Below are 455,545 nucleotides of genomic sequence, written 5' to 3'. Positions count from 1 at the left end.
AAGAAGAAGGCCAACCACGGCAAGCGTCCCAACGCCTGAGCCGACCGGGCACGCCGCCGGCCGCGACCGGCCCTCGTTCCCGGTGCTCCGCCCCGCCCGGGTCCGGGAGGCGGTGCGGTTCCCGGCCGCGGCCTCCTTCGACGACCTCTGTGGGAGGCGGCCCGGCCGAGGGTCCCGCTCCCTTCTGCTCCCGCACGGCCTCCGCGGGCGACGCCGTCGTCAGGGCCTTCCGGTACCGGGGCCTGTCCGGCGGATCCGCCGGACAGGCCCCGGCGCCGAGGGGGCTCAGCGCTTGAGCGTGAAGGTGAAGTCACCGGAGAGCTTGCCGCTCAGCCGGACGGCCGAGACGAGTCTCCCCTCCGCGACCAGCCTCTCCACCTCGGCCCGCGCAAGACCGCAGCCTTCGGCGATCAGCCGCACCGGCCGGACCGGGATCCGCGCCGCGAAGCGGACCGAGACGTCGATCGCCTCGCGGCCCGGGTGAACCGGCCCGCGGGTGTCGAGACGCCAGGCGCCGTCCCAGTCGAGGGTGATGCGGTTCCGGCGCCGCACGACCGGATCCTGGAGCAACTCGGCAGTCAGGCCGGGGTCGTTGTCGTGCAGCCGGTCCAGCAGCTCAGGCCGTACGGAGCGCACGTTCGTCCGTTCCAGGAGCGTGAGCTTCGCGGTCTCCCCGCAGGAGGTGCAGAGCACGAGGAGCCAGGCGTCGAGGAGCTTGTGGTGGGCGTTGACGCGGAACTTGCCGCTCGCCCGGAAGCGCCCGGACGCGCACGCGTGGCAACGGAGACGAACGAGCGGCAGGCAGGTGGGTACGACCACCCAGTTTTCGAGCACGGGAGTACACCGGTTTCGTGAGAAGTCCGCAGCAGAAAGGAGCGCGGCGCACGGGGGCGACGCGCGACGCATCAGCGCTCGGGAGGTCTCACGAGGTGTACAACGGCCGGTCCTTGACTGGGCGACTTGGTCCGGCAGCACGGTAGGGCGCGCGGCGGCGCCGTTCCACTGGTTTTCGGGCGCCTCACCGCCCGGGCGCCTTCGAGCTGCCGGCGGCGGGCGGCGGCGGGCGAGGAGCCGGCGGCGGGCCGCCGGCCGGTCGGGGCCCGCTCGTGGGCGAGGGCCGCCACCGGGAGCGCCCTTTCGCGCGGAGAACCGGACCCCGCCTGTCGTCGAGCGACCGTGTGACGACAGCCGGATCGCTCCCGGGATCCTCCTCGCGGCAATTACTTGGCTAGCCACATAAACGGTGCTACTTTTATGTGGCTGGCCACAGAATGTGGCCGGCGCGGCGTCCCACTGCGAGGAGAGCAGTCATGAAGGCCATCGTTTTCGACACGTTCGGCGGCACCGAGGTCCTGCACGAGGCGGAGATCGACATCCCCCAGCCCGGCCCCGGCCAGGTCCGCGTGCGCGTCCGGGCTGTCGGCGTCAACCCGGTGGACGGCAAGATCCGCTCCGGTGGCATGGAGGCCGTCTTCCCGACCACGCTGCCCGCCGTGCCGGGTGGGGAGATCGCCGGTGTGGTCGACGCCGTCGGTGAGGGCGTCGAGCACCTGAAGGTGGGGGACGAGGTGCTGGGCTGGTCCGACACCGGCTCCTACGCGCAGTACGCCCTGGCGTCCGCGGCCGTCCTCGCGCCCAGGCCGGCCGGTCTGGACTGGAAGCACGCCGTCGCCCTGCCGGTGGCCGGTGACGGCGCCGAACGGGTCCTGGACCTGCTGGGCGTCGCCTCCGGCGAGACGCTGCTGATCCATGGCGCGTCCGGCGCGCTCGGCACCATCGCCGTTCAGCTGGCCGTCGCCCGCGGCGCCCGCGTCATCGGCACCGCCGGACCGGCCAACCAGGAGTACGTCGCCTCGCTCGGCGCGACCGCGCTGGTGTACGGGGACAACCTGGTCGAGCGGGTCCGTGAAGTCGCCCCCGAAGGGGTGGACGCCGTCTTCGACGCCGCCGGCAAGGGCGCGCTGGAGGACTCCGTCACCCTGCGCGGCGGCACCGACCGGATCGTCACCACCGCCGACTTCCGCGCCGCCGAACTGGGCATCGTCTTCGCCGAGGGCCCCCAGCGCCGCTCCGCCGCCCGCCTCGCCGAACTCGCCCGGCAGGCCGCGGACGGCACACTGGTCACCACGATCAGCGCCACCTACCCGCTCGCCGAAGCGGCCAGGGCCCAGCAGGCCAGCGACGCGGGCCACAACCGAGGCAAGATCGTCCTCACCGTCAACTGATCCGTCACCCACTCTCCGTGTGACGAGGGAGCAGCAATGTCAGACACCACCTCACCGGAGCTGCCGGACGCGGCGGGCGAGGGGCCGTTGAGCTACGCCATCTTCCAGCTCGCCCGCGCCCACCGCGGCCATGCCGCCGCCATGCTGCGCGCCATGAATCTGCACCCGGGGCAGGAACTGCTGCTGATGCAGCTCTTCGACCACGATGGCCTGACCCAGGCGGAACTGCTGGAGCGGGTCGGCCTCGACCACTCCACCGTCTCCAAGTCCCTGCGGCGCATGCAGGAAGCAGGGCTGCTCACCCGGGAGCCCGCTCCCCACGACCGGCGGGTCATGGTGGTCCGCCTCACCGATGCCGGCCGTGCCCTGAAGGAGCCCATCGCCGGCATGTGGCGCTCCCTCGAGCAGGTCTCCGTACGCGACCTGACCCCTGATCAGGTCGAAGTGTTCACCACGTGTGCGCGCATCATCGAGAAGGCGGTCAGGGACCGCAGCCGGCAGTCCCCGGTCGAGTGAGCAGGGACGGGGAGCCGGCCCACGTGCCGGGCGGACCGTCTCCCGTCCTGTGCGGAGCGAGGGCTTGCCCGAGGGCGGCCCTCGCCGCCAGGGCCCCTGGGGAGATGCCTCACCTTCACGCATGAGCGGCGCATGACCGTGATGGCCGGGGACGCGCGTACCCGCACGTCGGACCGTCGCGGACCCGCCGGCGCAGCCCCGCCGCCGGGGACCGGCGCGCCGAAACGACTCGCAGGCCGGCCACACGGCAGCCGGCTCCTCGCACCGCGACCACGTCGGTGCCGTGGCCCTTGCCGCGCGAGGACGGCAACAGCCCCGGCCCGATGTGCGCGGACCGCGGACCGGTTGTGGTTGTCGATGCCCCACAGCGTCGCGGCGCCGATCAGCGTGCCGCCGTCCCGCTCCACCACGGAGAACGGGACGTGCTTCTGCTCCTTGTCGTCCACCACGAGCCGAGGGTCCTTCGAGCCGGGCGTGATCGGCCGCCACGGCCCCGACTCGGCCCGCGAGGCGTTGACCACGTCGTCGTAGAGCTCGGCCCGCAGGACCGGGATGTCGTCCTCGTGCCGGGCCCTCAGCCCGACCTTGTCGCCCTTCAGCATGCGGGCTTCCTGTCCGACCGGATCGGCCCGCGGCAACCGAAACAGGAGGGCGGCCCGGCCCGTGCGGCGGGCCCGGTGGAGTCAGTGGAGGCAGAGGCAGAACGGATGACCGGCCGGGTCCGCGTAGACCCGCCAGTTGGCCTCCGGACGGAGCTGGTCCGTCCGCTCCAGCACGGTCGCGCCGAGGGCGAGCGCCCGCTTCTCCTCCCCCTCGAGGTCGTCCACGTCGAAGTCCAGGTGGAGCTGTTGCGGACGCTCCTGGCCGGGCCATTCGGGCGGTCGGTAACCGTCCACCCGCTGACAGGCCAGCGGCGTCCCCTCGAACCCGTGCACCTCGACCCAGTCGGGATCCTCCGGGTCCGTGACCACCCGGCCGCCGAGCAGTTCCGCGTAGAACTCGGCGAGCCGTGCCGGGTCGGCACAGTCCAGCGCGACCGCCTGCAGCTTTCGGATCACTTCCGACACCCCTCGCTCTCCGGCCACTTCCACGACGCCCCCGTACGGGAGGGTGCCTACCCGCCACCGCCACGGACATACGCGACGACACACCGGACCACCCGGCCCCACCCGGAAGGGAGGCGGCAGCGGCATCCGCCGTCCACCACGCGAGCGCCGCCCGCCCGCTCCTTGGGAAGGAGCTTCGGTCCCATCGAACTCCGCCCGGGACCGAGGCGGCGAAGCCGTGGCAGGCGTCTGCCTTCACCGGCTGCCCCCCGGGCCCCGGGCCGTGACGCCCGCCGCGGTCCGGCAGGATGCTCGCAGCCTCGTCACCGGGAAGGAATCCATGGACTCGACGGACGGCGTCATCGACTTGATACACCTGGCCGACGGGCAGGGAACCGGCGGACACGGCGTCGCCGTGCGGGTACTGGGCCGCTCACAGCCCGGCGTCCTGTTCGGCCACGACTTCCTCGAATGCGAGATCGTCGTCGCGGCGGAGCCACTCGACGCGGTCTTTCCGGTGACCCTCCTCCCCGAGGACCTGGAGGACTGGGAAGACACCCTGGCGGCCCTGGAGTCCGGGCGGTCCGCCCTGTGGCTCGACTCCGGGCGGACTCCGTCCCTGACGCTCGAGCCCGACGGTCACGGCCGGATGTCGGTGTCCGTGCACGACGGGCCCGCGTCAGGGGTCACCGTCACCGTCCCCTTGAGCGCGCTGCCGACGGGGTGGGCCGACGAGCAGCGGGCCCTGCTCGCCCGCGTACGCGACGCCTACCACCAGGAGGTCGCCGAGACTTCTCCCGGCACCTACGTCTGGCGCCGGACCGTCGACACCTGACGTCCCGGCGACCGTCCCAGCACAGCCACAAACTCCCTGCTCGCGGCGAAACCGCGGGCAGGGGACTTGAAACCCGTGGAGGAAGTCGCCACTCGGTCGGTGGCGCAGGGGCGGTGGGCGTATCTCAGGGCTGGTTGCCGCACGACCTGATGAGCCGGGTGACTGCTGACGCTGTGGAAGGTGGCGAGGGCAGGGAGGGGAAGGGCCGTGGGTGCTGAAGCCGGCTACGGGACGGAGGCCAGTGCGCTCGCGGGCCTGCTGGGAAGCCCTCGGTGACGCGGCCGTGGTTCTCTCCTACGACGAGGACAGGACGTTTGCTGCGCTGAGCCCGAGCCGCTTCGGTGCCGGGGGATCCTCTCGACTGGACTGGCGAGGTGCTGAAGCACTCCGGAGCTCCCCGGCGTTCGACGGTGCGCAACTCCGGAAGACGCTGCTCGAGTTGGCAGGCCCGGACGAGCCGGCAGTCGTGTTCTGGGGAAACCCCGCAGTGCCTTCGACCGCCGTGGAGGCCGGTCTGGTGGCACGGCATGCTGATGCGGTTCTGGCGGACTGCTACGAGTGCCGGGTCCACCTCGTCGACAGCGAGGTGTTGATCGAGTTCCGGGACGGCGAGGGGTCCACAGCCGGTCGGGTGCCTCGATGACGTCGTCGCCAGGGCCTGCCGGCCGTACGCCGAGTACCGCGGGAACGGCATGCACGCCCTGCGCCGCTTCCACGCCTCGGTGCTCCTGGAGGCGGGGGAGAACATCAAGGCCCTCGCGGAGTGCCTGGGCCATTCCGACCCCGGCCTGACTCGGGGGTGTACGCCCACCTCATGCCGAGCAGCCGCCCGCGCACCCGAAAAGCCGTGGCTGCCGTCTTCGAGGGCGCATACGCTCCCGTTCGCTGAGGGGCAGGAGGGCGGCATGTCCGGCGAGGAGTCCACCGGGTACTACACGCTGCTCCGCGACGACCCGTCCCACGAGGTGGTGCTCGTCGACTGCGGGCCCCGCGGGACGGATGTGATCCGAGCCGTGCGAAAGGTGACCGGGCTGAGCTTGTGGCACAGCCGGGTGCCGGCGCGCCGAGCGCCCGTCACCCTCCTTGAGGGGCTGTCTGCGTACAGGGCCCAGTCCGCTGTCGCTGTGCTCCAGAGCGCCGGAGCCAGAGCGGAGTGGAGACAGGAGCCGGAGCCCGGAGAGCGCACGGCCCCATCGCCCTGACGGCCCGGAGACGGCCCACAGGCAGCGAAAAGCCCCCTCCCGGCGGAGAACCCGCAGGCAGGGGGCTTACTCGTGGGCGCTTACTTCTTCTTGCCCTGGTTCTTGACCGCCTCGATGGCGGCCGCGGCGGCCTCCGGGTCGAGGTACTTGCCGCCCGGCGTGACCGGCTTGAAGTCGGTGTCGAGTTCGTAGACCAGCGGGATGCCCGTCGGGATGTTCAGGCCCGCGATGTCCGCGTCCGAGATGCCGTCGAGGTGCTTGACCAGGGCGCGCAGGCTGTTGCCGTGGGCGGCGACCAGGACGACGCGGCCGGTCAGCAGGTCGGGGACGATCGAGTCGAACCAGTACGGGAGCATCCGGACGACGACGTCCTTCAGGCACTCCGTCTGCGGACGCAGCTCCGGCGGGAGGGTCGCGTAGCGCGGGTCGGAGAACTGGGAGTACTCGGCGTCGTTGGCGAGCGGGGGCGGCGGGGTGTCGTAGGAGCGGCGCCACAGCATGAACTGCTCCTCGCCGAACTCCGCGAGGGTCTGCGCCTTGTCCTTGCCCTGCAGCGCGCCGTAGTGGCGCTCGTTCAGGCGCCAGCTGCGGTTCACCGGGATCCACAGGCGGTCGGCGGCCTCCAGCGCGAGCTGCGCGGTGCGGATCGCGCGCTTCTGGAGGGACGTGTGGAGCACGTCGGGCAGCAGGCCGGCTTCCTTGAGCAGCTCGCCGCCGCGGGTGGCCTCCTTCTCGCCCTTCGGGGTGAGGTTGACGTCCACCCAGCCGGTGAACAGGTTCTTCTCGTTCCACTCGCTCTCGCCGTGGCGGAGGAGGATCAGCTTGTACGGTGCGTCGGCCATGCGCCCGAGCGTAATCGAAGGCCCGTGCCCGCCGCGCGGCGCGCCCACCGGTCGGACGGTTGACGGGATCTGTTAATCGAGTGGCCCCGACGACGGACTCTTCGTAAGTTGTGCATGCCGTCACAGACACTTACACCCGGGGGGTCCCATGTCATCCGTCGTCCGTGCGAGACACGCGGTCCGGGAGACCGTCTCCGGGCTGCCCCCGGCGTTCTGGTGGCTGTGGACCAGCACCCTGGTCAACCGGCTCGGCGCCTTCGTCGCCACCTTCATGGCGCTCTACCTGACCCTCGACCGCGGCTACTCCGCCACCTACGCCGGTCTGGTCGCGGCCCTGCACGGCCTCGGCGGGGTGATCTCGTCGCTGGGCGCCGGGGTGATGACCGACCGGCTCGGGCGGCGGCCCACGCTGCTGGTCGCGCAGGCGTCCACGGCCGTGTCCGTGGCGGCGCTCGGGTTCGTGCACGACCCCGTCTCCATCGCCGCCGTCGCCTTCCTCGTCGGCATGGCCTCCAACGCCTCCCGGCCCGCCGTCCAGGCGATGATGGCGGACATCGTGCGGCCCGAGGACCGTATCCGCGCCTTCTCCCTCAACTACTGGGCCATCAACCTCGGCTTCGCCGTCTCCTCCATGGCCGCCGGGTTCATCGCCGAGTACAGCTACCTCGCCGGGTTCCTCATCGAGGCCGTGATGACGATGGCGTGCGCCGTCGTCGTCTTCGTGAAGCTGCCCGAGTCCAAGCCCGTGCGCAGCAGCGCGGAGGAGGCGCGGGAGGAGTCCGTGGGGCTGGGGACCGTGCTGCGCGACGGGCGGTTCATGAGCGTCGTCGGGCTGTCCTTCCTCATCGCGCTGATCTTCCAGCAGGGCTCGATCGGGCTGCCCGTCGCGATGGGCGCGGCCGGGTTCACCCCGGCCGACTACGGCATGGCCGTCGCGGTCAACGGCGTGCTCATCGTCGCGCTGCAGATCCCGGTCACCCGGTTCATCGAGCACCGCGATCCCGGGCGGCTGCTGGTGATCTCCTCCCTGCTCGCCGGGTACGGCTTCGGCCTCACCGCCTTCGCCGGATCGGTGGGCGTCTTCGCCCTCACCGTCTGCGTGTGGACCCTCGCCGAGATCGTCAACGCGCCCACCCAGACCGGTCTGGTGGTCCGGCTCTCCCCGGTGCACGGACGCGGGCGCTACCAGGGGATGTACACCATGTCCTGGGCCGTCGCCGCGCTGGTCGCCCCGCTGATGTCGGGCGTGGTGATCGACCGGTTCGGGGCCGAGTGGCTGTGGGGCCTGTGCGCCGTCGTCGGCACGGTGGCCGGAGCCGGCTACGCGGCGCTGATGCGGCGGCTGCCGCCCGAGACGGCGGCGGCCGAGAAGGCGACGGCCGAGAAGACGGCGGCTGAAGTGGTGGCGGCCGAGAAGACGGCGGCTGAAGTGGTGGCGGCCGAGGCATTGGTGGCCGGGACCGTGGTGGCCGGGACGGCCCCGGCCGAAGCGGTCCCGGCCGGGGAGGCGCCGGGCCGGGCGGCCGTCGTGGTCGACCGGGCGGCCGTCGTGGTCGAGGGGAAGCCGGAGGTCGGCGCTCCCTGAGGGGCGCGGCCCCCGGCCGGGGAGCGCACGGAACCGCTCAGCGGACCGACAGCGGCACCGCGTGGACCTCGTCGGCCTTGTGGCCGGTCCGCTCGTGGATGCGCTGGACCGCCTCGGCGGACGGGGCGTCGGAGAGGCAGTAGACCGTGCCGGACTCCGGGTCCGCCCACGCCTGCTGGAAGTGGACGCCCTCCTCCTGCTGTATCGCGAGGTCGGCCGCGTGGGCCTGCCTCAGCTGGTCCTCCGTGATGCCACGCATGCCGTGGTGGACGTCCATGAACTGAGCCATGGCCTCGCACCTCCTTCCGGGCGTGCTCGCATGGCCTTGTGCACCTTCCATGCTGCGCCCCGGAGGACGCCCCGGCATGCCGAGGGCCCCGGCGGTCCCGACCGCCGGGGCCCTTCGTCCTGCCGAACCGTGCGCGTACGGCGTCAGCCGCACTGACAGGGGTTGCCCGACTGGCAGCCGCAGCCGCAGCCCGAGCCGCAGCCGCACGCGGCGATCAGGGTCAGGTTCCTGATCTCGGCGGGCTGCTCGGTCTCGCGCTCCTGCGTGGGGTCGGGCGACGTGCTGGGGGATTCGGCCATGGGTCCCTCCTCGAGGCTGGTGCCTGTGCCCATTGGACGCCCGCCCCGCCGGGCGCATCAACGGCGCACTGAGGCTCACGGGCGCCCCGGCCGGTCCCCGCGCGCACGGGGTCAGGCGCCCTCGGCCCCCGGCACCGTCTGGATCTCCGGCTGGAGGTCCGCCTGGATCTCGTCCGCGTGCTCGCCGGTGACCAGGTAGACGACCCGCTTGGCGACCGAGACCGCGTGGTCGGCGAAGCGCTCGTAGTAGCGGCCCAGCAGGGTGACGTCGACGGCCGTCTCGATGCCGTGCTTCCAGCGCTCGTCGATCAGGTGCTGGAAGAGCGTGCGGTGGAGCAGGTCCATCGCGTCGTCGTCCTGCTCCAGCTGGAGCGCCAGGTCGACGTCCTTGGTGATGATCACCTCGGCCGCCTTCGCCATCAGGCGCTGCGCGAGCTGGCCCATCTCCAGGATGGTGGCGTGCAGGTCCTGGGGGACCGCCCGCGACGGGTAGCGCAGCCGGGCGAGCTTCGCCACGTGCTGGGCGAGGTCGCCGGAGCGCTCCAGGTCGGCCGACATGCGCAGCGAGGTGACGACGATGCGCAGGTCGGTGGCGACCGGCTGCTGGCGCGCCAGCAGGGCTATGGCCCGGGCCTCCAGGTCGTGCTGGAGCTCGTCGACCTTCTGGTCGGCCTCGATCACGCTCTCCGCCAGCTTCAGGTCGGCGTCGAGGATGGCCGTCGTGGCGCGCCCGATCGCCGACCCGACCAGCCGGGCCATCTCCACCAGACCGTCGCCGATCGAATCCAGTTCCTCGTGGTACGCGTCCCGCATCAGGGTTCCTCTCATGCGTCTGTTCCGGGGGTTCAGGGGCCTGGGCTCCTGCGGGGTCCGGGATCGGGTGCCCCGTCGCACGGCCGGCGGTCGCGCACCCCGCGCGACCGACGGTGCGAACCCCACGCTCCCACGTTCCGTCCCCTACGCGTCCGGTTCCGTCATCCGAAATGAACCGTCCCTGGCTCCAAGGTGAACTCTGGGCGACGAGTGTTCGAGCTCGACCTCGGACGGCTGTGGCCAGTGCCCGCAGCATGCCTAACCTGGATGCATGGACGTGAACGCGGCGGTCGCCGCAGCGGCAGCGATCGCCGGAGTGCTCACCGGTGTCATCGCCGTGCTGGCGTTCCGCTTCAGCGAGCGCGAACAGCGGCGTCCCACGCGTACCTCGCTGCACACGGACCCGGTGCTCCCGCCCGGCGTGGACACCGTCCTGTCCGTACTGCGCTCCTCCGCCGTCGTCCTCGACGAGGCCGACGGAGTGGTCAAGGCCAGCTCCGCCGCGTACGCGCTCGGACTGGTGCGGGGCGGCAAGCTCGCCGTGGAACCCATGCTGCAGATGGCCCGTGACACCCGGCGCGACGGCGAGATACGCCAGGTCGAGCTGGACCTGGCCCGCCGGGGGACCGGACGCGGCGAGGCCCTCGCGGTCTCCGCGCGGGTGGCGCCGCTCGGCTCGCGGCTGGTGCTGCTGCTCGTCGAGGACCTCACCGAGGCCCGCCGCATCGAGGCGGTGCGGCGCGACTTCGTCGCCAACGTCAGCCACGAGCTGAAGACCCCCGTGGGCGCCCTGTCGCTGCTCTCCGAGGCCGTCATGGACGCCTCCGACGACCCCGAGGCGGTGCAGCGCTTCGCCGGGCGCATGCAGATCGAGGCCACCCGGCTGACGAACCTGGTGCAGGAGCTCATCGACCTCTCGCGGGTGCAGAACGACGACCCCCTCGAGGACGCCGAACCCGTCCGCGTGGACGAACTGGTCGCCGAGGCCATCGACCGGTGCCGGCACGCGGCCGGCACCAAGGAGATCACCATGGCCGCCGGCGGCACGGCGGACCTGCACGTGTGGGGCCACCGGGGCCAGCTCGCCGCCGCGCTCGGCAACCTCGTCGAGAACGCCGTCAACTACTCCCCGGCCCGCACCCGCGTGGGCATCGCGGCCCGCAGGGTCGCCCAGCCCGGCGGTGACATGATCGAGATAGCGGTGACCGACCAGGGCATCGGCATCTCCGACAAGGACAAGGAGCGCATCTTCGAGCGCTTCTACCGGGTCGACCCCGCACGCTCCCGTGCCACCGGCGGTACGGGTCTGGGCCTCGCGATCGTGAAGCACGTGGCCGCCTCGCACGGCGGGGAGGTCACGGTGTGGAGCGCGGAGGGCCAGGGATCCACCTTCACCCTGCGGCTGCCGGAGGCCGGCGCGGCCCGTGACCGCGCCCACCAGACGTCCCACCGGGACGACCCCGACGGCCTCGACGGCGAGGCCGGACGGTCCCATCCCACATCCCCCCACTCTTCCGATTCATCCGCGTACGAAACGCTTCCCTCCCCGGAGGTCCTTCCGTGACCCGAGTGCTCGTCGTCGAGGACGAGGAGTCCTTCTCCGACGCCCTGTCGTACATGCTCCGCAAGGAGGGCTTCGAGGTCGCCGTCGCGACCACCGGGCCCGACGGACTCGACGAGTTCGAGCGCAACGGCGCCGACCTCGTCCTCCTCGACCTGATGCTGCCCGGGCTGCCGGGCACCGAGGTGTGCCGCCAGCTGCGCGGCCGCTCCAACGTCCCCGTCATCATGGTGACCGCCAAGGACAGCGAGATCGACAAGGTGGTGGGCCTGGAGATAGGGGCCGACGACTACGTCACCAAGCCGTTCTCCTCGCGGGAGCTGGTCGCCCGCATCCGCGCGGTGCTGCGCCGCCGCGGCGAGCCCGAGGAGGTCGCCCCCGCGGCCCTGGAGGCCGGTCCGGTCCGGATGGACGTCGACCGGCACGTGGTCACCGTGGGCGGCACCAAGGTCGACCTGCCGCTGAAGGAGTTCGACCTGCTGGAGATGCTGCTGCGCAACGCCGGGCGGGTGCTGACCCGGATGCAGCTCATCGACCGGGTGTGGGGCGCCGACTACGTCGGGGACACCAAGACCCTCGACGTCCACGTCAAGCGGCTGCGCGCCAAGATCGAGCCGGACCCGGGCGCGCCGCGCTACCTGGTGACGGTGCGGGGCCTGGGCTACAAGTTCGAGCCGTAGAGCGGGCCCGGGGTGGGCCGGCGGACGGAGTCCGGGGCGGTCCTCCGAAGCCCGCGCGGTTTCCGGCGCAGCGCCCCGCAGCCCGCGCGGTTTCCGGCGCGGTGACACGGTGAAGGGCGGGACCCCGCGCGGGGTCCCGCCCTTCACCGTGCGTGTCGCAGGACCGTCAGTGGCCGGCCTGCTGGCTCGCCGAGGCCGCGTCGGACGGGGTGCCCGACGGGTCCTCCGCGGTGCCGTCCTCCGGAGCCCCGGACTCCGTGGACCCGGTGCCGTCCGGCGTCCCGGCGGCCTCGTCGGCCGGCTCGCCGGAGGACTCCGCCGACGGTTCCGTCGAGGCGCCCGGCGCGGCCGGGACCTCGGTCGGGCCCCATCCCTTGAAGAAGTGCTCGGCCGGGAAGACGAACGCGCGCAGGCTCACGTCGCCGGTCTCGCTGAAGGTGAAGGTGACCTTCTGCGCGTTGCCGTCCTGGACGGCCTCACGGCTGCTGGGCAGGACGGCGGAGGCGTTGCCCTCGCCGCCCAGGACGAGCGAACCGCCGGCCGGGACGGTCAGGGTGCCGCCCTCGGCGGGGGTGAGCTCGGCGGTCTTGCCGGTGCCGGGGAGGGTGACCGACTCCAGGGTCTGGTCGGTGCGGCCGTTGTTGAACAGCGTGGCGGAGACGACGGCCGGGCCCGTCGACTCGAGGTCGGGCTGGGTGATGACCGTGGCGCTCTGGACCATGATGTCGCCGACGGTGGTGGACGCGTTGTCCGGCTCGATCTGCAGGGTCTGGGCGTTGTTGCCGGCCGCGCACGCGGAGAGCGAGGCGATCGAGAAAGCGAGGGCGGCGGCGGCGAGGGCGCCGCGTCGAAGGCTGCTGCTCACGGCGGCGGCAACTCCTTGACTCGAGCGTGGGCGACCGGTGAAGCCGCCTTAAGTGATCTGTCAGCGGCCTTAGGTTACCGAGCCGTTCCCGCGCGGCCGCACCCGACCCTCCCCGAGGCGCGTCCCGTTCCCCGGGAAGGCGGCCCCCCGGCGGCGTGATCCGCCACAAGTGACTCACGGGTCACTTTCGTCCCGGCATCCCCGGCCATTCGCATAAGCGGGCGGGGGGCGTCGTGCGGGGCGCCTTCGCCATAGCCGTCCCCGTGAGTCGCGATAGCCGTCCCCGCGCGTCACGCATTTTCCGTGAGGGAATGCGCGGACGACCTGGGAATTGATCACGCGGCGCTCATCCGTGCGCCGCGTGATCAATTTCGGATTCGACCGGAACCCGGCTCCGCGCACCGAACGGAGTAGCGGAACTCGAGCGCTTGGAACCGGACATATGGGGATGTTCGGCCACTCGTGCGAGCCTCCGGATGTATGTGACGTGCTCGTTTCAGCCGCCCCGGAGAGCGGCTCCCACCTGCGAATACCTGCTTCCGCTCGGCGTCCGCAGCACGTTCCTGTCGCTGTTGTCAAGCCCCGAGAATGGCCCTGACCTGCGAAAACGCCATTCAGAAGACGCCGTATCCGTGTTACCCTGGATAGCCACGGAAGGGGTACCTGTCACATGACGTTCAAGGTTGGCGACACCGTGGTCTATCCCCATCACGGGGCCGCGCTGATCGAGGCAATCGAAACTCGCCAGATCAAAGGCGTGGACAAGACCTACTTGGTGCTGAAGGTCGCCCAGGGTGACCTGACGGTACGTGTGCCAGCGGACAATGCGGAGTTCGTCGGCGTGCGTGATGTGGTCGGTCAGGACGGGCTGGACCGGGTCTTCGAGGTGCTGCGCGCGCCGTACGCCGAGGAGCCCACGAACTGGTCCCGTCGCTACAAGGCAAACCTGGAGAAGCTCGCCTCGGGCGACGTCATCAAGGTCGCGGAAGTCGTGCGTGACCTGTGGCGTCGTGAGCGCGAGCGTGGACTCTCCGCCGGTGAGAAGCGCATGCTCGCCAAGGCGCGCCAGATTCTGGTCAGCGAGCTCGCCCTCGCGGAGAACACCAACGAGGACAAGGCCGAGGCCCTGCTCGACGAGGTTCTCGCCTCCTGAGACCGAGGCGGAACATCGCTCGCTCAGCACTGCTCAGCGCATCGAAATGCCGCGGTGCCCGATGACGTCCTGGATGTCGCCGGGCGCTGCGGCATGTTCGCACCCGGCCGCCGCGCGACACCGCGTCCGCGCCCTACTTGCGCCGCGCGGGGGAATGTGTCATCACTCACGTTCCCGCCCCCGGCGTGCCGGGCTCCGGGCGACCGACCCGACCAGGGTCACGGAAGGGGCTGGTCAAGGCGTCGCGCCCGGCACTGCCCCCGCTTCGGGAGCGGGGGGTACGCCCAGGCCATACCCACGTAGGCCGAGCACACAAACCTGACAGGAACCGATGTCCGACGATCCGCTCCCCCCGCCCCCGCCGGCCCCCGCGCCCGGCCGTACGACCGCCCGCACGGCGGCCGTGATCCCGGCCGCCGGCCGCGGCGTACGCCTCGGACCGGGTGCCCCCAAGGCGCTCCGCGCGCTGGGCGGCACCCCCATGCTCATCCACGCGATCCGCGCGATGGCCGCCTCCCGCGCGGTCTCCCTGGTCGTCGTCGTGGCCCCGCCCGACGGCGCCGCCGAGGTCAAGACACTGCTCGACTCGTACGCCCTGCCCGAGCGGACCGACTTCCTCGTCGTCCCCGGCGGCGAGAGCCGCCAGGAATCCGTGAAGCTCGGCCTGGACGCGCTGCCGCCCGGCTACGACATCGTCCTGGTGCACGACGCGGCCCGCCCGCTCGTCCCCGTGGACACCGTCGACGCCGTCATCGAGGCCGTCCGCGACGGCGCCCCCGCCGTCGTCCCCGCGCTGCCGCTCGCCGACACCGTCAAGCAGGTGGAGCCCGCCGCCGCGCCGGGCGACCCCGAGCGCGTGGTCGCCACCCCGGACCGATCCCTGCTGCGTGCGGTGCAGACCCCGCAGGGCTTCGACCGGGCCGCCCTGGTGCGCGCGCACGAGACGGTGACCGACGACGTCACCGACGACGCGAGCATGGTCGAGCAGCTCGGTCTCGCCGTCGTCACCGTCCCCGGGCACGAGGAGGCCTTCAAGGTCACCCGCCCCCTCGACCTGGTCCTCGCGGAGGCGGTCCTGGCCCGCAGGAGGCTCAACGATGGCTTCTGAGGCGCATCCTGCGTACCCGCTGCCACAGGTGGGCATCGGCACCGACGTCCACGCCTTCGAGGAGGGCCGCGAGCTCTGGTGCGCCGGCCTGAAGTGGGAGGGCGAGGGGCCGGGCCTGGCCGGGCACTCCGACGCGGACGTCGTCGCGCACGCCGCCTGCAACGCCCTGTTCTCCGCCGCCGGGCTCGGCGACCTGGGACAGCACTTCGGCACCGGCCGGCCCGAGTGGTCCGGCGCGTCGGGCGTGACCCTGCTGACGGAGGCCGCCCGGATCGTCCGGGAGGCGGGCTTCCGCATCGGCAACGTCGCGGTGCAGGTGGTCGGCCCCCGCCCGAAGATCGGCAGGCGCAGGGACGAGGCCCAGGAGCTCCTCTCGGAGGCCGCCGGGGCGCCGGTGTCGGTGTCGGGTGCCACGACGGACGGGCTCGGCTTCCCCGGCAGGGGAGAGGGCCTGATGGCGGTGGCGACGGCCCTGGTCGTACGGGAGGGGTGACCCTGCCGCCCGAGGGGTGCGGGGCCGCGTGCCGGCACCCGGCCCCGCCCCCCTCGGGCACGGCCGGCCCGCACCGGCCCGCGCGTGACAAACGCCGTCGGGACGGTGAGGCGCACCGCACGCCCCGGTGCCCACTACCCTGGAGGCGTGACTATTCGCCTGTACGACACCAGCGCCCGGCAGATCCGTGACTTCACCCCGCTCCATCCGGGTTGCGTCTCGATCTACCTGTGTGGTGCCACCGTGCAGGCGGCGCCGCACATCGGGCACATCCGCTCGGGTCTGAACTTCGACATCATGCGCCGCTGGTTCGAGTACCGCGGCCTGGAGGTGACGTTCGTCCGCAACGTCACCGACATCGACGACAAGATCATCACCAAGTCCGCCGAGCAGAACCGCCCCTGGTGGTCCATCGGCTACGAGAACGAGCGCGCCTTCACCGACGGCTACCGCGCCCTCGGCTGCCTGCCGCCGACCTACGAACCGCGCGCCACCGGCCACATCACCGAGATGGTCGAGATGATGCGCGGCCTCATCGAGCGCGGCCACGCCTACGAGGCCGACGGCAACGTCTACTTCGCCGTCACCTCGTTCCCGCAGTACCTGGAGCTGTCCAACCAGGAGCTGGAGAACCTCCTCCAGCCCTCCGGCGAGGGCGAGACCGGCAAGCGCGACCCGCGCGACTTCGCCATGTGGAAGGCGGCCAGGCCCGGCGAGCCGAGCTGGGAGACGCCGTGGGGCCGCGGGCGCCCGGGCTGGCACCTGGAGTGCTCGGCGATGGCGCACAAGTACCTCGGCTCCGCCTTCGACATCCACGGCGGCGGCCTCGACCTGGTCTTCCCGCACCACGAGAACGAGATCGCCCAGGCCAAGGCCTACGGCGACGAGTTCGCCCGCTACTGGGTGCACAACGCCTGGGTCACCATGAGCGGCGAGAAGATGTCGAAGTCGCTCGGCAACTCGGTGCTCGTCAGCGAGATGGTCAAGCGGTGGCGGCCCGTCGTGCTGCGCTACTACCTCGGCACCCCGCACTACCGCTCGATGATCGAGTACAGCGAGGAGGCCCTGCGCGAGGCCGAGTCCGCGTTCGCCCGGATCGAGGGCTTCGTGCAGCGCGCCGTGGAACTCGCCGGAGGGCCGGTCGAGCCGTCCGCCGAGGTGCCGCCCGCGTTCGCCGAGGCCATGGACGACGACCTGGGCGTGCCGCAGGCGCTGGCGGTGGTGCACACCACCGTCCGGCAGGGCAACAGCGCACTGGCCGCCGACGACAAGGAGGCCGTGGTCGCCCGCCTCGCCGAGGTCCGCGCCATGCTCGGCGTCCTCGGCCTCGACCCCCTCGACCCGCACTGGGCCGGCGAGGACGGGAGCGGCGAGGACCTGCACGGCGTGGTCGACAGCCTCGTCCGCCTCGTCCTCGACCAGCGCGAGGCCGCCCGGGCCCGCAAGGACTGGACCACCGCGGACGCCATCCGCGACCAGCTCAACCAGTCCGGGCTGGTCATCGAGGACGGCCCGCAGGGACCGCGCTGGAGCCTCGGCCCGCGCTGAGGAACCGGCAGCGGTCCACGGGGAGCCCCGCGGCTCCCCGTGATCGGCCGTGCCGCCCGGGGGCCCGGGCGGCACACCGCACAGACACACTCCATAGACGCAACGCACGCACCCACCACTTCACGGAGACGGATACCTCATGGCCGCGAACAACCGCCGCATGTCCGGCAAGAAGGGCGCGCAGGTCGGCAGTGGCGGCCAGCGGCGCCGGGGCCTCGAAGGCAAGGGGCCGACGCCGCCCGCCGAGATGCGCAAGGGCCACGCCAAGCAGCGCGCCGCCCAGGCGAAGGCGCGCCGCGCCCAGGGGCGCCCGCAGCAGCGGCGCGGCGGGGGCCGCTCGGCGTCCGAACTCGTCGTCGGCCGCAACCCCGTCGTCGAGGCGCTGCGCGGGGGCGTGCCCGCCTCCACGCTGTACGTCCAGCAGTTCATCGACAACGACGAGCGGGTGCGCGAGGCGCTCCAGCTCGCGGCCGAGCGCGGCGGGATCAACCTCATGGAGGCGCCCCGCCCCGAACTCGACCGCATGACCAACGGCCTGAACCACCAGGGCCTGGTCCTCCAGGTCCCGCCGTACGAGTACGCCCACCCCGAGGACCTCGTCGCGGGCGCCCACGACGAGGGCGAGGACCCGCTGATCGTCGCCCTCGACGGCGTCACCGACCCGCGCAACCTCGGCGCCGTCGTCCGCTCCGTCTCCGCCTTCGGCGGCCACGGCGTGGTCGTGCCCGAGCGGCGCGCCGCCGGGATGACCGCCGGTGCCTGGAAGACGTCCGCGGGCACGGCCGCCCGTACGCCCGTCGCCCGCGCCACCAACCTCACGCGCGCCCTGGAGGCGTACAAGAAGGCCGGGATCACGGTCGTCGGCCTGGCCGCCGACGGGGACGCCGAGATCGGCGAGCTGGACGCGCTCGAGGGCCCGGTCGTCATCGTCGTCGGCAGCGAGGGCAAGGGGCTGTCCCGGCTGGTCGGCGAGACCTGCGACTTCCGGGTGCGGATCCCGATGCCGGGCGGCGCGGAGTCGCTCAACGCCGGTGTGGCGGCGGGCATCGTCCTGTACGAGGCGGCTCGGCGCCGGGCCTGAACGGACGTTCGGCGCCGTCACCCACACGGGGCGTTCCGGGTGATCCGGGCCAGCTTGACGCGGTCCGGACACATCCGGCAGGTCGAGGCAGTGTCCTAACACCACGTCACTCGGTTAGATGAGTGTGGACACCAGAACACCCCGCACACCCACGGGGGACCGCTCGTCGGGACTCGACGACGCTCCCGCGCTGAGCATGGTGAAGGTGCCGAGCGATCCGGCGCAGGTCATCGTCAATCACGCCAGCTTCCGCGTGCAGCTGGGCGCTTCGGCGCGGCGCGCCCGGTCGCCGCGGATCGCACGGCACGTGAGCGCCGCCGAGGACACCGCCCGCATCCCCGTCGTCACCACCATGGGCGCGGCGGGCCAGGCCCCCGCCCGCCGCCGTCCCGTCGTCTGGAGCGGCCGCTCCGCCCCCGACGACACCGGCGCCCACCGGCTCCTCCAGGCCGTGCGGCACGGAGGCGTCCGCCACGCCGACGAGCCGCTCGCCGACACCGGGGGCACCCGGGTCATCCCCCGCCCCGGTCACGACGACCACGACGACGGCCCGGACACCCAGCCCCTCGAGAGCCCGTTCGTCGGCGCCCCGCGCCGGCCCGGCGACGGCCCCCTGCTGCCCCCCCTGCGCACGGTCGGCAGCGCCTACGACGAGCCCTTCCACGACGCCCCCGGCCACCCCGGACCCGCCTACGCCGACGACGAGTTCGAGGACACCGGCGCCCACCGGGCCGCCGGGTACCGGGACACCGGCCGGCGCGGCAGGCGGCACGGCGACGACCCGGCCCGGCACGCCTACTACCCCGGCCGCCGGATGAACCTCGGCGTCGTCCTGCTCCCGCTGCGGGTCCTGCTCGGATCCATCTCCGTCTACGCCGGGATGGGCAAGCTCTGCGACCCCCTCTACTTCGAGGGCGGCAAGCGCGGCTCCATGGTCAAGTGGCTGCACACCCTGCACCCCTGGGACGTCGCCGAGCCGCTGCGCCGGTTCGCCCTGGAGCACCCCGTCGGCTCGGGACTGGCCATCGCCTTCCTCCAGGTCGTCGTCGGCGTCCTGACCGTCCTCGGCTGCTGGCAGCGCCTGGCGGCCGCGTTCGGCGCGCTGCTCTCGGCGGCACTGCTGGTCACCGTGAGCTGGAAGAGCGCCCCCGTCTACGAGACGCCCGACATCATCTACCTCGCCGCCTGGTCCCCGCTGATCATCGCGGGCGCCCCCGTCTACTCCGTCGACGGCCGCCTCGCGGGCGGCGCCTGGCGCCGGCTCGGCCCCCGCGCCGACATCTGGGACCTGCGCCGCCACGTCCTGCGCCGCGGCGCCCTCGTCACCGCCGTCGTCTGCGGGCTCACCCTGCTCGTCGGCTCGCTGCTCGGCGGCGCCGTCCGGGACGCCGACCGCGTGGTGGTCCCGGGCCCCGGAGAGGCCCCGCGCAACGAACTCCCCGGCTCCCCGCTCCCGCAGGAGCCCGGCGAGTCGCCGGAGCGGCGCACCCCGTCGGCCTCCACCTCCCCCAGCCGGAGCGCCGCGACGTCCGGCTCGACCGGCCCGTCCGCCGGATCCACCACCCCCGGTGCGACCCAGGGCGCCGGCGCCGTCACCGGCGCCCCCAGCCAGACCCGGGGCAGCACCGGGCAGGCGCCGCCCCAGCAGTCCTCCCCGGCCGGGCAGGCGCCGAGCACCAGTTCCGGTCCGACCTCGGGCGGCAGCGCCACCGGCGGCGGCAGCGGCACCCCGAGCGGTGGCAGTGGCGGCGGCGGCAGCGGCGGCGGCTCCACCGGGGAACGGGGCCTCGTGGGCGGCCTCCTGGGGTAGGGGCCACCCGCCCGCACACGGCGAAGGGGTCCCGCACCGTCCGTGCGGGACCCCTTCGCCGTGTGCGGGCGGAAGACGTGCCGGGTGAGGAGGTGCCGGGCGGGTCAGCGCTTCTGCGCCGCCAGCTCCTTCGCCGCCTCCGTCAGGTCCTTGGCGGTGTCGATCGCCCGCCAGTAGGAGCCCTGGGGGATCGGGAACCCGGCCAGCCGGCGCTCGCGCGCCAGGTGCGGGAACGTGGTGCGCTCGTGGTCGCCGCGCTCCGGGAGCAGACCGGTGAACTCGGGGGAGAAGACGTACACGCCCGCGTTGATCTCGAAGGTCGACGGCGGGGCCTCGATGAAGTCGGTGATGTGGCCGAAGCCGTCCGTGCGCACCGCGCCCCACGGGATGCGCGGGCGGGCCAGGGCGAGGGTCGCGACGGCGTCCCGCTCGGTGTGGAAGTCCGCCATGTCGCGCAGCGAGAAACGGGTCCAGATGTCGCCGTTGGTGGCGTACCAGGGCCGGTCCGGGTACGGGAGGTGCGCGGCGGCGTACTTCAGGCCGCCGCCGCGGCCGAGGGGCTCCGTCTCGACGACGGTGGTGACGGAGACGGGCAGGTCCACGGTCTCCAGCCACTTCTGCAGGACCTCGGCGAGGTGGCCGCAGGAGACCACCACGTCCGTCACGCCCTCCTCGGCGAGCCAGGAGAGCTGATGGCCGATGATCGGGGTCCCCGTGCCGGGGATCTCGACCATCGGCTTGGGCCGGTCGTCGGTGTACGGACGGAGCCGGGAGCCTTGGCCGCCGGCCAGGACGACGGCTTGGAGGGGGCGGGACGCGGCGCTCGGATCGGTCATGAGCGAACTGTACGTGGCGCCCCGCGGGCGGACGGGTCTCCGGTGGCCCCTCGCGCCGGCACCGCCGCGGTGCCGTGCGGCCGGCGTGGCGGGCCGTGCGCTCAGCGCCGGGCGGCGACGACCCCCGACGCGAAGGAGGTGTCGCAGACCGGACGGGCGTAGGACTGGGCCCTGGTGGGGCCGTACATCCGGACCGCGGCCCTGCCGAGGGAGCGGGCGATGGACGCGCAGTACCTCGCCAGCGACGGGCGGTCGTCGACGGCCTGCTGGAGGTGGGTGAGCGCCACGCCCGGGTCCTCCTCCTGCAGTTCGACCAGCAGCGTGTCGCGCAGCACGTCCTGCGGCGCGCGTCCCGCGGCACGCGGGGAGGCGCCGGAGACGGAGGCGTCCGCGACGGTGAGCACCGGGCTCGAGGGGTTCCCCGACCAGTTGACTCGCGCGACCGCGAGGGTCCCGGAGAGCACCAGGACGACGGGCAGGACGAAGGCGAGGGTGCGGCCGACCCGGAGGGCGGGGCCCCCGCCGCGTCGCGTCTGAGGGTTCGTGGAGTGCTTCACGCGTGTGAGGGTAGCGGCAGGTAGCGGGGTGGAAACTCGCCGTCACCGGTTCGAGGGACGGCAGGGCCCGGGTCGCGCGGGCGCGTGTTGACGCACACTGCTCGAAATGACCGTTGTGCCGGGGTGTTTGTCGACAAGAAGAGGGGCCCCGCAGCAGCCTGCGGGGCCCCTCTTCATCACCTCGGGTGAATCGCCCTCAGTCGTACGTTTCGCCCGGTTCCTCAGTCGGACAGGCGCGCACCGGTCGAGGTCGAGAACACGTGGGTCTCGCCCGCCCGCGGCACGACGTGCAGCGTGCTGCCCTTCTCCGGGACCTCACGGCCGCCGACGCGGACCACGAGGTCCTTGGCCTCGCCGCCGACCTGCGCGGTGCCGTAGACGAACGCGTCGGAGCCCAGCTCCTCCACGACGTTGACGGTGACCGCGACACCCAGGTCGGAGTCGGCGCCGGCCACGTCGAAGTGCTCGGGGCGGACGCCCACGGTGACGGTCTTGTCGCTGGTGGAGGCCAGCGCCTCGCGCTGCACCGGCACCACCGAGTTGCCGAACTTCACGCCGCCGTCGGTGACCGGGACCTCGACCAGGTTCATGGCCGGGGAGCCGATGAAGCCGGCGACGAAGAGGTTGGCGGGCTTGTCGTACATGTTGCGCGGGGTGTCGACCTGCTGGAGCAGACCGTCCTTGAGGACCGCGACCCGGTCGCCCATGGTCAGGGCCTCGACCTGGTCGTGGGTGACGTAGACGGTGGTGATGCCCAGGCGGCGCTGGAGCGAGGCGATCTGCGTACGGGTGGACACGCGGAGCTTGGCGTCCAGGTTGGACAGCGGCTCGTCCATGAGGAACACCTGCGGCTCGCGCACGATGGCGCGGCCCATGGCGACACGCTGGCGCTGACCGCCGGAGAGCGCCTTCGGCTTGCGGTCCAGGTACTCCGTCAGGTCGAGGATCTTCGCGGCCTCCTCGACCTTCTGCCGGATCTCCGCCTTGTTGACGCCGGCGATCTTGAGCGCGAAGCCCATGTTGTCGGCGACCGTCATGTGCGGGTAGAGCGCGTAGTTCTGGAACACCATGGCGATGTCCCGGTCCTTGGGCGGCAGGTGCGTGACGTCGCGGTCGCCGATGCGGATGGCGCCGCCGTTGACGTCCTCGAGCCCCGCGAGCATCCGGAGCGAGGTGGACTTGCCGCAGCCGGACGGGCCGACCAGGACGAGGAACTCGCCGTCCGCGATCTCGATGTCGAGGGCGTCGACGGCGGGCTTGGTGGAACCCGGGTAGATCCGGGTCGCCTTGTCGAACGTGACAGTGGCCATGGTGAATGGTCCCCTTCTACCGGCAGGAACGTGCCGGACGATCCGAGTAGGAAGGCGGTGCCACTACGGGTGTTCCGTTGTGGTGTAGTCCACGTGGGTGAACTGGCTCAGGACGGTACCCGGCGTTTACTTTGTTTGTCAGTACCTCCGGCGCTGTGAATTTCGCGGAAACTTTCGACCGCCGGGACGGCGGCCGGTCGCCGCGGGGCCGCCGCCCGGTGGAGCGCGGGATCACCCCTCGGCCGCGTACCGGTCCGCGAGCACCGCCACGGCCGCCGCGACCGCCCGCCGCAGCCCCGGTGGACCGAGCACCTCCGCCTCGACGCCCAGCCGGAGCAGATCGCCGGTCGCGACCGCCTCCGACTCGACGGACAGCTCCACCTCCACCCACCCCTCGCCGTCCGGCGGCCCCGCGGCGGCGAGCGCCCGCACCCCCGCCGCCCCGAACTGCATCGGCAGCAGCTTCCGGCCGCGCGGCGAGAGCCGCAGTCGGGCCGTGCCCTGGTGCAGCGCCGCCTCCATCCGCCGGGAGGACTCCGACCAGTACGCGGCCAGGTCGAAGCCGGCCGGACGGGTGAACTCCTCGCCCGTCTCCTCCACCGCCTGGAACCGCGACACCCGGTAGGTGCGCACGGCGTCCTCCGCCAGCGCCGCCAGGTACCAGATGCCGCCCTTCAGCACGAGACCCAGGGGGCGCACCTCGCGGTGCACCTCGCCGCGCCAGCGCCGGTAGCGGGTGCGCAGCACCCGCCGCTCCCACACCGCCCGCGCGACGGTCTCCAGGTGCGGCACGGGGTCGGCGTCCCGGAACCAGGCCGGCGCGTCCAGGTGGAACCGCTCGCGCACCCGCCGCGCCTGTGCGGCCAGTTCACCCGGAAGGGCGGCCTCCACCTTCAGCTGGGCGCTCGCCAGGACGGCCCCCAGGCCCAGCTCCCTGGCCGGTCCCGGCAGCCCGGCCAGGAACAGCGACCCGGCCTCCGCGTCCGTCAGCCCGGTCAGCCGCGTGCGGTACCCCTCCATCAGGCGGTAGCCGCCCTCCGGCCCGCGCTCCGCCCGCACCGGCACCCCGGACGCGCCGAGCGCCTCGATGTCCCGGTAGACGGTGCGCACCGACACCTCGAGCTCCGCCGCGAGTTCGGAGGCGGTCATCCGGCCGCGGTTCTGCAGCAGCAGGAGCAGGGAGAGAAGCCGGTCGGCGCGCACGGACCCATTGTCCCGCCCGTACCTGACAGGAGGTGTCAGGTACGGGCGGGAGGGTGGGCGCACACCGGACGCGCGACGGGGCGCACCGGACCCGTAGCGGAAGGGGACACCCATGCCCACCACCCGGACCACCACCGGCCACTTCACCTTCGCCGACTGGAAGGAGGAACCCGTCACCCCGGAGGACGTCCTGCCCCGGCTCGCGCGCGCCACGGTCGTCAACTCCTTCTCGGGCGGCATCGAGGCCGAGGCCACGGCCTGCGTCTACGCGATCGCCTACCTGGCCGGGACGACCGGCACCTTCGCCGGGAAGGAGCTCGTCGGCGGCCGCGTCGACGGGCGCGAGGGGACCTTCGTCCTCGAGGAGCGCGGGCGCTTCGAGGAGGACGGCACCGTGCACTGCTCCTTCGAGGTCGTCGGGGGCTCGGGCACCGGAGGGCTGACGGGGCTGCGCGGCACGGGCGGTTTCACCTACCGGCACGGGCAGACGGAGGTGCCGTACACCTTCACGTACGGCCTGGAGTGAACGGGCGGGGGCGACTCCCGCAAGTGCGTGGCCCGGCGAAACCGGCTCTGTGTACAGTGGACCAGCCCTCGCGCGCGCCGCGCGGCGCCTCCTTAGCTCAGATGGTCAGAGCAGCTGTCTTGTAAACAGCAGGTCGTCGGTTCGAATCCGACAGGGGGCTCCAGCAGATCCCGGGCCGGACCTCACCGGCCCGGGATCTTCCGTGCCGTACGGCCGCGCAGGCGGCGGGCGATCTCCAGCTGGCGCTCCTCCAGGGGGCGGCCGTCCTCGAGGTCCCACAGGCAGTTCTGCAGCAGGCGCCCGTACGTCCACGCGCGCGCCCGCTCGCGGTCCAGGCCGAGGACGTCGGTCATGGCGTCGAAGCGCCAGCCGACGTCGTCGGCGTCGAAGCTGTTGTCCAGGGCGGGCCAGAGCTCGAACCCCGGGTCGCCGGCCAGGGGTTTGGGGTCGATGGCGAGCCACGGGGCGCGGTCCGAGGCCAGGACGTTCTCGTCGTGCAGGTCCCAGTGCAGCAGCCGGTCCCCGGGCTCGCCGGCGACCTCCCGCAGGGCGGCCGCGCAGTCGGCGACGATGCGGCGGGCCGCCGGGTCCGGGATGCGCTCCAGGGCCCGGGGGGTCCGCTCCAGCATGGCCTCGGCCATGTCGCCGAGGCGGCGCATGCCCTCGGGCGCCGGGGTGGCGTTGAGGTGGGCGAGCAGGCGGGCGATCACCAGGACGCGCTCGTGGACGTCCGGCTGGTGCGCGAGCATCCGGGAGGCGTCGAGGCGTTCCAGGAGCATGGTGCCGGTGGGCTCGTCGTGGTCCAGCAGGCGGACCGCGCCGTCGCCGTCCCACAGGCGCAGCGCGACCGGCTCGCCCTCGCTCTCGTGGTCGCGGATCTGGAGCTTCAGCACCGCCGGTGTGCCGTCCGCGCGGTCGACCGGCAGGACCAGGGCGCTCACGCCGTGCATGGGCGCACCGGTGACGCGCAGGTCCCAGCGGTCGAGGAAGGCGGCGGTCAGGTCCGGCAGGGCGGCGATGAAGGCCCGGCCCGCCTCCTTGTTGAACTTCTCCTGGGACGCGGCGAGTTCCTCGGGGACGTCGATCACCCTGCGCACGGTAGCGGCGTACGGGAGCCGGGGCACGCGGATTGAGGAGGTCCGGGGGAGGGGGCCGGGGGACGGAGGCCGGGGGAGGGGCCGGGAGCCTTCACGGCTCCAGGACGACCTTCCCGGTCGTGCCCCGGTTCTCCAGGGCCCGGTGGGCGGCGGCGGCCTCGGCGAGGGGGAAGCGGTGGACGGCGGGGGTGAGCCGGCCCTCGGCGGCCTCGGTGAGGGCGCGGAGCTCCAGGGTGCGCACGGGGTCGGGGCCGCCGGCCCTGCGCATCATCCCGGGGCCGAGGACGTTCTCGGAGACGCCGTCGACGAGGTACGGGCTGTCGCTGTCGAGGCCCTGGGCCGACCAGCCGAAGACGAGGTGCCGGCCGCCGGGGGCGAGGAGGCCGACGACCGTGCGGGCGACGTCGCCGCCCACGCCGTCGTACACGAGGGTGACCCCGCCCCGGTGACCGGCGAGCCGTTCGGGCCAGTCCGGGGCGGTGTAGTCGACGGCGAGGTCGGCGCCGTTCGCCGCCACCCGGGCGGTCTTCGCGGGGCCGCCCGCGAGGCCGATGACGGTGGCGCCGGCGTTCCTGGCGTACTGCACGAGGAGGGTGCCGAGGCCGCCGGCCGCCGCGGGGACGACGACCACGTCGCCGGGGCCCGGTTCGGCGAACTGCACGATCCCCATCGCCGTACGGCCCGTGCCGATCATGGCGACCGCCTCGGCGAAGTCGAGCCGCTCCGGTATCACGTGCAGGCGGGCGGCGTCGGTGACGGCCAGCTCCGCGTAGCCGCCGGGGGCGAAGCCGAGGTGGGCGACGACCCGCTTGCCGAGCCAGTCGGCGGGCGTGCCCTCGCCGAGGGCGTCGACGACTCCGGCGACCTCGCGGCCGGGGACGGTCGGCAGGACGGCCGGGGCGGGGGCGGGGCCCCGGTGTCCCCGGCGGAGGGCCGTGTCCAGGAGGTGGACCCCGGCCGCCCGGACGGCGACGCGGACCTGGCCGGGACCCGGCCGCGGGTCCTCGACCTGCTCGTAGGTGAGGTTCTCGGCCGGGCCGAAGGCGTGCAGGCGGACGGCGTGCATGTCGGATCCCCCGTGGGTGTCGGTTGCCGCTACGCCCCCACGGTGCGACCTCAAGCATGCTTGAGGTCAAGCTCGTGCCGGCCGAGGGCGAGGGCGACGGCCGTCAGGGCGCTGTTGAAGGAGACCTCGGAGAGCACGCCGGGCGCGGCGACCTGGTCACCGGCGAGGTAGACGCCGTCGCCGCGGTCGACGGCGGGCCGGTCGCGCCAGCTGGTGCCGGGCGGGTCGACGGCGCCGGTCCGCCCGTTCGCCACCGCCTCCCGCCGCCAGGTGACCCGTTCGCGCCAGCCGTCGAAGCCCAGGTCCAGCAGCTCCTCGGCGCGCGCGACGCCGTCGGTCTTGGACTCGTGCGGGGCGACCGGGATCTGGCCCTGGACCAGCTGCTCGCCGGCCGGGGCGAGGGTGCGGTCCTGGGCGGTGAACCGCTCCAGCCAGCCCGGCGCGTCCAGGTCGGACACGACGAACGCGTCCCCGCGCCGGGTGCGCACGGCGAGGTCGACGAGGACGGTGCGGCCGCTCGGCCAGGTCAGCGAGGGGTCGCCCAGGAGGCGGCGGGCGGAGTCGAGGGAGGTGGCGACGACGACCGGGGTGTCGGTGGGCAGGGTGTCGACGCGGGACAGGGTCTCCATCCGCACGCCCAGGTTCCAGGCGTGGGCGGCCATCCGGTCGATGAGCCCGCCCCAGCCGCCGCGCGGGTAGTGCGCCTCCGGGGGCAGCCTGGTGGCGCGGCGCAGGCGTTCCTGCACGAAGGCGGCGGACAGGGAGCCCGGGTCGTGGTGGAACAGCGCGACCGCGCAGTAGTGGGCGGCGGCCCGCGCGGCCTCCTCGCCGGCGAGGGCGGTGGCCCAGCTGAGGAAGTCGGTGTCGACGGGCGCCTGCGCGCCGCCGCGGCGCAGCAGTTTCAGCATCGCGAAGGGCGGGGTGCGGCGCAGCGCGCCCCGGTGGCGCAGGCGCAGCCGGGCCGCCTCCAGGGGCGGGATCGGGGCGAGCGGGCCGATGAGGCCGCGCCGGCGGAGCCAGGACCAGTGCGGGCCGCCGTTGTAGAGGGCGTGCGGCCCCTCGTTCGTCCGGTACGGGCCGTCGGCGGTGCGGGCCCGCCCGCCGAGGGTGTGGTGGGCCTCGTGGACGGTGACCTTGGCGCCCGCCTCGGCGGCGGTGATCGCCGCGGTGAGTCCGGCGAAGCCGCCTCCGATGACGGTGATGCGGTGCATGGCGGGGGTCTCCCTTGCTCGAACGTGCTCGAGGTCGCCTTCGGGTGGTCCGCTCCTACGACTCCTCGGGGGCCCCGGAATGTGACATGCGCGGGATTCCCGCAGGCCGGCGTGGTTGTCAGTGGCGGGGTGCAGCATGGGGGCATGGCGAGGAGAGCGGTGGGCGGTCCGGGTGTGAGGGGGGCGCGGCGACCCGGGACGAGGCTGCCCGCGCTGGAGCGGTTCGAGGGGGGCGGGCTGGAGCCGGACGGGGACTACGACGGGCTGGAGTTCCGCGGGGCGGACCTCGCCGGGCAGGACGGGGCGGGGGCGCGCTTCCTGGACTGCGCGCTGGCGGAGTGCGCGCTGGACGGGACGCGGCTGCCCGGGGCGCGGCTGCTGGACTCGGTCCTCGCCGGCGTCCGGGGCGTGGGGACGGACCTGGCCGGGGCGACCCTGCGGGACGTCGAGGTGAGCGACGCGCGTCTCGGGGGGACGCAGCTGCACGGGGCGGTGCTGGAGCGGGTGCTGGTCCGGGGCGGAAAGATCGACTTCCTGAACCTGCGCGCGGCCCGGCTCAAGGACGTCGTGTTCGAGGGCTGCGTCCTGGTCGAGCCGGACTTCGGCGGGGCCCGGCTGGAGCGTGTGGAGTTCGTGGACTGCGCGCTGAAGGGGGCGGACCTCACCGGCGCCGTGCTCACGGACGTGGACCTGCGCGGGGCCGCGCCCCTGGAGATCGCGCGGGGCACGGACCGGCTGTCGGGGGCGGTGATCGGTACGGCGCAGCTGCTGGACCTGGCGCCGCTGCTGGCGGCGGAGATGGGGCTCCGGGTGGAGGGGTGAACAGGGCGGGCGCCGGGCGGCGCGGTGGTCACCCCACCCGGGGGTAGCGGGCCTGGAGGGTCCAGACGGCCGGGTTCTCGCCGAGGTCCTCGTGCAGGTCGACCAGGTCGGCGAGGAGGTCGTGCAGGAAGTCGCGGGCCTCGCGGCGGAGTTCGGCGTGGGAGAAGGTCAGCGGGGGCTCGGAGGCCGGCAGCCACTCCGCCTCGATGTCCACCCACCCGAAGCGGCGCTCGAAGAGCAGGCGGTCGGTGGACTCGGTGAAGTCCAGCTCGGCCCGCTGGGGGCGGGAGGCCCTGGAGCCCGCCGGGTCCCGGTCGACGCGCTCCACGATGTCGCACAGCGCCCAGGCGAAGTCGAGCACCGGCACCCATCCCCAGGCCGTGGACACCTCGCGGTCCGACTCGGTGTCGGCGAGGTAGACGTCACCGCAGAACAGGTCGTGGCGCAGGGCATGGACGTCCGCGCGGCGGTAGTCGGTCTGCGGCGGGTCGGGGAAGCGGTTGGAGAGGGCGTAGCCGATGTCGAGCACGGGGTGATGGTGTCACGGGACGGCGCGTCCGCCCGCACGGGTGCCCGGCCGGTGCCGCCGCCGTGCCGCCGTCCGGTTCCTGCGAGGACGCTCCGGCGTGCGCGCCCGGGAGGGGCGGGGCGGCGCGGGGAGGGGGCTTCGCCCGCGCGCCGGAGCCCCCGGCCCGTCCTCACCGTGGCCGGGGGCTGCGCGCGGAAGCGGGGTGCTGCGGACGGGGCGTCCGTCAGACGTTCACGCCGAAGTCCTGGGCGATGCCGGCCAGGCCCGAGGCGTAGCCCTGGCCGACCGCGCGGAACTTCCACTCCGCGCCGTTGCGGTACAGCTCGCCGAAGACCATGGCGGTCTCGGTGGCGGCGTCCTCCGACAGGTCGTAGCGGGCGATCTCGGCGCCGCCGGCCTGGTTGACGATGCGGATGTAGGCGTTGCGCACCTGGCCGAAGTTCTGGCTGCGGTTCTCGGCGTCGTAGATCGAGACCGGGAAGACGATCTTGTCGACGTCGGCCGGGAGCGCGGCCAGGTTGACGTTGATCGCCTCGTCGTCGCCGGCGCCCTCACCGGTGCGGTTGTCACCGGTGTGGACGATGGTGTTGTCCGGGGTCTGCTTGTTGTTGAAGAAGACGAAGTGGGCGTCCGAGTAGACCTTGCCCTGCGTGTTGACCGCGATCGCCGACGCGTCGAGGTCGAAGTCCGTGCCGGTGGTGGTGCGGACGTCCCAGCCGAGGCCCACGGTGACGGCGGTCAGGCCCGGAGCCTCCTTGGTGAGCGAGACGTTGCCACCCTTGGACAGGCTTACAGCCATTGTTGGGAGTCCCTTCCCTCGTGTGCGTACCGCTAGAAGCTACAGCTACCCCCTTGAACGCGGAGAGGGGTACACGAGGTTCCAGGTCGCTTTACTTTCTTTACCGGAATTATTCGGGTGACGTGGACCGGTCAGGAGCGGGAACATGGACGACATGTCCGGTCCCTATCCCGTCCGCGGCTCCGTCTCCCTGCCCGAGGCCGAGCTCATGTGGCGTTTCTCGCGGTCGTCGGGGCCCGGCGGTCAGCACGTGAACACCAGCGACTCGCAGGTCGAGCTCCGCTTCGACCTCGCCCGGACCCGGGCGCTGCCCGAGGTGTGGAAGCAGCGGGCGCTCGAGCGGCTGGCCGGCCGGCTGGTCGGAGGGGTCGTCACCGTCCGCGCCTCCGAGCACCGCTCCCAGTGGCGCAACCGGGAGGCCGCCGCCGTGCGCCTCGCGGCGCTGCTCGCCGAGGCCACCGCGCCCCCGCCCAGGCCCCGCAGGCCGACCCGCGTCCCGCGCGGCATCAACGAGCGCCGGCTGCGGGAGAAGAAGCAGCGCTCGGAGACGAAGCGGGGGCGCTCCGCGCGGGACTGGGGGTGAGGTGACCGGGGCCGGCGGGACCGTTCAGCCCAGGTCCAGCACGCCCACCGTCTCGTCCTCGACGACCTCGCCGTTCTTGCGGAAGCCCAGGCCCAGGTAGAAGTCCTCCGGGCCGGACGGGCCCGGGTGCCAGCAGACGTGGAGCTCGGTGCCGCCGCGGCGGCGGATCTCGGCGGCCACCGACTCCACGGCGAACCGTCCGTAGCCCCTGCCCTGCGCGTCCGCGGCGATGTTCAGCCGCCACAGGCCGGAGCGGACGACGCTGCCGCCGTCCTCGTGCCAGTCGATGTCGAAGAAGGCCATCAGGAAGCCGACCGCGCGGTCACCGTCCCTGATCAGCCGGGGCCAGGCGGTGGTGGGGTGGACGTAGGCCTCGGCGAGGGACTTCACCACCGGCGCGACCGCGAATTCCTGGTCGGGACGGACCCGTACGCCGAGGGCGGCGTCGAGGTTCTCGGCGGTGATCTCTTCGAGGCGGAGTGCGGTCGTCGTCATCCGGGCACCTTAGGCGCGGAAATCCCGCCCGGTAAAAGGGATTTCACGGCCGGGAAAGGCAGGGGCCGGTCGCCGGCGCTCAGCCCAACTGCCGGTAACGGCCGCGGAAATACATCAGCGGCCCCCCGTCCGCGCTCGGCAGCCGGGCCGCCAGGACGCGGCCGATCACCAGGGTGTGGTCCCCGGCGGCCACCCGCTGCTCGGTGCGGCACTCCAGGGTCGCCAGCGCGCCGCCCACCAGCGGGGCCCCGGTGTGCTCGCCCCGGACGCAGGGGATGTCCTCGAAGAGGAGGCGGTCGCTGAGGCGGCCCTTCATCGCGAAGCGGCCCGCTATGTGCCGCTGGCTCTCGGACAGCACGGACACCGCCCACAGGGGCTGCTCGTCGAGCAGGTCGTCCATGCGGGAGCCCTCGCGCACGCTGACCAGCACCAGCGGCGGGTCCAGGGAGACCGACAGGAACGCGGTCGCCGTCATGCCGGCGTCCTCGCCGGCCGGTGCCCGCGGGTCGCCGGGGTCCAGCGGCGGCTCCTGCGCGGTCACCAGGACCACGCCGGCGGCCAGACGGGACATGGCGGCGCGGAACTCGTCGTTGCTCACCCCCTCAGCATGCCGGGCGGCGGGGGGAGGGGTGACCGGGGACGGGGCGGCTGGAGTGTTCGGCACGTCCAGAACGCTAATCTCCGCTCCACGCGCACCGCATCGGACCCCGGCCCGAGCGGGGACCTAGGACCGGCGGCCGATCCGGCACCGGACCTGCGGGGGACCGGCACGGAATCCGCACGGGTCACGCGCAACCGCAACAAAGGACGTGCTCGGTAAACGCATGCGGAAATCGCGGAAAGACCACGCAATTGTTCACGTTTACCTGTGACTTGAGTCACAAGGGGCAAGAATTGTTGACCCTGTGTACCGAGTGGGCAGCGCGCTGTGATTCAGTGGCGGGGAAGCTGCCGGGGCACCATCGGGAAAGGCGCCGAAGAGAACCCTTGATTCGCTCCGAGGTCTCGGGGGGAGGGCGAGCATGGAGGCCGAGTCGGAACCCTACGTCCGTCTTGCGTCCCTGCGACAACTGCACCAGGTCATGGCCGCGTTGAACACGGCCCGCAGCCTGGCGGACACGTTGCAGACCGTCGCCGACGGCGTCGTGAACGCCCTCGGGTACGAGTTGGCCTGCGTCAACCTCGTGCGCCCCGACGGCGACCTGGTCGTCGCCGCCTTCGCCGGCAACCCCGCCGCCGAGGCCCTCATCACCGGCCGCGTCGGCTCGCGCGACTCCTGGGAGCGCCGCCTGACCATGGGCGAGCGCTGGGGCGACCTGATCTTCATCCCGCACACCGAGGGCTGGGTCCTCGACGACGACGACGTCCCGCAGTGGTACACCGACGGGCCCGCGCCCCGCTTCGAGGACGAGTGGCACCCCTCCGACCGCCTCTTCGCCCCGATGTACGCGCCCGGCCCGCAGGGCGGCGGCACCTCCGGCGAGCTGCTCGGCGTGCTGTCCGTGGACCGCCCGCGCAACGGCCGCCGGCCCGGCGCCTGGGGCCGCGAGGCGCTCCAGATGTACGCCTTCCAGGCCGCCATCGCGATCAGCAACGCCCGGCTGCGCGCCAACATGCAGCGCGCCCTGGTCCGCCTCGAGCGCGAACAGCAGGCGCTGCGCGCCAGCGAGGAGAGCTTCCGGCAGGCCTTCGAGTACGCCCCCTCCGGCATGGCCATCGCCGAGATGGGCGGCGACCAGCACGGCCGGATCCTGCGCACCAACGACGCCCTGTGCCGGCTGCTCGGCCGCCCCGCCTCCGCGATGCGCCGCTACGCCTTCTCCGACCTCGTCCACCCCGAGGACATAGGCACCCTGCTGCGCACCTCCGCCGAGGGCGGGCGCGCCGAGCTGCGCCTGGGCCGCCGCGACGGCAGCTACGTCTGGGTGTCGCTGCGCAACTCCGTCGTCGCCGACGCCGCCGACGGGCCGCGTTTCCTGCTCACCCACGTCGAGGACATCGAGGAGCGCAAGCGCCGCGAGCTCCAGCTCGCCCACCGCGCCTCCCACGACTCCCTCACCGGCCTGCCGAACTCCGCCGAACTGCGCGCCCGGCTCTCCGCCCGGCTGTGCCGGCAGCAGCCGCAGAGCGCGCTGCCCGCCGTCGGCTCCCTGGGCCCCTACGAGTCCTTCGGCTCGCCCGACGCGTACGACTCCCCGGACGGGGCCTACGGCCCGCCCGTCTTCGACCGCGGCCACGACTTCGACTTCCCGCCCGACGCCGACGCGTACGACGGCTACGACCACCACGTGCACACCGTCGCCCCCGCCGGGGAGTCCGACGACGGCACCAAGGGGCTCGCGGTGCTCTTCTGCGACCTCGACGGCTTCAAGTCGATCAACGACCGGTTCGGGCACAACGCGGGTGACGCGGTGCTCATCGAGGTCGCCCGCAGGCTCAGCAACGGCGTCCGCGACGGCGACACCGTCGCCCGGCTCGGCGGCGACGAGTTCGTGATCCTCGCCGACGGGCTCGGCCGGGCCGACGCCCAGGACCTCGCCGTACGGCTGCGCAACGAGATCATCCAGCCCATCCGGGCCGAGGGCCGGGCCGTGCGGGTCGGGGCCAGCTTCGGCATCGGATGGGCACATTGCGGAATGACGGCGGACGAAGTGTTGAAGTCCGCCGACGAACGGATGTACGTCGAGAAACGATCTCGTCCCAAACAACACAGGCGCGCGGGATGAACCGCAGGTCAGCGAGTTGATGCGGTCCGCGTCACCCGTTCGGGTCACCGGAAGCGGGTAGGCTCGCCATCTCACCACTCGTACCGCACCCGATCCGCACTAGGAGCACCAAGGGATGACGCCCGGCAACAACGGCGCGAGCACGCCCGAGGACGACGACCCGTTCGGCTACCTCTACGCCGACGGCCAGGCCAACGGGGCCCAGCCGCCGTCCGGGGGCTACGGCTACCCCCATTCGGTCAACCGGGTGCGGCCGGTCGGGACCCGTCAGTACGGCCAGCCGGGCACCGCCCCCCAGGCACCGCCCCAGCAGGGCGTCTACGGCCAGCCGAACGCGCACTACGCCGCCCCGGAGACGCTGCCCGGCGGCGCCACCGCCGTCCAGTCGCCCTCGGCGGGCCGCGGCGGGGGCGGCCGGGGCCGCGGCCCGAACACCAAGGGCCTGCTCGTCGGCGCGATCGCGGTGGTCGCCGCGGTCGTGATCGGCATCGGCGTGGCGATGATCGGCGGCGACGACGAGGACAAGGGCGGCGACAACCAGGCGGACGCGACGCCGACCCAGTCCCAGACCGACGGGACGAGCCCGTCGGCGAGCGCGAGCGCCGAGGAGGAGGCCGAGCTGCCGACGGTCGACGCGAAGGCGATGCGGCTGGGCGGCGCGGCCTCCCTCGCGTCGGACGTCGAGGGCGCGCAGTCCGACGGCGGCATCTACGTGACCAACCTCAACCAGCCGGGTTCCTCGGTCACCTGGACCGTCAACGGCATCCCGAAGGACGGCGCCTACACCGTCTTCGTCCGCTACAGCACCACCGACGAGCCCCAGTCGATGACGCTCACCGTCAACGGCAAGGAGTTCGGTTCCAAGCTGAACATGGACAACTTCGCTCGCGCCAAGGACGGCGACTTCTCCAAGGGCTGGACCCAGACCTTCGCCTGGCCCACCCTCAACAAGGGCTCCAACACGATCTCGGTCTCCTGCAACGACGGCGACAAGTGCAACGTCCTGCTGGACCAGCTGTGGCTGAAGGAAGGCCAGGTCACCAAGTAGCGCGGCCGGCGGGCCGGCCTCAGGCCGCGTTCGCCTCCGCCGTCACCGCGACCCGGTCCAGCAGGTCCCCGTACGCCGCCCGGTCGAACTCGCCGGCCACCGGGGACAGCACCGTCGCCGCCGACAGGGCGACCGCGCGGGCCAGCCGGTCCGGCCAGGGCAGCTGCTCCACCAGGCCCGAGAGCAGGCCCGCGACCAGCGAGTCGCCGGCACCCGTGGGGTTGCCGCGCAGATCGGCCGGCGGGGCGGCGCGCCAGTGGCCCTGGGCGGTCACCGCGAGGACCCCCTGGGGGCCCAGGGAGGCGACCACCGCGCCGGCGCCGCGGCGGCGGGCGTCCTGGGTGGCGCGCAGCGGTTCGTGGAAGCCGGTGAGCTCGGCCAGTTCCTCGGCGTTCGGCTTGAGGACGTCGGGCCGCCCGGCGACCCCGCGGCGCAGCGCCGCCCCGCTGGTGTCCAGCAGGACCGGGACCCCGGCCGCCCGGGCGGTGCGGGTCAGTCCGGCGTAGGCGCCGACCGGGACGCCCGGGGGCAGGCTGCCGCACAGGGCTACCGCCGACGCCGACGCCAGCAGGCCCTCGTACGCCTCCTGGAAGGCGGACCACTCGGCGTGGGTGACGGCCGGGCCGGGCTCGTTGAGCTGGGTGGTCCCCCCGGAGCGCTCGTCGACCACGGCTATGGTGCGCCGGGTCGTGCCGGCCACCGGGACCAGCGCGTCCAGCACGCCCGGCACCTCGGTGAGCCGGTCCCGCAGGATCCGGCCCGTCGCGCCGCCCGCGAAGCCGGTGACCGTCACCTCGTGGCCGAGGGCCGCGAGCACCCGGGCCACGTTGACGCCCTTGCCGCCGGGGCGTTCCGTCACGTCCGAGACGCGGTGGGAGGCGTGCGGCCGCAGGGACGGCACGCGATAGGTGATGTCGAGAGCGGTGTTCAGCGTGACTGTGAGGATCACCGGGCCGACCTCCCCTTTTGCCTGCGCCTGCCGTGTGTCCCGGAGGCACGATCATGCCAAAGAGACGGCGGTCGGCCCACCCCCGGGACCGGCCACCGTCCTTCCGCGACGCCCTTCGACTACGGGACGGACCGGCCCAGTTGGGGATCGACCACCCATTCGCCCCGGCGCATCACGCCCTTGAGCGCGAAGTCCGCGTCCAGAACCACCAGGTCGGCGTCCTTCCCGGGCTCCAGGGAGCCGATCCGGTCGTCCATGCCCAGCAGCCGCGCCGGGTTGGCGGAGAGCGCCGCGACCGCGTCCTCGACCGGCAGCCCGTCGACCGTGACCGCCCGCCGGAAGGCGCGGTCCAGGGTGAGGGTCGAGCCCGCGATGGAGCCGCCCTCCACCAGCCGGGCCACGCCGTCCGCGACCTCCACCTCCAGCGGGCCGAGCATGTAGCGGCCGTCGCCGAAGCCGGCCGCGTCCATCGCGTCCGTGATGAACGCGACCCGTGCCGCGCCCGCGTGGTGGAACGCCAGCCGCAGCGCGGCCGGGTGCAGGTGCGTGCCGTCGTTGATCAGCTCCACCGTGACCCGCTCGTCCTCCAGGAGGGCCGTGATGGGGCCGGGGGCGCGGTGGCCGAGGGGCGGCATCGCGTTGAAGAGGTGGGTGGCGACCGTGGCGCCGGCCTCGATGGCCTGCACCGTCTGCTCGTACGTCGCGTCCGTGTGGCCGACGGCGGCGATCACGCCGTGCTCGGCCAGCAGGCGCACCGAGTCGAGGCCGCCCGGCAGCTCGGTGGCGAGCGTGACCATCCTCGCGTGCCCGCGCGCCGCGTCGAGGAGTTTGCGGACCTCCGCCGGGTCCGGGTCGCGCAGCAGCTCCTCGGAGTGGGCGCCCTTGCGGCACGGCGAGATGAACGGACCCTCGAAGTGGATGCCCGCGATCTCGCCCTGCTCGGCCAGCTCGGCCAGCAGGCCGGCGCGCCGGGCGAGGAAGTCCGTGTCGCCGGTGACGGTGGAGGCGACCAGGGTGGTGGTGCCGTGCAGCCGGTGGGTGCGGATGCCCCTGAGGACGTCGTCGGCCGTCCCGGAGGTGAAGGACGCCCCGCCGCCGCCGTGGTTGTGCAGGTCGACGAAGCCGGGGACCAGCCAGTGGCCGGACGCGTCGAGCGTCTCGGTGTTCTCGGCGCCCCCGGGGACGGCGGCGGCGATCCGCGCGCCGTCGACGATCACGCGGCCGTCGTCCACGGTCCCGGTGGGCAGTACCACCCGGGCACCGGTGAGAACCTTGGTGGGGGCCATCAGGTGGGTACCTCCGAGGGGGCTGAGGGGTCCGAGGGATCGGCGGTTTCGAGGAGATCCCAGGCGAGGAGTCCCGCGCCCAGGCATCCGGCGGTGTCCCCGAGCGCCGCGGGGACCAGGGACGGCAGCTTCTGGAAGGTGACCCGCCGCCGGACGGCCTCCCGCAGTGGTGAGAACAAGGTTTCCCCCGCCTCGGCCAGCCCGCCACCGATGATCAGCGTGCGCGGGTCCAGCAGGGTGAGCGCGGTGACCAGCCCGTCGGCGAGCGCGTCGACCGCCTCCTGCCACACCGCGCGGGCCCGTGCGTCCCCCGACTCCACGGCCTTGGCGCAGTCGGCCGCGTCCGCGCCGGGATCGCCGCAGGCCGCCGCCCACGCCTCGCTCACCGCCGACGCGGACGCGAACCGCTCCAGGCAGCCGCGCTGACCGCACGGGCAGGGGGTGCCCCGGGGCCGTACGACGATGTGGCCGATCTCGCCCGCGAAGCCGTGCGCGCCCGCCTCCACCCGGCCGTCGATGCCGATGGCGCCCGCGATCCCGGTGCCCAGCGGCACGAACAGGAACCGGTCGGTGCCCCGGCCCGCCCCGATCCGCCCCTCGGCGAGCCCGCCGGTGCGCACGTCGTGGCCGAGGGCGACGGGGACGCCGCCGAGGCGTTCGGTGAGCAGCGCGCGCAGCGGGACGTCGCGCCAGCCGAGGTTGGCCGCGTAGACGGCGACGCCCTCCGCCTCGTCGACGATGCCGGGGACGGCGACGCCGGCGGCGCGGGCGGGCGCGCCGTAGTGCTCGATGCCGTGGGCGCGCAGCTCGGCGGCGAAGTCGAGGATGTCCGCGACGACGGCGTCCGGACCGCGTTCGCGACCGGTGGCCCGGCGGGCCTGGTGCAGCAGCGCGCCGTCCGCCCCGACCAGGGCGGCCTTCATCCCGGTGCCGCCCACGTCGAGGGCGATGACATGTCTCACGGGGGACAGTGTGGACCGGAGACCCGCGAGAGGTCTAGTCCACTTACGTGGTGTAGACCTTGTTTCGATAATCGGAAAGTCTTCGGATGACGCGGGGCGTCAGGGTTGAGGTTGAGAGCAGTGCAGCGGCGGGCCAGGGCAAGGACGATCGCGGTGGTGTCCGCGCTGGGGCTGATGGGGGTCCTCGGCGGATGCGGTGACGGCGGTTCCTCCGACGTGACCCTGAAGCTGGTCGCCGCCGACTACGGCAACGGCGCGGCCGACAGTTCCGAGAAGTACTGGGCCGATCTGGTCGAGCGGTACGAGGCCGACCACCCCGGCGTGACGGTCGACGTCAGCGTCCACTCCTGGACCGACGTCGACCGCAAGGTCAAGGAGATGGTCGACGCGGGCGACCCGCCGGACCTGGCGCAGATCGGCGCGTACGCCGACTACGCGGCCGACGGCCTGCTCTACAAGGCCGACGACCTGCTCTCCATCCCCGTCCAGGCGGACTTCCTCTCCCAGCTGGCCACGGCGGGCGAGGTCAACGGGATCCAGTACGGCATGCCCTTCGCCTCCTCCACGCGCGTGCTCTTCTACAACAAGGAGCTGTTCGCCGAGGCCGGCATCACCCCGCCGACGACCTGGGACGAGCTCGCCGCGAACGCCGAGGCGCTCAAGGCCGAGGGCGTGAAGTACCCCTACGCGCTGCCGCTCGGCCCGGAGGAGGCGCAGGCCGAGACCATGCAGTGGCTGCTCAGCGGCGGGGGCGGCTACACCGACCTGATGGGCACGTACAGCATCGACTCGGTGGAGAACGTCGAGACGTTCAACTGGCTGAAGAACGAGCTGGTCGGCAAGGGCCTGACCGGTCCGGTCGCGCCCGGCGAGCTCGACCGGGCCGAGGCGTTCGCCGCGTTCGCCGCCGGTGACGTCGGCATGCTCAACGGCCACCCCTCGCTGATGGAGATGGCCCGGAAGAAGGGCGTGGAGTACGGCATGGTGCCGCTGCCGGGGGCCGACGGCGAGAGCCGGTCCACGCTCGGCGTCGCCGACTGGATGATGGCCTTCAAGAAGAACGGCCACCGCGACGAGGCCGGGGAGTTCCTCGACTTCGTCTACAGCGAGAAGAACGTGCTCGACTTCTCCCGCGAGTACGACCTGCTGCCGGTCACCAACTCCGCGTCCCGCACGATGAGCGCGTCCGCGCAGGACAAGCACCTCAAGCCCTTCCTCGACCAGCTGCCCACCTCGGAGCTCTACCCGGTCGGCGCCAACTCCTGGGCCACGGTCAGCGCGGAGATCAAGAAGAGGATCGGCAAGGCGGTCGCCCCGGGCGGCAGCCCGGCGAGCGTCCTGGGCGGGATCCAGGCGACGGCCACCCGGGCGGAGAACGCGGAGTAGGCGCCGCCCGGCCCCCGCGGGCCCCTGTCAGTGGCAGGGGCTACCGTGCGCACCATGGACGAGGAGCGGCTGGACCGACGCGGACAGGACATCCTCGCGCTGGAACGCCGTGGCTTCTCCGGCCCCGGCGCGAAGGAGCGGGCGATACGCGAGGAGCTGGGCCTGGCCCCGGTGCGCTACTACCAGCTCCTCAACGCCCTGCTCGACGACCCGCGCGCCCTGGCCCACGACCCGTTGACGGTGAACCGCCTGCGGCGGGTGAGGGAGGCCCGCCGCGCACAGCGCTGACGACGGCGCCCGGGCGGCCGCACGCGCGGCGGGGCGGGCGGCCGCACCGTGCGCCGCCGCGGTCCGGGCGGGTCCGTTCCCCGGGGCGCACCGCCCGCGGGGGCGCGGTCGCTCCCGCCGGCCGGGCGGCCGGGCGGCCGGGCGGCCGGGCGGCCGGGCGGCCGGCGGGCGTCGTCAGTCGATCCGGGCCGCCAGGGCCCGCAGCAGGTCCACCACGCCCGCCGGGCCGTCGACCACTACGTCCGCGCGCTCCCTCAGCTCGGTGACCTCGTCGCTGCCGCTGCACACCAGCAGGCCGGGCGTGCCGTCGGAGCGGAGCTTGTCGACGGCGGCGAAGGCGGGGAGGTCGCCCAGGTCGTCACCGGCGTACAGGACCGACTCGGCGCCGATCTCACGGGCGTACTCCGCCAGGGCGACGCCCTTGTCCATGCCGGGCGGGCGCAGCTCCAGGACCATGCGGCCGGGCTCGACGACCAGGCCGTGCCGGGTGGCGAGGCCGGTCAGCGGCTCGCGCAGCGCCTCGAAGGCGGCCCGGGGGTCGGCGGCCCGGCGGGTGTGGACGGCCACCGCCCGGCCCTTCTCCTCGATCCAGGTGCCCCGCCACGCGCCGACCCGGTCGAGCAGCCCCGGCAGTTCCGCCCGGGCGGCGGCGACCCCGGGGTGCGGGGCGGGCGCGGTGACCGTGCCGGTCACCGCGTCCCAGCGCTCGGCCCCGTAGTGGCCGAGAACGACCAGGTGCTCCAGGCCGGGCACGCCCGCGAAACCGCCGTGCCGCACGGCCACTCCGGCGGGCCGCCCGGTGACGACCGCGACGGCCGCCACCTTCGGGGCGAGCGCGGCGAGCCCGGGCACCGCGCCGGGGTGCGCGCGGGCCTGCTCCGGGTCGGGCACGATCGGTGCGAGCGTCCCGTCGAAGTCGAAGGCGACCAGCGCCCGTTCCGGACGCGCCAGGAGCGCCTCCAGTCCTTCCCGCCCGGCCCGCGTGGCGGGCGCGGGCAGGCGGCCGGCGGCACCGGGGTCCGTCGCGTCCGGGTCCGTCGTACCCGGGTTCACCGCGTCCGGGTCCGTCGTGTTCGGGTCCGTGGAATCCGTAGGGTTGCCCATGTCGCCAACCTATCCACGCTCCGGCGCTCGCACGCCTGCGCGACCGGTCGTACCGGCCGGCCGGACCGGCCGGCCTCACCCGGTCAGCCGGGCGTCCCCTCCCGCAGCGCGTCCAGCTGGTCCAGGAACCACCGCGCCGGCGGCAGCGCGGTCGCCGCCGCGGCCAGCCGCTTGGAGCGCGCCGCCCGCTCCTCCGGCGCCGTCGACAGCGCCTCGTGCAGCGCCCTCGCCGTGTCGACGACGTCGTACGGGTTGACGGTGATCGCGTCCTCGCCCAGCTCCTCGTGGGCGCCCGCCTCCCGCGACAGCACCAGCGCGCAGCCCGCGTCGGAGACGACCGGCACCTCCTTGGCGACCAGGTTCATGCCGTCGCGGATCGGGTTGACCAGGGCCACGTCGGCCAGTCGGTACGCCGCCAGCGACCGGGCGAAGTCGTCCTTGACGTGCAGCACGACCGGGGTCCAGCCCGGCGTCCCGTACCGCTCGTTGATCTCCTCCGCCACCCGCCGGACCTCGGCTGTGTACGCGCGGTACACCGCGAGGTCCTGGCGCGAGGGGTAGGCGAAGGCGACGTGCACGACGCGCTCGCGCCACTCGGGGTGGTCCTCCAGCAGCTGCCGGTAGGCCAGCAGGCCGCGCACGATGTTCTTCGACAGCTCGGTCCGGTCGACCCGGACGATCGTCCTGCGCGCGCCGCCGTCGGGAGCCGTGCCGATCTCCTCCCGCAGCGCGACGATCCGCTCCTCGACGTCCGCCTCGTGGGACCGGGCGCGCAGGAAGTCCGCGTCGGCCCCCAGCCCGTGCACGCCGATCCGCGTGTCCCCGGTGCCGTCCGCGAACCGCTCGCAGCACGCGGTGAACGCGTCCGCCCAGCGGTGGGTGAGGAAGCCCAGCCGGTCGGCGCCCAGCATCCCGCGCAGCACCTGGCCGGCGATGTCGTCGGGCAGCATCCGGAAGTACTCCGGCGGCGCCCACGGCGTGTGCGAGAAGTGGCCGATCCGCAGGTCGGGGCGGAGCGCGCGGAGCATCCCGGGGACCAGCGTCAGGTGGTAGTCCTGCACCAGCACCGCCGCCCCGGGCGCCGCCTCCTCGGCCAGCGCCTCGGCGAAGGCGCGGTTGTACGTCTCGTAGGACGCCCACTGCCGCCGGAACTCCGCGTCGAAGACCGGCTCCAGCGGGGTCTGGTACAGCATGTGGTGCACGAACCACAGCACCGAGTTGGCGATCCCGTTGTACGCGTCGGCGTGCACGTCCGCCGGGATGTCCAGCATCCGCACGCCGTCCTCGCCGACCCCGCGCCGCACGGCCTCGCGGTCGCCGTCGGACAGCGCCGAGCACACCCACAGCGCCCCCGCCTCCGGACCGATCGCCGACAGTCCGGACACCAGTCCGCCGCCGCCCCGTCTGGCCCGCAGCGAACCGTCCTCCCCCACCGTGTACGAGACGGGTCCGCGATTCGACGCGACCAGCACCTGAGCACCCTGAGCAGCCTGCGTGGAAGCCATAGACCTCAACCTAGCCCGCCCCCGAACGCTCAAACGTACGGATCGGCCGTCCACCGCGGGCCCGGTCAGGCCACCTCCCGTGCCTGGTACTCCGCGATCTCCGCCATCGGCGGCCGCTCCTCCGTGTCGACGGAGTACGTACGGGGCTCGAAGGTGTCGCCCGTCCGCTCGAACTGGGTGAGGGCCGGGCGGATCAGGTGGCCGCGGGCCAGCCGGAGCTGGGCGGTGCGGTAGATCGCGGCGGCCATGCGGCCGAGGGCCTGGCCGTCCTGGTGGCGGTGGATGCGGACGCCGACGTCGACCTGGGCCAGGGCGTCCAGGCCGACCAGGTGCAGGGCGTCGACCAGCATGCCGAGCTCCACGCCGTAGCCGACGGGGAAGGGGAGCCGTTCCAGCAGGGAGCGGCGGGCCGCGTACTCGCCGCCGAGCGGCTGGACGAAGCCGGCCAGCCGCGGCCAGTGCATGTTGAGCAGCGGGCGGGCCATCAGCTCCGTGACCCGGCCGCCCTGGCCGGCGGCGACCGTGCCGGGGGCGTCCTTGCCGGGCACCGTGAGCGGCCGGTCGTACATGGCCTTGACCAGGTGGACGTCCGGGTCGGTGAGCAGCGGGCCGACGATGCCGGAGACGAAGTCGGAGGAGAACTCCCTGAGGTCGGCGTCGACGAAGCAGACGATGTCGCCGCGGGTGACGAGCAGGGAGCGCCACAGCACCTCGCCCTTGCCGGGCACGGCCGGGATGCGGGGCAGGATCGCGTCCCGGTGCACCACCGTCGCCCCGGCCGCGGCGGCCGCCGCGGCCGTGCGGTCGGTCGAGCCGGAGTCGACGACCACGACCTCGTCGACCAGCGGCACCCGGAGCACCAGGTCGCGCCGGACCGCCGAGACGATGGCGCCGACCGTCTCCTCCTCGTTGAGCGCGGGCAGCACCACGCTGACCGTCCGCCCGGTGGCGCGCTTGGCCGCCATGATCTGGTGCAGCGGACGGTCGGTCACCGACCAGGAGCGTTCGCTCAGCCAGCGCTCGACTTCTTCCAGCACGGTCTGCGGCTCCTCACTTCTGTGATCCATCTCGCGGTTCGGACGACTATCTCCATTGTCCTGGCCTTCGGTTACAGTCTTGAACAGCGCGGATGACCATCGCATGCCGGGGTCGCCGCGCGGACAACTGAACACCGCTCATCCAGAGGGGCAGAGGGACACGGCCCGATGAAGCCCCGGCAACCCTCCAGCCGGTTCTCGTAGATCACCGTTGATCGCACCGCGAGGCTCCCGGCTAGGGAAGGTGCCAAATCCGTCTCACGGCGAGATGCGTCGTGAGGAAGATGAGGAGAAAGGGCCTCGCCTCACATGGCTGTGCAGACCGTTGCAAGCACCACCGATTCCGCCGCTCCCTCCGTCGACCTGGGCCCCGCCGCCGCGCTCTCCTGTCGCGAGTGCGGTCACCGCGTGCCGCTCGGCCCGGTCTTCGCCTGCGAGGAGTGTTTCGGCCCGCTGGAGATCGCCTACGACTTCTCGGACTACGACACCGAGGAGCTCCGCAAGCGGATCGAGGCGGGCCCCGCGAACATCTGGCGCTACGCGCCGCTGCTGCCCGTCCCGGCGGACGTGGCGACCCGGCCGAACCTCAACCCCGGCTGGACCAAGCTCGTCAAGGCCGACAACCTCGCCCGCGAACTCGGCGTCACCGGCGGCCTGTACGTCAAGGACGACTCCGGCAACCCGACGCACTCCTTCAAGGACCGCGTGGTCGCCCAGGCCCTGGAGGCCGCCCGCACCTTCGGCTTCACCACCCTGTCCTGCTCCTCCACCGGCAACCTGGCCGGCGCCGTCGGCGCCGCCGCCGCGCGCGCCGGACTGCGCTCCTGCGTGTTCATCCCGCACGACCTGGAGCAGGGCAAGGTCGTCATGGCCGCGGTCTACGGCGGCGAGCTCGTCGGCATCGAGGGCAACTACGACGACGTGAACCGCTTCTGCTCCGAGCTGATCGGCGACCCGGCCGGCGAGGGCTGGGGCTTCGTCAACGTCAACCTGCGGCCGTACTACGCGGAGGGCTCGAAGACCCTCGCGTACGAGATCTGCGAGCAGCTCGGCTGGCGGCTGCCGGACCAGATCGTCGTCCCGATCGCGTCCGGCTCGCAGCTCACGAAGATCGACAAGGGGCTGCAGGAGCTGATCAAGCTCGGTCTGGTCGAGGAGAAGCCGTACAAGATCTTCGGTGCGCAGGCCGAGGGCTGCTCGCCGGTGTCGGCCGCGTACAAGGCGGGGCACGACGTCGTCCGGCCGCAGAAGCCGAACACCATCGCCAAGTCGCTCGCCATCGGCAACCCCGCCGACGGCCCGTACGTCCTGGACATCGCGCGCCGTACGGGCGGTGCGGTGGAGGACGTGACGGACGAGCAGGTCGTGGACGCCATCAGGCTGCTCGCCCGCACCGAGGGCATCTTCGCCGAGACGGCGGGCGGTGTGACGGTCGGCGTGACGAAGAAGCTCATCGACGACGGCGTGCTCGACCCGGCCGGGACCACCGTCGTGCTCAACACCGGTGACGGCCTGAAGACCCTCGACGCGGTGGCCGGCACCGGCCTCACCGCGACCATCCGCCCCAACCTGGAGTCGTTCCGAGAGGCAGGCCTCGCATGAGCGTGACCGTCCGCATCCCCACCATCCTGCGCACCTACACCGGCGGCAAGGCCGAGGTGGACGCCGAGGGCGCCACCCTCGCCGAGGTCATCGAGGACCTGGAGAAGAACCACACCGGGATCGCCGCCCGGGTCCTGGACGACCAGGGCAGGCTGCGCCGCTTCGTCAACGTCTACGTCAACGACGACGACGTGCGCTTCGAGCAGGGTCTCCAGACGGCCACCCCGGACGGCGCGGGCGTCTCCATCATCCCGGCGGTCGCCGGCGGCTGATCATTACCGTCGGTAATTCCGGTTACCCGGCGTTCGTCGCACTGCCCCCTCCGTGAGAGAAGCGGAGGGGGCAATTCCATGGGGTTGAGCGCGGTAGAGTTGGGGAACACGCCCCCGATCCGCTGATCGGGAACCTTGAATTCCTGCCGCGCACCCGACTGGATGTAGCCAAAGTGTGGGTCTCCGTCGCGGCATTTGCGCCCTTTGTGTAGCCCGACTTGCCCTGCATTCGGGTGAATTCTCGCCACATTCCGGGCCCGTGGCGTCCAGATTTCTCGTCCGATTGACCTGTTGCAGACGGCAGTTGGGCAGATACATTCAGCCGCGGTCGACGCGTTCCGGCGCACGCCCCCAACCGTTGGGGGGTGAGGTCTGACCCGGATCCGCGAAGTGTGGATCTGTGCAAGGGCCAGTAATAGGGGAGTTAGGCATGGCTCAGGGCACCGTCAAGTGGTTCAACGCGGAGAAGGGGTACGGCTTCATCGCGGTCGACGGTGGTGCGGATGTTTTCGTCCACTACAGCGCGATCCAGATGGACGGCTACCGCACCCTGGAAGAGGGCCAGCGGGTCGAGTTCGAGATCTCGCAGGGCCAGAAGGGCCCGCAGGCCGACATGGTTCGCGTCACCGCCTGAACGCGCTACCAGCCGCAAGGATCTTCTGCCGACGAAGGGCCCGCGCCTCCCGGGGTGCGGGCCCTTCGCCATGCCCGGGAGCGGGCGGCGCGTGCGGGGGTGTTCGCGCGCGGCTGAGCGCGCCCCTCGAGCCCCGTAGGCACTTGCGCCCGCCCGTCACCCGACCACCACCCCCCATCGAGCCCGCTTCGCGGGCGCACCTTGCGCCCGCCCGTCACCCGACCACCACCCCCCATCGAGCCCGCTTCGCGGGCGCACCTTGCGCCCGCCCGTCACCCGACCACCACCCCCCATCGAGCCCGCTTCGCGGGCGCACCTTGCACTCGGGTGGGTCGAGTGCTAATCATTGGCGTTAGCACTCTGAAGGTGAGAGTGACAACGAAGGACCGGGTCGGTGAGGCCCGTGGGCCGGGTGGGGCAAGGAACCACAAGGCCGACGAGCCGTCCGTCGCGGGCGCGGGCGCGGTCCGAAGGAATCACCCCCAGTCCTGGAGGGACCACTTCACATGGCCAAGATCATCGCGTTCGACGAGGAGGCGCGGCGCGGCCTCGAGCGCGGCATGAACCAGCTCGCGGACGCCGTGAAGGTGACGCTCGGCCCCAAGGGCCGCAACGTCGTCCTCGAGAAGAAGTGGGGCGCGCCCACGATCACCAACGACGGTGTCTCCATCGCCAAGGAGATCGAGCTCGAGGACCCGTACGAGAAGATCGGCGCCGAGCTGGTCAAGGAAGTCGCCAAGAAGACGGACGACGTCGCCGGTGACGGTACGACCACCGCGACCGTTCTCGCCCAGGCCCTGGTCAAGGAGGGCCTGCGCAACGTCGCCGCCGGTGCCAACCCGATGGCCCTGAAGCGCGGTATCGAGAAGGCCGTCGAGGCCGTCTCCGGTGCCCTGCTCGAGCAGGCGAAGGACGTCGAGACCAAGGAGCAGATCGCCTCCACGGCCTCCATCTCCGCCGCCGACGTCCAGATCGGCGAGCTCATCGCCGAGGCCATGGACAAGGTCGGCAAGGAAGGCGTCATCACCGTCGAGGAGTCCCAGACCTTCGGTCTGGAGCTGGAGCTCACCGAGGGTATGCGCTTCGACAAGGGCTACATCTCGGCGTACTTCGCCACCGACATGGAGCGTATGGAGGCCGTCCTCGACGACCCGTACATCCTGATCGCGAACTCCAAGATCTCCAACGTCAAGGACCTGCTCCCGCTCCTGGAGAAGGTCATGCAGTCGGGCAAGCCGCTGCTGATCATCGCCGAGGACGTCGAGGGCGAGGCCCTGTCGACCCTGGTCGTCAACAAGATCCGCGGCACCTTCAAGTCCGTCGCCGTCAAGGCCCCGGGCTTCGGCGACCGCCGCAAGGCCATGCTCGGCGACATCGCCATCCTCACGGGCGGCGAGGTCATCTCCGAGGAGGTCGGCCTCAAGCTGGAGAACGCCACGCTCGACCTCCTGGGCAAGGCCCGCAAGGTCGTCATCACCAAGGACGAGACCACCATCGTCGACGGTGCCGGCTCGGCCGACCAGGTCGCGGGCCGCGTGAACCAGATCCGCGCCGAGATCGAGAACAGCGACTCCGACTACGACCGCGAGAAGCTGCAGGAGCGCCTGGCGAAGCTCGCCGGCGGTGTCGCGGTCATCAAGGCCGGCGCCGCCACCGAGGTGGAGCTCAAGGAGCGCAAGCACCGCATCGAGGACGCCGTCCGCAACGCCAAGGCGGCCGTCGAGGAGGGCATCGTCGCCGGTGGTGGCGTGGCCCTGCTGCAGGCCTCCCAGGTCTTCGAGAAGCTGGAGCTCGAGGGCGACGAGGCGACCGGTGCCGCCGCTGTGAAGCTGGCCCTGGAGGCCCCGCTGAAGCAGATCGCCGTGAACGCCGGCCTCGAGGGCGGCGTCGTGGTGGAGAAGGTGCGCAACCTGACCCCGGGCCACGGCCTGAACGCCGCGACCGGCGAGTACGTCGACCTGGTCAAGGAAGGCATCATCGACCCGGCCAAGGTGACGCGCTCCGCGCTGCAGAACGCCGCGTCGATCGCCGCGCTGTTCCTCACCACCGAGGCCGTCATCGCCGACAAGCCGGAGAAGGCCGCGGCCCCGGCCGGCGGCGGCATGCCGGGCGGTGACATGGACTTCTGAGCCTGACCGTTCAGGTTCGGACCCGGTCCGTCAGTACCGAGGGCGGCACCCCCTGTTCCGGCAGGGGGTGCCGCCCTCGGGCGTGTGCGGGGGAGAGGGACGTGTGCGGGGGAAGGGGTCAGGCGGCGAACCAGGGGACGCGGCAGGTGTGCGGCGCCGTGCCCTGCGGGCACAGGCCCCGCAGCACCGCCTTGCGCACCGCCCGCCAGGTCCGCAGGGAGCACACCAGGCGGACGCGCAGTTCGACCGGTTCGCGCGTGCCGCCGCTCTGGCCCGGATGCTCCCAGGCCCACTGCTCCGCCAGGAAGTCGTAGAGCTCGGCGGTCGTCGTCCCGCCGTCGGGGGACGTGCGGGCGACGGTCCGCCCGGCGATCCGGGCGCCGCGGGACGCCACGGCCCCGTCGACGATCGTGTCGACCCACGCCAGTGCCTCCTCGTCCGCGTACAGGCCGAAGCGCAGGGTTCGTGTCCTCATCGGGGGACCGTACTCCCGGCGCGGGGAAAGGCGCATGTGGCCGGGGTCACGTCCGGACGGTCCCGGCGGGGGGAATGCCGCCCCCCGGCTCCCCGGTTGTCGTCGACGTGCGGTGGATGCATGCGCACATACCTTTCGGTATCTCGACGAGGAGCCCCACGTGACCGTCACCCCCTCCGAAGCCCCCGAGGTCTCCGGCACCGCCTCCCGCGCGGCCCGGATCCTCTCCCGTCCGGCCGTGATCAACGGCCTGACCGTCCCGAACCGCATCGCCATGGCGCCGATGACCCGGATGTTCTCGCCGGGCGGCGTCCCGGGCGAGGACGTGGTGTCGTACTACTCCCGCCGTGCCGCCGCCGGTGTCGGGCTGATCGTCACCGAGGGCACGTACGTCGGGCACCCCTCCGCCGGGCAGAGCGACCGGGTGCCGCGGTTCCACGGGGAGGAGCAGCTCGCGGGCTGGGCGAAGGTCGCCGAGGCGGTGCACGCGGCCGGCGGCACGATCGTGCCCCAGCTCTGGCACATCGGCATGGTGCGCAAGCAGGGGGAGCCGCCGTTCGCCGGCGCTCCGGCCGTCGGGCCGTCCGGGCTGCGGCTCGACGGCACCGAGGACGGCAGGGCCATGACCCGGCAGGACCTCGACGACGTGATCGGCGCCTTCGCGGAGGCCGCCGCCGCGGCCGAGCGGATCGGCTTCGACGGCGTCGAACTGCACGGTGCCCACGGCTACCTCATCGACCAGTTCCTGTGGGCCGGCACCAACCGCCGTACCGACGCCTACGGCGGTGACCCGGTGGCCCGTGCGAAGTTCGCGACGGAGATCGTGGCGGCGGTCCGTGAGGCGGTCTCCCCGGAGTTCCCGGTGATCTTCCGCTACTCGCAGTGGAAGCAGGACGCCTACGACGCCCGCCTCGCCGAGACCCCGCAGGAGCTGGAGGCCATCCTGTCCCCGCTCGCCGCGGCCGGTGTCGACGCCTTCCACGCCTCCACGCGCCGCTACTGGGTCCCCGAGTTCGAGGGCGCCGACCTCAACCTGGCGGGATGGACGAAGAAGCTGACCGGGCGGCCGGCCATCACCGTCGGGTCGGTCGGCCTGGACGGCGGTGACTTCCTCAAGGCGTTCCAGGGGGAGGGGGCCGCCGTGGGCGGCCTCGACAACCTGCTCGACCGGATGGAGCGGGACGAGTTCGACCTCGTGGCCGTGGGCCGGGCCCTGCTCCAGGACCCGAACTGGGCGGCCAAGGTGCTCGACGGCCGCTTCGACGAGCTCGCGCCCTACGACGCCGCGTCGCTCAGGTCCCTGAGCTGACCCACCGGCCGGCCGTCCCGCCGGCCCGTCATGCCGCCGGTACGGCCGCGCCCCGTGCGCGGCCGTACCGTTTCCCGTCACTCCCCATTAACTTGCTTAAGTCAAGCAATATGCATAAGGTTGCCTGAGACAAGTAGATGTGACCCGAGTCCCCGGAGACCTCCCTCATGTCCGACGCACCCGCCCGACCCGCCGCGACCGGCACCCCCGCGCCGCCCCGACCCGGCGCCGTGGTGGCCGTGCTGGCCTTCAGCGGCATCGTGGTCTCGCTGATGCAGACCCTGGTGATCCCGATCGTGGGGCAGCTGCCGCAGTACCTGGACGCCCCCGCGTCGGACACCGCCTGGGCCGTCACCGCGACCCTGCTCGCCGCGGCCGTCGCGACCCCGGTCGTGGGCCGCCTCGGCGACATGTACGGCAAGCGCCGCATGCTGCTGCTCAGCATGACCATGCTGGTGATCGGCTCCGTGGTCGCCGGACTCAGTGACTCGCTGGTCCCGGTGATCGTCGGCCGGGCCCTGCAGGGCCTGTCGTCCGGTGTGATCCCGCTCGGCATCAGCATCCTGCGCGACGAACTGCCCGCGGAGCGGCTGGGCTCGGCGACCGCGATGATCAGCGCCTCCCTCGGCGTCGGCGGCGCACTCGGCCTGCCCGCCGCCGCGCTCATCGCCGACAACCTCGACTGGCACGCGCTGTTCTGGACCTCGGCCGCGCTGGGCGTGGTCGCCCTGGTCATGGTGGCGTTCCTGGTGCCGGAGTCGAAGGTGCGCACCGGCGGCCGGTTCGACGTCGTCGGCTCGGCCGGAATGGCGGCCGGTCTGGTCTGCCTGCTGCTGGCGATCTCCAAGGGCGGCGACTGGGGCTGGTCGAGCGGCACCACCCTCGGCCTGTCCGCGGCGGCCGTCGTCGTCCTGGTGGCCTGGGGCCTCTTCGAACTGCGTGTCGACCAGCCGCTGGTGGACCTGCGCAGCACGGCCCGCCCCCAGGTGCTGGTCACCAACCTCGCCTCGGTGGCGATCGGCTTCTCGATGTTCTCGATGTCCCTGGTCGTCCCGCAGCTGCTGCAGCTGCCCGAGCGGACCGGCTACGGACTGGGCCAGTCGCTGCTGGCCGCCGGACTGGTCATGGCGCCGTCCGGCCTGGTGATGATGGCGCTGGCCCCGGTGTCCGCGCTCGTCTCCCGCGCCAGGGGCCCGAAGGTGACGCTGATGACCGGCGCCCTCGTCGTGGCCGCCGGCTACGGTCTGAACGTCCTGCTGATGGACCAGGTCTGGCACTTCGTGCTGGCGTCCTGCGTCATCGGGGCCGGCATCGGCTTCACCTACGGTGCGATGCCCGCGCTGATCATGGGCGTCGTGCCCGCCTCCGAGACGGGCGCCGCCAACAGCCTCAACACCCTCATGCGGTCCATCGGCACGTCCGTCGCCAGCGCCGTCGCGGGTGTGGTGCTCGCCCAGATGACCACGCGGTTCGGTACGCACGCGCTGCCGTCCGAGGGCGGCTTCCGCACGGTCCTGGCGCTCGGGGCCGGGGCGGCGCTCCTCGGCTTCGCCGTCGCCGCCCTCGTCCCGCGCCGGTCCGCCTCGGCGGTGGAGGCGCACACCGTCGCCGGGGACGCGCCCGGGGCGGCCGCGGAGGCCTCCAGGGCGTAGGGGCAGCGGTCACCGCGGCGGACGGCCGCCGCCCCGGGGTCCCGGGACGGCGGCCGTCCGCGTGCGCGGGAACCCGGGGGCGGCGGCCGTCCGGCGTCACGAGCGCCGCCGGGGCCGGGCGGGGCCGGGCGGGGTCCTAGAGGTTGCCCATGGGCTCGATGTCGACCCTGACCGGCGTCCCCCACACGCGCAGCACCTCGTAGTCGGTGAACTCGTGCACGATCCGGTACGCCGTCGCCGGGCGGGGCCCGCGCCGCTGGGCCGCGATGTACAGCTCGGCCTCGCGCCGGTCCCGGCGCGGGGTGCCGCACAGCTGCCAGGCCTGGCCGTTCCACAGCTCCGGCAGCCAGCGCTGCTGCGGCTGGGGGCGGTCACCGCGGACCCCGTACCGGGAGGGGACGGGCCCGGTGGGCTCGGGCGGCGGGGGCGGGCCGTTGAACTCGGCGCGGCGGGCGGCACGGCGCCGGGTCTCGCACAGCAGGCACAGGTCGGGGGCGCTCTCGTCGACCGGTCCGGTGGGGTGCTCGGGGCAGCGCGTGCTGGGCGCGGCCGTGGTGACGCCCTCCTCCAGCAGCTCCAGGGCCCGCCGCAGGTCGGCCTTCACCTCGTGCAGCCGGGCGTCCGGGGTGTCGGCGCCGAGCGCCTCGCCGTGCTCACCGAGGACACGGAGGGCGCGGCCCAGGGCGGCGAGCTGCGCGTGGTTCATGGGTCGGTCTCCGTCGGGGGCGAAAGGGGGCGGGCCCGGTGGGCCCGGGTGTTCCCACTGTACGAGGACCGTCCCTCCCGCCGGCTCCGGCGGCCACCGCGGCCGCCGTCTCCGCGACGGGGCGGGGGACGGGGCCGCGGCAGCCGCCGGCGGCACCCCGCGGCTCGGCCGTGTCACGGCCGAGCCGCACCGGATCACGCCCGGACCCGCGGCGTCAGCTCCCCGCCGCCGCCAGCGCCGCGCGCAGGTGGCCGCGGGTGTCCCGCAGCAGGCGCGCGGCCGTGGGCGCGTCCACGTCGGCGAGCAGGACCAGGATCGCCTGCTTCACCTCGCCGTCCGTGGCGGCCAGGGCGCGCTGGACGTCGGCGTCCTCGGCGCCCGTCACCTGGGCGACGATGCGGTGGGAGCGGGCGCGGAGCTTGTCGTTGGAGGCGCGGACGTCGACCATCAGGTTCCCGTACGTCTTGCCCAGCCGGATCATCGTGATCGTCGAGATCATGTTGAGCACCAGCTTCTGCGCCGTGCCGGCCTTGAGGCGGGTGGAGCCGGTGAGGAGCTCCGGGCCGACGACCACCTCGATGCCGTGCTCGGCCGCCGCGGCCAGCGCGCTGCCCGGGTTGCAGGCCAGACCCACGGTCAGGGCGCCGCGCGCGCGGGCGTACGCGACGGCGCCGACGGCGTACGGGGTGCGGCCGGAGGCGGAGACGCCGACCACCGTGTCGTCGGCGGTCGGCGCCAGCGCGGCCAGGTCGGACTCGGCCAGCTCCCGGGAGTCCTCGGCGCCCTCGACCGAGGTGACCAGGGCGTCGGGGCCGCCCGCGATCAGGCCGACGACCCGCGACGGGTCGGTGTTGAAGGTGGGCGGGCACTCGGAGGCGTCCAGGACGCCCAGCCGGCCCGCGGTGCCCGCGCCCGCGTAGACCAGCCGGCCGCCCCGGGCCATCCGGTCGGCGACGGCGTCGATCGCGGCGGCGATCTCGGGCAGCCGCTCGGCCACGGCACCGGCGACGGTGGCGTCCTCGCCGTTCATCAGCCGGGCGATGTCGAGGGTGGGCAGCCGGTCGACGTCCGCCAGCTCCGGGCGGAACGCCTCGGTGGTCAGGGTCTCCAACTCGGCGCGCAGATCAGGGGAGTGGGGCGTGTGGGTCATGGAACGGCTCTCTTCGGTCGGTCCGGCGTCTCGATGTGCGGCTCCGCCGCCCGGGCGCGACCGGCCGCGCCCCCGCGAACCCCCCCGCAGCTTTCCACGGCCGTCGCCCCTCCTGTGTCCCCCGCGTCCCCGTGTGTCCCCCACGTCTCCCGTGTCCTACCGCGCCACGCTCCGGTGCCGGTGCGCCAGCGCCTCGTACGAGGCCGACAGCGCCGGGGCCGCCGACTCGTACGTGCGCTGGGCGACGCCCACGAACAGGCAGTCCACCACCAGCAGCTGACCGGTCCGGGACGACATCGCGGCCGGGCGCAGCTCGCTCTCGCGGGCCGTGGACGTGGTCAGCACGTGGTCGGCGTACTGCGTGACGGGGCTGTCCGGACGGCCGGTCACCGCCACCGTCGTCGCCCCGTGTTCGAAGGCCACCCGGAGGGGCTCGATGACGTCCCCGGTCGACCCGGAGTGCGTGACGGCGATCGCCACGTCCCCCGCGCGCAGTTGCACCGCGTTGGTGACGGCGAGGTGCGGGTCGCTGTGGGCGTGGGCCATCAGTCCTATGCGCAGGAGCTTCTGCGTGAGGTCCTGGGCGACCAGCCCCGACGCGCCGACGCCGTACACGTCGGTGCGGCGGGCGGCCGCCAGGGCGGCCACGGCCGCGCCGAGCTGGACGGTGTCCAGGCCGGCCGCGGTGTCGGCGAGGGTCTGCTGCTCGTCGTAGGCGAGCTTGGCGACGACATCGGCGATGGGGTCGTCGACCGCGATGTCGGTGGTGATGGCGGGGGCGCGGCCCGACTGCTGCTGGGCGGCCAGGCCGGCCAGCGCCAGGCGCAGGTCGCGGTAGCCCGGATAACCGAGCAGACGGGCGGTGCGCACGACGGTGGCCTCGCTGGTGCCGGTGAGCTCGGCGAGTCCGGTGACCGTGAGGGCCGCGCAGCCCGCCGGGTCGGCGGCGACGGCCTCGGCGACCCGCTGCATGGAACGGGTCATCGACGGAGCCAGCGTGCGCACCTTGGCCGCGAGGGCGGCGGGCGCGGGGGCGCGGGGGCGTCACCGCCGGCGGTACCGCCGGCACGGGGACCGCGCCCGTCTCCGAAAATTTCCTTCACATGCCGGGTCACACGGTGAAAGATATTTTCGGCTCGGCGGTGGGGTCAAGAGTGCGCACAATGGGGACATGGACCCCCACGGTGACCCCCAGGCACACCCTGTCAGCTCTTTGGAACAGGCGCTGCACGCGGCCCGCGCCCTCGTGCTCGCCGATCTGGTCGCACGCGAGGTCGCCGAGGCGGACGTGGTCTCCCTGGTCGAGGAGTCCATCACCCGGCGCCGCTGGTGGGTCCAGCAGTGGCCGGACGGCGTGGGGTTCCTCGCCGGACTGGTCGCCCAGGACGTCCAGGACGCCCTGCTGGACCGGTACGGCCGCTGGCCGCTGTGCCCGGTGTGCGGCTCCGGCGACCCGCACGCGCTGGACGTGGAACCCGAACTCGGCCCCGACCCGCACTGGGTGTGCCACAAGGCGGGCGTGAAGGTCGCGGCGGTGGGCGCGCTGGGCGGGTCGGCCTCCTCGTGACCGTGTACATCGACCCGCCCGTCTGGCCGGGCCACGGCCGGATGTGGTCCCACCTCGTCAGCGACGTCTCCTACGCCGAACTGCACGCCTTCGCCGACCGCCTGGGCGTCCCCCGCCGCGCCTTCGAACGCGACCACTACGACATCCCCCGGCACCGGTACGCCGACGCCGTGCGCGCCGGGGCGGTCGAGGTCAGCAGCCGCGAGGTGGTGCGGCTGCTGCACGGGGCGGGGCTGCGGCGGCGCAAGGGCGCGGCTCAGCCGCGCAGTTCGTAGACGAACTGCGCGCCGTCCTCGGACACGAGGGTGAACCCGGCGCGGGCGACCACGTTCCGGGAGGGCGCGTTCTCCCGCTCGACGGTGGCGACCACGGTCCGCACGCCGTCCTGCTCCAGCGCCCAGGCCGACAGCGCGCGCAGCGCCTCGGTCGCGTAACCCCGGCCGCGGGCACCCTCGGAGAGGTCGTAGCCGATCTCCACGCGGCCGTCCCCGTCCGGGGCGCCGTGGAAGCCCATCGCGCCCACCGCGCGGTCGTCCTCGCGCCGGACCAGCACGTACATGCCCCACTCGGGGCGGAACAGCCCCTCCTCGTACTGCTTCACCACGATCCCGGCGCCCTCGCGCGTGCCCTCGAACGGCCCCGGGCCGACCCAGGCGAACCCGCCGTCGCCGCCCACGGACAGGTCGGCGGCGGCCGCCGGGGTGACGCCCTCCAGGGTGAGCCGCTCGGTCCGCAGCACCGGGTTGTTGCACCAGCGCCAGTCCGTGACGGGCTCCCGGCCCGGCAGCTCGCCGCGCCCGGTGGCCCACAGCAGGGTCCGCCAGGGGGCGGGGCCGGGGCGGACCTGCGGGAAGATCCGGGTGAGGACGAAGGACGCCAGTTCGGCGGGCGGTTCGTACGGCACGCCCAGGCCCTCGGTGATGTCGTGCGTGTGCAGCAGCACCTCGGCCACGGCCATCGCGGCGAAGCCCTCGCGGTTCGCGTGCCGGAAGGGGTACGGGTGGAAGGCGCGGACCGCGCGCGGGGTGGTGCGGACGGCGGCGGCGAGCAGGGCGCCGGTGGTGCCGATCACCTCGAGGACGTCCGTGTTGCCGGCGGCGTCCGGGCCGTCGCCGGCGCCGCCGAGGGTGATCTCGAAGGGCACGTGCGCGTCCCGCGCGCGTGCGGCGAGCCGTCCCGCGTACGTGATGAGGTCCACGGCGATGTGCACCGCCGTCTCCCGGCAGCTCCACTCCAGCCGTCCCGCCCTCACCCCCTCCCAGTCCCGGTCGGCGACCGCCCCCAGCGCCGCCACGCAGCCCGCGACGGCTTCCTCCACCTGTTCCGCTCCCACAGCACGCATGCCCGGCAGGCTATGCGGGCGGTACGGCTCCGGGCGACAGCATTTCCAGCTCGCCGCGCATGTTGTAGCGGGCGGTGGCCTCCCAGTGCTCGCGCCCGTGGGGGGTGCGGAACAGGCGGGGCAGGGCGAGGAGTTGGCGCAGCACGTCGGCCCGGCCCGCGCGGAAGGCGTCGTTCGGCACGAAGTGGTACTCCTCGCGGACGGCGGCGGTGTAGGCGGCGTACGCCGACGGCGGCGAGGCGAGGACCGCCAGGTCGGCGTCGCACAGCACCTGGCCGTCGCGGTCGTCGTCGGCCGGGTCGTGCGTGACGGTGAGCCGGACCAGCCGGGCGACCTCGGCGGTCCTCTCCGCCGGCACCCCGGCCTCGGGCAGCGCCCGCTCGGCCAGCCGCGCCGAGCGCTCCTCGTTCTCGGACCGGTCGGGCTGGTACACGGCGTCGTGGAACCAGGCGGCCAGCCGTACGGCGTCCGGGTCGTCCGCGTACCGCTCCAGCTCGTCGACGCGGTCCAGGACGGCGGTCAGGTGGGCGAGCGTGTGGTAGTGCCGTTGCGGCTCCTGCCAGCGGCCGAGCAGGTTGTCGGCGTAGGGCGCGGGGTCGGGGCCGCCCCCGGGGCCCCGGGCCCCTTCCAGGGCGCGGGCGAAACGGGCACGCAGGGCGTCGGTGTCGGCCATGGGGACATTGTTCCCGGTCGTGCTCCCGGTGCGCGCCCCGGTGCGTCAGGGGTCCGCCCCGGCCCGCACCCCCTCCTCCCGCCGGGTCCGCCGTCCCCGAGCGGCCCGGCGGGCGGGGCGCACCACACAAGCGGAAGGGCCGGTTACGGGTAGTACGGATGATCTTCCGCTGGGTAAGGTGGGCCGCCGGATCTCGCACAACCGTCCGCACGCCGCCCCGGGGCTCCTCGACCGGCCGTGACGCGCGTGCCGCCCCCGTCCAAGGAGACCGGAAGATGAGCAGCCAGACGCAGCCGACGTTCGTCCTCGTCCACGGAGCCTTCGCGAACTCCTTCTCCTTCGCGCCGCTCCAGGCCGAACTCGGCCTCCTCGGGCACCGTTCGGCCGCCGTCGACCTGCCCGGCCACGGATTCGGGGCGACCTACACCCGTGCCTACCAGGCGCCGCAGGACCCCGAAGGGCTCGCCGCCGCGCCCGGCGCGATCAAGGGCGTCACGCTCGCCGACAACGCCGCGCACCTGATCGGGGCCCTGGAACGGGCCAAGCGGAACGGCCCCGTGATCCTGGTCGCCCACAGCCGCGGCGGCATCACCGCCACGGCCGCGGCCAACGCGCGGCCGGACCTGATCGACCGCATCGTCTACGTGGCGGCCTGGTGCCCGGTCGCCCTGGACGTCAACGACTACTACGCCGAGCCGGAGATGGCCACGGTCGACGCCGCCTCCCTGGGCCTGGCGATGGCCGGGAACCCCGCCGAACTCGGCCTGCTCCGCGTCAACTTCCGCACCGCGGACCCGGACGCCCTCGCGGCGTTCAAGGCGGCCTTCCTCGCCGACGGCACCGACGAGGAGTTCCTGACCTTCCTCAACACCTTCCAGCCCGACGAGAACCTGGACGTCGGCACCTCCGCCGACCGGGCGCAGGCCGCGACCTGGGGCCGCGTCCCGAAGACCTTCGTCCGCCTGGCCGACGACGCGAGCATGCCGCTCGTCATGCAGGACCGGCTGATCCGCGAGGGGAACGAGCTGACGCCGGACAACCCGTACGACGTCCGCACCCTCGGGGGCAGCCACCTGAAGTGGCTGGTCGACCCGGCGCCGGCGGCCCGGGTCCTGGGGGAACTCGCCGCAGGCCTCTGACGGCGGCGCCGACCCCTTGGAGCCCGGCCTTCCGGCGAGGGCCGCCGCAGCGCTCCGGGCCGTGAGGAGGCCCCGCCGGCGCCGAGTGCGCGTCGGCGGGGCCTCCCGCGCACTAGCGTGGTGCTCATGACGACTCCCGCGGATGTGCAGAACGTACGAGACCCCGAGCTGCCCGGGCGGCTGCTGACCGTCGAGCGGGACGCGCTGATCCCGCTGCTGCGGGCGAGGGACGACGCCGACTTCGCGCTGCCGGTCGCGGCCTGTCCGGGGTGGACGGTGCGGGACGTGCTGGCGCACTGCTCGGCCGCGTTCACACGGGTCCTGGAGAACCGGTTCGAGAAGGGGGTGTTCTCGCCCGAGTCCAACGACCGGGACATCGCCGAGCGGGCCGGGTGGGACAACCGGCGTGTCGTCGACGAGCTGGAGCGCGGGATGACCGGGGCCGGGCCGGTGATCGCGAAGGCGGGCGGGGCGCTGGACGTGCTCGCGCTGGGGGAGTGGGTGCACGCCGGGGACGTGCGCGAGGCGTTCGGGGAGCCGGGCGCGTACGCGGGCGCCGGCCTGCCCCACGCGCTCGCCCTGCTGGCCCAGGTCACCTCCCTGAAGGGGCACCTCCCGCTGCACGCCGACCTCGACGACGCCGACGAGCCGCTGCGGCTGGGCGACGCCTCGGGGGAGCGGCCCCCGGCCCGCTACATCGGGGACGGGCCGACGCTCGTGCGGCTGTACGCGGGGCGGCCGGTGGACGGCGCCGCGTACGAGCTGGCCGGGGTGGAGGCGGCGGAGCTGAACATCTTCGGGGACTGAGGCGGGGACACCGAGGCCCCGGCGCGGTGCCGGGGGCGCGGATCCCCGGGGTGCGGGCGTAGGCTTGGATTGGACTAGACCTGTAGCCGCCGTCCGATGCCGGTGCGTACCGGCGAACGCCGATGAATGGGGCCCCATGAGCAAGCGTGCAGTCCTGGAGGTGATCGCCCTCGACGTCGAGGACGCGGTCGCCGCCCAGGCGGGAGGTGCGGACCGCCTCGAGCTGGTGACCGACATGGCGGCCGACGGGCTCACCCCGTCGGCCGGGACCGTCGCCGGGATCCGCGGGGCCGTCGACCTCTCGCTGCGGGTGATGCTGCGGCTGGCGGACGGGTTCGCGGCGGGCGACCTCGACCGGCTGGCGGGCGCCGCGTACGAGATGCGCGAGGCCGGGGCGGAGGAGTTCGTGCTCGGGTTCCTCGCCGCGGACGGCGGGGTGGACCTCGACGCGGTGGAGCGGCTCGTCGGCGAGCTGGACGGCTGCCGGTGGACCTTCCACCGCGCGATCGACCGCGCCGCCGACCGGGACGCCCTGCGCAAGCAGCTCGACGGCCTGCCCGGCCTCGACACCTACCTCACGGCGGGCTCGCCGACCGGCGTCGACGACGGCCTCCCCACGCTGTGCGCCGAGGCGGGCCGGCGCGGGGAGCCCGGGTACGAGCAGCAGGTGCTGGTGGGCGGCGGCCTGCGCCTGGAGCACGTGCCCACACTGCTGGAGGCCGGCATCGACGGCTTCCACATCGGCGGGGCGGCCCGTCCGGACGGCTGGGACGGACCCGTCTCGGCCCGGGCCGTCGCACAGTGGCGCAGAGCGGTGGACGGGCAGGGCCCCGGCGACTGACCGCGACCGGCGGCCGGCCGGGGAGCCGGCTGCCACCGGCCGCCGGGTGCGGGAGCCGAACACGACCGGCGGCCGTGACGGGTGGCCACGAGCGGCGGCCGTGACCCGGCGGCCGCACCCGGCGGCCGGACGGGGTCAGGCCAGTTGCTCCGGCAGGGGGGCCGCGTGCGTCACGATCAGCCCGGAGACCGCTCGGGTCAGGGCCACGTACAGGCGGCGCAGACCGGTGCGTTCGTCGGGTTCGCCGTCGACCACGGCCCGGGGCTCGTCCAGGACCACGTAGTCGTACTCCAGGCCCTTCGCCAGGGACGCCGGGACCAGGGTCAGCCGGGTGTCCCGGGTCGTCTCCTCGCCGGGGGCGACCGAGGCGACCGAGGCCGCCGCCAGCTCCTGCGCCAGCTCCGGGATCCGGGCGTCCGCGGCGATCAGGCCGACCGAGCCCTCGTGGCGCAGCAGTTCGCGGCAGGCGGCGACCACGTCTCCGGGTCCCCCGACCCGGCGGACCTCGAAGAAGCCCGGGTTCTCACGGATCGAGGCCACCGGCGTCAGACCCGGCGCGATGTGCGGGAGCAGCCGGGAGGCGTACGTGATGACGTCCGTCGGCACGCGGAAACCGGCCGTCAGCTCCTCGATCACCGCGTCCCGCTTGCCCAGGTGCTCCAGCGCCTCCTCCCAGCTCCGCGTCGCCCACGGCGTGGTGCCCTGGGCCAGGTCGCCGAGGACGGTCGCCGAGCCGGTGGTGCAGCGCCGGCCCACCGCCCGGTACTGCATGGGGGACAGGTCCTGCGCCTCGTCGAGCACCACGTGCCCGAGGGAGGGGGTGCGCCGGACGAGGTCGGCCGCCTCGTCGACCAGCACCGCGTCCGCGGGCGAGAACTTCGCCGACCTCACCGACCGCGCGGGCCCGGCCCACAGGATCGTCTTCTGTTCCTGCTCGTCGAGCAGCCCGCGCGCGTGCTCCGCCAGGAACTCCGGGTCGCCCAGCAGCCGCAGCACCAGCTTCGCCGGGTCGACCGCCGGCCAGATCGTCTTCACCGCCGCCTTCACCGCGCTGTTGCGGGCCACCGCGTCCTGCACCCGGTCGTCCGGCGCCTCGCCGGCCCGCTCCATCTGCACCAGCACCGCGTGCGCGATGCGCTGCGGCAGCGCCTCGCGGGCGGCGCCGTAGCGGATGCCGCGCTCCAGCAACTGCCGGACGATGTCCTCCAGTTCGTACGCCGGAACCCGCCAGCGCCGCGAGCCGCGCACCACCACGACCGGCTCGGTGGGCAGCGTGACGTGGGAGTAGAGGGCCCGCCTCAGCACCTCGGCCATCCGGGCGTCGCCCTTGACGACCGCCGCCGCGGCGTCGTCCGTCCCGCGCACCTCGACGTGCTGCGCCACCAGGTCGTCCACGGTGGCCTGCGCGACCGTCAGCTCGCCCAGCGCCGGCAGCACCTGCTCGATGTAGTGCAGGAAGGACCGGTTCGGCCCGACGACCAGCGTGCCGGTGCGGGCCAGCCGCTCGCGGTGGGCGTACAGCAGATAGGCCACCCGGTGCAGGCCGACGGCGGTCTTCCCGGTGCCGGGACCTCCCTGCACGCACACGCTGCCCGCCAGCCCGGACCGTACGATCTCGTCCTGCTCCGGCTGGATCGTGGCGACGATGTCCCGCATCGGGCCGACGCGGGGACGCTCGATCTCCTGCTGGAGCAGCTTGCTGGTGGTCGCGGCCTCGGCCGGGTCGGACAGGTGCTCGTCCTCGTACGCGGTGAGGGCGCCGCCGGTGTAGCCGAAGCGGCGGCGCAGCGCGACGTCCATCGGGTCCTTCCTGGACGCCCGGTAGAACGGCTGCGAGACCGGCGCCCGCCAGTCGATCACCATCGGGTCGCCGCCCGCGTCGTGCACGTGCCGCCGCCCGATATAGAAGCGCCCGCCCGTCTCCTCCCGCCCTTCCGGTCCGGAAGGCGCTTCGTGCCCCTCCGGTTCCCGCCCCCCTTCGGCCTGCTCCGCGCCGGGGTCGTGCAGGTAGTCGAGGCGGCCGAAGAACAGCGGGGTGTCGCTGAGGTCGGCCAGCGCCTTGACGCGCTCCTCGATCTGGCGTTCCAGTACGGCCGCGTTGACCCAGTTGGCGGTGACGTCGCTGATGTCGAGGGACTCCACGTCCTCGCGCATCGCGCGCAGGGCGGCACGGGACGCGGCGAGGTGGGCGCGCTCGCGGGAGAGGGGGTCGTCGTCGGCCACGGGCTCGACGGGCTCGGCTGCGGGCATGGGCGCGGACACAGGGGTGCCTCCGGGAACCTGCTGGGGTGGCTGCGGGATGCCGGCCGGTTTCCGTCCGGGCGGCGGCGCTCCGTGAGGGGAGGCGGGCAAGAGCGGCGATTCTAGGACGTCCGGCCGGTGGGGTCCAAACGGTTTTCACCCCGGACGGGGGGCGCGGCGGGCGCGCGACCGCGCCGCCGGTCAGCGCGCACCGGGCGAGCCGTGCACCGTCCGCGCGCCGGGAGCGTCGGCCGGCCGCCGTGCCGGTCCCGTGGTCAGCGAGGCGAGCAGGGCCAGCCGTTCGGCGTCCTCGGTGCCCGGCGCGGCGTGGTAGGCGGCGAGCATCAGGCCGTCGGGGCCGTCGACGTCCAGCTTGGACAGGGTGAGGCTCAGCCCGCCGACCTGGGGGTGGTTCATCCGGATCGGCTTGTCGACGACCGGCCGCACGTCGTGGCGTGCCCACACCCTGCGGAACTCGGCGCTCGCCAGGGAGAGTTCACCGACGAGCCGGACGACCCGCGGGTCGTCGGCGTCGGACCCGAGCCGCCTGCGGAAGACGGCGACGCACTGGGCCGCCGTGCGGTCCCAGTCCGCGTGCAGGGCCCGCTCGGCGGGATCGAGGAAGAACGAGCGGAGCCGGTTCTCCCCCACCCGCACGCCCGGGACCAGCGCGGAGGCGAGCGGATTGACCGCGATCACGTCGAGGGCCCGGTCCGTCACGAACGCCGGCAGCCCGATCGACTCCAGGAGCTGCGCCGTGGCCGGCGGGACGGACGGGCGCCGGGTCCGGCGGCGGGCACGGGGCCGGGGCGCGGCGAGCTGGTGGAGGTAGGCCGTGGCGGTGTCGTCGAGCCGGAACACCCGGGCGAGCGCGTCGAGGACCTGCGCCGACGGATTGCGGTCGCGGCCCTGCTCCAGCCGCAGGTAGTAGTCGGAGCTGATGCCGGCGAGCAGGGCGACCTCCTCACGGCGCAGCCCCGGCACCCGGCGTACTCCGTGCGCCGGCAGCCCCATGTCCGCGGGGGTCACCAGATCCCGGCGCGCCCGGAGGTAGTCACCGAGCCGGTTCTCCTCAGACATGCGCTCCATCGTAGGCGCGCGGGGCGGTTCGTCCCTGGCCCTGTCACTCCCAGGATCGGCGGGGACCTGGGCGGACCGGCCGCCGGCGTGGACGGTGGGGGCATGAGCACTCGGACCACACCTCTCCCCGGCGGCACCTGGACGATGGGCGACCTGACCGTCACCCGGTTCGGATACGGGGCCATGCAACTGGCGGGACCGGGCGTGACGGGGCCGCCGGCCGATCACGACGGCGCGCTCGCGGTGCTGCGCGAGGCCGTGCGCCTCGGCATCACCCACATCGACACCGCCGACGCCTACGGACCGCACGTCACCAACCGGCTGATCCGTGAGGCGCTGCACCCCTACCCCGGCTCGCTGCACATCGTCACCAAGGTCGGCGCGCACCGCGACGCCGAGGGCGGCTGGCCCCCGGCCCGGGAGCCGGACGACCTGCGCCGGTCCGTCCACGACAACCTGGAGAACCTCGGCGTCGAGACGCTGGACCTGGTGAACCTGCGGCTCGGCGACGCCTCGGGGCCCCGGCCGGGCTCGCTCGCGAAGGCGTACGAGACCCTCGTCGAGCTCCAGCGGCAGGGCCTGATCCGCCACCTCGGCCTGAGCAACGCGACCGCCGACCAGATCGCCGAGGCGCAGGCCATCGCCCCGTTCGTCTGCGTGCAGAACCACTACAACCTCGCCCACCGCCAGGACGACGACCTCGTCGACCGGCTCGCCGAACAGGGCGTCGCCTACGTGCCGTTCTTCCCCCTCGGCGGTTTCACGCCCCTGCAGTCCGCCACGCTCTCGGCCGTGGCCGCCCGGCACGGCACCCGCCCGATGTCGGTCGCCCTCGCCTGGCTGCTGCACCGGTCCCCCAACATCCTGCTGATCCCCGGGACCTCGTCGGTGGCGCACCTGCGGGAGAACATCGCCGGAGCGGGCCTCACCCTGTCCGGGGAGGACCTCGCCGCGCTCGACACGATCGGCCGCTGAGCGCCCGGCGCGGACCGGGCCGCCGGCCTGCCCGCCCACCGCGGACCGGGCCGCCGGCCCACCGGTCGCGGCCCCGGCGCCTCGGGCGGGCCCCGCCGCCCGCCTAGGGGGTGCCGTTTGGATCTTGCCGGGGCCGCGGGGCCCGGCACGCGCATCTGCGGCGTTGTCGTCGGTTGCCGGGGCTCCGCCCTGGCGCCCTCCTCCGCCTTGCGTCCGCGCGCACCAGACCCCGCTCGGGTCGGTCCGCAGGGCACCGTTGCCCGGAGCCGGCCCGATCCGAACGACACCCCCTAGGGGAGACCCCGCCCTGCCCGAGGGGGACGGCTCGTCCCGGAGGCGTACGCGCGGGCCGTGCGGACCGGGCCCTCGGACCGATGCCCGCCGCATGCCCGAAGAGTCACCCTGGGGACATGAGCGCAGCGACCGTCCACCCAGTCCCGCCGCCGGTCCGGCCGACCGGCGCCGCACCGGTCCGGGGCAGCCACCCGCACCGCCTCGGCGACGCCCTGCACGCCGTGAGGGTGTTCCTCGGCGCCGCCTTCGACGTGGTCGTCCTCGGCGAGTACGGCGAGGAGGCGGGCGTGCGCCGCAGGTAGGACGCCCGCCCGTCCGCTCAGCTCTCGGCGAGGAGCTCGTCCGCGTCCATGATCCGGTACGCGTACCCCTGCTCCGCCAGGAACCGCTGGCGGTGCGCCGCGAAGTCCTGGTCGAGGGTGTCCCGGGCGACCACGGAGTAGAAGTGGGCCTGGTGCCCGTCCGCCTTCGGCCGCAGCACCCGGCCGAGCCGCTGGGCCTCCTCCTGCCGCGACCCGAAGGTGCCCGACACCTGGATCGCCACCGTCGCCTCCGGCAGGTCGATCGAGAAGTTCGCGACCTTGGACACGACCAGCACGCTGATCTCGCCCTCCCGGAACGCGTCGAACAGCTTCTCCCGCTGGGCGTTCGACGTCTCGCCCTTGATCACCGGCGCGTTCAGGTGCTCGCCCAGTTCGTCCAGCTGGTCGATGTACTGCCCGATGACGAGGATCTGCTGGCCGGCGAAGCGCCGGACGATCGCCTCCGTCACCTTCCGCTTGGTCGCGGTCGTCGCGCAGAAGCGGTACTTCTCCTCCGTCTCGGCGGTGGCGTACGCCAGCCGCTCGGAGTCGGTGAGGCTGACCCGGACCTCCACGCAGTCGGCCGGGGCGATGTAGCCCTGAGCCTCGATCTCCTTCCACGGGGCGTCGAACCGCTTGGGCCCGATCAGCGAGAACACGTCCGACTCGCGGCCGTCCTCGCGCACCAGCGTCGCCGTCAGCCCGAGCCGCCGCCGCGCCTGCAGATCCGCCGTGAACTTGAAGACGGGGGCGGGCAGCAGGTGCACCTCGTCGTAGAGGATCAGTCCCCAGTCGCGGGAGTCGAACAGCTCCAGGTGGGGGTAGACGCCCTTCCGCCTGGTCGTCAGCACCTGGTAGGTGGCGATGGTGACGGGGCGGATCTCCTTCTTCGTCCCGCTGTACTCACCGATCTCGTCCTCGGTCAGCGAGGTCCGCCGCACCAGCTCGTGCTTCCACTGGCGGGCCGAGACGGTGTTGGTGACCAGGATCAGCGTGGTGGACTTCGCCTGCGCCATCGAACCGGCGCCGACCAGCGTCTTGCCCGCGCCGCAGGGGAGGACCACCACGCCGGAGCCGCCGTGCCAGAAGTTCTCCACGGCCTGCTTCTGGTACGGCCGCAGCTTCCACCCCTCCTCGCGCAGCTCGATCGGGTGCGCCTCGCCGTCCACGTACCCGGCGAGGTCCTCGGCGGGCCAGCCCAGCTTCAGCAGCACCTGCTTGATCTGCCCCCGCTCCGAGGGGTGCACGACGACGGTGTCCGGGTCGATGCGGGCGCCGACGAGGGGGGCGATCCGCTTGGAGCGCAGCACCTCCTCCAGCACCGGCCGGTCGGTGCTGGTGAGGACGAGACCGTGCGCCGGGTGCTTGACCAGGCTGAGCCGGCCGTAGCGGTCCATGGTGTCGGCGATGTCCACGAGCAGCGCGTGCGGCACCGGATAGCGGCTGTACTGCACCAGCGCGTCGACGACCTGTTCGGCGTCGTGCCCGGCCGCCCGCGCGTTCCACAGGCCGAGCGGGGTCACCCGGTAGGTGTGGATGTGCTCGGGCGCCCGCTCCAGCTCGGCGAACGGCGCGATGGCACGACGGCAGTCGTCGGCCTGCTCGTGGTCGACCTCGAGGAGGAGGGTCTTGTCGGACTGGACGATGAGCGGACCGTTCACGCGTGGCTGCCTTTCTGCTGACGGGCCCGGCACGGGCACAGCACGGCCAAACGTCCAGTCTGCCCGATGACCCGCTCCCGGTGTCCCGAGCGGACCGGGCTACTTGAGTGCGGGCAGCGTGAGGTTGTTCACCAGCGGGCCCTCGACGGCCACCCCCTCGCCGACGGCCGGAAGGGGCAGCGGCAGCGCGGCGGCGGCGGGGGCGAGCACCGCGGTGAGCGCCACGGAGGCGAGACAGACGGCGAGGGCGGTACGGGGACGGAAGCGGATCTTCGAACGCACGGCACACCTTTCACTGCACTTCGAACGTCACGGGGCTTCGAATGTCACGGGGCTTCGAATGTCACGGGGCTTCGGACGTCACCGGCTTCGCACGTCTCTGGGTTCCGGACGCCCTTGCGCATCGGACGTCACGGGACTTCGGACGGCCGGTTTCCGCGCTTCGGACGGCCGACGGGGACGGGCCGGTCCCGGGGACGGGGACCGGCCCGCTGTGAACACGAGAACGGAGAGTGTCAGACCGGGGGACGCGTCAGAAGGTCACGCCTCCACCGAGGTCGATGCCGAACGCGGCGGCCTCGGTGGCGAATGCTCCGAGCAGCGCGACGGTGGACGTCAGAACGGCGGCGGCACGACGAACGGCACGCATGAGGACTTCCTTCCTGTTGTGCGCGAACGGGAGCCGGTGGTCTCCGGTCCCGTTCAGGACACCCGTTGGCTGCCCAGCGGTCCGCGGCGGGATGCGGACGCGCCGCGAACCTCGCTCATCGGGGGGAACGGCCCGGCGTGGCGTGCATGAAGTCCGCCGTACACCCGGAAGTGTCAGCCCTCGTCGTCCGCGAGTTCGGCGACCCCGGTGATCCGGTGCAGCGGATACGTCCGCATCCCGTCGGCGGTGTGGTCGTACCCCGTGACGAAGCCGCCCTCGACGCGGACCGGGGCGATCACGCGCCGGCTCGCCGCGCCCTCGGCGTTGACGTAGCCGATCCACAGCGCCTCGCCGGTGAGGACGGCCGCCTGCAGGGTGGCGAGGGTCTCGGCGGCCGCGGTGCGCGGCAGCTCGCCGCCCGCGGTCCGGTCGCCGGCGGGCGTCCTGATCGTGGCGGTGGAGGCGCGGTCGCCGGCGCGGACGGCCCGGATCGCCGCCGCGAGCAGGGTGTCGTCGGGCACCGGGGGCCCGTCCGGGACCGGCTCGGGCGCCGAGCGCGGCGGGGTGCGGCGGGCGTCGGCGCGGGTGACCAGGACGTCGCCCTCGGCGGACTCGGCGGCCGGCGCGAACCCCATCGCGCGCAGCCCCTCCAGCAGGCCGGCCGGATCGGCCTGCGCGGCCAGCACGGTCGGCGCCAGCCGGCGCAGCCCCAGCCCGGCGGCCCGCTTGTCGGCGAGGATCTCGCCGAGCACCGCGTCGTCGTCGCAGCGCACGTACGCCGAGGCGGCGCCCACCCGCAGCTGCCCGTGCCTGCGGGCCACGTCGTCGATGAGGTACGCGAGCGGCTGCGGCACCGGCGTACGGGAGTGCGCGGCGAGGAAGGCGTGCAGGTCGGCGGCGGTCCGCCCGGCGTCCAGGGCGCGCCGCACCGAGCCGGGCGTGAACCGGTAGACGGTCGCGCCACCCTTCGACTCCACGTCCGCCAGCACGCCCAGCACCTCGGCGAGCGGCCGCTGCAACGGGCCCGGCGCCACCGCCGTCAGGTCGGCCTGGAGGAGCACGTGGTCCAGCGGTTCGGGCAGCAGCGGCGCGAGCAGGCGGGCGGCGGCGGCCGCGGCCGTGGCCTGTTCGGCGGGGGAGAGCGGGGCCGGCGGCGGCACGGGCCGGTGGTGGAAGGGCAGCTTGTCGCCCGGCCCCTCCGGTTCCGCCTCCGGATGCCGGGGCGCGGGAGCCCCGAGCAGGGCCCGCCCGTGCGCGGACAGGGCGCCGCGCCCGGTGATCCCCAGCATCTCGGCCTCGTCGAGGGTCCACAGGGCGATCCGCGAGCGCGGATCGTCCCCGCCGCCGTCGGCCGCGGGACCGCCCGCGGCCTCCGCCGGCGGGCGTCCCGTGCCGCGCCCCCTCTCGGCCGGCGCGCCCCACGCGCCGCCCCGCCCGCCGCGCGGCGGGCGCTCCCACCGCAGCCGGGCCAGCACCGAACCGGGGTCCGCGGCGGCCCCCTCCGGCAGCCCGGCCAGCAGCGCCAGCACCCGGTGCCGCACCTCGGGCGCCGCCGACCGGTCCAGCCCCGGCCCCAGCGCCGACAACGTACGGTCCTTCGCGTCCCGCCCGCCGACCAGCCCGGCCGTCCGCGTCGCCGCCAGCCACGCCGTCACCAGCCGCGCCCAGCGCTCGGCGGCGGGCCGCTCGCGCCACTCGTCGTACGCCGGGGTGGCCGCGTACCGCTCGTCCGCCTCCCCGTCGGAGGCCAGCAGACCGGCGGCGTAGGCGAGTTCCACCCAGAACGCGGCCACCGGCTCCGGCACGTCCAGGGCGACGGCGGTCCGCTTCAGGTCCCGCACGCTCAGGCCCCCGGCCCGCAGCACCGCCGGACCGCCCTCGTCCCAGTCCTTCAGCAGCTCCTCCACGGTCGCCAGCGCCGCGTACGCCTGCCCGGCCGCCGTCGCGTCCACGACCTGCGGACGGTGGGTGGCGGCGGCCTCGACGGCCGGCGGCACCGGCTCCGGCACGCGGTGCGCGCGCCCGCCCCGCAGGTGCAGGGCGACCTCGCGCGGCAGGACGACCGTCCCGGGCGCCGTCGGCAGCAGCAGCCCCCGGTCCAGCAGCCAGCGCAGCCGGGGCGCGGGATCGGCGGTGACCTGCCCGTACGGCGGGCCCCAGACCAGCCGGTCCAGCACCTCCACGGACTCGTGCGGCGCCTGGTCGAGCAGCGCGGCCATCCGCGTCCGGTCGCGGAACAGGGCGGTGAGGGAGGCGACGGCGGAGACGGAGTCGTGCGTGGACGGCAGCCCCGCCGTCGCCACGATCTCCTGGATCCGCCCCGGCGACATCCCGGCGGTGGCCTCCTGCACCGAGGGGCCGAGCCCCGTGGGCGACGGGTGCTGCGGCGACGGCGACAGCAGTTCACGGGCGGTGCGCACCAGCCGCAGCCGGTCGTCGCCGCCCCACACCAGGGCCTGCTCGCGCAGGGTGCCGAGCGTGTGCGGCAGCGCGGCGGCGACCGCCGGATCGCCGTCGTCGCCCGCCAGCAGCCCGAGCAGCTCCCCGTACGTCGCCGGGTCCGCCGCCACGGCCAGCGCCTGGGCCGTCTGCAGCGCGAACCGGTCCAGCCGCTCCAGCGCCCGGACGACCGAGGCGCGGGTGCCGGCCCGGGTGGCGAGCTGGGTGAGGTCGGCGGGAACGGGCGTGATGAGGTCCGGCCGGCTGCGCAGGAGCGCGGCCAGGGAGGCGTCGTCCCGCTCCCGAAGGGCCTCCGCGAGGGATCGGGGGGCCGCCGCGGGCTTCTCCTCGGTGCTCATCCGCCTCACGGTAGCGGGTGGGTGCGCCGGTGCGGGGCGTGGAGTTGGGACGGCCGGCCGGACTCGGGGTACGGTCGGCGGTACCGTCGTGCGACGGGCGCCCCCAACGCATCCGCCCCGGAGGGGACTTCGTGGGTATCGAGAGTGACCAGGTCGTCTACGAGTACCTGAGCCGCGTCGGCGACGTGGCGCAGCAGCGGCAGCTGCCGTCGGCGGCCCGCATGCGTCTGGTCGCCGGACTGCGCGACGAGATCGACCGGCGCCGCGCGAAGGCGGTGGTGGACTCCCCCGCCGCCGTCCGCCGCATCATCGCCCGCCTCGGCACCCCGGACGAGGTCGTCACGGCGGCCACGGACGCCGCCGGTCCCGACGCGGGCGCGCCCGCCCCGCCCGCCGCCGCCCCGCCCGCCGCCGTCCCGGCCCAGCGGGACCGCGAACCGGCCGGTTCCGGCTCGCCGGCCGACGGTGCGGGCGGCCGCCCGAAGGGCTTCCTGCGCCGTGCCGTCCCCCGCCCCCGCCCGGCCGGGGAACCGGACCCGGCCCCCTCCGGGGCGCCGTCCCCGCCGCACCGGGCCGGCGCGGACGAGCTCGGGGACGGCACCGGCCGGCCCGACTGGTGGCGGGTGGACGACAGCCCCTTCGGCGTGGGCGACGAGGTGCCCGGCTTCGTGGGCGGTGTGGAGATCCCGGAACTGCTCAGGCCCCCGAGGACGAAGGACGCGCCGGAGGAGGAGGCGGCCCCCGAACCGGCCGCTCCGGCCGTGGAGGAGGCCGGGGCCGGGACTCCCCGGCGCCGCCTGCTGCGCCCCCGCCTCCCCTCCGGCGGCTGGAACAACCCGCTGCTCCTGCTCGCCGCGGGCCTGCTGGTCGCGGGCGCCGCGCTCGGCAGCCTCCCCGCGCTGATCCTCGGCTGGCTGATCGTCCACCTCTCCCGCCGCCTGACCCCGGCGCAGGCCAAGTGGGCGGTGCTGGGACTGCCGGGGCTGGTCGCCGCGGCCGGCGTCGTGTGGCTGTGGGGCCGTACGGACGGGCGCTGGGGAGCGCCGATCGCCCAGGGCCACATGAGCGACGCGGTCGCCGAGACCTGGCCGTGGGTGCTGCGCGCGGCGGCCGTCGCCTCCGCGCTCTACCTGGTGTGGCGGGCCCGCGGCCCCCGCGGCTGACGCCCGGGCCCTCCCGTCCGCGCCGTGCCGCACCGCCGGTGCGGCACGGGCCGTCGAGGTGCCCCGCGCACGGTCCGGCGAGGTGCCCGAGGCCGTCCCGGCAGGTGCTCCGCGGTGCCCCGGCACAATGGCTCGCATGGCCTCCACGACCCGCCCCGCGCCCACCGTCGGGTTCGACCTCGACATGACGCTCATCGACTCCCGGCCCGGGATCCGCGCCTGCTACCGGGCGCTCGCCGCGCGGACCGGTACGTACATCGACGCCGACCTGGCGGTCACCCGGCTGGGGCCGCCGCTCGTGGACGAGCTGGCCCACTGGTTCCCGGCGGAGCGGGTCGAGGAGGCGGCGGAGCTGTACCGCGCGATGTACCCGGCGTACGCCGTCGCCGCCACGCCCGCCCTGCCCGGCGCCCGCGGGGCGATCGCGGCGGTGCGGGGGGCGGGCGGGCGCGCGGTCGTCGTCACCGCCAAGTACGAGCCCAACGCCAAGCTGCACCTGGCCCACCTCGGCATCGAGCCGGACGCCGTGATCGGCGACCTGTGGGCCGAGCAGAAGGCGCTCGCGCTGCGCGAGCACGGCGCGGCCGTCTACGTCGGCGACCACGTGGGCGACGTGCGCGGCGCGCGGACCGCCGGCGCGCTGTCGGTCGCGGTCGCCACCGGCCCGTTCGGTCCCGGGGAACTGCGCGCGGCCGGCGCGGACGTCGTCCTCGCCGGTCTGACGGAATTCCCCCGGTGGTTTTCGGACTACCGCTCGGACGACAACGCGGCCCGCGCCTGACGGCGCCCCGCCGCGACCGAGCGCAGGACACCCGCACCGGCCATCAGGAATCCGACGGCCATGAGCATGCTCAATCCGAACATGTACGTCGGGAAAGGCGTCGTTCCGAGGAACAACGGGGCCACCGTGACCAGAGTGGCCACGGCGCCGATGAAGAAGACGAGGGCGCCGGTACGGACCAGGCCGTCACCGGGCGCGGCGGAATTCGCTTGGGTTTTGTCACGCACCGGACCAGGGTAGTTCCCAGCGCGAAGGAACAACCGGGTGACGTCTTGTCTCCGGCCTGAAGACCATTAGCCTGGGAACCGGCGGGTCACCACGGCCCGCCCCAGTGCTATCAAGAGCCGTTTCATCAAGCAGTTTTCCCGACGAGTACGAGGACGAGGACGGACGTGCCCACCGGCAAGGTCAAGTGGTTCAACAGTGAGAAGGGCTTCGGCTTTCTCTCCCGCGACGACGGCGGTGACGTCTTCGTCCATTCCTCGGTCCTCCCCGCCGGAGTCGAGACGCTCAAGCCGGGCCAGCGCGTGGAGTTCGGCGTGGTCGCCGGACAGCGCGGCGACCAGGCCCTCTCCCTGACCCTCCTCGACCCGGCCCCGTCGGTCGCGGCGGCCCAGCGCAAGAAGCCGGACGAGCTGGCCTCCATCGTCCAGGACCTGACGACCCTGCTGGAGAACATCACGCCGCAGCTGGAGCGGGGCCGCTACCCCGACCGCGCGGCCGGCAAGAAGATCGCCGGCCTGCTCCGCGCGGTCGCCGACCAGCTGGACGTCTAGGGAGCACCCTCAGGGGAACCGCAGCGCGTCCGGGCCGAGGGGCGGCACCAGCCCCTCGGCCGCCGCGCGCGTGAGCAGCCCCCGCACCGCCGCGTAGCCGTCCTCGCCGAGGTCGGCGGTGAACTCGTTGACGTACAGCCCGATGTGCTGGTCGGCGACGGCCGGGTCCATCTCCTGGGCGTGCTCCATGACGTACGGACGCGACACCCCGGGGTCGTCCCAGGCCGCCCGCACGGACGCGCGGATCGCGTCGGCGAGCCGCGTCAGCGCCTCCGCGCCGAGCGACCGCCTGGCGATGATCGCGCCCAGCGGGATCGGCAGCCCGGTGGTGCGCTCCCAGTGCTCGCCCATGTCGGCGAGCTTGTGCAGCCCGTAGTTCCGGTACGTGAAGCGCGCCTCGTGGATGACGAGCCCCGCGTCGACCCTCCCGTCCCGTACGGCGGGCATGATCTCGTGGAACGGCATCACCACGATCTTCCCCACCCCGCCCGGCACCACGTCCGCCGCCCACAGCCGGAACAGCAGGTACGCCGTCGACCGCTCGCTCGGCACGGCGACCGTACGCCCGGTGAGTCCCCCAGGCTCTCCGCCTCGCCCGAGCAGGGAGGTGCCCCCGCCCTCCTCCTCCCGGGTCAGCACCAGCGGCCCGCAGCCCCGCCCCAGCGCGCCCCCGCAGGGCAGCAGGGCGTACTCGTCGAGGACGTACGGCAGCACCGCGTACGACACCTTCAGCACGTCGAGCTCGCCGCGCTCGGCCATGCCGTTGGTGACGTCGATGTCGGCGAAGGCGACGTCGAGGGCGGGCGCGCCGGGGACGCGGCCGTGGGCGAGGGCGTCGAAGACGAAGGTGTCGTTCGGGCAGGGGGAGTAGGCGATCCGCAGGCGCTGCTGCTCACTGGTCATGGCGGTCATGCTGGTTCCAACTCTCCAGTACGGGTGCGAGCTTCCCGAAGCCCTCGGTGAGGGCGGTCAGGGCGTCGCCGATGCGCCAGGCCGCGCGGTCGCGCGGGCCGACGGGGTTCGACACCGCGCGCACCTCCAGCACGGGCACCGCGTGTGCGGCGGCGGCCTCGGCGACCCCGAAGCCCTCCATGGCCTCGGCGAGGGCACGGGGGTGGCGGGCGCGGAGCGCGGCGGCGCGGGCGGCGGTGCCGGTCACCGTCGACACGGTGAGCACGGTGCCGGTGAGCGCGCCGGCCGCGGCGGCGGCGTCGCGGACCAGGGCGGCCGGCGGACGGTGGGTGACGGTGCCGAAGCCGAGGTCGGTGACCGGCAGGAACCCGTCGGCGGTCTCCGCGCCCAGGTCGGCCGCGGTGATCTCGTCGGCGACGACGAGGGAGCCGAGGGGAGCGTCGGGCGGGAAGCCGCCGGCGATCCCGGCGCTGACGACGAGGCCGTAGGGGCGGCCGTCGAGGGCGGCCGCGGTCAGGGCGGCGGCGGTGGAGGCGGCGGCGAGGGCGGGGCCGACACCGGCGGCGAGGACGTCGGGGCCGGTGGGGGTGCGCAGCAGGGCCGCGCCGGGCAGCGGCACCTCCGACGGAGGGCCGGGGAACGCCTGTGCCACCGCGTCCCGTTCGACGGGGACCGCGGTGGCGACCAGGACGCGCGGCGCGGAGCGGGTCAGGAGTCCTCGTCCTTCTTCAGGCGGAAGGACCACAGGCCCGTGGCCTCGTTGCTCTCGCCCTCCTTGATCGACACCAGGGTCGAGTCGCCCTGCGCGCCGTACTGGGCGTTGAAGAACACGCTGCCCGGGACCGACTGGTACGTCTTGTGGATGGCGTCGGTCAGGGGCTGGCCGTTCATCAGGATGGTCCAGCCGTTGTCGGCGATCTCCGGGTCGACGCCGAACCGGACGGTCTCGCCCTCGGGGTCGACGGAGATCTCCTCGATGCCCTTGTCCTTCAGGCACTTGTTGAGGTCGGCGGTCTTCAGGGCCTCGCCCTCACCGCCGCAGGTGGCCTCCGAGCTCACCGACGAGGTGCCCACGGTGAGCGTGGCCATCGGGGTCGGCTTGTCGCAGGCGGACAGGACGAGCAGTCCGGCGGATACGGCGCCGACGGCGGCGACGGCACGGCGGCGTCGCACGGCGCGGTGACTCATGGCGGCGGCGCCGCGGGGCAACGTGGTCATGGGCGAAGGCTATCGGGCGCGCCCGGCGCTCCTCCCACGCGGGGGTACGGCGTGGCCGGAGCGTTACGCCACCCGCGCCCGTCCCGCGCCCCCGCGCCGGGCGGAGACGACCAGCCCGCGGACGGTGGTCAGCCAGCCCGTGGCGACGATGGCCGCGCCCACCGCGAGCCCCAGGGAGCCGATCAGCGGCATCGCGATGCCGATCGCGCCGCCCAGCACCCACGACATCTGCAGCAGCGTCTCGGACCGCGCGAACGCCGACGTCCGGACCAGCTCGGGCACGTCCCGCTGGATCAGCGCGTCCAGCGACAGCTTGGCCAGGGCCTGCGCGAACCCGGCGATCGCGGCCAGGCACGCCACCAGCACCGCGCCGAAGAACGCCGCGGCCGTGATCGCCGCGCCCAGCACACAGGCCACCACCGTCACGATGATGATCTCCGGGGCGCGGGACCTGAGCCAGGCCCCGACCGCCGTGCCGAGCGCGTTGCCCGTGCCCGCCGCCACGCCCACGATGCCGAGGGACACCGCGGCGCTCTGCCCGGTCATCGGGTGCTCGCGCAGCAGGAACGCGAGGAAGAAGATCAGGAAGCCGGACAGGCAGCGGATGGAGGCGTTGGCGCCGAGGGCGTGGGTGACGGCGGGGCCGACCGTGCGCAGCCCGGGGCGTCTGGCCGTGCTGCGGTGCGGCCCGTGCAGGTGCTGCTCGTCGGCGGCGAGCAGCGCGGTGTCCTCGCCCTTGGCGGAGTCCACCGCGGGCGGCAGCCGGAAGGACAGGAACATCCCCGCGACGAAGATCGCGAAGGCTCCGTACAGCGGCCAGCGGGGCCCGATCTGCTGCAGCCCCGCCCCGATCGGCGCGGCGATCCCGGTCGCCAGCAGCCCGCCGAGCGTGACCCGCGAGTTCGCCTTCACCAGGGAGAAGGCGGGCGGCAGCAGCCGCGGCACGACCGCGCTTCTGACCACCCCGTACGCCTTGGACGCGACGAGCACGCCGAGCGCGGCCGGGTACAGCTGGATGCTGCCGGTGACGACCGCGCCGGACAGCACCAGGGCGAGCAGCGCCCGCGCGAGCATCGCGCCGGCCATCGCGGCGCGCCGGCCGTGCGGGATGCGGTCGAGGAGCGGGCCGATCACCGGGGCGAGGAGGGTGAACGGCGCCATGGTGATCGCCAGGTACAGCGCGACCCGCCCGCGGGCCTCGTCCGTCGGCACCGAGAAGAAGACGGTGGAGGCGAGGGCGACCGTGATCATGACGTCGCCGGCGCCGTTCACCCCGTGCAGCTCGATCAGCTTGCCGAGTCCGGACTCCCCGGCTCCGTGCGCGTGCGTCGCCCGGCGGATCCCGCGTGCGGTTCCGGTCACCGGGAGGTGCAGGGCCCGTCCGAACGCGCGGAGGCGGCCGCCCGCCCGTCCCTTCCCGACGCGCCGGCCGATCCCCTTGCCCCCCTTCGACTCACCGGTCCCGGTGGCGTCCTGGGGTGTCCTCGCGGTAGCCACGACGTCATAGTGCCCCGAGATCCCGGCACGTAGTGCCTTGACGCCGCCGTGGACGGCGCTCCGGGTGCGGTTGTCCGGCCGAACGGCCCCGGCGCGGACCGGACCGCGGACGGGTCCGGACCGGCTCGGGAACGGGTCCGGACCGGCTCGGGAACGGGTTCGAGTCGGCCCGCGGACGGGTTCGGGCCGGCCCGCGGAGGGTGCGGGCCGGATCGCGGACGAGTGCGGACCGGATCGCGGACAAGTCCGATTCGGCCCGCGGACGGGCTCGGGCCGCTCCCGTGGACAGGCCCGGACCGCCCCGAGGACGGCTCCGGACCGGCCCGCGGGGGCCCGGAAGACCGGCGCGCGGGGTTCCGGAACAACCGTCGGTGTAGGCCCAGCGCACGCGAACAGGTAGCGTGCGTATCTCAGCCATCCCGCACAATGGATGGAGGCGCGCCCGAGCACGATTCGGCGCGGACGTCGACGCGGTCCTCCGGTCCGCTCCGTCCGCCCCCGCGCTGGGAGTGGCGCACTCGTGAGACGGCGTAGGAGAGAAGCGATACCTGTGAGCGCAGCGACAACGCGAAGCCGCACCCCCGACCGTCTGTGCGCCGAGGCCGTCGACCTCGCCCGCGCCGCAGCCGAGGAGGCCGCCGCGCCCGGGGTGGTCGGAGAACACGAAGGGCTGGTCTCCGAGGGCGACCGCGTCGTCACGCACTTCTTCGGATGCCGCGAGCTCGGCTACCGCGGCTGGCGCTGGGCCGTCACCGTCGCCCGCGCCTCCCGCGCCAAGATCGTCACCGTCGACGAGGCGGTCCTGCTGCCCGGCCCCGACGCCGTGCTCGCCCCGGAGTGGGTGCCGTGGAGCGAGCGGCTGCGCCCCGGCGACATGGGCCCCGGCGACCTCCTCCCCACCGACGCCGAGGACCTGCGCCTGGAGCCCGGCTGGTCCGGCGAGCAGGAGCCGCCGCCGAACTCCGCCGTCTCCGGGGAGATGGCCGAGCTGATGGAGGCCGAGGACGCCGAGGTCACCAAGGGCACCCCGGCCCACCTGCCCACCGCCCCCTCGCGCGGCTCCATCGCCGCCGTCGCCGAGGAACTCGGCATGCGCCGCGCCCGGGTCCTGTCCCGGTACGGCCTGCACAGCGCCGCCGACCGCTGGGACGAGGCGTTCGGCGCCAAGACCCCCATGGCCCAGGCGGCCCCCGCGTCCTGCATGTCCTGCGGCTTCCTGGTCCCCATCGGCGGCTCGCTCGGCCAGGCCTTCGGCGTGTGCGCCAACGAGTTCTCCCCGGCCGACGGCCGCGTGGTCTCCCTGGCGTACGGCTGCGGCGGCCACTCCGAGGCCGCGGTCATGCCCAAGCCGCCGCAGCCGGCCCCGCCGGTGATCGACGAGACCCGCGTCGACCCGTTCCCCCTGCGCCCGGCCGCCGACTCCGGCTCGGTCCCGGTGACGGAGGACGAGTCGTCGGCGGAGCTGGGCCACTCCTGACGGACGCCGGGCACCGCGGGGCGGAGCGCTGCAGCATGATGCGCCGCGGGGTGCACGAAGCTGCACCCGGAACGGCGGGGGGCGGCCGGGCGGAAGTGGGACGGTGAGGGGAAGCACTGACTCCGGCGATTCTTACGGGAGATCCCTTATGCCCATGTCCGACTCCGAGAACCGGCAGGGTACGACGCCCGCGCTGGTAGCCGCCCTGCTGGCCGTCTGCCTGGGCGTGGCGACGACCGTCTTCGACGGCGGCGCGCGGACCGCGGCCGCCGTCGGCCTGGGGATCGCCGTCCTCGTCTGCGCCGGCTACGTGGGGGCGGCGGTGCGACGGCAGAAGAGCGGCGGCTGAACCGAACACGCGGCACGCCGGGGGCCGGGGACACGACCGTGTGTCCCCGGCCCCCGTCCGCGCCTCAGAGCCAGCCGCGCTCCCGGGCCAGCAGCGCGGCCTGGAAGCGGTTCGTGGCGTCCAGGCGCTGCATGAGCACGGCGACGTGCTTGCGGTACGTACGGACGGAGATGCCCAGGTCACGGGCGCCGCTCTCGTCCTTGTCGGCCGTGTACAGGGACTTGAGGATCTTCCGTTCGATCTCCGTCGGGAGGCCGTCCTCCGCGTCGGTGCCGTCTTCGCCCACCGGGAGCTCCTGGGCGGTGTCCCACATCCGTTCGAAGAGGGACACCAGGGCGGCCACCAGGCCCGGTTCCCGGGTGAGGATCGCGCCCTTCGCGGTGTGGGCCGGGTCGATCGGGGTGAGCGCGGCGGCCCGGTCGCAGATGATCATGCGTTCCAGGGGCTGGTGGGAGATGCGTATCTCGGCCCCCTTCGCGACCAGTTCGCGCAGGTACGCCAGGGTCGTGGGGTCGTCCAGCGCCCCGGACCCCATGAGGGTCCGCATCCGCACCCCGCGGCGCAGGATCCGCAGGTCCATCGCGCGGGAGTTGGCGATGCCCTGCGGGGACAGCGTGCCGCGCGGATAGGTCGTCAGGCTCTCGGTGCGGGTGAAGAACGTCAGCTCGTCGATGGCCGCCCGCACCTCCTCCAGACCCTCCAGGTGCCGGATGGGCGCGCCGCCCCGTTCCGCCAGGGCCGCACCCCGCTGCGCCCCCGACTCGCGCTCGGCCAGCAGGGAATCGACGATGCCGGTGCGGCCGACCGTCTCCTCCAGTTCGTCCTGGAGCTGCTTGACCCGGAGTTCCACCAGCCGCTCCACGGCCTTGGCGGGCGGAACGGGGCGCAGGACGCCGTTCATGCTCTCGACCGCGAGGCCCAGCCCGGTGAGACGGCGGCAGGCCGCCTCCGTGTCCCGCGCCGTTCCCGCGGAGCCGTCCTCGTGGCCGGCCGGACCGTTCAGTTCGTCGGGCTCCGCCCCGCCCGTGCGCAACAGGAACCGGTACAGCTCCTCGTCCCGCGGGGCGACCCCGAGAAACTGCAGATCCGGCTGCGCCATGGCTTTCCCCTCATCGCCGTTCCCCCTGCCTGATCAGGCATAAGAAGTACCTTCTTTGATCAAGTAGCGCCATACCGGCCCCCTCCGGAGTGCGCAGCAAGCGGCACCGCGCTGCGCAGGAAGCTGCATGGAATCCGCGTCGATCGAGCCCTCGTCAGCAGGCAGAGTTGATCTCGCAAGGGGAGAACGAAACCGCACTTCGCACCTCCAGGGGGAAACAGCATGAACAGCGCGGCCACCACTTCGAACGAGGCAGCCCGGACCCGTGGCGCCCGCCGTCTCACCGTCGCGGCGCTGCTCGCCGGCGCCGTCGTGGTCCTCGGCGGCGCGGGTACGGCCCAGGCCGCACAGACGGCACCGCAGGCGGCCGCGCAGTCCGCGTCCGTCTCCGCGCCGCGGCCGGAGTGCCCCGCGGGCCTGCCGCTCGGCGGCACGCTCTGCGGTGTCGCGGAGCGCGCCGCGGACCACGCGGCGGAGCGCGCGGCGGAGGTGCTGAAGGCGATCAAGCAGGTCCACGAGTGGGACTGAGCCGCTGACACCGGCCCCGGCCCGCACGCCGGGCGGGGCCACCGGACGCCGGCCCGCACGGGGGCCGCGCCACTGACCACGGCGCGCCCCCGCCCGCAGAACCCACCAGGAGACCTTCGCCATGACGGACTACTCGGTCCTCGTCCCGTTCGTGCCCCGCAGACCCGAGCAGATGCTGCCCTTCGCCGGCCTCGTCCGGTGGACCGGCGCCCACCGCCTCTGGCAGGGCCAGGGCATGATCACCGAGCCCCACCAGGGCTTCGCCCACGCGGCGGGGGCGGGCTTCCGGGTGCCGACCGGACTGGGCGTGACCCTGATGCCGATGCGGCACCCCTACGAGGCGGCGCTGCAGGCCAAGTCCCTGTCGCTGATGACCGGCGAGTCGGTGGTCGCGGGGTTCGGCCCGGGGTCCCGGGACGTGCAGCGGGCGATGCGCGGTGAGCCGTACCGCAGTCCGCTCACCGCGGCCCGGGAGTACCTGACCGCCGTACGGGCGGCCCTCACCGGCACGCCCGAGGTCGTGGACGGGGAGTTCTGGCACCAGGCGGGCAGGATCGCGCCGCTGCCCGGGCCCCGGATCGACCTGGGACTCGGGGTGCTGCGGCCGAAGATGGCCGAGGTGGCCGGTGAACGGGCCGACGTGGCGATCACCTGGCTCACACCGGCCCGCTATCTCGCCCGGCACGTCGTGCCCGCGCTGGCCGCGGGGGCGCGGCGGGCGGGACGGGCGGCGCCGAGGGTCACGGCCATCGTGCCGCTCGCCCTGGCCGGCGACGACCGCGACCCGGCCCGCCTCGCGCTCGCCTCCAACGGGGCGCACCTGCGACTTCCGCACTACCGGGACATGCTGCGCCGCGGCGGTGTGGCCCTGCCCGACGGCGCCTTCGCCGACGGGGACGAGACCGCGCAGGCCCTGGCGCTCGTGAAGGGCGACGCGTTCCTGTACGGCACCGCCGACGAGCTGAAGGAGAAGCTCGCCGCCTACACCGGGGCCGGTGTGGACGAGGTCGTCCTCAACGTGACCGGTGTGGCCTCGCTGCACGGCCCGCAGGCCGCGTCGCAGGAGCTGAGGACGCTGCTCGCCTCGCTCGGCCTCGCCTGACGGCCCGTCACCGCACCGGTTTCCCCCGGCCCCCCTTCCCCCGTACGGCCCTCGACGGCCGCTCACACTCCCGAGGTAGTCATGTCCATGCCATTCATTGCCGTGGCGGCGATCGAATGGGGCACCGGACGCCCATGGCCCGGCCGGCCCCGACCGCACGGCGCACCCGCCACCGTCGTCCTCGCCGACGCCGCCACCCTGCCCCGCCTGCTCGCCTCCGCGCTCACCGCGGCCGGCACCACCGTCCTCGTGCCGCACACGGAACCCGGCATCACCACCGACCACGACGGCGTCACCGTCGTCACCTACGAGGGCGACCTCACCGGCGACGGGAACGGCGAGGCCGGACTGCACCCCGACTTCTACCTCCACACCCGGCCCTACGAGCGGCCCGGCCACCGCCCGCCGCTCGGCCCCACCCTGCTCCGGACCGACGGCGACGCCGGCCTGGAGGCCTACCTGGCGGACGCCGACCAGGCCCGCGGCGAGGGCGACTTCGCCGCCCTCCCGACCCACCCCGTCGTCCGGCTCGCGGATCACTGCGCGCTGGGCGCGACGCCCGACGGCGACGGCCCGCTCCTGCGGCTGCACGTCACCTCCGACGGCACGGTCTCCACCACCCCGGGCGGCGCTCCGCTCGGTGACCTCGGCTCCACGCCCGGGGAACTGGACCGGGCCTGGCGGGCCGGCCGCGCCCCCCACGCCGAGGTCGCACGACGACCCTGGCTGGGCCGGTACCTGGCGGCCGTGGACGCGGTGCGCGCCGCCCGCGCCCGTGGGCTGGACCGGGTCCGCGTCTCCGGATTCGGCGGACGTCTGAACCCCGCGCTGGGCGAGGACGCCACGGCCGACTCCACGGACCCGACGCTCCCGGTCCTGCTGCGGAGCGACGACCGGGCCCTGGTCCACGACCCGCGCACCGGCCGCGCCGTCGCGCTGTCCACCGACGCCGCCCGCGCCGCCGAGGCGCTGCTGGCCACCGGCGGCGCGGACCGGGCGGCCCGGCACGCCGACCCCGGCACCGTCGCGGCCGTCGACGCCTGGTTCGGCGCGACCGGCATCCCCCTGACCCCCGCCCCCGCACCCGCCCCGACCGGCCGGACCGTTCCCCACCGCTTCGAGGAGCTCGCCCGATGAGTACGCTGCTCAGCCCCGCCCGTGCGGGCACCCCCCTCACCGGCCGCGCCGGCGCCGCCGTCGACGCCCTCGGCGACCGCGCCCGGCTCTGCGACCTGTACGACGCCCACGGCAGCCGGATCTACCACGACATCTGCGGCAGGACCACGCAGGAGGTCCCCGAGATCCTCGCCGCCGTACGCGGCGCCGACGGCCCCGTCCTCGACCTCGCCGCGGGCTCCGGCCGGCTCACCTTCCCGCTGCTGGCCGCCGGCCACGAGGTCACCGCGCTGGAACTGTCCCCCGACATGCTCGCCCTGCTGCGGGCCGGCCTCGCCGGCGCCCCCGACGAGGTGCGGCGGCGCTGCGACAGCGTCGAGGCCGACATGAGCGACTTCCGGCTCGGCCGCCGCTACGGGGTCGTGCTGCTCGGCACCACCACCATCTCCCTCCTCCCCGACGAGGACCGCCCCGGCCTCTACCGGTGCGTCCGCGACCACCTCGCCCCCGGCGGCCGCTTCCTGCTCACCACCGTCGACGTCGACGCCGCCGAGGACGGCACCGGCGAGTCCGAGATCCCCGTCACCGGCGCCCGCGGCCGCGGCTACCTGATGTACGAGCAGTGGAGCCCCGGCGCGGCCACCCGCACCGTCACCGTGCTCCCGCACCCCGTGCCGGCCGACGGCCCCGTCACCGTCGCCACCACCACCATCGGCGTCCTGCCCGCCCGGCGGGTCGTCGCCGAACTCGAGGCGGCCGGCTTCACCGTCGTCGCCACCAGCCCCATCGGGCAGGGAACCGGCCGTCACCACGACGTCCTGATCGAGGCCGAGGTGCGCCGATGAGCTACCAGGCCCTGTGGACCAGCCTGGTCCCGCCCTCCCAGCACGGCCGCGACGACCTGTGCGCCGTCTCCGCCGAGGGCATGCGCATCCGCTTCAGCGACGGGCGCGAACTCCTCGACGGCGACAGCGGACTGTGGAACGCCAACCTCGGCCACGGCAACACCGTCATCGCCGACGCCATCGCCGAGGCCCTCCACGAGGCCTCCTACCTGAGCATCTTCCGCTACGAGCACACCTGGGCCCGCCGGGCCGCCGACGCCCTCGTCGAACTCGCCGGCGCCGACCACTACGGCCGGGTGATCTTCTCCACCTCCGGCGGCTCCGCCAACGACCTGGTGATGAAGACCGCCCGCCACTACCACGCCCTGCGCGGCGACGACACCCGCAAGATCGTCGTCGGCCTGCGCGGCAGCTACCACGGACTCACCTACGGCTCGTTCTCCCTCACCGGGGAGAACCTCGGACAGCGCCTCTACGGGGTCGACGGCCGGTACGTCCGGCACGTCCACCCCAACGACCCCGCGGGCGTCACCGAACTGATGGAACGCCACGGCTCCCAGGTCGCCGCCGTCGTCGTCGAACCGGTCCTCGGCAGCGGAGCCGTTCCGCTGGAGGACGCCTACGTCGACACCCTGCTGCGGCTGCGCGACGAGCACGGCTTCCTGCTGGTCGCCGACGAGGTCGCCACCGGATTCGGCCGCACCGGCGACATGTTCGCCTCGCAGCGCTGGACCGCCCGGCCGGACCTCCTCGTCACCTCCAAGGGCCTCACCAACGGCACCTGCGCCGCCTCCGCGGTGATCGTCTCCCGCGGTGTCGCCGACGCCTTCGAAGAGGCCGACGCCATGCTCACCCACGGTGAGACCCAGGCCGGCACCCCCGCCACCTGCGCCGCGATCCTGGCCACCATCGACGAGATGCGCCGCCTGGACGCCGTCGCCCGCGGACGGCGGCTCGCCGAACGCCTCGACGACGAACTCGCCGCCCTCGTCGCCGGCCACGCCCTCATCGGCGCCACCACCGGCATCGGGCTCTTCCGCTCGATCCGCGTCGTCACCCCGTCCGGCGACCCCCTGCCGCAGAACCAGGTCATGGACCTGGTCGCCCGGATCCGCGAGGCGGGCGCCATCGTCCATCCCGGCCTGAACGGCGTGCAGCTGCTGCCCCCGCTCACCTGCGGGGACGAGGACCTGGCCGAGCTCGTACGGCGCGTGCGCACCGGCATCGAGGCCCACGCCGCCGACGTCGAGGCGCACGGACGCACCCCCGGCCTCGCGGGGGCACGGCCGTGAACCTGCCCTGGTCCGGGCCGACCCGCCTGCTCCTCGGCGCCGACGGCCTCGCCGACTGGCTGTCGTACGCGCCGGCCGGCCGCACCTCCCTCCTCGTCGACCCCGCCCTCACCGGGGCCCGGATCACCGGCCTGGTGGAACGCGAACTGGAACGCGCCGGACACCTCGTCAGCCGCCTGGCCCCCGACGGCCCCGGCGACGCCGAGGAGATCCTCGCCCTCGCGGCGCGCACCGCACGCTCCGACCTGGTCGTCGCCGTCGGCGGCGGGACCTGCGTGGACCGCGCCAAGCTCGCCCTGACCGCACAGGACAGCCCCGAGGCGGCACGGGCCCTGCGCGACACGTCCCGCTGCGGGCTCCTCGCCCTCGGCCCGCGGGTCCGGCGCGTCCGCCCCCTGCTGGCCGTGCCGACCACCGTCGGGCCCGGATCCGAGATCAGCAGGGTGGCGTGCATGCCGCACCGGCAGGGCAAGCGCCTGGTCTCCGCGGAGGCGCTCACCCCCGACGCGGCCCTGCTGGACGCCGCGGCCACCGAGACCCTGCCCGCCGACCTGCTCCAGGAAGGCGTGCTGGAGGCGCTGTTCCGCACGATCACCCCCTACGCGGGCGACCACAAGGACCTGCCCGTCGAGGACGCCTTCTGCGAGGCGGCCGCCGAGCAGCTCGCGGGCCTGGGCCACCGGGCCGGCGAACTGCGCGACCGGGGCCGGCCGGCCGACGCGCGGCTGCGGCTCGACATCGCCCGGCTCAGCGGACTGACCCACGCCACGTGGATGCGGCTCGGCCGCACCCCCTTCACGACGGAGGGCTGGATCATCGCCAACGAGCTGTCCACGGCCCTCGGCGTGCGCAAGATGACGGCGGTCGCCGCCCTCCTGCCGCACCTGTGGCGAGCCGTCCTGGACGGCGACGAACGGTACGGCTCGGCGGCCCGGCTGCGCCGTGTCTGGGACCGCGTCCGCCGCGGCACCCCGCAGCCGCTGTCCGGCGACCCCGCCCGCGGCATCGTCGGTCTGATGGACGGCTGGGGGATCGACCGGCACGTCACGGCCCCGCCGGAGCGACTGGCGGCCGTGGCCCGGCAGACCACCCGGGCCTGGGGAGCCGGCCTGCCGATGCTCGGCGGCCTCCTCACCGCCGACGTCGAGGCGCTGCTCCGCAAGGCCGTCGCCGCCCCCCGCACCACCCCTGTCCTCCGCGCCGCATGACGGCGCGGACCGGCCCCGGCACCCTCGCCGGCCCGGACCCACCGCACCACCGACCCACCCACACCCAAGGGAGTTCGCGATGAGCGAGCAGCACACCGACAAGACCGCCGAGGCCGTCGCCTCGAACCCGCAGGACGGCCTGGAGCTGGGGCTGCAGGAGCTGGAGGCGCTGGAGGCGCCCGGCTTCTGGACCGGTTTCTCCGCCGGCACCGCGGTCAGCGGCGCGGCCATCGCCTCCGCCGCGATCGTCGCCACCTGAGCCGGCCGCCGTACCCCGATCCGCACCGACCCGATTTTCACACCACAGAGGAGTCATTCATGTCCGAGATCAACGAGCAGTCCGTGACCGCCGCCGTCGAGGAGCAGGACCTGGAGCTGGGGCTGCAGGAGCTGGAGACGATGGAGGCGCCGGGCTGGGTCACCATCGGCGGCTTCTCCGCGGGCGTCTCCGCCGCCGCCTCGGCCGCCGTCGTCTCGGCCACGATCGTCACCTGATCCCGCCCCTCACCCCTCCTTCCTCCCAAGGGAGTTCGCGATGAGCGAGCAGCACACCGACAAGACCGCCGAGATCGCCGCCTCGAACCCGCAGGACGGCCTGGAGCTGGGGCTGCAGGAGCTGGAGGCGCTGGAGGCGCCCGGCTTCTGGACCGGTTTCTCCGCCGGCACCGCGGTCAGCGGCGCGGCCATCGCCTCCGCCGCGATCGTCGCCACCTGAGCCGGCCGCCGTACCCCGATCCGCACCGACCCGATTTTCACACCACAGAGGAGTCATTCATGTCCGAGATCAACGAGCAGTCCGTGACCGCCGCCGTCGAGGAGCAGGACCTGGAGCTGGGGCTGCAGGAGCTGGAGACGATGGAGGCGCCGGGCTGGGTCACCATCGGCGGCTTCTCCGCGGGCGTCTCCGCCGCCGCCTCGGCCGCCGTCGTCTCGGCCACGATCGTCACCTGATCCCGCCCCTCACCCCTCCTTCCTCCCAAGGGAGTTCGCGATGAGCGAGCAGCCCGAAGACAAGGCCGCCGAGATCGCCGCCTCGAACCCGCAGGACGGCCTGGAGCTGGGGCTGCAGGAGCTGGAGGCGCTGGAGGCGCCCGGCTTCTGGACCGGCTTCTCCGCCGCGGCGAGCGTCTCGGCCGCCGTCTCGGCCACGGCCGTCATCACCTGAGCGGCCACCCGCCACCCCCACCCACCGCACCACCCACACCCGAAGGAGTTCGCGATGAGCGAGCAGCACACCGACAAGACCGCCGAGGCCGTCGCCTCGAACCCGCAGGACGGCCTGGAGCTGGGGCTGCAGGAGCTGGAGGCGCTGGAGGCGCCCGGCTTCTGGACCGGTTTCTCCGCCGGCACCGCGGTCAGCGGCGCGGCCATCGCCTCCGCCGCGATCGTCGCCACCTGAGCCGGCCACCGGGCGGCACCGACCCCGGGACACCCGGACTCGCACGGGAAAGGACGCAACGACATGAGCGACAAGAAGACCGACGACCGCACCGCCACCGCCGCCGTCGAGGAGCAGGACCTGGAGCTGGGCCTCCAGGAGCTGGAAGCCCTCGAAGCGCCGGGCTGGGGCACCATCGGCGGGATCTCCGCCGGGGCCGGCGTCTCGGCCCTCGTCTCCGCCGCGGTCGTCATCACCTGACGCCGCACCCGCCCCGCGGCGGATCACCGCAGCCGCCGAGTGAGCCAGGGCCCCCGGCCGGGACGGACTCCCGGCCGGGGCCCGGCCCCGGCACCACCACTCGGCACTCCCACCGCAAGGAGCCGTGATGAGCACCACCCCGGCGATCTCCCTCACCGGACTCACCAAGAAGTTCAAGGACGTCACCGCCGTCGACGACCTCACCGTCGACATCCACGCGGGCCGCGTCACCGGACTCCTCGGCCGCAACGGCGCCGGGAAGACCACCACCATCCGCATGCTGCTCGGCCTGGCCCGGCCCACCGCCGGCCACGCCACCGTGCTCGGCCGCCCGTACGGCGAACTGCCGCGGGCCGCCCACCGGGTCGGCGTCGCCATGGACGCCCTCGGCCCCGTCACCGGCTCCACGGTCCGCGGGGAACTCCTCACCTGGGCCGCCTGCCTGGGCCTCGACCGGCGCCGCACCGACGAGGTCATCGGCCTCACCGGACTCGCCGGCTCCGAGGACCGGCCCGTGTCCGGCTGCTCCACCGGCATGAAGCAGCGGCTGGCCCTCGCCACCGCCCTGCTCGCCGACCCCGAGGTCCTCGTCCTCGACGAACCCGCCAACGGCCTCGACCCCGACGGCATCCGCTGGCTGCGCGACACCCTGCGGGAACTCGCCGCCGAGGGCCGCACGGTCCTCGTCTCCAGCCACCAGCTCGCCGAGGTCGAGCAGACCGTCGACGACGTCGTCGTCGTGCAGCGCTCCCTCCGCTACGCCGGCACCCTCGCCGACCTGACCGACGGCGGCGTGCACCGCCTGGAGGACCGCTTCTTCCACCTGGTCGACACGCCCGAGAGGACCCTCACCCATGCGTAACCTCGTCCACGGGGAACTCCGCAAGGCCGTCACCGGCCGGACCTGGTGGATCCTCATGCTGGCCGGCACGTTCCTGTGCCTGCTGTCCACCTTCGGCTTCGCCTCCGAGGGCCACAGGGCCGTCACGGCCGGCGGATCCGCCGCCGACGTCACGAACGACATCGCCCGCTCGTGGATGATGATGTTCCTCTTCTCCTCGCTGTCCGGCGCGATCCTCGTCACCCGCGAGTACGGGACCGGCACCGTCGGACGCTCCGTCCTCCTGGCCGGATCCCGCAGCCGGCTGCTCACCGCCAAGGTCGCGGTCGCCACCGCCGCCGGGGCGGTCTTCGGCCTGCTGGCCGCCGGACTCGGCACCCTCGCCTGCGCCTTCGCCGGCGCCCCCTACGGCGACAGCGCCGTCTTCACCCGCGAGACCTGGCTGATCCTGGCGGGCGTGTTCGCCTGCTCCGTGCTGGCCGCTCCCTGGGGGGCGCTGCTCGGCTGGATCGTCCGCAACCAGGTCTCCGCCGTCGCCCTGCTGATCACCCTCACCCTCGTCGTCGACCCGGGCGTCCAGGCGCTCGCCCCGGATGCGGCCAAGTACCTGCTGACCATCGCGATGAGCTCCGTCTACCGGGACGTCAAGCCGGACCTGCTGCCGGTCCCCTGGGCCTTCGCCGCCATCGCCGGATGGCTCACCGCCGCCTGGTTCGCCGCGCGTCGTCTGCTGGCGACCCGCGACATCGTCTGAAGCCCGAGGTGCCGACCCCATGCCCACGCTCACCCTCATCCGCCCGAAGACACCCGAGGCCCCCGCCGCCCCCGACCTGGAGCACCCCCGGACCGCCTCCCACGTCGCCGTCCACGAGCCCGCCGAACCGGACGCCCCCTGGGTCGTCCAGCGGGGCGAGACCCAGCACTTCAGGGTCGGTGCCGACCTCGGCCGGCTGATCCGCGCCCTCGACGGCACCCGCGACCACCGCGAACTCGCCGCCACGATGGGCACCCCGTGGACCGCCGACGACATCGGCACCGCGGTCCGGTCCCTGGCCGACAAGAAGCTGCTCGACGACGGCACCCCGCCGCGCAAGGTCCGCCGGGTCAAGCTGGTGCCGCCGCTGACCGTGCAGTTCACGCTCCTCAAGCCGGACCGGCTGCTACGCCGGACGGCCCCGCTGACCCGGCTGCTGCTCCACCGCTCCGTCTCCGTCACGGCGACCGCGATCGCCCTCGGCGGCCTGCTGGCCCTCGCCGTGTGCTCGCCCCGGCTCGGGGACGCGGTGTCCCGGCCCATGCACCTCACGGCCTACCTGGCGGTGATCCTCGGCGTCGTCGTCACGACCGCCGTCCACGAGTTCGCCCACGGGGCGGTCCTCACGCACCACGGCGGCCGGCCCACCCGCATGGGCTTCATGCTCTTCTACATGTCGCCGGCGTTCTTCTGCGACGTCTCCGACGGCTGGCGGCTCGGCCGGCCCCGACAGCGCGTGCAGATCGCCCTCGCCGGGGTGTTCGTCCAGGCCGTCGCCGCCGGGGCCGCCGCGATCGCCGCGCTGTTCGTGCCCGCGGACGGCGGCTGGCGGGGCCCGCTGCTGGTGATGGCCCTCACCACGTACCTCACCTGCGCCGTCAACCTGCTGCCGCTGGTCAAGCTCGACGGCTACATCGCCCTGATGAGCCACCTCGACATCTCGCACCTGCGCGAGAAGGCCATGACGGACGCGCTGGCCGCCCTGTCCAAGGTCACCTTCGGGGGCCACTACCGCCGCGAACTGCCCGACAAGCCGTGGGCCGTGCCCTACGGGCTGGCGTGCCTGCTGTTCCCCCTCTACCTCGTCGGCACCGCGCTGACCCTCTGGTCCGGCATGCTCCAGCGGCTCGGGTTCACCGGCGCGGCCCTCTTCGCGCTCGGCATCGGCTACCTGCTGTGGCGGCTCGGCAAGGGCTCCTGCAAGCTCGCCGTCACCGCCCGCCGGTCCGGCGCGCACCCGGCGCGCATCCTCGCCGTCGGCCTCGCCGCGGCCGCCCTGACCGCCGGCGCCGCCGTCGGGATCAAGGTCCCCGCGACCTACTCCGCCGGCTACACCGTCGCCGACGACGGCACGGTCAGCCTCGTCGTGCAGGAGGGCAGCGGCGGAGGACGGCTGCTGACCGAGGGCGCCCGCGTCGAACTGCGCCGCAACGGCCTGCTGTCCCGCCCCCTGCTGGCCACCGGCCGGCTGGAGTCGGTGACGTCGGTGCCGCGGACGGCGCCGCTGTCCGCCCTGATCCCCGTGTCCGGCGGGTCCGACCTGCTGCCGGTGCGCGGCTACCCGCTCACCGTGGACGACGTGCCCGCGGAGCGGTCGGGGGTCGCCGAGGTCGACGCCGGAACGCACCCGCTGGGGAAGTGGCTCGCCGTCACCTACCTCAGCCCCCTCTTGCCGTAGGGCGGGCCCGCCGCGGCCCGTACCCCCCGTCCCACCCACCGGAGAGCCTGGAGAGACCACCCATGAGCCTGCGTCACATCGCCTACTGCCCGCCCGGAACCGTCTACTTCGACAAGCCCACCGCCGGCCCGGTCGGCGGCGAGGAGTACCCGCTCGTCGGCGCCGCGCTCCCCGAGGGCTGGACCCGCACCCAGATCAGCGAATGGACGTGCATCGGGCCGCCACAGCCGGACATCCCGCTCCAGGGCTGGAAGATCCACGTCTCGGCGACCCTGGAGTCGGCCGACGAGGTGCTCGACATCGTCCGCGACTACTGCTTCGCGAACCCGATGATGTTCAAGTTCCTGACCAGCCCCACCATGCTGATGCTGCGCAACAGCAAGTACGGGGACCGCGGCAGCAGCGGCAAGTTCATCACCATGTACCCGCGGGACGACGAGCACCTCGCCACCGTCCTGCACGAGCTCGGCGCGCTGCTGGAGGGCCGGGACGGCCCGTACATCCTCAGCGACCTGCGCTGGCGGTCCGGCCCGCTGTACGTCCGGTACGGCGGGTTCGCCGCCCGGCTCTCCCGCCAGCCGAACGGCGAGACGGTGCACTGCATCGAGGACCCCGAGGGGCGCCTGGTGCCGGACGTGCGCGGCCCGTCCTTCAAGCCGCCGGCCTGGGTCGAACTGCCCGGGGTCGTCCGCGAGGCACTGGCCGACCGGGCCCGGGGCGGCGGCCTCGGCGACTTCCCCTTCAGGATCACGCAGGCGCTCCACTTCTCCAACGGCGGCGGCGTCTACAAGGCGACCGACACCCGCGACGGCCGGGAGGTCCTGGTCAAGGAGGGCCGTCCGCACGCCGGCCTGGACCAGTCGGGCGCCGACGCCGTCACCCGCCTCCAGCGGGAGCACGACGCGATGGTCGCCCTGGAGGGGCTCGACGCCTTCCCCAAGGTGCTCGACTACCGCAAGGGCAGCCAGCACTGGTTCCTCACCCGCGAGTACGTCGACGGCAAGCAGCTCGGCGGCGAGATGGTCCGGCTCAACCCGGTCGTCCACTCGGCCACCGACCGCAGCGAGACCCTCGACCCCGCCGCCTACACGGCGTGGGCGCTCGACGTCCTCGACCGGATCGAGGCCGCCGTCGCGACCATGCACGAGCGCGGCCTCGTCTTCGGCGACCTGCACCCCAACAACGTGCTGATCCGCCCCGACGGCACCGTCGCCTTCATCGACCTGGAGACCACCCGGCCCGCCGAGGGCCACAGCGGCCAGGCCATGGGAGCCCCCGGTTACTGCGCCCCCGCCGGCACCACCGGCACCGACGTGGACCGCTACGCCCTGGGCTGCCTGCGGCTCAGCGTCTTCCTGCCGCTGACCACCCTCATGCCGTGGGACCCCGGCAAGGCCGAGCAGCTCATCGAGCTCGTCCGCGAACGCTTCCCCGTCCCCGACGACTACGCCGACCGCGTCCGCGCGGAGCTGTCCCTGGGTGCCCCCGGCGACACGGAGCCGGCCCGGCCGCTGTGGAACCCTCCCGCGCCCGGCCCGGACGGGTTCGTCGCCCCCGGCGAACTGGCCGCGCTCGCCGGGCGGGTCGCCGACGGCATCCTCGCGACGGCCACCCCCGAGCGGGACGACCGCCTCTTCCCCGGCGACATCGAGCAGTTCTCGCACCCCGGCGGCGGCCTGTCCGTCGCGCACGGCGCGGCCGGTGTGCTGTGGGCGCTGCACGGAGCCGGCGCGGACGTCCCCGAGGAGCACGTCGACTGGCTGGTCGACGCCGCCCGCACCGTGGACCAGCCCCGCCCGGGACTGTACGACGGGCTGTCCGGCATCGCCTGCGTCCTGCACGCCCTCGGGCGCACCGCCGAGGCGACCGAACTCCTGGACCGGGCCGTGGCCCTGCCCCGGGACGAGGCCGGCGACAGCCTCAACTCCGGCACCGCCGGTCTCGGTCTGGCGCTGCTGGACCTCGGCCGCACCGAGGAGGCACGGGTCCTGGCCGTCTCCCTCGCCGAACGCATCGGCCTCGGCGCGGGGGACATACCGGCGGAGGGAAGCGGCGCGCAGCCCTCCGCGCAGGACACGCAGCAGGACCGGCGGGACAAGCGGCACCTGCCCGGCCTCCTCCACGGCGGCGCCGGCCAGGCCCTGTTCCTGCTGCGCGTGTACGCGCAGACCGCCGGTGGCGGCGCCGAGGAACTGGTGGACACCGCCGCGCGGATCCTGCGCCACGACCTCGTCGCGTCGGGACGCCTGCCCGGCGGGCCCGAGGTGCTGGAGCAGGCCCCCTGGCGCGGACCGCACATCGCGTGCGGCAGCGCCGGCCAGGTCATCGTCCTGCACGAGCTGCTGCGGCACCGCGAGGACCCCGAACTGCGGGCCGTGTACGAGGACATGTGCACCGACCTGACCACGGACTACCACCCGGGCATCGGCCTCTTCACGGGCCGTGCGGGCGCCATGGCCGCCCTGCTGCACACCCACGACGGCAGCGAGCGGGCCCGCCGCACGCTGTACGCCCAGCTCGCGGGCCTGGGCTGGCACGCCGTACCGCACGACGGGACGCTGGCCTTCCTCGGCGAGCACTCCCTGCGGCTGTCCACCGACCTGGCGACCGGCTCCGCGGGCGTCCTCGCGGTGCTGGGCTCGCTGGGGACGCACGGGCGCTCCGCGCTGCCGTTCCTGGGCATGGCGGGCCTCGCGGCGACCGTCGGCTGACCCGCACCCCGCCGTCCCGCCGTCACCCCCCTCGTCCCTCCCGTCCGATCCCCGTCAGGAGCGCTGCCCCATGCCGACCGCCCGCCGTGTGCGCATCGAGGTCACCGACGAGGCCCCCTCGGGCGCGGCCGCGGAGACGGCCGCCGTCCGGCTGATCGCCCTGCTGCCGGCCGGATGGACGGCGCGCCTGCTGGGCTGCACCGCCACCTCGGCGACGCTCCTCGTCACCCCGTCCGCGGAACTCTCCGCGGACGGGGTGGCGGCGGCGGTGGACGGGATCCTGCGCCGGCCTCCCCTGCGGGGCTGGGCGCGGACCCGGCTGCCCGGCGACGTCACCGGAGCGTCCGCGTGAGACGGGCCGCCGCGCCTCCCGGGACGGGGAGCGGACCCGCTCGCTTCCCTCTCACGTTCCTCGGGGCGAGGCACCGACGTCACCGGAGCACGGGGGACCGGGTTCCGCCGGCGTGAGGCGCAGCTCCGCCCAGACCGTCTTGCGCGGGAAGCGGCCCTCGGCCACGCCCCAGCGGTCGGCGAGCGCTTCGACCAGCAGCAGGCCGCGCCCGGACTCGGCCTCGGAGCCGGCCGGTCGGAGCCGGGGGAGGTGTTCGCCCCGGGTGTCGGTCACCTCGATGCGGAGGGTGTCGGCCACGACGTAGAGCGTCAGCCGGAAGTCCCGTCCCGGCACGCGGCCGTGGGTGGCCGCGTTGACGGCCAGCTCGGCGACGATCTGTCGCGCCGGATCCAGCGGCAGACCCCATGAGCGCAGTTGCTCGGCCGTGAGCAGGCGGGCGAGGCGGGCGCCGCGCGGCGTGGGGGACAACCGCGCACTGAAGTTGCGGACGGGGATCGCGGGTTCGGCGGTTTTCTGGTTCACGTCACTCAGCGTGGTGATGCCTGCGTACCGTGGGGGGTGACTCAGCGCATGCGTACGATCACTGTCCGGATGTTGTCCGGCGCTGTCGGGGCTGTGCCGACGGGCCGTACGGGCAGGCCGCTGGGGCATCACGGACGGTTCCGAGGGAGGGGCGCGACATGACGGCGGTCGAGGCGGCGGCGGGTCGGCTCAAGAGCGAGGCGGACGAGCCGGGTTGGGAGGTGGACCCGGACGACGAGTGGGGCGTCGCGGTCATCACGACCGTCGGGCGGCAGTTGAAGCTGCGCCGCGAGGCCGTGGGGATGCGGGCCGCCGAGTTCGGGAGGGCGGTGGGGTACGGCGAGGACATGGTCTACAAGATCGAGGGCGGCAAGCGGATTCCCCGCCAGGAGTACCTGGACAAGGCCGACGAGGTGCTGGACGCGGGCGGGCTGATCGCGGCGGCCTGGGAGGACGTGAAGAGGGTCCGGTACCCGAAGAAGGTGCGGGAACTGGGGAAGCTGGAGGCCAAGGCGGTCGAGATCGGACTGTACGAGTGCCACGTCATCGCCGGGCTGCTGCAAACGCCGGAGCACGCGCGGGCGGTGATCGGAGCGGCACAACCCCCGTACTCACCCGACGATGTGGAACGCATGGTGGCCGCTCGTCTGGCCCGGCAGTCGGTCTTCGACCGCGATCCGGCCCCAGCGCTCAGCTTCGTCCTGGAGGAGGGGGTCCTGCGGCGTCCCATCGGAGGGAAAATGGCCTGGCGACGGCAGCTCGAGCGGCTGTTGGAAGTGGGGAGGTTGCACAACGTCGTGCTTCAGGTGATGCCGATGAACTGTGACACCCACTCCGGGTTGGACGGCAGGATCGAGTTGCTGAAGTTCGCGGACGGTACGGCGGTCGGTCGCTCCGACGGCGCGTTCAACGGCCGGCCGACCTCGGATCCCAAACACCTGCGCATTCTTGAGCTGCGGTATGGCACGATCCGGGCTCAGGCACTTTCTCCACGCGAGTCACTGGCCTTCGTCGAGCAACTGCTGGGAGAAACATGATCCGCATGACCACCGCCGGGGACGCTTCCGAGCCGGAGTGGTTCAAGAGCAGCTACAGCGGCGGCAACGACGGCAACTCCTGCGTCGAGATCGCGACAGCACCCCGCACCGTCCACGTCCGTGACTCCAAGGACGTCGCGGGCCCCCGCCTCGCCTTCGCCCCGGAGGCGTGGGCGCGCTTCGTCCCGTACGCGTCCGAGGGCTGAGCGCACCGCCCGGCCCCGGTCCGGAACGGGCGCGAGGTCCCCGGCGGCGGGTGCCGCCGGGGACCTCGGGTGCCGGAGCCCGTCGGGGCTCAGCGGTGGGAGCGCAGGAACTGGATCGGGTCGATCGCCGAGCCGTAGTTCGGGGTGGTGCGGATCTCGAAGTGCAGGTGCGGACCGCTGGAGTTGCCGGTGTTGCCGGACAGGGCGATCTTCTGGTCGGTCTTGACGACCTGGCCGATCCTGACGTCGACCCGCGACAGGTGGGCGTACTGGGAGTACGTGCCGTTGCCGTGCTTGATGACGACGGCGTTGCCGTAGGCGGGGCCGTCGCCGGCGCCGTTGGGGCCGGCCTTGACGACGGTGCCGCCGTGGGTGGCGAAGACCGGGGTGCCGGTCGGCACGGCGTAGTCCTGGCCGCTGTGCTTGGAGGCCCACATGCCGCCGTTCTGGGCGAAGCTCGCGGAGAGCTTGTAGCTCTTCACCGGGTCGACCCAGGACGCCTGCTTCTGCGCGGCCGCCTGCACCGCCTTGTTCGCCTGGGCGGCCTGCGCGGCCTGCGTCTTGGCGGCCTGGGCCTGGACGGCGGCCTGGGCCTGGACGGCGGTGGCGGCGGACGCGGACGTGGTGTCGGCGGCGACCGCGACCCCGGCTCCCAGTACGGCCGAGGTGCCCAGGCCGGCGGCCAGCACGGCCGCGCGGGTGCGGGTCAGGGACGTACGGGGGAAACGGGACGTGACGCGCTGGGACATTCGAACCTCATGGGGGAGGGGGCAGAGGAAAGCCACCGGCGGAACGTGTCCGTGCCGCGGTGGCCGTTCCTTGGTAACCCGCCCCGGACGAAAGCCGCAAAGGTGTGACCTACGACGGAACGTCGTACTCCGGGCGTGAGATGCACGTCTCTTGACGAAGGGTGTGAACCGGGCGGAACTCCCCATTTGAGGCCGATCGATCAGACATCCGCACCAAATGTCCGTTTTGAGTTCAACCTTTTCTCCACTATTCCGGCTAGTACCGGACATTCCGCCTGTGCCGCTTGTCACCGGGAGCCCGACGCGGGCGTCCCGTGGATGTGGCGCGCGTCTCCGTCCGCCGTCCCGTCGCGCCGTCCCGTCGTGGCGCGCCGCCGCGCGGGTCCGCCGGCTCAGGTGCGCCGGACCCAGTCCGGGTCCAGGCGGTCGGCCAGGCCGGCGGCGGCGAAGGCGGCCTCCAGTGCCTCGCGGCCCTCGGTGAAGTGGGCCCAGCTGTCGTGGTGGGCGGGGACGACGCGGCGGGCGCCGAGGATCCGGGCGGCCTCGGCGGCCCGGGCGCTGTCCAGGACGAGCGGCTCGCCGTCGAAGAGCATCGGGAAGCGGGGGGCGCCGGCGAAGAGGACGGCGGTGTCCACCGGGGCGAAGCGCCCGGCGATCTCCTCGACCGCGTCGAGCGAGGCGTTGTCGCCGCTGACGTAGACCGTGGGCAGGCCTTCCCCGGTCAGGACGAAGCCGACGACCTGGCCGGTGAGCGGCTCGACCTTCTCGCGCGGGCCGGGGCCGTGGACGGCCGGGACGCCGGTGACGGTCACCGTGCCGCCGCCGGGGCGGTCCAGCTCGACGGACTCCCAGTCGGCCAGGCCCCTGGCCTTCTCGCCGAGGCGCCGTCCGCCGCCGGGGGTGGTGAGGGTGAGGGGGACGTCGGCGAGCAGGGCGCGGCCGGAGGTGTCGAGGTTGTCGGCGTGCTCGTCGTGCGAGAGCAGGACCACGTCGACGGGGCCGAGGTCGGCGGGGGTGGCGGCGGAGGGGGCGGTCTTGGTCAGGGTCGGGCCGGCCGAGGGGTGGTCGCCGGGGCCGTCGAAGGTCGGGTCGGTCAGGAAGCGCAGGCCGCCGTACTCGAAGAGGACGGTCGGGCCGCCGAGGGTGCGGACCGGGAACGGGGCGGTCGCCGCGGGAAGAGAGGACACGAAGAAGACACCTCACGGATGGATTCGGATGAACCGTGAGATGACTGTAGGTATTTCTCATGGATGCGCGCAAGCCGTACCATGAGAAACATGGAGGAGTCCCTGAGCGAAGAACCCGTCCTGCCGTCCGCACAGGGCGAGGAGGACCACCCCTCCCTCGCCCTCGCCAACAGCGCGATCGCGCTGCCCGGCGGGCACACGGTCGATCTCCTGGGAACTCCCGCACGGGCGAACCGCTGGCTGACGGACCGCGGCCTCGCCCCGGTCGACGCCGGCATGCGGGAGATGTGCGCGGCGCAGCTGCGCTCGCTGCGCGAACAGATCAGGTCGTTGTTCGCCTCCCGCGCCGAGGGGCTCCCCGCCCTCCCCGCCGCCGTCGCGGCCGTCAACGACGCGATGACCCGCGTCCCCACGGCCCCGCTGCTGCAGTGGGACGAGAAGAACGGTCCCTACCGCGCCACCCCCCACCCCACCACCGCGATCGTCGACCACGCCCTGGCGGCCCTCGCCGCCGACGCCGCCGACCTGCTCACCTCCCCCGACGCCGAACGCCTCACCGCCTGCGGTTCCACCCCCTGCAACCGCTACCTGCTCCGCCACGGCCGCCGCCACTGGTGCTCCACCCGCTGCGGTGACCGCGCCCGCGCCGCCCGCGCCTACGCCCGCCGCACCCGGCCCGGGACCAACTGATCACGGGGCCCCGTCCTCCCGCCCCGTCCTCCCGGCCGGGAGGCGCCCGACTCCCGCGCGGGACGATGCGGAACCGCCTCCGGTGGAGCGGTACCTTCGACCTCACCACGATGAGGGCCGATGAGGAGAGTCAACGTGAGCAAGTTCGTGCGGCCCGCCGCCGAGGGTGCCGACCCGTTCGGTACGGCGCGTCTGCGGCGCGGTGTCCTGGACGCCTGGGCCACCAGCCCCGCCCGCTTCCGTGAGGACGCCAACGCCGAGGAGGACCTCGTCCTCGGCGGCTACCGCGACCGCCTCGTCGTCGAGCTCGCCCAGAACGCCGCCGACGCCGCCGCCCGCGCGGGGGTGCCCGGGCGCCTGAGGCTCACCCTGCGCGACGGTGTCCTCGTCGCCGCGAACACCGGCGCGCCGCTGGACGCGGCCGGGGTCGAGTCGCTGTCCACGCTGCGCGCCTCCGCCAAGCGGGGGGAGGCCGCGGACCGGTCCGTGGGGCGGTTCGGCGTCGGCTTCGCCGCCGTCCTCGCCGTCACCGACGAGCCCGCCGTCGTCGGCCGGCACGGCGGCGTGCGCTGGTCGCTGGCCGAGGCGCGGGAGCTGGCGGGCGACACCGCCCGGCACAGCCCCGGCCTGGGGGACGAGATCCGCCGCCGCGACGGGCACGTCCCGCTGCTGCGCCTCCCCTTCGCCGCCGAGGGCACCGCCCCCGACCCCTACGACACGGCCGTCATCCTGCCGCTGCGCGACGCGGCCGCCGCCGACCTCGCCGAGCGGCTGCTGCACGCCGTCGACGACGCCCTGCTGCTCGCCCTGCCCGGCCTCACCGAGGTCGTCGTGGAGATCGGCGACGAGGAACCCCGGACGCTGACCCGCCGCACCGACGGCCCGTTCACCGTCGTCGACGACTCCGGCGCCGGCATCACCCACTGGCGCACCGCCACGGCCCTCGGCACCCTCACCCCGGACCTGCTGGCCGACCGGCCCGTGGAGGAGCGGCTGCGCCCCCACTGGTCCCTCGCCTGGGCGGTCCCCGTGGACGCCGACGGCACCCCGGCCCGGCCCCGCACCAGCCCCGTCCTGCACGCCCCCACCCCCAGCGACGAGCCCCTCGGCGTCCCCGCCCTGCTCATCGCCTCCTTCCCGCTGGACTCCACCCGGCGGCACGTCGCCCCCGGCCCGCTCACCGACTTCCTCGTGCAGCGCGCGGCCGACGCCTACGCCGAACTGCTCGCCGACTGGCGGCCGGTGACCACCGGGATCATCGACCTCGTGCCCGGCCCGCTCGGCAAGGGCGAGCTGGACGGCGCCCTGCGCCGGGCGATCCTCGAGCGGCTGCCGCGCACGTCCTTCCTGCCGCCCTCCCTCAGGGCCGGAAGCGGGGCAGGCGTCGCCGGCGAGCCGCGCGGGCACGAGGGCGACTCCGACCTGCCGGAGTCCCTGCGACCCCGGGACGCCGAGGTCGTCGAGGGCGCGGGCGCGGACACCGTGCGGGTGCTGGCGGAGGTGCTGCCGACCCTGCTGCCCGCCGGTCTCGAACGCCGCGTCGAGCTGCGCACCCTGAACGTCGCCCGGGTCCCGCTCGTCGACGCGATCGACCGGCTGGCCGGGCTGGAGAAGTCCCCCGACTGGTGGCGACGGCTGTACGACAGCCTCGCCGGGGTCGACCCGGACCGGCTGTCCGGGCTGCCCGTGCCGCTCGCCGACGGCCGGACCACCCTCGGCCCCCGGCAGGTGCTGCTGCCCACCCCGGACGCGGCCGCCCTCGACGCGGAACTCCTCGCCCGGCTCGGGCTCAAGGTCGCCCACCCGGACGCCGCCCACCCCCTCCTGGAGAAGCTCGGCGCGCTCCCCGCGACCCCGCGCGCGGTGCTCACCACCCCGCAGGTGCGGGCCGCGGTCGCCGCGTCCCTCGACGACGAGGGCGGGGTGAACTGGGAGGAGGACGCCCCGGACGCCGAGGAACTCGCCGACACCGTGCTCGGCCTGGTGCGCGACGCCGGACTCGAACCCGGCGACGAGCCCTGGCTGGGCGCCCTCGCCCTGCCCGACGAGGACGGTGAGCTCTCCCCGGCCTGCGAGCTGGTCTTCCCCGGCGGCCCGTTCGCCCGCGTGATGCGCGAGGGGGAGCTCGCCGCCGTGGACGCCGAACTGGCCGAGAAGTGGGGTGAGCAGCCGCTGGCCGCCTGCGGGGTGCTGGTGGACTTCGCGCTGATCCGCGCCACCGACGTCGTCCTCGACCCGGACGAACTGGAGCCCCGGGAGGGGGACTTCGCCGAACCGGACGACGCGGGGCTGCTGGACGCCGTGGACGTGTGGTGCGAGGACCTGCTCGACCGCTTCCCCGACAGCCCGGTGCCGCCGGTCGCCACCGAGATCGTCGCCGTGCGCGACCTGGACCTCGTGGACGACGACCGCTGGCCCCAGGCCCTCGCGATGCTCGCCCGCCCGCCCTTCCGGGACGCGCTCACCCAGCCGGTGCGGATCCTCCTGCACGACGGCACCCACGAGATCGTCCGCCCCTACACCGCCTGGTGGCTGCGCGGTCACCCCGTGCTCGGCGGCCGCCGTCCGGCCGGACTGCGCGCGGCCGGCGGCGACCCGCTGCTGCACGGCCTGTACGACGAGGCCGACGCGACCGGCTTCGACGACGAGCAGGTGCTGCGGGCGCTCGGCGTGCGGACGTCGGTGTCCGCCCTGCTCGACGAACCGGGGGGCGCCGCCGAGCTGCTGGACCGCCTCGCCGACCCCGGCCGCGAGGTCACGGCGGCCCAGCTGCACGGGCTGTACGGGGCGCTGGCCGAGCTGGACCCGGAGCAGGTGACCCTGCCGGACGAGCTGCGCGCGGTCGTCGACGGCCGGGTGGAGGTGGTGGACGCCGCCGACGCGGTGGTCGTCGACTCACCCGATCTGCTGCCGTTCACCGCGGGCGTGGCGCTGCTGCCCGTGAGGCCGTCCCGCGCCGCCGAGCTGGCGGAGCTGTTCCAGGTGCGGCGGCTGAGCGAGTCCGTCACCGGGCGGGTCGACTCCGAGGGCACGGAGCACGACGTGCCGGAGCCGGTGCGGGTGCTGCTCGGGCCGCGCACCCCGTCCTCGTACGTCGAGCACGGGGAACTCGTCGTCGACGGCGTGGAGATCGACTGGCGGCTGACGGACGACGGGGTGCTGCACGCCGCCACCCTGGAGGGCGTGGCCTGCGGACTCGCCTGGGCGGCCGGTCAGTGGCCCCGCCGGTTCGAGGTCGCGGCCCTGCTGGAGGACCCGTCCCGCACCGAGGAGCTGGCCCGGGACCGCTGGTTCGACTGACCGGGCGACTTCCGCACATTTTTTTCACCTTCCGTACAACCATCCGCCCGGGTGGTGAATCTGATCTTGCGAGTCAACAGACTCCACGATCACTTGGGCCCCGCGCCGACGACGAGCCGTAGGAAACGACCAGAGCCGGGGCCCCTTTCTCCACCTGGGGAACGCATGCGCATTCGAGCCACCGTGGCCGCCGTCTCCGGCGCCCTGGCCCTGTCCGCCCTCGCCGTGCCGGCCGCCCAGGCCGACGGTCCCTCCTACCGTGAGGAGGCCGCCGCCGCGCTCGCGGCCTCGCACGGCGCGTCCGAGCGGTCCGCGTTCAGCACCGCCGCCGCCATCGGGGACCTGGACGTCTCCTTCTCGAACTTCAAGATCGCCAAGGCGGTCAAGGTCGGCACGACCAACCACGTCTCCACCACGGTGTCCTACACGCTCACCCACGGCGCCGACGTGGACATCCACTCCGAGGACTTCGCGACCGGCCCGTACATCTACAAGGGCTCCTTCGACGCCCCGGTCAACCTCCTGCTCGGCGACTACGCGGCCACCTGCGTCGACACCTCGTCGACCACCGCCACCTGCACGGGCGACATCGACATCTACCCGGCCTACGGAGAGCTGATCAACTCCGACGCCGGCACCTGGAAGGGCGGCGCCCTGGCGCTGAACTACTCCACCGAGGAGTTCGCCGACCAGGGCGACCTCGGCACCACCCTGGTCCAGCGCTACTCCAAGCTGACCGTCAACGCCTCCCCCGAGCCGGTGAAGAAGGGCAGGACCATCACCGTCACGGGCAAGCTGTCCCGGGCCAACTGGGAGACCAACACGTACGCCGGTTACACCAACCAGTCCGTGAAGCTCCAGTTCCGCAAGAAGGACTCCAGCACCTACACCACGCTGAAGACCCTCAAGACGAACTCCACGGGCAACCTCAGCACCACCGTCACCGCCTCGACCGACGGCTACTTCCGCTACAACTTCGAGGGCACCACGACCACCCCGGCCGTCAAGGCCGCCGGTGACTTCGTCGACGTGCAGTAAGCACCGCGCTCACGCCGGGAAGCGGCGGTCCACCCACCTCCACAGGAACTCCAGGGTGGCCGCCGCCACCACGGCGACGCCGACCGCGACCCACGGCATCGTCATGCCGACCAGCCGCAGCGCGAAGAACTCCTGGAGCCACGGCACGACCAGCACCACCAGGAACGCCGCCGCCATCGCCGCCACCAGGCCGACGCGCCACCAGGTGTAGGGCCGGGCGACGATCGCCAGCACCCACATCGAGATCAGGAACAGCGTCAGCGTCGCCGCGCTCGTCTCCGCGTCCAGCGCGCCCTCGCCGCGGTAGTGGTGCCGGGCGATCAGGTACGTCGCGAAGGTCGCCAGCGCGGCCAGCACCCCGCCCGGGATCGCGTACCGCATGACCCGCCGCACGAAGTGCGGCCGCGCCCGCTCCTTGTTCGGGGCGAGGGCCAGGAAGAACGCCGGGACCCCGATGGTGAGCGTGGACAGCAGGGTCAGATGGCGCGGCAGGAACGGGTACTCCACCTGCGAGCACACCACCAGCACCGCCAGCAGCACCGAGTACACCGTCTTCACCAGGAACAGCGTCGCGACCCGGGTGATGTTGCCGATCACCCGCCGCCCCTCCGCCACCACCGACGGCAGCGTGGCGAAGCTGTTGTTCAGCAGCACGATCTGCGCCACCGCCCGCGTGGCCTCCGAGCCGGAGCCCATCGCGACCCCGATGTCGGCGTCCTTCAGCGCCAGCACGTCGTTCACGCCGTCCCCGGTCATCGCGACCGTGTGCCCGTGCGACTGGAGCGCGCCCACCATGTTCCGCTTCTGCTGCGGGGTGACCCGCCCGAACACCGTGCCCCGGTCCAGCGCCCCGGCCATGCCGTCCCGGTCGGCGGGCAGCCGGCGCGCGTCCACCGTCGTCCCGCTCAGCCCCAGCTTGGACGCGACGGCCCCGACCGACACCGCGTTGTCGCCGGAGATGACCTTGGCGCGGACGTTCTGCTCGGCGAAGTAGCGCAGGGTGTCGGCGGCGTCCGGCCGCAGCCGCTGCTCCAGCACCACCAGCGCGGCCGGACGCACGCCCACGGTGACCTCGGGGTCGCCCAGCTCGCGCTCGGCACGGGCCAGCAGCAGCACCCGCAGCCCCTGCTCGTTCATCCGCCCGGTCTCGGCCAGCGCCGGGTCGCCGTCGTCGAGGAGCACGTCGGGCGCCCCGAGCAGCCAGGTGCGGTCCTCCCCGTCGCCCTCGGCGAGGGTGGCGCCGCTGTACTTGCGGGCCGAGGAGAAGGGCAGGGCCTCGGTGCGGCGCCAGTCCCCGGCGTCCGGGTAGGCGGCGGCGATCGCCTTCAGGGAGGCGTTGGGGTGCGGATCGGAGGCGCCGAGCGCGCCCAGCACCTTCCGCACGTACGTCCCGTCGCCGTCGCCGAGGACCCGCAGCCCGGTGACGTCCATGCCGCCCTCGGTGAGGGTGCCGGTCTTGTCCAGGCAGACCGTGTCGACGCGGGCCAGCCCCTCGATGGCGGGCAGCTCCTGCACCAGGCACTGCTTGCGCCCCAGCCGGATCACCCCGATCGCGAAGGCGACCGAGGTGAGCAGCACCAGCCCCTCGGGGACCATCGGCACGATGCCGCCGACCGTGCGGGCGACGGAGTCCTTCAGCTCGGTGTCCTTGACGACCAGCTGGCTGATGATCAGCCCGATCGCGGTCGGGACCATCATCCACGTCACGTACTTGAGGATCGTGGAGATGCCGGAGCGCAGCTCGGAGTGGACCAGCGTGAACCGGGACGCCTCCTCGGCGAGCTGGGCCGCGTACGCCTCGCGCCCCACCCTGGTCGCCTGGAAGGAGCCGCCGCCCGCGACCACGAAGCTGCCGGACATGACCTGGTCCCCCGGCCGCTTCACCACGGGGTCGGCCTCGCCGGTGAGCAGCGACTCGTCGATCTCCAGCCCGTCCGCCCCGACGCACACCCCGTCGACGACGACCTTGTCGCCCGGCCCGACCTCGATCAGGTCGTCCAGCACGATCTCGGAGGTGCCGACCTCGGCGGCCGCCCCGTCCCGCCGCACCGTGGGCCGCACCTCGCCGATCAGCGCGAGGGAGTCGAGGGTCTTCTTCGCCCGCCACTCCTGGACGATGCCGATGGCGGTGTTGGCGAGGATCACGAAACCGAACAGGCCGTCCTGGAGGGGCGCGACCGCCAGCATGATCACCCAGAGCACGCCGATGATCGCGTTGAACCGGGTGAGGACGTTCGCGCGGACGATCTCGAGCAGGGACCGGCTGCTGCGCACCGGCACGTCGTTGACCTGCCCGCGCGCCACCCGTTCGGCCACCTCCGCCGAGGTCAGCCCGGTCACCGGCGAGGTGACCGCGGCGGGGTGCACGGCATCGGCCTGGGCGCCCGCGTCGAGATGCGTCATGCATCCGACGGTACGTGCGCTCCCGCCGCTTCACCCGCGGGTGCGCGGAAGATCCGACCTGGGGAGGACGGACCGGTACCCCGGTCGTACCGCGGTCGCGGTCCCGCGCCGGGCCGCGTCAGTCGGCGGTCGGCGCGGGGGAGTGGCCGGCCGGCGCGGTCCGCCCGTCCTGCCCGTCCCGCCCGTCCCGCTCGGCCCGTGCGCGCTTGAGCGCGGCGTCCCGCTTGCGGACGTACCAGATGCCGATGAACCCGAGCCCGCCGCCGGCCAGGCACGTCCACAGCCACCAGGTGTGGCCGTGGTCGTCGAACCAGCCGTAGAACGGCAGCTGCACCAGGAAGAGGACGAACCAGACGATCGTGCCGCCGATGATGGTGGCGACCACGGGGCCCTCCAGGGGCTCCGGCGCCTCGTGCTTGGGGGATCCCGAAAAAAGCCCGGCCATGCGGACAGCTTACGAGGGGCGGCGCGTGTGAGGTGCGCCGCATCGGGCGCGCGGTTCTACGCGCGGAGATAGCGCAGCCGTCGTTATATGTTCATACTGAATCCGTTTGTTTCTGACCGCTTTCATTCGTAGGAAGCACCAAAGGGCCTTGGGGGAGGCCCACCGGTGATGAGGTCCCGCATGTCCACGTCGGCCCCCGCCAAGGCCCCCACTCCCGACCAGCCGGGGTCCGGGCCCGCGCTCGGCGCCCTCGACCGCCACTTCAAGATCTCCGAGCGGGGCAGCACCCTGTCCCGCGAGGTCCGCGGCGGTTTCGCCACCTTCTTCGCGATGGCCTACATCATCGTGCTGAACCCGATCATCCTGGGCAGCGCGAAGGACATGTACGGCAACCAGCTCGACAACGGCCAGCTGGTCACCGCGACCGCCCTGACGGCGGCGTTCACCACGCTCCTCATGGGCGTCATCGGCAACGTCCCGATCGCCCTGGCCGCGGGCCTGGGCGTGAACTCGGTCGTCGCGCTCCAGCTCGCGCCGCGCATGTCGTGGCCGGACGCCATGGGCATGGTGGTGCTGGCCGGTCTCGTCGTCATGATCCTGGTCGCCACCGGTCTGCGCGAGCGCGTGATGAACGCCGTCCCCCACGGCCTGCGCAAGGCCATCGCCATCGGCATCGGCCTGTTCATCATGCTCATCGGCCTGGTCGACTCCGGCTTCGTCTCCCGCATCCCGGACGCCGCCCAGACCACCGTCCCGCTCCAGCTCGGCGGCACCGGTCACCTCGACGGCTGGCCGGTCCTGGTCTTCGTCCTCGGCGCGCTGCTCACGCTGGCGCTGATCGTGCGCCGGGTGCCCGGCGCGATCCTCATCTCGATCGTCGCGATGACGGTCGTCGCGGTGGTCATCGAGGCCGTGGCCGAGGTCCCCTCCTGGGGCCTGACGACCCCCAAGTGGCCCGGCAACCCGGTCGCCACCCCCGACTTCGGCCTGATCGGCGAGGTCAGCCTGTTCGGCGGCTTCTCCAAGGTCGGCGTGCTGACCGGCATCCTGTTCGTCTTCACCGTGCTGCTGTCGTGCTTCTTCGACGCGATGGGCACGATCATGGGCGTCTCGGACGAGGCCAGGCTGACCGACGCGCAGGGCCAGATGCCCGGCATCAACAAGGTCCTGTTCATCGACGGCGTCGCGGTCGCCGCGGGCGGCGCCAGCTCCGCCTCGGCCACCACCGCCTTCGTGGAGTCCACGGCCGGCGTCGGCGAGGGCGCGCGCACCGGCTTCGCCAACGTCGTCACCGGCGGCCTGTTCGCGGTGGCGCTGTTCCTCACGCCGGTCGCCACCATGGTCCCGTCCCAGGCGGCCACCCCGGCGCTGCTCGCGGTGGGCTTCCTGATCCTGGCGGGCTCGGTCAAGGAGATCGACTGGGCGGACTACACGATCGCCGTCCCGGCCTTCGTGACGATGGTGATGATGCCGTTCACCTACTCGATCACCAACGGCATCGGCATGGGCTTCATCACCTTCGCGGTGCTGCGCCTGGCGGCCGGGCGCGGCCGGGAGGTCCCGGCGGCGATGTACGCGGTGTCGGCGGTCTTCGCCTTCTACTACCTGATGCCGGCGCTGGGCCTGACCTGACCCGATCCGACCGACCGGTGCGCCGGGGTGGTCCTCGCCTACCCGCGAGGTCATCGACCCCGGCGCACCGGTGTGTCACGATCCGGTGGAGCACGGAACCCCACCGACCGGAAGGACACCATGCCCGCCTATGCCATAGCCCACCTGCGGGAGGCCGCCGCGCACCCGGAGATCGCCGAGTACATCGAGCGCATCACCGCCACCTTCGAGCCGCACGGCGGCCGCTTCCTCGTCCACGGCGCACAGCACGAGGTGAAGGAGGGCGACTGGCCCGGGCACGTCGTGGTGATCGGCTTCCCCGGGATCGCCGAGGCGCGGGCCTGGTGGGACTCCCCGGCCTACCGGGAGATCGCACCGCTGCGCTCGCGGCACATCGAGGGCGACATCATCCTGGTCGAGGGCGTGCCCGCGGACTACGACCCGGCCCGCACCGCGCAGGCGGTACGGGGTCAGGTGACGCCGTAGAACTTCTCCGTCTCCTCGACGGCGGCCTGGAACCGCTGGTCGAAGTCATCGCGCATGAGCGTCCGGACGACATAGTCCTGGACGCTCATGCCGCGTTTGGCGGCATGGTGCCGGAGCCGTTCCAGCAGCTCGTGGTCCATGCGCAGGCTGAGCACGTCGGTCCCCATGGGCACGAGCGTTGCCGCATTTCGCGGTGCGATGTGTGACGTTCCGCGAAAAGATCACTCTTATGAGTGATCTCGGGTGTCCGTGGCCGGAGTCACGGGCGGCGGGGCCCACCCCGGGTAGTCCTTAGCGAGGGTAATGAGTTACGCTAACGAACATGCCGGACTTCAGCCATGGCGACGACGCAGCCGCCGTGAACGCCCTCCGATCCGCCGTGATGCGGCTGTCCCGTCGGCTCAAGCACCAGCGCGTCGACGAGTCGCTCAGCCCCACCGAGATGTCGGTGCTCGGCACCCTGGCCCGCTGCGGGCGGGCCACCCCGGGCGAACTCGCCCGCAAGGAGCACGTCCAGCCGCCCTCGATGACCCGCATCGTGGCCCTGCTGGAGGCCAAGGGGCTCGTCCGGCTGGAGCCGCACCCCGACGACCGGCGCCAGAAGGTCGTGACGCAGACCGAACAGGCGGAGGCGATGCTCGAGGAGAGCCGCCGCAAGCGGAACGCCTTCCTGGCGTCGCTGGTCGAGGGCCTCGACGAGGACGAGTGGGCGAAACTGCGCGCCGCCGCCCCCGTGCTGGAGAAACTCGCGCACCTGTAGGAACACCGCAGCAGCAGCTAGGAGGCGAACCCCTTTGAGTCCGGGACCCGGAGCAGCTTCCGCCCCCGCACCTACCCCCCACGACACCCCCGCCGCCCCCGAGACCGCCCCCCGCGGGTCCTCGATGTTCTCCTCGCTGAGGATCAGGAACTACCGCCTGTTCTTCCTCGGCCAGGTGGTCTCCAACATCGGCACCTGGATGCAGCGCATCGCCCAGGACTGGCTGGTGCTCAGCCTCACCGGCTCCGCCGCCGCCGTCGGCATCACCACGGCCCTGCAGTTCCTGCCGATGCTGCTGTTCGGCCTGTACGGCGGCGTCCTCGTCGACCGTCTGCGCAAGCGCCCCACGCTGTTCGTCACCCAGTGCGCGATGGCCCTCACCGCGATCGTGCTCGCCGTCCTCACGCTGACCGGCCGGGTCGAGGTCTGGCACATCTACGTCGCCGCCTTCGCCCTCGGCCTCGCCACGGTCGTCGACAACCCGGCCCGCCAGTCCTTCGTCGCCGAGCTCGTCGGCCCCGGCCGGCTGCAGAACGCGGTCAGCCTGAACTCCGCCAACTTCCAGTCCGCCCGCCTGGTCGGACCCGCCGTCGCGGGCCTGCTGATCACCGGCGTCGGGACGGGCTGGGCGTTCCTCCTCAACGGCCTGTCCTTCGTCGCGCCGCTCACCGGCCTGCTGCTGATGCGCGCCCGCGAACTGCACACCGTCGAGCGCGCTCCGCGCGGCAAGGGACAGCTGCGGGAGGGCCTGCGCTACGTCGCCGGGCGTCCCGAGCTGATCTGGCCGATCGTCCTGGTCGGCTTCATCGGCACCTTCGCGTTCAACTTCCCCGTCTACCTCTCGGCCTTCGCCGACGACGTCTTCCACGGGGGAGCGGGCGCCTACAGCATGTTCAACACCCTGATGGCGGTCGGCTCCGTGGCCGGCGCACTGCTCGCCGCCCGGCGCGGCACGGCCCGGCTGCGACTGCTCATCCTCGCCGCGCTGGCCTTCGGCGCGCTGGAGATCCTGGCCGCCGGGGCACCGGCCCTGTGGGTGTTCGCCCTGCTGATGGTCCCCATCGGCCTGTTCGCCATGACGGTCAACGTCACCACCAACACCAGCATCCAGATGTCCACCGACCCGGCCGTGCGGGGCCGCGTCATGGCCCTGTACATGATGGTCTTCCTCGGCGGCTCGCCCGTCGGCGCCCCGATCGTCGGCTGGATCACCGACACCCACGGCGCCCGGGCCGGCCTCGCCGCGGGCGGCGCGGTCGCGATGGCCGCGGCGGCCGTGATCGGCCTGATCCTGGCCAGGACCGGCGGGCTCCGCCTGTCGGTCGGCTGGCACCGCGGCCACCCGCGGGTGCGGTTCGTGCCGCGGGAACGGCGGGGGGCACCGGTGCCGTCGGCGTAGGGCGGCGGGGCGGTCAGTCGCGGGGGAAGCCGCCGGTCCCGAGGACGAGGCCGACGGCCGTCCCGGTCAGGTCGACGTCGGCGCCGAAGCCGACCTCGACGTGGTACTTGCCGTCCTCCGGCACGCTGTGCAGGTGCCACTCGGCGGTGTACGGGTCCACGATCAGGTGCACGGGGACGCCGGCGGCGGCGTAGGTGTCCTTCTTGGGGCCGTAGTCGTTGCCGGCGGTCCTCCGGGAGATCACCTCGGCCACGAACTCGGCGTCCTCGCAGCGCCACAGCCCCCTGCCGTCCCGGACGGCGCCGTCGGCCAGCAGGGTCACGTCGGGGGCGAAGCCGTTGAGGTGTCCCGGGTGGTCGATGCGGACGTCGGACTTGACGCGCCTGCGCGGGTACGTGGTGCGCAGTTGATCGTAGAGGTTCGCGATGATCTCCCAGTGGGTGTCCTGCTGCGGCGTCATGAAGATGTGCCCCCCGACGATCTCGGTCCGGTAACCCTCGGGGACGGGCATCTTCTCCAGCCACTCGAACATCGTGTCGAGCGTGAGTTCGTCGCCGCTCTCGGCCGTCTCGATCCTGTCTTCCAGGACGGTCATCGTGGCGTTCCTCCCCGGCCGCCCGCTCGATGCGTACGGCCGCGCAGCACAACGATACGCACGGTGACGAGAGCACGCCCGGCAGACTGGCTCCATGAGACTCTTCGCCGCCGTGCTGCCCCCCGAGGACGTGGTCCACGAGCTCGCCGCCGAGGTGGCCCTGCTGAGGAAGCTCCCCGGCGCGGACGGACTGCGCTGGACCGGCCGCCCCGGCTGGCACTTCACGCTCGCCTTCTACGGCGAGGTCGACGACGAGCTCGTGCCCGGCCTCACCGCCCGCCTGGAGCGGGCCGCGTCCCGCACCGGGCCGTTCGAGCTGGCGCTCAGCGGAGGCGGCCAGTTCGGGCACGGCAGGGCCCTGTGGGCCGGCGCGGACGGCGACCTGCGCACGATGCGCCTGCTGGCCGAGCGGGCCGAGGCGGCGGCGCGCAAGGCGGGGGTGCCGATGGAGGAGCACCGCCGCTACAAGGCCCACCTGACGGTGGCCCGCAGCCGCGAAGCCGTCGACACCCGGCCGTACCTGGAGGCGCTGCACGGCTTCCGGAGCCGCACCTGGACCGTGGACGAGCTGGTACTGGTGCGCAGCAACCTGCCGAAGTCGGGCGTGTCGGGCGAGCAGCCCCGCTACGAGGCGGTCGCGCGCCGGCCGCTGCGGGCGGCCGGTTAGGCTCGGGGGCGTGGACCCGAAGACCCGTAACCGGATCATGGCCGGTGCGCTCGTGCTGATGTTCGTGGTGGTGGCGCTGGCGGCGGCGCTCGGAAAGTAGCGCCGCCGCCGGCCGCCGAGCCGCGCCCGCCCCTACCAGGCGAAGGCCTCCGGGGAGGGCCCCGGACCCGGGAAGATCTCGTCCAGCGAGGTCAGCAGCTCCTCGCCCAGCTCCAGCTCCAGCGCGCGCAGCGCCGATTCCAGCTGCTCCCGCGTGCGCGGGCCGACGATCGGGCCGGTCACGCCGGGCCGGGTGAGCAGCCAGGCCAGGGCGACCTCACCGGGCTCGACGCCGTGCTTGTCGAGCAGGTCCTCGTACGCCTGGATCCGTGCGCGGGCGGCGGGGTCGGCGAGCGTCTCGGCGGCCCGCCCGGAGGCGCGGCGACCGCCCTGGACCTCCTTCTTGATCACACCGCCCAGCAGACCGCCGTGCAGCGGCGACCACGGGATGACGCCGAGCCCGTAGTCCTGCGCGGCCGGGATGACCTCCATCTCGGCGCGGCGCTCGGCGAGGTTGTACAGGCACTGCTCGCTGACCAGCCCGATGGTGCCACCGCGCCGGGCCGCGATCTCGTTGGCCTGGGCGATCTTGTAGCCGGGGAAGTTGGAGGAGCCGGCGTAGAGGACCTTGCCCTGCTGGACCAGGACGTCGATCGCCTGCCAGATCTCCTCGAACGGGGTGCTGCGGTCGACGTGGTGGAACTGGTAGACGTCGATGTAGTCCGTCTGCAGCCGCTTCAGGCTGGCGTCGACGGCCCGGCGGATGTTCACCGCGGAGAGCTTGTCGTGGTTGGGCCACGCCTCGCCGTCGGGGCCCATGTTCCCGTACACCTTGGTGGCGAGCACGGTCCTGTCGCGCCGCCCGCCGCCCCGGGCGAACCAGTTGCCGATGATCGATTCCGTACGGCCCTTGTTCTCGCCCCAGCCGTACACATTGGCCGTGTCGAAGAAATTGATACCGGCGTCCAGCGCCGCGTCCATGATGGCGTGGCTGTCGGCCTCGTCGGTCTGCGGACCGAAGTTCATCGTCCCGAGGACGAGGCGGCTGACCTTGAGTCCGGTGCGTCCGAGCTGCGTGTACCTCATGAACACCTAGCCAACGGCCTGGAGTGCGCTCCAGGCAAGGGGGTCCGGTCAGAGGACGGTCATCGTGGCGCTCCTCCCCGGCCGCCCCGCGGACGAGTGGGACCGTGCGGTACGACGATGCGCACGGTGAGCAGGACACGGGGCGGGGCGCGTGTGCCGGAAAGCCCCCGACGGCTACACCGCCTCGTAGGGCCCGCCCAGGTCCCAGGCCCGCCACATCGCGTCCGCGAAGGCCGCCGCCATCCTGTGCTCGCCGGCCTCGTTGGGGTGGGTGCCGTCGTAGGTGTCGGTGCGGAAGTCGTACGTGGGGGAGGGGTCGGCGAGGAGGAGGGGGGAGGAGTCGGTGCCGAGGTCCGTGACCGTCTTGGCGAGGAGGTCGTTGAAGCGGGCGACCTGGGCCGCGAAGGGGGCGTCCTGGTCGGCGCGGACGTTGTGGAGCACCGGCATGATCACCATGTGCACCGACGGCCGGGCCGCGCGGGCGTCGGCGACGAAGGCGCGGACGTTGTCCGCGGTCTGCTCGGCGTTCGTGTAGAAGCCGAGGTCGATCAGACCGAGGGAGACCAGCAGCACGTCCGCCCGGTGCGCGCGGACGGCCTCCCCGATCAGCGGGGTCAGGTGGTGCCAGCCCTCGCCCCAGCCGGCCAGGTGGCCGCGGGGGAAGTCCGGTTCGGCGTACTCGTACGAGACCGGGGCCTCGGCGGACTTGTCGTAGAGCGTCTCGCGCGGGCCCACGAAGGTGAACGGCCCGCCGTACGCCCCGCACAGGTGCCGCCACAGGCGGTAGCGCCAGGTGTGTTCGCCCGCGCTTCCGATCGTCATGGAGTCACCGACGGGCATGAACCTGAGCATCCGCTCATCATCGTGGATCACCGTCGTCCACGGGGTGTGAGACCGGCCACGCGCCCGGGTGATCCGGGACGGCCCCTGAACTGCGGCGCCGGATGGCAGGCTTGGGGCATGCGCCGACCTCTCGCCCTGCTCGCCGCGGCCCTCCTCGTGGGCGCGCTCACCGCTCCCGCCGCCTCCGCGGCCGACGGAGGCGGCGACGGGAACGACTCGTTCACGATCGAGGACCCGCGCATCACCGAGTCCAGCGGACTCGCCGCCTCCCGCCTCCACCCCGGCGTCTACTGGACCCACAACGACAGCGACGACGGCCCCTACCTCTACGCCGTCGACGGCGCGACCGGCGAGACCGTGGCCCGCCTCACCCTCACCGGCGTCGGCACCCCCCGGGACGTCGAGGCCGTCGCCGTCGGGCCGGGGAACAGGATCTTCGTCGGGGACATCGGGGACAACCTCGGCGGGACGTGGCCGTACGTGTGGATCTACGAGCTGCCCGAGCCGAAGGAGCTGAAGGACCGGACCGTGCGGGCCACGCAGTACGTCGTGAAGTACTCCGACGGGGCGCGCGACGCCGAGTCCCTCCTCGTCCACCCGAAGACCGGGCGCGTCTACATCATCGACAAGAAGGAGGAGGGCGGGCACCTGTACGAGGGGCCCGCCGAGCTGTCGGCGTCCGGGGGCAACGTCTTCCGCCCGGTCGCCCCCGTCGAGCTGTGGGCGACCGACGCCGCGTTCTCGCCGGACGGGGAACGGCTCGCCGTGCGCGGGTACTTCGGCGGGATCCACTACGCGTGGAACGGCGGGAAGCCGCGGCGCGAGGGGCGGCTGAGCGTGCCGCTCCAGGGGCAGGGGGAGTCCGTCAGCTACTCCGCCGACGGCTCCCGGCTGATGTACGGGAGCGAGGGCGAGCAGAGCCCGGTCGAGTCCCGGGAGGCGCCCGGCGGGGGCGGGGGGGACGGTGCCTCGTCCGGTGGGGGCGCGCAGGACGGCGAGGGCGCCGCCGGTGACGGCTCCGGCGTCGGGGACGGCGTCGGGACCGGTGCGCTCGTCGCCGTCGCCGCGGTCTGCGCGGTCCTGTTCGGGCTGGGGCGGTTGCGGCGGCGGGGATGACCCGTGCCCGGCCCGGTGGTCCGGGCTCCGTGCCCGCCGGTGCGCCGCTCGTGGAGGCTCAGCCGGTGGTGGAGGAGCGAGGAGGGGCGCCCGGTGTCCGCCGGGCGCCCCTCACCGTCGTACGGGAGCGGTGATCAGAGCCTTTCGATCACGTGGTCGACGCACTTCGTCAGCGCCTCGACGTCGGCCGGGTCGATCGCCGGGAACATCGCGACGCGGAGCTGGTTGCGGCCGAGCTTGCGGTAGGGCTCGGTGTCGACGATGCCGTTGGCGCGCAGCACCTTGGCGACGGCGGCGGCGTCGACCTCGTCCGTGAAGTCGATGGTGCCGATGACCTGGGACCGCTTGGCCGGGTCGGCGACGAACGGGTTGGCGAACTTCACGTCCTCCGCCCAGCCGTACAGGGTGCGGGCGGAGGTGGCCGTACGGCGCACCGCCCAGTCGAGACCGCCCTGGCCGTTGATCCACTCCAGCTGCTCGTTCAGCAGGAACAGCGTGGCGAGGGCCGGGGTGTTGTACGTCTGGTTCTTGCGGGAGTTGTCGATCGCCGTGGGCAGCGAGAAGAACTCCGGCACGTGGCGTCCGCTCGCGTGGATCCGCTCGGCGCGTTCGATCGCGGCCGGGGAGAACACGCCGATCCACAGGCCGCCGTCGGCGGCGAAGGACTTCTGCGGCGCGAAGTAGTAGACGTCGGTCTCGGCGATGTCGACCGGGAGGCCGCCCGCGCCGGAGGTGGCGTCCACGAGGACGAGGGCGCCCTCGTCGGCACCGGCGACGCGCCGGATCGGCATGGCGACGCCGGTGGAGGTCTCGTTGTGGGTGAAGGCGTAGACGTCCACGCCGGCCTCCGCCTCGGCCTCGGGGTGCGTGCCCGGGTCGGAGGAGACGACGGTGGGTTCGGCGAGCCACGGGGCGAGCTTGGCGGCCTTGGCGAACTTGGAGCTGAACTCGCCGAAGCTGAGGTGCTGCGACTTGTTCTCGATCAGGCCGTGGGTCGCGATGTCCCAGAACGCGGTGGAGCCGCCGTTGCCGAGGATCACCTCGTAGCCGTCGGGGAGCTGGAACAGCTCGCGGATGCCCTCGCGCACCTTGCCGACCAGGTTCTTCACCGGGGCCTGGCGGTGGGAGGTGCCCATCAGGGAGGTGCCGGTCGCGGCCAGCGCGTCCAGCGCTTCCGTCCGCACCTTGGAGGGGCCCGCGCCGAATCGACCGTCGGCGGGCTTGATGTCAGCGGGAATCTGGATCTCAGCCACGACCGGAGCCTAGCGGTTCGGGGAAACCCGGGCGAAACGTCGTCCGTCGGCTGAGACGGGCGGCCGGGACGGGCGGCGGGGCGGTGGCGGGGCGTCGTCGGGGCGGTGGCGGGCGGACGGCGCGTGGTCCGTCCGCCCGCCCCGGACGCTCAGTTTCCGAGCCGCACCGGCAGCTCGTGGAGGTCGTTCTGGGTGACCACCGGCTTGTTGCGCAGCTCGGTCGCGGGGACCGCCAGGTCCAGCTCCGGGAAGCGCGCGTACAGGGCGGGGAGCGCCACGCCCGCCTCCAGGCGGGACAGGGCCGCGCCGGGGCACACGTGCGGGCCGTGGCCGAAGGAGATGTGGCGGTTGACGGTCTCGCGGGTGATGTCGAAGGCGCCGGCCGTCGGACCGTGGGCCTGCTCGTCGCGGCCGATCGCGGCGTAGGACACGATCAGCGCGTCACCGGCGGGCAGGACCCTGTCGCCGACCGGGACGTCCTCGGTGGCGAACCGGATCAGCACGTGGGACGTGGGCGTGGACCAGCGCAGGGTCTCCTCGATCACCGCCGACCAGTCCGCCTCGCCGGACAGCACCAGCGCGCGCTGGTCCGGGTGGGTGGAGAGGTTGACCACCGCGTTGACGATGAGGGAGATCGTCGTCTCGTGGCCGGCCGCGACCATCAGCTGGAGCGTGGCGACGATCTCCTGGTCGGTGAGCCGGTCGCCGTCCTCGGACGCCTGGATCAGCGCGGAGGTCAGGTCGTCGCCGGGGTTCTCGCGCTTGTGCGCGACCGTCTCGGTCATGATCCCGGCCAGCTCGGTGAGGGTCGCGACGACCTCCTGGGGCGGGGTCTGGGTGGAGAAGAACTTCTCGAACAGCACCTTCAGCCGCGGCAGCCGCTCCTCGGCCAGCCCCATCAGGTCGGCGATGACGTACATCGGCAGCGGATAGGCGAACACCGCCTTCAGGTCGACCGTGTCGCCGGGCCGCTCGGCCAGGCGGTCCAGCAGGCCCTCGGTGAGCTCGGTGATCCGCTCCCGCATCCGCTCCACCCGGCGCGGCGTGAGCGCCTGGGCGACCAGGGTGCGCAGCCGGCGGTGGTCCGCGCCGTCCACGGTGAGCATGGAGCGGGGCGGGTTCGCCAGGCCGATCAGCGGCCAGTCGGGGGCGATCTCGCCGCGCTGCCAGGCGCCCCAGACGTTGATGTCCTTCACCACCCGGGGGTCGGTGAGCAGCTTCTTCGCCTCGGCGTGGTGGGTGACCGCCCACACCGGGACGCCGCCCGGCAGCATCACGGGGGCCAGGGGCCCGGCGGCCCGCAGCGCCTCGCTCTCCCCGTCCAGGTCGGTGACGAACGGGTCGAGGTGGATGCGGGTCTGCTCGGTGCCAGTCGTGGTCGTCGGGGAATCCGTGCCGGCCGTCATGCGAGCGTGCCTCCAAGGGCGGGGGTGGGTGTGAAGGTGACCGGAAGCTCGGACAGCCCGCGCAGCCACGGCGACGGGCGGCGGGTCAGGGACGCGGCCGGCACCGCCAGGTCGATGTCGGGCAGCCGGTCCAGGACGACCTCGATGCCGGTCCGCGCGATCACCTCGGCGATCTCCTGCGCGGGGAAAGGACAGCGGTGCTCCCCGTGGCCGAAGGAGAAGTGCGCGCTGTTGCCGCCGGTCAGCGCCGAGCCGTCGGTGCGCACCTGGGGGTCGGAGTTGGCGCCCTGCAGGCCGAGCAGCAGCATGTCGCCGGCGCGGATGCGGCGGCCGCCCAGCTGGGTGTCGCGGGAGGCCCAGCGGCCGGCCACGTTCTGGGTGGGGGTGTCCTCCCACAGCACCTCGTTCATCGCCTCGGCGATGCTGTTGCGGCCGCCGAACAGGGAGGCGGCGAACCGGTTGTCGGTGAGCATCAGGTGCAGGGAGTTGCCGATCCAGTCGGCGGTCGGCTGGTGCCCGGCCGCCATCATCACCATCAGGTCCTGGACGATCTCCTCCTCGGTGAAGCCCGAGGCGTCCGCGAGCATCCGGGACACGACGTCCTCGGCGGGCTCCTTCTTCCGGCCGGCCACCAGCTCCGTCATCGACGTGAACAGGTGGGCCTGGCCGGCCAGCGCCCGCTCCCGCCCGTCGATCATGTCGTTGAGGGCGGTGACCAGGGCCGGCCCCTCCTCGTCGGTGAAGCCGTAGAGCCGGGCGAGGACCCGCACGGGCAGCAGCATCGCGAACTCGGCGATGATGTCGGCGCCGCCCCTGGGGCAGATGCGGTCGATCAGCTCGTCCGCGAACTTCTCGGCGTGGGAGCGCAGTTCGAACGGGTCCACCGCCTCCAGCGCGTTCACCAGCATCCCGGCCCGCTCGCGGTGCCGCTCGCCGACCGTGTACAGGATCGACGGCTGCCTGCGGCCGATCATCGGCAGCAGCGGCCAGTCGTCGGGGATGTCCTCCCACTGGTTCCACAGCTCGGAGTCGCGGCTGAACAGCACCGGGTCGCCGGTGATCTGGTGCAGCTCGCGGTAGCCGAGCACCAGCCAGGCCGGCACGTCGCCGTCCAGCAGCACCGGGACGACGCTGCCGTGCTCGCGCCGCATCTCCCGGTACACCCGGGCCGGGTCGTCCTGGAGCAGGGGTCCGCTGAGGCGGACGGGACCGGGGGTGGGGGCGGGGCTCACACCAGCTCCTGACGGGGGGCTCGGGCGGGGTCGGCGTACAGGGCCCGGATGTGCTCCACCAGCGTGATCAGCACCAGCTTGCTGGACTCCCGGGACCGCGCGTCGCAGCTGACCAGCGGGACGTGCGGGTCGAGGTCGAGGGCCTCGCGGATCTGCTGCGGGGAGAAGGCGGGGCCGCCGAAGTCGTTGCAGGCCACGATGAACGGCGTGCCGTGCTTCTCCAGCCGGTCGATGGCGTACCAGGAGTCGTCGATGCGGCGGGTGTCCACCAGGACCACCGCGCCGAGCGTCCCGGAGAACAGCCGGTCCCACAGGAACCAGAAGCGCTCCTGGCCGGGCGCGCCGAACAGGTACAGCACGTTGTGCGCGTCGAGCGTGATGCGGCCGAAGTCGAAGGCGACGGTGGTCGCGGTCTTGCCGCGCACGCCGGTGACGTCGTCGACGGCCTCCCCGGCCTGGGTCATCGTCTCCTCGGTGTTGAGGGGACGGATCTCGCTGACCGAGCGGACCATCGTCGTCTTGCCGGCGCCGAAGCCGCCCACGACCACGATCTTGAGGCCGTTGTCGGCCGACGCGCCCAGCGGCGTGCGCGTCTCGGACGCCGTGTGCGTCTCAGAGGTTGCGGAGTCCAACGAGCACCTGCTCCAGGATGTCGGGGTCGGGAACGGCGGCCCTGCGGGGGTGACGGGCGCTGACCCGTCCCGCCGCGAGGAGGTCGGAGAGCAGGATCCGGGTGATGCTCACGGGGAGCTTCAGCTCGGCCGCGATCTCCACGACCGCCGTGGGGTGTTCGGTCAGCCGCAGGATCGCCGCGTGCTCGGACTGCATGCCGGGCACCGGGTCGCACTCGGCGACGACCAGGGTCACCAGGTCGAAGGGGTTGTCGGGCCCCGAGCTGCTGCGCCCCTGGGTGAGGGTGTAGAGCCGGTCCGGGGCGTCGTCCCTGCCGGGCCTGCTCATGAGGTGCGCGGCCGGGCGGTCAGGTGCTCGCCGAGCTGCTCCACGAGCTCGCTCATGTTGTGCCCGACGAGTCCGGCGTCCGCGTCCTCCGCGGTGACGACGGCCAGGTGCGCGCCCTCGCCCGCCTCCACGATGAACAGCACCCCGCCGTAGAACTCGGTCATCGCCGAGCGCACGCCGCCGCTGCCGTCGCCGAACTCGACCGAGGCGCCGTGCGACAGGGACTGGATGCCGGCGGCGATCGCGGCGAGCTGGTCGGCCTGGTCGGCGGAGAGCTCCGGGGTGCGGCACAGTTTCAGGCCGTCACGGGACAGCACGAGGGCGTGCCGCGCGCCCGGCGTGCGCTCCAGCAGGCCCTCTATCAGCCAGGTGAGCTTCTCGTCGGCGGTCGTCGTGCCGGTCATGAGGTGGTGTCGCCTTCCGGGGTCTGTGCTTCGGGGGTGGTGCCGGCGGCGTCGGTGCCGCCGGCGGTGGTCGTGCGGGTGTCGCCGGTGGGGCTCGTGCCGGGGCCGGGGGCGGCCGGGGTGCCCGTGCCGGTGGCCGTGTCGCCCGGGGTGGCGGCGCGTACGGCCTGGCGGAAGCTGCTGAAGCGGGCCGTGCGGGCCTTGGTCTCCTCGGCGGTCGGGGCCGGCCGCGGGGCGGCGGCACGGCTGCCGGAACGCATGCGCTCGGCCTCGGCGAGGGTGCGGCCCCGGCGGCGGCGGGGCAGCACCAGCGGGTGCGCGCCGGTGTCCCGGTCCGCGGCCTCGTGCGTGGGCACCGGGTCGGGGTCGAGGTCGGCTCCGGCGCGGGAGGCCGCGTAGGAGGGCGTGGAGGCGGCGGAGGGGGTGGCGGTCGCGGGGCGGGGGGTCCCGCGGGTCGTCGTGTGCTCCGCCGGCGCGGTGTCGTGCGCGGTGACGTGGCTGGTCTCCGGCTCCGTCCCGCCGGCGGCGTCCGCCCGTGCGGCCTCCGTGCGGCCGCCCCGGCGGCGGGGGAGGCCCGCGGCCGCCGGGGGTCCGGTCACCGGGTCCTGCGCGGAGGACGCGGATGGCACGGAAGGTGCGGAAGGCGCCGAGGACGCCGAGGGTGCGGGCGTCCCGGTGAGCGCGGTCGGAGCGGCGGGGACGGCCGGTGCGGCGGCCGGGGCCGCGTCCGGCGACACGAGGATGTCCTGCGGGATGAGCATCAGCACGCCCGTGCCGCCGCGGGCCGAGGGACGGTAGGAGACCCTGAGCCCGTACCGCCGGGCCAGCCGGCCGACCACGGCGAGGCCGAGCCGGGTGCCGGTGAGGCCCCCGAGCTCGGCGGACTCGCCCGAGACGGCGCGCTCGGCACGGCGCAGCTGGGCCTCGCCCATGACGAGCCCGCTGTCCTCGACGGACACGATGACCCCGGCCGGGACCTCCTCGACGTAGACGTGGACCTCGGCGGTCGGCGGCGAGAAGTTGGCGGCGTTGTCCAGGAGTTCGGCGAGCGCGTGCATCACGCCCTCGGCGGCGTGCCCGGCGACGGCGGTGTCGCTGGCGGAGTGGACGCGGACCCGCTGGTAGCCGCTGATCCGCCCCATGGCGCCGCGCAGGATCGACTCCATGGCGATGGGCCTGGCCCAGCGGCGGCCGGAGCGGGCGCCGGTGAGGACGGCGACGGAGTCGGCGAGCCTGCCCGCCTGCGCGGTGCGGTGGTCGAGGTGGAGCAGGTCGGCGAGGACCTCCTCGTCGTGGTGCTTCTCCTCCATCGCGCGCAGGTCCGCGAGCATGCCGGTGGCCAGCGCCTGCATCCGGCCGGCCGCGTTGGCGGTCGCGGACAGGGCGGCGGCGCGGGCGCCGGTGGCCTCCCGCAGCCGGGCGGCCAGCCGCGCGTTCCCGTCGGTGAGCCGGTCCCGGTCCGCCGCGATCCGGTCCCGCTCCTCGGTCAGCCGGCCGATCTCCTCCGCGTGGTCGCGGGCCAGCCGGCCGGTGTGGGCGCTGTGCTCCTCGGTGATGAGGCGCAGCTTCTCGGCGTGCTCCTCGGCGAGCCGCTCCAGCTCGGTGGCGTGGGCCTCCGTGAGCCGGGCCCGCTCCTCGCCGTGCTCGTGCGCCAGGCGGGCGGTGTCGGCGGCGTGCTGCTCGGCGAGGCGGTCGCGCTCGGCCGCCAGGGCCTCGGCGAGACGGTTCCGCTCCTGGTCCAGCTCGGCCGACAACCGGGCGCGCTCGCGCGTGAGTTCGCCGGTCAGCCGCTCGTGCTGGCGGCGCGACTCCTCGGCCAGCCGCGCCCGTTCCTGGAGCAGCCGGCCGACGTCCTGGGTGACGGCGTCCAGCCGTCCGCGGGCCGCTCGCGCCGACAGCACGGCGTGCGCGGCCACCGTGGCGGCCGCGCACAGCAGCAGGGCGGCGACCGTTCCGGTCGTCCCGACGGCGCCCCGCGCGGACTCCGGTCCGAGCAGGACGGCCGCGACGACCGCGAGCGCGCAGAGCACCAGGGTGAGCAGCGGGACGGGCAGGAGGCTGCGGGGGGTGGGGCGGTCGCCGGGGAGCAGGGGGGAGGTCATCAATCAGGGTCCTCGGTCGAATCCTCGGTCGGGTCCGCGGGCGTGCACCGTCGTCTGCGCGGCCCTCGGGCGGTCCACGGGGTCGCCGGACCGATTCCGGGATCGCTTCCGGATGCGAGCCGACAACTGCGCACAACTCGCGGTCACTATATGAGAGTTCGTGATCGGCTTGGGAAGAATCCGCTTCCGTTCTCGGTTATTTGACCCACACTCGGGTGTCCCGCGTCCCGCGTCCCGCGCGAGGCGCCGCCGGGTGCGTGCCGTCGCCGTCGTCACCGCCGGTGGCCGGTCCGGCGGTGCCGGACCGGCGGGGGCATCCTGAGGACATGACGGATCTCCGGGGACTGCGGGCCGGACTGACGGCGGCCGTGCGCGGCGAGGTGGACTTCGGCACGACCGCGCGGGCGCTGACGACCATGGACGCCTCCAACTACCGCCGGGTCCCGCTCGGCGTGGTGGCCCCCCGGGACGCCGACGACGTGGCGGCGGCCCTGTCGGTGTGCCGGACGTACGGCGTCCCGGTGGTGGCGCGCGGCGGCGGCACCTCGATCGCGGGCCAGGCGACCGGCACCGGGGTGGTGCTCGACTTCACCCGGCACATGAACCGCCTGCTCCTCCTCGACCCGCAGGCCCGCACGGCCGTCGTCCAGCCCGGTCTGGTCCTCGACCGGCTCCAGGAGGCCGCCGCCCCGCACGGGCTGCGCTTCGGGCCGGACCCCTCCACGCACGGCCGCTGCACCCTCGGCGGCATGATCGGCAACAACTCCTGCGGCTCCCACTCCGTCGCCTGGGGCACGACGGCGGACAACGTCCGTGAGCTGTCGGTCGTCACCGCGCGCGGGGAACGGCTGCGACCGGGCCGGGGGTGGGCCGGGGCCCCGGCGGGGCTGCGGGAGCTGGTGGACGGTGAACTGGCCCGCCTGCGCACCGGCTTCCCGCAGCTGCCCCGCCGCATCTCCGGGTACGCCGTGGACGCCCTGCTGCCCGAGAGGGGAGCCGACGTCGCCCGCTCCTTCTGCGGCTCGGAGGGCACGCTGGGCGTGCTGACGGAAGCGGTCGTGGACCTCGTACGGGCGCCCCGCGCGCGGGCGCTCGCCGTGCTGGCGTACGCCGACGAGAGCGCGGCCGCCGAGGCCGCGGCCGGGCTGCTGGAGTGGGGGTCCCCCCGCTCCAGCGAAGCCGGGAGCGGGGGAGGCCCGCTGACCGTGGAGGGCATGGCGGCCGACCTGGTGCCGTCCGCCGCGGACCTCCCGCGCGGTGGGGCCTGGCTGTTCGTGGAGACGGGCGGGGAGACGCGGGCCCAGGCCCGCGCGCGGGCGGAGGCGCTCGTGCGCGCGGCGGACGTGGTGGACGCCCTGGTGGTCACCGACCCGGCCCGGCAGCGCACGCTGTGGCGGATCCGGGAGGACGCGAGCGGCACGGCGACCCGGATGCCGGACGGCACGGAGGCCTGGCCCGGCTGGGAGGACTGCGCGGTGCCGCCCGCCCGGCTCGGCGCGTACCTGCGGGACTTCCGCGCCCTGCTGGCCTCCCACGGGCTGCGCGGCACCCCGTACGGGCACTTCGGGGACGGCTGCATCCACGTCCGGATCGACTTCGACCTGCTGACCGGGCCGGGCGTCGCCCGCTTCCGGCGCTTCTCGCAGGAGCTGGCCGACCTGGTCGTGGCCCACGGCGGCTCCCTGTCCGGGGAGCACGGCGACGGACAGGCCCGCGCCGAACTGCTGCCGCGCATGTACGGCGCGGAGACGGTCGCCCTCTTCGAGCGCGTGAAGGGCGTCTGGGACCCGGACGACCTGCTCAACCCGGGCGTGCTGGTCCGCCCCGCGCCCCTGGACGCGAACCTCCGCTTCTCCGTCCTGCCGCGCGGGCCGGTGGACGTGGCCTTCGGCTATCCGGCCGACGGCGGCGACTTCGCGGCGGCGGTGCGCCGCTGCGTGGGCGTCGCCAAGTGCCGCACGGCGTCCGTGCCGGGGCCGGCGGTGATGTGCCCGTCGTTCCGGGCGACGGGCGAGGAGGAGCACTCCACGCGCGGGCGCGCCCGTCTGCTGCACGAGATGCTCGCCGGTGAGCTGGTGACCGGCGGCTGGCGGTCCACGGAGGTGCGGGACGCGCTGGACCTGTGCCTGTCCTGCAAGGGCTGCCGCTCGGACTGCCCGGTCGGGGTCGACATGGCCACGTACAAGGCGGAGTTCCTGCACCACCACTACGCGGGCCGCCGCCGCCCGGCCGCGCACTACGCCATGGGGTGGCTGCCGGTGTGGCTGGGCTGGGTGGCGCGGACGAGGACGGCGGCGGTGGTCAACGGCCTCGCCCGGGTGGGCCCGCTCGCGCGGGCGGCGAAACGGCTGGGCGGGATCGCGGCGCAGCGGGAGATCCCGCGGGTGGCCGGGGAGCCGTTCACGCGGTGGTGGCGGGGGCGGCGCGTGGACATGACGTCCGGCGGCGGCCCGCTGGTGATCCTGTGGCCGGACACCTTCACCGAGCACCTGTCGCCCTCCGTGGGCCGGGCGGCCGTACGGGTCCTGGAGGCGGCCGGGCTGCGGGTGGCGCTGCCCCCGACGCTGCGGCCGGCCGGAGGCCCGCCGGTCGGTGACGCCCGTTCGCGCTCGGCGGCCCGGCTGCTGGCGGCCCGCAGGGGCCGGGTCTGCTGCGGCCTGACCTACCTCTCCACGGGCCAGCTCGACCGCGCCCGCGCGGTGCTCCGCCGCACCCTCGACCTCCTGGAGCCGGTGCTGGCCACGGACGCGCCGCTGGTCGTCCTGGAGCCGAGCTGCGCGGCGGCGCTGCGCACGGACGCGCCGGAGCTGCTGCACGACGACCCGCGCGCGGCACGGCTCGCCGCGCGGGTCCTCACCTTCGCGGAGACCCTGGAGCGGTACGCGCCGGACTGGACCCCGCCGCGCCTGGACCGTCCCGTGGCCGGCCAGACCCACTGCCACCAGCACGCGGTCCTGGGCGAGGCGCCCGACCGCCGCCTGCGCGCGGCCGCCGGCCTCACCGGCGAACTGAGCGGCGGCTGCTGCGGCCTGGCGGGCGACTTCGGCTTCGAGCGGGGCCACTACGAGGTCTCCGTGGCCTGTGCGCAGGACCGGCTCCTGCCGTCGGTGCGGGAGGCGCCGGACGGGGCGGTGGTCCTGGCCGACGGCTTCTCCTGCCGGACGCAGCTGGAGCAGCTGGCGGGGGTGCGGGGGAGGCACCTGGCGGAGGTGCTGGCGGACGCCCTGGACGGAGAGGAGTGAGCCGTCGCGGACCTGGTGTCCCCGGTGCGCCCGGATGGGCAGCCCCGGCCTCCGTCCCCGGCTCCCCGCCGCCCGCGGGGCGCCGGCGGGGGCCGCGGTCAGGCACCCGGCGGGGTGGCGGGGCGCGCCGCGCGGGGCATCGGGAGGAGCGCGCCGCGCGGGGCATCGAGGAGGAGGGCGCCGGTCGCGGCCGGACGGGGCGATGTGCCGGGGCAGACCCGACGCGCCGGGCGCGGGCCGGTGCGGTGGCGGTCGTTCACGGCGTGGTCTCGCCCCGTACCAGCGGGTGGCACACCGGCTGGACGCCCTCGGGGAGGTCGTCCGGGCGGCACCAGCGGGCCTCCAGGATCTCGAAGGGGTCCAGGCGCAGCTCGCCGCCGAGCAGGCGGGCCTCGTAGGCCACCTCCAGGCGGGTGCGGAAACCGCTGTTCAGCATGACCAGGCGGCCCACCTCCACGTCGAGACCGGTCTCCTCCTTGACCTCGCGCACCACGGTCCGCCGGAAGTCCTCGCCCTTGCGCGCGAAGCCGCTCGGCAGGCCCCACTGGCGGCCCGGCGGCCACATCCGGTGCCGGAGCAGCAGGACCCGCCCCTCGTCGTCGCGCACGACGCCGGTCACGCCGACCACGAACTTGGCGTTCAGGAACCACATGACGCGGCCCTGGACGGGGCGCAGGAGTCGCCAGAGGCGGGCAAGGAGTCGTCGCACGGGACCTCGGGAGGTGGGGGGCGGAGTGGGCGAAGGGCTTCGCCGTGGGACGGTACCCGGCACGGCGCCCGGCCGACCGGCCGCCCGTCCCGTGGACGTCTGTTGACAGCCGCACCCCGGAGCCTGACAGTTGCATGAAAGAGTTATGCGCCTGACTGAGTCCACTGTCATGGACTCGGTAGTACAGTGAAGTGAATAACTTCCCGTCCCGTCCCTGGAAGGCCCCGTGAGCAGCCCCAGCGCCGTCCCCGGCATCCCGACCCCGGCCGTCGCCGCCCCCGAGGCGGCGCGGTCCACCGGCCGCGCACCCCTCCCCGGCCGCTGGGGCTCCCTGGGTCCGGTGGGCCTGGTGCTCGCCGGCGGCGTCTCCGTGCAGTTCGGCGGCGCGCTGGCGGTGATGCTGATGCCCCGGGCCGGCGCCCTCGGCATCGTCGCCCTGCGCCTGGCCGTGGCGGCCGCCGTCCTGCTCCTGGTCTGCCGGCCCCGGCTGCGCGGGTACTCGCGCGCCGACTGGGTCACGGTGATCGCCTTCGGCGTCGCCATGGCGGCGATGAACGGCCTCTTCTACCAGTCGGTCGCACGGATCCCGCTGGGGCCGGCCGTCACGCTGGAGGTCCTCGGCCCGCTGGCCCTGTCCGTCGTGGCCTCCCGGCGGGCGGTCAACCTCCTCTGGGCCGCCCTGGCCCTGGCCGGTGTGTTCCTGCTCGGGGGCGGAGGCTTCGACAGCCTCGACCCCGTGGGCGCCGCGTTCGCCCTGGGGGCCGGCGCCATGTGGGCCGCCTACATCGTCTTCAGTGCCCGCACGGGCCGCCGCTTCCCCCAGGCCGACGGACTCGCCCTCGCCATGGCGGTCGGCGCGGTGCTGTTCCTCCCGCTGGGCGTCGCCGAGTCCGGGACCAGACTGCTCGACCCCACCGTCCTCGGCCTGGGCGCGGCGGTCGCGCTGCTGTCGTCGGTCCTCCCGTACACCCTGGAGCTCCTCGCCCTGCGCCGGCTGCCCGCGTCCGCCTTCGCGATCCTGATGAGCCTGGAGCCGGCCATCGCGGCCGCCGCGGGCTTCCTCCTCCTCGACCAGGCCCTCTCCGCCACCGAGGCCGCCGCCATCGCCCTGGTCGTCGTGGCGAGCATGGGGGCGGTGCGGACGCAGGTGGGGCGGAGGCGCGCGAAGGAGCCGGGGGCGGCCTCCTGACGGTTGCCGCGACGCGGCGAGGCGCGCCGGGACCGGAATCGCTCCCGTGGTCCCCCGGACCGGCCGGACCCGCGGACGGAGGAACCCCCGGGCCCCGTTCGGGCCCGGGGGTTCCTCCGTCCGCATGACCGCGCGGCTCCCGGAACCCCTCACCCTCCGGCGGGCCGCGCCCGGCCCTCTCCTCCGGCGACTCGGCGGGAGGGGCGGGCGCGGCGGCCCCGCGGGACCGGACGGTCCGGGAGCCGGGGCCGGGGGCGGGAAAAATTCATGCAAGCATGCTTGCTTGTTTCTCGCGCCGCTGCCATGCTCCCCGCAACCGCGCCGCACACCGCCGTGCCCGTGCCCGAGGGGAGCGCCTCGTGTCCGATCCGACGCCCGTGATCGACGATCTGCGTGAGGAGAGCGAGGAGGTCGACCGGCTCGTGGCCGGACTGGGTCCCGGGCAGTGGGCGTCGCGGACGCCCGCCGCCGGGTGGACCGTGGCCCACCAGATCGCCCACCTCGCCTGGACCGACCACTCGGCGCTGCTCGCCGTCACCGACGCGGACGGGTTCCGGGCGCTGGTCGAGCAGGCCCTCGCCGCCCCGCACACCTTCGTCGACGACGGCGCCGAGGAGTACGCCCGGTCCGCGCCCGCCGAACTGCTCGCGCGGTGGCGCGAGGGGCGCGCGGCACTGGAGAAGGCACTGCGGTCGGCGCCGCCCGGCGCCCGCTTCCCCTGGTACGGGCCCCCCATGTCGGCCGCCTCCATGGCGACGGCCCGGCTCATGGAGACCTGGGCCCACGGACTGGACGTGGCGGACGCGATCGGTGTGGTGCGCCCACCCACCGACCGGCTCCGGCATGTGGCGTGGCTCGGGGTGCGCACCCGCGACTTCGCCTACGGCGCGCACGGGCTCACCCCGCCCGCCGGCCCCTTCCGCGTCGAGCTCGTCGCACCGGGCGGCGAGCTGTGGACCCACGGCCCCGAGGACGCCCCCCAGCGCGTCACCGGCCCCGCGCTCGACTTCTGCCTCCTGGTCACCCAGCGCGCCCACCGCGCCGACCTCGCCCTCACCGCCGACGGCCCCGACGCCGACCGCTGGCTGGACATCGCCCAGGCGTTCGCCGGGCCGCCCGGAAGCGGGCGGGCGCCGAAGGGGGACACCGCGCGGTGACGGCGACGACCCTGCGCGTCGGCAACTTCTCCGGCTTCTACGGCGACCGCTCCGACGCCCTGCGCGAGATGCTCACCGGCGGCGAGGTCGACGTCCTCACCGGGGACTACCTCGCCGAGCTGACCATGCTCATCCTGGCCCGCGACCGGCTGAAGGACCCCTCCGCCGGGTACGCCCGCACCTTCCTGCGGCAGCTGGAGGACTGCCTCGGCCTCGCCCGCGAGCGGGGAGTCAGGATCGTCACCAACGCCGGCGGGCTCGATCCGGGCGGACTCGCCGACGCCGTGCGCGCCCTGGCCGGCCGGCTGGGCGTCCCCGTGCGGGTCGCCCACGTCGAGGGCGACGACCTCACCGCGCGGTACCCCGGCAGCCTCGCCGCCCACGCCTACCTCGGCGGCTTCGGGATCGCGCGGTGCCTGCGCGCGGGCGCCGACGTGGTCGTCACCGGGCGGGTCACCGACGCGGCCCTCGTCACCGGGCCGGCCGCCGCGCACTTCGGCTGGGCGCCGACGGAGTACGACCGGCTGGCGGGCGCGGTCGTCGCCGGGCACGTGCTGGAGTGCGGGACGCAGGCCACCGGAGGGAACTACGCCTTCTTCGGCGAGGGCGGGCCGGGGCGCGTCCGGCGGCCCGGGTTCCCCCTCGCCGAGATCCACGCCGACGGCACCGCCGTCATCACCAAGCACCCCGGGACCGGCGGCTTCGTCGACGTCGGCACCGTCACCGCGCAACTGCTGTACGAGACCGGCGGCGCCCGGTACGCCGGGCCGGACGTCACCGCACGGCTGGACACCGTACGGCTCGCCCAGGACGGACCCGACCGGGTGCGCGTCGAAGGCGTCCGGGGAGAAGCCCCTCCGCCCACGCTCAAGGCCGGGCTCAACCGGCTCGGCGGCTTCCGCAACGAGGTCGTGTTCGTCCTCACCGGGCTCGACATCGAGGCCAAGGCGGACCTCGTGCGGGAGCAGATGTCCGACGCGCTCGCCGAGTCGCCGCCCGCCGAGGTGCGCTGGGAGCTGGTGCGCACCGACCGGGCCGACGCCGGCACCGAGGAGACCGCCAGCGCGCTGCTGCGGCTCGTCGCGCGGGATCCCGCGCAGGAGGCGGTCGGGCGGGCGCTGAGCGGGGCGGCCATCGAGCTGGCGCTGGCCAGCTACCCCGGGTTCCATGTGTTGGCGCCCCCGGGGAAGGGTTCCCCCTATGGGGTCTTCGAGGATGTGTACATCCCCCATGGTGACGTCGACCATGTGGCCGTCCTCCACGACGGACGCCGAATCCCCGTGCCACCGGCCCACGACACCGCCGTGCTCGAGGACGTACCGGAACCCGCGCTCCCCGAACCGCTCCCCGCGGGACCCACGACACGGGCCCCCCTCGGCCTCGTCGCCGGCGCCCGCAGCGGCGACAAGGGCGGGAACGCCAACGTCGGCGTCTGGGTCCGCTCCGACGACGCCTGGCGGTGGCTCGCGCACGAGCTGACCGCCGAGCGGTTCCGGGAGCTGATCCCCGAGGCCCGCGACCTGCCGGTCACCCGGCACGCACTGCCCCGCCTGCGCGCCCTGAACTTCCTCGTCGAAGGCATCCTCGGCGAGGGCGTCGCCGCGCAGGCCCGCTTCGATCCGCAGGCCAAGGCGCTCGGCGAATGGCTGCGCTCCCGGCACCTGGACATCCCGGAGGTCCTGCTGTGACGGTCCTCGAATCCGCCCTCGACACCACCGGCCCCGACTACCGGGCGCACCGCGAGGCCATGCTCGCCAAGCTGGCCGAACTCGACGCCGAGCACGCCAAGGCCCTCGCGGGCGGCGGCGAGAAGTACGTCGAGCGGCACCGCACGCGCGGCAAGCTGCTCGCCCGCGAGCGCATCGAGCTGCTCCTCGACCCCGACACGCCCTTCCTGGAGCTGTCCCCGCTGGCGGCCTGGGGGAGCGAGTACGCGGTCGGCGCCTCGCTCGTCACCGGCATCGGCGTCGTCGAGGGCGTGGAGTGCCTGATCACCGCCAACGACCCGACCGTGCGCGGCGGCGCCAGCAACCCCTGGAGCCTGAGGAAGGCCCTGCGCGCCAACGACATCGCGCTCGCCAACCGGCTGCCCTGCATCAGCCTCGTCGAGTCCGGCGGCGCCGACCTGCCCTCCCAGAAGGAGATCTTCATCCCGGGCGGTGCGATCTTCCGGGACCTCACCCGGCTGTCGGCGGCAGGCATCCCCACCCTCGCCGTCGTCTTCGGCAACTCCACCGCCGGAGGCGCGTACGTCCCCGGCATGTCCGACCACGTGATCATGGTCAAGGAGCGGGCGAAGGTGTTCCTCGGCGGCCCGCCGCTGGTGAAGATGGCCACCGGGGAGGAGAGCGACGACGAGTCCCTGGGCGGCGCCGAGATGCACGCGCGCGTGTCGGGCCTCGCCGACCACTTCGCCGCCGACGAACCGGACGCGCTGCGCCAGGCCCGCCGGATCGTCGCCCGCCTCAACCACCGCAAGGCGTACGACGACCCGGGACCGGCCGCCCCGCCCAAGTACGACGAGGACGAACTCCTCGGCATCGTCCCCGGCGACCTCAGGACCCCCTTCGACCCGCGCGAGGTCATCGCGCGGATCGTCGACTCCTCCGACTTCGACGAGTTCAAACCGCTGTACGGGACCAGCCTGACCACCGGATGGGCCACCCTGCACGGCTATCCCGTCGGCATCCTCGCCAACGCCCGGGGGGTCCTCTTCAGCGAGGAGTCCCAGAAGGCCGCCCAGTTCATCCAGCTCGCCAACCAGCGCGACATCCCGCTGCTCTTCCTGCACAACACCACCGGCTACATGGTCGGCAGGGAGTACGAGCAGGGCGGCATCATCAAGCACGGCGCGATGATGATCAACGCGGTCAGCAACTCGAAGGTCCCCCACCTGTCCGTCCTCATGGGCGCCTCCTACGGCGCCGGGCACTACGGCATGTGCGGTCGCGCCTACGACCCCCGCTTCCTGTTCGCCTGGCCCAGCGCCAAGTCCGCCGTCATGGGCCCGCAGCAGCTCGCCGGCGTGCTGTCCATCGTCGCGCGGCAGTCGGCGGCGGCGAAGGGACGGCCGTACGACGACGAGGCGGACGCGGCGCTGCGCGCCATGGTGGAGCAGCAGATCGAGTCCGAGTCGCTGCCGATGTTCCTGTCCGGGCGGCTGTACGACGACGGCGTCATCGACCCGCGCGACACCCGCACCGTCCTCGGCCTGTGCCTGTCGGCCGTCCACACCGCGCCCTACGAGGGCGCGCGCGGCGGCTTCGGCGTCTTCCGGATGTGAGGCCCGTGATTACTTCCGTTCTTGTGGCGAACCGGGGCGAGATCGCCTGCCGTGTCGTGCGCACCTGCCGCGAGCTGGGCATCCGCACCGTCGCGGTGCACTCGGACGCCGACGGAAACGCCCTCCACGTGCGCGTGGCCGACACGGCGGTACGGCTGCCGGGGACGGCGCCCGCCGACACCTACCTGCGCGGCGACCTGATCGTGAAGGCCGCCCTCGCGTCCGGCGCGGACGCCGTGCACCCCGGCTACGGCTTCCTCTCCGAGAACGCCGGCTTCGCGCGCGCCGTCCGGGACGCCGGCCTGGTGTGGATCGGGCCGCCCCCGGAGGCGATCGAGGCGATGGCGTCCAAGACGCGTGCCAAGGAACTGATGGGCATCGAGCCCCTGCGGGAGGTCACCGAGTCCGACCTGCCGGTGCTGGTGAAGGCGGCGGCGGGCGGCGGCGGACGCGGGATGCGCGTCGTACGGCGCCTCGTGGACCTGGACGGCGAACTGGCCGCCGCCCGCGCGGAGGCCGCGAGCGCCTTCGGCGACGGCGAGGTGTTCGTCGAGCGGTACCTCGGCGGTGACGCGGGCGCCCGGCACGTCGAGGTGCAGGTGCTCGCCGACACCCACGGCACCGTGTGGGCGCTCGGCACCCGCGACTGCTCCCTCCAGCGCCGCCACCAGAAGGTGATCGAGGAGGCCCCGGCGCCCGGACTGTCCGCGCCGCTCACCGAGGAGCTCCACGCCCTCGCCGTGCGCGCCGCGCGCGCCGTCGCCTACGTCGGCGCCGGGACCGTCGAGTTCCTCGTCGCGGAGGAGCGGGCGCACTTCCTGGAGATGAACACCCGCCTCCAGGTGGAACACCCGGTCACCGAGGCCGTGTTCGGTGTCGACCTCGTCGCCGAGCAGATCCGCGTCGCCGAGGGCCACGCCCTCCCGGACGACCCGCCCCGCGCGCGCGGACACGCCGTCGAGGCCCGCCTCTACGCCGAGGACCCCGCCCGGGACTGGGCCCCGCAGACCGGCCGCCTGCACCGCCTCGCCGTCCCCGGCGCCGTCCGCCTGGACACCGGCTACACCGACGGCGACGACATCGGCGTCCACTACGACCCCCTGATCGCCAAGGTCGTCGCCCACGCCCCCACCCGCACGGAGGCGGTCCGCAAGCTGGCCTCGGCGCTGGAACGCGCGGTGATCCACGGCCCCGTCACCAACCGGGACCTCCTCGTCCGCTCCCTGCGGCACGAGGAGTTCGCCGAAGGCCGCACGAACACCGGCTTCTACGACCGCCACCTGCCCGCACTCACCGGACCGGCCCCCGACCCGCACGCCCCGCTCGCCGCCGCCCTCGCCGACGCCCACGGCCGCTCCCGCTTCGGCGGCTGGCGCAACGTGCCCTCACAACCGCAGACGAAGCGGTACGCGACGGCCGACGGGGAGCACGAGGTCCGCTACCGGCACACGCGCGACGGCCTCGCGGCCGACGGGGTGCAGGTCGTGCACGCCGACGCGGGGCTCGTGATCCTGGACGTGGACGGCGTACGACGCCGCTACGAGGTCAGCCGTCACGGCGACCGCGTGTACGTGGGCGCCACCGCCCTCACCGCCCTGCCCCGCTTCCCCGACCCCACCGCCCAGCACGCCCCCGGCTCCCTCCTGGCCCCCATGCCGGGCACGGTCGTCCGCGTCGCCGAGGGCCTGACCGAGGGGGCGGCCGTGACGGCCGGACAGCCCCTGCTGTGGCTGGAGGCGATGAAGATGCAGCACAGGATCACCGCCCCGGTCACGGGAACCCTCAGCGCCCTCCGGGCGGCACCGGGACAGCAGGTGGAGGTCGGCGCCCTCCTGGCGGTCGTGGAGGCAACCCCCTGAGAGCGCGGGGCCGCACGGGACGTGCGGCCCCGCCGCTCGGGCCGGCCGGCCGCACACCACCCGAAGCCGAAGGAGACGCATGACCACCCTCATCGAATCCGAGGAGCACAAGGCGCTCCGCGAAGCGGTCGCCTCGTTCGCGCGCCACCACCCCCGCACCCCCGGCACCGACAACCGGCCGTTCTGGCAGGAGGCCGCCGAGCTCGGCTACATCGGCGTCAACCTGCCGGAGGCGTACGGCGGTGGCGGCGGCGGCATCACCGAACTCTCCCTCGTACTGGAGGAGATGGGCGCCGCCGGCAACCCCCTGCTGATGATGATCGTCTCCCCGGCGATCTGCGGCACCGTCATCTCCCGCTTCGGCACCGAGGTCCAGAAGCGGGAGTGGCTGCCCGCCCTGGCCGACGGCAGCCGCCTGATGGCCTTCGGCATCACCGAACCCGACGCCGGTTCCAACTCCCACCGCATCACCACCACCGCGCGGCGCGACCCCGACACCGGCGACTGGCTCCTGACCGGCCGCAAGGTGTTCGTCTCCGGTGTCGACATCGCCGACGCCACCCTCGTCGTGGGCCGCACCGAGGACGCCCGCACGGGCAGGCTCAAGCCCTGCCTGTTCATCGTCCCGCGCGACGCCGAGGGCTTCCGCAGGCGCCCCATCGACATGGAACTCAACGCCGTCGAGAAGCAGTTCGAGCTCACCCTCGACGACGTCCGGCTGCCCGCCGGCGCACTCGTCGGTGACGAGGACGCGGGCCTCCTCCAGCTCTTCGCCGGTCTCAACCCCGAACGCATCATGACTGCCGCCTTCGCGATCGGCATGGGCCGCCACGCGCTCGCCCGCGCCGTCGAGTACGCCCGCGACCGCACCGTCTGGGACGCCCCCATCGGCGCCCACCAGGCCATCGCCCACCCCCTCGCCCAGGCGCACATCGACCTCGAACTGGCCCGCCTGATGATGCAGAAGGCCGCCCGCCTCTACGACGCCGGCGACGACACGGGCGCCGGGGAGGCCGCCAACATGGCCAAGTACGCGGCGGCCGAGGCCTGCGTGAGGGCCGTCGACCAGGCCGTGCACACCCTCGGCGGGAACGGCCTCACCCGCGAGTTCGGGCTCGCCTCGCTGATCACCGCCGCGCGCGTGTCCCGTATCGCCCCGGTGAGCCGGGAGATGATCCTCAACTACGTCTCCCACCAGACCCTGGGCCTTCCCAAGTCGTACTAGGCCGTCCTGGAGGAACCGTGTTCCGCAGCGAGTACGCAGACGTCCAGCCCGTCGACCTCCCCATCCACGAAGCCGTCCTGGGCCGGGCCGCCGAGTTCGGCAGCGCCCCGGCGCTGATCGACGGCACCGACGGCACCGCCCTCACCTACGAGCAGGTGGACCGGTTCCACCGGCGCGTCGCCGCCGCCCTCGCCGAGGCCGGCCTGCGCAAGGGCGACGTGCTCGCCCTGCACAGCCCCAACACCATCGCCTTCCCCGTCGCCTTCTACGCGGCCACCCGCGCGGGCGCCTCGGTCACCACCGTCCACCCGCTCGCCACCGCCGAGGAGTTCGCCAAGCAGCTGAAGGACTCGGCGACCCGCTGGATCGTCACCGTCTCACCGCTGCTGGACACCGCGCGCAGGGCCGCCGGACTCGCCGGGGGCGTCGAGGAGATCCTCGTCTGCGACAGCGCCCCCGGACACCGGTCCCTGATCGACATGCTGGCCTCCACCGCCCCCGAGCCCGAGCCCGGCATCGACCCCGCCGAGGACGTCGCCGCCCTGCCGTACTCCTCCGGCACCACCGGCGTCCCCAAGGGCGTGATGCTCACCCACCGCCAGATCGCCACCAACCTCGCCCAGCTCCGGCCGCTGATCACGGCGGGCCCCGGCGACCGCATCCTCGCCGTCCTGCCGTTCTTCCACATCTACGGCCTGACGGCCCTGATGAACGCCCCGCTGCGGCAGGGCGCCACCGTCGTCGTCCTGCCCCGCTTCGACCTCGAGACGTTCCTCGCGGCCGTCCAGAACCACCGCATCACCGGCCTGTACGTGGCCCCGCCCATCGTCCTGGCCCTCGCCAAGCACCCCCTGGTCGACCGGTACGACCTGTCGTCCCTGAAGCACGTCGTCAGCGCCGCCGCGCCCCTGGACGCGCACCTCGCCGCCGCCTGCTCGCGGCGGCTCGGCCTGCCGCCGGTCGGCCAGGCGTACGGCATGACGGAACTGTCGCCCGGCACCCACGTCGTCCCCCTGGACGCCATGCACGAGGCGCCCCCCGGCACCGTCGGCAAGCTCGTCGCCGGCACCGAGATGCGCGTCGTCTCCCTCGACGACCCCGGCCAGGACCTCGGCCCCGGCGAGACCGGCGAGATCCTCATCCGCGGGCCCCAGGTCATGAAGGGCTACCTCGGGCGCCCCGACGCCACCGCCGCGATGATCGACGAGGACGGCTGGCTGCACACCGGCGACGTCGGCCACGTCGACGGGGCGGGCTGGCTCTTCGTCGTGGACCGCGTGAAGGAACTGATCAAGTACAAGGGCTTCCAGGTCGCCCCCGCCGAACTCGAGGCGCTGCTGCTCACCCACCCCGGCATCGCCGACGCCGCCGTCATCGGCGTCCACGACGAGGACGGCAACGAGATCCCGCACGCCCACGTCGTCCGTCAGCCGTCCGCCCCGGAACTCTCCGAGGCCGAGGTCATGGCGTACGTCGCCGAGCGCGTCGCCCCCTACAAGCGCATCCGCCGCGTCACCTTCATCGACGGCGTCCCGCGCGCCGCCTCCGGCAAGATCCTGCGCCGCGAACTCCGCGCGGCGCACGAGGAGCCCTCGTGACCCTGATCGGCCGCACCCGCGCGCGGGGCGTCGAAACGCTCTCCCTCGACGCCCCGCACCACCGCAACGCCCTGTCCGCCGCCCTCGTCGGCGAACTCGCCGGCGCGCTGAGCGACGCGGGCGGGGACACCGGCGTCCGCGCGGTGGTCCTCACCCACACCGGCACCACCTTCAGCGCCGGCGCCGACCTGCGCGACCCGCCCGCCCCCCGGGCCCTGGTGGACCTGCTCCGGCAGATCGTCGAGCTGCCCAAACCGGTTCTCGCACGGGTCACCGGGCACGTCCGCGCGGGCGGCCTCGGCCTGCTCGCCGCCTGCGACATCGCCGTCGCCTCCCACGCGGCGACGTTCGCCTTCACCGAGGTCCGCATCGGGGTCGCGCCCGCCGTGATCTCGCTGCCCCTGCTGCCCCGCACCGACCCGCGCGCCCTGGCCCGCTACTACCTCACCGGTGAACGCCTCGACACCGCCGAGGCCACCCGCACCGGCCTGCTCACCGCCGCGGGCGACGACGTGGACGAGGTCCTCGCACCGATCCTCGACGGCCTGCGCAGGGCCGCCCCCGAGGCCCTGGCCGAGACGAAACGGCTGCTCACGGCTAAGGTGCTGGAGACCTTCGACCGGGACGCGGCCGACCTGACCGCGCTCTCGGCCCGGCTGTTCGCCTCCGCCCACGCACGGGAGGGGATGACGGCCTTCCTCGAACGACGGGATCCGCAATGGGTGGTGTGAGCACGGCCGACCGTACGGAACGAGTCCCCAAGCAGGACCGCAGCCGGGCCACCCGGCAGCGGCTCCTGGAGGCCGCCGTGGCCTGCCTCGCCGAACACGGCTGGGCGGGCTCCACGGTCTCCGTCGTCGCCGAACGCGCCGGCGTCTCCCGGGGCGCCGCCCAGCACCACTTCCCGACCCGCGAGGACCTCTTCACCGCCGCCGTCGAGTACGTCGCCGAGGAACGCTCCACCGCCCTGCGCGCCCTCTTCCCCGAAGGCACGGCGGCCGGTGACCGCCGCGCCGTGGTCGCGGCGCTGGTCGACCTCTACACCGGCCCGCTGTTCCGCGCCGCCCTCCACCTGTGGGTCGCCGCCTCCGACGAGGAGCAGCTGCGCCCGCGCGTGACCGAGCTGGAGTCGCGCGTCGGCCGCGAGACCCACCGCATCGCCGTCGACCTCCTCGGCGCCGACGAGACCCGCCCCGGCGTCCGCGAGACCGTCCAGGGACTCCTCGACATGGCCCGCGGCCTCGGCCTCGCCAACCTCCTCACGGACGACACGGCCCGCCGCGAGCGCGTGGTGTCCCAGTGGGCGGCGCTGCTGGAGGAAGCGCTGCGCTGACGGCGCTGTCAGTGGCGGGGCCTACGGTCTCCGCATGGGTGATCACTTCCAGACGGTCGTCGACCTCGACGCCGGCGCCGACGAGGCGGCACGACTCGCGGACCGCGTGGTCGCGTGGCTGGTGGACGAGGGCATCGTCCTCGCCGAGCGGACCGGCTGCGTCCTCGGCCGGCCGCTCGGGCACCCGCCCGGCCCGAACTGGCACCGCGCCGTGGCGGAGGACGACGCCGGCTGGAAGCCGTCGGACGGACTGGCCGTGGAGGTGGGGCGCACGGTCTTCCACGGCGGCCAGGGCGGCCCCGAGGCGGTGACCTGCCCGCGGTGCGCGGCCACCACGTCGCTGGTCACGGACGACTGGGAGCCGGTCGACGGCGTCTGGGCGCCCTTCGGCGCCGCCATGAGGACCTGGCACGAGACCGGGGAGGCCCAGGTCGCCTGCCCCGTCTGCGCCGAGCCCGTCCCGCTGCCCGAGTGGAGCTGGGCCGACGACTACTTCGCCTTCGCCCACCTCGGCTTCGAGTTCTGGAACTGGCCCGAGTTCACGCCGGAGTTCCTGGCCGGGTTCTCCCGCGCCCTCGGCGGCCACCGCACCGCGCACGTGTGGGGCAAGCTGTGAGAACCCGCGCGATCACGCCCGCGCACGGGCCTCGCGCACCGCGCGGGACACCGGTGACGTCGTCCGCCGTGACATCGCCGCGCACGGCGGGGGCGCGGGCCCCGGCCGCCGCCCCGCGCGGCGAGAGCCCCGCGGACCCGTCCCGCCCGCGGGGCCCGCCCGGTCACGGGCTCAGCCGCTCCACCCGCCAGCCCCCGCCCGCCCCGGCGACGTAGCGCAGGCGGTCGTGCAGGCGGTTCTCCCGGCCCTGCCAGAACTCCACCGCCTCCGGGACCACCCGGAAGCCGCCCCAGTGAGGCGGTACCGGCACCTGCTCGTGCTCCGGGTAGCGGGCCGCCAGGTCGGCGTAGGACGCGTCGAGCTCCGCGCGGCCGGCGATCACCGAGGACTGGCCGCTGGCCCACGCGCCCAGCTGGGAGCCGTGCGGACGGGTGCGGAAGTAGGCGGCCGTCTCGTCCCGGCCGGTGCGGCGCGCGGTGCCGGTGACGATGACCTGCCGGGCCATCGGGTGCCAGGGGAACAGCAGCGAGACGTGCGGGTTCTCGGCCAGGTCACGGCCCTTGCGGGAGTCGTAGTTCGTGTAGAAGACGAACCCGTCCTCGTCGAAGTGCTTCAGCAGCACCGTGCGCGAGCTGGGCCGGCCGGCCGCGTCCGCCGTGGAGACGACCATGGCGTTCGGCTCGAACAGCCCGCCCTCCGTCGCGGCCTGTTTGAACCAGCGCGCGAACTGCTCGACGGGGGTGGCGGCCAGGTCGGTCTCGGAGAGCCCCTCGGTCCGGTAGTGCTTGCGCATCGAGGCGAGATCGAAGGGAACGGCGTCTCGGTCGGTCACGCCGTCATCCTGCCGCATGCGCGGATCCCGCGGGGGAGCGGTGTCCTTCGTCACTCCTGGCACTGAGTGCCGCGAACCCTCCCCAAGGATGGCACCCGGGGATATCGTGCAGGCACTGATCCGGTTGGGTGACCGCCAACCGGGCATCACAGGGGTGACGTCCCGGACCGCGAGTCCTCACCAGCCCGACCGCGGATCCAGCGGACGCGCCCGCTTCCGCCGATCGACCGGCACATGGTCGTCCCACCCCACAACACCATCTGTCACCCACCTGACGAGGAGCCGCCTGATGTCCGACTTCGTACCCGGGCTCGAGGGAGTCGTCGCGTTCGAAACGGAGATCGCCGAACCGGACAAGGAGGGTGGCGCCCTGCGGTACCGGGGCGTCGACATCGAGGATCTGGTCGGGCACGTCTCCTTCGGCAACGTCTGGGGGCTGCTCGTCGACGGGGCCTTCAACCCCGGCCTGCCGCCCGCCGAGCCGTTCCCCATCCCCGTGCACTCCGGCGACATCCGCGTCGACGTCCAGTCCGCGCTCGCCATGCTGGCGCCCGTCTGGGGCCTGAAACCACTGCTCGACATCGATGCCGAACAGGCCCGCGAGGACCTCGCCCGGGCCGCCGTCATGGCCCTCTCCTACGTCGCCCAGTCCGCGCGCGGCCAGGGCCTGCCCATGGTCCCGCAGCGCGAGATAGACAAGGCGCAGTCCGTCGTCGAACGCTTCATGATCCGCTGGCGCGGCGAGCCCGACCCCAAGCACGTCGCCGCCGTCGACGCCTACTGGACGTCGGCCGCCGAGCACGGCATGAACGCCTCCACCTTCACCGCCCGCGTCATCGCGTCGACCGGCGCCGACGTGGCCGCGGCCCTCTCGGGCGCCGTCGGCGCCATGTCGGGCCCGCTGCACGGCGGGGCGCCCTCCCGCGTGCTGCACATGATCGAGGAGATCGAGCGCACCGGGGACGCCGAGGCGTACGTCAAGCAGACCCTCGACAAGGGCGAACGCCTCATGGGCTTCGGCCACCGCGTCTACCGCGCGGAGGACCCCCGCGCCCGCGTCCTGCGCCGCACCGCCCGCGAGCTCGGAGCCCCGCGCTTCGAGGTCGCCGAGGCCCTGGAGAAGGCCGCCCTGGCCGAACTCCACGCCCGCCGCCCCGACCGGGTCCTCGCCACCAACGTCGAGTTCTGGGCCGCCATCGTCCTGGACTTCGCCGAGGTCCCGGCCCACATGTTCACCTCGATGTTCACCTGCGCCCGCACGGCGGGCTGGTCGGCCCACATCCTCGAGCAGAAGCGCACCGGCCGCCTGGTCCGCCCCTCGGCCCGCTACGTCGGCCCGGGCAGCCGCGACCCGCGCGAGATCGAGGGCTACACGGACATCGCCCACTGACCCCGGGCCCGGAACGCAGACGACCCGCGAGTCGGGTTCCTCCGTGGAGGAGCCGGCCGGACGTACCGGCGACTCGCGGGTCGGGTGACTGCTCGGGATTGGGCCGGCTGCGCGCTTCTCTCACGCGCTGGTCCGGCACCGCACGGAATGTGGTGACGGGCCGCTAGCCCGCAGCCACCTCACGCGTCCGGTATTCACACATCTGCCGAACCACCTCCCTTCTCGTGTACCTGGAACTCTAGGAAGTGCCCGGCCCACGAATCAACCGCTTTTTTCGCGATCCGGCTGATCCCCTCGATGTCGATCACTTAACGTCCAGGTCATGGGCGAGACACGGCGGCAGGCGATTCTCAGCGGGTCGGAGTTCGAGGAGCGGATCGGGTACGCGCGGGCCGTCGTCGACGGTGACCGGGTGTGCGTGTCGGGGACGACCGGGTTCGACTACGCGACGATGACGATCTCCGACGACGTGGTGGAGCAGGCCGAGCGGTGCCTGCGGAACATCGGGGCGGCGCTGGAGGGGGCGGGACGCACCTTCGCCGACGTCGTGCGGGTGCGGTACCTGCTGCCCGCGCGGGAGGACTTCGAGCCGTGCCGGCCGGTGCTGAGGCGGTGCTTCGGCGAGGTGCGCCCGGCCGCGACGATGCCGGAGTGCGGTCTGTCGGATCCCCGTATGAGGATCGAGATCGAGGTGGACGCGCGGCGGGGCAGCGGGGCCGGGGCCCCCGGCCGGCGGACGGAGGGCTGAGCGGTGGCCGCTCTTCGGGTCGGGGCCGTGGACGGCGAGGCCATGCTGGAGCAGTGGCGGTACGTGCACAACGTGATCGTGCCGCCCGCCGCGGTGTCGCTCGACGAGGTGCGCGAGCGCGGTGAGCGGTACCGGCTGGAGAACGCCTACCTCGGTGGGGAGATCGTCGGCTGCTCCACCGTGCGCCCGCCGGAGGGGGAGGAGCGGGTCGCGACGGTGATCGCCCGGGTGCTGCCCGCGTTCCGCGGGCGGGGGATCGGCACGGCGCTCTACGGGAGGGGGCTGGCGCACGCGCGCGGGCTCGGGGCCGGCGCGGTCGGGACGGTGGTGCTGGCGGCCAACGCGGAGGGGCTGCGGTTCGCGCGGGCGCGCGGGTTCGCCGAGTGGGAGCGGTACGTCCTGGACGGCGGGAGCGACGAGTGGGTCGACCTGCGGCTGGCGTCCTTCCCCGGGTGACCGGGGGGTTCGGGGCGGGCGTACAACGATTCCCTCAATCTTGCGGGAACCGGATGTGCGCTGGGTCACGTTCAAGTTGAATGATTGCAAGTGAGCGAACCGGCGTGCCGTGCGTGCGGACGCAGCCTGCAGGGGGTCCAGGTGAGTGCTTCCCGGCGTAGTGGGACCACCGACGAGCTGGGGCCGGACGAGCCCGAGCCCGGGCGGGAGGGCGCGGGCGGGTCCGATCTGCTCGCCGCGTTGCTGGACGGTATGGACGCCGCCCTGTGCGCCTTCGACGCGGACGGGACGGTGACGCACTGGAACCGTGAGGCGGAGCGGATCCTCGGGTGGACCGCGGCCGAGGCGGTGGGCCGGCGCGGGTTCGCCGGATGGGCCGTGCGCAGCGCGGACGCCGAGGAGGTCGAGGCGCGGCTGATGTCGGCCATGGACGCGCCGGGCCGGCAGGTGCACGAGTTCGCGCTGCTGACGAAGGACGGCGGCCGGGTGCTGGTGCGGACGCAGTCCGCGGCGGTGCGCGGGCCGGACGGGAGGCCGGCGGGGGTGTACTGCGCGTTCAGCGAGGTGCACGCGCAGATCGACCTGGAGCGTTCCATCGCGCTGAGCGAGGCGCTGCTGGAGGACGCGAGCTGGGGTGTCGTCCTGGTCGACGCCGATCTGCGGCCCGCGGTGGTGAACGCGCACGCGGCGCGGGCGCTGGGCGCGGGGCGGACGTCCGTGCTGGGGCGGCCGCTCGGCGAGTTGCTGTCCCAGGGGGTGGAGGAGCTGGAGAGCGCGCTCACCCATGTGCTGGCGGAGGGTGCGCCGCCCGCGCCCGCGGACGTGTGGGTGAGCGTGCGGACGCCCGAGGGCGAGCGGCGGCGGTGCTGGCGCAGCGGGTTCGTGCGGTTGTCGTCACCGCTTGCGGAGGAGCCGGTCCCGCTCGGTGTCGGCTGGATGTTCCAGGACGTGACCGAGTCCCGGCAGGGGGCGCAGGAGGCGTCGCTGCTGCGGTTCCGCGCGCAGCAGCTGCACCGGGCGGCGCGGGCGGCCGCGGAGTGCGAGGACCCGGCGGAGGCGGTGACGGTCCACCTGGACTTCGCGCTGGCGGGGTTCGCCGACCACGCGCTGGTCGACCGGGTCGCCGACGGTGCGGCGGACGGCGGGGAGGCCGCCGAGCCGGTGCGGCTGGTGCGGGTCGCGGCCACGCCGTCCGGGGCCCCGGGGCCGAGCAGGCTCGCCGGCCGGACGGGTCTGCCGGTGCGGTACGGCGAGGGGCACCCGGCGGTGCAGTGCGTGGTGCGGGCCGGAACGGTGCGGGTCGGTGCGGGGTCCGTGTCCGCCGAGGAGGCGCGGGCGTGGGCGCTGGCCCGGCAGTGGCCGGCGGAGGCGGTGCACGCCTTGTGCACGGTGCTGCGCAGCCGGGGCCGCACCCTCGGCGCCGTGACGTTTCTGCGCGACGCGGGCCGCAACGCGTTCGAACGCTCCGACGCGATGTACGCCGAGGACGTGGCGGTGCGCATCGCCACGGCGCTGGACCTGGCGGAGCTGGCCGGGAAGGCCGGGGCGCACGCGGACGGGCCGTGACCGCCCCCGCCGGCCGCGGTGTGTCCCCCCGGCGCCGGTGAGGGCCGCTCCCCCGGTGCCGCTCAGTGCCCGTAGAAGATCCGGTCCCCGTACTGCTCCAGGATGCGGCCGTTCCACTCGTGGCCGCCGTCCACGTTGCCGGAGCGCAGGAGCGGGGGCTCGATGCCCCGGTCGGCCAGGGTGGCGGCGGCGGTGGCCATGACGGCCTGGAGGAGGGCCGTGGTGACGACCGTGGACGCGGGGGCGAAGGGGGCCGGGACGTTGTCGAGGGTGAGCTCCGCGTCGCCGACCGCGATCTTGGAGTCCAGGACGAGGTCGCAGTGGTCCTTCAGGTACGTCCCGGAGGCGTGCCGGGACGTGGTCCGGGACGCGTACGCCACCGAGGTCACGCCGATGACGCGCACGCCCAGGGCGCGGGCGTGCACGGCCATCTCCACGGGGAGGGCGTTGCGGCCGGACAGGGAGACGATCACCAGTGCGTCGCCCCGGCGGACGGGGGAGGAGTCCAGCACGGCGCTCGCGAGCCCGTCGACCCGTTCCAGGGCGGAGCCCAGCGTGGCCGGCCGCACGTCGACGCCGACGACGCCCGGGACGACGAGCAGGTTCATCAGGGCCAGGCCGCCCGCGCGGTAGACGAGGTCCTGCGCGGCGAGGGAGGAGTGACCGGCGCCGAAGGCGAAGAGCCGGCCGCCGTCCGCGACCGTGTCGGCGAGCAGCGTGCCCGCGGCCGCGATGGAGTCGGCCTCCTCGTCGCGGACGCGCTGCAGCAGGTCGATCGCGGCGTCGAGGAACTGACCGGCAGGCGTGCGGTCGCTCATACGGCATCCCTTCGGTGGCTCTGCTGCGGATCACCGTGCGGTCTGGACCAGTGCCGTGTCAATACGGCGGCCGGGGGTGCGGCGCCCCCGGTCCGGGACGCCCGGGACGGCGGGGACCCCCGGGCCGCGGGGACGGGCGGGACCGGTCCCGGAACCGCCCGGCGGGACCGTCCGCGGGGGCCGCGCACCCCGCGAAGGCCCTTGTTCCGACGGCGCGGCACGCTTGTCGGTCCCATGCGTCAGAATTGAGTCCTGGGCCAGCGCACGTGCCGGTGAGCAGTCCAGCCTCCGGCAGAGTCAACCGCAGATCTCATCGAGGGGCACGTATGTCCGGACTGATCGACACCACGGAGATGTATCTCCGCACCATCCTCGAGCTGGAGGAGGAAGGTGTGGTCCCCATGCGCGCCCGGATCGCCGAACGGCTCGACCAGAGCGGTCCGACGGTCAGTCAGACGGTGGCCCGGATGGAGCGCGACGGCCTGGTGTCCGTCGCCAGCGACCGCCACCTGGAGCTCACGGACGAGGGCCGCCGGCTGGCCACGCGCGTGATGCGCAAGCACCGCCTCGCCGAGTGTCTGCTCGTCGACGTGATCGGTCTGGAGTGGGAGCAGGTGCACGCCGAGGCCTGCCGCTGGGAGCACGTGATGAGCGAGGCCGTGGAGCGCCGCGTGCTGGAGCTGCTGCGGCACCCGACGGAGTCGCCGTACGGCAACCCGATCCCGGGGCTGGAGGAGCTCGGCGAGAAGGACGGCGCCGACCCGTTCCTGCACGAGGGCATGGTCTCGCTGGCCGACCTCGACCCGGGCCCGGAGGGCAAGACGGTCGTGGTGCGCCGGATCGGCGAGCCGATCCAGACGGACGCGCAGCTGATGTACACGCTGCGCCGGGCGGGTGTGCAGCCCGGTTCGGTGGTGAGCGTGACGGAGTCGGCGGGCGGGGTGCTGGTCGGCAGCAGCGGTGAGGCGGCCGAGCTGGAGTCGGACGTCGCCTCCCACGTGTTCGTCGCCAAGCCCTGACCGGTTCCGGGCGCTGCGTGCGCGCCCGCGCCGATGTGATCGCGTCGAATCCGTGATCCAGTACGTCGAATTCCAGCGCCCGCCGGATCCGCGTGCGAGGCTGTCGCGTGAGGCATATGACCTGAGGGGTTCTTGGCCGGGCCCGGCAGCGGTGCCGCCCGGCCGGGGAAGGGCGGGACGATGTGCCGTGACCACGTGAGGAGCCCCGGCGCCCTAGGGCGCCGGGGCCCGTCCTCCCCTGTGCTGACCCGGAGCCCCGAGCTCTCAGGGTCATTCCCCTCGGACCGGTTTCCCCGAGCGGTCCGCCTCCCGTTGAAGATCTCCCCGCGGTCGCGGCGATCAATCCCCGAGAGATGTCACTCGAACGAGGGGTGTTTCCGGCCAGGACGGCATTCTCGAATGCGCATTCGATAATCTGCGGGCGACCGCGGCAGCGGGCAGGACGAGCACGGCAGGCAGCGGGCAGTCAGGGAGCTTGGGGGTGCCACGACCATGGCGCGACGCATCGACGTGACCGGGGCGGACGGCGTACGACTCGCCGCCTGGGAGTTCGGCGACCCGCCCAAGACCGGGGCCGACCCGGCGGAGGGCGCCGCGCAGGGCGCCCCGGGCGTGCTGTTACTGCACGGCCTGATGGGCCGCGCCTCGCACTGGGCGTCCACCGCCCGCTGGCTCTCCGAACGCCACCGCGCCGTCGCCCTCGACCAGCGCGGCCACGGCCGCAGCGACAAGCCCCCGCAGGCCGCCTTCACCCGCGACGCCTACGTCGCCGACGCCGAGGCCGCCCTCGAACAGCTCGGGCTCGGCCCGTCCGTCCTCATCGGCCACGCCATGGGCGCGCTGACCGCGTGGCAGCTGGCCGCCAAGCGCCCCGACCTGGTCCGCGGGCTGGTCATCTGCGACATGCGGGCCTCCGCCCTCGGCGGCGCCTCGCAGCGCGAGTGGGCCGAGTGGTTCAGGGCCTGGCCGGTTCCGTTCGCCACGCTCGCCGACGTGCGCAAGTGGTTCGGCGAGGACGACCCGTGGGTGGAGCGGCCCAACCCGGCGCGCGGCGCGTTCTACGCCGAGGTGATGGCCGAGTCCCCGGACGGCTGGCGTCCGGTCTTCGACCCGGAGCAGATGCTCCGCTCCCGCGAGACCTGGGTGTTCGACGCCCACTGGGAGGAACTGGCCCAGGTGCGGTGCCCCGCCCTGGTGGTCCGCGGCCTCGACGGCGAACTGGGGCGCGCGGAGGCGCAGGAGATGGTGCGCGTCCTGCCCCACGGCCAGTACGCGGAGGTGGCCGACGCGGGCCACCTGGTCCACTACGACCAGCCGGAGGCCTGGCGGGCGGCGATCGAGCCGTTCCTGGAGGCGCTCGGCCGGCCCTGACGCGCAGGGCCCCGGGCGGATCCCCCGGGAGCCCGCTCACCCCCTGCTGACCGCCGCGAGGATCTCCGGCAGACGGCGGGCCGTCCGCGGGGCGGCGAGGCGCAGGCCCAGCAGGGTCAGGGCCGCTCCGTACAGCGTGCCCGCGGGCGCCCTACCGGTCCCGCCCGCACGCGTAGGCCAGCGGCGGGATCAGCTCCTCCGCGTCCGGCAGCCACCGGTTCGCCGGCGTCGGCCGGCAGGCCCACTGCACGGCCCCCCGGGAACCGAACCGCGTGGGCGGCGCGGCGACGTACGTCCCCTCGCCCAGCACCGTCAGATCGAGCGAGGACGGGGCCCAGCCCAGCCCCCGCACCAGGTGCGGCACCTTCGCCGCCGCGCCCGGCAGCACGAAGAACTCCATGCGCCGGGCCGGCGTCAGGGTCACCGGGCCGAGCGGCAGCTCCATCCGCTGCATCCGGGCCAGCGCCAGGAACCCGGCCGTCTCGGGGACCGAGACGGCGTCGAAGGTACGGCCCGTGGGCAGCAGGATCGAGGCGGCCGGGTGCTGCTGCCACATGCGGCGGGCGACGGTGGCGCTGCCGGTCGCCCGGGTCGCCCAGTCGGGCCCGGCCGGGTGCGCGCCGGGCGCGGGGCACGCGGCGTCACCGCACGAGCAGCGGTGCACCCCGTCGACGGTCTCCAGCCAGGTGCCCGGGAACACGTCCCAGTGTCGCTCCTCGGCGTAGCGAACTGCGGTGTCCAGCAGCGGTGCCCCGCGCTGCTTCGGGATCTGTGCGGCTTCGGTGCCCGGGATCGTCTCTTCCACGATGAACACAACTACGGCCGTCACCGGGGGTTACGCCCCCGCCCGCGTGCGCGGGGGAGGAGCACCGGTCCCGGTCCCGGGGCGCATGGGTGCATGCGCGGGGGCGCGCGGGGGATCCGGGGCCCCGGGTGGGTAGCCACGAGGGGGGCGGGCATCAGTCGCTACCCCGGCAATCCTCACATGCTTCGCATCACCGGCACGTCGGCGGGGCATCGATCTTCACGGCCGGACCTTTTCGCCGGGACGTGAGAAGCACGGCCGCGGAAGACACGTCAACTCGGTGCGTGGGCAGGCACCGCAGCCTCAGGGGGTACGCCATGGCCGCAAGGCCTCTCGTCGCGCGGCAGCCGAACGAACGGCTGCAGGCGCTCATCCAGGAAGCCGGATGCTCCAACGCCGGACTGGCCCGCAGGGTCAACATGTGCGGCGCCGAGCACGGCCTCGACCTGCGCTACGACAAGACGTCGGTGGCCCGCTGGCTGCGCGGACAGCAGCCGAGGGGCCGGGCACCGGCGATCATCGCGGAGGCGCTGGGCCGCAAGCTGGGCCGCACGGTCACGATCGACGAGATCGGCATGGCCAACGGCAAGAACCTCGCGGCGGGCGTCGGCCTCCAGTACTCGCCGACGGTACCGGGGGCCGTCGAGCAGGTCTGCGAGCTGTGGCGCAGCGACGTGGGCCGGCGGGACTTCCTGTCCGGCTCCTCCGTCGCCGCCTCCGCGCTGGTGGAGCCGAGCCGCGACTGGCTGATCTCCACGCCCGACGCGCAGGTGGCGCGCTCGGCCGGACCGCGCGTGGGCCGGTCCGACGTGGCGGCCGTACGGTCCATGACGCAGGCGCTGGTGGACCTGGACCACCAGTACGGCAGCGGGCACGTGCGCCCGGTCGTCGTGCACTACCTCAACAGCGTGGTCTCGGGGCTGCTGGCGGGGTCGTACCGGGAGGCCGTCGGGCGGGAACTGTTCGCCGCCGTCGCGCGGTTGACCGAGCTCGCCGGGTACATGGCCGTCGACACCGGGCAGCCGGGCCTGGCCCAGCGCTACTACATCCAGGCGCTGCGCCTCGCGCAGGCGGCCGGGGACCGCGGTTACGGCGGATACGTGCTCGCCGCCTCCATGAGCCACCTGGCCGCACAGCTCGGGAACCCGCGCGAGATCGCCCAGTTGGCGCGCGCGGCGCAGGAGGGCACGCGGGGGCGGGTGACGCCCCGCGCGGAGGCGATGTTCCACGCGGCGGAGGCGCGCGGGCACGCGCTGATGGGCGACGCCCACGCCGCGCAGACGGCGGCCGGGCGAGCGGTGAGCGCGATGGAGGCGGCCGATCCGGCCTCCGGGGACGACCCGGCGTGGATCGCGCACTTCGACGGGGCCTACCTGGCCGACGAGCTGGCGCACTGCCACCGTGACCTCGGGCAGGCCGAGGCCGCCGCGCGGTGCGCACGGGAGTCCCTGGCCGGCCATCCCGGGTCGCGGGCACGGCGGCGGGCGATCGGCTACGTGCTGCTGGCCACCGCGCAGGTGCAGCAGCGGGAGATCGAACAGGCCTGCCACACGGGCCTGAAGGCGGTGGAACTGCTCGACGGGCTGAGGTCCGACCGGGGCGCCGCCTACCTGGAGGACCTCCAGCAGCGCCTGGAGCCGTACCGGGAGGAATCGGTGGTGCGGGAGTTCGGGGCGCGCATGGAGTTCCGGGCGGCCGCGTGAACGGCGGGTACGCCTCCGGGTGAACGCACGGGGACCGGGGGGCGGAGGGGAGGGATGGCGCAACCAGCGTGCGGTGAGCCGGTCTTGTTACCGCGCTCACAGGGCACGAGGCCCGGTTCGGTGCTGCGTGGCACCGGGCTCCGGGGACCCGGTAGCGTGAGCCGACGATTCACAAGGTCCCCCCATTGGTAGGAGTCCCGGTGACGCAGAGTGGACAGGGCGAGGAGCCCTCGGCGCGCCCCGCGCGCGAAGGCATCGTGCTGCCCTCCGACGGCGGCGAACCCCTGTTGCCGGGCATGACGGCCGGACCGGCGGGCCCCGGCGCGGACGGCCGGCACTCCGGCCCCCCGTCCGCCTCGGCCCCGTCCGGCGGCCAGACCTGGGGCGGCTCCTGGGGCCCCGGGCAGCAGTCGCCCGCCCCGCCGCCCGGCCAGGACTGGCAGTCCCCGCCCGACCCGCGGTGGGGCGCCCAGGGACAGCAGGACGCCTGGGCCGCGCAGAGCCCCTCCGGTCCGTCCGCGGGAGGGCGGGGCCCCGGCCCGCTGCCGCCCGAGGGCGCCCCGCCCCAGGCGCACGGCGGCCCCGCCCCGTACGGCGGCGCGCCGGCGCCGCAGCCGGGCGCCGGGTACGGCGCCCCCGCCCCGCACGGCGCCTACGGCGGGCAGGGCGGCCCGGGAGCCCCGCTGCCGCCGCAGAACGGCGCCGCCTACGGCGCTCCCGCCGCGGACGCGTACGGCATGCCGTCCGCCGGTGCGCCGCTGCCGCCCGAGGGCGCGGCCCCGTACCCGTCCGTCCCGGGCGCGCCCACGGCCCCCGACGGGGCGGAGGGGGCCACGCAGTTCCTGCCGCCGGTGCCCGCCGCCGGCGCCGACGAGGGGGCGACGCAGTACATACCCCCGGTGGGCCCGGGCGCACTGCCGCCCGAGACGCCCGCGGCACACGACCCCGAGACGACCCGCTTCCTGGGCCGGTCCCGGCAGGGCGCGCCCGGCGCGGGCGCCGCACCGATGCCGTCCGCCGGCCACCCCGACGCCGAGGCCACCCAGTACATCGCCCCCGTGACCGACCGGGCGGCCGGGCCGGCCCACGGCACCCCGCCCGGCGACGGCAACCGGCAGCCGCCCGCCGAGTTCGACAACCTCTTCCGCGCCGAGGGCGGCGCCTCGGCCGGGTCCACCCAGCAGCTCCCGCGCGTGGAGTACGGCCCGCCCGCGCACACCTCCCCGTCCGGCCCGGGCGGCGGCGGCCGGCGGGCCGCCCACGGCGGTGACGACGGCGGACGGGGCGGCGGCCGCGGCCGCACCGGCTCGCGGGTGCCGCTGATCGCGGCGGTCGGCGTCGGCATCGCGGTCCTCGGCATCGGCGCGGGCGCGCTGCTCGGCGGCGGTGGCGACGACGGCGGGAACGAGACGGTCTCCGCCACCGCCCCCGCGAGCGAGCAGTCCTCCGCCTCGCCCTCGCCGTCCGCCGACCCGGTCCGTCAGCAGGCCGTCGAGCTGGACAAGCTGCTGGCCCACAGCGGCGACAGCCGGACCGCCGTGATCAACGCGGTGAACGACGTGAAGGCCTGCCGGAACCTCGGCCAGGCGGCCAAGGACCTGCGGGACGCGGCCCGGCAGCGCAACCAGCTGGTCACCGACCTCTCCGACCTCTCCGTGGACAAGCTGCCCGGCCACACGGAGCTGACCACCGCGCTCACCAAGGCGTGGCAGGCGTCGGCGTCGGCCGACGACCACTACGCGGCCTGGGCCGACCAGGTCGCCGGCAACAAGAAGCTGTGCAAGAGGGGCCAGGCCCGCTCGACCGGCCAGACCCAGGCGGGCAACCGGGCCAGCGGCACCGCGACCACCGAGAAGACCAAGGCGTCCGAGCTGTGGAACACCATCGCCCGGCAGCACGGCCTGCCCCAGCGCCAGCCGACCCAGCTGTGACGGGCCCCTGACGGGCGGCGGCCCGCGACGAACGGCGGTGGGGCCGGGGAGACCCGGCCCCACCGCCGTGTCCGGCGGCGTGCGTTACGCCAGGTCCGCCTCGCGCAGCGTCCGGGTGACGTCGATGAAGCCGTCGCGGGCCGACACCAGCCGGCCGTCCCGGACCACCTGCAGCGTGACGTGGGCGTTGGCCAGGCGGGGGAAGCCGACGGCGGCGAGCTCGTCCTGGAACTTCCACTGCAGGGTGGGGGTGAGCCCGCCCGTGTCGATCTTCAGCCCGCCCTTCAGGGCCCCGGTCACGGTGTCGGCGGTCACCTCGCCGTCGCCGAGCGACTCGACGACCCGCCGGAACACGGTGTAGGCGATCCAGGTGGTCTGCACCCCGGCGTCCGCGGCGTCGATCCGGTTGTCGCCGAACGCCTCCTCCTCGATCACCTTCCTCATCGGCTTCCAGCGCGCGTCGCCCGCCGACGGGTACCAGCCGGTGACGTACGACCCCTCGTACGGCCCCGACGCCCCGCCGGAGGCGTCGACCGTCGACTGGTCGACGCTGCCCAGCACGGTCGCGGTGCGCACGTCGGAGGAGTCGCCGCGGGCCCGCCGGAAGGAGTCCATGAAGGTGCCCGCGCGGTCGCCGAGGGCGGGCACGACGCAGCCGGGCTTTGCCGGGTCGGTGGTGGTGTGCTCCAGCGCCCGCTGGGCCTCGCCGTCGTACGCGGTGGCGTCCTCCGCCGCCCGCAGGTCCCCGGCCGGCGCGTGCCCGCCCGCCTCGAGGCCCGAGTCGAGCAGCGGGGGCAGCTGGTCGCCCGCGATGGTGTCGGGCCGGATCAGGGCGACCGGTCCGCAGGTGTCGGCGAGGGTGCGGCCGAGACCGGCCAGCAGCACCGGCTGGCCGCCGTTGACGGGGAAGGACAGGGGGCTGGTGAACTCGTCGTTGGTGATGCCGTAGCCGCCGATGTACGGGATGCCGGCGCCCTCGAGGGTGGGGAGGAAGGAGTCGGCGTGCACGCTGTAGGAGCCGACGACCGCGACGGCGTTCTCCTGGACCGCGCGCCGGGCGCACCGCGCGGCGGCCACGGTGTCGTTCCGGTCGTTGCAGGTCAGGACGTTGAGCGGGCGGCCGTTGATGCCGCCCTGGGCGTTGATCCAGCGGGCGTAGGCCTGGGCGAACGCGGGCATTCCGGGCTTGTTGGTGGTGTCGGTGTTCTCGGGGGCCCAGGTCATCACGGTGATCGGATCGTCCCCGGAGCCCCCCGTGGCACCGGGGACGATCCCGCAGCCGGCGGCGAGTGACGTGCACACCGCCAGCGCGCCCGCGGTCGCGGCACCGGCTCTGGCGCGCCGGGTGAGAAGGCGGGGGAGGAACGTGCTGCGGATGCGTCGCCTGCCGGTCATGGGCACGCACGATTCCGCCACACGGCCAACCCCGGAGTGACCGTTACCCAACAGGCGGTGACGGGAGGGTGAATTACGGGGTCCGGTGCGCCCCGCGGGACGCGGAAACGTACGATCGACGACCGTGCAAGGTTCGGAGAACTCTTCCCGCCGTGGCCGTCGCTCCTCCACCATGGGCGGCATGCCACTCAACGACATGCCGTGGTGGCGCTGGCGCAGCAATGTGCGCTCCGCGCTGCACATGCTCTCCGATCCCGTGTTCCAGCGGGACGTCTGGCTGGCCGGGGTGGAAGGCTACGGGGACGTCACCGACGCGGTCTACCGGCTGGTCGAGGACACCTGGCTGGACAACTGGTCCGCCGAGAAGTACGTCGGCACGATCTTCCGCGACTCCCAGGAGGCGGCGCTCGTCGACACCGCGGTGCTGCGGGTGCTGCGGATCATGCACCAGGTCGGCCCGGACGCGCCGGTCACCGCCTACCTCGAGCACCAGGGGTGGCCGGAGGCGGTGCGGGCCGCGCGGGACGCGCACGTGCGGATGGCGGCGAGCGACGGCGAGGACCCCGACGCCCCGCCGCGCACCCTCGAGGTGCTGCGGATCATGACGCGGTCCGCGTAGCGGAACGGCCGGCCGGCCGCACCCCCTCGTGTGGGACCCTTTTCTGCATGAGCGAGCAGTCCACCCGAGTCGCGGCCCCGGCCGACCAGTACGTCCTCACCCTGTCCTGTCCCGACAAGCAGGGCATCGTGCACGCGGTGTCCAGCTACCTGTTCATGACCGGCTGCAACATCGAGGACAGCCAGCAGTTCGGCGACCACGACACGGGACTGTTCTTCATGCGCGTCCACTTCTCGGCGGACGCCCCGGTGACGGTGGAGAAGCTGCGGGCCAGCTTCGCGGCGATCGGCGACTCCTTCCAGATGGACTGGCGGATCGACCGGGCCGACCAGAAGATGCGCATCCTGCTGATGGTCAGCCGGTTCGGCCACTGCCTGAACGACCTGCTGTTCCGCGCGCGGACCGGCGCGCTGCCCGTGGAGATCGCCGGAGTGGTGTCCAACCACACCGACTTCGCCGAGCTGGTCTCCTCGTACAACATCCCCTTCCACCACATCCCGGTGACGAGGGACACCAAGCCGGAGGCCGAGGCGCGGCTGCTGGAGATCGTGCGCGAGGAGAGGGTGGAGCTCGTCGTCCTCGCCCGCTACATGCAGGTGCTCTCGGACGACCTGTGCAAGCAGCTGTCCGGGCGGATCATCAACATCCACCACTCCTTCCTGCCGAGCTTCAAGGGCGCGAAGCCGTACCACCAGGCGCACGCGCGGGGCGTGAAGCTCATCGGCGCCACCGCCCACTACGTCACCGCCGACCTCGACGAGGGCCCGATCATCGAGCAGGAGGTCGAGCGGGTGGGCCACGGCGTCACCCCCGACCAGCTCGTCGCCGTCGGCCGGGACGTGGAGTGCCAGGCGCTCGCCCGCGCGGTGAAGTGGCACGCGGAACACCGCATCCTGCTGAACGGCCGCCGCACGGTGGTGTTCGCCTAGGACCCGTCGTCCCGACCATGCCGCGGACGCGGGGCCCGGCACGCGCGTCCGCGGCGACGACAGGCCACCGCCGACGTCCTGCGGCCCGATCCGGACGACGGACCCCGGGGCGCCCGCGGCGGCCCGCTACATCCTGCTCATCGAGGCCGCCGCCAGCAGGACGTCCCTGATCGCCCCGCGGTCCCCCACCTGGCCGACGGCCGCCTCCTGCGGGGACACGTGGCCCGCGGCCAGGCGGCAGAACTCCGCGCCGTCCAGGGCGATGTGGGCCACCTCGTGCTCGGCGGAGCCCTTCGCGGCGGGGGAGTCCAGCGGGATCAGCCACTCACCGCCGCCGGACCCCTCGATCTCCAGCCGCAGGCTGCGCCCCGGTTCGCCGGCGGCGACCAGACGCCGCTCGACGGGGGAGGCCAGTCCGTGGAGGCGGCGGTGCTCCAGCACGGCCGGGAGCATCCGCGCGGCCAGCTCCACGATGCCGTGCAGATGCCGTCCGGAGGGCGGTTCGTAGGGGTAGTCCACCGCCTCGGCGATGTCCTCCCCGTGCACCCAGCACTCGAAGGCGCGGTCCAGCATCGCGTCGTGCAGGGGCAGTTCGTAGTCGCCGTACGACACCGGCAGCCGCCCGGCGCCGCCGTCGGCGAAGGACACGGTCCGTACGAGGTGGTGGCTCTGCTCCCGCCAGGGCGTCCGCACGGAGCGGGTGGGCGGGAAGTGCGCGGCCCGCCAGTAGGCCTCGGTGCGGGCCGTCGGGGTGGGACGCTCGGGCCGGACGTCCCCGAGCGGGTCGTCCAGGCCGAGGGCGACCGCGACCAGTCCGTCGACCGTCAGCAGGTGCGCGATGACCCCGGCGACGGTGGTGCGGCGCGTGCTCGCCTCGTCGGCCTCGTACCAGCGCAGCCGCACCGGCGCGTGCCACTCGGCGTCCCCGAAGTCCTGGAGCAGCGCGTCCAGGCGCGCGGTCTCGGCGTCGTAGGCGGCGGCCCACTCCGGCACGGGGGTGCGCGGCGGGCGCCGCTCCAGGCAGGTCTCCAGGACGCGGGTGCGCAGGCCCGGGTCCAGGTCGAGGCTCTCGGGGCGCTGGAGCAGGCCGACCGCCTCGCGCAGCCGCAGCGCCTCGTCCGCGCAGGGCCCGCAGGTGCCGAGGTGCTCCTCGACGGCCTCCGCCTCCGCCGACGAGCAGGCGGCCAGCGCCCAGGCGCCGAGCAGCGACTTCAGCACGCGGTGCTCCAGCACGAGCTGTTCGGCCTCTCCCCTGTGGTCGCGGTGCGGCTCGAGACGGGTCTCGCTCACGCGGCACCCCCGATCCCCGGAGGGGTGCCCGGGGCCTCGGTGTCGTGGGCGGTGGACAGCAGTTGCAGGCCCAGGCGGAGGCGGCGGCGGGCCTCGTCGTCGGTGACGCCCAGGTCGACGGCGGTCTGGTGGTAGTCGCGGCGCTGGAAGTACGCCAGTTCCAGCGCGGCCCGCAGCGGCGCCGGCATGGACTGGACGATGTAGTCGGCGCGGGCGGCCACCGAGGCGTGGCGCACCTTGCGCTCCAGGTCCTCCGTGGTGCCGGGGCCGCCGCGGGCGAGCGCCGCGGTCTCGGTGGTGCGCAGCCGCTGCACGGCCAGCCGGTGGGTCAGCAGGGCGAGCCAGGAGCGCAGCGGGCCCTGCCTGGGGTCGTAGGCGTCCGGGTGCTGCCAGACGTGGGCGAAGACGTCGCGGGTGATCGCGTCGGCGGCGTGCTCGTCGTCGAGGACGCGATGGGCCAGGCCGTGCACGAGGGAGGCGAACCGGTCGTAGAGCTCCCCGAGCGCGGCCGCCTCCCCGTGCGCGAGCCGCTGCTGCATCCTGCGGTCCCAGCGGGGCGGTACGTCCCTTCTGGTCATGCGGGCCCTCACCCCCTGTTCTTCCCTGGTGTCCCGGGCCGGTCGGTGCCCGGGTCCAGCGTGTGCCCACCGTCTCCACGAATGTAGTCGGCACGCCCGATTCCGCACGCCCCTTTGTGGCAATGTGCGCCCCCGGCGGAGCCGCGGGTGGTAAGGAGCCGATCATGCACGCCGGATGCCGTCCGGAGCGTGCCCTCCCTCTGCCGATTCGATCGGAGTCGATCGAATCGGATTGAATCCGACTGGAACAAGCCTTTTCTGATCGGCAGTCGTTTTCCGGGGCGTGTTTCAGGGAACGGCCGCTGGGCAGCCGCGCTGCAAGGAAGCGTAGGCACTGCTTCCGTTCGGAGGGCGAAGGGCGTGGTGGTGACCTTCAAAGTGACCGACGGGGAGCAGGGTCCGTGGACCGTGCTCCGGGTGTCGGGCGAACTGGACCTGGTGACGTCCCCGGTACTGCGCCAGCGGGTGCACGACGTGGTGGCCGACGGCAGGCACAGCCTCGTCCTCGACCTCTCCGACGTGTGGTTCTGCGATTCCAGCGGGGTCGGCGTGCTCATCGCCGCCCGGCGGCTGCTGCGCTCGTGCCAGGGCAGCCTGCGGCTGATCCTGCCCGACCGGGGCGCCGCCGACGGCAGTCACGTCAACAAGGTGCTCGGCGCGCTCGGCGTCCGCCGCCTGTTCGACGTCCACCCGGACGTCCGGTCCGCGGTCGACGAGGATCCGCGCCCCCTGTCGGCGTGAGCCGCGTCCCCTTCCGCCGGCGGCGCGCCGTCCGGCCGCGGGAGCGTGCCCGGCACCGGCCGGGTGACGGCCGCACGCGCGCGCCCCGTCCGCGGAGCCGTGCGCGTCCACCCGCCCGTGCCACGCGGTTGTCCCGGAATTTCCCCGGTCCTGGCACAGGCGCCGCTTTCGGGCTCCCGGACGGCCCCGCACGACGTACGCTCCCAGCGATACGACCCCACTGACCTAAGGCGGCCTGAAAAAGACATGGTCACCAGTGAGTACGAGCGCAGGATCGCGGCCCGGTTCGCCACCTGCGACCAGGACGGCAACGGCTACATCGACCGCGAGGACTTCAGCGGAGCGGCCAAGGCGCTGCTCGCCGAGTTCGGCGTCGCGGCCCGCTCCGACAAGGGCCAGGCCCTGTACGGCGGTGCCGAGGCGTTCTGGCAGGGCATGGCGGGGATCGCGGACCGGGACGGCGACCAGCGCATCACGCGCGAGGAGTTCGTGAACGGCGCGGTCAAGCGGCTGCGGGACAACCCGGACCGGTTCGCGGAGATCGCCCGCCCCTTCCTGCACGCGGCCCTCGACGTCGCCGACGCCGACGGCGACGGGGCGGCCACCGTCGAGGACGTCGTGCGCGTCCTCCAGGTGCTCGGGGTCTCCGGGGACCAGGCCCGCGCGGCGGCCGCCGCGCTGGACGCGGACGGCGACGGCAGGATCGGCGAGGAGGAGATCGTGCGCGCCTTCGCGCGCTACTTCACCGTCCCCGAGTAGCGCTCGCCCGCGGTCCGTACGCACGCCCGCGGTCCGCACACGCGTATGCGGACGGGCGGCGCAACACGCCCGGACCCGTGAACGGTTCGGGCGCCCGGCCGGGGCCCACCGGGCGGCGGCCCGCCCGCGCGCGGGGACGCCGTCCCCGGGGAGGCGGCTCGCGCGGCGGTCCGCCGGGACGCCGCCGCCGGCGCCCCGGCGGACGCCGCGCCACCGGGGGCCGGAGGCGCGTCCGCGCCCCGCCGAGGACCCGACGTGCGGATTCGCGCACGGACGGTGAGGGAGGCGCGCCGGCGGTCCGCCCTCCGGAACGGCCCGGCGCAGCCCCCGTCCGCGAGGGCGCCGAGCGCTCCGCGCGGATGTCACGGAACGTGGCACGTCCGTGGTCACGGAGCGTTGATGCCCGGTCGTGTCCCGTGCGTGACCCGTCACGGCCCGGAGTCGGACGTCCGCTCCGGTACCTTGTGTGAGATGCGAGTGGTTGGGAGCACGCACCGCGCCGGAATCGCCCCCGAGGTGACTCCGGATCCGCCGGTGCCTGCCGCCGTTCGCCGGGCGGCCGGGCCGGACGCCGCCGCCCGTTCGACCCCTTGCGGCGGGCGTCGCACAGTATGCCGCACGGGTACTCCTTCGCGCTGGAATATGCCCGAAGCGCTTGTTGGCGTGACTGTACGTCAACCATGCTTTCCTGCAAGGGATTCACGTTCCGTGATCCATGTCCCGGCCGTTGTTCTGGCCATGCAGAAAATGGCTACGATCGTGGCCCTCGTGAGGCGCGAGTCCAAGTGTCCGCCGGTTCGGATGGTGTGAGCGGTGCAGGTGCTTCAAGTGCAGCTGGAGATCCGGCCCGACCCCGCTGAGGTGGGACGGGCCCGGCGGTGGGCCCGCTCGCGTCTGGCCGGGGCCGGCATAGAGGCCGACGAACCGCTCGCCGAGACGCTGATCCTGCTCGTCTCGGAGCTCGTCACCAACGCCGTGGTGCACACCGGCTGTCCGGCCGTGCTGCGGCTGTCCCTGCCGGGCGCGGAGGCCGGGGAGGCCACCGTCCGCCTGGAGGTGGCCGACCGCAGCGACCGGGCGCCGGTGCCGCGTTGCGCGGGCGACGAGGCCACCGGCGGGCGCGGGCTCGCCCTCGTGGACGGCCTGGCCGACCGCTGGGGCTGGAGCTCCGAGGGCGCCGGGAAGCGCATCTGGTGCGAACTGGACCGCTGTGCGCGCACGCGTGAGGCCGCGGCGCCCTGCGGCGGCGGCCTCGGTGCACAGGTGCACGGCCGGCCGCCCGCGCGGGCCTGGGCGTGAACCGGTGCGCCGGGTGTGCTCCCGTGCGCGGTGCCCATAAACCGGGCATATACCTGAAGCAACTCATAGTCACCCGAAACGGTGTTGACGCGCGGTGACCGATTGATCACTCTGGTCGTCAGCGATTCGCCGTGAGGGGACGGCGAGGGCTTCGACGACGGAGGCCCTCGGCGAGTGTGGGTCGTGATCCGGCGTCGGTTCCCGCAAGGCCGAGGGGACCGGGGGAGGGAGCGCCGGATTCGGGAGGCGGTGCGGCGCTGCCGTGCTCGGGGCGGACAGCGCCGCACCGCCGCCGTGCGCGACGCGCGACGGCCCGTTCCTCCACAGGCTGGGGGTGGCTTCGCGGGATTCCGGTGCGCGGTGCGCGGCGCTCACGTTCCGACGGAGGCGGGCGAGCCGGGTTCGGACTTGCCCGCCCGGAACGTCCGCCGGTACGCCGTCGGCGTCACCCCCAGCGCCGCCTGGAGGTGCTGCCGCATCGACTGGGCCGAACCGAACCCCGCGTCGCGGGCCACCCGGTCCACCGACAGACCGGTGGACTCCAGCAGGTGCCGGGCCCGCTCCACCCGCTGCTGGGTCAGCCACTGCCCCGGGCTGACGCCGGTCTCCTCGCGGAAACGGCGCGTGAAGGTGCGGACCGACATCGACTCCCGCGCGGCCATGTCGCGCAGCTGGATCGGCTCGTGCAGGCGGCCCAGTGCCCACGCGCGGGCGCCGGTGGTGGACGCCTGCTGCGGATCGGGCACCGGCCGCTGGACGTACTGCGCCTGTCCGCCGTCGCGGTGCGGCGGCACGACCGTGCGGCGGGCCACCTCGTTGGCGACGGTGGCGCCGTGGTCGCGCCGCACGATGTGCAGGCACAGGTCGATGCCGGCCGCGACGCCCGCGGAGGTCAGGATGTCGCCGTCGTCGACGAACAGCACGTCCGGGTCGACCGCGACGCGGGGGAAGAGCCGCTGGAACCGCTCGGCGTCCGCCCAGTGGGTGGTGGCGGGCCGGCCGTCGAGGAGACCGGCGGCGGCGAGGACGTAGACGCCGGTGCAGATGGAGGCGAGCCGGGTGCCGGGCCGGACGCGCGCGAGGGCGGCGGCCAGCTCGCCGGTCAGCTCGCCCCGCTCGTACACCGGGCCCAGTTCGTAGGAGGCGGGGACGACCACCGTGTCGGCGGTGGCGAGCGCCTCCGGGCCGTTGCCGACGTGGACGGCGAAGTCGGCGTCCGTCTCGACCGGCCCGGGCGGCCGGACCGAGCAGGTGACGACCTCGTACAGCCGCCGCCCGTGCGCGTCCCTGGGGCGGCCGAAGATGCGGTGCGGGATGCCCAGCTCGAAGGGGAGCAGCCCGTCGAGGGCGAGGACGACGACGCGGTGGGGCCGGAACGCGTCGGTGCGGGGCGTGCGGTCGGCCGGATCCATGGCCCGATCCTAGCGAACGCTGTCCTTCGGGCCACTCGATCGGGAGGCCCGGCCCCCACACGATCTATGACGTGACCCAGACAAGCGAGACAGCCGCCGCCGTGGAGCAGCCCGCGAGCGGCCGCACGCCGACCCGCAGCCGCGTCCACCGCGCGTGGTTCGTCGCCGCCGTCACCTTCGTGACGATCATCGGCGCGGCCGCCTTCCGCTCCGTGCCGGGCCTGTTCATCGACCCGCTGCACGAGGAGTTCGGCTGGTCGCGCGGCACCATCGGCGCCGCGGTCTCCGTGAACCTCGCCCTGTACGGCCTCACCGCCCCCTTCGCGGCGGCGCTGATGGACCGCTACGGCATCCGGCGGGTCGTCGCGGCCGCCCTCACCGTGATCGCGCTCGGCTCGGGCCTGACGGTGTGGATGACGGCGCCCTGGCAGCTCCTGCTGTGCTGGGGCCTGCTGGTGGGCCTCGGCTCCGGCTCCATGGCGCTCGCCTTCGCCGCCACCGTCACCAACCGCTGGTTCACCGAGCGCCGCGGCCTGGTCAGCGGCATCCTCACCGCCGCGTCCGCCTCCGGGCAGCTGATCTTCCTGCCCGTGCTGTCCTGGATCGTCTCGGAGCACGACTGGCGCCCGGCGGCCGTCACCGTGGCGCTGGCCGCCCTCGCGGTCGTCCCCTTCGTCTGGCTGCTGCTGCACGACCACCCGGCCGACGTGGGGGAGAAGCCGTACGGGGCGCAGGAGTTCGTGCCGAAGCCCGAGCCCGTCCCGGGCGCCGCCCGCCGTGCGCTCGGGGTCCTGTCCTCCGCGGTGCGCACCGGACCGTTCTGGCTGCTCGCCGGCACCTTCGCGATCTGCGGCGCCTCGACCAACGGCCTGATCCAGACCCACTTCGTGCCCGCCTCCCACGACCACGGCATGCCGATCACCGCGGCCGCCTCGCTGCTGGCCGTCATCGGGGTGTTCGACGTCGTCGGCACGGTGGCCTCCGGCTGGTTCACCGACCGCTTCGACGCGCGCCGCCTGCTCGCCGTCTACTACGCCCTGCGCGGCGTCTCCCTGCTCTTCCTGCCCCTCCTCCTCGCCCCCAGCGTCCACCCCCCGATGGTCCTCTTCATCGTCTTCTACGGCCTCGACTGGGTCGCCACCGTCCCGCCCACCCTCGCCCTGTGCCGCGAGCACTACGGCGACGACAGCCCGATCGTCTTCGGCTGGGTCCTCGCCTCCCACCAGGTCGGCGCCGCCCTCGTCGCCTTCCTCGGCGGCGTCGCGCGGGACGCCTTCGGCTCCTACGACGTGGTCTGGTACGCCTCGGGAGCGCTGTGCGCGGCGGCGGCGCTGATGGCGCTGGTGATCCGGCGCCGGCCGGCCGCCCCCGGACGCGCGACGGCCGTCTGACGGCCGCCCGGGGTACTCAGCCGACGGGCAGGCGGGAGACGCCCGGGGCCCCGTCGCGGGCCACCGCCCGGGCGATCCGCCGGGCGTCGAGGGCCAGTTCGCGCAGGCTGCCGCTGAGGGGGGTGGTGAAGCCGGTGAAGTACAGGCCGGGAGCGCCGTGCGGGGTGCGGGCGCCGCGGACGACCGGTCTGCCGCGCTCGTCGAGCACGCCGAGGTGACCGACGAGGCCCTCCAGGCCGCGCAGGTAGCCCGTGGCCGCGACGACCGCCTCCGGGCGGATGCGGCCGCCGTCGGCGAGCACCACCTCGCCGCCCTCGAACCCCTTCACGGCGGCCACGACCTCCACGTCCCCCTTCCGGACGGCGTCGACCAGACCGGTGTCCAGGACGGGCACGGCCCCCTCGGCGGCCCTGGTGGAGAGCCCGGCCTCCGGACGGGGCAGGCCGTGGGCCGACAGGTCCGGCATGGTCATCCTGACCAGCGGCCGGGCCAGCCGGTCCACCAGGCCGACGGGAAGCCGCCGGGACAGCACGCCCGAGTACTGCGCGGCCCAGCCGGCGGTCGAGCGGCGCAGGACGTACGGAGCGGTGCGGACCGACAGCCGCACCCGGGAGGCCCCGCCCTCCACCAGGTCGACGGCGATCTCGGCACCCGTGTTGCCGATCCCGACGACGAGCACGTCCCGCCCGGCGAAGGGGCTCGCGTCGCGGTACGCGCAGGCGTGCAGGAACTCGCCCGGGTAGGTGTCGAGGCCGGGCCAGTCGGGGACGCGGGGCGTGTGGTTGTGACCGGTGGCCACGACGACCGCGGCGCCGGTCAGCTCGCGGCCGCCGGTGGCGTGCAGCAGCCAGCCGGTGCCGTCCGCGGTGCGCTCGACGCGCGACACCTCGACGCCGGTGACGATCTCCAGGCGGTGGTGCTCGGCGTACTTCTCCAGGTACCGGACCACGTCGTCCCGGGACACCCACCGCCCGAACCGGCGCGGCATCGGCAGACCGGGCAGGGCGGACAGGCGCCGGGTGGTGTGCAGCCGCAGCCGGTCGTAGTGGCGCCGCCAGGACGCGCCCACCCGGTCGGACCGCTCCAGCACGACGGCCCGTATCCCCCGCGCGCGCAACGCGTACGCGACGGAGAGCCCGCCCGGGCCGCCGCCGACGACGTAGACGGGACGGTCCGCCGGGTGGGACGCGGTGGGCTGCGCGGACGTGGTGGAGTCGGTCATGAGCGCGAGCGTAACCACGCACCTGCTTGATGGGTCTCGGTCAAGACCGGAATTGGTTGCGGATTGATCACGTCTGTGGGGATCGTGGGCAAGGGCGGTGGCGCCGCCTGCTCGTTCGCGCGGCGGACCGGCGTGGGGATTCCCCTGTGCCGGACGGCCCGGCGGGTTTGAATGTCCCCATGGCCCCCACACGCGAGCGCACCCGGCCCCGGCCCCTGCCCGAACTCCGCGGCCACGGTCTGCGTCTGCGCCCCTGGGACCCGGAGTCCCGGGCCGACGCGCAGACGTGGCTGCGCGGCCTCACCGACCCGGAGTTCCGCCGCTGGAACACCCCGTTCCGGCCGATCACGGACCTGGCCGACGCCCGGGAGTCGCTGCGCCGGGGCGCGCGGCGCGACGCGGACGGCGCGGGGGCGTCCTTCCGGATCGCCGACGCCGGCAGCGGTACGCCGCTGGGGCACGTCGGCGTCAACGAGGTCCACCCGGTGCTGCGGCGCGGCCTGGTCGGCTACTGGGTGCTCCCGGAGGCGCGCGGCCGGGGGGTGGCCACCCGGGCACTGCTGCTCGCCGCGCACTGGGCCCTGACCGAACTCGGGCTGCACCGGCTGGAGTTGGATCACGCCGTGGGGCACGAGGCGTCCTGCCGGGTCGCCGAGCGGTGCGGGTTCGGGTACGAGGGGACCATGCGCGGGGCGATCTTCGAGGCCGGCCGCCTCGACGCCTTCCGCGACGCCCACCTGCACGCCCGCCTCGCGACCGACCCGGAGCCGCCCCCGCCGGACACCCCCGCGTGACGCCGGAGGCCCCCGCGCACCACGGAGACGCCCCGCGACCGGCCGGCGGCACCACGGGCCGTGCCTCCCGGCGCCCGCCGACTCGCCGGGGAGCCGGACGGCTTCCCCGCCCGCGCCGGTGCCTTCCCGCGGCCGGGGCCCGTTGCGCACACCGCGCCCCCGACCGTCACGGCCGCCGGGCCGCCGGTCCTCACGGCCAGAGCAGTTCCCGGTCCCATCCCGGTGCCGCGCCGCGCTCCGCCCGCCGGTAGCGCAGCCGTACGTGCCGGCGCCGGGCGTCGCCCTGGAAGAACTCCACCTCGTCCGGCCGGAGGCGGTACAGGGTCCAGGACGGCGCCGGGGCGTCCGGCTCCCGCCGCGCCCGCTCCCAGGCCTCGTCCGAGGCCCGGGCCAGCTCCTCCACCGAGCCGAGGACGCCGCTCTGCCGGCCGGTCAGCGCGGAGGCCAGCGCACCGGTGGAGCGGACGTGCAGGTCGGCCTGCGCCTCCTCGGCCGGGGCGACGCCGACGGGCCCGCGCAGGCGCACCTGGCGGCCCAGCACCGGCCAGTAGAAGGCCAGCGCGGCGTACGGGCGGGCGGCGAGGTGGCCGCCCTTGCGGCTGTGCGCGTGGGTCGCGAAGGACCAGCCGTCGGCGTCCGCGCCGTGCAGGATCACGATCCGTACGTCCGGCAGCCCCTCCGCGTCCGCCGTCGCCAGGGACACGGTGTGCGGCTCGCACTGCCCGGCCGCCACCGCGTCGGCGAACCACCGCGCGAACAGGTCCAGGGGGTCGCCGGGCGCGGTGGCCGGGTCGAAGGGCGGCAGCTCGGTGACCGCGGGGTCCCACACCCGCAGTGACCTCAGCAGTTCGTGGAGATCGGTTCCCATGTCCCGATTCTCGTGCGCGGGGCGGCCGGGCTCACACCGACCCGAGGTCGGACGACACCCAGCGCTCGGGCCGCATGCGGACGACGACCTGCTCGCCGTGGTTCTTCCAGGCGAAGTCGACGTAGCCCTCGACCTTGCCGGCCGGGAGGTAGCGGGCCGAGATCTCCCGCAGCTGCTCGATCGTGGCGGGCGCGGTCCCCAGGACCGGCCCCTCCACCGACACGTACCGGATGGTGGGCTCGGTCCGGTCGACCAGGAGCGAGAACCGCCCGGCCGCGCGGATCAGCTCGTTCTTGCGGGAGTCCCTGCCGGTCATGACCCACACGTCGCCGCCGGGCGCGTACTGGTACCAGATCGGCACGGTGAGCGGGGCGCGCCCCGGGCCCGAGTCGACCGCGAGTGCGGCGATGTGGAGTTCGGCCAGGAACTGTTCGCGCTCTTCACGGGTCAGGGCCATGAGCGGGTTCCTCCTGAGGCTCGGCGACTGCGGGGGCCGGGGCGCTCGCCCGAACGCCCACCGGGGCGTCCACCGGGGCGTTCGCGTCGGCGTGCGACCGGCCCGTACGAGGCACAACAGCGGCCGTGCGCCCCCGTGTTCCCCCGCACCGCCGGCCCGCCGGGTTCACAGCAGGGCCAGCCGCTGGACCAGCAGGAACGCGCCGATCCCGAGCATCGCCGCCCCCGAGGTGCGCACGACCGCGCGGGCCGCCGCCGGGCGGGCGCCGAGGACGGCGCGGGCGGCGAGGCCGACGGACAGGTAGACGACCGCGCAGCACGCCATGTGCAGCAGTCCCAGGGCGACGGTCTGCACCGGCACCGGCGGGTGCGCGCCGTCGCCCGTGACCAGGAACTGGGGCAGGACGGAGAGGTAGAGCAGCAGGCCCTTGGGGTTCAGGCCGCTGATCACGGCCCCGCGCCGGAAGGCCCGGGCGCCGCTCTCCCCGGCGGCGGATCCGTCCGCGCCCGGGGTGCCGGGACGGCGCAGCACGCTCCAGCCCAGCCACACCAGGTACCCGGCCCCCGCCACGGTCAGCACGGTGAGCAGCACCGGGGAGCCCGCGACCAGCACCGCCAGCCCCGCCGCGGCGAGCACCGTGTGCAGCGCGTACCCGGTCACCAGGCCCCCGACCGCCGCGACCACCGACCGTCCCCGCAGCCCGGCCGAGATCGTGTACGCCCAGTCGGCACCCGGTACGCACACCAGCATCAGGTCGAGGGCGAGGAAGGAGAGGAGGGTCGCGGTGTCCATGAGGGCGAGATTAGGCGGGATCGGGCCGAATGTGTTCCCTGAATTCCCCCCTCATCCCGTACTTCGGGGCAGAATTTGCCCCATGGACGACATGGACCGGAAGATTCTTGCCGAGCTTCAGCAGGACGGGCGGCTGACCGTGACGGAGCTGGCCGCGCGGGTGCGGCTCAGCGTCTCGCCCTGCCACCGCAGGCTGCGGGAGCTGGAGCGGTCGGGCGCGATCAGCGGCTACCGGGCGGTGGTGGACCCGGCCGCCGTGGGGCTGACCTTCGAGGCGCTGGTGTTCGTCTCCATGCGGCAGGAGGACCGGGACACGGTCGTGGAGTTCGAGCGGGCGGTCGGCGAGGTGGAGGAGGTGCTGGAGGCGCAGCGGCTGTTCGGGGAGCCGGACTACCTGCTGCGGGTGGTCGCCGCCGACCTCACCGCCTACCAGCGGCTCTACGACGAGCGCCTGGCCACGCTGCCGGGGGTGCAGCGGCTGACGTCCACGCTGGTGATGAAGCACGTGGTGAAGGACCGCCCGCTGCCCGCGTAGCAGGCGGACCCGCGGGCGGAGCGGCCGCCCGCGCGGTGCGGTGCCGGGACAGCGGCGCGGTGCCGGGACATACGACAGGCGGCGGTCCACCGGAGTGGACCGCCGCCTGCCGGACAGGACTTGGGGGGAAGGAGTGCGTCGCGGGCGCCTACTTCGCGGGCTTCTTGCCGGTGATGCCCAGGTGCACCAGCAGAGCCAGGTTGGGCTTGAGCTCGGCCTGCTTGACGCCCCAGGAGGAGAAGCCCTTCTGGTGCGAGGCCACGGCCGCGAGCATCGTGACCAGGGAACCGGCGATCGCCGCCGGGTTCACGTCCTTGTCGACCCGTCCCTTGGTCTGCAGCGCGGTGACGGCGTCCGCCAGGGAGTTGTTCACGGAGTTCAGTATCTTCATGCGGATCTTGTAGAAGCGCTTGTCGCCCTCGGCCGCGCCGAGGTCCACGACGCGCAGGAGCGCGTCGTTCTTCCGCCAGAACTCCAGGAATCCGTCGACGAGTTCCTGCGCCGTCTGCCAGCCGGCCTTGCCGGCCCAGGAGCGGCCCTCCAGGAGCTCGGTCAACCCGGTGCTCTCGGAGGCCATTTGCTCGGCGAGCTCCAGGACGGCGCCCTCGACGTCCGGGAAGTACTGGTAGAAGGTCGCCGGGGAAGTCCCCGCCTTGCGCGCGACATCGATGACTTTGACATCCCGGTAGGGGGACGAGCTGAGCATCTCGCTGAGGCAGTCGAGCAGCTTCTGCCGGGTCGCCTGCCCTCGCCGGCCGGCCACGCGGCCGTCGACGGTACGCACTTGTCCTGTCATGTCGTCAGCTTACCGACGGGTGAGGGGAGCGCGATTCGGCCGACTGCAAATGGGGTGCGCGGGGCAGAAGGGGCTGGTGTGCCTGGTCTGCGGGGTGCGTACGGCACGGTTACTTTGGCGGCATGGCCGAAAACAGGGTACCGGAGTACACGGAGGGCACCCCCTGCTGGGTGGACGCGCAGCTCCCCGACGTGGAGGCGGGCAAGCGGTTCTACGGCGAGCTCTTCGGGTGGACCTTCCAGGAGTGGCCCGAGCGTCCCCGGGGGACCGTCCGGGCGCTGAAGGACGGCGAGCCCGTCGCCTCCCTCGTGCACAAGACGGACGGACGGCTGCCCACCGTGTGGACGGTGTTCTTCGCGACCCCGGACGCCGAGGCGCTGTGCGGACGGATCCGCGCGGCCGGCGGGCAGGTCGTCTCCGCGCCGCTGCCGCTCGGCGACCTGGGCGTCACCGCGCTCGTCACCGACTCCGAGGGCGCCGTCTTCGCCCTGTGGCAGTCCTCCGGCCGCCCCGGCTTCGGCCGCCGTCACGAGCCGGGCAGCTTCGCCTGGGTCCAGCTCTACACCCGGGACACCGAGGCGGCCAACACCTTCTACGGGGGCCTCTTCCACGACGCCCTGTTCGGTCCGGACGCCGCCCCCGACTTCGGCCGCGCACCGGTCTCCGACGTCTTCCCCGTCGAGATGCCGCCCCACTTCCTCGTCCACTTCGCCGTCGAGGACCCCGCGGCCACCATGGAGGAGGTGACCCGGCTCGGCGGCCGGGTCCAGGTCCCGCCCTTCGAGACGTCGTACGGCACGGTGGCCGTGGTCACCGACAATCAGGGGGCGTCCTTCGCACTGCTGCGCCGCTGAACCGGCACGCTGAACCGGCACGGAGGGCCGGCGCACCGGACCGTCGCACCGAGCCGGCACCCCGGACCGGCGCACGGAGCCGTCGCTCCGAGCCCTCGCGCCGATCCGTCCACGGGCCGTGGCCCCGCCGGTCCGCCCATTGTGTCGTATGTAAACCTGGACACCCTATTTGTCGGCCGGTTCGCAACCGGGGGCCCGGACAGGAAGAATCGGGGTGCGTGCCGCCACGGCGGTGCGGTGGTGAGACGCTGCACTTCGGTCGCGTGCACAGGTGGTGGCGCGACTCGTACGGGGAGGTGGCAGGCAAGTGGTGGATCAGCTGACACAGCACGATCCGCGGCGTATCGGGCCGTTCGAGGTGCTGGGACGGCTGGGAGCCGGCGGCATGGGGCTGGTCTATCTCGCGCGCTCGGCGTCCGGGCGGCGCGTGGCGATCAAGACGGTCCGGACCGAACTGGCCGAGGACCAGCTGTTCCGGGTCCGCTTCACACGCGAGGTGGAGGCGGCCCGCGCGGTCTCCGGCTTCTACACGGCGGCCGTCGTGGACGCCGATCCGCGGGCCGCCGTGCCGTGGCTGGCCACCGCGTACGTCCCCGCGCCCTCCCTCGAGGAGATAGTGAACGAGTGCGGCCCGCTGCCGGCCCAGGCGGTGCGCTGGCTCGCGGCGGGCGTCGCGGAGGCGCTGCAGTCCATCCACGGCGCCGGACTCGTCCACCGCGACCTCAAGCCGTCCAACGTCCTGGTCGTCGAGGACGGCCCCCGGGTGATCGACTTCGGCATCGCCTCCGGCGTGTCGAACACCCGTCTGACGATGACGAACGTCGCCGTCGGCACCCCCGCCTACATGTCCCCGGAGCAGGCGAAGGACTCCCGCAGCGTCACCGGCGCCAGCGACGTGTTCTCCCTCGGCTCCACCCTCGTCTTCGCCGCCACCGGACACGCCCCCTTCCACGGCGCCAACCCGGTCGAGACGGTCTTCATGCTGCTGCGCGAGGGCCCGGACCTGGACGGCCTCCCGGACGAGCTGCGGCCGCTGATCGAGGCCTGCATGCAGATGGACGCCTCGGCCCGGCCCACCCCCGCCGACCTCCAGGCCCAGCTCGCCCCGCACCTGTTCGGCTCCGGCTCCGACGACAGCGGCACGGCCTCCGCCTGGCTGCCCGAGCGCGCGGTCAGCCTGATCGAGACCCGCCGGGGCGGCCGCCCGGCGCCCAAGCCCACCCACGGAGGGGCCCGCAGCGGCGGAGGCGCCGTCCGTCCGCACGTACCGCCCCCGCCCTCGCACGACCCCGTCGTCCCGCCGCCGCCCCCGTCCGTGCCCGCGCCGGTGGGGGTGCCCGCGGGCGCCCCCGACACCGGTCCCGTGCGGCTGGCCGGCGCCCCGGTGCCCATCGGCCCCGGCCCGCGCGTCGCCGAGGTCCGCGCCGCCGCCGTCAAGGCGCCCCCGCCCGGGGCCGCCCTCTCCGCCTCCTGGTCCAAGCCCCGCCCCGGCGTCAACGGCGCCGACCCGGCCGTACCGGCGACCGCGGCGCCCGCCGCCGCGCCGGAGCACCCGGCCGGCTGGCGGCCGTGGCGCTTCCGCATGTCCAACGACGTCTGGGGCACCCCGGCGGTCGACGGCGACCTCGTCTACGTCACCTCCTTCGAGGTGCACGCCCTCGACGTCGCCACCGGCCGGCGCCGCTTCAAGACCCGGGACGTCGCCTGGTCGATGGCGGTCGCCGACGGCCGTATCCACGCCTCCGACGGGCCCACCCTCTACGCCCTGGAGGCCCGCGAGGGCGGCGACCTGTGGCGGCTGTCCACCGACGCCTGGGTGTACTCGCTCAAGGCCGACCGCGGCACCGTCGTCACCGGCACGCGCGGCGGCGGCGTCCAGGCGTGGGAGGCGTCCACCGGCCAGAAGCTGTGGGAGGTCACCGGCTGCCAGACCGACTTCGAGTCCCCCGAGGCGGGCCCCGCCGTCCACGACGGCACCGTCTACGTCTGGCAGGACGCCCGCCTGCGCGCCCTCGACGCCCGCACCGGCGACGAGCGCTGGTCGTACCCCATCGGCGACGCGGCCTCCTGCGGCGGCGTCCCGGTCCGCCTCACCCAGGCCCCCGACGGCTACGTCTACGTCTCCGCGGGCACCCGCGTCCTCGCGCTCGACGTCGCCGGCGGACACGTCCGCTGGCACTTCGAGGCCCCGGCGGTCTTCCTCTCCCCGCCCACCTTCGTCCCCGGCCCGGCCGTCACCGGCGGCGGCGTCTACCTCGCCGACTACCTCGGCACCGTCTACGCCCTCGACGCCACCGACGGCCGCGACCGCTGGCGCATCGCCACCGAGTCCCGGGCCTCCGTCGAACCGGTCCTGGTCGCCGCCGGCCACGTCCACGTCGGCAGCGGCAAGGGCCTCTACACCCTGGACGCGGTCACCGGCACCCCCAAGTGGCGCTTCCAGTCCGGCGGCGACATCGTGGGCTCCCCCGCGGTCGCCGAGGGCCGCATCCACTTCGGCTCCACGGACCACCTCCTCTACACCCTCAAGGCCGACGACGGCCGCCTGAGGTGGAAGCTGGCCACCGGGGGCGAGATCACCGGCTCCCCGGTGGTGCGGGACGGCGTCGTCTACGCGTGCAGCAAGGACCGCTGCGTGTACGCCCTGGACGCGGAGAAGGGGACGGGGACGGCGCGCACGGCGTAGGCGGGCGCCGGACGGCCAGTGACCGGCGGGGTGACCGGCCGGTCGGTGACCGGTGGTGCGGGACGGCCGTCGTGCCGGTGCAACGGAAGGGGTCCGGACGGCGGCCGTCGCTGCGGGGAGCGGCCCGTTCGCCGCTCTCACCGCAGACGCTACGCCGGGTGCGCGACGGTCGCCAGACAGTGACATGCCCGTGACACGGGCTTCGTTAGTCTGCCGGGCATGAAGCACCGGGGGAACACACTCAGGCTCACAGCGGTGTCCGCACTCGTCGTCCTCACCCTCACCGGTTTCTCGACCGGCCGCGGCCACGGCGGCGGCAGCGGTGACGGCGGCGGGGGCGGCGGGTGCAGCAGCTCCAGCCAGAACCACGACTCGTCGTCGGGCTCCGGAAGCGGCTCGCACGGGGACGACGACCACGACTACGACTACGACTATGACGACGCCGCCGCCGGCGGTTCCGGCTCCGGATCCGGCTCCGGCGGCGGGAACCAGTCCTCCCTGGAGGACGCCACGGTGGAGCTGATCAGCTGCGCCGACGAGAAGGCCCCCTACGCGACCGTCGAGGTCACCAACCCCAACGCGGTCGGGGGCACCTTCACCGTGACCGTCGACTTCCTGGACACGGAGGGCGGACAGGTCACCTCCGGGCACGAGCAGATCGCCGTGCCCGCGAACGGCACGGCGACCGTCCAGGTGCCCGTGGACCACAGCGAGTACGTCGCACGGATCACCGACTGCGCCCTCGACCCGCTCGCCCCGGGCCTCCGCTGAACCCCGCCGGCGCACGGGGGCGATGTGCCCGTCCGGAGCCGGGAGGCGCGGGCCGGGCCCACGGCCACGCGCCCGCTGCCGCCCGCCGCTCCCGGACACGCCTCGGCCGCGGCGGCTCCCCCTCCGCGCCGCCGCGGCCGATCCCCGTGCGGGAAGGACGGCTACTTGCCGTCGAGGTCCAGGGCGGGCGGGGCGGGCATGTGGCTGTCCAGGGTGGTGATCGAGTCATCACTCGGCGGGGCCGGCATGTGGCTGTCCTGAGTGGTGGCCGTGCCGTCCTTCGGCGGGGCCGGCATGTGGCTGTCGAGCGTCGTGATGGCTTCGTTCTTCGCTTCTTCGTTGTTGCCGGCGGTGTTGCTCATAGCTGCAAGCCCCCATGAGATGGACGGAGCGACGGACGAGAGGCGCCTGTTCGGCAACTCCCCCGCGGGTCGCCGAACAGGCGTTGTGGGGTCGCTCACCCTACAGGTGAAGCCCCGGCGACCCGCCTGCCCCCCGACGCGACGGATCGATGAATCGAGAGTGGCAGCCACCCATAAACGTTCGATGAACGCCCCGCCCGCCTCGGGCCACCCGCCCGCCTCGGGCCACCCGCCCGCCTCGGGCCACCCGCCCGCCTCAGGCCGCCCCGACCGGCCGAAGGAGCGTCCGCAGCTCGGTCGCCTCGGGCGCCTCGGACCTCTCGTAGATGGTCAGCGCGTCGCGCCAGCACGCACGCGCGCGATCGGTCTGGCCGAGAGCGCTGAGCGAGCGTCCCAGGAGCGTGAGGATGTTGGCGCGCATCCAGTCCCCGCCGATGCTCCCCGTCGTCAGTGCCTGCTCGGCGTGCTGTGCCGCCTGAGCCGGACGGTGAGCCGAGAGGTGGACCTGGGCGATGCGGAAGTGCGTCGCCCCTTCCCACAGGCGCTGACGGTTCTCCACGAAGGTCTGGAGCGCGGTGGACAGCTCGCTCAACGCCTCGGTCTGACGTGCCGCGTGGCTGAGCGCGATGCCGAGGGCGTACCGGGCGTTGGCCAGCCGGAAGGTCAGCCCGAGCTCGTCGTAGATGGTGATTCCCTGGCGGACCAGGTCGATCCCCGAAGTGATGCGCCCCATGGACACGAGGACGCGTGAGAGGTTGCAGAGCGCGCTCGCTTCGCCGGGACGGTTGCCGTCGGACCGGAACGCCCTGATGGCTTCGAGGAGGTGGGCTTCGCTGACGGAGCGCTGGTTCCTGCAGTTGGCGATGATCCCCTGCTCGTTGTGGGCGTTGCCCCTCGTCCAGGGATCCCCGGTCCGGTTGCCGAGCTCGATGGCGCATTCGGCCTCTGTGCCCGCCTCGTCGAAGCGTCCGGCCCGGCTGAGGACCTGGGCGAGCGTCGTGCGTGCACGCCCCTCCGCGTGAGCGTCTCCCGCCGCTGCCGTGGCGTCCCTCGCGGCGAACGCGGCTGCCTCGTAACCGAGCGAACTCGCCCCTGATTCCGCCAGGTCCTTCGAAGCCAGCAGGAGATCGACGCCCCGTCGCAACGTGCCCGGTCTCAGGGACTGCCGGACGCACGCCAGGATGCAGGTGGACTCGGAGTGGAGCCAGTCCAGTGCGTTGACGTCGTCGCTGAACTCCATCCCCGGGAACCCGGTGGGCTCGAGGTGGTCCACGGTCCGGTCCCCCGGCCGCTCGATGGCGTACACCCTCGCCGCCGTGGCCAGGTAGAAGTCCAGCAACCGTGAGAGCGCCGCCTCCCGTTCGCTCGGCGGCCACTCGTCCCTCTCCGCGCACGCACGCGCGTAGAGCCGCACCAGGTCGTGGAAGCGGTAGCGGCCGGGGGCGGCGGACTCCAGCAGCGACGTGTCCACCAGGGACTCCAGCAGGTCCTCGGTGGCCTCCGGCGGCAGGTCCAGTACGGCCGCGGCCGCCGCCAGCGAGATGTCCGGGCCGTCCGCCAGGCCCAGCAGGCGGAACGCCCGGGCCTGGGCGGGCTCCAACTGCCCGTAGCCCAGCTCGAAGGTGGCCTTGACCGCCAGGTCGCCGGCCTGGAGTTCGTCCAGGCGGCGGCGTTCGTCCGCCAGCTTGGCGGCGAGGACCGAGACCGTCCAGGTGCGGCGGGACGCCAGGCGGGACGCGGCGATGCGGATCGCCAGCGGCAGGAAGCCGCACGCCGCCACCACGTCGAGCGCGGCCTCGCGCTCCGACGCCACCCGCTCCTCGCCCACGATCTTCGTGAACAGGGCCAGCGCCTCGTCGGGCGCCATCACGTCCAGGTCGATCAGGTGGGCCCCGGCGAGGTCCACCATCCGCACCCGGGAGGTCACCAGCGCCGCGCAGCCCGCCGTCCCGGGGAGCAGCGGGCGCACCTGGGCCGCGTCGCGGGCGTTGTCCAGCAGGACCAGGACCCTGCGGCCGTCCAGGACCGAGCGGTACAGGGCCGCCCGTTCCTCCAGGGAGTCCGGGATGGCCGAGTCGGCCGTGCCGAGGGCGCGCAGGAAGGAGCCCAGGACCGCCTCCGGTTCCGCCGCCCGCGCGCCGGCGCCCTGGAGGTCGACGTACAACTGCCCGTCGGGGAAGGCGGACCGGGCCTCGTGGGCCACGTGCACCGCCAGCGTCGTCTTGCCGACGCCGCCGATGCCGGCCAGCGCGGACACCGCCATCACCCGGCCCCCGGCGCCGGACGCCGACGCCAGCACCTCGCCCAGCTCCCGCACGAAGGAGGCGCGTCCGGTGAAGTCCGGCACCGTCGCCGGGAGCTGGGCCGGGCGCACCGGGACCACGGCCGACTCCGCCGCCGGTGCCGACGGTTCCGCCAGGCCCGGGTCGGCCTGGAGGATGCGCTGCTGGAGCTCCTGCAGGTCCGGGCGCGGGTCGACGCCGAGCTCGTCGGCGAGCAGGCGGCGCGTGTCCGCGTACACCGCCAGCGCCTCCGCCTGGCGGCCGCTGCGGTACAGGGCGAGCATGAGGAGCTCGCGCAGGCGCTCGCGCAGGGGGTGCGCGGCGGTCAGCGCCGTCAGCTCGGAGACCGCCTCCGCGTGGCAGCCCTGCTCCAGGTCCATGTCCAGCCGGGACTCCAGCAGCTGGAGCCGCCACTCCTCCAGGCGGACGCGCTGGGTCTCCGCGTACGGGCCCGGCACCCCGGCCAGCGTCTCGCCGTCCCACAGGGACAGGGCCCGGTCCAGCACCTCGCGGGCGTGGCACAGGTCCCCGGTGTTCCTCGCCTTCTCCGCCTCCGCGGCCAGTTCCTGCGCCGCCGCCAGGTCCAGCGCGCCCTCGCCCAGCCCGCGCACCGCGTACCCGCCGGACTCGCTGACCAGGATCCCGGGGTCCAGCACCTTCCGCAGCCGGGAGGCGTACGTGCGGACCGCGGCCAGCGCCTGCTGGGGCGGCTCCTCGCCCCACAGGGCGTCGATCAGCTCGGCCGCCGTGGCCGTACGGCCCTCGCGCAGCAACAGGGCGGTCAGCAAGGCACGTTGCTGAGGGCTGCCGGTGTTGACCGGCTCGTCGCCGCGCCAGGCGCGCACCGGCCCGAGCACACTGAAGCGCAGCGCCGCGGGCTCCGCCGGGGAGCCGGGACGCCGCTGCTCCGGCACTCGCGGTACACCGTCCATGCAGTAGTCCCCCTATGCGTCCTGAGCAACTACGCCAGTTTGCCTTGTTCCCGGCGGATGCGTCAGCCGTGCGAGACGGCGATCACACGGGCGCCGGGAGGTCCGCCACAGGGCCCTCACACGTTCTGCGCACACCTGCGCGCGGATGTCGCCGCCGCCTCCCGGCGTGACGTGCTCCCGGGTCGACCGGCCGACGGGGGCGGCTTGTTCCGCCCCGCTCAGCCGTCCAGGTCCACCCGCACCGTCAGCAGCCCCGCCCCGAGGGCCCGCACCGCCGTGCTGTCGAGGCGGGGCAGGGCGCGCAGCCGGGCGACGGGGTCGTCGTCGGGCAGGAGGCGGGCGGTGCCGGTGTGCCGGCGGCCCCGGATGCGCACCCGCACCCGGGGGTCCCCCTGGATGGTGCGGACGTACCGGGACCGTTCGCCGAACTCCGACACCAGCCGGAAGGAGTTCCCGGCCCGCCGCCCGCCCACCGGGGTCCGGCGGGGCAGGCCGGAGACCCGGCCCGTGGTCTCCAGGAGGGTCTGGAAGGGCAGCCGGCGCAGGACGGGGTTCCCGGCCCGGCGCTGGAAGGCCGTGACGGCCCGGTACTTGCGTTCGGCGCGCGGCGTCATGGTGCGGTGGGCCTACCCCCGGCCCAGGAAGATCGGGTTGGTGAAGGCGGCCAGGGCCCCCGGCAGCGGGCCCGCCGCCGTCTCGTGCCGCAACTCGGCGCGCACGTAGGCGGCGTACGACGGGGTGGTCCGCCACTCCACCACCCCCGAGCCGGACACCGGCAGCGGGGCGCCGGTGTGCAGGACGCCCTGGTCGGTGACGAGGCGGACCGTGCAGCGCGGGGCGCCGGAGACCTCCAGGCGGACGGTGACCGGGGTGTCCGCGTCCACCCGCAGCCGCTCGCCGATGCCGGCGTGTTCACCGCGCCCGCCGGACGCGGTGAAGGAGAGGGAGACCCTGCTGGACTCGGCGACGTAGGAACGCCCGGCGCGGAGGCCGTCCTGGACGGCCTCCCGGGTCAGGTCGTCGGCGAGGACGACGGTCTGCGGGAGTCCGACGACGTCCGGGTCGCGGTGGGCGTCGCTGTTGCCCATGGCCGGGATCCAGTCGCGCCCGTCCCGCACCGACGCGACCAGCATGCCGTCCCAGTCGGCGAGCGCCACCTCGTCGTCGGGCGTCCAGGGGCCGTTCCACACCTCCACGGCGTCCGCCTCGCCGAAGCCGAACTTCCAGTTGCAGCCGATGCAGGTGGCGTGCGGGTGGGCGGGGACGACCAGGCCGCCGGCGCGGCGGATCCGGCGGGCGAACCGGCCGAAGCGGTTGTCGCGGGCGCGGTAGCGCCAGTCGACGAAGGTGCCGGGGTCGGTGCCGATCGCCACCACGTGTCCGTTGCGGGTGGTGACCTCCTCGCCCAGCAGGACGAGCAGGTCGTCGCCCGCCGCCTCGGCCCAGTGGGCGTGCGCGGAGTGGGTGTTGTGCTCGGAGCTGTTGATGAAGTCCAGCCCGGCCGCGCGGGCGAGCGCGGCGATCTCGGCGGGGGTGCGGCGGCCGTCGGAGTACCAGGAGTGCAGGTGGCAGTCGCCCCGGTACCAGGCCCGCCCCCGCCCCTTGGCCCGCTCCGGCGGGTACACCGGCTCCACCGTCTCGCCGGGTTCGCCGTACGTCAGGGTGACGGTGATCTCGTACGACAGGCCCTGCGGGGCCACGGTGTACGGGCCCAGCGCGATGTGCCAGGTGCCCGCGCGCACCGGGCCGGGGAGGTAGCCGGGGGTGGCGTCGTCGGCGCGCAGGAAGAACTCGCTGCGCGCCCCGCCCGACCAGCCCCTGAAGCCCCGCCCGCCCAGCTCCGTGCCGCGCTCGTCGAAGACGCCGATGTCGAGGGCGTTGCCGGGGGTGCCGGCCGGCACGGCGGGTCTGTCGTAGGTGTAGGCGACCTTGATCTCCCGTACGCCGTCCGGCACGTCGACGGGGACGTACACGAAGTCGGGGGCGCCCGGCGGGAGGGTGCCGCGCACCGTCCTCGTCTCCCGGCCGCTCCTTCGGCCCTCGCCGTCCGCTGCGGAAGCGAAGCTCACGCTTCCCAACGTAAGCGCGGTGGCGGCGCCCGTCAGGAAAACGGCGCGTCGTCCGATCCCGGTGTGGTGCTCCTCGCACATGCTGCTGCTCCCAGGTGTCGTGTGGTGACAGGGCGTGGGTGGTGCAGGGTCGGTGCGGTGCAACCCTCGTATTGAGCGGTGAACTGCCGTACAAGGGAAGGGAATCAGCAGCAGGCCATGAGATTCGCCCGGTGCGCGCGGCTCCTCCGTCCGTCGACGGTCCGGTTCCGGCCGGGGCCTTGCGGAGGGGGCGGTCGCAACGGCCGCCGTGCCGCTCACCGCCGTGCTGACCGGGTGCGCGCCGCGCCGCCCCGGCCGGCCTCCACCGAGGAACCGGGAGGGGAACCGGAAGAGGGACCGCGAGGAGGGTCCCGACCGGTCGGTATGGACAGACGGGTCGGGCGGCGGTATTCATGGGTCCGTCGTCCGCGTACGAAAGGCCGCTCATGCGCATCGCCGTCACGATCTTCCTCACCGACGAGACGATCACCCCCGTCCGTCTCGCCCGTGAGCTGGAGCAGCGCGGGTTCGCCGGGCTGTACCTGCCCGAGCACACGCACATCCCCGTCGAGCGGACCACCCCCTACCCGGCGGGCGGGGAACTGCCCCGCGAGTACGGCCGCACCCTGGACCCCTTCGTCGCGCTCGGGCAGGCCGCGGCCGTCACCGAGCGGCTCGGGATCGGCACCGGCATCACGCTCGCCGCGCAGCACGACCCGATCGACCTGGCCAAGCAGGTGGCCACCCTGGACCACCTCTCCGGCGGCCGGTTCACGCTCGGGCTCGGCTTCGGCTGGAACGTCGAGGAGGCCGCCGACCACGGCGTGCAGTGGCGCACCCGGCGCGAGCTGGTCCGGGACCGGATGGGCCTGATGCGGGCGCTGTGGACGGAGGAACCGACCGCGTACGAGGGCGAGTTCGGCGCCGTCCGGGCCAGCTTCGCGTACCCCAAGCCGGTGCAGAAGCCGCGCGGCCCGGTCGTCGGCCCGCGCACGCTGGTCGGCGGGGCGGCCGGGCCGAAGCTGTTCGCGCACATCTGCGAGTACGCCGACGGCTGGCTGCCCATCGGCGGGCGCGGCCTGTCCGAGTCGCTGCCCGTGCTGCGCGCCGCCTGGGCCGACGCGGGCCGCGACCCGGCCGCGCTCCAGGTCGTGCCGTACGCCGTCCGCCCCAGCGCGGGCAAGCTCGCCCACTACGCCGAGCTCGGCATCGAGGAGGCCGTGGTGCAGCTGCCTCCCGCGGGGGAGGCGGAGGTGCTGCGGGCGCTGGACGCGTACCAGCCCTTCGTGGGCGAGGACGGTCCTGATCACCCCGAACGTATCCTCGAAGGATGACGACCTCCGCGACCCCCGGATCCGGCCGCCCCACCGAGAACTCCCTGCGTCGCGCCCTCAAACGCGCCCGGGACGGCGTCTCCCTCGACGTCTCCGAGGCGGCGGTCCTGCTCCAGGCGCGCGGTGAGCACCTCGAGGACCTGTCCGCCTCGGCCGCCCGGGTCCGGGACGCGGGTCTCGAGGCGGCGGGCCGCCCCGGTGTCATCACGTACTCGAAGAGCGTCTTCATCCCGCTGACCCGGCTGTGCCGGGACAAGTGCCACTACTGCACGTTCGTCACCGTGCCCGGCAAGCTGCGCCGCGCCGGGCACGGGATGTTCATGTCGCCGGACGAGGTGCTGGACATCGCCCGCAAGGGCGCCGCCGCCGGCTGCAAGGAAGCCCTCATCACCCTCGGCGACAAGCCGGAGGACCGCTGGCCGGAGGCGCGCGAGTGGCTCGACGCGCACGGCTACGACGACACCATCGCCTACGTGCGCGCGATCTCCGTCCGGATCCTGGAGGAGACCGGCCTCCTCCCGCACCTCAACCCGGGCGTGCTCACCTGGACCGACTTCCAGCGGCTCAAGCCCGTCGCGCCGTCCATGGGCATGATGCTGGAGACCACCGCGACCCGCCTGTGGTCCGAGCCGGGCGGCCCGCACCACGGCTCCCCGGACAAGGAGCCGGCCGTACGGCTGCGCGTGCTGGAGGACGCGGGCCGCTCCTCCGTCCCCTTCACCTCCGGCATCCTCATCGGCATCGGCGAGACGTACGAGGAGCGGGCGGAGTCGCTGTTCGCGCTGCGGAGGATCTCCCGCGCCCACCACGGCCTGCAGGAACTGATCATCCAGAACTTCCGCGCCAAGCCGGACACCGCGATGCGCGGCATGCCGGACGCGGAACTCGACGAACTGGTCGCCACGGTCGCCGTCGCCCGGCACGTCCTCGGCCCGTCCGCCTGCCTCCAGGCCCCGCCGAACCTGGTCGACTCGGAGTACGAGCGGCTGATCGCGGCCGGCATCGACGACTGGGGCGGGGTCTCCCCGCTCACCATCGACCACGTCAACCCCGAGCGCCCCTGGCCGCAGATCGACGAACTGGCCGAGAGGTCCCGGGCGGCCGGCTTCGAGCTGCGCGAACGCCTCTGCGTGTACCCGGAGTTCGTCCGGCGCGGCGAGCCCTGGCTGGACCCGCGGCTGCGCCCGCACGTGGCCGCGCTCGCCGACCCCGCCACGGGCCTGGCCCGCCCCGGCGCCCTCCCCGAAGGGCTGCCCTGGCAGGAGCCGGACGAGGCGTTCACCGCGACCGGCCGCACCGACCTGCACCGCACCATCGACACCGAGGGCCGCACGTCCGACCGCCGCGACGACTTCGACGAGGTCTACGGCGACTGGGACGCCCTGCGCGAGGCCGCCGCCCCCGGGATGGTCCCGGAGCGCATCGACACCGACGTGCGCGCGGCCCTGCGCACGGCGGCCGACGACCCGACGAGGCTCACGGACGCGGAGGCGCTGGCGCTGCTGCACGCGGACGGCCCGGCGCTGGACGCCCTGTGCCGGGTGGCGGACGACGTGCGGAAGTCGGCGGTGGGCGACGACGTGACGTACATCGTCACCCGCAACATCAACTTCACCAACGTCTGCTACACCGGCTGCCGCTTCTGCGCCTTCGCGCAGCGCCGCACGGACGCCGACGCGTACACGCTCTCGCTCGACCAGGTGGCCGACCGGGCGCAGCAGGCCTGGGACGTGGGCGCGGTGGAGGTCTGCATGCAGGGCGGCATCCACCCCGACCTGCCGGGCACGGCGTACTTCGACATCGCGAAGGCGGTGAAGTCCCGCGTCCCCGGCATGCACGTGCACGCCTTCTCCCCGATGGAGGTGGTGAACGGCGCGACGCGGACCGGCATGCCGGTCCGCGAGTGGCTGACCGCCGCCAGGGAGGCGGGCCTGGACACCATCCCCGGCACGGCGGCGGAGATCCTCGACGACGAGGTCCGCTGGGTCCTGACCAAGGGCAAGCTGCCGGCGTCGACCTGGATCGAGGTGGTCACCACGGCCCACGAGCTGGGCATCCGCTCCTCGTCCACGATGATGTACGGCCACGTCGACCAGCCCCGCCACTGGCTGGGGCACCTGCGCACCCTGGCCGGCATCCAGCAGCGGACCGGCGGCTTCACCGAATTCGTCACCCTCCCCTTCGTGCACACCAACGCGCCCGTCTACCTGGCCGGCATCGCCCGCCCCGGCCCGACGGTCCGCGACAACCGGGCGGTCACGGCGATGGCCCGCCTGCTGCTCCACCCGTACATCCCCAACATCCAGACGAGCTGGGTCAAACTGGGCGCGGAGGGGGCGGCGGAGATGCTCCGCTCCGGTGCGAACGACCTCGGCGGGACGCTGATGGAGGAGACGATCTCCCGCATGGCGGGTTCCTCCTACGGCTCCTACAAGTCCGTCAAGGACCTGATCGCGGTCGCGGAGGCCGCCGGCCGCCCGGCGAAGCCCCGCACGACCCTGTACGGGGAGGTCCCGCAGGAGCGCCGGCGCGCGGCGGAGGCCTCGGACGGGCACCTGCCGGAGCTGCTGCCGGTACTGGACTGAAGACGGCCGGGAAGGCGCCGGGGCAGGGATCCTGACAGGGGCTGGCAGTAGGATGATCCGACCCTCGGTTTCGGGGGTCGGAGACTCCGCAGACCGAGGAGATGCGTACCGGTGCCTGCCCGTCTTCCTTCGTGGGCCTGGGTGACCGGGCTGACCACGGGGGCGATAGCCGCGGTGGCCGTCCTGGCGGTACAGGCCGACCAGGGGACGAAGCCCACCGCCGCCACGAGCCGGCCGAGCGCGTCGGCGACGGCGGACGCGAAGCCGTCCGCCGGGCCGGAGAAGGAGAAGGAACCGGCGGCGGTGCCGGCCGACTCCGGCACCGGCCGCCGGATCGTCTACTCCCTCGGCCAGAAGCGGGTGTGGCTGGTCGACGCCAGCGACGCCCCCCGCCGCTCCTTCACGGTGTGGCCGGGAACGGTCTCCCCGGACCCCGGCTCCTACACGATCGGCACCCGCACCGAGGCGACGACCGGCAGCGACGGCGTGGAGGTCGAGCACATCGTCTACTTCGCCGTGAAGTCCGGCGTCAACGTCGCCTTCTCCAACGCGGTCGACGGCTCCTCGCCCCCGCCCGCGGCCCCCGACGCGAAGACCGGGGGAATCCGCGTGGGCAAGGGCGACGGCGAGGCCCTGTGGGCCTTCGGCACGGCGGGGACGACGGTCCGGGTGGTGGAGTAGCCCCGCCGGTCGCGCGGGGGCCGGTCAGGCGGCCGCCCCCCGGTCGCCCTGCGCCCCCGGCAGGTGATTGACCAGCAGCACCACCCCGCTGAGGACGAACACCCGCGTCGCCGCGTCCAGGCCGTTCCAGTCCTCCGACTGCCACATCGCGAACCACTCGCCGCCTATGGCGATGAAGCCGGCGCCGAAGAGCAGCATGGTCATCAGCAGGCCGTAGGTGGAGACGCGGCGGGCGCGCGGGTGGTCGCGGCGGGCCCAGAGCCAGGTGCCGTACACCAGGACCAGCGCGGCGACCGTCTCCCAGACGATGATCGCGACGTAGGCGGCGTCCTGGAGCCCCTCGTTCGTGATCGCCCGCCACATCAGGTCGTCGTCCTTGAACGTGGTGTCCATGGCCAGGACGTGCCGGACGAACTGCTGGTTCGTGCCGAAGTCCGTGATGTTGCCGAAGGCGACCAGCGCCATGTAGAGGGCGACGGAGGCGGTCAGGAGCGTGGCGGCCAGGGAGAGCGCGCCGCGTGAATTGGTAGTGGTCATGTCACGTTCCTTCCCCGCGCCGTCCGTCGCCTCCCCCGCGCGCCGGGACGGAATGGGGCGCGTCCGGTTCCGGGGGCGGGGGACGCCCGCGGGGCGCGTCGGCGGCGCACGCCGACGCGAGCGCGGGAGGCGGCCGGACGCCGTCCCGGCCGGGTGACCGACGCCGGCGAGTGACCACGTGCGGCCGGGTCCGGCCGCTTCGGTCACATCCCCCTGCCCTCTCCTGCCTCTCCGCCCCTGAACCGACCGTCCCCGTTCGATTACAGTGCTGCCCGTCGTACGTACGGACGGTGCCTGGGAGGTCTGGGTGGGTGCGACTGCCGGGCCCGTGTGGGGGCGCCGTGAGCAGCAGGACTTCCGCAGCCGGGTGCGCGGGACGCTGCTCGGGGTGGCCGTCGGGGACGCGCTGGGCGCGCCGGTGGACGGTGTGGCCGCCGACGGGATACGGGAGGCGTACGGCGCCGGGGGCGTCACCGATCTCGCCCCCGCCTACGGCCGCCGCGGTGCCGTCACCCACCACACCCAGCTCACGCTCTTCTCCGTGGACGGCCTGATCCGCGCCCAGGTGCGGCGCGACACCGGCGCCTGGCACCCGCCCACCGACCTGCACCGGGCGTACCTGCGCTGGGCCGCCACCCAGCGCGACTGGGGCCCGGACGAGCGCCGCAAGGAGGACGGCTGGCTGGCCCGCGAGGAGTGGCTGTACGCCCGCCGCGGCCCGGCCCGCGCGCTGCTGCTCGGGCTCGGCGACGAGACGATGGGAACGCTCCAGGCCCCCAAGAACCCCGGCGAGGCGGGGCCGGAGGCCGCCGCCCGTTCCGCGCCCTTCGGGCTGCTCGTCGGCTGGGAGCCGCAGCTCGTCGCCCAGCTCGCCGTGGAGTGCGCGGCGCAGACCCACGGGCACCCGGTCGCCTGCCTCGCGGCGGGCGCGTACGCCGTGGTCGTGCACGCGCTGGCCCGGGGCGAGAGCCTGGACGCGGCGGTGCAGCGGGCGCTCGCGCTGCTGGCCGCGCGGCCGGGGCACCAGCCGGTGTCGGACGCCCTGCAGCACGCGCTGGGGGCCGTGCGGCAGGGGATGCCCACCCCGGACCGGGTGACGGAGCTGATCGGCGCCGCGACCGCCGAGGGCGTGGTGGCCGCCGCCGTGTACTGCGCGCTGGTGGGGGAGGACGTACGGCACGGGCTGTGCCTCGCCGTCAACCACGACGGGCCCAGCGCCGCCGCAGGTGCGCTGACCGGCGGCCTGCTCGGCGCCCTGCACGGCGAGACGGCCCTCCCCCCGGCCTGGCTGGCCGAGCTGGAGGGCCGTCCCACGATCCTGGAGCTCGCCGACGACTTCGCCATGGAGATGACCCAGGGACCCGCCCTGCACGGGCCCGCCGGATCGTCCCCCGCCTGGCTGGCGCGGTACCCGCGAGGGGCCTGAGACCCCCGGGGGCCCCAGGCCGTCACCGGCTCAGTCCTTCACCGGCGCGGGCGCCGTGCCCTCCGCCGGGGCCGGTACCGCGGCCGCGGCCGAGCCGTCGTCGCCGTCGTTGTTGACCCGCTCGATGACCGACAGCCGCTCCGGGGTGTCCTCCGGCTTCACGTAGCCGATGAGGACGTACAGGACCAGGGAGACGGCCAGCGGGATCGAGACCTGGTACTCCAGCGGCACGCCGCCGTCGACGGCCCAGTGGATCGGGTAGTTCACCAGCCAGAAGGCCAGCAGGCCCGCCGCCCAGCTGGTGAGCGCCGCCGTCGGGCCGGAGCGGCGGAACGGCCGCAGCAGGCCCAGCATCATCGGGATGGCGATCGGGCCCATCAGGCCGGCCACCCACTTGATGACGACCGTGATGATGTCCTTGAAGGTCGGCGAGTTGACCTGCGTCGCCACCGCCATGGACAGGCCGAGGAAGACCACCGTGGTCACGCGGGCCGCGAGCAGGCCCGAACGCTCGCCCCACAGCCGGGCCCTCGCCGACAGCACCGGCGCGACGTCACGGGTGAAGACGGCCGCGATGGCGTTGGCGTCCGAGGAGCACATGGCCATGGTGTGGGAGAAGAAGCCGACGATGACCAGGCCCAGCAGGCCGTGCGGCAGCAGTTGCTCGGTCATCAGGGCGTAGGAGTCGGAGCCGTCCGTCTTCTGGGACTCCACCAGCAGCGGCGACATCCACATCGGGAAGAACAGCACCAGCGGCCAGACCAGCCACAGCACCGCCGACAGCCGCGCCGAGCGCTCCGCCTCCCGCGGGTTGGGGGTGGCCATGTAGCGCTGGGCCTGGTTGAGCATGCCGCCGTTGTACTCGAACAGCTTGATGAAGAGGAACGCCAGCAGGAAGATCGTGCCGTACGGCCCGACCAGGGGCTTCTCGTGCCCCTGGAGTTCGGGCCGGTCCCAGACGCCGAAGAAGCCCCCGTAGTCGCCGAGTTCGACCACCACCGCGACGAACATCGCGATGCCGGCGAGGAACTGGATGACGAACTGGCCCAGTTCGGTCAGCGCGTCCGCCCACAGACCGCCGATGGTGCAGTAGACCGCCGTGACCACACCGGTGATGAGGATGCCCTGGTTGAGCGAGACACCGGTGAACACCGACAGCAGGGTGGCGATCGCCGCCCACTTCGCGCCCACGTCCACGATCTTCAGCAGCATGCCGGACCAGGCCAGCGCCTGCTGGGTCCTCAGGTCGTAGCGGTTCTTCAGGTACTCCAGCGGGGACGCCACGTGGAGCCGGGAGCGCAGCCGGTTGATCCGCGGGGCGAACAGCTTCGACCCGATGGCGATGCCGAGGGCGATGGGGAAGGACCAGGTGACGAAGGACGTCACACCGTAGGTGTAGGCGATGCCCGCGTATCCGGTGAACATCACCGCGCTGTAACCCGACATGTGGTGGGAGATGCCGGAGAGCCACCACGGCATCTTGCCGCCGGCCGTGAAGAAGTCGCTGACGTTGTCCACCCGCTTGTGCGACCAGATGCCGATGGCGACCATCACGGCGAAGTAGCCGATGAGCACCGCCCAGTCGAGACTGTTCATGTCCCCCCTTCCAGGGTCCGCCTTGTGAACTCCACTCAGCTGGTTGGCACTTCGCCTGAATGGGGTAGGGGCGAGGAAGGCCGCGAAGTGCCCGCTCATCGTGGGTGGGGTGGTGTGGGCGCGACAAGGAAGCGTCAGGTCAAGAGGAAGTAAAAATGTTCGACTAGGTGACCTTGGTTCATCTACGTGAACGAAGCAGGGTCACGGCGACCGCGTCGCGGACCCGGGGAAGGGTGCCGTGGGACCGGCCGGACGGGCCGTCTCAGCGCAGCTCGTCCGGGCAGGGCGTGCCCCGCTCGCCCCACTTGTACGGAGCCGCCAGGCGGTACGTCCCCGGCTCCGGCGCGAGCAGCATCGTCCACCTGTCGCCGTTCGCGTCCTCCTCCGTCTCCATCAGGCAGCCGTGGACGTTCTCGTACGTCTTCGGCTCGCCCTCCGGGCGGTTCTCGGACGCCTCCGTCTCCCGCGGAGGCTCCAGCGCCTTGCCCTCGGCGTCGACGAGGCCCAGCCACGGCGAGTACGGGACGCGGACCAGGATCCGGCCCGCCTTCTCCACCCGCAGTGTCCACTCACCCTGATCGGCCCGCTCCACGACCGCGTTCGGCTCCGCCAGCGGGGTCGGGTCGTCCACCTCGAACAGCTGCCAGTTGGCGTCGCCCCAGATCTGCTTCAGGTACGGCAGCCCGCGCTGCACCAGCTCCCGCTCCCGCTGACCGCCGTCACCGTCCGGCTCGTCCTTCGGCAGCACCACGAAGTGCACGCCCCAGCGCTTCAGCCACTCGTGGTAGTTCGCCGAGTTGAGGGTGTCGTCGTAGAAGAGCGGGTTGCGCTCCATGTCGGCCTGCCGGTTCCAGCCGCGGGCCAGGTTGACGTACGGGGCGAGGGCGGACGCCTCACGGTGCGAGCGGGCCGGGACGACCTCCACGCGGCCCCGCTCGGCGCCGACCTCCTGGAGCTCGTTCACCAGCGGCGCCAGCTCGCGCGCCCAGGACGCCCGCGGCGTGGTGTGCACGACGTCGTCGACCGACTTGAAGCCGATCCAGCCGGTGAAACCGACGAAGGCGACGACGATCGCGTACCACTTGAGGGTCCTCGGCACCGCGAACGGCAGCGCGGCCACCAGCGCCACGCCCGCGAACAGCATGGCGAGCCGGGTCATGTTGGAGCCGATCTGCGAGCTGATCACCCAGACCAGCACGATCCCGAGCCCGTACACCGCGGCCGTGATCCGGACCGTCCTCCACTCCCGGGGCACCAGGACGTACACCAGGACCGAGTACAGCAGCGGCAGGATCACCGAGCCGATGCCCATCGGCTGCGTCCCGGAGAACGGGAACAGCCAGGCCGACACCGCCACCACCGCACTGGGCGCCAGCCCCAGCGCCCACGCCCCCGGCCGGCGCTTCTGCAGGAACAGCGCCACCGCCACCAGACCCACGAACAGCCCCGCGACCGGCGAGGACATCGTGGCCAGCGCCGCCAGCGGGGCCGCACACAGCGCCTTCGCCCACCGCTTGTAACGCCACCGGTACGGCCAGCAGAAGACGACGGCGACCGCACCGAGCGCGAACATCGTGCCCAGTCCGAACGTCACCCGCCCCGAGGCCGCGTTGCACAGCAGCGCGAACACCCCCGCGAGCGCCGCCCACAGCGGATCGCGCGCGACGGGCCTCCCCCCGCTCGAGCGGAGCCGGGAGCGGGGGAGGCTGCGCACGAGGATCAGGGTCAGCAGCCCCGCCGACACCGTCCCCGCGATCATCATCGTCGTCCGCACCCCGAGGAGCGACATCAGGTACGGCGACACCACGCTGTACGACACCGGGTGCATGCCGCCGTACCAGGCCAGGTTGTACGCCGAGTCCGGGTGCCGGCCGACGAACTCGGCCCACGCGTCCTGCGCCGCGAGATCGCCGCCGCTGTTGGCGAACGTGAAGAACCAGACGACGTGCAGGAGGCCGGCGAGCCCGGTGACGGACAGCACGGGGTGCCGCAGCACACGGTCGCGCACGGCGAGGACGGCGGCCCCGAGACGGGGAGCGCGCCCCGTACGGGGCGTACGGGGCGCCGTGCGGTCAGGGGCGGAGGCCGAGGGGGCCGTGGAGGCCGTGGGGCTCACGGAAGCGGCGGGGGCCGTCGGGTCCTCCCGCTGCTGCGCGTCGGGGACGCGTATTCGCGGGCCGGTTCCCGCTCCCGGTTCCGGCTCGGCGTCGTCGGCGCGTGTCGGCTCCGCAGTGGCCACCTGAAGGCACTCCCCGTGTCCCGTCTCCTGTTCGCGGCCGCGTCCCGTCCGCCGTGTGTTCCACCGCGCCCCGGTGACCGGCGGCCTGCCCGTTTCGTGACGCTAGCACGCACCCCGTCGGCCGTCGCCCTGGTGGGCGTCGGCCGACGGGGGCACGGGCGTGCGTGCCGCGCGGTTCCGCCGCGGATCAGGAAAGACGCGTCAGCTTGTCCGTGAAGCCGGGCTCCACCAGGTCCTCCTGGAGGGCGACCGGCACCTTGACGGCGCTGCTCGTGCCGTCGCCGACGGTGAGCGTGCCCACCTTGGTTCCGGCCTTCGCCTGGTGCGGCAGCTCGTCCGCGGCGAACGTCAGCTTCACCGACAGCCCCGCCCAGCCGACGGCCTTGACGTCCTCGGTGACGGCGACGGGGGTGCGTCCGCCCAGACCGTCGTCCACGTACCCGACCACGGCGCCCTTCTTCAGGATCGTCGCCGACTCCAGCGCGCCCTGCGCGGCCCGGATCAGCTGGTCGCCCGAGGTCAGGGCGGCGGACAGGATGGTGTTGTCCTTGCCGCCCGCGGGCTGGCGGACCACGGCGCCGACGATGGTCCGGGTCTCGCCGTCGATCTCCTTCTTCGCGGCGAACACCAGGTTGCCGAGCGCGGAGGTGGTGGTGCCGGTCTTGATGCCGACGACGTCGTTGCTGCCGACCAGCTGGTTCCAGTTGGGGTGGTTGACGCCCTTGTAGTCGTCGTACGACATCATCGCGGCGACCTCGCGGAACGCGGGCTGCTTCATCGCGGCCCTGGCCAGCTTCACCTGGTCCACGGCCGTGCTCACGGTGGTGTCGTTCAGGCCCGAGGGGTCGGTGTAGGTCGTGTTGGTCATGCCGAGGTCCTTCGCGGCGTCGTTCATCTTCTCGACGAACGCCTTCTCGGACCCCGCGTCCCAGCGGGCGAGCAGCCGCGCCACGTTGTTCGCGGACGCGATCAGGATGGCCTCGATCGCCTCCCGCTGGGAGATCTCGTCGCCCGCGGTGACGGTGACGGTCGACTCCTGACCGGCGTCGGACTGCTTCTCGGCGAGCTCGTCGATCTTGAGCATCGGCCCCTCGGCGCCGCTCTTGAGCGGGTGGTCGCGCAGGATCAGGTACGCGGTCATGACCTTGGCGACGCTGGCGATCGGCACGGGCTTCTGCTCACCGGAGGAGCCGAACGTGCCGATGCCCTGCACGTCGAGCGCGGCCTGCCCGTCCGCCGGCCACGGGATGTCGACCTTGCCGCCCTCGAAGGTGTAGCCGTCCTGGGCGGTGAGCTCGAGCGTGGGTGCGGGGAGCGGACGCATGTTCTGCACGACCGCGAGGACGACCACCAGCAGCAGGACCAGCGGCGTCCAGATCTTGATCCGCCGCACGGCCGTCCGCAGCGGGGTCTCCGGCGGCGGCGGGGTGTTGGTCAGCTCGGCCAGCAGGTCCAGCGGCGGCTTGGGCGGCAGCGGCTGCTGCGTCGTCCGCTCGGGCCCGACCTGCGGGACGGAGGTGGTGGCCTCGGCGGGAGCGGGGGGCTTCGCGGCCGGCGTCACGGCGCGCAACGCGGTGGTGGCGTCCCCGCCGCGCGGCGGCTTGCGGGTGTCGGGGTCGTCGAACTCCTTCAGCGCGACGAACCTGCTGGTGCGCTCGGACGCGGACTCGCCCTTGGGCCCGGACCCGGACTCGGATCCGGCCCCGTCGCCCGCGTCGGCGCCCGCGTCACCGGGCTCGGCCTTGGCGCCCGTGTCGCCCAGCTTGAGCATGGTGGTGGGCTGGTCGACGGAGGGCGCGGAGGGACGCCCGGTCCTGAAGACGGCGGTGGGCTGGTCGACGGGGGCCTCGGACCCGGCGGCGGGGGCCTTGGACCCGGTGGCGGGGGCCTTGGGCTCGGCGTCGTCCTCGGCCTCGGCCTCGTCCTCGGCCGGGGACTCGGCTGCGGAGCCGGTCCCGGAGCCGGTCTTTGACTCGGCGTCGGCGGGCGCGGCGTCGGCCTCCGGACCGTCCTCCTCGGGGGCGGCGCCGGCTTCGCCGGAGCCGGCGGACGGGTCCGTGCCGGTGTCCTCGTCCGGGTCCGGGCCCGCGTCGTCGCCCCCGGACGAACCCGCCCCACCGGAAACCGCCCCGGGGGCGTCGTCCTCGTCGTCGTCCTCGTCGTCGTCCTCGGCGTCGTCGTCCTCGTCGGCGTCGTGGGACTCGTCGGCCGTGGAGGCGGCGGCCTTCGGCGCCCCGGCGGACGCCTCGTGCGCGGCGCCCTCGGATCCGTCCTCGTCCTCGCGCTCGTCCTCGCGCTCGTCCGCTGGCGCGGTCCTCGGCTCCCCGGCCGCCCGCCCGGAGTCGTCCTGCGCGGCGTTCCCGGTCTCCGCGCCGGTGTCACGGCGCGCGTCGGTGCCGGTGCCGGAGGCGTCCTCGGCCTCGTCCCCGGTCTTCGGCTCCCCGGCGGCGGCGCGTTCGGGCCGCGTCCCCGGCTCCGCGCCGGTCCTCGCCCCGCCGTCGCCGTCGCCGTCGCCGTCGCTGTCGGTGTCGCCGTCGCCGCGGGGCCCGTCCTCGGCGTCGTCGTCGCTCTCGTCGTCGGCGGAGGCGTCCTCGGCCCCGCTCCCGGCCTCCGCCGCCCCGCTCGTGTCCTGCGCGCCCCCGTCGGAGTCCGCCGAGCGCACCCACGCGGCCACCGCCTCGCGCAGCCGCCCGTCGCCCTCCACGGCGGAGTCGCCAAGCTCTTCGGAGGGCGCTCCGTCGGCCTCCGCGGCCTCCGCGGCGTCCTCCGCCGCCTCACGCACCGACAGCACCCGAGTGGCCGTGTCGACGCTCCCGCGGTCCTCCGAGGGCGAGGACTCGCGGGCCACCGCCAATCGGAGGTCCCGCTTCTCGGCGGAGTTCCTCGCCTCGGGAACCGGACCCGCGCTCCCCGACGTCGGTTCTGCCGACGACTCGCGCTGCTTCGACCTGTCGGGGGACTCGCCCGCCACCGATGCCTCCTCCATGCGGCGCACGCCCCGCGTGCGCCAACCGAACCGTGAACCGCCGCCCGCGACAGTGCTCCACAGCGCTGTCCGAACCCTGTACCAGTGTCCTGTGCGCGGGCCGATCCCACGTGGTAGACGAGAACGACATACCTGCCGGTTCCCTTACGAACCGGTCACGCACCCTCGACAGACCAATGTGAGAGGGGTCACCCTGTCATTCATCCACGCGGGGAGGCATGGATGGGCAGGAGCCGCAGAACACTTCCGGAGGAGCTTCTGCTGCTGGCACTGGACCCGGCCACGGGTACCACTGCGCAGCCGCAGTCGCTCGACCTCGGTCTGGCCGGAGCACAGCTAGTGGAGCTGGCGCTGGCCGGACGGATAGCCCCAGACGGGGATCGTATCGCCGTGGTGGTACCACGGCCGACTGGAGATCCGACACTGGACTGCGCGTTGGAGTTGCTGCGAAGGCGCGGCGCTCCGGTACGGGCCGTCCACTGGATCGGCGGGCCGCGACTCGGGCTCCGCCAGACCTACCTCTCGCATCTGGAGCGGTGCGGCATGGTGCACGCCGTGGCCGGACAGATGTGCGGGGTCTTGCCGACGACTCGCTACCAGGCGACGGACACCGAGATCAGCCGGGAGATCAGGGCCCGGCTGGACTCCGCGATCCGCACCGGCGTTCCGCCGGACCCGCGGACCGCGGCGCTCGCCGCACTGGCGCACGCGGTCGGCCTCGGCAAGCACCTGTACCCGGGGAACGAGGGACGCTCCTCGCGTTCCCGGTTGCGGGACCTGATCCGGCACGACCCGATGGGTGGTCTCGTGGCGCACGCCGTGATGGACGTCCAGAACGGCGTGGCGGCCCAGCCGCGCCGCAGCCCCGCACCGCCGGCGGGCCGTCAGGCCGCCGTCGGCAGGGGCGCACCGGAACCCGCCCGAGGCGTTCCGGCGCAACCGCGCCGCGGATCCATGGCGCGCGCCGTGGCCCACTGAGCGGCGCGCCCCCGGCGGTCCCCGAGGGGGCCCGGGGGCCGACGGCGCGACACGCCACGGATCCACGGCACCACAGACCCGGTCACGGGAGCCGCTGTCCGAGCGGGGCGGGGAGAGTGCACGGCCTCTCCCCGCCCCGCTCGGCGTGCCCGCAACCGGCGCCCGTACCGCCGCGGCCCCGTGAACTGGCGTGTACGCGCCGTATATCCACCGTTTCCCAGCGGTAGGAAGCACCTTGGTGGCAATCTGCTCGGCAGCAGATACGCAAAGTGGCAAGTACGAGGTATGCAGCCGGAGGTGCACGTCCCGTGGCATCGAATGTCAACCCCACCGTCAGGCGACGCCGGCTGGGCCAGGAACTGCGCAGACTCCGCGAGCTCAAGGGCATGACGGCCGAGGAAGTGGCGGAACGGCTGCTGGTGTCGCAGTCGAAGATCAGCCGGCTGGAGAACGGCCGGCGCAGCATCAGCCAGCGCGACGTCCGCGACCTGTGCGGGGTCTACGAGGTGGAGGACCAGCGCGTCGTCGAGTCGCTGATGCAGATGGCCAAGGACTCGCGCCAGCAGGGCTGGTGGCACGCCTTCGGCGACATCCCGTACAGCGTCTACATCGGCCTGGAGACGGACGCGGAATCGCTCCGGGTCTACGAGCCCCAGATCATCACCGGCCTGTTGCAGACCCGCGCCTACGCCGAGGCCATCATCCGGGGCGGTTCGCCGGAGTCGTCCGAGCAGGACAACGACAAGCGGGTCGAGGTCCGCCTGCGCAGGCAGGGCCGCATCACCACGGACAAGGAACCGCTGCGGCTGTGGGTGGTGCTGGACGAGGCGTCGCTGCGCCGGGTCGTCGGGAGCCGGCAGGTGATGCGGGAACAGCTCGAGCACGTGATGGAGCTGTCCCAGCTGCCGCACGTCACCGTGCAGGTGCTGCCGTTCGAGGTGGGCGCGCACGCCGGCATCAACGGCCAGTACTCGATCCTGGAGTTCGCCGACGCGGCCGACTCGAGCGTCGTGTACATCGCGGGCGTGACCAGCGACCTGTACCTGGAGAAGCCGCACGACGTGCAGAAGTACACCGTGATGTACGAGCACCTGCGGGCCCAGTCCCTGAACGTGGAACAGTCCCGTCAGCTCGTGGAACGCATCGCGAAGGAGTACGCACGCTGATCCACCGTCAGGCGGCGGATCGTACACCCCTGACATGAGTACCGGGAAGTCTCACCCGGAATATGCCATCCGGTCGAGTGAACGACCGCTCCGGAAGAGGATGTTGGCGAGTAGCGTCGATCACGCCAACCACCAGCGAGGGTTGGCGCAATCCGTTCTGCGGGTCCACGCCGGAACGCGCAACCCGGGACGGCAACTCAGCAACTGGCTACGGAGCGAACATGGCAATTCGTCTGGGTGCCACGGAGACGTGGACGACATCCTCCTACACCAACAACAACGGCGCGTGCGTGATGGTCAGGTCGACCACCGAGGAAGCGCTGGAACTCGGGGACACCAAGGTTCCCGAGGGGCCGAAGCTGGCCTTCCCCGCGGACGCGTGGAGCGCCTTCGTGGCCTCGGTGAAGGGCTGATCGGACCGGCGATCGCCGCACGAACCACCAGGGCCCCCTCGACCAGCTCGCCGTCCTAGCCGAGGGGGCTCGGCCTCACGGCCTCCCGGACCGGCCTGCCGCGGACGCCCCGGTGCCGGCCGGTTCCTCGTCCACGCGGACGTCCTCCGTCGCCGGGCGGCCCTTCCGCCCGGCGACGGGGACACTCGCCCCGGGGGCGGGGACGGCGGTCAGCCGATCGCCTTCTCCACCGCCGCCACGACCTCCGCCGACTCCGGCTCGGTCTGCGGCGAGAAGCGGGCGACGACCTCGCCGTCCCGCCCGATCAGGAACTTCTCGAAGTTCCAGCGGATGTCCCCGCTGTGCCCCTCGGCGTCGGCGAAACCGACCAGCCGCTCGTACAGAGCGTGCCGCCCCTCCCCGTTGACCTCGACCTTCTCCGTCATCGGGAAGGTCACGCCGTACGTCGCCGAACAGAACTCGGCGATCTCCTCCGCGCTGCCCGGCTCCTGCCCGAGGAACTGGTTGCAGGGCACGCCGAGCACGGTGAAGCCGCGCTCCGCGTACCGCTCGTGCAGCCGCTCCAGTCCGGCGTACTGCGGGGTCAGGCCGCACTTGGAGGCCACGTTCACGACGAGCACGGCCCGGCCCGCGTACTGGGCGAGGTCCGCCGGACCGCCGTTCAGGGCGCCGATCCCGACGTCGAGGGGAGAGGTGCCGTTGTTCTCTGCAGTCGTCATGGACCGACCCTAGCCCCGCGACGTGACGCTCCCCCGACCGGCCTCGGCGAGGACCTCCCCGGCCGCCGCCCCGGCGGGCCCTACCGGTCCCGCCCCTCCGGTCCTTCACCCTCCCGGCCGGAACCCGACCCGTCGTCCCCCCTGGTACCCGCCGCGACCCCCACGGCGGTGCCGGCCCCCAGCCCCAGGGCCGTTCCCAGGGCCAGGCCGAGCCCGAGGTTGCCGAAGACGGTCAGCCCGAGCACCAGCCCGAGCGCCGTACCGAGCGACAACCCGACCGATATGCCCGCCGCCAACACCTTGTTGGTGGTCGGCCCGCCGTTCTCACCCTCACTCCGCATACGCACATCATCCTCGACGGCCGCCGGGGTCCGGACCGTCGCACCACCGCACGGACGAGCACCGGGACCGGCGACACGGGACCGGCGGTTCCGGCCGGACCGGAGCGCCGCCCCCGGGCTTCCCGGCCGGCGGCCCCCGGCTCACGTACTCAGGTGGATCCGAGTACGTGCGCCCTGCCCGGCGACGGCGCCGGGCGGGACGCTCGAGCCATGCGCCAAGGACCGACGAAACCCGTTCCCCGGCTGTTGCCGGCCCTCGCCCCGGCTGTGGCGGCACCGGTGATGTGGGCCGCCTGGCTCGGCTGGGACCAGCACCGTGACCTGCACCCCGACGGCTCGACGAGCGGCCCGTACGAGGCGTGGCAGGTGATCGGACTGGTGCTGACCCTGCTGCTCCCGGTGTACTGGGCGGCATCCCGGCACCACGTCACGGGCGCCGTCCTCGGCACCACGGCGGGCCTGACCGCTGCCGCCTTCCACGACTGGTCGGACGACGCCAGCGGCCTGTTCGTCATCGGCGTGGGGACGGTCATGGTGGGCAGCCTCGTCGTGACCGCCGCCGTCTCCGCCGTGATCGCCTCCATGCCCCGGTCCGGGCGGCTGTCGCCGTGAAGCAGCGGTGGGACACGACGAGGCCTGGCACTGGGCGGTGCTGACGCTCCACGGCGACCGCTGCACGGTGGAACACCCCGAACCGGCCCACCCGCCGGCTGCTTACGAGGCCCTCGGGTGAGAACCGGGCACCGGGACACCCACGAGGGCCCCTGGCCCCGACCCGCCACCATCACCGGGGCGGGCCGGGACGGGCCGCCCTCGAACGGACGACTCAGTCGAAGAGGGCGATGAGCCCGTTCACCCAGATCCCGAGCATGGCCAGGGCCACCACCAGGCATCCGGCTCCGGCCAGGAAGCCGGTGAACGTCCCCTCCCCGCCGTCCGGCTCGTCGTCCGGAGCGGAAAGCACCGTGTCCCAGTCGACCGGCCGCCCCAGCGCTTCGGAGCAGGCGGTCCGCACCGCTGCCAGTTGCTCCGCGGCGAACGCGGAGCGGGCGAGGGGCTCAGGACCGCGCCATGCCAGTGCCCGCATGCGCTGCCGGGGAGTCCGGTACCTCGCCTCGAAGGCGGCGGTCTCGTCCGCGTCCCGGTCCTCTTCGAGGTACATCCAGCGGCCGGCTTCCGCGGGCTCGCCGTACAGCCGGTACACCTCGGCCAGGCGGCGCCGGACCGTCAGGTCGTCGGGGAAGGAGGAGACCAGTCCGCGCAGGCGCAGGCGCGCCAGAGGTATGCGGCCGGCGGCCAGATCCGCGTCGACTCGAGCGAGGGTTTCCGTCAGGGGCATGCGTGCATGATCGGTGAGGGCGGCAGGACGTCTCGACCTGTTTTTTCCGGTGACCGGACGGTCGCCCCGTTCGAGGACGGTCGAGGCGGCCTGGGGTTCAGCGGGCCGGGCCGATCCGGCGGGCCGGTGCCGGAGTCGTGGCGGACATCGGCTTCGGTTCCGGCGGGTGAACGCCTCCGCGAGCGCCGTCGCGGTGCCGGTCTCCGGCGCCGGACAGCCGCAGGACGCCGTCGCCGTCCTGGACCCGGACATCGCGGTCGACCGCAGGACCCTCGCCGCGCACCTCATGCGGCTCGGGCGCACCAAGGACGCCGCGGCCGTGCTCCACCGGCCGAATCGTCCCTGGGTCCTCCCCGGGAACGACGCTCCATGGAGCAGCGCCTGTCCTCACCTCCCGGCCGGCGGTCACCGGTGCTCGGACCGGACGGGGCCGTCCGGACCGAGGAACGCGGATGCCGCCGGTCGCCCGGCGTCGCACGACGATCGCCTGCCTGCCGCCTGAACACCCGAGCGGCACGCGATCGGCCGGATCACAACAGAGTGACCTGTTTCGGCGGGGAGCTCGGGTGGAGCCGGCGGGACCGGAGGACCTCAGCCTTCCGGCTCACCGGGTTCCCGCTGGGCCGGATCCGACGGGCGAGACGCCGATCCGGACTGGTTCGAGTCGTTGGCCGGTGTTCCCCGTCGTTCCCCGTCCGTTCCCGCCGGATCGGGCACGCGGGGAGCGGGGGCGGTTCTCTCCCGGCCTTCCTGGGGAGGAAAGGCCGGTGGAGAGGGCGTCGTCGGCCCTAGTCGGCGGTCACCGCGGTCGTCTGCGGCCGTCGGGCCGACAGCGCGTTCACCGCGGAGCCGCAGACCAGGACCGCCGACAGCGCGATCAGGTTGGTCAGAACGTCCTGGATCTGCGCCATGGGGGCGTAGACGACCACGATGACGACGAGGACGGCAGCCCAGTCTCGCGGTCGGGGGATAGAAAGCGGGTTCTTCGAGGTCATACTCATGGCAGTACCTCCTGGGTGCCCGTCCGCCGGTCGCTGCTCCTGCCGGGAAGCCCGTGCAGCGATCGGTGGGGTTTCGTGGTGGGCCACTGTGATGTGGGTCTCCCCGCAGCGTGCGACGGTGTAACGGTACGTAAGAGTGATCTTGCGCATGGTCATGAAACGCAGGGGTGTGCGACGTCGTGACGTCCGTGGTCCGAACGGCCGTGAGCGGGGCTGAAGGAGACGGAGACCGGGACGGGGTCTGCCGTGCCGCCCCGGAGCGGGGGTCTTCGGGGCCGCAGGCCGCGCAGAGCCTCGTGAGGATCGCCGTAGACGCTCCAGCAGCCGGCACTGCCGTCGTCAAGGACGTCCCTGCCGTCCCCCGACCGGGCGGCGACCGTCGTGCACCGAGGCGCGGTGGACACCGTGCCGCCCAGCTCCCGGCCCGCTGGATCGACGCCCACGGCTACCGGTCGACCGGACACCCCGCGAGATCGACCTGGAGCGTCCCGAGAACCGCGACGACCGGGTGACGGGACTACAGGCACCGGTGACCCGCGGCTGAGCGATCGCCTCCGGTTCCGACCGGTGATCGGGTCCGGGCAGCGGGAGGCCGCACGGGTGTCCCCCTGCCCGGCCTCGTCCCGAACAGGAGACAAGCTCCTAGAGTGCGTGGGTGACCCCTTCCGACGCTGCATCGAAGACACGCTTTCTGGTCCTGCACGACTACGGCATGGGCGGCGCCTGGTGGTGGGTCCACGCCCGGTCCGAGCAGGAGGTGCTGGAGACCTTCGCCGACGTGGAGGTCGTGCACACCGAGGCCACCCGCGCGGAGGCCGAGACATGGGGCCTCGACGAGGCCGACGTCGACGGACCGACCGCACCGCCCGGCTTGGCCGAGGCCCGGGCCAAAAGGGACGCCCAGCGCGGCATGCCGGGGTTCGGCGCCTTGGCCGGACGGGACCTGCTGTACCTGAGCCGCCGTTGGGACGAGGACGACGATCCGGTGGTCTACCTGGTGGAGGTCGGTCCCGATGGTCGTCGGCTCCGCCAGGTCGAACTGACCGAGGACGGAACGGCCTACCGGAGCACCCCGGAGGACTGGCCCTTCAACCCGCCGTGGGTGGACCGCTACGACCCGGAGTGGGTGCCGTTCGTGATCGGCCGGGAAGAGTTCGAGGCCCGGTGGACCCGGGCCGTCCACGATCCGAGCCGCTGGGATTGAAGGGCCTGCCCGACCGTTCCCGCCGTGCCTGGCACGAGCCTTCCTCGTCCGTTTCCCGGGTGTTGCTCAACCTGCCGGTGCCTCGTCCGCCGGTGCGGCGATGTCAGCGGTGTCTTCGGACGGTGGGGCCGCGATGGTCACCGGCTGGTTGACGTCGAGGAAGGTGATGGTCAAGTCGAGTGGCTCGCCCCCTGCGCCGCCCCGGGCGTCGTATGCGTCCCCCCGCATGCGGAACCGCTTGGTGTGGTTGTCGTCGTCGATCCACAGATCCATGGTGAGCGTGTCGTCGATGTGCAGCGCGATGAACTGATCAAGGCTCTCGATCCGGCGCTCCTGAGTCGCCTGGTCGGCGGCGGCGCCGCGGGCGGCGCGCAAGCCGCTACTGGTGACCGTTCCCCTGTAGTGAGTGGTTCTGGTGCCGTCGATCGTCTCCGTCCCCTTTTTCCGCAGGTCCTTGGAGCCGGTCAGAAGCGTGGACTGTACGGCTGGGTTCCCTTCGAGCTGGCTGGGCAGCACGCCGTGGGAGTCGTTGTCCACCGCGCCACGGCCCCAGACGGCCGGATCGGCTCGGTACCAACTCCTGCCGTCCAACTTCTCGGGGGCGACCGCACTCCCGCCGACGTACATCACCTCGTCGACGAACCGGATCTCCAGGCGGCCGTCCTCGCCCTGGCCGGCCGTGGTCATCTGCATGCTCATGGCCGGCGGTTCCGTGCGCATGGAGGCCTCAGCCTCCAAACGGCCCCTCTCCGGCACGGTCCCGGTGATCCGATAACGGAGCGATGCGATGTCCTCGGAGTTCCTCGCGGCCTTCGCCACGGCCGCCGCGGGGGTCACCTCGGGCCGGCCCTCCTTCGCGGAATCACTCACGGGGCCTTCGCCGCAGGCAACCGTTCCCCCAGCGAGCAGGACGGCGGCGAAGGCCGCGCTCGTCGCTCCGCGCGGTACGGAACCACGCGCTGAAATCCCCATGATTCCTCCGGAGCCAGGTGTCCAAGCCGTGCCAGGACCGGGAGCGTATCCCGGAGGCGCGTCCGGTGATCCGACGGGCGCCGGTGAGGCATGTTCAGGCTGCGGCACACACCTCAAGCCCACGGCTGATTCCGCGGCCCTACTGAGCGGTCGGACTCTCGGCTCGGGAAGCCGCGGTCATGCGCGGGCGGTTCGCGGGTGGTGCGAGCGCCGAACCGGGCGAACGCACGGCCCGCGCCACTTCCGGACTCGGCCGTCTTCACCGTGGTTCCGCGACGGTGAGGGTGCATGCGCCCAAGAAGGATCACGGAGCCCCCGACGCCGTGCGGGATCCGAACTCGTGAGGAGGTGCCCCGGCGCGCTTCCCGCATGTTCGTCCGGGGGTCCGGTGAGGGTCGGGGGCGTTCTCACCTGCGGCGGAGCGGACTGTTCACTCGCCGGGACGGACGGGTCGACCGTGTGCGTCCTCACTCATGCGCACCCCGGAGTCGTACGCGCTCGAGCCGACCCGCCCGCGCCCACGTGATCAGCTCGAACCGGGGCTGGAACGGTCAAACGCTTCGTTCGCGGCGCGGCGGTACTCGGCGTTGATGCGCTGAGCTTCCTCGAGCTGGTCCTCGAGGATGACGATGCGACAAGCGGCCTCGATCGGGGTTCCCCTGTCGACGAGCTCGCGGGCGCGAGCGGCGATCCGCAGTTGGTAGCGGGAGTACCGGCGGTGTCCGCCCTCCGAGCGCAGCGGAGTGATCAGACGAGCCTCGCCGATGGCCCGGAGGAAGGCAGGGGTGGTGCCGAGCATTTCGGCGGCCCGGCCCATGGTGTACGCGGGGTAGTCGTCGTCGTCCAGACGATCACTGAGTGGAGTATCTGCTGCCATGTCACCTCGTCGTGCAACGCGTTGAGGGGCCCTGATGCCGTACGGCACCAGGGCCCCGAAGGGAATTCAACACCATCTGTCGGCCCTCATGCTGTGCCGACCTTCTGTTTCCGCTACCCGGCCCGGCGAGGGGAGGGGTGCGGGGATCGCGGCTGCGTGACCGGGGACCACCATCCATTCCGGGGTCTTGCGGTACCCGGACCGAGAGCTGCTCGGGCCGGGCGATCCTGATGGCGTCTGCTCTCCTCCGTCCTTCCTCTGAACCGACCACTTGGTGAACGGGTACTGCGGTACTGCGTCGGTGATGCTGTCGGCAGCCCCTCGACCTGCGGGCCGCCCAGTGCGGCTCTCAGCCCCGTCACCGTTCTGCGAACACCTCGGCTTCGGAGCTCCAGAGCCGCACTGACCTGCGAACTCACGTACTACTACCCGCCAGTTCGTGTCTGCCGGGTCTCACTTGACCGTGTCAACGAGAAAAAGACTAACCACACCAGGAGCCAATGTCTACTCTGACAAAAGTAGATTTTGGCGTCCGGGAGCCGTAGATACGCTGTGGCCTGCGGTAACAGGTGGGACAAGTCGTCGTGCGGCGACAGCGTGGCCCGGCCCCTCGGAGCGTGGTCGGACGGTCGTCGCCCCGGCAGCCGCCTCACGCCCGGGGCGGCGCCGAACGGACCGACGCGTGTGCGGGGGCAGGTGTGCCGGCGGTCCTGAAGGGCTGCGTCCGTCTCGGCCGCCGCGGGCGGTGGGACGCTGCTTCGCCCCTCGGCTCGGCCAGGACCCTTCGCACGGACGGCAAGACCGCGAGGCGACGACACGACGGTGAGGGCCCTGCCGACGCGCGTCGGCAGGGCCCTCACCGGATCTCGGGTGGCGGTTTTCCGCTCGTCCTCACACCTCCGGGCAGGCGGTGCCCCCGAGCGGTACCGGCGCGGTCCGGAGCGGAGCGGGGACACCCGCCGACGCGGCCTCGGGATGCTCATGACGGATGAAGCCGAGGCGGACCACGGTCCGGACGGCTTCGCCGCCGGTGAGGTCACGGCGTTCCCGTCGGGCGGTGACACAGCGCATGACGCCTCACGGAGGAGAAGGAGAACGGGCCGGTCAGGCCAGGTGGATCAGCGGGCGAGGGGGAGGACGCCCGGGGTCCGGCCGTGCTCCCCGACGGCACCGGGCCGAGCGCCGGGCGCGGTGAACGGTCCGGCGAGGACGTCCCGTAGACGGAGCCGGTCCGTGTAGGCGGGACTGTCGCGGAGAGCGGTGAGCCGGGCCAGGGTGATCAGTCCCGTGCTCCGGTCGTCCCCGTCGCAGAGGACGAGGTGATCGACACGGGCACCGGCCATGAGGGACAGAGCCACCTCCACCGTCATGTCGTCACAGACCCGAGGTCCGGAAGCCTCCCTGTCGTCGACCACGGCCTCGGGGGAGGGATCCCCTCCGAGGTGCTGCATCTGGACCGGCGTCATAGGTGCCTCCTGCCGACGGGGACGGGCTTGTGATCACAGCGGCTCTAGGCGGCCGAGCCGAGGCCGGGCCGCCGCTCCGCCCTGCGGCGCGCCGCCTCACCGACGGGCCGCCCCTGTCCGGCCCGGCCCCGGCGGCCCCGACGGCTCCGGGCCGAGGAAGACGCGCCGCGGGGCCGTTCCGCGACCGGCGCGGCGATGACGACCGGAACGCCCGAGGGGGCCTGGGCACCCGTGATGCGGCTCAGCTCCGCGTCGCCCGACCGCACCTGGGTGATCCGCGGGGTGATGCCCGCCTGCGCCATCAGCCGGCTCATCTCGCGGCGCTGGTCGCGCGTCACCAGGGTGATGACGCTGCCGCTCTCGCCGGCGCGGGCCGTGCGTCCGCCGCGGTGCAGATAGTCCTTGTGATCGCTGGGCGGGTCCACGTTGACGACCAGGTCGAGGTTGTCGACGTGGATGCCCCGCGCCGCGACGTTCGTCGCCACCAGCACCGTCACCTGCCCGTCCTTGAACTGGGCCAGGGTGCGGGTGCGCTGGGGCTGGGACTTGCCGCCGTGCAGGGCCGCGGCGCGGACGCCGCTGCTCAGCAGGTGCTTGGTCAGCTTGTCCACCGCGTGCTTGGTGTCCAGGAACATGATCACTCGGCCGTCCCGCGCCGCGATCTCGGTCGTCGTCCGATGCTTGTCCGCGTCGTGCACATGCAGGACGTGGTGCTCCATCGTGGTGACCGCGCCCGCGGACGGGTCGACGGAGTGGACCACCGGATCCGTCAGGTAGCGGCGCACCAGCCGGTCGACGTTGCGGTCGAGCGTGGCCGAGAAGAGCATCCGCTGGCCGTCGGGACGCACCTGGTCGAGCAGGGCGGTGACCTGGGGCATGAAGCCCATGTCGGTCATCTGGTCGGCCTCGTCGAGGACGGTGATGCCGACCTCGTCCAGCCGGCAGTCCCCGCGGTCGACGAGGTCCTTGAGCCGCCCGGGCGTCGCGACGACCACCTCGGCCCCGGCGCGCAGCGCGCCGGCCTGCCTGCCGATGGACATCCCGCCGACGACGGTGGCCAGCCGCAGACTCACGGAGCGGGCGTACGGCGTGAGCGCGTCGGTGACCTGCTGGGCCAGCTCGCGGGTGGGGACGAGGACGAGCGCGAGCGGCTGCCGGGGCTCGGCGCGCCGGCCCGCCGTGCGGGCCAGCAGCGCGAGGCCGAAGGCGAGGGTCTTGCCGGACCCGGTGCGGCCGCGGCCGAGCACGTCACGCCCGGCCAGGGAGTTCGGCAGGGTGGCCGCCTGGATCGGGAACGGCGACGTCACGCCTTCGCGGCCGAGCGTGGCCAGCAGTTGCGCGGGCATGGCGAGATCGGCGAACGACCCGGCGGCGGGCAACGCGGGCGTGATCGTCTTCGGGGGCGTGAACTCGCCCTGGACGGACCGCCCGGCCTGTCGGTTTCCGTAGCCCCCGGAACGGCGCGGACCACCGGAGCGGTTGGCGCCGACGCCCCCTCCGAAGCGGTCATACGTGCGGGATGTGTGGGCGCGCTTCATGCGGAACCTTCCTTGATGAGGCACGTAGCAAGGAATTCCCGCAGCAGATGAGCGGCGCAGAGAATCTCGAGAACGAGCCAAGAGCGATGTGGGGCGAGTCGGACCGGCGGGGAATGTGTCACCGGCCGGTGGGACGGTGGAGCCTTCCCGTCTCGCGCCCTGAAATGCAGCGAGCCGGGGCCCGCATCCCAGAGGTGCGGGCCCCAGCTGCGAAGTGTGCGTCAGTGCCGGTGTCAGGCGGGAACGATGTTCTCGGCCATCGGGCCCTTCTGGCCCTGCGCGATGTCGAACGACACCTTCTGGCCCTCCAGCAGCTCGCGGAAGCCCTGAGCGGCGATGTTCGAGTAGTGGGCGAAGACGTCGGCGCCGCCGCCGTCCTGCTCGATGAAGCCGAAGCCCTTTTCGGCGTTGAACCACTTCACGGTACCGGTAGCCATGTCATTTCCCTTTCGGAGACGGTGTCAGGAATTCACCCTGTGTGAATTCCGTGTCGCCGTGATGATTACCCCGTCGGAAATGAACCCTCTGGCAACCACACCTGCAACTGAGATCGACAGTAGCACGGTGCGATCGGCCCTGCGCGGTCGATAATTCAGCCCCGGCCGACGTCCGGGGAATACTCGCCGTGCCCCGCACCTATTTCTCATGTCACGAACACAGATATTGCCCTGCGCAGGCGCGGCCTTTCTGCCCCGCACTCCCGCCCCGGACCCCTGTGACCTCCATCGACGGGAGATGTGCCGCTGCCGCGGTCGTCAGCGGATGGCACAGCGGCGGACGCGCCCGGACTCCACTGCCGCGACGAAGGTCACATCGGCGGCCGGATGCGGTGGTGGCCAACCGGGGCGAGGAGACTCCGGCCGTCCGCACCGCCCTGCTGGAGGAGGCCCGGTCCGGTGCTCCCCTGGCCGGGTACCGCCACCGGAGGGCGGCTGAGAGGCCTGTCAGCGGGCACATCCGTGGCAGACGGTCTGTCACCACTGGCGGCAGTGGCGCACAGAGGGCGTGTGGGAGCGGATGCCGGCGGCCTTGCGGGAGCGCGAGCGGGTGCAGTGCGGCCGTGGTCCGACTCCCGGTGCCGCCGTCGTGGACAGCCGGAGTGTCCGGGGCACGGAGCGCGGTGGCCCGCACGGCTGCGACGGCGGCTTCCGTTCGACGTGGGTCGAGGCAGGGACGCGGCCACCTGCAGTACCGGTCCCGCGACGGTCCCGCGACGCTGGGTGGTGGAGACCGTTCGCCTGGCAGGGCCGCTCGCGTGGTGGATCCACCAGCAAGCCCCACCTGAGCGCGGACGGCCGCTGCCGTCCGCTGTCCCCGGTCGTCACACCGGGACGACGGGCCGACCGCATCCGGTCCCAAGCGGTGCCGGACAGGATCCGTGTCCAGCGGGCCGGGACGGGCCGCCCCCGTAGGAAGCCCGAGAGCCTCGCGGCGGACGAGGCTTACAGCAACGGGCCGTGCCGCGAGTACCTGCGGCGCCGGGGTGTGCGGCACACGATCCCGGAGAGGACCGACAGCCGGGCCGCCCCCGTACGCAAAGGCTCACGCGGCGGACGGCCACCCGGGTCCGACGAAGAGCGGTACGGGAGACAGCCCGCAGGCGGCTGTCGAGACCACCGCTAGGCAGCCCTGGGCCGTGCCGCACGCGTGCCCGGGGCGGGCTCCTGCGCATCCTCGGACCAGAAGAACTCGTCTTCTGCGAAGTCCGGGGCCTGGAAGGGGTTGGTCGTCGGAGGCGGCGATACCGCAGTGGAGCGGCGGGTTTGCCCCTCCAGGGCGGAGAACAGCGACTTCGGGTCGATGAGAGGTCTGCCTTTCGTCACAGGTTCCTGAGGGAGCCTGGCGTGCCGTGATCGGGCACAGCGGTCCTACAGCTTGGTCATCTTGGCGTACGGGCTCAAGATCCGCACCTGCGCCGAGCCGAAATCCACGAGCGCCGCGATTCCGTCCTCGATGCCGATCACCCGGCCGAGGCCGTACATGTCGTGTGTGACCTGGTCGCCCATGGCGAAGTGCTTGGGAGCCGGTGTGACCGGGGCCTTGAAGGGGCTGGTGGGCAAATGACGCTTCGGTGCCGCAGGCTTTGTCATAGCTCAGTATGAGCCCACGTGGATCCCGCTCGCTGTGGCCGTCGGCACAGATCCGGACGGGAACAACCACGTCACGTCACTGACCTGGTGTTTCGAGACCTGACGAGGCGAAACTCGACCGCGGGTCTCCTTGGCCGGCAGGGGCTGACCCCCGCATCCGGCACGGCGGTGGCACGAACCTCACCCCCCGACGGCCGGCCACGACGGCGGGTGTGCCAACCGACCAGGCGCGGGTACGCCTCGCTGCACCCCGCCGGCCTTCACCACGCTGCCCGTGCTGTCCACCGGCCGGTACGTGCTGACGGTGTTTGAGCCCCCGGCTCGGAAAGCCGCGGTCATGCGCGGGCGGTTCGCGGGTGGTGCGAGCGCCGAACCGGGCGAACGCACGGCCCGCGCCACTTCCGGGCTCGCCTGCTCCCACCGTGGTTCCGCGCTGTTCCCCGGTCGATCCGGTGCGGTGGTGGGGCGGCGCTGCGGCGTCCAGGAGGTGATCGGTCGGCCGCGTTCCGTTCCTGGGTCCCCTCCTTCGTCCGGGAGGCCCGACTGCTGGCGTCCGCACCATGTGGGCTCAAGGGATCGTGGCCGGCCGACCGGCCTGGCGGCACACCCCCTCCGGAGTGGTCTTCCGGGCTGTTCCCGGCGGGACGTTCCTCATGGGCCTGTCCGGCGCGGAACTGGACGCGGTTCGTGCCATCGAGCGGGCCGGTGAAGCCGATGACGACCTCGCATCGTTCTTCGCCGGCGCTGCCCGGGCCCGGCCGGTGCGGGAGGTGCGGGTCGAGCCGTTCCTGATCGCCCGGCACCCGCTCACGGTGGCGCAGGTACGGCACTGGCTGCCCGAGTACGAGGACGGCTTCGCCGAATCGGATTCGGCCACGGCCCGGCTCGAGGACGACCTGGACGACCTCCTGGGGACGTTGCCGTTCCGGCTGCCCGGCGAGGCGGAGTGGGAGTACGCGGCCCGGGCGGGCACGACCACCCTGACCTTCCGCGGGGACGGCAGGCCGGACGAGGACCAGGTGCTCGACGACTTCGCCGACGAGGAGCGCACGGCAGCGGCCGAGAACGCCTTCGGGCTGGCGGCGATGGGCTCGGCCAACGAGATCTGCGCCGACGTGTGGATCCCGCACTTCACGGACGCGCCCGCGGACGCACGCCCCCGCACCGGGGACGGACCGCGGGTGGTGCGCGGAGGCGGCGGCGACCTCCATCCGTGGCAGGGCTGCGACGAGTGGCTGCTGCTGCTCTCCGCCACCCGCTCCGAGTTCGACATGTTTACCGCGGTCCGCCCGGTCGCCCCCGTGCCGACCGGCCAGGGACAGGCCGAGCACGGAGACAACGCGTAGACGGGACGCGCGCCCCGGGAGTTCCGGCGCGGCGAAAGGTCCCCCACCGGCGGAAGGACTGCCGACCGGGGGCCTGTGGGTGCGGGCTCGCTTCTTCCTGCCCCGGGTCGTGCCGGGGACCTCATGAGCTGGGTCCTTGCAGCTCGGAGCGGTACTCATGAGAGGTGGCCGGCGCGCCCGTGTCACGTGAGGCTGTCGAGGATGTCGCGCAGCCACGGGCTGCGGACGGCCGGCAGTCGGACCAGGGTGTGCCAGAACACGCTCCGGTCGGCCCGGAAGAGGGCACAGGGGTGCGGCGCGGGCGGGTCGTCGCGGAGGACGCCGTCGGGCATGGCGCCCGACGCAGGGGCGGGCAGGTGCGGATCGGGGGAGGTCAGCCACCGCCACACCCCGAACGGCAGCGGCACCGGGTAGGCCGAGGCGGCCGGGCCGACCGGGGCCCAGGCCTCCCCCGTCTGCGGGTGGACCGGCACGAGGAGGACGTCGGCGCCCGGGTCGGGGGCGGGCAGCCCCGGTCCGGCCAGGACGGCACGCCGCGGCGGCGGGCCCGCGGGCAGCAGGGCGTCGAGGGCGTGCTGGAACACCTCCGCGGTCAGGCCGTCCGGGACGGTCAACGGCCGGCCTTCCGAGGCCACCAGCAGGTGGGCGAGGGCCCGCCCGGCCGCCGCTTCCCACCGCGGGCTCCATGACCACCAGTGCTGCAACCCCAGCCGCGGTCCGTCCCATGAGGTGATCGGCTCGAGCGGAGGCGTGCTCCTCCGCTCCAGGAGCAGCTCCGCCCAGGAGAGCGGTCCGGCCCCGGTGCCGGCGTCGTCGACGGGGCGGCGGCGCACGGCGTCCGGGGCGAGCCACACCGCCTGCCAGAGCGAGCAGTCGTCGATCCTGCTCGCCACGGGCAGGCCGCACGTCTCGCAGGCCATGTTGGGACCGTCGGCCCCGTCGAGGCCGCAGCAGTAGCCGCCGGCCTTCTCCGGGATCAGCAGGGTGCCGCGGGCGTCGCCGGGGGCGATGACGATCGCGCCGGGCGCGCCGTCGGACAGGGCGTGGACCGGCGCGTGGATGCCGCGGGCCGCCGCCTCGTCCGGATCGATCTCCTCCCACCTCCGCCAGGGCGGCCCCCAGGGTTCCGGTTCCACGGCGAACGTGCCCGGCTCCATGAGCACCGGGAGCTGGATCCCGTTCCCGTACTTCTGGTGGGCGTGGGCCGGCAGGGCGACCCGGGACAGCGGGGCGGTCAGCTCGGCGCCGCACCCCGTACACACGAAGACGAACACATGCCCTCCGCTGGGAAACGGGGGCATCGTCGCAGCTCAGCAGCGGGCGGCCAACGTGTTTTCTCGTCCGCCCACGAGGCCGGAGCGCCACCACGGCGTGAAGCGCCGGTTGAAGAGCTGGTCGCAGGCCTCGCCGGCACGCACCGGGAGGCGGCCCGGGTCCCGCAGGGCCGCGATGAAGGCCGACCCGGCCGTGTCGAAGTCCCAGGGCCCTTCGTCATCCTCCCGGGGGTCTTCCACCACGAACCAGGGAGTACCGGCCACGGGCCGATTCCAGGAGTCGGTCAGTGCCGGCCGGACGGGTCTCCTCCCGGTTTCCGGCGGGCGCTGCCGGACCGGGAAGGGTGCCGGGGCCGCCGTGCGGCAGCCCCGGCAGTGTGCGACGACCGCGTCCGTCGCTCAGGCCCGCGCGTAGGTGAGGCAGTCGACCTGCTCGGCCTCGTAACCGACGGTGATGGACGGGGCATGGCACTCCAGTCCGGTGTTGTGCCGGCAGTCGGCCATCTTGCACGCGCCGACCCGGCCGGTGACGGACGGCTCCCCGCCCTCGATGTCCGCGCTCAGGAACGTCTCACAGGCGGGGGTGGCCACGTCCCCCACAGTGATCGCCACGGCGTGGCAGGTGTGGTCGTGGTTGTAGGCACAGCTTTCGGCTACGCATTCACTGATGACCGGCAGTTGCATGACGGGTGTGGCTGCCATGAGAGGGCCTGCTTCCTCGGGGTGTCGTACGGATCGGTCGCTGCGGTGGTGGCCCTCCCCGGACGGCGTGGCACGCCGCCGCCACGGTCATCGATCGCTGTTCCGGCTCGCCGGACCGGAGCCTCGTCCCACCCGCGTCCCGCCGGAGCCCGGCCGTCCCGCCCCGAGGCTGCTGCGGGGAGTCCTCGATTTCCCCCACGTCCGCGCCGCGGGCTCGAGGCTCCGGCGGCGGTGCGCGAGGACGGGGTGCCGGACGGCAACCGCAGGGTGGCGGGTGCGGAGGGACAGGGTGGTGCCGAGGGGTGTGGTCCCACCGAACAGCTCATGGAACGCTCCCTTCCTGGCTTCCACTTTCTGCGATGTCCGGGGGCGGCGCACGTCGGAAGGGACGCACGGCCTGACGGCGACGGACCGACCGCTTCCCTCTCCCCCGGGGAGAGCGGGGCGGGTCGCCCCTCCCGGCGTGGTGCACGCAGCCGTGGACGTCGACGACGACCGGGGCGGCCCGGGCCGCCCGCCGGGCCCGGGCCGGCCGAAGGGCCGCCAGGTCGGCGTGCCGTTTCCGGTCGAGGCGCAAGGGGCGCAAGGGGCGCACGGTGTACAGGGTGCGCAAGGGATGCACGGTGCGCAGAGTGCGCAAGGGATGCACGGTGCGCAGAGTGCGCAAGGGATGCACGGTGCGCAGGGTGCACGAGTGGCGCATCGTCGCGTGGCACCCCATAGTGGATCGGGCGCCACGGGGGAGAGGGCCGCTCGACGAGGAGCGTCTGCGTCGCCCCGCGGCGGCCGGGACCGAGGCGCCGGGCCCCGTTCGAGGACCCGCCCGGGCAGTCCGCCCCCACTTCCGGCAGCACAGCCGACCTCACCCGTGGCGCCGCTCCCGCACGGCACCCGTGACACCGGCCGCGGCAGCGCGCGACAGCACGACGACCGCCGCACGCCGGCAGGGGACCGGCCGGACATCCGGCCGAAGAACCCGTCGCGCGACGCGTCCGAGAAGCCGCTCATCCGGAAGCCGGGCCCCACCTGTGGCCGGGGTCCCCCACGAAGGGAGTTCCGATGACGAACTCGCGCAGCAGGAAGACCGCCACCGCCACCGCCGGTGCCTGCGTGCTGTCCCTCGCCGTGGCCGTCCCCGCCTTCGCGGGCGGTACGGCGCAGGAGGACGGCAAGGCGTCCGTGACCGTCTTCCACGGCGTTCCGGGCCTCACCGTCGACGTGTACGCCAACGGGAACGAGCTGATTCCCGACTTCGAGCCCGGCACCCTGACCGAACCCCGGCCCCTGAACCCGGGCACCTACGACATCCAGGTCTTCGCCGACGGCGAGGGCCCCGACGGCGACGCCGCCATCCGGGAGAGCATCGAGATACCGGCCGGGGCGAACGCCACGCTCGCAGCCCACCTCGACGCACAGGGCACCCCCGTGCTCACCGCGTTCGTCAACGACACCTCCGAGGTCCCGGCCGGTCAGTCGCGGCTGACCGTCCGCCATGTGGCCGCGGCACCCGCCGTGGACGTCCGCGCGGACGGCGAGCCGGTCATCGAGGGCCTGACCAATCCCAACGAGAAGTCGCTCGAGGTGCCCGCCGGCACGGTGAACGCCGATGTCGTCCTGGCCGGGACCGGCACCGTGGCCATCGGCCCCGCCGCCCTCGACCTCGCCGAGGGCGCCCACACCATCGTCTACGCCTGGGGCAGCGCCGAGGACGACAACCTCGCGCTGAAGACGCAGACGATCAGCGGCATGGACTCCGCGCCGAACGGCGTGGACGCCGGTGAGAGCGGCGCGATGGCCGCCGGCAACGAGTCCGCCACCGTCTGGCTCGCCTGGGGCACCACGGGTGCCGTCGCGGTCGCCGGCCTGCTGGCCGCCCGCCGCCGGTACACCCGCAGCGACTGACAGTCATGCGCTCCCCCCTCGGGGGCGGGCGGCCCTCCGCGGCGGCCGTCGGGGCCGCCGCGGTCGCCGCCGTCGTCCTGGCGGCGCTGCTGGCCTGGTCGCTGTGGCCGTCCGGAGCCCCGGTGCCGTCGGACTTCGGTGCCCGGCCGCAGGCCCAGGAGCCCACGGCCGGGCCCTCGTCCGGGGTCCACGACAGCGGACCGGGCGAGGCGGGGCACGCGTCCGGCCCCGTACCCGAGCCGACGGCGCTGCGCGTCCCACGGGTCTCCCTGGACGCCCGGGTCCAGGCCGTCGGCGTCAGGGACGACGGCACGGTGGAGATCCCCGACAACGCGGGGCGGGCCGGCTGGTACCGCTACGGCCCCGCGCCGGGCGCCCCCGCCGGATCCGCCGTCCTCATCGGCCACGTGGACGACCGCACCGGCGACCTGGGTGCTTTCGCCAAGCTGTACGAGGTCCGGAAGGGCGACGACGTCACCGTCGCCCGCGAGGACGCGCCTCCCGTGAGGTACGAGGTGACGGCCCGCGAGGTGGTCGACAAGGACAGGCTCCCCGACGAGGTGTTCCGGCGCCACGGACGGCCGGTGCTGACCCTGGTCACCTGCGCGCCCCCCTACGACCGCGAGCGCGGCGGCTACCAGCGGAACCTGCTGGTGTACGCCGTCCCCGCCCAGGAGCACGGCCAGGGGTGACCGGCGACGAGGCCTGCCGGCCGGGCGGTCCCCCGCCGACGAACCGGAGAAGGCGGCGGCCTGACGGCCCAGCAGCGCCAGCGGCACCCCGACGGCGCCGGCACCGTCACCGAGCGCGAGGACGGCCGCGAGGTGATGGAGTCCAGCTTCTGAAGTGCTCCGTCGGTCCCGCACCGGACACGGTGTCCGTCACAGCCGCTGCCGCCGTGGGGCGTTCCGCGGCTGCTGGTGGCAACGGTGGAGCGAAGCCCGGAACTCGGTGGCCGCCGTACTCGGACCGCCGATACCGTCGGGCTCCCGGTGGACCGCATCGGCGGTTGCCTCGTCCAGAAAGCAGTTCCCGTGACCAGCCGGCAAGAAACGACGACCCTGTGGCGGCCCACCGGTCCCGAGGAACTGGAGCTGGTGCGTGAGCTGGACTGGCGTGCCTGGCCGCCCCGGCTTCCCGAACAGCCGATCTTCTACCCGGTCCTCAACGAGGCCTACGCCGTCACGATCGCACGGGACTGGAACGTCAAGCACGACGGCGCCGGTTTCGTCACCCGCTTCGAAGTCGGCTCCGGCTTCCTGAGCAGGTATCCGGTCCGGCAGGCAGGCGGACGGACGATCCTCGAGTTGTGGGTGCCGGCCGAGGAACTCGACGAGTTCAACGCCCACATCGTTGGCAGGATCCAGGTGGTTCACGAGTTCCGCTGAGCCGCGGAGGCCCCGGGACGTGGTGGGCCGACCCGTGGTGGACCCTTGTGGCACCGTCTTTGCCGGTTGAGCGGCGAGTGCTCGACGAGGTCCTGGCACGCGTGGGGCACGGAGCCCGGGACGGCGAGGGACCAGCCAGGGAGAGAACCCCTCCTGAGCCGGCCCTTCTCCTCTGTGCCCCCGGCAGGAGGCGAACCTGCGACACCCGCTTCAGCAGTCCGGTTCGAGCCCTTTCCGGCTGTGGTCGTCGGCCGGAGCGACAGTCGGACGGAGACGCCGGCGTACGTCCCCGTCCGGCGTCACTGGTGTCAGATGTCGACATCAGGCACTGTCTGGGTGGCTCCCCGGATCGGTCGTCATGACAGGCACTGGGACGGGGCGGGAACCGTTGGCCAGCGACTCCGCGCCGGCCACGCCGACCAGTGACGCGGCCACGGCGGGCCGCACCGGTACCAGCGGTGGCTCCCCGTGCTCCATCGTGGCCCGGAAGGCGCGCAGTACCCGTACGGTGCCCTCGGCTCCGCGTGCCACGGGTTCCCCGGCGAGGACGAGCGGCACAGGGGCGCGTTCCTCCTCGCGGGCGTGGCCCTCCGGGACCGCCCAGCCCTCCGTCCTGACACGGACCGACCAGGACCGTTCGCCGGCGGCTCGGACGGACTCGGCCAGCGCCTTGGTACCGCGCACGGAGATCCAGCTCCAGTGGCTGTCGGGTTCGCCCTGGAGGAACCCGTGCCGGGTGAGCGCCAGCGCCCTGCTGGACAGCCGTACCGCCATGACGACCGCGGCACGCGGGTCCGCCTCGTCCACCGAGAACGCCGACACCTCCACCGGCCAGGCCTGAGTGAGGGCCAGCACCGGGGAGAGGGTGTGCGTGCAGTACGCCGTGGGAGCGATGCGCCCGCGCCAGTGCGCCGGATCACCGATCAGGCCCGCGACATCCGCCGGGGACATGCCGTGCAGGTAGTCCGCTTCGATCAGGCTGATCCGGCCCAGCTCCCCGGCCTCGATCGCCTGCCGGATGAGCCGGACGTGCGGATGGGCCACGTAGTTCTCGGCGAAGGAGTAGGTCGCGGACGACCTGTCCGCCGCCGCGATGAGCCGCTCGCCTTCCGCGGCGTCCACGCACGCCGCCGACTCGGACAGCACATGCACCCCACGGTCCAGGAACGCGATGGCCAACGGCGCGTGCTCATCGAAGTCGTTGGCCAGGACGACCCCGTCAAGACGGTGCTCCAGCAGCTCCTGCCACCGTTCCACCAGCACCGCACCGGGCAGCTGCGCCCGTGCCGCGGCGCGGCGTTCGGGGGCGCGGTCACATGCCGCCACGACCTCCAAGCCCACCTTGCGGCACCAGTCCGCCAGGTGAAGCCCCATCCTGAGTCCGACCACCCCTACCCGCATACAGACATCCTCTTCCGGACTCCCCTTCCTTCACAGCTGGTTCCCCGCCACGGAAACGCAGCGGACAGAGGGACCGAGCCGAGGGAGCGCTCACCGGCCAGCCACCCCTCGGCTTCGTGCCGGGCGATGAGCGCCACCAGTTCGGCTTGCGATCCAGATTCCGTCTGACGGAAGGCTGAGCTGAAGGCCCGAAGATCATCGTCAGCGGCTCTCGCCGCCATGCATCGAAGTCACCGAACGGCACAAGCGCTCCCCCTCGTGGTGGCCCGCGGGGCTGACGGCGGGCCCGATCTCGGACACTACCGAGCGATCGAGCCGTGAGACCTCTTCGTCCCGAGGCAACCGGGGTGGTGGTGCCTCGGGTCGGCATGGCTGTCACCTGCGCTGATGTTTCACGGATGTCCGTGCTCGTCCGTCGTCGTCCGCCGGCGTTGTCACGCAGTCAGACACCCACCGGCCGGGACGCCCGATGCTCCGCACCTGCTCGGAAGGAAGCGCGATGCATCCTCATGCCTCGGGAGACGGCGACCTCGCTGTCGTGGGGGTCGGCTAGGTTGCGGGGATGACTGCCATGGATCCGCTGGTGCCGGCTCTTGCCGGGCTGGTTGTCGACGTCGTCTGGTTCCTCGACAGCTGCGGTGACGACGAAGTCGATCCCGACTCCGCGGTGAAGATGACGGAAAGCGTGGGCGGGGAACTGCTGCGACTGCCTCCGGACCAGCGCGACCGCCTCCTGCAGGTGCTCACCGACCTGGCCGAAGCAGAGCCGAATCCCGCGCGACGGGAGTTCCTGGAGTCGTTCCCCTTCGCCTGCGGCCTGGTCGAGGAAGAGGAGGGCTGAGCCCGACATCGGTTGGGGGAGCACCGCTTCAGGAATTCGATCCGGCGGCCCTTCCCGGTCTGCACAGCGGCTTCGTACCGCGGTTCGTGGGTGCGCTCTCGGCTGCACTGATGAGCCGGCGTCCGCGCCCGTTGATGTCAGGATCGGGTGTCGGCCGCCTCGCCGACGTCCCTGACCCGCGGAGCACGAGGCAGGGGCGTTTGCGGGGTCACGGGGCGTATCGCCCCCGTGCAGGGGGCGATAGGCCCTGCCGCGCCGCCGGCTAACCCATGGTCTTGGCGCCGTCCAGGGACTCGCGGATGATGTCGGCGTGGCCGGCGTGCTGGGCGGTCTCGGCGATGATGTGCATCAGTACCCGGCGGGCCGACCACCGCGCGCCCGGCTCGGACCACGGGGCCTTCGGCAGTGGTTGTGCGGCGTTCAGGTCGGGGAGGGCGGCGACCAGTTCGTCGGTTCGGCGGGCCACGTCGGCGTAGTCGGCGAGCACGCCGGTCAGCGTCTCGTGGGGCAGCATCCGGAACTCGTCGTCCCGTCGGGCCCAGTCGGCCTCGGTCATGGTGGTGAAGTCGGGCATCGCCGACGGGCCGTCCAGGATGAACTGCGCCCAGGCTCGCTCGACCGCAGTGACATGTTTGACCAGGCCGCCCAGGCACAACTGGCTGGCGGTGGTCCGGCGCCCGGCCTGCTCGTCGGTGAGGTCACGGGTGGTGAATCGCAGGAAGTGCCGGTGCTTGGCCAGGGACTCCAGCAAGTCGGCACGCTCGCCGGTGGAGGCCGGCTCATGGGCCGAGTCGTGGGTGGCCGGTTCGTTGACAGTCACGGTCTCGCTCATGGTCGCTGCCTTCCGTGGTTCGTGTTCCGCCGGACGGGGAGGACGCTAGGGGCTGTACAGGTCAGGTCCTGACCTAAATGACCGGAGGGGTGAGGATGCCAAGGCTTGACTTGGGACTTCACCCCTCGGGGCGGCGGGATCCGACCCCGCGGCTCCTTCGTCCCGGAGCGGCTCGGGCGAGGGATCCGCCTGGGAACGCGACGCCTCTGAGCTGCCGCGGTCGTCCATGGATGTGCGCGCCTGCCCGCCCGTGCCTGTCGGCGTTGCCGCGCGGTCACACACTCACCCCTGGCGGGTCCATCAGTCAGTGACCCGGTACCGAAGAGCCTGCTCTCCGGTCGCGTCGCCCGGTCGCTGTGCGATCTCCGATGCGATCGAGTCCGCCGACCCGGGCGACACGGAGCCCTCAACGTCGACGCACCAGGTTCCGGCAAGTCCCCGGGAGACGCTGACAGTGGCCTCGTCGGCCCGGAAGGCCGGCACGTCGCTGTCGTCCTCGATCTCGCATCGGGGAGACTTCGGTGCGGGATATCGGGAGAGGTCGCCGGCGGGTATCGCAGGCCAGTCCGTGCCGCTCCGCGTGCTGACCGTGCACTCAGGCACAGCCGCATCTTGCCGGCGGTGCGGTGCTTACAAGTCGACCTCAGCTGCCACCACTTCAGCCGACGACAGCCAGCCACGGCGCCGGGAGTGCCGACCGACCAGGCGCGCGTGTGCTTCGCTGCACCCCCACTGGCCTTGACCACGCTGTACGCGTCGTCGACCGGAGGAAGCCGGACGACCGACATGTGGCGACAGCGGAACCATCAGCCTGGGAAGCTGCGGTCATTCGGTTGTTGGTTCGTGCTCTGACCTGGGCGAATGGCTGGGTTGGCACCTCATTTGACGTAGCCTCTTGCACCGTGATTCCCCGCTGTTCCCCGATCGATCTGGTGCGGCTGTGGTGCGGCGCAGGTCAACGGGAGGCAAATGATCATTCGTACCAAAGTCCGGGAAGCGGCCCACGCTTGGTCGTTGCCGGAACCCCGGATATGGTGCTGCCTCTCTCGAGGTCGCCCCGGATGTGCAGGTAGAGGGAGGGCGTCGGCAAGCCGACGGTCTGGATCCAGCCCTTGCCGTGCACGTGGCCGGCGGCTGTCAGTTCCGCGGCTTGGCCCGGTGGGGCGATGCTCTCCGCGTAGCTTTGGCAGATCGTCTCGCCGCTGTCGGCGAACGCGTAACGGGCAGCGTAGGCGTAACCCTCGTGGAGCCAGACATACAACACGATCGGCTTGTCCAGAACTGCGCGGAACCACTCGGCGGCAAGCTCGGCGAGCCGTTCCGTGGAACCCGTGGCATCAAGTGCCCAGTCGCTGGGACGATCCGGGAGCAGATACAGCTGATTGTGCAGACGGTCCCCGCGGATGCGGTTACCGACCAGGTGCACACCCAGATCGATCAAGTGTCGATGGGGCTCCGCCCGGTCGTACAGGCCGACATGGGCGAGGAGCGATTCCCAGTTGTCCGGACGTCCGACCTCCCCGACAACATCAGCTGGCGCCCAGGCCGTGCAACGCCCGCTCAGCGCGGACACGAAGGCTCTCTCGGTGTCGTCGAACTCGAAGTCGTCGTCCGGATCATCGATCTCGAACCAACCATGCGTCGTCATGGGACGGACCCTATGGCGAGGGCTAGGTGCGCTCGGAGCTTGGGATGCTCTTCAGGCCCCGGAGCATGATCGGTCCGTGGCCCTTCGGCTGGTGCCCCCGGCAGGATTCGAACCTGCGACACCCGCTTCAGGAGCTCGATCACCTTGTCGCGCGGCGTGCCGAAACGGGGCTCAGCGGTCGCTCGTGGGTCCGGTCGTGGCCGCTTCGGTGCGCCGTCGTTCGCTGTCGTTGATGTCAGCTGGTGATGTCAGGCGGGTCGAGGCACGATGCTCACGGCCCGGTAGCTGTACCCGTCCTGTTCGAAGCCAGGGGCTTCCCACTGGAGGTCTACTTGCTGTCCCGGCGACAGCGTTCGGAAGCCCTTCGTCTGGATGTGGGAGAAGTGGCCCCAACATCCGCCGGGAGTCTCGGGGGAGTCGAGCACGCCCCACCCTTCCTCGTCGTGCCACTCGCGGACAATCGCAGTCACCATGGGGAACCTTACGGCTCCGTCTGCGCCGGCACACCGGGGACCTCCGCTTGGGAAACTCGGGTTGTCCATGGGTGGTTGCTGGGTTGACCTGCGGTGGAGCGGCCACGGGGCCTGACCGGTTGGCGACCTGGTCCCCGTCATTCCCCCGTGGTTCCCCGCTCGTTCTGGCACGGCTGTGGCACGGTCCCAGAACCTGTCTGGTGATTTCGCCGGCTTCTGCTGACGCCGACGCCCCGGTTGGCCGTGTCGGCCGATGGCGTCGATCATGTTCGTGAGGCGGTCCCCCTGCGTAGCGGACAGCCGGTGCGGGTTGCGTCCACCGGGCATGGTGACGATGGTCGCGGTGGCGAACGTCGGATCGGCCCGTACGGTGCGGGCCGGAAGGGGAGTGGACAGCCAGCGTTCGACGGTCAGTGGGACGAAGTGGGCGGGCGCGGGCGGCTCGGCCCAGAACGCGGGGTCCGGGTTTCCTTCCCAACGGGCGGGACCGGTGAGACTGCCGCGGGCCACCACCCCACCGCGCGGCCCGGAGAGCCGGAGTGCGAACGGATCGTCAGCTGCCAGTTCGCCCCACGACTGCGAGACCCGCCACGAGTCCGACTCGCGCCCGGAGCGGCGGAACGCCTCCAGGTCGAAAGTCTTCGGATGACAGGTCAGCAGCCACCCGGCGGTGGTCTCGTCTCCTGGTCGTCCGCGCATGTCCTGATGCCCCTCCACTCGGCGCCGGATCGACGCGCGGCCTAGCCCAGGGCTCGCCCAGGGGATGTGGACTCCGTGTGGACTCCACTGGCACACATGCGGCACGACCCCTGAAACGTCGAAGGGCCGGCCCGGGAGGGAACCCCTCCTGAGCCGGCCCTTCTGTCCGCGCTTCCGGCAGGATGCGAACCTGCGACACCCGCTTTAGCCGAGAGGCTGGGTGATCGGGCGGCTGATCTGCGGCTTCGCCGATCGAGGACGCAGACGGGTACGCGACCGCACGGCACCGGTGCTGACCGTGACCGGCCCTTGCATCTGGCACAGTCGGGACACGAACCTCAGCCGACGAAAGTCAGCCACGACGGCAGGTGCCGACCAGTCAGGCGCGTGTGTGCCTCGCTGCACACTTGACTGCTGTCGGCGTACGCCTGAACGTGCTCGACCCCGTGCGGGTGAACGTGCTCAGTTGATGATGCGCTGACCACGGGTTCTCGTCAGTCCGCAGTGGACGGTCGACAGCGTCAGACGGCCGGGCACTTCTCATGCCACCTCGATGACAACCTTGCCCGAGGTGTGGCCGTTCTCGACGGTGGCGAGGGCGGCCGGGGCGTCGGAGAGCGGATGGACCGCGGTGATCACGGGTGTGAGGAGTCCGTCGAGGGCCAGCCGGGCCGACCGCTCCAGGTTCTCGCGGTCGACGCGACGCTCGACGAAACGCCCACCGAGATCGGGCACGGACATATCACCCACAGCGATGACGTTGCGGGGATCCTGGGCCAGCGGAGCGACCGTCCGCAGCGAGGTGCCTCCGGCCAGGTCGACGATCCCGTCGAAGCCGTCCGGAACCAGCTCGCGTGCCGCGGCGGCGACGTCCTCGGCGGTGTAGTCGATGAACCGCACCCCGATGGCCTCGGCGCGCTCGCGTTTGGCGGTACTCCCGGTGCCGATCACACGCAGCTCGCGCCCGATGGCCAGCCGGGCGACGGCGAGGCCGACCCCGCCCCCGACTCCGTTGACCAGGACCGTGGCACCGGCCGGGAGGCCGAGCTGGTCGAGCACGTCCACCGCGGTCGTCCCGGCCACTGGCAGCGTTGCCGCCACGGTCGCGGACAGCCCCTCCGGGATGCGCGCGGTGTTCGGCGCGGACAGCACCGTCGTCTCGGCGTAGGTGCCGCCACCGGTGAGTGCGAAGCCGAAGACCGCGTCACCCACCTCGAGCCCGTCGACGTCCTCGCCCCGGGCGAGGACGGTTCCTGCTGCCTCCATGCCCAGCACGCGGGGAAACGGACGCCCGCCGTCGAGCCCGTCGACCAGGCCCGAGCGCAGAAGGTGGTCGAGGGGATTCACGCCGGCGACGTCGACCCGGATCAGCACCTCGTCGCGACCGGGGACAGGGTCGGGACGATCGAAGAACTCCTGCACCTCGGGCCCGCCATACCTGCTGAAACCCCACGCCTGCCCCATCTTCCGCCGCCTCTCGTATGACCGACCCGGTGATTTCGGGCGTTGTCGCCATCCTCACCTCTGACATTGATGTGAGGGGCAACCGGCTGAGATGCAGATCACAGCATCAGACCGACTGTGCCACCGCTTCCGGGGCCGTGGACAGTTCCGCCCGGTGTCGGCTGTTGGCCCTGATCAGCACGTCAAGTGCATCCCGGGTCTCGATCAGGTGAGCGATGTCGGCGTCGATCCGGTCGCGCTCGCGCATCATCGCCGTGAACGTCTCCTCGGCGACGCCCAGGTCACCCGGGACGTCCACACACGGCAGCACAGTCGCGATCACCCTGCTGGACATACCCGCGTCGAACAGCTGTCGGATGAGTGACACGCGCTGGACCGCAGCATCGGAGTAGTGACGCTGCCCCGCGTCGGAGCGTGAGCTGGTCAGCAGGCCCTGCTCTTCGTAGTACCGCAGTGAGCGCGGACTCACGCCCGTGCGCTTGGACAACTCGCCTATCCGCATCCCTGAGAGCCTACGCCCGCGTGCTCCAGGTTCAGACCGCCAGCGAGCCAGGGACGCTCGCGGACACCCCCACGGCCGCAGGGTTGCCCTCCCGGTCCCACGACTGAGCACGTTCGTCTGTACACGCCTGAGCACTTTTCTCGGTACGCCGACAACTGCCGAGGACGCCGAGATCTCCTAAATGCGCCGGCGAGACCAAGGGCTGAGGCAAGTAGACACTGCCGCATGGCACGGATACTGGAAGGCCTGCTCAAGGCGAGCAAGAGGCAGGGGTGAGCCGTCGGCCAGGCGACCATGGCCCAAGTGAGACGTGGTGCGAGGACGCCCGAGTGGACTGAGGTGCCGATACGGCGTGGTGCCCCATCCCTCAGCACGCTGCGTTCCCTCGACCAAGCTGAAGCGAGCCCGATTCGCTCAGCGCACGCTACGGGAAGGGCGAGCAACCTCTGCACTCCGACGGGGCTCACCTCCGGAATCCCCCGGACATCGTGGTTCTCGCATGCGAGAACCATGAGCACGACCCCAACACGTCTGTGGTGCAGAAACCGTTACGGCCGCTTCATCAGTGATCTGCCGGCGTTCGTTCACCATGGCGTCTTCCTGTTCCGTCCGGCCGTTGGCAGGTCCGCTACCGGGACCCGGAGACGGGGCAGCTGCGCCCGGCGGAGAAGACCTACGCGACCAAGACCGATGCCCAAGTCGCCCTGACGCACATCGAGTCGGACATGGCGCGCGGGCAGCGGTCGGACCCGGACGCCGGGGCGGTGAACTTCGCCGAGTACGCCACCGCGTGGCTGCGGGACCGGAAGCTCGCCGACCGCACCCGTGAGCGGAACGAGTCGGTGATGCGGCTGCACATCCTGCCCGCCTCCGGAGCCGGGAGCGTGGCCGACGTGACGACGGCCCGGGTGCGCAGCTGGCGCGGCAAGCTCCTCGCGGCCGGCGTCGGTGAGCCGACGGTGGTCAAGGCGTACCAACTGCTGCGCGCCCTGATGAACACGGCCGTGGACGACGAGCTGATCCGGCGCAACCCGTGCCGCATCAAGGGCGCGGACCGCTACGACGTGCCCGAGCGGCCGGTCCTCACGGTGGCGGAGGTCTTCGCCGTCGCCGACTCCATCGCGCCGCGCTACCGGCTGCTCGTACTCCTGGCGGCCTTCACCACCCTGCGGTTCGGGGAGCTGGCGGCCCTGCGGCGCCGGGACATCGACCTGGAGGGACTGACCGTCACCGTGCGCCGTGCGCAGGCCGATTCCCGGCCGAACTGCTCGACGCGGTCACGCACCACCTGGAGCACTTCGCCGCTCCCGGCCGCGACGGGCACGTCTTCGTCGGGCCGCAGGGCGGGCAGCTGCGGCGGAGCAACTTCCGCGACGACTGGGTCAAGGCCCGGAAGGCCGCGGGCGTCACGGCCGAGCTGCACTTCCACGACCTGCGGCACACGGGCGACACGCTGGCCTCGACGGCCGGGGCCAGCACGCGGGAGCTGATGACGCGCATGGGGCACAGCAGCTCCCGGGCCGCGCTGATCTACCAGCACATGACCAGCGAACGGGACCGGGTCATCGCTGATCGACTCGGGGCCATGATCCGGGGTGATGGGGGAGTGGTCCCCGGCTAGGGGATGTGGACTGATAGTGGACTAACTGGCACGCGTGTGGCACGACCCCGGACACGGCGAAGGGCCAGCCCGGGAGGAAACCCCTCCTGAGCCGGCCCTTTGCTCTGTGCCCCCGGCAGGATTCGAACCTGCGACACCCGCTTTAGGAGTTCGATCCGCGCCTGCTCCGACTGCTGCCGACCGCTGGTGGGACGGCCGGACAGAGTCACTGGCGTGCGCCCCCGTCCGGCGTCGTTGATGTCAGCTGTGGATGTCAGAAGTCTCCTGATCCGTAGCTCTGGAGAGATCGGTTATTTGAGGTCATATAGGTTGCGGGGAGGGTCGTGAGGGCTGGTGTCGGTTGCTGGCAGTTGCTGGGGTTGCTGTACAGCAACGGCTACCAGTCCCGCCAGTCATCTGTGATCTCGGTGCGGCTGATGCCTCGCCTCGCTGCCAGAGCAGGGACATCGATGCCGCGTTCCGTCAAGGTCTGATCGATGTAGCGGCACAGCTCCTCGCTCTTCGGTCTCGTAGCCGGCGCCGTTGTGGTCCTCGTTGATCTCGTTCAATGCCAGCACGACACGCCTGATCACCTCGAAGTCCTGCCCGTCGTCCTGGTCGTGGAGCGGGTCCATCTCCGACTCGAACGCGTGCAGTGCCTTGTCAGTCGCCGCCAGCAGTGACTCAGGGAAGAGCTCCGACAGGAAGGCATCTCTCGGGGCCCTTGTCCCAGCGGCGATTTCGGTCGCCTCTTCGTCTACGCGGGCCCGCCAACGTGCCGATGGTCTGGTCGCCATGCCTGGACCGTAGGCCCCGGCTCTGACAGAGCCGTCACGGTGCACGCTTTCCAACTGTGAGGGTGGGGCGGAGGGCGTCGTTCGGGGTCGTTCACCTGGGTCCATGGGCGGTTGACCCGTGAGGCGAAGTTGGCGAGAGGTCCTCGCTGAACGGCCGTGAACGGGGCTGATTGAGACGGAGACTGAGGCGCTCGGGCTGGCCGGACTGGCTAGTGAACTTGATCGGGCGATGTCGGGTGATTGCCTGACAGGTGAGGGATGGGTCCGGTAAGTATGTGCGTGTGAACGATTCCGCGCTGCCCGAGGATGGCGAGCCCACCCGTTTCGCCAAGGCGAAGAACTGGTGCAAGAAGCACGAGCCGAAGTTCCGCGCCGCTGGTGGCGCAACTCTGGCCATCGGCGGCGTGATCCTGGCTGCCGTGATCGCCAATCGCATCGAAGGGCGGGACGCCGAGAGGTACGAGGTCGAGGATCGGGATCCGCTCTCAGCGCCTGAAGAGGCGGAGGGCCAATCTCGTCAGTCTTTCCTCGACCCTGACCGTGACCCCTTCCTGCGGAGGCTCCCTGCTGGCCAGAGCGCCAGCGAAGAGGCCAAGGCGAGGTACAGGGAACTGACAGGTAATGAGCTTCCTGACGGTTACACCGTGGTTCGCCGGTGGCTCTACGAGACCGCGGCCTGAGCAGAGAGCACTGCGGCCTCTCATTCCTGTGCAGTGCTGGCGGAGCTGCTGAAGAACCCGCCGGGATTCGAACCGGAAACACCCGTTTCAGGAGAGAGGCTGGGGCGTCGTGCCGGTGACCTGGGGCTTCGATGACTAGCGAGATGCCCAGCAACTTGCCTGCCAGGCAGCCTCGTTGACCGTGGTTGACCCCTGCATCTGGCACGGCAGTGGCACAAACCTCAGCCCACGACAGCCAGCCACGATGGCGGGTGCGCCAGCCGACTACGCACGCGTGTGCCTCGCTGTGCCCCCACCGGCCTCGGCCACGCTACTGGCTTGCGCCGTCGCCAGACTCAGCACAACAACGAGCCCCCTCCCGGCGGAGAACCCGCAGGCAGGGGGCCTGTTGGCGGGCGCTTACTTCTTCTTGCCCTGGGTCTTGCCGGGAATCTTGGTGAGCTGGGTTTTTGCTGGTCAGGGGCGGCGGGTCCGTGCGCCTGGTGGTCGTCGTTGGTCGTCATTGGTCGCTGCCGAGTGACCTCGGACGGCCCAGGGACGGCCCAGACAACGACCCGTCGGCCCGTTCGCTGGTCTACGAGCTGATGGGCAACTCTCGCGCTCGCTGGCGTGCCTGGGCCCGTAGTTCCTTCAAGCGACTGTGGAACGCGTTGTGGCGGTTCTGGTCGAGGTTCAGCGGGAGATCGAGCTGGGAGATGAACTGTGACTCCAGGTCCCACGGTTCGCTCTGCTCGATCCAGCACACCCCCGCATTGTCCGCCATCCACTGGCTCAGGGTGGCTTCGCCGGCCTTGCCGAAGGTCATCCGCTTACCGCTGCCCACGCGGCGCAGCTCAAGGCCGAGCAGGCATCCGAGGGTGAGTCGTAGCGTTGAGCCGGCCGCGTTGCCTCGGTAGTGGTAGCGCACCCGCTTGCGCAGGTTCTGCGTGCTGGTCCGGTTCGCCATGAACCGCGGGGCTATGCCGACATAGAGCAGGCGCCCGGCAGCCAGGTCCGAGTGGGGCGCCTGCTTGAAGTGCCACCCGTAGACGCCGGACACCGCTGGAACAGGGCTCGGACGCATCAAGACTTCCTGCGCCGACCACAATCGGTCAGGGCTGGTGAGAGCAGTAGCTTCCACGAAGCCTCCAGTGCGCCACGGCTGACAGCCGCAGACTACTGGCTGATGCAGACAGGGCATGTTCGGTCTCACGGCTGTCGTGCCGTGCTGGGAGCATCAGCGTGGCGGGGTGCACGGCACCTGTCGACCCTGCACGTAACGTGACACTCCTGTCACGGCCCTCTACCGCTCGCAGATCAAGGTCTGTATGCTCCGCGTATGCCAGGGGAGGCTTTACATCAATTAGGGGACGACGGCGCGAGGCGTGCTAAGCGTTGGCTTGAGTCAACGACGCGTGTTAAGGCGTCATGGCTTAACACTGACCCTTACTCGGCAGGGCGTCTTGAGTTCCCGTGGCCGCACAGTGAATGGAGCTTCTCCTTCGATATAGGGGGGATTCTTCACGGCGATGATTTCTCTGGTCAGATGTTTCTGGCTGAGTGTAAAAAATACTCCGCTGCTGGAGATCAGGGAACGCATTATCAGTCCTATCTTGCAAAGTGCTACGTGACGCGTAGAGATCACGCGAGACTCGCGGATCACTTCATGTGGATCACATGGCACCCGTTTCTTGTAGGGTCGTGGGGGCAACTCTGCAGTGCGGAAAAAGTGCGCGAAGGGGTGCTTTCGGAGCATAAGCGAGTATTTGGGGTATCTTCTGAGGAAGAAGCTCGCCATCTGATTGATGACGCGATCGTGCAAGAGGTTGCCGACCGTCTTTGGCTTTTGGTCCTCTCGGACAAACAGGAAAGATTGGTTATCACGCCCCAACACAGGGGACTGATAATTAAGCACGAGATTGAGGCGGGTACTTGGTAATGAGTACCTCTTACGCTCAGTCAGTACGCAACGCCATCGACCCTTCGGACCCGCGTAGAAGTGTTCATGCCGTCAAGCAGACGGTCATCAACGAGCTCCGAGAAACAGACTCGCGCGTCTCTGTTAAGTCGACGGAGTACTTCAACCACGCCTTCGCGCCGGATTTGGTTTTACGTTGGCCGCAGGACAATGGCACACGTCGAGTTTTTTTAAGGACGGACCCTGACCCTGTATACCTGGCGCAGGACCTAGATATTGCTGGATCACCCGACGCTATTTTCTTTTCGTTAGCACCTAGTGAACGGGCGACACACCCCCAGGCCGGTGACCCGTTACACTCAACAGCCCTTGCCTCTGGTGCCCTTCTAACGGATGCAGAAGGACTGCAAGAGTTCATCGAGTACCGGCGAGAGGCGCCGGTTGTCGGTCTAGCTTCTAGCGCAATCTTGCAAGGTGGACGCGGATTGGTCCAGCGTCAAAAAGCGTTTGAACTTTCCCGTGGAATTTCGGATGGGTTCGCTGCGGCCCAAGTGCTAGATGTCCCAAGGACCCGATCGGCAACACAAGTAATCGGTGAGATCTTCGATGACGTACGCCGGGACAGGCTTACCCGATTCCTGCACGCAGTTTGGGTCGGGTCTGGTGGCGACGCTGCAAACTTTCCAGCCGATACTGACGTGGTCGGCCCTCTTGATGATGAAGCTCTCGCGTTCCTATTGGACCTAGATGAGATCACCGATGACACTTTCTGGCGTAGAATCGGACGCGGTATCACCCTAGAGCGGTTGTCGTCATTGGTGATTAATCAACCATCAAGTAACTTGCAGAGGCTCGTCTCGAACAATCTCGATGTGCTGCACGCTAAACTGTGCCGGATTGTGCTTTCTCAGCCGCAACTTTGGGATGAGCAGGCTGGCCTCAGGTGGGGTATCGACAGAGGCATGCTTACTCTGCAAGGGGATCGATTCACAGCCTTTTTAGCTGGTCGCCGTGAGGACTTGAATGTTCGAGCGGAAGACGTCGACGGGATCAGCGTCGGTGAACTGGTCGAGCGAGCTGTAAGACATCGCATCTCAGTGGCCCAGCTTGAGCTTTCTACAAGTCGCAGAACGCTTACCTACGGCTCTGACCGAGTCGAGGATGTGGCACATGACGAAGAGCTGTCAGATTTTGCGGACGTGCTTGGGCCGACTGCGAGAGTGAATGCTGCTATTGCCTCCCTACCTGGCGCTAGAAACCTACGGTGCGAGTTCAACTCGCTAACTGGGCACGGAAGGACCGCAGCTAAGTTTCCGATTGTGGAGCTGCTGTACACGGCGCTTGCTCTGATGGTGAACTTAACGGAGGAAGAGCGGGAGGAAATTTCCGCCTTTCTGTCGCTGCGGTCAATCAGCCGTCTGGAGCATTCCGCTACGCTATTTGATTCCGAGGGCTTACGCGATTGACTGCTTAGGTTCTAGTGAGTATGCGCCGCCTCTTGTCGAGGGTGACCCTCCGCAGGCCGGGCAATCTGCCCGATCTTGCCGACGTAACCTTCCGTATCAGGAACTCAAAGAAAGAGCCCGTCAAACCCTGCGACGAGTACAGCAGCAAGTAGGTATCCGCGGCCTGCGCCGCCTGCTGCGCAGCCGGCCGGGCGCCGCCCTTCGGGCCCGCCGGCCAACGTCGCGTTACCAGGTCGGCTGTCTCAAGACGGAGGCGCAGATTCGTCGGTGATCCTATTGAGTAGGTTCGCTGCCAGACGCCGCTTTAGGGATCCCTCGTAGGCTCGGGGGAGCCCTCGTTGCCGGATGCTCTGGGCGTGTTGCTCGTCGATGAGTTGCCTGGCGGTGATGGCCTTCTCCCGGCGCAGTTCGGTGAGGGTGCTCTCTAGCTCGGCCCAGTCGGGGGCCGGCACGCCCAGTTCGTTGACGACGTCGGCCGTGGCGGGTACAGGCGCCTTGGCGCGTACGACCGTCAAGTTCGGGTCGCCGCTGAGGTTGAACAACACGGTCGTGGGCCAGCTGACGGCGCCAAAGGCGTAGCCGATCACGCTGTGGAAGCTGCCGACGAGGTGCCATACAACGGTGGCGGTGCACCATTCGTGCTCGCCGATGCGGTACCCCTGGACGTCGTCGACGCTGCCGACGTTCGCCTCAAGGACCTTCCACTCGTCCGCGTCTTCAATGAGCGTCCGGTCGCTGAACTCGTTGATAGGGAAGGCCGCCTGCAAGCGTGTGCGGCTGTAACGCGTGAGGCTTTCGTGGGCGATAGCCTGCCGGACCTCGCGAATATCGAGAGCCTCCGCTGCCGCTTCTGCCGTGATGTCCGTTGTTTCGGTGAAGAGGGCCGCCAGATCCTCAATGCTCGTCAGGATCTGGAACCGGTCTTCCATGCCGACGATGTCCCGGTTCATCGGAAACGGCAGCGGACTGCTTCCGTTGCTGAAGTCCTTGGTGTTGGCGCTGACGAAGTAGACCGTCTCGTCGGGGTGCTCTCTGGCGTACTCGACAGCGGACAGCCAGATCGCCGTATCCCGCGCCCCCGTCTTGTTGTCCTTCACGAGCCGGCACGGAGGCAGGAGGTTCGCCTCCCGGTACACCCCTTCGCGCAGGGCCTCCTCGCTCGTAGGAATCACGACGAGCGGAGGGGTCCACATGCCCCGCCAGTATTCGCGGTGACGTTCAGCATTGCCGTCGCCGACCTCCGGCGTGTCCGCCCACGGCGCTGCTCGGCGGAGAGCGTCCAACGCCTCGGCTGCCTTCGTGTGCATGTCCTGGTACTTGATGGCCTTCTGCGCGGCGAGTTCCTCACGCACCATCCACGGCATGGCGATGGTCTCGTGGGCGGCCACGCTGATGGCGTGCAGCAGGTTGGCGCTGCTGCTGTCCGGGCTGATGGCGCGGAGAATGCTGGTGTCCAAGATGATCACGGGTGCCCCCCAAGTGCTATGCACACAGGGTTCCAGGACCCGGTGCGTACGCACACCCGTTTTCGATCGTTGCGTTGTGGGTGCATCCCGCCTGACTCACTGTGGCCGCGGTTGCCCGGCCTGCTGGGCGTCGCAAGCCGGGCACACTGTCTGCGTGAAGATGCGACTTGTCTGCCCCGAGTGCGGGCGGCACGGCCCGGGCAGGGGTGTCGCGGTGCTCCTCGATGCGAACTACGGGCGGCGCGGTTGCTGGAGTCTATTGGGCTCGTCACCCGGGGGCCTGGGGTCGGTGATGGCTCGCTGCGGCCGTGACGGTTGCTGTACTTCGCTGCTGTACAGCACCTCCGGGTGCAGGCATAGCCCTTCCAGTTACGGCCGGCCGGGGACAAGGCCCCGTAGGGACGAGCGCAGGGTGCGACTGCGCGGCCCAGCCAAACCAAGCGCAGGGAACGCACCATCTGGCGACTAGGAAATCGCTACCGTGTGCGTATGAACGATGACCCTCCACTCAAGGAGTACGTGACCGAGTGCCCTCGCTGCCAGCAAAGGGTGACGGCCACCGTTGAGGTGTACAACGAGTTCTCACCCGACGATGACTTCGAGTTCCGCCGTTACCTGATCGCCCAATGCCGACTTTGCTACCAAGCCCTTCTATTGGAAGAAGTTCAAGATTCTAGAAAGTATAGGCGTGAGCTGGAGTGCGTCTGGCCCACTCCTCCACGAGCATTGGCTGAGACAATCCCAGAGGTGCTACGGCGCGAGCATTTTGAAGCACGCACATGCTTCAAATCAAAGGCGTATACCGCCACAGTCGTAATGGTGCGTCGCACACTGGAGGGCGTCGCCTCGCAGCATGGCATCAACAAGAAGCCCTTGTATAAGGCGTTCGAGGAGATGGAGTCCACTGGGCTGATCGAAGGGCGACTGCTGGAATGGGCCCAAGAGCTGAGAGTTCTCGGCAATGAAGGTGCGCATTTTACTGGTAAGCCCGTCACGCGACAGGACGCTTCAGATGCAATAGCCCTTGCGGAAGCTTTGCTGGACTATCTTTACGTATTCAATGAGCAATTCTCGAAATTCAAGGAGCGACGCCAGCAAGCGGCAGACATGGCGAAGAAGGCAGCGCAAGGTGCCGCATCTACAGAAGCCACTGTTCAAGACGACGCGTCTCAGAAGTGAAGAGGTCGGTGGAGCGGCTTTGGGCTGGAGCTGCTTTGGGGCGAGTGATCATGGCCCCGTAAGCTTCCGGCGAGTCGGGCAGTCTGTGGACCTGCCCGTTAAAGCACGACGCTGGGGCCATGATCTTCGAGGCTCGCCCCAAAGTGGCTGCCTAAAGCCGTGGAGCCGACCGCCCCAGCCACGACGTGTTCTGACCTCATGCCCGTGTGCCTGCCTCTTGGGCGGGAGCGGGCGGCCGGCGGTGCCGAGCGGGGCGGAGACATGAGCGCGGGCGCCGCCGGCCGCCCGCTCCCGCCCGGAGGAGCGAAGCGACGGCGGGCGCTTGAACCCGTAGGGAGAGTTTGAATCACGCTCATACGGCTGGTCATTGATGCTGCTCTTGTGCCTGGTGGCTGCTGGCTCGTGGTGTAGAACCCTGGGTATGGGGAGTGAACGGCGCGAGCGGATGAGGGTGCTTGGGGCACGTCTTCGGGCTCTGCGTGCGGATGCCGGCCTGACGGGTGCTGCTCTGGCACGGCGAGCCGGCGTAGGTCAGCCGACGGTCTCCAAGGTGGAGAACGGGCGTATGGTCCCGAGTCTTGATGTGCTGGACCGGTTGTCCCGGGCACTCGGGCTCGATGGGCCGACCGCCGGTGAGGTCCGCGAGCTGCTGGCTGCGGTTGAGGCTGCTGTGGAGGCCGGTTCCGGCTCCGATGAGGACGTCTCCGCGGGGCTCGTCGTGGATGAGGCGGTGCGCAGTGCTCGGCTGGTGCGCTCCTTTCAGTGCGTGGTCCTGCCGGCCATGCTTCAGAGTGCCGAGTACGCCCGGCACGTCTTTCTGACGTCACCGGGCCTGGACGCTGATGCGGTCGGTCGTGCCGTTGCTGCTCGTGTGGAGCGGCAGAGCTTGTTGTACGAGCCGGGGCGCGAGTCGGTGTTCGTGCTGACGGAAGCTGTGCTGCGGACGTGGCCGGGGACGCCCTCGCTGATGCTCGCCCAGCTCGACCGGCTGCTGGCCGTCGAGAGCCTGGACACGGTACGGCTCGGAGTCATCCCGTGGCGTCGGCCGGTGCCGGTACTGCCTCGCCGTGGCTTCACGCTCTGCGACCGGCGGTCCGTTGTGATGGAGGGGTTCCCGAGTGAGCGGCTCTCCACTGGGGCAGACGACCTCGCTCGGTACGAGGAGATGTTCAGTCGGTTCGAGGACGCGGCCGTCTTCGGTAGTGAGGTGCGGGACCTGCTGATGCAGGTGATGGGAGAGTTCCGTGAGTTGGAGGCCACCGTTACTCAGTAGAGGAATAATTCCTGTGTATGCCTAGATTGGTGTCGCTTGCGGGAATACTCTGCTCCTCGTGCTGTCTAGCCCTCTAGACGAGGAGTGTTGCCGTGCTCACCAAGTGGTGTCGCGCCTTCCCTGGCCTGCCTGAACAAGTCGCCGAAGCTCGTCACTTCGTAGCCGCGTTACTGAGGGAGTGGGGTTGCGTCGACGAGGGATCTCTGGTCGTCGGGGAGCTGGCGGCCAACGCCGTACGCCACTCGCTGAGCGGCAAGACCGGCGGCTGGTTCCTCGTGGTCGTCGGCTTCGGCGCGGACTTCGTGCGCATCGAGGTGATCGACCAGGGCGGTGACGGCGTACCCGCGATGCGGGACGTGGCCAGCCTGGAGGAAGGTGGCCGCGGGCTGATGCTGGTGGCGGCCTGTGCGAAGGACTGGGGGGCCAAGACTCTGCCGCAGGGTTCTTCGGTGTGGGCGGATCTGGTGCGGGAGGGGGCGTGACCGCGTCCGGCCTGCTCCTCCTCGGCCGTCGCGTGGGCGGCAGGGGGTGACTCCTCGTGGGGTGCCTCGGCGGCGGTCCGGCCTCTATGCGATAGGCGTCCGGTCGGGACGGCGACTCCCGCCCGTTTCGTCTAGGGGCCTAGACTCTTGGGTGAGGCAGGGAGGTGAGCACATGTCGGACGAGCTGCGGCGGATCATGGCGATCGATGATCCGTACCTGCTCCTGCGCGAGGTCACGACGCGATTGGCCGACGCACAGCAGGAGGTCACCGAACTCGCTCGGCTGCGGCGTCGTGTGGTGCAGGACCTCCACGCGCAAGGGCTGTCATACGCGCAGATCGCGGTGAAGGCCGGTCTCAGCCGTGGACGTATTCACCAGATCCGCCACACCGGTCCGGCGCCCGAGGGTGCGTTCCTCGGGTCGGGTGCCGTCACGGTCGCGACCCCGCTGCGGCGGGACGACGAACGCGGGCGCACGGTCGTCGCCGTGGACGACGTCAGTTCGGGCAAGCGCCTGGAGGACCTGGCGCGGTCGTACGGTCTGGCCGTTACCTCCGAGCATGTGCCGGTGACCGGAGAGATCGACCTGAACCGTGACGGCCTGGTCGTCGTCTGCGGACCGCGCATGTCACAGGACATGTGGAACACCTACGCCCAAGATCCCGTGCTGCGCTGGGAAAAGGCGGAAGACGGCCCCTGGACGGTCGTGGACCGGCTCACCGGCACCGTGCACCGGTCGGGGCAGGACAGTGATCCGGCCCGGCCGTACGACATCGGCTATCTCGGCCGGCTGTCACGCCCGGACGGCAAGGGCTCGCTCCTGGCCATCGCCGGTATCCACACGCAAGGCTCGCTCGGTGTCGTCCAGTTGCTCGCCTCTGAACTCAACTCCCTGTGGGGACAGGTCGGGGATCGCCGGTTCTCCACGCTGGTCGGAGTCGAGTACGACCCGGAGACCAGTGAGCCGCGGTCCGTCGAACTGGTCTGCCCGCTCTACCGTCACGACGAGGAGACGGCGGGGTGAGGTTCGTCCTTGGTACCTCGCCGTCCGCGCCGGACAGTGAGAACGAGGACTTCGCCGCTGCCACCCCTAATGCCGCCGTGCTCCTCGACGGTGCCGGTGTGGGGGGCGCGGAAACCGGGTGCGTGCACGGCGTCGCCTGGTTCTCCGGAACGTTGGGGACGCTGCTGCTCCGCACCCTCGTCGCACGTCCGGCCTGGTCGCTCGCCGAGTGCCTGGCCGACTCCATCCGCATCACCCGCTCGCTTCACGAGGACGTCTGCGACTTGGAGTGCCGGGCCAGCCCGACTAGCACGGTCGTCGCCGTCCGCGCTCGTGACGGAGTGCTCGAACACCTCGTACTCGGTGACTCCTCACTGCTCCTCGCGAAGCAGGACGGGAGCTCTTCCGTCATCACTGACCGGCGCCTGGACGAGGTCGGCGCGCGGCTTCGCGGGCCGGTCGACGAGCTGCCCACCGGTTCGCCGGAACACACCGCCGCACTGGCCGAGTACCGGGACGCCCTGACGTCTCTCCGGAACCGGCCGGGCGGCTTCTGGATCGCCGGTCCCGATCCGCTCGCGGCCGAGTACGCACTGACCGGCACGGTGCCGCTGGACTCCCTGGCCTCCGTGACGCTGCTGAGCGACGGCGCGACGCGTCTGGTGGACCGTTTCGGACTTGCTTCGTGGGGCGAGACATTGGCTCTCCTCGACTCCGCCGGCCCGGACGAACTGATCCGCCGGACCCGTGAAGCGGAGGACGGTGACCCCGACGGCCGGCGCTGGCCGCGGGGCAAGACGCACGATGACGCCACCGTCCTGCACTGGGTGCTCTCGTAAAGCGTCGGTCGTCTCGCCGACACGGCGCTCGTATACCCCCCTAGACAGTTGTCGGGACGTCGCGTTACGGTAGCCGTCAACCCCCCTAGACAGTTGGGGTGGGTCCCTCCTTGTGCTGTCTAGGGGGGTACTCAACGGCTCGGCGTCCGTGACGGACGCCCGATCAAGTGAGGTTCACAGAATGCGTGTCATCCCCGTGGACACCTCGTCCGCCACTCTGCTGGTCACGAAGCTGCCCGAGGTCAAGGTGAGGGACCGGCAGACCGGTGAGGTGGCCGTGGACCCGGTCACCAACGACCGGCTCATGGTCCTGGAGCTGGTGTTCATCGCCCAGGGCGGCTCGGACATGATCAAGGTCACCGTGCCCGAGAAGGGCATCGGCGAGGGCCTGGTCATGGGTGCGCCGGTCTTCCTGTCCGGCCTGGTGGCCCGGCCCTGGGAGAGCGAGTTCGGCGGCCGTACCCGGCACGGCATCGCCTACCGGGCGGACGCCGTCATGGTCGGCACTCCGGCTGTGGCGCAGGGCTGAGCGTCATGACTGATGCCCTGTGGGTTCTGGTGTTAGCACTGCTGGCGGTGGCTGTGCTGGTCGCGGTGCGCCGTCGGCTGCCGGTCCTGTTCTGGTGGCTGGTCGGATATCCGGCCGTCACGCTGCGGGTGCTCGCCACGTACCGGGCCACCATGGACGCCTGCGGCCTGACGGTGCCCGCCTCGGCCATGCGCCAGGCCACCGCCCGGATGGTGGGGCGGCAGGCTGCTCCCGTACCGCCTCGCCGGTCGCTGCCGCTGCCGACCGGATCCGGACTCGTGATGCGGCTGCGCATGGCGACCGGACAGGCACCCGAGGACTTCACTGCCTCGGCCGACCGGCTGCGGCACGCCTGGGGCGCGCACGCCGTGCACGTCCGCCCCACCAAACCGGGGCGGCTGGAACTGCGGTTGGTCGGCTGGGATGTCCTCGCCGACGTCCGGCCCCCTCGGCGGTGGCTGCGGACCGAACCGCTGTCCCTGCCGCTGGCGCTGCGCGAGGACGGGCACTGGCACGTCCGGGACTTCCGCACCGTGCCGCACGAACTCATCCTCGGCGCCACGCAGTCCGGCAAGTCCGTGTATCTGCGCAACCTGCTGTGCGGGCTGGCCCGGCAACCCGTCGCGCTCGTCGGCATCGACTGCAAATGGGGCGTCGAACTGGCGCCGTTCGCGCCCCGGTTGTCGGCACTCGCCGACACGCCGGATCGTGCGAACGATCTCCTCGACGTCCTGGTGGAGGAGATGGAGGCACGGTTCCGCCTGATCGGCATGACGGGCGGGACCGGTCCGGACGCCGTGCTCACCTCGGACGTCTGGGGCCTGCCGGAGAAGGCGCGACCGGTGCCGGTCGTGGTCGTCGTCGACGAGGTCGCCGAACTCTTCCTCGCCGCGAGCAAGGACGACGAGAAGCGGCGGGATGCCATGGTCACCAAGCTCATCCGGCTCGCCCAGCTTGGCCGCGCGGCCGGCATCTACCTGGAGGTGTGCGGGCAGCGCTTCGGCGCCGAACTCGGCAAGGGCGCCACCATGCTCCGCGCCCAACTCACCGGACGGGTCTGCCACCGCGTCAACGACGAGACGTCCGCCAACATGGCGCTCGGCGACATCGCACCGGAAGCGGCGCTGGCCGCAACCTCCATCCCGGCCGAACGGCCCGGCGTCGCGGTCGTCGGCGACTCCTCCGGGGGCTGGTCCCGCGTCCGCTCGCCTCACCTCACCCTCGACGACGCGGCGGCCGTCTGCCGCGACACCTCGGGACTGGTCCCGGAACTGCCCCGCCTCGACCTCTTCCGGCCCGTCGTCGCCGCGAAACCTGCCGGGCCTTCACCTGCGGCTCCTGCCGCGCCCACTGCTCGCCCGGTGACCGAGTAACCGGGCTCCCTCTCCCACGGCCGGCGTGACCGCCTCGCGCCATGTCCCTACCCCCCTCATGCCCGAAACCGGAAGGAGACCGAGCCGATGCGTGCCCACCTGGCCCGCGTGGACGCCGTGATCGTTCAGGCCGTCATCGCCGGTGCTCTGTCCTTCTCCCACCTGCACGACCTCGCCGCGGCGGCCGGACAGGACGGCTGGAAGGCATGGGCCTACCCCGTGAGCGTCGACCTGCTCTTGGTGGCCGCCTGGCGCCGGATGCGCCAGTTGCAGCGTGCCGGACAGGCGGCCGGTGGCCCGCGGCTGTGGTTCCTGGTGGCCCTGGCCGCTTCCCTCGGCGCCAATATCGCCACGGCCGGGCTCCTCGACCTGGACGACGTACCGGCCTGGCTCCGCGTGACGGTCGCAGGCTGGCCCGCCGTCGCCTTCTTCGGCGGCACGCTGCTGGCCCACGCTCCGCACGCCCCGGAAACACCGATGACCCCGGCCTCCCCGGCGGCGGACGCCGAAACGGAGCCGAACGCCGTTCCGTCCGCCGTCGGCCAGCCCGACCGTGACGCGCTGCCGGCGTCCTCCACCGACCCCGGACTGGCTCCGGAGCCCGCTGCCGAACCGGTCCCGACTCCGGCCCCCGCCGTCGCCCTGCCGCCCGCCCTCGTCGACCGCGTCCGGGCCCTGGCCGACGAGCACCGCTCGGTCACCGGCCGCCCCGCCGACCCGGACGCCGTGCGCGCCCGGCTCGGCCTCCCCCGTCCATGACCGCATCCGTCGCCGCACACCTCTGAGAGAGGAGCACCACCGTGAACCCGCGTTTCCGCAACGTCCGCCGCATCGGCCCCGTCAACGTCGCCTCATATGTCGACCGCGGCCGGAACCGCCACCTGGCCGCCTGCACCGCGCCCCGCTGCGACTTCTCCGCCGAGTACGACAGCCGCGCCGCCGCTGAACTCGCCGCCCGTACCCACCGCTGCCCGGCCTGACAGGAGACCACCGAAGTGGACGTTCCGCTCTGGCTCGCCCTGCTCGTCGTCGGCGTCCTCGGCGTCAAGCTCATCCGCCCGCCCTGGTGGCTCATCGCCGTGCTGCTCGTCGGCGGCTACCTCCTCGCCGACAGCCTCCTCGCCCCCGCCATCGACCCCGTCCTCAAGTGACCCGCGAAGGAAGAGTGCTCATGTTCCGACCGAAGGTCCCGACCATGCCGCAGCCCACCGGCCTGGCCGCCCCGCCCGCCGTCGTCGAACCGACCACCATCACACAGGGCACCCCGGCTCCGCCGCCGGCCCCCATCGCTCCGACCCGCCCGGCCGCCCGGCTCACGCCCGGCACCATGCTCGCCCTCGTCGGCGGCGGCACCGCCGTGGTTCTGGTCGTCGGCGCCGTCCTGGTCTCCATGCTCCTCGCCGTCACCCTCACCGCCACGTCCGTGGCCGTGTGCGCCGTCGTCATCCGCTCCGTGCTCACCCGCCGCTGACCTCATCGCTCCGCCCGCCCGGCCTGCCCATGCTGTCTAGCCCCCTCGACAGGCCGGGCTCTTGCGCCGCACACCCACCCCTTGCAAGGAGGAACCCGCACATGCGTCCTGCGGCTGAGACCGCAGCCATCCGCCAGCTGGCCGCACTCGCCCGGCACGGCGACCTCAGCGCTTACGCCCACCAGATCCAGCGCCTCGGCGGCTGCGAGCGACCCGTCCGGATGGAGGGCCACCGGCTCGACGTCCATGCCGCCACCGGGGAGATCGTCCGCGAGATCGCCGACCGCGACCTCCCGGCCGGACAGCTCCTCATCCGCTGCAACAACCGCCGCGCCACCCGGTGCGCCTCCTGCGCCGAGATCTACCGCAAAGACACCTTCCACCTCGTCACCGCCGGACTGAGCGGCGGCAAGGGCATCGACCCGTCCGTCGCCCGGCACCCGCGCGTCTTCGTCACCTTCACCGCCCCGTCCTTCGGCCCCGTCCACAACCGTCCCGGCGGCGGCCGGTGCCGCTGCGGACGCCTCCACCCGGACGACGACCCCACCCTCGGCACGCCCCTGGACCCGGACCGCTACGACTACCGCGCGGCCGTCCTGTGGAACGCACACGCCGGGGCGCTGTGGGGCCGCTTCACCACCTACCTGCGCCAGCACCTCGCCTCCCGCGCGGGCATCAGCCGCTCGGCGCTGCGCCACTGCCTCAAGGTCTCCTACGCCAAGGTCGCCGAGTACCAGCGGCGCGGCGCCGTCCACTTCCACGCCGTCATCCGTCTCGACGGTCCGGACGGCGCCGAGGACGCCCCGCCGGCCTGGGCTACCACCGCACTGCTCGCCGACGCGATCCGCTCCGCGGCCCGGACGGCCGAGACACCCGGCCCGGTCCTCGACGGCCACGCGTACGCCTTCCGCTTCGGCGAACAGCTCGACATCCGCCCCATTCGCTCGGCCGACTTCGCGGGCACCTCGGAACTGTCCAGCCGCGCCGTGGCCGCCTACATCGCCAAGTACGCCACCAAGGGTGCCGAGACCGCGGGCACTCTCGACCGGCCCATCCGCAACCCGATCACGGACCTGATCGGCTCCGGCGTCACCGACCACGCCCGGCGCATGATCCTCACCTGCTGGCACCTTGGCGCCCTGCCCGAACTCGAAGACCTGCGCCTGCGCAAGTGGGCCCACATGCTCGGCTTCCGCGGCCACTTCTCCACCAAGTCCCGCGCCTACTCCGTCACCCTCGGTGCCCTGCGCCAGGAACGCGCCGACCACAACGAAGCCCTGGCCCGCGAACGCGCGGCCGAAGCCGGCCACCCGCTGCCCGACCCGGACACCGTGCTCGTCCTCTCGCACTGGGTCTTCGCCGGAACCGGTCTGACAGCCGCGGAGACCTGGCTTGCCGCCTCCCGCCAACCCTCTCCCGGAACGGAAGGAGAACCGACCCATGCGTGATGACGAGCTGCTGACGGTGCCCGAGGTGATGGAGCGGCTGAAGGTCGGGCGCTCCACGGTCTACGACCTGATCCGGTCCCGTCGCCTGCCCTCGATCACCATCGGCCGGTGCCGCCGCATCCCGGCGCGGGCCGTCCGCGAGTACATCACCAACGAACTGGAGGCGGCGGCCTGATGGCCCAGCAGCGCAAGCGCAACCCCAACGGCGCCGGCACCATCACCAAGCGCAAGGACGGCCGTTTCCAGTGCGCGGTGTACGTCCTCCAGCCGGACGGCACCCGTGCCCGTAAGTTCGCCTACGGCAAGACCTGGGCCGAGTGCGACGCCAAGCGTCGGGAACTGCTCGACAAGGTCGACCAGGGCGTGCCCGTGCCGACCCGGTCGGCCAGGCTCGCCGAGTGGCTGCCGTACTGGCTGGACAACGTCATCAAGCCCCGGCGCAAGCTCAGCACGTACGACAAGTACGAAGCGCACGTCCGGCTCTACCTGGTACCGATGCTCGGCGCCAAGCGGCTCGAATCCCTCGGCGTCGCCGACGTGCGCCGCTTCCTTGTCCGCCTAGAGGAGAAGACCACTGCGGCGACGGCCAAGGAGGCACACCGCGTGCTGCGTTCGGCGCTGTCCTCGGCGTGCCGCGAGGAAATGATCACGCGGAACGTCGCCAAGCTCGTCGAGCCTCCTCGCACCGACAATCGCGAGCTGAAGCCCTGGACCCTGGACGAGACGCTCGACTTCCTGGCCGCCTCGCGCAAGGACCCGCTCTATGCGGCCTTCGTGCTCGCCATCGCCATGGGCCTGCGCCGGGGAGAGATCGTCGGCCTGCGCTGGTCGGACGTCGACCTCGACGGTCGCGTGCTGTACGTCCGTCAGCAGACGCAGCGGCGCCGGGGCGTGCTGTACGACGATGATCCCAAGAGCCGTCGTCGTCGGGCCGTTCCGCTGCCGGCGCTCTGCATCGCGCCGCTGCGCTGGCACCGGATGCGGCAGGTGGCGGCTCGGGTGAAAGCGGGGGAGACCTGGCGGGAGTCGGACTACGTCTTCACCACCCGGACCGGGCGCCCGGTCGAGCCGCGGAACCTCTACCGTTCCTTCACCCGCGTCGCCCGGTCCGCCGGCCTCCGGGTGATCCGGCTGCACGATGCCCGGCACGGCACGGCCACGCTCCTCACGGCGGCTGGGGTCGCGCCCCGCGTGGTGATGGAGATCCTGGGCCACTCGCAGATCAGCATCACCATGGATGTCTACACGCACGTCGTGCAGGACACGCAGCGCGAGGCCATGAGCCACATGGATCGGCTGCTGCGGAGGCGTCCCGGTCGTCAGTGACCGCGCTCGTTGATGTCAGACGTGGATGTCAAAGACCTCCCCTCAACGTTGAGGGGAGGTCTTTTCCCTGGTGCCCCCGGCAGGATTCGAACCTGCGACACCCGCTTTAGGAGAGCGGTGCTCTATCCCCTGAGCTACGAAGGCGAGCCGGGCCGCATGCGCAGCCCTCGTGGTCCGTGAGGACCACACGCGTCAGGGTACCGGATAGGCGATCGTGAGGGTGGGGGTCAGGTCAGGAGAGCGTGGGGGAAGCGGGCGGGGGTGTGGAGGTCGGATTCGGTGGGGGGTGCTGGGTTCACCGCGGTCGCCGTCCGGTCGGACGGCCGGAGGGCCGTGCGGTCGTGTGGGGGACCGTGATCGAGCGCAGGTTCTCCGACCTCTCCCGGCCGTCCGGGGCGGCCCGTCTGCCGTCCCCCGCCTCCGCATCAGCCCTGGGAGTCCCGCGGGCTCCGCGTCACGCGCACCCGGTACTTCTTCTTGCCCTTTCCGCCCGCGTCGCCCGCCACCACCGTCACCCGGATGCCCGCCCGCCGGTCCACGAAGCTCTCGCCCGGGGTGAACGTCGCGTCCGACAGTTCCGCGTGGACGTTCGGGCTGCGGGTGCAGCCGCCGCTGTCGCGGCGGGAGTCGTAGACGGTGATCGGGCCCATGCCCGTGTCCACGTCCGCGTCGACCTTGTAGACCAGCACTCCCGGACGGCACACCACCTCGTCGTTGCCCGCGCGGGTGCGCAGTTCGACGGCGTAGCCGGACTGTTCGTCCAGCGGGACGAAGACGAGCTTCGGGCCGCCCTCCTCCGCCAGCGGCGTCAGGGTGTACTCCCTGGTCCCCGCGTCCGCCACGCAGTTGACCTGGGCCGCGTCCAGCCAGCCCAGCTTCCACTTGTGCCAGGCGAGGAAGTCGTTGTTGGCCCCCCAGTCCTCGCTCATGATGTCCCAGTGGCCGACCGCGCCGCCGCCCTCGGCCGTGTACAGGTCGGGCAGGCCGAAGACGTGGCCGTTCTCGTGCGGCAGGACGCGGTAGCCGGTGCGGTCGTAGGAGCCGGAGCCGTCGTCCTGGCGGGAGTAGACGAAGGACGCGTTGGCGACCGGGACGCCGTCCGCGCTCGGGGCCTCGGTGTTGCCGGCGAAGGTGACGGACAGGACCGTGTCGAGGGCGGGCGGGCCGGCGTTGGGGGTGATCAGCACGTTCAGCAGGTCGTACTCCCCGAAGTCCACCTCGGGGTCGGCCGCCGCCACGATGTCGCGGACCAGTTCGCGGTAGCCGGGGTCGAAGGGGGCGCCGCGTTCTATGCCGTAGTCCCGGAAGGACCGCGGCATGCGCAGCCAGTCGGGGACGGGGATCTCGGGGCGGTAGTCGAGGCGGCCGTAGGAGCTGGTGCGGAACCACTCGCGGGTCTGCGGGAAGAACTCGCCGTAGCGGTCGAGGGCGTCGCCCTCGCCGTGCGCGTCGGGGAAGTCGATCATCAGGGTGAGGGCGCGGACGGTGCCGGTGGAGCGGGTGTAACCGGGAGGCGTGGGGATGCCCTCGGACATCTGGACCTCGCTGCCGCCGCTGATCATGCAGGGGCCGTGCGCGGAGGAACGGGACAGGGGGGTCGGTCCGGCGCCGGCGGCCGAGGTGCCGGAGGAGAGGTGGCTGTTGCCGGCCGAGGTGGCGACGGCGAGGGTCAGGGCGGTCACGGAGGCGAGGGCGGCCAGGCGGCGAGGGGATATCCGGCGCGGGCTCGGCTGCGGCTGCATGCGAGGACCTCCGCTCCACACGGCAGCCGCCGGTCTCCGACTGCACCCTCTTGATCACCCTGCGTCACCGGGTGCGCGGACGCTCGCTGGAGGGGCCGATCGTGGGGCGGGTCCGGGAGCCCGCGGGCAGGGAAGTGTGAGGCGCGTCACAGGAAATGTCTTCGGGGGTGGGAAATAACCGGGGATCGTTTCCCCGTTTAGACCTGTGTCCGCGCGAAACGGGGATTCCCTCCCCGGATCGTGCGGAGCCACCGAAAGGCAAGCCACAGCAACCGAGGAGTGCACCGTGCAGACCGCCACCCCCGTGCCGCGCAAGGCGCCCCGGCCCCGTGCCGACGCCCTGCGCAACCGGGAGCGGATCGTCACCGCCGCCCGGGAGATGTTCGTCGAGTTCGGCCCGGACGTGCCGTTCGACGAGATCGCCCGCCGGGCGGGCGTCGGCAACGCCACGGTGTACCGCAACTTCCCCGACCGCGACGCGCTGGTGCGCGAGGTCGTCTGCTCCGTGATGGACCGTACGGTGCGGGCGGCCGAGCTGGCGCTCGCCGAGACCGGGGACGCCTTCGAAGCACTGGAGCGCTTCGCGCACACCGCCGCCGACGAGCGGATCAGCGCCCTGTGCCCGATGGTCTCCAGCACCTTCGACCAGCACCATCCCGACCTGGAGGACGCGCGCCGGCGTGCCGAGGGCCTCGTCGCACAGCTCATGGACCGCGCCAAGGCGGCCGGTCAGCTCCGTGCCGACGTGGAGTACGGCGACCTCATGGTGGGCGTCGCCCAGCTGAGCCGGCCCCCGGCCGGCACCGGCTGCATGAGCGCCGACCGCTTCGTCCACCGCCATCTGCAGCTGTTCCTGGACGGGATGCGGGCCCCGGCCCGGACCGTCCTGCCGGGCGCGGCCGTCACCGTGGAGGATCTGCGCAGCTGAGCGACAGCAATCCCTGACGCACGCACACAGGCGCGCCCGTCCGCACGGATGACGGGCGTCCGTTCCGGCGGCCGTCCTCGAGGACGAGTCGTTCCCTCACGACACCCTTTTTTGCCGTTACACAGTCCCGATTTCCGTCACGAAGTCCCGAAGTGGGTACCCCCATGTCTGAAACAGCCTCGACGGCGCCCGGAAAGACCCTCGGTGGTCCGGGTTCATCCGGCTCGTCCGGTGCCTCCGACGCCAATCGCTGGAAAGCGCTCGTGTTCATCGCGATCGCCCAGCTGATGGTCGTCCTGGACGCCACCATCGTGAACATCGCCCTGCCCTCCGCCCAGCAGGACCTGGGCATCTCGGACGGCAACCGCCAGTGGGTCGTCACCGCCTACGCCCTCGCCTTCGGCGGACTGCTGCTGTTCGGCGGGCGGATGGCCGACCTGTGGGGCCGCAAGCGGGCCTTCGTGCTCGGTCTGGGCGGCTTCGCCGCGGCCTCCGCGCTCGGCGGCGCGGCCACCAACGAGGCCATGATGTTCGGCGCCCGCGCCCTGCAGGGCGTGTTCGGCGCGCTGCTCGCGCCCGCCGCGCTGTCGCTGCTCGCGGTGATGTTCACCGACGGCAAGGAGCGCGCCAAGGCGTTCGGCATCTACGGCGCGATCGCCGGTGGCGGTGGCGCCGTCGGCCTGATCCTCGGTGGTTTCCTCACCGAGTACCTGGACTGGCGCTGGACGTTCTTCGTGAACATCCCGTTCGCCGTCGTCGCCGCGGCCGGCGCGTACTTCGTCGTCCGTGAGCCGGAGGGCGGCCGCAACCGCTCGCCGCTGGACATCCCCGGCGTGGTGCTGTCCACCCTGGGCCTGGTCGCGCTGGTCTACGGCTTCACCCGCGCGGAGTCCGACGGCTGGAGCGACTCCGTGACCGTCGGCATGTTCGTCGCCTCCGCCGTGCTGCTCGCCGCCTTCGTGCTGACCGAGGCCAAGGTCAAGGCGCCGCTGCTGCCGCTGCGGGTGGTCACCGAACGCAACCGCGGCGGGGTCTACCTCTCGCTCGGCCTCGCGATCATCGCGATGTTCGGCCTGTTCCTCTTCCTGACGTACTACCTCCAGGTCGTCAAGGGGTACTCGCCGGTCAAGACCGGGTTCGCCTTCCTGCCGATGATCGCGGGCATGATCACGGGCTCCACCCAGATCGGCACCCGTCTGATGACCCGGGTCGCGCCCCGGCTGCTGATGGGTCCCGGCTTCCTGGTCGCCGCGCTCGGCATGCTGCTGCTGACGCAGATGGAGATCGGCTCCTCGTACGCGGCCCTGCTGCTGCCGGCGATGCTGCTGCTCGGCCTCGGCATGGGTACGGCGTTCATGCCGGCCATGTCCCTGGCCACCCAGGGCGTCGAGCCCCGGGACTCCGGGGTCGCCTCCGCGATGGTCAACACCTCGCAGCAGGTGGGCGGCGCGATCGGCACGGCCCTGCTGAACACGATCGCGGCCTCGGCCACCACGTCCTACGTCGCCGACCACATCGGCGGCGCCACGAGCCGGTCCCAGCAGCAGCTGGTCCAGCTCCAGGCCCAGGTGGAGGGCTACACCAGCGCGATCTGGTTCGCCGTCGGGATCCTGGTCGTGGCCGCGGCCATCGCCCTGACCCTGGTCAACGCCGGCCGGCCGGGCGGCACCACGATCGCCTCGTCCTCGGACGAGACCGCCCTGGACGAGGTTCCGGTGCCGGTGGTCGCCCACTGACGGTTCCGGTTCCGGCGGTCGCCCACTGACGGTTCTGGTGATCGTCCGCCGGCGGTCCGGTTCCGGCCGTCGTCCGCCGGCGGTCCCGGTCCGTACGCCTCCCCGCGTGTCCCTTCGGGCCACCCGTGCGGACGAGGAGGGGACGCCTCGTCCGCACGGTCTCCCCGGACCTGCCCCGGCTTCCGCCCGTCAGCGGAGCCAGGGCAGGTCCGCACCCGCTTCGCTCGGCTCGAGTCCCTCGGCGACGATCCGCATGATCTCGCCGAGGGACTCCTGCTGTTGCGGGGTGAGCCGGTCGAAGACCGCCTGGCGCACGGCGTCCACGTGACCGGGCGCGTGCCGGCGCAGCACCTCGTAGCCCTCGTCCGTCAGCACCGCGAACTGGCCCCGCTTGTCGGAGGGGCAGTCCTCCCGGCGCACCCATCCGCTCTTCTCCAGGCGGGCCACGGCGTGCGAGAGGCGGGAGCGGGTGATCTTCGCCGACTTCGCCAGTTCCGTCATCCGCAGCCGCCGGCGCGGGGACTCGGCGAGCTTGACCAGCAGGCCGTAGTAGACGTGCGGCATTCCCGCGTCACGCTGGAGCTGGCGGTCGAGGTGGTCTTCCAGGAGGGTGGTGGCCTCGATGTACGAGCGCCAGACGCGCTGCTCCCGGTCGGTGAGCCAGCGGGGTTCCTCGGCGCGTGCCGATTCGGGTGCCGTCTTCATGTACTCCACTTTACGTCCAGTCTCCTTGAAACTTAAACAAACTGGGCGTAGGGTCGGGAGTGGAACTTGATAGTTCAAGCAAACTGTCGGCGCCACATCGCCGGAGGGAGTCGCCGTCATGACCGCAGCCACTCAGGAGCGCATGCCCGCGCTGTACCTCAGCCACGGCGCCCCGCCCCTGGCCGACGACCCGTTCTGGCCCGGTGAGCTGGCCGCCTGGTCCGCGACGCTGCCCCGCCCGAAGGCGATCCTCGTCGTCTCCGCCCACTGGGAGGAGGCCCCGCTCGCCCTCGGCGCCACCGAGGCGGTCCCCCTCGTCTACGACTTCTGGGGCTTCCCCGAGCACTACTACCGGGTGACCTACGGCGCCCCCGGAGCCCCCGCGCTCGCCGACTCGGTGCGCAAGCTGCTGCGCGCGCCCGGCACGCCCGTGCAGGACGTCCCCGACCGGGGCCTGGACCACGGCGCCTACGTCCCGCTGGTCGAGATGTTCCCCGAGGCCGACGTCCCGGTGCTCCAGGTGTCCATGCCGACCCTGGACCCGGTGCGGCTGATGGAGATCGGGCGCAGGCTCGCGCCGCTGCGCGACGAGGGCGTGCTGATCATCGGCTCCGGGTTCTTCACCCACAACCTGGCCGCGCTGCGGCAGGGCGGTGTTCCGGCCTGGTCGGCGGAGTTCGACGACTGGGGGCGGCGGGCACTGGAGTCCGGCGACGTGGACGCGCTGCTCGACTTCACCCGCAAGTCCCCGGCCGGCCTGCTCGCCCACCCGCGCACCGAGCACTTCGCACCGCTCTTCGTCACCCTGGGCGCCGCGGACGCCGCCGGTGAGCTCGGGGAGCAGAAGTCCGTGATCGACGGGTTCTGGATGGGGCTGGCGAAGCGGTCGGTGCAGTTCGGCTGAGCGGCCGTGCCGGGCGGCCCTGCCGGGCCGGCCGTAACCGGGGCCGCGGCGGACCGTACCCGGCCGGGCGGCCGTGCCGGCTGTCCCGGGCCGGGCTGTGCGGGGCCGCCGGGCCGCGGGCGGGCGGGGGCCTGCCGGGTAGGCGGAGCTCGCGGGGGCGGAGCGGCTAGAGCTCCTTCTCGTACCAGGCCACGTCCCACCAGCGGCCGAACTTGCGGCCCACCTCCCGGTACGTGCCGACGTGCCGGAAGCCGAAGCGCTCGTGCAGTCGCGTCGAGGCCTCGTTCGGCTGGGCGACGCCCGCGTAGGCGCGGTGCAGGTCCTCGCCCGCCAGGGCCTCGAAGAGGGCCTTGTAGAGCAGCGTGCCGATGCCGCGCCGACCGGCGTCCGGGGCGACGTAGACCGTCGTCTCCACCGAGGTCGCGTAGGCGGGCTTGGCCCGGAACGGGCTGGACGTGGCGTAGCCCAGGATCCGCCGGGGGTCGGCGCCCGTGGCAACCATCAGGCGGTACGGGCCGTCTACAGGGTGGGAGAGCAGCCAGGGGCGCCGCTCCTCCGGGGCGAAGGGCACGGTGTCGAATGTGACCGCCGTCTCACGCACGTAGTGGTTGTACAGGCCGGTGAGGGCCTCCAGGTCCCCCTCCACTCCCGGCCTGACCTGGACCTCTGCACGCTCCGACATGGTCCCGCCTCCCTGTGTGGGCGGACAGGGTACTGCATGATCAGAAAAATCGGAGGACGGGTTGGGAATTCTGTCCTGATTCCAGTCGTTGTTTCCCACGGATGCAGGGCACCCGAGCAGAGTCCGGAAGGGTCTGACGGACGTGCCGAGCGTCCGCAGGACCACCCGCTGACCTCACATCGCAAGGGAGCACGCATGGCAACCCGTGCCGTCGCCCGTCGTCAGTCCGCCGCCGGCGAGACGGTCGACTCGGCAAGCAGTGTTCGCGCCCACAGCGGCGAGATCGCCGATCGCGACCTGGTCGGCATGTACCTCGACGAGATCGCGCGCACACCGCTGCTCGACGCCGCCAAGGAGGTCGAGCTGTCCCAGATCATCGAAGCGGGTGTGTTCGCGCGGCAGATCCTCGACGGGTACGAGGAGAACAAGGCCGGAGCCACCACCGAGGAGCTCCAGGCCCTGGTCGACGCGAGTGAGCGGGCCAAGGACGTCTTCATCCGCTCCAACCTCCGTCTGGTCGTCGCCGTGGCCCGCCGGTACCCCCGCAGCGGCCTGCCGCTCCTCGACCTGATCCAGGAGGGCAACGCCGGCCTGGTGCGCGCGGTCGAGAAGTTCGACTACCGCAAGGGCTTCAAGTTCTCCACGTACGCCACCTGGTGGATCCGCCAGGCCATCACGCGGTCCATAGCCGACCAGTCGCGCACCATCCGCCTGCCCGTCCACCTCGTGGAGGAGCTCGGCCGGATCCGGCGCGTGCAGCGCGAGTTCAACCGCGAGCACGGCCGTGAGCCGGAGCCCGCCGAGATCGCCGCCGAGCTCGGCTCCACGCCGGAGCGCGTCGTCGACGTGCTCGACTGGGCCCGTGACCCGGTCTCGCTGAACATGTCGGTGGACGACGAGGGCGAGACCCAGTTCGGCGACCTCCTGGAGGACACCTCGGCGGTGTCGCCGGAGCAGTCGGTGCTGACGCTGCTGCGCAGCGAGGAGCTGGACGACCTGATCGGCCGTCTCGACCAGCGCACGGCCTCCATCATCAAGATGCGCTACGGCATCGAGGACGGCCGGGAGCGCACGCTGACCGAGGTCGGCAAGGAGCACGGCCTGACCCGCGAGCGCATCCGCCAGATCGAGAAGCACGCGCTGCTGGAGCTGAAGAAGCTGGCCCGCGACACCGGGTTCGACGCGGCGGCGTGACACCGTCGCGCGGGCCGCGCGGACGGACGCCACCGTCGCGCGGACCGTGCGGGGGCGGACGGCGGCACGCGGGAGCGGGTGGCACCGTCGCGCGGGCCGCGCGAGGGCGTACGATCGCCGCATGCCGACGCGGGAGAGGGGCCGCACTTCCGGCCCGGCCGCGTACGCCGGGTGGCGAAAGACCGCGCAAAACATGGCGGTTCCACGCCGCTTCAACCCGCTGGGCCCAGGGAACAAGAACTCCGAGCCCAGGAACCCGGGTCCGGGAGCCCCCGGTTCCCCGCCCGCCTGAACCACGTCACACCCGAGCCACGTCCCGACGCACAACCCCCCCGGCGCCGGGACTTCCCAGAGCCGGGCTCGGCGCCCCTCCCCCCGGGCGCCGGGCCCGGCTTCTTCGTGTCCGGGCGCGTTCCGGCGCGGCTGGAGAGCGGGCCACCCCGAACCTGAACCCCGGGGTGGCCCGCCAGATGGCAGATTGTGCCACATGGGCATAGCCTGCCGGGCGTGAGCAGCACCACCCCGACGACACCGCCTCCGCCTCCCGCGTCCGGTCACGCGACGTCGCTGACCGAGCGGCGCAAGGCCGAGACCCGTATGGAGATCGCCCGCGCGGCGGCCGGTCTCTTCGTCCGGCAGGGCCTGCGGGCCACCCGTGCCGAGGACATCGCCCAGGCGGCCGGCATCGCGCCGCGCACCTTCTACCGGTACTTCGCCGGAAAGGAGGAGGCCGTCGGCCCGCTCTACGCGGCCGGTGCCCAGCGCTGGGTGGAGGCGGTGCGCTCCGCGCCCGCGGAGGTCCCCCTGCCGCAGGCCCTGGAGGACGCCGTGCGCCACACGCTGACGCCGGGCCGCGGAGTGTCGGCGGCCTCCTGGGAGTGGATGCGCACCCTGATCCGGCTGGCCGAGGAGAACCCGTCCCTGCGCAGGGTGTGGGCCGAGGTGTGCCAGGCGTCGGAGCGGAGCCTGGCGGAGGTGCTGGCGGAGCGGGCGGGGGCCGGCCGCGCGCCGGGCGGGCCGACGGGGGACGTCGGAGCGCCGACGGGGGATGAGGGAGCGCCGGCGGGGCGGGTGACGGCCGGCCGGCTCCCGTACGGTTCCGACAACGTTGCCGCCCTCACCCGGCTGCGCTTCGCCGCCGCCGTCGCCGGTTCCGCCGTGCGCGCCGCCATGGAGGCATGGGCGGCGGGCGACGGTCCCCCCGGGGGCCCGCGAGGGCCGGCGGAGCTGGCGTTGGCCAACCTCGCGGCGCTGCGGGACTTCCCCTGGGGGGACTGGACCGCGGGCGCGTGACACGACCGGCGGACGGGGCGGTGCCTCACCGCCCCGCCGCTCCCGCCGCCCTGCTCAGCCGTTCCCCGAGCTCCCTGACCTGTTCCACCAGTTCGGCGGGTTCCTGCACGGTGAAGTCGTGGCCGAGCATCGCCAGCCGCACCGCCATCCAGTCCTTGGCGTCGCTCACCGTCGCGCGCAGCCGGCAGCTCCGCTCGTCCAGCGGCTCGGGCGGGCCCAGCCACCCCGGCAGCCGGGCCGCGACGGCCTCGGCCGGTGCGGCGAAGGTGACGACGAGGTCGTACGACTCCTGCGCCCGGTGCATGGACCGCCGCAGGTACTCCGCCGCGCTCCCGGTCGGCAGCTCCCTCGGGGTGAACCGCGCCCCGGTCGCGAACGGCTCGCTCACCCGGTCCACGCGGAACGTGCGCCAGTCGGCGCGGTCGAGGTCGTAGGCCACGAGGTACCAGCGCCGCCCGGTCGACACCAGCCGGTACGGCTCCGTCAGGCGCCGGGACTCGGCGCCGTCGGCCGCGCGGTAGGCGAACCGCAGCCGCTCGTGCCCGGCCACCGTGGAGGCCATCACGGTCAGTGTCTCGGGGGCGATGTTCGGCCCGTCACCGCTGGTCAGCGGGGTGGTCGCGGCCTGGAGGGTGCTGACGCGGTGGCGCAGCCGGGCGGGCAGCACCTGCTCCAGCTTGGCCAGCGCCCGCACGGACGCCTCGTCCACGCCCTCCAGCGCGTGTCCGGCGCCGGCGCGCAGCCCGACCGCGATGGCCACCGCCTCCTCGTCGTCGAGCACCAGCGGCGGCAGCGCCTTGCCGGCGACCAGCCGGTAGCCGCCGTCCGCGCCGAGGGTGGCCTGCACGGGGTAGCCGAGCTCCCGCAGCCGGTCGATGTCCCGCCGGATGGTGCGCCGGGAGACCCCGAGCCGTTCGGCCAGCTCGCCGCCGGGCCACTCGCGGGGCGTCTGGAGGAGGGAGAGGAGCGTCAGGAGCCGGGCGGGGGTGTCCGTCGTCATGGATCCGAGGATGCCCCAGGAGTAGGACACGACCTGTCCTACAGGGGTCATAGCTTCGGGACATGACCTTCACCGAGACCCCGCACGCACCGCGGCCCGCCGAGGGCGACCGCCGCCGCTGGTTCGCCCTGGCGATCGTGATGACCGCGGCCTTCATGGACCTCGTCGACGTCACGATCGTCAACATCGCGATCCCGTCGATCCAGCGCGACGAGGGCGCCACCTTCAGCCAGATCCAGTGGATCACCGCGGGTTACGCGCTCGCCTTCGCCGCCGGGCTCGTCACCGGCGGCCGGCTCGGCGACATCCACGGCCGCAAGCGGATCTTCCTCGTCGGCATCGGCGGTTTCACCCTCGCCTCCGCGCTGTGCGGGCTCGCCGTGAACCCGGAGATGCTGGTCGCCTCCCGCATCCTCCAGGGCGCCATGGCGGCGCTGATGGTGCCGCAGGTGCTGTCGATCGTGCACGCGACCTTCCCGGCGCACGAACGCGGCAAGGTGTTCGGACTGTTCGGCGCGATCGTCGGCCTGGGCGCGGTCTCCGGGCCACTGCTCGGCGCACTGCTGACCGAGTGGAACCTGTTCGGCCTGGAGTGGCGGCCGATCTTCCTGATCAACCTGCCGGTCGGCGTCGCGGGTCTGGTCCTCGGCAGCCGCTTCATCACCGAGTCGAAGGCGCCGCGCGCCCTGAAGCTGGACCTGGTGGGCGTCGCGCTGGTCACCCTGGCCCTGCTGATGCTGCTCTACCCGCTGACCCGCGGCCGTGAGCTGGGCTGGCCGCTGTGGGGGTACGTGTCGATGGCCGGCGCGCTCGTGGTCTTCGCGGCGCTGGTGGCGTACGAGCGGACCAAGAGCGCGCGGGACGGCTCGCCGCTGATCGAGCTGTCGCTGTTCCGGGTGAAGAGCTTCGCGGCGGGCATCGCGGTGCAGACGGTGTTCGGCATCGGCCTCGGCGTCTTCTTCCTGGTCTGGACGCTGTACATGCAGATCGGCCTGGGCTGGAGCGCGCTGCGGGCCGGGCTGACCGGCGTGCCGTTCTCCCTCGCCGTCTCCGCGGCGGCCGGGATGTCGGTGCAGCTGCTGGTCCCGCGCTACGGGCGCAAGGTGCTCCAGGCGGGCGCGCTGGTGATGGCGGCCGGGGTGCTGGTCTACATGTGGGAGGCCGAGCGGTACGGCCAGTCCATCGCCTCCTGGCAGATGGCGCTCCCGCTGACGGTCATGGGCGTCGGCATGGGGCTGATCGTGGCCCCGCTGACCGACGCGGTGCTGTCCGAGGTGCCGCGTGAGCACGCCGGGTCGGCGTCGGGCCTGATCAACACCGTGCAGCAGATGGGGAACGCGCTGGGGCTCGGCCTGGTGTCGGTGGTGTTCTTCGGGGTGATCGACGAGCGGCTCGCCCCGGCCGAGGCCGGCCCGGCGTTCACGGACGGCTTCCGGCACGCGCTGGGCTGGGTGGCCGCGGTGATGGGCGTGATCTTCCTGCTGATGTTCGCCCTGCCGAAGCGCCCGGCGCAGCACGTGGAGGGGGCCGGGGCCGCCCCGGCGGTGGAGCGGGAGCGCGAGCTCGTGTCCTGAGGTCACGCCGCACCGCAGGAAGGGCCCGGCGCCCCGTGGGACCCACGGGGCGCCGGGCCCTTCCTGCATGACCGGCCACACCACCGGCCACACCACCGGACGCATGGCCGGACGCATGGCCGGACGCATGACCGGACACGGAAAGCGGATACAAGCGGACGCCCATTCGTGCCCGGATGAACTCACGACTGTTTACTTCCTGGACATTCGGACGTACGCTCCGAGCAAAACCACACGTTCGGGCATGGTCGGAGGCAAGCGGACATGTACGCACCGGAGCGCCAGCAGGAGATTCTGCGGCTCGCCCGCGACGGCGGCCGGGTGGACGTGGTCTCGCTGGCCGAGCAGTTCCAGGTGACGGCCGAGACGATCCGCCGGGACCTAAAGGCCCTCGACCGCGCGGGCCTGGTCCGCCGGGTGCACGGCGGGGCCATCCCCGCCGGGCGCCTCGACTTCGAGCCCGACCTCGCCGAGCGCGAGACGACCGCGGCCGACGAGAAGGACCGCATCGCCAAGGCCGCCCTCGCCGAACTCCCCGGCGACGGCACGGTGATCGTCGACGCCGGATCCACGGTGGCGCGGCTGGCCGCCTCCCTCCCGGTGGAGCTCTCCCTCACCGTCGTCACCCACAGCCTGCCCGTCGCGGCCCGCCTCGCCGACCACCCCGGCATCCAGCTCCACCTCGTGGGGGGCCGCGTACGGCACCGCACGCGCGCCGCCGTCGACGCCTGGGCGCTGCGCGCGTACGGCGAGATCCGCGCGGACGTGCTGTTCGTGGCCGCCAACGGCTTCTCCGCCGAGCACGGCCTGACCACCCCCGACCTCGCCGAGGCCGCGGTGAAGCGGGCGGCCATGGCCGCCGCCCGCCGCGTGGTGCTGCTCGCCGACTCCTCCAAGCACGGCCAGGAGCACTTCGCCCGCTTCGGCGACCTGAGCGACGTGGACCTGCTGATCACCGACAGCGGGCTGAGCCCGGACGACGCCGCCGCGATCGGGCGCGGCGGCACGGAAGTGGTACGCGCATGATCCTCACCGTCACCCCCAACCCCTCCCTGGACCGCACCTACGAGGTCCCCTCGCTGGACCGCGGCGAGGTCGTCCGGGCCACCGGCGAACGCGTGGACCCGGGCGGCAAGGGGGTCAACGTCTCGCGCGCCGTCGCGGCGGCGGGCCGGCGCACGGTGGCCGTGCTGCCCCTGGGCGGCGCACCGGGCGCCCTGGTCGCCGACCTCCTCGACGCGCAGGGCATCGAGGTGGCGCCGGTCCCGATCGCCGGGGCCACCCGCTCCAACATCGCGCTCGCCGAGGCGGACGGCGTCCTGACGAAGATCAACGCGCCGGGCCCGGAACTGACGGCGGCCGAGCAGGAGCTGCTCCTGGAGACGGTGCGGCGGCAGTCGCGGGACGCGGCCTGGATCGCCTGCTGCGGCAGCCTGCCGCGCGGACTCGCGCCCTCCTGGTACGCCGAACTGGTCGCCCGGGCCCACGCCGCCGGCGTGCGCATCGCCCTGGACACCTCCGGGCCGGCGCTGCTCGCGGCCCTGCGGGAGCGGCCCGACGTCGTGAAGCCGAACGCCGAGGAGCTCGCCGGGGCCGTGGGGCGCCCGCTGACCACCGTGGGCGACGCGCTGAAGGCCGCCGAGGAACTGCGCGGGACGGGCGCGGCGGCCGTCCTCGCCAGTCTCGGCGCCGACGGACAGCTGCTCGTCGACGAGGACGGCGCCTGGTTCGGCACCGCGACGGTGGACGTGGTCCGCAGCAACGTGGGCGCGGGCGACTCCTCGCTGGCCGGCTTCCTCGTCGCCGGCGGACGCGGACCGGAGGCGCTCGCCTCCGCGGTCGCGCACGGGGCGGCGGCCGTCCGGCTGCCCGGCAGCGTGATGCCCGCACCGGCCGACCTGGACCCGGCCGCGGTGACCGTCACGGCGGACGTGCCGGTGGACCGCGTCCTGAAGGAGCCGGTGTCATGAACGCCCGGACGACCGCAGCCCTCCCCCGCCTTCCCTTCCTCCCCGTCACCCCCCACCGCACCCCCGTCCCCCCCGCCCACCCCACTGCACGGGCGATACGCGTGCGAAGGAGCCCGCGATGAGCGAAATGATCACCGCGGACCTGGTCGACCTCGACCTGTCCGCCGACACCAAGGAAGCGGCGGCGCGCGCCCTCGCCGCACGCATGGCGGCCCTGGGCCGGGTGACCGACCTGGAGGGCTTCCTCGCCGACGTCGCCGCCCGCGAGGCCCAGATGCCGACCGGCCTCGACGGAGGCATCGGCATCCCGCACTGCCGCAGCGAGCACGTCACCGAGCCGACGCTCGCCTTCGGGCGCAGCGCCGCCGGGATCGACTTCGGCGCGGCGGACGGCCCCGCCGACCTGATCTTCCTCATCGCCGCGCCGGCCGGTGCCGACGACGCCCATCTGACGATCCTGTCGTCGCTGGCCCGGCAGCTGATGAACGCCGAGTTCACCGACGCGCTCAGGTCGGCGGACGACGCGTCGGCCGCGGCGGCGCTCATCCGCGGGGACGAGCCGCCCACGGCCGGCGCGAGCACCACCGAGGGAGCGGCGACGGCACCGGCGGAGACCGGGACCGGCTCCGGAACAGGTGCCGGTACCGACTCCGGCCCCGCAGACTCCGTGGCGGTGCCGGCGGCGGCCTCCGCCGGCACCGCCACGGGCACCGGCGACACCGGGGCCGGCGCGGACCGCCCGTTCCGGATCGTCGCCGTCACCTCCTGCCCCACCGGTATCGCCCACACCTACATGGCGGCCGAATCCCTGGAGAACGCCGGACGGGAGGCGGGCGTCGAGGTCGTCGTCGAGACGCAGGGATCGGCCGGGTTCACCCGGCTCGACCCGGCCGTGATCGCGGCGGCGGACGGCGTGATCCTCGCCCACGACGTGCCCGTACGGGAGAAGGACCGTTTCGCGGGCAAGCCGACCGTCGACACCGGCGTCAAGGCGGCCATCAACCGCCCCGCGGAACTGATCACCGAGGTCCGCGGCAGGGCCGGGCGCGGCGAGACCACCGCGTCCGCCGCGCCCGACGGCTCCGCCTCGTCCGGCGGCACGCCCGTGGAGCGCACCGGCGGATCCGGCGAGGGCTACGGCACCAGGCTGCGCACGTGGCTCATGTCCGGCGTCAGCTACATGGTCCCGTTCGTCGCGGCGGGCGGTCTCCTCATCGCCCTCGGCTTCGCGATCGGCGGTTACGAGATCAACAAGGCGCCGTCGGTCATGGACCACTTCGTGTGGACCCAGGCCGACAGCTGGGGCGCCCTGCTCTTCCAGATCGGCGGCGTCGCCTTCAACTTCCTCGTCCCGGTCCTGGCCGGCTACATCGCCTACGGCATGGCCGACCGGCCCGGTCTCGTACCCGGCTTCGTCGGCGGCGCGATCTCGCTCACCATCAGCGCCGGCTTCCTCGGCGGCCTCGCGGCCGGCCTGATCGCCGGTGGTGTGGTGCTCGCGATCCAGAGGGTGCGCATCCCCGCGGCGCTGCGCGGCATCATGCCGGTGGTGGTGATCCCGCTGATCTCCTCGGCGGTCGTCGGCTTCCTGATGTTCGTGGTCATCGGCAAGCCCATCGCCGAGGCGCAGAAGGGCATGACCGACTGGCTGAACGGCCTCACCGGCACCAACGCCGTCCTCCTCGGCGCCCTGCTCGGCCTGATGATGTGCTTCGACCTCGGCGGTCCCGTCAACAAGGTCGCCTACACCTTCGCCACGGCCGGCATCGCCGTCGCGAGCCCCGGCGACTCCGCGATGAAGATCATGGCCGCGGTGATGGCCGCCGGCATGGTCCCGCCGCTGGCGATGGCGCTGGCCACCACGGTCCGCGGCAAGCTCTTCGACCGGACCGAGCGGGAGAACGGCAAGGCCGCCTGGGTGCTGGGCGCCTCCTTCATCTCCGAGGGCGCGATCCCGTTCGCCGCCGCCGACCCGCTGCGCGTGATCCCCGCCTCGATGGCGGGCGGCGCGGTCACCGGCGCCCTGTCCATGGCCTTCGGCGCCACGCTGCGCGCCCCGCACGGCGGCGTCTTCGTGGTCCCGCTGATCGGCAACCCGTTCCTCTACCTGATCGCCATCGCCGCGGGCGTCTGTGTCACGACGGCCCTGGTGGTCGTCCTGAAGAGCCTGCGCAAGCCGGCCGCGGGAGCGGGCACGACCGGTCCCGGCGAGAGCGCGCCGGCCTCGCCGGCGCAGGCCAAGCAGCCGGTGGCCGCGTAGCACCGGCCGGCGAGGGCGTCGGGCCTGTCCCTTTGGAGAAGTGTGGGCGGTTCGCGCTGACTGCGATATAGATCACTCTTGTCACGGTCCGGGGGTGCGCCCCCGGACCGTGGTGTGTACTGGGGCGCATGTCTGAGCACGACACGATCCTGAGGATGACGGGCGCCGCCGCCCTCACCCTGGTGGCCGTGGTCTGCGTGGCGGGCCTGGCGGAGGCGCTGCGGCGCGGGCTCGGGGGCGGGCGGCGGATGCGGGAGTGCGGGCGCGCCGAGGCCGTCCGGCGGCACGGGAGCGCGACGAGCACGAAGGGTCCGGTGACCGCGGCGGTGCCGAGGCAGCGGCAGACGGGTCCGCGCGCGGAGGCGGTACAGCTCACTCCGGCGGAGCGCGACGCGTTCGCGGTGCTGGTGCGGCGCTTCGGTGAGGGCGGCTGAGTGCCACCGCCCGTGAACCCGTGGGCTCGTGAATCCGTGGGCTCGTGAGCCCCTGCGTTCGTGAGCTCGTGTGTTCGTTCGTGAGACCGTGAGCCCACGGGGCCGTGAGTCCGTGAGCCCACGGGGCCGTGGGCCCGTGGGCCCGTGACGTCAGGGGACCTGCGCCGCCCGCCGCTCCATCGCCTCCCGGGCCGCGTCCTCGTCGACGTACACCTCGCACATGTGCCGTCCGTCGGGCGTGGCCGTGTGCTCGACCTCCCACAGGGAGATCTCCCTGCCGTCACGCAGCAGGAACGCGTGCTCGTAGAGCGAGAAGCACAGCCCCGAGCGTCCCGCCCGGGAGGGGCGGCCGAAGGCCTGCGTGATCTGGTACGCGATCGCCGTGGACAGCAGTTCGGCGGTCTCCGGGCCCGGCCGGTCGGTGTTCTCCGCGCGCCGCAGTAAGCGGCGCGCGTGGTCCGCCGAGTCGTCGGGGACGTACGCGTGCCGGGGCGCGGGCACCGGGGGGAGCTGCACCGTCACCGGCAGCTCGAAGTCCGGGGTGTCCGGCGGCAGCGGCAGCCGGGAGGTGGCGGTGTGCAGCTCCTCCTCGTCGACGTACAGCTCGTGCTGCGGCTCGCTGCCCGGCGCGGTGTTGTGGACGAGCTCCCAGAGTGTGAGCGCGGAGCCGTCGGCGAGCAGCCAGGTGTGCCGGTACGTCTCCCGGTGCAGGCCCGCGCTGTGGTGCGCGGAGTGCAGCGAACCGTCGTGCGCGAGCGCGCAGTCCAGTCGCCGCATCGTCTCGTCCGGCAGCTCGAAGGAGTTCAGGGCACGGCCGAGGAGTCGCGCGAGGTGCTCCTCAGGAGACTCGGGCGAGTCGGGTGGTTCGTGCGCTGCCGTCTCGTACGGAACGCTCAAGGTTTCTCCCGGCGTTGCTGCATGTCACCTTGTGGGTGCATACCGTAGCCCCTCGGTCGGACATCATGTCCGGGAACCGAGAAAACGTACGGAGGCAAAACGAGCGGGCCGCGTGAGAAATTCCCACGCGGCCCGAGGCAGGCCCTCGAACATCCCGTGCGGCCGGTGCACCGGCGCCGAACGCTCAGACGGCGCTGCCCGCCACCCACCGGCTCCACTCCATGTTCCAGCCGTTGAGGCCGTTGTCCGGCGCCACCGTGGTGTCGGGGGAGTTCTTCACGACCACGACGTCCCCGAGCATGGAGTTGTCGAAGAACCACTTGCCGGGCGTGTCCCCCTGGGCGCCCCGCACGTCCTGCAGGCCGACGCAGCCGTGGCTGGTGCCCTGCCGGCCGAACGGCGGATTGGCCTTGTTGTACCAGTAGTTGCCGTGGATGAAGGTGCCGGACCTGGTCAGCCGCATCGCGTTGGGCACGTCCGGGATGTCGTACTCGGAGCCCAGCCCGACCGATTGGCTGTTCATCCGGGTCTGGGTGAACTTCTCGGAGATCACCATCTGCCCGTTGTACGTGGTGTGCCGCGCGTCGCCCGCCGAGATCGGGACGGACTTGACCGTCTTCCCGTCCCGCACGACCGTCATGGTCTGGGTGCCGACGTCGACCGTGGACACCTGCGAACGCCCGACGGTGAAGGTGACCGTCTTCTTCTGCACCCCGTGGACGCCGTTCGCGCCCTCGACGCCGTCCAGGTCGATCTTCATCGTGACCTTGGAGCCGGCCTTCCAGTACTCCTGGGGGCGGAAGTCCAGCCGCTGCGCGCCGAACCAGTGCCCGACCACCTCCTGCCCGCTGCTGGAGGTGACGGAGATGTGCGACTGCACGGCCTTCTTGTCGGTGATGGCCTTGTCGAAGGTGAACGACACCGGCATCCCCACCCCGACCGTGGTGCCGTCGTCCGGTGTGTAGGTGCCGATGAAGCTGTTCGCCGGGGTGACGGTGGTGAAGGTGGAATGGGACGCCGCGGTGAGGCCGTTGCCGTCCTTCGCGGTCGCCGATATCCGGTACTTCGTCCCGCGCTCCAGCTGCTCCTTCGGCTTCCAGGCGCGTCCGTCGGCGGAGACCGCACCGGGGACCGCCTCTCCCGTCCCCGCCACCGTCATCTTCACCTCCGTCAGCCGGCCGTCGCTGACCTTCACTCCGGTGGTGTTGATGGACGCGCCGGTCGAGCCGTCCTTCGCCGAGATGGCTATCTCCGCGACGGACGTCTTCGCGGAGTCCTTGCCGCCCCTGCCGTCGTCCTTCCCGTCGGCGTTCGCGCTGCCGCTGCACGCGGTGAGGGTGAAGGTGCCGACCATCAGGGCGGCACAGGCCACCAGTGCGCGCCGCGCTGCAATGTCCGGCGTTGTCACGGGCTGCTCCAGGTTCGAGTGATGTGGGTGGTCCGTTCCTCTTGCGTGAAGGAAGAGGGGACCGGCACCCGCCCGGGTTCCACCGGCTCCCGTGAACGGCTTCACGGTGACAGAACCGGGACAATCGCCCGTTCGTCGCGGGCCGGAGGGCCCGCTCCCGCGCCCCGGCCGTCACCCGTCGCCGTACAACTCCCCGTACGACGGCCACACTCCGCCCGGCCCGTCCACCGACTCGGCGGCGCGCACCGCCCGTACGATCGCGCGGGTCACCAGGTCCGCGCCCGCCGCGAGGACGCCGTTCAGGGCGAGGGGGTCCGCCGCGTCGAGCGGGTGCTCCCCGGTGGCGAGGGCGAACACCGTGTCGCCGTCGTTGAGCAGGTGCACCGGGCGTACGGCTCGCGCGATGCCGTCGTGCGCGGTGCCGGCCAGCTTCTGCGCCTGCGCCTTGGACAGGTCCGCGTCGGTCGCGACCACCGCGAGCGTGGTGTTGAGCGGGGGCGGTGCGTTCCGCTCGGACAGCTCCGCGAGCCGCCGCAGCGCGGCCTCGTGCACCCGCGCCCGCGGAGGGCGCACCCGGCCCTGGAACAACTCCCCGTACAGCACCCCCGTTTCCGGATCCACCGCCGAACCGGCCGCGTTGGCCACCACCAGCGCGGCCACGGTGATCCCGGATCCCAGCACCGTGCTCGCGGTGCCGACCCCGCCCTTCACCGGACCGACCGTGGCCCCCGCACCGGCGCCCACGCACCCCTGCGGCACCCGCGCCCCCGGTTCGCCCGCCGCCGCGGCCTCGACCGCGGCCCGGCCGGTGGCCGCGTCCGGCCGGGCCCGGAAGTCGCCGCCCCGGCCCAGGTCGAAGACGCAGGCGGCCGGTACGACCGGCACCACGTGCGCGGGATCCGGCCCGACGCGCACCCCGCGTCCCCGCTCCTCCAGCCAGGCCATCACCCCGGACGCCGCGTCGAGCCCGTAGGCGCTGCCCCCGGTCAGCACGATCGCCTCGACCTTCCGCACGAGGTTGCGCGGATCGAGCGCGTCGGTCTCCTTCGTGCCGGGGCCGCCGCCGCGCACGTCCACCGCGGCCACCGCCCCGCCCTCCGGCGCGAGCACGACCGTGGTGCCGGTGAGCCAGCCGCCGCCGGTGCGCGTCGCGTGCCCCACGCGCAGGCCGGCCACATCCGTCAGAGCGTCAGCTGTCATGGGACCAGTCTCGCCCGCTCACGGGGACGCGATCGTGCGGATCGCCGTGCCGAGGCCCCTCCGGTCACCGGCCGGGGGCGAGTTCACCGGGGCCGTACCCTGGACGTATGAGCACCGCCCCCGATCCCCGGCCGCGCGAGCCGAAGCCCGCGCTGGTCTTCGACGACCCGCTGGACCAGCAGTCCCCGGACGACACCGACCGCGGATGGGGCGAGCGCCCCTCCGGTGACGGCGCGGCCGATCTGAAGCGCTTCCTCGACGAGAAGCCGCCCCACCACATCTGATCCGCCGTCCGGTCCGCCCGCCGGCGGGTCGCCGCCCGGGTCCCCAGGACCGGCCCTACCGCTCGCCGTGGCCGGGGCCGCGCTGCGCGACGAGGGCGTCGCGGATCTCCTTGAGCACCTCCAGCTCGGTCACCTCGATGATCTCCTGCGTGCCCTCCTTCGCCTTCCTGCGGGCCTCCAGCCGGGCCAGGTACCTGGCCATGGGAAGGACCATCAGGAAGTAGACGACCGCCGCGGTGATCACGAACTGCAGCGTCGCGCCGAGGACGGAACCCCACAGGATCCGCACGCCCGTCGCGGCGTCGCCGGTGCCCTCGCAGGGGCCCTTCAGGCACGAGCTGTAGCTGTCCAGGTTCTTGGTGCCGAACGCGCCGACCAGCGGATTGATCACACCCTTCACGACCGAGTTGACGATGTTGGTGAAGGCCGCGCCGATCACCACCGCCACGGCCAGGTCGACGACGTTCCCGCGCATCAGGAAGGCCTTGAAGCCCTGCCAGACGCCGGATTCCTTCTTCTCGCTCACCTCGGGTCCCCATCTCACGTGTCTCACGTGCGCAGCGCGCGGAACAAAACGCTCCGCAACCTACGCCGACGCCGGGGCGGCCTGTCCAGCCGGGTCGGCCCGTCCGGCGCGGTCGCCCGGGGGAAGGGCCGGACGCGCGGACGGGGTTCGAGGGGGCACGGCTCACCACAGGGTCACCGCCAGCCGCGCCGTGGCGCTCGCGCCGGCCAGCCCGGCCGCGGTGGAGCGCGGCACCGACAGCACCACCAGGGCCCCGCCGTCGCCCGCGCCCTCCAGCGGTTCCGGCACCTCGGTCACCCGCGCCCCGCGCGCGACCACGCGGGCCTCGCCGCCGGACACGGTCTCCTCGGCGGCGATCACGTCCACCCGGTCGCCCGGCCGCAGCAGCCGTACCGCGGCCGCGTCGGCGATCCGCACCGGTGCCGTGACCGTCTCCCCCGCCCGCCGCGGCCGTACCGGACGGTCTCCGAGGGCGGCCGAGGCGGCGCGGGCGGACGCGGACCCGCCGGGATGCCCACGGGACCGGTCGGCGTCCCGCGGGCCCGCCGCCACGAGCGCCGCCGCCGTGACCGCGAGGCCGGCCGCCACGGCCCGCCTCCGGTGCCGGGCGAGCCGGCCCGGGTGCAGCAGGCCGCCGCGCACCCGCACGGGGGCGAAGTGCGGCACCTCGCAGCGGGGAGGGACGCCGGTGCCGGGAGGGGCGCCGGCGCCGGAGGGGCGCGGCACCGCGGAGGAGCGAGAGAAAGAGGAGGGGGAGGGGGAGGGGAACCGGGAGGAGGGGAACGGGGACGGACGGGGGGACACGGGACCACCACCTGGGACGAGGGACCGGCTTGCGGTCCCCACGATGGGACTTCGCGCCGCACCCCGCCGGGCCCTGTGGACGCACGACCGGTCTGTGGACATCCCCCTCACCCGAAGGAGAGGCTCCGCCCCGCGCCCCCGCCGTCCCGAGCCCCCTGGCCGTCCCGGGCCTCCGCCGTCCCGAGCCCCCGCCCCCTACGGCAGCGCGAAGCCCGGATTCATCCCGCCCAGCGCCGACGCGCACAGGCAGTCCCGCTCGCCCGTCGCCGGCAGCGCGGCCACCGCGTCGAAGAGCACGCCCCGCAGCCGGTCCACGTTGGCGGCGAACACCCGCAGCACCTCGTCGTGGGAGACGCCCTCACCGGTCTCGGCGCCGGCGTCGAGGTCGGTGACCAGGGTCAGGGAGGTGTAGCAGAGCTCCAGCTCACGGGCGAGCGCCGCCTCGGGATGGCCGGTCATGCCCACCACCGACCAGCCCTGCGCCCGGTGCCACAACGATTCGGCACGGGTGGAGAAGCGCGGCCCCTCCACCACGACCAGCGTGCCGCCGTCCACCGGCTCCCAGTCCCGGCCGCGCGCCGCCTTCAGCGCGGCCGCCCGCCCGGCGGGGCAGTAGGGGTCGGCCAGGGACACGTGGACCACGTTGGGCACCGTGCCGTCGGGCAGCGGCAGTCCGTCGAAGTAGGTGTTCACCCGGGACTTCGTGCGGTCCACGAGCTGGTCCGGCACCAGCAGCGTGCCCGGCCCGTACTCGGGGCGCAGACCGCCCACCGCGCACGGCCCGAGCACCTGGCGCGCACCGACCGACCTGAGCGCCCACAGGTTGGCCCGGTAGTTGATCCGGTGCGGCGGCAGATGGTGGCCGCGTCCGTGCCGGGGGAGGAAGGCGACCCGCCGGCCGGCCACCTCGCCGAGGAAGAGGGAGTCGCTGGGCGCCCCGTACGGGGTGTCCACCTGGACCTCGGTCACGTCGTCGAGGAAGGAGTAGAAGCCGGAGCCGCCGATCACGCCGATCTCGGCCGTCGCCATGTTCGCCATGCTCCGCACCCTAACCGCACCCGGGAACGCCGAGGACCCCGTCGTCGCACGACGACGGGGTCCCGCGGGAACGCGGTGCTACGCGGCGGTGGTGGCGCCGGCCGACGAGCCGGTGCTCGAGCCGGAGTCCGAGGAGGAGGACGACGACGTCGACGACGAGGAGCTCGACGACTTCGACGACGCCGGGGAGCTGCTCGACGAGGAGCCGCGGCTGTCGTTGCGGTAGAAGCCGGAGCCCTTGAAGACGATGCCGACCGCGGAGAACACCTTCTTCAGGCGGCCCTGGCAGCTGGGGCACTCGGTCAGAGCGTCGTCGGTGAACTTCTGCACCGCCTCGAGGCCCTCGCCGCACTCGGTGCACTGGTACTGGTAGGTGGGCACTGTCTTCCTCCTGGCACTCTCACTCGATGAGTGCTAACGACGATCCATAGTGGCCTATTCCCCGCGTTCAGTCCACTGCGACGGGGGAGCGGTGACCCACGCCACGCGCGACGGTGCGTCCGCGCGGGGCCGGCGCCAGCCGTGACCGGAGCGCCAGCAGGGTCGCGAGGGCGAGCACCGTGCCGCCCATCGGCACCAGGAAACCGGCGCCGCCCCACAGGCGGTCCTCCAGCTGTCCGGCGATCGTGACGGCGGCGGCCTGGCCGAGCGCGACCGCGCCGGTCAGCCAGGTGAAGGCCTCGGTGCGGGCACCGGCCGGGACCAGGTCCTCCACCAGCGTGTAGCCGGTGATCAGGGCCGGCGCGATGCACATGCCGACCAGGAGGCCGAGCCCGGCCAGCAGCGGCGCCGACTGGGCGGTCCACAGGGCCGAGGCGGTCAGCGCGAGCGCCGCGTACCCGACGACCAGGCGCCGCTGCGGGGCGGTCTTCCAGGCGATGGCCCCGCAGGCGATGCCGGAGAGCATGTTGCCCGCGGCGAAGACGCCGTACAGGACGCCGTTCAGGCCGGGCTCGCCGATCGACTCGGTGAACGCGGCCAGCGAGACCTGCATGCCGCCGAAGACGGAACCGATGCCCAGGAAGGCCACGATCAGCACGCGCACTCCGGGGACGCGCAACGCGGAGGCGTGCCGCACGCGCGCGTGCCCGCCGTCGGCCGCGACCGTCGGCTGCGTGCTCCGCCGGGCGGCGAACAGCAGGCCGCCCACGAGGGTCAGCGCGGCCTCGGTGACGAGGCCCGCGGCCGGGTCGACGGCCGTGCACAGGGCCGTGGCCAGCAGCGGCCCGACGACGAAGGTGAACTCGTCGGTGACGGACTCGAAGGCCGCCGCCGTGGTCATCAGCGGGGAGTCCTTGAGCTTCGCGCCCCAGCGGGCGCGCACCATGGGCCCGATCTGCGGCACCGAGGCGCCCGTGGGCACGGCGGCGGCGAACAGCGCCCACAGGGGGGCGTCGCCCAGGGCCAGCGCGGTCAGGGCCAGCGCGGACAGGGTGTGCACCAGGACACCGGGCACGAGGACCGCGCGCTGCCCGTGGCGGTCGGCCAGGCGGCCGCTGTAGGGGGCGAACAGCGCCATGGAGACGCCGGTGACGGCCGCGACGGCGCCGGCCGCGCCGTAGGAGCCGGTGGTGTGCTGCACCAGCAGCACGATGGAGAGGGTGAGCATCGCGAACGGCTGGCGCGCCGCGAAGCCGGGGAGAAGGAAGGTCCAGGCGCCGCGCGTGCGCAGCAGCTGTCCGTATCCCGGGCGGGAGGTGGCCGCCGAGTCCTTCGACGTGGTGACCGTGGATGCCACGGCCCGTGCCTTTCCGCCGCCTGGTAGCGCGGCCCGCGCGGGTCGGGCGGGCGCGCCGAGAGCTGTCCTCTTGCGCTGACTGCGGTAGATACCGGTGCCACAGCTCAGGGCGTTCCGGCCGCCATACGGTCGCGCCAGCTCTGCGTCAGGCAGAGTTGGTTCGATCAGGTCATCTGGGGGTCGCCTGCATCGTACAGGGATCAGCGGCGCGGGTGCCTGTGAAGAAGAGCACCATGTCAGTCCCCGTCCTGTGACGCGTCGGTGCCCAGCCAGCCGGCCAGCTTGCCGCCGCGGCCCACCGCGCGCAGGCGCCGTTCGGCGGCGTCCCGCACCGGGTCGGTGGCGACGACGAGCAGTTCGTCCCCGCGCCGCAGCACCGTCGTGGGCAGCGGGACGAACGACTCGCCCCCGCGCACCACGAGGGTGACGGCGGCCCCGGCGGGCAGCCGCAGCTCGGCGATCTCCACGCCGTGCATCCTCGAGCCGTCCGGGATGACGACCGACAGCAGGTGCCCGCGCAGCCGCTCCAGGGGCGCCGACTCGATGCCGAGGTCGGCGGCCTCGGAGCCCCTGCCCAGGTGCAGCGTGCGGGCCAGCCAGGGCAGCGTCGGGCCCTGGATGAGGGTGTAGACGACGACCAGGACGAAGACGATGTTGAAGATCTTCTCGCTCGACTCGACGCCCTCCACCATCGGGATCGTCGCCAGGATGATGGGCACGGCGCCGCGCAGCCCCGCCCACGACATCAGCGTCTGCTCCTGCCAGGGCACCCGGAACGGCAGCAGGCACAGCACGACGCTCAGCGGGCGGGCCACCATGGTGAGCGCCAGCCCGATGACCAGTGCCGGCACGATGTCGTCGCCCAGCTCGTGCGGGGTGACCAGCAGGCCGAGCAGGACGAACATGCCGATCTGGGCGAGCCAGCCGAGCCCCTCGGCGAAGCCGCGCGTGGCGGGCCAGTGCGGCAGCTTGGCGTTGCCCAGCACCATCGAGGCGAGGTAGACGGCGAGGAAGCCGCTGCCGTGGGCGATGGCGCCCGCCGCGTAGGCGGCGACCGCGATGGCCATGACGGCGATCGGGTAGAGGCCGGAGGCGGGCAGCGCCACGTGCCGCAGCGCCCAGGCGCCCAGCCAGCCCACCGCGAGCCCGATGGCGGCACCGATGGCCAGCTCCAGCACTATCTCGCCGATCAGCACGTACCAGTGCTCGACCGGACCGGCCGTGGAGAAGGCGACGACCAGGATGACGACCGGGGCGTCGTTGAAGCCGGACTCGGCCTCCAGCGTGCCCGTCACGCGCGAGGGGAGGGGGATCCTCCGCAGCACCGAGAACACGGCCGCCGCGTCGGTCGAGGACACCACCGCGCCGATGATGAGCGCCTGCCGCCATTCCAGCCCCACCAGGAAGTGCGCGGCCGACGCCGTGACCCCGACGCTCACCGCGACGCCGGCCAGCGCGAGCGCGGAGGCGGCGGGCAGGGCCGGTCTGATCTCGCTCCACTTGGTGCCCAGACCACCCTCGGCCAGGATCACGACCAGGGCCGCGTAGCCGATGACCTGGGTCAGCTCGGCGTTGTCGAAGTGGATGCCACCGATGCCGTCCTGGCCCATGGCGATGCCGATGCCCAGGTAGACGAGCAGGCTGGGGAGCCCGCTGCGCGAGGAGATCCGGACCGCTGCGACGGCGACGAGCAGGACGATCGAGCAGACGAGCAGGAGCTGGTTGAGGTGGTGGACAGTCAGCGGCCGTTCCCTTCCCTGACCCATGCGCGTCCGCGCGTGAGCTCACGTACATCGCCCGAGATCCACCGCTTCCGCGGCAAACTACTTCGTTACCTTACCTAACTCTTGACGCGTTCTTGACGCTTGCCGGGGCAAGATCGAACGTCCGTCCGGGCTGGTTCCCGACTCCGCGTCAAGGGCCGCGGGGCCCTGCGCCTATCGTTGCTCCAGCGCTCAGTTAAAAGCACAGCCCGACCTGCCGCTCGCGTTAGGACAGCAAGGACAGCGATGCCCACCGACACCACCGCCTCCACGGGTCAGCAGGCCGGCAAGTCCGGCAGGAAGAAGGGGCGCAAAGCCCGTCTGATCGTGCTCGTCCTGGTGCTGGCACTGATCGGCGGTGTCGCCTACGGGGCGTACTGGTCCGTCAGCACCGTGCGCGCCTCCTTCCCGCAGACCACGGGTTCGATCAAGCTCCAGGGACTGTCGGGAACCGTCGACGTCAAACGCGACGGTCACGGCATCCCGCAGATCTACGCCTCCTCCGAGGAGGACCTGTTCATGGCGCAGGGGTACGTCCAGGCGCAGGACCGGTTCTACGAGATGGACGTGCGCCGGCACATGACCGCCGGGCGCCTGTCGGAGATGTTCGGCAAGAGCCAGGTCGACAACGACGAGTTCCTGCGCACCCTGGGCTGGGACCGGGTCGCGAAGGAGGAGTACGAGAAGAAGCTCTCCCCCTCCACGAAGAAGCACCTCCAGGCGTACGCCAAGGGGGTCAACGCCTATCTGGAGGGCAAGGAGGGCAAGGAGATCTCCCTGGAGTACGCGGCGCTGGGCCTCACCAACGACTACGCGCCCGAGCCGTGGACCCCGGTCGACTCGGTGGCCTGGCTGAAGGCGATGGCCTGGGACCTGCGCGGCAACATGCAGGACGAGATCGACCGGGCCCTGATGACCAGCCGCCTCGGCCCGCAGCAGATCGCCGACCTGTACCCGGAGTACCCGTACGGCCGGAACAAGCCGGTGATCCAGGAGGGCCGGTTCAACGAGCTCACCGGGGCCTACGAGCAGGGTGAGAACACGAGCGGCACGGGCACGGGCACGGGAACCGGTACCGGCACGGGCGCGGGAACCGGTACCGGCACGGGGACGGGCACGGGCACAGGGGCCGGCACGGGGACCGGCACCGGTACCGGCACGGGCACCGGCACGGACACCGGCACCGGCGGTTCCGCCCTGGAGAGCCAGCTGACCGGTCTCCAGGAGGTCCTGCAGGACCTCCCCACCGCCGTCGGCGTCAACGGCGACGGCATCGGCTCCAACTCCTGGGTGGTCGCCGGCGAGCACACCATCACCGGCGAGCCGCTGCTCGCCAACGACCCGCACCTGTCGGCCTCGCTGCCGTCCGTCTGGTACCAGATGGGCCTGCACTGCCGCAGCGTCTCCGCCGAGTGCCGGTACGACGTCGCCGGCTACACCTTCGCCGGCCTGCCCGGCGTGATAATCGGCCACAACCAGGACATCGCCTGGGGCCTGACCAACTCCGGCGTCGACGTCACCGACCTCTACCTGGAGAAGATCACCGGCGACGGCTACCAGTACGGCGGCAAGGTGGTGCCGTTCGAGACGCGCGAGGAGACCATCGAGGTCGCCGGCGGCGAGGCGCAGAAGATCGTCGTGCGGGAGACCAACAACGGCCCCCTGCTCTCCGACCGTTCCGACGAACTCGTCAGGACCGGCAAGAAGGCCACCGTCGACAGCGCCGCCCCCGACCGGGGCGACGGCTACGGAGTCGCGCTGCGCTGGACCGCGCTGGACCCGGGCCGCACCATGGACTCCGTCTTCGCCATGAACCGCGCGAAGAACTGGAACGACTTCCGCGAGGCGGCCGCCCTGTTCGAGGTGCCCTCGCAGAACCTGGTCTACGCGGACACCGAGGGCCACATCGGCTACACGCTGCCCGGGAAGATCCCCACCCGCGCGGAGAACCACGACGGTTCCGTCCCCGCCCCCGGCTGGGACCCCGACTACGAGTGGACCGGCTGGGTCGACCAGGACGCGCTGCCCTACGAGTACGACCCGGAGCGCGGCTACATCGTCACCGCCAACCAGGCCGTCGTCGGCGAGGACTACCCCTACACGCTGACCACCGACTGGGGTTACGGCGCCCGCAGCCAGCGGATCACCGACCTGATCCAGTCGAAGATCAAGGACGGCGGCAAGATCTCCACCGACGACATGCGCCAGATGCAGCTCGACAACTCCAGCTCCATCGCCAAGCTGCTGGTGCCCGAGCTGCTCAAGATCGACGTCGGTGAGAAGGAGGTGCGCGAGGCGCAGAAGCTGCTGGAGGGCTGGGACTACACCCAGGACGCCGACTCGGCGGCCGCCGCCTACTTCAACTCCGTCTGGCGCAACGTCCTCAAGCTCGCCTTCGGCAACAAGCTGCCCAAGGAGCTGCGGGCCAAGGGCCAGTGCCTGTGGGTCGAGCCGGCCGACACCACCGGGCCCGCGGACGAGGCCGACAAGGTGCGCGAGTGCGGCCAGCGCGACGCCGACCAGGCGCAGCCCGACGGCGGCGACCGCTGGTTCGAGGTGGTCCGCAACCTGATGGACGAGGAGGACAGCGACTGGTGGAAGGCCCCCAAGGCGGGCACCCGCCCCGACGCGGACAACCGTGACGAGCTGTTCAAGCGCGCCATGATCGACGCCCGCTGGGAGCTGACCGCCCAGCTCGGCAAGGACATCGACTCCTGGAGCTGGGGCCGGCTGCACCGCCTGTTCCTGAAGAACCAGACGCTCGGCACCGAGGGCCCCGGCTTCCTGCAGTACGCCCTCAACCGCGGCCCGTGGAAGCTCGGCGGCGGCGAGGCGACGGTCAACGCGACCGGCTGGAACGCCGCCGGCGGCTACGGGGTCGTGTGGGTGCCGTCCATGCGGATGGTGGTCAACCTCGGCGACCTCGACAAGTCCCGGTGGATCAACCTCACCGGCGCCTCCGGGCACGCCTACAACGCCCACTACGTCGACCAGACGGAGAAGTGGGCCGAGGGCGAGCTGCTGGAGTGGCCGTTCTCGGACAAGGCGGTCGGGGAGAACACCGAGGACACCCTGGTGCTCAAGCCCTGACCCGGGCGACCCGGCGGGCGGAGGCGGTCACCACGTGCGCGTGGTGGCCGCCTCCGCGTGTCAGGACCTCACCGGAACCGCCGCACCCCCGACGGCGTCACCACCGCGTGCACCGGCCGGTCGTGCGGCTCGGCGGGGACGCGCTCGACGACCTCGGAGTCGTACAGCAGCACCACCAGCGCCGGGTGCGCGCCCGCGCGCTCCAGCCGGGCGAGGACCCGGTCGTAGGAGCCTCCGCCGCGCCCCAGCCGCATCCCGCGCGCGTCGACGGCCAGGCCCGGCAGCAGGACGGCGTCCGCCCCGGTCACAGCGTCCGGCCCGAGGCGCTCCCCGGCCGGCTCGAGGAGGGCCATCCGCCCGCCGTGCCGGACGCGCGCGAGGGACCCCTGCCCGGCGTACGCGCCCCAGTCCAGGTCGTTGTCGGGCAGCAGGGCGGGCAGCAGCACGCGCACGCCCCGGGCGCGCAGTGCGTCCAGCAGCGCGAGCGTGCCGGGCTCGCTCCCCACGGAGACGTAGGCCGCCACCGTGCGCGCGTGCGTCAGTTCGGGCAGCCCGAGCGCCCGCCGGGCCAGCGCGGCGGTGGACTCCCGCACGTCATCCGCCGTCAACTTGTTCCTCACCGTGAGGATTTCCCGCCGCAACACACGCTTGTCAGGCTCGTCCGCGCGTTCGTTGTGTTTCAAGATTGTCCCCGCACCGTTCCAATATGCTCATATGAGCTTTAAATAATCGGAGCCACAGATTCCACACAATGGCACCGGATAGGGTGGCGGGCATGATTCAGTCGCACCCTCGGATCAGCAAGGCTGTCATCCCCGCAGCAGGCCTCGGCACCCGGTTCCTGCCGGCCACCAAGGCCACTCCCAAGGAGATGCTTCCGGTCGTCGACAAGCCCGCGATCCAGTACGTGGTCGAAGAGGCGGTCGCCTCCGGTCTCGACGACGTCCTCATGGTGACGGGCCGCAACAAGCGCCCGCTGGAGGACCACTTCGACCGCAACTACGAGCTGGAGTCCGCCCTCGAGAAGAAGGGCGACGCCGACCGGCTCGCCAAGGTGCAGGAATCCAGCGACCTGGCCACCATGCACTACGTCCGCCAGGGCGACCCCAGGGGCCTCGGCCACGCCGTCCTGTGCGCCGCGCCGCACGTCGGCGACGAGCCCTTCGCCGTCCTCCTCGGCGACGACCTGATCGACCCGCGCGACCCCCTGCTCCGGCGCATGATCGAGGTCCAGGAGCAGCACGGCGGCAGCGTCGTCGCGCTCATGGAGGTGGCCCCCGAGCAGATCCACCTCTACGGGTCCGCCGCCGTCGAGACCACCGAGGACTCCGACGTCGTGCGGGTCTCCGGCCTGGTCGAGAAGCCCGACCCCGCCGACGCCCCCTCCAACTGCGCCATCATCGGCCGCTACGTCCTCGACCCGGCCGTCTTCGACGTGCTGCGGCGGACCGAGCCGGGCCGCGGCGGCGAGATCCAGCTCACCGACGCCCTCCAGCAGCTCGCGGCCGACGAGAAGATCGGCGGCCCGGTGCACGGCGTCGTCTTCAAGGGCCGCCGCTATGACACCGGCGACCGCGGCGACTACCTGCGTGCCATCGTGCGGCTCGCGTGCGAACGTGAGGACCTGGGCCCGGACTTCCGGGCCTGGCTCCGCCGTTACGTCACCGAGGAGATGCAGGAACGTTGAGCACCGCCGCGCCCCGCACCGCAGGCCCGGACCACCTCTGGTCGGTGGACGAGCACCTGGACGACATCCTCGCCACCGTCCGCCCCCTCGACCCCATCGAGCTGAACCTCCTCGACGCCCAGGGCTGCGTCCTGGTCGAGGACGTCACGGTGCCGGTGTCCCTGCCGCCGTTCGACAACAGCTCCATGGACGGGTACGCGGTACGGGTCGCGGACGTCGCGGGCGCGAGCGAGCAGTACCCGGCGGTCCTCGACGTCGTCGGTGACGTCGCCGCCGGCCAGGCCGACCTCCTCCACGTCGGCCCCGGCCAGGCCGCCCGCATCATGACCGGCGCCCCGCTCCCGCCGGGCGCCGAGACCGTCGTTCCCGTGGAGTGGACCGACGGCGGCCTCGGCGAGGGCCCGGCCACCGGGATGCGCGCCCGCAGCCTCGCCCCCGAGGGCGCCGGCGGACAGGTGCGCGTCCACCGCCCGGCACCGGCACGCGCCCACGTGCGCGCCGAGGGCAGCGACGTCAGGGCCGGCGACCGCGCCCTGGAGGCGGGCACCGTCCTCGGACCGCCGCAGATCTCCCTGCTGGCCGCGATCGGCCGCGGCACGGTCCGGGTGCGCCCGCGCCCGCGCGTGGTCGTGCTCTCCACCGGCAGCGAACTCGTCCAGCCCGGCGAGGAACTGCGCCCCGGCCGGATCTACGACTCCAACAGCTTCGCCCTCACCGCCGCCGCCCGCGACGCCGGCGCCATCGCCTACCGGGTGGGCGCCGTCGCCGACGACGCCGCGACCCTGCGGGACACCATCGAGGACCAGCTGGTGCGCGCCGACCTGGTGGTCACCACGGGCGGCGTGAGCGTCGGGGCGTACGACGTCGTCAAGGAGGCGCTGTCGTCCGTGGGCGACGAGGACGAGCCGGGCGCCGGCATCGAGTTCCGCAGGCTGGCGATGCAGCCGGGCAAGCCCCAGGGCTTCGGCTCCATCGGCCCCGACCACACCCCGCTGCTGGCCCTGCCCGGCAACCCGGTCTCCTCCTACGTCTCCTTCGAGCTGTTCGTCCGCCCCGCCATCCGCACCCTGATGGGCCTGACGGACGTCCACCGGCCGAGGACCCGCGCGACGCTCACCGCGGACGGGGCGCTGACCTCGCCGAAGGGCCGCCGGCAGTTCCTGCGCGGCCGGTACGCGGACGGCGCGGTGACCCCGGTCGGCGGCGCCGGATCCCACCTCGTGGCGGCCCTCGCCCGGGCGAACGCGCTGATCGTCGTCCCCGAGGACACCGAGTCCGTCGCGCCGGGCACCGGGGTCGAGGTGGTCCTGCTCGGCTGAGTCCCCCGGTTGGCGGTACCGTGTCGCGCACAGCAGGCCCGTGCGCCGCACCGCGACGGGCCAGGACCGGGAGCGCCGATCGAGCATGACCGTACCGTCCCGGGGGAAGACCCCCGGATCCCCTGAGCAGGGCCGCACGCAGGACACGCGGGACCAGCAGGACCACCTCACCCACCTCGACGAGGCGGGCGCCGCCCGCATGGTCGACGTGTCCGGCAAGGACGTGACCGCGCGCACCGCCCGTGCCACCGGCCGGGTCCTCGTCTCACCCCGCGTGGTCGAGCTGCTGCGCGGCGGGGGCGTCCCCAAGGGCGACGCCCTCGCCACCGCGCGGATCGCGGGCATCATGGGCGCCAAACGGACCCCCGACCTCATCCCCCTGTGCCACCCCTTGGCGCTGTCCGGTGTGAAACTGGACCTGTCGGTCGCGGACGACGCCGTGGAGATCGCGGCGACCGTGCGGACGACGGACCGCACGGGCGTCGAGATGGAGGCGCTCACCGCGGTGTCCGTCGCCGCGCTCACCGTGATCGACATGGTCAAGGCGGTCGACAAGGAGGCGGTCATCACGGACGTGCGGGTGGAGGAGAAGACGGGCGGCAAGTCGGGCGACTGGAGCCGGGCATGACACTCGACACGTCAGCCGGCGGCGCGCCGCCCGCGCCGTACCGCGCGCTCGTGGTCACCGCCTCCAACCGGGCCGCCGCCGGTGTCTACGAGGACAAGGGCGGCCCACTGGTCGCCGAGGGCCTCGAGCGCCTCGGCTTCGCCGTGGACGGCCCGCAGGTCGTCCCCGACGGCGATCCCGTGGAGGCCGCCCTGCGCGCGGGCGCCGAGGCCGGGTACGACGTCGTCGTGACCACCGGCGGCACCGGCGTCTCGCCCACCGACCGCACCCCCGAGGCCACCCGGCGGGTGATCGACCACGAGGTGCCCGGCATCGCGGAGGCCATCCGGGCCCACGGCCGCGAGAAGGTGCCGACGGCCGCCCTCTCCCGGGGTCTCGCCGGGGTCGCGGGCCGGACGCTGATCGTCAACCTGCCCGGGTCCAGCGGCGGGGTGAAGGACGGCCTGGCCGTCCTGGAGCCGCTGCTGAAGCACGCCGTCGACCAGCTGCGCGGCGGCGACCACCCCCGGCCGGACGCCAGTGGCGGGGGTGCCAGCTGAACCGCTCCTCCTGGCCCGTCGAGCTGGTGGACGGCGACATCGTCCTCCGGCCGATAAAGCTGCGCGACCAGAAGGCCTGGCGCGAGGTCAACCGGCGCAACCGCGACTGGCTGCGGCCGTGGGAGGCGACCATCCCGCCGCCCACGCCCGCCGGTCCGATCACCCACCGGCCGACCTACCGTCAGATGGTCCGCCACCTCAGGTCCGAGGCGAACGCGGGCCGGATGCTGCCGTTCGTCATCGAGTACCAGGGACGCCTCGTCGGCCAGCTGACGGTCGCCGGGATCACCTGGGGCTCGATGTGCTCGGGGCACGTCGGCTACTGGGTGGACGAGGCGGTGGCCGGCCGCGGGGTGGTGCCGACGGCCGTCGCGATGGCCGTGGACCACTGTTTCCGCGCCGTCGGACTGCACCGCATCGAGGTCTGCATTCGCCCGGAGAACGGGCCCAGCCGCCGGGTCGTGGAGAAACTCGGATTCCGCGAGGAGGGACTGCGCCCCCGCTATCTCCACATCGACGGGGCGTGGCGCGACCATCTCGTCTTCGCGCTGACGGCGGAGGAAGTCCCCGATGGTTTGCTCGGCCGCTGGCACCGGGAACGCTCCCGGCGGGAGCGCGCCGCGCACGAGCTGCCCGGCAACGAGCGCCGCGGCCCTTGAATACCGCACGACCCCGGAAATTGAATATATGTTCGAAATTGAGCAGGGACGATCGCCTTCCGTCGCGGAATTCCCGGGTCTGGTGGGCGGCTGATCGCATCGATCGCAAAAAAAGTTCGAAATATCAGCCAGATCGTGCGACACACCGGCTCAATTGGCGGATGGCCCCGTGCAAACCCCTCTACCGTGTGAGGCGTGAGCAGCAGCGGCCTCATCTACGCAGTCATTGTCGGGGCCTGGGCCGCCTACTTGGTGCCGATGTGGCTCCGTAGGCAGGACGAGCTGAACGAGGCCCGTCCAACGGAACGCTTCAGCACCGCCATCCGATTGCTGTCCGGACGGGCGGGCATGGAGCGCCGGTACGCCAAGGACCTGCGGGCGCGCTCCGCCGACGAGGGGGAGCAGAGCGTCCACGACCCGGACGCGGTCACCGACTCGGTGGACGTCCGGGCCTTCGCCGTGTCCCAGACCCGTCCGCAGACGCAGGTGCCCGCCCCGTCGCCGCCCGGGGAGCGGCCGGAGCCGATCCCCGGGCAGCAGGCCGGCCGGCCGCCGCATGAACACGCGGATCAGGCGGACGGGCCGGACCGGGCGGACGGGGCGGACCAGGGCGGTTCCGAGCCCGGCGCGGCGCGCGTGCGCGTCCCGGCCGCCCGGCGCGGATCCGTGCCCCGGCAGGCCCAGCGCGCCCAGAGCGCACAGGAGGCCCGCGCGGCGCAGGCCGCCGCGGCACGCGCCCGGCGCTCGAAGGTGCTCGCCCGCCGCCGGCGCACCACCACGCTTCTCTTCCTCGCCTTCACGCTCGGCGCGATCGTCGCGGCGGTCGGCGGACTCGCCTTCCTGTGGGCACCCGGCGTGCCCGCGGTGCTGCTCAGCGCGTACATCGCGTACCTGCGCTCCCAGGAGCGCCGCCGCTTCGCGTACCAGATGGACCGCCGACAGGCCGAGATCGCCGCCCAGCGCCTGCGGGAGCGCCAGCCGCGCCGCCGCCCGGCCGTCGAGGACACCGACTCCGACGAACCGGAGGGACCGGAAGCCGGGGTCGCCCCCGACCCCGACCTCGGCCTGTCCGCGCTCGCCGCGGACCGGCGCGCGCTCGTCGAGCAGACCGACCACGCGGAGTGGGTGGACCAGCAGCGCGAGCGGCAGCGGCGGCCCGGCCAGGGCGGCGACAGCTGGGACCCGGTCCCGGTGCCGCTGCCCACGTACGTGACCGCCCCGGTCGCGCCGCGCGCCACCAGCGACGTGGACCTCGGCGCACCGGACACCTGGAGCTCGGCCCGCTCGAGCGCCGTCCCGCCGGAGGAGGCGCCGGCCCCCGCGGAGGAGGCGGACCCGGACCCGGCCGAGGCCGGGGAGCGGACGGACGAGGACGGGCGCACCGGCGCCCCTCCCCCCGCGCGGACGCGCTCGCGCGGAGGGAGCTCCGCGGCGGCGTCGGCCCGGCGGTCCCGGGAGCGCGGCCGCACCCCGCTGTTCGACCAGTACGAGGACGGGGACCGCCCCCGGGCCGCCAACGAGTAGCCCCCGAAGCCGCGGGCGAGGGGCGAGCGGCAACGGATTTCCGAGCACCCCGATCGGGATGCTAAAGTTTCACTCGTTGCAAGGGCCTGTGGCGCAGTCCGGTAGCGCACCTCGTTCGCATCGAGGGGGCCAGGGGTTCAAATCCCCTCAGGTCCACGCAGCTCGGAGCCCCGGTCGGTGATCACCGACCGGGGCTCCGACACGTTGTACGGCACCTGCTCCGCATCGTGCCGACGCGTCCCGTCGACGCACCCCGCCGACGGCCGGCCGCGGCGGACCGGCGCGGTGCCAACGCGCCGCTCACGCCGAGCGCTTCGGCCGGGGCCGGGAGTCGCTGCGACCGGCGCCCGGTTCCGGCGGCCGGACGGACGCGGAACGCCTCCCGGGCTCGGGGGGCGAGCCGGGAGGCGTGGTCTCGGCGGGCGGAGGGGTCAGCCGACCGTCCACTTCTGGTTGGCGGCGCCGGTGCACGTCCAGGTCTGCAGGGGTGTGCCGTCGGCCGAGGAGTTGCCCTTGGCGTCCAGGCACTTGTCCGCACCGACGTTGGTCAGGTCGCGGGCGGAGGTGTAGGTCCACTGCTGGGCCTTGGTGCCGTTGCAGGTGTAGAGCTGCACGGCCGCCCCGTCCGCGGTGGAGCCGCCGCGCACGTCCAGGCACTTGCCGAGGGCGCGTACGGTGCCGTCGCCGCCCAGGGTCCAGTTCTGCGCGTCGACGCCGGTGCAGTCGTGGAGCTGGATCGGGGTCCCGTCCGCGGCCGAGGCTCCGGCGACGTCGACGCACATGCCGCCGATGCCCTTGATGGCGCCGGTCTTCGCGGCACCCCCGTCGCCGGTGGAGCCGCCGGAGGCCGAGACGCGGACGTAGTCCACGGTCATCGTCTGCGGGAACTGCGTGTTCGCGTCCGGGCTGCCGGGCCAGTCGCCGCCGACGGCGAGGTTGAGGATCAGGAAGAACGGGTGGTCGTAGACCCACTTCTTGCCGCCCAGGTCGGCCGGGGTGCGGGTCTGGTAGGTCCGTCCGTCGACGGACCAGGTGATCTTCTCGGGGCTCCAGTCGACCGCGAAGACGTGGAAGTCGTCGGCGAAGGACGCGCCGCCCGGAAGCGTGTACGCGGCGCCGATGCCGCCGCCGCCGGAGTAGCCGGGGCCGTGGAGGGTGCCGTGGACGACGCCGGGCTCGTAGCCGACGTTCTCCATGATGTCGATCTCGCCGCTGTTGGGCCAGCCGACGCTGCCCAGGTCGTTGCCGAGCATCCAGAACGCGGGCCACATGCCCTGACCGCGGGGCACCTTGATGCGGGCCTCGAAGTGGCCGTAGGCCTGGGTGAAGGTCTTGGCGGTGTTGAGACGGGCGGAGGTGTACTGGCAGGTGCCGTACCAGCACTGGAGCCCGGTGTCGGTGTTCTTGCGGGCGGTGATGACGAGATTGCCGTTGCCGTCGAGGGCGGCGTTGTCCCTGCTGTTGCGGTAGTGCTGCAGCTCGTGGTTGCCGTTGCCGCTGCCGCCGGTCTCCAGCGTCCACTTGCCGGGGTCCGGGGCGCTGCCGGCCGGGCCATTGAACTCGTCGGACCAGGTCAGGGCGGTGGTGGCGGCGTCGGCCCGGTCGGCGGACGGTCCCGTGGTGAGGAAGGTGAAGGCGGCGGCGACCGCGGTGGAGACCAGCAGGACGAACCCGCCGAGCGACCACCGGCGTGCGCGGTGAGCGGCCATGGCTGAACACACCTTGTCTGTGGAGGAGTTGCGTGGGGGGCTGGGTGGGGGGTGGGTCGTGGGGGGAGCCCCGATGCTACGGACGGTTGACGGTGCAACCAACTGCCCGGTTTGTGTTCCAACTGGCCCTGACCTGCGGTTATTTGACGCCCTAAGGTCTTCGGCTGATCGCTTAATGGCCGCTTAAGGTCGACTTAAGCGGCCGGTTGGGCGACGAAGGTGTGGAGTCCGGAGTCCCGCGGCCGCCGCCTGACCGCGCCGGGAGCCGGTGAGCCGTACGGCACGGCGGGGGACCGTGACGGCGACGGCCGGCCGCGTCCCCGTGGACCCCGCCCGGCGGACGAGTGGCCGGGGAAGCGGCCGGCCGCTGCGGTTCCCTACAGCGCCTTGGCGTAGCAGCGGCTCTCCTCGTGGAAGCGGTAGTAGCCGAACTTCTCGCACGGCTCGTAACCGCTGGAGACGTAGAGGGCGATGGCCTCGGGCTGCTTCGTGCCGGTCTCCAGGACCATGCGGACGCGGCCGGCGGCGCGGGCGTCCTCCTCCAGGGCGGCCAGGACGCGGCGGGCCAGGCCGCGGCCGCGCATCTGCTCGATCACGTACATGCGCTTCAGTTCGGCGTCGCCGTCGCGGTTGCCCTCGCCGTTGGCGTCCTGGGCGCGCCAGCCGCCGGAGGCCACGGGGACGTCGTTCTCGTCGTAGGCGATCAGGTAGATGCCGTTCGGGGGCGTGAAGTCCGCCGGATCCATGGGGGTGGCGTCACCACCGTCGCCGTAGCGGACGTGGTATTCGGCCTGGACTTCGGCGTCCAGCTTGACGGCGTCGGGGTGGTCGTAGGGGACCCGGCGGATGTTCATGCTGAGCACGGTAAATCAGATCCAGGGGTGATCGGGAGCATGATCTCGGTCCGGAATTGGACCTTGTCCAGTGTGCCGGTATCGTGCCCTGGTGCTCACTGTGACCTCCGTCAATGTCAATGGACTGCGCGCCGCCGCGAAGAAGGGCTTCGTGGAGTGGCTGGCGCGGACCTCCGCCGATGTGCTGTGTCTGCAGGAGGTGCGGGCGGAGCCGCAGCAGCTGTCCGAACAGGTCCGGGCGCCCGAGGGGTGGCACGTGGTCCACGCGCCCGCCGCCGCGAAGGGGCGCGCGGGGGTGTCGCTGTACACCCGGCGTGAACCCGACCGCGTCCGGGTGGGCTTCGGCTCGGCCGAGTTCGACGACAGCGGGCGGTACGTGGAGGCGGACCTGCCCGGCGTCACCGTCGCGTCCCTGTACCTGCCCTCCGGCGAGGTCGGCACGGAGCGGCAGGACGAGAAGACGCGCTTCATGGGCGAGTTCCTGGCCCACCTCAAGGGGCTGCGCGAGCGGGCCGACGCGGAGGGGCGGGAGGTCGTCGTCTGCGGCGACTGGAACATCGCGCACGAGAAGGCCGACCTGAAGAACTGGCGCGGCAACACCAAGAGTTCGGGCTTCCTGCCGGAGGAGCGGGAGTGGCTGTCGCGCGTCCTCGACCCGGCCGACGGCGGGTACGTCGACGTGGTGCGGAAGCTGCACCCGGACGTGGACGGGCCGTACTCGTGGTGGTCGTACCGGGGACGGGCCTTCGACAACGACACCGGCTGGCGCATCGACTACCAGATGGCGACCCCGGGGCTCGCGGACCGCGCGGTCAAGGCGTACGTGGAGCGGGCGGCCACGCACGCCGAGCGCTGGTCGGACCACGCGCCGGTGACGGTGGTCTTCGCGTAGACGCCCCGCGGCGGACGGGCCCGCCGCAGCCGTCAGCTCCCGTCGGACGGGGGAGGCAGGATGCGGCAGAGGGCGTCGAGCGCCGCCCCGAAGCCGTGGTCGGGGGGTGCGGCGTAGCCGACGACCAGGCCGTCGTGCGCGGGCATGGTGGCGGCCGGATGCCGGAAGCCGGCGAGCCCGTCCACGGCGATGCGCTGCCGGGCCGCGGCCTCGGTCACCGACCGTTCGCTGCCGGGCGGCAGGCCCAGCACCGCGTGCAGTCCGGCGGCGATGCCCGTGGGCGCGATGTGCGGTGCCCGGCGGGCGAGGAGCGCGACCAGTCGGTCCCTGCGGTCCCGGTAACGCTGCCGGGTCCGGCGGATGTGGCGGTCGTAGTGGCCCGACTCGATGAAATCGGCGAGGGTCAGCTGGTCCGTGACACCGGCCCACGCCTCACGCTCGCCCTTGACGCGCAGCACGGGGTCCACCAGGTGGTCCGGCAGGACCATCCATCCCAGCCTCAGCGCGGGGGAGAGGCTCTTGCTGAGCGAGCCCAGGTACACGACGTGCTGCGGATCGAGTCCCTGGACGGCGCCCACCGGCTCGCGGTCGTAGCGGAACTCCCCGTCGTAGTCGTCCTCCAGCAGCACGCCGCCGCTCCCGCGCGCCCAGTCCACCGCGGCGGCCCGCCGCTCGGGGTGGAGCGGTCCTCCCGTGGGGAACTGGTGGGCGGGGGTGAGCAGTGCCGCCCGCACCCCCTTCAGCGTGAACAGCTCCGCGGTGCGCGCGCCGTGCCCGTCCAGCGTCAGGGGCACGGTCCGTACCCGTGCGGCCTCCAGGACCGACCGGTGGAACGGCAGTCCGTAGGACTCCACGGCCAGGGGGCCGCGCAGCACCTTCCCGCCGAAGAGCAGCCGCAGGGCGTGCGCGAAACCGGAGCACACGACGATCGTCCCGGGGTCGGCGCGCACGCCCCGCGCGCGGGACAGGTACTCGGACAGGGCGCGTCGCAGCTCGGGCCGTCCGCGGGGATCACCGGGCCCGAACGCCTCGTGGGGCGCCGCGTTCAGTGCCCGCCGGGCGGCGGCCAGCCAGGCCGTGCGGGGGAAGGAGGCGGTGTCCGGCAGGCCCTGCCGCAGGTTGTGGGCGGGTGGCTCCGGCCGGGCCGGCACGGGGCGGGGTGCGCGCGGGGACGCGGCCGGCCCCGCTCCTGGCGCCACCCGGGTCCCCGACCCCTGACGGGCGACCAGCCAGCCCTCGGCGACGAGTTCGGCGTAGGTCTCGGCGACGGTGTTGCGGGCCAGCCCGAGGTCGGCGGCGAGCGACCGGTAGGGAGGGAGCCGGGTGCCCGGCGCCAGTCGTCCGTCTCTGATCGCCTCGCGCAGCGCGCGGCCGAGCACGGCGCGGCGGCTGCCGCCTCCGGACATGTCCAGGTCCAGGTGGAGGTCACTGCCGATGCGCTCGGCCGGATTGACCCATGAATCGGCCACGGGAATGCACCCTACCCGGGGTCTTTTCCGCGCATAGCGTGGTGGTCACGAGGAACGGGGGCCCGGCGCGGCGCCGGGCCGAGGCCGGGGACAGCCCGGTACGGCCGGGGACGGCCCGTGCGGGCCCGCTCCTCGCCGTCGCACCGACCCGAGCACGCCCGAAGAGGGCTCCGTGCCCCACCGGAACCCACGCCCGAGGAGAGCGTCATGCCCGAGGAGAGCCCCGTGAACGCGTCCGCCCGTCCCGTCCTCGTCCGCGCCGATTCCGCCGAGACGTTGCAGGACGGAGCCACCAGCCTCATCACCCTGCTCGCCGACTCCGACCGGACGCAGGGGGCGCTGACGGCCAACCGGGCCACCCTGCGCAAGGGCTCTCCGGGGGCTCCGGCCCACTTCCACACCAGGGCGACCGAGATGTTCTTCGTGCTCGGCGGCAGCCTGCGCGTGCTGCTGGGCGACCGGGTCGTCACCCTGGGACCGGGCGACTTCGTGACGGTGCCGCCGCGGTTGCCGCACGCCTTCGCCCCGGCCCGGGGCGAGGAGGCCGACGTGCTGGTCGCCTTCACCCCCGGCATGGACCGCTTCGACTACTACCGCCTGCTGGAGCGCGTCCACCGGGGGGAGGCCACCGTCGAGGACATCAAGGCCGCCTCCGACCGGTACGACAACCATTACTGCGCCAGCCCTCCGTGGCAGGCGGAGCTCGCCGACGGCTGACCGGCCGCGGAGCCGGGCCCGCCCGTGCCGTCGGGAGGACACACTGCCGGGAGGACACACCGGCGGGCGGTGCGGGAACGGTTCCTCGACCGCCGGCGACGGTCAGTCCTTCTTGCGCAGCCGCCGGTCCAGGGCCAGCGAGAGTTCCGCGTCGACCACGCTGCGGGCCAGGGGGCGCAGGCGGTGCAGGGCCTCCTCGGGGGCGTGACGGAGGATCAGGCCGGCGAAGAGGTCGGCCAGGGCGTCGGCGTGGGCGCGGGCCTCCCTGCCGGCGCGCAGCACCTCCGCGAGCGGGATGCCCTCGCGGACCAGGGCGGACGACACGTCCAGCAGGCGGCGGCTGATGTGGACGATCTCCTGGCCGTCGGTGCCGAGGTAGCCGAGGTCCAGTGCGGCGGCCAGGTTCTCCGGGGTGACCTCGCCGGCGAAGCGGTCGGCGAGTTCCTCGGGCGTGAGGCGGACGGGGACCTCGTCGGTCGGGGTGTCCATGCCGAGGAGTTCGCCGACGTCGCGGCCGTGGTCGAAGGCCTCGGCGAGTTCCGCTATGCCGTTGAGGGTGTGGCCGCGCTCCAGGAGCGCCGTGATCGTGCGCAGGCGGGCCAGGTGGTGGTCGTCGTACCAGGCGATGCGGCCCTCGCGGCGGGGTGGCGGGAGCAGCTTGCGTTCGCGGTAGAAGCGCAGGGTGCGCACCGTGATGCCGGCCAGCCGGGCCAGCTCCTCCATGCGGTACTCGCGCCGCTCACCGGGTCCTGAAGTGTCCTCTGCCACGTCAGCAGCCTAGGGCGTACCGGCGGTAACTTTCGCTGCACGCCCCCTACCCATCAGTACGGCGCTGCTCTACCCTCCCCATTGCGCCAGTGTTCACTGGCGGAGTTCTGAGCGATGCGTGGAGGCTTCGGGATGGCCGAGCACGAGCACGAACACGTACGGGTGGCGGTGATCGGGTCCGGGTTCGGCGGGCTCGGGGCCGCCGTGCGGCTGCGGCGCGAGGGGGTCACGGACTTCGTCGTCCTGGAACGGGCGGGCAGCGTCGGCGGCACCTGGCGGGACAACAGCTACCCCGGGTGCGCGTGCGACGTGCCGTCCCACCTGTACTCCTTCTCCTTCGCGCCCAATCCCGACTGGCCGCGCTCCTTCTCCGGCCAGGAGCACATCCGCGCCTACCTCGAGCACGTCACCGACGTCTTCGGGCTGCGGCCCCACATCCGCTTCGACTCGGAGGTGAAGCGGATGGTGTGGGACGCCGAGCGGCTGCGCTGGGACATCGAGACCAGCAGCGGGAGCCTCAGCGCCGACGTGGTGGTGTCCGCCACCGGGCCGCTGTCCGATCCGAAGATCCCCGACATCCCGGGGCTCGACACCTTCCCCGGCAAGGTCTTCCACTCCGCCCGCTGGGACCACGACTACGACCTGCGCGGCAAGCGGGTCGCCATGGTCGGCACGGGCGCCTCGGCGATCCAGATCGTGCCGGCCGTCCAGCCGCTCGTCTCCCGGCTCACCCTCCTCCAGCGCACCCCGGCCTGGGTCCTGCCCCGCGTCGACCGCGCCATCAGCGGCGCCGAGCGCGCCGTGCACCGGACGCTGCCCTTCACCGCGCGGCTGCGCCGCGGACTGCTCTGGGGCGTGAGGGAGTTGCAGGTCCAGGCGTTCACCAAGCACCCGAACGAACTGGGCTTCGTCGAGCAGCTGGCCAAGCGCAACATGGCCCGCGCCGTCAAGGACCCGGCCCTGCGCGCCAAGCTCACCCCGGACTACCGCATCGGCTGCAAGCGGATCCTGCTGTCGAGCACGTACTACCCGGCGCTCGCGCAGCCCAACGTGGACGTCGTCGCGAGCGGGCTGAGCGAGGTGCGCGGGTCGACCGTCGTCGCCGCCGACGGGACCGAGGCCGAGGTCGACGCGATCGTGTTCGGGACCGGGTTCCACGTGACCGACATGCCCATCGCCGAACGGGTCGTCGGCGCGGAGGGGAAGACCCTCGCGGAGACCTGGACCGGCGGGATGCAGGCGCTGCGCGGCGCCTCGGCCGCCGGGTTCCCCAACTGGATGACGATCATCGGGCCCAACACCGGCCTCGGGAACTCCTCCATGATCCTCATGATCGAGTCCCAGCTGAACTACATGGCCGACTACCTCCGCCAGCTCGACGTCCTCGGCGGCCGGGTCGCCCTCGACGCCCGTCCCAGCGCGGTGCGCGCCTGGAACCACCGGGTGCAGCAGCGGATGCAGCGCACGGTGTGGAACACCGGCGGCTGCACCAGCTGGTACCTGGACGCGAGCGGGCGCAACACCACCATCTGGCCGGGCACGACGACCGAGTTCCGGCGGGCCACCCGGCACGTGGACCTCGCCGAGTACGCCGTTCTGCGGGCGCCCGGGCGCAAGACCGCCGTCACCCAGGACAGCGCCGAGGTGACCGCGTGAGCCGGCCGGCCCACGCGGCCCCAGGGCCCTACGCCCCGCCCGCTCCCGCCCGCGAGCTGACCGCCGTCTCCGCCGACGGCTCCCGGCTGCACGTCGAGGTGCACGGGCCCGAGCGGGCGCCCGCGGTCGTCCTCGCCCACGGCTGGACCTGCTCGACCGCCTTCTGGGCGGCGCAGGTCCGGGAGCTGGCCGCCGACCACCGGGTCATCGCCTACGACCAGCGCGGCCACGGACGCACCCCCGCGAGCCCCGCGTGCGGCACCGACGCGCTCGCCGACGACCTCGAGGCCGTCCTCGCCGCCACCCTCGAGCCGGGGGAACGGGCCGTGGTCGCCGGGCACTCCATGGGCGGGATGACGGTGATGGCCGCCTCCTCCCGGCCCGCGTTCCGCGAGCACGCGGCGGCCGTGCTGCTGTGCAGCACGGGCAGTTCGCGGCTGGTCGCCGAGTCGACGGTGGTGCCGATCCGCGCGGGCCGGGTGCGGACCTGGCTGACCCACCGCGTCCTCGGCTCCCGGGCCCCGCTCGGACCGGTCACGCCGCTCGCCCGCCGGATCCTCAAGTACGGGACGATGGGCCCCGCTTCGACCCCGGAGATGGTCGAGGCGTGCGCCCGGATCGTGCACGCCTGCCCGCGCACGGTGCGGCACGCCTGGTCGCAGGTCCTCGGCCTGCTGGACCTCGACCACGGCGTGCGGGAGCTGAGGGTGCCGACCGAGATCGTCGTCGGCACCGCGGACCGGCTCACCCCGCCGGTGCACGCGCGGTCGCTGGCCGCGGCGCTGCCCCACTGCCTCGGTGTCACCGAGCTCCCGGGCGTCGGCCACATGACACCGGTCGAGGCGCCCGAAGCGGTCACCGGGAGGATCCGGGCGCTCGTCGCCGCCCATGTCACGTCCCGCGTCACCGCCCCCACCCACGTCGTACCCGCCGAGGAGAGCGCATGAGCAGGGTCAGTCTCGAAGGCAAGGTCGCCGTCGTCACCGGAGCGGCGCGCGGGGTGGGGGAGTTGCTGGCCCGCAAGCTCTCCGCGCGCGGCGTGAAGGTGGCGCTGGTCGGGCTGGAGCCGGACGTGCTCAAGCAGGTCTCCGCGCGGCTGCACAGCGACAGCGACCACTGGTACGCCGACGTCACCGACCACGGGGCGATGACCCGGGTCGCCCGGGAGGTGAAGGAGCGGTTCGGCAGGGTCGACATCGTGGTCGCCAACGCCGGTGTGGCGACGGGCGGTCCGTTCGCCGACTCCGACCCGGAGTCCTGGCGGCGGGTGATCGAGGTCAACCTGATCGGATCGGCGGTCACCGCGCGGGCGTTCCTGCCGCTGCTCGCCGAGAGCCGAGGCTACCTGCTGCAGATAGCCTCGCTCGCCGCCATCACCCCGGCGCCGATGATGACCGCGTACTGCGCGTCCAAGTCCGGTGTGGAGGCGTACGCGCACAGCCTGCGGGCCGAGGTCGGCCACCGGGGCGTGCGGGTCGGCGTCGGGTACCTGTCGTGGACCGACACCGACATGGTGCGCGGGGCCGACCAGGACGACGTGATGCGGGAGTTGAGGCAGCGGCTGCCGTGGCCGGCCAACAAGACCTACCCGCTGGGTCCCGCGGTGGACCGGCTCGTGGACGGGATCGAGCGGCGCGCGAGCCATGTGTACGGGCAGTGGTGGCTGCGCGGGATGCAGGGCGTGCGCGGCTACCTGCCGGGCCTGATCGGCACCGTGGGGCAACGGGAGATGAGGCGGTTCGCGGACCGGCTCTCCGGTGTCCGCACGGGGTTGGTCGGAGCCGGCGGCAACGCCGATGAGCAGCACCGCACTACGCTGCGTGAGTGATCGACATGCGCAGGGTGACGGACCGTGTGAATCTGGTCGGGCAAGTTCCCCCACCCCACACGGGAGTGAACCCACATGGGTATGAAGGACCAGTTCCAGGAGAAGTCCGAGCAGATCCAGCAGCAGGCCAAGCAGCGCGCCCAGCAGGGCAAGGAGCAGCTGCAGAACCGCGGCCGCCGTCGGGACGAGGACATGAACGACCCGCAGCGCCGGCGGGAGTCCGAGGAGCGCTTCGACCAGGACTATGACGCCTGACGTCCCGCGCTGACGCGGAAGGGGTGCCCCTGGCGAAGGGCACCCCTTCCTGCGTTCCCCCGGTCCTCGCCCGGCTCCCCCTCCGGTCCTCCCTCACCCGCGCGGCGGCAGCTTCGGGCGGGAACGGTCGGGGACGTCGTCGTAAGTCGGGGGAGTGGCCGGGGGGTTGCTCTCCAGCAGGTCGACGGCCAGCCGGACCGCGTCGTCGAGCTGGGCGTAGCGGCCCTCGGCCCAGTCCAGCGGGGTGCGCAGCGCCTCCAGGTCGGGTTCGACGCCCTTGTTCTCCACCGACCAGCCGTAGGCGTCGAACCAGGCCGCGTTCATCGGCACCGTGATCACCGTGCCGTCGCCCAGCCGGTGCCGGCCGGTCATGCCGACCACGCCGCCCCAGGTGCGCTGACCGACCACCGGGCCGAGCTTCAGCAGTTTGAAGGCGGCCGTGATCATGTCGCCGTCGGAGCTGGTCGCCTCGTCCGCGAGCGCCACCACCGGGCCGCGCGGGGCGTTGGAGGCGTACGACACCGGCTGCGCGTCGCGCGTGAGGTCCCAGCCGAGGATGGTGCGGGTCAGCTTCTCGACGACCAGTTCGCTGATGTGGCCGCCGGCGTTGCCGCGCACGTCCACGATCAGCGCCGGGCGGGACACCTCCATGCGCACGTCGCGGTTGAACTGCGCCCAGCCCGAGCCGCCCATGTCGGGGATGTGCAGATAGCCGCACCGGCCGCCGCTCAACTCCCGCACCACCTCGCGTCGTTTGGCCACCCAGTCCTGGTAGCGCAGCGGCGTCTCGTCGACCAGCGGGACGACGGCGACCCGGCGGGGCGGGCCCTCGCCCTCCGCGGCGTCGGAGGGGCCCGAAGGGCCTTCCGTGGAGGGGTGGGGGTGGGTGACGGGATCGGAGGGGCCCGAAGGGCCTTCCGTGGAGGGGTGGGGGTGGGTGACGGGATCGGAGGGGCCCGAAGGGCCTTCCGTGGAAGGGTGGGGGTGGGTGACGGGAGGGCGGAACGTCAGCTCCACCGTCGTGCCGCCCGCGCCCGCGAGCAGCGGGTAGGGGCCGGTGACCGGGTCCACCGGGCGGCCGTCGACATGGGTGAGGACCGCGCCCTCGCGGATGCCGGTGCCGGCCAGCGGGGAGCGGGCCCGGGAGTCGGAGGAGTCACCGGCCAGGATGCGCTTGACCGTCCAACCCTCCTCGCGGTGCACCAGGTTGGCGCCGAGCAGGCCCTGGCGGCGCTGGTAGTGCGGCGGGCCCTCGTTGCGGCGGGCGGCGGTGACGTAGGCGTGGGAGGTGCCGAGCTCGCCGAGCACCTCGCGCAGCAGGTCCGCGAACTCGTCGGGCGAGGCGACCCGTTCGACCAGCGGGCGGTACTGCTCCAGCACCGCGTCCCAGTCGATGCCGCACATGCCGGGCTCCCAGAAGTAGGCGCGGATCAGCCGGCCGGCCTCCGCGTACGCCTGGCGCCACTCCGCCGCCGGGTCGGCCTCGTGCAGGATGCGGCGGGCGTCGATCCACACCGTGGAGTCGCTGTCGCCGGGTTCGGTGGAGGGGACCGCGCGCAGCTCGCCCTCGTCGACCACGACCAGCCGGGTGCCGTCCCCGCTGACGGAGAAGAAGTCGAGGTGGCCGACCAGTTCGGTCCTCCTGGCCTTGGCGATGCCGAAGTGCTCCAGGGTCGGCCGGCCGCTGGTGTCGTCCGGGTTGACGAAGGTCTCGCCGAGCGCGCCGGAGATCGGCCAGCGCAGCCACACCAGTCCGCAGCCCGCGACCGGCTGCAGCGCCGAGTACTTGGAGGCGGCGACCGGGAAGGGGGTGACCCTGCTCTCCAGTCCCTCCGCCTCGACGGTCACCGCGCCGCTCTCGCCGCCCTCCCCGGTGTCCTCGCGCTCCGCCGGGTCCAGGCCCCCGGCGGCCGGACGGCCCTCGGGGTTCAGGGCGAACGGGGAGGGGGTCGCCGAGGACAGCGGCACCAGGTAGGGGCGGCAGCCCAGCGGGAAGGACAGGTCGCCGGTGTGCACGTCGTACACCGGGTCGAAGCCGCGCCAGGACAGGAAGGCGAGGTAGCGGCCGTCCCGGGTGAAGACCGGGTTCTCGTCCTCGAAGCGGCCGTTGGTGACGTCGATGACGGTCCGGGTTCCCTCCGCCTCGGTGATGCGGGCGAGTTTGATCTGCCGCAGCGACCGCCCGATCCAGGGGTGCGACCACGCCAGCCACGCGCCGTCGGGGGAGAACGCGAGGTCGCGCACCGGCCCGTTGGCGGAACGGATCAGCTCGGTGACCCCGTCCTCGGAGCCCTCGGAGTCCTCTTCGCCGGAGCCGTTCTGCGCGGGGGCCGTGTCGACCAGCAGCAGCCGCCCGTCGTGCGAGGCGACGGCCAGCCGCTCCCCGTCCGGGTCCGCCACCATCTCCAGCACCCGGCCCAGCTTCCCGGAGGCCAGCCGCCGGGGAGCGCGCTGGCCGCTGGCCCGGGGCAGGGAGGCGATCTCGACGGCGTCCTCGCCCTCGGCGTCGGTCACGTACGCCACCTCCCCGCTCGCGCCGAGCATCTCCGGCAGCCGCACCCGCACGCCCGGGGTGTCGATGAGGGTGCGCGCGGGGCCGTCGCGGTGGGTGAGCCAGTACAGGCTGCCGCGCACGACGACGGCGCTCGCCCGGCCGGTCTCGTCGACCGAGATCCCGTCGAGGTGGTGGGCGGCGGGGACCTGGTACCGGCGCCGTCCGGCCCGCGGCCCGCTCAGCCGTACGTCGAGCCGGCGCGGGACGGAGCCGGGGGACAGGTCGTCCACGATCCACAGGTCGCCGGCGCACTGGTAGACGACCCGGGTGCCGTCGCCGGCGGCGTGGCGGGCGTAGAAGGCGTCGTGGTCGGTGTGCCGGCGCAGGTCGGAGCCGTCGTACGCGCACGAGTAGAGGTTGCCGACGCCCTCGTGGTCGGAGAGGAAGGCGATCCGGCCGCCGACGAACATCGGCGCGTGCAGATGGCCGTCGATCCCCTCGAGCAGCCGCCGCCCGTGCAGCCACAGCCTGCCCGTCGCCCCGCCCCGGTAGCGCTTCCAGGAGGCCGGCTCGTGCGGCGGGGTGCCGGTGAGCAGCAGTGACCTGCGCTCCCCGTCGAGGTCGGCGACCTGGATGTCGGACACCGGGCCCCAGGGCAGCTTGCGGCCCGGGCTGCCGTCGCGGGCGAGCTTGTAGGCCCAGGTGAAGTACGAGAAGGGCTCGCCGTGCGAGGTGACGGCGAGGATCTCGGCGTTGCCGTCCTCGTCGGGGGGCGCCCAGCCGCAGACCCGGGTGTCGGAGCTGCCCCAGTGGGTCAGCCGGGTGGCCGGGCCGCCGTCCACCGGGACGAGGTGGACCTCGGGGTCGAGGCTGCGCCAGCTCGTGTACGCGATGTGGCGGCCGTCGGGCGAGAAGCGGGGGTGGCCGAGCTTGGTGCGGTCGACGGTGAGCCGCCAGGCCCGGCCGGGACCGTCGAGCGGGGCGAGCCAGAGGTCGTCCTCGGCCACGAAGCACAGCAGGTCACCGCTCAGGTGCGGCAGGCGCAGATAACTCACCCTTCCCATGCTTTTCCGGGGGATGAGGCACGGCAACTCGGGCAAACGGGTGAGGACGGGACGTGACCCAGAGCACGTACGAAACGGTTTCGTTTCCCTGAGGGAGCGAGGTATATTCGTCGTGTACGAAACGGTGTCGTTCGGCACGATGGGCCGGGCGGACGGAGGAGGAAGGTGAGCGGGATGGGCGAAGTCGCGACGGCGCGTCGCAGCCGGATCACCCCCGAGCGCGAGGCCGAGCTGTACCGGGCCGTGCTCGGCCTGCTCCGCGAGGTCGGCTACGACGCCCTCACCATGGACGCCGTCGCCGCCCGCACCCGGTCCAGCAAGGCCACCCTCTACCGTCAGTGGGGCGGCAAGGCCGAGCTGGTGGTGAGGGCGATGCGGAGCCAGAAGCCGGGCGGCATCGCCGACATCGACACCGGTTCCCTGCGCGGCGACCTGCACGCCATCATCGGGCGTGAGGACGACTGCGTCATGGAGCAGAATGCCGCCCTGATGCGGGCGCTGGCCATGGCCGTGCACATGAACGACGACCTGCGCCAGGCGTTCAAGGAACTCCTGGTCGAACCGGAGGTCGAGGAGTTCCGGCGGATCGTCCGGCGGGCGGTCGACCGGGGCGAGGTCCGCCCCGACAACCCCGCGCTGGACTACATGGTGCACATGCTCGTCGGCGCGTTCGCCACGCGGACGCTGATCGACGACCTGCCGCCCACGCGGGAATTCCTCTCCTCGTACATCGACGCCGTGGTCCTCCCCGCCCTCGGCGCTCCCCTCGACTGACCGTCCCCCGGCCGGCGCCGTCCGGCCACCCCTCGGTCAGCACCACCTGACGCCACCGCTCACGTCGTCGGGCTGATCCACCCTGCCCCGAAGTACCCACGACCTGATCGGGAGTACGCCCTCGTGGCCACTTTCCTCTACCGACTCGGCCGGTTCGCCTTCAGGCGACGGCACCTCGTAGCCCTGTTCTGGGTGGCGCTGCTGGCGCTCGCGGGCGCCGGCGCCGCCGGCGCCCCGGCGGCCGGCACCACCTCCTTCTCCATCCCCGGAACCGAGGCCCAGAAGGCCTTCGACCTGCTGGAAGAACGTTTCCCCGGCTCCAGTGCCGACGGAGCGACCGCACGCGTCGTCTTCAAGGCACCCGCCGGCGAGAAGATGACCGACGCCGGGAACAAGGCGACCGTCCGCAAGACCGTCCAGGAGCTGTCCGACGGCTCCGAGGTCGCCCGCGTCACCGACCCCTACCAGGGCGGGGGCGTCAGCCGGGACGGCACCGTCGCCTACGCCTCGGTGACGTACAAGGTCTCCGGCATGGAGCTGGAGGACTCCTCCCGCGACGCCCTGGAGGGCGCCGCCGAGGACGCCCGCGACGCCGGGCTGACCGTGGAGATCGGCGGTGACGCGCTGCAGGCCGTACCGCACACCGGCACCGCCGAGATCATCGGCATCGGCATCGCCGCGGTGGTCCTGGTCATCACCTTCGGCTCGCTGCTCGCCGCCGGACTGCCGCTGCTCACCGCGATCATCGGCGTCGGCATCGGCGTCGCGACCATCACCGCGCTGGCCTCCGCCCTCGAGCTCGGCTCCACCACCTCCATCCTGGCCTCGATGATCGGCCTCGCGGTCGGCATCGACTACGCGCTGTTCGTCGTCTCCCGCTACCGCGCCGAGCTGGCCGAGGGCCGCGAACGGGAGGACGCGGCCGGCCGCGCCGCCGGCACGGCGGGCTCCGCGGTGGTCTTCGCCGGCCTGACGGTCGTGATCGCCCTGGTCGGCCTCTCGGTCGTCAACATCCCGATGCTGACCAAGATGGGCATCGCCGCCGCCGGCACGGTCGCCATCGCGGTCCTCATCGCCCTCACCCTGGTCCCGGCGCTGCTCGGCTACGCGGGCCGCAGGGTCCGCCCGGCCGGCGAGAAGGGCAGGCTGCTCGGCGGCGGCCGCGCCGCGAAGAAGCCGCAGCGTCCGAACATGGGCACCCGCTGGGCCAGCTTCGTCGTGCGCCGCCCCCTGGCGGTCCTCCTGCTCGGCGTCGTCGGCCTGGGCGCCGCGGCCGTCCCGGCCGCCTCCCTGGAGCTGGGCCTGCCCGACGACGGCGCGCAGCCGACGTCCACCACCCAGCGCCGCGCCTACGACCTGCTCTCCGAGGGCTTCGGCGCCGGCTTCAACGGCCCGCTGGTGGTCGTGGTCGACGCCCGGGGCAGTGACGACCCGCAGGCCGTCTTCCGGCAGACCGGTGACGGCATCAAGGCCCTCGACAACGTGGTGTCCGTGGCCCCGGCGGCCCCCAACAAGGCCGGCGACACGGCGACGATCACCGTCGTCCCGGACTCCAAGCCCTCGTCGGTGACGACCGAGGACCTGGTGCACGACATCCGTGACGCGGGCGCGGACATCCGGGCCGACACCGGCGCCGACGTCCTGGTGACGGGCTCCACGGCGATGAACATCGACGTGTCCCAGAAGCTCAACGACGCGCTGGTCCCGTACCTGATCCTGGTCGTCGGACTGGCCTTCCTCCTGCTGATCGTGGTCTTCCGCTCGATCCTGGTCCCGCTGAAGGCGGCCCTCGGCTTCCTGCTGTCGGTGCTGGCGGCCCTCGGCGCGGTGGTCGCGGTCTTCCAGTGGGGCTGGCTGTCCGGCCTGATGAACGTGGAGCAGACCGGCCCGGTCATGTCGATGATGCCGATCTTCATGGTCGGCGTGGTCTTCGGACTGGCCATGGACTACGAGGTCTTCCTCGTGACCCGGATGCGGGAGGCCTACGTCCACGGCGAGAAGCCGAGCCAGGCCGTGGTGACCGGCTTCCGGCACGGCGCCCGGGTGGTCACGGCCGCCGCGGTGATCATGATCGCGGTCTTCTCCGGCTTCATCGGCTCCAGCGAGTCGATGGTCAAGATGATCGGCTTCGGCCTCGCGGTCGCCGTCCTCTTCGACGCGTTCGTCGTCCGCATGGCGATCGTCCCGGCGGTCCTGGCCCTGCTCGGCGCGAAGGCCTGGTGGCTGCCGAAGTGGCTGGACCGCGCCCTGCCCAACGTGGACGTCGAGGGCGAGGGCCTGCGCGCGCTGGACGAGAAGAGGGACGAGGACCGGGAACCCGCACGGGTCTGACGGTCCGACCGGTCACCGGACCAGCCGGTGAGGGCTCCGTGGGGACGGGGTGCCCTCACCGGCTTTCCCTTTGCGGGGCCGTGCCGTCTCCGCGGTCCGGGAACGCCGCCCGTGGTCCGGGGAGATGTCTCCCGCGGTCCGGGGGGTGCCGTCCGGGGCCCGCGGAATGCGCTCGCCCGCCCTCCGCACCGGCCGCTACCGTGCCCTGCATGACGACAGCCGCCACCGACACCGAGGGCTCCGGAGCCCATCCCCGTTTCGCCGAGGCCCTGCGGGAGATGGGGCTCGCGGAGGTGACCGGGCAGGTCCGCCGTTTCCCCGGAGCCGTCCGCACCGCCGCCGAGGCCGCCGCCGCGATCGGGTGCGGGCTGAGCCAGATCTGCAAGTCACTGATCTTCACGGCATGGGGGTCCCCCCTGCTCGAACGGGACCGGGGACTCGGGGAGGGCGTACCCGTGCTGGTCCTCATGGACGGCGCCTCGCGGGTGGACGTCGAGCGGGTGCGCCAGGAGCTCGGCGCCGAGAAGGTGGCCCGGGCGAAGGCCGACGTGGTGCGGGAGACCACCGGATACGCCATCGGCGGCGTGCCCCCCTTCGGCCACCGGACGACGACCCGCGTCCTCGCCGACCGCTCCCTCCTCCGCCACGAGGTGGTGTGGGCGGCGGCCGGCACCCCGCACACCGTCTTCCCGATGGATCCCGAGACGCTGATCGCCCACGCCGGCGGCACCCTGGTGGACGTGCGCGAGCGCACCCCGTGACACCGCTGGTGACCGCGGCCGTCCTGCTCGCCGCGGTCACCCACGCCGGCTGGAACGCCCTCGCGCACAGGATCACCGACAAGCTGGCCGGGTTCACGCTGATCTCGGGCGGCGGGCTGCTGATCGGGCTGGCGGCGGCGCCGTTCGTGCCGTTCCCGGCGGCCGGGGCGTGGCCGTACCTGTTCTGCTCGGCCGCCGTCCACATCGCGTACTACGCGCTGCTGATGACGTCCTTCGAGCTGGGCGACTTCGGCCAGGCGTACCCCCTCGCCCGGGGCAGCGCGCCGCTGGTCGTCACGGTCCTCGCCGCCGTGTTCGCCCACGAGGTGCCGGACGGCCGGGCCGCCGCCGGGATCGCCCTGTCCTGCGCGGGTCTGACCGGCGTCGCCCTGTGGGGGCTGCGCGGGCGCCGGCCCGACCGGGCGGCGATCGGCGCGGCGCTGGCGACCGGCCTGACCGTCGCGGCGTACACGGTCGTCGACGGACTCGGCGTGCGCGCCTCCGGATCCCCCCTCGGCTACACCGCCTGGCTGATGATCGTCCAGGGCACGGTGATCCCGGCGTACGCGCTCCGGCGCCGGCGGCGGCGGACGGGCGCCCTGCTCCGGCCGCACGCCGGCCCCGGGCTGCTCGGCGCCGCGATGTCCGTCGCCGCGTACGCGCTCGTGCTGTGGGCCCAGACCCGCGCCGAACTCGCCCCCGTCGCGGCCCTGCGGGAGTCCTCGGTCATCGTCGGAGCGGCGATCGGGGCCCTGTTCTTCAAGGAGCGCTTCGGCGCCGCACGCATCGCCGCGGCCGGACTGCTGGTCGTGGGCATCGGGCTGATGCTGCACGCGGGGTAGCCGACGGCGCCCCGGGCGGCCGCCGGCCGTCCGGGACGACGGGACCCTTCCGCCGGCCGTCCCGCCGGCCGGACCCGTCGGTGAGGGGCGCGTCCCGGCCTCCCCGCGCGGCGGGATCCGCCGGTGCCCGGCCGGGTGCGTCCGGGCGGGCGGAGGAGCACTCTGGAATGAGAGCTTCCGGAGGTGATCGTCATGATGCACACCGCAGTGGGATGGCACGTGGAGCTGGAGTTCCAGGAGGACGACCAGCACACGCGCGCGGTCGCGATGGTCCGGCTGCCCGACGGCACCGCGGTGCGGGCGAACGGACACGCGAGCCGGCACCACACCGACGCGAATCAGCCCCGGGTCGGTGAGGAGGTCGCCGGCGCCCGGGCGCTGAACGAACTCGCCATGCGGCTGCTGACCAAGGCGCACGACGAGATCGACGAGGCGTCGGGCCGCATCTCGCACCCGATCCACGTGTGAGGAGTCAGGACCCCGGCCGGCCCAGTGCCTGCCGCACCGCCCGGATCAGCGCCTGCGCCCGGGGGTCCGCCGTCACGGTCCTGCGAAAGCCGTTGGTGACGTAGCCGAGGGCGATGCCCGTCTCCGGGTCGGCGAAGCCGAGGGAGCCGCCGCGGCCGGGGTGCCCGAAGGAGCCCGGGCCGAGGAAGGGCGAGGCGCTGCCGTGCAGCATGTAGCCGAGACCGAAGCGGGTGCCGACGACCAGGACGCGGTCCGGGCCCGCCGACTCCTCGGCGCGGGCCAGGCCGACGGTGTCCGGGGTGAACAGGCGCACGCCGTCGACCGGGCCGATCAGTGACGCGTAGAAGCGGGCCAGCCCGTCCGCCGTCGCGATCCCGTTGGCGGCGGGCAGGGCCGCCGCGCGGAACGCCGGGTCGTTCTGGTCGGGGAAGGGGGTGATCGCGGCGAAGGCCCGGCGGGTGAGGGAGGCCGGGTCGGCGTAGGCGTCGGTGACCGAGCGCTTCGGGCGGGCGCGGAGCACGCCGGACGGCTCGGGTCCGTCGATCCGGCCGACCCGGCCCACCCGGCCGGCCCGCTCCTCCGGCAGCCCCACCCACAGGTCCAGTCCCAGCGGGCCGGCGATCTCCGACGCGATCCACTCGCCGGAGCCCCGGCCGGTCACGCGCCGCACCAGCTCGTCGAGCAGCCAGCCGTAGGTGAGGGCGTGGTAGCCGTGGTCGGTGCCCGGCTCCCACACGGGCGGCTGGGCGGCGAGCGCCTCGGCGCTGCGCAGCGGGTCGGCCGCCTCCCGCGGGGTGAGCGGGTGGTCGAGGACCGGGAGCCCGGCGCGGTGGTTCAGCACGTGCCGGACCAGCACCCGCTCCTTGCCGTGCGTCTTGAACTCCGGCCAGTGGTGGCCGACCGGCGCGTCCAGGTCCAGTTCGCCGCGCTGGTGCAGCAGCAGGAGCACGGCGGCGGCGACGCCCTTGGTCGCCGAGCGCACGACCTGGGCCGTGTCCCGCCGCCACGGCTCGGTGCCGTCGACGTCCTTCGCCCCGGCCCACAGGTCCACGACCCTGCGCCCGTCCCGGTACACGGCGACCGCCGCGCCCCGGTCGCCGAGCGTCCCGAAGTTCCGTGCGAACGCCGCCCGGACCGGCTCGAAGCCCTCGGCCACCGTGCCGTGCACGTCCACGCTCACGTCCACGCCCGCATCCACGTCCGCCGGTTCCTTTCGATCGCCTGTGACGGTGGGTGCAACGGTCGCCGTCCGCCCGCGATTCCTGGGGTGCGGCGGCCCGGCCCGATCGTTACGGCGATGTTGCCGCCGGTACCGAGCGCGGGTCGAAGCCGTAGGGCAGCTCCAGGCGGTGCGCGCGCATCAGGCCGTCGTCGGAGAGCAGGCCGGCGGTCGGGCCGTCCGCGGCGATCACCCCGTCGCTCAGGATCAGCGAGCGCGGGCACAGTTCGAGGGCGTAGGGCAGGTCGTGCGTGACCATCAGGACGGTGACGTCCAGGGAACGCAGGATGTCGGCCAGTTCGCGGCGGGAGGCCGGGTCCAGGTTGGAGGACGGCTCGTCCAGGACCAGGATCTCCGGCTCCATCGCGAGCACGGTCGCCACGGCCACCCGGCGCCGCTGGCCGAAGGAGAGGTGGTGCGGGGGCCGGTCCTTGAACCCGGCCATGCCGACCTGCTCGAGGGCGCGGTCCACGCGCTCCTCCAGCTCGGGCCCCCTGAGCCCGGCCGCCGCCGGGCCGAACGCCACGTCCTCCCGCACGGTCGGCATGAAGAGCTGGTCGTCCGGGTCCTGGAAGACGATGCCGACCCGGCGCCGGATCTCGGCCATGTGCCGCCTGCCCACCTCCAGCCCGGCCACCTTCACCGTGCCCGTGCCGCCGGACAGGATGCCGTTGAGGTGGAGCACGAGGGTGGTCTTGCCGGCGCCGTTCGGGCCGAGCAGCGCGACCCGCTCGCCGCGGGCGATGCGGAAGTCGACGCCGAACAGGGCCTGGTGGCCGTCGGGGTAGGCGAAGGCGAGGCCGGAGACCTCCAGAGAAGCTGTCACAGCACCCATCACAGCATCCATCCCAGCAGGCAGACGACGAGGGCGGCGCAGGGGAGGGCCAGCGCGGACGACCACTGGGCCCGGGAGGCGGTCACCTCGTCGATGACCGGCATGGAACCGGCGTATCCGCGGCTCACCATGGCCAGGTGCACCCGCTCGCCGCGTTCGTAGGAGCGGATGAACAGCGCGCCCGCCGACTTGGCGAGGACGCCCCAGTGCCTCACCCCGCTCGCCTCGAAGCCGCGGGACTCGCGGGCGATCCGCATGCGCCGCATCTCGTCGGTGATGACGTCGCCGTAGCGGACCATGAAGGAGGCGATCTGCACCAGCAGCGGCGGGAGCCTCAGCCGCTGCAGGCCCAGCAGCAGCTCCCGCAGCTCGGTCGTGGCGGCCAGCAGGACCGAGGCGGCGACGCCCAGGGTGCCCTTGGCCAGCACGTTCCAGGCGCCCCACAGGCCGTTCACGCTCAGCGACAGCCCGAGGACGTCGACCCGTTCGCCCTCCGCCACGAACGGCAGGAGCACCGCGAAGGCGACGAACGGCACCTCGATCAGCAGCCGCTTGAGCAGGAAACCGGCCGGGACGCGGGCGGCGTACGCGACCAGGCCGAGCAGCACGGCGTACACGGCGAACGCCCACATCGCCTCGCGCGGGGTGGACACGACCACCACCACGAAGGCGAAGACGGCGGCGAGCTTGGTGTGCGGCGGCAGAGCGTGCACGGGGGAGTGCCCGTGCCGGTAGAGCCGGTGTGCTCCCCCGGGCTCTCGGCTTCGCTCGAGCAGGGCGGTGCCCCCATCCGCGCCCACGTCAGACGCTCGTGTCCTGGGCGGCCCGGGTGTCCGTGGGCGACGCGGCCTCGGCCTCCTCGCCGGCGCGCCGCCTGCGCACCGCCCAGAACACGCCCGTGCCCGCGACGACCGTGACGCCGACGCCGATCACGCCCGCGAGTCCGCCGGACAGACGGGCGTCGCCGACGTCCTCGACGCCGTAGTCGGCGAGCGGGGAGCCGGCCGCCGCGTGCTCCTCGGCCTTCTCGTCGATGCCGTGGTCGGTGGCGACCTTCTCCAGGCCGTCGGGGTCGGCGGAGGCGTAGAAGCTGACGAATCCGGCGAGGACGAGGGAGGTGACCAGGCCGGCGGCCCAGACCTTGCGCGAGGAGCGGGCCGCGGCCGGGGCGGCGGCCGGCCCGGTGTCGGGGGCGTCGACCAGTTCGCCGTTCACGCGCAGCTTGAGCTTCTGCCGGACGCCGCGCGCCCCGCGCACCAGGTCCGGGCGCACGGCGAGGACGGCGCCGACGGTCAGGGCCGTGATCGCGGCCTCGCCGACGCCGATGAGGACGTGCACGCCCACCATGGCGCCGGCGACCTTGCCGATCGAGACGTCGGTGGTGCCGCCGATCGCGTAGAGCAGGGTGAAGACGATCGCGGAGGCCGGGACGGAGACCAGGGCGGCGACGAAGGACGCGGCGGTCACCGAGCGGCGGGTGCGCGGCAGCACGGCCACCAGGCCGCGGAAGAGCGCGTAGGCGACGACCGTCGTGGTGATCGCCATGGTGGTGATGTTCACGCCGAGCGCGGTCAGGCCGCCGTCGGCGAAGAGGACGGCCTGCAGCAGCAGGACGACGGAGACGCACAGGACCCCGGTGTAGGGGCCCACGAGGATCGCGGCGAGCGCGCCGCCCATCAGGTGGCCGCTGGTTCCCGCCGCGACGGGGAAGTTCAGCATCTGCACGGCGAAGATGAACGCCGCCACGAGACCGGCCAGCGGGGCCGTGCGCTCCGCGCCGGCCTGGACTGCGCTCGGACCGGAGGTGTCCTCGAGCTCGCGGCGCGCGCCGCGCAGGCTCACGGCGAGGGCGGCGGCGGCGACCACTCCGGCCGCGGCGGACACGGGGGCGTCGATGAATCCGTCGGGTGCGTGCACGGTTCGATGATGTGGCCTGCTGCAAACCTGTCGCAAGAGCGAGCAGCTTGTTTTATCTCACCCGGACCACCCCCTGCCCCGTGCCGCGCGCACCCTCGGCGCCAGAAGCGGAGGCATTGATTCCGGAATGCGTGCACCATGGAGCTGGGGGTGGGTACACGGATCGCACGGCCGGGTCAGGTCGATCACACAGCGTAAGGGGCCCACCGATGTCCGTAATCGAGCAGTACGCGCGAGCACACATCGTCACGGATCTCCTGGACGAGGACCGCGGGGCCGTACCCGTGGTGCTGAGGTACGACCCCGAGCACGACCCGCGGTGCGTGCGCGTGAGGCTGCCGGGCGCCGGGGCGCGCGAGTGGACCGTCGAGCGGGAGCTGCTGGAGCGGGGCCTGCGCACCCCCGCGGGGAGCGGCGCGGTGCGCGTGTGGCCGTGCGGCCGGGTGCAGACCGTGCTCGAGTTCCACTCCGCGCAGGGCGTGTCCGTGGTGCAGTTCGACACCAAGGCGCTGGTCCGGTTCCTGCGCCGGACGTACGCCGTCGCCGCCCAGCCGGTCGCGCACTGACCCCCTCGGCTCAGCCGCCGCTCTTCAGCAGGGCCGCCACGATCGGCCCGGCCGTCGAGCCGCCGTGGCCGGCCGCCTGGACCACACCCGCGGCCGCCAGGTCCCCGCGGTAGGCGGTGAACCAGCCGTTGGGCTTCTTCTGCCCGTCGACCTCGGCCGACCCGGTCTTGGCGCCGGTCTCACCGCTCACCCCGGCCATCGCCTCCGCCGCCGTGCCGTAGGCCGCGGTGTACGACATCAGCTCCCGCAGCTGCGCCAGCGTGCCGGCCGACAGGGTGCGCGAGGCCGTCGCCAGCTTGCGTCCGTCCACCTCGGGCGCGACCAGGTAGGGCTGGTGGAAGACGCCCGCCTTGACCGTCGCCGACACCGACGCCATGTTCAGCGGGTTCATCCGCACCCCGCCCTGGCCGATGAGCGAGGCCGCCATCGGGGCCGCCGACTGCACCGGCACCGAGCCGTCGAAGGTGGGCACGCCGACCTGCCAGTTGTTCATCGACAGCCCGAAGACCTGCTGGGCCTGCTCGGTCAGGTCGTCGTCCTCCAGCTCGGGCGCCTGGCTGATGAAGGCCGTGTTGCAGGAGCGGGCGAAGCTCGCCTTGAAGGTGCCGTCCTTGATCTGGAACTTGTCGTCGTTCTGGAACTTCCAGCCGCCGTAGCTGAAGTACTTCGGGCACGGGTGCTTCTCGTCCATGGAGGCCAGGCCCTTCTCGATCAGCATCGAGGAGGTGATCACCTTCATGGTGGAGCCCGGGGCGAGCGAGCCCTGGAACGCGGTGTTGAAACCGTGCGAGGAGTTCGCCACCGCCAGGATCTCGCCGGTCGACGCGCGCAGCACCACCACCGACGCCTTGGCCTTCTTCGCCACCTGCTCCTCGGCGGCGGCCTGCAGGGACGGGTCCAGCGTGGTCTTCACCGTGCCGGGCGTGCCCTCGCTCAGCTCCAGCAGGGTCTTGTCGGACAGCTCGGCCTTCTTCGACTCCTTGCCGCGCACCACCCGCAGTTCGACGCCGGCCTCGCCGCCCGCCTTCTCGCCGTACTTCTCGCGCAGACCGTCCAGCACCGTGCCCAGGGACGGGTACTTCCGGGTGGTCAGCTCGCCGCCGTCCCGGTCCAGTGCCCTGACCGGCGGGGTGCCCGCCTCCCCGGTGACCAGCCTGTCGCCGTCCCCGAGGTCGGGGTGCAGGACGGCGGGCCGCCAGTCCACCCGCGGCGCGCCGTCCCCGGCGCGGCGCACGACGGTCAGCGCGCTGTCGTACGCCAGCGGCGCGGCGAGGTCCCCGTGCGACACCGTGCCCTTCACGGAGAAGGCGACCTTGGCGCCGGTGCGGGTGCCGGCGGTGAGGGTGACGTCCTTGACGCGGGCGTCCTCGGCGTAACCGGTGAGCAGGGCGGCGGCGGCCTTCGGGTCGTCGGTGACGGCGGCCGCCTCGCTCACCTTCCCGGACTGCCAGGCGGTGAGGAAGCGCTCGGCCGTGTCGGTGACCTCGGCGGCGGACAGCGGGCCGGTCCTGACCTCCTCGGCCTGCTGCGCGGAGGCCGTGCGCGTCCCGTCCCCGGCGGCACCGCCGCCGAGCAGCGCGTAGGCGCCGAACCCGACACCGCCGACGACCACGGCGATCGCTCCGCCGAGCACGGCGGGTCTCGTCTTCCGTCGCTCGGCGACATGCCCTCTGTTGCCCACTGTGTTCCGTTCCTCCGCTGTTCGCCGGGCTCCCGCGGCCCTGGTGGCGCTCGTGGTGCTCGATGGTGCTGGTGGTGCTCGCGGCCGTGCACGGCGCCCGTGGCGTCGGGGTGGCCGCCGCGCCGGTGGCGCCCGTGTGTGCCGACGACGGCCACCACCCTAAAGTCCCGTCCTGTGCGCGGCGCGCTCAGGAGCCCGCTCGTAGCACGGCTGCGACAATCGGACCGGCCGCGTCGCCGCCGTGGCCGCCCTGCTGCGCCATGGCCGCCGCCGCGACGTCGTCGCGGAAGCCGGTGAACCAGCTGTCGGAGGCGGCGTTGCCGTCCACCTCCGCGGACCCGGTCTTCGCGCCGACGTCGCCGCCGAGGCCGGACATGGCCTCACGGGCGGTGCCCCGGGCGGCGGTGAGCCGCATCATCTGCTTGAGCTGGGCCGCGGTGTCCGCCCGCAGCCCCCCGGCCTGCGCGAGCCGCCGGCCGTCGAGGTCGGGGGAGACCAGGTACGGCTGGCGGAAGGTGCCGGTGATGGCGGTGGCCGTCACGGAGGCCATGTTCAGCGGGTTCATCTGCACCTGGCCCTGGCCGATGGCGTTCGCCGCGCGGTCCGGGCCGCTGACGGCGGGGACGCTGCCGTCGAAGGAGACGATGCCGGTCTTCCAGTCGTCCCGGCCGAGCCCGAACCGCTCCTGGGCCTCCTGGGTGAGCGAGGCGTCGGTGAGCGGCTCCTCGTCGACGAGCTTGATGAAGGCCGTGTTGCAGGAGAGCAGGAAGCTGTCGGCGAGGGTGGCGTTCTCGTTCGGCCGCAGGCCGGTGAGGTTCTCGAAGGTCTGGCTCTGCCAGGTGGCGGTGGGCGGGCAGGGCGCCGGGCCGTTCATGGAGGTCACGCCGTTGTCGATGAGCATCGCGGCGGTGATGATCTTCATGGTGGAGCCGGGGGCGACCCGGCCCTGGAAGGCCGCGTTGAACCCGTCCCGGCGGTGGTTGGCCACCGCCAGCACCTCACCGGTGCTCGGCTTCACCGCCACCACCGACGACTCGGCGAACCGCTTCACCGCCTTCTCGGCCGCGGCCTGCACGCCGGCGCTGAGGGTGGTGCGCAGCCGGCCCGGCTTCCCCTCGGCGAGGGTGAGCAGCGGGGTGTCGGCGGCGGCCTCGCCCGAGGCCCCCTCGGCGTGCCGGATCACCAGCTCGACACCGGGGGTGCCGCCCGCCTCGTCGCCGTACTTCTCGCGCAGGGTGTCCAGGATCGGCCCGAGGGAGGGGTGCTCCTCCTCCGTCAGCACGGTGCCGTCGCGGTCCACGGCCTCGACGGGCGGCTGCGCGGACTCCCCGGTGACCAGGGTGTCGCCGTCCCGGAGGCCGGGGTGGACGACGGACGGCTCCCAGCCGACCAGCGCCCGCCCGGTGGTCTTCCCGCGCACGACGGTCAGCTCGCTCCGGTAGGCCAGCGGCTCGGACCTCCCGTCGTGGGTGACGGTCGCCTTCACGGTGAACGCGACGGTGGTGCCGACGGCCTTCCCGGGCGTGATCCGCACGTCACCGATGTGCGCCTCGTCGCCGTACGCCGTCAGCAGCGCCCCGGCGTCCTGCGCGTCGTCGGTGTACGACGCCGCCTCGGCCGCCCGCCCCTTCTCCCAGGCCGCGAAGAACTTCCCGGCCGTCTCCGTGACCTCGTCCCGGTCCGGCGGCCCGGACTTCGGCACCGACTCGCCGGCGCCACCGCCCCCGTCGCCGCTCACCGCCGACACGAGGTTGTAGGCGCCGTACCCGGCCCCGCCCACCATCACCGCGAACACCCCGCCGATGACGGCGGCCTTGACCCCCCTGCCCATCGGGCCCTCCCCCCCCGGCGCCGGGCCCCACGTCTTTCTGAACGTGTTCAGAAAGCCCGACGGTGAGCACTCTAGGGGCAGGGAGTGACGAACGGGGCGTCCGTTCCCGTTTGTTGGCCGAACAGAGATCCCCGCGAGGAGCGGACGAGGACGGACCGGAGCACCGGCGGGCACGGCACCCGCCGCCCGTCCCGGACCGCCGGACCACGGCCCGCCGCTCGGCACCGTTCAGCGGCCACAGCCCGCCCCGGCGCACGGCCTCCGGCTTCCTCGTGGTTGTCCGGATCCCGCGGTCCGGGCGGCGGATGCCGGCGTTGCCCACGGCCGGGTGCTCCTCGGGCCGGTTTCGAGGGGCGCACCGCTACGGTGTGCGGCATGGGTGGGGGATCCGCAGGCCGTACGCGGCCGTGCAGGTGGTGTCATGCGCCGGTGCAGCAGCCACGCAGCCGGTGGCGCAGGCGGCGGTACTGCGGCAGGCGGCACCGCCGCTGGTATCGCTTCTGGGAGGCTGTCGCGCGGATCTTCGACAACCTGTAGCGGTCAGGGGCCGGAGCGCGCGGCGGCGCGCCCGGCGGATGCACCGGACGTACACCGGCGCAGGGCGGCGTCGTTCACATGCGTCGCACGAACTGTCGGCTGAGCGTCCGTGCCCGTCCTGTCCTGCCCGACAGCCGCACCACCAACCCGCCCGAGGGTGCGGAGAACCCAGCCCGTTTCGACGCCGAACCGACTTCGTCACTGGAGACGACATGAGCAGCGCCCTTCTCGTGATGGACGTTCAACAGGCAATCGTGGACATCGCCGACGACGGCTCCGGATACCTGCCACGCCTGCGCAGGGCGATCGACGGAGCCCGGGCGGCTGGCATTCCCGTGATCTACGTAGTCATCGCGTTACGTCCCGGCTTCCCGGAAGTCGGCACCCGCAACAGGGCTCTCACTGCCGTCGCACGGGCCGGCCTCCATGTCGAGGGCGCCCCGGGTACCGAGATCCACCCCGAGGTCGCGCCCCGGCCGGGCGACGTGGTGGTCACCAAGAGACGGGCGAGCGCGTTCTCGGGCAGCGATCTCGACGTGGTGCTGAGGGCACGCGGTGTCGAGAGCCTCGTGCTCACCGGTATCGCCACCAGCGCTGTGGTGCTGTCCACCCTGTGCCACGCGAACGACTTGGACTTCGGTCTGACCGTCCTCTCCGACGCCTGTCTGGACACCGACCCAGAGGTGCACCGGGTCCTCGTCGAGCGACTGTTCCCGCAGTGGGCGGATGTCGTCACCGTCGACGACTGGCTCGAGACGATGGCGTCCCGATAGCGGCAGCCCCTGACGTCCACGACACCGGACGGGGATGCACACCAACGACTCCGGGGGGACCGTCGTACCAGTCGACGGCAGCAGCCGCAGCGTGCTCGGACCGAACTCCTGAAGCGGTGTTCTCGGGGGCTTTCCCCAGGTGCGCCCCAGCGGCTTCAAGTGACGGGGAAGCCGCAGGCGGGAGGGGCTGAGGGGAACCCGCTGCGGGCCCGGCGACGGGCCGTCCCCGGGCCGTCCGAGGGCGGCCCACGACAACCGCTGGCGACCGACGACGACCACGGGGGCGCGGCGGGCTGCCGCGCCCCCGTGGTGTGTCCGCCCCGCTAGACCCAGGTGTCCAGCCACATCCGCGCCCGCCAGTCGTCGATCGGGATCGACGTGCCGGTGTAGAGGGGCCAGAAGTAGATGAAGTTCCAGGCGATCAGCAGGGTCAGGACGCCGGCCGCCGTCGCGCCCGCGACCCGGCGGGTGTCGGTGGAGCGGGGCGGGCCGACGAGCGCGCCCAGGAGCATCGCCACCGCCAGGCACAGGAAGGGCAGGAAGACGACGGCGTAGAAGAAGAAGATCGTGCGCTCCTGGTACAGGAACCACGGGGCGTAGCCGGCCGCGATGCCGCAGGCGACGGCGCCCGCGCGCCAGTCGCGGCGGAAGAACCAGCGCCACAGGACGTAGAGGAGGGCCAGGCAGGCCACCCACCACAGCAGGGGGGTGCCGAGGGCCAGGACCTCGCGGGCGCACTTCTCGCCCGCGTCGGCGGGGCAGCCGTCCGTGCCGGGGGCCGGCGACTCGTAGAAGTAGGAGACCGGGCGGCCGGTGACGATCCAGCTCCACGGGTTGGACTGGTAGGTGTGCGGCGAGGACAGGCCGACGTGGAACTCGTAGACCTGGTTCTCGTAGTGCCACAGGCTGCGCCACCAGTCGGGGAAGAGCCAGGACCAGCTGCTGTCCTTGCCGTCCTCGGTCGCCCAGTCGCGGTAGTAGCCGCCGGTGCCGTCCGCCGGGGAGAGGATCCAGCCGATCCACGAGGCGAAGTAGGTGAACACCGCCACCGGCACGGTGCACAGGAACGCCCAGCCCAGGTCGCGCCTGAGCACCGCCAGCCGGGGCCGGTGCGCGCCGGCCACCCGGCGGGCGCCGACGTCCCAGAGCACCGACATCACGCAGAACGCGGCCGTGACGTACAGGCCGTTCCACTTGGTGCCGATCGCCAGGCCCAGCATCAGGCCCGCCGCCAGCCGCCAGGGGCGGAAGCCGATGCGGGTGTGCTCCGCGACGTGCGCGTCCGGCCGGGCCCGGCCGTCGGAGTCCACGGGCAGCGCGGCGGCCAGTCTCTCCCGCGCCCGGTCCCGGTCGACCACCAGGCAGCCGAAGGCCGCGAGCACGAAGAACATCAGCACGCCGTCCAGCAGCGAGGTCCGGCTCATCACGAAGTGCAGCCCGTCCACCGCCATCAGCGCGCCCGCGAGGCAGCCGAGGAACGTGGAGCGGAACAGGCGCCGGCCGATGCGGCACAGCAGCAGGACCGACAGCGTGCCCAGCAGCGCCGTCATGAACCGCCAGCCGAACGGGGTGAACCCGAACATCAGCTCGCCCAGCCCGATGACGTACTTGCCGACCGGCGGGTGCACGACGTACGCCGCGTCCGTCGGGATGGGGACGCTTCCGCCCGAGGAGAGGATCAGGTCGTTGGCGTTCTTGTCCCAGTTGACCTCGAAGCCGCGGTGGACCAGCGCCCACGCGTCCTTGGCGTAGTACGTCTCGTCGAATATCACCGCCTTCGGGCTGCCCAGGTTCCAGAACCGCAGCACCCCCGCCAGCAGCGTGACCAGCAGCGGTCCGCCCCACGCCGACCAGCGGGTGATCCGCCCGGCGAGCAGCGGGGGCACCCCGAGCGTGGACCAGAGCCGCCCGGACGGTTCCGTGTAGGGCGGCACCAGACGGTCGCGGACGTCGCCTCCGGGCACCTTCGCCGAGTAGCCGAAACGGCGCAGCCGCTGCTGCCACGACGGCCGCTGCTCGTGCGGCGCCTGGTCCTGCCGGAGGTCCGTGGAGGACGCGGTACTGGTCACCGCGCCATCGTAGGGAACGGCGCTGTGGGAGTCCCGTGCATGGGCGGTATGCCCCGCCTGCGTCCCCCCGGGCCGTGTCCGCTCCGGCTGCGTCCCCTCCGCCCGGTCCTGGGAGGATGGGGGCGTGACCGGAACCCTCGTACTCGCAGGCACCCCCATCGGCGACGTCTCCGACGCCCCGCCCCGGCTCGCCGAGGAGCTGGCCGGCGCCGACGTCGTCGCCGCCGAGGACACCCGGCGGCTGCGCCGGCTGGCCCAGGCGCTCGGCGTCACGCCCCGGGGGCGGATCGTGTCGTACTTCGAGGGCAACGAGTCCGCCCGCACGCCCGAACTGGTCGAGGAGCTGACGGGCGGCGCGCGCGTGCTGCTGGTGACGGACGCCGGGATGCCCTCGGTCTCCGACCCCGGGTACCGGCTGGTCGCGGCGGCCGTCGAGCGGGACGTCAGGGTCACCGCGGTGCCCGGACCGTCCGCCGTGCTCACCGCGCTCGCCCTGTCCGGGCTGCCCGTGGACCGGTTCTGCTTCGAGGGGTTCCTGCCCCGCAAGGCCGGGGAGCGGCTGGGGCGGCTGCGGGAGGTGGCCGGGGAACGGCGCACCCTCGTCTACTTCGAGGCCCCGCACCGGCTCGACGACACGCTCGCCGCGATGGCCGAGGTGTTCGGCGCCGAGCGCCGGGCCGCCGTCTGCCGGGAGCTGACCAAGACGTACGAGGAGGTCAGGCGGGGCCCGCTGGCCGAGCTCGCCGCGTGGGCGGCCGAGGGGGTGCGCGGGGAGATCACCGTGGTGGTCGAGGGGGCGCCGGAGAAGGGGCCCGAGGAGGTGGACGCCGCCGAGCTGGTGCGCCGGGTGCGGGTGCGCGAGGAGGCCGGGGAGCGGCGCAAGGAGGCGATCGCCGCGGTGGCCGTGGCGGCGGGGGTGCCGAAGCGTGAGGTGTTCGACGCGGTGGTGGCGGCGAAGCGCTCCGCGGAGTAGGCGGCCGCCCCCACCCGTGCCCGGACGGTGCGGCACGCCCCTTCCGTAGGATCGGGGGCATGTCTGCGAACGCCTCCGACACGTCCGACCGGACCGGCAAGAACACCGCCCCGCCGCTCCCGGCGCCCCTGGGGGTGCCGGTCGCGGACTCGCACACCCACCTCGACATGCAGTCCGGCACGGTGGAGGACGCCCTCGCCAAGGCCGCGTCGGTGGGCGTGACGACGGTCGTGCAGGTCGGCTGCGACCTCGCGGGCTCGCGCTGGGCCGCGCAGACGGCCGCGGCGTACGAGAGCGTCCACGCGACCGTCGCGCTGCATCCGAACGAGGCCCCGCGCATCGTCCACGGGGACCCCGACGGCTGGTCCCGGCAGGGCGCCCGCGCGGCCGGCGGGGACGCGGCGCTGGACGAGGCCCTCGCCGAGATCGACCGGCTGGCCGCGCTGCCCCAGGTCAAGGGCGTCGGCGAGACCGGGCTGGACTACTTCCGCACCGGGCCGGAGGGCAAGGAGGCGCAGGAGCGGTCCTTCCGCGCCCACATCGAGATCGCCAAGCGGCACGGCAAGGCCCTGGTGATCCACGACCGCGACGCCCACGCCGACGTCCTGCGCGTGCTGAAGGAGGAGGGCGCCCCCGAGCGGACCGTCTTCCACTGCTACTCCGGGGACGCGGAGATGGCGGAGATCTGCGCCGCCGCCGGGTACTTCATGTCGTTCGCCGGCAACGTCACCTTCAAGAACGCGCAGAACCTGCGCGACGCGCTCGCCGTCGCCCCGCTGGGGCTGGTCCTGGTGGAGACCGACGCGCCCTTCCTGACCCCGGCGCCCTACCGCGGCCGGCCGAACGCCCCGTACCTGGTGCCGGTCACGGTGCGCGCCATGGCCGCCGTGCGGGGCGTCGACGAGGACACGCTGGCGACGGCCCTCGGGGCGAACACGGCCCGCGCCTTCGGCTACTGACCCCGGTCGCGTCCCCCGGAGGCGGGGCGGGCCGCGCGGGTGACCTGGGCCGCCGTCCCGCCCCGTACCCTTGTCCCGTGACCAGCCCCACCCCCGACGCCCTCCTGGGCCCCGCCGACGTCCGTGAACTGGCGGCCGCCCTCGGCGTACGCCCCACCAAGCAGCGCGGCCAGAACTTCGTCATCGACGCGAACACGGTCCGCCGGATCGTCCGCACCGCCGAGGTCCGCCCCGACGACGTGGTCGTCGAGGTCGGCCCGGGACTCGGCTCGCTCACGCTGGCGCTGCTGGAGGTCGCCGACCGGGTCACCGCCGTCGAGATCGACGACGTCCTGGCCGCCGCGCTGCCCGCCACCGTCGCCGCCCGCATGCCCGGGCGCGCCGACCGGTTCGCGCTGGTCCACTCCGACGCCATGCACGTCGCCGAGCTGCCCGGCCCCGCCCCGACCGCGCTGGTCGCGAACCTCCCCTACAACGTGGCCGTCCCGGTGCTGCTGCACATGCTCGGCACCTTCCCGAGCATCGAGCGCACCCTCGTCATGGTCCAGTCGGAGGTCGCCGACCGGCTCGCCGCCGCGCCCGGCTCCAAGGTGTACGGCGTGCCCTCGGTCAAGGCCAACTGGTACGCCGAGGTCAAGCGGGCCGGCGCCATCGGGCGGAACGTCTTCTGGCCGGCGCCCAACGTCGACAGCGGGCTGGTCTCGCTGGTCCGCCGCGCGGAGCCGCCGAAGACCAGCGCCTCCCGGCGCGAGGTGTTCGCGGTCGTCGACGCGGCCTTCGCCCAGCGCCGCAAGACCCTGCGGGCCGCGCTCGCCGGCTGGGCGGGCTCGGCGGCGGCCGCGGAGGCCGCCCTGGTCGCCGCCGGGGTGTCGCCGCAGGCCCGGGGGGAGTCCCTGACCGTCGAGGAGTTCGCGCGCATCGCCGAACACGCCCCGCACAAGGAGCCCGCCGCGTGAGCGTCACCGTCCGCGTCCCCGCCAAGGTCAACGTCCAGCTCGCGGTCGGCGCCGCCCGCCCCGACGGCTTCCACGACCTGGCCAACGTCTTCCTCGCGGTCGGCCTCCACGACGAGGTCACCGCGACCCCCTCGCCGGACGGGCTGCGGATCACCTGCGAGGGTCCCGACGCCGGCCAGGTGCCCCTGGACCGCACCAACCTCGCCGCCCGCGCCGCCCTCGCGCTCGCCGGGCGGTACGGCCGCGACGCCGGCGTGCACCTCCACATCGCCAAGGACATCCCCGTCGCCGGCGGCATGGCGGGTGGCAGCGCGGACGGCGCGGGCGCGCTGCTGGCCTGCGACGCGTTGTGGGGGACGGGCGCCTCGCGGGAGGAACTGCTCGACATCTGCGCCGAGCTGGGCAGCGACGTGCCGTTCAGCCTGGTGGGAGGGGCGGCGCTCGGCACCGGGCGGGGCGAGAGGCTGACGGAGCTGGAGGTCGGGGGCACCTTCCACTGGGTGTTCGCGATGGCCTCGCGGGGGCTGTCGACACCGGCGGTGTTCCGAGAGTTCGACCGGCTGGCCGAGGGCCGGGACATCCCCGAGCCGGTGGCCTCGCAGCCGCTGCTCGACGCCCTGGCGAAGGGGGACGCGGAAGCGCTCGCCGCCACCGTCTCCAACGACCTCCAGCCGGCGGCCCTCTCCCTGTTCCCGGAGCTGGCCGACACCCTCGCGGCGGGCCGCACGGCCGGTGCGCTGGCCACCCTGGTCTCGGGTTCGGGGCCGACGACGGCGTTCCTCGCCTCCGACGCGGAGTCGGCGGACACGATCGCCGCCGCACTGCGCGCCTCCGGCACCTGCCGCACGGTGCGCGTGGCAGCGGGACCGGTGCCGGGGGCGACGCTCGTCTGAGGGCTCAGGACCGTGCTTCGACCGGGCCCGGGTCGATGGCGACGGTGGAGGGCTCGTCGACCTCGATCCGGTCGCGGTGCATGCCCATGTGCACGCGGGACTGCGTCACCGGGCCGAGCTCGTGGACGTGGACGAGCGGCTCGCGGTCGGTCCCGTCCCGCTCGACCCGCCGGAAGTGGGGGATGCCCGCGGTGCCGCACTCGTACGGCTCGGTCGTGCGGTCACGGGACTCCGAGTCAGGGGACACGACCTCGACGGCCGGCACCACGTCCTGAGCCCGGCAGCTCGTCCGGTCCGGGCCACGGACCGCATCGGCGAAGACCACACTCACCTCGGGCTCCGGTTCGTTGCGCCGGTCCAGGACGATGGTCATCTCCCGCTTCACCCTGAACTTCTTCGGCACGCTGTGCCGCAAGCCGCTGACCGGCAGGCCGGTCACGTCTGCGGGGAAATTGCGCTGCGGACTCACGAGAACCAGGCTCCCGCCGATCAGCTCGGTGTGCGGCGGGAGACCGGGCAGCGCGAACAGGTCGTCCACGGTGCAGCCGCCCACGGGCGGCACCGGCCAGGGGCGGCGGTGCTCTGCGGACTCGGCGGTCATGGTCCCTCCCGCGGACGGGATCCCGCCGCCCGCCCTCCACGGGGGCCGTCCGTTCCCGACCGCGTCGTCACGGAGAGTGACTGTCCCCTCGCGCACCGGCCGCCCTCCGTCAGGGCCTACGCTTGAAAGCTGATCGATCCACCGGGCAGGAGAGAAATGGCCGTCAATCTGGTCAATGTCGAGAACGTCAGCAAGGTGTACGGGACGCGTGCGCTGCTCGACGGGATCTCCCTCGGCGTCTCCGAAGGGGACCGCATCGGTGTCGTCGGACGCAACGGCGACGGCAAGACCACCCTCATCCGGATGCTCGCCCGGCTGGAGGACGCCGACACCGGGCGGGTCACGCACTCCGGCGGGCTGCGGCTCGGGGTGCTCACCCAGCACGACTCCCTCGACCCCGAGGCCACCGTCCGGCACGAGGTCATCGGTGACATGGCCGACCACGAGTGGGCCGGCAACGCCAAGGTCCGCGACGTGCTGACCGGGCTGTTCGGCGGGCTGGACCTGCCCGGCTTCCCCAAGGGCCTCGACACCGTCATCGGGCCGCTGTCCGGCGGCGAGCGGCGCCGGATCGCGCTGGCCAAGCTGCTCATCGAGGAACAGGACCTGATCGTCCTCGACGAGCCCACCAACCACCTCGACGTCGAGGGCATCGCCTGGCTCGCCCAGCACCTGCGGACCCGCCGGTCCGCGCTGGTGTGCGTCACCCACGACCGCTGGTTCCTCGACCAGGTCTGCACCCGCATGTGGGACGTGCAGCGCGGTGACGTGTACGAGTACGAGGGCGGCTACTCCGACTACGTCTTCGCCCGCGCGGAGCGCGAGCGCATCGCCGCCACCGAGGAGGCCAAGCGGCAGAACCTGGTCCGCAAGGAGCTGGCCTGGCTGCGCCGCGGGGCGCCCGCGCGGACGTCCAAGCCGCGCTTCCGCGTCGAGGCCGCCAACGAGCTGATCAAGGACGTGCCCCCGCCCCGCGACAGCAGCGAGCTGATGAAGTTCGCCTCCTCGCGGCTCGGCAAGACGGTGTTCGACCTCGAGGACGTCACCGTCCAGGCCGGCCCCAAGGTGCTGCTCAAGCACGTCACCTGGCACCTCGGCCCCGGCGACCGCATCGGCCTGGTCGGCGTCAACGGCGCCGGCAAGACGTCGCTGCTGCGGGCGCTGGCGGAGGCGGCCCGGACCGAGGGGGAGGCGCAGCCCGCGGGGGGCCGCGTCCGCGTCGGCAAGACGGTCAAGCTCGCCTACCTCTCGCAGGAGGTCGCCGAGCTCGACCCCACCTGGCGGGTGCTCCAGGCCGTGCAGCAGGTGCGCGAACGCGTCGACCTCGGCAAGGGGCGCGAGATGACCGCCGGACAGCTGTGCGAGACGTTCGGGTTCAACAAGGAGAAGCAGTGGACGCCGGTCGGCGACCTGTCGGGCGGTGAGCGGCGCAGGCTCCAGCTCCTGCGCCTCCTCATGGACGAGCCCAACGTCCTCTTCCTCGACGAGCCCACCAACGACCTCGACATCGAGACGCTCACCCAGCTCGAGGACCTCCTCGACGGCTGGCCCGGCTCGATGATCGTCATCTCCCACGACCGGTTCTTCGTCGAGCGCACCACCGACCGGGTGTTCGCCCTCCTCGGCGACGGCACCCTGCGGATGCTGCCGCGCGGCATCGACGAGTACCTGGAGCGGCGCAAGCGGATGGAGGAGGCCGCCGCGGCCTCCGCGCCGGCGCCCGCCGCCGGCGCCCGCGCCGAGCAGGCCGCCCCCGAGAGGAGCGCCGCCGACCTGCGCGCCGCCAAGAAGGAGCTGCAGAGGATCGAGCGGCAGCTGGACAAGGTCTCGGAGAAGGAGACCAAGCTGCACGCCGCCATCGCCGAGCACGCCACCGACTTCGCGAAGGTCGCCGAACTCGACGCCGAACTGCGGGAACTGGCCGGGCAGCGGGAGGAACTGGAGCTGCGCTGGCTGGAACTGGCGGAGGACGCCTGACCCGTGCGCGGATCCGTCCGCGCGCCCGCGCAGGGGGAACGCGCGGCGCGTGAAGGGGGCGTGAAGGCACGTAACGAGGGCATCACGGGCCGGTCCTCCCTTGGGAACAGGGGAGGACACGGCCCGGTGGGCCGTCGGCGCCGGGTGATAGAAAGAGCCGTCTGAGAACTGTCTGAAGACGACTCTGGGTTCATCACGTACCTCAGGGCGTGGCTAAAAATCAGTGAGTAAGGGGGAACGCGCTGATGACTCAGCCGCCCAACCAGCCGCCTCAGGGTGGCTTCGGAGCGCCGCAGGATCCGCCGGGCGGTGGCTTCGGAGCCCCGCAGACGCCGCCGCCTCCGCAGGGCCCGCCCCAGACCCCGCCGCCCGCGCAGGGCCCGCCGCCCGGGTACGGCTACCCGCAGCAGCCGGGACCGTACGCCTCCGGGCCGTACGCCTCCGGCCCCTACGGGCAGCCGCAGCAGCCGGGTCCGTACGGGCAGCCGCAGCAGCCGGGCCCCTACGGGCAGCCCGGGTACGGCTATCCGCCGCAGCCGCAGTTCCCCGGGGCGCCCGGCACGCCGCCCCCCGGATCCGGCTCCCGCAATCCCTTCAGGGGCAAGCCGGCCCTCGTCGTCGGCGCCGCGGTGGCGGCGCTGCTGGTCGTCGGCGGCACCGTGTGGGCGGTCTCCGGCGGCGACGACGGCAAGGACGGGAAGCCGGTCGCCGGGAAGAGCGACGACCCCAAGGGCGGCTCCTCCGGCGCCCCCGTCAACCCCGGTGACGGCAGCGGTGACGGCGGCGCGGACCCGGAGAACCTCAACGAGGGCCGCAAGGACGGCGAGTCGAAGGTGCTCTGGTACAAGGAGGCGCCCGACGCGCCCGGTTCCGGCGCCGACGCCCCCGGCATGTGGATCACCGACAAGACGGCGGTGAAGGCGGCCTACAAGCAGCTGTCCGCGTACGACGTCGGCGACGGCGAGCCCGCCTGGGAGCCCATCACCTTCCCGCACAAGATCTGCGCGGTCACCCAGGAGAAGACGGCCGACGACAAGGTCGTCGTCGCCCACATGAGCGGCGACAGCGACCGTGCCAAGTGCAACCAGCTCCAGCTCGTCGACCTCGACACCGGCAAGAAGGGCTGGACCGAGGAGGTCGCCGACGGTGAGCTCTTCGACTCCGCGATCTCCATCGAGATGACCCTCGCCGGCAACACGCTGATGGTGGGCCGCTCGCAGTCCGGCACGGCGTACGACGTGACCAGCGGCAAGAAGCTGTTCGACTCCAAGAGGTACGACGAGACCTGCTTCCCCGCCGGGTTCGCGGGCGGCGAGCGGCTGATCCAGGTCGCCTCCTGCGGCGCCGGCGGCGACAACGAGCACGACGAGGTCCGGGAGCTCGACCCGAAGACCGGCAAGGTGAAGTGGACCTACGCGTACGAGAAGGGCTGGAGGGTCGAGCGGGCCTACTCCGTGGACCCGCTCGTCGTCTACAGCACCAAGGAGGAGGGTGACGACAAGAAGCTCTGGAACATCGCCACCTTCACCGCCGGCGGCAAGGTGCGTTCGCAGGTCGGCGTCGACGAGGACTTCGCCCCCACGTGCGGCTGGGCCATCCTCGCGCGCGACCTCCAGGGCTGCGAGGGCGTCGCCGTCGACGACAGCACCCTGTACCTGCCCACCAAGGCGACCACCGGGGCCAACGAGATCGTCGCGATCAACCTCGCCGACGGCAAGGAGAAGTGGCGGGTCGAGTCCCCGGTCGAGGAGTCGATGCTGCCCATGAAGGTCGAGGGCGGCAAGCTCATCGCCTACGTGCAGCCCTCCTACGACGCGGGCGGCCGGGTCGTGTCCGTCCCGACCACCGGCGGGAGCCACGAGCCGGCCGAGCTGATGCAGAACCCGCAGGGCGTCGCGCAGATCGAGAACAGCTTCTACAGCAGGTCGATCGACTGGGTCGACGGCCGCTTCTACATCTCGACCACCCGGCTGATCGGCAATGACGAGTCGAAGGAGAAGTTGATGCTCGCCTACGGCGAGTGAGGCGCGTGACGGCGGCGGGGGCCCCGGCCCCGGCCGGTGCCCCCGCTCCCGTCCGGTCGCTCAGCTCACTCACCCGTCGCCGCCCGTCCCCTTCCCCGAGGTGCTCACGTCATGACCCAGCCGCCCCAACAGCCCCCGCAGCAGCCGGGCTTCGGACCGCCGCAGGATCCGGCGCAGCCGCCCGCCCAGCCCGCCCAGCCCGGGTACGGCTATCCGCAGGCCCCACAGTCGCCCCCGGCCGCTCCGGCGACCCCGCCGACGCCTCCTCCGTCCGCCCCGCAGGGGCCCGGGTACGGCTACCCGCAGCAGCCCCCGGGCGGTTACGGCTACCCGGGGCAGCAGCCTCCGGGCGGGTACGGCTACCCGGGGCAGCAGCCCCCGGCCGGGTACGGCTACCCGGGGCAGCAGCCGGGCCCGTACGGCCAGCCCGGGTACGGCTATCCCCAGGCGACCGTGCCGATGCAGCCGATGCCGGGGCAACCGGGCGGCGGGCGGAAGTTCAACGCGCAGATCGCCATCATCGTCGCCGCGGTCGTGGCCATCGCCCTGATCGTCGGCGGCGGCGTCTGGTACGCGTCCTCCGGCAAGGACGACGACAAGAACAACTCCGCGGACTCCGGCGGCACCGGCGGCGAGGACACCAAGAACGGCGGCGGGGGCGGCACCTCCGCCGGCGGTGAGGAGAAGGCACCGGCCGACCCCGCCTCCCAGGTCCTCTTCCAGGTGCCGGCGCCCAAGGTCCCCAAGGGCAGCACGACCGTCGTCACCTCGGGTTCCTGGGTGACCGACACGGTGTACGCCAAGAGCGGCATCGCCGAGATCGTCGGTTACGACCGGGACAAGGGCACCGAGCAGTGGACGATCGACCTGCCCGGTCCCGTGTGCGAGGCCAGCGACCACGTCACCGAGGACAACAAGACGGCGATCGTCCACAAGCCCGCCATGCCGACCAAGACGGACCCCCAGTCGTGCACCCAGGTGACGGCGATCGACCTGGAGGCGGGCAAGGAGCTGTGGTCCAGGACCGCCAAGTCCGGCACCATGCCGATCAGCTTCGGCAACGTCACCCTCAGCGGGAGCACCGTCGCCGCGGGCAGCACCAGCGGCGGCGCCGCCTGGGAGATCGGCTCCGGCAAGCAGCTGTGGGCCCCGAAGACGTCCGACACCTGCTACGACGCCGGGTACGGCGGCGGCGAGAAGCTGGTCGCGGTGCGCAAGTGCGGTTCGTACGGGCAGCGCCAGCTGCACATCCAGACCATCGACCCGAAGTCCGGGAAGGTGATCAGCGAGTACAAGATGGACGAGGGCATCGAGTACGCCGGCGTCGTGTCCACCGACCCGCTGGTCGTGGCGTCCGACGTGGGCGACTCCGCGGGTGACGGCAGCGGCATCTCGGACTTCTTCTCCATCGACAACAAGACCGGCAAGCTGCGGACGCGCATCTCCGCGCCGGGCGAGGAGTTCGCGGCCCGCTGCGACATCATCACCAAGATCGACCAGTGCAGCGGACTGGCGGTCGGCGACGACCGGCTGTACATCGCGACCGAGGAGGACGAGAGCACGGGCAAGTACGGCCAGACCAACGGGATCGTGGCCTTCGACCTGGCGACCGGCAAGGAGACCGGTCAGCGCGCCGACGCGGGCGACGGCTACACGCTCACCCCGCTGCGGATGGACGGCGGCAACATCCTGGCGTACAAGCGCCCGCCGTACGACAAGGGCGGGCAGATCGTGAGCATCGACGGGGGGTCCTTCAAGCAGACGACGCTGATGGAGAACCCGGCGACGGAGTCCGTGCGGGACGTGGAGACGCGGATGCTGCCGGAGTACGCCGAGATCCTGTTCTCGCAGGGGCGGCTGTACATGTCGGGTGTGTACGCCAGTGACTTCTCCAGTACGGAGAAGGAGTACCTGGTGATCGCCTTCGGTACGGGTTGATCGCTGCTTCGGTCCGTTCTCACGGCTCCGTCCCTGTTCGGGGACGGAGCCGTGCGCGTATCGCTCATCATGTGCTCATGCCGTCGAATGCGGGAATTTCCGCGATCCGGGGCGATTCTCGCCGGTAGGGGGAGCGGAACGTCGAACAAGCGTGTAGCTTCCGGGGGCATCCACGGAGGTCCACGGGGACCCACGGGGGGTCCGGGCGGGGAGGCGGCGCACGGGGGTGCGCGCGGTTTGGGGGGTTGGTTGTCCGATGGGAGTGCGGCTGATGGTGGTCGACGACCACCGATTGCTCGCGGAGGCGTTGGCCTCGGCGTTGAAGCTGCGGGGGCACCGGGTGCTGGCCGCGGCGGCGCCGGCGGCGGGGGCGGCGGACCTGGTGATCAGCCGGGCGCCGGAGGTGTGCCTGCTGGGCACGGCGGTGCCGGCGGAGCCGGGGATCTTCGACCCGGTGGTGAAGATCAAGCGCGAGCGGCCGCAGGTGGCGGTGCTGGTGCTGGGGCCGGTGCCGAGCCCGCGCGGGATCGCGGCGGCGTTCGCGGCGGGGGCGTCGGGATACGTGCGGCACGACGAGCGCATCGAGGGCGTCGAGCGGGCGATCATGAAGGCGCGGGCGGGGGAGGCGGCGGTGGCGCCGCAGTTGCTGCAGGGGGCGTTCGGCGAGCTGCTGAACCCGGCGGCGCAGCCGGACGACGAGGGGCAGCGGCTGCTGCAGATGCTGACGCCGAGGGAGGTGGAGGTGCTGGTGCGGGTGGCCGACGGTGAGGACACCCGTCTGATCGCCGCGGGCATGGGCATCGCCCCGTCGACGGCGCGGACGCACGTGCAGCGGGTGCTGATGAAACTGGGCGTGGGGTCGCGGCTGGAGGCGGCGGCGCTGGCGGCGCGGACGGGGCTGCTGGACCGGGCGGGGCCGGTGCGGGGACCGGCGTCGGCGGAGGACTGACCGGCCGGTGGGGGTGCGGGCGCCCGCGGCGGGCCGTGCGGGCCCGGGTGCCGCTCCGGTGGGGCGCGCCCTGCTCGGAGAGCCCGGGGGTGCGCGGGGGCGCAGTCCGTCGGTGCCGGGCTGCGCCGCCCGCCCCGGTCACCCCGGCCCGCACCGGCCGCGGGTGACCGGTCGGCGCCCCGCGGTCACCCGGCCCGGCCGTCGTCCCGCTCGTCCGGCAGGACGGGCGGCGGGGGCGGCGCCGTCGGCCGCAGCTTCAGCCACAGCAGGAACAGCAGCCCGAGGACCAGCATCCCCAGCCCGGTCCACAGGTTGATGTTGACGCCCGCGGCCTTGTCGATGTCCGCGTCGGACGCGGTGAAGCCCGCGATCGTGACGATGACGCCGTACACGACGAACAGGCCGCCGATGATGCGGCGGATGTCGAAGAGGCGGGCCGCCGTGGCGGACTTGGTCTCCAGCTCGGTGATCTCCCGCTGGAGGTCGCGTTCGGAGTAGTGCTCGGACATGGTCTCTCCAACTCCCCGGTCGGAACGGGGTCAGAACGAGAACGGGATGTAGCAGACGGCGGCCAGGATCACCGCGCCCCAGCCGAGCAGCGCGGGCCTGCGGTACCAGGCGTCGTCGCCCTCCGCGGGCGGCTCGGCCATGCCGGGGGAGCGCGTGCCGTAGACCAGGCCCTGGAGTTCCTCGGTCGGCTTGGGGGCGGTGAAGAGGGACACCGCCACCATGACGACGGCGCCGGCGACGAAGCCCGCGATCGCGGAGACGAAGTTGGCGCCCTGGTCGGAGGGGATGTCGACGATGCCCTCCTTGTAGATGACGAAGTAGTTGACCATCGCGGCGGTGGTGCCGGCGATCAGGCCCCAGAAGCCCGACTTCATCGACGCGCGCTTCCAGAACATGCCGATGATGAAGACCACGAACATCGGCACGTTGAAGAAGGAGAACAGCGTCTGGAGGTAGCTCATGATGTTGGAGAACGAGGAGGCCAGGAACGCCGTGCCGATCGAGGCGAGGACGCCGATCGCGGTGATCAGGCGGCCGAAGCGGACGTAGTACTCGTCCTCGCGGTGCTTGACCACGTACTTCGCCCAGATGTCGGTGGTGAAGACGGTGTTGAAGGACGAGACGTTGGCCGCCATGCCCGCCATGAACGCGGCCAGCAGACCGGTGACGGCGATGCCCAGCACACCGTTGGGCAGGAGCTGTTCCATCAGGTACGGGATCGCGTCGTTGTACTGCAGGTCCGAGTCGGGCGTGCCGATGGCGGGCACGAGCACCGCCGCGACCAGGCCCGGGATCATCACCAGGAACACGATGAAGATCTTCGGGAAGGCGGCGATGAGCGGGGTGCGCTGGGCCGCCGAGAGGTTCCTCGCGGACAGGGCGCGCTGCACCTCGGCGAAGTTGGTCGTCCAGTAGCCGAAGGACAGGACGAAGCCGAGGCCGAGGACGATGGTCAGCCAGTTGGCGCCGAGCGGGTTGTCGCTGCCGATGCCGGTGCCGCCCCAGGCCGTCATGAAGTCGGCGCCGCGCGACTCGGTGAGGGAGTCGGACAGGCCGTCCCAGCCGCCGACGCTCTTCAGGCCGAGCACCGTGATCGGGATGAGCGCGGCGAGGATGACGAAGAACTGCAGGACCTCGTTGTAGATCGCCGAGGACAGGCCGCCCAGGGTGATGTAGGCCAGGACGAAGAAGCCGGCGACGACGATCGCCACCCACTGCGGCCAGCCCAGCAGTGCCTCGACCACGATCGCGAGGGCGTAGAGGTTCACGCCGGCGATCAGGATGGCGGCGCAGGCGAAGAGGACCGAGCTGAGCAGGTGGGCCGGCCTGTCGAAGCGCAGGAGCAGGAACTCGGGGACCGAGCGGACCTTGCTGCCGTAGTAGAAGGGCATCATCACCAGGCCCAGGAAGACCATGGCCGGGATGGCGCCGATCCAGTACCAGTGCGTGGTGTAGACGCCGTACTGCGCGCTGTTCGCGGCCATGCCCAGGATCTCGGTGGCACCCAGGTTGGCGGCGATGAAGGCCAGACCGGTGACCCAGGCGGGCAGGGAGCGGCCGGAGAGGAAGAAGTCGAGGCTGGTCTTCACCGAGCGGCGGGCGGCGAAGCCGATGCCCAGGACGACGACGAAGTAGATCCCGAGGATCGTGTAGTCGAGCCAGTTGGTCGGCAGCCGAAGTTCGGCCGCCAGGTGGGTGGGGGGTGTGAGGTCTGTGGGGGTGTGCATGCGTACTCGCTTCGTTGCGCGAACCGATACCTCGCGGAACCTACGCCTCCGCGTTCAGTGGTTGAAGAGTCTTGGTGATGTTTTTTGTTCGATGGTGAGCGACAGTAGTCCTGGTGGGTTGTGTTTTGGTATGTTGGGTTCTGTTGGAAGAGTGTGCAGCGTGTGTGAAGCGCCGCGGTGAGCGGCTCGAATGGAGCGTCCGGCGTGAAGAAGACCTCGACCCGACTGGCCGACGGTCGCGAGCTCATCTACTACGACCTGAGTGACGACATCGTGCGCGACGCGGTCGACCGCCGCCCGCTGGACGCCACCGTCACCACGTCCGAGATCCGCCGTGACCCGCTGCTCGGCGACAGCGTCGCCGTCGCCTCGCACCGCCAGGGCCGCACCTACCACCCGCCGGCCGACGAATGCCCCCTGTGCCCCTCCCGGGGCGAACGGCTGAGCGAGATCCCCGACGCGTCGTACGACGTGGTCGTCTTCGAGAACCGGTTCCCCTCGCTGGCCGGGGACTCGGGCCGGTGCGAGGTCGTCTGCTTCACCTCCGACCACGACGCCTCCTTCGCCGGTCTGGGCGAACGGCAGGCACGACTGGTCCTGGAGGCGTGGACGGACCGGACGTCCGAACTGTCGCATCTGCCCTCCGTCGAACAGGTGTTCTGCTTCGAGAACCGGGGCGCCGAGATCGGCGTCACCCTCCAGCACCCGCACGGGCAGATCTACGCCTACCCCTTCACCACCCCCCGCACCGCCCTGATGCTGCGCCAAGTGGCCGCGCACAAGGAGGCGACCGGCGGGGAGAACCTCTTCGACGCCGTGCTGGAGCGGGAGCTCGCCGGGGAGCGGGTCGTCCTGGAGGGTGAACACTGGGCCGCCTTCGTGCCCTACGCGGCGCACTGGCCGTACGAGGTCCACCTGTACCCGAAGCGCCGCGTTCCCGACCTGCTCGGGCTCGACGAGGCGGCGCGCACAGAGTTCCCCCAGGTCTATCTGGAACTGTTGAGGCGCTTCGACCGGATCTTCGGTGAGGGTGAGCCTCCGACGCCGTACATCGCGGCCTGGCACCAGGCGCCGTTCGGCTCGCTGGAGGACTTCGACGGCGTCGTGCGCGACGACTTCGCGCTCCACCTGGAGCTTTTCACCATCCGCCGCACGTCCGGCAAGCTGAAGTTCCTCGCGGGCTCCGAGTCCGGCATGAACGTGTTCATCAACGACGTGCCGCCGGAGCGCGCGGCCGAGCGACTGCGGGAGGTAGCGAGTTCATGAGCGGGAAGTACCTGGTCACCGGTGGTGCGGGGTATGTCGGCGGGGTCGTCGCCCAGCATCTGCTGGAGGCCGGTCACGAGGTCGTCGTGCTCGACGACCTCTCCACCGGCTTCCGCGAAGGGGTCCCCGCGGGCGCCTCCTTCATCGAGGGCGACATCCGCGATGCCGCCAAATGGCTCGACTCCTCGTACGACGGCGTCCTGCACTTCGCCGCGTCCTCGCAGGTCGGCGAGTCCGTGGTGAAGCCGGAGAAGTACTGGGACAACAACGTCGGCGGCACCATGGCGCTGCTCGGCGCGATGCGCGAGGCGGGCGTGCGCCGGCTGGTGTTCTCCTCCACGGCGGCGACGTACGGCGAGCCGGAGCAGGTCCCGATCGTGGAGTCCGCACCGACCCGGCCCACCAACCCGTACGGGGCCTCCAAGCTCGCCGTCGACCACATGATCACCGGTGAGGCGGCGGCGCACGGGCTGGGCGCGGTCTCCCTGCGCTACTTCAACGTGGCCGGCGCCTACGGGCGGTACGGCGAGCGCCACGACCCGGAGTCCCACCTCATCCCGCTCGTCCTCCAGGTCGCGCAGGGCCGGCGCGAGGCGATCTCGGTCTACGGCGACGACTACCCGACGCCGGACGGCACCTGCGTGCGCGACTACATCCACGTCGCCGACCTGGCCGAGGCCCACCTGCTGGCGCTGCGGGCCGCCGTGCCGGGCGAGCACCTGATCTGCAACCTCGGCAACGGCAACGGCTTCTCCGTGCGCGAGGTCGTCGAGACGGTCCGCCGGGTCACCGGCCACCCGATCCCCGAGGTCGTGGCCCCCCGCCGGAGCGGCGACCCGGCGGTGCTGGTGGCGTCGGCCGCCACGGCCCGCGAGAAGCTGGGCTGGAACCCGTCGCGCACGGACCTCGCGGGGATCGTCGCGGACGCGTGGGAGTTCGCGCGGCAGCGCGCCAAGTAGAACGCAACGAAGGGTCAGGGGTCAGGGCATGAGCGAGTCCAGCGAAGCCGTCGCGGAATCCGTCGCCGAGCGGTTCGAGCAGTTGTACGGTGCCGCGCCGGACGGGGTGTGGGCGGCGCCGGGCCGGGTCAACCTCATCGGCGAGCACACCGACTACAACGACGGCTTCGTCATGCCGTTCGCCCTGCCGCACACCGCGGTCGCGGCGGTCGCGCGCCGGGACGACGGCGTCCTGCGCGTGCACTCGGCCGACGTGGACGGCCCGGTCGTGGAACTGCCGGTGGACGCGCTCGCCCCCGGGTCCGACAAGCGGTGGACCGCCTACCCGGCGGGCGTGGTCTGGGCGCTGCGCGAGGCCGGGCACGCGGTGACCGGCGCGGACGTCCACCTGGCCTCCACGGTGCCGGCGGGCGCGGGCCTGTCGTCCTCGGCGGCCCTGGAGGTCGTCGTGGCGCTCGCGCTGAACGACCTGTACGGGCTCGGCCTGCGCGGCTGGCAGCTGGCCCGCCTGTGCCAGCGCGCGGAGAACGTCTACGTCGGCGCCCCCGTCGGCATCATGGACCAGACGGCCTCGGCCTGCTGCGAGGCCGGCCACGCCCTGTTCCTCGACACCCGCGACCTCTCCCAGCGGCAGATCCCCTTCGACCTGGCCGCCGAGGGCCTGCGGCTGCTCGTCGTCGACACCCGGGTCAAGCACAGCCACAGCGAGGGCGAGTACGGCAAGCGCCGCGCCGGCTGCGAGAAGGGCGCGGCCCTGCTGGGCGTGGACGCGCTCAGGGACGTGCGGCACGAGGAACTGGAGGCGGCGCTCGGGCGGCTGGGCGACGAGGAGGAGGTCCGCCGCCTGGTCCGCCACGTGGTGACCGAGGACGCGCGGGTGGAACGGGTGGTCTCCCTGCTGGAGGCCGGCGACACCCGCGCGATCGGCCCGGTCCTGGTCGAGGGCCACGCCTCCCTGCGCGACGACTTCCGGGTCTCCTGCCCGGAGCTGGACCTGGTGGTGGAGACCGCCGTCGCCTCCGGCGCCCTCGGCGCCCGGATGACCGGCGGCGGGTTCGGCGGCTCGGCCGTCGTCCTCGCGGAGGAGGCGGACGTCCCCGCCGTCACCGAGGCCGTGGAGGAGGCGTTCGCGGCGGCCGGGTTCAAGGCCCCCCGGGTCTTCGAGGCGGTCCCCTCGGCGGGGGCGCGGCGGCTGCGGTAGGGCGGCCTGGGCTCAGGCCAGTCGCTTGGTCAGGGTGTACTCGGTGATCCCCGGCGGGTAGTCGGGGATCACGCAGACCACGTCGTAGCCCAGGCGCCGGTAGAACTCCGGCGCCTGGAAGTCCCAGGTCTCCACGCGGGCGGCCGCGCAGCCGCGGTCCGCGCGGGCGACGCGCTCGGCCTCCGCCAGCAGCCGGGAGCCCAGGCCCGCTCCCCGGTGGCGGGCGTCGACCCAGAGGTAGGTCACGTGCAGCCAGGTCGTCCAGGTGTGGCCGACCAGACCGCCCGCGAGTTCGCCGTTCGCGTCCGACGCCCACACGTGCAAAGGCGACTCGCGTTCGCCCGGCGTTCCGCGCAGGGCGCGCAGCACCGGGGAGGCCGCCGTGTTGGTGTCCCTCAGGCGCCTGCGGAGCAGATCACGTCGGGCCTTGTCGACTTCTGTCTCAAGACGAAACATGCGGCTCACCATAAACGCGCAAGGCCGCCAGTTCTGCAAATAACCTTCCGCTCCCGGCCCCCGCCCGTACCCTGAAGAACAGCGCCGGTGGGGGTCGGCGCCGTTCAGGGGGCGAGACGGTCGGGTACGGCGTCCGGGGTGGGGTGGCGGTTGTCGCGCGGCGGCGGCCGCGCGGCCGCGGCGGCCCGTCCCACGTCCAGGTGAGTCCGTGACAGGGACCTCGGCGTCGTATCCGCGCCGGTGTCGTCCTCCGCCGGTGGGGTACGTCCCCTGCTCTGTGAAGGGCTTGGGGAAGGGGGTTTCGTGGTTCGCATCCGAGTCCTGGTCGTCGACGACCATCGCATCTTCGCCGAGTCGCTGGCCGCGGCGCTGGCCGCGGAGCCCGACGTCGACGTGTCCGCGGCGGGCAGCGGTCCGGCCGCGCTGCGCTGTCTGGAGCGGGCGGCCGCCGAGGGGCGGCGGTTCGACGTCCTGCTCGTCGACGCCGATCTGGGCGGCAGGGTGCCGGGCGGCCGGCCGGCCGTGCCGGTGCGAGGCGGCGACGAGGACGGGCTCGTCGACGGGATGACGCTGGTCACGGGGGTGCGCTCCGCGCAGCCGCAGGTGCGGATCGTCGTCCTCGCCGAGAAGGACGACCCGCGCCGGGCCGCGCTCGCCCTCCAGGCGGGAGCCTCCGGATGGGTGGCCAAGGACTGCTCGCTGAACCGGCTGCTCACCGTCATCCGCGGGGTGCTGCGCGACGAGACGCACCTGCCGCCCGCCCTGCTCACCGGAGTCCTGCGCGAACTGACCGCCGCCCGCAGGCACCGCACCGAGAGCGAACGGCTCGTGGAGTCCCTGACCCCGAGGGAGCGGGAGGTGCTGCGGTGCATGGTCGCGGGACTGGGGCGCAAGGCGGTCGCCGAGCGCCTGTTCCTGTCCCCGCACACCGTGCGGACGCACATGCAGAACGTCCTCGGGAAACTGGGGGTGCACTCCACCCTCGCCGCCGTGGCCCTCGCCCGCCGGGCGGGCGTCGGACCCGTCGACCTGGACCGGCCGTCAGCCGGGGATGTTGTCGAACGGGGCGGTCAGCTGGCGTAGCAGTGCGGCCAGTTCACTGCGCTGCGCGTGGGAGAGCTCCGCGAGGATGGCCCGCTCCTGCGCCAGCAGCCCGGCCAGCGCCTGGTCGGCGCGGTCGCGGCCCTCGTCCGTGAGCCGGACCAGGACACCGCGCCGGTCGCTGGGGTCGGGCAGCCGCTCCACCAGCCCCTTCTTGGCGAGGCGGTCGATGCGGTTGGTCATCGTGCCCGACGTGACCAGGGTCTGGGTGAGGAGCTGCCCCGGCGAGAGCTGGTACGGGGTGCCCGCGCGGCGCAGCGCGGTCAGGACGTCGAACTCCCAGGACTCCAGAGCGTGTTCGGCGAAGGCGAGCCGACGCGCCCGGTCCAGGTGCCGGGCCAGCCTGCTCACCCGGCTGAGCACCTCGAGCGGTTCCACGTCGAGGTCCGGGCGCTCCCGGCGCCACGCCGCGACCAGCCGATCGACCTCGTCCTCCATGCGGATCAGTGTAGTGGTTGTGTCGATGTGAAGTCTCTTGATGTGGAGTGTCTTGACATCGAGATAAATGCGGGGGAGGCTGGACACGGTCCGTCAGCGCCGGGAGAGCACCGGGAGGCTCCATGTCCGCGGCCACCAGTCCCATCTGGGACCCCGCCCAGTACCTGCGTCACGCCGGTCACCGCGCCCGGCCCTTCACCGACCTGCTCGCCCGCGTCCCGGACCTGCCGGGGGACCCGCCCCGCATCGCCGACCTCGGCTGCGGCGCCGGGAACGTGACGGCCCTGCTCGCCGAACGCTGGCCCACCGCCCGCATCACCGGCCACGACAACTCGCCCGAGATGCTCGACAGGGCCCGCGTCGACCACGAGGGCCCGACCGGCGGGGGCGGCCGGCTCGACTTCGCCGAGGCGGACGTCCGTACGTGGACGCCGGACGGGGCGTACGGCCTGATCGTCAGCAACGCCACGCTGCAGTGGGTTCCGGGGCACGTGGACCGTTTCCCGGAGTGGATCGCCGGGCTCGCCCCCGGCGGCACCCTCGCCTTCCAGGTGCCCGGCAACTTCGACGCCCCCAGCCACACCCTGATGCGCGACCTCGCCGCCTCCCCGCGCTGGCGCGCCCGCCTCGACGGCGTCCTGCGCCACACCGGGGCCGTGCTCCGGCCGGAGGCGTACCTGGAGCGGCTGACCGGCCTCGGCTGCACCGCCGACGTGTGGGAGACGACGTACGTCCACCTGCTGACCGGCGAGGACCCCGTCCTCGACTGGGTCGGGGGCACCGGCCTGCGGCCCGTCCTGACCGCCCTCGCCGACGACCCGGAGGCGCGGGAGGCGTTCGTGGAGGAGTACCGCGCCGCCCTGCGCGCCGCCTACCCGGCCGGGACGCACGGCACGGCCTTCCCGTTCCGCCGCGTCTTCGCCGTCGCCCGCAAGGAGGGATGACGGGCGACCAGATGGTGCGCCCCGGGTGGGTGACGAGGGTGCGGATCACGCCGTCGTCGACGACGTACAGCACCCGGTAGCCGCCGACGCGCAGGCGGCGGGTGTCCGGCCCGCAGGGAACCGACCCTGCGGGGCGGGGCTCGCGGGCGAGTCCGTCGGTCCTGTCGAGGACCAGGGAGAGTCCCCCGGGGTCCTCATCCCCGTCATGCGCACACGGGTGCACAGGATCAGTCCTGTGCACCCGTGCTTCAGCTCTTCCGGTGCCCTATCAGCCGGGGCTTCTGCTCCAGCCCGTCCAGGCCGTGCCACGCCAGGTTCACCAGGTGGGCCGCCACCTCCGCCTTCTTCGGCTTGCGCACGTCCAGCCACCACTGGCCGGTCAGCGCGACCATCCCGACCAGCGCCTGCGCGTACAGCGGGGCCAGCTTGGGGTCGAAGCCCCGGCTCTTGAACTCGCGGCCCAGGATGTCCTCCACCTGGGTCGCGATGTCCGAGATCAGCGAGGCGAAGGAACCCGTCGACTGCGGGATGGGGGAGTCACGGACCAGGATGCGGAAACCGTCCGTGTACTCCTCGATGTAGTCCAGCAGGGCGAAGGCGGCCTGCTCGCACAGCTCGCGGGGGTGGCCGGCCGTCAGGCTGCTCGTCACCATGTCCAGCAGGCGCCGCATCTCGCGGTCCACCACCACCGCGTACAGGCCCTCCTTGCCGCCGAAGTGCTCGTACACCACCGGCTTGGAGACCCCGGCCTTCGCCGCGATCTCCTCCACCGAGGTGCCCTCGAAGCCCTTGGCCGCGAACAGGGTGCGTCCGACCTCCAGCAACTGCTGGCGGCGCTCCGCACCGGTCATCCGGGTACGGCGCACGCGCCGCGGCTTGTCGTTGCTCGGGGTGCTGCTGGAGTCGGTCGCCACGGCGACCATCATGCCGCCTTCACGGTTTCCCTCCCCCGTCGGGAGCCGTCTTCCGCCGTGTTGCGGCGCGAATCGATACGCGAGCGTGACGGCCACCGCACGTCGTACGCCCAGCCCAGCCGCTCGAACCAGCGGATCAGGCGGGCGCTCGAGTCGAGCTGCCCCCGCTCCACCCCGTGCCGCGCCGAGGTCGGGTCGGCGTGGTGCAGGTTGTGCCAGGACTCACCGCAGGACAGGACCGCCAGCCACCACACGTTGCCCGAGCGGTCCCGCGACTTGAACGGGCGCTTGCCGACCGCGTGGCAGATCGAGTTGATCGACCACGTCACGTGGTGCAGCAGCGCCACCCGGACGAGCGACCCCCAGAAGAAGCCCGTGAACGCGCCCCACCACGACATCGTGACCAGGCCGCCGATCAGCGCCGGCAGCGCCAGCGACACGACCGTCCACAGGACGAACTGACGGGAGATCGCCCTGAGCGTCCTGTCCTTGATCAGGTCCGGCGCGTACTTCTCCTGCGGCGTCTGCTCCTCGTCGAACATCCAGCCGATGTGCGCCCACCACAGGCCCTTGATCAGCGCCGGGACCGTCTCCCCGTACCGCCACGGCGAGTGCGGGTCGCCCTCGGCGTCGGAGAACTTGTGGTGCTTGCGGTGATCGGCCACCCAGCGCACCAGCGGACCCTCGACCGCCATGGAACCGGCGATGGCCAGCGCGATCTTCAGCGGGCGCCTGGCCTTGAACGAACCGTGGGTGAAGTGGCGGTGGAAGCCGATGGTGATGCCGTGGCACCCCAGGAAGTAGAAGAAGACCAGCAGGCCGAGGTCCAGCCAGCTCACTCCCCAGCCCCATGCCAGCGGGACCGCCGCCAGCAGCGCCAGGAACGGGACGGTGATGAAGAGCAGCAGCGTGATCTGCTCGACCGAGCGCTTCTGTTCGCCGCCCAGGGTGGCGGAGGGCAGTGCCGCCTCCCCGGACCGGGTTTTCTGCGAGTCTTCGTCGATCACATCGGAGCTTGAGGTCATGCGTGTCCCCTGTGGGGTATGTGGATGAGGGTGGTGTGCCCGGGCCGCGAGGACCGTGCGCCTTTCCTACGGTCCCGTAACCTACGGCATCGTAAGTATGGCAGTGCGTCGCCCCGCGGCAAGAGCCCGTCGGCCTGCGCGTCCGGGCCGACACCTATCCTGGAGTCGGTCGGACAGCGCGGTCCGCTCTGATTTCTTCCCGGACGTCCGGCCCGTAAGCGGCGCCCGCCGCGCGAGACGCCGTCCGGGTTCCCTCCCAGACGAGCTTCAACACTGCAAGGAGCCGCACCTGTGAGCAGTGCCGACGACCAGACCACGACGACGAGCAGCGAGCTGCGCGCCGACATCCGCCGACTGGGTGACCTCCTCGGGGAGACCCTCGTGCGGCAGGAGGGCCCTGAGCTGCTGGACCTCGTCGAGAAGGTCCGCCGACTCACCCGTGAGGACGGCGAGGCCGCCGCCGAGCTGCTGCGCGGCACGGAACTGCAGACCGCGGCCAAGCTGGTCCGCGCCTTCTCCACCTACTTCCACCTGGCCAACGTCACCGAGCAGGTCCACCGCGGCCGCGAGCTGCGCGCCCGCCGCGCCGCCGAGGGCGGACTGCTCGCCCGCACCGCCGACCGGCTCAAGGACGCCGATCCCGAGCACCTGCGCGAGACGGTGCGGAACCTCAACGTCCGCCCCGTCTTCACCGCCCACCCCACCGAGGCCGCCCGCCGCTCCGTCCTCAACAAGCTCCGCCGGATCGCCGCCCTCCTCGACACCCCGGTCATCGAGTCCGACCGGCGCCGCCTGGACACCCGGCTCGCCGAGAACATCGACCTCGTCTGGCAGACCGACGAACTGCGCGTGGTCCGCCCCGAACCCGCCGACGAGGCCCGCAACGCCATCTACTACCTCGACGAGCTGCACGCGGGCGCGGTCGGCGACGTCCTGGAGGACCTCACCGCCGAACTGGAGCGCGTCGGCGTCCGCCTCCCCGACGACACCCGCCCGCTGACCTTCGGCACCTGGATCGGCGGCGACCGCGACGGCAACCCCAACGTCACCCCCCAGGTCACCTGGGACGTCCTCATCCTCCAGCACGAGCACGGCATCAACGACGCCCTGGAGATGATCGACGAACTGCGCGGCTTCCTGTCCAACTCCATCCGGTACACGGGCGCGACGGAGGAACTGCTGACCTCCCTGCGGGCCGACATCGACAACCTCCCCGAGATCAGCCCCCGCTACAAGCGCCTCAACGCCGAGGAGCCCTACCGGCTCAAGGCCACCTGCATCCGGCAGAAGTTGGAGAACACCAAGCTCCGCCTCGCCAAGGGCACCCCGCACGAGCCCGGCCGCGACTACCTCGGCACCGGTGAGCTCCTCACCGACCTGCGGATCATCCAGGCCTCCCTGCGCGAGCACCGCGGCGGCCTCTTCGCCGACGGACGCCTCGCCCGCACCATCCGCACCCTCGCCGCCTTCGGCCTCCAGCTCGCCACCATGGACGTCCGCGAGCACGCCGACGCCCACCACCACGCCCTCGGCCAGCTCTTCGACCGGCTCGGCGAGGAGTCCTGGCGCTACGCCGACATGCCCCGCGACTACCGCGCCAAGCTCCTCGCCAAGGAGCTGAGGTCCCGCAGGCCGCTGGCCCCCACCCCGGCGCCCGTCGACGCGGCCGGCGAGAAGACCCTCGGCGTCTTCCAGACCGTCAAGCGCGCCCTGGAGGTCTTCGGACCCGAGGTCGTCGAGTCGTACATCATCTCCATGTGCCAGGGCGCCGACGACGTCTTCGCCGCCGCCGTGCTGGCGCGGGAGGCCGGACTCATCGACCTGCACGCCGGCTGGGCGAAGATCGGCATCGTGCCGCTGCTGGAGACCACCGACGAGCTCAAGGCCGCCGACACGATCCTGGAGGACATGCTCTCCGACCCGTCCTACCGGCGCCTGGTCGCGCTCAGGGGCGACGTGCAGGAGGTCATGCTCGGCTACTCCGACTCCTCCAAGTTCGGCGGCATCACCACCAGCCAGTGGGAGATCCACCGCGCCCAGCGCCGCCTGCGCGACGTCGCCCACCGCTACGGCGTACGGCTGCGCCTCTTCCACGGCCGCGGCGGCACCGTCGGCCGCGGCGGCGGCCCCACCCACGACGCCATCCTCGCCCAGCCCTGGGGCACCCTCGAGGGCGAGATCAAGGTCACCGAGCAGGGCGAGGTCATCTCCGACAAGTACCTCATCCCGTCCCTGGCCCGGGAGAACCTGGAACTGACGGTCGCCGCCACCCTCCAGGCGTCCGCCCTGCACACCGCGCCCCGCCAGTCCACCGAGGCCCTCGCCCGCTGGGACGCCGCCATGGACGTCGTCTCCGACGCCGCCCACTCCGCCTACCGGCGCCTGGTCGAGGACCCCGACCTGCCGGCGTACTTCCTCGCCTCGACGCCGGTGGACCAGCTCGCCGACCTGCACCTGGGCTCCCGGCCCTCCCGCCGCCCCGGCTCCGGCGTCTCGCTCGACGGCCTGCGCGCCATCCCCTGGGTGTTCGGCTGGACCCAGTCCCGGCAGATCGTCCCCGGCTGGTTCGGCGTCGGCTCCGGCCTGAAGGCGCTGCGCGAGGCCGGTCTCGACACCGTGCTCGACGAGATGTACGGCCAGTGGCACTTCTTCCGGAACTTCATCTCCAACGTCGAGATGACCCTCGCCAAGACCGACCTCAGGATCGCCCAGCACTACGTCGACACCCTCGTCCCCGACGACCTCAAGCACGTGTTCGACACCATCCGGGCCGAGCACGAGCTGACCGTCGCCGAGGTGCTGCGCGTCACCGGCGAACAGGAGCTCCTGGACGCCACACCGGTCCTCAAGCAGACCTTCGCCATCCGCGACGCCTACCTGGACCCGATCTCCTACCTCCAGGTCGCCCTCCTCAAGCGCCAGCGCGACACCGCGGCCGCGGGCGAGCAGCCCGACCCGCTGCTCTCCCGGGCGCTGCTGCTGACCGTCAACGGTGTGGCGGCGGGCCTGCGCAACACCGGCTGACCGGCGTCACCGGACAGGGCGGTGCCCCCGAGCCCCGTACGGGCCCGGGGGCACCCTCCGTCCGGTCCCGGGCGGCCGGGAGGGTCCTCAGACCGCCAGGAAGGCCGCCGTGAGCAGCGCCGTCCCCGACAGCGCCAGCACCCACGCGGCCCGCGTCCGCAGCAGCCCGCCCGCCACCACCACCGACGCCAGCAGCAGCGCCCCGCCCAGCGGAACCCACGCGTACAGGACCCCGGCCGGACCGGAGCGGACCGCGTCGTCGCCGCCCGGCTTCAGCACCACCGTGTAGGTCTCGCCCTCCGCCACGGCCACCGAGTTCTCCAGCACGACCTCCGGCCGCGGCTGCGACCCCTGCGACAGCGGCGCGTACGGCCCCGTGCACGTCTTCGCGCCGCACCGCGTCACCTCGACCGTGCCGCGCTCGCGCCCCTTCGTCAGCATCGCGTGCTGCGCCGTGCCCCACGACGCCCACACACCGGCGACCAGGATCAGCGCGGCGACCGTGCCCATCGCCGCGAACCGGCACAGCCGCAGCACGGTGGAGGAGCCCCGGGAGGAGAGGACCGCTGAAGGCATGGCCGCGATCCTTGGCCATGACCTTGCGGTCGGTCAACTCAGGTGGGGGCGAGCAGGGGGCATGCGCGGGGACAAGTCGGCAGATGTGCGCATCGGCGCCTCAGGAGTTGTACGCGCTCTGCGCCCGCTCCAGCCCCTCGATCACCAGACACTCCACCGCGTCCGCCGCCCGGTCCACGAAGTAGTCCAGCTCCTTGCGCTCCGCCGACGAGAAGTCCTTCAGCACGAAGTCCGCCACCTGCATCCGCCCCGGCGGACGCCCGATCCCGAACCGCACCCGGTGGTAGTCCCGCCCGAACGCCTTCGTGATCGACTTCAGCCCGTTGTGGCCGTTGTCCCCGCCGCCCAGCTTCAGCCGCAGCACGCCGTAGTCGATGTCCAGCTCGTCATGGATCGCCACCACATGCGCCACCGGCACCTTGTAGAACTCCCGCAGCGCGTTCACCGGCCCGCCCGACAGGTTCATGTATGACATCGGCTTCGCCAGGATCACCCGCCGGTTGGCCGGCCCCGGCGGCCCGATCCGCCCCTCCACCACCTGCGCCTGGGCCTTCCCGGCCCGCTTGAACCGGCCCCCGACCCGCTCCGCCAGCAGGTCCGCCACCATGAACCCCACGTTGTGCCGGTTCATCGCGTACTCCGGGCCCGGGTTGCCCAGACCCACGATCAACCAGGGAGCCGCCGCACCGGCCGCCGCATCGGTCGTCACGTCCATGTCTCCTTCATACGCGTCGGCCGCTGCCCCGCGCGGGAACAGCGGCCGACGAAACGACGACGGGAAGAGGATCAGGCCTCGGCGGCCTCTTCGCCCTCACCCTCGGCACCCTCGGGCGCCTCCTCCGCCTGGGCGGCCAGCACCTGCAGCACCACGGCGTCCTCCTCCACGGCCAGCGTCACGCCGTTCGGGAGCGCGATGTCCTTCGCCAGGACGGAGGCGCCGGCCTCCAGGCCCTCGACGGAGACCGTCACGTTCTCCGGGATGTGCGTGGCCTCGGCCTCGACCGGCAGCGCGTCCAGGACGTGCTCCAGCAGGTAGCCACCCGGCGCCAGCTCGCCCTCGGCCACCACCGGGATCTCGACCTGGACCTTCTCGCCGCGCTTCACCAGCAGCAGGTCCACGTGCTCCAGGAAGCCCTTCAGCGGGTCGCGCTGCACGGCCTTCGGGATCGCCAGCTCGCTCGTCTTGCCGTCGATGTCCAGCGAGATCAGCACGTTCGGCGTACGCAGCGCCAGCAGCAGCTCGTGGCCCGGGAAGGTCAGGTGCAGCGGGTCCGAACCGTGCCCGTACAGCACACCCGGAACCTTGTTGTCACGACGGATACGGCGCGCGGCACCCTTGCCGAACTCGGTGCGCGTCGCGGCGGAGATCTTCACCTCGGACATGCTCACTCCTCGAAGTCAGAAAACGGACGTGGTCACCCGGCCACGAACGGCCTGCTACGAAGAGCGCGTCGATAACGGACCGCCGCACCCGCCTCCCGTGAAGCGGAACGGCCTCCCTCGCCGAGCAACTGCAGCAGTCTACTCGGACCGGGAGGCCGCACCCAAAACGATCACCGGACGACGCCGGCGGTCGGAAACGGTCGCAGAACCCTTACTGCTCGTCGAACAGGCTCGTCACCGAACCGTCCTCGAACACCTCACGCACCGCACGCGCGATCGTCGGCGCGATCGACAGCACCTTGATCTTGTCCAGGGTCTCGCTCAGCTCCGTCGGCGTCGGCAGCGTGTTCGTGAACACGAACTCGCTCACCCGCGAGTTCTTCAGCCGGTCCGCCGCCGGACCCGACAGCACGCCGTGCGTCGCCGTCACGATCACGTCCTCCGCGCCGTGCGCGAACAGCGCGTCCGCCGCCGCGCAGATCGTGCCACCGGTGTCGATCATGTCGTCCACCAGCACGCACACGCGGCCCTTCACCTCACCGACCACCTCGTGCACGGTGACCTGGTTCGCCACGTCCTTGTCCCGGCGCTTGTGCACGATCGCCAGCGGCGCACCCAGCCGGTCGCACCAGCGGTCCGCCACCCGCACGCGGCCCGCGTCCGGCGACACCACCGTCAGCTTCTCCCGGTCCACCTTCGCCCCCACGTAGTCCGCGAGCAGCGGCAGCGCGAACAGGTGGTCGACGGGCCCGTCGAAGAAGCCCTGGATCTGGTCCGTGTGCAGGTCCACCGTGAGGAGGCGGTCGGCACCCGCCGTCTTCATCAGGTCCGCGATCAGGCGCGCCGAAATCGGTTCACGACCCCGGTGCTTCTTGTCCTGCCGCGCGTAACCGTAGAAGGGCACGATCACCGTGATGGACCTGGCCGACGCGCGCTTCAGCGCGTCGATCATGATCAGCTGCTCCATGATCCACTTGTTGATCGGAGCGGTGTGGCTCTGGATCAGGAAGCAGTCGGCACCACGAGCCGACTCCTGATACCGCACATAGATCTCGCCATTGGCGAAGTCGAAGGCCTTCGTCGGGACGACCCCGACACCCAGCTGCTGGGCGACCTCCTCGGCAAGCTCGGGGTGGGCGCGGCCGGAGAAGAACATCATCTTCTTCTCGCCGGTCGTCTTGATCCCGGTCACAGCACTTTCTCCTCAGAGGTCTCGCAGCCGGATGTCCGACAACCTCGTCGTCGCCATGCGAGAGGCCATCACAGCTGGTAGGGGTGCGGGTGTGCACTTATCACGGTACGCCGTGTTCGAAGCACCGTTTTCCGGTCAGTCCTCCTCGACCGACCCCCGGGAAGCCTCCTCCGCGGCCTTCGCGGCGGCACTCCCCGGACGCTTGCGAGCCACCCAGCCCTCGATATTCCGCTGCTGACCACGGGCCACAGCGAGCGAACCGGGCGGCACGTCCTTCGTGATCACCGAGCCGGCGGCCGTGTAGGCCCCGTCCCCGATCGTGACAGGAGCCACAAACATGTTGTCCGAACCCGTCTTGCAGTGCGACCCGACGGTCGTGTGGTGCTTGTGCTCCCCGTCATAGTTCACGAACACGCTCGCCGCGCCGATGTTCGAGAAGTCGCCGATCGTCGCGTCACCCACGTACGACAGGTGCGGGACCTTCGTCCCCTCACCGATCGACGCGTTCTTCGTCTCCACGTACGTACCGATCTTGCCCTTGCGGCCCAGACGCGTCCCCGGACGCAGATACGCGTACGGCCCGACCGAGGCCTCGGGACCCACCTCCGCACCCACGGACACCGTGTTGTCCACCCGGGCGCCGGCCCCCACCCGCGTGTCCGTCAGCCGCGCGTTCGGACCCACCTCGCAGCCCTCCGCCAGATGCGTCGACCCGTGCAACTGCGTCCCCGGGTGCACGACCACGTCCTGCTCGAACGTCACGGTCACGTCCACCCACGTCGTGGCCGGATCCACCACCGTGACCCCCGACAGCATGGCGGCGGTCAGCAGCCGGTCGTTCAGGATCCGCCGCGCCTCCGCCAGCTGCACCCGGTTGTTGATGCCCGCGATCTCCCGGTGGTCGCCCGCCACCGACGCGCCCACCCGGTGCCCCGCCTCACGCAGGATGCCGAGCACGTCCGTCAGGTACTCCTCACCCTGACTGTTGTCCGTCCGCACCTGCTTCAAGGCGTCCACCAGCAGCCGGCCGTCGAACGCGAACACACCCGAGTTGATCTCCCGGATCGCCCGCTGCGCGTCCGACGCGTCCTTGTGCTCCACGATCGCCGTCACCGCGCCCGAGTCGTCGCGCACGATCCGCCCGTACCCGGTCGCGTCCGGCACCTCGGCCGTCAGCACCGTCACCGCGTTGCCGTCGGCGGAGTGCGCGGCGGCCAGCTGCCGCAGCGTCCCGCCCGTCAGCAGCGGAGTGTCGCCGCAGACCACGACCACGGTCCCGTCCACGGAACCGCCCAGCTCCTCCAGGCCCATCCGCACGGCGTGACCCGTGCCGTTCTGCTGCTCCTGGACCGCGGTGCGGACCTCGGGGGCGACCTCGGCGAGGTGCGCGGTCACCTTCTCGCGGGCGTGCCCCACGACGACGACCAGGTTCTCCGGCTCGAGTTCACCGGCTGCGGCGAGCACGTGGCCCACCAGGGAACGGCCGCAGATGTCGTGCAGGACCTTCGGTGTGGCCGACTTCATACGGGTGCCCTCACCCGCTGCGAGAACGACGACGGCTGCCGGGCGGTTGGCGCTCACGGGATGCCCTTCGGCTGTGGATGGGGGTGGGGGATGGACATCCGCAGGATACCGGGGTGTTTCGGAGGGGACATGAGAGCGGGCCCTGACCGGGGATCGGCCGGTCAGGACCCGAAGGAACGTGAGGTGTGCGGTGAGCTCCCGGAGAAGGATTCGAACCCTCATTCAACGGACCAAAACCGTTTGTCCTGCCCTTAGACGATCCGGGATCGCTTGGGTGCTGTGTCCGATTTGATTGATCGGCTTCGCACGCCGCCTCTACTATGCCGTACCAGGAGCCCTCGACGCGACGGTACGAGTCGGCACCCCTCAGGACTTCGGCGCCGAGCGGCCCCGGCAGGACGCGCCGGCGTTCTCGCGGCGGCCGTACGTCCGGTTCCGGAGCCGGGCCCTCTCGTCTTCTTCCGCAGGTCGTCCTTCGCGTTCGGGCGCTTCGTCCGGGCCGGCGGTGCTTCGCCCTTCACCGGCCGGTCGGGGACGTCGTCGTCGTAGATCTTCAGCTCGTCGCGGATCCGCCGGAGGCTGTGGCCCGCTCGCCGCAGTGCCACCGCCCGCTCCCGCGGGTTCTCGAAGCCGGCGGATCCGCCGGATGCATGTGTCACAGGCATGCCGTCCGGGCGGAATGCCCGCTTCCTTCCTCGAACGATGACCGATTCAGCAGTTCGAGGGATTTCGGGCCGTACCGCATCCGAACGGTCACCCCGTGTGGTGGGGTCCGGGCGTGGAAACTCGCCGGAAAAGCGGCGCCGTGCGCCCGTAGGCTGGAGACATGACCACGACGGGGGAAGAGCATGTGACGGTCCGGGGCGGGCCGTGGTGGTGGGCCAGGCGGCGCAGTGCCGTGCTCGATGTGAGCCTCGCGGCGGCGTCCGCCGTGGAGTGCGGGCTGGAGGGGGTCCCGTTCGCGCGGGAGGCGGGGCTCCCGGTGGCCGCGGGGGTGGTCTTCGGCCTGCTGGCCGGTTCCGTGCTGCTGGTGCGGCGGAAGTGGCCGATCGCGGTGGTGCTGGTGGCGGTCGCGGTGACGCCGGCGGCGATGGGCTTCCTGCTGGGCATCGTCGGCCTGTACTCGCTGGCCGCTTCGGAGGTGCCGCGTCGGATCATCGCCTCGCTGGCCGGGATGCAGCTGGTGGGGACGCTGATCGTGATGTTCGTGCGGGTGCGGCAGGACATCGCGCGGGAGGACCTGGAGATCGGGGACTGGATCGTGCCGTTCGCGGCCGTCACGACCTCGTTGGGGGTGACGGCCCCTCCGTTGCTGCTGGGTCTGTACGTCGGGGCGCGGCGGCGGCTGATGGAGAGCCTGCGGGAGCGGGCGGACAGCCTGGAGCGGGAGCTCCAGCTGCTCGCGGAGCGGGCGGAGGAGCGGGCCGAGTGGGCGCGCAGCGAGGAGCGGACGCGGATCGCCCGTGAGATGCACGACGTGGTCGCGCACCGGGTGAGCCTGATGGTGGTGCACGCGGCGGCGTTGCAGGCGGTGGCGCGCAAGGACCCCGAGAAGGCGGTGCGGAACGCCGCGCTGGTGGGGGACATGGGCCGGCAGGCGCTGACGGAGTTGCGGGAGATGCTCGGGGTGCTGCGGGCCGGTACGGAGGGTGCCGGGCGCAGGGAGCGGGCGTCGGTGCCGTTGGCGGCGGTGGGGGCGGCCGCCGCGGCTGCCGCGTCGCGGGCGGTGGACGAGTCGGGGAGCGGGGCCGAGGGCGCGGCCGAGGGGCCGTGTCTGTCGGAGATCGACGAGCTGGTGGGACAGTCGGCGGCTGCCGGGATGGTCGTGGACCTGTCGGTCGAGGGGGAGGTCCGCCCGTATGCGCGGGAGGTGGAGTCGACGGCGTACCGGGTGGTGCAGGAGGCGTTGACGAACGTCCACAAGCACGCGGCGGGCGCGAAGACGTACGTGCGGCTCGCGCACCGGGTGTCGGAGATCGCGATGCAGGTGGAGAACGAGCCGCCGCCGGAGGCCGCGTCGTCGGCGCGGTTGCCGTCCGGGGGGAACGGTCTGGTGGGGATGAAGGAGCGGGTGTCGGCGCTGGGCGGGGTGTTCGTGTCGGGGCCGACGGAGGCGGGGGGCTTCCGGGTGTCGGCGGTGATCCCGGCGTCGTAGTGCCGGTGCGGCGCCGTGGGTCCGGTGCCGTGTCCCGGTGGGGGCCGGGCGGCGGGGCGGTCAGCCGGCGGTGAGGCGTACGGGCTGGATGCCGGAGACGAGGGCGGCGAGGGCCCGGTCGATGTCGGGGCCGAGGTACCAGTCGCCGGTGTGGTCGAGGGTGTAGACGCGGCCGTGGGCGTCGATGGCCAGGAGGGCCTGGGTGTCGGTCTCGGCGCCGAGGGGGCAGACCTCGGTGCCGAGGGCGCGGCCGAGGTCGCCGAGGGTGCGGGCCATGTGGAGGCCGTGCAGCGGGTCGAGGTCGAGGGCGGCGGGGGCGATCTGGCGGCCGGGGCCGGTGGGGTTGATGCGGAGTCCGCCGAATTCGGCCCAGGCCTCGACGGCCGCGGGGAAGACGGTGTGGCGGTGCCCGGCGGGTGAGGCGTGGTCGCGCAGGGTGTCGGCCCAGATCTCGGCCTGCTTGATGTCCCAGCGCCCGGGTCGCCATCCGGCGGCGCGCAGGGCGGCGTCGACGGGGACGGCGAAGCGGGGCGGGGTCACCCCCTGTCCGAGCGGAGTCGGGGACTTGGGGGAGGAGGTGCGGTCGGTGTGCATCTGCCCTTGGTTCGTCGGTGGTCGTGGAGTGGTGACCGGGGAGGGGGCCGGTCAGCCGTCGGTGGCGGCCGGGTCGACGATGCGGACGCCGAAGTGGGCGCTGAGCGCGGTGCAGGCGCGGCAGGGGGCGGCGAAGGTGCCGTGCAGGGGGTCGCCGTCCTCACGGATGCGGCGGGCGGTGAGTTTGGCGTGTTTGAGGGATCTGCGGGCCTCGCCGTTGGTCATGGGTCTGCGCGCGGCGCGTTTGCTGCGTGCGGCGTCGGCGGCGGCGATGTGCCGGGAGATGAGGATGGTCTCGGCGCAGCGGCCGGTGAAGCGGTCGCGCTGGGTGCTGGTGAGGGCGTCGAGGAAGTCCTGGACGAGGGGGTGCAGGGCGGGGGGCGTGTCGCCGCGGGCGGCGGTGCCGGTGAGGGTGGCGCCGCGGACGGAGAGGGCGGCGGCGATGGTGGGGAGGATGCCGTCGCGGCGGTGGCGCAGGCCGGGGACGTGGATGCCGTCGGTGGCGCTCCAGCCGATGCGGGGGTCGCCGGACCGGGGGTCGCCGGTGCGAGGGCTTCCGATGCGGGGGTCGCCGGATCGGGGGTCGCCGGACGGGCCGGTGTGCGTCCCCGTTTGTGTCACGTTCATGATCGTCTTTCCCTCCCGAGCATCCCCTCGGAGGTCACAGGGTGCCAAACGCCGTGGCCGATGCGGAAGCTGGGGCGGGGCGACACGCCCGGGTTTGGGCGGGCTGTCACGGGAGGGTGACGGTTGGTCACGGAAGCGGAGGGGCCGGTCACCGGTGCCGGTGACCGGTGTCGTCGTACCGCATAGGCTGTCGGCACCGCGATCCATGCGGTGATCCGCGCGGTGGTGCGTGCGGGACACCGCGGGGGTCGTGGCGGTAAGCAGTAGGGACAGACGTGACAGTCGAATACGTTCCGTGACGGCCGGAGCCGGCCGGCGGGGGCGTACAGAATGCCGCAGGGGGCAACCGCCATGACGACAGGTCGGCTCGGGCTGGGGGTACCTCCCGGCCGCCGGACCGGGGGACAAGCCGCGCCGCCGAACGCGGCCTACGCCGGGCAGGTCGTGCACTTCCCGGATCCGGTGCGGGCGGCCCGTCACCCGAGAGGGGTGCGGGTGGACGAGCACGGTTACCCCGACTTCTCCCCTTACGCGCGGGCGGCCGCGGAGGTCGCGGAGCCGCCGGAGGGTTTCGGCGTCGACGAGTTGCGGTTGACGGACTACGTGTCGGCGAACGCGGCGTTGGCGGCGAGCGGTCACGCGTTGTGGGACACGGTGCCGGCGGTGGCGACGCCGCACGGCTGGACGTGGCACCACGTGGTGGGGTCGCGGCGGCTGGAGCTGGTGCCGGTCGAGGTGAAGGCGCTGCTGCGGCACCACGGCGGGGTGGCGACGGCGAACGTGGACCAGGACAAGCGCGGTACGCGGCCGTTGCAGGAGACCCGTCCGGCGCACTTCGGGCTGCCGAAGTCGGGCGTGGCGGTGTCGGAGTCGCAGGTGCTGGGGGTCGAGGAGGACCTCGGGTACCGGCTGCCGGGCGCGTACCGGTCGTTCCTGAAGGCGGCGGGCGGTTGCGCGCCGGTGGGGACGGCGCTGGACGCGGAGTTGGGGCTGCTGGTCGACCAGCCGTTCTTCACGGTGCGGGACGAGGCGGCGGTCAACGACCTGGTGTACGTCAACAAGTGTCTGCGCGACCACCTCACCAAGGACTATCTGTGCGTCGGTTTCGTGCAGGGCGGTCTGCTGGCCGTGAAGGTGAAGGGCGACCGGGTGGGTTCGGTGTGGTTCTGCGCGTACGACGACGCGCGGGACGTGGATCCGTCGTGGCCGCCGGCCGAGCGGGTGGAGCGGCTGCTGCTGCCGTGCGGTGACGACTTCGACGCGTTCCTGTCGCGTCTGGCGGGGTCTCCGCCGGAGCTGGAGACGGTGGCGAATCTGATGGTGGACGGCGGGTTCGCGCGTGCCGTTCCGGTTTCTTCCGCGGGGGAGTGAGCTTCGGCGATGGTGACGTTCGCGCAGGCGCAGGAGCGCGCGGAGGAATGGGTCAACGGGGACGTGCCGGCGTACCAGCACCGTGAGGTGCGGGTGCGGGAGTTCGACCTCGGGTTCGTGGTGTGGGCGGAGGACCGCGCGGACGGGCCCCGTTCGGACGGGGGCGCGCAGCGGCTGGTGATCGCCCGTGACAGCGGTGAGGCGACGCTGTGGCCGGCGCTGCCGGTGGGCGAGGTGATCCGCCGGTACGAGGAGGAGTACGGCCGTGACGAGGCGGTGCCGGAGCCGGCGCCGGCGGCGCGGGTGGACCTGAACCAGACGTCGTTCCTGCTGAGTCCGCCGGAGTGGCTGCAGGAGGCGGCGGATCGGCTGGGGATCCCGGATCGGCGCGGGGAGGGTTCGGGTCCGGCCCCGGGGACCGCGGGGGCGGGCTCCCCGGAGTCCGGGTCCGGCTCCGCTTCCGGTGCCGGCACTCCGGTGCCGGGTGTGCCTGCCGGGGCGGGGAGCGGAGCGGCGTGGCCCGCCGCCGGGGGGAGCGGCTCCCCGGCGGGTGCCGGCGCGCCGGCCGGGGCGACGCCGTGGGCCGGTACGGACACCAACGCCGACGCCGGTGAGGACCGCTCCGTGCCGTTGCCGGAGACCGTGTTCGCCCCGCAGCTGAACGAGTCGGGCGACGGCGCCCCGCCGCCCACGGCGACCCCGGACGCCAAGACGGCGCTGATGTCGGGCGGCAGCGGGCTTCCGCCGACGGCCGTCGCACCGGCGCTGCAGGTGCCCGACGCGCCCGTGCCGCCCGGGGGTTCGCAGGGTGCGGGGGTGCCGGGTACGCCGCCGGGTGCACCGGGTACGCCGCCGCCGGGTGCGCCCGGGACGCCGCCCGCCGGTGTGCCGCAGGGCAGTACGCCGCCTCCGGCTGCTCCGGCTGCTCCGGCTGCTCCGGCTGCTCCGGCTGCTCCGGCTGCTCCCGAGCGGCCGCTCCCGCCGCACGCCGGGGACATCGCCGACGCCGCGACCAGCAAGGCGACACCGCCGCCGCGTCGCGGTCCGGCTCCGACGGCACCGCCTCCGCCGGGCGCCCCGGGGACGCCGGGCGCGCGGCCGGGCGGCACACCCCCGCCGCCCGCGTCCGCGCCCGGTGCGCCGGGCGCTCCGGCGGGCGGGTACGTGCCGACGCAGATGGTGTCGGCGCTCGGCCCCGACGGCCCGCAGGGCCCCGGGGGCGCGCCGGGTCCGCAGCCGCCGGGTGCCGCGACGCCTCCGCCGGGCGTCCCGGCCCCGCCCTTCCCGGGGGCGCCGAACGCGCCCGGCGGTACGCCGCCGGGCGGTGTCCACCACGCCGCGACGATGTTCGCCGACCCCGGCGGGACGGGTCCGGGTGCGCCCGGCGCGCCGCAGCCCCCGGGCCCGCTCGGCGCCCCGGCCGCCCCGGGTGCTCCCGGGGCGCCGCAGCCGCCCGGCGCCCCCGGCGCCCCCGGCGCTCCGGGTGCCGCGGGGGGCGGGCGCGGTCCCGTGCACCACGCGGAGACGGTGCTGGCCGCGCCCCCGGTGGGCGGTCCCGGTACGCCTCCGCCGCCGCGGGCCCCGGGGGTTCCGGGTGCGCCTCCGCCGCCGGCTCCTCCCGGCGTGCCCGGCGGCGTCCCGGGGACGCCGCCCGGTGCGGTGGCTCCCGGTGCGCCTCCGCACGGCGCGCCCGTGCCCGGGCAGCCGCCGGCGTACGGGTATCCGCAGCAGCCCACCGGTCAGCCGACCGTCGGCCCCGGCTACCAGGCCGTGCTGCGCTACCGCGCGCAGGACGGTTCCGAGCAGCAGCTGATCCGGCGTTCGGCGCCGGGCACGCCGCACCCGGAGTGGCAGATCTTCCACGAGCTGCGCGCCATGAACGTGCCGCCGGACCAGGTGCTGGAGCTGCACACGGAGCTGGAGTCGTGCGAGCTGCCGGGCGCGTACTGCGCGCGGATGATCCGGGAGCAGTGGCCGCAGGCGCGGATCACGTCCATCGCGCCGTACGGCACGGACCACGCGAGCCGGCAGCAGGGCATGCGGCAACTTCTGGCCCATCAGGGTGAGTTGCATCAGGTGGCGGACGGCCCGGCGCGTCCGGCCCCGGTGCGCGCGCCGCTGCCGCCGGTGCAGCCGGTCCCGCCGGTCCCGCCGGAGGGCGTCGCCCAGGAGCTGGCGGGGGCGTTCGGGCCGGGGGTGTTCCGGTTCGAGCAGGCGGCGGTGTCGCGGCAGGGGGTGCCGCCGGTCGTGGCGCACACGCTGGTGGTGGCCGGGCTGCCGCTGGACATGGGCCCGTTCTTCTGGGCGCAGGCCCAGCCGGGCCGCCCGGTGCCGACGCTGGCGGAGCTGGCGGCCGAGCGGGGGGTGCAGCCGGCCTCGGACGCGGGTTCGTACCTGGTGATGGGCAGCGACTTCGGCAAGGCGATCTGCGTGCAGTACGGCACGGCGCACATCGTCGCGGTGCCGGTGGAGGCGGGGCCGGGCGGGGCGCCCGTGCCGCCGCAGTTCGTGAACACCGGTCTGCCGGAGTTCGCGCGCTGCCTGGCGCTGCTGGGCCGGATGTGGCGGCTGCGGTACGGGCTGAACCAGGAGCAGGCGGGCCGCTGGACCGTGGACTTCCAGGCCCAGCTGGCCGCGCTGGACCCGGCGGCCCTGGGGTCGCCGGAGAGCTGGTGGTCGGTGCTGCTGGAGCAGATGTGGGACGGCCTGCTGTGAGCCGCCGCCGCTGATCCCCCGCCCGGTGCGCGAGGAGCCGGGCCCGGTCGGTACGACGACCGGGCCCGGCTTTTGCATGTCCTCCTCGCGGAGTGTCGCGTTATGAACACTTCCGTGTGATCCATCAAGATGTGCGCGAATCATCCCATTTCGTGCTCGGTCGTCGTGCTGGGCTTCGGGTCCGTCCGGTGAAGGGGTTCCAGGATGAGCAGCGCATCGGTGTCGTCGCAGGGCTTCGAGGTCGTGCGGGGGCGTGGTTACCGCCCCCTGCAGGTGATCGCGTACGTCGATGCCCTCTGTGCGGATCGTGACGCCGCCTGGGAGCGGGCCGCGCGGCTCACCGTGCTGGCCCGGGAGATGGAGGAGGAGGTGGAGCGGCTGCGGGAGCGGGTGGCGGGGCTGGCTCCGCAGACGTACGAGTCGCTCGGGGAGAACGCCCGGCGGCTGTTCGAGCTGGTCCAGGTGGAGGCGGCGGCCGTGCGGGAGGAGGCCCGCCGGGAGGCGCAGCGGATCGGGGACCTGGCGCGGGACGAGGCGGCCGGCGTGCAGGAGGCCGCGCAGGCGCACGCCGACACGGTGCGCGCCGACGCCGACGAGGAGGCCCGGCAGCGGCTGCTCGCGGCCCGCACGGAGGCCGACGAGATCCGGGTCGCGGCCCGGGCCGAGGTGAAGGAGCGGCGCGCGGAGGCCCTGGAGGCGGTGCGGGAGATGCGCCGGCGCACCGCCGGGATGCTGGCCGAGCGCACCGGGGAGCAGCAGGAACGGCTGGCCCGGGCGGAGCGGGAGGAGACCGAACGGGTGGCCGGGCTGGAGGCCCGTCACGCGGAGGCGGTGGAGCGGGCCGAGGGCGTGCTGGCCGGGGCGAAGCAGGTCTTCGCCGACGCGGAGCAGGAGTCCCGGCGGCTCCAGGAGGAGGCGGAGGAGCGCGCGGAGCAGTTGCTCGCCGAGGCGCGGGTGCGGGCGGAGGACATCGAGCGGGAGACCGAGCGGGTGCTGCGCGAGCACGCGGAGAGGCGGGAGGAGGTGCAGGCGCACATGGACCACGTGTGCGCCAGCCTCAGCGCGCTGACGGGGCGGGTGGTGGAGTAGGGGGCCCGAGGCGCCGGGGGGCCCGGGGCGTTCCCGGGGGAGGGGGCGGTCGCACGCGTCCTCGGTCCCGCTTCGGTCCCGCCCCGGGCCACCTCGGTCCGCCTCGGTTCACCTCGGTCCCGCCCCGGGCCACCTCGGTCCGTCTCAGTTCCGCCTTCGCGCGGCCCCCGCGAGGATCCACGCCTCCACCGCCTCGTACTGCTGTCGCTGTTCCTCCGCCCTGGCCCGGCCGGAGGCCATCGTGCCGAGCCAGCCGCAGGCGAAGCCGGCGGGGATGGAGAGCAGCCCGGTGGTGGTGAAGGGGAACCAGTTGAAGTCGGCGTCGGGGAAGGCGGAGACGGGGGAGCCGGAGACCAGGTTGGTGCCCGGCATCAGCAGCAGTACGGCCAGGGAGCCGCCGATGAGGGTGGCGAGCAGGCCGGTCCGGGTGTAGCGGCGCCAGAAGAGGCTGTAGACGAGGGCGGGCGCGACGGCGGAGGCGCCGAGGCAGAAGGACAGGGTGACCAGGGGCTGCAGGCTGTGGTGCTGCACCAGGGTGGCGAGCAGGATCGCGGGGACGCCCACCGCGAGCGCGGAGAGGCGGGCCAGGGTCATCTCGCGGCGCGGTGACATCTCCTGGACGCGGGCCGCGAAGACGTCGTGGGCCAGGGAGTTGGCGCAGGCCAGGATCATGCCGGCGACGGAGGCCAGGACGGTGAGGAAGATCGCCGTGGTGACGGTGGTGAAGAGGAAGGTCTCCGCCGTGGTCACCTCCGGGCCGAACACGGCCTGGGAGCCGAGGAGATAGGCGGTGTTGCCGCGCGGGTCGGCCTCGGCGATCGCGGCCCGCCCGATCAGCGCGGTCGCGCCGAAGCCGACGACGGTGATGACGAGGACGAACAGGGCCACGCTCGACACCGCCCAGGACATCGAGCGGCGCACCTGGCGGGCGCTGGAGGCGGTGTACATGCGCATGGTGACGTGGGGGAGGCAGGCGCCGCCGAGGACGACCGTCAGCTGCGAGGTGATCATGTCCAGGCCGGGGCTGGCGCCGCCGGCGAACTGGAGGCCGGGGGAGAGGAAGGCGGAGCCGACGCCGCTGTTGTCGGCGGCCGCGTCGAAGAGGGCGCCCGGATCCCAGTCGAACCTGTTCAGGACGAGGGCGGCGACGACGATGCCGGAGCCGAGCAGCATCACGATCTTCAGGATCTGGATGAGGGCGGTGCCCTTCATCCCGCCGATCGCCGCGTAACTGATCATCAGCGCCCCCACCCCGACGATGCAGCCGGTCTGCAGCGACTCGCCGGAGAAGCCCAGGATGAAGGCCATCAGCTGTCCGGTGCCGGCGAGCTGCACCAGCATCATCGGCAGCAGCGCGGCGAGGGTGACGGCGCACGCGGCGATGCGTATCCCGCGTCCCTGCGGCATGCGCCGGGTCAGCGCGTCGCCCATGGTGAACCGGCCCGCGTTGCGCAGCGGTTCGGCCAGCAGGAACATCAGCAGCATCAGGGACAGGGCGGTGCTCAGGGCGAGGACGATCCCGTCGTACCCGAACAGGGCGATGACGCCGCCGGTGCCGAGGACGGTCGCGGCGGAGATGTAGTCGCCGGCGACGGCCAGGCCGTTGCGGAAGGGGGACAGGGAGCCGTAGCCGGTGTAGAACTCGTCGAGGTCGTCGCGGTCGGGGCCGGTCATCACGCACAGCAGCAGGGTGACCGTGGCGACGGCGCAGAAGCCGACGAGGGCCATGGCCTGCGCGTTCCCGCTGAACTCCGGGTTCACCGCGTCGCCTCCCGCTTGGCGTCCAGCGCGGCCTGCCTGCGGATGAGGTCCGCGAGGGGGTCGACGCGGCGGCGGGCGGTGCCCTCGTACATCGCGATCGCCAGCCAGGTGACGGGGACCTGGAGCAGGGCGAGCAGCAGACCGGTGGGGATCTCGCCGGTGACGGTGCCGGTCATGAAGGACGGCGCGAACGCCGACAGGACCAGGAAGAGGACGAAGTACCCGAGCGCGGTGAGGGTGGCGGTGCGGCGCTGCCACCGGTAGGCGCTGCGCAGGTGCCGGAGGTCGCTGTGGTGTCCGAGCGGCGGGTGGAGGGGGGTCCGCCGGGGTTCCTGGGCGGGCGGGGCGGAGGGCTGCCGGGGGTGGGCGGCGTAGGAGGGGGAGGGAGGGGTGGGGGGGAAGGGGGCGGGGAACGGCTCGTGGGCGGGCCGGGCGGAGGCGGGGGGATGGGGATACGGGTTCCGGCGCGGGGACGGGGACGGGTCCCATGGGAACGGGGACGGGTCCCGTGGGGACGGGTACGGGTCGAAGGACATCCCGTGCTCCTTGCGTGGCTCGGGTCCGTGCGGGGACCGCAGGGAGGTGAGGGGGGTGGGGCGGGGGAGCGGGTCCCGCACGTTACTCGCGCGCCCTGGAACGCGCTGCGTTTTGGCCAAACTGATCGGTCGGTATGGGAAACGCGGGCCGACCTGGGGGTGTTACCCGCGTTAACCCGGGCTTTCGGCGGCCCCGGGGGTCCTCCGCGGGCGCCTCGGGTTGCGCGGGGAGCGGGACCGCGGGGAGGATCTCGTTCCCCGCATCGGGCGGGTCCGTGAGGAGCGACGGGGAACCGGATGAGCGCGCCGGCCGGCATTGTGACGCCCCGTCAGGTGCGCGCGGCCCGACTGCTGTTGTTCGCGACGGCCCTCGCCGGACTGGCGGTCGTCGCCTCCCTGGGGGCTGACGTCCCACGGCCCGGGCGAGCCGGTGGCGCCGTGGCCGCCGGTCCGGGGGTGCGCGCTGCTCGCCCTGACGTTCGGCGGCGGCGCGGGGAACGGGGTGCGGCTCACCGTCGTCGTGGTGATGGTGTTCGTCCTCTTCGGGTCGTTCAGCCAGGTGTTCGACGCGACGGCGCCCGAGCGGTTCGTGGACGCCGCGCTGCGCGTCGCGGGCGGGGTGCCCGTGGTCGTCCTGCTGTTCCTGTCGCGGTCCACCGCCTGGTTCGACCGGGAGAGGTGACGGGCACCCGCCGGACCGGCGCGCGGAGGGCGGGGGCCGGCCCGCGGGATTCCTCGCCGTCGCGGACGGGGCCGGCCGTCCCGCCGGGACCGCTCAGTCCTTGAGCAGCGGGAACCGGCGCGGCGCGAGCACCAGCAGCACCAGGAACGCCAGGGCCGCCGCGCCCGCCGCGCCCAGGTAGACCGCGTGGACGGCGTCGGCGATGGCCCGGCGGGTCGGCTCGGGGACGGTGCCCCCGTCGAGCGCCCGGGTCACCGAGTCCAGGTCGCCCGCGCCGCCCGGGCGGGCGGCCAGGACGCCGTTGGCCACCGCGCCGAACAGCGCCGCGCCGACGGTCTGGCCGGTCTGCCGGCAGAAGAGGATCGACGCGGTCGCCGTGCCGCGTTCCTCCCACACCACCGACGACTGCACGCCGACGATCAGGGGGAGCTGGAAGAGGCCGAGGGCGGCGCCCAGCAGGAGCATCAGCAGGGTGGGCTGCCAGGCCTCGCCCGGGTAGGGGAGGAGGGGGAAGGAGAAGAGGATCAGCGCGGCCGTGCCGATGCCGAGCATCGCGGTGCTGCGGAAGCCGATGCGGCGGTAGACGTGCTGGCTGAGGGCCGCCGAGACCGGCCAGGTCACCGTCCACACGGAGAGCACGAATCCGGCGGCCACCGGGGCGAGGCCGAGCACCGCCTGGGCGTAGGTGGGCAGGAAGACGGCCGGGGCGACCATGAGCAGGCCCAGTGCGCCCAGGGCGAGGTTGACCGCGGCGATCGTGCGGCGGCGCCACACCCAGCCGGGGATGATCGGGTCCGCCGCGCGGCGCTCCACCAGGATCACCACCGCCAGGAGCGCGAGCCCCGTCGCGGTCAGGGCGAGGGAGGGCGCGGACAGCCAGGGCCAGGCCACTCCGCCCTGGACGAGGGCGGTGAGCAGGACGCCGCCGCAGGCGAAGATCGCCAGCGCGCCCGCCCAGTCGACGCGCGCCCGTGCCGGCGACTCCCTCGCGGGCTCCCGCAGGTGACGGACGATCAGCCACAACGCCACCGCCCCCACGGGCAGGTTGACCAGGAAGATCCAGCGCCAGTCGGCGTAGGTGGCGAGGAGGCCGCCGATGCCGGGGCCGGCGACCGCGGAGACCGCCCAGACCGTGGAGAGGCGGGCCTGGATCTTCGGGCGCTGCTCGAGCGGGTACAGGTCGGCGGCGAGCGTCTGCACCGTGCCCTGGAGGGCGCCGCCGCCCAGGCCCTGCACGACGCGGAAGGCGATGAGCGCGGCCATGTTCCAGGCCAGGGCGCACAGCAGCGAGCCCAGCAGGAACAGCGCCGCGCCCGCGACGAGGACCGGTTTGCGGCCGAAGGTGTCGGACAGCTTGCCGTACACGGGGAGGGTGACGGTGACGGCCAGCAGATAGCCGGAGAACAGCCAGGAGAAGTAGGAGAAGCCGCCGAGGTCGCCGACGATCTGCGGGACGGCGGTGGAGACGATGGTGGAGTCGAGGGCGGCCAGCGCCATCGCGAGCATCAGGGCGGCGACGACGGCCGCGCGCCGGTCGGTCCCCGTCCCCTGTGCGGTGTCCCGTGTCACCGGTCTGGTGCCGTCCACCCGGAATCCTTCCTCGCGGTCCTTGCCCCGTGCACCTGCCTGCATCCGACAGCTTCGCACTTGACCTTGACGTCGCGGGAGGGTGGAGCCTGGGTGGGCCGACGGACGGAGCCGACCCCGAGAAGTGCTCCGCCCGTCGGAGGACGGCCCCTAGGGGTACCTCCGTACTACGGCTCGGGGAGGTGTCGTACCGGCGGAGGACGAGACGCGCGGAAGCCGTCCTTAGGCTGGCTTTATGCCGCTGGGGGCGGTTGGGCACACCGGCGGGGGTGGGGTTTTCCTCAGGAAGAGACTGCGCTGAACACCAGTGCGCGGGACCCCCTCCCGTCGCCAGACTGAACACGTCATACGGAATCGCACGAAGCGGCCGTCGAGCAGGACGGCGGGCGCCGCGGCATCGCTTTCTCATCTGCTGACCGACATAGGAGACTTACCGTGACATCGGCTGTGACCATTCCCAGGCACGGGGGTACTGGAGGGCGTACGGCCGTTGCCGCGCGGGCGCGGCAGGTCGTGAAGGCGTACGGGTCCGGCGAGACCCGCGTCGTCGCCCTCGACCACGTCGACGTGGACATCGCCCGCGGCCAGTTCACCGCGATCATGGGTCCCTCGGGGTCCGGCAAGTCCACGCTGATGCACTGCCTGGCCGGGCTCGACACCGTCACCAGCGGGCAGATCCACCTGGACGAGACCGAGATCACCGGCCTGAAGGACAAGAAGCTCACACAACTGCGCCGGGACCGGATCGGATTCATCTTCCAGGCGTTCAACCTGCTGCCGACGCTCAACGCGCTCGAGAACATCACGCTGCCCATGGACATCGCCGGCCGCAAGCCCGACAAGGCGTGGCTGGACCGGGTGGTGGAGACCGTGGGGCTCGCCGGGCGGCTGAAGCACCGGCCGACCCAGCTGTCCGGCGGTCAGCAGCAGCGGGTCGCGGTGGCGCGGGCGCTGGCGGCCCGCCCGGAGATCATCTTCGGTGACGAGCCGACCGGGAACCTCGACTCGCGCGCGGGCGCCGAGGTGCTGGGCTTCCTGCGCCGCTCGGTGGACGAGCTGGGGCAGACCATCGTGATGGTCACCCACGACCCGGTCGCCGCCTCGTACGCGGACCGCGTGCTGTACCTCGCCGACGGCCGGATCGTCGACGAGATGTTCCAGCCGACGGCCGAGCAGGTGCTGGACCGCATGAAGGACTTCGACGCCCGGGGGCGCACGTCATGACCGTCCTGAAGACCTCGCTGCGCAACTTCCTCGCGCACAAGGGGCGTATGGCGCTGTCGGCGGTGGCGGTGCTGCTGTCGGTGGCGTTCGTGTGCGGGACGCTGGTGTTCACGGACACGATGAACACGACGTTCGACAAGCTCTTCGCGGCCACCTCCTCGGACGTCACGGTGAGCGCCGAGAACGCCTCCGACAGCGGCGAGACGACCTCCGACAACGGCAAGCCGCCGGTGATACCGGCCTCGGTGCTCGACGAGGTGCGCGGGGCGGACGGCGTGAAGTCGGCCGAGGGCACGGTCTTCTCCACCTCGGTGACCGTCGTCGACGGCGACAAGGACAGCCTCTCGCCCACCAGCGGCGGTCCGACCATCGTCGGCAGCTGGAACGGCAACGACGCCCGGACCATGAAGATCACCGACGGTGCGGCGCCCGAGGGCCCGGACCAGGTGATGGTGGACGCCGACACCGCCGACAAGCACGGCCTGCAACTCGGTGACGAGATCGGCGTGATCAACGCCGTCGGCACGCACACCGCGAAGATCTCCGGCATCGCCGACTTCACCGTCACCAACCCCGGCGCCGCGATCTTCTACCTGGACACGAGGACCGCGCAGCGGGCCCTGGTCGGCGAGAGCGGCGTCTACACCAACGTCAACGTCACCGCCGCGACCGGCGTCAGCGACGCGCAGCTGAAGAAGAACGTCCTGGCCGAACTCGGCGGCGACTACAAGGTGCAGACCGCCGAGGAGACCGCGGAGGCCAACCAGAAGGACCTCGAGGGCTTCATGAGCGTCATGAAGTACGCGATGCTCGGCTTCGCCGGGATCGCCTTCCTCGTCGGCATCTTCCTGATCATCAACACCTTCTCCATGCTGGTCGCCCAGCGCACCCGGGAGATCGGCCTGATGCGGGCCATCGGCTCCTCCCGCAGCCAGGTCAACCGCTCGGTGCTGGCCGAGGCGCTGCTGCTCGGCGTCGTCGGCTCGGTGCTCGGCGTCGGCGCGGGCGTCGGCCTCGCGGTCGGGCTGATGAAGCTCATGGGCATGATGGGCATGGAGCTGTCCACGGACGACCTCACGGTCGCGTGGACGACCCCGGCGCTCGGTCTGGTCCTGGGCGTCGTCGTCACCGTGCTGGCCGCCTACCTGCCCGCGCGGCGCGCCGGGAAGATCTCCCCGATGGCCGCGCTGCGCGACGCCGGGACCCCGGCGGACGGCAGGGCCGGCTGGATACGGGGCGCGGTCGGCCTGGTCCTCACCGGCGCCGGCGGCGCCGCCCTGTACCTGGCGGGCACCGCGGACAAGGCCACGGACGGCTCCCTGTGGCTGGGGCTGGGCGTGGTGCTGTCCCTGATCGGCTTCGTCGTCGTCGGGCCGGTGCTGGCGAGCGGCGTGGTCCGGGTCCTCGGCGCGGTCCTGCTGCGGGCCTTCGGCCCGGTGGGCCGCATGGCCGAGCGCAACGCCCTGCGCAACCCGCGCCGCACCGGCGCGACCGGCGCCGCGCTGATGATCGGGCTGGCGCTGGTGGCGTGTCTGTCGGTGGTCGGCTCGTCCATGGTCGCCTCGGCCACCGAGGAGCTCGACAAGACGGTCGGCACGGACTTCATCATCCAGTCCGACAGCGGCCAGCTGATCACCCCGCAGGCCGTCGAGGCCGTGAAGTCGACGCCGGGGCTGGAGCGGGTCACCGAGTACAAGTGGACCGAGGCGGACTTCACCACGCCCGACGGCAAGACGGTCGAGGACACCGCGATCACGGCGGCCGACCCGACGTACGCGACCGACCTGCGGGTCGAGACGGTCGAGGGGAAGCTCGCCGACGCCTACCGGCCCGGCTCGATGTCCGTCCACGAGGACTTCGCGAAGGACCACGGCATCGGCATCGGCTCGAAGATCGAGGTCGCGTTCAAGGACGGCTCGACGGGCGCGCTGACGGTCCGGGCGATCACCAGCAGTGAGGCCGTCGTCGACGCCGGCGCGATGTACACGTCCATCGACACGCTCGCCGAGCACGTCCCGGCCGACAGGATGCCGCTGGACACGCTGCTCTTCGCCGCGGCGAAGGACGGGCAGCAGGAGGCCGCGTACAAGGCGCTGAAGGACGCGCTGCACGACTACCCGCAGTACACCGTGCGCGACCAGACCGACTACAAGGACGCGCTGAAGGACCAGATCGGCCAGCTGCTGAACATGATCTACGGTCTGCTGGCCCTGGCGATCGTGGTCGCGATCCTCGGTGTGGTGAACACCCTGGCCCTGTCGGTGGTGGAGCGCACCCGGGAGATCGGCCTGATGCGGGCCATCGGCCTCTCGCGCCGGCAGCTGCGCCGCATGATCCGCATGGAGTCGGTGGTGATCGCGCTCTTCGGCGCCCTGCTGGGCCTCGGACTGGGCATGGGCTGGGGCGCCACCGCCCAGCAGCTGCTCGCCCTGGAGGGCCTGAAGGTCCTGGACATCCCGTGGCCGACGATCATCGGTGTGTTCATCGGGTCGGCCTTCGTGGGTCTGTTCGCGGCCCTGGTCCCGGCGTTCCGGGCGGGCCGGATGAACGTCCTGAACGCCATCGCCACCGAGTAGCCACCGCACACGGGGGTTGCGGGGGAGCGCCCGGCGCCGGGAGTCCTGCGGGACTTCCCGGCGCCGGGTTTTCTCCTGCCGGCGCCCGGCCGGCCGAGGGGCCGGGGGCGGATCCTCCCGGAAGCCCGGAAGCCCGGAAGCCCGGAAGCCCGGAAGCCCGGAAGCCCGGAAGCCCGGAAGCCGGGCACCGGCCGGCGGGCGTCGTCCACAGCCCCCGGCGCCCGCGAGCGCGGCGTCGTACGCTGGACACCCCGGCCCGCAGCGCGTGTCGGGCCCGTCGTGTTGCACACCCCCGGACGGAAAGCACCCCGAATGAGCCTGCACGGTCTGCTCGACGCCGTCGTCAAGGACACCGCCCTCGCGGAAGCGATCTCGGCGGCCGCCGACGGCAACCGCATGCACGTCGACCTGGTCGGCCCCCCTGCGGCCCGTCCCTTCGCGGTCGCCGCCCTGGCCCGGGACACGGGCCGCCCCGTGCTGGCGGTGACGGCGACGGGACGCGAGGCGGAGGACCTGGCGGCGGCCCTGCGCTCCCTGCTCCCGCCGGAGGGGGTCGTGGAGTACCCGTCCTGGGAGACGCTGCCGCACGAGCGGCTCAGCCCCCGCAGCGACACCGTCGGCCGCCGCCTGGCCGTGCTGCGCCGCCTCGCCCACCCCCGCCCCGACGACCCCGAGACCGGGCCGGTCTCCGTCGTCGTCGCGCCCGTGCGTTCCGTGCTCCAGCCGCAGGTCAAGGGGCTGGGGGACCTGGAGCCCGTCTCCTTGCGGACCGGGCAGGGCGCCGACCTGGAGGAGGTCGTCGAGGCGCTCGCCGCGGCCGCGTACGCGCGCGTGGAGCTGGTCGAGAAGCGCGGCGAGTTCGCCGTGCGCGGCGGCATCCTCGACGTGTTCCCGCCCACCGAGGAACACCCCCTGCGCATCGAGTTCTGGGGCGACGACGTCGAGGAGATCCGCTACTTCAAGGTCGCCGACCAGCGCTCGCTGGAGGTCGCCGAGCACGGCCTGTGGGCCCCGCCGTGCCGCGAGCTGCTGCTCACCGAGGACGTCCGGGCCCGCGCGCGTGCCCTCGCCGAGGCCCACCCCGAGCTCGGCGAACTGCTCGGCAAGATCGCCGAGGGGATCGCCGTGGAGGGCATGGAGTCCCTCGCGCCGGTCCTGGTGGACGACATGGAGCTGCTGCTGGACGTGCTGCCCGAGGGGGCCATGGCCGTCGTGTGCGACCCGGAGCGGGTGCGCACGCGGGCGTCGGACCTGGTGGCCACCTCGCAGGAGTTCCTGCAGGCCTCCTGGGCGGCCACCGCCGGGGGCGGCGAGGCGCCCATCGACGTCGGCGCGGCCTCGCTGTGGTCCATCGCGGACGTCCGGGAGCGGGCGCGCGAGCTGGGCATGATGTGGTGGTCGGTGTCGCCGTTCGCCGCCGACGAGGAGCTGGCGGGGGCGCTCGCCGCCGACACGGCGGGCGACACCCTCAAGCTCGGCATGCACGCCCCCGAGACCTACCGCGGCGACACCGCGCGGGCGCTCGCCGACACCAAGGGCTGGCTCGCCGACGGCTGGCGCACGGTGTTCGTCACCGAGGGCCACGGCCCGGCGGCCCGCACGGTGGAGGTGCTGGGCGGCGAGGGCATCGCGGCCCGTCTGGACGCGGACCTGGGGGAGATCACGCCGTCCGTCGTGCACGTCGCCTGCGGCTGCATCGACCACGGGTTCGTCGATCCGGCGCTCAGACTCGCCGTGCTCACCGAGACCGACCTGACCGGGCAGAAGGCCGCGGGCCGCGACGGCGCCCGGATGCCGGCCCGGCGCCGCAAGACCATCGACCCGCTCACCCTGGAGGCGGGCGACCACATCGTCCACGAGCAGCACGGCGTCGGCCGCTACATCGAGATGGTGCAGCGCACCGTGCAGGGCGCCACCCGCGAGTACCTGGTGGTGGAGTACGCCCCCGCCAAGCGCGGCCAGCCCGGCGACCGCCTCTACATCCCCACCGACCAGCTGGAGCAGATCACCAAGTACGTCGGCGGCGAGGCCCCCACCCTGCACCGCCTGGGCGGCGCCGACTGGACCAAGACCAAGGCGCGCGCCAAGAAGGCCGTCAAGGAGATCGCGGCCGACCTGATCAAGCTGTACAGCGCGCGGATGGCGGCGCCGGGCCATGCCTTCGGCGGCGACACCCCCTGGCAGCGCGAGCTGGAGGACGCCTTCCCCTACGCGGAGACGCCCGACCAGCTCACCACCATCGCCGAGGTCAAGGAGGACATGGAGAAGTCGGTCCCCATGGACCGCCTGATCTGCGGCGACGTCGGCTACGGCAAGACCGAGATCGCGGTGCGGGCCGCCTTCAAGGCCGTCCAGGACGGCAAGCAGGTCGCCGTCCTGGTGCCCACGACGCTGCTGGTGCAGCAGCACTTCGGCACGTTCAGCGAGCGGTACGCCCAGTTCCCCGTCAGCGTGAAGGCGCTGTCCCGCTTCCAGACCGACACCGAGGCGAAGGCGGTCCTGGAGGGCCTGAGGGACGGCTCGGTGGACGTCGTCATCGGCACCCACCGGCTGTTCTCCTCCGAGACGAAGTTCAAGGACCTGGGCCTGGTCATCGTCGACGAGGAGCAGCGCTTCGGCGTCGAGCACAAGGAGCAGCTGAAGAAGCTGCGCGCCAACGTCGACGTGCTGACCATGTCCGCCACGCCCATCCCGCGCACCCTGGAGATGGCGGTCACCGGCATCCGCGAGATGTCGACGATCACCACCCCGCCGGAGGAGCGCCACCCGGTGCTCACCTTCGTCGGCCCCTACGACCAGAGGCAGATCGGCGCGGCCATCCGCCGCGAGCTGCTGCGCGAGGGCCAGGTCTTCTACATCCACAACCGGGTCGAGTCCATCGACCGCGCGGCGGCCCGGCTGCGCGAGATCGTGCCCGAGGCGCGCATCGCCACCGCCCACGGCCAGATGCCGGAGTCCGCGCTGGAGAAGGTCGTCGTCGACTTCTGGGAGAAGAAGTTCGACGTGCTGGTGTCGACGACGATCGTCGAGTCCGGCATCGACATCTCCAACGCCAACACCCTGATCGTCGAGCGCGGCGACAACTTCGGCCTCAGCCAGCTGCACCAGCTGCGCGGCCGCGTGGGACGAGGCCGGGAGCGCGGGTACGCCTACTTCCTGTACCCGCCGGAGAAGCCGCTCACCGAGACCGCGCACGAGCGCCTGGCGACCATCGCCCAGCACACCGAGATGGGCGCGGGCATGTACGTGGCGATGAAGGACCTGGAGATCCGCGGCGCCGGAAACCTCCTCGGCGGCGAGCAGTCCGGCCACATCGCGGGCGTCGGCTTCGACCTGTACGTGCGGATGGTGGGCGAGGCGGTCGCGGACTACCGGCGCCAGCTGGAGACCGGCGGGATCGAGGAGGAGCCGCCGCTCGAGGTCAAGATCGAGCTGCCCGTCGACGCGCACGTCCCGCACGACTACGCCCCGGGCGAGCGGCTGCGGCTCCAGGCGTACCGGGCGATCGCCTCCGCCGACACGGAGGAGGACATCAAGGCCGTGCGCGAGGAACTCGTCGACCGCTACGGCAAGTTGCCCGAGCCGGTGGAGAACCTGCTGCTGGTGGCGGGCCTGCGCATGCTCGCCCGCGCGTGCGGGGTCGGCGAGGTCGTCCTCCAGGGCAACAACGTCCGCTTCGCCCCGGTGGAGTTGCGCGAGTCCCAGGAACTGCGCCTCAAGCGCCTCTACCCCGGCACGGTCGTCAAGGCGGCCGCCCACCAGGTGCTGGTGCCGCGCCCCAAGACCGCGAAGGTGGGCGGCAAGCCGCTGGTCGGGCGTGAACTGCTCGGCTGGGTCGGGGAGTTCCTGACGTCGGTCCTGGGGTCGTAGGACGGCGCCGGCCGGGTCGCGGCACCGTGCGAAGCCGTCCACGGGAAGGGACCCGTGGACGGCTTCGCGCAGTGAAGGTGGTTCGGCACGGCCCCGGGGGCCGGCACGAGGCCTACGGCTGGTCGGGGTGGTCGCGGCCCATGCCGAAACGGCGCTCGGCCTGCTGCTGCCCGGTGTCGACCTGCTGCTCGTACTTGCCGCCGGTCCTCTCGTTGATCTTCTTCTCGGCGGTGTCCGAGGCCTGCTTGGCCTTCTCGCGTGCCGTCTTGTTGCCCTTGAGCTTGTCGAAGATACCCATGCAGAGCTCCTTCGGGTGGTGACTCAGAATCGACGATACGCGCGACAGGCGAGGAATGCCCGTTTGGCCCCGATGTGGTCTGGACCTTTCGCTCGTTACGGTGGACCGGGCATCGCACGGCCCGCGCGGGGCAGGGGACACAGGAGCGAGGGAGGACGTCATGGCGGGGTACGGGAGGTGGGGCCGGACGGCTCGGCGGACCGGGCCGGCGGTGTGCGCCGCCGTCGTGCTGCTGGCCGGCTGTGCGGGGGGCCTGGACGGGGATCCCCCGGCCGGCGGCGAGAGCGCGGGCGCCGCTTCCGGCGGGCGGGCCGCCGGTCCGCTGGACAACCCGGACGGGACGAAGCCGGGCCTGGCGCCCGTGACGGGCGAGGACGACAGGGCCGAGGCCCGCGAGCTCGTCGGGACGGTGCCGACGAAGGGGCGCGGCCCGAAGACGGGCTACGACCGGGAGGACTTCGGCTACGCGTGGATGGACACGGCCGACGGGGTCCCGCTGTCCCGCAACGGCTGCGACACCCGCAACGACGTGCTCCGGCGCGACGGCCAGGACCTCCGCTTCCGGTCCGGCTCCGACTGCGTGGTCGTCGCCATGACCCTGGCGGACCCCTACACCGGCCGGACCATCGAGTGGCGCAAGCGGGAGGCCGCCGAGGTGCAGGTCGACCACGTCGTGCCGCTCTCCTACAGCTGGCAGATGGGCGCCTCCCGCTGGTCCGAGGACAAGCGGGAGCAACTGGCCAACGACCCCCTCAACCTGATTCCGGTCGACGGCCCCACCAACTCGGCCAAGCGGGACTCCGGTCCGGCGACCTGGCTCCCGCCGGACAGGTCCGTGCGGTGCGCGTACGCGGTCCGCTTCGCCCAGGTCGCCGTCAAGTACGAGATGCCGGTGACGGCGGCCGACAAGCGGGCGATGCTGGCGCAGTGCGGTGCCTGAGCACCGGAAAACCGTTCCACCGTGCGCGGACTCATGGCCACGGTGACGCCGTGGACTTCAAGGTTTCGAGCCTCGCGGACCGTCCCCTCATGGCGCAGCCGGTGCGGGACATGGCGGACACCTGGCCGCGGTTCGTGGTCGAGGACCTCGTGGGCGCCGCGTACTTCCCGCGCATCGCCGCCGAACTGCCCGAGTACGTGCTGTTCGCCGAGGACGCGCGGGGCGAGGTCGTCGCCACCGCCCACAGCGTGCCGTTCGCCCTCGGCGCCGAGGGCCGTGGGGAACTGCCCGCGCGCGGCTGGGACGAGGTGCTCGTGCGGGCCTTCTCCGATCTGCGCCGCGGGGTCCGTCCCGACACCGTCAGCGCGATCTCGGTCTCCGTCGCCCCGCACGCCCAGGGCCGCGGACTGTCCGCCCTGATGCTCTCCGCGATGCGCGACAACGCACGCCGCCACGGCTTCCATGAGGTCGTCGCCCCCGTCCGCCCCAGCGCCAAGCACCTGGAACCGCGCACCCCGATCGAGGAGTACGCACGCCGGGTGCGCCCCGACGGGCTGCCGCAGGACCCCTGGCTGCGCGTCCACGCCCGGGCCGGCGCCACCCTCGTCTCCGTGGCGCCGGCGTCCATGACCGTGTCCGCCGCGCTGGAGGAGTGGCGCCGCTGGACGGGCCTCCCCTTCGACACCGAGGGCGACGTCGAGGTGCCGGGGGCGCTGGTGCCGGTGCGCTGCGAGCCGGCCCGCGGACACGCGGTGTACGTCGAACCCAACGTGTGGATGCGGCACCGCCTGTGAGCGCCCCGGCGGGGGCGCCCCGCGGGCGGATCAGCCCAGGGCGTCCAGGTCCAGGACGTCGCCGGCCGGCTTGCGGGCCGGGACCGGCTCGTCGTAGTCGGTGAAGGAGAGCGAACCCGGGTCCGCGGCGGACGCGCTGTCGATCCGCAGCAGATACGGCTCGCCCCGGGTGGCGACGTAGACGGTGAAGCGGTCCCCGCCCTCCCGCTCCTCCAGCGTGATCGCGGGCGTGCCGTCGAGGGTCGTGGTCTTCCCCCGGGTCGCCTCCGACCGGCCGTCCTCCAGGTCCCCGAGCACCAGGTCGAGGTCGCAGAAGCCGGCGATCTCCTCGGCGTCCGCGCCCTTCGCGGACGTCTTCGTCCACTTGCCGGCCAGCAGGGCCACGGCGGCGTCCACGTCGGCCCGGGGCTCGCCCTCGCTCTGGGCCCGCAGGAACGCCTCGTCGTACTTCATGTAGAGGGTGTCGCCGGTCTTGATCAGCTCGGCCTCGCCCTCGCCGTCCATGCCCAGGGTCCCGGCGCAGTCGCCCTGCTCGTCCAGGGCCATGTCGATGCGGAGGGTGCCGCCGGTCTCCTCGTCGGGGACGTCGCCCCTCATCCGCAGGGACGGGGCGCCGGTCGTGGCCTTCAGGGCCCGTTCTGCGATCTCGCCGCCGGTCAGTCCGGCGAAGGGTTCCTCCTTCGGCTTCCGTGAGCTCTTGCGCTCCTCGGCCGGGCTCTGCTCGGCCGAATCGCGCGAGGTGCCGCTGTTCGCCCTGCCCTCGCCGGCGCAGCCGGTGAGACCGGCGGCGGCCACGGCGGCGAGGCAGAGTGCGGCGAGTGCGGTGCGACGCATGGCGGGTTCCCCCCAGGGTTCTCGGTGGACGGGCGGTGGGCGTCCGGGTGCTGCCGGAGCGCTGGTGCGGTGTGCGGGCGGGGCCGCGACGCCGGTCGTCGGGCGCCGGTCGTCGGGCGCCGGTCGCGGGCGCCGGTCGCGGGCGCCGGGCGTGGCGCACGGCGCCGGCCGGGGCGCCGTCGGTCAGAAGTTGCCGTTGCCGAGCAGTTCGCCGTCGGCGTCGTAGACGGTGACGAGGCCGTTCTCGCTCTGCTTCCAGTCGGCGAACGCGGAGGCGATGAGCTTGGCGGGGGCCATGCCCTCGCCCATGATGCCGCCGGTGAAGTCGGTGTAGACGTCGGCGGCGTCGAGGATGTCGTTCTGCTCGTCGGCGCCCTGGACCTTGGTGACGTGCGAGACGGCCTCCTTCTCCTGGGGCGTCCCGTTCTTCTGCACGAAGGCCTTGAACCGCTCGGCCTGGGACGCCTTCTCGGCGCCCTTGTCCTCGGCGGGCTTCGCGTCGGACCCGCCGTCCGACTTCGTGCCGGACTGCCGCTGCGCGGACGCCGCGGAGCCCTTGTCGCCGGATCCGCCGTCCGCGTCACCGGAGTTCGCCGAGACGGCGCCGATGACGACGATCCCCACGACGGCACCCAGCACGATCTTGCTCTTCATGCCCATGACTGTGTCCCCTCCCGGATGGGCGACCGCCCTCACGGCGACCGCTCGTTCACTGGGTCAATGAGAACAGAGACTGTGAACCGAGTCAACATGATTCACATGAGAGTGTGAGTACACGCTCGTGAAGCGTTGAATCCTGCGTACGTCGGTATGCTCGACGCCACACAGGTCGGAGGAGAGCGGGGCGGGGTGCCGGGGATGCAGGACAGCGCGACAGAAGTGACCGCCGCCGGGATCGCGCGGCTGGCCGGGGTCGGCCGCGCCGCCGTCAGCAACTGGCGCCGCCGGCACGCCGACTTCCCCCAGCCGGCCGGCGGCACCGAGACCAGCCCCTCGTTCGCCCTCGCCGAGGTCGAGCACTGGCTGCGCCGGCACGGCAAGCTCGCCGAGGTCCCCCTGCGCGAACGCGTCTGGCAGCAGCTCGCCGGCCACCCCGACGGGCCGGTCACCGCCCTCACCCACGCCGGCTGCGTCCTGCTGCTGATCCACGACCGCCCCCTCCTCTGGCTGGAGGTGAGCGCCGGCTCCGACGAGCGGCTGGCCGCGCTGTTGCCCGGGGCGCTGGAACAGGTGCTCACGCCCCGGCCGGGCGGCGGGACGAGCGGCTCACCCGTGAACGGCGCGGACCCTGTGAACACCCCCTCGGCTGTTCACAGCCCTCCGCCCGGCCGTCACGCCTCACCCGCCGCGGAGCCCCGTCCCGCCGCCCTCCGGCCCCCCACCGCGCCCCAGCTCCTCCCCTCCGCGCCCCTCCTGCGGGGCGTCGCCGAGCTCGCCGCCGGACCGGGCGCCCGGCAGACCTTCGAGTTCCTGCTCGGCCGGCACCTCGACGCCAACCCGCGCCAGTACACGCTCACCCCCGCCGACCTCGCCGGTCTCATGGCGGACCTGGCCGGCCCCGCCCGCACCGTCCTCGACCCGGCCTGCGGCACCGGCGCCCTGCTGCGCGCCGTCACCCCCTGCCCCGACCAGCGGCTGTACGCGCAGGACAGCGCCCCCGAACTCGCCGCGCTCACCGCGCTCCGCCTCGCCCTGCACACCCGCGCCCCCGTGCACGCCGCCGCCGGCGACACCCTGCGCGCCGACGCCCACCCGCAGGTGCGGGCCGACGCCGTCCTGTGCCACCCGCCGTTCAACGAGCGCGACTGGGGGCACGACGACCTCGCCTACGACCCGCGCTGGGAGTACGGCTTCCCCGCCCGCACCGAGTCCGAGCTGGCCTGGGTGCAGCACGCGCTCGCCCGGGTGCGGGACGGCGGCACCGCCGTGCTGCTGATGCCGCCCGCCGCCGCGTCCCGCCGCTCCGGCCGCCGTGTCCGGGCCGACCTGCTGCGCCGGGGCGCGCTGCGCGCCGTCGTCGCGCTGCCGGCCGGCGCGGCGCCCCCGTACAACATCCCGCTGCACCTGTGGGTGCTGCGCCGTCCCGAACAGGCGCCCGCGCACCCGGAGGTGCTGCTCGCCGACGCGGGGCGGTTCGCCGGCGAGGGGCGCGACGGACCCGACTGGCGGGGGGTGCGGGAGACGGTTCTCGAGGCGTGGCGCGCCCACGACCGGACCGGCCGCCTCGACGAGCGTCCGGGACTCGCCCGCTCCGTGCCCGTCATCGAACTCCTCGACGACGACGTCGACCTCGCCCCGGCCCGCCGTCTGCCGCCCCCGGCCGCGGCGGACGGCGCCGACCGGCTCGCCGAGGTGCACGGGCGGCTCGGCGAGACGTTGCGGCTGACCGCCGAGCTCACCCCGCCGCCCGTGGACCCCGCGCGGCCCGCCGCCCCCGGCCGCCGGCCGCTCACCACCGTCGGCGAACTCGCGCGCACGGGCGCGCTGGTGATGCGTACGGGCGGGAACGGCGGGCCCGCGCGCGTGCCCGTGCTCACCGACCACGACGTCCTCGCCGGCACGGGCCCCTCCGGGACGCTCCCGGAGAGCGAGGAGGAGGCGGTGCTCACCGAACCCGGTGACGTCGTCGTCCCCGTGCTCGGCGGGGGCTCGGTCGCGCGGGTGGTCGACGAGGCGACCGCCGGGGCCGCGCTCGGCCGCAACCTCGTGCTGCTGCGGCCCGATCCGGCGGCGCTCGACGCGTGGTTCCTCGCCGGGTTCCTGCGCGGCACCGCCAACAACCGCCAGGCCAGCAGCTACGCGTCCACCGCCACACGGCTCGACGTACGGCGCCTCCGACTGCCCCGGCTCCCCCGGGAGGAGCAGGAGCGCTACGGCGCGCGCTTCCGGGCCCTCGACGAGTTCGAGCGGGCGCTCAGGCGGGCGGGCCGGCTCGGCGAGCAGCTCGTCCGCGGGATGTACGACGGTCTGACCGACGGCACGATCGCGCCCGACTGAGCGCCGGGCGGCCCCCGGGCGCCCTCCGGGAGGCTCCCGGGACGGCCCCGGCCGGGCCCCCGCGCCCCGGACGAAGTGATCAGGACGACAACGGTTCGGTACAACCCGGGACCGGTTGTGCTCGTCGGCCTATACGCTCGGACTTCAACCGAGTACTGCCACTCGCACACTCGCACCACCGTCCCCATCGGCTATACACCGGTCCAGGAGCAGTCATGTACGGCCACGGCGCGGCGCCGCCCACCCGCAGTGCGGCAACGGTCATCACCCTGCGCGTGCTGTTCGCCGCCGTCGGCTTCCTGTCGTGCGGCCTGCTGGCCTGCGTGCCGCTGTTCCGGATCGCGATCCTGCGGGGCAAGACGCTCGACTGGGCGGCGGCCTGGGTGAGCCTGCCGCTGTCGATCACGTGCCTGGCGGTGGTCGGTTCGCTGCCGGAGGCGGACCCCCGGACCGACGCCGCCCTGGCCGCCGTCCTCCTCCTGGGCGCCGGCGCGAGCGCGTACTTCCTGACCGTGGACATACGCTTCCACAACCAGCTGCGCCGGTACCCGGGCCACCCGGCGTTCTCGCCCCACACCACGGTGACGCACACCCCGGGCGTCCCGGCCCCGTACGGCTACCCGCAGCCCGCGTCGCCGTACGCGCCCACCCCCGTGCCGCAGCAGCCGCAGGCGCCCCACACCCCGGTGCCCGGGCCGCCCGCGTCGCACGGACCGCACCCCGCGCCCGCGCCCGGGCCCGGTCCCCGCGACGCCGCCCCGGCCGCCCCCGTGCCGCCGCAGCGCCCCGCGCCCGCCCGGATCGACCAGGTGCGGGCCGAACTCGACGAACTCAGCGACTACCTGCGCCGCCGGGACGGGCAGTACGGACAGCACGGCGACCACGAGGGCGGAAGGTGACCGTGACGGCGGGACGTGTCGTCGCCGGCCGCTACGAACTGTCCACGCTCATCGGACAGGGCGGCATGGGGCAGGTCTGGACGGCCTACGACAAGCGGCTGGACCGGCGCGTGGCGGTGAAGCTGCTGCGCCCCGACAAGGTGGCCGGGCAGGAGGCCGACGAACTGCGCCGCCGCTTCGTGCGCGAGTGCCGGGTGACCGCACAGGTCGACCACCCGGGCCTGGTCACCGTGCACGACGCGGGCAGCGAGGGCGAGGAGCTGTTCCTCGTCATGCAGTACGTCGACGGCGCCGACCTCGGCGACCACCTCGCCGAACACGACCCGTACCCGTGGCAGTGGACCGTGGCGGTGGCCGCGCAGCTGTGCGCGGTCCTCAGCGCCGTGCACGCCGTGCCGATCGTCCACCGCGACCTCAAGCCGCGCAACGTGATGGTGAAGCAGGACGGCACGGTCACCGTGCTCGACCTCGGTGTCGCCTCCGTCATGGACAGCGACACCACGCGTCTGACGCACACCGGCTCGCCCATCGGCTCGCCCGCCTACATGGCCCCCGAGCAGGCGATGGGCGGCGCGGTCGGCCCGTACACGGACCTGTACGCGCTCGGCGTGCTCATGCACGAGCTGCTCAGCGGCGACGTGCCGTTCGCGGGCTCGACGGCGCTCGGCGTGCTGCACCGGCACCTGTACGAGCCGCCGCTGCCCGTACGCCGGATCCGCCCCGAGGTCCCCGAGGCCCTGGAGGCGCTGGTGCTGCGCCTGCTCGCCAAGGACCCGCAGCACCGCCCGGACTCCGCGCAGGAGGTCTACGAGCACCTGGCGCTGCTGCTGCCCGCGCGGGGCACGCCCACCGGGGCGCCCCTCGACCCCACCCGCCCCTTCCTGCGCCCGCACGCCCCCTGGCCGGACCGCGCGCGCACGCCCGCGCCCCGGCCCGCCCCCGCCGCGCCGCCCGCGCCGGTGGCGGAGAAGGCCGACGTCGCCGCCGCCGTCGACGAGGTCAAGCGGCTGCTCGGCGAGGGCCGGATCACCCAGGCCGTCGACATCCTCGGCGCGATCCTGCCCGTCGCCGCCGAACAGCACGGCGAGCACTCCCCGGTCGTGCGCACCCTGCGCAAGCAGTACGCGGCCACCCTCCTGGACGACGGCCAGTACCGGCGCGCGCTGCCCGAACTGCGCCGCCTCGCCGACGAACGCGCCGCCGAGGCCGGCCAGGCCGACCCGCAGTCCCTGCGCTACCGCTACGAGGCCGCCCAGTGCCTGGAGCAGCTCGGCGAACCGGCGGCGGCGCTCGCCGAGTACCGGGCGCTGCTGGCGTACTACGAGAACCAGTACGTGGCGGCCGGCGACCCGCAGCTCGCCCACGACGTCCGCCGCCGCATCGGCCACCTCCTGCTCGCCCTCGGCGACCGCGCCGCCGCGCACGACACGCTGGTGCGGCTGCTGCACGACGTGGAACGCGTCCAGGGCCCCGGGCACCCGATGGCCGCGGAGATCCGGCGGACGCTGCAGTGGCTGGGGCAGGTGCACGGATAGCGGACGGCGGGCTGCTCCGGGCGGCGGAGCCGCCGCGCCGTGGCGCCCGGTCGCCCGGCCGCGGGGCGCGGCGGTGCCGTAAGTCCCCGTGAATCGTTGGTCGAATGGGTTGGCCAGAGCTTGGCCGATGCCTACCATCGATCACCGCAAGACTTTGTGCACCGCCGCACAAACTCTCCTCGGGAGGTTTCCTTGCACCGCCGCCGTCGCACCGCGCTCCTGCTCACCGCCGCGATCGCCGCGGCGGCTCCCCTGCTCACCGCCTGCGGAAACGACGCGCATCCGGGTGCGGCGGCCGTCGTCGGAGACCAGCGGATCACCGTGTCGCAGCTGGAGAACCGGGTCGAGGAGGTCCGTGCGGCCCACCGGGCGGCCGTGCCGGACGAGGCCCAGTACGAGCAGGCCGTCGCCCGCACCGGCAGCCTCACCCGCGACACCCTGCACGGCATGGTCCTGGACCGGGTGCTGCAGCACGCCGCGCGCGACGCCGGCGTGACCGTCACCCCCCGGGAGGTCCAGCGGATGCGGTCCGGGCTGGAGGAGCAGGCCGGCGGCGCCGAGGCGCTCGAGGCGGCCTGGCTGCAGCAGTACGGCGTGCCGCCGCGGCGCCTCGACGAGAACCTCCGCCTCCAGCTCGAGGCGCAGAAGCTCGCCGAGCGGCTCGGCACCGACACCGGCCGGCCCGAGTTCTGGAAGGCGCTGTCCGAGGCGGGCAAGGACCTCGGCATCGACCTCAACCCGCGCTACGGCACCTGGGACGTGGAGAAGAGCAGCCGGGTCGACGCCAGGACCCCGTGGGTGCGGGACGTCACGCCGGCCGGGACCCCGCAGCCCCTGTGACGCCCGGGCCGCCCCGGCCCCGGCACCCTGTGGACGGTTTCCGGGCCCGTCGGTGGTGTGGGCTAGTTTCGGAGCTGTGAACGCAACCAGCACCGCCCCCCGCTCCGAGGCCGCCCCCGGCCGCGTCGTCCTGCTCACCACCAGCCACCGCGTCGCGCCCGGCCTGCTGTCCTGGCCGGCCTGGCAGGCCCTGCACGCGGCCGACCGGGTGCTGTGCGCGGACGGCGCGCACCCGCAGCTGCCGTACCTGCGCGAGGCGGGGATACGGGTCGAGGAGGCGTCCCCGACCGCCCAGGACCTGGTGGACGCCTGCGCCGGCGGGCGGACGGTGGTGGTCGTGGCCACGGGCGAGGGCGAGCCCGCCCTGACCGACGGGCTGGCGCGCCTGGCCGGGTCCGGCCGGGTCCGGATGCCCGAGCTGGAGCTGCTGCCCGCCTCCTACGACCTGCCGGGGGCCCGGCTGCTCGACCTGGTGCAGGTCATGGACCGCATCCGCGCCGAGTGCCCCTGGTCCTCCCGGCAGACCCACCGGGGCCTGGCGAAGTACGGCATCGAGGAGGCGTACGAACTCGTCGAGGCCATCGAGGAGGGCGACCGGGACGAACTGCGCGAGGAGCTGGGGGACGTCCTCCTCCAGGTCGTCTTCCACGCCCGGATCGCCGAGGAGCACCCCGAGGAGCCCTTCTCCGTCGACGACGTGGCCGGCGGCATCGTCGCCAAGCTCATCCACCGCCACCCCCACGTCTTCGGCGACGCGACGGCGACCACCCCCGAGGAGGTCAAGGAGCACTGGCTGCGCACCAAGGCGGTGGAGAAGCGGCGCACCTCGGTCACCGAGGGCATCCCCCTCGGCCAGCCCGGACTGGCCCTCGCCGCCAAACTCGCCTCCCGCGTCCGCACGGCGGGCCTGGACGTCCCCCTGCCCCGGGCGGAGGGCGTCGGCTACGACCTGCTCGCCCTCGCGGTGCGGGCCGAGGAGGAGGGCGTCGACCCGGAGGCGGCGCTGCGCGCGGCGGCCCGGGCCTACCGGGACGCGGTGCGGGCCGCCGAGGGAGTGGGGGAGTAGGCGGCACCGGCCGGGCCGTACCGCCCGTCCGCCGCCGGATACGGTCGAGAGGTGACCGACCAGCACCAGCACCAGTCCCGGCCCGAGAGCCCGGAGAGCCCGGGAAACCCGGGGAGCCCCGGGAACAGCGCCCCCGAACTCTTCACCTGGGAGTTCGCGAGCGATCCCTACCCCGCCTACGCCTGGCTGCGCGAGCACGCGCCCGTGCACCGGACGCGGCTGCCCAGCGGGGTCGAGGCCTGGCTGGTCACCCGGTACGCCGACGCCCGGCAGACCCTCGCCGACCCCCGCCTGTCCAAGAACCCGGCGCACCACGACGAGCCCGCGCACGCCAGGGGCAGGACCGGCATCCCCGGTGAGCGCAAGGCGGAGCTGATGACGCATCTGCTCAACATCGACCCGCCGGACCACACCCGGCTGCGCCGGCTGGTCAGCAAGGCGTTCACGCCGCGCCGCGTCGCCGAGTTCGCGCCCCGGGTGCAGCAGCTCACCGACGGGCTCATCGACCGGTTCGCGGGCGGCGGCTCCGCCGACCTCATCCACGAGTTCGCCTTCCCCCTCCCCATTCACGCCATCTGCGACCTGCTGGGCGTCCCCCGGGAGGACCAGGACGACTTCCGGGACTGGGCGGGCATGATGATCCGTCACCAGGGCGGCCCGAGGGGCGGGGTGGCGCGGTCCGTGAAGAAGATGCGCGGCTACCTCGCCGACCTCATCCACCGCAAGCGCGAGGCCCTGCCCGCCGAGCCCGCCCCCGGCGAGGACCTCATCTCCGGGCTCATCCGCGCCTCCGACCACGGTGAGCACCTCACCGAGAACGAGGCCGCCGCGATGGCGTTCATCCTGCTGTTCGCCGGTTTCGAGACCACCGTCAACCTCATCGGCAACGGCACCTACGCCCTGCTCACCCATCCCGGGCAGCGCGACCGCCTGCAGAGGTCGCTGGCCGCCGGGGAACGCGCGCTGCTGGAGACCGGTGTCGAGGAACTGCTGCGCTACGACGGCCCGGTGGAGCTCGCCACCTGGCGGTTCGCCACCGAGCCGGTCACCATCGGCGGGCAGCGCGTCGCGGCCGGCGACCCGGTCCTCGTCGTCCTGGCCGCCGCGGACCGGGACCCGGAACGGTTCGCCGACCCGGACGTGCTCGACCTCGGCCGGCGCGACAACCAGCACCTGGGGTACGGCCACGGCATCCACTACTGCCTGGGCGCGCCGCTGGCCCGTCTGGAGGGCCAGACCGCGCTCGCCACGCTGCTGACCCGCCTGCCGGACCTCCGGCTCGCGGTGGACCCCGCCGAACTGCGCTGGCGCGGCGGGCTCATCATGCGCGGACTGCGCACCCTGCCGGTGGAGTTCACCCCACCGGCGGCCTGACGAGGGAACCCCGGTTTCCGCGTCTCCTTCCCCGGGCCCGTGCGGACCAGCGCAAACATGACACGCGCTCATTTCTGTGATCTTCACGTGATCTGCGCGGCATGAACTTGTGACAAGTGATCGTCTGCCGATACGTTCACCCATCAAGCGCGGCACCTCCGCTTCATCCGCCGCGCCGGCAACTGCTGTCTTGCGAAAGGTCTCCGCATGCTCTCCGGGAACGGTCGGCACCGCCGCCCCCGCCAGGCTCCGGCACTCCTCGTCGCGGCCGGAGTGACCGGCTCCGCCATCGCGATCCCGCTCCTCGGGGCCGGCAGCGCCAGCGCGGCCGACGGCGCGACCTGGGACCGGGTCGCGGAGTGCGAGAGCGGTGGCTCCTGGAGCCAGAACACCGGCAACGGCTACTACGGCGGCCTGCAGTTGACGCAGGACGACTGGGAGAACTACGGCGGACTCGACTACGCGCCGAGCCCCGACCAGGCCAGTCGCGGCCAGCAGATAGCCGTGGCCGAGAGAATCCTCGCCGACCAGGGGGTCGGTGCGTGGCGCACCTGCGGACTGACGGCGGGCCTGCAGCAGGGCTCCGCGTCGGCCGGCGTCGACACGGGCGTGGCGGAGGACTCCACGCCGGGCGGATCCGGCTCCTCCGAGCCGTCCGGCTCGCCCGACGCGCCGGACGCGTCCGGGACTCCGGACTCCGACGAGCCGTCCGCTTCCGCCTCCTCCTCGCCGTCGTCCGGCCCGTCGGCGAGCGCGAAGGACACGGACGACGAATCACCCAAGTCGGACAAGTCCGGCAAGTCCGCTGGTTCGGACGCCGGGTCCGGCGCCTCCCCCTCCGCCCCGGCCGCGCCGAAAAGTGACGAGTCGGACAAGTCCGGGCAGATCGACGGTTCTTCGGCGCTCACGGACAGCGGGGCCGGCCGCCACCGCGGCGCCAGCGCCGAGGAGGGCGAGGGCGAGGACCGCACCGCCGAGGCGTCCGGCCGGCACGCCTCGCGCGGCGCCGACGCCCCCCGCGACACCGCGGACGGGTCCTACACCGTGCGCTCCGGCGACAGTCTCTGGTCCATCGCCGACTCCCTTGAGCTCGATGGCGGATGGCGTGCGCTCTACGCGGAGAACGAGCAGGCCGTCGGTGCCGACCCGGACCTCATCCTGCCCGGTCAGAAGCTCGAGGTCGGGGTCGAGCCGGGCAGGGAGTGACGCCCGAAGGGGCGGGCGGACGGCGACAGTTGACGTCACGTTTCGTGCTGAATGTCCGTTTTGCAGACGGTGAGAGATAGGTCTCAGAGGCCCTGATCGTCTTTGAAATTCCGCCGATCGCGTGTCTACGGTCGTGACCGCTCGCCACCGCGGGCCCCGGCTGCCGCCACGCCGAATCCTGCCAGTGGCAGCACGGGAACAGTCGTCGCGTCATGCGCCGCAGGCAGGAGCGGGGGACCCAAGGTAGGCGCCGGATCAGGGCGGTTGACGCCGGATCCGGCTCGGGGTGAAGCCGCGTCCCGTGAGGGGCGCGGCCGGGCAACTCAACCGGCCCGAACCCGACAGCTCACCTCGTAGGCGTCGGTGAGGGGATCCATCCATGCTGTTCTCCGGCAAGGGCAAGCACCGTCGTCCGTCCAAGGCCACCCGCGCCATCGCCGTCGTCGGCGTCGCCGGCGCCGCCGTCGCCGCCCCGCTGGTGGCGTCCGGCACGGCCTCCGCCGCCACCGCCTCCGAGTGGGACGCCGTCGCCCAGTGCGAGTCCGGCGGCAACTGGTCCATCAACACCGGCAACGGCTACTACGGCGGTCTGCAGTTCTCCGCCTCCACCTGGGCCGCGTACGGCGGCACGCAGTACGCCGCCACCGCCGACCAGGCCAGCAAGGCCCAGCAGATCGAGATCGCCGAGAAGGTCCTCGCGGGCCAGGGCAAGGGCGCCTGGCCGGTCTGCGGCGTGAACCTGTCGAACGCCCCCTACGGCGGCGGCTCCGCCCAGACCCAGGACGGCGGCTCCTCGCAGGGCTCGCAGGGCCAGGGTCAGACCGCCCAGGGTCAGGAGCAGGGCGCCGGCTCCGCCGAGACCCGTGGGACCGGGCAGAAGGCCTCCCGCTCCGCCGAGCGCCCGGCCGCGAAGAAGACCGTCACCACTCCGACCGGCGAGAAGGTCGCCAAGGGCGACGGCGAGTACAAGGTCGTCAAGGGCGACACCCTGAGCTCCATCGCCCAGGAGCACGACGTCGAGGGCGGCTGGGCGAAGCTGTTCGAGCTCAACGACGACATCGTCGAGGACGCCGACCTCATCTACCCGGGCCAGCAGCTGCACCTGAAGTAAGGACAGCGGCCTCCGGCCCCTCCCCGTCCCCACGGGCTCCCCGCCCCGGTGCGTGTTCCCCCGTACGCACCGGGGCGGGGTTTTTCACGGGCTCCGCCGGGTCACGGTTTCCGCCGGGTTTCCGGGAACGGCTTTGTTCCGTGCGGAAACAATCTAAGCTCGCTCCTGTCCACGACACGGGCGACCGGATGCCGATCGCCCGGAGCCGGTTAGGCTCGGACTCGCAGGGCCTGAGTGGCCCCGCTCACCCGCGTCACATCCAAGAAGGAGATGCTCGTGCCGTCCATCGACGTCGTCGTAGCCCGGGAAATCCTGGACTCCCGAGGCAACCCCACGGTCGAGGTCGAGGTCGGCCTCGACGACGGCAGCACGGGTCGTGCCGCCGTCCCGTCCGGCGCCTCCACCGGCGCCTTCGAGGCCATCGAACTCCGTGACGGCGATGCCAACCGTTACCTGGGCAAGGGCGTCGAGAAGGCCGTCCTGGCCGTCATCGAGCAGATCGGCCCGGAGCTCGTCGGCTACGACGCCACCGAGCAGCGCCTGATCGACCAGGCGATGTTCGACCTGGACGCCACCGACAACAAGGGCTCGCTCGGCGCCAACGCCATCCTCGGTGTCTCGCTCGCCGTCGCCCACGCCGCCTCCGAGGCCTCCGACCTGCCGCTCTTCCGCTACCTGGGCGGCCCGAACGCGCACCTGCTGCCGGTGCCGATGATGAACATCCTGAACGGCGGCTCGCACGCCGACTCCAACGTGGACATCCAGGAGTTCATGATCGCCCCGATCGGCGCGGAGACCTTCTCCGAGGCCCTGCGCTGGGGCGCCGAGGTCTACCACACCCTGAAGAAGGTCCTGAAGAGCAAGGGCCTGGCCACCGGCCTCGGCGACGAGGGCGGCTTCGCCCCGAACCTCGGCTCCAACCGGGAGGCCCTCGACCTCATCCTCGAGGCCATCAAGGAGGCCGGCTACACCCCCGGCGAGCAGATCGCCCTCGCCCTCGACGTCGCCGCCTCCGAGTTCTACAAGGACGGCTCCTACGTCTTCGAGGGCAAGGAGCGCTCCGCCGCCGAGATGACCGAGTACTACGCCGAGCTCGTCGAGGCGTACCCGCTCGTCTCCATCGAGGACCCGCTGTTCGAGGACGACTGGGAGGGCTGGAAGACCATCACCGCCAAGCTCGGCGACAAGGTCCAGCTCGTCGGCGACGACCTGTTCGTCACCAATCCGGAGCGCCTGGCCCGCGGCATCGAGGAGGGCGCCGCCAACGCCCTGCTGGTCAAGGTCAACCAGATCGGCTCGCTGACCGAGACCCTGGACGCCGTCGAGCTGGCCCAGCGCAACGGCTTCAAGTGCATGATGTCCCACCGCTCCGGCGAGACCGAGGACGTCACCATCGCCGACCTGGCCGTCGCCACCAACTGCGGCCAGATCAAGACCGGCGCCCCGGCCCGCTCCGAGCGCGTCGCCAAGTACAACCAGCTGCTGCGCATCGAGGAGATCCTCGACGACGCCGCGGTGTACGCCGGCCGCAGCGCGTTCCCGCGCTTCAAGGGCTGAGCACCGCTGTTGTAGCAGCGTCGTACGTACGTCCCCGTACTCGGTCCCGTACCGTGTGCGGGGACGTACGCACGTATGAACACGCATCGAGGCGAACCGGAGGCGGGACATGGCGGTGAAGGACCGGGACCGTTTCTCCACCGCGACCAGGATCCGGCTGATCGGGGAGCAGACCGCGGCCCGGGTCTACCGCTCGCAGACCAAACGCCAGGCCCGCCGCTCCCGGCTGACCGGACGGGCCGCGCTGCTCGCCCTGGTGGTCTGCTCGCTGATCGTGGCCCTCGCCTACCCCATGCGCCAGTACGTCTCCCAGCGCGCCGAGATCGCCGACCTCCAGCAGGAGCAGGACGAGGCCCGCGAGCGCGTCGAACGGCTGCGCGACCTGAAGGCGCGCTGGCAGGACGACGCCTACGCGGAGCAGGAGATCCGCCGGCGGCTGCACTACGTCATGCCCGGCGAGACCGGCTACATCGTGATCGACCCGGACCCGGCCGGGACGTCGCACACCGACCTCGGGGCGGCCGACCGCCCCTGGTACGCGAACGTCTGGGACGGTGTCGACAAGGCCGACGCCGCCGGCCGGTGACCCCAGTGACCCCTTGTTGAGAGCCGCAGAAAGACAGGTATGGAAACGCCCCCGCCCACGACCCCGCGCACCGAGCCCACCGACGCGGACGTCGAGGCCTTCAAGCAGCAGCTCGGCCGGCCCCCGCGCGGGCTGCGCGCCATCGCGCACCGCTGCCCCTGCGGGCAGCCGGACGTGGTGGAGACCGCGCCGAGACTGCCCGACGGCACCCCCTTCCCGACGCTGTACTACCTGACGTGCCCGAAGGCGAACTCCGCGATCGGGACGCTGGAGGCGAACGGCGTGATGAAGGAGATGACGGAGCGGCTGCGGACGGACCCCGATCTGGCCGCCGCCTACCGGGCCGCCCACGAGGACTACGTCCGGCGCCGCGACGAGATCGAGGAGCTGAAGAACTTCCCGAGCGCGGGCGGCATGCCGGACCGGGTGAAGTGCCTGCACGTCCTGGTCGCCCACTCGCTGGCCGCCGGCCCCGGGGTCAACCCGCTGGGCGACGAGGCGCTGGCGATGCTGCCGGAGTGGTGGCGCAAGGGCCCGTGCGTGACGTCGCCGGAGGGCGGCACCGCGAAGGAGGAGAACCAGTGACCCGAGTGGCCGCCGTCGACTGCGGTACGAACTCCATCCGGCTCCTGGTGGCCGACGCGGACCCGGGGACCGGCGAACTGACCGACCTGGACCGGCGGATGACGATCGTGCGGCTCGGCCAGGGCGTCGACCGCACGGGCCGGCTGGCCCCCGAGGCGCTGGAGCGGACCTTCGCCGCCTGCCGCGAGTACGCGCAGATCGTCAAGGAGCACGGCGCGGAACACCTCCGCTTCGTCGCCACCTCCGCCTCCCGCGACGCCGAGAACCGCGACGAGTTCGTGCGCGGGGTGCTGGACATCCTGGGCGTGGAGCCCGAGGTCATCACCGGTGACCAGGAGGCCGAGTTCTCCTTCACCGGCGCCACCAGGGAACTGGCGGGCCGCGCGGACCTGCGCCGCCCGTTCCTGGTGGTGGACATCGGCGGCGGCTCGACCGAGTTCGTCGTCGGGGACGACCACGTCCGCGCCGCCCGCTCCGTCGACGTGGGCTGCGTACGGATGACCGAGCGGCACCTGGTGCGGGACGGGGCCGTGACGGACCCGCCCACCGAGGAGCAGATCGCGGCCATGCGCGCCGACATCGAGGCCGCCCTCGACCGCGCCGAGGAGACGGTCCCGCTGCGCGAGGCGCACACCCTGGTCGGGCTGGCCGGCTCCGTCACCACCGTGTCGGCGATCGCCCAGGACCTCCCGGAGTACGACTCCACGGCCATCCACCACTCCCGGGTCTCCCGCGACCGCGTCCGCGAGATCACCGACTGGCTGCTGCGCTCCACCCACGCCGAGCGCGCGGCGGTGCCCTCCATGCACCCGGGCCGGGTCGACGTGATCGGCGCCGGGGCCCTCGTCCTCCTGGCGATCATGGAGCGGATCGACGCGGCGGAGGTCGTGGTCAGCGAGCACGACATCCTGGACGGCATCGCCTGGTCCGTGGCCTAGGCCGCCTCCGCGGCCGGCCGACGGCACTCCGCTGAGCAGTCCGAATGACGTTTGAGCAGGCTTCGGGGGCCTCCGGGAGGCCCCCGGCCGGGCTCCGCCGGGAAAGTTCGTGAAGTTCTTCACAAGGAATTGTCCCCGGGAGGCCGAAGAACCGGGCGGCATTGACCCTTTCGGGGGCTCGGCCCCCTTTGAACATGTTCAGAAGGGGTCGGAAGCGGTCCTCCGGGCGACCCCTCCGAGGGGGTCCCGAACGGCCTCACACCCCCCTCGACCTGGCGGAGAGGCAGCTCACGCGGCATTGACAACGGATCATGAAGTGTTCCGGTTCCCGGAAGGCACCATGGCGTGGATCACAAAGGCGCGGGAGTGTAACACAGGCCCTGTCGAAGCTTGTGAAGGGGCGCACGAACCACCCCCTCGGGACGGGTGGATACTCGATGCCATGAGCACCACGGAGCGTCCCAGGATCCTCGTAGTAGGCGGTGGGTACGTAGGCCTGTACGCAGCTCGGCGCATCCAGAAGAAGATGCGTTACGGCGAGGCGACCGTCACGGTCGTCGACCCCCGGTCGTACATGACCTACCAGCCCTTCCTCCCCGAAGCCGCCGCCGGCAGCATCTCCCCCCGGCACGTCGTCGTCCCGCTGCGGCGCGTGCTTCCCAAGGCGGAGGTCCTCACCGGCCGGGTCACCACCATCGACCAGGACCGCAAGGTCGCCACGATCGCCCCGCTGACCGGCGAGGCGTACGAGCTGCCCTTCGACTACCTGGTGATCGCGCTCGGCGCGGTCTCCCGCACCTTCCCGATCCCCGGCCTCGCCGAGCAGGGCATCGGCATGAAGGGCATCGAGGAGGCCATCGGCCTGCGCAACCACGTCCTCGAGCAGCTCGACAAGGCCGACTCCACCACGGACGAGGAGATCCGGCGCAAGGCGCTCACCTTCGTCTTCGTGGGCGGCGGCTTCGCCGGCGCGGAGACCATCGGTGAGGTCGAGGACATGGCCCGGGACGCGGCCAAGTACTACAGGAACGTGTCCCGTGAGGACATGCGCTTCATCCTCGTCGACGCCGCCGACAAGATCCTCCCCGAGGTCGGCCCCAAGCTCGGCACGTACGGCAAGGAGCACCTCGAGGGCCGCGGCGTCGAGGTCTACCTGTCCACGTCGATGGAATCCTGCGTCGACGGCCACGTGGTGCTGAAGAACGGCCTCGAGGTCGACTCCAACACCATCGTGTGGACGGCCGGCGTCAAGCCCAACCCGGCGCTGGCCCGCTTCGGCCTGCCGCTGGGCCCGCGCGGTCACGTCGACACCGAGCCCACGCTCCAGGTGAAGGGCACGGACTACATCTGGGCCGCGGGCGACAACGCCCAGGTGCCGGACCTGGTGGGCCGCAAGGCCGGCAACGAGAACGCCTGGTGCCCGCCGAACGCCCAGCACGCGCTGCGCCAGGCCAAGGTGCTCGGCGACAACGTGGTCTCCGGCATGCGGGGCTTCCCGCAGAAGGAGTACAGCCACGCCAACAAGGGCGCGGTGGCGGGCCTCGGCCTGCACAAGGGCGTGGCGATGATCGTCATGGGCAAGATGAAGATCAAGCTCAAGGGCCGGCTCGCCTGGTACATGCACCGTGGCTACCACGGCATGGCCATGCCGACCTGGAACCGCAAGATCCGCGTCTTCGCCGACTGGACCCTCGGCATGTTCCTCAAGCGCGAGGTCGTGTCGCTCGGCGCGATCGAGTCGCCGCGCGAGGAGTTCTACGAGGCCGCGAAGCCGGCGCCGGCGCCGGCGGCCAAGCAGGAGAAGACCGAGGAGAAGGCCAAGGCCTCCTGACCTCCGGTCACCGAACGCCCTGAAGGGGCCGTCCGCCATCCGTGGTGCGGGCGGCCCCTTCGGCGTTTCCGGGCGGAGCCCGGTGGCGCGGCAGGGGACCCGGAGCCGGGCGGGCGGAGTTCCGTGGCGCGGCAGGGGACCGGAGCCGGGCGGGGTGGTCGACCGGCCGGGCCCGGCGGGCGAGGGCGCGGCGCCCCCGGCGGGCCCGGGGCGGACCCCCGCGGGCGGTCCACCTGCACGCCGGAGGAGTGAAGCCCCGTCCCTCGCGGCGGCGTTTTGCCCGTTCCTGACGCGCGCCGGGGACGGCCGACCGGCCCGCGGGTGTTTACGTGGTGACGACGTTCCGGGATTCTCCCTCCCCAAGCGCTCGATCCCGCTCGAGCGGGGGACACCCCTATCGGAGGTGTGCACCATGGCAGACGCCGCGTCGCGGCTGAAGGGCCTCGTCGAACAGTTGCTGGACACCCCCCTCCCCGTGCGCGTCCGCGCCTGGGACGGGTCGCAGGCGGGCCCGCCGGGCGCGCCGGTCCTGGTCGTACGCAACCGACGCGCCCTGCGCCGCCTGCTGTGGAAGCCGGGCGAACTCGGCCTCGCCCGCGCCTGGGTGGCCGGGGACCTCGCCGTCGACGGCGACCTGTACACCGCCCTCGACCTGCTCTCCGGCCTCATCTGGGAGCGCGGCGACGACGCCCGCACCCTGGCCCGGTCCCTGCGCGACCCCGGCTTCCGCTCCGCCGCCCGCGGACTGATCGCCCTCGCGGGCCTCCCGCTGCCGCCCGCCCCGCCCCCGAGGAGGCCCGCCGCCCCCGCCGCGGCCTGCACACCAAGCACAGCGACCGACGCGCCATCAGCCACCACTACGACGTCGGCAACGACTTCTACGCACTCGTCCTCGGCCCGTCCATGGTGTACTCCTGCGCCTACTGGCCGGCCCCGCCCCCGCAGGGCACCCTCGAACAGGCCCAGCACGACAAGCTCGAACTCGTCGCCCGCAAGCTCGCCCTGGAGCCCGGCCGGCGCCTGCTGGACGTCGGCTGCGGCTGGGGCTCCATGGCCGTCCACGCCGCCCGCGACCACGGCGTGGACGTCGTCGGCATCACCCTCTCCGAGGAGCAGGCCGCCTACGCCCGCAAGCGCGTCGCCGACGAGGGCCTCACCGACCGCGTCGAGATCCGCGTGCAGGACTACCGGGACGTCACGGACGGGCCGTACGACGCCGTCTCCTCCATCGGCATGGCCGAGCACGTCGGGTCCGAGCGCTACCTGGAGTACGCCACCGCCCTGCACGGCCTCCTCGCACCGGGCGGGCGGCTGCTGAACCACCAGATCGGCCGGCGCCCGCAGCGGGACGAGACGTCGTACCGGGTGGACCCCTTCATCGACGCCTACGTCTTCCCCGACGGCGAACTCGCCCCGCTGGGCACCACGGTGTCCCTGCTGGAGCGCTCCGGGTTCGAGGTGCGCGACGTCGAGTCGCTCCGCGAGCACTACGCCCTCACCCTGCGCCGCTGGGTGGCGAACCTGGAGGCCGGCTGGGACCGCGCGGTGGGTCTCGCCGGCCCCGGCCGGGCCCGCGTCTGGCTGCTGTACATGGCCGCCTCCGCACTCGCCTTCGAGCACAACAGCATCGGCGTCAACCAGGTCCTGGCCGTGAGGACCCCCGGGTCCGGCGCCTCCGGCCTCCCCCTGCGCACCCGCACCTGGAACTGACGGCACGGCGCACGCCGGCGGGCCCCGTTCCGTCCACCGGAACGGGGCCCGCGCCGCCCGCCGTGCTCCTCCTGCTGCTCCTACTCCGCCTTGATCGCCTGCAGCATGTTCAGCCGCGCCGCCCGCCGGGCCGGCCAGAGCGCCGCCAGGACGCCCACCAGCGCGGCCAGCAGCAGGAAGAGCGCCATCCGGCCCCACGGCAGGACCAGTTCGTAGGTGGCCATCCTCGTGCCCAGCAGCTCACCGGCGGCCCAGCCGAAGAACACGCCCAGGCCGATGCCGAGCACCCCGCCGAACAGGGAGATCACCAGGGACTCCAGGCGGACCATCCGCTTCACGCCCTTGCGGTCCAGGCCGATCGCGCGCAGCATGCCGATCTCCTGCGAGCGCTCGAACACCGACATGGCCAGGGTGTTGATGACGCCGAGGACCGCGACGATCACCGCCATCGCCAGCAGGCCGTAGACCATGTTCAGTATCAGGGTGAACATCTGCGCGATCTCGTCGGAGAGGTCCTTCTTGTCCTGGACCTTGATCGCCGGGTTGGTGCCGAGGGCCTTCTCCAGCCGGTCCTTCACCGCGTCGGAGGCGCCGTCGGAGGTCTTCACCATGACCAGCATGTCGGCCGGTTCGGCGGTGTGCGGGGCGAGGGTCGCGGTGTCGATCATGATGCCGCTGATCATCTCGTTGGGCTCGTAGACACCGGCGACCGTCAGCTTCTGCTTCTCGCCGTCCTCGTAGGCGACCGTGAAGTCCGAGCCGGTCCTCCAGCCGTGCGACGTCGCCGTGTCCCGGTCCACGACGACCCGCGCGCCGCCGACCTCGAAGGCGCCGCCCTCGACCTCCAGCTCGGTCAGCCCGCCGATCGTGGAGCCGTCGACGCCGGTCAGGAACTCGGTCCGGCCGTCGATGCGGGAGGGCGCGTTGCGCATCGGGCTGGTGGCGGCGACGCCGGCGGTCCGCTTCAGCTTCCGCTCCACGTCCGGCGAGAGCTGGTTGCCGTTCGCCATCGAGACCACGTAGTCCGCCTCGATCGCGGCGGCCGCCATCTTGTCGATGGACTTCTGCAGGCTGCCCGCCATCACCGTCATCCCGGTGATCAGGGTGAGCCCGATCATCAGCGCGGACGCGGTCGCCGCGGTGCGGCGCGGGTTGCGCACCGAGTTCTGCCGGGCCAGCTTGCCGGAGATCCCGAAGACGCGCAGCACCGGGGCCGCCGCCGCGATCAGCGGGCGGGACAGCAGCGGGGTCAGGACGAACACCCCGATGATCAGCAGCACCGCGCCGAGGCCCATGGGGGCCTGGCCGTCGGAGCCGTCCATCGTCGTGGCTGCGAGGACCACCGCGACGCCCGCCGCCGAGAACAGCGCGCCCAGCGTGTTGCGCAGCACCAGCGACTTGGTGGTCGCCCGGGCGTGCACGGAGCTCATCGCCGCCACCGGCGGGATCTTCGCCGCCCGTCGGCCGGGCAGCCACGCGGCGAGCATGGTGACCAGGATGCCGACGGCGAACGCGGTGCCGACGGTGCCCGGCGAGACCACCAGCGGCCCGTCGGGCACGGTCGCCTCCAGCGTCCCCATCAGCGAGCGCAGCCCGACGCCGATGCCGACGCCGGCGACCAGCCCGGCCACGGCGGCGACCGCGCCGACCACGAACGCCTCGATCAGCACCGACCGCGTGACCTGCCGGCGGGAGGCGCCGACCGCGCGCATCAGCGCCAGTTCCCTGGTGCGCTGGGCGACCAGCATGGTGAAGGTGTTGGCGATGATGAAGGTGCCGACGAACAACGCGATCCCGGCGAACACCAGCAGGCCCTGCTTCAGGCCGCTCATCGAGGAGGCGATCGTCTCCGCCTGGTCGTCGGCGAGCTTCTGGGCGGTGGTGGTCTCGACGACCTCGGAGGGCAGCGCCTTCTCCAGCTGCGCCCGCAACGCGGCCTCGCCGACGCCGTCCTTCGCCTTGACGGCGATCTCGTCGAAGGTGCCCTCCTTGCCGAACAGCTTCTGCGCGGTCGCCGTGTCGAACAGCGTGAGGCTCCCGCCGGCCGCGACGTTGCCGTCCTCCGTGGTGAAGACGCCCGTGACGACCGGCTCCAGGACGGGACCGTCGACCGAGAGCCGTACGGTGTCGCCGACCCCGTACCCGGTGCGCTCCGCGGTCTCGGAGTCGATGAGGATCTCGCCCTCGCCCTTCGGCGCGCGTCCCTCGACCAGCGGGTAGCGGGGGTCGTCGGCGCCCCAGTAGTTGCCGCCCTGCGACTGGAAGCCGTCGCCGACGAGCTTGCCGTCCTTGCCGGCCATGGCGGTGAAACCGGTGACCACTCCGATGGCCCGCTCGGCGCCCGGCACCCGGGCGCTGTCGTCGACCAGGGCGCGGGTCAGTTCCCGGCTCTCGCCGACCCGGTCGCCCTCGGCGTCCTCCCACCGGGGCGTGACGGAGACGTCGACGTGGTCGAAGCCCTTGGCGGACTGCTTCTGCAGGGCGTCGGAGATGGTGTTGGTGAAGACCAGGGTCCCCGACACGAAGGCCACGCCGAGCATCACGGCGAGCACGGTCATCAGGAGCCGGGCCTTGTGCGCGAGCACGTTGCGCAAGGCGGTACGGAACATGGGTGTCTTCTCGAGTCCAGACGTACGGGGGAGAGGCGCGGAACGGGGTGGGGGAGGCGTCAGCTGGTGCGGCCCTTGGCGTCGAACCGCTTCATCCGGTCGAGCACCGAGTCGGCCGTCGGCCCGTGCATCTCGTCCACGATCCGGCCGTCCGCCAGGAAGACCACCCGGTTCGCGTAGGCGGCCGCCACCGGGTCGTGGGTCACCATGACCACCGTCTGCCCCAGCTCCCGCACGGAGTTGCGCAGGAAGCCCAGCACCTCGGCGCCGGAGCGGGAGTCGAGGTTGCCGGTGGGCTCGTCACCGAAGATGATGTCCGGCTTGGAGGCCAGTGCCCGGGCCACGGCCACCCGCTGCTGCTGACCGCCGGACAGCTGGGCGGGCCGGTGGCTCAGCCGCCCCGACAGGCCGACCATCCCGATCACGGTGTCCAGCCACTGCCGGTCCGGCCTGCGGCCCGCGATGTCCATCGGGAGGGTGATGTTCTCCAGCGCCGTCAGCGTCGGGAGCAGGTTGAACGCCTGGAAGATGAAGCCGATCTTGTCCCGGCGCAGCCTGGTCAGCTGTTTGTCCTTCAGCGAGCCCAGCTCCGTCTCGCCGATGCGCACGGAACCGGAGGAGAAGGTGTCCAGGCCGGCCACGCAGTGCATCAGCGTGGACTTGCCGGAGCCGGAGGGGCCCATGATCGCGGTGAACTCGGCCTGCCGGAAGGCGACGGAGACCCGGTCCAGGGCGACCACCCGGGTCTCGCCCTGGCCGTAGATCTTCGACAGGTCCGTGGCGCGTGCGGCCACGGCGGTGGTCCGGTCGGCGAGGGATGCGGTGGTCACGGGATGGACCCTCCTGTCAGGGCGACGGGTGCTGGGGGACGTGGTCCATCGTTCCGCCCGTTTGCCGCCGTGTAGTCAACCGCTGCTCCGGTTCCGGTGGGCGACCTCGGGCGGACCGCCGGAGGCCGTGTCATACCTGGGGATGACGGCGGACCCCGAGGGCCGGCCGTGACGGGAACGGGTGGAGTGTCCTTGTCCAGACGGTGAAATTCCGTCAATCCGCATGTGCGGCCGATCCTCACACGCAAGGCTGTGGGACATGTGCTGACGGCGCATTCGGATTGCTGATGCTCCCTCAGGCGCCAATAAAATCAGACAAGATCGGCCCCTCCCGGCGCTGTTGGGGGGTGAGGTCCCGATAAGGTCGGAACCGCGAAGCGGAGCCCACGGCCTGCCCGGATGGTGGAATGCAGACACGGCGAGCTTAAACCTCGCTGCCCCTATGCGGGCGTGCCGGTTCGAGTCCGGCTCCGGGCACCATCACGCTCAGCGCTCTTGATCGGCGGCGACGCCCCGTCGCCGCGCTCCTCCGCCCGCGGTGCGGGCCCATCCCTCTTCACGCGTGCGCACGGACGCGGTCGCGCTGACGTCACGGGGGCACCGGGCCTGCCGTCCGCCACGGGGCGACCGTGCCCGTCACCACGGTCGACGAGCGGCCGCGTACCCGGCCGGCCGTGGCACCGGGCGAGGCATCCGCTCGGACGCCACCGCCACCGCCACCGCCACCGGACCCGCGCCCCGTCCGCCCCGCCCCCCGGAGCGCGTGGGCGCGCGGCCCCGCCGGGACGATCACGCGGTGCGCGGCGGGGACGCACGGCTGCGACGATCCGCCGGCGGACCGCGCCGGCGCGCTCGCGGAGTTCCGGGAACCGCTGGACCGGCACCTGCGGTCGCGGCCGGCCGACTGCCTCGCGTCCTTCCGCGACCTGCCCGCGCGCGACGTGCTCGCCGACGGGACCGCTCACCTCTTCGGCCGAGCGGAGTGCCCGCGCTGCGCCGGCGTCCTCACCGTCGCCGGCGAGTACACCCCCGCCGACCGCCCGGCCGTCCTCCGGTGAACCGCCGGCACGGGCGCCCCGCGCGCCCGCTTCCGCCGCCGGGGCCGCGAGGGCGCCCCTGGGCGAGGGCGGACGCGGCCGGGGCGAGCGGATGATCTCCGGCCTGTTCCGGACAGGTACCGGGTCGGTCATGGTTCGGTGCCCCGTGGTGAGGGGAATCACCAAGCCGCGTAGCGTGTTGCGCAGCACGACGAGGGAAAGATCCTCCCCAAGCATTAGGGTCAATCCTTTGCCTACCTATTACTCTTGAGCCAAGGCCGCGCTGTGTGGCCATGGAGGAGTGAAATGAGGAGCAGAAACCCGGTCTTCTCGCGACGGGGGTTCAGCCGCGACAACGGCTACGCGGGCTTCAACACCGCGCCGCAGGCCGGGGGTCCCGCTGTCGCCACCCAGGGCAACCCGTACGCGCAGCCGACGGGCAACCCCTACGCGCAGAACCCGTACGCGCAGAACCCGTACGCGCAGCAGGACCTGCAGTACGGCGCACCGCCGCAGGCCCCGGCCACCACCGGCCGGATGACCATCGACGATGTCGTCATGCGCACGGCGAGCACGCTCGGTGTGCTCATCGTGACCGCCGCGCTCTCCTGGGCGCTGCTGCCGGTCGACGACGCCAACATCAGCCGGTCCTACGGCATCGGCATCGGCGCCGCGCTGATCGGCATGGTCCTGGCGTTCGTCCAGTCCTTCAAGCGCAAGGCCTCGCCGGCGCTGATCCTGACGTACGCCGCGTTCGAGGGCGTCTTCCTCGGCGTGGTCTCCAACATCGTCGACAACCGCATCGCCGACGGTGCGGCCATGCAGGCCGTGCTCGGCACCATGGCGGTCTTCGCCGGTGTGCTGGTGGCGTACAAGGCGGGCTGGATCCGCGTCAACCGCCGCTTCTACGGCTTCGTGATGGCGGCCGCGCTCGGCTTCATCCTGCTGATGTCCGTGAACCTGCTGTTCGCGGTGTTCGGCGGCGGTGACGGCCTCGGCTTCCGCAGCGGCGCGCTCGGCGTCCTCTTCGGCGTCATCGGCATCATCCTCGGTGCCTGCTTCCTCGCCCTGGACTTCAAGCAGGTCGAGGACGGCATCGCCTACGGCGCCCCGCGCGAGGAGGCCTGGCTCGCGGCCTTCGGCCTGACGCTGACGCTGGTGTGGATCTACCTGGAGTTCCTGCGGCTCATCTCGATCCTCAACAGCAACGACTGACGGCTCGCGCCGCAGGCGCCGACCGCGCGAAGGGCCCCGGGTTCACCCGGGGCCCTTCGCGTTCGTACCGCATGCGGAAAAACGCGCGGCTAGAGCAGTTTGCGCGCGGCCCTCCTCAGGTCGTACTCGTGGATGATCGCCTTGGCGTGGCCGTACGCCAGGTCGTACTCGTGCCGGAGCCAGCTGACCTTCTCCTCGAAGCGGAGGGCCGGGCCTTCCTCGACGGTGCGCAGCCAGTCGGTGATCTCACGACCGGTGCAGTGGGGGATGCGGGCGAGCATGTTGCGGTGGGTCTCTTCGGAGAAGACTTGGGACATCGGCGCCTCCGGACGCAGGGGATGTAAGCCGGTCCTCAACTCACCGTGCCCGAGCGTTCGCGCGTTGGCAACAGTCCTGCCGGTCCGCGTACGCTCGCCGCGTGGTTGATACGACGCCCCTCACCCGTGCCGTGGATCATTTCGCCGACCGCCTGCGGGCAGCCCCGCAGAGCCGGCTGCAACGAGGGGCGGCCGCCGAGGCGCTCGCCCTGGCCAGGGAGATGGCGCGGCGGACGCAGGCGGTCGAGGAGCCGGGCACCGAGCCCCGCGAGATGCCCGACGCCGGGATGTTCGCCGCCGCCGACCAGATCACCGTCGCCGGCCACGACCTGGCCCTCGTACTGAAGTCCGAGGACGAGGTCGAGGAGGCGGTGCGGCTGGTGGAGGAGGCGCAGAAACGCGCCGGCGTCTGACGGCGTCCGGCGCGTGGACGCTCCGGCCCCGGGCCGGCGGATGCCGTCGGGACACCGGCCGGCGGGACGCTAGAGGGACGCGATGACGCGGTCCGCCAGGACGTAGACGGTCTCCTCGCCGCAGGAGAAGGTCAGCGTGTACGCCCCCGAGATGCCCGAGCCGCCCAGCAGGAACGCGGTCTCGCCCGCCCGCAGGGCCGAGGTCAGGCGCTCGGCGGTCTCGCGGTGGCCCGGGGTCATGCACAGCGTCGTCCCGTCGGCGAACGCGTAGACGTCCAGCGTGCCCAGCGGGCCCGGGCGGACGTCGGTCAGTTCCACCCGGGAGGCGGCCAGTTCCTCCAGCACGGTCACCGTGCGCTCGTGGTCGTCCACCACCGGCGACGGGTTCGGCACGAAGTCCGGGTGCGAGGGGTGGCGGCGGCGGGCCGCGGCCAGCTCCGGGGAGTCCCCGGGGTGCTCGTCGGTGTCGGCGGCCGGTTCGGTCACCGGCTCCAGACCCGCGAAATCGGCCTGCCGCGGCAGGAACAGCTCACTGTCGGCCAGGCCCAGCAGGGAGGGCGCGTCGGAGGCGTCACAGGTCTCCTGGGCGGCCCAGAAGGCCCGCGCCTCGGCGAGCTCCCGCTCCCGCTCCTCGGCGAGCGCCTCGGCCACGGCCGCGCGTATCTCGTCGGTGTCGGCGGCGCGGGCGGCGGGGACGAGCCCGCGCGTCGCGGCGGAGCGGTACTCGGCCAGCTCGGTGTGCAGGGCCGCGACCCGGCGGCGCAGCACCATGATGCTGCGCAGGACCGCGACGCCCACGGCGCCGGTGGCGGCCGTGGTGATCAGCAGGGCGATCGGCATGGCGCTCACTGACGTACTCCCGGTTCAAAGTCGACCCCCGACTTCCTACATCAGCTTGAAGGGCGGACTAACCATCTGTCAGTGCGTAACGTCACGAAGCGGACAGGTCTGTGATTCCGGGCCCGCCGGGGGAGCGTCCCTGACCTGCGCGGATCCCCTGGGCGGGCGAGATAGGTCACATCCTGGGGGAGATTGGATCACGGAACGGCCCGGGACCCCGGAGTGACCGGGAACCCGGGCCCACGCCTCACGGACCGTGCCGCGACGGCTACCCAGCGGCCGCGGCGGCCGCCGCGGTGCTCAGCTCAGGCGCTCGATGACCATCGCCATGCCCTGGCCGCCGCCGACGCACATCGTCTCCAGGCCGAACTGCTTGTCGTGGAACTGGAGGGAGTTGATGAGCGTGGTGGTGATGCGGGCGCCGGTCATGCCGAAGGGGTGGCCGACGGCGATGGCGCCGCCGTTGACGTTCAGCTTCTCCAGCGGGATGCCGAGGTCGCGGTAGGAGGGGATCACCTGGGCGGCGAACGCCTCGTTGATCTCGACCAGGTCGATGTCGTCGATGGTCAGGCCGGCCCGCCCCAGGGCCTGCTTGCTCGCCTCGACCGGGCCGAGGCCCATGATCTCCGGGGAGAGCCCGGAGACGCCGGTGGAGACGATCCGGGCGAGCGGGGTGAGGCCGAGCTCGCGGGCCTTGGTGTCGCTCATGATGACGAGCGCGGCGGCGCCGTCGTTGAGCGGGCAGCAGTTGCCGGCGGTCACCAGGCCGTCGGGGCGGAAGACGGGCTTCAGGCCGGCCACGCCCTCCATGGTGACGCCGGGGCGGGGGCCGTCGTCCTTGCTGACCACGGTGCCGTCGGGAAGCGTCACCGGGGTGATCTCGCGCTCCCAGAAGCCGTTCTTGATGGCCTCCTCGGCGAGGTTCTGCGAACGGACGCCGAACTCGTCCATCTCCTGGCGGGTGACGCCCTTCCACCGGGCCAGGTTCTCGGCGGTCTGGCCCATCGCGATGTACGGGTCGGGCAGCAGGCCGTCCTCGCGCGGGTCGTGCCAGGTGGAGCCCTCCGACTCGGCGACGGCGGCGGTGCGGGCCTCGGCCTCGGCGAACAGCGGGTTGCGCGTGTCCGGGAGGCTGTCGGAGTTGCCCTTGGCGTAGCGGGAGACGGTCTCGACGCCGGCCGAGATGAAGACGTCGCCCTCGCCGGCCTTGATGGCGTGCAGGGCCATGCGGGAGGTCTGCAGCGAGGACGAGCAGTAGCGGGTGATGGTGCAGCCGGGGAGGTGGTCCATCCCCATCTGCACGGCGACGACGCGGCCGAGGTTGTTGCCCTGCTCGCCGCCGGGCAGGCCGCAGCCGAGCATCAGGTCGTCGATGTCCTTCGGGTCCAGCTCGGGGACCTTGGCGAGGGCGGCCTGGATGATCGTGGCGGTCAGGTCGTCCGGGCGCAGGTCCTTCAGGGAGCCCTTGAAGGCACGGCCGATGGGGGAGCGGGCGGCTGAGACGATCACGGCTTCGGGCATCACGGCTCCTGACGAAGGGGTGGCGCGTAGCGCCTCGTTGAGGGGTGGTCGGGTGAGGGGAGGGCATACCGGGTGGTCGGGCAGGGCTGCTTGGGAAGTTACCCGGACGTATGGGCGGGGTCACGGGTGTGGCGGTGTGACATGGACCGCAACTTTCTAAGCGCTTGCTTGGTTCCTTCGCCGGATCGCGGCCGGACGCGCCTCCCCGGTGCCCCGGGAGGCGCCCCCGGGGCGGCACGGGCGGGCGCCGGGGTGCCCCTGCCCGAAGAACCCGGGGAGGCACCCCGCCGACGCCGGCCCGCACGGCCCGCCCCCGGCCGCCGGCGGCACCGGTCCTCCCAGGCCGTCGGCTAGGGGGTGTCGTTCGGATCTTGCCGGGGCCGCGGGGCCCGGCACGCGCATCTGCGGCGTTGTCGTCGGTTGCCGGGGCTCCGCCCTGGCGCCCTCCTCCGCCTTGCACCCGCACGCACCAGACCCCGCTCGGGTCGGTCCGCAAGGCACCGTTGCCCGGAGCCGGCCTGATCCGAACGACACCCCCTAGGCCGTCGGCGCCGCGGGCTCCGGCTCCGGGACCCGCCGCCGGCGGCGGCGCTTCAGCAGCGCCCAGGGTCCCCGCGACCCCGCCGGCATCGCGGCCGTGACCTCCGTGCCGGCCTCCGACGCGGCCTCGGCCGCCGCTCGTGCGACCGGGAGGAAGCCCTCGCGGCGGGCGGCGTCGGGGCGCTCCTCCTCGGCCGGCCACAGGCCCAGGGCGGCGCAGACCGTCGGCAGCACGGCCATCGCGGCCGTGGCGTACCCCTCCGCGGAGGGGTGGTAGCTGTCCGGGCCGAAGAGCTCGCGCGGGTTGGCGGCGAACTCGGGGCCCAGCAGATCGCCCAGCGACACGGTGCGCCCGCCCTGCTCGACCACGCCGATCGTCTGCGCCGCCGCCAGCTGGCGGGAGGCGCGGCGGGCCAGCCAGCGCAGCGGCTGCCGGACCGGTTCGATCGTGCCGAGGTCGGGACAGGTGCCGACGACGACCTCCGCGCCGGCGGTGCGCAGCCGGCGCACCGCCGAGGACAGGTGGCGCACCGAGCGGGTCGGCGGCATGCGGTGGGTGACGTCGTTGGCGCCGACCATGATCACGCAGATGTCGGGCACCCGGGACGGGTCCGCCAGGGCCAGCGTCACCTGCCGGTCCAGGTCGTCGGAGCACGCGCCGGGCACCGCGACCGTGCTCAGCCCCACGGGGCGTTCCGCGATCGCGGCGACCCCCGACGCCAGCAGCGCGCCCGGGGTCTGCCCGGCCCGGTGCACGCCCTGGCCGGCGGCCGTGGAGTCGCCCAGCATGGTCAGCCGCAGCGCCGGTTCGCCGGGCACGGTGTAGGCGGCGCCGTACAGGCCGTCCGCGTTCGGTACGTGAGGAGCCGCGCCGTTGCCCACCCGACGACGCGCCAGCTGGGCCTGGGCGACCAGCAGGCCCACGGTGGCCGCGCCGGCCAGTCCGATGCCCCCGCCGCCGTATGCCGCGCCGGCCGCGATCCGCCGGGCCGTCCTCGCCCTCGACATGCTCGTCATGCCTCGCCGCCACCTCCTCGAAGCCGTACACCCAGTGCTTGCCCCGTACGGACCGTGGTCCAATCTCGACGGGGAGTGAACGACCCGGCCGGGTCCGGCGGCGGAAGGGCCTAGGCTGGCTTCACCACCACGACCACCCCTTTTGCAGCATCCGGAGACAACGGTGCAATTCCACGACTCGATGATCAGCCTCGTCGGCAACACCCCGCTGGTGCGGCTCAACAGCGTGACCAAGGGCATCAGGGCGACCGTCCTGGCCAAGGTGGAGTACTTCAACCCCGGCGGTTCCGTGAAGGACCGCATCGCCCTGCGCATGATCGAGGCGGCGGAGAAGAGCGGGGAGCTGAAGCCGGGCGGCACCATCGTCGAGCCGACCAGCGGCAACACCGGGGTCGGGCTCGCCATCGTGGCCCAGCAGAAGGGCTACAAGTGCATCTTCGTGTGCCCGGACAAGGTCTCCACGGACAAGATCAACGTGCTGCGGGCCTACGGGGCCGAGGTCGTCGTCTGCCCCACCGCCGTGGCGCCCGAGCACCCCGACTCCTACTACAACGTCTCCGACCGGCTGGTCCGCGAGACGCCGGGGGCCTGGAAGCCGGACCAGTACTCCAATCCCAACAACCCCCTCTCCCACTACCACTCCACCGGTCCCGAGCTGTGGGAGCAGACCGAGGGGCGGATCACCCACTTCGTGGCCGGCGTCGGCACCGGCGGCACCATCTCCGGGACCGGGCGCTACCTGAAGGAGGCCAGCGGCGGCCGCGTCCAGGTCGTCGGCGCCGACCCCGAGGGGTCGGTGTACTCGGGCGGCTCCGGGCGGCCGTACCTGGTGGAGGGCGTCGGTGAGGACTTCTGGCCGACCGCCTACGACCGCACCGTCGCGGACGAGATCGTCGCCGTCTCCGACAAGGACTCCTTCCAGATGACCCGGCGCCTCGCCAAGGAGGAGGGCCTGCTGGTCGGCGGCTCCTGCGGCATGGCGGTCGTGGCGGCGCTGCGGGTGGCCGAGCGGCTCGGCGAGGACGACGTCGTGGTGGTGCTGCTGCCGGACAGCGGACGCGGCTACCTCAGCAAGATCTTCAACGACGAGTGGATGGCCGACTACGGCTTCCTGGAGAATGAGGGCCCCAACGCCCGCGTCGGCGACGTCCTCGACGACAAGGAGGGCGGCTCCATGCCCTCCCTCGTCCACATGCACCCCGACGAGACGGTCGGCCAGGCCATCGAGGTGCTGCGCGAGTACGGCGTCTCGCAGATGCCGGTCGTCAAGCCGGGCGCCGGTCACCCGGACGTGATGGCCGCCGAGGTCGTCGGCTCGGTGGTGGAACGGGAGCTGCTGGACGCGCTGTTCAGCAAGAGCGCCTCGCTCGACGACCCGCTGGAGAAGCACATGTCCGCGCCGCTGCCGCAGGTCGGCTCCGGTGAGCCCGTGGGCGACCTGATGGCCGTCCTGGGCGGGGCGGACGCGGCGATCGTCCTCGTCGAGGGCAAGCCGACCGGGGTGATCAGCCGTCAGGACCTGCTGTCCTTCCTCGCCAAGGGCGGCAGGTGACCGCGGTGTCGCGCGGAACGGCGGGTGAACCGGCCGTGAACGCCGGGCGGTCGGGCCGTTGGTGATCTTCGTGGACTTCGCGCAAGCGGTACGAGCGTGTCACGTCCGCGCAGCACTCGCTTAACACGCGTCCGGCACATTGGTGGATGTCGGCGGGACGGGAGCGGCTCCCCGTTCCGGCCGGCGGAGAACGGCGTCGAAGGACCTCCGGAGCGGCTCCCGGACCTCCATGGACGCCTCGGACGCGCAGCCCGGCCCGGCCGGCCCGCGTCCCTCGCGGGGACCGCCGTCGTCCCGCCCCCCGGTGACGGGGGTGCGGCGGTCCCCGCGCACCACTCCCCGTGCGGTCACCCCGGCCGGCCGTCCCGGCCGGTCAGTCGTCCCAGTCGCCGTCCTGCCCGGCCTTGCGGCGGCCGAACAGGCCCGGGTTGGTGCGGGCGGCCTGCGCGACGTTGACGCCGACGATGCCCAGCCAGGTGACCAGCAGGCCCGGCAGATGGGCCACGCCCCCGCCGATCGCGGACAGCGGCACCGCGAGGACCAGCGAGACGATCCCGAAGCCGAAGCGCTCGCCCCAGGTGTCCGTGGCCCTCGGCGTCCGCGCGTCCCGGGCGACCGTCATCTGCTGCTCGGCGAACTGACGGCGGATCCGGCGCTCCACCGCGCCGTCGATGCGCTGGTCGACCTTCTCCAGGAACGAGTCGACCAGCGCGGACTCGTACTCCTCTCCCAGTTCCCTGCGGGCCTGCAGGGTGGCGTCGAGTTCCTTCTTCAGGTCGGCGTCCCGCGCGTCCATTCCGGTCATGCGGTCCACGGTAGGCAGGCGGGGAGCCGGCGGCACTGGGGTTAGCCCCCCTCTCGCCCTCGGGTTCACCCGCTCCCCGGCTCGCCCCGGAGCGGGCGGGTCCGGGACCGGTGACCGGCCGAGGTCGTGCGCGCCCGCGTGCGCCTGTATAACGGCATGCAGGAAGTGCGACGGGTGAATAGGTCGAGGGGGAACCACGCCATGAGCGTCACCGACAGCCCTGCGGCGCGCCTGCAGGCGCTCTTCGAGGGGCACCGGCTGACGCCGACCCAGCGGCGCATCGCGCACAGCATGGTCCGGCGCGCCGCCGACGTGCCGTTCCTGTCCAGCGTGGAACTGGCCGAGCTGGCCGGGGTCAGCCAGCCCTCGGTGACCCGGTTCGCCGTCGCCCTCGGCTTCGACGGCTACCCCGCCCTGCGCCGCCACCTGCGCGAGGTCGCGCCCGCCGAACCCGCGCCGGAGACCGGTGCGTACAACGAGTACCAGCAGGCCGTCGAGGCCGAGATCGAGAACCTGCGGCACCTCGCGGAGGCGCTGGCCGACCCCGCGCCCGTGCAGCGGGCGGGACGGATCCTCGCGGGCAGCCGCCCGCTGCCCGTGCTCGGGCTGCGGGCGGCTGCGGCCCAGGCGCACGGCTTCGCCTACTTCGCCGCCAAGGTCCATCCCGACGTACGGCTGCTCAACGAGGGCGGCACGATGCTCCACGACCGCATCGACGCCGCGGTCCGCGCGGGGGCGGACGCCCTGCTGTGCTTCGCGCTGCCCCGGCACCCCCGTGAGGTCGTCGACGCCCTCACCCACGCCAAGGAGACCGGGCTGACCGTCGTCACCGTCGCCGACTCCGCGTTCGCGCCGGTCGCCAAGGTGTCCGACCTGCTGCTGCCCGCCGCCGTCGGCACCGGGCTCGCCTTCGACACGGCGTGCGCGCCGATGCTGCTGGGGCGGGTGCTGCTGGAGGCGATGTGCGACGGCCTGCCCGAGGCCCAGGCGCGGCTGGAGGAGTTCGACGCGAAGGCGGCGGCGCGCGGGCTGTTCGTGGACTGACGGACCGGCGGACCGGCGGGGTGACGGGTGACGGACCGACGGGGTGACGGGGCGGTGGGACGACGGCACGGGCCGCCGTGCCGAGCGGGCTCTCCCGCACCCGTCCTCCCGGCCCCGCCCTCTCCGCTCCCGTCTTCTCAGATTCGTCTCACCTTGCGTCACTAACGTGTGTCCACGGTGTACTCCGTCCGGACGCCGAGCGGCGTCCGGACGCTTCACTGGCGACGTGAGACGGGAGGCTGGACGTGACACGCGGAGGACAGGGGCTGGCTCGGGTGGCCGTCGTCGTACGGGCCGGGGCCGCACCGCTGTGGTGGCTGGGAGTGTGCGCGGCGGGCGTCGGGGTGCTGGTGCCCGGGCTGACCGGACGCCGGATCGGCGTCCTGGCCGGGGCCGCGCTGTTCCTGGTGGCGGCGGCCGTCGTCGGGTACGGGCGGCGGGGGCGGTACCGGGCGCTGGCCCGCTCGGCGGCCCGGGCGGGCCGGCACGACGTGCTCCAGGACCGCGCCGTGACCGCGCGCGTCTGGCGCCGCGGGCACCGCTGGTGGCTGCTGCTCGCCTTCCTCGCCGCCGTGGGCGGCGCGTTCGCGGCGCCCGCCACCGCCGGTCTGGCGCTCGCCGGGTGCGGCGTGGGCCTGTGGCTGAAGGCGGCCTGGATCGGCCGCCTGGAGCGGGCCGACGAGGTGCTGCTGTGGGTGCGCGTCGACTGGCTGGACAGGGCTGCGGGCCGCCCGGCCGGCAAGGCGGTCAAGGGCTACCGCACCACCGGCATCGCGGCGGGCGACGCGGCCCCGGGCGGCGCGAGGCGCCGGACCCCGGCGCTGGTCTGAGGGACCCGGAAGGCCGGCTCCTCGCGGTGGAGGGCGGTCCCCCGGACCGGGGGACCGCCCTCCCGCTCAGCGCGCGCGTCCCGGCACCAGCGCGTCGGGGTGGTCGCCGCCCGACTCGGTCACGATCTCCTCGACCGTCTGGGCGCGGCGGACGACCGCGAAGGAGACCCCGCCGGCCCCGTCCGGGACGAACCCGTACACGCCCGGGCGGGGGAGCGAGTTGTAGGCGTAGTGGTGGGCGAAGTAGTACGCGCCGGTGTCCAGCGCCGCCGCGTGGTCCCCCTGTTCCAGCAGCGGCAGTGCCTGTCCCCGGGCGAGCAGGTCGCCCGCGAAGCAGGCCGGTCCCGCCACGTCCTGCACGACGTCCGGCCCCTCCTTGGGCCGCCCCTCGGCGTCGTAGGCGGCGATCCGGAGCGGCCACGCCCCCGGCGCGTACACCGTCCGCGTCGCCACCTGCACGCCCGCGTGCGTCACCGCGACCGGACGCCCGCCCGCGCGCTTGGCGTACTCCACGCGGGTGAGGAGCGTGCCGTGCTTGGCCAGCAGGGACCGCCCGAACTCGGTGACCAGCCCGTACCGTCCGTCGAACAGCCCCGGCACGGTGTCGCTCAGCAGCCGTGCGTACTGCGCGTACGTGGGGCTCGTCGCGTCGGAGGCGAAGTTCACCGGCAGTCCGCCGCCGATGTCGATGGTGTCGACCTGCCGCCGCCCGGCCCGGCGGTTGATCTCCTCCGCCAGTCCGTACGCCTCCGCGACGCCCCGTGCCATCAGGGACAGCGCGACGCCCTGGGAGCCGGTGTGGGTGTGCAGCCGGGTCAGCCACGGCCGGTCCAGGTACGCCCGCACGACCCACTCCCGGGCCCCCTCGTCGCGCAGCGCCACCCCGAACTTGGAGGTCGCCGTCGCCGTGGACAGCGCCTCGATGGAGCCCCCGCCGACCTGCGGGTTCACCCGGATGCCGAGCGGTGAGGCGGTGCCCGGGGCCTCCTTCACCAGGGTGTCGAGGCGGTCCAGCTCCTGCGGGTTGTCCGCGTTGACGGCGATGCCCAGGGCCAGCGCCTCGCGCAACTCGTCCGCGGTCTTGGCGGGGGAGTCCAGCACCGTCCGCTCCGGCGGCACCCCGGCCGCCCGCACGAGCGCCAGCTCGCCGGGGCTCGCGACCTCCGCGCCGACGCCCTCCTCGTGCAGCAGCCGCAGCACCGGCACCAGGGGCGCCGCCTTCACCGCGAAGGCGTGCAGCACGGGCGTCCCGGGTGCCGTCACCGCCTCGAACGCGGCCCGCAGCCGAGCCGCCGACTCCCGGATGCCGGTGACGTCCAGGAGCCCGACGAGGGGGACGCCGGGCCCGAGCAGTCCCTGCTCCACGGCGGCCCGCACCGCCCGGTCCCGCCTGGCCGCCCGCGCCGCCGCCTCCTCCCGCCCGGCGTCCGGTCCGTCCGCGCCGTCCGCCCGGTCGTCGTGTGCCACCGCTTCCCCCGTTCCGTCCGTGATCGCCGTGTCCGTGTGCATGCGTCCAGCCAAACACCCCGCCCCCGCGCGCCGACACGCCGCCCTGTTGACTAGTTCTATTCAGGGCATGAGGATATGAATATCTGCAGTAACCGCGGGATCGCGGCCGTCCGGCCCGCGGAACCAGCCGGGAGCGAGCCACCAGGAGGCAGACCATGTCAGGACCCCGCCCACCCGTCTCCCCCCACCACCCTCGAACGAGGCCCTACGGGCCGCCCCCCGGTGGGGTCCGGGCGCCGCGCGGCACGGAACCGAGCGCCCTGGGATGGCAGCAGGAGGCCGCCCTGCGGATGCTGCAGAACAACCTCGACCCGGAGGTCGCCGAGCACCCCGACCAGCTCGTCGTCTACGGCGGCACCGGCAAGGCGGCCCGCGACTGGCGCTCCTTCGACGCCATGGTCCGCACCCTGAGGACCCTCAAGCAGGACGAGACGATGCTCGTCCAGTCCGGCCGCCCCGTCGGCGTCATGCAGACCCACGAGTGGGCCCCGCGCGTCCTGATCGCCAACTCCAACCTCGTCGGCGACTGGGCCACCTGGGAGGAGTTCCGCCGCCTGGAGGCCCTCGGCCTGACCATGTACGGGCAGATGACCGCCGGCTCCTGGATCTACATCGGCACCCAGGGCATCCTCCAGGGCACCTACGAGACCTTCGCCGCCGTCGCCGCGAAGCGGTTCGGCGGCACCCTCGCCGGAACCATCACCCTGACCGCCGGCCTCGGCGGCATGGGCGGCGCGCAGCCGCTGGCCGTGACGATGAACGACGGCGTCGCGATCTGCGTCGACTGCGACCCGCGCGCCATCGACCGCCGCATCGAGCACCGCTACCTCGACGCGCGGGCCGACTCCCTCGACCACGCCCTGCGGCTCGCCGTCGAGGCCCGCGACGCCCGCCGCCCGCTGTCCGTCGGCGTCCTCGGCAACGCCGCCGAGCTGGTCCCGCAACTGCTCGCCATGGGCGCCCCCGTCGACATCGTCACCGACCAGACCTCCGCCCACGACCCCCTGGCGTACCTGCCCGTCGGCACCGCCTTCGAGGACATGGCCGAGGCCGCCGCGAAGGACCCGGCCGGCTTCACCACCCGCGCCCGCGAGTCCATGGCCCGGCACGTCGAGGCGATGGTCGGCTTCCAGGACGCCGGCGCCGAGGTCTTCGACTACGGCAACTCCATCCGCGGCGAGGCCAAACTCGCCGGGTACGAGCGCGCGTTCGCCTTCCCCGGCTTCGTCCCCGCCTACATCCGCCCGCTGTTCTGCGAGGGCAAGGGCCCCTTCCGCTGGGCGGCCCTGTCCGGCGACCCGGCCGACATCGCCAAGACCGACAGGGCGATCCTCGAGCTCTTCCCGGAGAACGAGTCCCTGGCCCGCTGGATCAGGATGGCCGGGGAGCGGGTCCACTTCCAGGGGCTGCCCGCGCGCATCTGCTGGCTCGGCTACGGCGAGCGGGACAAGGCCGGTGAGCGCTTCAACGACATGGTCGCGAGCGGGGAGCTGGCCGCCCCGGTCGTCATCGGCCGCGACCACCTCGACTGCGGCTCCGTCGCCTCCCCCTACCGCGAGACCGAGGCGATGCTCGACGGTTCCGACGCGATCGCCGACTGGCCGCTGCTGAACGCCATGGTGAACGTGGCGTCCGGCGCGTCGTGGGTGTCCGTCCACCACGGCGGCGGCGTCGGCATGGGCCGGTCGATCCACGCCGGGCAGGTGACGGTCGCCGACGGCACCGCGCTCGCCGGGGAGAAGATCCGCCGGGTGCTCACCAACGACCCCGGCATGGGCGTCATCCGGCACGTGGACGCCGGGTACGGCATCGCCGAGTCGGTGGCGGAGCGGCGCGGGGTGCGGGTGCCGATGCGCGAGGGTGACGACCGTTGAGTTTCCACAGCATGTGGGCGGAGCTGCTGCCGATCGGCCGCAGCTCCGCCTCCGGCGGCTACCGGCGCTTCGCGTGGACCGGGGCCGACGCCGACTGCCGGGCCTGGTTCGAGCAGCAGGCCCGCTCCCGCGGGCTCGCCCACGAGACCGACCGCAACGGCAACCAGTGGGCCTGGCTCGGCGACCCGGCCGCCGGGGACGCCGTCGTCACCGGGTCGCACCTGGACTCCGTGCCCGACGGGGGCGCCTTCGACGGCCCCCTCGGGGTGGTGTCCGCCTTCGCGGCCCTGGACGAACTGCGCCGCAGGGGAGCGCGGTTCACCAGGCCCGTCGGCATCGTCAACTTCGGTGACGAGGAGGGCGCCCGGTTCGGCCTCGCCTGCGTCGGCTCCCGGCTCACCGCCGGGGCGCTCACCGTCGAGCAGGCCCACCGCCTGACCGACGGCGACGGGATCACGCTCCCGCGGGCCATGGAGGCCGCCGGCCACGACCCGGAGGCCATCGGCCCCGACCCGGAGCGGCTCGCCCGCATCGGCGCCTTCGTCGAGCTCCACGTCGAACAGGGCCGCGCCCTGGACCTGTCCGGCGACCCGATCGGCATCGCGTCCGCCATCTGGCCCCACGGACGCTGGCGGTTCGACTTCCGCGGCGAGGCCAACCACGCCGGCACCACCCGCCTCGCCGACCGGCGCGACCCCATGCCGGTCTACGCCGAGACCGTCCTCGCCGCCCGCCACGAGGCCGAACTCGCCGGTGCCGTCGCCACCTTCGGCAAGATCACCGTCGAGCCGAACGGCGTCAACGCCATCCCGTCCCTGGTGCGCGGCTGGCTCGACGCCCGCGCCGCCGGGCAGGAGGCCCTGGACGCCGTGGTGAACGGCGTGGAGAAGGCCGCCCGCGCCCACGCCGACGTCCACGGCGTCGCCCTCGGCGTCACGCGCGAGTCCTTCACGCCCGTCGTCGAGTTCGACCACGCCCTGCGCGACGAACTGGCCCGCATCCTCGGCCGGGACACCGACCCCGGCCTGCGGGTACCGGTCCTCGGCACCGGCGCCGGACACGACGCCGGAATCCTGTCCGGGCGCATCCCGACCGCCATGCTGTTCGTGCGCAACCCCACCGGCGTCTCGCACTCCCCGGCCGAGTCCGCCACCGAGGACGACTGCGCGGCCGGGGTCGCCGCCCTCGCCGACGTACTGGAAGGACTCGCCTGCACGTGACTGCCACACCGCGGACGTACTGGCTGGAGCACGCCTGGCCCGGCACCCTCCCCGGGGCCGCCGGCCCCGATCGAGCAGGGGGGACCACCGTCGAGTCGGGCGTCGCCGTGGACGTGGCGGACGGCCGCATCACCGCCGTCCGCCGGGACACCCCCGCCCCGCCGCCCGGCGCCGAGGTCCTGCGCGGTCTGACCGTCCCGGGACTGGCCAACGCCCACAGCCACGCCTTCCACCGCGCCCTGCGCGGCACCGTCCAGGTCGGCAGCGGCACCTTCTGGACCTGGCGCGAGGTCATGTACTCCGTCGCCGACCGGCTGACCCCGCAGACCTACCACGCCCTCGCCCGCGCGGTGTACGCCGAGATGGCGCTGGCGGGTGTCACGTCGGTCGGCGAGTTCCACTACGTCCACCACGCCCCCGGCGGCACCCCCTACGCCGACCCCAACGCGATGGGCGAGGCGCTGATCGCGGCCGCCGCCGAGGCCGGCATCCGCATCACCCTCCTCGACACCGCCTACCTCTCCTCCGGCTTCGGCCGGCCGCCCACCGCCCATCAGCTGCGCTTCTCCGACGGAACGGCCGAGGCCTGGGCCGAACGCTCCTCCCTCCTCAAGGAACGGGACCACGCGCGGATCGGGGCGGCCGTCCACTCCGTACGGGCCGTGCCCGCCGACCAGTTGGCGACCGTGGCGCGCTGGGCCGAGGAGCGGCGGGCCCCGCTGCACGTCCACCTGTCCGAGCAGACCGCCGAGAACGACGCCTGCCGGGAGGCCCACGGCTGCACCCCGACCCAGCTGCTGGCGCTGCACGGCGTCCTCGGGCCGCGCACCACCGGCGTCCACAACACCCACCTCACCGCCGAGGACATCTCCCTGATCGGCGGCAGCGGCACCGGCACCTGCATGTGCCCGACCACCGAGCGGGACCTCGCGGACGGCATCGGGCCGGCCGCCGCCCTCCAGGACGAGGGCTCGCCGCTGTGCCTGGGCTCCGACAGCCACGCCGTGATCGACCTGCTGGAGGAGGCGCGCGCGATGGAGCTGAACGAGCGCCTGCGCACCCGCACGCGAGGCCACTGGACGGCGGCGGCCCTGCTGCGGGCGGCCTCGGCCGACGGTCACGCGGCCCTCGGCTGGGACGGGGCGGGCACGCTGGAGCCCGGTGCGCTCGCCGACTTCACGACGATCGCGCTCGACTCGGTCAGGACGGCAGGGCCGCTTCCGCGGCTCGGGGCCGAGACGGCCGTATTCGCCGCGTCGGCAGCAGACGTGTCGCACACGGTCGTGGGAGGCCGGCACGTCGTGCGGGACGGGGCCCACACGCTCGTACCGGATGTGCCGCGGGCCCTCGCGGACGCCGTCGAAGCCCTGCGCGGATGACCCCGGACCGCCCGCCCGCGCGGCCCGGCTCCGCCCCCGCACCCGACCCCACCGCCGACCAGGCAACCGAGGACGCCATGAGCAACGCGACGACCGTCAGCCCCGCCCACTCCGCGAGCACCGCCAGCACGCTCATCACCAACATCGCCGCCCTGGTCACCAACGACCCCTCCCTCGGACGCGGGTCCCCCCGCCCGGGCACATGCGAGAGCGGGACGGGTTCCCCCCTCGGACTGGTCCGGGACGCGGCCGTCGTCATCGAGGGCGACCGCATCGCGTGGACCGGTGACCGAAGCAAAGCACCCGCCACTGACAACCGGGTCGACGCGGGCGGCCGGGCGGTGATCCCCGGCTTCGTGGACTCCCACTCCCACCTGGTCTTCGCGGGCGACCGGACACAGGAGTTCAACGCCCGGATGTCGGGGCGGCCGTACAGCGCCGGCGGCATCCGTACGACGGTGGCGGCCACCCGGGCGGCGAGCGACGAGGACCTGGAGCGCAACCTCACCCGCTACCTCGCCGAGGCGCTCCGCCAGGGCACCACGACCTTCGAGACCAAGTCCGGCTACGGCCTGACCGTCGAGGACGAGGCCCGCGCCCTGCGCATCGCCGCCCGCCACACCGACGAGGTCACCTACCTCGGCGCCCACGTCGTCGCCCCCGAGTACGCCGAGGACCCGGCCGCCTACGTGGACCTGGTCACCGGCGAGATGCTCGACGCCTGCGCGCCGCACGCCCGCTGGATCGACGTCTTCTGCGAGGAGGGCGCCTTCGACGGCGACCAGGCCCGCGCGATCCTGGCCGCGGGCAGGGCGAGGGGGCTGCACCCGCGCGTCCACGCCAACCAGCTCTCCCACGGCCCCGGCGTCCGCCTCGCCGTCGAGCTCGACGCGGCCAGCGCCGACCACTGCACCCACCTCACCGACGCCGACGTGGACGCGCTGGCGAACAGCGCGACCGTCGCCACGCTGCTCCCCGGCGCCGAGTTCTCCACCCGGGCCCGGTGGCCCGACGCGCGCCGGCTGCTCGACGCGGGCGTCACCGTCGCGCTGTCCACGGACTGCAACCCGGGGTCGTCCTTCACGTCCTCGGTGCCGTTCTGCATCGCGCTGGCCGTGCGGGACATGGGCATGACGCCGGACGAGGCCGTGTGGTCGGCCACGGCGGGCGGTGCGGCGGCCCTGCGCCGCACCGACATCGGCCGCCTCACCCCCGGCGCCCGCGCCGACCTGCTCCTCCTCGACGCCCCGAGCCACGTCCACCTGGCCTACCGCCCCGGCGTCCCCCTGGTCGCGGGGGTCTGGCGGCGCGGCGTCCGCGTGGTCTGAGCCGGGCGCTCAGAGCGCTCCGGCCCGCCACCGCTGGTCCGCCCGCCCCGCCTCCCGGGCCAGGGCGAGGAGGCCGCCGCCGGCCGGCGTCACGGCGTGGTCCGGCGCGACGGCCGGACGGATCACCCCGCGGGTGTCGACGGCGAAACGCAGGTTCTGTCCGTTGCGCCCGTCCACCGAGTCGCACTCCCAGACGCCGACGCCCCGGTCCACCGCGCCGCGGCTGTCCAGGCAGTAGTCCGGGTCGGCGGCCGACTGCAGCACGCCGCGCCCGGCGTCGAACCGCCACCGCTGGGCGGGCGAGGAGGTGCAGCGGGCGGTGACGACGTCCGTGCGGTTCTCCGGGTCGCCGTCGACGCTCAGGCACAGGCCCGAGGCGAGGTTCACCACCTGTGCGTACGTACCGCCCGGCGGCCGGTGGGCCGGTGCGGCGCGCGTGGGGGAGGGGGACGGGCGCGCGGTGCGTGACGGGCCGGGACCCTTCGTCGGCGAGGAAGACGGCGAGGAAGACGGCGAGGAAGACGGCGAGGACGACGGGGAGGGGGACTCCCGCGTCGGGGACGCGGTGGGCGACGGGGACGGCGTGGCCGTCACCGGCGGCGGGACGGGCGAGGGGGCGGCCGTCTCCGCGGCCCGCTCGGACGGCGCGTCCGCCGGGGACAGCAGGAGGAACAGCAGCGGCACCACGGCCACGCCGAGCGCCGTCGAGGCCAGCGCCAGGCGCCGCGACCGCGGCCAGGGTCCGGGTGCGGTCGCGTGGCGGGCGGCCTGCTCGGCCGGGACCGGCCCCGGGGCGGTGGCGTACGCCGTGCCCGCCCAGGGCAGCAGGCCCTCGGTGAGCGTGGTGCGCGGGTCGTCCCGCAGCGCGCACTGCTCCTCGTACGCCGCGGCGCAGTGCGCGCAGTGCGCCATGTGCGCGTGCAGGTCGGCGCTGTCGCGGGGGCGGTCGGGCCGCACGGCCTCCTCGATGAGCCGGCGGAAGTCACCGCACCGCGGATCGTCCGAGGCGGCCAGCCGGGACCGCAGGCAGGCCCGGCCCAGCGTCTGCAGCGCGGAGTCCGTGCCGTGGAGCACGTCCTCACGGGTGAGGCCGAGGAACGTCGCCGTCCGGTGCGGGGGCTCCTGTTCCACGGTGCCGTACCACAGGAGTCCCTGCGCCCGGTACGGCAGGGTCCGGAAGGGGGCGAGCAGGGGCGGGACCGGGCCGCCGGGGCCGGAGGAGCTGAGGACGAGGTGCAGCCCGGCGTCGAGTCCGCCGGCCCGTCCCTCCGCGGCCCAGGACGCGGCGGCCCGGACGGTCAGCAGCAGCAGGTGGTGGCGCAGGGGACCGCCGGGGTCGGTGCCGCGTGCGGTCTGGCGGGCGGCGAGGGTGAGGGCCTGCGCGGCGAGCTGACGCGCCGTGGACTCGCCCGAGGCGCACGCGCGGGCGTAGGCGAGCACCGAGGGGCCGTGCCGGGCGCGCAGTTCCCGCAGGGCCGCGTACGCGGCCGAGGAGTCGGCGCGCAGCGCCTCCGTCAGCCGGGTGTCGGACGCGGCGGCGTGCGCGTCGGTGTGTGCACCTGGGGGTCCGTCACCGGTCGCGCCGCCGTTGACGGTTCCGTCGCCCCGAGCCATCCACCGCCTCCTCACACCCCGGGCCGTCGCGCGGCGGCCCGGTCCGGCTTCCCGACCTACCGGCCGGTTCGGCGTGCCCATAGTGGAGGAGGAAGGTGCGGGGGAAAAGGGGTGACCGTGGGTAATGAGGAGCGTCCCGCGTCCGGCGGGCACCGGACGTCCTCCCGGACACCGGGCACCCACCGGGCGCGGGACGCGGCCCCGTCACTCCTCGACGGTCAGCCCCTTGCGCAGCTTCACCAGCGTCCGCGACAGCAGGCGCGAGACGTGCATCTGGGAGATGCCCAGTTCCTCGCCGATCTCCGACTGCGTCATGCCCGCGACGAAGCGCAGGGAGAGGATCCTCCGGTCCCGCGGCGGCAGTTCGGCGATCAGCGGCTTCAACGACTCGACGTACTCGATGCCCTCGAGCCCGTGGTCCTCGTAACCGATCCGGTCGGCCAGCGCGCCCTCGGTGTCGTCCTCCTCCGGCTGGGCGTCCAGCGAGGAGGCGGTGTAGGCGTTCGACGCCGCCATGCCCTCGACGACCTCGTCGCCGGTGATGCCCAGGCGCTCGGCCAGTTCGGCCACCGTCGGGGCCCGGTCGAGCTGTTGGGCCAGCTCGTCGCCGGCCTTGGCCAGGTCGAGCCGGAGTTCCTGAAGCCGGCGCGGAACGCGCACGGACCACGAGGTGTCGCGGAAGAAGCGCTTGATCTCGCCGATGATGGTCGGCATCGCGAACGTGGGGAACTCCACACCGCGCGACAGTTCGAAGCGGTCGATCGCCTTGATCAGGCCGATGGTGCCGACCTGGATGATGTCCTCCATCGGCTCGCTGCGCGAGCGGAAACGGGAGGCGGCGAACTTGACCAGGGCGAGATTGAGTTCGACGAGCGTGTCGCGCACGTACGAGTACTCGTGGGTGCCTTCCTCCAGCGACTCCAGGCGCTCGAAGAGGGTCTTGGACAGAGCCCGTGCGTCGACCGGGCCCACCTCGTCGTACGGGGGGATCTCCGGAAGTCCGGCGAGTAGGTCGTCCGGGACGGCGCTCGCGTCGTCCTGCTCGATGGGATCCAGATGTTCCGGGGAGGGTGCCGACGTCGCTTTCGGGGTACGCGATGCGTCGAGCCGGGGTGACATGATGTCCTCCATCGTTCTCGGCATATGGCTGCCGAAGCCGATACGTGCACTGCGGTGTGCGGCGCCTCCAAAGCCGGCCGTGTCGGGTACGTGTTCCTACTAGCCCTACCCGCTTCCCCAAGCCCGCCGCAAGTGCGTTCTGTTGGGGTATGTCTGTTTCTGTGTGATTGTTCGGGTGTCGGAGTGCGGCCGGAAGGCGTAATGTTCGAGGGCGTCAGCAAGCAGCCACGACGTCGGGAGAGAGAGACGGCATGGACCGCGGGACGGTCGGCAGCGCACAGTCGGGCCGGCTTCTGGTCGAGGTGCGAGAAGAGGGCCCCAGTGCCGTCGTGACTCCGGCGGGTGAGTTGGACCACCACACCGCCGACCTGTTGCGTGAGCCACTGGAGGACTGCCTCGCCAAGGGATTCAAGCGGCTTGTCATCGACTGCTCCCGGCTGGAGTTCTGTGACTCCACGGGGCTGAACGTGCTGCTCGGTGCCCGACTGAAGGCCGAGGCCGCCGGGGGCGGTGTGCATCTCGTGGGGATGCAGCCCGTGGTCGCGCGCGTGTTCGAGATCACGGGGGCGGACGCGGTGTTCACCGTCCACGACACGCTCGAGGAGGCCCTGGCCGACGATTCCGCGTGACCCGCGGGCGGGCCGACGGGCCGCCCCGGTCGTCCCGGCGAGCGGCCGGCCCCCTTCCGCCCGGCCTTTTCGTTCGAATACAGGGGTGTTCCGCCGGTCCGCTCGGGCAGGAGACATCCTGGACGCGCCGACGGCGGTGGTCGCCAGGGCGCCGAGAACCGAACGTGCCGCGCGCGCGTGACTGACTGCGTACCGACTTTTTTGAATCGTGAACTGGTGAATCGGTGAGGTGAAGCGCTGATGAGCACCACCCGGCCCTACTCGCCGGGCGACCGCGGTCCGGAGCCCAGCGGCGCTTCCGGGGTCCCCGGGGGCGGCGCGTCGGCGACGGGCGCGCCCGACGGGGGCCTGGCCGCGCCGACCGTGCCGCCGGCGCCGTCCGGGCCGCCGGGGGGCGGTCAGGTCCGTCGGCTGAGCTTCGACGACCAGAGCGGCGTCGTCCCGCTCGCCCGCGACTTCACCCGCCAGGCGCTGTACGCGTGGGGCTGGCTGCCCGCGGCCACCGCCGACCAGCGGGCCGCCGCGGAGGACGTCCTGCTCGTCGTCTCCGAGCTGGTCACCAACGCCTGCCTGCACGCCGAGGGGCCGGACCACCTGGCCATCACCTGCGACAACAAGGTGATCCGGATCGAGGTCACCGACCGGGGCGCGGGCCAGCCGGCTCCGCGCACCCCGCACCGGGCGGGCCGGCCCGGCGGTCACGGCATGTTCATCGTGCAGCGGCTCTGCCTGGACTGGGGGGTCGTACGGGCCCCGGGCGTCGCGGGCAAGACGGTCTGGGCGGACCTCGGGGCCCCCGCCTAGCCCCACGCGGCCCCTCGCCGCCTCTCCGCACGCCGGATCACCAGGGACCCGGCGCGTGCCGTGTCTCCCCTCACGCCTCCGGACACCCCCGGGCTCTCCCGCGCCCCCGGGCACCCCCGGGCTCTCCCGCGCCCCCGGGCACCCCCGGGCTCTCCCGCGCCTCCGGGCCCCCCCGGGCTCTCCCGCGCCTCCGGGCCCCCTCGCGCCGCTCCTCACGCCTCCGGACCTTCACGTCCCTGGACCCCCACACCTCCGGGCACGTCCCGACGCCCCCCGAGGTCCCGTCAGGGGAGAGCGGCGGGGAACCCGTCGACGCCCCCGTCCGGTCCCGCGGCTCCCCGGGGCCGTGCCCGGGAACGCCCGAAGGGCCCGCGTCCGAGTCGGACGCGGGCCCTTCGTCGAGGTGTACCGCCGGGCCGGCAGGGCTCAGCGGACGTCGCCCATGAGGCTCTTGACCTTGTTGCGGTACATCCACACCGCGACACCGGCGACCACGGCGAGGGTGGCCTCCGCCGCGACGATGCCCGTCTTGTTCAGGTCGACGCCGGCGATGGAGAGCAGGCCGGTCGTGGCGTCACCGGCGGTGACGGCCAGGAACCAGACGCCCATCATCTGCGAGGCGTACTTCGCGGGCGCCATCTTCGTGGTGACCGACAGGCCGACGGGGGAGAGCAGCAGCTCGCCGACGGTCTGCGTGAAGTAGATCGCCACCAGCCACAGCGCCGCGGCCTTGTGACCGCCCTCGGCGATGGACAGCGGGGCCAGGAAGAGGAAGAAGGACGCGCCGACCAGCACCAGGCCGGAGGCGAACTTCACGATCGTGCTCGGCTCCTTGCCGCGCCGGTTCAGCGCCAGCCAGAACCAGGCGAAGACCGGGGCCAGCGCCATGATCAGGACCGGGTTGACCGACTGGTACCAGGAGACCGGGAACTCCCAGCCGAGGACGCTGTTCTCGGCCGACGAGTCGGCGAAGATCGACAGCGTCGAGCCGCCCTGGTCGTAGATCATCCAGAAGATCGCGGCCGCGACGAAGAACCAGATGTACGCGGACATCTTCGACTGCTCGGCGCGGTCCAGGTCCTTGTCGCGCTTGATCCGGACCAGCACCATCACCGGGATGATCACGCCGAGCAGCGTCAGCGGGACCAGGACCCAGTTCAGCGTGTAGTTGCCGGAGAAGCCGACGATCGCGTAGGCGACGACGGCGATGCCCGCCCACAGCGCGGCCTTGCGCAGCGTGGACGCCTTCTCCTCGGCCGACAGCGGCTTCGGGACGACGCTGGAGTGCGCGTCCAGGTGACGGCTGCCCAGCAGGAACTGCGCCAGACCCAGACCCATGCCCAGCGCGGCGAGCGCGAAGCCCAGGTGCCAGTTGACGCTCTCGCCGATGGTGCCGATGATCAGCGGCGCGGCGAAGGCACCCAGGTTGATGCCCATGTAGAAGACGGTGAAGCCGCCGTCCCGGCGCGGGTCGTCCGGGCCCTTGTAGAGGTGGCCGACCATCGTGGAGATGTTGGCCTTCAGCAGACCGGAACCGATGGCGACCAGGCCGAGACCGGCGTAGAAGGTGCCGGAGGAGGGCAGGGCCAGCGTCAGGTGGCCCAGCATGATGATCCCGCCGGCGACGGCGACGGTCTTGCGCGGCCCCCAGACGCGGTCGCCGAACCAGCCGCCCGGCATGGCGAGCAGGTACACCAGCGACACGTACACCGAGTAGATCGCCGTCGCGGTGCCGGCGCTCAGGGCCAGGCCGCCCGGGGCGACGAGGTACAGCGGGAGCAGAGCCCTCATGCCGTAGTAGGAGAAACGCTCCCACATCTCGGTCATGAAGAGAGTGGCCAGTCCGCGGGGGTGGCCGAAGAAGGTCTTCTCGGAGCCGGGTGTGCCCGGGGAGACCGAGTCCTTCGTCAGGCTGGACGCCATGGTCGTTCCTTGCTGGTCGGGACGCGTCGCGCGAACGCGTACGCGCCCGGTGGGGGGCGGCCGGCACCGGCGGGCCGTGCCGTCCACCCCACGCCCGGGGGAGACCGCCCCGGATCACGGAGCGGCGGACGGCGACCACCGGGATCCACGCCTCCTCCGCGCGTCGGCGCGCGGTGAGGCCCGGCCACAGGTCATTCCTTACGGGGCCGGCCGAAACCAGCCCGCACGCAAAAGAGACCCCCGGCGTCAATTACCGCCAAAGGTCCTCGCGGTGCAACAGGCGTTGATTCACCATACGGCAGGACAGTGCCGGACATGGAAGGACTTGAGACGCGGATCACAGGTTTCAAAGGAACCGCGATCACCCATTCGAAGGTCTTTTCCAGGATCGCACCCCAGAGACACAGGTCCGTCCGGGGGCCCCCGAAGGTGAGAGACGGGTATGCGGAGGGTAAGGATCAAGCCAGGGGATCACGCCCCGGCGCCCGGTGCGGCGGGACTACCATCACTGGCATGACCCGTGTACTGCTCGCCGAGGACGACGCGTCCATCTCGGAGCCGCTGGCCCGCGCCCTGCGCCGGGAGGGTTACGAAGTCGAGGTGCGTGAGGACGGACCCAGCGCGCTCGACGCCGGGATGCAGGGCGGCGTCGACCTGGTGGTGCTGGACCTCGGGCTGCCCGGCATGGACGGCCTGGAGGTCGCCCGCCGGCTCCGCTCCGAGGGCCACACGGTTCCCCTGCTGATCCTGACCGCGCGCGCCGACGAGGTGGACACGGTCGTCGGCCTCGACGCGGGCGCCGACGACTACGTCACCAAGCCGTTCCGCCTCGCCGAGCTGCTCGCCCGGGTGCGGGCCCTGCTGCGGCGCGGCGCCGCCGAGCCGCAGCAGCCGCCGGCCACCCACGGGGTGCGCATCGACGTCGAGTCGCACCGGGCGTGGATGGGCGAGGAGGAGCTGCAGCTCACCGCCAAGGAGTTCGACCTGCTGCGGGTCCTGGTGCGGGACGCGGGCCGGGTCGTCACCCGCGACCAGCTGATGCGCGAGGTCTGGGACACCACCTGGTGGTCCTCCACCAAGACCCTCGACATGCACATCTCCTGGCTGCGCAAGAAGCTCGGCGACGACGCCGCCAACCCCCGCTACATCGCGACCGTGCGCGGCGTGGGCTTCCGTTTCGAGAAGAGCTGAACCCCGCCGGGGTCCGCCAGTGGGTAAGAGAACATGCGCCGTCGTCTGATCCAGTCCACGCTCGCCGTGGTGCTCGTCGTGATCGCCGTCTTCGGCGTGTCCCTGGTGATCGTCGAGACCCGCACGATCAGCGAGAGCGCCAGGGAGCGGGTGGAGTCCGAGGCGGTGCGGCTGGCCAGCATCGTCGACAGCCGGCTGATCGTCGAGGAACGGGTCACCGCCGAGTTCCTGAGCGACCAGGTGACCGAGGACCGCTACGCCGTCATCCGCATCCCCGGCCAGCCGCCCATAGAGGTCGGCAGCAAGCCGGACGGCGACGTCATCAGCGCCTCGGCGCCGGGCGAGGAGGGCGAGACGGTCGTCGTCCAGGAGCCGCGCTCCTCGGTGACCCGGGAGGTCGGCCGCACGCTGCTGATCATCGGGCTGGTGGCGCTGCTGGCGGTGATCGCGGCGGTGCTGCTGGCGCTGCGCCAGGCCAACCGGCTCGCCTCCCCGCTCACCGACCTCGCGGAGACCGCCGAACGCCTCGGCTCCGGCGATCCGCGCCCCCGGCACCGGCGCTACGGCGTCCCCGAGCTGGACCGGGTCGCGGACGTGCTGGACGCCTCCGCCGAGCGCATCGCCCGCATGCTGACCGCCGAGCGGCGCCTGGCCGCCGACGCCTCGCACCAGCTGCGCACCCCCCTCACCGCCCTGTCCATGCGCCTGGAGGAGATCACCCTCACCGACGACCCGGACACGGTGAAGGAGGAGGCGACCATCGCGCTGACGCAGGTGGAGCGGCTGACGGACGTGGTGGAGCGGCTGCTGACGAACTCCCGCGACCCGCGCACCGGCTCCGCGGTCACCTTCGACCTCGACGACGTCATCCAGCAGCAGCTCGCCGAGTGGCGCCCCGCCTACCGCAGCGCCGGCCGCGCGATCGTCACCTCGGGCAAGCGGCACCTGCAGGCGGTGGGCACGCCGGGCGCCGTCGCCCAGGTGCTGGCGGCGCTGATCGAGAACTCCCTCATGCACGGCGGCGGCACGGTCGCCCTGCGCACCCGGGTCACCGGCAACCAGGTCGTCGTCGAGGTCACCGACGAGGGGCCCGGCGTCCCCGCCGACCTGGGCTCGCGGATCTTCGAACGGGCGATCAGCGGCCACAACTCCACCGGCATCGGCCTCGCCGTCGCCCGTGACCTGGCGGAGGCGGACGGCGGCCGCCTGGAGATGCTGCAGGCGAAGCCGGCGGTCTTCGGCCTGTTCCTCTCCCGCACGCCCCCGCGCACCTCCCGGGACGACGAGGACCGGCAGACGGTCCGGTAACCGGTCCGGCCCGCGCCGGGGACGGCTACGGCACCCGCTGCTTCGGACGGGGGCCGGCCCCGCCGCTCCGGGCGACCGCCCCCGGCGCCGGCTCCCGGACCGGCAGCGCGCGGAACACCCAGGTGCGGTAGGACCAGAAGCGGAACAGGGTCGCGACGCCGATGCCGAGGAACTTGAAGACGTTGCTCTGCAGCGGGCTGTCCCAGCCGAAGCCGTACGTCGCCGTGTACAGCACGCCGTTCTCGATCACCAGGCCGACCGCGCTGAACAGCAGGAACAGGGACATCTCCCGGGTCCGCCCGGACTTGTCGCGGTCCCGGTAGGTGAAGTAGCGGAAGCCGACGTAGTTGAAGACGATCGCCACGACGGTGGCGATGACGCTCGCCCGCACCACCTGGAGGTCGGTCACCTGCCGCACCAGGTTGAACACGCCCAGGTTGACCAGCACCCCGGCTCCGCCCACCGCGCCGAACTTGGCCGCTTCCCGGCAGAGCCGTCGCAGCCTCGACGAACCGCGTTCCATCGCCTGCGGGCTCCCGTCGTCGGATGCGTCAACCCAGCCATGCTAACCACCCACCCGTGCGATCTTCCTGCGGACGGAGGTCCCGGCCGCGGACCGTCCGGGTGCGGGGCCGGTAAACCGGCCACCGTGGCTCGGCCGATACCCTGGGGGCGTGACGTTCCCGGTAGTCGGCATGGTCGGCGGTGGACAGCTCGCTCGTATGACACACGAGGCGGGCATCCCGCTCGGCATCAGGTTCAAGCTCCTCAGTGACACTCCGCAGGATTCCGCGGCGCAGGTCGTCGGCGACGTCGTCGTCGGCGACTACCGCGACCTGGACACGCTGCGCGCGTTCGCGCGCGGCTGCGACGTGATCACCTTCGACCACGAGCACGTGCCCACCGAGCACCTCAGGGCCCTGGAGGCGGACGGCATCCCCGTCCGCCCGGGCCCCGACGCGCTGGTGCACGCCCAGGACAAGGGCGTGATGCGCGCGAAGCTCGACGCGATCGGCGTGCCCTGCCCGCGGCACCGCATCGTCGCCGATCCCGGGGACGTGGCCGCGTTCGCGGCGGAGGGCGACGGTTTCCCCGTCGTCCTCAAGACGGTCCGCGGCGGCTACGACGGCAAGGGCGTGTGGGTCGTCGACTCCGTCGAGGAGGCCGCCGAGCCGTTCAGGGCCGGCGTCCCGGTCCTGGCCGAGGAGAAGGTCGACTACGTCCGCGAGCTCGCCGCCAACGTCGTGCGCTCCCCGCACGGCCAGGCCGTCGCCTACCCGGTCGTGGAGTCGCGGCAGGTCAACGGCGTCTGCGACACGGTCATCGCGCCCGCGCCCGGCCTCGACGAGGCCCTCGCCCTGAGGGCCGAGGAGATGGCGCTGAACATCGCCAAGGAGCTCGGCGTCGTCGGCCACCTCGCCGTGGAGCTGTTCCAGACCCGCGACGGCCGCATCCTCGTCAACGAGCTCGCGATGCGCCCGCACAACTCCGGCCACTGGTCCCAGGACGGCGCGATCACCTCGCAGTTCGCCAACCACGTCCGCGCCGTCCTCGACCTCCCGCTCGGCGACCCGCGCCCGCGCGCGAAGTGGACGGTCATGGTCAACGTCCTCGGCGGCGACTACCCGGACATGTACTCGGCGTACCTGCACTGCATGGCCCGCGATCCCCAGCTGAAGATCCACATGTACGGCAAGGACGTGAAGCCCGGCCGCAAGGTCGGACACGTCAACACCTACGGCGACGACCTGGACGACGTGCTGGAGCGCGCCCGTCACGCAGCCGGCTACCTGAGAGGCACCATCACCGAATGAGCCCCGTTGTTGGCATCGTCATGGGGTCGGACTCCGACTGGCCCGTCATGGAGGCCGCCGCCAAGGCCCTCGACGAGTTCGAGATCGACCACGAGGTCGACGTCGTCTCCGCGCACCGCATGCCCCGCGAGATGATCGCGTACGGCGAGCAGGCCGCGGACCGGGGACTCAAGGTGATCATCGCGGGCGCGGGCGGTGCCGCCCACCTGCCCGGCATGCTCGCCTCGGTCACCCCGCTGCCGGTGATCGGCGTGCCCGTGCCGCTGAAGTACCTCGACGGCATGGACTCCCTGCTGTCCATCGTGCAGATGCCGGCCGGCGTCCCGGTCGCCACCGTCTCCGTGGCCGGCGCGCGCAACGCGGGCCTGCTCGCGGCCCGCATCCTCGCCGCGCACGACGAGGAGCTCCTCGGCCGGATGCGGGAGTTCCAGCAGGAGCTGAACGACCAGGCCACCGAGAAGGGCAAGCGCCTGCGCGCCAAGGTCGAGGGGTCCGGCAACGGCTTCGGCTTCGGGAAGTGAGCCGGGTGAGTTCCGGTACGTCCCTCGACGACGCCCGCGCGCTGCTGGCCGAGTTCCCCGTCGTCGACGGGCACAACGACCTGCCCTGGGCCCTGCGCGAGCAGGTCCGCTACGACCTCGGCGCCCGCGACATCGCCGGCGACCAGTCCGCCCACCTGCACACCGACATCCCCCGGCTGCGCGCGGGCGGCGTCGGTGCGCAGTTCTGGTCGGTGTACGTGCGTGCGGACCTGCCCGACCCGGTGCCCGCCACGCTGGAGCAGATCGACTGCGTGCGGCAGCTGGCGGCCCGCCACCCCGGGGACCTCGCGCTCGCGCTGACCGCCGCCGACGTGGAGGCCGCGCGGGGGGAGGGCCGCATCGCCTCCCTCATGGGCGCGGAGGGCGGCCACTCCATCGCGAACTCCCTCGGCACCCTGCGCGGGCTGTACGCCCTCGGGGTCCGCTACCTGACCCTCACCCACAACTTCAACGTGGCGTGGGCGGACTCGGCGACCGACGAGCCCGGCGTGGGCGGCCTGTCGGCTTTCGGCCGCGAGGTGGTGCGGGAGATGAACCGGCTCGGCATGCTGGTCGACCTCTCCCACGTCGCCGCCACGACCATGCGGGACGCGCTGGACACCAGCTCCGCACCGGTGGTCTTCTCCCACTCCTCCGCCCGCGCGGTCTGCGACCACCCCCGCAACGTCCCGGACGACGTGCTGGAGCGGCTGCCCGCCAACGGCGGTGTCGCGATGGTGACGTTCGTGCCGAAGTTCGTGCTCCAGGCGGCGGTCGACTGGACGGCCGCGGCCGACGAGAACCTGCGCGCCCACGGCTTCCACCACCTCGACACCACCGCCGAGGCGATGAGGGTGCACCGCGCCTTCGAGGAGGCCCACCCGCGCCCGGTCGCGACGGTCGCCACGGTGGCCGACCACCTGGACCACATGCGCGAGGTCGCCGGCGTCGACCACATCGGCATCGGCGGCGACTACGACGGCACCGCCTTCACCCCGGACGGCCTCGGCGACGTCTCCGGCTACCCGAACCTGATCGCGGAGCTGCTGGACCGCGGCTGGTCCAAGGCGGACCTGGCCAAGCTGACCTGGCAGAACGCGGTGCGGGTCCTGGGCGCCGCCGAGGACGTGGCGCGGGACCTTCAGGCCACGCGGGGCCCGTCGAACGCGACGATCGAGGACCTGGACGGCTGACCGTCGAGGGTGGGGTAGTCGGTGTAGCCGTCCGCCCCGCCCACGTACATCAGGTAGCGGTCCCGCACCTGGTTCAGCGGCGCGCCCAGACGCAGCCGCCGCACCAGGTCGGGGTTGGCGAGGAAGGGCCGGCCGAGGGCGATCAGATCGGCCCCGGCGGCCAGCAGCCGCCCGGACGCGCGGTGCACGGCGCCGGCGGACATCTCCTCCAGCACCGGGTTGGCGACGAGCGTCCCCGGCCACGCGGCACGGATCGCCCCGAACACCGGCGCGTCCGGGTCGGCGGACACCAGGTGCAGGTACGCCGGCCGGAGCCCGCCGAGCCGTTCGGCGAGCGCCGGGTAGATCTCCTCGGTCTCGCCCTCCGCGATGCCGTTGACGGTATTGCCGGGCGAGATCCGCAGCCCCACCCTCTCGGCCCCGATCTCCGCGGCCACGGCCTCGGTCACCTCGGCGGTGAACCGCAGCCGCCGCTCGGCCGGACCGCCGTAGCCGTCGGTGCGGCGGTTGGTGTTGCGGGCCAGGAACTGGTGCAGCAGGTGCCCGTTGGCGGAGTGCACCTCCACGCCCTCGAAGCCGGCGTCGAGGGCGTTGCGGGCCGCCCGCGCGAAGTCGGCGACGGTGGCGCGGATGTCCGCGGCCGTCATCTCCCGCGGCACGACGGCCGGCCGGTGCCCGTCCGGGGTGAAGACCGTCCCGGGGAGCGGCACGGGCGAGGGCGCCACCGGCGTCAGCCCGCTGGTCGCCGGGTGTCCGACCCGCCCGCCGTGCTGGAGCTGGAGGAACATCCGCCCGCCGGCCTCCCGCACCGCGTCGGTGACCCGCCGCCAGCCCGCCACGTGCCGCGGGGCGTGGACGGCGGTGATGTTCGGGTACGTCTGCCCGACCGCGTTGGGCGTCGACGCCTCGGCGATGATCAGGCCGGCCGTGGCGCGCTGGGCGTAGTAGGTGGCCATGAGCGGGGTCGGGGTGCCGTCGGCCTCGGCGCGGTTCCGGGTCAGCGGTGCCATCAGGAGGCGGTTGGGGAGGTCGACCGGGCCCAGCCGGGCGGGCTCGAAGAGTTCCGTCGTGTGCGTCATGTCCGTACGCTAGAACCTGACACTGATGTCAGATTCAAGTCCCGGCGTGAAGGCCGGGGACGCGGACGGGAGGCGGGGGACGTGCGGATCGGCGAACTGGCCCGGCGCACCGGGGTGAGCGAACGGTCGCTGCGCTACTACGAGGAGCAGGGGCTGCTGGTGTCCGAGCGGACGCCCGGCGGGCACCGCGAGTACGCCGAGGCGGCGGTCGACCGGGTGGTCCGGATCCAGGAGCTGTTCGCGGCCGGTCTGCGCAGCACGAGGATCGCGCAGCTGCTGCCCTGCATGCGGGACGCCGACGGCGGCCCCTCGGCCGTCGCCACCCCGCGGCTGGTGGAGGACCTCACCGCCGAGCGCGACCGCATCGACCGGATGATCGCCGACCTGGTCCGCTCCCGGGACACCCTGGACGAGGTGATCGAGGCGGCCCGCGCGCGCTGACCCGGCGCCGTACCCCGAACGGCGCATCCACCAGGAAGCCCTCCGGGGCGCCGTGCGACGGTGGCCGTACTGCGTGCACGCGCCTGCGACGCACCCGCCTGCGACGCCCGCGCCGTGATCACGCGCCGAGGTCACGACGTACGGAGCCCGACATGGCCGATCTCCAGGACGACCTGCATCCCGCCACCGAGATCGGCCGCCTCGACGGCGCTCCCGGCGGGACCGAGCCGTACCCGGCCGAGGCGGACGCCGTCCCGCCGGAGACCTGCCGGCCCGTCCCCGACCCGGACGACACCCCCCTGACCCGCGCCCGGGCCGTCCTCGCCGCCCACCCCGTCGCCGACGGCTACAGCGGGCTCCCCTGGGCGCTGCGCCGGCTGCCCTGGTACGACCTCGGCCTCGGGGAGAGCGCCGTCGACGCGGACGTGCCCCGGCTGCGCAGGGGCCGGGTCGGCGCCGTGTTCTGGTCGCTGCACCTGCCCGAGGGCGCCCACGGCGACCGGGCCGTCGGCGCCGCCCTGGACCTGCTCGACCTGGCGAAGGGGGTGATCGCGGCCCATGACGAGGACCTGCGCCCGGCCCGCACCGCCGGGCAGGTGACCGACGTGCGCAACTGCGGCCGGGTCGCCGTGCTGTTCGGCCCCGCCGGGGCCGCCGCCCTCGGTGACTCGCTGGGCGTCCTGCGCTCGCTGCACGCTCTCGGCCTGCGCGTGCTCACCCTGGCCGGCACGTCCTGGGCGGGTGACGCCGGGCTCACCCGGTTCGGCGAGGAGGTCGTGCGCGAGATGAACCGGATCGGCACGATCGCCGACCTCTCGTACGCCTCCGACCGGACGATCCGCCGCGTCCTCACCGTGTCCAGGACGCCCGTGCTGTTCAGCCGCTCCGCCGCCCTCGCCCTGCGCCCCCACCCGGCCAACCTCCCCGACGAGCTGCTCACCGAGGCGGGCGCGGCGGGGGCCCTGTGCCTGGTGCCGCTGAGCGCCGAGCAGACCGGCCCGACGGTCCGGGACGTCGCCGACCACCTCGACCACGTCCGCACCCTCGCCGGCCCCGAGTGCGTCGGCCTGTCCGGCACCTACGACACCGGCGGCGCCCACCCGCAGGAGCTCGGCGACACCTCCTGCTACCCGAGGCTGATCGCCGAGCTGCTGCGGCGTGGCTGGGACGAGTCCGACGTGGCCCTGCTGACCTGGGGCAACGTCCAACGGGTGCTGCGCGGCGCCGACTTCTTCGCCCGGGCGGCGCAGCAGCGCCGCCCGCCGTCGACGGCGACGATCGCGGACCTGGACGGCTGACCCCGGGGGGCGGTCAGGGCTGCTCGATCCGGCACAGGCAGAACGGATGCCCCGCCGGATCGGCGTACACCCGGAAGTCCTTCGTCCTGTCGCCCTCCCGGTCCAGCACCCGCGCCCCCAGCGCCAGCACCTTCTGCTCGGCCTCGTCGACCTCCTCCCAGGTGCCCCCGGCGTCGAAGTCCAGGTGGAACTGCTGGGAGTCGTGGTCGGCCCGCGGCCAGTCGGGCGGGGCGTGCCCCTCGGCCCGCTGGAAGGCCAGCCGCGGTCCCGCGGGGATCTGGAGCACCACCCAGTCGGCGTCCTCCTCCTCGGGGACGCCGCCGCCGACGGCCGCGTAGAAACGGGCCAGCTCACGCGGCTCGGGGCAGTCGACGACGACGGAACGCAGACGGGCCACGGCGGCCATGGATCCTCCCGGTGTCGGCCTGTTCGCGGGGCTCGGGTGTCAGCCGGCGCACAGGCAGAACGGGTGCCCGGCCGGGTCCGCGTAAACCCGGAAGGTCCGCGCGCGGTCCTCCGTGTCCAGCGGCTTCGCGCCGAGCGCCAGCACCTCCCGCTCCGCCGCGTCCAGGTCCTCGACGGTCAGGTCCAGGTGGAACTGCTGCGAGTGGTCGGGGGCCGGCCACCGCGGCGGTACGAAGCCGGGGGCGGCCTGGAACGCCAGCGTCCGCCCGCCGGGCAGCTTGAGGTCCACCCACTCGCCCTCGCCCTCCACGGAACCGCCGAGCACCTCGGCGTAGAACCCGGCCAGGGCGCGGGGGTCGGGACAGTCCAGGACGACGGCGCCCAGTTCGGCGACAGCCATGACTTCCTCCTCGAAGTCTGCGGTGCGGTCAGAGACCCTCGACGAGTCACGTTACCGGTTGCGGGGCCATTACGGTAACGGAAAGGGCGGCGCGGCTTGACCATTTCCCGGTGGACGTCCCTCCGGCCCTTCGGACAGCTTGTGCGCGGGAATGATCATGCGGAAGTCCCCCGGGAAAAGGGGCAGTTGACCTGACCGCGGACGACACGGCCCCCTCCCGGCAGGACGAGCCCCCGTCGAAGGCGGAGACGGACGCGCTCACCGGCGGACAACTGCTCGACGCCGACACCGGCCGGTCCCGCCCGATCGCCGGATACACCGCCCCCCGTGCGAGAGGTCCACGGCAAGCCGCTGCCGCCCGGCGGCTGCGCCCAGGAGGCGGAGCGGGAACTGCTGGGCCGTGACGACCTCTCCTCGCACGCCGGGGTGGTGAGCCGCACCAACACCGACTCGTTCACCGAGTCCCTGAAGACCCCGCCGTCCAGGACGCGCTGGGCGCGTGGTCCGCGTGCACGAAGAAGGCGGGGTACGACTACGCCGACCCGCTGGAGAGCATCGCCACCGCCCGCCTCGACTCCCCCGAGGTGCCCGCCGCCGAGATCGAGCTGGCCACCGCCGACGTGACCTGCAAGCGCTCGTCCGGCCTCGTGGAGGTCTGGAACCGCACGGAGTCGGCCATCCAGCGGCGCATGATCGGGGAGCACGCGGCGGCCGCCGCGAAACAGCGCGCCGACGACGCGGCGCGGGTCCGCAACGCGGCCGCGGTGACCGGCGCGTCCGAGGGGTGAGGGGCGCGCCCGCCCCGCGTCGCCCGGACGGCACGGTTACCGCATGCGCGGGGGACGGCGGTAACGTCGCAGCCATGAGTGAGAGATCGCCCGCCCCGGCGGGTCTGGCTCTGGTCGAGTCCCTGGTGAACACGCTGGACGTCGGGACGGACACCGACTCGCTCGGCACACCGGAGGGCCGGGCGCGCTTCGGGGTGACGGAGGACGAACTGCCCCGCGCCCGCGAACTGCGCGAGTCGCTGCGCGCGGCCCTGCTCGCCCACGCCGGCCATCCGCCGCACCGCTCCGTGACCCCGCTGGGCGAGCTGCTGGCCGGCGCCCCGCTGGTGGTGACGGTCGACGCGGCCGACGGCCGCGCCGCCCTCGCCCCGGCCCCGGAAGGCTCCTGGCCCCTGCTCACCCGCGTCGCCGGCGCCGTCGCCGAGGCACTGGTCGCGGGCACCTGGACCCGGCTGAAGGCCTGCGAGGCCACCGACTGCCTCTGGGCGTACTACGACCGCAGCCCGGCCGGCCGCGGCCGCTGGTGCTCGATGCAGGTGTGCGGGGCACGGGCGAAGATGCGCCGGTACCGGGCCAAGGAAGCGTGAGGAGGCGCACCGCGCGGCGGTTTCGGCGGCCACCGGCACGCCCGGTGGGGCAAAATGCAACGGACGCCGTTTCGGCCGACTGAGCCTCGGCCGAAACGGCGTCACCCGCCTTCGTCAGGCGGTGGGGCGCCCCATCGCGCGGTAGCGCCATCCGGCCCGCCGCCACACCTCCGGGTCGAGCGCGTTGCGCCCGTCGAGGATCAGCCGCTCGGTCGCCACCTCGCCCAGCGCCACCGCGTCCAGCTCGCGGAACTCCCGCCACTCCGTCAGGTGCAGCACGACGTCCGCGCCCCGCACCGCCTCGAGCGCCGAGCCGGCGTACCCCAGCGTCGGGAAGACGCTGCGGGCGTTGTCCATGCCCTTCGGGTCGTACACCGTGACCTGGCCGCCCTGGAGGTGGATCTGCCCCGCCACGTTCAGCGCCGGCGAGTCCCGGACGTCGTCCGAGTCCGGCTTGAAGGTCGCGCCGAGCACCGCCACCCGCCTGCCCAGGAACGGCCCGCCGCCCAGTGCCTGCCGGGTCAGCTCCACCATCCGCCCGCGCTGGCGCATGTTGATCGAGTCGATCTCCCGCAGGAACGTCAGCGCCTGGTCCGCGCCCAGCTCACCGGCGCGCGCCATGAACGCCCGGATGTCCTTCGGCAGGCACCCGCCGCCGAAGCCGATCCCGGCCCGCAGGAACTTCCTGCCGATCCGGTCGTCGTACCCGATGGCCTCCGCCAGCTTGGCGACGTCACCGCCCGCGGCCTCGCACACCTCGGCCATGGCGTTGATGAACGAGATCTTGGTGGCCAGGAAGGAGTTCGCGGAGGTCTTCACCAGCTCCGCGGTCGGGAAGTCGGTCACCACGAACGGGGAGCCCTCCGCGATCGGCGTGGCGTACACCTCCCGCAGCATCTTCTCCGCCCGCTCGCCGCGGACCCCCACCACGATCCGGTCCGGGTGCAGCGTGTCCTGCACGGCGAAGCCCTCGCGCAGGAACTCCGGGTTCCAGGCCAGCTCGGCGTCCTCGCCGGCCGGCGCGTGCTCGGCCAGGTAGGCGGCGAGCCGGTCGGCCGAGCCGACGGGCACCGTCGACTTGCCGACGACCAGCGCCGGACCCTTCAGGTGCGGCGCGAGCGAGGCGATCGCGGAGTCCACGTACGACATGTCGCAGGCGTACTCGCCGTGCCGCTGCGGAGTGTTCACGCACACGAAGTGCACGTCGCCGAACTCCCCGGCCTCCGCCCAGTCCATGGTGAACCGCAGCCGCCCGGTGGACCCCTCGATCCCGGCGACGTGCCGGCGCAGCAGCTCCTCCAGCCCCGGCTCGTACATCGGGACCTCACCGCGCCGGAGCTTGTCGATCTTCTCCGGCACGACGTCGAGACCCAGCACCTCGAATCCGAGTTCCGCCATGGCCGCCGCGTGCGTCGCGCCGAGATAGCCGGTGCCGATCACGGTGATCTTGAGGGCCATGGGTGCTCCAGGGGTATACGCCAGGTAGTGCGGGCCCGAGCATAACCGGGGCGGAGGAGCGCGCCTCACCGGGCAATCCGGCCGGTTGTCGCCAAACTCACGTACACCCGCACCGGCAAGCGCCCTAAAATTCGGGTTACTTAACGGTAATTAGCATCATCGAGCGTCGTCTTTGGAGTGAGAGACCTTGGCCGGATCGGCTGACTTCGACCTGTACCGCCCGTCCGAGGAGCACGACATGCTCCGCGACGCCGTCCGCTCGCTGGCCGAGGCGAAGATCGCGCCGTACGCCGCCGCCGTGGACGAGGAGGCCCGCTTCCCGCAGGAGGCGCTCGACGCGCTCGTCGCGGGCGACCTGCACGCCGTGCACGTCCCCGAGTCCTACGGCGGCGCCGGCGCCGACGCCCTCGCGACGGTCATCGTGATCGAGGAGGTGGCCCGCGTCTGCGCGTCCTCCTCCCTCATCCCCGCCGTGAACAAGCTCGGCTCGCTGCCCGTGATCCTCTCCGGGTCCGAGGAGCTGAAGAAGAAGTACCTGGCCCCGCTCGCCAAGGGCGACGCGATGTTCTCGTACTGCCTCTCCGAGCCGGACGCCGGCTCCGACGCGGCCGGCATGAAGACCCGGGCCGTGCGCGACGGCGACACCTGGGTCCTCAACGGCGTCAAGCGCTGGATCACCAACGCCGGCGTCTCCGAGTACTACACCGTCATGGCGGTCACCGACCCCGCCAAGCGCTCCAAGGGCATCTCCGCCTTCGTCGTGGAGAAGTCCGACGAGGGCGTCTCCTTCGGCGCCCCGGAGAAGAAGCTCGGCATCAAGGGCTCCCCCACCCGCGAGGTCTACCTGGACAACGTCCGCATCCCCGCCGACCGCATGATCGGCGAGGAGGGCACCGGCTTCGCCACCGCGATGAGGACGCTGGACCACACCCGCATCACCATCGCCGCCCAGGCCCTGGGCATCGCCCAGGGCGCCCTCGACTACGCCAAGGGCTACGTCCGCGAGCGCAAGCAGTTCGGCAAGCCGATCGCCGACTTCCAGGGCATCCAGTTCATGCTCGCCGACATGGCCATGAAGATCGAGGCCGCCCGCCAGCTCACCTACGCGGCCGCGGCGAAGTCCGAGCGCGGGGACGCCGACCTCACCTTCCAGGGCGCCGCGGCCAAGTGCTTCGCCTCCGACGTCGCCATGGAGGTCACCACCGACGCCGTCCAGCTCCTCGGCGGCTACGGCTACACCCGCGACTACCCGGTCGAGCGCATGATGCGCGACGCGAAGATCACGCAGATCTACGAGGGCACCAACCAGGTCCAGCGCATCGTCATGGCCCGCAACCTGCCGTGACAAGCGTCGAGCCGACGAGCTGAGGGCGCCCGGTCACCGGACGCCCTCGGCTTCCTCCCGGTGACGCCGGCAGCGGCGGGGGACTCCCCGGGGCGGGGGTCCGTCGCCGTGTCCGTGGCGGTGGGGGAGCGGGGCGTTCGCCGCGGCGTGCGGTGTCACAGGAAGCGGCGGATCGGGGTGACCGCGGCCTCGGCGAGGCGCAGGGGCAGGGGGCGCCGTCTCCAGCGGGAGGGGTCGACGGGCTCGCTCAGCTTCCGGTCGGCGTCGAAGTCGGCGTCGAGCGCGGCGGTGAAGTCCTCGTCGAGGACGGCCAGCATGACTTCCTCGTCGTGTTCCATGGAGCGGCGGTTGAAGTTGGTGGAGCCGATGAGGGAGCAGACCCCGTCCACGGTGATGATCTTCGTGTGGAGCATGGTCGGCTGGTACTCCCGCACGTCCACGCCCGCGTCGACGAGGGTCTGGTAGTGCTGCCGCCCGGCCAGCAGGCAGGCCCGCTGGTCCGTGTGCGGTCCGGGCAGCAGGATCTCGACGCGGACCCCCCGGCGGGCGGCGGCGGCCAGGAGGCCGACGAAGTAGGGGTCGGGGGCGAAGTAGGCCGTGGACAGCCGGAGGCGCTCCTGCGACGAGGTGATCACGGTGCGCAGCAGCGTCTGCATGTCCTGCCAGCCGAAGCCGGCCGAGCCCCGCACGACCTGGACCGTGGCCCGTCCCGGCTGGTCCTGGGCGGTGAAGCGGTCGTGGCCGTCGTACAGGTCGTCGTGGCACTCGGCCCAGTTCTGGGCGAAGGCCGCGGCGATCCCGTCCACGGCGGGTCCCCGGACGCGTACGTGGGTGTCGCGCCACTCGTCCGGGTTGCGGGCGTCGCCGCACCATTCCTGGGCGATGCCGACGCCCCCGGTGAAGGCGGTGTGCTCGTCGGTGACCAGGACCTTGCGGTGGCAGCGGTGGTTCTGCCGTCTCGGCGACAGCCGTGTGGGCTTGCGGAACCAGGCGACCTGGACGCCGGCCTCGTCCATGGCGTCCAGCAGTTCCGGCTCGATCTCCTTGGCTCCGAAGCCGTCCAGCAGCAGCCGTACCCGGACCCCCGCGCGTGCCCGGTCGGCCAGGGCGCCGGCGAACTCCCGCGCGATGTCGCCGCGCCAGTACACGAACGTCATCATGTCGACGGTGTGCTCCGCGGCGCGGACGGCCGCCAGCATCGCGGGGAAGATCTCGTCGCCGTTGCGCAGCGGCAGGAGCTCGTTGCCCTCGGTCGCGGCGATGCCGATCAGCCGCTCCAGTCGTCTGCGCAGCCGCTGCTTCTGCGCCGCCGGTCCCTCCGGCTGCGATGTCTCCCGTTCGTCCTCCGTCCGCTGTGGCATGCGCGGCCCCTCCCTGACTGCTGTGTGGTGTTCGCCGCTCCCGCCCGCGCGGCACCGGGCGCCTCGGGGCGCCCGCACACCTTCTTGCCCCCGTCGGTGTTTTCAAGCAGGCGCCGGGTGCGTCGTGCCCCACAGTCGGAGCGGGCCGGCCGCGGCGCCGTCCGCCGGACCGGCGGGCGGATCCGTCCTGTGGTGGTCATGGAGCGACAGGCGTAGGACGGAGAACGGGGGCCGACCCCCGGCCCCCCGCCGTCCCCGGGAGGAACCATGACCCAGCAGTCCGCCGCCGCGACCCCGATGAGCAAGGAGATGCAGGACTGCGTCAACGCCTGTGTGTCCTGCCACAGTGTGTGCGAGGAGACCATGAGCTCGTGCCTGCAGATGGGCGGCCAGCCCCAGATGCAGATCATGCGGGCGCTCATGGACTGCTCGGAGATGACCCGCATGTGCGCCGACATGATGATGCGCCGCTCGCCGCTCGCGAACGAGATGTGCATGATCTGCGCCCAGGCCTGTGACATGTGCGCCGAGGCGTGTATGTCGATGCCGGACGACGCGCAGATGATGCGCTGCGCCGAGTCCTGTCGCCGCTGCGGGGAGATGTGCCGCGCCATGGCGGGCGCCACGATGTGACGGACGCCGGACACGGCCGAGGGCGCCCCGCGGGGTGCCCTCGTTCCGTTGCCGGGTCAGTTGCCCGAGACGGTGACCTTCTCGTCGTTCTTCAGCTGCTCGACCAGCTGCTTCACCTTCGGCATGTCCCACTGGAGGTTGCCGTTGCCGGCGCTGCCCGAGATCGGCATGTTCATCGACTTGCCCTCGCCGCCGCTGACGCCCTTCATCGCCCAGAACATCCCGGCCAGGTCGAACAGCCCCATCTCCTTGTCGACGACCAGGGAGTCCAGGCCCGCGCCCATGGTCGGGTAGAGCCTGAAGGGGTTGAGGACCGTGCTCGGGGTGGCCACCTGGTTGGCGAGGGCGGAGAGGAACTTCTGCTGGTTCTTCGTGCGGTCCAGGTCGGAGCCGGCCAGCGCGTACCGGGTGCGGACGAAGGCGAGGGCCTCCTCGCCGTTCAGGGTCTGCTTGCCCTTCTTGAGGTCGGCGCCGGACTTGGTGTCCTTGATGTCCTGCGGGATGTCCATCTCCACGCCGCCGACCGCGTCCACGATGTTCGCGAAGCCGGCGAAGCCGATCTCGACGTAGTGGTCGATGTGCAGGCCGGTGTTGAACTCCACCGTGCGCACCAGCAGCGTCGGGCCGTCGATGGAGTACGCGGCGTTCAGCTTGTTCGCGCCCATGGCGGGCCTGGTCTTGCCGGACTCCGAGCCCTGGAACTCCGGGATCGTGACGTTGGAGTCGCGGGGCAGCGAGATCAGGGTCGGGCCGTTGTCCCCGGTGTGCAGGATCATCATCGAGTCCGTGCGCTTGCCCTCGGCGGACCCGGTGTGCAGCTTCTTCTTCTCCTCGTCCGACATCCCGGCCCGGCTGTCGGAGCCGACGATCAGGTAGTTGGTGCCCTCGCCCTTCTCCGGCCGGTCGATGACCGTGGAGAGGTCGACGTCGCGGTTGAGCTTGGAGTCGGCCCAGAAGTACGTGCCGACGGTGGTCACGACCAGCACCGTCGCCACGGTGATCGCCGTCCACTTGATGCGGCGGCGCCAGTCCGGGGCGTGACCGGCGTCACCGCCCGGCCGGCCGGTCCCGCCGCCGCCGGGCGTGCCGTAGACCTGGCCGGTGTTGTACCCGCTGTCGTAGCCGTCGGGGCCGCCGTGGCCGCGGCCGTCCACGTACGACGGCTGCTGCGGGACCCCGCCGTACGCGCCCTGCCCGGCAGGGGCCGCCGGGCCGCGGCGGATCTGCCGCATGACGCGGGCGCTCTCGGGCTGTGCGCTCGCGCTCCCGCGTCCGTAGCGGCTGCCGCGGTTGTCGTCGGACCATGCCTCGGGCCAATCGTTCATGGGCAACAGTGTGCAGGCCCGGGCACCGTGCCATACAAGGGTCGTCGGAAAATCAGGGCTCCGCTGTTGCGAAGCTGACACAAATTCCCGGGATGCCGGCTCGCATAGGGTGGAGGTCATGACAGATCAGGCCCCGGCCGCACCGACGGAGAGTCCGGACATCCCGGGCAAGTCCATCGCGGCCTCCCGCACGACCCTCAGCCACATCATGACCCACCACGACACCAACCTGCTCGGCACGGTGCACGGCGGGGTGATCATGAAGCTCGTCGACGACGCGGCGGGAGCCGTCGCCGGACGGCACTCCGGAGGACCCGCCGTCACCGCGTCCATGGACGAGATGGCCTTCCTCGAGCCGGTCCGCGTCGGTGACCTGGTCCATGTGAAGGCCCAGGTCAACTGGACCGGCCGGACCTCCATGGAGGTGGGCGTGCGGGTGCTGGCCGAACGCTGGAACGAGTCCGCCCCGCCCACCCACGTCGGCTCGGCGTACCTCGTCTTCGCGGCCGTCGACGCCGCCGGCAGACCGCGCCGGGTGCCGCCGGTGCTCCCGGAGACCGAGCAGGACAGGCGCCGCTACCAGGAGGCCCAGATCCGCCGCACCCACCGTCTGGCGCGCCGCCGGGCGATCATGGAGCTGCGGGAGAAGCGGGCGGCCGAGGGCTACGAGGACTGAGGGCCGGGAGCACCGGGAGGGCCGGGAGCACAGGGAGCACCGACGGGCCGACAGGCGGACGGGCCGGCAGGGTCCGCCGCGGGACGGCAGGGGCGGGGCGGCGGCGTCAGGAGCATCCCACCTCGTCGCCCCGCACCACCCCGAACTCGCCCCGCCCCGGATCCGCCGCCCGGACCTTGCGGACCTTCTCGAAGTCGGTGCCCGCGATCACCTTCAGCACGGCGCCCTGGCCCTTCACCGCGCGCAGCTCGCTGCCCGGCAGGGCCGCCGCCAGGGACTTCGCGGAGCGGTCCCAGCGGGGGTCGTAGGCGACGATCGTCCGCCGCACGTCCTGCTCCGCCGCGTTGACCGGGGCGCGGGTGGTGGCGAAGCCGGTCGAGGCCAGTGCCGCGTCCACCCGCCGGCCCAGGCCCGCGGTCCGGGTGCCGTTCTCGACCTGGACGCGGATCTGCCGGGGGTCCACCGGCACGCGCGGTGCCGCGTCGCGCGGGCGGCGCGTGGAGAGCGGCCGGTCCCGGCGGAGCGCCTCGAAGATGCGCTCCGCCTTCTCGGCGTCCCACTTCAGCGTGGAGCCGACGCCCTTCACGGCGTACCCCATCGTCTTGATCGGCACCGTGGTGAACTCGGAGGAGGCGGGCGAGAAGTCGCGCATCGCCCGCCCGAGGTCCAGCAGTTCGCCGGTGCCGAAGCCCTCGTCCGCGCGGACCGAGCCGAGCACCGCCCGCGTCACGTCCCGGAACCTCATCGGGTTCAGCAGGATCCCGGAGGAGGTGGCGCGCTCCACCAGCGCGGCCATGAAGCGCTGCTGGCGCTTCATCCGGCCGAGGTCGGCGGCGCCGTCGACGTGCCGGGCACGGACGTACTGCAGGGCCTGTCCGCCCTTGAGGGTGTGCCGGCCGGCCGGCAGGTCGAGGCCGGTGTGGCTGTCCTTCAGCGGTTCGTCGGTGCAGATCTCGACACCGCCGACCACGTCCACGGTCTTCATGAAACTGGTGAAGTCGACCTCCAGGTAGTGGTCGATCTTCACCCGGGTCATCTTCTCCACCGTGCGCACGGTGAGCCGCGGCCCGCCCTCCGCGTAGGCCGCGTTGAGCTTGACGGGGTGTCCCGCGTGCTCCTCGCCGCTCACCCGGTCGGTGTGCGGGGGCGCCTCGGCGTAGGAGTCGCGGGGCAGGCCGACCACGCTGACCCGTTCCCGGTCCTCGGAGACGTGCACGATCATGATCGTGTCGGTGCAGTGGCAGGGCGCCCCGCCGAGCCGGTACCTCTTCCGCTCCTCCTTGCCGATCTTCTCGCGGCCGTCGGTGCCGACGAGCAGGATGTTCGTGCCGTCACCGGCCTCGGGGCGGTTCTTCATGTCGCGGAACGGGTCGACCCGGTCGATGTCGGCGTCGAGGCCGCTGAGCACCGCGTGCCCGATCCCGGCGGAGGCGAGCACCACGACCGACAGCGTGGTCACGGCCCGCACGGCCCACCGCGGCGCGCGGCGCGCGGGCGGTCGCGGGGCCCGGCGGGGTGGTCGCGGGGAGCGCCGGGGAGCGGGGCGGGGCCGGGGGGACCGCGGCGGCGTGGGCAAGGGGACACCTCCGGACGACGGCCGTACGCGGGATCGTGAGCACCGTAGGCCGATACGATCTGCGGCCCGGCGTATCGCCCCCGGCGCGCGCGGCGGTGTCCCCCGTTCGCGGTAACGTGAGCCCCCTATGAACGCCAATCCCGACGTGCGGCTCCCCGCCGTTTCCGTGATCATGCCCGTCCTCAACGAGGAGCGGCACCTGCGCGGCGCGGTCCGCGCGATCCTCGCCCAGGAGTACGCAGGCGAGATGGAGGTCGTGATCGCCCTCGGTCCGTCCACGGACCGCACGGACGAGATCGCCGCCGAGCTCGTGGCCGAGGACCCGCGCGTGCACACCGTGCCCAACCCGACCGGCCGCACCCCGGCGGCCCTCAACGCGGCGATCGAGGCCTCGCGCCATCCGATCGTGGTCCGCGTCGACGGGCACGGGATGCTCTCCCCGAACTACATCGCGACCGCCGTGCGGCTCCTGGAGGAGACCGGCGCGCAGAACGTCGGCGGCATCATGCACGCCGAGGGGGAGAACGACTGGGAGCACGCGGTCGCCGCCGCGATGACGTCGCGGATCGGCGTGGGCAACGCGGCCTTCCACACCGGCGGTGAGGCCGGTCCGGCCGAGACCGTCTACCTGGGGGTCTTCCGGCGCGAGGCGCTGGAGCGGCAGGGCGGCTACAACGTGGAGTTCATCCGCGCCCAGGACTGGGAGCTGAACTTCCGCATCCGTGAGGCGGGCGGGCTGATCTGGTTCTCGCCGGAGCTGAGGGTCTCCTACCGGCCCCGGCCGAGCGTGCGGGCGCTGGCCAAGCAGTACAAGGACTACGGCCGCTGGCGGCACGTCGTGGCCCGCTACCACGCCGGTTCCATCAACCTGCGCTACCTCGCCCCGCCGGCCGCGGTGTGCGCGATCGCGGCCGGGCTCGTGGTGGGCGCGGCGCTCACGCCGTGGGGCTTCGTGGTGCCCGGCGGTTACCTCGCGGCGATCGTGCTGGGCTCCATACCGGCCGGCAAGGGGCTGCCGCTGAAGGCGCGGCTGCGGATCCCGGTGGCGCTGGCCACCATGCACATGTCGTGGGGCTGGGGCTTCCTGACCAGCCCGCGCTCGCTGGCGAAGAAGGTCATCGCCTCGCGGCGGCCCGCGGTCCCCGCGGAGGCGCCGGCCGCCTGATCCGCCCGGCCAGGACGAACCGTGGGGGCCCCTTCCCGGCCGGGGAGGGGCCCCACGCGTCACCAGGTGAAGGCCGGATCGACGTGCATGCAGGCCTTGTCGTCCGCTCCGTTGAGGGCGTGGGCCGACTCGGGGGTCTCGTCGTCCTCCTCGGGCGCCTCGTAGGCGGTGCCCTCGCGCCAGTCGGCACCCACCACCAGGGTGACCCCGGAGACGTCGGTGGACCGCTTCACCGCACTCGCCGGGATGCCGAGCGCCTCGGCGACGCGCCGGGCGTCGCCCTCCAGGTCGGCGCTCGGGTAGCGCACCACCGTCCGCTCCTCGCTGAACGAGCCGGTGGTGTCGGCGGTCGTGCCGGTGAAGCCCTGGTCCTCCAGGATCCCGGCGACGGTGCTCGCGCGTCCGGAGGCGGCGGCGAGGGTGTCGGTGCGGGTGCCGTTGCGGACCTGGACCGCGATCTCGGCGTCGTCGGCGGCCGGGTCCGCCTCCTGCGCCTTCCCCGTCCTCTCCTCGGCCCTCTGCGTCTTCTGCTTCTTCTCGTCCCCGCCGTCCAGGGCGATGTCCTCGCGCACCAGCCGGAACAGCTTCTCGGCGTCCTCGGTCGGCTCCACGCGGGCGCCCACGTAGCGGTTGGGCATCGTGGTCATGGTGATGCGTTCCGGCTCCACCTTGCGCAGCTCGGTGCTCAGGTCGTAGAGCTTTTTGACGGTGCCGAGCCCGGGGTCGACGGTGAGCGCCTCGGTGGCCTTCTCGGCCAGCCTGCGCAGCTTGTTGGGGCTGCTCAGGGTGGCGTTCTCGCGCAGCTGGCGGACCAGCGAGTTCATGTACATGTGCTGGGCCTTGGCGCGGGCGAGGTCGCTGCCGTCCTCGAAGCCGTACCGCGTGCGCAGCCACTGCAGGGCCTGCTCGCCCTTGACCGGGTGGGTGCCCTCGGGGAGTTTCAGGCCGGAGCCGTGGCCCTCGCTGTCGCGGGAGTGGATGTTGGCGTCCACGCAGACGGGGACGCCCCCGACGGCGTCCGCCATGGACACCACTCCGGCGAAGTCGACCATGACGAAGTGGTCGATGTGGATGCCGGTGAGCTCCTCCCAGGTGGCCACGGTGCAGCCGGGGCCGCCGTGGCCGAGGCTCTGGTTGGTCATCACCCGCCCGTTGCTCGCCGGGTACACCGTCCCGTCGTCGGGGTCGGTGCACTTGGGGATCTCGACCAGGGTGTCGCGGGGCATGCTGATCACGGACATGTTGGTCCGGTCGGCGGAGAGGTGCACCAGCATCTGCACGTCGGCCAGCGGGGTCGAGCCGAACGTCTCGCGCGCGCCGCCGAGCTGCTGGTTCTCCTCGGTGTCCCGCGCGTCGGAGCCGATGAGGAGGATGTTCAGCGGGGTCTGCCCGGCGGCGTTCGGCGTCGGCTCGGCGACCTTGCTGTCGCCCAGGTTCAGCGGGTCCTTCTCGATGTTGCCGTTCAGGTTCCGGTAGTAGAGGTAACCGGCCGTGGCGGAGCCGGCTATGAGCAGCGCGAGCACCGCCGCGGACCACTTGAGCAGCCGGCGTCCGCGGCGCGGGCGGGGACCGCCGTCCGCGCCGGGGGCGGGCGCGTCGCCGCCGTCGCCGTCGGACGGGCTCTCGCCCGGGTCCTCGTCCGGGTCCGGATCCCGCCGGTCGTCGCGGAGTGTCGCCCGCACGGCGCTCTGTGTCACTGCCACGTCCTTCCCACCCCGGGCCACTCCTCGCGTTCCTGCAACGGGCCCGTCCCGCGTCCTGTTAGACGCACGACGAGCCCGTCAGTTGCCCTGGAAATCCAACCGGATTCAACGATTTTCGTTCGACCGCGCCGACCGTGCCGGCCGGCTCATCCGAGCGTCAGCTCGCGCACTCGACCTTGTCCGCCGTGGACTTCTCCACGTCCGGCGCCGACGCCCCCGAACCGTCGAGCTTCACCCCGGCGCCCTTGAAGTCCTCGCCCAGGGTCAGGGTCATCGCGGGCAGTCCCTGGGAGTTGGTGACGCTCTCGCCGGGCTTCATCGCCGACCCGGACAGGCCGAGGAGGTCGGCGAGGCGCCGTGCCTGGGCGGCCTGGTCGGGGGCGTACTCCAGCGTCGTCCTCTTCAGGTTCTCCGGCGCGTTGCCGGCGTTCTCGGACTTGGTGACGCCCTGCTCGACCTGGAGCCAGTTGAGCATCTCCTGGGCGCTGCCCCCCTGCGCGCCGCCGTTGAGGATGCGGACGCGGACCTCGGAGGCCGGTGCCCTCTCGCCCTTCAGCCGGGCGGCGACGGTCTTCTTCTTCCGCTTCTCGACCTCGGTCAGCGACACGTCGTTCCTGATGGTGTCGAAGAGCTGCGGGGCCTTGGACTCGTCGAGCACGACGGTCGCCTTCACCGTCTCCGCCGGGTTGTCCTTCACCGGCACGGTGGTGAAGGAGATGTTCTTCGTCGGCACCTTCCTCAGCTCCAGGGCGACGTCCTTGAGCGTGCTCACCTTGCCGATCCCGGTGTCCACGGTCAGCGCCTTCGTGGCGGCCTCGGCCAGTTTCACCAGTTTGGCGGGGCTGGTGAGGGTGTCGCCGGAGGACATCTTGCGCATCAGCGAGGCCAGGAAGTGCTGCTGCACCTTGATCCGGTCGAGGTCGCCCTGGTTGCCGAAGCTGTGCCGGGTGCGGACGAAGGCCAGGGCCTGCTCGCCCTCGACCTTCGACTCGCCGGCGGGCAGCCGAAGCTTCGACTCCTCGTCGTCCACGGGGTGTTCGAGGCACACCGGGACGCCGTCCACGGCGGTGGTGAGGGTCTTGACCGCGTTGAAGTCGGCCATCATGAAGTGGTCGACCGGGATGCCGGTGGCCTGCTCCACCGTGAGCATGGTGCAGCCCGGGTCCCGGCCGTCCTCCCCGAGGCTCCGGTTGAAGCGGACGCCCCGCAGGCCCGGCACCACCTTCTCCGTGCCGTCCTCCAGCTTCGTCGGGCAGTCGGGGACGTCGACTATCAGGTCGCGCGGGATGCTGAGCGCGGTCGCGTTCGTGCGGTCCTTGGCGACGTGCAGCAGGATCGTGGTGTCGGCGTGCCCGGCGCTGCCCTTGTCGCCGTAGCCCTCGTTGCCCTTGCCGGTGCGCTTGTCGGTGCCGATGACCAGGATGTTGAAGGCCTCGTCCTTGCTGAAGTCGCTCCTGCCCGCACCGCCGACGTCGGTCGTGGTGACGTTGCCCTCGAGGTGCTTCAGGTAGAGGTAGCCGGCCGTGCCGGTGGCGAGCAGCACGAGCGCCATGGTGCCGCCGGTCCACAGCAGGGCCTTCTTCGCCCTCGGCTTCTTCGCCGGCCGCCGCCCGCGCCGTCCGGGCGGGCCGTCGTCGGGGGCGCCCCGGCGCCCGCGCTGCGGCGGCACCGCACGGCCGGGTATCCGGGTACGGCCGCCGTCGGTGCCGTCCGGGCCGCGCGGGGAGGGCCGACGGGGGCCGGGCACGGGCGGGCGGGACGCGGAAGGGCCGGTGCGCAGTTCGTACTCGCCGGTCTCCGGGTTGAGCACCCACTGGTCTGCGGGGTCCATGCCCTCCGGTCGCCCACGGCCTTGCGCGTCCACGGTCGCTCGAATCCTCCGTCGGGGCCATGTGGCACTGCCCCCTCCGGAGGGTGCCCGAGGGTACGGGACACCACCGTGCGCGACGCCGGGGGAGGTCCTCGCGGCCGGGGCACTTCAGCTCTCACATTATCCGTCCCGTTGGTGACGGAGTGATGCCAGTGATGAATTCCCGCCCCGGAGCCGGACAACCCATGCCATTCGGCATGGAGTCGGGCCATCCGTGTCATTCGTCCCCGAGCCGAGCCGAGCCGAGCCGGTCCGTCCGTGCCGTCCGGTCCGGAGCCGGGTCATCCGCGCCCTTCGGCCCGGCGCCGGGGAAGCGCCGTCCCGTCGCTACCAGCGGTAGGGCTCGTAGACGTCCATGCACCTGCCGGTCTCCGCGCCGTTGAGGGCGTCGGCGTCCTCGGGCAGGTCCCCGGCCTTCGGCGACGACGGTTTCGGATAGGCGGCGCCCTCACGCCAGTCCGCGCCCACCACCACCGTGACACCGGAGACACCGGTCGACTGCTTCACCGAACTCAGGGGTATCCCCAGCGACTTGGCGACCCGCTGGGCGTCCCCCTGCAACTCCGCGCCCGGGTAGCGCACCACGGTCCGCTCCTCGGCGAGCGCGCCCGAGGTGTCCGGCGCGGCCCGCGTGAAGCCCTTCCGCACCAGCGACTGCGCGATCACCCCCGCCCGGCCGCCGACCGGACCGAGGGTCGCGGACCGGGTGGCGTTCTGCACCAGGACGCCGATCCGCCCGTCCGGCGCGGCCGGGTCCTGCGAGGCCGCCCCGTCCCCGTCCGCCGTCCTCTTCGCGCCGCCCCTGCCGTCCCTGTCCGCGCCGCCCTTGTCGTCGAAGGGGACGTCGTCGCGGAGCATGGCCCACACCTGCTCGGCGTCGGCACCGGCCGGGACCAGGTGGTTGCGGTTCTGCGGGTCCGCGGCCGTGGGCAGCGTCGTCATGGTGATGCGTTCCGGCGGCACCGTCTTCAGCTGCATCCCCAGGTCGTACAGCTTCTTCACCGAGCCGATCTCCTCGGAGACCTTCAGCGACTCGGTCGCCGCCTCGGCCAGGCCCATCAGCCGGCCGGTGTCGGTGAAGACGTTCTGGTCCCGCAGGGTGCGGATCATCGAGTTCATGTACATGCGCTGCGCCCGGGTCCGCAGGACGTCGCTGCCCCAGGCGTGCCGGGTGCGCAGCCACTGCAGTGCCTGCTCGCCCTCGACCTTCCTGGAACCGGCCTTCATCTTCAGCCCCGAGCCGCCGGGCACCCCGGGCAGCGGGCGGTCCCACACGTTCTGCTCGACGCAGACCTCGACGCCGCCGATGGCGTCGGCCATGGTCACCACGCCGGCGAAGTCGATCGTCATCCAGTGGTCGATGTACATGCCGCCGGAGAGGTTCTCCCAGGTGGCCAGCGTGCAACCGGGCCCACCGCGGGCCAGCGAGATGTTGATGATGTCGTTGGTCGCCGGGTGGACGTCCCCGGTCTTCGGGTCGGTGCACCTGGGGATGTCGACCCGGGTGTCGCGCGGGACGCTCACCACGGCCGCGCTCTTGCGGTCGGCGGCGAGGTGGATCAGCATCTGCACGTCGCCCCGCGGCGGGTCGCTGCGGGTGTCCCGGCTGCCGCCCAGTTCGACGTTCTCGTCGGAGGCGCGGCTGTCGGAGCCGATCAGCAGGATGTTCAGCGGCGTCTGGCCGGCCGCGTTCGGCTCGGTCCTGCGGGCCCCGGAGTCGCCGCTGCTGCGCTCGCCCTTCTCGATGTTGCCGTTGAGGTGCTGGTAGTAGAGGTATCCGGCGCCGGCCGTCCCGAGTATCAGCACCGCCAGGGTGGTCGCCGACCAGCGCAGTGCGCGCCGTCCCCGCCGCGGCCCGCCCTCCCCGCCGGGTCGTCGGCCCGCGGCGCCGCGGTCTCTTCCGGGGCCGTCACCGCCGTCCGGGGACGGCCGTCCGCCGGGACCGCCGTGCCCGCCCGGCTCCGGCCGGCGCCGGCCGGTTCCCGGCCGGGTCCCCTCCCCGTGCACACCGCTCTGCGCCATCGCTGTGTCTCCCCCACCCCTCGCGCCGTGGAACGGGCCTGCCCCGCGCCCCGTAGGACGCGGAACAGGCCCGTCAGGTCACTCGGCGCACTCGACCTTGTCCGCCGTGGACTTCTTGATGTCGTCCGGCGCCTTGTCCGGAGGCGTGAGCGGAGTGCCCGCGCCCTCGAAGTCCTCGCCCAGGGTCAGGGTCATCGCGGGCAGTCCCTGGGAGTTGGTGACGCTCTCGCCGGGCTTCATCGCCGACCCGGACAGGCCGAGGAGGTCGGCGAGGCGCCGTGCCTGGGCGGCCTGGTCGGGGGCGTACTCCAGCGTCGTCCTCTTCAGGTTCTCCGGCGCGTTGCCGGCGTTCTCGGACTTGGTGACGCCCTGCTCGACCTGGAGCCAGTTGAGCATCTCCTGGGCGCTGCCCCCCTCCGCGCCGCCGTTGAGGATGCGGACGCGGACCTCGGAGGCCGGTGCCTTCTCGCCCTTCAGCCGGGCGGCGACGGCGGCCTTCTCCTTCTTCTTCTGCTGCTTGACCTCGGTGAACGACACGTCGTTCTTGATCAGGCCGAAGACCTCCGCGGCCTGGGACTCGTCGAGCACGACGGTCGCCTTCACCGCCTCCGTCGGGTTGTCCACCACCGGCACCGTGGTGAAGGTGAGGTTCTTGACGTTGAGCTTGCCCAGCTCCAGACCGAGGTCCTTGAGCTTGTTGATGCTGTCCAGCTGGGAGTCGACGGTGAGTGCCTTGGTGCCCGCCTCGGCCAGCTTGATCATCTTCGACGGGCTGGTGAGGGTGTCGTTCGACTTCAGCTTGCGCATCAGCGCGCTCAGGAACTGCTGCTGCAGCCCGATCCGGCTCAGGTCTCCGCCCGAGCCGACCGAGTACCGGGTGCGCACGAACGCCAGGGCCTGTTCGCCCTCGATGGTGTGCGTGCCCGCGGGCAGCTTCAGGTGCGACTTGTCGTCGTCGATGTCCTTGGCCAGGCAGACCTCGACGCCGCCGACCGCCGAGGTCAGCGTCTTGACCGCGTTGAAGTCGGCCACGATGAAGTTGTCCGGCTTGATCCCGGTCAGCTCGGTCACGGTCCGCATGGTGCAGCTGGGCGTGCGGCCGCTCTGGCCGAGGCTCTCGTTGAAGCGGACGCCGAGGGAGCCCGGGATGACCTTGTCCGTGCCGTCCTCCTGCTGCGTCGGGCAGTCGGGGACGTCGACTATCAGGTCGCGCGGGATGCTGAGCGCGGTCGCGTTCGTGCGGTCCTTGGAGACGTGCAGCAGGATCGTGGTGTCGGCGTGCCCGGCGCTGTTCTTGTCGCCGTAGGACTCGTTGCCCGAGCCGGTGCGCTTGTCGGTGCCGATGACCAGGATGTTGATGGCCTTGTCCTTGCTGAAGCCACCGGTGCTCGCGCCGTCGTCGGAGACGGACGTGATGTTGTCGTTCAGGTGCTCCAGGTACAGGTAGCCGGCCGCGCCGGTGGCCAGCACCACGAACGCCATGGTGCCGCCGGTCCACAGCAGGACCTTCTTCGCCTTCGGCTTCTTCGCCGGGCGGCGCCCGCGCCTGCCCGGCGGCTCCTCGGGCGTGCCCCGGCGCCTGCCCGGCGGCGGTTCCTCCGGCGTGCCCCGGCGCCTGCGCGGCGGCACCTCGCGGCCGGGCGCCTCGCGCTCGGGGGCCGCCGTACGGCCGCGCGCCCTCCCCGCGCCGGAGGAGCGGGCTCTGCGCGGACCCGGGACCGGTGACTGCGGTGCGGAAGGAGCCAGTCGCAGTTCGTATTCACCGGTGTCCGGGTTGAGCACCCACTGGTCTGCGGGGTCGATGTTCTCCGCCCGCCCACGGCTTTGCGCGTCCACGGTCGCTTGAATCCTCCGTCGGGGCCACGCGGCGCCTTTTCCCCTCCCAAGGCGCTCGGGTCTCGGTCATACAGTGCGCGACCTCAGGACGGGCCTGGAGGAACGGACGCACCGGATCGGCTCACACTAACGGCACGCATCACCTTCGGGCGACGCCGGTGAGATATTCCACGCTCCTACAACTGGGCAATTCGCCCATTTCCCTGGATCGGAGTTCTTCGTCCTGGAGTTGCCCGGGTTACCGGCCTTACGCGCAGGTGTCCTCGGCGGCCGTGTTGCCGGAGAACGTCGGCGCGGGAGAAGGGGTGCGGGACGGTTCCGCGGTTTCCTTTTCCGTGGCCCCTCCGTCACTGTCCGTGCCTTCCTCGTCCGCCCTCGCACGCGGCGTGGCGCCCCCGCTCTCCGCGGCGGAACCGCGCTCGTCACCGCGTGCGACCGTCACCGGCGCGTCCCTGCGCAGCCGGTCGAACAGGTCCCCCGCCGCGGGTTCCGCGAGCTGGTCGCGATTGACGTCGTGGACGTACGCCTCCCGCGGAACGGTCAGGAATTGCACACGTTCCGTGGGAATGTTCCGCAGTCCGCGGACGAGTTCGTACAAACCACGCAAGCTCGCCAGTGCCGGATCGGTCGTGAGTGACGAAGTGGCCGCGTCCAGAACGGGATACAGCTTCGCCGGATTCAGCAGAACGTCATTGCTGCGCACCTTGTTGACGAGCGCCCCCAGGAAGCGCTGCTGGCGTTCCATCCGCTCGGTGTCGCTGCCGTCGCCGAGGGATTTGCGGACCCGCACATAACCGAGGGCCTGCTCCCCGTTCAGGGTCACCCGGCCCGCGGGCAGTCTGAGTTCGGCCGCCTTGTCGTCGATGGGCTCGCGCAGGCACACCTCGACGCCGTCGACCGCGTCGACCATCTTCTTGAAGCCGTGGAAGTCGACGACGACGTGGTGGTCGACGCGAATGTCCGTGAACTTCTCGACGGTGCGGATGGTGCAGGCCGAACCGCCGATCTCGAAGGCGGTGTTGAACGCCGCGAGCACCGGCTCGGTGCGGGTGCCGTCCCGGCGCAGACAGCCGGGCACGTCCACCATCAGGTCCCGGGGCAGGGACACCGCGGTGGCGCTGCGCCGGCCCGCCGACAGGTGCAGCAGGATCGCGGTGTCGGACCGCTCGGTCCCCACGTCCCGTCCGTAGCGGCGGTTCTCCTCCCCGGACCGCGAGTCCGAGCCGATCAGCAGGATGTTCCGGGCGTCCTTCACCAGCGGGGTGGGCCGCTCCTCCTCGAACCGCGCGAGTTCGGCCGCGGCCTCCTCGTCCGGGGTGATGTTCCCGTCCAGCTTCAGGTACACCGCCCACCCGGCCCCGGCGGCCGCGACGAGCACGGCGGCGGCCGTGAGCCCGGTACCGCGCACCCAGCGCCGCCGCCGGCGCCGGGCCCGTCCCCGTCCGCTCGCCGAGGCGCCCGTCCCCGGGCCGAGGGCGCGCCGGCCCTCCGGCGGCTCGGAGGACGCGCCTGCGGTGTCGCTCATGACCGGGTCCACCCCTCACTGCGCACGGGACCGTGACGGCGTACGACGCGCGGCGTACGGCGTGCGGTGCGCGCGGCGTGCGGCCCGCGCGGCACACGGCCCGTGCCGCTGTCACGACGATGCCCCGGGGGGACGGCGGAGGGCGGGTGGTGCTGCACCGAACGGGGGACGGGGCGGGGCGGGCGGGTGGTGGCGGAGACGTGCGGTCCGGACGGGGCGCGGCGGGGGCCGGCCGCCGGCGAGCGGCGGCCGGTGGGCGGTGGCGTGCCGCTACCGGGCGATGGTGGTGACCCGTTCGCTCTCCACCCGCTTGTCCAGGGCGTCGTCCCCGAGGCGGTCCAGGTGCCGGCACAGCACCACGGAGCCGCCGGTCGCCAGCGGTCCGTACAGGCCCGCGTTGAGGCCCTCCCAGGTGTCGTACGGCAGCCCCGACAGCAGGCGCGACCCCGGCCCGGTCAGGCCGAGCCCGGTCGCCTCGGCCCGGGCCCGCTCGACCACCTCCGCCCCGGTGAACTCCCGCCCCGCCACGATCAGCGCGGGCTCCTCGGGGTCGACCGGCGCGTACGGCACGAACCGGTCGCTCTGCCCCGGCACCTCGACGGCGTAGTCGGCGAAGCCCTCCGGCGGCTGCGGGAAGCGCCCGCCGAGCGGCCTGAGCGCCAGGGCGATCCGCGCGCCCGGGCACGCCCGTGCCGCCTCGAGCGCGTCCGGGCCGCTCACCGCGACGTCGGCCGCCGCCGCGTCCCCGGCCACGTCCGCGACCGCGCCCACCGACGCGCACGCCAGCAGCCACACCGCCGTCTGCCAGTGCGCGGGCAGCAGCAGCGCCACCCGGTCGCCCGGTTCGACGGACAGTTCGTCCTGGAGCAGGTTCGCGGTCTTGGCCACCCAATTGGCGAAGGTGGCCACGGACAATTCGACGCGTTCGCCCGTGGCGTCGTCGTAGAAGGTCACCAGGGGGCGTCCCGGGTCCGCGGCGAGCGCGGAACTCAGCAGGTCGGCGGGGGTGCGGTCGGTGGCGTTCACCCGCGCAAGCGTACGCGGCCCCGCCGCCGCGCACCGGGCACCCGGAGCACCGGTTCGGGGGAACGCGTCCCCGACGGTCCGTCAACTCAGCGATGGACAGATTTGTCTGACTATGTCCAAGATCAGGGGCATGCGTGGAATTCTTGCTCCCTCGATCGGTGTCACCTGCGCCGCCGCTCTCGCCCTCCCCTCGCCCCGCCCGCCGCCGCGACGGCCGCGAGACCGGCGCCGACGGCAGAAGCGGCCACGCGCGCAGCGGTGACGGCCGAGCCCCCCGCCCCCGGCAGCACCCGGTCGCTGCCCCTCCAGCCCCTCAACCGTGAGCGCGCCTCCGGCGCCGTGCTCGGACTCACCCCCCGGGCCGTGCGGGACTTCTCCCTCCTCGGCGTCGTCTGGGACGACCCCGCCGCCGAACTCCACGGCCGCGTCCAGGTCCGCACCCGGTCGGCCGGCACCGGCGCCTGGTCCGGCTGGCGGGACGTCGAGACGCACAACGCCGACCACGCGGCCGACCCGGGCACCGCGGAGGACACCTCGGGCCGGGTCCGCGGCGCCACGGCACCGCTGTGGGTCGGGCCGTCGGACGCCGTGGAGGTCCGGGTCCGGACGGACTCCCCGCAGGAGGCCGGGGCGTCCGGGGCCGGGGACGGGCCCTCGGGGTCCGGGACGGAGGACGGGCCCACCGGTACGCGCACCGGGAGCGCCGACGGCGTTCCCCTGCCGTCCGGGATGCGGCTCGAGCTCGTCGACCCCGGCACGGCGGCCGCTCCGCCCCCGGGCGGCGCCGCGGACGGGCCCCGCACCGGCGCCATGAGCGCCGAGGCGACCGCCGCCTCCGCCGCCAACTCCGGCCTCGCACCGCTCGGCGCCCTCGGGATCCCGGCGCTGACCCGGGAGCAGACCCGGCAGGAGCTCCTCGCCGCGCGCGGGTCCGCAGCGGCCGGGCCGTACGTCGGACCGCGGCCCGCCATCGTCACGCGGCGCGGCTGGGGCGCGGACGAGAACCTGCGGGAGAAGGGGTTCGTGTACACCGGGAAGGTCAAGGCGGCCTTCGTGCACCACACCGCCACCGGCAACAACTACACCTGCGCGCAGGCGCCTTCGGTCATCCGCGGTATCTACCGCTACCACGTCGAGAGCATGGGGTGGCGGGACATCGGCTACAACTTCCTCGTCGACAAGTGCGGGAGGATCTACGAGGGCCGGGCCGGGGGAGTGGCGAAGTCCGTCCTGGGCGCCCACACCCTCGGGTTCAACGGCAACACCACGGGCGTCGCGGTCATCGGCTCCCACGGCTCCAAGAAGCCGTCCTCCTCCGCCGTGAAGGGCATCGCCCGGCTCGCCGCGTGGAAGCTCGGACTGCACGGCGTGAATCCGCGCGCGAAGACATACCTGAAGTCCGGCGGTGGCAACCTCTACCGAAAAGGCAAGAAGGTGCGACTGGACGTGATCTCCGGTCACCGGGACGGGTTCAACACCTCGTGCCCAGGGGGGAAGCTCTACGGCAAGCTCGGCTCCGCACGCTCCAAGGCGGCTCGCTACCAGGGCCGCTGAGCCGGCCCGGGCGTCCCTTCCCGCCGGAGGCACCGCCGTCGCGAGCGCTGTGGAGCGGTCTGCATACACTGGCCGGCCGAAAGACAGTTCGGCCGGTCCCGGCAGGAAGCAGAGACGACAGGTGACAGAAGCGATCCTCCTGGTCGGCGGCAAGGGCACGCGACTGCGTCCGCTCACGGTGCACACGCCCAAGCCCATGGTCCCGGCGGCCGGGGTGCCCTTCCTCACGCACCAGCTGGCGAGAGCGAGAGCGGCGGGCGTCGAGCACATCGTCCTGGCCACGTCCTACCTGGCCGAGGTCTTCGAACCGCACTTCGGCGACGGGTCGTCGCTGGGGCTGCACCTCGAGTACGTGACGGAGGAGGAGCCGCTCGGCACGGGCGGCGCGATCCGCAACGCCGCGTCCCGGCTGCACTCGGGACCGGACGAGCCGGTGCTGGTCTTCAACGGCGACATCCTGACGGGGCTGGACATCCGGGCGCTGGTGCGCACGCACGAAGCGACGGGGGCGGACGTCTCGCTGCACCTGACGAGGGTGACGGACCCGCGGGCGTACGGGCTGGTCCCGACGGACGGCACGGGGCGGGTGCTGGCGTTCCTGGAGAAGCCGCAGACCCCGGAGGAGATCGTCACCGACCAGATCAACGCGGGGGCGTACGTCTTCCGCCGCTCGGTGATCGACACGATCCCGGCGGGCCGGCCGGTGTCGGTGGAGCGGGAGACGTTCCCGGAGCTGCTCTCGGCCGGAGCCCATCTCCAGGGCATGGTGGACTCCACGTACTGGCTGGACCTGGGCACGCCCGCGGCGTTCGTGCGGGGTTCGGCGGACCTGGTGCTCGGGCGCGCCCCGTCCCCGGCGGTGCCCGGCCGCTGCGGTGACCGGCTGATACTGCCGACGGCGACCGTGGCACCCGACGCGAAGCTCGCCGGCGGGACGGTGGTGGGCGAGGGCGCGTTCGTGGCGGAGGGCGCGCGCGTCTTCGGCAGCACGATCCTGCCGGGCGCGGTCATCGAGCCCGGCGCGGTCGTCACCGACTCGCTGATCGGGACACGGGCACGGGTGGGCGAGCGGTCGGTCCTCACCGGGACGGTGATAGGCGACGGCGCGGTCGTCGGCGCGCACAACGAGCTCCGGGAGGGCGTCCGGGTGTGGTGCGACGCGAGGATCCCGGAGGGGGCGGTGCGGTTCTCCTCGGACCAGTAGGGGGCGGGCGCGCGGCCGCGGCCGCGCACCCCCGGCTCACAACCGTCCGATGTCCCCGTACGGCATCCGCGGCGCCCGCCGCTCCGGCACCCTCCCGCTCAGCAGGATCAGCCGCGCGGCACGGTGCCGCTGCCCCGCGTACGGCTCCAGCAGCTCCAGCATCACGGAGTCGTCCGCATGCCGGTCACCGGCGAGCGCCCAGCCCACGATCCCCGGGAGATGAAGGTCCCCCACGGTGACCGCGTCCGGCGCCCCGTGAGTGCGCTGCACCGTCTCCGCCGACGTCCACGGCCCGATTCCCGGCACCAGCTCCCACCGCGCCCGCGCCGCCTCCGGAGGCATCCCCACCGCCTCCTCCAGCCGCGCGGCGACCCGCACGGCCCGCAGGACCGTCGACGCCCGCTTGTCGTCGACCCCGGCCCGGTGCCACTCCCAGGAGGGGATCAGCGCCCAGGTCCGGGGCGCCGGCATCACCGACATCCGCTCGGGCGCGGGCCCGGGCGCCGGCTCCCCGTACTTCCGCACCAGCAGCCGCCACGCCCGGTACGCCTCACCGGTCGTGACCTTCTGCTCCAGGATCGACGGGATCAGCGACTCCAGCACCAGCCCGGTCCGCGTCAGCCGCAGTCCCGGACGCCGGTGCCGGGTGAGCGCCAGCAGTCTGTGCCGGGGCACGAAGGCGGAAGGGTCGTCGGCCGCCCCGAGCAGCTGCGGCAGGTGCTCCAGGAGCCAGTCGGCGCCCGGGCCCCACGCCTGCCCCCGCACCTCACCGGCCCGCTGCGTCACCCGCAGGGTCCCGGGACCGGCCGGCGTCAGGCTGGCCCGCCACACGGAACCGTCCGGCAGGGCGCGGAACGTCGGGTCCCCGGGCCCGCGTCTGAGCGGCCCGAGCACCAGGCCGAGGTCCAGCGGCCCGTCCGGCACCCAGGTCCGCACCCGTTCGGGTGCCGGGGCCCGCCGGGGCGTCCCCACGGGCACGGCGACGCGCCCGCCGCGCACGGGGGCGGGCAGCCCTCCCGCGCCCGCGGGGCCGCGGGGGCGCGTGGGCCGGGGAGCGAAACGTCCTGCCACGAGAGATTCCAGGGGAACGGAGGAGGGGCGGAGGGTGCCGGTGGGCTCCTACGAGGGTAGGCGCCCGCGGCCCCGGCTCACCGCACTTCGATGAAGGTGCCCGCGTCCCGCTCCGGCCGCGGGCGGGGGTCCCCGGCCGGGTGGCCGACCGCCACCGCGCCCATCGGGTCCCAGTCCGCGGGCAGGTCCAGGACCTCGCGGACCACGTCCCGGCAGAACATCGTCGACGACACCCATGCCGAGCCCAGCCGCTCCCCGGCCAGCGCGACCAGGAAGTTCTGCACGCCGGCGCCCGCGGCGACCACGAACATCTCCCGCTCGGCCCCGTCCCGCCGCGCGTCCCCGTAGGTGTGCGAGCCGTCCGTGACCAGACAGGGCACGACCAGGTAGGGCGCGTTGCGCAGGACGTCGCCGCGGCGGACGCGCCTGGCGATGGACTCCTCCGTCCGGCCGTCGCGGCGCAGGTCCGCGATCCAGGCGTCGCGCATGGCGTCCAGGAGGCGGGTGCGGGCCCCGGCGGACTCCAGCAGGACGAACCGCCAGGGGGTGGTGTGGTGCGGGGCCGGGGCCGTCACGGCCGCGGCGACCGCGCGGCGGACCGCCCGGGGGTCGACCGGCTCGTCCGTGAAGGACCGCACCGTACGGCGCTGGGTCACCGCCTGGCGTACGGCTTCGGACGTGCCGAGGCGGAACATGTCGTCGCGCGCGCCGCGGACCAGCGCCCGCGCGCCCTCGCCGTCGTCCGGCGCCACCATGTGCGGCAGTCCGCGGACGACGGCGACGGGCAGGCCGGCCGCCTTGCCCTTGACGAGGTCGCCCGCCGCGGCGAGCTCGTCGGCCGTGGCGACGACCGTGGCGCTGAGCGGGTTGCCGTACGCGTCCGTGCCGCCGCGCAGGTCGTCCAGTACGCGGACGCCCGCCGCGCCGATCGCGACGTCCGTCAGCCCCGCGCGCCAGGGGCGGCCGGAGGTGTCGGTGACGATCACGCCGACCGTGACGCCGAGGGCGTCGCGCAGACCCGCGCGGATCGCCCGCGCGGACGCGTCCGGGTCCTCGGGCAGCAGCAGGACCGTGCCGGAGGGGGTGTTGGAGGCGTCGACCCCGGCCGCGGCCATGACCAGGCCCTGCCGGTTCTCGACGATGCGCAGGGAACCGCGCCGGGCCACCACGCGCACCGTCTCCGCGTCGATCGCGGCCTCCCGGTCGGACGCCTCCACGACCCGGCCCTCGGCCTTGGATACGATCTTCGAGGTGACCAGCAGGATGTCGCCGTCGGCCAGCCCGGGCTCGGCGGCGGCGATCAGCTTGGCCAGGTCGTCGCCGCGGCGGATCTCGGGCAGGCCCGCCACGGCCCGGACCCGGTAGCCGTCGGACGCCGTGTGCGCGCCGCTCAAACCGCCCGCACCTCCTCCGCCAGCGCCAGCGCCTCCCGCGCCATCCGCGCGGCCGCGTCGACGTCGGTCATCATCAGCGGCACGGCCCGGCAGCGGATCCCGGCCGCCTCGACGCGCTCCACGCACCCCGCGTCGACCGTGTCGACCAGCCAGCCGTCCAGCAGACCGGAGCCGTAGTGCTCGGCCACCGCCGGGGCCGTGGCCTCCACGCCGACCGCCGCGAGCACCTTGTCGGCCATGCCGCGCACGGGTGCGTCCCCGACGATCGGCGACAGCCCGATCACCGGCACGCCCGCGTCGGCGATCGCCTCCCGCACGCCGGGCACGGCGAGGATCGTGCCGACGGACACGACGGGGTTGGACGGCGGGAAGAGGATCACGTCGGCCCCGGCGATCGCCTCCAGGACGCCCGGGGCGGGCTTCGCCTGCTCCGCGCCGACCGGCACGACCGCCTCGGCCGGCACCGAGGCCCGCAGCCGCACCCAGTACTCCTGGAAGTGGATCGCCTTGCGCTCGCCGTCCAGCTCGACGGCGACGTGCGTCTCCACACGGTCGTCGGTCATCGGGATCAGCCGCACGCCCGGCTTCCAGCGGTCGCACAGCGCCTCGGTCACGGCGCTCAGCGGGTATCCGGCGCCGAGCATCTGCGTCCGCACGATGTGCGTGGCGAAGTCCCGGTCGCCGAGCCCGAACCACTCCGGGCCGACGCCGTACGCCGCGAGCTCCTCCTTGAGGTGGAAGGTCTCCTCGGCCCGCCCCCAGCCCCGCTCCTCGTCGATGCCGCCGCCGAGCGTGTACATCACCGTGTCGAGGTCCGGGCAGACCTTCAGCCCGAAGAGGTGGATGTCGTCCCCGGTGTTGCCGATGACCGTGATGTCCGCGTCCGGCACGGCCCGCTTCAGACCGCGCAGGAAACGGGCACCGCCGATGCCGCCTGCCAGAACCACAATGCGCATGGGAGCAGTCTCGCAGGCGGCGGCGGTGACGTGTCAGGCAGTCACGGACCGGGGTGCCGTCCGCGCCTCGCAGTGCGGGGAGGCGTGCATGGGCATCTCGGTCAGGCCCGGGTAGTAGATGTGCAGGCTGACGGCCGGGTCGAGCGTGTCGTTGACGACCTCGTGGACGTAGCCCGGCGCGAACACCCGCTGGGCGCCCGCGGCCAGGGTGCGCGTGCCGCGCCCGGTGCGCTCGGTCAGGGTGCCGTCCAGCACGGTCAGCACGCCGGAGGAACGGCCGTGGTCGTGCGGTCCGCTGCCCTGGCCGGGGACCCAGGACAGGAGCCACACCTCGTAGCCGGGTCCCGTGCGCAGCCGGTGGTACCAGCGGCTGGTCGCGTCGTACCGCACGAGGTGCTCCCACTGGGAGCGGTCGGCGGCGAGGGAGCGGGCCAGGCCGGCGAACTCGGCGACGGTGGCCGGGTGCTCGCGGGGCGCCTGGAGCAGGTGGGGGACTTCGAGGATGTCGCCGGCGATCTGGAGGTCGCTGTCGCTGTTCATGGGTACGGGGGTTCCTTGGCGGAGAATCAGGAGAAGCGGTGGGGGGTGCGGGTGTCGCGTCGCGTGCGCCCGGGTCACGGGCGGCGGCGAGGGGTGCCCTGGTGGAGCGGGGGGAGCGGCGGCCGAGTCGTGGGTGAGTCGGCGGCGGCCGGAGCGCTTGGGCTCAACAGCCGGAACAGCAACAGCTACAGCGAGCGCGGGCGGCACCGAGGGACCCGGCGGGGCGGGTCGAGGTGAGTGCCGGGTTCGCGAGCATGCCCACTAGGACACCGGTTCACACCTGCACTGTCAACTCGACGCCCGGTATGTGGGACATGGTTCACCTCATCCGGTTCATCTCCCAGGTGAAAGGTTTGCTCAGGCGGTTCCCGGGACACAAGGTGCGCACGGCCGGGGGCACCGAGCACCGTTGCGATCCCGTGATCCGACTGTGATCCGGTTCGCCCGGACGCGGGTGTCGGAACGGGATCAATTCTCCGGGCGTCCTCTCCGTAGGGGCTCTGCGGGGGGCCGGAGGTCCTCGCGGGCTCCGTAGGCGTGTCAAGGTTTAGGGTGATTTGAACACTTTCCGCTCGGCCTTGGTTCCGCAGAGTGAATAAGGGGCTCAATAGCAGATCTCGGCTTGACTCGCCCGGAGCAGCACACTTGTAATTTCACTCGTGTCGTTCAGCCGGAATCGGTAACGGCTACATCACGGGGACGCGAAAGACAGACGAGGGGCGCACATGACCGAGCTGGTGCAGCAACTGCTGGTCGACGACGCGGACGAGGAACTCGGCTGGCAGGAGCGCGCGCTGTGCGCCCAGACCGACCCCGAGTCCTTCTTCCCCGAGAAGGGCGGCTCCACCCGGGAGGCCAAGAAGGTCTGCCTCGCCTGCGAGGTCCGCTCCGAGTGTCTCGAGTACGCCCTCGCCAACGACGAGCGCTTCGGCATCTGGGGCGGTCTGTCCGAGCGTGAGCGCCGCCGGCTGAAGAAGGCCGCCGTCTGACGGACGGCGCCCCGCCCGTACGTCACCCGTGGCCCGTCGCAGGTGGGTCGTCCACCGGCGGCGGGCCGCCCTGTCCGGCCGCCGCCCGTCCGCCGCCCCCCGTCGAGGCGCTCCGCGCCGCCCCGTTCGAACTGCCGATAGTGTGGTCGCTCGTCCGCGACGCCCCGCTGCCCCCATCGGGCACGGGCGTCCCCAACAGTCCACCGAACCGGGGCCCGTACCTCGATGTCCGTGCACAGCCACCCGGCGGCCCGGCAAGACCGCGCCGCCACCGCAGTGTTTGACCCGGCCCGCCCGCCGGAGTTCCCGCGTCACGTGGTGACCGCGGTCCTCGTCTCCCACGACGGCGCCCGCTGGCTGCCCGACGCGCTCGCCGGGCTGCTCGGCCAGGAGCGCCCCGTCCAGTTCGCCATGGGCGCCGACACCGGCAGCGCGGACGACTCCGCCCGGCTGGTCGCCGAGGCCCTCGGCGACGACCACGTGCTGCACCTCGCCCGGCGCACCGGCTTCGGCCAGGCCGTCGAGGAGTGCAACCGCACCGCGCCCGTCCTCACCCCCGAGGAACTGCCCTACCTGAAGCGGCCGAGCGGCTGGGACCCGGTCACCCGCAGCTGGCGCGACGACGCGTACGACATGCCGGAACTCCCGCACGGGGAACCGGTGCAGTGGCTGTGGCTGCTGCACGACGACTGCGCCCCCGAACCCGACGCGCTGGCCCGGCTCCTGCGCGTCGTGGAGAACGAGTACGAGCTCGGCCGCGACGACGTGGCCGTCGTCGGCCCCAAGCTCCGCGGCTGGTACGACCGCCGGCAGCTGCTGGAGGTCGGCGTCTCCATCGCCAACTCCGGGCGCCGCTGGACCGGTCTGGACCGCCGCGAGCAGGACCAGGGACAGCACGACCACGTCCGGCCCGTGCTGTCGGTGTCCACCGCCGGCATGCTCGTCCGCCGCGACGTCTTCGACCGGCTCGGCGGGTTCGACCGGCACCTGCCCCTCATGCGCGACGACGTCGACCTGTGCTGGCGCGCCCACTCGGCCGGATACCGGGTCCTCGTCGCCCCCGACGCGGTCGTCCGGCACGCCGAGGCGGCCTCCCGCGAGCGCCGCACCGTCGACTGCGTGGGCCGCACCTCCGCCTCCCCGCACAAGGTGGACAAGGCGGGCGCCGTCTACACCCTCCTCGTCAACACCCGTACCGCGGCCCTGCCCTGGGTGCTGCTGCGCCTGGTGCTCGGCACCCTGCTGCGCACCCTCGCCTACCTCGTCGGCAAGGTCCCCGGACAGGCCGTCGACGAGATCCGCGGCCTCATGGGCACCCTGCTGCGGCCCGAACGGATCCTCGCCGGACGGCGCCACCGCGGCAGCCCGCAGATCGACAAGGGCGAACTGCGGGCGCTGCTCCCGCCGCCCGGCGCGACGGTCCGCGTCACCGTCGAACAGGTCGCGGGCAACCTCGTCGGCCGCTCCGACCCCGAGGCCGCCTCCGGCGCCGGACGGCACGGCGGCGCCGTCGAGTCCGGGCCCGGCGGCGACGACGCCGACTTCCTGGAGGTCGAGCAGTTCGCCCGGCTCAAGCGCGTCGCCCGCAAGCCCGGCCCGGTGCTCTTCCTGGTGCTGCTGCTCGTCTCCCTCGCGGCCTGCCGCGCGCTCCTCGGCGGCGGCGCGCTCGCCGGCGGCGCCCTGCTGCCCGCGCCCGCCGACTCCGGTGAGCTGTGGGCGCGTTACACCGACGCCTGGCACGCGGTGGGCGTCGGCGGCACCGGGTCCGCGCCGCCCTACCTCGCCGTCGTGGCGGCCTTCGCCTCCCTGCTGCTCGGCTCGACCGGCCTCGCCGTCACGATCCTGCTCGTCTGCTCGGTGCCGCTGGCCGGCCTCACCGCGTACTTCGCCTCCCGCCCGCTGGTGGAGTCCCGGCTGCTGCGCGCGTGGGCGGCCGTCGCCTACGCCTTCCTGCCCGCCGCCACCGGCGCCCTGGCCGGCGGCCGCATCGGCACCGCCGTCCTCGCCGTGCTGCTGCCCCTGGTCGCCCGCGCGGGCATCGCCGCGAGCGGCCTCACGAACCCCGCGGGCACCCGTGGGAGCTGGCGCGCCACCTGGGCGTACGCGCTGCTGCTCACCGTCACCACCGCGTTCACCCCGATCGTGTGGCCCGTCGCCCTGGTCCTCGGCCTCGGCGTCCTGGCCCTGCGCAGGACGGACCTCCCGGCGTACGCGCTGCGGTTCCTGGCCCAGCTGGGCGTGCCGCTGCTCGTCCTCGCCCCCTGGTCGCTCTCCCTGTTCCCCACCGGCTTCTCCCGGGAGGCCGGCCAGGAGTACGGCCCCTCCGCCGCCTCCGCCCTCGACCTGCTGGGCGCGAGCCCGGGCGGCCCCGGCACGGTCGGCGGCCCGGTGCTCGTCGGCCTCGTGCTCGCCGCCCTCGCCGCCCTGCTCCGGGCCGAGCGCCGGACGGCCATCCTCACCGCCTGGGCGGCCGCCCTGGTGGGCCTCGTCTTCGCGGTCCTGTCCAACGGTTCCGCCTGGGCCGGCCCCGCGACCCTCGTCTACGGCATCGCCGTCCTGGCCGCCGCCGTGCTCGGCGCCGACGGGGCACGCGCGCGCGTCGCCGAGCAGAGCTTCGGCTGGCGTCAGCCGGTCGCCGCGCTGATCGCCCTCGCCTGCGCCGTCGGCCCGCTGCTGGCCGCCGCGGGCTGGATGATCCGCGGCGCCGACGGGCCCGTGGAGCGGCGCGACCCCGTCCAGGTGCCCGCGTTCGTCGCCGAGGAGAGCGGCACCCGCGACCAGGCCCGCACCCTCGTCCTCGACAGCGACTCCACCGCCCGCGTCGGCTACATGCTGGTCCGCGGCTCCGGCGTCCGCATGGGCGACGCCGAGATCGCCGCGACGGACGGCGAGAACGCCCGGCTCGACAAGGTCGTCGCCAACCTCGTCGCCGGCTCCGGCGCCGACCAGGCCGACCAGCTCGGCGGATTCGCCGTGCGCTACGTCCTCGTCCACCAGGGCGCCCCCCGCGAGGTCACCCGCGTCCTGGACGCCACCCCCGGCCTGACCCGGCTCAGCCAGCAGGCGGGCGGCGCGCTGTGGCGGGTCGACCAGCAGGTCGCCCGCGCGAGCATCGTCCCCGCCGGGGGCGCCGGGGGCGAACCGCGGCCCGTCGCCGCCGGCCCCGTCGAGATCCACACCGAGATCCCGGGCGGCGGCGAGGGCCGGATCCTCCGCCTCGCCGATTCCGCCGCCGAGGGCTGGACCGCCACCCTGGACGGCGAGCCGCTGTCCCGCACCACCGTCGACGGCTGGGCCCAGGGCTTCGAGCTCCCCGCCTCCGGCGGCAGGCTGGACGTCACCTACGACGATCCGGCCACCCACACCGCCTGGCTGTGGGCGCAGGGCCTGCTCGCCGTCGTCCTCGTCGTCATGGCCCTGCCCGGCCGCCGCCGCGACGTCGACGACGACCTGCCCGAGGAGCCCGTCGTCCCCGCCGAGGCGCTCGCCGGCGAGGGCCGCCGCGCCCGCCGCCTGCGCGCCCAGGCCGAGTCCACCGCCGGGGAAGCGGGCGGCGACGAGGAGTTCCCCGCCCCGCCGGAGCAGCCCCCGGCGCCCGTCGTTCCGTCCCAGCCCGACCACGGCGCGTGGGACGCGCCGGCCCCCGCGGACGCCGGACCCGGCACCGCGTACACCGGCGAGCAGTACCAGCAGTACGCGACGGACGCCTACGGCACCCCGTACCAGGAAGCCCCCTACCAGGAAGGCCCGTACGACCCGTACGCCTACGGCACCCCGCCCGGGCGGACGCCGTACGACCAGGCGTACGGACAGGGCTACGACCAGACCTACGCGCAGGGTTACGACACGCCGTACGACCCCCACGGCACGGGCAGTGAGCGTCCCGACGGGAGCCAGCAGTGAACCGCACCACCCTGTCCCTGATCGCGGCGGCCACCGCGCTCGCCGCCGTCACCGGCTTCGCCGCGCTGTCCTCACCGGACCCCGCGGCCACCGACGGCACCGCCGGGGCGGCGGCCCACCTGCCCGTGGAACGCACGAGCCTGCTGTGCCCGTCGCCCAGCTCCTCCGACCTCGCCGAGACCACGTACACGTCCTTCACGCCGGTCACGAAGGGCACGGGGAACGGGGGCGGGGCCGAACTCCGGGCGGCGCACAGGCCGCAGTCCGGGACGGACGGCCGGCAGGACGGCGAACAGACCGACCAGACCGACGAGGCCGGCCAGGCGGACCAGGGCGGCGAGGACGCCGGGTCCGAGAAGCCCGTCCTCGAGCCCGGGGAACCCGGCAAGCCGGTCGCCGGGGACACCACCGGGGGCGAGGCACCCGCGCTCGTCGGCACCGCCGACGGCCGTTTCGCGCCCGGCTGGACCGTGCAGCAGACGACCGAGGTCACCGCGGGCACGGGCCGCGGCCTGCAGGGCGTCACCTGCACCGCACCGGACACCGAGTTCTGGTTCCCGGGCGCGAGCACCGAGGCCGGCCGCACCGACTACGTCCACCTGACCAACCCCGACGACTCGGCCGCGGTCGTGGACATCGAGCTCCACGGCGAGGACGGCGCCCTCAAGACGGTGGTGGGGGAGGGCATCACGGTCCAGCCGCACTCCACCGAGCCGGTCCTGCTGTCCACGCTCACCGAGGAGAAGCAGGCCGACGTGACCGTGCACGTCACCGTCCGCAGCGGCCGGGTCGGCGCGGCCGTGCAGGCCCTGGACGACAAGCTGGGCGGCGACTGGCTGGCCGCGTCGGCCGATCCCGCGGGCAGCCTGGTCCTGCCCGGCATCCCGAAGGACGCCACCGCCGTGCGCCTGGTCGTCTTCGCCCCCGGCGACACCGACGCCGACCTGAAGGTGCGCCTCGCCTCCCCCTCCGGCCCGATCACCCCCGCCGGTCACGAGACGCTGCACGTGAAGGGCGGCATGACGGCGGCCGTCGACCTGGGCGACGTCACGCGCGGCGAGGCGGGCTCCCTGGTCCTGACGCCCACGGACGGCTCCGTGCCGGTCGTGGCGGCCGTGCGGGTGCTGCGCGGCGAGGGCGACGCGCAGGAGTCGGCGTTCATCCCGGCCGCACGACCGGTCGGCACGCGCGCGACGTCCGCCGGCAACACCGCCGAGGGCACGACCCTCGCGGTGACCGCCCCCGAGGGCACCGCCCGGATCAAGGTCACCGCTTCGGCGGGCACCGAGGGCGGCACGGCGGCCTCCCAGACGTACACGATCAAGTCCGGCACCACCCAGCACATCGACATCCCCGTGCCGGACGGCCTGAAGGGCACCTACGCCCTCACGGTCGAGCCCCGGTCGGACACCCCGGTCTACGCCTCCCGGACCCTCGCGGCGACGGAGGACGACGTCCCGGCCTTCACCGTCCAGCCCCTCCCGGACGACCGCGGCACGGTGGCGGTGCCGGAGGCGGAGCAGGACCTGTCGGTCCTGCAGAGGTGACCGGCGGGCGGGGAGTGCGGCGGCGGGCGCGGGGAGCGGCGCCGCCGCCCCGTCAGTCCTCGCCGTACCGGGGGTCCACGGCCTCCGGCGTCAGCCCCAGCAGGTCCGCCACCTGCTCGACCACGACCTCGTGGACGAGCGCGGCCCGCTCGTCGCGCCCCTTGGTGCGGATCTCGACCGGCCGCCGGTAGACCACCACCCGCGCGGGACGCCCCTCGCGCGCGGGCACCGTCCCGCCCAGGGGCACCGCCTCGTCGCTCCACCCCAGCCCGCCGCCGTCCGGCTGCGGCACCTCCAGCACGAGGAAATCGATGTCGGCGAGCTGCGGCCACCGCCGCTCCAGCCGCTCCACGGAGTCCTGCACGAGGTCTGCGAACGTCTCCGCGCGGCTGGCGGCGAGCGGCACCTGGGGCGGTGCGATCGGGCCGCGCATGCCCCGGCCGTGGCGGTCACGGCGTCGGGGCCCGGGGCCGGCGGCACGGGGCGTCACGGGGCTGTCCATCACTGTGCAGGGTAGTCGTCGCCGGTCCCGCCCGCCCGGCCCCACGCGCCTTCGGGCCGTCCCGCACGGCATGTCGTCACCTGACCATTCCAGCCAAGGTTGGGCTCGATTTCGTATCTCTCCGAGACCGGTGATCTCAAGGCATTTGACATTGTTTGCACCGACTGGTGACCGGAACCAGAATCGTCCGACATCCCGGACACGGGTGTCGGACCAGGTCAGCGAGGTGTGTCCAAAGGGGTATGTGGGGCGTTTCACACCACGACACGGTGGAGTGACCTGGGGGAGAGTCGTCGCGGCCCGCTCAAGAGTGCGGTACCGTCCAACGTCGTGAGCCCTGTACGTCGCTGTTCGCGCACCGCTTGCGGCCGTCCCGCCGTCGCGACGCTGACGTACGTCTACGCCGACTCGACCGCGGTCCTCGGCCCGCTCGCCACCTACGCCGAACCCCACTGCTACGACCTGTGCGCCGAGCACTCCGAGCGCCTCACCGCACCGCGCGGCTGGGAGGTCGTCCGCCTCCTCGACGGCTCGGCCCCGGCCCAGCCCAGCGGGGACGACCTGGAGGCACTGGCGAACGCCGTGCGCGAGGCGGCCCGCCCCCAGGAGCGGGCGGCGGGAGCCGCCGGCGGAGCCCGGGCCGCCGACCCCATGGAGGTCGCGCGCCGCGGCCACCTGCGGGTGCTCCGCTCACCGGACAACTGACGCCCGGGCGGACCGCCGCCCCGGAGCCCCGGCCCGCCCCCACCTGCGGGCCCGTTCGCCGGTCACGGCGGAGCGTCGCCCCCTGCGGGTAGTTTGTGGGGACCGACAGGACTTTCGGAAGGGTTGGCCGTGGCTGCTGATCTGTCGCAGATCGTGAAGGCGTACGACGTGCGCGGGGTCGTCCCCGACCAGTGGGACGAGTCCCTGGCCGAGCTCTTCGGCGCCGCCTTCGCCCGGGTGACCGGCGCGGGCGCCCTCGTCACCGGACACGACATGCGGCCCTCGTCCCCCGGCCTGTCGGGTGCCTTCGCGCGGGGCGCGGCGGCCCAGGGCGCCGACGTGACCGAGATCGGCCTGTGCTCCACCGACCAGCTCTACTACGCCTCGGGCACGCTGGACCTGCCGGGCGCGATGTTCACCGCCTCCCACAACCCGGCGCGGTACAACGGCATCAAGCTGTGCCGCGCGGGCGCCGCCCCGGTCGGCCAGGACACGGGCCTGGCCGAGATCCGCGCACTCGTCGAGCGGTGGAGCGAGTCGGGCGCCCCGGAGCCGGCGGCCGTGCCGGGAACGGTCACCCGGCGCGACACGCTGGACGACTACGCGGCACACCTGCGCTCGCTCGTCGACCTCACCTCGATCCGCCCCCTGAAGGTCGTCGTCGACGCGGGCAACGGCATGGGCGGGCACACCGTCCCCACGGTCTTCGCCGGCCTGCCGCTCACCCTCGTCCCGATGTACTTCGAGCTCGACGGCACCTTCCCCAACCACGAGGCCAACCCGCTCGACCCGGCCAACCTGGTCGACCTGCAGAAGCGGGTCCGCGAGGAGGGCGCCGACCTCGGCCTCGCCTTCGACGGCGACGCCGACCGCTGCTTCGTCGTCGACGAGCGGGGCGAGCCGGTCTCCCCGTCCGCGATCACCGCCCTGGTGGCCTCCCGCGAGCTGGCCAGGAACGGCGGCAAGGGCACGGTCATCCACAACCTGATCACGTCCTGGTCGGTCCCCGAGGTCGTGCGGGAGAACGGCGGCACCCCCGAGCGCACCCGCGTGGGCCACTCCTTCATCAAGGCCGAGATGGCCAGGACCGGCGCCATCTTCGGCGGCGAGCACTCCGCGCACTACTACTTCCGCGACTTCTGGAACGCCGACACGGGCATGCTGGCCGCCCTGCACGTCCTCGCCGCCCTCGGCGGCCAGCGGGGCACCCTGTCCGCCCTGGTCGCCCAGTACGACCGCTACGCCGGCTCCGGCGAGATCAACTCCACCGTCGACGACCAGACCGCCCGCCTCGCCGCGATCCGGGCCGCGTACGAGGGCCGCGAGGGCGTCACCCTGGACGAACTGGACGGCCTCACCGTCACCTCCGCCGACTGGTGGTTCAACGTCCGCCCCTCCAACACCGAACCGCTCCTCCGCCTGAACGCGGAGGCCCGCGACGAGGCGACGATGGCCGAGGTGCGCGACGAGGCCCTGGCGATCATCCGGGGCTGAGACCGCGCGGGACGGGAGCGCCCGCCGCCCCGCGGCCGCCGGTCCCGGCGCACCGGCCGCCGTCCGCGGCGGCAGCGGGAGCGCCCGCCCGCCCCGGAGGCGGTTCGGGACTCAACGTCCGCGGCCCGCCCGTCCCGTGCCCACCGGCGGTACGCTGACCAGGCACATCCGCATACGCCCGTCCCCGAAGGGAACCCCCATGGCGCTCGAAGCCGGCCTCCTGGAGATCCTCGCCTGCCCGGCCTGCCACTCCCCCCTCAAGGAGCAGGACGCCGAACTCGTCTGCACCGGCCAGGACTGCGGCCTGGCGTACCCGGTCCGCGACGGCATCCCCGTCCTCCTCGTCGACGAGGCCCGGCGCCCCGCGTAACCGACGATCCGGCGACCCGGCGCACCAGCGACCCGGCGCCCCGCGACCCGACGCCCCGCCGACCGGAGGCTGCCGCCCATGCTCGACGAATCGCTGCTCGACTCACCCGAGGGCCTCGCCGAGGCCGACCACCGCAACCTGCTCCGCGGCGCCGCCGAAGCGGGCGCCCGCGTCCGCACGGCCGTCCGGCACGCCGCCGAGGCCGGTGTGCGCGAGCTCAAGCCGGACGGCCGTCCCCGCGCCGTGCTCATCGCGGGCCCCGGTGCCGCCGCCACCCAGACGGCCGACCTCCTCGGCACCCTGGCCGGCGCCGGCAGCCCCGTCACCCGGCTCGCGCCGACCGGCGTCGCCCCCGCCGGGGGAGCGCTGCGCTGGGAGCTGCCCGGCTGGGCGGGCTCCGTGGACCTGCTGCTGATCGCCACGCCCGACGGCACCGAACCGGGCCTGTCCCTGCTCTGCGAGCAGGCGTACCGCCGTGGCTGCACCATCGCCGCCGTGGCCCCCGCCCGCACCCCGCTCGCCGACGCCGTGGGCGGCTCCCACGGCCTGTTCGTCCCCATGGCCACCGCGCCCTACGACCAGGACGAACCCCTCGCCGCCACCGCCCCCGGCGTCCTGTGGGCGCTGCTCACCCCGCTGCTCGCGCTGCTGGACCGCATCGGCCTGCTCGCCGCCCCGCCGGACGCCCTGGACAAGGTCGCCGACCGCCTCGACCGCGTCGCCGAACGCTGCGGCCCGGCCATCGCGACGTACAGCAACCCCGCCAAGACCCTGGCCGCGGAACTCGCCGACGCGCTGCCCCTGGTGTGGACCGAGGGCGTCTCCGCGGGCCCGGCCGGCCGCCGCTTCGCCGCCGCGCTCGCCGAACTGTCCGGCACCCCCGCCGTCGTCGCCGAGCTCCCCGAGGCGCTCGCCGCGCACAGCGCCCTGCTGGCCGGTCCGCTGGCCGCCAGCGCCGACCCGGACGACTTCTTCCGCGACCGCGTGGAGGAACCGCCCGCCCTGCACGCACGCGCGGTGCTGCTCCGCGACCGCCCCATCGGCGGCCTCACCGCCGCCCCGGCCGCCCGCGATCTGGCCCTCAGCCACGACACGCCGATCAGCGAGCTGGAGCCCGAGGAGGGCGGCGAACTGGAGACCCTCGCGGAACTGATCGCCGTCACGGATTTCGCCGCCGTTTACCTGGCGCTCGCCTCCGGAACCTGATCATGCCCAGGACGCACTGACTCCCCGGCGCGCGCACGCACGGGACCCGGCAGAAGGAACGCAGAGAGCCCCATGGACCGCCTCGACAACACCATCCGCCCCTACGCCTGGGGTTCCACCACCGCCATCCCGCGGCTGCTCGGCACCGAACCGACCGGCGAGCCGCAGGCGGAGATGTGGATGGGCGCCCACCCCGGAGCCCCCTCACGCACCGCGCGCGGCACGCTGGTCGAGGTCATCGACGCCGCCCCGGAGAAGGAGCTCGGCGCGGCGTCGGTCGCGAAGTTCGGCCCGCGCCTGCCCTTCCTCCTCAAGCTCCTCGCCGCCGGCGCCCCGCTCTCCCTCCAGGTCCACCCCGACCTGGACCAGGCGAAGCGGGGATACGAGGACGAGGAGCGCCGCGGCGTCCCCGTGGACGCCCCGCACCGCACCTACAAGGACGCCAACCACAAGCCCGAACTGATCTGCGCCCTCACCGAGTTCGACGGACTGTGCGGCTTCCGCGACCCGCTGCGCGCCGCCGGCCTCCTCGACGGCCTCGGCGTGGACTCGCTCAAGCCGTACGTCGACCTGCTGCACGCCCACCCCGAGGAAGCGGCCCTGCGCGAGGTCCTCACCGCGATCCTCACCGCCGACCCCGACGAGATGGCCCACACCGTCACCGAGGCGGCCGCCGCCTGCGACCGCCTCGGCGGCCCCTACGCCCCGTACGCCGGCATCGCCCACCACTACCCGGGCGACCCCGGCGTCATCGCCGCGATGCTCCTCAACCACGTCCGGCTCCAGCCCGGCGAGGCCCTCTTCCTCGGCGCCGGCGTCCCGCACGCCTACCTGAGCGGCCTCGGCGTCGAGATCATGGCCAACTCCGACAACGTCCTGCGCTGCGGTCTGACCCCCAAGCACGTCGACGTCCCCGAACTCCTGCGCATCGTCCGCTTCGAGGCCGGCGACCCCGGCGTCCTGCGCCCGGAGGCCACCCCGGAGGGCGAGGAGGTCTACGAGACCCCCATCGACGAGTTCCGCCTCTCCCGCCACGTCCTCCCCGAGGGCGGCGCCCCCCGCGACCTGACCCTGAGCACCCCGCAGATCCTGCTCTGCACGGCCGGTTCGGTGCGCGCGGGCGAGCACGAGCTGTCCCCGGGGACGTCCGTGTTCGTCCCCGCGGGTGAGAAGGCCGAAGTGTCGGGTACCGGAACGCTGTTCAGGGCCACCGTCGTCGCCTGACCACCGCACGGCACCGACCTGAGGAGCCGTCTCCCGGCAGGGCTGCAACAATGGCCCACCGTCAAAGGACGGGCACATCCCCGGACGGCGTGCGCGCACGCGCGTCCGGGCCCGAAACGGCGTACGAAGGGACAACGCGAACACATGAGCGCGTCAGGCGGCACCAAGGCGATCGTGGCGGCACTCGCCGCCAACCTCGCGATCGCGGTAGCGAAGTTCGTGGCGTTCCTCTTCAGCGGCTCCTCGTCGATGCTCGCCGAATCCGTGCACTCGGTCGCCGACTCCGGCAACCAGGCCCTGCTGCTGGTCGGCGGCAAGAAGGCACAGCGCCGGGCCACCCCGGAGCACCCCTTCGGCTACGGCCGCGAGCGCTACATCTACGCCTTCCTCGTCTCCATCGTGCTCTTCTCGGTCGGCGGCATGTTCGCCCTCTACGAGGGCTACGAGAAGATCAAGCACCCGCACGAGCTGGAGCACTGGTACTGGCCGGTCGGCGTCCTCGTCTTCGCGATCATCGCCGAGACCTTCTCCTTCCGCACCGCCATCAAGGAGTCCAACGTCCTGCGCGGCAAGCGCTCCTGGAAGGAGTTCGTCCGCCACGCCAAGGCCCCCGAACTGCCGGTCGTCCTCCTGGAGGACCTGGGCGCGCTCGTCGGTCTGGTCCTCGCCCTCGGCGGTGTCGGCCTCGCCCTGCTCACCGGTGACAGCGTCTGGGACGGCATCGGCACCCTCTGCATCGGCGTCCTGCTCATCCTGATCGCCCTGGTCCTCGCCGCCGAGACGAAGTCCCTGCTGCTCGGCGAGGCCGCCGGTGCCGAGGAGAGCCAGAAGATCCAGGCCGCCGTCGTCGACGGCGACACCGTCACCCGCGTCATCCACATGCGCACCCTCCACCTCGGCCCGGAGGAGCTGCTGGTCGCCGCGAAGATCGCCGTGCGGCACGACAACACGGCCACGGAGATCGCCGCCGCCATCGACGCCGCCGAGTCCCGCATCCGCGAGGCCGTCCCGATCGCCCGCGTGATCTACCTCGAGCCCGACGTCTACAGCGAGGCCGAGGCCGCCCGGGGCGCCGACCCCGAGGCCACCCCGGGCGGTCCCGCACCGCACGGCACCGGGCACTGAGTCCCGTCTCGCACAAGGGCCCGCCGGTCACCCGGCGGGCCCTTCGCCGTGCCGGCGCCCCGGCGCCCCGGAAGCGCCCGGGCCGCAGCTCGAAGCGCGCCGTCCGACGGGAGCGCCCGCCGGATCGGCTTGAAGTGTTCGCGGACGGACTGGGGGCCGCAGGGCCGGGCGGTGTAGCTTGGGACGGAGCCAGACGTCGCTGCTGATGGCGGTCGGGCGGCCCCACCGAGGGCCGGCCGAGGGAGAGAGGGCCTCCGACGGACTGCGCTGCGCGCACGCGGGCATGCCTGTGTCCTCTTCGGGCACCCCTGTGTCCGCCGCCGCGCAGACCAGCCGTACCCACCTCGACCCAACCCGAGGAGCAGCTCGCAATGACGACTGTCGAGAACCGACAGGACTTCAAGGTCGCCGACCTCTCCCTGGCCGAGTTCGGCCGCAAGGAGATCACCCTCGCCGAGCACGAGATGCCCGGCCTGATGGCGATCCGCAAGGAGTACGCCGAGGCCCAGCCGCTGGCCGGCGCCCGGGTCACCGGCTCCCTGCACATGACCGTGCAGACCGCCGTGCTGATCGAGACCCTGGTCGCCCTGGGCGCGCAGGTCCGCTGGGCGTCCTGCAACATCTTCTCCACCCAGGACCACGCCGCGGCCGCCATCGCCGTCGGCCCCGACGGGACGCCCGACAACCCGCGGGGCGTCCCGGTCTTCGCCTGGAAGGGCGAGACCCTCGAGGAGTACTGGTGGTGCACGGAGCAGGCACTGACCTGGCCGGACAGCCCCACCGGCGGCCCCAACATGATCCTGGACGACGGCGGTGACGCCACCCTCCTCGTCCACAAGGGCGTCGAGTACGAGAAGGACGGCAAGGTCCCCTCGCCCGACACCGCCGAGTCCGACGAGCACCGCGTCATCCTGGAGCTCCTCACCCGCACCCTGGGCGAGAACCCGCAGAAGTGGACCCAGCTGGCCTCCGAGATCCGCGGCGTCACCGAGGAGACCACGACCGGCGTCCACCGCCTGTACGAGATGCAGCGCGACGGCACCCTCCTGTTCCCGGCGATCAACGTCAACGACGCCGTCACCAAGTCGAAGTTCGACAACAAGTACGGCTGCCGCCACTCCCTGGTCGACGGCATCAACCGCGCCACCGACACCCTGATCGGCGGCAAGACCGCGGTCGTCTGCGGCTACGGCGACGTGGGCAAGGGCTGCGCGGAGTCCCTGCGCGGACAGGGCGCCCGCGTGATCGTCACCGAGATCGACCCGATCTGCGCCCTCCAGGCCGCGATGGACGGCTACCAGGTCACGACGCTGGACGAGGTCGTCGAGACGGCCGACATCTTCATCACCACGACCGGCAACAAGGACATCATCATGGCCTCCGACATGGCCAGGATGAAGCACCAGGCCATCGTCGGGAACATCGGCCACTTCGACAACGAGATCGACATGGCCGGCCTCGCCAAGGTCCCCGGCATCGTCAAGGACGAGATCAAGCCGCAGGTCCACACCTGGACCTTCCCCGACGGCAAGAAGATCATCGTGCTGTCCGAGGGCCGCCTGCTGAACCTGGGCAACGCCACCGGTCACCCGTCGTTCGTGATGTCCAACTCCTTCGCGGACCAGACCCTGGCCCAGATCGAGCTGTTCACCAAGCCCGACGAGTACCCGACCGGCGTCTACGTGCTGCCCAAGCACCTCGACGAGAAGGTCGCCCGCCTCCACCTCGACGCGCTCGGCGTCAAGCTGACCACGCTCCGCCCGGAGCAGGCCGAGTACATCGGCGTGAAGGTCGAGGGCCCGTTCAAGCCGGACCACTACCGCTACTGAGTCCACGCTCCCACCGGGCGAGCGCGCCGGTGCACCGGCGCGCTCGCCCGGCAGCAGGTCCTCAGAGGCAGGCCCCCGCACCCCCGTGTCGGGGGCCTGCCCCATGGGCGGGCCGACGACCGGCCGGCCCGAACCGTCAAGACCCAGGACCCCCATGCCCCGCGGCCGCTATTCGCTCCACGATCCGCACGATCACACCCCCCTCGCAGAAGAGCACTTCCACTGCGCCCCCGGCCCCTCCGGCTGGCGCTACGTCTCCCAGCTCACCGCCCCCTCCGGCGGTCACCTGGGCTCGGTCGACCTCGCCCTCGACGAACTGGGCCGCCCCATCCGCCTCGAACTCCACGCCGCGAGCTGGCAGGTCCGCGGCGCCGCCCTCGACGGCGTCACCTGGGTCCGCACCGACCCCACCGGGGCCCACGCCACCGAAGGCAATGTGCGCGCCCACGCCTTCACCGGCTCGTCCCCCGCGTTCCTCGTCGCCACCGCCCGTCTGCTGCGCCTCACCCCCTCGGCACCGGCCACCCGCGTACGCCTCGTCGCCTTCACGGACCCGGTCCTCGCCCCGCGCACCGTGGACCAGTCCTGGACGTTGGTGGAAAGAGAAGCACACGCCACTGACAACGGCCCCCTGACCGTGGACGAGTACCAGGTCACAGCCCTGGACACGGGCGAACAGCACACCGTGCACATCGCCGGGGACGTGGTCCTCGCCGCCCCGGGCATCGAGCTGGAGGACCTCGCGTCGCCGCCGTCGGTCTTCGACTGAACGGCGCGCCCGACGAGACCGACGGGCCCGAGACCCACGGGCCTACGACGGCGGTACGAACCCCGTCGAGGGGCGGTCGGCCGGCGCCGCGTCCTGCGGCGTGCCGGTCCGGTCCCCGCGCACCGGCACCTCCACGCCCTCCGCGGAGGAACGCGCGGACGGCGTCCCGGGCGGCACGGCTCGCGGGTCCTCCGACGGGACGTCCGGCCGTACGTCCGGCGGCACGGCCACGGGGGGATGGGCGGGCGGGGCGTAGGCCCCCGCCGAACCGGCGGCGCCGACGTGACCGCCACCCGCGGCCGCCCCGTTCCCGAAGGTCCGCCGGGCCTCCCGGGCCTGCCGCTCCTGCACCACCGCCGCCAGGTACGCCGCCGGCGGCACCCCCGGCGGCACCGGCGCCCCCGTACGGTCCGCCAGGTCCGCCGCCAGCCGCTCCGCCATCGTCCGGCCGACCTGCGGGTCCAGCTGCTGCATCCGCGTCAGGTACTGCCGGACGGCGAGCCACAGGCCGTCGGGCACCGCCGACAGATCAAGACCGGAGAACCGCCCGGCCAGCCACGGGGGCGGCGGCGGTACGAAACCGCCCCGCCCGGCCGGCACCCGCTCCCGGACGACCAGCGTCCCCGCGAACACGTCCCCGAGCCGCCGGCCGCGCGCCGACACCAGGGAGGCGACGCAGGCCACGACCCCGAACGTCATCAGGATCTCGATGACGCCGATCAGACCCCGCACCAGTGCGTGCCGGAACCGGATCGGCCCCCCGTCGTCCCGCACCACCCGCAGCCCGCACGCCATCTTCCCGAGCGACCGCCCGTGACTGAGCGTCTCGACCGCGATCGGCCCGCCCACCAGCACCAGGACGAACGCCGCGATCGACAGCGCCGTCTGCGCCGCCTGGTCCAGGGAGGCCGTGGAAGCCACCAGGGCGATGGTCACGGCGACGTAGGCCGCCACGGCCGCCGCCAGGTCGAGCAGCACGGCCAGTGCCCTGCTGGGCAGCTTCGCGGGGCGCAGCTCCAACGCCACCGCCTCGCCCGTCACCAGCTCACTCACGCCCGCCGCCCTTTCCTGGCCTGCCCCGAACACCGCCAGTCTGCCAAGCTGATGGCACATCGCACCGCAGTACGACGAGCCGATCAAGCAGATCATCGATCCAGCCGATCGCCGACGGGCCACGGACGAGCCGTGCCGGCGAGCAGCCGACGAACAGCCGAGGAGCAGGCACACCGATGGACCTCGACGTCTTCGTCTCCGCCCACCGCGCGGAGTGGGACCGCCTCGAAGCCCTGCTCCGGCGCCAGCGCCGTCTCACGGGTGCGGAAGCCGACGAACTCGTCGTCCTCTACCAGCGCACCGCCACCCACCTCTCCCTGATCCAGTCGGCCGCCCCCGATCCCCAGCTGACCGGCCGGCTCAGCCAGCTGGTGGCACGCGCGCGCAGCGCGGTCACCGGCGCCCGGCGCGCGTCCTGGC

At 73.2% G+C, this 455,545-nt stretch carries 411 protein-coding genes, 5 tRNA genes, 6 pseudogenes and 2 riboswitches (1 of these 424 cut by a window edge); of the genes and pseudogenes, 242 read left to right on the top strand and 180 right to left on the bottom strand.

The features are described from left to right. Positions 1–285: 285 nt before the first annotated feature. Complete coding sequence (locus tag GL259_RS18410; RefSeq protein ID WP_159534181.1) at positions 286–834, bottom strand: DUF1062 domain-containing protein; 549 nt, start codon at positions 832–834, stop codon at positions 286–288. Between the two features lie 476 nt (positions 835–1,310). Here GL259_RS18410 and GL259_RS18405 point away from each other — a divergent pair, with 476 nt between their 5' ends. Both GL259_RS18405 and GL259_RS18400 read left to right on the top strand, forming a co-directional pair. Next, positions 1,311–2,225, top strand: a complete 915-nt coding sequence (locus GL259_RS18405; RefSeq protein WP_159534179.1) for an NADP-dependent oxidoreductase — start codon at positions 1,311–1,313, stop codon at positions 2,223–2,225. A 36-nt stretch (positions 2,226–2,261) separates the two neighbouring features. Continuing rightward, positions 2,262–2,741 (top strand): MarR family transcriptional regulator, encoded by a 480-nt coding sequence (locus GL259_RS18400; protein ID WP_159534177.1) that lies wholly within the window; start codon positions 2,262–2,264, stop codon positions 2,739–2,741. A 262-nt stretch (positions 2,742–3,003) separates the two neighbouring features. Here GL259_RS18400 and GL259_RS38805 read toward each other — a convergent pair. Together GL259_RS38805 and GL259_RS18390 are read right to left on the bottom strand one after the other, a co-directional pair. Beyond that, a pseudogene (locus GL259_RS38805) lies at positions 3,004–3,343 on the bottom strand (GNAT family protein); the annotation flags it as partial. A gap of 81 nt (positions 3,344–3,424) precedes the next feature. Further along, complete coding sequence (locus GL259_RS18390) at positions 3,425–3,799, bottom strand: VOC family protein (protein ID WP_166461523.1); 375 nt, start codon at positions 3,797–3,799, stop codon at positions 3,425–3,427. Between the two features lie 328 nt (positions 3,800–4,127). Here GL259_RS18390 and GL259_RS18385 point away from each other — a divergent pair, with 328 nt between their 5' ends. The 4 genes and pseudogenes from GL259_RS18385 (at position 4,128) to GL259_RS18370 (ending at position 5,824) form a co-directional block, all read left to right on the top strand. After that, the gene (locus GL259_RS18385) at positions 4,128–4,622 is read left to right on the top strand and encodes a DUF5959 family protein (protein WP_159534171.1); all 495 of its coding nucleotides are present in this window, start codon (positions 4,128–4,130) and stop codon (positions 4,620–4,622) included. Between the two features lie 283 nt (positions 4,623–4,905). Beyond that, complete coding sequence (locus GL259_RS18380; RefSeq protein ID WP_159534169.1) at positions 4,906–5,265, top strand: hypothetical protein; 360 nt, start codon at positions 4,906–4,908, stop codon at positions 5,263–5,265. Positions 5,266–5,290: 25 nt separating this feature from the next. Beyond that, positions 5,291–5,511: pseudogene (locus tag GL259_RS38800) on the top strand (tyrosine-type recombinase/integrase); the annotation flags it as partial. A gap of 16 nt (positions 5,512–5,527) precedes the next feature. Then, positions 5,528–5,824: a ribosomal protein L7/L12 gene (locus GL259_RS18370; protein WP_159534166.1), complete on the top strand. Its 297-nt coding sequence runs from the start codon at positions 5,528–5,530 to the stop codon at positions 5,822–5,824. 80 nt (positions 5,825–5,904) lie between these two features. Here the strand turns inward: GL259_RS18370 and GL259_RS18365 are convergent, their stop codons facing one another. After that, positions 5,905–6,666, bottom strand: coding sequence for a phosphoglyceromutase (locus GL259_RS18365; protein WP_159534164.1), 762 nt, complete (start codon positions 6,664–6,666; stop codon positions 5,905–5,907). Positions 6,667–6,814: 148 nt separating this feature from the next. Between GL259_RS18365 and GL259_RS18360 the strand changes: the two genes are divergently transcribed. After that, the gene (locus GL259_RS18360; RefSeq protein ID WP_243762326.1) at positions 6,815–8,251 is read left to right on the top strand and encodes an MFS transporter; all 1,437 of its coding nucleotides are present in this window, start codon (positions 6,815–6,817) and stop codon (positions 8,249–8,251) included. Between the two features lie 37 nt (positions 8,252–8,288). On the opposite strand, the gene GL259_RS18355 is transcribed toward GL259_RS18360, so the two are convergent. From GL259_RS18355 to phoU, 3 genes are all read right to left on the bottom strand, one after another. Next, positions 8,289–8,540 (bottom strand): SCO4226 family nickel-binding protein, encoded by a 252-nt coding sequence (locus GL259_RS18355; RefSeq protein ID WP_159534162.1) that lies wholly within the window; start codon positions 8,538–8,540, stop codon positions 8,289–8,291. A 143-nt stretch (positions 8,541–8,683) separates the two neighbouring features. After that, a complete protein-coding gene (locus GL259_RS37700) occupies positions 8,684–8,839 on the bottom strand; it encodes a hypothetical protein (RefSeq protein WP_166461522.1) in 156 nt (51 codons plus the stop codon). 111 nt (positions 8,840–8,950) lie between these two features. Further along, positions 8,951–9,652, bottom strand: a complete 702-nt coding sequence (gene phoU, locus GL259_RS18350) for a phosphate signaling complex protein PhoU (protein ID WP_159538748.1) — start codon at positions 9,650–9,652, stop codon at positions 8,951–8,953. A 271-nt stretch (positions 9,653–9,923) separates the two neighbouring features. Here phoU and GL259_RS18345 point away from each other — a divergent pair, with 271 nt between their 5' ends. After that, positions 9,924–11,216 carry an ATP-binding protein gene (locus GL259_RS18345; RefSeq protein ID WP_159534160.1) on the top strand — a complete coding sequence of 431 codons (1,293 nt, stop codon included), beginning with the start codon at positions 9,924–9,926 and terminating at the stop codon, positions 11,214–11,216. After that, positions 11,213–11,893: a response regulator transcription factor gene (locus GL259_RS18340; protein WP_030829297.1), complete on the top strand. Its 681-nt coding sequence runs from the start codon at positions 11,213–11,215 to the stop codon at positions 11,891–11,893. Before GL259_RS18345 ends, GL259_RS18340 begins: the two co-directional genes overlap by 4 nt. Before the next feature lie 166 nt (positions 11,894–12,059). Here the strand turns inward: GL259_RS18340 and GL259_RS18335 are convergent, their stop codons facing one another. Then, entirely contained in the window at positions 12,060–12,758 is a 699-nt protein-coding gene (locus GL259_RS18335) for a DUF461 domain-containing protein (RefSeq protein ID WP_159534158.1), read from the bottom strand. Between the two features lie 670 nt (positions 12,759–13,428). Here GL259_RS18335 and GL259_RS18325 point away from each other — a divergent pair. The 6 genes from GL259_RS18325 to GL259_RS18300 all read left to right on the top strand — a co-directional run bounded on the left by GL259_RS18325 (position 13,429) and on the right by GL259_RS18300 (position 19,951). Beyond that, a complete protein-coding gene (locus GL259_RS18325; RefSeq protein WP_003953493.1) occupies positions 13,429–13,911 on the top strand; it encodes a CarD family transcriptional regulator in 483 nt (160 codons plus the stop codon). 331 nt (positions 13,912–14,242) lie between these two features. Next, positions 14,243–15,019 carry a 2-C-methyl-D-erythritol 4-phosphate cytidylyltransferase gene (ispD, locus tag GL259_RS18320; protein WP_159534156.1) on the top strand — a complete coding sequence of 259 codons (777 nt, stop codon included), beginning with the start codon at positions 14,243–14,245 and terminating at the stop codon, positions 15,017–15,019. Beyond that, positions 15,009–15,512 (top strand): 2-C-methyl-D-erythritol 2,4-cyclodiphosphate synthase, encoded by a 504-nt coding sequence (gene ispF, locus GL259_RS18315; protein WP_159534154.1) that lies wholly within the window; start codon positions 15,009–15,011, stop codon positions 15,510–15,512. The genes ispD and ispF overlap by 11 nt, the downstream gene beginning before the upstream one ends. Positions 15,513–15,659: 147 nt before the next feature. Further along, complete coding sequence (gene cysS / locus GL259_RS18310; protein WP_159534152.1) at positions 15,660–17,060, top strand: cysteine--tRNA ligase; 1,401 nt, start codon at positions 15,660–15,662, stop codon at positions 17,058–17,060. Positions 17,061–17,199: 139 nt separating this feature from the next. Next, entirely contained in the window at positions 17,200–18,141 is a 942-nt protein-coding gene (gene rlmB / locus GL259_RS18305; protein WP_159534150.1) for a 23S rRNA (guanosine(2251)-2'-O)-methyltransferase RlmB, read from the top strand. 118 nt (positions 18,142–18,259) lie between these two features. Continuing rightward, entirely contained in the window at positions 18,260–19,951 is a 1,692-nt protein-coding gene (locus tag GL259_RS18300; protein WP_166461521.1) for a DoxX family membrane protein, read from the top strand. 104 nt (positions 19,952–20,055) lie between these two features. Here the strand turns inward: GL259_RS18300 and GL259_RS18295 are convergent, their stop codons facing one another. From GL259_RS18295 to GL259_RS18280, 4 genes are all read right to left on the bottom strand, one after another. Continuing rightward, positions 20,056–20,787, bottom strand: coding sequence for a nucleotidyltransferase family protein (locus tag GL259_RS18295; protein ID WP_159534148.1), 732 nt, complete (start codon positions 20,785–20,787; stop codon positions 20,056–20,058). Between the two features lie 101 nt (positions 20,788–20,888). After that, complete coding sequence (locus tag GL259_RS18290) at positions 20,889–21,344, bottom strand: hypothetical protein (RefSeq protein ID WP_159534146.1); 456 nt, start codon at positions 21,342–21,344, stop codon at positions 20,889–20,891. A gap of 221 nt (positions 21,345–21,565) precedes the next feature. Next, entirely contained in the window at positions 21,566–22,654 is a 1,089-nt protein-coding gene (gene ugpC / locus GL259_RS18285) for a sn-glycerol-3-phosphate ABC transporter ATP-binding protein UgpC (protein WP_159534144.1), read from the bottom strand. A 231-nt stretch (positions 22,655–22,885) separates the two neighbouring features. Continuing rightward, positions 22,886–23,857: a WYL domain-containing protein gene (locus GL259_RS18280; RefSeq protein ID WP_159534142.1), complete on the bottom strand. Its 972-nt coding sequence runs from the start codon at positions 23,855–23,857 to the stop codon at positions 22,886–22,888. A 112-nt stretch (positions 23,858–23,969) separates the two neighbouring features. On the opposite strand from GL259_RS18280, the gene GL259_RS18275 reads away from it, so the two are divergent. Both GL259_RS18275 and GL259_RS18270 read left to right on the top strand, forming a co-directional pair. Further along, complete coding sequence (locus tag GL259_RS18275) at positions 23,970–24,383, top strand: DUF3224 domain-containing protein (protein ID WP_159534140.1); 414 nt, start codon at positions 23,970–23,972, stop codon at positions 24,381–24,383. 86 nt (positions 24,384–24,469) lie between these two features. Continuing rightward, positions 24,470–24,546, top strand: a tRNA-Thr gene (locus GL259_RS18270). Between the two features lie 19 nt (positions 24,547–24,565). On the opposite strand, the gene GL259_RS18265 is transcribed toward GL259_RS18270, so the two are convergent. The 3 genes from GL259_RS18265 to GL259_RS18255 all read right to left on the bottom strand — a co-directional run bounded on the left by GL259_RS18265 (position 24,566) and on the right by GL259_RS18255 (position 27,757). After that, entirely contained in the window at positions 24,566–25,471 is a 906-nt protein-coding gene (locus GL259_RS18265) for an aminoglycoside phosphotransferase family protein (RefSeq protein ID WP_208026489.1), read from the bottom strand. 100 nt (positions 25,472–25,571) lie between these two features. Continuing rightward, on the bottom strand, positions 25,572–26,546 hold the full coding sequence (locus GL259_RS18260; protein ID WP_159534136.1) for a zinc-binding dehydrogenase: 975 nt from the start codon (positions 26,544–26,546) through the stop codon (positions 25,572–25,574). Between the two features lie 50 nt (positions 26,547–26,596). Next, entirely contained in the window at positions 26,597–27,757 is a 1,161-nt protein-coding gene (locus tag GL259_RS18255; RefSeq protein WP_159534134.1) for an NAD(P)-binding protein, read from the bottom strand. A gap of 144 nt (positions 27,758–27,901) precedes the next feature. On the opposite strand from GL259_RS18255, the gene GL259_RS18250 reads away from it, so the two are divergent. Then, positions 27,902–28,579: a pentapeptide repeat-containing protein gene (locus GL259_RS18250; protein WP_159534132.1), complete on the top strand. Its 678-nt coding sequence runs from the start codon at positions 27,902–27,904 to the stop codon at positions 28,577–28,579. Positions 28,580–28,607: 28 nt separating this feature from the next. On the opposite strand, the gene GL259_RS18245 is transcribed toward GL259_RS18250, so the two are convergent. Further along, positions 28,608–29,108 (bottom strand): hypothetical protein, encoded by a 501-nt coding sequence (locus GL259_RS18245; protein ID WP_159534130.1) that lies wholly within the window; start codon positions 29,106–29,108, stop codon positions 28,608–28,610. Between the two features lie 223 nt (positions 29,109–29,331). After that, positions 29,332–29,907, bottom strand: a complete 576-nt coding sequence (locus GL259_RS18240; protein ID WP_159534128.1) for a TerD family protein — start codon at positions 29,905–29,907, stop codon at positions 29,332–29,334. A 145-nt stretch (positions 29,908–30,052) separates the two neighbouring features. Between GL259_RS18240 and arfB the strand changes: the two genes are divergently transcribed. After that, complete coding sequence (gene arfB / locus GL259_RS18235; protein ID WP_159534126.1) at positions 30,053–30,490, top strand: alternative ribosome rescue aminoacyl-tRNA hydrolase ArfB; 438 nt, start codon at positions 30,053–30,055, stop codon at positions 30,488–30,490. Positions 30,491–30,514: 24 nt separating this feature from the next. Here arfB and GL259_RS18230 read toward each other — a convergent pair whose 3' ends face one another. Then, on the bottom strand, positions 30,515–30,985 hold the full coding sequence (locus tag GL259_RS18230) for a GNAT family N-acetyltransferase (protein ID WP_159534124.1): 471 nt from the start codon (positions 30,983–30,985) through the stop codon (positions 30,515–30,517). Between the two features lie 79 nt (positions 30,986–31,064). Continuing rightward, positions 31,065–31,649, bottom strand: a complete 585-nt coding sequence (locus GL259_RS18225) for a flavin reductase family protein (protein WP_159534122.1) — start codon at positions 31,647–31,649, stop codon at positions 31,065–31,067. A 358-nt stretch (positions 31,650–32,007) separates the two neighbouring features. Here GL259_RS18225 and cdgB point away from each other — a divergent pair, with 358 nt between their 5' ends. Next, positions 32,008–33,711, top strand: coding sequence for a diguanylate cyclase CdgB (gene cdgB / locus GL259_RS18220; RefSeq protein WP_159534120.1), 1,704 nt, complete (start codon positions 32,008–32,010; stop codon positions 33,709–33,711). A 115-nt stretch (positions 33,712–33,826) separates the two neighbouring features. Continuing rightward, positions 33,827–34,759 carry a carbohydrate-binding protein gene (locus GL259_RS18215; protein ID WP_159534118.1) on the top strand — a complete coding sequence of 311 codons (933 nt, stop codon included), beginning with the start codon at positions 33,827–33,829 and terminating at the stop codon, positions 34,757–34,759. A gap of 19 nt (positions 34,760–34,778) precedes the next feature. Here GL259_RS18215 and GL259_RS18210 read toward each other — a convergent pair whose 3' ends face one another. The 3 genes from GL259_RS18210 to GL259_RS18200 form a co-directional block, all read right to left on the bottom strand. Then, positions 34,779–35,708, bottom strand: coding sequence for a 1-phosphofructokinase family hexose kinase (locus GL259_RS18210; protein ID WP_159534116.1), 930 nt, complete (start codon positions 35,706–35,708; stop codon positions 34,779–34,781). A 119-nt stretch (positions 35,709–35,827) separates the two neighbouring features. Next, positions 35,828–36,994, bottom strand: coding sequence for an N-acetylglucosamine-6-phosphate deacetylase (nagA, locus tag GL259_RS18205; protein WP_159534114.1), 1,167 nt, complete (start codon positions 36,992–36,994; stop codon positions 35,828–35,830). Next, positions 36,994–37,917 (bottom strand): ROK family protein, encoded by a 924-nt coding sequence (locus tag GL259_RS18200; protein WP_243762579.1) that lies wholly within the window; start codon positions 37,915–37,917, stop codon positions 36,994–36,996. Before GL259_RS18200 ends, nagA begins: the two co-directional genes overlap by 1 nt. A gap of 213 nt (positions 37,918–38,130) precedes the next feature. On the opposite strand from GL259_RS18200, the gene GL259_RS18195 reads away from it, so the two are divergent. Then, positions 38,131–39,342 carry an extracellular solute-binding protein gene (locus GL259_RS18195; RefSeq protein ID WP_159538740.1) on the top strand — a complete coding sequence of 404 codons (1,212 nt, stop codon included), beginning with the start codon at positions 38,131–38,133 and terminating at the stop codon, positions 39,340–39,342. Between the two features lie 54 nt (positions 39,343–39,396). Continuing rightward, on the top strand, positions 39,397–39,630 hold the full coding sequence (locus tag GL259_RS18190; protein ID WP_159534112.1) for a DUF3263 domain-containing protein: 234 nt from the start codon (positions 39,397–39,399) through the stop codon (positions 39,628–39,630). Positions 39,631–39,804: 174 nt separating this feature from the next. Here the strand turns inward: GL259_RS18190 and otsB are convergent, their stop codons facing one another. The 3 genes from otsB to GL259_RS18175 form a co-directional block, all read right to left on the bottom strand. After that, positions 39,805–40,734, bottom strand: coding sequence for a trehalose-phosphatase (gene otsB / locus GL259_RS18185; RefSeq protein ID WP_159534110.1), 930 nt, complete (start codon positions 40,732–40,734; stop codon positions 39,805–39,807). 83 nt (positions 40,735–40,817) lie between these two features. Beyond that, entirely contained in the window at positions 40,818–42,239 is a 1,422-nt protein-coding gene (locus tag GL259_RS18180; protein WP_208026488.1) for a trehalose-6-phosphate synthase, read from the bottom strand. Positions 42,240–42,304: 65 nt separating this feature from the next. Continuing rightward, complete coding sequence (locus GL259_RS18175) at positions 42,305–43,276, bottom strand: glucosyl-3-phosphoglycerate synthase (RefSeq protein ID WP_159538736.1); 972 nt, start codon at positions 43,274–43,276, stop codon at positions 42,305–42,307. 135 nt (positions 43,277–43,411) lie between these two features. Continuing rightward, positions 43,412–43,567, top strand: a riboswitch (SAM riboswitch). 18 nt (positions 43,568–43,585) lie between these two features. On the opposite strand from GL259_RS18175, the gene thrC reads away from it, so the two are divergent. The 4 genes from thrC (at position 43,586) to groL (ending at position 47,913) form a co-directional block, all read left to right on the top strand. Beyond that, entirely contained in the window at positions 43,586–44,878 is a 1,293-nt protein-coding gene (gene thrC / locus GL259_RS18170) for a threonine synthase (protein WP_159534108.1), read from the top strand. After that, positions 44,875–45,150, top strand: a complete 276-nt coding sequence (locus tag GL259_RS18165; RefSeq protein ID WP_159534106.1) for a MoaD/ThiS family protein — start codon at positions 44,875–44,877, stop codon at positions 45,148–45,150. The genes thrC and GL259_RS18165 overlap by 4 nt, the downstream gene beginning before the upstream one ends. A 430-nt stretch (positions 45,151–45,580) precedes the next feature. Further along, entirely contained in the window at positions 45,581–45,784 is a 204-nt protein-coding gene (locus GL259_RS18160; protein ID WP_004986573.1) for a cold-shock protein, read from the top strand. 506 nt (positions 45,785–46,290) lie between these two features. After that, the gene (groL, locus tag GL259_RS18155; RefSeq protein WP_159534104.1) at positions 46,291–47,913 is read left to right on the top strand and encodes a chaperonin GroEL; all 1,623 of its coding nucleotides are present in this window, start codon (positions 46,291–46,293) and stop codon (positions 47,911–47,913) included. 118 nt (positions 47,914–48,031) lie between these two features. Here the strand turns inward: groL and GL259_RS18150 are convergent, their stop codons facing one another. Next, positions 48,032–48,388, bottom strand: a complete 357-nt coding sequence (locus GL259_RS18150; RefSeq protein WP_159534102.1) for a hypothetical protein — start codon at positions 48,386–48,388, stop codon at positions 48,032–48,034. Between the two features lie 160 nt (positions 48,389–48,548). Between GL259_RS18150 and GL259_RS18145 the strand changes: the two genes are divergently transcribed. Next, complete coding sequence (locus GL259_RS18145) at positions 48,549–49,697, top strand: NADH:flavin oxidoreductase (RefSeq protein WP_159534100.1); 1,149 nt, start codon at positions 48,549–48,551, stop codon at positions 49,695–49,697. A gap of 167 nt (positions 49,698–49,864) precedes the next feature. Further along, entirely contained in the window at positions 49,865–51,349 is a 1,485-nt protein-coding gene (locus GL259_RS18140) for an MFS transporter (RefSeq protein WP_159534098.1), read from the top strand. Between the two features lie 136 nt (positions 51,350–51,485). Here GL259_RS18140 and GL259_RS18135 read toward each other — a convergent pair whose 3' ends face one another. From GL259_RS18135 to GL259_RS18125, 3 genes and pseudogenes are all read right to left on the bottom strand, one after another. Continuing rightward, positions 51,486–52,055, bottom strand: a complete 570-nt coding sequence (locus GL259_RS18135) for a hypothetical protein (RefSeq protein ID WP_159534095.1) — start codon at positions 52,053–52,055, stop codon at positions 51,486–51,488. 214 nt (positions 52,056–52,269) lie between these two features. Beyond that, positions 52,270–53,205 (bottom strand): N-acetylmuramic acid 6-phosphate etherase, encoded by a 936-nt coding sequence (gene murQ / locus GL259_RS18130; protein WP_159534093.1) that lies wholly within the window; start codon positions 53,203–53,205, stop codon positions 52,270–52,272. Between the two features lie 156 nt (positions 53,206–53,361). After that, positions 53,362–54,308 (bottom strand): annotated as a pseudogene (locus tag GL259_RS18125) (MurR/RpiR family transcriptional regulator). A gap of 68 nt (positions 54,309–54,376) precedes the next feature. Here GL259_RS18125 and GL259_RS18120 point away from each other — a divergent pair. Beyond that, a complete protein-coding gene (locus GL259_RS18120) occupies positions 54,377–54,772 on the top strand; it encodes a hypothetical protein (protein ID WP_159534091.1) in 396 nt (131 codons plus the stop codon). Beyond that, a complete protein-coding gene (locus GL259_RS18115; protein ID WP_159534089.1) occupies positions 54,769–55,047 on the top strand; it encodes a DUF4031 domain-containing protein in 279 nt (92 codons plus the stop codon). The genes GL259_RS18120 and GL259_RS18115 overlap by 4 nt, the downstream gene beginning before the upstream one ends. Here the strand turns inward: GL259_RS18115 and GL259_RS18110 are convergent. Beyond that, a complete protein-coding gene (locus tag GL259_RS18110; RefSeq protein ID WP_159538735.1) occupies positions 55,029–56,090 on the bottom strand; it encodes a GNAT family N-acetyltransferase in 1,062 nt (353 codons plus the stop codon). The two genes, GL259_RS18115 and GL259_RS18110, sit on opposite strands and share 19 nt — an antisense overlap. A gap of 34 nt (positions 56,091–56,124) precedes the next feature. Continuing rightward, positions 56,125–56,787: a hypothetical protein gene (locus GL259_RS18105; protein WP_159534087.1), complete on the bottom strand. Its 663-nt coding sequence runs from the start codon at positions 56,785–56,787 to the stop codon at positions 56,125–56,127. A 275-nt stretch (positions 56,788–57,062) separates the two neighbouring features. Between GL259_RS18105 and GL259_RS18100 the strand changes: the two genes are divergently transcribed. The 3 genes from GL259_RS18100 (at position 57,063) to GL259_RS18090 (ending at position 59,574) form a co-directional block, all read left to right on the top strand. Then, a complete protein-coding gene (locus GL259_RS18100; RefSeq protein ID WP_159534085.1) occupies positions 57,063–57,926 on the top strand; it encodes an alpha/beta fold hydrolase in 864 nt (287 codons plus the stop codon). A 126-nt stretch (positions 57,927–58,052) separates the two neighbouring features. Next, positions 58,053–58,733, top strand: coding sequence for a maleylpyruvate isomerase family mycothiol-dependent enzyme (locus GL259_RS18095; RefSeq protein ID WP_159534083.1), 681 nt, complete (start codon positions 58,053–58,055; stop codon positions 58,731–58,733). A gap of 136 nt (positions 58,734–58,869) precedes the next feature. After that, positions 58,870–59,574: a copper homeostasis protein CutC gene (locus GL259_RS18090; protein ID WP_159534081.1), complete on the top strand. Its 705-nt coding sequence runs from the start codon at positions 58,870–58,872 to the stop codon at positions 59,572–59,574. Between the two features lie 135 nt (positions 59,575–59,709). On the opposite strand, the gene GL259_RS18085 is transcribed toward GL259_RS18090, so the two are convergent. Next, a complete protein-coding gene (locus GL259_RS18085) occupies positions 59,710–61,824 on the bottom strand; it encodes an ATP-binding domain-containing protein (protein WP_159534079.1) in 2,115 nt (704 codons plus the stop codon). A gap of 192 nt (positions 61,825–62,016) precedes the next feature. Further along, the gene (locus tag GL259_RS18080) at positions 62,017–62,904 is read right to left on the bottom strand and encodes a helix-turn-helix transcriptional regulator (protein ID WP_159534077.1); all 888 of its coding nucleotides are present in this window, start codon (positions 62,902–62,904) and stop codon (positions 62,017–62,019) included. 93 nt (positions 62,905–62,997) lie between these two features. Between GL259_RS18080 and GL259_RS18075 the strand changes: the two genes are divergently transcribed. Both GL259_RS18075 and GL259_RS18070 read left to right on the top strand, forming a co-directional pair. Continuing rightward, positions 62,998–63,870: an aldo/keto reductase family oxidoreductase gene (locus GL259_RS18075; protein ID WP_159534075.1), complete on the top strand. Its 873-nt coding sequence runs from the start codon at positions 62,998–63,000 to the stop codon at positions 63,868–63,870. 410 nt (positions 63,871–64,280) lie between these two features. After that, positions 64,281–64,466 carry a hypothetical protein gene (locus tag GL259_RS18070; protein WP_208026487.1) on the top strand — a complete coding sequence of 62 codons (186 nt, stop codon included), beginning with the start codon at positions 64,281–64,283 and terminating at the stop codon, positions 64,464–64,466. A 17-nt stretch (positions 64,467–64,483) separates the two neighbouring features. Here GL259_RS18070 and GL259_RS18065 read toward each other — a convergent pair whose 3' ends face one another. From GL259_RS18065 to GL259_RS18055, 3 genes are all read right to left on the bottom strand, one after another. Then, on the bottom strand, positions 64,484–66,127 hold the full coding sequence (locus tag GL259_RS18065; protein ID WP_159534071.1) for a DNA repair helicase XPB: 1,644 nt from the start codon (positions 66,125–66,127) through the stop codon (positions 64,484–64,486). A gap of 99 nt (positions 66,128–66,226) precedes the next feature. Next, positions 66,227–66,409 carry a hypothetical protein gene (locus GL259_RS18060; RefSeq protein ID WP_159534069.1) on the bottom strand — a complete coding sequence of 61 codons (183 nt, stop codon included), beginning with the start codon at positions 66,407–66,409 and terminating at the stop codon, positions 66,227–66,229. A gap of 540 nt (positions 66,410–66,949) precedes the next feature. Continuing rightward, positions 66,950–69,574 carry a helicase C-terminal domain-containing protein gene (locus tag GL259_RS18055; RefSeq protein WP_159534067.1) on the bottom strand — a complete coding sequence of 875 codons (2,625 nt, stop codon included), beginning with the start codon at positions 69,572–69,574 and terminating at the stop codon, positions 66,950–66,952. Positions 69,575–69,705: 131 nt separating this feature from the next. On the opposite strand from GL259_RS18055, the gene GL259_RS18050 reads away from it, so the two are divergent. Beyond that, the gene (locus GL259_RS18050) at positions 69,706–70,737 is read left to right on the top strand and encodes a hypothetical protein (protein ID WP_159534065.1); all 1,032 of its coding nucleotides are present in this window, start codon (positions 69,706–69,708) and stop codon (positions 70,735–70,737) included. 136 nt (positions 70,738–70,873) lie between these two features. Then, entirely contained in the window at positions 70,874–71,518 is a 645-nt protein-coding gene (locus GL259_RS18045) for a haloacid dehalogenase-like hydrolase (protein WP_159534063.1), read from the top strand. Here the strand turns inward: GL259_RS18045 and GL259_RS18040 are convergent. Continuing rightward, positions 71,485–71,745: a hypothetical protein gene (locus tag GL259_RS18040; RefSeq protein ID WP_159534061.1), complete on the bottom strand. Its 261-nt coding sequence runs from the start codon at positions 71,743–71,745 to the stop codon at positions 71,485–71,487. The two genes, GL259_RS18045 and GL259_RS18040, sit on opposite strands and share 34 nt — an antisense overlap. A gap of 165 nt (positions 71,746–71,910) precedes the next feature. Between GL259_RS18040 and GL259_RS18035 the strand changes: the two genes are divergently transcribed. Next, positions 71,911–72,294 (top strand): cold-shock protein, encoded by a 384-nt coding sequence (locus GL259_RS18035; RefSeq protein ID WP_159534059.1) that lies wholly within the window; start codon positions 71,911–71,913, stop codon positions 72,292–72,294. Positions 72,295–72,303: 9 nt separating this feature from the next. Here the strand turns inward: GL259_RS18035 and GL259_RS18030 are convergent, their stop codons facing one another. The 4 genes from GL259_RS18030 to GL259_RS18015 all read right to left on the bottom strand — a co-directional run bounded on the left by GL259_RS18030 (position 72,304) and on the right by GL259_RS18015 (position 75,921). Next, positions 72,304–73,197, bottom strand: coding sequence for a 1,4-dihydroxy-6-naphthoate synthase (locus GL259_RS18030; RefSeq protein ID WP_159534057.1), 894 nt, complete (start codon positions 73,195–73,197; stop codon positions 72,304–72,306). After that, the gene (locus GL259_RS18025) at positions 73,187–73,951 is read right to left on the bottom strand and encodes a futalosine hydrolase (RefSeq protein ID WP_208026486.1); all 765 of its coding nucleotides are present in this window, start codon (positions 73,949–73,951) and stop codon (positions 73,187–73,189) included. Before GL259_RS18025 ends, GL259_RS18030 begins: the two co-directional genes overlap by 11 nt. Then, positions 73,915–74,379, bottom strand: coding sequence for a DUF2771 domain-containing protein (locus GL259_RS18020; RefSeq protein WP_159538733.1), 465 nt, complete (start codon positions 74,377–74,379; stop codon positions 73,915–73,917). Before GL259_RS18020 ends, GL259_RS18025 begins: the two co-directional genes overlap by 37 nt. A gap of 108 nt (positions 74,380–74,487) precedes the next feature. Beyond that, positions 74,488–75,921, bottom strand: a complete 1,434-nt coding sequence (locus GL259_RS18015) for an MFS transporter (RefSeq protein ID WP_159534055.1) — start codon at positions 75,919–75,921, stop codon at positions 74,488–74,490. Between the two features lie 550 nt (positions 75,922–76,471). Here GL259_RS18015 and GL259_RS18010 point away from each other — a divergent pair. Continuing rightward, a complete protein-coding gene (locus GL259_RS18010) occupies positions 76,472–77,398 on the top strand; it encodes a DUF3027 domain-containing protein (RefSeq protein WP_159534053.1) in 927 nt (308 codons plus the stop codon). Positions 77,399–77,552: 154 nt separating this feature from the next. Beyond that, the gene (locus GL259_RS18005; protein ID WP_159534051.1) at positions 77,553–77,747 is read left to right on the top strand and encodes a hypothetical protein; all 195 of its coding nucleotides are present in this window, start codon (positions 77,553–77,555) and stop codon (positions 77,745–77,747) included. 64 nt (positions 77,748–77,811) lie between these two features. Here the strand turns inward: GL259_RS18005 and GL259_RS18000 are convergent, their stop codons facing one another. Then, a complete protein-coding gene (locus GL259_RS18000) occupies positions 77,812–78,846 on the bottom strand; it encodes a helix-turn-helix transcriptional regulator (protein ID WP_159534049.1) in 1,035 nt (344 codons plus the stop codon). A gap of 222 nt (positions 78,847–79,068) precedes the next feature. Between GL259_RS18000 and GL259_RS17995 the strand changes: the two genes are divergently transcribed. The 18 genes from GL259_RS17995 (at position 79,069) to GL259_RS17930 (ending at position 92,912) form a co-directional block, all read left to right on the top strand. Then, on the top strand, positions 79,069–79,374 hold the full coding sequence (locus GL259_RS17995) for a hypothetical protein (protein ID WP_159534047.1): 306 nt from the start codon (positions 79,069–79,071) through the stop codon (positions 79,372–79,374). Positions 79,375–79,495: 121 nt separating this feature from the next. Next, positions 79,496–80,476, top strand: coding sequence for an LLM class flavin-dependent oxidoreductase (locus GL259_RS17990; RefSeq protein WP_159534045.1), 981 nt, complete (start codon positions 79,496–79,498; stop codon positions 80,474–80,476). A gap of 87 nt (positions 80,477–80,563) precedes the next feature. Continuing rightward, positions 80,564–81,613: a daptide biosynthesis RiPP recognition protein gene (gene mpaB, locus GL259_RS17985; RefSeq protein ID WP_159534043.1), complete on the top strand. Its 1,050-nt coding sequence runs from the start codon at positions 80,564–80,566 to the stop codon at positions 81,611–81,613. Then, positions 81,610–82,437, top strand: a complete 828-nt coding sequence (mpaM, locus tag GL259_RS17980) for a daptide-type RiPP biosynthesis methyltransferase (RefSeq protein WP_159534041.1) — start codon at positions 81,610–81,612, stop codon at positions 82,435–82,437. The genes mpaB and mpaM overlap by 4 nt, the downstream gene beginning before the upstream one ends. Continuing rightward, positions 82,434–83,729, top strand: a complete 1,296-nt coding sequence (gene mpaD / locus GL259_RS17975; RefSeq protein ID WP_159534039.1) for a daptide-type RiPP biosynthesis aminotransferase — start codon at positions 82,434–82,436, stop codon at positions 83,727–83,729. The genes mpaM and mpaD overlap by 4 nt, the downstream gene beginning before the upstream one ends. Further along, entirely contained in the window at positions 83,726–84,937 is a 1,212-nt protein-coding gene (mpaC, locus tag GL259_RS17970; protein WP_159534037.1) for a daptide-type RiPP biosynthesis dehydogenase, read from the top strand. The genes mpaD and mpaC overlap by 4 nt, the downstream gene beginning before the upstream one ends. 79 nt (positions 84,938–85,016) lie before the next feature. Beyond that, entirely contained in the window at positions 85,017–85,196 is a 180-nt protein-coding gene (locus tag GL259_RS17965; protein WP_159534033.1) for a daptide-type RiPP, read from the top strand. Between the two features lie 59 nt (positions 85,197–85,255). Next, on the top strand, positions 85,256–85,432 hold the full coding sequence (locus GL259_RS37695) for a daptide-type RiPP (protein ID WP_166461518.1): 177 nt from the start codon (positions 85,256–85,258) through the stop codon (positions 85,430–85,432). A 40-nt stretch (positions 85,433–85,472) separates the two neighbouring features. Beyond that, complete coding sequence (locus GL259_RS17960; protein WP_159534035.1) at positions 85,473–85,652, top strand: daptide-type RiPP; 180 nt, start codon at positions 85,473–85,475, stop codon at positions 85,650–85,652. Between the two features lie 59 nt (positions 85,653–85,711). After that, positions 85,712–85,888 (top strand): daptide-type RiPP, encoded by a 177-nt coding sequence (locus GL259_RS37690; RefSeq protein ID WP_166461518.1) that lies wholly within the window; start codon positions 85,712–85,714, stop codon positions 85,886–85,888. 40 nt (positions 85,889–85,928) lie between these two features. Then, positions 85,929–86,102, top strand: coding sequence for a daptide-type RiPP (locus tag GL259_RS37685; protein ID WP_166461517.1), 174 nt, complete (start codon positions 85,929–85,931; stop codon positions 86,100–86,102). Between the two features lie 54 nt (positions 86,103–86,156). Continuing rightward, a complete protein-coding gene (locus tag GL259_RS17955) occupies positions 86,157–86,336 on the top strand; it encodes a daptide-type RiPP (protein WP_159534033.1) in 180 nt (59 codons plus the stop codon). Between the two features lie 63 nt (positions 86,337–86,399). Next, positions 86,400–86,576 carry a daptide-type RiPP gene (locus tag GL259_RS37680; protein WP_166461516.1) on the top strand — a complete coding sequence of 59 codons (177 nt, stop codon included), beginning with the start codon at positions 86,400–86,402 and terminating at the stop codon, positions 86,574–86,576. Between the two features lie 127 nt (positions 86,577–86,703). After that, positions 86,704–87,438 carry an ATP-binding cassette domain-containing protein gene (locus tag GL259_RS17950; RefSeq protein WP_159534031.1) on the top strand — a complete coding sequence of 245 codons (735 nt, stop codon included), beginning with the start codon at positions 86,704–86,706 and terminating at the stop codon, positions 87,436–87,438. After that, positions 87,431–88,171, top strand: a complete 741-nt coding sequence (locus GL259_RS17945) for an ABC transporter permease (RefSeq protein ID WP_159534029.1) — start codon at positions 87,431–87,433, stop codon at positions 88,169–88,171. The genes GL259_RS17950 and GL259_RS17945 overlap by 8 nt, the downstream gene beginning before the upstream one ends. Before the next feature lie 19 nt (positions 88,172–88,190). Next, complete coding sequence (gene mpaP / locus GL259_RS17940) at positions 88,191–89,849, top strand: daptide biosynthesis intramembrane metalloprotease (protein WP_159534027.1); 1,659 nt, start codon at positions 88,191–88,193, stop codon at positions 89,847–89,849. A gap of 62 nt (positions 89,850–89,911) precedes the next feature. Further along, the gene (lanKC, locus tag GL259_RS17935; RefSeq protein ID WP_159534025.1) at positions 89,912–92,560 is read left to right on the top strand and encodes a class III lanthionine synthetase LanKC; all 2,649 of its coding nucleotides are present in this window, start codon (positions 89,912–89,914) and stop codon (positions 92,558–92,560) included. Positions 92,561–92,630: 70 nt separating this feature from the next. Then, positions 92,631–92,912 (top strand): hypothetical protein, encoded by a 282-nt coding sequence (locus GL259_RS17930; protein WP_159534023.1) that lies wholly within the window; start codon positions 92,631–92,633, stop codon positions 92,910–92,912. A gap of 51 nt (positions 92,913–92,963) precedes the next feature. Here the strand turns inward: GL259_RS17930 and GL259_RS17925 are convergent, their stop codons facing one another. Beyond that, positions 92,964–93,434, bottom strand: coding sequence for an ATP-binding protein (locus GL259_RS17925; RefSeq protein ID WP_159534021.1), 471 nt, complete (start codon positions 93,432–93,434; stop codon positions 92,964–92,966). Between the two features lie 158 nt (positions 93,435–93,592). Here GL259_RS17925 and GL259_RS17920 point away from each other — a divergent pair, with 158 nt between their 5' ends. Together GL259_RS17920 and GL259_RS17915 are read left to right on the top strand one after the other, a co-directional pair. Continuing rightward, positions 93,593–94,471: a helix-turn-helix transcriptional regulator gene (locus tag GL259_RS17920; protein ID WP_159534019.1), complete on the top strand. Its 879-nt coding sequence runs from the start codon at positions 93,593–93,595 to the stop codon at positions 94,469–94,471. Further along, a complete protein-coding gene (locus GL259_RS17915) occupies positions 94,468–94,677 on the top strand; it encodes a DUF397 domain-containing protein (RefSeq protein WP_159534017.1) in 210 nt (69 codons plus the stop codon). Before GL259_RS17920 ends, GL259_RS17915 begins: the two co-directional genes overlap by 4 nt. 89 nt (positions 94,678–94,766) lie before the next feature. On the opposite strand, the gene GL259_RS17910 is transcribed toward GL259_RS17915, so the two are convergent. Both GL259_RS17910 and GL259_RS17905 read right to left on the bottom strand, forming a co-directional pair. Continuing rightward, positions 94,767–95,426: a M23 family metallopeptidase gene (locus GL259_RS17910; protein WP_159534015.1), complete on the bottom strand. Its 660-nt coding sequence runs from the start codon at positions 95,424–95,426 to the stop codon at positions 94,767–94,769. 392 nt (positions 95,427–95,818) lie between these two features. Beyond that, positions 95,819–96,613: an MBL fold metallo-hydrolase gene (locus GL259_RS17905; protein WP_159534013.1), complete on the bottom strand. Its 795-nt coding sequence runs from the start codon at positions 96,611–96,613 to the stop codon at positions 95,819–95,821. A 90-nt stretch (positions 96,614–96,703) separates the two neighbouring features. Here GL259_RS17905 and GL259_RS17900 point away from each other — a divergent pair, with 90 nt between their 5' ends. From GL259_RS17900 to GL259_RS17890, 3 genes are all read left to right on the top strand, one after another. Further along, entirely contained in the window at positions 96,704–97,303 is a 600-nt protein-coding gene (locus GL259_RS17900; RefSeq protein ID WP_159534011.1) for an ABATE domain-containing protein, read from the top strand. A gap of 135 nt (positions 97,304–97,438) precedes the next feature. After that, on the top strand, positions 97,439–100,603 hold the full coding sequence (locus tag GL259_RS17895; protein WP_159534008.1) for a molecular chaperone Hsp90: 3,165 nt from the start codon (positions 97,439–97,441) through the stop codon (positions 100,601–100,603). Positions 100,604–100,768: 165 nt separating this feature from the next. Further along, positions 100,769–101,641 carry a hypothetical protein gene (locus GL259_RS17890; RefSeq protein WP_159534006.1) on the top strand — a complete coding sequence of 291 codons (873 nt, stop codon included), beginning with the start codon at positions 100,769–100,771 and terminating at the stop codon, positions 101,639–101,641. A gap of 9 nt (positions 101,642–101,650) precedes the next feature. Here GL259_RS17890 and GL259_RS17885 read toward each other — a convergent pair whose 3' ends face one another. Then, positions 101,651–104,044 (bottom strand): HAD-IC family P-type ATPase, encoded by a 2,394-nt coding sequence (locus GL259_RS17885; protein ID WP_159534004.1) that lies wholly within the window; start codon positions 104,042–104,044, stop codon positions 101,651–101,653. A gap of 118 nt (positions 104,045–104,162) precedes the next feature. Continuing rightward, the gene (locus tag GL259_RS17880; protein ID WP_159534002.1) at positions 104,163–104,489 is read right to left on the bottom strand and encodes a DUF2530 domain-containing protein; all 327 of its coding nucleotides are present in this window, start codon (positions 104,487–104,489) and stop codon (positions 104,163–104,165) included. Between the two features lie 180 nt (positions 104,490–104,669). On the opposite strand from GL259_RS17880, the gene GL259_RS17875 reads away from it, so the two are divergent. Both GL259_RS17875 and GL259_RS17870 read left to right on the top strand, forming a co-directional pair. Then, positions 104,670–106,121 carry an NCS2 family permease gene (locus GL259_RS17875; protein WP_159534000.1) on the top strand — a complete coding sequence of 484 codons (1,452 nt, stop codon included), beginning with the start codon at positions 104,670–104,672 and terminating at the stop codon, positions 106,119–106,121. Between the two features lie 120 nt (positions 106,122–106,241). Further along, a complete protein-coding gene (locus tag GL259_RS17870) occupies positions 106,242–106,586 on the top strand; it encodes a DUF1330 domain-containing protein (protein ID WP_159533998.1) in 345 nt (114 codons plus the stop codon). On the opposite strand, the gene GL259_RS17865 is transcribed toward GL259_RS17870, so the two are convergent. Continuing rightward, the gene (locus GL259_RS17865; protein ID WP_159533996.1) at positions 106,571–106,753 is read right to left on the bottom strand and encodes a ribbon-helix-helix protein, CopG family; all 183 of its coding nucleotides are present in this window, start codon (positions 106,751–106,753) and stop codon (positions 106,571–106,573) included. The two genes, GL259_RS17870 and GL259_RS17865, sit on opposite strands and share 16 nt — an antisense overlap. Positions 106,754–106,908: 155 nt before the next feature. Here GL259_RS17865 and GL259_RS17860 point away from each other — a divergent pair, with 155 nt between their 5' ends. Together GL259_RS17860 and GL259_RS17855 are read left to right on the top strand one after the other, a co-directional pair. After that, positions 106,909–107,346 carry a MarR family transcriptional regulator gene (locus GL259_RS17860; RefSeq protein ID WP_159533994.1) on the top strand — a complete coding sequence of 146 codons (438 nt, stop codon included), beginning with the start codon at positions 106,909–106,911 and terminating at the stop codon, positions 107,344–107,346. 34 nt (positions 107,347–107,380) lie between these two features. Then, complete coding sequence (locus GL259_RS17855) at positions 107,381–108,745, top strand: MFS transporter (RefSeq protein WP_159533991.1); 1,365 nt, start codon at positions 107,381–107,383, stop codon at positions 108,743–108,745. A 13-nt stretch (positions 108,746–108,758) separates the two neighbouring features. Here the strand turns inward: GL259_RS17855 and GL259_RS17850 are convergent, their stop codons facing one another. Next, the gene (locus GL259_RS17850) at positions 108,759–109,340 is read right to left on the bottom strand and encodes a Uma2 family endonuclease (protein ID WP_159533989.1); all 582 of its coding nucleotides are present in this window, start codon (positions 109,338–109,340) and stop codon (positions 108,759–108,761) included. Positions 109,341–109,434: 94 nt separating this feature from the next. On the opposite strand from GL259_RS17850, the gene thpR reads away from it, so the two are divergent. After that, the gene (gene thpR / locus GL259_RS17845) at positions 109,435–110,007 is read left to right on the top strand and encodes an RNA 2',3'-cyclic phosphodiesterase (protein WP_159533987.1); all 573 of its coding nucleotides are present in this window, start codon (positions 109,435–109,437) and stop codon (positions 110,005–110,007) included. A 132-nt stretch (positions 110,008–110,139) separates the two neighbouring features. Here thpR and GL259_RS17840 read toward each other — a convergent pair whose 3' ends face one another. Further along, complete coding sequence (locus tag GL259_RS17840) at positions 110,140–111,132, bottom strand: aldo/keto reductase (RefSeq protein WP_159533985.1); 993 nt, start codon at positions 111,130–111,132, stop codon at positions 110,140–110,142. Positions 111,133–111,306: 174 nt separating this feature from the next. After that, positions 111,307–111,984: an SGNH/GDSL hydrolase family protein gene (locus GL259_RS17835; protein ID WP_159533983.1), complete on the bottom strand. Its 678-nt coding sequence runs from the start codon at positions 111,982–111,984 to the stop codon at positions 111,307–111,309. A gap of 108 nt (positions 111,985–112,092) precedes the next feature. Here GL259_RS17835 and GL259_RS17830 point away from each other — a divergent pair, with 108 nt between their 5' ends. Continuing rightward, positions 112,093–113,091, top strand: a complete 999-nt coding sequence (locus GL259_RS17830) for a WD40 repeat domain-containing protein (protein ID WP_159533981.1) — start codon at positions 112,093–112,095, stop codon at positions 113,089–113,091. Positions 113,092–113,225: 134 nt separating this feature from the next. Here the strand turns inward: GL259_RS17830 and serC are convergent, their stop codons facing one another. The 7 genes from serC to GL259_RS17795 all read right to left on the bottom strand — a co-directional run bounded on the left by serC (position 113,226) and on the right by GL259_RS17795 (position 120,448). Next, positions 113,226–114,344, bottom strand: coding sequence for a phosphoserine transaminase (gene serC, locus GL259_RS17825; protein ID WP_159533979.1), 1,119 nt, complete (start codon positions 114,342–114,344; stop codon positions 113,226–113,228). A gap of 149 nt (positions 114,345–114,493) precedes the next feature. Further along, on the bottom strand, positions 114,494–115,750 hold the full coding sequence (locus GL259_RS17820; RefSeq protein WP_159533978.1) for a cytochrome P450: 1,257 nt from the start codon (positions 115,748–115,750) through the stop codon (positions 114,494–114,496). Next, on the bottom strand, positions 115,747–116,982 hold the full coding sequence (locus GL259_RS17815; protein WP_159533976.1) for a cytochrome P450: 1,236 nt from the start codon (positions 116,980–116,982) through the stop codon (positions 115,747–115,749). The genes GL259_RS17820 and GL259_RS17815 overlap by 4 nt, the downstream gene beginning before the upstream one ends. Further along, on the bottom strand, positions 116,979–117,614 hold the full coding sequence (locus tag GL259_RS17810) for an ATP/GTP-binding protein (RefSeq protein WP_243762325.1): 636 nt from the start codon (positions 117,612–117,614) through the stop codon (positions 116,979–116,981). The genes GL259_RS17815 and GL259_RS17810 overlap by 4 nt, the downstream gene beginning before the upstream one ends. After that, on the bottom strand, positions 117,595–117,942 hold the full coding sequence (locus tag GL259_RS17805; protein WP_159533974.1) for a DUF742 domain-containing protein: 348 nt from the start codon (positions 117,940–117,942) through the stop codon (positions 117,595–117,597). The genes GL259_RS17810 and GL259_RS17805 overlap by 20 nt, the downstream gene beginning before the upstream one ends. Then, the gene (locus tag GL259_RS17800) at positions 117,939–118,346 is read right to left on the bottom strand and encodes a roadblock/LC7 domain-containing protein (RefSeq protein ID WP_159533972.1); all 408 of its coding nucleotides are present in this window, start codon (positions 118,344–118,346) and stop codon (positions 117,939–117,941) included. Before GL259_RS17800 ends, GL259_RS17805 begins: the two co-directional genes overlap by 4 nt. Beyond that, positions 118,343–120,448 carry an ATP-binding protein gene (locus GL259_RS17795; RefSeq protein WP_159533970.1) on the bottom strand — a complete coding sequence of 702 codons (2,106 nt, stop codon included), beginning with the start codon at positions 120,446–120,448 and terminating at the stop codon, positions 118,343–118,345. The genes GL259_RS17800 and GL259_RS17795 overlap by 4 nt, the downstream gene beginning before the upstream one ends. A 326-nt stretch (positions 120,449–120,774) precedes the next feature. Here GL259_RS17795 and GL259_RS17790 point away from each other — a divergent pair, with 326 nt between their 5' ends. After that, positions 120,775–123,690, top strand: a complete 2,916-nt coding sequence (locus GL259_RS17790; RefSeq protein ID WP_159533968.1) for an FAD-binding and (Fe-S)-binding domain-containing protein — start codon at positions 120,775–120,777, stop codon at positions 123,688–123,690. A gap of 256 nt (positions 123,691–123,946) precedes the next feature. Here GL259_RS17790 and GL259_RS17785 read toward each other — a convergent pair whose 3' ends face one another. After that, positions 123,947–124,399 (bottom strand): NUDIX domain-containing protein, encoded by a 453-nt coding sequence (locus tag GL259_RS17785; protein ID WP_159533966.1) that lies wholly within the window; start codon positions 124,397–124,399, stop codon positions 123,947–123,949. 226 nt (positions 124,400–124,625) lie between these two features. Here GL259_RS17785 and GL259_RS17780 point away from each other — a divergent pair, with 226 nt between their 5' ends. The 10 genes from GL259_RS17780 to GL259_RS17735 all read left to right on the top strand — a co-directional run bounded on the left by GL259_RS17780 (position 124,626) and on the right by GL259_RS17735 (position 136,659). Beyond that, a complete protein-coding gene (locus GL259_RS17780) occupies positions 124,626–125,588 on the top strand; it encodes an EamA family transporter (RefSeq protein WP_159533964.1) in 963 nt (320 codons plus the stop codon). Between the two features lie 359 nt (positions 125,589–125,947). Further along, on the top strand, positions 125,948–126,745 hold the full coding sequence (locus GL259_RS17775) for a TIGR03084 family metal-binding protein (RefSeq protein WP_159533962.1): 798 nt from the start codon (positions 125,948–125,950) through the stop codon (positions 126,743–126,745). Continuing rightward, positions 126,742–128,433, top strand: coding sequence for an acyclic terpene utilization AtuA family protein (locus tag GL259_RS17770; protein ID WP_159533960.1), 1,692 nt, complete (start codon positions 126,742–126,744; stop codon positions 128,431–128,433). The genes GL259_RS17775 and GL259_RS17770 overlap by 4 nt, the downstream gene beginning before the upstream one ends. Beyond that, positions 128,430–130,028 carry a carboxyl transferase domain-containing protein gene (locus GL259_RS17765; protein WP_159533958.1) on the top strand — a complete coding sequence of 533 codons (1,599 nt, stop codon included), beginning with the start codon at positions 128,430–128,432 and terminating at the stop codon, positions 130,026–130,028. Before GL259_RS17770 ends, GL259_RS17765 begins: the two co-directional genes overlap by 4 nt. Before the next feature lie 5 nt (positions 130,029–130,033). Beyond that, entirely contained in the window at positions 130,034–131,887 is a 1,854-nt protein-coding gene (locus GL259_RS17760) for a biotin carboxylase N-terminal domain-containing protein (RefSeq protein ID WP_159533956.1), read from the top strand. A gap of 79 nt (positions 131,888–131,966) precedes the next feature. After that, entirely contained in the window at positions 131,967–133,112 is a 1,146-nt protein-coding gene (locus GL259_RS17755) for an acyl-CoA dehydrogenase family protein (protein ID WP_159533954.1), read from the top strand. Between the two features lie 17 nt (positions 133,113–133,129). After that, positions 133,130–134,710 (top strand): 4-coumarate--CoA ligase family protein, encoded by a 1,581-nt coding sequence (locus GL259_RS17750; RefSeq protein ID WP_159533952.1) that lies wholly within the window; start codon positions 133,130–133,132, stop codon positions 134,708–134,710. Next, positions 134,707–135,441 (top strand): enoyl-CoA hydratase family protein, encoded by a 735-nt coding sequence (locus GL259_RS17745; RefSeq protein ID WP_159533950.1) that lies wholly within the window; start codon positions 134,707–134,709, stop codon positions 135,439–135,441. The genes GL259_RS17750 and GL259_RS17745 overlap by 4 nt, the downstream gene beginning before the upstream one ends. Next, entirely contained in the window at positions 135,429–136,043 is a 615-nt protein-coding gene (locus tag GL259_RS17740; protein ID WP_159533948.1) for a TetR/AcrR family transcriptional regulator, read from the top strand. The genes GL259_RS17745 and GL259_RS17740 overlap by 13 nt, the downstream gene beginning before the upstream one ends. Positions 136,044–136,077: 34 nt before the next feature. Next, positions 136,078–136,659 carry a hypothetical protein gene (locus tag GL259_RS17735; RefSeq protein ID WP_159533946.1) on the top strand — a complete coding sequence of 194 codons (582 nt, stop codon included), beginning with the start codon at positions 136,078–136,080 and terminating at the stop codon, positions 136,657–136,659. A gap of 163 nt (positions 136,660–136,822) precedes the next feature. Here GL259_RS17735 and pdxH read toward each other — a convergent pair whose 3' ends face one another. After that, positions 136,823–137,509 (bottom strand): pyridoxamine 5'-phosphate oxidase, encoded by a 687-nt coding sequence (gene pdxH, locus GL259_RS17730; protein ID WP_159533944.1) that lies wholly within the window; start codon positions 137,507–137,509, stop codon positions 136,823–136,825. A 271-nt stretch (positions 137,510–137,780) separates the two neighbouring features. Here pdxH and GL259_RS17725 point away from each other — a divergent pair, with 271 nt between their 5' ends. The 4 genes from GL259_RS17725 (at position 137,781) to GL259_RS17715 (ending at position 141,651) form a co-directional block, all read left to right on the top strand. Next, entirely contained in the window at positions 137,781–138,881 is a 1,101-nt protein-coding gene (locus GL259_RS17725) for a citrate synthase 2 (protein WP_159533942.1), read from the top strand. A gap of 322 nt (positions 138,882–139,203) precedes the next feature. Then, positions 139,204–139,629, top strand: coding sequence for a RidA family protein (locus GL259_RS38795; protein ID WP_243762324.1), 426 nt, complete (start codon positions 139,204–139,206; stop codon positions 139,627–139,629). 3 nt (positions 139,630–139,632) lie between these two features. Beyond that, complete coding sequence (locus GL259_RS38790) at positions 139,633–140,085, top strand: GNAT family N-acetyltransferase (protein WP_243762323.1); 453 nt, start codon at positions 139,633–139,635, stop codon at positions 140,083–140,085. A 141-nt stretch (positions 140,086–140,226) separates the two neighbouring features. Next, a complete protein-coding gene (locus GL259_RS17715) occupies positions 140,227–141,651 on the top strand; it encodes a PAS domain-containing protein (RefSeq protein ID WP_243762322.1) in 1,425 nt (474 codons plus the stop codon). Positions 141,652–141,713: 62 nt separating this feature from the next. Here the strand turns inward: GL259_RS17715 and GL259_RS17710 are convergent, their stop codons facing one another. Beyond that, on the bottom strand, positions 141,714–142,469 hold the full coding sequence (locus GL259_RS17710) for an SIS domain-containing protein (RefSeq protein WP_159533938.1): 756 nt from the start codon (positions 142,467–142,469) through the stop codon (positions 141,714–141,716). A gap of 326 nt (positions 142,470–142,795) precedes the next feature. Here GL259_RS17710 and GL259_RS17705 point away from each other — a divergent pair, with 326 nt between their 5' ends. Next, a complete protein-coding gene (locus tag GL259_RS17705) occupies positions 142,796–143,488 on the top strand; it encodes a metal-dependent transcriptional regulator (protein WP_159533936.1) in 693 nt (230 codons plus the stop codon). Positions 143,489–143,980: 492 nt separating this feature from the next. Continuing rightward, positions 143,981–144,859 (top strand): alpha/beta hydrolase, encoded by an 879-nt coding sequence (locus GL259_RS17700; protein ID WP_159533934.1) that lies wholly within the window; start codon positions 143,981–143,983, stop codon positions 144,857–144,859. Positions 144,860–145,010: 151 nt separating this feature from the next. Here GL259_RS17700 and GL259_RS17695 read toward each other — a convergent pair whose 3' ends face one another. Beyond that, positions 145,011–145,664, bottom strand: coding sequence for a bifunctional DNA primase/polymerase (locus tag GL259_RS17695; protein ID WP_159533932.1), 654 nt, complete (start codon positions 145,662–145,664; stop codon positions 145,011–145,013). A gap of 317 nt (positions 145,665–145,981) precedes the next feature. Here GL259_RS17695 and GL259_RS17690 point away from each other — a divergent pair, with 317 nt between their 5' ends. Then, positions 145,982–147,367 (top strand): transcriptional regulator, encoded by a 1,386-nt coding sequence (locus tag GL259_RS17690; RefSeq protein WP_159533930.1) that lies wholly within the window; start codon positions 145,982–145,984, stop codon positions 147,365–147,367. A 200-nt stretch (positions 147,368–147,567) separates the two neighbouring features. Continuing rightward, the gene (locus GL259_RS17685) at positions 147,568–149,298 is read left to right on the top strand and encodes a hypothetical protein (protein ID WP_159533928.1); all 1,731 of its coding nucleotides are present in this window, start codon (positions 147,568–147,570) and stop codon (positions 149,296–149,298) included. 84 nt (positions 149,299–149,382) lie between these two features. On the opposite strand, the gene GL259_RS17680 is transcribed toward GL259_RS17685, so the two are convergent. Further along, on the bottom strand, positions 149,383–150,693 hold the full coding sequence (locus tag GL259_RS17680) for an ABC transporter substrate-binding protein (protein WP_159533926.1): 1,311 nt from the start codon (positions 150,691–150,693) through the stop codon (positions 149,383–149,385). Between the two features lie 172 nt (positions 150,694–150,865). On the opposite strand from GL259_RS17680, the gene GL259_RS17675 reads away from it, so the two are divergent. Together GL259_RS17675 and purU are read left to right on the top strand one after the other, a co-directional pair. Beyond that, positions 150,866–151,312, top strand: coding sequence for a hypothetical protein (locus tag GL259_RS17675; protein WP_159533924.1), 447 nt, complete (start codon positions 150,866–150,868; stop codon positions 151,310–151,312). Positions 151,313–151,359: 47 nt separating this feature from the next. Beyond that, positions 151,360–152,241 (top strand): formyltetrahydrofolate deformylase, encoded by an 882-nt coding sequence (purU, locus tag GL259_RS17670; RefSeq protein ID WP_159533922.1) that lies wholly within the window; start codon positions 151,360–151,362, stop codon positions 152,239–152,241. A 126-nt stretch (positions 152,242–152,367) separates the two neighbouring features. Here the strand turns inward: purU and GL259_RS17665 are convergent, their stop codons facing one another. Continuing rightward, entirely contained in the window at positions 152,368–153,531 is a 1,164-nt protein-coding gene (locus GL259_RS17665) for a maleylpyruvate isomerase N-terminal domain-containing protein (RefSeq protein ID WP_347814619.1), read from the bottom strand. Beyond that, on the bottom strand, positions 153,528–154,109 hold the full coding sequence (locus tag GL259_RS39525; RefSeq protein WP_159533920.1) for a sigma factor: 582 nt from the start codon (positions 154,107–154,109) through the stop codon (positions 153,528–153,530). The genes GL259_RS17665 and GL259_RS39525 overlap by 4 nt, the downstream gene beginning before the upstream one ends. 360 nt (positions 154,110–154,469) lie before the next feature. Between GL259_RS39525 and GL259_RS17655 the strand changes: the two genes are divergently transcribed. From GL259_RS17655 to GL259_RS17645, 3 genes are all read left to right on the top strand, one after another. Next, positions 154,470–154,850: an STAS domain-containing protein gene (locus GL259_RS17655; RefSeq protein ID WP_159533918.1), complete on the top strand. Its 381-nt coding sequence runs from the start codon at positions 154,470–154,472 to the stop codon at positions 154,848–154,850. A 246-nt stretch (positions 154,851–155,096) separates the two neighbouring features. Beyond that, complete coding sequence (locus tag GL259_RS17650) at positions 155,097–155,609, top strand: EF-hand domain-containing protein (protein WP_159533917.1); 513 nt, start codon at positions 155,097–155,099, stop codon at positions 155,607–155,609. Between the two features lie 828 nt (positions 155,610–156,437). Continuing rightward, a complete protein-coding gene (locus GL259_RS17645; RefSeq protein WP_166461652.1) occupies positions 156,438–156,908 on the top strand; it encodes an ATP-binding protein in 471 nt (156 codons plus the stop codon). Between the two features lie 371 nt (positions 156,909–157,279). Here GL259_RS17645 and GL259_RS17640 read toward each other — a convergent pair whose 3' ends face one another. Continuing rightward, a complete protein-coding gene (locus GL259_RS17640; protein WP_159533913.1) occupies positions 157,280–158,320 on the bottom strand; it encodes a helix-turn-helix domain-containing protein in 1,041 nt (346 codons plus the stop codon). A 71-nt stretch (positions 158,321–158,391) separates the two neighbouring features. Between GL259_RS17640 and GL259_RS17635 the strand changes: the two genes are divergently transcribed. After that, on the top strand, positions 158,392–159,711 hold the full coding sequence (locus GL259_RS17635; RefSeq protein ID WP_159533911.1) for an MFS transporter: 1,320 nt from the start codon (positions 158,392–158,394) through the stop codon (positions 159,709–159,711). 16 nt (positions 159,712–159,727) lie between these two features. Here the strand turns inward: GL259_RS17635 and GL259_RS17630 are convergent, their stop codons facing one another. Beyond that, the gene (locus GL259_RS17630) at positions 159,728–160,933 is read right to left on the bottom strand and encodes an NAD(P)/FAD-dependent oxidoreductase (RefSeq protein ID WP_159533909.1); all 1,206 of its coding nucleotides are present in this window, start codon (positions 160,931–160,933) and stop codon (positions 159,728–159,730) included. Positions 160,934–161,112: 179 nt separating this feature from the next. Between GL259_RS17630 and GL259_RS17625 the strand changes: the two genes are divergently transcribed. Next, positions 161,113–161,727: a GNAT family N-acetyltransferase gene (locus GL259_RS17625; protein ID WP_159533907.1), complete on the top strand. Its 615-nt coding sequence runs from the start codon at positions 161,113–161,115 to the stop codon at positions 161,725–161,727. 190 nt (positions 161,728–161,917) lie between these two features. Here the strand turns inward: GL259_RS17625 and GL259_RS17620 are convergent, their stop codons facing one another. From GL259_RS17620 to GL259_RS17610, 3 genes are all read right to left on the bottom strand, one after another. Beyond that, positions 161,918–162,595 carry a pyridoxal 5'-phosphate synthase gene (locus tag GL259_RS17620; protein WP_159533905.1) on the bottom strand — a complete coding sequence of 226 codons (678 nt, stop codon included), beginning with the start codon at positions 162,593–162,595 and terminating at the stop codon, positions 161,918–161,920. A 31-nt stretch (positions 162,596–162,626) separates the two neighbouring features. Continuing rightward, entirely contained in the window at positions 162,627–163,052 is a 426-nt protein-coding gene (locus tag GL259_RS17615) for a pyridoxamine 5'-phosphate oxidase family protein (RefSeq protein ID WP_159533903.1), read from the bottom strand. A 165-nt stretch (positions 163,053–163,217) separates the two neighbouring features. Continuing rightward, entirely contained in the window at positions 163,218–163,844 is a 627-nt protein-coding gene (locus tag GL259_RS17610; RefSeq protein ID WP_159533901.1) for a LysE family translocator, read from the bottom strand. An 82-nt stretch (positions 163,845–163,926) separates the two neighbouring features. On the opposite strand from GL259_RS17610, the gene GL259_RS17605 reads away from it, so the two are divergent. After that, positions 163,927–164,379, top strand: coding sequence for an Lrp/AsnC family transcriptional regulator (locus tag GL259_RS17605; RefSeq protein WP_159533899.1), 453 nt, complete (start codon positions 163,927–163,929; stop codon positions 164,377–164,379). A 148-nt stretch (positions 164,380–164,527) separates the two neighbouring features. Here the strand turns inward: GL259_RS17605 and GL259_RS17600 are convergent, their stop codons facing one another. Continuing rightward, positions 164,528–165,163 (bottom strand): TetR family transcriptional regulator, encoded by a 636-nt coding sequence (locus GL259_RS17600; RefSeq protein ID WP_159538725.1) that lies wholly within the window; start codon positions 165,161–165,163, stop codon positions 164,528–164,530. Between the two features lie 134 nt (positions 165,164–165,297). Here GL259_RS17600 and GL259_RS17595 point away from each other — a divergent pair, with 134 nt between their 5' ends. From GL259_RS17595 to GL259_RS17580, 3 genes are all read left to right on the top strand, one after another. Further along, the gene (locus GL259_RS17595; RefSeq protein WP_159533897.1) at positions 165,298–166,029 is read left to right on the top strand and encodes a VOC family protein; all 732 of its coding nucleotides are present in this window, start codon (positions 165,298–165,300) and stop codon (positions 166,027–166,029) included. Positions 166,030–166,336: 307 nt separating this feature from the next. Beyond that, positions 166,337–168,715: a serine/threonine-protein kinase gene (locus GL259_RS17585; RefSeq protein WP_159533893.1), complete on the top strand. Its 2,379-nt coding sequence runs from the start codon at positions 166,337–166,339 to the stop codon at positions 168,713–168,715. Between the two features lie 219 nt (positions 168,716–168,934). After that, entirely contained in the window at positions 168,935–169,486 is a 552-nt protein-coding gene (locus GL259_RS17580) for a hypothetical protein (protein WP_159533891.1), read from the top strand. Between the two features lie 161 nt (positions 169,487–169,647). Here the strand turns inward: GL259_RS17580 and GL259_RS17575 are convergent, their stop codons facing one another. From GL259_RS17575 to GL259_RS17560, 4 genes are all read right to left on the bottom strand, one after another. Next, positions 169,648–169,848, bottom strand: a complete 201-nt coding sequence (locus tag GL259_RS17575; RefSeq protein ID WP_159533889.1) for a sigma-like protein — start codon at positions 169,846–169,848, stop codon at positions 169,648–169,650. 256 nt (positions 169,849–170,104) lie between these two features. Then, the gene (locus GL259_RS17570; RefSeq protein WP_159533887.1) at positions 170,105–173,062 is read right to left on the bottom strand and encodes a BTAD domain-containing putative transcriptional regulator; all 2,958 of its coding nucleotides are present in this window, start codon (positions 173,060–173,062) and stop codon (positions 170,105–170,107) included. A gap of 218 nt (positions 173,063–173,280) precedes the next feature. Beyond that, entirely contained in the window at positions 173,281–173,676 is a 396-nt protein-coding gene (locus GL259_RS17565; RefSeq protein ID WP_159533885.1) for a nitroreductase/quinone reductase family protein, read from the bottom strand. A gap of 12 nt (positions 173,677–173,688) precedes the next feature. Next, the gene (locus GL259_RS17560) at positions 173,689–175,212 is read right to left on the bottom strand and encodes a CehA/McbA family metallohydrolase (RefSeq protein ID WP_159533883.1); all 1,524 of its coding nucleotides are present in this window, start codon (positions 175,210–175,212) and stop codon (positions 173,689–173,691) included. A gap of 386 nt (positions 175,213–175,598) precedes the next feature. Between GL259_RS17560 and GL259_RS17555 the strand changes: the two genes are divergently transcribed. The 3 genes from GL259_RS17555 (at position 175,599) to GL259_RS17545 (ending at position 179,752) form a co-directional block, all read left to right on the top strand. After that, positions 175,599–176,486, top strand: a complete 888-nt coding sequence (locus tag GL259_RS17555; RefSeq protein ID WP_159533881.1) for an LLM class F420-dependent oxidoreductase — start codon at positions 175,599–175,601, stop codon at positions 176,484–176,486. Continuing rightward, a complete protein-coding gene (locus GL259_RS17550) occupies positions 176,483–179,071 on the top strand; it encodes a bifunctional FO biosynthesis protein CofGH (protein WP_159533879.1) in 2,589 nt (862 codons plus the stop codon). Before GL259_RS17555 ends, GL259_RS17550 begins: the two co-directional genes overlap by 4 nt. A 111-nt stretch (positions 179,072–179,182) precedes the next feature. Then, on the top strand, positions 179,183–179,752 hold the full coding sequence (locus GL259_RS17545) for a hypothetical protein (protein ID WP_166461514.1): 570 nt from the start codon (positions 179,183–179,185) through the stop codon (positions 179,750–179,752). 24 nt (positions 179,753–179,776) lie between these two features. Here the strand turns inward: GL259_RS17545 and GL259_RS17540 are convergent, their stop codons facing one another. Continuing rightward, positions 179,777–180,289 (bottom strand): DUF2165 domain-containing protein, encoded by a 513-nt coding sequence (locus GL259_RS17540; protein ID WP_159533877.1) that lies wholly within the window; start codon positions 180,287–180,289, stop codon positions 179,777–179,779. 307 nt (positions 180,290–180,596) lie between these two features. Between GL259_RS17540 and GL259_RS17535 the strand changes: the two genes are divergently transcribed. Then, complete coding sequence (locus GL259_RS17535; protein ID WP_159533875.1) at positions 180,597–181,715, top strand: ADP-ribosylglycohydrolase family protein; 1,119 nt, start codon at positions 180,597–180,599, stop codon at positions 181,713–181,715. Positions 181,716–181,745: 30 nt separating this feature from the next. Here the strand turns inward: GL259_RS17535 and GL259_RS17530 are convergent, their stop codons facing one another. From GL259_RS17530 to GL259_RS17520, 3 genes are all read right to left on the bottom strand, one after another. Next, on the bottom strand, positions 181,746–183,311 hold the full coding sequence (locus GL259_RS17530) for a sodium:solute symporter family protein (protein ID WP_159533873.1): 1,566 nt from the start codon (positions 183,309–183,311) through the stop codon (positions 181,746–181,748). Positions 183,312–183,573: 262 nt separating this feature from the next. Continuing rightward, a complete protein-coding gene (locus GL259_RS17525) occupies positions 183,574–185,550 on the bottom strand; it encodes an MFS transporter (protein WP_159533871.1) in 1,977 nt (658 codons plus the stop codon). Positions 185,551–185,737: 187 nt separating this feature from the next. Then, entirely contained in the window at positions 185,738–188,521 is a 2,784-nt protein-coding gene (locus tag GL259_RS17520) for a D-alanyl-D-alanine carboxypeptidase (RefSeq protein WP_243762321.1), read from the bottom strand. Positions 188,522–188,758: 237 nt separating this feature from the next. Here GL259_RS17520 and GL259_RS17515 point away from each other — a divergent pair, with 237 nt between their 5' ends. From GL259_RS17515 to GL259_RS17505, 3 genes are all read left to right on the top strand, one after another. Continuing rightward, entirely contained in the window at positions 188,759–189,514 is a 756-nt protein-coding gene (locus tag GL259_RS17515) for a GPP34 family phosphoprotein (protein WP_159533867.1), read from the top strand. A 308-nt stretch (positions 189,515–189,822) separates the two neighbouring features. After that, a complete protein-coding gene (locus GL259_RS17510; protein WP_159533865.1) occupies positions 189,823–190,680 on the top strand; it encodes a helix-turn-helix transcriptional regulator in 858 nt (285 codons plus the stop codon). 221 nt (positions 190,681–190,901) lie between these two features. Then, positions 190,902–191,093, top strand: a complete 192-nt coding sequence (locus GL259_RS17505; protein ID WP_159533863.1) for a DUF397 domain-containing protein — start codon at positions 190,902–190,904, stop codon at positions 191,091–191,093. 209 nt (positions 191,094–191,302) lie between these two features. Here the strand turns inward: GL259_RS17505 and GL259_RS17500 are convergent, their stop codons facing one another. Together GL259_RS17500 and GL259_RS17495 are read right to left on the bottom strand one after the other, a co-directional pair. Then, positions 191,303–191,812: a glutathione peroxidase gene (locus tag GL259_RS17500; RefSeq protein WP_159533861.1), complete on the bottom strand. Its 510-nt coding sequence runs from the start codon at positions 191,810–191,812 to the stop codon at positions 191,303–191,305. An 80-nt stretch (positions 191,813–191,892) separates the two neighbouring features. After that, on the bottom strand, positions 191,893–192,153 hold the full coding sequence (locus GL259_RS17495) for a hypothetical protein (RefSeq protein ID WP_159533859.1): 261 nt from the start codon (positions 192,151–192,153) through the stop codon (positions 191,893–191,895). Positions 192,154–192,363: 210 nt separating this feature from the next. Here GL259_RS17495 and GL259_RS17490 point away from each other — a divergent pair, with 210 nt between their 5' ends. After that, positions 192,364–192,765, top strand: coding sequence for a hypothetical protein (locus GL259_RS17490; RefSeq protein WP_159533857.1), 402 nt, complete (start codon positions 192,364–192,366; stop codon positions 192,763–192,765). Positions 192,766–192,979: 214 nt separating this feature from the next. Here GL259_RS17490 and GL259_RS17485 read toward each other — a convergent pair whose 3' ends face one another. Continuing rightward, complete coding sequence (locus GL259_RS17485) at positions 192,980–193,492, bottom strand: DUF6584 family protein (RefSeq protein WP_159533855.1); 513 nt, start codon at positions 193,490–193,492, stop codon at positions 192,980–192,982. A gap of 788 nt (positions 193,493–194,280) precedes the next feature. Then, positions 194,281–194,493 carry a hypothetical protein gene (locus GL259_RS17480; RefSeq protein WP_159533853.1) on the bottom strand — a complete coding sequence of 71 codons (213 nt, stop codon included), beginning with the start codon at positions 194,491–194,493 and terminating at the stop codon, positions 194,281–194,283. A gap of 655 nt (positions 194,494–195,148) precedes the next feature. Between GL259_RS17480 and GL259_RS17475 the strand changes: the two genes are divergently transcribed. Further along, on the top strand, positions 195,149–195,697 hold the full coding sequence (locus GL259_RS17475) for a hypothetical protein (RefSeq protein ID WP_208026485.1): 549 nt from the start codon (positions 195,149–195,151) through the stop codon (positions 195,695–195,697). 66 nt (positions 195,698–195,763) lie between these two features. Here GL259_RS17475 and GL259_RS17470 read toward each other — a convergent pair whose 3' ends face one another. The 6 genes from GL259_RS17470 to GL259_RS17440 form a co-directional block, all read right to left on the bottom strand. Then, positions 195,764–196,669 carry an LppX_LprAFG lipoprotein gene (locus tag GL259_RS17470; RefSeq protein WP_208026484.1) on the bottom strand — a complete coding sequence of 302 codons (906 nt, stop codon included), beginning with the start codon at positions 196,667–196,669 and terminating at the stop codon, positions 195,764–195,766. Between the two features lie 526 nt (positions 196,670–197,195). Beyond that, the gene (locus GL259_RS17465) at positions 197,196–197,546 is read right to left on the bottom strand and encodes a MerR family transcriptional regulator (RefSeq protein ID WP_159533851.1); all 351 of its coding nucleotides are present in this window, start codon (positions 197,544–197,546) and stop codon (positions 197,196–197,198) included. A 1,118-nt stretch (positions 197,547–198,664) separates the two neighbouring features. After that, positions 198,665–199,012, bottom strand: a complete 348-nt coding sequence (locus tag GL259_RS17460) for a CBS domain-containing protein (protein ID WP_159533849.1) — start codon at positions 199,010–199,012, stop codon at positions 198,665–198,667. Positions 199,013–199,056: 44 nt separating this feature from the next. Next, the gene (locus GL259_RS17455; protein ID WP_208026483.1) at positions 199,057–200,550 is read right to left on the bottom strand and encodes a DEAD/DEAH box helicase; all 1,494 of its coding nucleotides are present in this window, start codon (positions 200,548–200,550) and stop codon (positions 199,057–199,059) included. A gap of 233 nt (positions 200,551–200,783) precedes the next feature. After that, positions 200,784–200,987 carry a cold-shock protein gene (locus GL259_RS17450; protein ID WP_089504748.1) on the bottom strand — a complete coding sequence of 68 codons (204 nt, stop codon included), beginning with the start codon at positions 200,985–200,987 and terminating at the stop codon, positions 200,784–200,786. Positions 200,988–202,418: 1,431 nt separating this feature from the next. Beyond that, on the bottom strand, positions 202,419–202,640 hold the full coding sequence (locus GL259_RS17440) for a hypothetical protein (protein ID WP_159533845.1): 222 nt from the start codon (positions 202,638–202,640) through the stop codon (positions 202,419–202,421). Positions 202,641–203,218: 578 nt separating this feature from the next. On the opposite strand from GL259_RS17440, the gene GL259_RS17435 reads away from it, so the two are divergent. Beyond that, positions 203,219–203,986, top strand: a complete 768-nt coding sequence (locus GL259_RS17435; protein WP_243762320.1) for an SUMF1/EgtB/PvdO family nonheme iron enzyme — start codon at positions 203,219–203,221, stop codon at positions 203,984–203,986. A 182-nt stretch (positions 203,987–204,168) separates the two neighbouring features. Here GL259_RS17435 and GL259_RS17430 read toward each other — a convergent pair whose 3' ends face one another. From GL259_RS17430 to GL259_RS17420, 3 genes are all read right to left on the bottom strand, one after another. Next, a complete protein-coding gene (locus GL259_RS17430) occupies positions 204,169–205,260 on the bottom strand; it encodes a hypothetical protein (protein ID WP_159533841.1) in 1,092 nt (363 codons plus the stop codon). A gap of 36 nt (positions 205,261–205,296) precedes the next feature. Further along, positions 205,297–205,524 (bottom strand): hypothetical protein, encoded by a 228-nt coding sequence (locus tag GL259_RS17425; RefSeq protein WP_159533839.1) that lies wholly within the window; start codon positions 205,522–205,524, stop codon positions 205,297–205,299. 135 nt (positions 205,525–205,659) lie between these two features. Then, positions 205,660–205,962: a DUF1540 domain-containing protein gene (locus GL259_RS17420; protein ID WP_208026482.1), complete on the bottom strand. Its 303-nt coding sequence runs from the start codon at positions 205,960–205,962 to the stop codon at positions 205,660–205,662. A gap of 1,059 nt (positions 205,963–207,021) precedes the next feature. Here GL259_RS17420 and GL259_RS17415 point away from each other — a divergent pair. The 3 genes from GL259_RS17415 (at position 207,022) to GL259_RS17405 (ending at position 209,252) form a co-directional block, all read left to right on the top strand. Beyond that, the gene (locus GL259_RS17415; protein ID WP_159533837.1) at positions 207,022–207,864 is read left to right on the top strand and encodes a DUF4397 domain-containing protein; all 843 of its coding nucleotides are present in this window, start codon (positions 207,022–207,024) and stop codon (positions 207,862–207,864) included. A 5-nt stretch (positions 207,865–207,869) separates the two neighbouring features. Beyond that, complete coding sequence (locus GL259_RS17410; protein ID WP_159533835.1) at positions 207,870–208,556, top strand: class F sortase; 687 nt, start codon at positions 207,870–207,872, stop codon at positions 208,554–208,556. A 342-nt stretch (positions 208,557–208,898) separates the two neighbouring features. Further along, positions 208,899–209,252, top strand: coding sequence for a hypothetical protein (locus GL259_RS17405; protein WP_159533833.1), 354 nt, complete (start codon positions 208,899–208,901; stop codon positions 209,250–209,252). Between the two features lie 321 nt (positions 209,253–209,573). Here GL259_RS17405 and GL259_RS17400 read toward each other — a convergent pair whose 3' ends face one another. Then, on the bottom strand, positions 209,574–210,653 hold the full coding sequence (locus GL259_RS17400; protein ID WP_159533831.1) for a Gfo/Idh/MocA family oxidoreductase: 1,080 nt from the start codon (positions 210,651–210,653) through the stop codon (positions 209,574–209,576). Between the two features lie 562 nt (positions 210,654–211,215). On the opposite strand from GL259_RS17400, the gene GL259_RS17395 reads away from it, so the two are divergent. Next, positions 211,216–211,494 (top strand): hypothetical protein, encoded by a 279-nt coding sequence (locus GL259_RS17395; protein ID WP_159533829.1) that lies wholly within the window; start codon positions 211,216–211,218, stop codon positions 211,492–211,494. 262 nt (positions 211,495–211,756) lie between these two features. Here GL259_RS17395 and GL259_RS17390 read toward each other — a convergent pair whose 3' ends face one another. From GL259_RS17390 to GL259_RS17370, 5 genes are all read right to left on the bottom strand, one after another. Then, positions 211,757–212,326, bottom strand: coding sequence for a DinB family protein (locus tag GL259_RS17390; RefSeq protein ID WP_159533827.1), 570 nt, complete (start codon positions 212,324–212,326; stop codon positions 211,757–211,759). 973 nt (positions 212,327–213,299) lie between these two features. After that, a complete protein-coding gene (locus tag GL259_RS17385; RefSeq protein ID WP_159533825.1) occupies positions 213,300–213,974 on the bottom strand; it encodes a hypothetical protein in 675 nt (224 codons plus the stop codon). A 248-nt stretch (positions 213,975–214,222) separates the two neighbouring features. After that, positions 214,223–214,447, bottom strand: coding sequence for a cold shock domain-containing protein (locus tag GL259_RS38770; protein WP_159533823.1), 225 nt, complete (start codon positions 214,445–214,447; stop codon positions 214,223–214,225). 1,239 nt (positions 214,448–215,686) lie between these two features. Beyond that, entirely contained in the window at positions 215,687–216,610 is a 924-nt protein-coding gene (locus GL259_RS17375; protein WP_159533821.1) for an NADP-dependent oxidoreductase, read from the bottom strand. Positions 216,611–216,716: 106 nt separating this feature from the next. Then, positions 216,717–217,112, bottom strand: a complete 396-nt coding sequence (locus GL259_RS17370) for a MerR family transcriptional regulator (protein ID WP_159533819.1) — start codon at positions 217,110–217,112, stop codon at positions 216,717–216,719. A 1,033-nt stretch (positions 217,113–218,145) separates the two neighbouring features. Between GL259_RS17370 and GL259_RS38765 the strand changes: the two are divergent. Together GL259_RS38765 and GL259_RS38760 are read left to right on the top strand one after the other, a co-directional pair. Continuing rightward, positions 218,146–218,601, top strand: a pseudogene (locus tag GL259_RS38765) (tyrosine-type recombinase/integrase); the annotation flags it as partial. A gap of 9 nt (positions 218,602–218,610) precedes the next feature. Then, positions 218,611–218,733, top strand: a complete 123-nt coding sequence (locus GL259_RS38760) for an integrase (protein ID WP_243762632.1) — start codon at positions 218,611–218,613, stop codon at positions 218,731–218,733. Between the two features lie 392 nt (positions 218,734–219,125). Here the strand turns inward: GL259_RS38760 and GL259_RS17360 are convergent, their stop codons facing one another. After that, the gene (locus GL259_RS17360; RefSeq protein WP_243762318.1) at positions 219,126–219,509 is read right to left on the bottom strand and encodes a hypothetical protein; all 384 of its coding nucleotides are present in this window, start codon (positions 219,507–219,509) and stop codon (positions 219,126–219,128) included. Positions 219,510–219,790: 281 nt separating this feature from the next. On the opposite strand from GL259_RS17360, the gene GL259_RS17355 reads away from it, so the two are divergent. Then, the gene (locus tag GL259_RS17355) at positions 219,791–220,189 is read left to right on the top strand and encodes a hypothetical protein (RefSeq protein ID WP_159533817.1); all 399 of its coding nucleotides are present in this window, start codon (positions 219,791–219,793) and stop codon (positions 220,187–220,189) included. A gap of 574 nt (positions 220,190–220,763) precedes the next feature. Here GL259_RS17355 and GL259_RS17350 read toward each other — a convergent pair. Then, on the bottom strand, positions 220,764–221,228 hold the full coding sequence (locus GL259_RS17350) for a GIY-YIG nuclease family protein (RefSeq protein WP_243762317.1): 465 nt from the start codon (positions 221,226–221,228) through the stop codon (positions 220,764–220,766). Positions 221,229–222,106: 878 nt separating this feature from the next. Between GL259_RS17350 and GL259_RS17345 the strand changes: the two genes are divergently transcribed. Beyond that, positions 222,107–223,552, top strand: a complete 1,446-nt coding sequence (locus tag GL259_RS17345) for a hypothetical protein (protein WP_159533815.1) — start codon at positions 222,107–222,109, stop codon at positions 223,550–223,552. Positions 223,553–223,794: 242 nt separating this feature from the next. On the opposite strand, the gene GL259_RS17340 is transcribed toward GL259_RS17345, so the two are convergent. Continuing rightward, the gene (locus GL259_RS17340) at positions 223,795–225,018 is read right to left on the bottom strand and encodes a PIN domain-containing protein (protein WP_159533813.1); all 1,224 of its coding nucleotides are present in this window, start codon (positions 225,016–225,018) and stop codon (positions 223,795–223,797) included. Positions 225,019–225,507: 489 nt separating this feature from the next. Between GL259_RS17340 and GL259_RS17335 the strand changes: the two genes are divergently transcribed. From GL259_RS17335 to GL259_RS17270, 14 genes and pseudogenes are all read left to right on the top strand, one after another. Next, a complete protein-coding gene (locus tag GL259_RS17335) occupies positions 225,508–226,197 on the top strand; it encodes a DUF4145 domain-containing protein (protein WP_159533811.1) in 690 nt (229 codons plus the stop codon). Positions 226,198–226,618: 421 nt separating this feature from the next. Further along, a complete protein-coding gene (locus GL259_RS17330; protein ID WP_159533809.1) occupies positions 226,619–227,470 on the top strand; it encodes a helix-turn-helix transcriptional regulator in 852 nt (283 codons plus the stop codon). Positions 227,471–227,562: 92 nt separating this feature from the next. After that, the gene (locus GL259_RS17325) at positions 227,563–227,952 is read left to right on the top strand and encodes an ATP-binding protein (RefSeq protein WP_159533807.1); all 390 of its coding nucleotides are present in this window, start codon (positions 227,563–227,565) and stop codon (positions 227,950–227,952) included. 172 nt (positions 227,953–228,124) lie between these two features. Beyond that, a complete protein-coding gene (locus GL259_RS17320; protein WP_159533805.1) occupies positions 228,125–228,976 on the top strand; it encodes a sigma-70 family RNA polymerase sigma factor in 852 nt (283 codons plus the stop codon). Further along, entirely contained in the window at positions 228,973–229,794 is an 822-nt protein-coding gene (locus GL259_RS17315) for a protein phosphatase 2C domain-containing protein (RefSeq protein ID WP_159533802.1), read from the top strand. Before GL259_RS17320 ends, GL259_RS17315 begins: the two co-directional genes overlap by 4 nt. Positions 229,795–229,975: 181 nt before the next feature. Then, positions 229,976–230,323, top strand: a complete 348-nt coding sequence (locus GL259_RS17310; protein WP_159533800.1) for a hypothetical protein — start codon at positions 229,976–229,978, stop codon at positions 230,321–230,323. A 5-nt stretch (positions 230,324–230,328) separates the two neighbouring features. Further along, positions 230,329–231,696: an FtsK/SpoIIIE domain-containing protein gene (locus tag GL259_RS17305; protein ID WP_159533798.1), complete on the top strand. Its 1,368-nt coding sequence runs from the start codon at positions 230,329–230,331 to the stop codon at positions 231,694–231,696. Positions 231,697–231,783: 87 nt separating this feature from the next. Then, a pseudogene (locus GL259_RS17300) lies at positions 231,784–232,481 on the top strand (DUF2637 domain-containing protein). A gap of 15 nt (positions 232,482–232,496) precedes the next feature. After that, positions 232,497–232,676 (top strand): mobile element transfer protein, encoded by a 180-nt coding sequence (locus GL259_RS17295; protein ID WP_159533794.1) that lies wholly within the window; start codon positions 232,497–232,499, stop codon positions 232,674–232,676. Positions 232,677–232,691: 15 nt separating this feature from the next. Then, the gene (locus GL259_RS17290; protein ID WP_159533792.1) at positions 232,692–232,847 is read left to right on the top strand and encodes a hypothetical protein; all 156 of its coding nucleotides are present in this window, start codon (positions 232,692–232,694) and stop codon (positions 232,845–232,847) included. Positions 232,848–232,867: 20 nt separating this feature from the next. Next, on the top strand, positions 232,868–233,167 hold the full coding sequence (locus GL259_RS17285; protein WP_159533790.1) for a SpdD-like protein: 300 nt from the start codon (positions 232,868–232,870) through the stop codon (positions 233,165–233,167). A 101-nt stretch (positions 233,168–233,268) separates the two neighbouring features. Further along, positions 233,269–234,615, top strand: a complete 1,347-nt coding sequence (locus tag GL259_RS17280) for a replication initiator (RefSeq protein WP_159533788.1) — start codon at positions 233,269–233,271, stop codon at positions 234,613–234,615. Continuing rightward, positions 234,608–234,790: a helix-turn-helix domain-containing protein gene (locus GL259_RS17275; protein WP_019524151.1), complete on the top strand. Its 183-nt coding sequence runs from the start codon at positions 234,608–234,610 to the stop codon at positions 234,788–234,790. Before GL259_RS17280 ends, GL259_RS17275 begins: the two co-directional genes overlap by 8 nt. After that, positions 234,790–235,941: a site-specific integrase gene (locus tag GL259_RS17270; RefSeq protein ID WP_159533786.1), complete on the top strand. Its 1,152-nt coding sequence runs from the start codon at positions 234,790–234,792 to the stop codon at positions 235,939–235,941. The genes GL259_RS17275 and GL259_RS17270 overlap by 1 nt, the downstream gene beginning before the upstream one ends. 68 nt (positions 235,942–236,009) lie before the next feature. On the opposite strand, the gene GL259_RS17265 is transcribed toward GL259_RS17270, so the two are convergent. Then, positions 236,010–236,085 (bottom strand) — tRNA-Arg (locus tag GL259_RS17265). A 281-nt stretch (positions 236,086–236,366) separates the two neighbouring features. Then, positions 236,367–237,683 (bottom strand): M6 family metalloprotease domain-containing protein, encoded by a 1,317-nt coding sequence (locus tag GL259_RS17260; protein ID WP_159533784.1) that lies wholly within the window; start codon positions 237,681–237,683, stop codon positions 236,367–236,369. A gap of 286 nt (positions 237,684–237,969) precedes the next feature. On the opposite strand from GL259_RS17260, the gene GL259_RS17255 reads away from it, so the two are divergent. Both GL259_RS17255 and GL259_RS17250 read left to right on the top strand, forming a co-directional pair. Further along, entirely contained in the window at positions 237,970–238,611 is a 642-nt protein-coding gene (locus GL259_RS17255) for a TetR/AcrR family transcriptional regulator (protein ID WP_159533782.1), read from the top strand. A gap of 164 nt (positions 238,612–238,775) precedes the next feature. Beyond that, the gene (locus GL259_RS17250; RefSeq protein WP_159533780.1) at positions 238,776–240,347 is read left to right on the top strand and encodes an MFS transporter; all 1,572 of its coding nucleotides are present in this window, start codon (positions 238,776–238,778) and stop codon (positions 240,345–240,347) included. Positions 240,348–240,536: 189 nt separating this feature from the next. On the opposite strand, the gene GL259_RS17245 is transcribed toward GL259_RS17250, so the two are convergent. Then, positions 240,537–241,052, bottom strand: coding sequence for a MarR family transcriptional regulator (locus tag GL259_RS17245; protein WP_159533778.1), 516 nt, complete (start codon positions 241,050–241,052; stop codon positions 240,537–240,539). A gap of 142 nt (positions 241,053–241,194) precedes the next feature. On the opposite strand from GL259_RS17245, the gene GL259_RS17240 reads away from it, so the two are divergent. Beyond that, entirely contained in the window at positions 241,195–241,956 is a 762-nt protein-coding gene (locus tag GL259_RS17240; protein WP_159538711.1) for a class III extradiol ring-cleavage dioxygenase, read from the top strand. A 166-nt stretch (positions 241,957–242,122) separates the two neighbouring features. On the opposite strand, the gene GL259_RS17235 is transcribed toward GL259_RS17240, so the two are convergent. Next, positions 242,123–242,638, bottom strand: coding sequence for a GNAT family N-acetyltransferase (locus tag GL259_RS17235; RefSeq protein WP_159533776.1), 516 nt, complete (start codon positions 242,636–242,638; stop codon positions 242,123–242,125). A gap of 195 nt (positions 242,639–242,833) precedes the next feature. Between GL259_RS17235 and GL259_RS17230 the strand changes: the two genes are divergently transcribed. Both GL259_RS17230 and GL259_RS17225 read left to right on the top strand, forming a co-directional pair. Next, entirely contained in the window at positions 242,834–243,832 is a 999-nt protein-coding gene (locus GL259_RS17230) for a sigma-70 family RNA polymerase sigma factor (protein ID WP_159533774.1), read from the top strand. 507 nt (positions 243,833–244,339) lie between these two features. Continuing rightward, positions 244,340–245,125, top strand: a complete 786-nt coding sequence (locus GL259_RS17225; RefSeq protein WP_159533772.1) for a TetR family transcriptional regulator — start codon at positions 244,340–244,342, stop codon at positions 245,123–245,125. A gap of 25 nt (positions 245,126–245,150) precedes the next feature. Here GL259_RS17225 and GL259_RS17220 read toward each other — a convergent pair whose 3' ends face one another. Continuing rightward, on the bottom strand, positions 245,151–246,125 hold the full coding sequence (locus GL259_RS17220) for a YafY family protein (protein ID WP_159533770.1): 975 nt from the start codon (positions 246,123–246,125) through the stop codon (positions 245,151–245,153). A gap of 62 nt (positions 246,126–246,187) precedes the next feature. Here GL259_RS17220 and GL259_RS17215 point away from each other — a divergent pair, with 62 nt between their 5' ends. From GL259_RS17215 to GL259_RS17195, 5 genes are all read left to right on the top strand, one after another. Continuing rightward, a complete protein-coding gene (locus tag GL259_RS17215) occupies positions 246,188–247,699 on the top strand; it encodes an MFS transporter (RefSeq protein ID WP_159533768.1) in 1,512 nt (503 codons plus the stop codon). 264 nt (positions 247,700–247,963) lie between these two features. Then, positions 247,964–248,725, top strand: coding sequence for a DeoR/GlpR family DNA-binding transcription regulator (locus GL259_RS17210; RefSeq protein ID WP_159533766.1), 762 nt, complete (start codon positions 247,964–247,966; stop codon positions 248,723–248,725). After that, entirely contained in the window at positions 248,722–249,669 is a 948-nt protein-coding gene (gene pfkB, locus GL259_RS17205) for a 1-phosphofructokinase (RefSeq protein ID WP_159533764.1), read from the top strand. The genes GL259_RS17210 and pfkB overlap by 4 nt, the downstream gene beginning before the upstream one ends. A gap of 118 nt (positions 249,670–249,787) precedes the next feature. Next, the gene (locus GL259_RS17200) at positions 249,788–251,929 is read left to right on the top strand and encodes a fructose-specific PTS transporter subunit EIIC (RefSeq protein WP_159533762.1); all 2,142 of its coding nucleotides are present in this window, start codon (positions 249,788–249,790) and stop codon (positions 251,927–251,929) included. A gap of 128 nt (positions 251,930–252,057) precedes the next feature. After that, positions 252,058–252,363 (top strand): hypothetical protein, encoded by a 306-nt coding sequence (locus tag GL259_RS17195; protein WP_159533760.1) that lies wholly within the window; start codon positions 252,058–252,060, stop codon positions 252,361–252,363. Positions 252,364–252,513: 150 nt separating this feature from the next. Here the strand turns inward: GL259_RS17195 and GL259_RS17190 are convergent, their stop codons facing one another. The 3 genes from GL259_RS17190 to GL259_RS17180 all read right to left on the bottom strand — a co-directional run bounded on the left by GL259_RS17190 (position 252,514) and on the right by GL259_RS17180 (position 255,868). After that, a complete protein-coding gene (locus tag GL259_RS17190) occupies positions 252,514–253,260 on the bottom strand; it encodes a DUF6227 family protein (protein ID WP_159533758.1) in 747 nt (248 codons plus the stop codon). A gap of 184 nt (positions 253,261–253,444) precedes the next feature. Beyond that, on the bottom strand, positions 253,445–254,668 hold the full coding sequence (locus GL259_RS17185) for an Ig-like domain-containing protein (protein ID WP_159533756.1): 1,224 nt from the start codon (positions 254,666–254,668) through the stop codon (positions 253,445–253,447). Positions 254,669–254,839: 171 nt separating this feature from the next. After that, a complete protein-coding gene (locus tag GL259_RS17180; RefSeq protein WP_159533754.1) occupies positions 254,840–255,868 on the bottom strand; it encodes a P1 family peptidase in 1,029 nt (342 codons plus the stop codon). Between the two features lie 107 nt (positions 255,869–255,975). Between GL259_RS17180 and GL259_RS17175 the strand changes: the two genes are divergently transcribed. Then, on the top strand, positions 255,976–256,152 hold the full coding sequence (locus GL259_RS17175) for a hypothetical protein (protein WP_159533752.1): 177 nt from the start codon (positions 255,976–255,978) through the stop codon (positions 256,150–256,152). A gap of 55 nt (positions 256,153–256,207) precedes the next feature. Here GL259_RS17175 and mscL read toward each other — a convergent pair whose 3' ends face one another. The 6 genes from mscL to GL259_RS17145 all read right to left on the bottom strand — a co-directional run bounded on the left by mscL (position 256,208) and on the right by GL259_RS17145 (position 262,024). Continuing rightward, positions 256,208–256,678 (bottom strand): large conductance mechanosensitive channel protein MscL, encoded by a 471-nt coding sequence (mscL, locus tag GL259_RS17170; protein WP_159533750.1) that lies wholly within the window; start codon positions 256,676–256,678, stop codon positions 256,208–256,210. Positions 256,679–256,840: 162 nt separating this feature from the next. Continuing rightward, positions 256,841–257,404, bottom strand: coding sequence for a hypothetical protein (locus tag GL259_RS17165; RefSeq protein ID WP_159533748.1), 564 nt, complete (start codon positions 257,402–257,404; stop codon positions 256,841–256,843). Between the two features lie 273 nt (positions 257,405–257,677). Continuing rightward, positions 257,678–258,520: an S-methyl-5'-thioadenosine phosphorylase gene (locus tag GL259_RS17160; RefSeq protein ID WP_159533746.1), complete on the bottom strand. Its 843-nt coding sequence runs from the start codon at positions 258,518–258,520 to the stop codon at positions 257,678–257,680. A 78-nt stretch (positions 258,521–258,598) separates the two neighbouring features. Beyond that, a complete protein-coding gene (locus GL259_RS17155) occupies positions 258,599–258,901 on the bottom strand; it encodes an FmdB family zinc ribbon protein (protein ID WP_159533744.1) in 303 nt (100 codons plus the stop codon). 67 nt (positions 258,902–258,968) lie between these two features. Beyond that, positions 258,969–260,258: an MFS transporter gene (locus GL259_RS17150; protein ID WP_159533742.1), complete on the bottom strand. Its 1,290-nt coding sequence runs from the start codon at positions 260,256–260,258 to the stop codon at positions 258,969–258,971. 236 nt (positions 260,259–260,494) lie between these two features. Beyond that, positions 260,495–262,024: a potassium/proton antiporter gene (locus GL259_RS17145; protein ID WP_159533740.1), complete on the bottom strand. Its 1,530-nt coding sequence runs from the start codon at positions 262,022–262,024 to the stop codon at positions 260,495–260,497. Between the two features lie 243 nt (positions 262,025–262,267). On the opposite strand from GL259_RS17145, the gene GL259_RS17140 reads away from it, so the two are divergent. Continuing rightward, on the top strand, positions 262,268–265,111 hold the full coding sequence (locus GL259_RS17140) for a penicillin acylase family protein (RefSeq protein ID WP_159533738.1): 2,844 nt from the start codon (positions 262,268–262,270) through the stop codon (positions 265,109–265,111). A 68-nt stretch (positions 265,112–265,179) separates the two neighbouring features. Here GL259_RS17140 and GL259_RS17135 read toward each other — a convergent pair whose 3' ends face one another. Further along, positions 265,180–265,794: a 5-formyltetrahydrofolate cyclo-ligase gene (locus GL259_RS17135; protein WP_159533736.1), complete on the bottom strand. Its 615-nt coding sequence runs from the start codon at positions 265,792–265,794 to the stop codon at positions 265,180–265,182. 92 nt (positions 265,795–265,886) lie between these two features. Here GL259_RS17135 and galU point away from each other — a divergent pair, with 92 nt between their 5' ends. The 7 genes from galU to GL259_RS17100 all read left to right on the top strand — a co-directional run bounded on the left by galU (position 265,887) and on the right by GL259_RS17100 (position 271,623). Next, on the top strand, positions 265,887–266,798 hold the full coding sequence (gene galU / locus GL259_RS17130) for a UTP--glucose-1-phosphate uridylyltransferase GalU (protein ID WP_159533734.1): 912 nt from the start codon (positions 265,887–265,889) through the stop codon (positions 266,796–266,798). Further along, entirely contained in the window at positions 266,795–268,117 is a 1,323-nt protein-coding gene (gene glp, locus GL259_RS17125) for a gephyrin-like molybdotransferase Glp (protein ID WP_159533732.1), read from the top strand. The genes galU and glp overlap by 4 nt, the downstream gene beginning before the upstream one ends. 85 nt (positions 268,118–268,202) lie before the next feature. Next, complete coding sequence (gene moaC, locus GL259_RS17120) at positions 268,203–268,745, top strand: cyclic pyranopterin monophosphate synthase MoaC (protein ID WP_159533730.1); 543 nt, start codon at positions 268,203–268,205, stop codon at positions 268,743–268,745. Beyond that, complete coding sequence (locus tag GL259_RS17115) at positions 268,742–269,284, top strand: MogA/MoaB family molybdenum cofactor biosynthesis protein (RefSeq protein ID WP_159533728.1); 543 nt, start codon at positions 268,742–268,744, stop codon at positions 269,282–269,284. The genes moaC and GL259_RS17115 overlap by 4 nt, the downstream gene beginning before the upstream one ends. Before the next feature lie 26 nt (positions 269,285–269,310). Then, the gene (locus GL259_RS17110) at positions 269,311–269,943 is read left to right on the top strand and encodes a GNAT family protein (protein WP_243762316.1); all 633 of its coding nucleotides are present in this window, start codon (positions 269,311–269,313) and stop codon (positions 269,941–269,943) included. Between the two features lie 195 nt (positions 269,944–270,138). Then, positions 270,139–271,467 (top strand): gephyrin-like molybdotransferase receptor GlpR, encoded by a 1,329-nt coding sequence (glpR, locus tag GL259_RS17105; protein ID WP_159533726.1) that lies wholly within the window; start codon positions 270,139–270,141, stop codon positions 271,465–271,467. Positions 271,468–271,549: 82 nt separating this feature from the next. Then, positions 271,550–271,623: transfer RNA gene (locus GL259_RS17100), tRNA-Ala, on the top strand. A gap of 275 nt (positions 271,624–271,898) precedes the next feature. On the opposite strand, the gene GL259_RS17095 is transcribed toward GL259_RS17100, so the two are convergent. Beyond that, on the bottom strand, positions 271,899–273,176 hold the full coding sequence (locus GL259_RS17095; RefSeq protein ID WP_159533724.1) for a glycoside hydrolase family 16 protein: 1,278 nt from the start codon (positions 273,174–273,176) through the stop codon (positions 271,899–271,901). A 377-nt stretch (positions 273,177–273,553) separates the two neighbouring features. Beyond that, positions 273,554–274,030 carry a GNAT family N-acetyltransferase gene (locus GL259_RS17090; RefSeq protein WP_159533722.1) on the bottom strand — a complete coding sequence of 159 codons (477 nt, stop codon included), beginning with the start codon at positions 274,028–274,030 and terminating at the stop codon, positions 273,554–273,556. Between the two features lie 91 nt (positions 274,031–274,121). Between GL259_RS17090 and GL259_RS17085 the strand changes: the two genes are divergently transcribed. After that, complete coding sequence (locus GL259_RS17085; protein WP_166461513.1) at positions 274,122–274,922, top strand: exodeoxyribonuclease III; 801 nt, start codon at positions 274,122–274,124, stop codon at positions 274,920–274,922. A gap of 32 nt (positions 274,923–274,954) precedes the next feature. Here GL259_RS17085 and GL259_RS17080 read toward each other — a convergent pair whose 3' ends face one another. After that, positions 274,955–276,391: a PLP-dependent aminotransferase family protein gene (locus tag GL259_RS17080; protein WP_159533718.1), complete on the bottom strand. Its 1,437-nt coding sequence runs from the start codon at positions 276,389–276,391 to the stop codon at positions 274,955–274,957. A gap of 207 nt (positions 276,392–276,598) precedes the next feature. Between GL259_RS17080 and GL259_RS17075 the strand changes: the two genes are divergently transcribed. Then, on the top strand, positions 276,599–277,108 hold the full coding sequence (locus tag GL259_RS17075) for a cupin domain-containing protein (protein WP_159533716.1): 510 nt from the start codon (positions 276,599–276,601) through the stop codon (positions 277,106–277,108). 102 nt (positions 277,109–277,210) lie between these two features. Here the strand turns inward: GL259_RS17075 and GL259_RS17070 are convergent, their stop codons facing one another. Next, complete coding sequence (locus tag GL259_RS17070) at positions 277,211–277,831, bottom strand: MerR family transcriptional regulator (RefSeq protein ID WP_159538707.1); 621 nt, start codon at positions 277,829–277,831, stop codon at positions 277,211–277,213. Positions 277,832–278,008: 177 nt separating this feature from the next. Between GL259_RS17070 and GL259_RS17065 the strand changes: the two genes are divergently transcribed. The 4 genes from GL259_RS17065 (at position 278,009) to GL259_RS17050 (ending at position 281,615) form a co-directional block, all read left to right on the top strand. After that, positions 278,009–279,532 carry an NAD(P)/FAD-dependent oxidoreductase gene (locus tag GL259_RS17065; RefSeq protein ID WP_159533714.1) on the top strand — a complete coding sequence of 508 codons (1,524 nt, stop codon included), beginning with the start codon at positions 278,009–278,011 and terminating at the stop codon, positions 279,530–279,532. Beyond that, positions 279,529–280,479, top strand: a complete 951-nt coding sequence (locus tag GL259_RS17060; protein ID WP_159533712.1) for an alpha/beta hydrolase — start codon at positions 279,529–279,531, stop codon at positions 280,477–280,479. The genes GL259_RS17065 and GL259_RS17060 overlap by 4 nt, the downstream gene beginning before the upstream one ends. Beyond that, the gene (locus GL259_RS17055) at positions 280,476–281,360 is read left to right on the top strand and encodes an SDR family oxidoreductase (RefSeq protein WP_159533710.1); all 885 of its coding nucleotides are present in this window, start codon (positions 280,476–280,478) and stop codon (positions 281,358–281,360) included. The genes GL259_RS17060 and GL259_RS17055 overlap by 4 nt, the downstream gene beginning before the upstream one ends. Positions 281,361–281,435: 75 nt before the next feature. Beyond that, positions 281,436–281,615 carry a hypothetical protein gene (locus GL259_RS17050; protein ID WP_159533708.1) on the top strand — a complete coding sequence of 60 codons (180 nt, stop codon included), beginning with the start codon at positions 281,436–281,438 and terminating at the stop codon, positions 281,613–281,615. A gap of 93 nt (positions 281,616–281,708) precedes the next feature. On the opposite strand, the gene GL259_RS17045 is transcribed toward GL259_RS17050, so the two are convergent. Further along, a complete protein-coding gene (locus tag GL259_RS17045; protein WP_159533706.1) occupies positions 281,709–285,164 on the bottom strand; it encodes a S41 family peptidase in 3,456 nt (1,151 codons plus the stop codon). A 183-nt stretch (positions 285,165–285,347) separates the two neighbouring features. On the opposite strand from GL259_RS17045, the gene GL259_RS17040 reads away from it, so the two are divergent. The 5 genes from GL259_RS17040 to GL259_RS17020 all read left to right on the top strand — a co-directional run bounded on the left by GL259_RS17040 (position 285,348) and on the right by GL259_RS17020 (position 290,349). Continuing rightward, positions 285,348–285,947: a TetR/AcrR family transcriptional regulator gene (locus tag GL259_RS17040; RefSeq protein ID WP_159533704.1), complete on the top strand. Its 600-nt coding sequence runs from the start codon at positions 285,348–285,350 to the stop codon at positions 285,945–285,947. 123 nt (positions 285,948–286,070) lie between these two features. After that, a complete protein-coding gene (locus tag GL259_RS17035; RefSeq protein ID WP_159533702.1) occupies positions 286,071–288,278 on the top strand; it encodes an MMPL family transporter in 2,208 nt (735 codons plus the stop codon). A 209-nt stretch (positions 288,279–288,487) separates the two neighbouring features. Beyond that, positions 288,488–289,039, top strand: coding sequence for a YbaK/EbsC family protein (locus GL259_RS17030; RefSeq protein ID WP_159533700.1), 552 nt, complete (start codon positions 288,488–288,490; stop codon positions 289,037–289,039). Then, the gene (locus tag GL259_RS17025) at positions 289,036–289,881 is read left to right on the top strand and encodes an EamA family transporter (protein ID WP_159533698.1); all 846 of its coding nucleotides are present in this window, start codon (positions 289,036–289,038) and stop codon (positions 289,879–289,881) included. The genes GL259_RS17030 and GL259_RS17025 overlap by 4 nt, the downstream gene beginning before the upstream one ends. Positions 289,882–290,073: 192 nt before the next feature. Continuing rightward, positions 290,074–290,349: a DUF1876 domain-containing protein gene (locus GL259_RS17020; RefSeq protein ID WP_159533696.1), complete on the top strand. Its 276-nt coding sequence runs from the start codon at positions 290,074–290,076 to the stop codon at positions 290,347–290,349. 4 nt (positions 290,350–290,353) lie between these two features. Here the strand turns inward: GL259_RS17020 and GL259_RS17015 are convergent, their stop codons facing one another. From GL259_RS17015 to GL259_RS17000, 4 genes are all read right to left on the bottom strand, one after another. Then, positions 290,354–291,523 carry a serine hydrolase domain-containing protein gene (locus GL259_RS17015; RefSeq protein WP_159538705.1) on the bottom strand — a complete coding sequence of 390 codons (1,170 nt, stop codon included), beginning with the start codon at positions 291,521–291,523 and terminating at the stop codon, positions 290,354–290,356. A 115-nt stretch (positions 291,524–291,638) separates the two neighbouring features. Further along, positions 291,639–292,403 carry an ABC transporter ATP-binding protein gene (locus GL259_RS17010; RefSeq protein WP_159533694.1) on the bottom strand — a complete coding sequence of 255 codons (765 nt, stop codon included), beginning with the start codon at positions 292,401–292,403 and terminating at the stop codon, positions 291,639–291,641. After that, positions 292,403–293,179 (bottom strand): cobalt ECF transporter T component CbiQ, encoded by a 777-nt coding sequence (cbiQ, locus tag GL259_RS17005; RefSeq protein WP_159538703.1) that lies wholly within the window; start codon positions 293,177–293,179, stop codon positions 292,403–292,405. The genes GL259_RS17010 and cbiQ overlap by 1 nt, the downstream gene beginning before the upstream one ends. 25 nt (positions 293,180–293,204) lie before the next feature. After that, complete coding sequence (locus GL259_RS17000) at positions 293,205–294,320, bottom strand: energy-coupling factor ABC transporter permease (RefSeq protein WP_159533692.1); 1,116 nt, start codon at positions 294,318–294,320, stop codon at positions 293,205–293,207. Positions 294,321–294,529: 209 nt separating this feature from the next. Here GL259_RS17000 and GL259_RS16995 point away from each other — a divergent pair, with 209 nt between their 5' ends. Beyond that, positions 294,530–294,886: an SsgA family sporulation/cell division regulator gene (locus GL259_RS16995; RefSeq protein ID WP_159533690.1), complete on the top strand. Its 357-nt coding sequence runs from the start codon at positions 294,530–294,532 to the stop codon at positions 294,884–294,886. Positions 294,887–294,896: 10 nt separating this feature from the next. Here the strand turns inward: GL259_RS16995 and GL259_RS16990 are convergent, their stop codons facing one another. Then, the gene (locus GL259_RS16990) at positions 294,897–296,567 is read right to left on the bottom strand and encodes a penicillin-binding transpeptidase domain-containing protein (RefSeq protein WP_159533688.1); all 1,671 of its coding nucleotides are present in this window, start codon (positions 296,565–296,567) and stop codon (positions 294,897–294,899) included. Positions 296,568–296,754: 187 nt separating this feature from the next. Then, positions 296,755–298,398, bottom strand: coding sequence for a penicillin-binding transpeptidase domain-containing protein (locus GL259_RS16985; protein WP_159533686.1), 1,644 nt, complete (start codon positions 298,396–298,398; stop codon positions 296,755–296,757). A gap of 749 nt (positions 298,399–299,147) precedes the next feature. On the opposite strand from GL259_RS16985, the gene GL259_RS16980 reads away from it, so the two are divergent. Then, positions 299,148–299,708: an isochorismatase family cysteine hydrolase gene (locus tag GL259_RS16980; protein ID WP_159533684.1), complete on the top strand. Its 561-nt coding sequence runs from the start codon at positions 299,148–299,150 to the stop codon at positions 299,706–299,708. A 323-nt stretch (positions 299,709–300,031) separates the two neighbouring features. Here GL259_RS16980 and GL259_RS16975 read toward each other — a convergent pair whose 3' ends face one another. After that, positions 300,032–301,777 carry a phospholipid carrier-dependent glycosyltransferase gene (locus tag GL259_RS16975; RefSeq protein WP_159533682.1) on the bottom strand — a complete coding sequence of 582 codons (1,746 nt, stop codon included), beginning with the start codon at positions 301,775–301,777 and terminating at the stop codon, positions 300,032–300,034. Between the two features lie 124 nt (positions 301,778–301,901). Between GL259_RS16975 and rsmI the strand changes: the two genes are divergently transcribed. The 4 genes from rsmI (at position 301,902) to GL259_RS16955 (ending at position 305,558) form a co-directional block, all read left to right on the top strand. Beyond that, complete coding sequence (gene rsmI, locus GL259_RS16970) at positions 301,902–302,750, top strand: 16S rRNA (cytidine(1402)-2'-O)-methyltransferase (RefSeq protein ID WP_159533680.1); 849 nt, start codon at positions 301,902–301,904, stop codon at positions 302,748–302,750. 59 nt (positions 302,751–302,809) lie between these two features. Further along, complete coding sequence (locus GL259_RS16965) at positions 302,810–303,709, top strand: TatD family hydrolase (RefSeq protein ID WP_159533678.1); 900 nt, start codon at positions 302,810–302,812, stop codon at positions 303,707–303,709. 77 nt (positions 303,710–303,786) lie between these two features. Beyond that, positions 303,787–304,665: a 16S rRNA (adenine(1518)-N(6)/adenine(1519)-N(6))-dimethyltransferase RsmA gene (rsmA, locus tag GL259_RS16960; protein WP_159533676.1), complete on the top strand. Its 879-nt coding sequence runs from the start codon at positions 303,787–303,789 to the stop codon at positions 304,663–304,665. Continuing rightward, entirely contained in the window at positions 304,662–305,558 is an 897-nt protein-coding gene (locus tag GL259_RS16955; RefSeq protein WP_159533674.1) for a 4-(cytidine 5'-diphospho)-2-C-methyl-D-erythritol kinase, read from the top strand. Before rsmA ends, GL259_RS16955 begins: the two co-directional genes overlap by 4 nt. A 4-nt stretch (positions 305,559–305,562) precedes the next feature. Here the strand turns inward: GL259_RS16955 and GL259_RS16950 are convergent, their stop codons facing one another. Then, positions 305,563–306,159 carry a Uma2 family endonuclease gene (locus tag GL259_RS16950; RefSeq protein WP_159533672.1) on the bottom strand — a complete coding sequence of 199 codons (597 nt, stop codon included), beginning with the start codon at positions 306,157–306,159 and terminating at the stop codon, positions 305,563–305,565. A gap of 156 nt (positions 306,160–306,315) precedes the next feature. Here GL259_RS16950 and GL259_RS16945 point away from each other — a divergent pair, with 156 nt between their 5' ends. The 4 genes from GL259_RS16945 (at position 306,316) to GL259_RS16930 (ending at position 313,047) form a co-directional block, all read left to right on the top strand. Then, positions 306,316–308,136, top strand: coding sequence for an ABC-F family ATP-binding cassette domain-containing protein (locus GL259_RS16945; RefSeq protein WP_159533670.1), 1,821 nt, complete (start codon positions 306,316–306,318; stop codon positions 308,134–308,136). Positions 308,137–308,381: 245 nt separating this feature from the next. Further along, positions 308,382–310,160 (top strand): PQQ-binding-like beta-propeller repeat protein, encoded by a 1,779-nt coding sequence (locus GL259_RS16940; RefSeq protein WP_159533668.1) that lies wholly within the window; start codon positions 308,382–308,384, stop codon positions 310,158–310,160. A 111-nt stretch (positions 310,161–310,271) separates the two neighbouring features. Further along, complete coding sequence (locus GL259_RS16935; protein ID WP_159533666.1) at positions 310,272–312,098, top strand: PQQ-binding-like beta-propeller repeat protein; 1,827 nt, start codon at positions 310,272–310,274, stop codon at positions 312,096–312,098. A gap of 256 nt (positions 312,099–312,354) precedes the next feature. Continuing rightward, positions 312,355–313,047: a response regulator transcription factor gene (locus GL259_RS16930; RefSeq protein ID WP_159533664.1), complete on the top strand. Its 693-nt coding sequence runs from the start codon at positions 312,355–312,357 to the stop codon at positions 313,045–313,047. Between the two features lie 185 nt (positions 313,048–313,232). Here GL259_RS16930 and GL259_RS16925 read toward each other — a convergent pair whose 3' ends face one another. Both GL259_RS16925 and GL259_RS16920 read right to left on the bottom strand, forming a co-directional pair. Continuing rightward, a complete protein-coding gene (locus GL259_RS16925) occupies positions 313,233–313,556 on the bottom strand; it encodes a hypothetical protein (protein WP_159533662.1) in 324 nt (107 codons plus the stop codon). A 30-nt stretch (positions 313,557–313,586) separates the two neighbouring features. Continuing rightward, positions 313,587–315,284, bottom strand: a complete 1,698-nt coding sequence (locus tag GL259_RS16920; RefSeq protein WP_159533660.1) for a sodium:solute symporter family protein — start codon at positions 315,282–315,284, stop codon at positions 313,587–313,589. A gap of 204 nt (positions 315,285–315,488) precedes the next feature. Between GL259_RS16920 and galT the strand changes: the two genes are divergently transcribed. From galT to galK, 3 genes are read left to right on the top strand one after another with little or no spacing between them, the layout of a single operon-like run. Further along, on the top strand, positions 315,489–316,550 hold the full coding sequence (gene galT, locus GL259_RS16915; RefSeq protein WP_159533658.1) for a galactose-1-phosphate uridylyltransferase: 1,062 nt from the start codon (positions 315,489–315,491) through the stop codon (positions 316,548–316,550). Further along, positions 316,547–317,509 (top strand): UDP-glucose 4-epimerase GalE, encoded by a 963-nt coding sequence (gene galE / locus GL259_RS16910; RefSeq protein ID WP_159533656.1) that lies wholly within the window; start codon positions 316,547–316,549, stop codon positions 317,507–317,509. Before galT ends, galE begins: the two co-directional genes overlap by 4 nt. 28 nt (positions 317,510–317,537) lie before the next feature. Further along, positions 317,538–318,710 carry a galactokinase gene (galK, locus tag GL259_RS16905; protein WP_159533654.1) on the top strand — a complete coding sequence of 391 codons (1,173 nt, stop codon included), beginning with the start codon at positions 317,538–317,540 and terminating at the stop codon, positions 318,708–318,710. Between the two features lie 12 nt (positions 318,711–318,722). Here the strand turns inward: galK and GL259_RS16900 are convergent, their stop codons facing one another. Beyond that, positions 318,723–319,178 carry an N-acetyltransferase gene (locus GL259_RS16900; RefSeq protein ID WP_208026481.1) on the bottom strand — a complete coding sequence of 152 codons (456 nt, stop codon included), beginning with the start codon at positions 319,176–319,178 and terminating at the stop codon, positions 318,723–318,725. Positions 319,179–319,469: 291 nt separating this feature from the next. On the opposite strand from GL259_RS16900, the gene GL259_RS16895 reads away from it, so the two are divergent. Next, on the top strand, positions 319,470–320,249 hold the full coding sequence (locus GL259_RS16895; RefSeq protein ID WP_159533650.1) for a response regulator transcription factor: 780 nt from the start codon (positions 319,470–319,472) through the stop codon (positions 320,247–320,249). On the opposite strand, the gene tamR is transcribed toward GL259_RS16895, so the two are convergent. After that, on the bottom strand, positions 320,208–320,705 hold the full coding sequence (tamR, locus tag GL259_RS16890) for a MarR family transcriptional regulator TamR (RefSeq protein WP_159533648.1): 498 nt from the start codon (positions 320,703–320,705) through the stop codon (positions 320,208–320,210). The two genes, GL259_RS16895 and tamR, sit on opposite strands and share 42 nt — an antisense overlap. A gap of 122 nt (positions 320,706–320,827) precedes the next feature. Here tamR and GL259_RS16885 point away from each other — a divergent pair, with 122 nt between their 5' ends. Continuing rightward, positions 320,828–321,649 carry a trans-aconitate 2-methyltransferase gene (locus GL259_RS16885; RefSeq protein WP_159533646.1) on the top strand — a complete coding sequence of 274 codons (822 nt, stop codon included), beginning with the start codon at positions 320,828–320,830 and terminating at the stop codon, positions 321,647–321,649. A 248-nt stretch (positions 321,650–321,897) separates the two neighbouring features. Here GL259_RS16885 and GL259_RS16880 read toward each other — a convergent pair whose 3' ends face one another. Together GL259_RS16880 and GL259_RS16875 are read right to left on the bottom strand one after the other, a co-directional pair. Continuing rightward, positions 321,898–322,575 carry a TetR/AcrR family transcriptional regulator gene (locus GL259_RS16880; protein WP_159533644.1) on the bottom strand — a complete coding sequence of 226 codons (678 nt, stop codon included), beginning with the start codon at positions 322,573–322,575 and terminating at the stop codon, positions 321,898–321,900. Further along, complete coding sequence (locus GL259_RS16875; RefSeq protein WP_159533642.1) at positions 322,572–323,588, bottom strand: fatty acid desaturase; 1,017 nt, start codon at positions 323,586–323,588, stop codon at positions 322,572–322,574. Before GL259_RS16875 ends, GL259_RS16880 begins: the two co-directional genes overlap by 4 nt. Before the next feature lie 291 nt (positions 323,589–323,879). Between GL259_RS16875 and ppc the strand changes: the two genes are divergently transcribed. Beyond that, positions 323,880–326,612: a phosphoenolpyruvate carboxylase gene (gene ppc / locus GL259_RS16870; protein ID WP_159533640.1), complete on the top strand. Its 2,733-nt coding sequence runs from the start codon at positions 323,880–323,882 to the stop codon at positions 326,610–326,612. Between the two features lie 87 nt (positions 326,613–326,699). Here the strand turns inward: ppc and GL259_RS16865 are convergent, their stop codons facing one another. The 6 genes from GL259_RS16865 to GL259_RS16840 form a co-directional block, all read right to left on the bottom strand. Further along, a complete protein-coding gene (locus tag GL259_RS16865; protein ID WP_159533638.1) occupies positions 326,700–327,188 on the bottom strand; it encodes a hypothetical protein in 489 nt (162 codons plus the stop codon). A 100-nt stretch (positions 327,189–327,288) separates the two neighbouring features. Continuing rightward, positions 327,289–327,903: an aminoacyl-tRNA hydrolase gene (gene pth / locus GL259_RS16860; RefSeq protein ID WP_159533636.1), complete on the bottom strand. Its 615-nt coding sequence runs from the start codon at positions 327,901–327,903 to the stop codon at positions 327,289–327,291. 71 nt (positions 327,904–327,974) lie between these two features. Beyond that, a complete protein-coding gene (locus GL259_RS16855; protein WP_159533635.1) occupies positions 327,975–328,571 on the bottom strand; it encodes a 50S ribosomal protein L25/general stress protein Ctc in 597 nt (198 codons plus the stop codon). 211 nt (positions 328,572–328,782) lie between these two features. Further along, complete coding sequence (locus GL259_RS16850; RefSeq protein WP_159533633.1) at positions 328,783–329,763, bottom strand: ribose-phosphate diphosphokinase; 981 nt, start codon at positions 329,761–329,763, stop codon at positions 328,783–328,785. A gap of 135 nt (positions 329,764–329,898) precedes the next feature. Continuing rightward, on the bottom strand, positions 329,899–331,344 hold the full coding sequence (gene glmU / locus GL259_RS16845) for a bifunctional UDP-N-acetylglucosamine diphosphorylase/glucosamine-1-phosphate N-acetyltransferase GlmU (protein ID WP_159533631.1): 1,446 nt from the start codon (positions 331,342–331,344) through the stop codon (positions 329,899–329,901). 138 nt (positions 331,345–331,482) lie between these two features. Next, a tRNA-Gln gene (locus GL259_RS16840) sits at positions 331,483–331,553 on the bottom strand. A 560-nt stretch (positions 331,554–332,113) separates the two neighbouring features. On the opposite strand from GL259_RS16840, the gene GL259_RS16835 reads away from it, so the two are divergent. Then, on the top strand, positions 332,114–333,442 hold the full coding sequence (locus GL259_RS16835) for a histidine kinase (protein ID WP_159533629.1): 1,329 nt from the start codon (positions 332,114–332,116) through the stop codon (positions 333,440–333,442). A gap of 60 nt (positions 333,443–333,502) precedes the next feature. Here the strand turns inward: GL259_RS16835 and GL259_RS16830 are convergent, their stop codons facing one another. Next, complete coding sequence (locus tag GL259_RS16830; protein WP_243762315.1) at positions 333,503–334,036, bottom strand: SUKH-3 domain-containing protein; 534 nt, start codon at positions 334,034–334,036, stop codon at positions 333,503–333,505. A gap of 51 nt (positions 334,037–334,087) precedes the next feature. Beyond that, positions 334,088–334,663, bottom strand: a complete 576-nt coding sequence (locus GL259_RS16825; RefSeq protein WP_159533627.1) for a YwqJ-related putative deaminase — start codon at positions 334,661–334,663, stop codon at positions 334,088–334,090. 351 nt (positions 334,664–335,014) lie between these two features. Between GL259_RS16825 and GL259_RS16820 the strand changes: the two genes are divergently transcribed. From GL259_RS16820 to GL259_RS16810, 3 genes are all read left to right on the top strand, one after another. Next, positions 335,015–336,034, top strand: a complete 1,020-nt coding sequence (locus GL259_RS16820; protein WP_159533625.1) for an SMI1/KNR4 family protein — start codon at positions 335,015–335,017, stop codon at positions 336,032–336,034. A 9-nt stretch (positions 336,035–336,043) separates the two neighbouring features. Beyond that, the gene (locus tag GL259_RS16815; RefSeq protein WP_159533623.1) at positions 336,044–338,749 is read left to right on the top strand and encodes an SUKH-4 family immunity protein; all 2,706 of its coding nucleotides are present in this window, start codon (positions 336,044–336,046) and stop codon (positions 338,747–338,749) included. A 204-nt stretch (positions 338,750–338,953) separates the two neighbouring features. Beyond that, entirely contained in the window at positions 338,954–339,838 is an 885-nt protein-coding gene (locus tag GL259_RS16810; protein ID WP_159533621.1) for a cellulose-binding protein, read from the top strand. Positions 339,839–339,982: 144 nt separating this feature from the next. Here the strand turns inward: GL259_RS16810 and GL259_RS16805 are convergent, their stop codons facing one another. Beyond that, a complete protein-coding gene (locus GL259_RS16805; protein ID WP_159533619.1) occupies positions 339,983–341,599 on the bottom strand; it encodes a cation acetate symporter in 1,617 nt (538 codons plus the stop codon). Further along, on the bottom strand, positions 341,596–342,135 hold the full coding sequence (locus tag GL259_RS16800) for a DUF485 domain-containing protein (RefSeq protein WP_159533617.1): 540 nt from the start codon (positions 342,133–342,135) through the stop codon (positions 341,596–341,598). Before GL259_RS16800 ends, GL259_RS16805 begins: the two co-directional genes overlap by 4 nt. A 430-nt stretch (positions 342,136–342,565) precedes the next feature. Between GL259_RS16800 and GL259_RS16795 the strand changes: the two genes are divergently transcribed. After that, complete coding sequence (locus GL259_RS16795) at positions 342,566–342,817, top strand: hypothetical protein (protein ID WP_159533615.1); 252 nt, start codon at positions 342,566–342,568, stop codon at positions 342,815–342,817. Between the two features lie 93 nt (positions 342,818–342,910). Here the strand turns inward: GL259_RS16795 and GL259_RS16790 are convergent, their stop codons facing one another. Beyond that, positions 342,911–344,404, bottom strand: a complete 1,494-nt coding sequence (locus tag GL259_RS16790) for an MFS transporter (protein ID WP_159533613.1) — start codon at positions 344,402–344,404, stop codon at positions 342,911–342,913. A 435-nt stretch (positions 344,405–344,839) separates the two neighbouring features. Here GL259_RS16790 and GL259_RS16785 point away from each other — a divergent pair, with 435 nt between their 5' ends. From GL259_RS16785 to mfd, 3 genes are all read left to right on the top strand, one after another. After that, the gene (locus GL259_RS16785) at positions 344,840–345,628 is read left to right on the top strand and encodes an ABC transporter ATP-binding protein (RefSeq protein WP_159533611.1); all 789 of its coding nucleotides are present in this window, start codon (positions 344,840–344,842) and stop codon (positions 345,626–345,628) included. Beyond that, positions 345,625–348,204 (top strand): FtsX-like permease family protein, encoded by a 2,580-nt coding sequence (locus GL259_RS16780; protein WP_159533609.1) that lies wholly within the window; start codon positions 345,625–345,627, stop codon positions 348,202–348,204. The genes GL259_RS16785 and GL259_RS16780 overlap by 4 nt, the downstream gene beginning before the upstream one ends. Before the next feature lie 312 nt (positions 348,205–348,516). Continuing rightward, the gene (gene mfd / locus GL259_RS16775; protein WP_159533607.1) at positions 348,517–352,074 is read left to right on the top strand and encodes a transcription-repair coupling factor; all 3,558 of its coding nucleotides are present in this window, start codon (positions 348,517–348,519) and stop codon (positions 352,072–352,074) included. A gap of 112 nt (positions 352,075–352,186) precedes the next feature. On the opposite strand, the gene GL259_RS16770 is transcribed toward mfd, so the two are convergent. After that, positions 352,187–352,372, bottom strand: a complete 186-nt coding sequence (locus GL259_RS16770) for an antitoxin (RefSeq protein WP_159533605.1) — start codon at positions 352,370–352,372, stop codon at positions 352,187–352,189. Positions 352,373–352,532: 160 nt separating this feature from the next. Here GL259_RS16770 and GL259_RS16765 point away from each other — a divergent pair, with 160 nt between their 5' ends. Both GL259_RS16765 and GL259_RS16760 read left to right on the top strand, forming a co-directional pair. Then, positions 352,533–353,312, top strand: coding sequence for an HNH endonuclease family protein (locus GL259_RS16765; RefSeq protein ID WP_159533603.1), 780 nt, complete (start codon positions 352,533–352,535; stop codon positions 353,310–353,312). Between the two features lie 50 nt (positions 353,313–353,362). Beyond that, on the top strand, positions 353,363–354,106 hold the full coding sequence (locus GL259_RS16760) for an N-acetyltransferase (RefSeq protein ID WP_159533601.1): 744 nt from the start codon (positions 353,363–353,365) through the stop codon (positions 354,104–354,106). Positions 354,107–354,136: 30 nt separating this feature from the next. Here the strand turns inward: GL259_RS16760 and GL259_RS16755 are convergent, their stop codons facing one another. Together GL259_RS16755 and GL259_RS16750 are read right to left on the bottom strand one after the other, a co-directional pair. Next, the gene (locus GL259_RS16755; protein WP_159533599.1) at positions 354,137–354,940 is read right to left on the bottom strand and encodes a hypothetical protein; all 804 of its coding nucleotides are present in this window, start codon (positions 354,938–354,940) and stop codon (positions 354,137–354,139) included. A gap of 183 nt (positions 354,941–355,123) precedes the next feature. Beyond that, positions 355,124–355,600 carry a hypothetical protein gene (locus GL259_RS16750; RefSeq protein WP_159533597.1) on the bottom strand — a complete coding sequence of 159 codons (477 nt, stop codon included), beginning with the start codon at positions 355,598–355,600 and terminating at the stop codon, positions 355,124–355,126. A 198-nt stretch (positions 355,601–355,798) separates the two neighbouring features. Here GL259_RS16750 and GL259_RS16745 point away from each other — a divergent pair, with 198 nt between their 5' ends. The 14 genes and pseudogenes from GL259_RS16745 (at position 355,799) to GL259_RS16680 (ending at position 373,175) form a co-directional block, all read left to right on the top strand. Further along, on the top strand, positions 355,799–357,937 hold the full coding sequence (locus tag GL259_RS16745) for an N-6 DNA methylase (protein ID WP_159538699.1): 2,139 nt from the start codon (positions 355,799–355,801) through the stop codon (positions 357,935–357,937). Between the two features lie 215 nt (positions 357,938–358,152). Beyond that, positions 358,153–358,836 carry a hypothetical protein gene (locus GL259_RS16740; RefSeq protein WP_159533595.1) on the top strand — a complete coding sequence of 228 codons (684 nt, stop codon included), beginning with the start codon at positions 358,153–358,155 and terminating at the stop codon, positions 358,834–358,836. Positions 358,837–358,874: 38 nt separating this feature from the next. Next, positions 358,875–360,371 (top strand): serine/threonine-protein kinase, encoded by a 1,497-nt coding sequence (locus GL259_RS16735; protein ID WP_279578651.1) that lies wholly within the window; start codon positions 358,875–358,877, stop codon positions 360,369–360,371. 192 nt (positions 360,372–360,563) lie between these two features. After that, positions 360,564–361,211 carry a SurA N-terminal domain-containing protein gene (locus GL259_RS16730; RefSeq protein ID WP_159533590.1) on the top strand — a complete coding sequence of 216 codons (648 nt, stop codon included), beginning with the start codon at positions 360,564–360,566 and terminating at the stop codon, positions 361,209–361,211. A 76-nt stretch (positions 361,212–361,287) separates the two neighbouring features. Then, positions 361,288–362,277, top strand: a complete 990-nt coding sequence (locus GL259_RS16725; RefSeq protein ID WP_159533588.1) for a nucleoside triphosphate pyrophosphohydrolase — start codon at positions 361,288–361,290, stop codon at positions 362,275–362,277. Positions 362,278–362,328: 51 nt separating this feature from the next. Next, positions 362,329–363,651 (top strand): cytochrome P450, encoded by a 1,323-nt coding sequence (locus GL259_RS16720; RefSeq protein ID WP_159533586.1) that lies wholly within the window; start codon positions 362,329–362,331, stop codon positions 363,649–363,651. A gap of 207 nt (positions 363,652–363,858) precedes the next feature. Next, positions 363,859–364,857, top strand: coding sequence for a transglycosylase family protein (locus GL259_RS16715; protein WP_159533584.1), 999 nt, complete (start codon positions 363,859–363,861; stop codon positions 364,855–364,857). 205 nt (positions 364,858–365,062) lie between these two features. After that, positions 365,063–365,232, top strand: a riboswitch (cyclic di-AMP (ydaO/yuaA leader). Between the two features lie 4 nt (positions 365,233–365,236). Further along, positions 365,237–365,968: a transglycosylase family protein gene (locus GL259_RS16710; RefSeq protein WP_159533582.1), complete on the top strand. Its 732-nt coding sequence runs from the start codon at positions 365,237–365,239 to the stop codon at positions 365,966–365,968. 276 nt (positions 365,969–366,244) lie between these two features. Continuing rightward, positions 366,245–367,525, top strand: a complete 1,281-nt coding sequence (gene eno, locus GL259_RS16705; protein ID WP_159533580.1) for a phosphopyruvate hydratase — start codon at positions 366,245–366,247, stop codon at positions 367,523–367,525. A 109-nt stretch (positions 367,526–367,634) separates the two neighbouring features. After that, a complete protein-coding gene (locus GL259_RS16700) occupies positions 367,635–368,111 on the top strand; it encodes a septum formation initiator family protein (protein WP_159533578.1) in 477 nt (158 codons plus the stop codon). Positions 368,112–368,150: 39 nt separating this feature from the next. Then, on the top strand, positions 368,151–368,696 hold the full coding sequence (locus tag GL259_RS16695) for a DUF501 domain-containing protein (protein WP_159533576.1): 546 nt from the start codon (positions 368,151–368,153) through the stop codon (positions 368,694–368,696). Beyond that, a complete protein-coding gene (locus GL259_RS16690; RefSeq protein ID WP_159533574.1) occupies positions 368,693–369,634 on the top strand; it encodes a Ppx/GppA phosphatase family protein in 942 nt (313 codons plus the stop codon). The genes GL259_RS16695 and GL259_RS16690 overlap by 4 nt, the downstream gene beginning before the upstream one ends. Before the next feature lie 442 nt (positions 369,635–370,076). Further along, positions 370,077–371,465, top strand: a complete 1,389-nt coding sequence (locus tag GL259_RS16685) for an NAD(P)/FAD-dependent oxidoreductase (protein WP_159533572.1) — start codon at positions 370,077–370,079, stop codon at positions 371,463–371,465. 412 nt (positions 371,466–371,877) lie between these two features. Further along, a pseudogene (locus tag GL259_RS16680) lies at positions 371,878–373,175 on the top strand (cyclopropane-fatty-acyl-phospholipid synthase family protein). 80 nt (positions 373,176–373,255) lie between these two features. Here the strand turns inward: GL259_RS16680 and GL259_RS16675 are convergent. Beyond that, positions 373,256–375,784, bottom strand: coding sequence for an ABC transporter permease (locus GL259_RS16675; protein ID WP_159533570.1), 2,529 nt, complete (start codon positions 375,782–375,784; stop codon positions 373,256–373,258). A gap of 59 nt (positions 375,785–375,843) precedes the next feature. After that, a complete protein-coding gene (locus GL259_RS16670; RefSeq protein WP_159533568.1) occupies positions 375,844–376,614 on the bottom strand; it encodes an ABC transporter ATP-binding protein in 771 nt (256 codons plus the stop codon). A gap of 393 nt (positions 376,615–377,007) precedes the next feature. On the opposite strand from GL259_RS16670, the gene GL259_RS16665 reads away from it, so the two are divergent. The 3 genes from GL259_RS16665 (at position 377,008) to GL259_RS16655 (ending at position 378,866) form a co-directional block, all read left to right on the top strand. After that, positions 377,008–377,094: transfer RNA gene (locus GL259_RS16665), tRNA-Leu, on the top strand. A 149-nt stretch (positions 377,095–377,243) separates the two neighbouring features. Next, a complete protein-coding gene (locus GL259_RS16660; RefSeq protein ID WP_159533566.1) occupies positions 377,244–377,672 on the top strand; it encodes a hypothetical protein in 429 nt (142 codons plus the stop codon). A 285-nt stretch (positions 377,673–377,957) separates the two neighbouring features. Beyond that, entirely contained in the window at positions 377,958–378,866 is a 909-nt protein-coding gene (locus GL259_RS16655; protein WP_159533564.1) for a Bax inhibitor-1/YccA family protein, read from the top strand. A gap of 89 nt (positions 378,867–378,955) precedes the next feature. Here GL259_RS16655 and GL259_RS16650 read toward each other — a convergent pair whose 3' ends face one another. Continuing rightward, positions 378,956–379,183, bottom strand: coding sequence for a DUF4287 domain-containing protein (locus GL259_RS16650; protein ID WP_159533562.1), 228 nt, complete (start codon positions 379,181–379,183; stop codon positions 378,956–378,958). Positions 379,184–379,284: 101 nt separating this feature from the next. Between GL259_RS16650 and GL259_RS16645 the strand changes: the two genes are divergently transcribed. Then, positions 379,285–379,596, top strand: coding sequence for a hypothetical protein (locus GL259_RS16645; RefSeq protein WP_208026480.1), 312 nt, complete (start codon positions 379,285–379,287; stop codon positions 379,594–379,596). Positions 379,597–379,665: 69 nt separating this feature from the next. On the opposite strand, the gene GL259_RS16640 is transcribed toward GL259_RS16645, so the two are convergent. The 3 genes from GL259_RS16640 to GL259_RS16630 form a co-directional block, all read right to left on the bottom strand. Next, positions 379,666–380,445 carry a hypothetical protein gene (locus tag GL259_RS16640; RefSeq protein ID WP_159533560.1) on the bottom strand — a complete coding sequence of 260 codons (780 nt, stop codon included), beginning with the start codon at positions 380,443–380,445 and terminating at the stop codon, positions 379,666–379,668. A gap of 291 nt (positions 380,446–380,736) precedes the next feature. Beyond that, positions 380,737–381,957 carry an acetyl-CoA C-acetyltransferase gene (locus tag GL259_RS16635; RefSeq protein WP_159533558.1) on the bottom strand — a complete coding sequence of 407 codons (1,221 nt, stop codon included), beginning with the start codon at positions 381,955–381,957 and terminating at the stop codon, positions 380,737–380,739. 537 nt (positions 381,958–382,494) lie between these two features. Then, positions 382,495–383,514, bottom strand: a complete 1,020-nt coding sequence (locus GL259_RS16630) for an SGNH/GDSL hydrolase family protein (RefSeq protein WP_159533556.1) — start codon at positions 383,512–383,514, stop codon at positions 382,495–382,497. A 163-nt stretch (positions 383,515–383,677) separates the two neighbouring features. On the opposite strand from GL259_RS16630, the gene GL259_RS16625 reads away from it, so the two are divergent. Beyond that, positions 383,678–385,066 (top strand): cystathionine beta-synthase, encoded by a 1,389-nt coding sequence (locus GL259_RS16625; RefSeq protein WP_159533554.1) that lies wholly within the window; start codon positions 383,678–383,680, stop codon positions 385,064–385,066. A gap of 373 nt (positions 385,067–385,439) precedes the next feature. Here GL259_RS16625 and GL259_RS16620 read toward each other — a convergent pair whose 3' ends face one another. After that, positions 385,440–385,862: a hypothetical protein gene (locus GL259_RS16620; RefSeq protein WP_166461648.1), complete on the bottom strand. Its 423-nt coding sequence runs from the start codon at positions 385,860–385,862 to the stop codon at positions 385,440–385,442. Positions 385,863–386,072: 210 nt separating this feature from the next. Here GL259_RS16620 and GL259_RS16615 point away from each other — a divergent pair, with 210 nt between their 5' ends. Both GL259_RS16615 and GL259_RS16610 read left to right on the top strand, forming a co-directional pair. Beyond that, positions 386,073–386,915 (top strand): MurR/RpiR family transcriptional regulator, encoded by an 843-nt coding sequence (locus GL259_RS16615; protein WP_159533550.1) that lies wholly within the window; start codon positions 386,073–386,075, stop codon positions 386,913–386,915. 245 nt (positions 386,916–387,160) lie between these two features. Next, positions 387,161–387,745 (top strand): hypothetical protein, encoded by a 585-nt coding sequence (locus GL259_RS16610; RefSeq protein ID WP_159533548.1) that lies wholly within the window; start codon positions 387,161–387,163, stop codon positions 387,743–387,745. Positions 387,746–387,811: 66 nt separating this feature from the next. On the opposite strand, the gene GL259_RS16605 is transcribed toward GL259_RS16610, so the two are convergent. After that, positions 387,812–389,254: a diaminopimelate decarboxylase gene (locus GL259_RS16605; protein ID WP_159533546.1), complete on the bottom strand. Its 1,443-nt coding sequence runs from the start codon at positions 389,252–389,254 to the stop codon at positions 387,812–387,814. Between the two features lie 155 nt (positions 389,255–389,409). Between GL259_RS16605 and hutU the strand changes: the two genes are divergently transcribed. From hutU to hutI, 4 genes are read left to right on the top strand one after another with little or no spacing between them, the layout of a single operon-like run. Then, the gene (gene hutU / locus GL259_RS16600) at positions 389,410–391,128 is read left to right on the top strand and encodes a urocanate hydratase (protein ID WP_159533544.1); all 1,719 of its coding nucleotides are present in this window, start codon (positions 389,410–389,412) and stop codon (positions 391,126–391,128) included. Then, positions 391,125–392,348: an allantoate amidohydrolase gene (locus GL259_RS16595; RefSeq protein ID WP_159533542.1), complete on the top strand. Its 1,224-nt coding sequence runs from the start codon at positions 391,125–391,127 to the stop codon at positions 392,346–392,348. Before hutU ends, GL259_RS16595 begins: the two co-directional genes overlap by 4 nt. Beyond that, on the top strand, positions 392,345–393,727 hold the full coding sequence (locus GL259_RS16590) for a formimidoylglutamate deiminase (RefSeq protein ID WP_159533540.1): 1,383 nt from the start codon (positions 392,345–392,347) through the stop codon (positions 393,725–393,727). Before GL259_RS16595 ends, GL259_RS16590 begins: the two co-directional genes overlap by 4 nt. Further along, the gene (gene hutI / locus GL259_RS16585; protein ID WP_159533538.1) at positions 393,724–395,055 is read left to right on the top strand and encodes an imidazolonepropionase; all 1,332 of its coding nucleotides are present in this window, start codon (positions 393,724–393,726) and stop codon (positions 395,053–395,055) included. Before GL259_RS16590 ends, hutI begins: the two co-directional genes overlap by 4 nt. Before the next feature lie 9 nt (positions 395,056–395,064). Here the strand turns inward: hutI and GL259_RS16580 are convergent, their stop codons facing one another. Beyond that, entirely contained in the window at positions 395,065–396,669 is a 1,605-nt protein-coding gene (locus GL259_RS16580) for an RICIN domain-containing protein (RefSeq protein WP_159533536.1), read from the bottom strand. Positions 396,670–396,873: 204 nt separating this feature from the next. Next, positions 396,874–397,800, bottom strand: a complete 927-nt coding sequence (locus GL259_RS16575) for an RNA polymerase sigma factor SigF (RefSeq protein WP_166461511.1) — start codon at positions 397,798–397,800, stop codon at positions 396,874–396,876. Between the two features lie 239 nt (positions 397,801–398,039). On the opposite strand from GL259_RS16575, the gene GL259_RS16570 reads away from it, so the two are divergent. Both GL259_RS16570 and GL259_RS16565 read left to right on the top strand, forming a co-directional pair. Then, positions 398,040–398,417, top strand: a complete 378-nt coding sequence (locus GL259_RS16570; protein ID WP_159533534.1) for an STAS domain-containing protein — start codon at positions 398,040–398,042, stop codon at positions 398,415–398,417. A gap of 240 nt (positions 398,418–398,657) precedes the next feature. Continuing rightward, a complete protein-coding gene (locus tag GL259_RS16565; RefSeq protein WP_159533532.1) occupies positions 398,658–399,221 on the top strand; it encodes an ATP-binding protein in 564 nt (187 codons plus the stop codon). A 426-nt stretch (positions 399,222–399,647) separates the two neighbouring features. Here GL259_RS16565 and GL259_RS16560 read toward each other — a convergent pair whose 3' ends face one another. Then, complete coding sequence (locus tag GL259_RS16560; protein ID WP_159533530.1) at positions 399,648–401,144, bottom strand: oligopeptide:H+ symporter; 1,497 nt, start codon at positions 401,142–401,144, stop codon at positions 399,648–399,650. 513 nt (positions 401,145–401,657) lie between these two features. Here GL259_RS16560 and GL259_RS16555 point away from each other — a divergent pair. After that, a complete protein-coding gene (locus GL259_RS16555; protein ID WP_159533528.1) occupies positions 401,658–402,335 on the top strand; it encodes a response regulator transcription factor in 678 nt (225 codons plus the stop codon). Positions 402,336–402,368: 33 nt separating this feature from the next. After that, complete coding sequence (locus tag GL259_RS16550; protein ID WP_159533526.1) at positions 402,369–403,643, top strand: ATP-binding protein; 1,275 nt, start codon at positions 402,369–402,371, stop codon at positions 403,641–403,643. A 25-nt stretch (positions 403,644–403,668) separates the two neighbouring features. On the opposite strand, the gene GL259_RS16545 is transcribed toward GL259_RS16550, so the two are convergent. Next, entirely contained in the window at positions 403,669–404,166 is a 498-nt protein-coding gene (locus GL259_RS16545) for a GtrA family protein (RefSeq protein WP_159533524.1), read from the bottom strand. Positions 404,167–404,317: 151 nt separating this feature from the next. Here GL259_RS16545 and GL259_RS16540 point away from each other — a divergent pair, with 151 nt between their 5' ends. From GL259_RS16540 to GL259_RS16530, 3 genes are read left to right on the top strand one after another with little or no spacing between them, the layout of a single operon-like run. Further along, a complete protein-coding gene (locus GL259_RS16540) occupies positions 404,318–405,457 on the top strand; it encodes a 5-(carboxyamino)imidazole ribonucleotide synthase (protein WP_159533522.1) in 1,140 nt (379 codons plus the stop codon). Beyond that, on the top strand, positions 405,454–405,978 hold the full coding sequence (purE, locus tag GL259_RS16535) for a 5-(carboxyamino)imidazole ribonucleotide mutase (RefSeq protein WP_159533520.1): 525 nt from the start codon (positions 405,454–405,456) through the stop codon (positions 405,976–405,978). The genes GL259_RS16540 and purE overlap by 4 nt, the downstream gene beginning before the upstream one ends. Positions 405,979–405,983: 5 nt before the next feature. After that, positions 405,984–407,171, top strand: a complete 1,188-nt coding sequence (locus tag GL259_RS16530; protein ID WP_159533518.1) for a dipeptidase — start codon at positions 405,984–405,986, stop codon at positions 407,169–407,171. Here GL259_RS16530 and GL259_RS16525 read toward each other — a convergent pair. Continuing rightward, positions 407,120–408,250 (bottom strand): alkene reductase, encoded by a 1,131-nt coding sequence (locus tag GL259_RS16525; RefSeq protein ID WP_159533516.1) that lies wholly within the window; start codon positions 408,248–408,250, stop codon positions 407,120–407,122. The genes GL259_RS16530 and GL259_RS16525 overlap by 52 nt on opposite strands. Before the next feature lie 81 nt (positions 408,251–408,331). Here GL259_RS16525 and GL259_RS16520 point away from each other — a divergent pair, with 81 nt between their 5' ends. Together GL259_RS16520 and GL259_RS16515 are read left to right on the top strand one after the other, a co-directional pair. Further along, entirely contained in the window at positions 408,332–408,691 is a 360-nt protein-coding gene (locus GL259_RS16520) for a MerR family transcriptional regulator (RefSeq protein WP_159533514.1), read from the top strand. 152 nt (positions 408,692–408,843) lie between these two features. Beyond that, positions 408,844–409,989 (top strand): dipeptidase, encoded by a 1,146-nt coding sequence (locus GL259_RS16515; protein WP_159533512.1) that lies wholly within the window; start codon positions 408,844–408,846, stop codon positions 409,987–409,989. A gap of 13 nt (positions 409,990–410,002) precedes the next feature. On the opposite strand, the gene GL259_RS16510 is transcribed toward GL259_RS16515, so the two are convergent. Together GL259_RS16510 and GL259_RS16505 are read right to left on the bottom strand one after the other, a co-directional pair. Beyond that, positions 410,003–410,395, bottom strand: a complete 393-nt coding sequence (locus GL259_RS16510; protein ID WP_159533510.1) for a VOC family protein — start codon at positions 410,393–410,395, stop codon at positions 410,003–410,005. Positions 410,396–410,434: 39 nt separating this feature from the next. After that, positions 410,435–410,794 carry a VOC family protein gene (locus GL259_RS16505; RefSeq protein WP_159533508.1) on the bottom strand — a complete coding sequence of 120 codons (360 nt, stop codon included), beginning with the start codon at positions 410,792–410,794 and terminating at the stop codon, positions 410,435–410,437. Between the two features lie 584 nt (positions 410,795–411,378). Between GL259_RS16505 and GL259_RS16500 the strand changes: the two genes are divergently transcribed. Both GL259_RS16500 and GL259_RS16495 read left to right on the top strand, forming a co-directional pair. Then, the gene (locus tag GL259_RS16500) at positions 411,379–411,582 is read left to right on the top strand and encodes a hypothetical protein (protein ID WP_159533506.1); all 204 of its coding nucleotides are present in this window, start codon (positions 411,379–411,381) and stop codon (positions 411,580–411,582) included. Between the two features lie 74 nt (positions 411,583–411,656). Further along, the gene (locus GL259_RS16495) at positions 411,657–412,169 is read left to right on the top strand and encodes a CGNR zinc finger domain-containing protein (RefSeq protein WP_159533504.1); all 513 of its coding nucleotides are present in this window, start codon (positions 411,657–411,659) and stop codon (positions 412,167–412,169) included. Between the two features lie 114 nt (positions 412,170–412,283). Here GL259_RS16495 and GL259_RS16490 read toward each other — a convergent pair whose 3' ends face one another. Then, on the bottom strand, positions 412,284–413,627 hold the full coding sequence (locus GL259_RS16490) for a UDP-glucose/GDP-mannose dehydrogenase family protein (protein WP_159533502.1): 1,344 nt from the start codon (positions 413,625–413,627) through the stop codon (positions 412,284–412,286). Between the two features lie 187 nt (positions 413,628–413,814). Here GL259_RS16490 and GL259_RS16485 point away from each other — a divergent pair, with 187 nt between their 5' ends. Further along, positions 413,815–414,972, top strand: a complete 1,158-nt coding sequence (locus tag GL259_RS16485) for an acyl-CoA dehydrogenase (RefSeq protein ID WP_159533500.1) — start codon at positions 413,815–413,817, stop codon at positions 414,970–414,972. A gap of 155 nt (positions 414,973–415,127) precedes the next feature. Here the strand turns inward: GL259_RS16485 and GL259_RS16480 are convergent, their stop codons facing one another. Continuing rightward, the gene (locus GL259_RS16480; protein ID WP_166461510.1) at positions 415,128–416,333 is read right to left on the bottom strand and encodes a phospholipase D-like domain-containing protein; all 1,206 of its coding nucleotides are present in this window, start codon (positions 416,331–416,333) and stop codon (positions 415,128–415,130) included. Positions 416,334–416,600: 267 nt separating this feature from the next. Here GL259_RS16480 and GL259_RS16475 point away from each other — a divergent pair, with 267 nt between their 5' ends. Further along, on the top strand, positions 416,601–416,966 hold the full coding sequence (locus GL259_RS16475) for a four-helix bundle copper-binding protein (RefSeq protein ID WP_159533498.1): 366 nt from the start codon (positions 416,601–416,603) through the stop codon (positions 416,964–416,966). A gap of 56 nt (positions 416,967–417,022) precedes the next feature. On the opposite strand, the gene GL259_RS16470 is transcribed toward GL259_RS16475, so the two are convergent. Beyond that, complete coding sequence (locus tag GL259_RS16470) at positions 417,023–418,291, bottom strand: LCP family protein (RefSeq protein WP_208026479.1); 1,269 nt, start codon at positions 418,289–418,291, stop codon at positions 417,023–417,025. Between the two features lie 118 nt (positions 418,292–418,409). On the opposite strand from GL259_RS16470, the gene GL259_RS16465 reads away from it, so the two are divergent. Then, positions 418,410–418,967 (top strand): acyl-CoA thioesterase, encoded by a 558-nt coding sequence (locus GL259_RS16465; protein WP_159533496.1) that lies wholly within the window; start codon positions 418,410–418,412, stop codon positions 418,965–418,967. 106 nt (positions 418,968–419,073) lie between these two features. Here GL259_RS16465 and GL259_RS16460 read toward each other — a convergent pair whose 3' ends face one another. Continuing rightward, positions 419,074–420,435 carry an LCP family protein gene (locus GL259_RS16460; RefSeq protein WP_159533494.1) on the bottom strand — a complete coding sequence of 454 codons (1,362 nt, stop codon included), beginning with the start codon at positions 420,433–420,435 and terminating at the stop codon, positions 419,074–419,076. 235 nt (positions 420,436–420,670) lie between these two features. On the opposite strand from GL259_RS16460, the gene GL259_RS16455 reads away from it, so the two are divergent. Further along, positions 420,671–421,708, top strand: coding sequence for a glycosyltransferase family 2 protein (locus tag GL259_RS16455; RefSeq protein WP_159533492.1), 1,038 nt, complete (start codon positions 420,671–420,673; stop codon positions 421,706–421,708). 59 nt (positions 421,709–421,767) lie between these two features. Here the strand turns inward: GL259_RS16455 and GL259_RS16450 are convergent, their stop codons facing one another. From GL259_RS16450 to GL259_RS16425, 6 genes are all read right to left on the bottom strand, one after another. After that, a complete protein-coding gene (locus GL259_RS16450; protein WP_159533490.1) occupies positions 421,768–423,405 on the bottom strand; it encodes an LCP family protein in 1,638 nt (545 codons plus the stop codon). A 163-nt stretch (positions 423,406–423,568) separates the two neighbouring features. Then, entirely contained in the window at positions 423,569–425,242 is a 1,674-nt protein-coding gene (locus GL259_RS16445) for an LCP family protein (RefSeq protein ID WP_243762314.1), read from the bottom strand. Between the two features lie 366 nt (positions 425,243–425,608). Next, on the bottom strand, positions 425,609–427,303 hold the full coding sequence (locus GL259_RS16440) for an LCP family protein (protein WP_208026478.1): 1,695 nt from the start codon (positions 427,301–427,303) through the stop codon (positions 425,609–425,611). Between the two features lie 78 nt (positions 427,304–427,381). After that, positions 427,382–429,139, bottom strand: coding sequence for an LCP family protein (locus GL259_RS16435; RefSeq protein ID WP_159533486.1), 1,758 nt, complete (start codon positions 429,137–429,139; stop codon positions 427,382–427,384). Positions 429,140–429,386: 247 nt separating this feature from the next. Continuing rightward, positions 429,387–430,664: an LCP family protein gene (locus GL259_RS16430; protein WP_159533484.1), complete on the bottom strand. Its 1,278-nt coding sequence runs from the start codon at positions 430,662–430,664 to the stop codon at positions 429,387–429,389. Between the two features lie 270 nt (positions 430,665–430,934). Then, entirely contained in the window at positions 430,935–431,690 is a 756-nt protein-coding gene (locus GL259_RS16425; RefSeq protein WP_159533482.1) for a TIGR03089 family protein, read from the bottom strand. A gap of 258 nt (positions 431,691–431,948) precedes the next feature. Here GL259_RS16425 and GL259_RS16420 point away from each other — a divergent pair, with 258 nt between their 5' ends. Then, the gene (locus GL259_RS16420) at positions 431,949–433,244 is read left to right on the top strand and encodes a peptidoglycan recognition protein (RefSeq protein ID WP_166461508.1); all 1,296 of its coding nucleotides are present in this window, start codon (positions 431,949–431,951) and stop codon (positions 433,242–433,244) included. A gap of 121 nt (positions 433,245–433,365) precedes the next feature. After that, positions 433,366–434,448 (top strand): NDP-sugar synthase, encoded by a 1,083-nt coding sequence (locus GL259_RS16415; protein ID WP_159533480.1) that lies wholly within the window; start codon positions 433,366–433,368, stop codon positions 434,446–434,448. A 36-nt stretch (positions 434,449–434,484) separates the two neighbouring features. Here GL259_RS16415 and GL259_RS16410 read toward each other — a convergent pair whose 3' ends face one another. From GL259_RS16410 to GL259_RS16395, 4 genes are all read right to left on the bottom strand, one after another. Next, the gene (locus GL259_RS16410) at positions 434,485–435,447 is read right to left on the bottom strand and encodes a DNA-3-methyladenine glycosylase 2 family protein (RefSeq protein WP_208026614.1); all 963 of its coding nucleotides are present in this window, start codon (positions 435,445–435,447) and stop codon (positions 434,485–434,487) included. Positions 435,448–435,596: 149 nt separating this feature from the next. Then, entirely contained in the window at positions 435,597–436,913 is a 1,317-nt protein-coding gene (locus tag GL259_RS16405) for a coenzyme F420-0:L-glutamate ligase (RefSeq protein ID WP_159533478.1), read from the bottom strand. Beyond that, complete coding sequence (gene cofD, locus GL259_RS16400) at positions 436,910–437,869, bottom strand: 2-phospho-L-lactate transferase (RefSeq protein WP_159533476.1); 960 nt, start codon at positions 437,867–437,869, stop codon at positions 436,910–436,912. The genes GL259_RS16405 and cofD overlap by 4 nt, the downstream gene beginning before the upstream one ends. Positions 437,870–437,902: 33 nt before the next feature. Continuing rightward, positions 437,903–438,409 carry a cysteine dioxygenase family protein gene (locus GL259_RS16395; protein WP_159533474.1) on the bottom strand — a complete coding sequence of 169 codons (507 nt, stop codon included), beginning with the start codon at positions 438,407–438,409 and terminating at the stop codon, positions 437,903–437,905. A 725-nt stretch (positions 438,410–439,134) separates the two neighbouring features. On the opposite strand from GL259_RS16395, the gene GL259_RS16390 reads away from it, so the two are divergent. From GL259_RS16390 to GL259_RS16380, 3 genes are all read left to right on the top strand, one after another. Then, positions 439,135–439,398, top strand: a complete 264-nt coding sequence (locus GL259_RS16390) for a WhiB family transcriptional regulator (RefSeq protein WP_003975777.1) — start codon at positions 439,135–439,137, stop codon at positions 439,396–439,398. Between the two features lie 315 nt (positions 439,399–439,713). Further along, on the top strand, positions 439,714–443,301 hold the full coding sequence (locus tag GL259_RS16385; protein WP_166461507.1) for a glycosyltransferase family 2 protein: 3,588 nt from the start codon (positions 439,714–439,716) through the stop codon (positions 443,299–443,301). Next, on the top strand, positions 443,298–444,848 hold the full coding sequence (locus GL259_RS16380; RefSeq protein ID WP_159533470.1) for a DUF5719 family protein: 1,551 nt from the start codon (positions 443,298–443,300) through the stop codon (positions 444,846–444,848). Before GL259_RS16385 ends, GL259_RS16380 begins: the two co-directional genes overlap by 4 nt. Before the next feature lie 52 nt (positions 444,849–444,900). Here GL259_RS16380 and GL259_RS16375 read toward each other — a convergent pair whose 3' ends face one another. Continuing rightward, positions 444,901–445,350: a metallopeptidase family protein gene (locus tag GL259_RS16375; protein ID WP_159533468.1), complete on the bottom strand. Its 450-nt coding sequence runs from the start codon at positions 445,348–445,350 to the stop codon at positions 444,901–444,903. A gap of 279 nt (positions 445,351–445,629) precedes the next feature. Here GL259_RS16375 and GL259_RS16370 point away from each other — a divergent pair, with 279 nt between their 5' ends. From GL259_RS16370 to GL259_RS16330, 8 genes are all read left to right on the top strand, one after another. Beyond that, positions 445,630–446,055, top strand: coding sequence for a DUF3499 domain-containing protein (locus tag GL259_RS16370; RefSeq protein WP_159538685.1), 426 nt, complete (start codon positions 445,630–445,632; stop codon positions 446,053–446,055). Between the two features lie 129 nt (positions 446,056–446,184). Next, the gene (locus GL259_RS16365; RefSeq protein WP_159533466.1) at positions 446,185–447,549 is read left to right on the top strand and encodes a phosphomannomutase/phosphoglucomutase; all 1,365 of its coding nucleotides are present in this window, start codon (positions 446,185–446,187) and stop codon (positions 447,547–447,549) included. 199 nt (positions 447,550–447,748) lie between these two features. After that, positions 447,749–447,919, top strand: coding sequence for a Trm112 family protein (locus GL259_RS16360; protein WP_159533464.1), 171 nt, complete (start codon positions 447,749–447,751; stop codon positions 447,917–447,919). A gap of 78 nt (positions 447,920–447,997) precedes the next feature. After that, on the top strand, positions 447,998–449,125 hold the full coding sequence (locus GL259_RS16355; RefSeq protein WP_159533462.1) for an SIS domain-containing protein: 1,128 nt from the start codon (positions 447,998–448,000) through the stop codon (positions 449,123–449,125). Between the two features lie 72 nt (positions 449,126–449,197). Continuing rightward, complete coding sequence (gene manA / locus GL259_RS16350) at positions 449,198–450,349, top strand: mannose-6-phosphate isomerase, class I (RefSeq protein WP_159533460.1); 1,152 nt, start codon at positions 449,198–449,200, stop codon at positions 450,347–450,349. A 144-nt stretch (positions 450,350–450,493) separates the two neighbouring features. After that, positions 450,494–451,474 (top strand): cation diffusion facilitator family transporter, encoded by a 981-nt coding sequence (locus GL259_RS16345; protein WP_159533458.1) that lies wholly within the window; start codon positions 450,494–450,496, stop codon positions 451,472–451,474. A 371-nt stretch (positions 451,475–451,845) separates the two neighbouring features. Further along, positions 451,846–453,303 carry an adenosylhomocysteinase gene (gene ahcY / locus GL259_RS16335; protein WP_159533456.1) on the top strand — a complete coding sequence of 486 codons (1,458 nt, stop codon included), beginning with the start codon at positions 451,846–451,848 and terminating at the stop codon, positions 453,301–453,303. Positions 453,304–453,457: 154 nt separating this feature from the next. After that, positions 453,458–454,072, top strand: coding sequence for a hypothetical protein (locus tag GL259_RS16330; protein WP_159533454.1), 615 nt, complete (start codon positions 453,458–453,460; stop codon positions 454,070–454,072). Positions 454,073–454,114: 42 nt separating this feature from the next. Here GL259_RS16330 and GL259_RS16325 read toward each other — a convergent pair whose 3' ends face one another. Beyond that, positions 454,115–455,125 (bottom strand): RDD family protein, encoded by a 1,011-nt coding sequence (locus tag GL259_RS16325; RefSeq protein WP_159533452.1) that lies wholly within the window; start codon positions 455,123–455,125, stop codon positions 454,115–454,117. 176 nt (positions 455,126–455,301) lie between these two features. Here GL259_RS16325 and GL259_RS16320 point away from each other — a divergent pair, with 176 nt between their 5' ends. After that, positions 455,302–455,545, top strand: the 5' end (the start) of a protein-coding gene (locus GL259_RS16320) for a stage II sporulation protein M (RefSeq protein WP_159533450.1). Its footprint extends 764 nt past the window's final position; the window shows 244 of its 1,008 coding nt (coding positions 1–244); its start codon is at positions 455,302–455,304; the stop codon falls past the right edge of the window.

Origin of the sequence: Streptomyces sp. Tu 3180 (assembly GCF_009852415.1) — a bacterium.
Taxonomy (GTDB): domain Bacteria; phylum Actinomycetota; class Actinomycetes; order Streptomycetales; family Streptomycetaceae; genus Streptomyces.
Note: the sequence above shows the minus strand (reverse complement) of the source record. Positions and strands in the feature narration are given on the sequence as shown.

Excerpts from the sequence above, each read along its gene's own strand:
- GL259_RS18080 (WP_159534077.1), bottom strand. The coding sequence starts at position 62,904 with ATGGAGCGCATGTCTGAGGAGAACCGGCTCGGTGACTACCTCCGGGCG.
- GL259_RS16470 (WP_208026479.1), bottom strand. The coding sequence starts at position 418,291 with ATGAACGATTGGCCCGAGGCATGGTCCGACGACAACCGCGGCAGCCGC.
- GL259_RS17470 (WP_208026484.1), bottom strand. The coding sequence starts at position 196,669 with ATGGGGATTTCAGCGCGTGGTTCCGTACCGCGCGGAGCGACGAGCGCG.
- GL259_RS17030 (WP_159533700.1), top strand. The coding sequence starts at position 288,488 with ATGACGACAGCCGCCACCGACACCGAGGGCTCCGGAGCCCATCCCCGT.
- GL259_RS17675 (WP_159533924.1), top strand. The coding sequence starts at position 150,866 with ATGGGCGGCATGCCACTCAACGACATGCCGTGGTGGCGCTGGCGCAGC.
- GL259_RS17945 (WP_159534029.1), top strand. The coding sequence starts at position 87,431 with ATGCGTAACCTCGTCCACGGGGAACTCCGCAAGGCCGTCACCGGCCGG.
- GL259_RS17040 (WP_159533704.1), top strand. The coding sequence starts at position 285,348 with ATGGGCGAAGTCGCGACGGCGCGTCGCAGCCGGATCACCCCCGAGCGC.
- GL259_RS17440 (WP_159533845.1), bottom strand. The coding sequence starts at position 202,640 with ATGACAAAGCCTGCGGCACCGAAGCGTCATTTGCCCACCAGCCCCTTC.
- GL259_RS16865 (WP_159533638.1), bottom strand. The coding sequence starts at position 327,188 with ATGCCTTCAGCGGTCCTCTCCTCCCGGGGCTCCTCCACCGTGCTGCGG.
- GL259_RS16515 (WP_159533512.1), top strand. The coding sequence starts at position 408,844 with ATGGCCGATCTCCAGGACGACCTGCATCCCGCCACCGAGATCGGCCGC.
- GL259_RS18215 (WP_159534118.1), top strand. The coding sequence starts at position 33,827 with ATGACGCCCGGCAACAACGGCGCGAGCACGCCCGAGGACGACGACCCG.
- GL259_RS16700 (WP_159533578.1), top strand. The coding sequence starts at position 367,635 with ATGGCGGTGAAGGACCGGGACCGTTTCTCCACCGCGACCAGGATCCGG.
- GL259_RS16650 (WP_159533562.1), bottom strand. The coding sequence starts at position 379,183 with ATGTCCCAAGTCTTCTCCGAAGAGACCCACCGCAACATGCTCGCCCGC.
- GL259_RS16480 (WP_166461510.1), bottom strand. The coding sequence starts at position 416,333 with ATGCCACAGCGGACGGAGGACGAACGGGAGACATCGCAGCCGGAGGGA.
- GL259_RS38795 (WP_243762324.1), top strand. The coding sequence starts at position 139,204 with ATGGGCGAGACACGGCGGCAGGCGATTCTCAGCGGGTCGGAGTTCGAG.
- GL259_RS17700 (WP_159533934.1), top strand. The coding sequence starts at position 143,981 with ATGGCGCGACGCATCGACGTGACCGGGGCGGACGGCGTACGACTCGCC.
- galU (WP_159533734.1), top strand. The coding sequence starts at position 265,887 with ATGATTCAGTCGCACCCTCGGATCAGCAAGGCTGTCATCCCCGCAGCA.
- GL259_RS18345 (WP_159534160.1), top strand. The coding sequence starts at position 9,924 with ATGGACGTGAACGCGGCGGTCGCCGCAGCGGCAGCGATCGCCGGAGTG.
- GL259_RS16685 (WP_159533572.1), top strand. The coding sequence starts at position 370,077 with ATGAGCACCACGGAGCGTCCCAGGATCCTCGTAGTAGGCGGTGGGTAC.
- GL259_RS16940 (WP_159533668.1), top strand. The coding sequence starts at position 308,382 with ATGACTCAGCCGCCCAACCAGCCGCCTCAGGGTGGCTTCGGAGCGCCG.
- GL259_RS17070 (WP_159538707.1), bottom strand. The coding sequence starts at position 277,831 with ATGGAGGAGCTGGCCCGGCTGGCCGGCATCACGGTGCGCACCCTGCGC.
- GL259_RS17050 (WP_159533708.1), top strand. The coding sequence starts at position 281,436 with ATGGGTATGAAGGACCAGTTCCAGGAGAAGTCCGAGCAGATCCAGCAG.
- otsB (WP_159534110.1), bottom strand. The coding sequence starts at position 40,734 with ATGGGCAACCCTACGGATTCCACGGACCCGAACACGACGGACCCGGAC.
- GL259_RS17485 (WP_159533855.1), bottom strand. The coding sequence starts at position 193,492 with ATGCCCCTGACGGAAACCCTCGCTCGAGTCGACGCGGATCTGGCCGCC.
- GL259_RS17195 (WP_159533760.1), top strand. The coding sequence starts at position 252,058 with ATGTCTGAGCACGACACGATCCTGAGGATGACGGGCGCCGCCGCCCTC.
- GL259_RS18370 (WP_159534166.1), top strand. The coding sequence starts at position 5,528 with ATGTCCGGCGAGGAGTCCACCGGGTACTACACGCTGCTCCGCGACGAC.
- GL259_RS17885 (WP_159534004.1), bottom strand. The coding sequence starts at position 104,044 with ATGACGCATCTCGACGCGGGCGCCCAGGCCGATGCCGTGCACCCCGCC.
- rlmB (WP_159534150.1), top strand. The coding sequence starts at position 17,200 with ATGGCCGCGAACAACCGCCGCATGTCCGGCAAGAAGGGCGCGCAGGTC.
- GL259_RS16580 (WP_159533536.1), bottom strand. The coding sequence starts at position 396,669 with ATGGCTCGGGGCGACGGAACCGTCAACGGCGGCGCGACCGGTGACGGA.
- GL259_RS17360 (WP_243762318.1), bottom strand. The coding sequence starts at position 219,509 with ATGGCGACCAGACCATCGGCACGTTGGCGGGCCCGCGTAGACGAAGAG.
- GL259_RS18195 (WP_159538740.1), top strand. The coding sequence starts at position 38,131 with ATGGGGGTCCTCGGCGGATGCGGTGACGGCGGTTCCTCCGACGTGACC.
- GL259_RS16750 (WP_159533597.1), bottom strand. The coding sequence starts at position 355,600 with ATGGGCATGAAGAGCAAGATCGTGCTGGGTGCCGTCGTGGGGATCGTC.
- GL259_RS18405 (WP_159534179.1), top strand. The coding sequence starts at position 1,311 with ATGAAGGCCATCGTTTTCGACACGTTCGGCGGCACCGAGGTCCTGCAC.
- GL259_RS17630 (WP_159533909.1), bottom strand. The coding sequence starts at position 160,933 with ATGACCGACTCCACCACGTCCGCGCAGCCCACCGCGTCCCACCCGGCG.
- GL259_RS17215 (WP_159533768.1), top strand. The coding sequence starts at position 246,188 with ATGACCTTCACCGAGACCCCGCACGCACCGCGGCCCGCCGAGGGCGAC.
- GL259_RS16620 (WP_166461648.1), bottom strand. The coding sequence starts at position 385,862 with ATGGACGCGCGGGACGCCGACCTGAAGAAGGAACTCGACGCCACCCTG.
- GL259_RS17400 (WP_159533831.1), bottom strand. The coding sequence starts at position 210,653 with ATGCGGGTAGGGGTGGTCGGACTCAGGATGGGGCTTCACCTGGCGGAC.
- GL259_RS16925 (WP_159533662.1), bottom strand. The coding sequence starts at position 313,556 with ATGTCCGAGCACTACTCCGAACGCGACCTCCAGCGGGAGATCACCGAG.
- GL259_RS17550 (WP_159533879.1), top strand. The coding sequence starts at position 176,483 with ATGACGACCTCCGCGACCCCCGGATCCGGCCGCCCCACCGAGAACTCC.
- GL259_RS18250 (WP_159534132.1), top strand. The coding sequence starts at position 27,902 with ATGGCGAGGAGAGCGGTGGGCGGTCCGGGTGTGAGGGGGGCGCGGCGA.
- GL259_RS17345 (WP_159533815.1), top strand. The coding sequence starts at position 222,107 with ATGAGTACCTCTTACGCTCAGTCAGTACGCAACGCCATCGACCCTTCG.
- GL259_RS17875 (WP_159534000.1), top strand. The coding sequence starts at position 104,670 with ATGTCCACGTCGGCCCCCGCCAAGGCCCCCACTCCCGACCAGCCGGGG.
- phoU (WP_159538748.1), bottom strand. The coding sequence starts at position 9,652 with ATGCGGGACGCGTACCACGAGGAACTGGATTCGATCGGCGACGGTCTG.
- GL259_RS16995 (WP_159533690.1), top strand. The coding sequence starts at position 294,530 with ATGTCCGTAATCGAGCAGTACGCGCGAGCACACATCGTCACGGATCTC.
- GL259_RS17790 (WP_159533968.1), top strand. The coding sequence starts at position 120,775 with ATGACGGATCTCCGGGGACTGCGGGCCGGACTGACGGCGGCCGTGCGC.
- GL259_RS16605 (WP_159533546.1), bottom strand. The coding sequence starts at position 389,254 with ATGCACACGGACACGGCGATCACGGACGGAACGGGGGAAGCGGTGGCA.
- GL259_RS17680 (WP_159533926.1), bottom strand. The coding sequence starts at position 150,693 with ATGACCGGCAGGCGACGCATCCGCAGCACGTTCCTCCCCCGCCTTCTC.
- GL259_RS17915 (WP_159534017.1), top strand. The coding sequence starts at position 94,468 with ATGATCCGCATGACCACCGCCGGGGACGCTTCCGAGCCGGAGTGGTTC.
- GL259_RS17115 (WP_159533728.1), top strand. The coding sequence starts at position 268,742 with ATGACACTCGACACGTCAGCCGGCGGCGCGCCGCCCGCGCCGTACCGC.
- GL259_RS17390 (WP_159533827.1), bottom strand. The coding sequence starts at position 212,326 with ATGAGCGAGACCGTGACTGTCAACGAACCGGCCACCCACGACTCGGCC.
- thrC (WP_159534108.1), top strand. The coding sequence starts at position 43,586 with ATGGCTGTGCAGACCGTTGCAAGCACCACCGATTCCGCCGCTCCCTCC.
- GL259_RS16375 (WP_159533468.1), bottom strand. The coding sequence starts at position 445,350 with ATGGACAGCCCCGTGACGCCCCGTGCCGCCGGCCCCGGGCCCCGACGC.
- lanKC (WP_159534025.1), top strand. The coding sequence starts at position 89,912 with ATGAGCCTGCGTCACATCGCCTACTGCCCGCCCGGAACCGTCTACTTC.
- GL259_RS17620 (WP_159533905.1), bottom strand. The coding sequence starts at position 162,595 with ATGGGAACCGATCTCCACGAACTGCTGAGGTCACTGCGGGTGTGGGAC.
- GL259_RS17330 (WP_159533809.1), top strand. The coding sequence starts at position 226,619 with ATGGGGAGTGAACGGCGCGAGCGGATGAGGGTGCTTGGGGCACGTCTT.
- mpaB (WP_159534043.1), top strand. The coding sequence starts at position 80,564 with ATGCCATTCATTGCCGTGGCGGCGATCGAATGGGGCACCGGACGCCCA.
- GL259_RS16740 (WP_159533595.1), top strand. The coding sequence starts at position 358,153 with ATGTACGGCCACGGCGCGGCGCCGCCCACCCGCAGTGCGGCAACGGTC.
- ahcY (WP_159533456.1), top strand. The coding sequence starts at position 451,846 with ATGACGACTGTCGAGAACCGACAGGACTTCAAGGTCGCCGACCTCTCC.
- GL259_RS17580 (WP_159533891.1), top strand. The coding sequence starts at position 168,935 with ATGAAGCACCGGGGGAACACACTCAGGCTCACAGCGGTGTCCGCACTC.
- GL259_RS17395 (WP_159533829.1), top strand. The coding sequence starts at position 211,216 with ATGACTGCCATGGATCCGCTGGTGCCGGCTCTTGCCGGGCTGGTTGTC.
- GL259_RS18230 (WP_159534124.1), bottom strand. The coding sequence starts at position 30,985 with ATGACGACGACCGCACTCCGCCTCGAAGAGATCACCGCCGAGAACCTC.
- GL259_RS16555 (WP_159533528.1), top strand. The coding sequence starts at position 401,658 with ATGACCCGTGTACTGCTCGCCGAGGACGACGCGTCCATCTCGGAGCCG.
- GL259_RS17410 (WP_159533835.1), top strand. The coding sequence starts at position 207,870 with ATGCGCTCCCCCCTCGGGGGCGGGCGGCCCTCCGCGGCGGCCGTCGGG.
- GL259_RS17755 (WP_159533954.1), top strand. The coding sequence starts at position 131,967 with ATGACCACCCTCATCGAATCCGAGGAGCACAAGGCGCTCCGCGAAGCG.
- GL259_RS17260 (WP_159533784.1), bottom strand. The coding sequence starts at position 237,683 with ATGCAGCCGCAGCCGAGCCCGCGCCGGATATCCCCTCGCCGCCTGGCC.
- GL259_RS18090 (WP_159534081.1), top strand. The coding sequence starts at position 58,870 with ATGAGCAAGCGTGCAGTCCTGGAGGTGATCGCCCTCGACGTCGAGGAC.
- GL259_RS17650 (WP_159533917.1), top strand. The coding sequence starts at position 155,097 with ATGGTCACCAGTGAGTACGAGCGCAGGATCGCGGCCCGGTTCGCCACC.
- GL259_RS17920 (WP_159534019.1), top strand. The coding sequence starts at position 93,593 with ATGACGGCGGTCGAGGCGGCGGCGGGTCGGCTCAAGAGCGAGGCGGAC.
- GL259_RS16545 (WP_159533524.1), bottom strand. The coding sequence starts at position 404,166 with ATGGAACGCGGTTCGTCGAGGCTGCGACGGCTCTGCCGGGAAGCGGCC.
- galE (WP_159533656.1), top strand. The coding sequence starts at position 316,547 with ATGAGCGGGAAGTACCTGGTCACCGGTGGTGCGGGGTATGTCGGCGGG.
- GL259_RS16510 (WP_159533510.1), bottom strand. The coding sequence starts at position 410,395 with ATGGCCGCCGTGGCCCGTCTGCGTTCCGTCGTCGTCGACTGCCCCGAG.
- GL259_RS18105 (WP_159534087.1), bottom strand. The coding sequence starts at position 56,787 with ATGGCCGACACCGACGCCCTGCGTGCCCGTTTCGCCCGCGCCCTGGAA.
- GL259_RS16655 (WP_159533564.1), top strand. The coding sequence starts at position 377,958 with ATGAGGAGCAGAAACCCGGTCTTCTCGCGACGGGGGTTCAGCCGCGAC.
- GL259_RS39525 (WP_159533920.1), bottom strand. The coding sequence starts at position 154,109 with ATGACCAGAAGGGACGTACCGCCCCGCTGGGACCGCAGGATGCAGCAG.
- GL259_RS17455 (WP_208026483.1), bottom strand. The coding sequence starts at position 200,550 with ATGAAGCGCGCCCACACATCCCGCACGTATGACCGCTTCGGAGGGGGC.
- GL259_RS17575 (WP_159533889.1), bottom strand. The coding sequence starts at position 169,848 with ATGAGCAACACCGCCGGCAACAACGAAGAAGCGAAGAACGAAGCCATC.
- GL259_RS17640 (WP_159533913.1), bottom strand. The coding sequence starts at position 158,320 with ATGGATCCGGCCGACCGCACGCCCCGCACCGACGCGTTCCGGCCCCAC.
- GL259_RS17420 (WP_208026482.1), bottom strand. The coding sequence starts at position 205,962 with ATGGCAGCCACACCCGTCATGCAACTGCCGGTCATCAGTGAATGCGTA.
- GL259_RS16935 (WP_159533666.1), top strand. The coding sequence starts at position 310,272 with ATGACCCAGCCGCCCCAACAGCCCCCGCAGCAGCCGGGCTTCGGACCG.
- GL259_RS17230 (WP_159533774.1), top strand. The coding sequence starts at position 242,834 with ATGGCAACCCGTGCCGTCGCCCGTCGTCAGTCCGCCGCCGGCGAGACG.
- GL259_RS16615 (WP_159533550.1), top strand. The coding sequence starts at position 386,073 with ATGAGCGTCACCGACAGCCCTGCGGCGCGCCTGCAGGCGCTCTTCGAG.
- GL259_RS18190 (WP_159534112.1), top strand. The coding sequence starts at position 39,397 with ATGGACGAGGAGCGGCTGGACCGACGCGGACAGGACATCCTCGCGCTG.
- GL259_RS17200 (WP_159533762.1), top strand. The coding sequence starts at position 249,788 with ATGAGCGAAATGATCACCGCGGACCTGGTCGACCTCGACCTGTCCGCC.
- GL259_RS17385 (WP_159533825.1), bottom strand. The coding sequence starts at position 213,974 with ATGACGACGCATGGTTGGTTCGAGATCGATGATCCGGACGACGACTTC.
- GL259_RS16835 (WP_159533629.1), top strand. The coding sequence starts at position 332,114 with ATGACCACGACGGGGGAAGAGCATGTGACGGTCCGGGGCGGGCCGTGG.
- GL259_RS17335 (WP_159533811.1), top strand. The coding sequence starts at position 225,508 with ATGAACGATGACCCTCCACTCAAGGAGTACGTGACCGAGTGCCCTCGC.
- GL259_RS16635 (WP_159533558.1), bottom strand. The coding sequence starts at position 381,957 with ATGCCCGAAGCCGTGATCGTCTCAGCCGCCCGCTCCCCCATCGGCCGT.
- GL259_RS17860 (WP_159533994.1), top strand. The coding sequence starts at position 106,909 with ATGCCGGACTTCAGCCATGGCGACGACGCAGCCGCCGTGAACGCCCTC.
- GL259_RS18180 (WP_208026488.1), bottom strand. The coding sequence starts at position 42,239 with ATGGCTTCCACGCAGGCTGCTCAGGGTGCTCAGGTGCTGGTCGCGTCG.
- GL259_RS17010 (WP_159533694.1), bottom strand. The coding sequence starts at position 292,403 with ATGGGTGCTGTGACAGCTTCTCTGGAGGTCTCCGGCCTCGCCTTCGCC.
- GL259_RS16945 (WP_159533670.1), top strand. The coding sequence starts at position 306,316 with ATGGCCGTCAATCTGGTCAATGTCGAGAACGTCAGCAAGGTGTACGGG.
- GL259_RS17250 (WP_159533780.1), top strand. The coding sequence starts at position 238,776 with ATGTCTGAAACAGCCTCGACGGCGCCCGGAAAGACCCTCGGTGGTCCG.
- cdgB (WP_159534120.1), top strand. The coding sequence starts at position 32,008 with ATGGAGGCCGAGTCGGAACCCTACGTCCGTCTTGCGTCCCTGCGACAA.
- GL259_RS17910 (WP_159534015.1), bottom strand. The coding sequence starts at position 95,426 with ATGTCCCAGCGCGTCACGTCCCGTTTCCCCCGTACGTCCCTGACCCGC.
- GL259_RS17245 (WP_159533778.1), bottom strand. The coding sequence starts at position 241,052 with ATGAAGACGGCACCCGAATCGGCACGCGCCGAGGAACCCCGCTGGCTC.
- GL259_RS16330 (WP_159533454.1), top strand. The coding sequence starts at position 453,458 with ATGCCCCGCGGCCGCTATTCGCTCCACGATCCGCACGATCACACCCCC.
- GL259_RS17595 (WP_159533897.1), top strand. The coding sequence starts at position 165,298 with ATGGCCGAAAACAGGGTACCGGAGTACACGGAGGGCACCCCCTGCTGG.
- GL259_RS16445 (WP_243762314.1), bottom strand. The coding sequence starts at position 425,242 with ATGGACCCCGCAGACCAGTGGGTGCTCAACCCGGAGACCGGCGAGTAC.
- GL259_RS16390 (WP_003975777.1), top strand. The coding sequence starts at position 439,135 with ATGACCGAGCTGGTGCAGCAACTGCTGGTCGACGACGCGGACGAGGAA.
- GL259_RS18200 (WP_243762579.1), bottom strand. The coding sequence starts at position 37,917 with ATGAAGGCCGCCCTGGTCGGGGCGGACGGCGCGCTGCTGCACCAGGCC.
- GL259_RS16570 (WP_159533534.1), top strand. The coding sequence starts at position 398,040 with ATGGACCGCGGGACGGTCGGCAGCGCACAGTCGGGCCGGCTTCTGGTC.
- GL259_RS17415 (WP_159533837.1), top strand. The coding sequence starts at position 207,022 with ATGACGAACTCGCGCAGCAGGAAGACCGCCACCGCCACCGCCGGTGCC.
- GL259_RS16855 (WP_159533635.1), bottom strand. The coding sequence starts at position 328,571 with ATGTCCGAGGTGAAGATCTCCGCCGCGACGCGCACCGAGTTCGGCAAG.
- GL259_RS18045 (WP_159534063.1), top strand. The coding sequence starts at position 70,874 with ATGGCCTCCACGACCCGCCCCGCGCCCACCGTCGGGTTCGACCTCGAC.
- purE (WP_159533520.1), top strand. The coding sequence starts at position 405,454 with ATGAGCCCCGTTGTTGGCATCGTCATGGGGTCGGACTCCGACTGGCCC.
- GL259_RS17800 (WP_159533972.1), bottom strand. The coding sequence starts at position 118,346 with ATGACCGGCACGACGACCGCCGACGAGAAGCTCACCTGGCTGATAGAG.
- GL259_RS16495 (WP_159533504.1), top strand. The coding sequence starts at position 411,657 with ATGAGTGAGAGATCGCCCGCCCCGGCGGGTCTGGCTCTGGTCGAGTCC.
- GL259_RS17830 (WP_159533981.1), top strand. The coding sequence starts at position 112,093 with ATGCGCCGACCTCTCGCCCTGCTCGCCGCGGCCCTCCTCGTGGGCGCG.
- GL259_RS17610 (WP_159533901.1), bottom strand. The coding sequence starts at position 163,844 with ATGGACACCGCGACCCTCCTCTCCTTCCTCGCCCTCGACCTGATGCTG.
- GL259_RS17505 (WP_159533863.1), top strand. The coding sequence starts at position 190,902 with ATGGCAATTCGTCTGGGTGCCACGGAGACGTGGACGACATCCTCCTAC.
- GL259_RS17090 (WP_159533722.1), bottom strand. The coding sequence starts at position 274,030 with ATGAACATCCGCCGGGTCCCCTACGACCACCCCGACGCCGTCAAGCTG.
- purU (WP_159533922.1), top strand. The coding sequence starts at position 151,360 with ATGAGCGAGCAGTCCACCCGAGTCGCGGCCCCGGCCGACCAGTACGTC.
- GL259_RS17055 (WP_159533710.1), top strand. The coding sequence starts at position 280,476 with ATGAGCAGGGTCAGTCTCGAAGGCAAGGTCGCCGTCGTCACCGGAGCG.
- GL259_RS17375 (WP_159533821.1), bottom strand. The coding sequence starts at position 216,610 with ATGGGGCAGGCGTGGGGTTTCAGCAGGTATGGCGGGCCCGAGGTGCAG.
- GL259_RS16395 (WP_159533474.1), bottom strand. The coding sequence starts at position 438,409 with ATGAACAGCGACAGCGACCTCCAGATCGCCGGCGACATCCTCGAAGTC.
- GL259_RS16875 (WP_159533642.1), bottom strand. The coding sequence starts at position 323,588 with ATGACCTCAAGCTCCGATGTGATCGACGAAGACTCGCAGAAAACCCGG.
- GL259_RS16980 (WP_159533684.1), top strand. The coding sequence starts at position 299,148 with ATGAGCAGCGCCCTTCTCGTGATGGACGTTCAACAGGCAATCGTGGAC.
- ispF (WP_159534154.1), top strand. The coding sequence starts at position 15,009 with ATGGCTTCTGAGGCGCATCCTGCGTACCCGCTGCCACAGGTGGGCATC.
- GL259_RS16800 (WP_159533617.1), bottom strand. The coding sequence starts at position 342,135 with ATGTCCTTCGACCCGTACCCGTCCCCACGGGACCCGTCCCCGTTCCCA.
- GL259_RS18255 (WP_159534134.1), bottom strand. The coding sequence starts at position 27,757 with ATGCACCGCATCACCGTCATCGGAGGCGGCTTCGCCGGACTCACCGCG.
- GL259_RS17930 (WP_159534023.1), top strand. The coding sequence starts at position 92,631 with ATGCCGACCGCCCGCCGTGTGCGCATCGAGGTCACCGACGAGGCCCCC.
- arfB (WP_159534126.1), top strand. The coding sequence starts at position 30,053 with ATGGACGACATGTCCGGTCCCTATCCCGTCCGCGGCTCCGTCTCCCTG.
- GL259_RS17500 (WP_159533861.1), bottom strand. The coding sequence starts at position 191,812 with ATGACGACTGCAGAGAACAACGGCACCTCTCCCCTCGACGTCGGGATC.
- mfd (WP_159533607.1), top strand. The coding sequence starts at position 348,517 with ATGAGCCTGCACGGTCTGCTCGACGCCGTCGTCAAGGACACCGCCCTC.
- GL259_RS17530 (WP_159533873.1), bottom strand. The coding sequence starts at position 183,311 with ATGAACAGTCTCGACTGGGCGGTGCTCATCGGCTACTTCGCCGTGATG.
- mpaP (WP_159534027.1), top strand. The coding sequence starts at position 88,191 with ATGCCCACGCTCACCCTCATCCGCCCGAAGACACCCGAGGCCCCCGCC.
- cofD (WP_159533476.1), bottom strand. The coding sequence starts at position 437,869 with ATGCGCATTGTGGTTCTGGCAGGCGGCATCGGCGGTGCCCGTTTCCTG.
- nagA (WP_159534114.1), bottom strand. The coding sequence starts at position 36,994 with ATGGCCCCCACCAAGGTTCTCACCGGTGCCCGGGTGGTACTGCCCACC.
- groL (WP_159534104.1), top strand. The coding sequence starts at position 46,291 with ATGGCCAAGATCATCGCGTTCGACGAGGAGGCGCGGCGCGGCCTCGAG.
- GL259_RS18120 (WP_159534091.1), top strand. The coding sequence starts at position 54,377 with ATGGACCCCCACGGTGACCCCCAGGCACACCCTGTCAGCTCTTTGGAA.
- GL259_RS17840 (WP_159533985.1), bottom strand. The coding sequence starts at position 111,132 with ATGAGGTACACGCAGCTCGGACGCACCGGACTCAAGGTCAGCCGCCTC.
- GL259_RS17140 (WP_159533738.1), top strand. The coding sequence starts at position 262,268 with ATGCCCACCGACACCACCGCCTCCACGGGTCAGCAGGCCGGCAAGTCC.
- pdxH (WP_159533944.1), bottom strand. The coding sequence starts at position 137,509 with ATGCGGCAGGATGACGGCGTGACCGACCGAGACGCCGTTCCCTTCGAT.
- GL259_RS17495 (WP_159533859.1), bottom strand. The coding sequence starts at position 192,153 with ATGCGGAGTGAGGGTGAGAACGGCGGGCCGACCACCAACAAGGTGTTG.
- GL259_RS18160 (WP_004986573.1), top strand. The coding sequence starts at position 45,581 with ATGGCTCAGGGCACCGTCAAGTGGTTCAACGCGGAGAAGGGGTACGGC.
- GL259_RS17690 (WP_159533930.1), top strand. The coding sequence starts at position 145,982 with ATGGCCGCAAGGCCTCTCGTCGCGCGGCAGCCGAACGAACGGCTGCAG.
- GL259_RS16755 (WP_159533599.1), bottom strand. The coding sequence starts at position 354,940 with ATGCGTCGCACCGCACTCGCCGCACTCTGCCTCGCCGCCGTGGCCGCC.
- GL259_RS17990 (WP_159534045.1), top strand. The coding sequence starts at position 79,496 with ATGACGGACTACTCGGTCCTCGTCCCGTTCGTGCCCCGCAGACCCGAG.
- pfkB (WP_159533764.1), top strand. The coding sequence starts at position 248,722 with ATGATCCTCACCGTCACCCCCAACCCCTCCCTGGACCGCACCTACGAG.
- GL259_RS16880 (WP_159533644.1), bottom strand. The coding sequence starts at position 322,575 with ATGATGGTCGCCGTGGCGACCGACTCCAGCAGCACCCCGAGCAACGAC.
- GL259_RS17705 (WP_159533936.1), top strand. The coding sequence starts at position 142,796 with ATGTCCGGACTGATCGACACCACGGAGATGTATCTCCGCACCATCCTC.
- GL259_RS18275 (WP_159534140.1), top strand. The coding sequence starts at position 23,970 with ATGCCCACCACCCGGACCACCACCGGCCACTTCACCTTCGCCGACTGG.
- GL259_RS17890 (WP_159534006.1), top strand. The coding sequence starts at position 100,769 with ATGCGCATTCGAGCCACCGTGGCCGCCGTCTCCGGCGCCCTGGCCCTG.
- GL259_RS17565 (WP_159533885.1), bottom strand. The coding sequence starts at position 173,676 with ATGACGCCGCGCGCCGAACGCAAGTACCGGGCCGTCACGGCCTTCCAG.
- GL259_RS16985 (WP_159533686.1), bottom strand. The coding sequence starts at position 298,398 with ATGGGCAGGGGGGTCAAGGCCGCCGTCATCGGCGGGGTGTTCGCGGTG.
- GL259_RS18135 (WP_159534095.1), bottom strand. The coding sequence starts at position 52,055 with ATGAACCACGCGCAGCTCGCCGCCCTGGGCCGCGCCCTCCGTGTCCTC.
- GL259_RS17210 (WP_159533766.1), top strand. The coding sequence starts at position 247,964 with ATGTACGCACCGGAGCGCCAGCAGGAGATTCTGCGGCTCGCCCGCGAC.
- GL259_RS17540 (WP_159533877.1), bottom strand. The coding sequence starts at position 180,289 with ATGACCACTACCAATTCACGCGGCGCGCTCTCCCTGGCCGCCACGCTC.
- GL259_RS17220 (WP_159533770.1), bottom strand. The coding sequence starts at position 246,125 with ATGACGACGGACACCCCCGCCCGGCTCCTGACGCTCCTCTCCCTCCTC.
- GL259_RS16575 (WP_166461511.1), bottom strand. The coding sequence starts at position 397,800 with ATGGAGGACATCATGTCACCCCGGCTCGACGCATCGCGTACCCCGAAA.
- GL259_RS16440 (WP_208026478.1), bottom strand. The coding sequence starts at position 427,303 with ATGGCGCAGAGCGGTGTGCACGGGGAGGGGACCCGGCCGGGAACCGGC.
- GL259_RS17735 (WP_159533946.1), top strand. The coding sequence starts at position 136,078 with ATGGGTGATCACTTCCAGACGGTCGTCGACCTCGACGCCGGCGCCGAC.
- GL259_RS17320 (WP_159533805.1), top strand. The coding sequence starts at position 228,125 with ATGTCGGACGAGCTGCGGCGGATCATGGCGATCGATGATCCGTACCTG.
- GL259_RS16825 (WP_159533627.1), bottom strand. The coding sequence starts at position 334,663 with ATGAACGTGACACAAACGGGGACGCACACCGGCCCGTCCGGCGACCCC.
- GL259_RS17950 (WP_159534031.1), top strand. The coding sequence starts at position 86,704 with ATGAGCACCACCCCGGCGATCTCCCTCACCGGACTCACCAAGAAGTTC.
- GL259_RS18100 (WP_159534085.1), top strand. The coding sequence starts at position 57,063 with ATGAGCAGCCAGACGCAGCCGACGTTCGTCCTCGTCCACGGAGCCTTC.
- GL259_RS18005 (WP_159534051.1), top strand. The coding sequence starts at position 77,553 with ATGTCCGACTCCGAGAACCGGCAGGGTACGACGCCCGCGCTGGTAGCC.
- GL259_RS18295 (WP_159534148.1), bottom strand. The coding sequence starts at position 20,787 with ATGACCGATCCGAGCGCCGCGTCCCGCCCCCTCCAAGCCGTCGTCCTG.
- GL259_RS17065 (WP_159533714.1), top strand. The coding sequence starts at position 278,009 with ATGGCCGAGCACGAGCACGAACACGTACGGGTGGCGGTGATCGGGTCC.
- GL259_RS17490 (WP_159533857.1), top strand. The coding sequence starts at position 192,364 with ATGCGCCAAGGACCGACGAAACCCGTTCCCCGGCTGTTGCCGGCCCTC.
- GL259_RS17240 (WP_159538711.1), top strand. The coding sequence starts at position 241,195 with ATGCCCGCGCTGTACCTCAGCCACGGCGCCCCGCCCCTGGCCGACGAC.
- GL259_RS16360 (WP_159533464.1), top strand. The coding sequence starts at position 447,749 with ATGGCGCTCGAAGCCGGCCTCCTGGAGATCCTCGCCTGCCCGGCCTGC.
- GL259_RS16525 (WP_159533516.1), bottom strand. The coding sequence starts at position 408,250 with ATGACGCACACGACGGAACTCTTCGAGCCCGCCCGGCTGGGCCCGGTC.
- GL259_RS17020 (WP_159533696.1), top strand. The coding sequence starts at position 290,074 with ATGATGCACACCGCAGTGGGATGGCACGTGGAGCTGGAGTTCCAGGAG.
- GL259_RS16780 (WP_159533609.1), top strand. The coding sequence starts at position 345,625 with ATGACCGTCCTGAAGACCTCGCTGCGCAACTTCCTCGCGCACAAGGGG.
- GL259_RS16560 (WP_159533530.1), bottom strand. The coding sequence starts at position 401,144 with ATGGCGTCCAGCCTGACGAAGGACTCGGTCTCCCCGGGCACACCCGGC.
- GL259_RS17850 (WP_159533989.1), bottom strand. The coding sequence starts at position 109,340 with ATGACCGTCCTGGAAGACAGGATCGAGACGGCCGAGAGCGGCGACGAA.
- GL259_RS18150 (WP_159534102.1), bottom strand. The coding sequence starts at position 48,388 with ATGAGGACACGAACCCTGCGCTTCGGCCTGTACGCGGACGAGGAGGCA.
- GL259_RS17285 (WP_159533790.1), top strand. The coding sequence starts at position 232,868 with ATGTTCCGACCGAAGGTCCCGACCATGCCGCAGCCCACCGGCCTGGCC.
- GL259_RS17995 (WP_159534047.1), top strand. The coding sequence starts at position 79,069 with ATGAACAGCGCGGCCACCACTTCGAACGAGGCAGCCCGGACCCGTGGC.
- GL259_RS16565 (WP_159533532.1), top strand. The coding sequence starts at position 398,658 with ATGAGCACCACCCGGCCCTACTCGCCGGGCGACCGCGGTCCGGAGCCC.
- GL259_RS18075 (WP_159534075.1), top strand. The coding sequence starts at position 62,998 with ATGAGCACTCGGACCACACCTCTCCCCGGCGGCACCTGGACGATGGGC.
- GL259_RS17465 (WP_159533851.1), bottom strand. The coding sequence starts at position 197,546 with ATGGCAGCAGATACTCCACTCAGTGATCGTCTGGACGACGACGACTAC.
- GL259_RS16465 (WP_159533496.1), top strand. The coding sequence starts at position 418,410 with ATGACAGATCAGGCCCCGGCCGCACCGACGGAGAGTCCGGACATCCCG.
- GL259_RS17740 (WP_159533948.1), top strand. The coding sequence starts at position 135,429 with ATGGGTGGTGTGAGCACGGCCGACCGTACGGAACGAGTCCCCAAGCAG.
- GL259_RS17235 (WP_159533776.1), bottom strand. The coding sequence starts at position 242,638 with ATGTCGGAGCGTGCAGAGGTCCAGGTCAGGCCGGGAGTGGAGGGGGAC.
- thpR (WP_159533987.1), top strand. The coding sequence starts at position 109,435 with ATGAGACTCTTCGCCGCCGTGCTGCCCCCCGAGGACGTGGTCCACGAG.
- GL259_RS17555 (WP_159533881.1), top strand. The coding sequence starts at position 175,599 with ATGCGCATCGCCGTCACGATCTTCCTCACCGACGAGACGATCACCCCC.
- GL259_RS18070 (WP_208026487.1), top strand. The coding sequence starts at position 64,281 with ATGAGCGCAGCGACCGTCCACCCAGTCCCGCCGCCGGTCCGGCCGACC.
- GL259_RS18140 (WP_159534098.1), top strand. The coding sequence starts at position 49,865 with ATGTCCGACGCACCCGCCCGACCCGCCGCGACCGGCACCCCCGCGCCG.
- GL259_RS16455 (WP_159533492.1), top strand. The coding sequence starts at position 420,671 with ATGAACGCCAATCCCGACGTGCGGCTCCCCGCCGTTTCCGTGATCATG.
- manA (WP_159533460.1), top strand. The coding sequence starts at position 449,198 with ATGGACCGCCTCGACAACACCATCCGCCCCTACGCCTGGGGTTCCACC.
- GL259_RS18385 (WP_159534171.1), top strand. The coding sequence starts at position 4,128 with ATGGACTCGACGGACGGCGTCATCGACTTGATACACCTGGCCGACGGG.
- GL259_RS18355 (WP_159534162.1), bottom strand. The coding sequence starts at position 8,540 with ATGGCTCAGTTCATGGACGTCCACCACGGCATGCGTGGCATCACGGAG.
- GL259_RS17460 (WP_159533849.1), bottom strand. The coding sequence starts at position 199,012 with ATGACGCCGGTCCAGATGCAGCACCTCGGAGGGGATCCCTCCCCCGAG.
- GL259_RS17095 (WP_159533724.1), bottom strand. The coding sequence starts at position 273,176 with ATGGCCGCTCACCGCGCACGCCGGTGGTCGCTCGGCGGGTTCGTCCTG.
- GL259_RS38760 (WP_243762632.1), top strand. The coding sequence starts at position 218,611 with ATGGGGCACAGCAGCTCCCGGGCCGCGCTGATCTACCAGCACATGACC.
- GL259_RS16430 (WP_159533484.1), bottom strand. The coding sequence starts at position 430,664 with ATGAGCGACACCGCAGGCGCGTCCTCCGAGCCGCCGGAGGGCCGGCGC.
- GL259_RS37695 (WP_166461518.1), top strand. The coding sequence starts at position 85,256 with ATGTCCGAGATCAACGAGCAGTCCGTGACCGCCGCCGTCGAGGAGCAG.
- GL259_RS18360 (WP_243762326.1), top strand. The coding sequence starts at position 6,815 with ATGTCATCCGTCGTCCGTGCGAGACACGCGGTCCGGGAGACCGTCTCC.
- GL259_RS17145 (WP_159533740.1), bottom strand. The coding sequence starts at position 262,024 with ATGGGTCAGGGAAGGGAACGGCCGCTGACTGTCCACCACCTCAACCAG.
- GL259_RS17605 (WP_159533899.1), top strand. The coding sequence starts at position 163,927 with ATGGACGACATGGACCGGAAGATTCTTGCCGAGCTTCAGCAGGACGGG.
- GL259_RS16630 (WP_159533556.1), bottom strand. The coding sequence starts at position 383,514 with ATGACGAGCATGTCGAGGGCGAGGACGGCCCGGCGGATCGCGGCCGGC.
- GL259_RS16715 (WP_159533584.1), top strand. The coding sequence starts at position 363,859 with ATGCTCTCCGGGAACGGTCGGCACCGCCGCCCCCGCCAGGCTCCGGCA.
- GL259_RS18260 (WP_159534136.1), bottom strand. The coding sequence starts at position 26,546 with ATGCACGCCGTCCGCCTGCACGCCTTCGGCCCGGCCGAGAACCTCACC.
- GL259_RS18085 (WP_159534079.1), bottom strand. The coding sequence starts at position 61,824 with ATGCCCGCAGCCGAGCCCGTCGAGCCCGTGGCCGACGACGACCCCCTC.
- GL259_RS17835 (WP_159533983.1), bottom strand. The coding sequence starts at position 111,984 with ATGCTCAGGTTCATGCCCGTCGGTGACTCCATGACGATCGGAAGCGCG.
- GL259_RS16345 (WP_159533458.1), top strand. The coding sequence starts at position 450,494 with ATGAGCGCGTCAGGCGGCACCAAGGCGATCGTGGCGGCACTCGCCGCC.
- GL259_RS16355 (WP_159533462.1), top strand. The coding sequence starts at position 447,998 with ATGCTCGACGAATCGCTGCTCGACTCACCCGAGGGCCTCGCCGAGGCC.
- GL259_RS16900 (WP_208026481.1), bottom strand. The coding sequence starts at position 319,178 with ATGGTGAGCCGCATGTTTCGTCTTGAGACAGAAGTCGACAAGGCCCGA.
- GL259_RS16490 (WP_159533502.1), bottom strand. The coding sequence starts at position 413,627 with ATGGCCCTCAAGATCACCGTGATCGGCACCGGCTATCTCGGCGCGACG.
- GL259_RS38770 (WP_159533823.1), bottom strand. The coding sequence starts at position 214,447 with ATGGTGACTGCGATTGTCCGCGAGTGGCACGACGAGGAAGGGTGGGGC.
- GL259_RS17615 (WP_159533903.1), bottom strand. The coding sequence starts at position 163,052 with ATGGCCCTGACCCGTGAAGAGCGCGAACAGTTCCTGGCCGAACTCCAC.
- GL259_RS16505 (WP_159533508.1), bottom strand. The coding sequence starts at position 410,794 with ATGGCTGTCGCCGAACTGGGCGCCGTCGTCCTGGACTGTCCCGACCCC.
- GL259_RS17955 (WP_159534033.1), top strand. The coding sequence starts at position 86,157 with ATGAGCGAGCAGCACACCGACAAGACCGCCGAGGCCGTCGCCTCGAAC.
- mpaM (WP_159534041.1), top strand. The coding sequence starts at position 81,610 with ATGAGTACGCTGCTCAGCCCCGCCCGTGCGGGCACCCCCCTCACCGGC.
- GL259_RS16710 (WP_159533582.1), top strand. The coding sequence starts at position 365,237 with ATGCTGTTCTCCGGCAAGGGCAAGCACCGTCGTCCGTCCAAGGCCACC.
- GL259_RS37690 (WP_166461518.1), top strand. The coding sequence starts at position 85,712 with ATGTCCGAGATCAACGAGCAGTCCGTGACCGCCGCCGTCGAGGAGCAG.
- GL259_RS17870 (WP_159533998.1), top strand. The coding sequence starts at position 106,242 with ATGCCCGCCTATGCCATAGCCCACCTGCGGGAGGCCGCCGCGCACCCG.
- GL259_RS37685 (WP_166461517.1), top strand. The coding sequence starts at position 85,929 with ATGAGCGAGCAGCCCGAAGACAAGGCCGCCGAGATCGCCGCCTCGAAC.
- GL259_RS17160 (WP_159533746.1), bottom strand. The coding sequence starts at position 258,520 with ATGGCGAACATGGCGACGGCCGAGATCGGCGTGATCGGCGGCTCCGGC.
- GL259_RS16920 (WP_159533660.1), bottom strand. The coding sequence starts at position 315,284 with ATGCACACCCCCACAGACCTCACACCCCCCACCCACCTGGCGGCCGAA.
- GL259_RS17820 (WP_159533978.1), bottom strand. The coding sequence starts at position 115,750 with ATGACGGCCGGCACGGATTCCCCGACGACCACGACTGGCACCGAGCAG.
- GL259_RS17305 (WP_159533798.1), top strand. The coding sequence starts at position 230,329 with ATGACTGATGCCCTGTGGGTTCTGGTGTTAGCACTGCTGGCGGTGGCT.
- murQ (WP_159534093.1), bottom strand. The coding sequence starts at position 53,205 with ATGACCCACACGCCCCACTCCCCTGATCTGCGCGCCGAGTTGGAGACC.
- GL259_RS17370 (WP_159533819.1), bottom strand. The coding sequence starts at position 217,112 with ATGCGGATAGGCGAGTTGTCCAAGCGCACGGGCGTGAGTCCGCGCTCA.
- GL259_RS18400 (WP_159534177.1), top strand. The coding sequence starts at position 2,262 with ATGTCAGACACCACCTCACCGGAGCTGCCGGACGCGGCGGGCGAGGGG.
- GL259_RS17865 (WP_159533996.1), bottom strand. The coding sequence starts at position 106,753 with ATGGGGACCGACGTGCTCAGCCTGCGCATGGACCACGAGCTGCTGGAA.
- GL259_RS16695 (WP_159533576.1), top strand. The coding sequence starts at position 368,151 with ATGGAAACGCCCCCGCCCACGACCCCGCGCACCGAGCCCACCGACGCG.
- GL259_RS17625 (WP_159533907.1), top strand. The coding sequence starts at position 161,113 with ATGGCCCCCACACGCGAGCGCACCCGGCCCCGGCCCCTGCCCGAACTC.
- GL259_RS17450 (WP_089504748.1), bottom strand. The coding sequence starts at position 200,987 with ATGGCTACCGGTACCGTGAAGTGGTTCAACGCCGAAAAGGGCTTCGGC.
- hutI (WP_159533538.1), top strand. The coding sequence starts at position 393,724 with ATGACCCCGGACCGCCCGCCCGCGCGGCCCGGCTCCGCCCCCGCACCC.
- GL259_RS17725 (WP_159533942.1), top strand. The coding sequence starts at position 137,781 with ATGTCCGACTTCGTACCCGGGCTCGAGGGAGTCGTCGCGTTCGAAACG.
- GL259_RS17960 (WP_159534035.1), top strand. The coding sequence starts at position 85,473 with ATGAGCGAGCAGCACACCGACAAGACCGCCGAGATCGCCGCCTCGAAC.
- GL259_RS18095 (WP_159534083.1), top strand. The coding sequence starts at position 58,053 with ATGACGACTCCCGCGGATGTGCAGAACGTACGAGACCCCGAGCTGCCC.
- GL259_RS18165 (WP_159534106.1), top strand. The coding sequence starts at position 44,875 with ATGAGCGTGACCGTCCGCATCCCCACCATCCTGCGCACCTACACCGGC.
- GL259_RS17805 (WP_159533974.1), bottom strand. The coding sequence starts at position 117,942 with ATGAGCAGGCCCGGCAGGGACGACGCCCCGGACCGGCTCTACACCCTC.
- GL259_RS16950 (WP_159533672.1), bottom strand. The coding sequence starts at position 306,159 with ATGACCGCCGAGTCCGCAGAGCACCGCCGCCCCTGGCCGGTGCCGCCC.
- GL259_RS18240 (WP_159534128.1), bottom strand. The coding sequence starts at position 29,907 with ATGGCTGTAAGCCTGTCCAAGGGTGGCAACGTCTCGCTCACCAAGGAG.
- GL259_RS16745 (WP_159538699.1), top strand. The coding sequence starts at position 355,799 with ATGCAGGACAGCGCGACAGAAGTGACCGCCGCCGGGATCGCGCGGCTG.
- GL259_RS17280 (WP_159533788.1), top strand. The coding sequence starts at position 233,269 with ATGCGTCCTGCGGCTGAGACCGCAGCCATCCGCCAGCTGGCCGCACTC.
- GL259_RS18365 (WP_159534164.1), bottom strand. The coding sequence starts at position 6,666 with ATGGCCGACGCACCGTACAAGCTGATCCTCCTCCGCCACGGCGAGAGC.
- GL259_RS37680 (WP_166461516.1), top strand. The coding sequence starts at position 86,400 with ATGAGCGACAAGAAGACCGACGACCGCACCGCCACCGCCGCCGTCGAG.
- GL259_RS16675 (WP_159533570.1), bottom strand. The coding sequence starts at position 375,784 with ATGTTCCGTACCGCCTTGCGCAACGTGCTCGCGCACAAGGCCCGGCTC.
- GL259_RS17560 (WP_159533883.1), bottom strand. The coding sequence starts at position 175,212 with ATGTGCGAGGAGCACCACACCGGGATCGGACGACGCGCCGTTTTCCTG.
- GL259_RS17480 (WP_159533853.1), bottom strand. The coding sequence starts at position 194,493 with ATGAGTATGACCTCGAAGAACCCGCTTTCTATCCCCCGACCGCGAGAC.
- pth (WP_159533636.1), bottom strand. The coding sequence starts at position 327,903 with ATGGACGTGACGACCGATGCGGCGGCCGGTGCGGCGGCTCCCTGGTTG.
- ispD (WP_159534156.1), top strand. The coding sequence starts at position 14,243 with ATGTCCGACGATCCGCTCCCCCCGCCCCCGCCGGCCCCCGCGCCCGGC.
- GL259_RS16965 (WP_159533678.1), top strand. The coding sequence starts at position 302,810 with ATGTCTGCGAACGCCTCCGACACGTCCGACCGGACCGGCAAGAACACC.
- GL259_RS18000 (WP_159534049.1), bottom strand. The coding sequence starts at position 78,846 with ATGGCGCAGCCGGATCTGCAGTTTCTCGGGGTCGCCCCGCGGGACGAG.
- GL259_RS18325 (WP_003953493.1), top strand. The coding sequence starts at position 13,429 with ATGACGTTCAAGGTTGGCGACACCGTGGTCTATCCCCATCACGGGGCC.
- GL259_RS17900 (WP_159534011.1), top strand. The coding sequence starts at position 96,704 with ATGGAGGAGTCCCTGAGCGAAGAACCCGTCCTGCCGTCCGCACAGGGC.
- hutU (WP_159533544.1), top strand. The coding sequence starts at position 389,410 with ATGTCAGGACCCCGCCCACCCGTCTCCCCCCACCACCCTCGAACGAGG.
- GL259_RS17570 (WP_159533887.1), bottom strand. The coding sequence starts at position 173,062 with ATGGACGGTGTACCGCGAGTGCCGGAGCAGCGGCGTCCCGGCTCCCCG.
- GL259_RS17275 (WP_019524151.1), top strand. The coding sequence starts at position 234,608 with ATGCGTGATGACGAGCTGCTGACGGTGCCCGAGGTGATGGAGCGGCTG.
- GL259_RS18055 (WP_159534067.1), bottom strand. The coding sequence starts at position 69,574 with ATGAGCACCGAGGAGAAGCCCGCGGCGGCCCCCCGATCCCTCGCGGAG.
- GL259_RS16930 (WP_159533664.1), top strand. The coding sequence starts at position 312,355 with ATGGGAGTGCGGCTGATGGTGGTCGACGACCACCGATTGCTCGCGGAG.
- mpaD (WP_159534039.1), top strand. The coding sequence starts at position 82,434 with ATGAGCTACCAGGCCCTGTGGACCAGCCTGGTCCCGCCCTCCCAGCAC.
- GL259_RS17180 (WP_159533754.1), bottom strand. The coding sequence starts at position 255,868 with ATGACAGCTGACGCTCTGACGGATGTGGCCGGCCTGCGCGTGGGGCAC.
- GL259_RS16475 (WP_159533498.1), top strand. The coding sequence starts at position 416,601 with ATGACCCAGCAGTCCGCCGCCGCGACCCCGATGAGCAAGGAGATGCAG.
- GL259_RS37700 (WP_166461522.1), bottom strand. The coding sequence starts at position 8,839 with ATGGCCGAATCCCCCAGCACGTCGCCCGACCCCACGCAGGAGCGCGAG.
- GL259_RS16810 (WP_159533621.1), top strand. The coding sequence starts at position 338,954 with ATGAGCAGCGCATCGGTGTCGTCGCAGGGCTTCGAGGTCGTGCGGGGG.
- GL259_RS17515 (WP_159533867.1), top strand. The coding sequence starts at position 188,759 with ATGGGCAGGAGCCGCAGAACACTTCCGGAGGAGCTTCTGCTGCTGGCA.
- GL259_RS17965 (WP_159534033.1), top strand. The coding sequence starts at position 85,017 with ATGAGCGAGCAGCACACCGACAAGACCGCCGAGGCCGTCGCCTCGAAC.
- GL259_RS16770 (WP_159533605.1), bottom strand. The coding sequence starts at position 352,372 with ATGGGTATCTTCGACAAGCTCAAGGGCAACAAGACGGCACGCGAGAAG.
- GL259_RS17310 (WP_159533800.1), top strand. The coding sequence starts at position 229,976 with ATGCGTGTCATCCCCGTGGACACCTCGTCCGCCACTCTGCTGGTCACG.
- galK (WP_159533654.1), top strand. The coding sequence starts at position 317,538 with ATGAGCGAGTCCAGCGAAGCCGTCGCGGAATCCGTCGCCGAGCGGTTC.
- GL259_RS18030 (WP_159534057.1), bottom strand. The coding sequence starts at position 73,197 with ATGACCAGTGAGCAGCAGCGCCTGCGGATCGCCTACTCCCCCTGCCCG.
- GL259_RS17075 (WP_159533716.1), top strand. The coding sequence starts at position 276,599 with ATGCCCGAGGAGAGCCCCGTGAACGCGTCCGCCCGTCCCGTCCTCGTC.
- GL259_RS16885 (WP_159533646.1), top strand. The coding sequence starts at position 320,828 with ATGTCCGCGGCCACCAGTCCCATCTGGGACCCCGCCCAGTACCTGCGT.
- moaC (WP_159533730.1), top strand. The coding sequence starts at position 268,203 with ATGACCGTACCGTCCCGGGGGAAGACCCCCGGATCCCCTGAGCAGGGC.
- tamR (WP_159533648.1), bottom strand. The coding sequence starts at position 320,705 with ATGGAGGACGAGGTCGATCGGCTGGTCGCGGCGTGGCGCCGGGAGCGC.
- GL259_RS17795 (WP_159533970.1), bottom strand. The coding sequence starts at position 120,448 with ATGACCTCCCCCCTGCTCCCCGGCGACCGCCCCACCCCCCGCAGCCTC.
- GL259_RS18300 (WP_166461521.1), top strand. The coding sequence starts at position 18,260 with ATGAGTGTGGACACCAGAACACCCCGCACACCCACGGGGGACCGCTCG.
- GL259_RS16830 (WP_243762315.1), bottom strand. The coding sequence starts at position 334,036 with ATGCACACCGACCGCACCTCCTCCCCCAAGTCCCCGACTCCGCTCGGA.
- GL259_RS16815 (WP_159533623.1), top strand. The coding sequence starts at position 336,044 with ATGGTGACGTTCGCGCAGGCGCAGGAGCGCGCGGAGGAATGGGTCAAC.
- GL259_RS16765 (WP_159533603.1), top strand. The coding sequence starts at position 352,533 with ATGGCGGGGTACGGGAGGTGGGGCCGGACGGCTCGGCGGACCGGGCCG.
- GL259_RS16820 (WP_159533625.1), top strand. The coding sequence starts at position 335,015 with ATGACGACAGGTCGGCTCGGGCTGGGGGTACCTCCCGGCCGCCGGACC.
- GL259_RS17270 (WP_159533786.1), top strand. The coding sequence starts at position 234,790 with ATGGCCCAGCAGCGCAAGCGCAACCCCAACGGCGCCGGCACCATCACC.
- GL259_RS16550 (WP_159533526.1), top strand. The coding sequence starts at position 402,369 with ATGCGCCGTCGTCTGATCCAGTCCACGCTCGCCGTGGTGCTCGTCGTG.
- GL259_RS17710 (WP_159533938.1), bottom strand. The coding sequence starts at position 142,469 with ATGAGCGACCGCACGCCTGCCGGTCAGTTCCTCGACGCCGCGATCGAC.
- ugpC (WP_159534144.1), bottom strand. The coding sequence starts at position 22,654 with ATGGCCACTGTCACGTTCGACAAGGCGACCCGGATCTACCCGGGTTCC.
- GL259_RS17175 (WP_159533752.1), top strand. The coding sequence starts at position 255,976 with ATGAGCACCGCCCCCGATCCCCGGCCGCGCGAGCCGAAGCCCGCGCTG.
- GL259_RS17880 (WP_159534002.1), bottom strand. The coding sequence starts at position 104,489 with ATGGCCGGGCTTTTTTCGGGATCCCCCAAGCACGAGGCGCCGGAGCCC.